At 64.5% G+C, this 442016-nt stretch carries 440 protein-coding genes, 5 tRNA genes and 6 pseudogenes (2 of these 451 cut by a window edge); 233 read left to right on the top strand and 218 right to left on the bottom strand.

Annotated elements, in window-relative coordinates:
* The 3 genes from ACVIGB_RS33040 to ACVIGB_RS33030 all read right to left on the bottom strand — a co-directional run.
* Nucleotides 1-535 carry the 5' portion of a F0F1 ATP synthase subunit gamma gene (locus ACVIGB_RS33040; protein ID WP_212318930.1) on the bottom strand. It extends 344 nt beyond the left edge of the window, so 535 of the gene's 879 nt are visible here — the first part of the coding sequence; its start codon is at nt 533-535; the stop codon falls past the left edge of the window.
* 119 nt (nt 536-654) lie between these two features.
* Nucleotides 655-2184, bottom strand: coding sequence for a F0F1 ATP synthase subunit alpha (gene atpA, locus ACVIGB_RS33035; RefSeq protein WP_092121635.1), 1530 nt, complete (start codon nt 2182-2184; stop codon nt 655-657).
* Nucleotides 2184-2744: a F0F1 ATP synthase subunit delta gene (locus ACVIGB_RS33030; protein ID WP_092121634.1), complete on the bottom strand. Its 561-nt coding sequence runs from the start codon at nt 2742-2744 to the stop codon at nt 2184-2186. The genes atpA and ACVIGB_RS33030 overlap by 1 nt, the downstream gene beginning before the upstream one ends.
* A gap of 629 nt (nt 2745-3373) precedes the next feature.
* Between ACVIGB_RS33030 and ACVIGB_RS33025 the strand changes: the two genes are divergently transcribed.
* On the top strand, nt 3374-3865 hold the full coding sequence (locus ACVIGB_RS33025; RefSeq protein WP_092121632.1) for a septal ring lytic transglycosylase RlpA family protein: 492 nt from the start codon (nt 3374-3376) through the stop codon (nt 3863-3865).
* Nucleotides 3866-4081: 216 nt separating this feature from the next.
* Here the strand turns inward: ACVIGB_RS33025 and ACVIGB_RS33020 are convergent, their stop codons facing one another.
* Nucleotides 4082-6292, bottom strand: coding sequence for a primosomal protein N' (locus ACVIGB_RS33020; RefSeq protein WP_456719519.1), 2211 nt, complete (start codon nt 6290-6292; stop codon nt 4082-4084).
* A gap of 146 nt (nt 6293-6438) precedes the next feature.
* On the opposite strand from ACVIGB_RS33020, the gene ACVIGB_RS33015 reads away from it, so the two are divergent.
* Together ACVIGB_RS33015 and ACVIGB_RS33010 are read left to right on the top strand one after the other, a co-directional pair.
* On the top strand, nt 6439-7389 hold the full coding sequence (locus ACVIGB_RS33015) for a tyrosine recombinase XerC (RefSeq protein ID WP_456719520.1): 951 nt from the start codon (nt 6439-6441) through the stop codon (nt 7387-7389).
* 157 nt (nt 7390-7546) lie between these two features.
* Nucleotides 7547-8137, top strand: coding sequence for a DUF4337 domain-containing protein (locus ACVIGB_RS33010; RefSeq protein ID WP_092121624.1), 591 nt, complete (start codon nt 7547-7549; stop codon nt 8135-8137).
* A gap of 143 nt (nt 8138-8280) precedes the next feature.
* On the opposite strand, the gene ACVIGB_RS33005 is transcribed toward ACVIGB_RS33010, so the two are convergent.
* The 12 genes from ACVIGB_RS33005 to ACVIGB_RS32950 form a co-directional block, all read right to left on the bottom strand.
* On the bottom strand, nt 8281-8820 hold the full coding sequence (locus tag ACVIGB_RS33005) for a hypothetical protein (protein WP_092121615.1): 540 nt from the start codon (nt 8818-8820) through the stop codon (nt 8281-8283).
* 39 nt (nt 8821-8859) lie between these two features.
* On the bottom strand, nt 8860-10260 hold the full coding sequence (lpdA, locus tag ACVIGB_RS33000) for a dihydrolipoyl dehydrogenase (RefSeq protein WP_456719521.1): 1401 nt from the start codon (nt 10258-10260) through the stop codon (nt 8860-8862).
* An 81-nt stretch (nt 10261-10341) separates the two neighbouring features.
* Nucleotides 10342-11091: an SDR family oxidoreductase gene (locus ACVIGB_RS32995; protein ID WP_456719522.1), complete on the bottom strand. Its 750-nt coding sequence runs from the start codon at nt 11089-11091 to the stop codon at nt 10342-10344.
* A 72-nt stretch (nt 11092-11163) separates the two neighbouring features.
* Nucleotides 11164-12408, bottom strand: coding sequence for a 2-oxoglutarate dehydrogenase complex dihydrolipoyllysine-residue succinyltransferase (odhB, locus tag ACVIGB_RS32990; RefSeq protein ID WP_092121612.1), 1245 nt, complete (start codon nt 12406-12408; stop codon nt 11164-11166).
* A 173-nt stretch (nt 12409-12581) separates the two neighbouring features.
* Nucleotides 12582-15542, bottom strand: a complete 2961-nt coding sequence (locus ACVIGB_RS32985; RefSeq protein WP_456719523.1) for a 2-oxoglutarate dehydrogenase E1 component — start codon at nt 15540-15542, stop codon at nt 12582-12584.
* Nucleotides 15543-15800: 258 nt separating this feature from the next.
* Nucleotides 15801-16682, bottom strand: coding sequence for a succinate--CoA ligase subunit alpha (sucD, locus tag ACVIGB_RS32980; RefSeq protein WP_456719524.1), 882 nt, complete (start codon nt 16680-16682; stop codon nt 15801-15803).
* A 37-nt stretch (nt 16683-16719) separates the two neighbouring features.
* A complete protein-coding gene (locus ACVIGB_RS32975) occupies nt 16720-17196 on the bottom strand; it encodes a DUF1579 family protein (RefSeq protein ID WP_092121609.1) in 477 nt (158 codons plus the stop codon).
* A gap of 2 nt (nt 17197-17198) precedes the next feature.
* Nucleotides 17199-18395 carry an ADP-forming succinate--CoA ligase subunit beta gene (sucC, locus tag ACVIGB_RS32970; RefSeq protein WP_456719525.1) on the bottom strand — a complete coding sequence of 399 codons (1197 nt, stop codon included), beginning with the start codon at nt 18393-18395 and terminating at the stop codon, nt 17199-17201.
* Between the two features lie 160 nt (nt 18396-18555).
* Nucleotides 18556-19524 carry a malate dehydrogenase gene (gene mdh, locus ACVIGB_RS32965; RefSeq protein ID WP_092121604.1) on the bottom strand — a complete coding sequence of 323 codons (969 nt, stop codon included), beginning with the start codon at nt 19522-19524 and terminating at the stop codon, nt 18556-18558.
* A 222-nt stretch (nt 19525-19746) separates the two neighbouring features.
* On the bottom strand, nt 19747-20934 hold the full coding sequence (gene zapE / locus ACVIGB_RS32960; RefSeq protein WP_456719526.1) for a cell division protein ZapE: 1188 nt from the start codon (nt 20932-20934) through the stop codon (nt 19747-19749).
* Between the two features lie 140 nt (nt 20935-21074).
* Nucleotides 21075-21611 (bottom strand): RNA 2',3'-cyclic phosphodiesterase, encoded by a 537-nt coding sequence (gene thpR, locus ACVIGB_RS32955; protein WP_092121595.1) that lies wholly within the window; start codon nt 21609-21611, stop codon nt 21075-21077.
* A gap of 165 nt (nt 21612-21776) precedes the next feature.
* Nucleotides 21777-22436 (bottom strand): arylesterase, encoded by a 660-nt coding sequence (locus tag ACVIGB_RS32950; protein WP_456725025.1) that lies wholly within the window; start codon nt 22434-22436, stop codon nt 21777-21779.
* A gap of 55 nt (nt 22437-22491) precedes the next feature.
* Here ACVIGB_RS32950 and ACVIGB_RS32945 point away from each other — a divergent pair, with 55 nt between their 5' ends.
* From ACVIGB_RS32945 to ACVIGB_RS32930, 4 genes are all read left to right on the top strand, one after another.
* Nucleotides 22492-23211 (top strand): ABC transporter ATP-binding protein, encoded by a 720-nt coding sequence (locus ACVIGB_RS32945; protein WP_456719527.1) that lies wholly within the window; start codon nt 22492-22494, stop codon nt 23209-23211.
* Nucleotides 23208-25778, top strand: a complete 2571-nt coding sequence (locus tag ACVIGB_RS32940; RefSeq protein WP_456719528.1) for an ABC transporter permease — start codon at nt 23208-23210, stop codon at nt 25776-25778. Before ACVIGB_RS32945 ends, ACVIGB_RS32940 begins: the two co-directional genes overlap by 4 nt.
* Before the next feature lie 234 nt (nt 25779-26012).
* Nucleotides 26013-26804: a Bax inhibitor-1/YccA family protein gene (locus tag ACVIGB_RS32935; protein ID WP_029081319.1), complete on the top strand. Its 792-nt coding sequence runs from the start codon at nt 26013-26015 to the stop codon at nt 26802-26804.
* Nucleotides 26805-26893: 89 nt separating this feature from the next.
* Nucleotides 26894-27439, top strand: coding sequence for an N-acetyltransferase family protein (locus ACVIGB_RS32930; protein ID WP_456725026.1), 546 nt, complete (start codon nt 26894-26896; stop codon nt 27437-27439).
* Nucleotides 27440-27566: 127 nt separating this feature from the next.
* Here the strand turns inward: ACVIGB_RS32930 and ACVIGB_RS32925 are convergent, their stop codons facing one another.
* The 3 genes from ACVIGB_RS32925 to acnA all read right to left on the bottom strand — a co-directional run bounded on the left by ACVIGB_RS32925 (nt 27567) and on the right by acnA (nt 32226).
* Entirely contained in the window at nt 27567-27938 is a 372-nt protein-coding gene (locus tag ACVIGB_RS32925) for a DUF2794 domain-containing protein (RefSeq protein ID WP_229169766.1), read from the bottom strand.
* Nucleotides 27939-28582: 644 nt separating this feature from the next.
* On the bottom strand, nt 28583-29344 hold the full coding sequence (locus ACVIGB_RS32920; RefSeq protein WP_092121555.1) for a DUF1223 domain-containing protein: 762 nt from the start codon (nt 29342-29344) through the stop codon (nt 28583-28585).
* A 161-nt stretch (nt 29345-29505) separates the two neighbouring features.
* Nucleotides 29506-32226, bottom strand: coding sequence for an aconitate hydratase AcnA (gene acnA / locus ACVIGB_RS32915; RefSeq protein ID WP_456719529.1), 2721 nt, complete (start codon nt 32224-32226; stop codon nt 29506-29508).
* Nucleotides 32227-32465: 239 nt separating this feature from the next.
* Here acnA and ccmA point away from each other — a divergent pair, with 239 nt between their 5' ends.
* The 6 genes from ccmA (at nt 32466) to ACVIGB_RS32885 (ending at nt 35878) form a co-directional block, all read left to right on the top strand.
* Nucleotides 32466-33068 (top strand): heme ABC exporter ATP-binding protein CcmA, encoded by a 603-nt coding sequence (gene ccmA / locus ACVIGB_RS32910; RefSeq protein WP_456719530.1) that lies wholly within the window; start codon nt 32466-32468, stop codon nt 33066-33068.
* Nucleotides 33065-33733 (top strand): heme exporter protein CcmB, encoded by a 669-nt coding sequence (ccmB, locus tag ACVIGB_RS32905; RefSeq protein ID WP_456719531.1) that lies wholly within the window; start codon nt 33065-33067, stop codon nt 33731-33733. The genes ccmA and ccmB overlap by 4 nt, the downstream gene beginning before the upstream one ends.
* A 90-nt stretch (nt 33734-33823) precedes the next feature.
* Nucleotides 33824-34555 (top strand): heme ABC transporter permease, encoded by a 732-nt coding sequence (locus tag ACVIGB_RS32900; RefSeq protein ID WP_092121539.1) that lies wholly within the window; start codon nt 33824-33826, stop codon nt 34553-34555.
* 4 nt (nt 34556-34559) lie between these two features.
* Entirely contained in the window at nt 34560-34739 is a 180-nt protein-coding gene (gene ccmD, locus ACVIGB_RS32895) for a heme exporter protein CcmD (protein ID WP_456719532.1), read from the top strand.
* Nucleotides 34736-35329, top strand: coding sequence for a DsbE family thiol:disulfide interchange protein (locus ACVIGB_RS32890; RefSeq protein ID WP_456719533.1), 594 nt, complete (start codon nt 34736-34738; stop codon nt 35327-35329). Before ccmD ends, ACVIGB_RS32890 begins: the two co-directional genes overlap by 4 nt.
* Nucleotides 35330-35503: 174 nt before the next feature.
* Nucleotides 35504-35878 (top strand): ComEA family DNA-binding protein, encoded by a 375-nt coding sequence (locus ACVIGB_RS32885; RefSeq protein WP_207833997.1) that lies wholly within the window; start codon nt 35504-35506, stop codon nt 35876-35878.
* A gap of 67 nt (nt 35879-35945) precedes the next feature.
* On the opposite strand, the gene ACVIGB_RS32880 is transcribed toward ACVIGB_RS32885, so the two are convergent.
* On the bottom strand, nt 35946-36545 hold the full coding sequence (locus ACVIGB_RS32880) for a septation protein A (RefSeq protein WP_092121525.1): 600 nt from the start codon (nt 36543-36545) through the stop codon (nt 35946-35948).
* A gap of 158 nt (nt 36546-36703) precedes the next feature.
* A complete protein-coding gene (gene ftsY, locus ACVIGB_RS32875; protein WP_092121522.1) occupies nt 36704-37648 on the bottom strand; it encodes a signal recognition particle-docking protein FtsY in 945 nt (314 codons plus the stop codon).
* A gap of 49 nt (nt 37649-37697) precedes the next feature.
* Between ftsY and ACVIGB_RS32870 the strand changes: the two genes are divergently transcribed.
* Together ACVIGB_RS32870 and ACVIGB_RS32865 are read left to right on the top strand one after the other, a co-directional pair.
* On the top strand, nt 37698-38399 hold the full coding sequence (locus ACVIGB_RS32870) for an RluA family pseudouridine synthase (RefSeq protein ID WP_456719534.1): 702 nt from the start codon (nt 37698-37700) through the stop codon (nt 38397-38399).
* A 191-nt stretch (nt 38400-38590) separates the two neighbouring features.
* Nucleotides 38591-39730, top strand: coding sequence for a DUF2336 domain-containing protein (locus ACVIGB_RS32865; RefSeq protein WP_456719535.1), 1140 nt, complete (start codon nt 38591-38593; stop codon nt 39728-39730).
* A 435-nt stretch (nt 39731-40165) separates the two neighbouring features.
* Here ACVIGB_RS32865 and mtaB read toward each other — a convergent pair whose 3' ends face one another.
* Together mtaB and dapF are read right to left on the bottom strand one after the other, a co-directional pair.
* Nucleotides 40166-41449, bottom strand: a complete 1284-nt coding sequence (gene mtaB, locus ACVIGB_RS32860) for a tRNA (N(6)-L-threonylcarbamoyladenosine(37)-C(2))-methylthiotransferase MtaB (RefSeq protein WP_456719536.1) — start codon at nt 41447-41449, stop codon at nt 40166-40168.
* 30 nt (nt 41450-41479) lie between these two features.
* Nucleotides 41480-42355: a diaminopimelate epimerase gene (dapF, locus tag ACVIGB_RS32855; protein ID WP_456719537.1), complete on the bottom strand. Its 876-nt coding sequence runs from the start codon at nt 42353-42355 to the stop codon at nt 41480-41482.
* A gap of 345 nt (nt 42356-42700) precedes the next feature.
* Here dapF and ACVIGB_RS32850 point away from each other — a divergent pair, with 345 nt between their 5' ends.
* Nucleotides 42701-43411 carry a GyrI-like domain-containing protein gene (locus ACVIGB_RS32850; RefSeq protein ID WP_456719538.1) on the top strand — a complete coding sequence of 237 codons (711 nt, stop codon included), beginning with the start codon at nt 42701-42703 and terminating at the stop codon, nt 43409-43411.
* 5 nt (nt 43412-43416) lie between these two features.
* Nucleotides 43417-44145 carry an SIMPL domain-containing protein gene (locus ACVIGB_RS32845; protein WP_456719539.1) on the top strand — a complete coding sequence of 243 codons (729 nt, stop codon included), beginning with the start codon at nt 43417-43419 and terminating at the stop codon, nt 44143-44145.
* 142 nt (nt 44146-44287) lie between these two features.
* Here the strand turns inward: ACVIGB_RS32845 and ACVIGB_RS32840 are convergent, their stop codons facing one another.
* The gene (locus ACVIGB_RS32840) at nt 44288-45268 is read right to left on the bottom strand and encodes an MBL fold metallo-hydrolase (protein WP_456725027.1); all 981 of its coding nucleotides are present in this window, start codon (nt 45266-45268) and stop codon (nt 44288-44290) included.
* A 505-nt stretch (nt 45269-45773) separates the two neighbouring features.
* Here ACVIGB_RS32840 and ffh point away from each other — a divergent pair.
* The 3 genes from ffh (at nt 45774) to rimM (ending at nt 48278) form a co-directional block, all read left to right on the top strand.
* Nucleotides 45774-47321 carry a signal recognition particle protein gene (ffh, locus tag ACVIGB_RS32835; protein ID WP_092121513.1) on the top strand — a complete coding sequence of 516 codons (1548 nt, stop codon included), beginning with the start codon at nt 45774-45776 and terminating at the stop codon, nt 47319-47321.
* Nucleotides 47322-47406: 85 nt separating this feature from the next.
* Nucleotides 47407-47739, top strand: coding sequence for a 30S ribosomal protein S16 (gene rpsP, locus ACVIGB_RS32830; protein WP_050402543.1), 333 nt, complete (start codon nt 47407-47409; stop codon nt 47737-47739).
* Between the two features lie 17 nt (nt 47740-47756).
* A complete protein-coding gene (rimM, locus tag ACVIGB_RS32825) occupies nt 47757-48278 on the top strand; it encodes a ribosome maturation factor RimM (protein WP_456719540.1) in 522 nt (173 codons plus the stop codon).
* Nucleotides 48279-48293: 15 nt separating this feature from the next.
* Here the strand turns inward: rimM and gcvA are convergent, their stop codons facing one another.
* Entirely contained in the window at nt 48294-49205 is a 912-nt protein-coding gene (gene gcvA / locus ACVIGB_RS32820; protein WP_456719541.1) for a transcriptional regulator GcvA, read from the bottom strand.
* Between the two features lie 171 nt (nt 49206-49376).
* On the opposite strand from gcvA, the gene ACVIGB_RS32815 reads away from it, so the two are divergent.
* The 6 genes from ACVIGB_RS32815 to ACVIGB_RS32790 all read left to right on the top strand — a co-directional run bounded on the left by ACVIGB_RS32815 (nt 49377) and on the right by ACVIGB_RS32790 (nt 55293).
* Complete coding sequence (locus ACVIGB_RS32815; protein ID WP_456719542.1) at nt 49377-50576, top strand: MFS transporter; 1200 nt, start codon at nt 49377-49379, stop codon at nt 50574-50576.
* Nucleotides 50577-50809: 233 nt separating this feature from the next.
* A complete protein-coding gene (locus ACVIGB_RS32810; RefSeq protein WP_456719543.1) occupies nt 50810-51892 on the top strand; it encodes a zinc-binding dehydrogenase in 1083 nt (360 codons plus the stop codon).
* A 9-nt stretch (nt 51893-51901) separates the two neighbouring features.
* Nucleotides 51902-52663 (top strand): tRNA (guanosine(37)-N1)-methyltransferase TrmD, encoded by a 762-nt coding sequence (trmD, locus tag ACVIGB_RS32805; RefSeq protein WP_456719544.1) that lies wholly within the window; start codon nt 51902-51904, stop codon nt 52661-52663.
* A 108-nt stretch (nt 52664-52771) separates the two neighbouring features.
* Nucleotides 52772-53152 (top strand): 50S ribosomal protein L19, encoded by a 381-nt coding sequence (gene rplS, locus ACVIGB_RS32800; protein WP_456719545.1) that lies wholly within the window; start codon nt 52772-52774, stop codon nt 53150-53152.
* A gap of 417 nt (nt 53153-53569) precedes the next feature.
* Complete coding sequence (gene leuC / locus ACVIGB_RS32795) at nt 53570-54976, top strand: 3-isopropylmalate dehydratase large subunit (RefSeq protein WP_456719546.1); 1407 nt, start codon at nt 53570-53572, stop codon at nt 54974-54976.
* Nucleotides 54977-55083: 107 nt separating this feature from the next.
* The gene (locus tag ACVIGB_RS32790) at nt 55084-55293 is read left to right on the top strand and encodes a hypothetical protein (protein WP_092121493.1); all 210 of its coding nucleotides are present in this window, start codon (nt 55084-55086) and stop codon (nt 55291-55293) included.
* A gap of 66 nt (nt 55294-55359) precedes the next feature.
* Here ACVIGB_RS32790 and ACVIGB_RS32785 read toward each other — a convergent pair whose 3' ends face one another.
* From ACVIGB_RS32785 to ACVIGB_RS32775, 3 genes are all read right to left on the bottom strand, one after another.
* Complete coding sequence (locus ACVIGB_RS32785) at nt 55360-55926, bottom strand: hypothetical protein (RefSeq protein ID WP_456719547.1); 567 nt, start codon at nt 55924-55926, stop codon at nt 55360-55362.
* A 185-nt stretch (nt 55927-56111) separates the two neighbouring features.
* Entirely contained in the window at nt 56112-56450 is a 339-nt protein-coding gene (locus tag ACVIGB_RS32780) for a hypothetical protein (RefSeq protein ID WP_456719548.1), read from the bottom strand.
* Between the two features lie 127 nt (nt 56451-56577).
* Complete coding sequence (locus ACVIGB_RS32775; protein WP_456719549.1) at nt 56578-56814, bottom strand: hypothetical protein; 237 nt, start codon at nt 56812-56814, stop codon at nt 56578-56580.
* Nucleotides 56815-57124: 310 nt separating this feature from the next.
* On the opposite strand from ACVIGB_RS32775, the gene ACVIGB_RS32770 reads away from it, so the two are divergent.
* Nucleotides 57125-57346, top strand: a complete 222-nt coding sequence (locus ACVIGB_RS32770) for a hypothetical protein (RefSeq protein ID WP_456719550.1) — start codon at nt 57125-57127, stop codon at nt 57344-57346.
* A 23-nt stretch (nt 57347-57369) separates the two neighbouring features.
* Here ACVIGB_RS32770 and ACVIGB_RS32765 read toward each other — a convergent pair whose 3' ends face one another.
* On the bottom strand, nt 57370-57696 hold the full coding sequence (locus ACVIGB_RS32765; RefSeq protein ID WP_456719551.1) for a hypothetical protein: 327 nt from the start codon (nt 57694-57696) through the stop codon (nt 57370-57372).
* A 114-nt stretch (nt 57697-57810) separates the two neighbouring features.
* Between ACVIGB_RS32765 and ACVIGB_RS32760 the strand changes: the two genes are divergently transcribed.
* From ACVIGB_RS32760 to ACVIGB_RS32740, 5 genes are all read left to right on the top strand, one after another.
* Nucleotides 57811-58209, top strand: a complete 399-nt coding sequence (locus ACVIGB_RS32760; RefSeq protein ID WP_092121477.1) for a metallopeptidase family protein — start codon at nt 57811-57813, stop codon at nt 58207-58209.
* 188 nt (nt 58210-58397) lie between these two features.
* The gene (leuD, locus tag ACVIGB_RS32755) at nt 58398-59000 is read left to right on the top strand and encodes a 3-isopropylmalate dehydratase small subunit (RefSeq protein WP_092121464.1); all 603 of its coding nucleotides are present in this window, start codon (nt 58398-58400) and stop codon (nt 58998-59000) included.
* Between the two features lie 93 nt (nt 59001-59093).
* Nucleotides 59094-59885, top strand: a complete 792-nt coding sequence (locus ACVIGB_RS32750; protein WP_456719552.1) for a hypothetical protein — start codon at nt 59094-59096, stop codon at nt 59883-59885.
* A 76-nt stretch (nt 59886-59961) separates the two neighbouring features.
* The gene (locus tag ACVIGB_RS32745; RefSeq protein WP_456719553.1) at nt 59962-60387 is read left to right on the top strand and encodes a hypothetical protein; all 426 of its coding nucleotides are present in this window, start codon (nt 59962-59964) and stop codon (nt 60385-60387) included.
* Nucleotides 60356-60757 carry a c-type cytochrome gene (locus ACVIGB_RS32740; protein ID WP_456719554.1) on the top strand — a complete coding sequence of 134 codons (402 nt, stop codon included), beginning with the start codon at nt 60356-60358 and terminating at the stop codon, nt 60755-60757. The genes ACVIGB_RS32745 and ACVIGB_RS32740 overlap by 32 nt, the downstream gene beginning before the upstream one ends.
* A 125-nt stretch (nt 60758-60882) precedes the next feature.
* On the opposite strand, the gene ACVIGB_RS32735 is transcribed toward ACVIGB_RS32740, so the two are convergent.
* The gene (locus tag ACVIGB_RS32735; RefSeq protein WP_456719555.1) at nt 60883-61761 is read right to left on the bottom strand and encodes an HpcH/HpaI aldolase/citrate lyase family protein; all 879 of its coding nucleotides are present in this window, start codon (nt 61759-61761) and stop codon (nt 60883-60885) included.
* 142 nt (nt 61762-61903) lie between these two features.
* Here ACVIGB_RS32735 and ACVIGB_RS32730 point away from each other — a divergent pair, with 142 nt between their 5' ends.
* Nucleotides 61904-62560: a carbonic anhydrase gene (locus ACVIGB_RS32730; protein ID WP_456719556.1), complete on the top strand. Its 657-nt coding sequence runs from the start codon at nt 61904-61906 to the stop codon at nt 62558-62560.
* Nucleotides 62561-62578: 18 nt separating this feature from the next.
* On the opposite strand, the gene ACVIGB_RS32725 is transcribed toward ACVIGB_RS32730, so the two are convergent.
* Both ACVIGB_RS32725 and ACVIGB_RS32720 read right to left on the bottom strand, forming a co-directional pair.
* Nucleotides 62579-63130, bottom strand: a complete 552-nt coding sequence (locus ACVIGB_RS32725; RefSeq protein WP_456719557.1) for a TIGR00645 family protein — start codon at nt 63128-63130, stop codon at nt 62579-62581.
* A 27-nt stretch (nt 63131-63157) separates the two neighbouring features.
* Entirely contained in the window at nt 63158-64192 is a 1035-nt protein-coding gene (locus ACVIGB_RS32720) for an aspartate-semialdehyde dehydrogenase (protein ID WP_456719558.1), read from the bottom strand.
* Between the two features lie 328 nt (nt 64193-64520).
* On the opposite strand from ACVIGB_RS32720, the gene ACVIGB_RS32715 reads away from it, so the two are divergent.
* Nucleotides 64521-64763, top strand: coding sequence for a helix-turn-helix domain-containing protein (locus ACVIGB_RS32715; protein ID WP_456719559.1), 243 nt, complete (start codon nt 64521-64523; stop codon nt 64761-64763).
* A gap of 6 nt (nt 64764-64769) precedes the next feature.
* Here ACVIGB_RS32715 and ACVIGB_RS32710 read toward each other — a convergent pair whose 3' ends face one another.
* On the bottom strand, nt 64770-64934 hold the full coding sequence (locus ACVIGB_RS32710) for a ribbon-helix-helix domain-containing protein (RefSeq protein ID WP_456719560.1): 165 nt from the start codon (nt 64932-64934) through the stop codon (nt 64770-64772).
* 294 nt (nt 64935-65228) lie between these two features.
* Here ACVIGB_RS32710 and ACVIGB_RS32705 point away from each other — a divergent pair, with 294 nt between their 5' ends.
* The 20 genes from ACVIGB_RS32705 to ACVIGB_RS32610 all read left to right on the top strand — a co-directional run bounded on the left by ACVIGB_RS32705 (nt 65229) and on the right by ACVIGB_RS32610 (nt 78553).
* A complete protein-coding gene (locus tag ACVIGB_RS32705) occupies nt 65229-65594 on the top strand; it encodes a Flp family type IVb pilin (protein ID WP_456719562.1) in 366 nt (121 codons plus the stop codon).
* A 2-nt stretch (nt 65595-65596) separates the two neighbouring features.
* Nucleotides 65597-65827 (top strand): hypothetical protein, encoded by a 231-nt coding sequence (locus tag ACVIGB_RS32700; protein ID WP_456719563.1) that lies wholly within the window; start codon nt 65597-65599, stop codon nt 65825-65827.
* Nucleotides 65828-65840: 13 nt separating this feature from the next.
* Nucleotides 65841-66023, top strand: a complete 183-nt coding sequence (locus tag ACVIGB_RS32695; RefSeq protein WP_456719564.1) for a hypothetical protein — start codon at nt 65841-65843, stop codon at nt 66021-66023.
* A gap of 544 nt (nt 66024-66567) precedes the next feature.
* Nucleotides 66568-67038 carry a hypothetical protein gene (locus ACVIGB_RS32690; protein ID WP_456719565.1) on the top strand — a complete coding sequence of 157 codons (471 nt, stop codon included), beginning with the start codon at nt 66568-66570 and terminating at the stop codon, nt 67036-67038.
* 15 nt (nt 67039-67053) lie between these two features.
* Complete coding sequence (locus tag ACVIGB_RS32685; protein ID WP_456719566.1) at nt 67054-67560, top strand: hypothetical protein; 507 nt, start codon at nt 67054-67056, stop codon at nt 67558-67560.
* A gap of 162 nt (nt 67561-67722) precedes the next feature.
* Complete coding sequence (locus ACVIGB_RS32680; protein ID WP_456719567.1) at nt 67723-68019, top strand: hypothetical protein; 297 nt, start codon at nt 67723-67725, stop codon at nt 68017-68019.
* Nucleotides 68012-68278, top strand: a complete 267-nt coding sequence (locus tag ACVIGB_RS32675; protein WP_456719568.1) for a hypothetical protein — start codon at nt 68012-68014, stop codon at nt 68276-68278. The genes ACVIGB_RS32680 and ACVIGB_RS32675 overlap by 8 nt, the downstream gene beginning before the upstream one ends.
* 285 nt (nt 68279-68563) lie before the next feature.
* A complete protein-coding gene (locus tag ACVIGB_RS32670) occupies nt 68564-68851 on the top strand; it encodes a hypothetical protein (RefSeq protein WP_456719569.1) in 288 nt (95 codons plus the stop codon).
* A 103-nt stretch (nt 68852-68954) separates the two neighbouring features.
* Nucleotides 68955-69809 (top strand): hypothetical protein, encoded by an 855-nt coding sequence (locus ACVIGB_RS32665; RefSeq protein WP_456719570.1) that lies wholly within the window; start codon nt 68955-68957, stop codon nt 69807-69809.
* Nucleotides 69810-70181: 372 nt separating this feature from the next.
* Nucleotides 70182-71120 (top strand): helix-turn-helix domain-containing protein, encoded by a 939-nt coding sequence (locus tag ACVIGB_RS32660; protein ID WP_456719571.1) that lies wholly within the window; start codon nt 70182-70184, stop codon nt 71118-71120.
* Nucleotides 71117-71305 carry a hypothetical protein gene (locus ACVIGB_RS32655; RefSeq protein WP_456719572.1) on the top strand — a complete coding sequence of 63 codons (189 nt, stop codon included), beginning with the start codon at nt 71117-71119 and terminating at the stop codon, nt 71303-71305. The genes ACVIGB_RS32660 and ACVIGB_RS32655 overlap by 4 nt, the downstream gene beginning before the upstream one ends.
* Nucleotides 71302-71703, top strand: coding sequence for a hypothetical protein (locus ACVIGB_RS32650; protein WP_456719573.1), 402 nt, complete (start codon nt 71302-71304; stop codon nt 71701-71703). Before ACVIGB_RS32655 ends, ACVIGB_RS32650 begins: the two co-directional genes overlap by 4 nt.
* 193 nt (nt 71704-71896) lie before the next feature.
* A complete protein-coding gene (locus tag ACVIGB_RS32645; RefSeq protein WP_456719574.1) occupies nt 71897-72199 on the top strand; it encodes a hypothetical protein in 303 nt (100 codons plus the stop codon).
* Between the two features lie 15 nt (nt 72200-72214).
* Nucleotides 72215-72625 carry a hypothetical protein gene (locus tag ACVIGB_RS32640; protein ID WP_456719575.1) on the top strand — a complete coding sequence of 137 codons (411 nt, stop codon included), beginning with the start codon at nt 72215-72217 and terminating at the stop codon, nt 72623-72625.
* A 12-nt stretch (nt 72626-72637) separates the two neighbouring features.
* On the top strand, nt 72638-73024 hold the full coding sequence (locus tag ACVIGB_RS32635; RefSeq protein WP_456719576.1) for a hypothetical protein: 387 nt from the start codon (nt 72638-72640) through the stop codon (nt 73022-73024).
* Nucleotides 73025-73178: 154 nt separating this feature from the next.
* Nucleotides 73179-75428, top strand: coding sequence for an AAA family ATPase (locus tag ACVIGB_RS32630; protein ID WP_456719577.1), 2250 nt, complete (start codon nt 73179-73181; stop codon nt 75426-75428).
* A gap of 1258 nt (nt 75429-76686) precedes the next feature.
* Nucleotides 76687-77043: a hypothetical protein gene (locus tag ACVIGB_RS32625; protein ID WP_456719578.1), complete on the top strand. Its 357-nt coding sequence runs from the start codon at nt 76687-76689 to the stop codon at nt 77041-77043.
* An 11-nt stretch (nt 77044-77054) separates the two neighbouring features.
* Complete coding sequence (locus ACVIGB_RS32620; RefSeq protein WP_456719579.1) at nt 77055-77231, top strand: hypothetical protein; 177 nt, start codon at nt 77055-77057, stop codon at nt 77229-77231.
* Between the two features lie 181 nt (nt 77232-77412).
* A complete protein-coding gene (locus ACVIGB_RS32615; RefSeq protein WP_456719580.1) occupies nt 77413-77682 on the top strand; it encodes a DNA -binding domain-containing protein in 270 nt (89 codons plus the stop codon).
* 679 nt (nt 77683-78361) lie between these two features.
* Nucleotides 78362-78553 carry a hypothetical protein gene (locus ACVIGB_RS32610; RefSeq protein ID WP_456719581.1) on the top strand — a complete coding sequence of 64 codons (192 nt, stop codon included), beginning with the start codon at nt 78362-78364 and terminating at the stop codon, nt 78551-78553.
* 151 nt (nt 78554-78704) lie between these two features.
* Here the strand turns inward: ACVIGB_RS32610 and ACVIGB_RS32605 are convergent, their stop codons facing one another.
* The 3 genes from ACVIGB_RS32605 to ACVIGB_RS32595 all read right to left on the bottom strand — a co-directional run bounded on the left by ACVIGB_RS32605 (nt 78705) and on the right by ACVIGB_RS32595 (nt 80380).
* Entirely contained in the window at nt 78705-78968 is a 264-nt protein-coding gene (locus ACVIGB_RS32605; RefSeq protein WP_456719582.1) for a helix-turn-helix transcriptional regulator, read from the bottom strand.
* A 66-nt stretch (nt 78969-79034) separates the two neighbouring features.
* Nucleotides 79035-79184 (bottom strand): hypothetical protein, encoded by a 150-nt coding sequence (locus ACVIGB_RS32600; protein WP_456719583.1) that lies wholly within the window; start codon nt 79182-79184, stop codon nt 79035-79037.
* Nucleotides 79181-80380 carry a tyrosine-type recombinase/integrase gene (locus ACVIGB_RS32595; protein ID WP_456719584.1) on the bottom strand — a complete coding sequence of 400 codons (1200 nt, stop codon included), beginning with the start codon at nt 80378-80380 and terminating at the stop codon, nt 79181-79183. Before ACVIGB_RS32595 ends, ACVIGB_RS32600 begins: the two co-directional genes overlap by 4 nt.
* 207 nt (nt 80381-80587) lie before the next feature.
* On the opposite strand from ACVIGB_RS32595, the gene ACVIGB_RS32590 reads away from it, so the two are divergent.
* Entirely contained in the window at nt 80588-81382 is a 795-nt protein-coding gene (locus ACVIGB_RS32590; protein ID WP_456725028.1) for a hypothetical protein, read from the top strand.
* Between the two features lie 179 nt (nt 81383-81561).
* On the top strand, nt 81562-81969 hold the full coding sequence (locus tag ACVIGB_RS32585; protein ID WP_092121438.1) for a hypothetical protein: 408 nt from the start codon (nt 81562-81564) through the stop codon (nt 81967-81969).
* Between the two features lie 115 nt (nt 81970-82084).
* Here the strand turns inward: ACVIGB_RS32585 and leuB are convergent, their stop codons facing one another.
* Nucleotides 82085-83197 (bottom strand): 3-isopropylmalate dehydrogenase, encoded by a 1113-nt coding sequence (leuB, locus tag ACVIGB_RS32580; protein WP_456719585.1) that lies wholly within the window; start codon nt 83195-83197, stop codon nt 82085-82087.
* Nucleotides 83198-83467: 270 nt separating this feature from the next.
* On the opposite strand from leuB, the gene ACVIGB_RS32575 reads away from it, so the two are divergent.
* Both ACVIGB_RS32575 and ACVIGB_RS32570 read left to right on the top strand, forming a co-directional pair.
* Nucleotides 83468-84331 carry an EamA family transporter gene (locus ACVIGB_RS32575; protein ID WP_456719586.1) on the top strand — a complete coding sequence of 288 codons (864 nt, stop codon included), beginning with the start codon at nt 83468-83470 and terminating at the stop codon, nt 84329-84331.
* Nucleotides 84332-84420: 89 nt separating this feature from the next.
* Nucleotides 84421-85605 (top strand): YbfB/YjiJ family MFS transporter, encoded by a 1185-nt coding sequence (locus ACVIGB_RS32570; protein WP_456719587.1) that lies wholly within the window; start codon nt 84421-84423, stop codon nt 85603-85605.
* A gap of 23 nt (nt 85606-85628) precedes the next feature.
* On the opposite strand, the gene ACVIGB_RS32565 is transcribed toward ACVIGB_RS32570, so the two are convergent.
* The 4 genes from ACVIGB_RS32565 to ACVIGB_RS32550 all read right to left on the bottom strand — a co-directional run bounded on the left by ACVIGB_RS32565 (nt 85629) and on the right by ACVIGB_RS32550 (nt 88422).
* Nucleotides 85629-86015: a hypothetical protein gene (locus ACVIGB_RS32565; RefSeq protein ID WP_456719588.1), complete on the bottom strand. Its 387-nt coding sequence runs from the start codon at nt 86013-86015 to the stop codon at nt 85629-85631.
* A gap of 178 nt (nt 86016-86193) precedes the next feature.
* The gene (locus ACVIGB_RS32560; RefSeq protein WP_456719589.1) at nt 86194-86979 is read right to left on the bottom strand and encodes a molybdopterin-binding protein; all 786 of its coding nucleotides are present in this window, start codon (nt 86977-86979) and stop codon (nt 86194-86196) included.
* Between the two features lie 74 nt (nt 86980-87053).
* Nucleotides 87054-87686 carry a cytochrome b/b6 domain-containing protein gene (locus ACVIGB_RS32555; protein ID WP_456719590.1) on the bottom strand — a complete coding sequence of 211 codons (633 nt, stop codon included), beginning with the start codon at nt 87684-87686 and terminating at the stop codon, nt 87054-87056.
* A gap of 181 nt (nt 87687-87867) precedes the next feature.
* On the bottom strand, nt 87868-88422 hold the full coding sequence (locus ACVIGB_RS32550; protein WP_456719591.1) for a fasciclin domain-containing protein: 555 nt from the start codon (nt 88420-88422) through the stop codon (nt 87868-87870).
* A 329-nt stretch (nt 88423-88751) separates the two neighbouring features.
* Here ACVIGB_RS32550 and ACVIGB_RS32545 point away from each other — a divergent pair, with 329 nt between their 5' ends.
* Entirely contained in the window at nt 88752-90152 is a 1401-nt protein-coding gene (locus tag ACVIGB_RS32545; protein WP_456719592.1) for an MFS transporter, read from the top strand.
* A 168-nt stretch (nt 90153-90320) separates the two neighbouring features.
* Here the strand turns inward: ACVIGB_RS32545 and ACVIGB_RS32540 are convergent, their stop codons facing one another.
* The gene (locus tag ACVIGB_RS32540) at nt 90321-91082 is read right to left on the bottom strand and encodes an SDR family oxidoreductase (protein ID WP_456719593.1); all 762 of its coding nucleotides are present in this window, start codon (nt 91080-91082) and stop codon (nt 90321-90323) included.
* Nucleotides 91083-91334: 252 nt separating this feature from the next.
* Between ACVIGB_RS32540 and ACVIGB_RS32535 the strand changes: the two genes are divergently transcribed.
* Together ACVIGB_RS32535 and ACVIGB_RS32530 are read left to right on the top strand one after the other, a co-directional pair.
* The gene (locus ACVIGB_RS32535) at nt 91335-92864 is read left to right on the top strand and encodes a malonate--CoA ligase (protein WP_456719594.1); all 1530 of its coding nucleotides are present in this window, start codon (nt 91335-91337) and stop codon (nt 92862-92864) included.
* A gap of 27 nt (nt 92865-92891) precedes the next feature.
* On the top strand, nt 92892-93395 hold the full coding sequence (locus ACVIGB_RS32530; RefSeq protein WP_456719595.1) for a hypothetical protein: 504 nt from the start codon (nt 92892-92894) through the stop codon (nt 93393-93395).
* A gap of 225 nt (nt 93396-93620) precedes the next feature.
* On the opposite strand, the gene ACVIGB_RS32525 is transcribed toward ACVIGB_RS32530, so the two are convergent.
* The gene (locus tag ACVIGB_RS32525) at nt 93621-94487 is read right to left on the bottom strand and encodes a sulfite exporter TauE/SafE family protein (RefSeq protein ID WP_456719596.1); all 867 of its coding nucleotides are present in this window, start codon (nt 94485-94487) and stop codon (nt 93621-93623) included.
* Between the two features lie 142 nt (nt 94488-94629).
* Between ACVIGB_RS32525 and ACVIGB_RS32520 the strand changes: the two genes are divergently transcribed.
* The 5 genes from ACVIGB_RS32520 to ACVIGB_RS32500 all read left to right on the top strand — a co-directional run bounded on the left by ACVIGB_RS32520 (nt 94630) and on the right by ACVIGB_RS32500 (nt 99216).
* The gene (locus tag ACVIGB_RS32520) at nt 94630-95550 is read left to right on the top strand and encodes a LysR family transcriptional regulator (protein ID WP_456719597.1); all 921 of its coding nucleotides are present in this window, start codon (nt 94630-94632) and stop codon (nt 95548-95550) included.
* 229 nt (nt 95551-95779) lie between these two features.
* Complete coding sequence (gene sdhC, locus ACVIGB_RS32515; protein WP_092121389.1) at nt 95780-96178, top strand: succinate dehydrogenase, cytochrome b556 subunit; 399 nt, start codon at nt 95780-95782, stop codon at nt 96176-96178.
* Nucleotides 96179-96192: 14 nt separating this feature from the next.
* Nucleotides 96193-96567 carry a succinate dehydrogenase, hydrophobic membrane anchor protein gene (gene sdhD / locus ACVIGB_RS32510; RefSeq protein WP_083992366.1) on the top strand — a complete coding sequence of 125 codons (375 nt, stop codon included), beginning with the start codon at nt 96193-96195 and terminating at the stop codon, nt 96565-96567.
* Between the two features lie 3 nt (nt 96568-96570).
* Complete coding sequence (gene sdhA / locus ACVIGB_RS32505; RefSeq protein WP_092121384.1) at nt 96571-98412, top strand: succinate dehydrogenase flavoprotein subunit; 1842 nt, start codon at nt 96571-96573, stop codon at nt 98410-98412.
* 18 nt (nt 98413-98430) lie between these two features.
* The gene (locus ACVIGB_RS32500; RefSeq protein WP_050402509.1) at nt 98431-99216 is read left to right on the top strand and encodes a succinate dehydrogenase iron-sulfur subunit; all 786 of its coding nucleotides are present in this window, start codon (nt 98431-98433) and stop codon (nt 99214-99216) included.
* Between the two features lie 28 nt (nt 99217-99244).
* Here the strand turns inward: ACVIGB_RS32500 and ACVIGB_RS32495 are convergent, their stop codons facing one another.
* The 3 genes from ACVIGB_RS32495 to ACVIGB_RS32485 all read right to left on the bottom strand — a co-directional run bounded on the left by ACVIGB_RS32495 (nt 99245) and on the right by ACVIGB_RS32485 (nt 104265).
* Entirely contained in the window at nt 99245-101995 is a 2751-nt protein-coding gene (locus tag ACVIGB_RS32495; protein WP_456719598.1) for a bifunctional acetate--CoA ligase family protein/GNAT family N-acetyltransferase, read from the bottom strand.
* A 111-nt stretch (nt 101996-102106) separates the two neighbouring features.
* Complete coding sequence (gene feoB / locus ACVIGB_RS32490) at nt 102107-103981, bottom strand: ferrous iron transporter B (RefSeq protein ID WP_456719599.1); 1875 nt, start codon at nt 103979-103981, stop codon at nt 102107-102109.
* Nucleotides 103978-104265: a FeoA family protein gene (locus ACVIGB_RS32485; RefSeq protein WP_029081252.1), complete on the bottom strand. Its 288-nt coding sequence runs from the start codon at nt 104263-104265 to the stop codon at nt 103978-103980. Before ACVIGB_RS32485 ends, feoB begins: the two co-directional genes overlap by 4 nt.
* Before the next feature lie 366 nt (nt 104266-104631).
* Between ACVIGB_RS32485 and ACVIGB_RS32480 the strand changes: the two genes are divergently transcribed.
* The 5 genes from ACVIGB_RS32480 to ACVIGB_RS32460 all read left to right on the top strand — a co-directional run bounded on the left by ACVIGB_RS32480 (nt 104632) and on the right by ACVIGB_RS32460 (nt 111145).
* The gene (locus tag ACVIGB_RS32480; protein ID WP_456719600.1) at nt 104632-106776 is read left to right on the top strand and encodes an ATP-binding protein; all 2145 of its coding nucleotides are present in this window, start codon (nt 104632-104634) and stop codon (nt 106774-106776) included.
* Between the two features lie 487 nt (nt 106777-107263).
* Nucleotides 107264-109315, top strand: coding sequence for an ABC transporter ATP-binding protein/permease (locus tag ACVIGB_RS32475; protein ID WP_456719601.1), 2052 nt, complete (start codon nt 107264-107266; stop codon nt 109313-109315).
* 30 nt (nt 109316-109345) lie between these two features.
* Nucleotides 109346-110203: an FkbM family methyltransferase gene (locus ACVIGB_RS32470; protein WP_456719602.1), complete on the top strand. Its 858-nt coding sequence runs from the start codon at nt 109346-109348 to the stop codon at nt 110201-110203.
* Nucleotides 110204-110396: 193 nt separating this feature from the next.
* Complete coding sequence (locus tag ACVIGB_RS32465; RefSeq protein WP_092121360.1) at nt 110397-110783, top strand: VOC family protein; 387 nt, start codon at nt 110397-110399, stop codon at nt 110781-110783.
* 128 nt (nt 110784-110911) lie between these two features.
* Nucleotides 110912-111145, top strand: a complete 234-nt coding sequence (locus ACVIGB_RS32460; RefSeq protein ID WP_456725029.1) for a hypothetical protein — start codon at nt 110912-110914, stop codon at nt 111143-111145.
* A 231-nt stretch (nt 111146-111376) separates the two neighbouring features.
* On the opposite strand, the gene ACVIGB_RS32455 is transcribed toward ACVIGB_RS32460, so the two are convergent.
* Nucleotides 111377-112180, bottom strand: a complete 804-nt coding sequence (locus ACVIGB_RS32455) for a hypothetical protein (RefSeq protein WP_456719603.1) — start codon at nt 112178-112180, stop codon at nt 111377-111379.
* A gap of 398 nt (nt 112181-112578) precedes the next feature.
* Between ACVIGB_RS32455 and ACVIGB_RS32450 the strand changes: the two genes are divergently transcribed.
* Nucleotides 112579-113721 carry an OmpA family protein gene (locus tag ACVIGB_RS32450; RefSeq protein WP_456719604.1) on the top strand — a complete coding sequence of 381 codons (1143 nt, stop codon included), beginning with the start codon at nt 112579-112581 and terminating at the stop codon, nt 113719-113721.
* A 298-nt stretch (nt 113722-114019) separates the two neighbouring features.
* Here the strand turns inward: ACVIGB_RS32450 and ACVIGB_RS32445 are convergent, their stop codons facing one another.
* Both ACVIGB_RS32445 and ACVIGB_RS32440 read right to left on the bottom strand, forming a co-directional pair.
* Nucleotides 114020-115777 carry an alkaline phosphatase gene (locus ACVIGB_RS32445; RefSeq protein WP_456719605.1) on the bottom strand — a complete coding sequence of 586 codons (1758 nt, stop codon included), beginning with the start codon at nt 115775-115777 and terminating at the stop codon, nt 114020-114022.
* Between the two features lie 213 nt (nt 115778-115990).
* Nucleotides 115991-116356, bottom strand: a complete 366-nt coding sequence (locus ACVIGB_RS32440; protein ID WP_456719606.1) for a nuclear transport factor 2 family protein — start codon at nt 116354-116356, stop codon at nt 115991-115993.
* Nucleotides 116357-116453: 97 nt separating this feature from the next.
* On the opposite strand from ACVIGB_RS32440, the gene ACVIGB_RS32435 reads away from it, so the two are divergent.
* On the top strand, nt 116454-117044 hold the full coding sequence (locus ACVIGB_RS32435) for a TetR/AcrR family transcriptional regulator (RefSeq protein WP_456719607.1): 591 nt from the start codon (nt 116454-116456) through the stop codon (nt 117042-117044).
* Between the two features lie 45 nt (nt 117045-117089).
* Here the strand turns inward: ACVIGB_RS32435 and ACVIGB_RS32430 are convergent, their stop codons facing one another.
* The 7 genes from ACVIGB_RS32430 to ACVIGB_RS32400 form a co-directional block, all read right to left on the bottom strand.
* Complete coding sequence (locus ACVIGB_RS32430; RefSeq protein ID WP_456719608.1) at nt 117090-117413, bottom strand: hypothetical protein; 324 nt, start codon at nt 117411-117413, stop codon at nt 117090-117092.
* A 463-nt stretch (nt 117414-117876) separates the two neighbouring features.
* The gene (gene argG, locus ACVIGB_RS32425) at nt 117877-119214 is read right to left on the bottom strand and encodes an argininosuccinate synthase (RefSeq protein WP_456719609.1); all 1338 of its coding nucleotides are present in this window, start codon (nt 119212-119214) and stop codon (nt 117877-117879) included.
* A 77-nt stretch (nt 119215-119291) separates the two neighbouring features.
* On the bottom strand, nt 119292-120077 hold the full coding sequence (locus ACVIGB_RS32420; RefSeq protein ID WP_456719610.1) for a phosphatase PAP2 family protein: 786 nt from the start codon (nt 120075-120077) through the stop codon (nt 119292-119294).
* Between the two features lie 39 nt (nt 120078-120116).
* Nucleotides 120117-120602, bottom strand: a complete 486-nt coding sequence (locus tag ACVIGB_RS32415) for a hypothetical protein (protein WP_456719611.1) — start codon at nt 120600-120602, stop codon at nt 120117-120119.
* 155 nt (nt 120603-120757) lie between these two features.
* Nucleotides 120758-121972, bottom strand: a complete 1215-nt coding sequence (gene rlmN, locus ACVIGB_RS32410) for a 23S rRNA (adenine(2503)-C(2))-methyltransferase RlmN (RefSeq protein ID WP_456719612.1) — start codon at nt 121970-121972, stop codon at nt 120758-120760.
* A gap of 74 nt (nt 121973-122046) precedes the next feature.
* Nucleotides 122047-122604 (bottom strand): invasion associated locus B family protein, encoded by a 558-nt coding sequence (locus ACVIGB_RS32405; protein WP_456725030.1) that lies wholly within the window; start codon nt 122602-122604, stop codon nt 122047-122049.
* 240 nt (nt 122605-122844) lie between these two features.
* On the bottom strand, nt 122845-123684 hold the full coding sequence (locus tag ACVIGB_RS32400) for an SDR family oxidoreductase (protein WP_456719613.1): 840 nt from the start codon (nt 123682-123684) through the stop codon (nt 122845-122847).
* Between the two features lie 105 nt (nt 123685-123789).
* On the opposite strand from ACVIGB_RS32400, the gene ACVIGB_RS32395 reads away from it, so the two are divergent.
* Entirely contained in the window at nt 123790-124770 is a 981-nt protein-coding gene (locus ACVIGB_RS32395) for an NADPH:quinone oxidoreductase family protein (RefSeq protein WP_092121325.1), read from the top strand.
* 256 nt (nt 124771-125026) lie between these two features.
* On the opposite strand, the gene ACVIGB_RS32390 is transcribed toward ACVIGB_RS32395, so the two are convergent.
* Nucleotides 125027-125416: a YkvA family protein gene (locus ACVIGB_RS32390; protein WP_456719614.1), complete on the bottom strand. Its 390-nt coding sequence runs from the start codon at nt 125414-125416 to the stop codon at nt 125027-125029.
* A 95-nt stretch (nt 125417-125511) separates the two neighbouring features.
* The gene (locus ACVIGB_RS32385; RefSeq protein ID WP_229185893.1) at nt 125512-125817 is read right to left on the bottom strand and encodes a 4a-hydroxytetrahydrobiopterin dehydratase; all 306 of its coding nucleotides are present in this window, start codon (nt 125815-125817) and stop codon (nt 125512-125514) included.
* 212 nt (nt 125818-126029) lie between these two features.
* Between ACVIGB_RS32385 and ACVIGB_RS32380 the strand changes: the two genes are divergently transcribed.
* The 3 genes from ACVIGB_RS32380 to ACVIGB_RS32370 all read left to right on the top strand — a co-directional run bounded on the left by ACVIGB_RS32380 (nt 126030) and on the right by ACVIGB_RS32370 (nt 130419).
* Entirely contained in the window at nt 126030-127436 is a 1407-nt protein-coding gene (locus tag ACVIGB_RS32380; RefSeq protein ID WP_456719615.1) for a TAXI family TRAP transporter solute-binding subunit, read from the top strand.
* Between the two features lie 271 nt (nt 127437-127707).
* Nucleotides 127708-129270, top strand: a complete 1563-nt coding sequence (locus tag ACVIGB_RS32375) for an alkaline phosphatase D family protein (protein ID WP_456719616.1) — start codon at nt 127708-127710, stop codon at nt 129268-129270.
* A 150-nt stretch (nt 129271-129420) separates the two neighbouring features.
* Entirely contained in the window at nt 129421-130419 is a 999-nt protein-coding gene (locus ACVIGB_RS32370; protein ID WP_456719617.1) for an N-acetylmuramoyl-L-alanine amidase family protein, read from the top strand.
* Between the two features lie 25 nt (nt 130420-130444).
* On the opposite strand, the gene ACVIGB_RS32365 is transcribed toward ACVIGB_RS32370, so the two are convergent.
* The gene (locus ACVIGB_RS32365; protein ID WP_456719618.1) at nt 130445-131605 is read right to left on the bottom strand and encodes a hypothetical protein; all 1161 of its coding nucleotides are present in this window, start codon (nt 131603-131605) and stop codon (nt 130445-130447) included.
* A 93-nt stretch (nt 131606-131698) separates the two neighbouring features.
* Nucleotides 131699-132073 carry a response regulator gene (locus ACVIGB_RS32360; RefSeq protein ID WP_092121316.1) on the bottom strand — a complete coding sequence of 125 codons (375 nt, stop codon included), beginning with the start codon at nt 132071-132073 and terminating at the stop codon, nt 131699-131701.
* A gap of 200 nt (nt 132074-132273) precedes the next feature.
* On the opposite strand from ACVIGB_RS32360, the gene ACVIGB_RS32355 reads away from it, so the two are divergent.
* The 8 genes from ACVIGB_RS32355 to ACVIGB_RS32320 all read left to right on the top strand — a co-directional run bounded on the left by ACVIGB_RS32355 (nt 132274) and on the right by ACVIGB_RS32320 (nt 139728).
* Nucleotides 132274-133038 (top strand): Crp/Fnr family transcriptional regulator, encoded by a 765-nt coding sequence (locus ACVIGB_RS32355; RefSeq protein ID WP_092121314.1) that lies wholly within the window; start codon nt 132274-132276, stop codon nt 133036-133038.
* 221 nt (nt 133039-133259) lie between these two features.
* Nucleotides 133260-133979 carry a prolipoprotein diacylglyceryl transferase gene (locus ACVIGB_RS32350; protein ID WP_456719619.1) on the top strand — a complete coding sequence of 240 codons (720 nt, stop codon included), beginning with the start codon at nt 133260-133262 and terminating at the stop codon, nt 133977-133979.
* Nucleotides 133960-135402 (top strand): radical SAM protein, encoded by a 1443-nt coding sequence (locus ACVIGB_RS32345; RefSeq protein WP_456719620.1) that lies wholly within the window; start codon nt 133960-133962, stop codon nt 135400-135402. Before ACVIGB_RS32350 ends, ACVIGB_RS32345 begins: the two co-directional genes overlap by 20 nt.
* On the top strand, nt 135399-135638 hold the full coding sequence (locus tag ACVIGB_RS32340; RefSeq protein WP_456719621.1) for a hypothetical protein: 240 nt from the start codon (nt 135399-135401) through the stop codon (nt 135636-135638). The genes ACVIGB_RS32345 and ACVIGB_RS32340 overlap by 4 nt, the downstream gene beginning before the upstream one ends.
* A 51-nt stretch (nt 135639-135689) precedes the next feature.
* Nucleotides 135690-135965 (top strand): hypothetical protein, encoded by a 276-nt coding sequence (locus ACVIGB_RS32335; RefSeq protein ID WP_456719622.1) that lies wholly within the window; start codon nt 135690-135692, stop codon nt 135963-135965.
* Nucleotides 135962-136201, top strand: a complete 240-nt coding sequence (locus ACVIGB_RS32330; protein ID WP_092121303.1) for a hypothetical protein — start codon at nt 135962-135964, stop codon at nt 136199-136201. The genes ACVIGB_RS32335 and ACVIGB_RS32330 overlap by 4 nt, the downstream gene beginning before the upstream one ends.
* A 280-nt stretch (nt 136202-136481) precedes the next feature.
* The gene (typA, locus tag ACVIGB_RS32325) at nt 136482-138308 is read left to right on the top strand and encodes a translational GTPase TypA (RefSeq protein ID WP_456719623.1); all 1827 of its coding nucleotides are present in this window, start codon (nt 136482-136484) and stop codon (nt 138306-138308) included.
* A gap of 175 nt (nt 138309-138483) precedes the next feature.
* Entirely contained in the window at nt 138484-139728 is a 1245-nt protein-coding gene (locus ACVIGB_RS32320; protein ID WP_456749252.1) for a flavin monoamine oxidase family protein, read from the top strand.
* 100 nt (nt 139729-139828) lie between these two features.
* On the opposite strand, the gene ACVIGB_RS32315 is transcribed toward ACVIGB_RS32320, so the two are convergent.
* The 3 genes from ACVIGB_RS32315 to ACVIGB_RS32305 are packed head-to-tail and all read right to left on the bottom strand — an operon-like array spanning nt 139829 to nt 142046.
* Complete coding sequence (locus tag ACVIGB_RS32315; protein ID WP_456719624.1) at nt 139829-140236, bottom strand: thiol-disulfide oxidoreductase DCC family protein; 408 nt, start codon at nt 140234-140236, stop codon at nt 139829-139831.
* On the bottom strand, nt 140233-141561 hold the full coding sequence (locus ACVIGB_RS32310; protein WP_456719625.1) for an SDR family oxidoreductase: 1329 nt from the start codon (nt 141559-141561) through the stop codon (nt 140233-140235). The genes ACVIGB_RS32315 and ACVIGB_RS32310 overlap by 4 nt, the downstream gene beginning before the upstream one ends.
* A 17-nt stretch (nt 141562-141578) precedes the next feature.
* On the bottom strand, nt 141579-142046 hold the full coding sequence (locus tag ACVIGB_RS32305; RefSeq protein WP_456719626.1) for a DUF2269 family protein: 468 nt from the start codon (nt 142044-142046) through the stop codon (nt 141579-141581).
* A gap of 373 nt (nt 142047-142419) precedes the next feature.
* Here ACVIGB_RS32305 and ACVIGB_RS32300 point away from each other — a divergent pair, with 373 nt between their 5' ends.
* Complete coding sequence (locus ACVIGB_RS32300; RefSeq protein ID WP_092121284.1) at nt 142420-142929, top strand: GNAT family N-acetyltransferase; 510 nt, start codon at nt 142420-142422, stop codon at nt 142927-142929.
* 165 nt (nt 142930-143094) lie between these two features.
* Nucleotides 143095-143625 (top strand): inorganic diphosphatase, encoded by a 531-nt coding sequence (gene ppa / locus ACVIGB_RS32295; protein WP_021078233.1) that lies wholly within the window; start codon nt 143095-143097, stop codon nt 143623-143625.
* A 153-nt stretch (nt 143626-143778) separates the two neighbouring features.
* Here the strand turns inward: ppa and folD are convergent, their stop codons facing one another.
* From folD to ACVIGB_RS32280, 3 genes are read right to left on the bottom strand one after another with little or no spacing between them, the layout of a single operon-like run.
* Nucleotides 143779-144663 (bottom strand): bifunctional methylenetetrahydrofolate dehydrogenase/methenyltetrahydrofolate cyclohydrolase FolD, encoded by an 885-nt coding sequence (folD, locus tag ACVIGB_RS32290; protein ID WP_456719627.1) that lies wholly within the window; start codon nt 144661-144663, stop codon nt 143779-143781.
* A 1-nt stretch (nt 144664) separates the two neighbouring features.
* Complete coding sequence (locus tag ACVIGB_RS32285) at nt 144665-145000, bottom strand: DUF167 domain-containing protein (RefSeq protein WP_456719628.1); 336 nt, start codon at nt 144998-145000, stop codon at nt 144665-144667.
* 9 nt (nt 145001-145009) lie between these two features.
* Nucleotides 145010-145300 carry a YggT family protein gene (locus tag ACVIGB_RS32280; RefSeq protein ID WP_456719629.1) on the bottom strand — a complete coding sequence of 97 codons (291 nt, stop codon included), beginning with the start codon at nt 145298-145300 and terminating at the stop codon, nt 145010-145012.
* Nucleotides 145301-145492: 192 nt separating this feature from the next.
* On the opposite strand from ACVIGB_RS32280, the gene ACVIGB_RS32275 reads away from it, so the two are divergent.
* A tRNA-Ala gene (locus ACVIGB_RS32275) sits at nt 145493-145568 on the top strand.
* 112 nt (nt 145569-145680) lie between these two features.
* Here ACVIGB_RS32275 and ACVIGB_RS32270 read toward each other — a convergent pair.
* The 7 genes and pseudogenes from ACVIGB_RS32270 to ACVIGB_RS32240 form a co-directional block, all read right to left on the bottom strand.
* Nucleotides 145681-146490, bottom strand: coding sequence for an enoyl-CoA hydratase (locus ACVIGB_RS32270; protein ID WP_456719630.1), 810 nt, complete (start codon nt 146488-146490; stop codon nt 145681-145683).
* 121 nt (nt 146491-146611) lie between these two features.
* Nucleotides 146612-147416: pseudogene (locus ACVIGB_RS32265) on the bottom strand (glutamine amidotransferase).
* A gap of 132 nt (nt 147417-147548) precedes the next feature.
* A complete protein-coding gene (locus tag ACVIGB_RS32260; RefSeq protein WP_456719632.1) occupies nt 147549-148328 on the bottom strand; it encodes an SDR family NAD(P)-dependent oxidoreductase in 780 nt (259 codons plus the stop codon).
* Between the two features lie 227 nt (nt 148329-148555).
* Entirely contained in the window at nt 148556-149059 is a 504-nt protein-coding gene (locus ACVIGB_RS32255) for a tellurite resistance TerB family protein (protein ID WP_456719633.1), read from the bottom strand.
* Between the two features lie 182 nt (nt 149060-149241).
* Nucleotides 149242-150651: a DUF5939 domain-containing protein gene (locus ACVIGB_RS32250; RefSeq protein ID WP_456719634.1), complete on the bottom strand. Its 1410-nt coding sequence runs from the start codon at nt 150649-150651 to the stop codon at nt 149242-149244.
* Nucleotides 150652-150794: 143 nt separating this feature from the next.
* Nucleotides 150795-152180, bottom strand: coding sequence for a cytochrome P450 (locus ACVIGB_RS32245; protein WP_456719635.1), 1386 nt, complete (start codon nt 152178-152180; stop codon nt 150795-150797).
* A gap of 83 nt (nt 152181-152263) precedes the next feature.
* Complete coding sequence (locus tag ACVIGB_RS32240; protein WP_456719636.1) at nt 152264-153655, bottom strand: hydrolase; 1392 nt, start codon at nt 153653-153655, stop codon at nt 152264-152266.
* 151 nt (nt 153656-153806) lie between these two features.
* On the opposite strand from ACVIGB_RS32240, the gene ACVIGB_RS32235 reads away from it, so the two are divergent.
* Nucleotides 153807-155486, top strand: a complete 1680-nt coding sequence (locus ACVIGB_RS32235; protein ID WP_456719637.1) for an MFS transporter — start codon at nt 153807-153809, stop codon at nt 155484-155486.
* A 96-nt stretch (nt 155487-155582) separates the two neighbouring features.
* On the opposite strand, the gene ACVIGB_RS32230 is transcribed toward ACVIGB_RS32235, so the two are convergent.
* Nucleotides 155583-155798 carry a hypothetical protein gene (locus ACVIGB_RS32230; RefSeq protein WP_456719638.1) on the bottom strand — a complete coding sequence of 72 codons (216 nt, stop codon included), beginning with the start codon at nt 155796-155798 and terminating at the stop codon, nt 155583-155585.
* Between the two features lie 162 nt (nt 155799-155960).
* The gene (locus tag ACVIGB_RS32225) at nt 155961-156251 is read right to left on the bottom strand and encodes a hypothetical protein (protein ID WP_092121250.1); all 291 of its coding nucleotides are present in this window, start codon (nt 156249-156251) and stop codon (nt 155961-155963) included.
* Nucleotides 156252-156468: 217 nt separating this feature from the next.
* On the opposite strand from ACVIGB_RS32225, the gene ACVIGB_RS32220 reads away from it, so the two are divergent.
* The gene (locus tag ACVIGB_RS32220) at nt 156469-157524 is read left to right on the top strand and encodes a polysaccharide deacetylase family protein (protein WP_456719639.1); all 1056 of its coding nucleotides are present in this window, start codon (nt 156469-156471) and stop codon (nt 157522-157524) included.
* 235 nt (nt 157525-157759) lie between these two features.
* On the opposite strand, the gene ACVIGB_RS32215 is transcribed toward ACVIGB_RS32220, so the two are convergent.
* The gene (locus ACVIGB_RS32215) at nt 157760-158197 is read right to left on the bottom strand and encodes a hypothetical protein (RefSeq protein WP_456719640.1); all 438 of its coding nucleotides are present in this window, start codon (nt 158195-158197) and stop codon (nt 157760-157762) included.
* A gap of 291 nt (nt 158198-158488) precedes the next feature.
* Between ACVIGB_RS32215 and ACVIGB_RS32210 the strand changes: the two genes are divergently transcribed.
* On the top strand, nt 158489-159352 hold the full coding sequence (locus ACVIGB_RS32210; RefSeq protein ID WP_456719641.1) for a carbonic anhydrase: 864 nt from the start codon (nt 158489-158491) through the stop codon (nt 159350-159352).
* A 338-nt stretch (nt 159353-159690) separates the two neighbouring features.
* On the top strand, nt 159691-160758 hold the full coding sequence (locus ACVIGB_RS32205) for a hypothetical protein (protein WP_456719642.1): 1068 nt from the start codon (nt 159691-159693) through the stop codon (nt 160756-160758).
* A 122-nt stretch (nt 160759-160880) separates the two neighbouring features.
* On the opposite strand, the gene ACVIGB_RS32200 is transcribed toward ACVIGB_RS32205, so the two are convergent.
* A complete protein-coding gene (locus ACVIGB_RS32200; protein WP_456719643.1) occupies nt 160881-163508 on the bottom strand; it encodes a glycosyltransferase family 4 protein in 2628 nt (875 codons plus the stop codon).
* A gap of 204 nt (nt 163509-163712) precedes the next feature.
* Nucleotides 163713-163922, bottom strand: a complete 210-nt coding sequence (locus tag ACVIGB_RS32195; RefSeq protein ID WP_456719644.1) for a hypothetical protein — start codon at nt 163920-163922, stop codon at nt 163713-163715.
* Between the two features lie 214 nt (nt 163923-164136).
* Between ACVIGB_RS32195 and ACVIGB_RS32190 the strand changes: the two genes are divergently transcribed.
* The 7 genes from ACVIGB_RS32190 to ACVIGB_RS32160 all read left to right on the top strand — a co-directional run bounded on the left by ACVIGB_RS32190 (nt 164137) and on the right by ACVIGB_RS32160 (nt 171263).
* Nucleotides 164137-164547, top strand: coding sequence for a hypothetical protein (locus ACVIGB_RS32190; RefSeq protein WP_456719645.1), 411 nt, complete (start codon nt 164137-164139; stop codon nt 164545-164547).
* A gap of 7 nt (nt 164548-164554) precedes the next feature.
* The gene (locus ACVIGB_RS32185) at nt 164555-165562 is read left to right on the top strand and encodes a hypothetical protein (RefSeq protein ID WP_456719646.1); all 1008 of its coding nucleotides are present in this window, start codon (nt 164555-164557) and stop codon (nt 165560-165562) included.
* Between the two features lie 249 nt (nt 165563-165811).
* A complete protein-coding gene (locus ACVIGB_RS32180; protein ID WP_456719647.1) occupies nt 165812-168688 on the top strand; it encodes a class I SAM-dependent DNA methyltransferase in 2877 nt (958 codons plus the stop codon).
* Nucleotides 168689-168714: 26 nt separating this feature from the next.
* Complete coding sequence (locus ACVIGB_RS32175) at nt 168715-169530, top strand: HipA family kinase (protein ID WP_456719648.1); 816 nt, start codon at nt 168715-168717, stop codon at nt 169528-169530.
* 2 nt (nt 169531-169532) lie between these two features.
* On the top strand, nt 169533-170450 hold the full coding sequence (locus tag ACVIGB_RS32170; protein ID WP_456719649.1) for a hypothetical protein: 918 nt from the start codon (nt 169533-169535) through the stop codon (nt 170448-170450).
* 179 nt (nt 170451-170629) lie between these two features.
* Nucleotides 170630-171043 (top strand): hypothetical protein, encoded by a 414-nt coding sequence (locus ACVIGB_RS32165; protein ID WP_456719650.1) that lies wholly within the window; start codon nt 170630-170632, stop codon nt 171041-171043.
* A gap of 4 nt (nt 171044-171047) precedes the next feature.
* Nucleotides 171048-171263: a hypothetical protein gene (locus tag ACVIGB_RS32160; protein WP_456719651.1), complete on the top strand. Its 216-nt coding sequence runs from the start codon at nt 171048-171050 to the stop codon at nt 171261-171263.
* Nucleotides 171264-171278: 15 nt separating this feature from the next.
* Here ACVIGB_RS32160 and ACVIGB_RS32155 read toward each other — a convergent pair whose 3' ends face one another.
* Nucleotides 171279-171836: a hypothetical protein gene (locus ACVIGB_RS32155; RefSeq protein ID WP_456719652.1), complete on the bottom strand. Its 558-nt coding sequence runs from the start codon at nt 171834-171836 to the stop codon at nt 171279-171281.
* Between the two features lie 130 nt (nt 171837-171966).
* Between ACVIGB_RS32155 and ACVIGB_RS32150 the strand changes: the two genes are divergently transcribed.
* A complete protein-coding gene (locus ACVIGB_RS32150; protein ID WP_456719653.1) occupies nt 171967-172629 on the top strand; it encodes an SOS response-associated peptidase in 663 nt (220 codons plus the stop codon).
* Complete coding sequence (locus ACVIGB_RS32145; protein WP_456719654.1) at nt 172626-173279, top strand: hypothetical protein; 654 nt, start codon at nt 172626-172628, stop codon at nt 173277-173279. The genes ACVIGB_RS32150 and ACVIGB_RS32145 overlap by 4 nt, the downstream gene beginning before the upstream one ends.
* Before the next feature lie 26 nt (nt 173280-173305).
* Here the strand turns inward: ACVIGB_RS32145 and ACVIGB_RS32140 are convergent, their stop codons facing one another.
* A complete protein-coding gene (locus ACVIGB_RS32140) occupies nt 173306-174043 on the bottom strand; it encodes a hypothetical protein (RefSeq protein WP_456719655.1) in 738 nt (245 codons plus the stop codon).
* Nucleotides 174044-174453: 410 nt separating this feature from the next.
* Between ACVIGB_RS32140 and ACVIGB_RS32135 the strand changes: the two genes are divergently transcribed.
* The 4 genes from ACVIGB_RS32135 to ACVIGB_RS32120 all read left to right on the top strand — a co-directional run bounded on the left by ACVIGB_RS32135 (nt 174454) and on the right by ACVIGB_RS32120 (nt 175987).
* Entirely contained in the window at nt 174454-174777 is a 324-nt protein-coding gene (locus ACVIGB_RS32135; protein WP_456719656.1) for a hypothetical protein, read from the top strand.
* A gap of 238 nt (nt 174778-175015) precedes the next feature.
* Nucleotides 175016-175324, top strand: a complete 309-nt coding sequence (locus ACVIGB_RS32130; protein ID WP_456719657.1) for a hypothetical protein — start codon at nt 175016-175018, stop codon at nt 175322-175324.
* Nucleotides 175321-175656 carry a hypothetical protein gene (locus ACVIGB_RS32125; protein WP_456719658.1) on the top strand — a complete coding sequence of 112 codons (336 nt, stop codon included), beginning with the start codon at nt 175321-175323 and terminating at the stop codon, nt 175654-175656. Before ACVIGB_RS32130 ends, ACVIGB_RS32125 begins: the two co-directional genes overlap by 4 nt.
* A 106-nt stretch (nt 175657-175762) precedes the next feature.
* A complete protein-coding gene (locus tag ACVIGB_RS32120) occupies nt 175763-175987 on the top strand; it encodes a hypothetical protein (RefSeq protein WP_456719659.1) in 225 nt (74 codons plus the stop codon).
* Between the two features lie 12 nt (nt 175988-175999).
* Here ACVIGB_RS32120 and ACVIGB_RS32115 read toward each other — a convergent pair whose 3' ends face one another.
* The 18 genes from ACVIGB_RS32115 to ACVIGB_RS32030 all read right to left on the bottom strand — a co-directional run bounded on the left by ACVIGB_RS32115 (nt 176000) and on the right by ACVIGB_RS32030 (nt 187710).
* Nucleotides 176000-176191 (bottom strand): hypothetical protein, encoded by a 192-nt coding sequence (locus ACVIGB_RS32115; protein WP_456719660.1) that lies wholly within the window; start codon nt 176189-176191, stop codon nt 176000-176002.
* A 121-nt stretch (nt 176192-176312) separates the two neighbouring features.
* Entirely contained in the window at nt 176313-176567 is a 255-nt protein-coding gene (locus ACVIGB_RS32110) for a PilZ domain-containing protein (protein ID WP_456719661.1), read from the bottom strand.
* Nucleotides 176568-176685: 118 nt separating this feature from the next.
* The gene (locus tag ACVIGB_RS32105; RefSeq protein WP_456719662.1) at nt 176686-177102 is read right to left on the bottom strand and encodes a hypothetical protein; all 417 of its coding nucleotides are present in this window, start codon (nt 177100-177102) and stop codon (nt 176686-176688) included.
* A 101-nt stretch (nt 177103-177203) separates the two neighbouring features.
* Nucleotides 177204-177365 carry a hypothetical protein gene (locus ACVIGB_RS32100; protein ID WP_456719663.1) on the bottom strand — a complete coding sequence of 54 codons (162 nt, stop codon included), beginning with the start codon at nt 177363-177365 and terminating at the stop codon, nt 177204-177206.
* A 302-nt stretch (nt 177366-177667) separates the two neighbouring features.
* Complete coding sequence (locus tag ACVIGB_RS32095) at nt 177668-178036, bottom strand: hypothetical protein (protein WP_456719664.1); 369 nt, start codon at nt 178034-178036, stop codon at nt 177668-177670.
* Nucleotides 178008-178298, bottom strand: coding sequence for a hypothetical protein (locus ACVIGB_RS32090; RefSeq protein WP_456719665.1), 291 nt, complete (start codon nt 178296-178298; stop codon nt 178008-178010). The genes ACVIGB_RS32095 and ACVIGB_RS32090 overlap by 29 nt, the downstream gene beginning before the upstream one ends.
* A gap of 9 nt (nt 178299-178307) precedes the next feature.
* Nucleotides 178308-180854 (bottom strand): phage tail tape measure protein, encoded by a 2547-nt coding sequence (locus ACVIGB_RS32085; protein ID WP_456719666.1) that lies wholly within the window; start codon nt 180852-180854, stop codon nt 178308-178310.
* A gap of 114 nt (nt 180855-180968) precedes the next feature.
* Nucleotides 180969-181916: a hypothetical protein gene (locus tag ACVIGB_RS32080; protein ID WP_456719667.1), complete on the bottom strand. Its 948-nt coding sequence runs from the start codon at nt 181914-181916 to the stop codon at nt 180969-180971.
* The gene (locus ACVIGB_RS32075) at nt 181865-182185 is read right to left on the bottom strand and encodes a hypothetical protein (RefSeq protein WP_456719668.1); all 321 of its coding nucleotides are present in this window, start codon (nt 182183-182185) and stop codon (nt 181865-181867) included. The genes ACVIGB_RS32080 and ACVIGB_RS32075 overlap by 52 nt, the downstream gene beginning before the upstream one ends.
* Before the next feature lie 33 nt (nt 182186-182218).
* Entirely contained in the window at nt 182219-182416 is a 198-nt protein-coding gene (locus ACVIGB_RS32070; RefSeq protein WP_456719669.1) for a hypothetical protein, read from the bottom strand.
* Between the two features lie 98 nt (nt 182417-182514).
* Entirely contained in the window at nt 182515-182814 is a 300-nt protein-coding gene (locus ACVIGB_RS32065; RefSeq protein WP_456719670.1) for a hypothetical protein, read from the bottom strand.
* Nucleotides 182815-183362: 548 nt separating this feature from the next.
* Complete coding sequence (locus ACVIGB_RS32060; protein ID WP_456719671.1) at nt 183363-183659, bottom strand: hypothetical protein; 297 nt, start codon at nt 183657-183659, stop codon at nt 183363-183365.
* Entirely contained in the window at nt 183656-184858 is a 1203-nt protein-coding gene (locus ACVIGB_RS32055) for a hypothetical protein (RefSeq protein ID WP_456719672.1), read from the bottom strand. The genes ACVIGB_RS32060 and ACVIGB_RS32055 overlap by 4 nt, the downstream gene beginning before the upstream one ends.
* Nucleotides 184859-184872: 14 nt before the next feature.
* The gene (locus tag ACVIGB_RS32050; protein WP_456719673.1) at nt 184873-185160 is read right to left on the bottom strand and encodes a DUF6074 family protein; all 288 of its coding nucleotides are present in this window, start codon (nt 185158-185160) and stop codon (nt 184873-184875) included.
* 47 nt (nt 185161-185207) lie between these two features.
* On the bottom strand, nt 185208-185465 hold the full coding sequence (locus tag ACVIGB_RS32045; protein ID WP_456719674.1) for a DUF6074 family protein: 258 nt from the start codon (nt 185463-185465) through the stop codon (nt 185208-185210).
* A 143-nt stretch (nt 185466-185608) separates the two neighbouring features.
* Nucleotides 185609-185827, bottom strand: coding sequence for a hypothetical protein (locus ACVIGB_RS32040; RefSeq protein ID WP_456719675.1), 219 nt, complete (start codon nt 185825-185827; stop codon nt 185609-185611).
* 395 nt (nt 185828-186222) lie between these two features.
* Nucleotides 186223-187458, bottom strand: coding sequence for a tyrosine-type recombinase/integrase (locus ACVIGB_RS32035; protein WP_456719676.1), 1236 nt, complete (start codon nt 187456-187458; stop codon nt 186223-186225).
* Between the two features lie 176 nt (nt 187459-187634).
* Nucleotides 187635-187710: transfer RNA gene (locus tag ACVIGB_RS32030), tRNA-Thr, on the bottom strand.
* On the opposite strand from ACVIGB_RS32030, the gene ACVIGB_RS32025 reads away from it, so the two are divergent.
* A complete protein-coding gene (locus tag ACVIGB_RS32025) occupies nt 187684-187821 on the top strand; it encodes a hypothetical protein (protein WP_171947940.1) in 138 nt (45 codons plus the stop codon). The two genes, ACVIGB_RS32030 and ACVIGB_RS32025, sit on opposite strands and share 27 nt — an antisense overlap.
* Here ACVIGB_RS32025 and ACVIGB_RS32020 read toward each other — a convergent pair.
* The 3 genes from ACVIGB_RS32020 to ACVIGB_RS32010 all read right to left on the bottom strand — a co-directional run bounded on the left by ACVIGB_RS32020 (nt 187818) and on the right by ACVIGB_RS32010 (nt 191805).
* Nucleotides 187818-189575: a heme biosynthesis HemY N-terminal domain-containing protein gene (locus tag ACVIGB_RS32020; protein WP_456719677.1), complete on the bottom strand. Its 1758-nt coding sequence runs from the start codon at nt 189573-189575 to the stop codon at nt 187818-187820. The genes ACVIGB_RS32025 and ACVIGB_RS32020 overlap by 4 nt on opposite strands.
* Before the next feature lie 20 nt (nt 189576-189595).
* Nucleotides 189596-190855, bottom strand: a complete 1260-nt coding sequence (locus ACVIGB_RS32015; RefSeq protein ID WP_456719678.1) for a COG4223 family protein — start codon at nt 190853-190855, stop codon at nt 189596-189598.
* 221 nt (nt 190856-191076) lie between these two features.
* Nucleotides 191077-191805 carry a uroporphyrinogen-III synthase gene (locus ACVIGB_RS32010; RefSeq protein WP_456719679.1) on the bottom strand — a complete coding sequence of 243 codons (729 nt, stop codon included), beginning with the start codon at nt 191803-191805 and terminating at the stop codon, nt 191077-191079.
* Nucleotides 191806-191978: 173 nt separating this feature from the next.
* Here ACVIGB_RS32010 and tsaD point away from each other — a divergent pair, with 173 nt between their 5' ends.
* Together tsaD and ACVIGB_RS32000 are read left to right on the top strand one after the other, a co-directional pair.
* A complete protein-coding gene (tsaD, locus tag ACVIGB_RS32005) occupies nt 191979-193052 on the top strand; it encodes a tRNA (adenosine(37)-N6)-threonylcarbamoyltransferase complex transferase subunit TsaD (protein ID WP_456719680.1) in 1074 nt (357 codons plus the stop codon).
* A gap of 188 nt (nt 193053-193240) precedes the next feature.
* Nucleotides 193241-194221, top strand: a complete 981-nt coding sequence (locus ACVIGB_RS32000; RefSeq protein WP_456725031.1) for an NAD(P)H-dependent glycerol-3-phosphate dehydrogenase — start codon at nt 193241-193243, stop codon at nt 194219-194221.
* Here ACVIGB_RS32000 and ACVIGB_RS31995 read toward each other — a convergent pair whose 3' ends face one another.
* On the bottom strand, nt 194222-194986 hold the full coding sequence (locus ACVIGB_RS31995; protein ID WP_456719681.1) for a haloacid dehalogenase type II: 765 nt from the start codon (nt 194984-194986) through the stop codon (nt 194222-194224).
* A 111-nt stretch (nt 194987-195097) separates the two neighbouring features.
* Between ACVIGB_RS31995 and ACVIGB_RS31990 the strand changes: the two genes are divergently transcribed.
* The 3 genes from ACVIGB_RS31990 (at nt 195098) to ACVIGB_RS31980 (ending at nt 197748) form a co-directional block, all read left to right on the top strand.
* Nucleotides 195098-196027 (top strand): LysR substrate-binding domain-containing protein, encoded by a 930-nt coding sequence (locus ACVIGB_RS31990; protein WP_456719682.1) that lies wholly within the window; start codon nt 195098-195100, stop codon nt 196025-196027.
* A 98-nt stretch (nt 196028-196125) separates the two neighbouring features.
* Nucleotides 196126-197238, top strand: coding sequence for an alpha/beta hydrolase (locus ACVIGB_RS31985; RefSeq protein WP_456719683.1), 1113 nt, complete (start codon nt 196126-196128; stop codon nt 197236-197238).
* Between the two features lie 96 nt (nt 197239-197334).
* On the top strand, nt 197335-197748 hold the full coding sequence (locus ACVIGB_RS31980) for an EVE domain-containing protein (RefSeq protein ID WP_092121214.1): 414 nt from the start codon (nt 197335-197337) through the stop codon (nt 197746-197748).
* A gap of 155 nt (nt 197749-197903) precedes the next feature.
* Here ACVIGB_RS31980 and ACVIGB_RS31975 read toward each other — a convergent pair whose 3' ends face one another.
* Complete coding sequence (locus ACVIGB_RS31975; RefSeq protein WP_456719684.1) at nt 197904-199082, bottom strand: DNA topoisomerase IB; 1179 nt, start codon at nt 199080-199082, stop codon at nt 197904-197906.
* Nucleotides 199083-199940: 858 nt separating this feature from the next.
* On the opposite strand from ACVIGB_RS31975, the gene acs reads away from it, so the two are divergent.
* Complete coding sequence (acs, locus tag ACVIGB_RS31970; RefSeq protein ID WP_456719685.1) at nt 199941-201881, top strand: acetate--CoA ligase; 1941 nt, start codon at nt 199941-199943, stop codon at nt 201879-201881.
* 399 nt (nt 201882-202280) lie between these two features.
* The gene (locus ACVIGB_RS31965) at nt 202281-202796 is read left to right on the top strand and encodes a L,D-transpeptidase (protein WP_456719686.1); all 516 of its coding nucleotides are present in this window, start codon (nt 202281-202283) and stop codon (nt 202794-202796) included.
* Between the two features lie 293 nt (nt 202797-203089).
* Here the strand turns inward: ACVIGB_RS31965 and ACVIGB_RS31960 are convergent, their stop codons facing one another.
* Nucleotides 203090-203698 (bottom strand): thermonuclease family protein, encoded by a 609-nt coding sequence (locus tag ACVIGB_RS31960; RefSeq protein ID WP_456719687.1) that lies wholly within the window; start codon nt 203696-203698, stop codon nt 203090-203092.
* Between the two features lie 40 nt (nt 203699-203738).
* A complete protein-coding gene (locus ACVIGB_RS31955; protein WP_092121196.1) occupies nt 203739-203972 on the bottom strand; it encodes a DUF1674 domain-containing protein in 234 nt (77 codons plus the stop codon).
* Between the two features lie 174 nt (nt 203973-204146).
* Between ACVIGB_RS31955 and ACVIGB_RS31950 the strand changes: the two genes are divergently transcribed.
* Both ACVIGB_RS31950 and ACVIGB_RS31945 read left to right on the top strand, forming a co-directional pair.
* Complete coding sequence (locus ACVIGB_RS31950; protein WP_456719688.1) at nt 204147-205493, top strand: RsmB/NOP family class I SAM-dependent RNA methyltransferase; 1347 nt, start codon at nt 204147-204149, stop codon at nt 205491-205493.
* Nucleotides 205494-205690: 197 nt separating this feature from the next.
* Nucleotides 205691-207382: a heparinase II/III family protein gene (locus ACVIGB_RS31945; RefSeq protein ID WP_456725032.1), complete on the top strand. Its 1692-nt coding sequence runs from the start codon at nt 205691-205693 to the stop codon at nt 207380-207382.
* 156 nt (nt 207383-207538) lie between these two features.
* On the opposite strand, the gene ACVIGB_RS31940 is transcribed toward ACVIGB_RS31945, so the two are convergent.
* Entirely contained in the window at nt 207539-208471 is a 933-nt protein-coding gene (locus ACVIGB_RS31940) for an IS110 family transposase (protein ID WP_456718658.1), read from the bottom strand.
* Nucleotides 208472-208791: 320 nt separating this feature from the next.
* On the opposite strand from ACVIGB_RS31940, the gene purH reads away from it, so the two are divergent.
* Entirely contained in the window at nt 208792-210384 is a 1593-nt protein-coding gene (gene purH / locus ACVIGB_RS31935) for a bifunctional phosphoribosylaminoimidazolecarboxamide formyltransferase/IMP cyclohydrolase (protein ID WP_456719689.1), read from the top strand.
* A gap of 229 nt (nt 210385-210613) precedes the next feature.
* Here purH and ACVIGB_RS31930 read toward each other — a convergent pair whose 3' ends face one another.
* Nucleotides 210614-211993 carry an MFS transporter gene (locus ACVIGB_RS31930; protein WP_456719690.1) on the bottom strand — a complete coding sequence of 460 codons (1380 nt, stop codon included), beginning with the start codon at nt 211991-211993 and terminating at the stop codon, nt 210614-210616.
* 125 nt (nt 211994-212118) lie between these two features.
* Here ACVIGB_RS31930 and ggt (ACVIGB_RS31925) point away from each other — a divergent pair, with 125 nt between their 5' ends.
* The 3 genes from ggt (ACVIGB_RS31925) (at nt 212119) to ACVIGB_RS31915 (ending at nt 216437) form a co-directional block, all read left to right on the top strand.
* On the top strand, nt 212119-213864 hold the full coding sequence (ggt, locus tag ACVIGB_RS31925) for a gamma-glutamyltransferase (RefSeq protein WP_456719691.1): 1746 nt from the start codon (nt 212119-212121) through the stop codon (nt 213862-213864).
* A gap of 194 nt (nt 213865-214058) precedes the next feature.
* A complete protein-coding gene (locus ACVIGB_RS31920; RefSeq protein ID WP_092121178.1) occupies nt 214059-215357 on the top strand; it encodes an MFS transporter in 1299 nt (432 codons plus the stop codon).
* A 183-nt stretch (nt 215358-215540) separates the two neighbouring features.
* Entirely contained in the window at nt 215541-216437 is an 897-nt protein-coding gene (locus tag ACVIGB_RS31915) for an SDR family oxidoreductase (RefSeq protein ID WP_456719692.1), read from the top strand.
* A gap of 1 nt (nt 216438) precedes the next feature.
* Here ACVIGB_RS31915 and ACVIGB_RS31910 read toward each other — a convergent pair whose 3' ends face one another.
* Entirely contained in the window at nt 216439-216774 is a 336-nt protein-coding gene (locus ACVIGB_RS31910) for a GIY-YIG nuclease family protein (protein WP_456719693.1), read from the bottom strand.
* 104 nt (nt 216775-216878) lie between these two features.
* Between ACVIGB_RS31910 and ACVIGB_RS31905 the strand changes: the two genes are divergently transcribed.
* The gene (locus tag ACVIGB_RS31905; protein ID WP_456719694.1) at nt 216879-217304 is read left to right on the top strand and encodes a DUF1330 domain-containing protein; all 426 of its coding nucleotides are present in this window, start codon (nt 216879-216881) and stop codon (nt 217302-217304) included.
* Nucleotides 217305-217312: 8 nt separating this feature from the next.
* Here ACVIGB_RS31905 and ACVIGB_RS31900 read toward each other — a convergent pair whose 3' ends face one another.
* Nucleotides 217313-217978: a glutathione S-transferase family protein gene (locus ACVIGB_RS31900; RefSeq protein WP_456719695.1), complete on the bottom strand. Its 666-nt coding sequence runs from the start codon at nt 217976-217978 to the stop codon at nt 217313-217315.
* A 131-nt stretch (nt 217979-218109) separates the two neighbouring features.
* Here ACVIGB_RS31900 and ACVIGB_RS31895 point away from each other — a divergent pair, with 131 nt between their 5' ends.
* The 4 genes from ACVIGB_RS31895 (at nt 218110) to panE (ending at nt 222023) form a co-directional block, all read left to right on the top strand.
* Complete coding sequence (locus ACVIGB_RS31895) at nt 218110-218697, top strand: DUF2239 family protein (protein WP_456719696.1); 588 nt, start codon at nt 218110-218112, stop codon at nt 218695-218697.
* Nucleotides 218698-218915: 218 nt separating this feature from the next.
* Nucleotides 218916-220271, top strand: coding sequence for an MATE family efflux transporter (locus tag ACVIGB_RS31890; RefSeq protein WP_456719697.1), 1356 nt, complete (start codon nt 218916-218918; stop codon nt 220269-220271).
* 122 nt (nt 220272-220393) lie between these two features.
* Nucleotides 220394-220999: a DsbA family protein gene (locus ACVIGB_RS31885; RefSeq protein ID WP_456749251.1), complete on the top strand. Its 606-nt coding sequence runs from the start codon at nt 220394-220396 to the stop codon at nt 220997-220999.
* Between the two features lie 103 nt (nt 221000-221102).
* Complete coding sequence (gene panE, locus ACVIGB_RS31880; protein ID WP_456719699.1) at nt 221103-222023, top strand: 2-dehydropantoate 2-reductase; 921 nt, start codon at nt 221103-221105, stop codon at nt 222021-222023.
* A 165-nt stretch (nt 222024-222188) separates the two neighbouring features.
* Here the strand turns inward: panE and ACVIGB_RS31875 are convergent, their stop codons facing one another.
* The 5 genes and pseudogenes from ACVIGB_RS31875 to ACVIGB_RS31855 form a co-directional block, all read right to left on the bottom strand.
* Nucleotides 222189-222770, bottom strand: coding sequence for a c-type cytochrome (locus ACVIGB_RS31875; protein ID WP_456719700.1), 582 nt, complete (start codon nt 222768-222770; stop codon nt 222189-222191).
* 183 nt (nt 222771-222953) lie between these two features.
* Nucleotides 222954-224231 (bottom strand): PQQ-dependent sugar dehydrogenase, encoded by a 1278-nt coding sequence (locus tag ACVIGB_RS31870; RefSeq protein WP_456719701.1) that lies wholly within the window; start codon nt 224229-224231, stop codon nt 222954-222956.
* Between the two features lie 268 nt (nt 224232-224499).
* Nucleotides 224500-224877, bottom strand: a pseudogene (locus ACVIGB_RS31865) (DUF2865 domain-containing protein); the annotation flags it as partial.
* Nucleotides 224878-224999: 122 nt separating this feature from the next.
* Nucleotides 225000-225074: transfer RNA gene (locus ACVIGB_RS31860), tRNA-Gly, on the bottom strand.
* 160 nt (nt 225075-225234) lie between these two features.
* Nucleotides 225235-225690 carry an SRPBCC family protein gene (locus tag ACVIGB_RS31855; protein ID WP_375777879.1) on the bottom strand — a complete coding sequence of 152 codons (456 nt, stop codon included), beginning with the start codon at nt 225688-225690 and terminating at the stop codon, nt 225235-225237.
* Between the two features lie 239 nt (nt 225691-225929).
* Here ACVIGB_RS31855 and trxA (ACVIGB_RS31850) point away from each other — a divergent pair, with 239 nt between their 5' ends.
* Both trxA (ACVIGB_RS31850) and ACVIGB_RS31845 read left to right on the top strand, forming a co-directional pair.
* Nucleotides 225930-226850, top strand: coding sequence for a thioredoxin (gene trxA / locus ACVIGB_RS31850; protein WP_171947937.1), 921 nt, complete (start codon nt 225930-225932; stop codon nt 226848-226850).
* A gap of 30 nt (nt 226851-226880) precedes the next feature.
* Nucleotides 226881-227555 (top strand): LON peptidase substrate-binding domain-containing protein, encoded by a 675-nt coding sequence (locus ACVIGB_RS31845; protein WP_229166118.1) that lies wholly within the window; start codon nt 226881-226883, stop codon nt 227553-227555.
* 6 nt (nt 227556-227561) lie between these two features.
* Here ACVIGB_RS31845 and ACVIGB_RS31840 read toward each other — a convergent pair whose 3' ends face one another.
* The 8 genes from ACVIGB_RS31840 to ACVIGB_RS31805 form a co-directional block, all read right to left on the bottom strand.
* Complete coding sequence (locus ACVIGB_RS31840) at nt 227562-227951, bottom strand: hypothetical protein (RefSeq protein ID WP_092121143.1); 390 nt, start codon at nt 227949-227951, stop codon at nt 227562-227564.
* A gap of 19 nt (nt 227952-227970) precedes the next feature.
* Nucleotides 227971-228882 carry an FAD:protein FMN transferase gene (locus tag ACVIGB_RS31835; protein WP_456719702.1) on the bottom strand — a complete coding sequence of 304 codons (912 nt, stop codon included), beginning with the start codon at nt 228880-228882 and terminating at the stop codon, nt 227971-227973.
* Nucleotides 228863-229333 carry an FMN-binding protein gene (locus tag ACVIGB_RS31830; RefSeq protein WP_456719703.1) on the bottom strand — a complete coding sequence of 157 codons (471 nt, stop codon included), beginning with the start codon at nt 229331-229333 and terminating at the stop codon, nt 228863-228865. The genes ACVIGB_RS31835 and ACVIGB_RS31830 overlap by 20 nt, the downstream gene beginning before the upstream one ends.
* Before the next feature lie 68 nt (nt 229334-229401).
* Nucleotides 229402-231024, bottom strand: a complete 1623-nt coding sequence (locus ACVIGB_RS31825) for a hypothetical protein (protein ID WP_456719704.1) — start codon at nt 231022-231024, stop codon at nt 229402-229404.
* A 241-nt stretch (nt 231025-231265) separates the two neighbouring features.
* Nucleotides 231266-231823 carry a cytochrome b/b6 domain-containing protein gene (locus ACVIGB_RS31820; protein WP_456719705.1) on the bottom strand — a complete coding sequence of 186 codons (558 nt, stop codon included), beginning with the start codon at nt 231821-231823 and terminating at the stop codon, nt 231266-231268.
* A gap of 10 nt (nt 231824-231833) precedes the next feature.
* On the bottom strand, nt 231834-232103 hold the full coding sequence (locus tag ACVIGB_RS31815) for a PepSY domain-containing protein (protein WP_425304899.1): 270 nt from the start codon (nt 232101-232103) through the stop codon (nt 231834-231836).
* 233 nt (nt 232104-232336) lie between these two features.
* Nucleotides 232337-234871 (bottom strand): bifunctional diguanylate cyclase/phosphodiesterase, encoded by a 2535-nt coding sequence (locus tag ACVIGB_RS31810; RefSeq protein ID WP_456719706.1) that lies wholly within the window; start codon nt 234869-234871, stop codon nt 232337-232339.
* Nucleotides 234872-235167: 296 nt separating this feature from the next.
* A complete protein-coding gene (locus tag ACVIGB_RS31805) occupies nt 235168-235518 on the bottom strand; it encodes a hypothetical protein (protein ID WP_092126409.1) in 351 nt (116 codons plus the stop codon).
* Nucleotides 235519-235610: 92 nt separating this feature from the next.
* Here ACVIGB_RS31805 and ACVIGB_RS31800 point away from each other — a divergent pair, with 92 nt between their 5' ends.
* From ACVIGB_RS31800 to ACVIGB_RS31790, 3 genes are all read left to right on the top strand, one after another.
* Nucleotides 235611-236147, top strand: a complete 537-nt coding sequence (locus tag ACVIGB_RS31800; protein WP_456719707.1) for a TetR/AcrR family transcriptional regulator — start codon at nt 235611-235613, stop codon at nt 236145-236147.
* A 106-nt stretch (nt 236148-236253) separates the two neighbouring features.
* A complete protein-coding gene (locus ACVIGB_RS31795; protein ID WP_018269337.1) occupies nt 236254-236451 on the top strand; it encodes a Trm112 family protein in 198 nt (65 codons plus the stop codon).
* Nucleotides 236451-237365: an alpha/beta hydrolase family protein gene (locus ACVIGB_RS31790; RefSeq protein ID WP_456719708.1), complete on the top strand. Its 915-nt coding sequence runs from the start codon at nt 236451-236453 to the stop codon at nt 237363-237365. Before ACVIGB_RS31795 ends, ACVIGB_RS31790 begins: the two co-directional genes overlap by 1 nt.
* Nucleotides 237366-237482: 117 nt before the next feature.
* On the opposite strand, the gene ACVIGB_RS31785 is transcribed toward ACVIGB_RS31790, so the two are convergent.
* Nucleotides 237483-238703 carry a ubiquinone biosynthesis hydroxylase gene (locus ACVIGB_RS31785; RefSeq protein WP_456719709.1) on the bottom strand — a complete coding sequence of 407 codons (1221 nt, stop codon included), beginning with the start codon at nt 238701-238703 and terminating at the stop codon, nt 237483-237485.
* A gap of 153 nt (nt 238704-238856) precedes the next feature.
* On the opposite strand from ACVIGB_RS31785, the gene tesB reads away from it, so the two are divergent.
* Nucleotides 238857-239717, top strand: coding sequence for an acyl-CoA thioesterase II (tesB, locus tag ACVIGB_RS31780; protein WP_092121123.1), 861 nt, complete (start codon nt 238857-238859; stop codon nt 239715-239717).
* A 3-nt stretch (nt 239718-239720) separates the two neighbouring features.
* On the opposite strand, the gene ACVIGB_RS31775 is transcribed toward tesB, so the two are convergent.
* Entirely contained in the window at nt 239721-240611 is an 891-nt protein-coding gene (locus ACVIGB_RS31775) for a DUF4339 domain-containing protein (protein WP_456719710.1), read from the bottom strand.
* 326 nt (nt 240612-240937) lie between these two features.
* Here ACVIGB_RS31775 and ACVIGB_RS31770 point away from each other — a divergent pair, with 326 nt between their 5' ends.
* From ACVIGB_RS31770 to ACVIGB_RS31735, 8 genes are all read left to right on the top strand, one after another.
* Complete coding sequence (locus ACVIGB_RS31770) at nt 240938-241276, top strand: P-II family nitrogen regulator (RefSeq protein ID WP_092121117.1); 339 nt, start codon at nt 240938-240940, stop codon at nt 241274-241276.
* 155 nt (nt 241277-241431) lie between these two features.
* Nucleotides 241432-242748 carry an ammonium transporter gene (locus ACVIGB_RS31765; protein ID WP_456719711.1) on the top strand — a complete coding sequence of 439 codons (1317 nt, stop codon included), beginning with the start codon at nt 241432-241434 and terminating at the stop codon, nt 242746-242748.
* 138 nt (nt 242749-242886) lie between these two features.
* Complete coding sequence (locus ACVIGB_RS31760; RefSeq protein ID WP_016841428.1) at nt 242887-243201, top strand: ArsR/SmtB family transcription factor; 315 nt, start codon at nt 242887-242889, stop codon at nt 243199-243201.
* Nucleotides 243198-243551, top strand: coding sequence for an SRPBCC family protein (locus tag ACVIGB_RS31755; protein WP_456719712.1), 354 nt, complete (start codon nt 243198-243200; stop codon nt 243549-243551). Before ACVIGB_RS31760 ends, ACVIGB_RS31755 begins: the two co-directional genes overlap by 4 nt.
* A 68-nt stretch (nt 243552-243619) precedes the next feature.
* Nucleotides 243620-244222, top strand: coding sequence for an ATP-dependent Clp protease proteolytic subunit (locus ACVIGB_RS31750; protein WP_092121107.1), 603 nt, complete (start codon nt 243620-243622; stop codon nt 244220-244222).
* Nucleotides 244223-244538: 316 nt separating this feature from the next.
* Nucleotides 244539-244877, top strand: a complete 339-nt coding sequence (locus ACVIGB_RS31745; RefSeq protein ID WP_044539269.1) for a P-II family nitrogen regulator — start codon at nt 244539-244541, stop codon at nt 244875-244877.
* Nucleotides 244878-244916: 39 nt separating this feature from the next.
* Entirely contained in the window at nt 244917-246365 is a 1449-nt protein-coding gene (locus ACVIGB_RS31740) for an ammonium transporter (protein ID WP_092121104.1), read from the top strand.
* Between the two features lie 198 nt (nt 246366-246563).
* On the top strand, nt 246564-246968 hold the full coding sequence (locus ACVIGB_RS31735) for a GFA family protein (protein WP_092121101.1): 405 nt from the start codon (nt 246564-246566) through the stop codon (nt 246966-246968).
* 275 nt (nt 246969-247243) lie between these two features.
* On the opposite strand, the gene ACVIGB_RS31730 is transcribed toward ACVIGB_RS31735, so the two are convergent.
* Entirely contained in the window at nt 247244-248017 is a 774-nt protein-coding gene (locus ACVIGB_RS31730; protein ID WP_456719713.1) for a GGDEF domain-containing protein, read from the bottom strand.
* Between the two features lie 133 nt (nt 248018-248150).
* Entirely contained in the window at nt 248151-248624 is a 474-nt protein-coding gene (locus ACVIGB_RS31725) for an NUDIX hydrolase (RefSeq protein WP_456719714.1), read from the bottom strand.
* Between the two features lie 191 nt (nt 248625-248815).
* On the opposite strand from ACVIGB_RS31725, the gene ACVIGB_RS31720 reads away from it, so the two are divergent.
* The 4 genes from ACVIGB_RS31720 to ACVIGB_RS31705 all read left to right on the top strand — a co-directional run bounded on the left by ACVIGB_RS31720 (nt 248816) and on the right by ACVIGB_RS31705 (nt 254443).
* Entirely contained in the window at nt 248816-250042 is a 1227-nt protein-coding gene (locus ACVIGB_RS31720; RefSeq protein ID WP_456719715.1) for an aminotransferase class I/II-fold pyridoxal phosphate-dependent enzyme, read from the top strand.
* Between the two features lie 16 nt (nt 250043-250058).
* Entirely contained in the window at nt 250059-252545 is a 2487-nt protein-coding gene (locus ACVIGB_RS31715; RefSeq protein WP_456719716.1) for a DNA translocase FtsK, read from the top strand.
* A 100-nt stretch (nt 252546-252645) separates the two neighbouring features.
* Nucleotides 252646-253470 (top strand): outer membrane lipoprotein carrier protein LolA, encoded by an 825-nt coding sequence (locus ACVIGB_RS31710; protein WP_456719717.1) that lies wholly within the window; start codon nt 252646-252648, stop codon nt 253468-253470.
* 157 nt (nt 253471-253627) lie between these two features.
* Nucleotides 253628-254443 (top strand): exodeoxyribonuclease III, encoded by an 816-nt coding sequence (locus tag ACVIGB_RS31705; RefSeq protein WP_456719718.1) that lies wholly within the window; start codon nt 253628-253630, stop codon nt 254441-254443.
* A 168-nt stretch (nt 254444-254611) separates the two neighbouring features.
* Here the strand turns inward: ACVIGB_RS31705 and ACVIGB_RS31700 are convergent, their stop codons facing one another.
* Entirely contained in the window at nt 254612-255052 is a 441-nt protein-coding gene (locus ACVIGB_RS31700; protein WP_176534510.1) for a Crp/Fnr family transcriptional regulator, read from the bottom strand.
* A gap of 57 nt (nt 255053-255109) precedes the next feature.
* Nucleotides 255110-255796: a response regulator transcription factor gene (locus tag ACVIGB_RS31695; protein ID WP_016841446.1), complete on the bottom strand. Its 687-nt coding sequence runs from the start codon at nt 255794-255796 to the stop codon at nt 255110-255112.
* Nucleotides 255797-256038: 242 nt separating this feature from the next.
* Here ACVIGB_RS31695 and ACVIGB_RS31690 point away from each other — a divergent pair, with 242 nt between their 5' ends.
* Nucleotides 256039-256578 carry a L,D-transpeptidase family protein gene (locus tag ACVIGB_RS31690; RefSeq protein WP_456719719.1) on the top strand — a complete coding sequence of 180 codons (540 nt, stop codon included), beginning with the start codon at nt 256039-256041 and terminating at the stop codon, nt 256576-256578.
* A 116-nt stretch (nt 256579-256694) separates the two neighbouring features.
* Nucleotides 256695-257480, top strand: a complete 786-nt coding sequence (locus ACVIGB_RS31685; RefSeq protein WP_456719720.1) for a 2-keto-4-pentenoate hydratase — start codon at nt 256695-256697, stop codon at nt 257478-257480.
* A gap of 167 nt (nt 257481-257647) precedes the next feature.
* Here the strand turns inward: ACVIGB_RS31685 and ACVIGB_RS31680 are convergent, their stop codons facing one another.
* Complete coding sequence (locus ACVIGB_RS31680; protein WP_456719721.1) at nt 257648-258352, bottom strand: YggS family pyridoxal phosphate-dependent enzyme; 705 nt, start codon at nt 258350-258352, stop codon at nt 257648-257650.
* A gap of 108 nt (nt 258353-258460) precedes the next feature.
* Here ACVIGB_RS31680 and ACVIGB_RS31675 point away from each other — a divergent pair, with 108 nt between their 5' ends.
* The 4 genes from ACVIGB_RS31675 (at nt 258461) to holA (ending at nt 264700) form a co-directional block, all read left to right on the top strand.
* Nucleotides 258461-260152, top strand: coding sequence for a sensor domain-containing diguanylate cyclase (locus ACVIGB_RS31675; protein ID WP_456719722.1), 1692 nt, complete (start codon nt 258461-258463; stop codon nt 260150-260152).
* A 339-nt stretch (nt 260153-260491) separates the two neighbouring features.
* Nucleotides 260492-263116 carry a leucine--tRNA ligase gene (gene leuS / locus ACVIGB_RS31670; protein ID WP_456719723.1) on the top strand — a complete coding sequence of 875 codons (2625 nt, stop codon included), beginning with the start codon at nt 260492-260494 and terminating at the stop codon, nt 263114-263116.
* On the top strand, nt 263103-263660 hold the full coding sequence (lptE, locus tag ACVIGB_RS31665) for an LPS assembly lipoprotein LptE (protein WP_456719724.1): 558 nt from the start codon (nt 263103-263105) through the stop codon (nt 263658-263660). The genes leuS and lptE overlap by 14 nt, the downstream gene beginning before the upstream one ends.
* Before the next feature lie 8 nt (nt 263661-263668).
* Nucleotides 263669-264700: a DNA polymerase III subunit delta gene (gene holA, locus ACVIGB_RS31660; protein ID WP_456719725.1), complete on the top strand. Its 1032-nt coding sequence runs from the start codon at nt 263669-263671 to the stop codon at nt 264698-264700.
* Between the two features lie 123 nt (nt 264701-264823).
* Here holA and ACVIGB_RS31655 read toward each other — a convergent pair whose 3' ends face one another.
* The 5 genes from ACVIGB_RS31655 to mnmE form a co-directional block, all read right to left on the bottom strand.
* A complete protein-coding gene (locus tag ACVIGB_RS31655) occupies nt 264824-265714 on the bottom strand; it encodes a ParB/RepB/Spo0J family partition protein (protein WP_456719726.1) in 891 nt (296 codons plus the stop codon).
* Between the two features lie 141 nt (nt 265715-265855).
* A complete protein-coding gene (locus tag ACVIGB_RS31650) occupies nt 265856-266707 on the bottom strand; it encodes a ParA family protein (protein WP_207834163.1) in 852 nt (283 codons plus the stop codon).
* A gap of 31 nt (nt 266708-266738) precedes the next feature.
* Nucleotides 266739-267404 (bottom strand): 16S rRNA (guanine(527)-N(7))-methyltransferase RsmG, encoded by a 666-nt coding sequence (gene rsmG, locus ACVIGB_RS31645; RefSeq protein WP_456719727.1) that lies wholly within the window; start codon nt 267402-267404, stop codon nt 266739-266741.
* A gap of 120 nt (nt 267405-267524) precedes the next feature.
* Nucleotides 267525-269402 carry a tRNA uridine-5-carboxymethylaminomethyl(34) synthesis enzyme MnmG gene (gene mnmG / locus ACVIGB_RS31640; protein ID WP_456749250.1) on the bottom strand — a complete coding sequence of 626 codons (1878 nt, stop codon included), beginning with the start codon at nt 269400-269402 and terminating at the stop codon, nt 267525-267527.
* A gap of 265 nt (nt 269403-269667) precedes the next feature.
* Nucleotides 269668-270993, bottom strand: coding sequence for a tRNA uridine-5-carboxymethylaminomethyl(34) synthesis GTPase MnmE (gene mnmE / locus ACVIGB_RS31635; protein ID WP_456719728.1), 1326 nt, complete (start codon nt 270991-270993; stop codon nt 269668-269670).
* On the opposite strand from mnmE, the gene ACVIGB_RS31630 reads away from it, so the two are divergent.
* Complete coding sequence (locus ACVIGB_RS31630) at nt 270929-271081, top strand: hypothetical protein (RefSeq protein ID WP_456725313.1); 153 nt, start codon at nt 270929-270931, stop codon at nt 271079-271081. The two genes, mnmE and ACVIGB_RS31630, sit on opposite strands and share 65 nt — an antisense overlap.
* A 212-nt stretch (nt 271082-271293) precedes the next feature.
* Here the strand turns inward: ACVIGB_RS31630 and rho are convergent, their stop codons facing one another.
* Nucleotides 271294-272559: a transcription termination factor Rho gene (rho, locus tag ACVIGB_RS31625; protein ID WP_028341998.1), complete on the bottom strand. Its 1266-nt coding sequence runs from the start codon at nt 272557-272559 to the stop codon at nt 271294-271296.
* Nucleotides 272560-272810: 251 nt separating this feature from the next.
* Nucleotides 272811-273233, bottom strand: coding sequence for a protoporphyrinogen oxidase HemJ (gene hemJ / locus ACVIGB_RS31620; RefSeq protein WP_456725034.1), 423 nt, complete (start codon nt 273231-273233; stop codon nt 272811-272813).
* A gap of 449 nt (nt 273234-273682) precedes the next feature.
* Between hemJ and ACVIGB_RS31615 the strand changes: the two genes are divergently transcribed.
* From ACVIGB_RS31615 to dnaQ, 4 genes are read left to right on the top strand one after another with little or no spacing between them, the layout of a single operon-like run.
* Entirely contained in the window at nt 273683-274519 is an 837-nt protein-coding gene (locus tag ACVIGB_RS31615; RefSeq protein ID WP_092121038.1) for a pyruvate, water dikinase regulatory protein, read from the top strand.
* A 10-nt stretch (nt 274520-274529) separates the two neighbouring features.
* Nucleotides 274530-275138, top strand: a complete 609-nt coding sequence (locus ACVIGB_RS31610; protein ID WP_456719729.1) for a Maf family protein — start codon at nt 274530-274532, stop codon at nt 275136-275138.
* A 36-nt stretch (nt 275139-275174) separates the two neighbouring features.
* On the top strand, nt 275175-275774 hold the full coding sequence (gene coaE / locus ACVIGB_RS31605) for a dephospho-CoA kinase (RefSeq protein ID WP_456719730.1): 600 nt from the start codon (nt 275175-275177) through the stop codon (nt 275772-275774).
* Between the two features lie 31 nt (nt 275775-275805).
* Entirely contained in the window at nt 275806-276528 is a 723-nt protein-coding gene (gene dnaQ, locus ACVIGB_RS31600) for a DNA polymerase III subunit epsilon (protein ID WP_456719731.1), read from the top strand.
* A gap of 181 nt (nt 276529-276709) precedes the next feature.
* On the opposite strand, the gene secB is transcribed toward dnaQ, so the two are convergent.
* The gene (secB, locus tag ACVIGB_RS31595; RefSeq protein ID WP_456719732.1) at nt 276710-277198 is read right to left on the bottom strand and encodes a protein-export chaperone SecB; all 489 of its coding nucleotides are present in this window, start codon (nt 277196-277198) and stop codon (nt 276710-276712) included.
* A gap of 419 nt (nt 277199-277617) precedes the next feature.
* On the opposite strand from secB, the gene ACVIGB_RS31590 reads away from it, so the two are divergent.
* Genes ACVIGB_RS31590 through ACVIGB_RS31580 form a run of 3 tightly spaced genes read left to right on the top strand, consistent with a single transcriptional unit; the run spans nt 277618 to nt 280491 of the window.
* Entirely contained in the window at nt 277618-278322 is a 705-nt protein-coding gene (locus ACVIGB_RS31590; protein ID WP_092121026.1) for a Tim44/TimA family putative adaptor protein, read from the top strand.
* Complete coding sequence (gene mltA / locus ACVIGB_RS31585; protein ID WP_456719733.1) at nt 278300-279904, top strand: murein transglycosylase A; 1605 nt, start codon at nt 278300-278302, stop codon at nt 279902-279904. Before ACVIGB_RS31590 ends, mltA begins: the two co-directional genes overlap by 23 nt.
* Entirely contained in the window at nt 279901-280491 is a 591-nt protein-coding gene (locus ACVIGB_RS31580; RefSeq protein ID WP_456719734.1) for a Smr/MutS family protein, read from the top strand. The genes mltA and ACVIGB_RS31580 overlap by 4 nt, the downstream gene beginning before the upstream one ends.
* A 59-nt stretch (nt 280492-280550) precedes the next feature.
* Here the strand turns inward: ACVIGB_RS31580 and ACVIGB_RS31575 are convergent, their stop codons facing one another.
* The 4 genes from ACVIGB_RS31575 to hslV form a co-directional block, all read right to left on the bottom strand.
* A complete protein-coding gene (locus ACVIGB_RS31575) occupies nt 280551-281675 on the bottom strand; it encodes a hypothetical protein (protein ID WP_456719735.1) in 1125 nt (374 codons plus the stop codon).
* Nucleotides 281676-281827: 152 nt separating this feature from the next.
* The gene (gene hslU, locus ACVIGB_RS31570; protein ID WP_092121017.1) at nt 281828-283132 is read right to left on the bottom strand and encodes an ATP-dependent protease ATPase subunit HslU; all 1305 of its coding nucleotides are present in this window, start codon (nt 283130-283132) and stop codon (nt 281828-281830) included.
* A gap of 124 nt (nt 283133-283256) precedes the next feature.
* Nucleotides 283257-283742 carry a GNAT family N-acetyltransferase gene (locus tag ACVIGB_RS31565; protein ID WP_456719736.1) on the bottom strand — a complete coding sequence of 162 codons (486 nt, stop codon included), beginning with the start codon at nt 283740-283742 and terminating at the stop codon, nt 283257-283259.
* 2 nt (nt 283743-283744) lie between these two features.
* A complete protein-coding gene (gene hslV, locus ACVIGB_RS31560) occupies nt 283745-284302 on the bottom strand; it encodes an ATP-dependent protease subunit HslV (protein ID WP_024583062.1) in 558 nt (185 codons plus the stop codon).
* A gap of 182 nt (nt 284303-284484) precedes the next feature.
* On the opposite strand from hslV, the gene hisB reads away from it, so the two are divergent.
* The 7 genes from hisB to coaA all read left to right on the top strand — a co-directional run bounded on the left by hisB (nt 284485) and on the right by coaA (nt 289340).
* A complete protein-coding gene (hisB, locus tag ACVIGB_RS31555; protein WP_021078165.1) occupies nt 284485-285078 on the top strand; it encodes an imidazoleglycerol-phosphate dehydratase HisB in 594 nt (197 codons plus the stop codon).
* Nucleotides 285079-285164: 86 nt separating this feature from the next.
* Complete coding sequence (locus ACVIGB_RS31550) at nt 285165-285695, top strand: DUF2628 domain-containing protein (protein ID WP_456719737.1); 531 nt, start codon at nt 285165-285167, stop codon at nt 285693-285695.
* Nucleotides 285692-286342, top strand: a complete 651-nt coding sequence (gene hisH / locus ACVIGB_RS31545) for an imidazole glycerol phosphate synthase subunit HisH (protein WP_456719738.1) — start codon at nt 285692-285694, stop codon at nt 286340-286342. The genes ACVIGB_RS31550 and hisH overlap by 4 nt, the downstream gene beginning before the upstream one ends.
* Nucleotides 286339-287070 (top strand): 1-(5-phosphoribosyl)-5-[(5-phosphoribosylamino)methylideneamino]imidazole-4-carboxamide isomerase, encoded by a 732-nt coding sequence (hisA, locus tag ACVIGB_RS31540; RefSeq protein WP_456719739.1) that lies wholly within the window; start codon nt 286339-286341, stop codon nt 287068-287070. The genes hisH and hisA overlap by 4 nt, the downstream gene beginning before the upstream one ends.
* 11 nt (nt 287071-287081) lie before the next feature.
* Nucleotides 287082-287858, top strand: a complete 777-nt coding sequence (gene hisF / locus ACVIGB_RS31535; protein WP_092121002.1) for an imidazole glycerol phosphate synthase subunit HisF — start codon at nt 287082-287084, stop codon at nt 287856-287858.
* Between the two features lie 166 nt (nt 287859-288024).
* A complete protein-coding gene (locus tag ACVIGB_RS31530) occupies nt 288025-288348 on the top strand; it encodes a phosphoribosyl-ATP diphosphatase (RefSeq protein ID WP_092120999.1) in 324 nt (107 codons plus the stop codon).
* A 35-nt stretch (nt 288349-288383) separates the two neighbouring features.
* A complete protein-coding gene (gene coaA, locus ACVIGB_RS31525; protein ID WP_092126399.1) occupies nt 288384-289340 on the top strand; it encodes a type I pantothenate kinase in 957 nt (318 codons plus the stop codon).
* Between the two features lie 74 nt (nt 289341-289414).
* Here the strand turns inward: coaA and ACVIGB_RS31520 are convergent, their stop codons facing one another.
* The 3 genes and pseudogenes from ACVIGB_RS31520 to ACVIGB_RS31510 form a co-directional block, all read right to left on the bottom strand.
* Nucleotides 289415-291706, bottom strand: a complete 2292-nt coding sequence (locus ACVIGB_RS31520; protein ID WP_456719740.1) for a response regulator — start codon at nt 291704-291706, stop codon at nt 289415-289417.
* 103 nt (nt 291707-291809) lie between these two features.
* On the bottom strand, nt 291810-292328 hold the full coding sequence (locus ACVIGB_RS31515; RefSeq protein ID WP_456719741.1) for a hypothetical protein: 519 nt from the start codon (nt 292326-292328) through the stop codon (nt 291810-291812).
* A 131-nt stretch (nt 292329-292459) separates the two neighbouring features.
* Nucleotides 292460-293365, bottom strand: a pseudogene (locus tag ACVIGB_RS31510) (YifB family Mg chelatase-like AAA ATPase); the annotation flags it as partial.
* Between ACVIGB_RS31510 and ACVIGB_RS31505 the strand changes: the two are divergent.
* Nucleotides 293355-293933, top strand: coding sequence for a recombinase family protein (locus ACVIGB_RS31505; RefSeq protein WP_456719742.1), 579 nt, complete (start codon nt 293355-293357; stop codon nt 293931-293933). The pseudogene ACVIGB_RS31510 and the gene ACVIGB_RS31505 sit on opposite strands and share 11 nt — an antisense overlap.
* Here ACVIGB_RS31505 and ACVIGB_RS31500 read toward each other — a convergent pair.
* Complete coding sequence (locus ACVIGB_RS31500; protein ID WP_456719743.1) at nt 293930-294247, bottom strand: hypothetical protein; 318 nt, start codon at nt 294245-294247, stop codon at nt 293930-293932. The two genes, ACVIGB_RS31505 and ACVIGB_RS31500, sit on opposite strands and share 4 nt — an antisense overlap.
* A gap of 282 nt (nt 294248-294529) precedes the next feature.
* Between ACVIGB_RS31500 and ACVIGB_RS31495 the strand changes: the two genes are divergently transcribed.
* Nucleotides 294530-294886 (top strand): hypothetical protein, encoded by a 357-nt coding sequence (locus ACVIGB_RS31495; protein ID WP_456719744.1) that lies wholly within the window; start codon nt 294530-294532, stop codon nt 294884-294886.
* Between the two features lie 174 nt (nt 294887-295060).
* Here the strand turns inward: ACVIGB_RS31495 and ACVIGB_RS31490 are convergent, their stop codons facing one another.
* From ACVIGB_RS31490 to rsmI, 6 genes and pseudogenes are all read right to left on the bottom strand, one after another.
* A complete protein-coding gene (locus ACVIGB_RS31490; protein ID WP_456719745.1) occupies nt 295061-295663 on the bottom strand; it encodes a hypothetical protein in 603 nt (200 codons plus the stop codon).
* A 66-nt stretch (nt 295664-295729) separates the two neighbouring features.
* Nucleotides 295730-296374 (bottom strand): annotated as a pseudogene (locus ACVIGB_RS31485) (magnesium chelatase domain-containing protein); the annotation flags it as partial.
* A 104-nt stretch (nt 296375-296478) separates the two neighbouring features.
* Nucleotides 296479-297450: an MBL fold metallo-hydrolase gene (locus ACVIGB_RS31480; RefSeq protein ID WP_092120991.1), complete on the bottom strand. Its 972-nt coding sequence runs from the start codon at nt 297448-297450 to the stop codon at nt 296479-296481.
* 189 nt (nt 297451-297639) lie between these two features.
* Nucleotides 297640-298587 carry a glutathione synthase gene (gshB, locus tag ACVIGB_RS31475; protein ID WP_456719746.1) on the bottom strand — a complete coding sequence of 316 codons (948 nt, stop codon included), beginning with the start codon at nt 298585-298587 and terminating at the stop codon, nt 297640-297642.
* Between the two features lie 30 nt (nt 298588-298617).
* On the bottom strand, nt 298618-299001 hold the full coding sequence (locus ACVIGB_RS31470; protein ID WP_176534543.1) for a YraN family protein: 384 nt from the start codon (nt 298999-299001) through the stop codon (nt 298618-298620).
* A complete protein-coding gene (gene rsmI / locus ACVIGB_RS31465) occupies nt 298988-299941 on the bottom strand; it encodes a 16S rRNA (cytidine(1402)-2'-O)-methyltransferase (protein WP_456719747.1) in 954 nt (317 codons plus the stop codon). Before rsmI ends, ACVIGB_RS31470 begins: the two co-directional genes overlap by 14 nt.
* Nucleotides 299942-300262: 321 nt before the next feature.
* Between rsmI and ACVIGB_RS31460 the strand changes: the two genes are divergently transcribed.
* A complete protein-coding gene (locus ACVIGB_RS31460; protein WP_456719748.1) occupies nt 300263-301477 on the top strand; it encodes a penicillin-binding protein activator in 1215 nt (404 codons plus the stop codon).
* Nucleotides 301478-301671: 194 nt separating this feature from the next.
* Here the strand turns inward: ACVIGB_RS31460 and hemW are convergent, their stop codons facing one another.
* From hemW to rph, 3 genes are read right to left on the bottom strand one after another with little or no spacing between them, the layout of a single operon-like run.
* Complete coding sequence (hemW, locus tag ACVIGB_RS31455) at nt 301672-302829, bottom strand: radical SAM family heme chaperone HemW (protein ID WP_456719749.1); 1158 nt, start codon at nt 302827-302829, stop codon at nt 301672-301674.
* Complete coding sequence (gene rdgB, locus ACVIGB_RS31450; RefSeq protein WP_456719750.1) at nt 302816-303451, bottom strand: RdgB/HAM1 family non-canonical purine NTP pyrophosphatase; 636 nt, start codon at nt 303449-303451, stop codon at nt 302816-302818. The genes hemW and rdgB overlap by 14 nt, the downstream gene beginning before the upstream one ends.
* An 11-nt stretch (nt 303452-303462) precedes the next feature.
* The gene (gene rph, locus ACVIGB_RS31445; protein WP_016841497.1) at nt 303463-304176 is read right to left on the bottom strand and encodes a ribonuclease PH; all 714 of its coding nucleotides are present in this window, start codon (nt 304174-304176) and stop codon (nt 303463-303465) included.
* A 172-nt stretch (nt 304177-304348) separates the two neighbouring features.
* On the opposite strand from rph, the gene hrcA reads away from it, so the two are divergent.
* Together hrcA and grpE are read left to right on the top strand one after the other, a co-directional pair.
* On the top strand, nt 304349-305437 hold the full coding sequence (gene hrcA / locus ACVIGB_RS31440) for a heat-inducible transcriptional repressor HrcA (RefSeq protein ID WP_173639821.1): 1089 nt from the start codon (nt 304349-304351) through the stop codon (nt 305435-305437).
* Between the two features lie 164 nt (nt 305438-305601).
* On the top strand, nt 305602-306207 hold the full coding sequence (grpE, locus tag ACVIGB_RS31435) for a nucleotide exchange factor GrpE (RefSeq protein ID WP_092120968.1): 606 nt from the start codon (nt 305602-305604) through the stop codon (nt 306205-306207).
* Nucleotides 306208-306252: 45 nt separating this feature from the next.
* On the opposite strand, the gene ACVIGB_RS31430 is transcribed toward grpE, so the two are convergent.
* From ACVIGB_RS31430 to ACVIGB_RS31415, 4 genes are all read right to left on the bottom strand, one after another.
* Nucleotides 306253-306678: a VOC family protein gene (locus ACVIGB_RS31430; protein WP_092120965.1), complete on the bottom strand. Its 426-nt coding sequence runs from the start codon at nt 306676-306678 to the stop codon at nt 306253-306255.
* Nucleotides 306679-306745: 67 nt separating this feature from the next.
* Nucleotides 306746-307588 (bottom strand): helix-turn-helix domain-containing protein, encoded by an 843-nt coding sequence (locus ACVIGB_RS31425; RefSeq protein ID WP_456719751.1) that lies wholly within the window; start codon nt 307586-307588, stop codon nt 306746-306748.
* Nucleotides 307589-307612: 24 nt separating this feature from the next.
* Nucleotides 307613-308323 carry a bifunctional nicotinamidase/pyrazinamidase gene (gene pncA, locus ACVIGB_RS31420; RefSeq protein WP_456719752.1) on the bottom strand — a complete coding sequence of 237 codons (711 nt, stop codon included), beginning with the start codon at nt 308321-308323 and terminating at the stop codon, nt 307613-307615.
* Between the two features lie 97 nt (nt 308324-308420).
* Nucleotides 308421-309356: a hypothetical protein gene (locus ACVIGB_RS31415; protein WP_456719753.1), complete on the bottom strand. Its 936-nt coding sequence runs from the start codon at nt 309354-309356 to the stop codon at nt 308421-308423.
* A gap of 574 nt (nt 309357-309930) precedes the next feature.
* On the opposite strand from ACVIGB_RS31415, the gene dnaK reads away from it, so the two are divergent.
* The 8 genes from dnaK to ACVIGB_RS31375 all read left to right on the top strand — a co-directional run bounded on the left by dnaK (nt 309931) and on the right by ACVIGB_RS31375 (nt 317114).
* Nucleotides 309931-311832, top strand: coding sequence for a molecular chaperone DnaK (gene dnaK / locus ACVIGB_RS31410; protein ID WP_092120953.1), 1902 nt, complete (start codon nt 309931-309933; stop codon nt 311830-311832).
* Between the two features lie 170 nt (nt 311833-312002).
* Nucleotides 312003-313133 carry a molecular chaperone DnaJ gene (dnaJ, locus tag ACVIGB_RS31405; RefSeq protein ID WP_456719754.1) on the top strand — a complete coding sequence of 377 codons (1131 nt, stop codon included), beginning with the start codon at nt 312003-312005 and terminating at the stop codon, nt 313131-313133.
* 100 nt (nt 313134-313233) lie between these two features.
* A complete protein-coding gene (locus ACVIGB_RS31400) occupies nt 313234-313836 on the top strand; it encodes a class I SAM-dependent methyltransferase (RefSeq protein WP_092120946.1) in 603 nt (200 codons plus the stop codon).
* A 48-nt stretch (nt 313837-313884) separates the two neighbouring features.
* Nucleotides 313885-314463 (top strand): NADPH-dependent FMN reductase, encoded by a 579-nt coding sequence (locus ACVIGB_RS31395; protein ID WP_456719755.1) that lies wholly within the window; start codon nt 313885-313887, stop codon nt 314461-314463.
* Between the two features lie 6 nt (nt 314464-314469).
* The gene (pyrF, locus tag ACVIGB_RS31390) at nt 314470-315180 is read left to right on the top strand and encodes an orotidine-5'-phosphate decarboxylase (protein WP_456719756.1); all 711 of its coding nucleotides are present in this window, start codon (nt 314470-314472) and stop codon (nt 315178-315180) included.
* A 23-nt stretch (nt 315181-315203) separates the two neighbouring features.
* Nucleotides 315204-315500 carry a DUF1330 domain-containing protein gene (locus ACVIGB_RS31385; protein ID WP_057020363.1) on the top strand — a complete coding sequence of 99 codons (297 nt, stop codon included), beginning with the start codon at nt 315204-315206 and terminating at the stop codon, nt 315498-315500.
* A gap of 132 nt (nt 315501-315632) precedes the next feature.
* A complete protein-coding gene (gene dapB, locus ACVIGB_RS31380) occupies nt 315633-316445 on the top strand; it encodes a 4-hydroxy-tetrahydrodipicolinate reductase (RefSeq protein WP_456719757.1) in 813 nt (270 codons plus the stop codon).
* Nucleotides 316446-316490: 45 nt separating this feature from the next.
* Nucleotides 316491-317114 carry a 2,3-bisphosphoglycerate-dependent phosphoglycerate mutase gene (locus tag ACVIGB_RS31375; protein WP_375786102.1) on the top strand — a complete coding sequence of 208 codons (624 nt, stop codon included), beginning with the start codon at nt 316491-316493 and terminating at the stop codon, nt 317112-317114.
* A gap of 143 nt (nt 317115-317257) precedes the next feature.
* On the opposite strand, the gene ACVIGB_RS31370 is transcribed toward ACVIGB_RS31375, so the two are convergent.
* Together ACVIGB_RS31370 and ACVIGB_RS31365 are read right to left on the bottom strand one after the other, a co-directional pair.
* Nucleotides 317258-318157, bottom strand: coding sequence for a methylated-DNA--[protein]-cysteine S-methyltransferase (locus ACVIGB_RS31370; protein WP_456725035.1), 900 nt, complete (start codon nt 318155-318157; stop codon nt 317258-317260).
* A 112-nt stretch (nt 318158-318269) separates the two neighbouring features.
* Entirely contained in the window at nt 318270-318830 is a 561-nt protein-coding gene (locus ACVIGB_RS31365; protein WP_456719758.1) for a DUF2244 domain-containing protein, read from the bottom strand.
* A 22-nt stretch (nt 318831-318852) separates the two neighbouring features.
* On the opposite strand from ACVIGB_RS31365, the gene nth reads away from it, so the two are divergent.
* The 6 genes from nth to ACVIGB_RS31335 all read left to right on the top strand — a co-directional run bounded on the left by nth (nt 318853) and on the right by ACVIGB_RS31335 (nt 325868).
* Entirely contained in the window at nt 318853-319662 is an 810-nt protein-coding gene (gene nth, locus ACVIGB_RS31360; RefSeq protein WP_456719759.1) for an endonuclease III, read from the top strand.
* A gap of 228 nt (nt 319663-319890) precedes the next feature.
* Entirely contained in the window at nt 319891-320985 is a 1095-nt protein-coding gene (locus tag ACVIGB_RS31355; protein WP_456725036.1) for an HlyD family secretion protein, read from the top strand.
* Nucleotides 320972-322600, top strand: a complete 1629-nt coding sequence (locus ACVIGB_RS31350; RefSeq protein WP_456719760.1) for an MFS transporter — start codon at nt 320972-320974, stop codon at nt 322598-322600. The genes ACVIGB_RS31355 and ACVIGB_RS31350 overlap by 14 nt, the downstream gene beginning before the upstream one ends.
* A gap of 132 nt (nt 322601-322732) precedes the next feature.
* Entirely contained in the window at nt 322733-323794 is a 1062-nt protein-coding gene (locus ACVIGB_RS31345) for a type III polyketide synthase (RefSeq protein ID WP_456719761.1), read from the top strand.
* The gene (locus ACVIGB_RS31340; RefSeq protein WP_456719762.1) at nt 323791-324303 is read left to right on the top strand and encodes an isoprenylcysteine carboxyl methyltransferase family protein; all 513 of its coding nucleotides are present in this window, start codon (nt 323791-323793) and stop codon (nt 324301-324303) included. The genes ACVIGB_RS31345 and ACVIGB_RS31340 overlap by 4 nt, the downstream gene beginning before the upstream one ends.
* Nucleotides 324300-325868 (top strand): DHA2 family efflux MFS transporter permease subunit, encoded by a 1569-nt coding sequence (locus tag ACVIGB_RS31335; protein ID WP_456719763.1) that lies wholly within the window; start codon nt 324300-324302, stop codon nt 325866-325868. Before ACVIGB_RS31340 ends, ACVIGB_RS31335 begins: the two co-directional genes overlap by 4 nt.
* Here the strand turns inward: ACVIGB_RS31335 and ACVIGB_RS31330 are convergent.
* The 3 genes from ACVIGB_RS31330 to ACVIGB_RS31320 all read right to left on the bottom strand — a co-directional run bounded on the left by ACVIGB_RS31330 (nt 325865) and on the right by ACVIGB_RS31320 (nt 329257).
* Entirely contained in the window at nt 325865-326617 is a 753-nt protein-coding gene (locus ACVIGB_RS31330; RefSeq protein WP_456719764.1) for a sulfate transporter family protein, read from the bottom strand. The genes ACVIGB_RS31335 and ACVIGB_RS31330 overlap by 4 nt on opposite strands.
* 148 nt (nt 326618-326765) lie before the next feature.
* Complete coding sequence (locus ACVIGB_RS31325; RefSeq protein WP_456719765.1) at nt 326766-328178, bottom strand: MFS transporter; 1413 nt, start codon at nt 328176-328178, stop codon at nt 326766-326768.
* A gap of 155 nt (nt 328179-328333) precedes the next feature.
* A complete protein-coding gene (locus ACVIGB_RS31320; protein WP_456719766.1) occupies nt 328334-329257 on the bottom strand; it encodes a LysR family transcriptional regulator in 924 nt (307 codons plus the stop codon).
* Between the two features lie 171 nt (nt 329258-329428).
* On the opposite strand from ACVIGB_RS31320, the gene ACVIGB_RS31315 reads away from it, so the two are divergent.
* Nucleotides 329429-330598 (top strand): CaiB/BaiF CoA transferase family protein, encoded by a 1170-nt coding sequence (locus tag ACVIGB_RS31315; RefSeq protein ID WP_456719767.1) that lies wholly within the window; start codon nt 329429-329431, stop codon nt 330596-330598.
* Between the two features lie 7 nt (nt 330599-330605).
* On the top strand, nt 330606-331553 hold the full coding sequence (locus tag ACVIGB_RS31310) for a hydroxymethylglutaryl-CoA lyase (RefSeq protein WP_456719768.1): 948 nt from the start codon (nt 330606-330608) through the stop codon (nt 331551-331553).
* Nucleotides 331554-331658: 105 nt separating this feature from the next.
* On the opposite strand, the gene nikR is transcribed toward ACVIGB_RS31310, so the two are convergent.
* A complete protein-coding gene (gene nikR / locus ACVIGB_RS31305) occupies nt 331659-332096 on the bottom strand; it encodes a nickel-responsive transcriptional regulator NikR (protein ID WP_456719769.1) in 438 nt (145 codons plus the stop codon).
* Between the two features lie 147 nt (nt 332097-332243).
* Here nikR and ACVIGB_RS31300 point away from each other — a divergent pair, with 147 nt between their 5' ends.
* Nucleotides 332244-334448, top strand: coding sequence for a TonB-dependent receptor domain-containing protein (locus ACVIGB_RS31300; protein ID WP_456719770.1), 2205 nt, complete (start codon nt 332244-332246; stop codon nt 334446-334448).
* Here the strand turns inward: ACVIGB_RS31300 and ACVIGB_RS31295 are convergent, their stop codons facing one another.
* Both ACVIGB_RS31295 and ACVIGB_RS31290 read right to left on the bottom strand, forming a co-directional pair.
* Nucleotides 334449-336074: a glycosyltransferase family 39 protein gene (locus ACVIGB_RS31295; RefSeq protein WP_456719771.1), complete on the bottom strand. Its 1626-nt coding sequence runs from the start codon at nt 336072-336074 to the stop codon at nt 334449-334451. It lies immediately after the preceding gene.
* A 152-nt stretch (nt 336075-336226) separates the two neighbouring features.
* Entirely contained in the window at nt 336227-337108 is an 882-nt protein-coding gene (locus tag ACVIGB_RS31290; protein ID WP_244549710.1) for a YiiX/YebB-like N1pC/P60 family cysteine hydrolase, read from the bottom strand.
* Nucleotides 337109-337306: 198 nt separating this feature from the next.
* Between ACVIGB_RS31290 and ACVIGB_RS31285 the strand changes: the two genes are divergently transcribed.
* A complete protein-coding gene (locus ACVIGB_RS31285; protein ID WP_456719772.1) occupies nt 337307-338716 on the top strand; it encodes a flavin monoamine oxidase family protein in 1410 nt (469 codons plus the stop codon).
* Nucleotides 338717-339059: 343 nt separating this feature from the next.
* On the opposite strand, the gene ACVIGB_RS31280 is transcribed toward ACVIGB_RS31285, so the two are convergent.
* The 6 genes from ACVIGB_RS31280 to pheS all read right to left on the bottom strand — a co-directional run bounded on the left by ACVIGB_RS31280 (nt 339060) and on the right by pheS (nt 346443).
* Nucleotides 339060-340100, bottom strand: a complete 1041-nt coding sequence (locus tag ACVIGB_RS31280) for an IS110 family RNA-guided transposase (protein ID WP_456719773.1) — start codon at nt 340098-340100, stop codon at nt 339060-339062.
* A gap of 305 nt (nt 340101-340405) precedes the next feature.
* The gene (locus ACVIGB_RS31275; RefSeq protein ID WP_456719774.1) at nt 340406-341350 is read right to left on the bottom strand and encodes an MBL fold metallo-hydrolase; all 945 of its coding nucleotides are present in this window, start codon (nt 341348-341350) and stop codon (nt 340406-340408) included.
* A gap of 29 nt (nt 341351-341379) precedes the next feature.
* Nucleotides 341380-342156, bottom strand: a complete 777-nt coding sequence (locus tag ACVIGB_RS31270; protein WP_092120891.1) for a sulfite exporter TauE/SafE family protein — start codon at nt 342154-342156, stop codon at nt 341380-341382.
* A gap of 182 nt (nt 342157-342338) precedes the next feature.
* Entirely contained in the window at nt 342339-344747 is a 2409-nt protein-coding gene (gene pheT, locus ACVIGB_RS31265) for a phenylalanine--tRNA ligase subunit beta (protein WP_456719775.1), read from the bottom strand.
* Entirely contained in the window at nt 344744-345178 is a 435-nt protein-coding gene (locus ACVIGB_RS31260; protein ID WP_456719776.1) for an endonuclease domain-containing protein, read from the bottom strand. Before ACVIGB_RS31260 ends, pheT begins: the two co-directional genes overlap by 4 nt.
* 182 nt (nt 345179-345360) lie before the next feature.
* A complete protein-coding gene (gene pheS, locus ACVIGB_RS31255) occupies nt 345361-346443 on the bottom strand; it encodes a phenylalanine--tRNA ligase subunit alpha (protein WP_456719777.1) in 1083 nt (360 codons plus the stop codon).
* Nucleotides 346444-346638: 195 nt separating this feature from the next.
* Between pheS and ACVIGB_RS31250 the strand changes: the two genes are divergently transcribed.
* Entirely contained in the window at nt 346639-347049 is a 411-nt protein-coding gene (locus ACVIGB_RS31250; protein WP_456719778.1) for a hypothetical protein, read from the top strand.
* A 5-nt stretch (nt 347050-347054) separates the two neighbouring features.
* On the opposite strand, the gene rplT is transcribed toward ACVIGB_RS31250, so the two are convergent.
* The 3 genes from rplT to infC all read right to left on the bottom strand — a co-directional run bounded on the left by rplT (nt 347055) and on the right by infC (nt 348680).
* On the bottom strand, nt 347055-347414 hold the full coding sequence (gene rplT / locus ACVIGB_RS31245) for a 50S ribosomal protein L20 (RefSeq protein WP_029081033.1): 360 nt from the start codon (nt 347412-347414) through the stop codon (nt 347055-347057).
* 77 nt (nt 347415-347491) lie between these two features.
* Nucleotides 347492-347692, bottom strand: coding sequence for a 50S ribosomal protein L35 (gene rpmI / locus ACVIGB_RS31240; protein ID WP_008539890.1), 201 nt, complete (start codon nt 347690-347692; stop codon nt 347492-347494).
* A gap of 448 nt (nt 347693-348140) precedes the next feature.
* Nucleotides 348141-348680: a translation initiation factor IF-3 gene (gene infC / locus ACVIGB_RS31235; RefSeq protein WP_092126381.1), complete on the bottom strand. Its 540-nt coding sequence runs from the start codon at nt 348678-348680 to the stop codon at nt 348141-348143.
* A 228-nt stretch (nt 348681-348908) separates the two neighbouring features.
* Between infC and ACVIGB_RS31230 the strand changes: the two genes are divergently transcribed.
* Nucleotides 348909-349715, top strand: a complete 807-nt coding sequence (locus ACVIGB_RS31230; RefSeq protein ID WP_456719779.1) for an alpha/beta hydrolase — start codon at nt 348909-348911, stop codon at nt 349713-349715.
* Nucleotides 349716-349738: 23 nt separating this feature from the next.
* Nucleotides 349739-350209, top strand: coding sequence for a nuclear transport factor 2 family protein (locus ACVIGB_RS31225; RefSeq protein ID WP_456719780.1), 471 nt, complete (start codon nt 349739-349741; stop codon nt 350207-350209).
* Nucleotides 350210-350337: 128 nt separating this feature from the next.
* On the opposite strand, the gene ACVIGB_RS31220 is transcribed toward ACVIGB_RS31225, so the two are convergent.
* From ACVIGB_RS31220 to ACVIGB_RS31210, 3 genes are read right to left on the bottom strand one after another with little or no spacing between them, the layout of a single operon-like run.
* The gene (locus ACVIGB_RS31220) at nt 350338-351135 is read right to left on the bottom strand and encodes an acyl-CoA thioesterase domain-containing protein (RefSeq protein ID WP_456719781.1); all 798 of its coding nucleotides are present in this window, start codon (nt 351133-351135) and stop codon (nt 350338-350340) included.
* A gap of 34 nt (nt 351136-351169) precedes the next feature.
* Complete coding sequence (gene queG / locus ACVIGB_RS31215) at nt 351170-352360, bottom strand: tRNA epoxyqueuosine(34) reductase QueG (RefSeq protein ID WP_456719782.1); 1191 nt, start codon at nt 352358-352360, stop codon at nt 351170-351172.
* Complete coding sequence (locus tag ACVIGB_RS31210) at nt 352309-353001, bottom strand: glutathione S-transferase family protein (protein WP_092120870.1); 693 nt, start codon at nt 352999-353001, stop codon at nt 352309-352311. The genes queG and ACVIGB_RS31210 overlap by 52 nt, the downstream gene beginning before the upstream one ends.
* A gap of 264 nt (nt 353002-353265) precedes the next feature.
* On the opposite strand from ACVIGB_RS31210, the gene ACVIGB_RS31205 reads away from it, so the two are divergent.
* Nucleotides 353266-354072, top strand: coding sequence for an undecaprenyl-diphosphate phosphatase (locus ACVIGB_RS31205; protein ID WP_092120867.1), 807 nt, complete (start codon nt 353266-353268; stop codon nt 354070-354072).
* A gap of 187 nt (nt 354073-354259) precedes the next feature.
* On the opposite strand, the gene ACVIGB_RS31200 is transcribed toward ACVIGB_RS31205, so the two are convergent.
* Nucleotides 354260-355228: a complex I NDUFA9 subunit family protein gene (locus ACVIGB_RS31200; RefSeq protein ID WP_456719783.1), complete on the bottom strand. Its 969-nt coding sequence runs from the start codon at nt 355226-355228 to the stop codon at nt 354260-354262.
* 148 nt (nt 355229-355376) lie between these two features.
* Between ACVIGB_RS31200 and ACVIGB_RS31195 the strand changes: the two genes are divergently transcribed.
* Nucleotides 355377-355463 (top strand) — tRNA-Leu (locus ACVIGB_RS31195).
* A 216-nt stretch (nt 355464-355679) separates the two neighbouring features.
* Here the strand turns inward: ACVIGB_RS31195 and ACVIGB_RS31190 are convergent.
* Nucleotides 355680-356945, bottom strand: a complete 1266-nt coding sequence (locus tag ACVIGB_RS31190; protein ID WP_456719784.1) for an MFS transporter — start codon at nt 356943-356945, stop codon at nt 355680-355682.
* Nucleotides 356946-357385: 440 nt separating this feature from the next.
* Here ACVIGB_RS31190 and ACVIGB_RS31185 point away from each other — a divergent pair, with 440 nt between their 5' ends.
* The 8 genes from ACVIGB_RS31185 (at nt 357386) to ptsN (ending at nt 367155) form a co-directional block, all read left to right on the top strand.
* A complete protein-coding gene (locus ACVIGB_RS31185; RefSeq protein WP_456719785.1) occupies nt 357386-360166 on the top strand; it encodes an autotransporter family protein in 2781 nt (926 codons plus the stop codon).
* A 242-nt stretch (nt 360167-360408) separates the two neighbouring features.
* Nucleotides 360409-361023, top strand: a complete 615-nt coding sequence (locus ACVIGB_RS31180; RefSeq protein ID WP_212312608.1) for a ribonuclease H-like domain-containing protein — start codon at nt 360409-360411, stop codon at nt 361021-361023.
* Between the two features lie 184 nt (nt 361024-361207).
* On the top strand, nt 361208-361933 hold the full coding sequence (gene lptC, locus ACVIGB_RS31175) for an LPS export ABC transporter periplasmic protein LptC (protein ID WP_092120852.1): 726 nt from the start codon (nt 361208-361210) through the stop codon (nt 361931-361933).
* 5 nt (nt 361934-361938) lie between these two features.
* On the top strand, nt 361939-362670 hold the full coding sequence (locus tag ACVIGB_RS31170; protein ID WP_456719786.1) for an LptA/OstA family protein: 732 nt from the start codon (nt 361939-361941) through the stop codon (nt 362668-362670).
* Nucleotides 362671-362932: 262 nt separating this feature from the next.
* Entirely contained in the window at nt 362933-363931 is a 999-nt protein-coding gene (gene lptB / locus ACVIGB_RS31165; RefSeq protein WP_456719787.1) for an LPS export ABC transporter ATP-binding protein, read from the top strand.
* A 90-nt stretch (nt 363932-364021) separates the two neighbouring features.
* Nucleotides 364022-365677, top strand: a complete 1656-nt coding sequence (rpoN, locus tag ACVIGB_RS31160; RefSeq protein WP_456719788.1) for an RNA polymerase factor sigma-54 — start codon at nt 364022-364024, stop codon at nt 365675-365677.
* A gap of 185 nt (nt 365678-365862) precedes the next feature.
* Nucleotides 365863-366462, top strand: coding sequence for a ribosome hibernation-promoting factor, HPF/YfiA family (hpf, locus tag ACVIGB_RS31155; protein WP_092120840.1), 600 nt, complete (start codon nt 365863-365865; stop codon nt 366460-366462).
* Between the two features lie 231 nt (nt 366463-366693).
* Nucleotides 366694-367155 carry a PTS IIA-like nitrogen regulatory protein PtsN gene (gene ptsN, locus ACVIGB_RS31150; protein ID WP_029082506.1) on the top strand — a complete coding sequence of 154 codons (462 nt, stop codon included), beginning with the start codon at nt 366694-366696 and terminating at the stop codon, nt 367153-367155.
* A gap of 309 nt (nt 367156-367464) precedes the next feature.
* On the opposite strand, the gene ACVIGB_RS31145 is transcribed toward ptsN, so the two are convergent.
* A complete protein-coding gene (locus ACVIGB_RS31145; protein WP_456719789.1) occupies nt 367465-368103 on the bottom strand; it encodes a TetR/AcrR family transcriptional regulator in 639 nt (212 codons plus the stop codon).
* Between the two features lie 331 nt (nt 368104-368434).
* On the opposite strand from ACVIGB_RS31145, the gene ACVIGB_RS31140 reads away from it, so the two are divergent.
* From ACVIGB_RS31140 to ACVIGB_RS31115, 6 genes are all read left to right on the top strand, one after another.
* Nucleotides 368435-369238, top strand: coding sequence for an SDR family NAD(P)-dependent oxidoreductase (locus tag ACVIGB_RS31140; RefSeq protein WP_456719790.1), 804 nt, complete (start codon nt 368435-368437; stop codon nt 369236-369238).
* Between the two features lie 36 nt (nt 369239-369274).
* The gene (locus ACVIGB_RS31135) at nt 369275-370405 is read left to right on the top strand and encodes a DUF5938 domain-containing protein (protein WP_456719791.1); all 1131 of its coding nucleotides are present in this window, start codon (nt 369275-369277) and stop codon (nt 370403-370405) included.
* Between the two features lie 111 nt (nt 370406-370516).
* Nucleotides 370517-372055, top strand: coding sequence for an AMP-binding protein (locus ACVIGB_RS31130; protein WP_456719792.1), 1539 nt, complete (start codon nt 370517-370519; stop codon nt 372053-372055).
* A gap of 413 nt (nt 372056-372468) precedes the next feature.
* Nucleotides 372469-372720 (top strand): hypothetical protein, encoded by a 252-nt coding sequence (locus ACVIGB_RS31125; RefSeq protein ID WP_456719793.1) that lies wholly within the window; start codon nt 372469-372471, stop codon nt 372718-372720.
* Between the two features lie 184 nt (nt 372721-372904).
* The gene (locus tag ACVIGB_RS31120; RefSeq protein ID WP_171947927.1) at nt 372905-373147 is read left to right on the top strand and encodes a hypothetical protein; all 243 of its coding nucleotides are present in this window, start codon (nt 372905-372907) and stop codon (nt 373145-373147) included.
* A gap of 42 nt (nt 373148-373189) precedes the next feature.
* The gene (locus ACVIGB_RS31115; RefSeq protein ID WP_456719794.1) at nt 373190-373390 is read left to right on the top strand and encodes a hypothetical protein; all 201 of its coding nucleotides are present in this window, start codon (nt 373190-373192) and stop codon (nt 373388-373390) included.
* Between the two features lie 51 nt (nt 373391-373441).
* Here ACVIGB_RS31115 and ACVIGB_RS31110 read toward each other — a convergent pair whose 3' ends face one another.
* A complete protein-coding gene (locus ACVIGB_RS31110) occupies nt 373442-373999 on the bottom strand; it encodes a cytochrome P460 family protein (protein WP_456719795.1) in 558 nt (185 codons plus the stop codon).
* A gap of 263 nt (nt 374000-374262) precedes the next feature.
* Between ACVIGB_RS31110 and ACVIGB_RS31105 the strand changes: the two genes are divergently transcribed.
* Nucleotides 374263-374610, top strand: coding sequence for a DUF6665 family protein (locus ACVIGB_RS31105; protein WP_456719796.1), 348 nt, complete (start codon nt 374263-374265; stop codon nt 374608-374610).
* 323 nt (nt 374611-374933) lie between these two features.
* Nucleotides 374934-376265 (top strand): MFS transporter, encoded by a 1332-nt coding sequence (locus ACVIGB_RS31100; RefSeq protein WP_456719797.1) that lies wholly within the window; start codon nt 374934-374936, stop codon nt 376263-376265.
* A 119-nt stretch (nt 376266-376384) separates the two neighbouring features.
* Here the strand turns inward: ACVIGB_RS31100 and ACVIGB_RS31095 are convergent, their stop codons facing one another.
* The 9 genes from ACVIGB_RS31095 to ACVIGB_RS31055 form a co-directional block, all read right to left on the bottom strand.
* Nucleotides 376385-376651 carry a BQ00720 family protein gene (locus ACVIGB_RS31095; RefSeq protein ID WP_092120817.1) on the bottom strand — a complete coding sequence of 89 codons (267 nt, stop codon included), beginning with the start codon at nt 376649-376651 and terminating at the stop codon, nt 376385-376387.
* Nucleotides 376652-376701: 50 nt separating this feature from the next.
* On the bottom strand, nt 376702-377127 hold the full coding sequence (locus tag ACVIGB_RS31090; RefSeq protein ID WP_092120814.1) for an Hsp20 family protein: 426 nt from the start codon (nt 377125-377127) through the stop codon (nt 376702-376704).
* A 75-nt stretch (nt 377128-377202) separates the two neighbouring features.
* A complete protein-coding gene (locus ACVIGB_RS31085; protein WP_456719798.1) occupies nt 377203-377379 on the bottom strand; it encodes a hypothetical protein in 177 nt (58 codons plus the stop codon).
* A gap of 23 nt (nt 377380-377402) precedes the next feature.
* The gene (locus tag ACVIGB_RS31080) at nt 377403-378485 is read right to left on the bottom strand and encodes a sn-glycerol-3-phosphate import ATP-binding protein UgpC (RefSeq protein ID WP_456719799.1); all 1083 of its coding nucleotides are present in this window, start codon (nt 378483-378485) and stop codon (nt 377403-377405) included.
* On the bottom strand, nt 378485-379333 hold the full coding sequence (ugpE, locus tag ACVIGB_RS31075) for a sn-glycerol-3-phosphate ABC transporter permease UgpE (RefSeq protein WP_456719800.1): 849 nt from the start codon (nt 379331-379333) through the stop codon (nt 378485-378487). Before ugpE ends, ACVIGB_RS31080 begins: the two co-directional genes overlap by 1 nt.
* Nucleotides 379333-380214: a sn-glycerol-3-phosphate ABC transporter permease UgpA gene (ugpA, locus tag ACVIGB_RS31070; RefSeq protein ID WP_456719801.1), complete on the bottom strand. Its 882-nt coding sequence runs from the start codon at nt 380212-380214 to the stop codon at nt 379333-379335. Before ugpA ends, ugpE begins: the two co-directional genes overlap by 1 nt.
* A gap of 162 nt (nt 380215-380376) precedes the next feature.
* Nucleotides 380377-381693, bottom strand: coding sequence for a sn-glycerol-3-phosphate ABC transporter substrate-binding protein UgpB (ugpB, locus tag ACVIGB_RS31065; RefSeq protein ID WP_456719802.1), 1317 nt, complete (start codon nt 381691-381693; stop codon nt 380377-380379).
* 465 nt (nt 381694-382158) lie between these two features.
* Entirely contained in the window at nt 382159-383364 is a 1206-nt protein-coding gene (locus ACVIGB_RS31060) for a CaiB/BaiF CoA transferase family protein (protein ID WP_223971519.1), read from the bottom strand.
* A gap of 208 nt (nt 383365-383572) precedes the next feature.
* Nucleotides 383573-383998: an organic hydroperoxide resistance protein gene (locus ACVIGB_RS31055; RefSeq protein ID WP_092120797.1), complete on the bottom strand. Its 426-nt coding sequence runs from the start codon at nt 383996-383998 to the stop codon at nt 383573-383575.
* A gap of 172 nt (nt 383999-384170) precedes the next feature.
* Between ACVIGB_RS31055 and ACVIGB_RS31050 the strand changes: the two genes are divergently transcribed.
* On the top strand, nt 384171-384632 hold the full coding sequence (locus tag ACVIGB_RS31050; RefSeq protein WP_342725387.1) for a MarR family winged helix-turn-helix transcriptional regulator: 462 nt from the start codon (nt 384171-384173) through the stop codon (nt 384630-384632).
* A gap of 15 nt (nt 384633-384647) precedes the next feature.
* On the opposite strand, the gene ACVIGB_RS31045 is transcribed toward ACVIGB_RS31050, so the two are convergent.
* The 3 genes from ACVIGB_RS31045 to ACVIGB_RS31035 form a co-directional block, all read right to left on the bottom strand.
* Nucleotides 384648-384887: a GIY-YIG nuclease family protein gene (locus ACVIGB_RS31045; RefSeq protein ID WP_456719803.1), complete on the bottom strand. Its 240-nt coding sequence runs from the start codon at nt 384885-384887 to the stop codon at nt 384648-384650.
* A gap of 132 nt (nt 384888-385019) precedes the next feature.
* Nucleotides 385020-385095, bottom strand: a tRNA-Ala gene (locus tag ACVIGB_RS31040).
* A gap of 95 nt (nt 385096-385190) precedes the next feature.
* Nucleotides 385191-385601, bottom strand: coding sequence for a TIGR02300 family protein (locus ACVIGB_RS31035; protein ID WP_092126373.1), 411 nt, complete (start codon nt 385599-385601; stop codon nt 385191-385193).
* A gap of 146 nt (nt 385602-385747) precedes the next feature.
* Between ACVIGB_RS31035 and aroA the strand changes: the two genes are divergently transcribed.
* The 13 genes from aroA (at nt 385748) to ACVIGB_RS30970 (ending at nt 398255) form a co-directional block, all read left to right on the top strand.
* The gene (aroA, locus tag ACVIGB_RS31030) at nt 385748-387085 is read left to right on the top strand and encodes a 3-phosphoshikimate 1-carboxyvinyltransferase (protein WP_171947923.1); all 1338 of its coding nucleotides are present in this window, start codon (nt 385748-385750) and stop codon (nt 387083-387085) included.
* On the top strand, nt 387082-387711 hold the full coding sequence (gene cmk, locus ACVIGB_RS31025; RefSeq protein ID WP_456719804.1) for a (d)CMP kinase: 630 nt from the start codon (nt 387082-387084) through the stop codon (nt 387709-387711). Before aroA ends, cmk begins: the two co-directional genes overlap by 4 nt.
* Nucleotides 387712-387756: 45 nt before the next feature.
* The gene (locus ACVIGB_RS31020; protein ID WP_143046785.1) at nt 387757-388026 is read left to right on the top strand and encodes a hypothetical protein; all 270 of its coding nucleotides are present in this window, start codon (nt 387757-387759) and stop codon (nt 388024-388026) included.
* A gap of 63 nt (nt 388027-388089) precedes the next feature.
* Nucleotides 388090-389799, top strand: coding sequence for a 30S ribosomal protein S1 (gene rpsA, locus ACVIGB_RS31015; protein ID WP_456719805.1), 1710 nt, complete (start codon nt 388090-388092; stop codon nt 389797-389799).
* Between the two features lie 356 nt (nt 389800-390155).
* Nucleotides 390156-391133 (top strand): signal peptide peptidase SppA, encoded by a 978-nt coding sequence (sppA, locus tag ACVIGB_RS31010; protein WP_223971530.1) that lies wholly within the window; start codon nt 390156-390158, stop codon nt 391131-391133.
* A gap of 174 nt (nt 391134-391307) precedes the next feature.
* Complete coding sequence (locus ACVIGB_RS31005) at nt 391308-391637, top strand: integration host factor subunit beta (protein WP_050426527.1); 330 nt, start codon at nt 391308-391310, stop codon at nt 391635-391637.
* Between the two features lie 83 nt (nt 391638-391720).
* The gene (locus ACVIGB_RS31000) at nt 391721-392107 is read left to right on the top strand and encodes a LapA family protein (protein WP_456719806.1); all 387 of its coding nucleotides are present in this window, start codon (nt 391721-391723) and stop codon (nt 392105-392107) included.
* Nucleotides 392108-392183: 76 nt separating this feature from the next.
* Nucleotides 392184-392885, top strand: a complete 702-nt coding sequence (locus ACVIGB_RS30995) for a phosphoribosylanthranilate isomerase (RefSeq protein WP_456719807.1) — start codon at nt 392184-392186, stop codon at nt 392883-392885.
* 144 nt (nt 392886-393029) lie between these two features.
* Nucleotides 393030-394247: a tryptophan synthase subunit beta gene (gene trpB, locus ACVIGB_RS30990; RefSeq protein WP_194457488.1), complete on the top strand. Its 1218-nt coding sequence runs from the start codon at nt 393030-393032 to the stop codon at nt 394245-394247.
* Complete coding sequence (gene trpA, locus ACVIGB_RS30985) at nt 394244-395080, top strand: tryptophan synthase subunit alpha (RefSeq protein WP_092120778.1); 837 nt, start codon at nt 394244-394246, stop codon at nt 395078-395080. Before trpB ends, trpA begins: the two co-directional genes overlap by 4 nt.
* A 104-nt stretch (nt 395081-395184) precedes the next feature.
* Nucleotides 395185-396126 carry an acetyl-CoA carboxylase, carboxyltransferase subunit beta gene (gene accD / locus ACVIGB_RS30980; RefSeq protein ID WP_092120775.1) on the top strand — a complete coding sequence of 314 codons (942 nt, stop codon included), beginning with the start codon at nt 395185-395187 and terminating at the stop codon, nt 396124-396126.
* A gap of 95 nt (nt 396127-396221) precedes the next feature.
* Entirely contained in the window at nt 396222-397466 is a 1245-nt protein-coding gene (locus tag ACVIGB_RS30975) for a bifunctional folylpolyglutamate synthase/dihydrofolate synthase (protein WP_456725037.1), read from the top strand.
* A gap of 48 nt (nt 397467-397514) precedes the next feature.
* A complete protein-coding gene (locus tag ACVIGB_RS30970) occupies nt 397515-398255 on the top strand; it encodes a metallophosphoesterase family protein (RefSeq protein WP_456719808.1) in 741 nt (246 codons plus the stop codon).
* A gap of 304 nt (nt 398256-398559) precedes the next feature.
* Here the strand turns inward: ACVIGB_RS30970 and trxA (ACVIGB_RS30965) are convergent, their stop codons facing one another.
* From trxA (ACVIGB_RS30965) to ACVIGB_RS30950, 4 genes are all read right to left on the bottom strand, one after another.
* Nucleotides 398560-398880, bottom strand: a complete 321-nt coding sequence (gene trxA, locus ACVIGB_RS30965; protein WP_016847387.1) for a thioredoxin — start codon at nt 398878-398880, stop codon at nt 398560-398562.
* Between the two features lie 114 nt (nt 398881-398994).
* Nucleotides 398995-402471 (bottom strand): double-strand break repair helicase AddA, encoded by a 3477-nt coding sequence (addA, locus tag ACVIGB_RS30960; protein ID WP_456719809.1) that lies wholly within the window; start codon nt 402469-402471, stop codon nt 398995-398997.
* Complete coding sequence (gene addB, locus ACVIGB_RS30955) at nt 402465-405611, bottom strand: double-strand break repair protein AddB (protein WP_456719810.1); 3147 nt, start codon at nt 405609-405611, stop codon at nt 402465-402467. The genes addA and addB overlap by 7 nt, the downstream gene beginning before the upstream one ends.
* An 83-nt stretch (nt 405612-405694) precedes the next feature.
* Nucleotides 405695-406771 (bottom strand): LysR family transcriptional regulator, encoded by a 1077-nt coding sequence (locus ACVIGB_RS30950; protein WP_456719811.1) that lies wholly within the window; start codon nt 406769-406771, stop codon nt 405695-405697.
* Here ACVIGB_RS30950 and ACVIGB_RS30945 point away from each other — a divergent pair.
* Both ACVIGB_RS30945 and ACVIGB_RS30940 read left to right on the top strand, forming a co-directional pair.
* Nucleotides 406743-407645, top strand: coding sequence for a hypothetical protein (locus ACVIGB_RS30945; RefSeq protein WP_456719812.1), 903 nt, complete (start codon nt 406743-406745; stop codon nt 407643-407645). The genes ACVIGB_RS30950 and ACVIGB_RS30945 overlap by 29 nt on opposite strands.
* Nucleotides 407642-408655, top strand: a complete 1014-nt coding sequence (locus ACVIGB_RS30940) for a DUF2891 domain-containing protein (RefSeq protein ID WP_456719813.1) — start codon at nt 407642-407644, stop codon at nt 408653-408655. The genes ACVIGB_RS30945 and ACVIGB_RS30940 overlap by 4 nt, the downstream gene beginning before the upstream one ends.
* A 250-nt stretch (nt 408656-408905) precedes the next feature.
* Here ACVIGB_RS30940 and ACVIGB_RS30935 read toward each other — a convergent pair whose 3' ends face one another.
* The 8 genes from ACVIGB_RS30935 to ubiE all read right to left on the bottom strand — a co-directional run bounded on the left by ACVIGB_RS30935 (nt 408906) and on the right by ubiE (nt 418880).
* Complete coding sequence (locus ACVIGB_RS30935; protein ID WP_456719814.1) at nt 408906-409628, bottom strand: nucleotidyltransferase family protein; 723 nt, start codon at nt 409626-409628, stop codon at nt 408906-408908.
* A 116-nt stretch (nt 409629-409744) separates the two neighbouring features.
* Nucleotides 409745-410065: a PilZ domain-containing protein gene (locus ACVIGB_RS30930; protein ID WP_092120760.1), complete on the bottom strand. Its 321-nt coding sequence runs from the start codon at nt 410063-410065 to the stop codon at nt 409745-409747.
* Nucleotides 410066-410152: 87 nt separating this feature from the next.
* On the bottom strand, nt 410153-411676 hold the full coding sequence (gene tsaE, locus ACVIGB_RS30925; RefSeq protein WP_456719815.1) for a tRNA (adenosine(37)-N6)-threonylcarbamoyltransferase complex ATPase subunit type 1 TsaE: 1524 nt from the start codon (nt 411674-411676) through the stop codon (nt 410153-410155).
* Entirely contained in the window at nt 411673-414183 is a 2511-nt protein-coding gene (locus ACVIGB_RS30920; protein WP_456719816.1) for an ATP-binding protein, read from the bottom strand. The genes tsaE and ACVIGB_RS30920 overlap by 4 nt, the downstream gene beginning before the upstream one ends.
* A 429-nt stretch (nt 414184-414612) precedes the next feature.
* On the bottom strand, nt 414613-415071 hold the full coding sequence (gene dut, locus ACVIGB_RS30915) for a dUTP diphosphatase (protein WP_456719817.1): 459 nt from the start codon (nt 415069-415071) through the stop codon (nt 414613-414615).
* Nucleotides 415068-416492, bottom strand: coding sequence for a bifunctional phosphopantothenoylcysteine decarboxylase/phosphopantothenate--cysteine ligase CoaBC (gene coaBC / locus ACVIGB_RS30910; RefSeq protein WP_456719818.1), 1425 nt, complete (start codon nt 416490-416492; stop codon nt 415068-415070). Before coaBC ends, dut begins: the two co-directional genes overlap by 4 nt.
* A 55-nt stretch (nt 416493-416547) precedes the next feature.
* Nucleotides 416548-418122 (bottom strand): 2-polyprenylphenol 6-hydroxylase, encoded by a 1575-nt coding sequence (ubiB, locus tag ACVIGB_RS30905; RefSeq protein ID WP_092120747.1) that lies wholly within the window; start codon nt 418120-418122, stop codon nt 416548-416550.
* A complete protein-coding gene (ubiE, locus tag ACVIGB_RS30900) occupies nt 418119-418880 on the bottom strand; it encodes a bifunctional demethylmenaquinone methyltransferase/2-methoxy-6-polyprenyl-1,4-benzoquinol methylase UbiE (protein WP_456719819.1) in 762 nt (253 codons plus the stop codon). The genes ubiB and ubiE overlap by 4 nt, the downstream gene beginning before the upstream one ends.
* 138 nt (nt 418881-419018) lie before the next feature.
* Here ubiE and mutM point away from each other — a divergent pair, with 138 nt between their 5' ends.
* From mutM to ggt (ACVIGB_RS30885), 3 genes are all read left to right on the top strand, one after another.
* Nucleotides 419019-419900, top strand: a complete 882-nt coding sequence (mutM, locus tag ACVIGB_RS30895; RefSeq protein WP_456719820.1) for a bifunctional DNA-formamidopyrimidine glycosylase/DNA-(apurinic or apyrimidinic site) lyase — start codon at nt 419019-419021, stop codon at nt 419898-419900.
* Between the two features lies 1 nt (nt 419901).
* On the top strand, nt 419902-420465 hold the full coding sequence (locus ACVIGB_RS30890) for a GNAT family N-acetyltransferase (protein ID WP_456719821.1): 564 nt from the start codon (nt 419902-419904) through the stop codon (nt 420463-420465).
* A 107-nt stretch (nt 420466-420572) separates the two neighbouring features.
* On the top strand, nt 420573-422252 hold the full coding sequence (gene ggt / locus ACVIGB_RS30885; protein ID WP_456725038.1) for a gamma-glutamyltransferase: 1680 nt from the start codon (nt 420573-420575) through the stop codon (nt 422250-422252).
* Nucleotides 422253-422481: 229 nt separating this feature from the next.
* Here the strand turns inward: ggt (ACVIGB_RS30885) and ACVIGB_RS30880 are convergent, their stop codons facing one another.
* Entirely contained in the window at nt 422482-423840 is a 1359-nt protein-coding gene (locus tag ACVIGB_RS30880) for a serine protease (protein WP_456719822.1), read from the bottom strand.
* Nucleotides 423841-423951: 111 nt separating this feature from the next.
* Between ACVIGB_RS30880 and ACVIGB_RS30875 the strand changes: the two genes are divergently transcribed.
* Nucleotides 423952-424752 carry a HesA/MoeB/ThiF family protein gene (locus ACVIGB_RS30875; RefSeq protein WP_456719823.1) on the top strand — a complete coding sequence of 267 codons (801 nt, stop codon included), beginning with the start codon at nt 423952-423954 and terminating at the stop codon, nt 424750-424752.
* Nucleotides 424753-424755: 3 nt separating this feature from the next.
* On the opposite strand, the gene ACVIGB_RS30870 is transcribed toward ACVIGB_RS30875, so the two are convergent.
* Complete coding sequence (locus ACVIGB_RS30870; RefSeq protein WP_456719824.1) at nt 424756-425763, bottom strand: aldo/keto reductase; 1008 nt, start codon at nt 425761-425763, stop codon at nt 424756-424758.
* 121 nt (nt 425764-425884) lie between these two features.
* On the opposite strand from ACVIGB_RS30870, the gene ACVIGB_RS30865 reads away from it, so the two are divergent.
* Nucleotides 425885-426796, top strand: a complete 912-nt coding sequence (locus ACVIGB_RS30865; RefSeq protein ID WP_456725039.1) for a LysR family transcriptional regulator — start codon at nt 425885-425887, stop codon at nt 426794-426796.
* Nucleotides 426797-427146: 350 nt separating this feature from the next.
* On the opposite strand, the gene ACVIGB_RS30860 is transcribed toward ACVIGB_RS30865, so the two are convergent.
* Complete coding sequence (locus ACVIGB_RS30860; protein ID WP_092120726.1) at nt 427147-428151, bottom strand: 2-hydroxyacid dehydrogenase; 1005 nt, start codon at nt 428149-428151, stop codon at nt 427147-427149.
* 357 nt (nt 428152-428508) lie between these two features.
* On the opposite strand from ACVIGB_RS30860, the gene ACVIGB_RS30855 reads away from it, so the two are divergent.
* Nucleotides 428509-429033 carry an SH3 domain-containing protein gene (locus ACVIGB_RS30855; RefSeq protein WP_420831860.1) on the top strand — a complete coding sequence of 175 codons (525 nt, stop codon included), beginning with the start codon at nt 428509-428511 and terminating at the stop codon, nt 429031-429033.
* Between the two features lie 159 nt (nt 429034-429192).
* Here the strand turns inward: ACVIGB_RS30855 and irrA are convergent, their stop codons facing one another.
* A complete protein-coding gene (gene irrA / locus ACVIGB_RS30850; protein WP_163156898.1) occupies nt 429193-429684 on the bottom strand; it encodes an iron response transcriptional regulator IrrA in 492 nt (163 codons plus the stop codon).
* Nucleotides 429685-430013: 329 nt separating this feature from the next.
* Here irrA and fabA point away from each other — a divergent pair, with 329 nt between their 5' ends.
* The 4 genes and pseudogenes from fabA to fabV all read left to right on the top strand — a co-directional run bounded on the left by fabA (nt 430014) and on the right by fabV (nt 433054).
* The gene (gene fabA, locus ACVIGB_RS30845; protein ID WP_092120720.1) at nt 430014-430535 is read left to right on the top strand and encodes a bifunctional 3-hydroxydecanoyl-ACP dehydratase/trans-2-decenoyl-ACP isomerase; all 522 of its coding nucleotides are present in this window, start codon (nt 430014-430016) and stop codon (nt 430533-430535) included.
* Between the two features lie 43 nt (nt 430536-430578).
* Nucleotides 430579-431802, top strand: a complete 1224-nt coding sequence (gene fabB / locus ACVIGB_RS30840) for a beta-ketoacyl-ACP synthase I (protein ID WP_207834302.1) — start codon at nt 430579-430581, stop codon at nt 431800-431802.
* 78 nt (nt 431803-431880) lie between these two features.
* Nucleotides 431881-431985 (top strand): annotated as a pseudogene (locus ACVIGB_RS30835) (hypothetical protein); the annotation flags it as partial.
* 58 nt (nt 431986-432043) lie between these two features.
* On the top strand, nt 432044-433054 hold the full coding sequence (gene fabV, locus ACVIGB_RS30830) for an enoyl-ACP reductase FabV (RefSeq protein WP_456749249.1): 1011 nt from the start codon (nt 432044-432046) through the stop codon (nt 433052-433054).
* Between the two features lie 220 nt (nt 433055-433274).
* Here fabV and ACVIGB_RS30825 read toward each other — a convergent pair whose 3' ends face one another.
* The 8 genes and pseudogenes from ACVIGB_RS30825 to infB form a co-directional block, all read right to left on the bottom strand.
* Nucleotides 433275-433871, bottom strand: a complete 597-nt coding sequence (locus tag ACVIGB_RS30825) for a glutathione S-transferase family protein (protein WP_456725040.1) — start codon at nt 433869-433871, stop codon at nt 433275-433277.
* Between the two features lie 36 nt (nt 433872-433907).
* Nucleotides 433908-434354, bottom strand: a pseudogene (locus ACVIGB_RS30820) (GNAT family N-acetyltransferase); the annotation flags it as partial.
* Between the two features lie 126 nt (nt 434355-434480).
* On the bottom strand, nt 434481-435215 hold the full coding sequence (locus tag ACVIGB_RS30815; protein WP_456719825.1) for a superoxide dismutase: 735 nt from the start codon (nt 435213-435215) through the stop codon (nt 434481-434483).
* Nucleotides 435216-435423: 208 nt separating this feature from the next.
* Complete coding sequence (gene pnp, locus ACVIGB_RS30810; RefSeq protein ID WP_092120702.1) at nt 435424-437580, bottom strand: polyribonucleotide nucleotidyltransferase; 2157 nt, start codon at nt 437578-437580, stop codon at nt 435424-435426.
* Nucleotides 437581-437896: 316 nt separating this feature from the next.
* Nucleotides 437897-438166: a 30S ribosomal protein S15 gene (gene rpsO, locus ACVIGB_RS30805; RefSeq protein ID WP_016844725.1), complete on the bottom strand. Its 270-nt coding sequence runs from the start codon at nt 438164-438166 to the stop codon at nt 437897-437899.
* A gap of 2 nt (nt 438167-438168) precedes the next feature.
* Nucleotides 438169-439278, bottom strand: a complete 1110-nt coding sequence (gene truB / locus ACVIGB_RS30800; RefSeq protein WP_456719826.1) for a tRNA pseudouridine(55) synthase TruB — start codon at nt 439276-439278, stop codon at nt 438169-438171.
* Nucleotides 439278-439688, bottom strand: coding sequence for a 30S ribosome-binding factor RbfA (gene rbfA / locus ACVIGB_RS30795; protein WP_092120693.1), 411 nt, complete (start codon nt 439686-439688; stop codon nt 439278-439280). The genes truB and rbfA overlap by 1 nt, the downstream gene beginning before the upstream one ends.
* Nucleotides 439689-439861: 173 nt before the next feature.
* Nucleotides 439862-442016, bottom strand: the 3' portion of a protein-coding gene (gene infB, locus ACVIGB_RS30790) for a translation initiation factor IF-2 (RefSeq protein WP_456719827.1). Its footprint extends 548 nt past the window's final position; only the last 2155 of its 2703 coding nucleotides appear in the window; the start codon falls outside the window, past its right edge; it ends in the stop codon at nt 439862-439864.

Here is a 442016-nt window from a genome sequence, read left to right as displayed (position 1 = left end):
GCGAATAGAACAGCGTGCAGACATCGAACTCGCCGGCCTCGAACCGCGCCAGCACCTTGTTGGCGATGTCCTCGGCGTTGACGAAACCGATCTGCCGCACCGAACGCAGGTCGAGGTGCTCGACAATCCGCTTCTCGAACGTCCGCCGCAGCTGCTCGTAGCCCTTGCGGCCGACGCAGAAGAATTTGACTTCCTTGCCTTGCGCGAGCAGCGCGTTCGCCCGCTCGCGCGCCAGACGCACGATCGCGGAGTTGAAAGCGCCGGACAGGCCGCGCTCGCCGGTGCAGACCAGAAGCAGGTGCACCTGGTCGTTGCCGGTGCCCGCGAGCAGCGCCGGCGCACCGGGTGAGCCGTTGGTCGCGGCGGCGATGTTGGAAATCACCGCGTCCATCTTGGTGGCATAGGGCCGCGCCGCCTCGGCGGCGTTCTGCGCGCGGCGCAGCTTCGAGGCTGCGACCATCTGCATGGCCTTGGTGATCTTCTGCGTCGCCTTGGTCGAGGCGATGCGGACCCGCATGTCTTTCAGTGACGCCATTCTTCGTCCACCCCGGCAATCCGACCGCAACGGTCAGATCGCAAGCCTCTCTGTTCCTATCGCCCGGCCAACGGCCAGGCGATGCCCTTATGCGAAGGTCTTCTTACGCAAACGTCTTGTTACGCAAACGTCTTGGCGAAGCCCTCGACCACCGTCTTGAGCTTGGCTGCGGTGTCGTCGGACAGATCGCGGCTGGTGCGGATCGCGTCGAGGATCTCGACGTTCTTGCCGCGCAGCAGCGAGAGCAGGCCGTCCTCGAACGCCTTCACCTTGTTGAGCGGCAGCGGATCGAGGTAGCCGTTGGTGCCGGCCCAGATCACGCAGACCTGCTCTTCCATCTTCAGCGGCGAGAACTGCGGCTGCTTCAGGAGTTCGGTCAGGCGCGAGCCGCGATTGAGCAGGCGCTGGGTCGAGGCGTCGAGGTCGGAGCCGAACTGCGCGAACGCCGCCATTTCGCGGTACTGCGCGAGCTCGCCCTTGATCTTGCCGGCGACCTTCTTGGTTGCCTTGGTCTGCGCCGACGAACCGACGCGCGACACCGACAGACCGACGTTCACGGCGGGACGGATACCCTGGAAGAACAGGTCGGTTTCCAGGAAGATCTGGCCGTCGGTGATCGAAATCACGTTGGTCGGAATGTAGGCCGACACGTCGTTGGCCTGGGTTTCGATGACCGGCAGCGCCGTCAGCGAGCCCAAGCCATGCTCCTTGTTGAGCTTGGCGGCGCGCTCGAGCAGGCGGGAATGCAAATAGAACACGTCGCCCGGATAGGCTTCGCGGCCCGGCGGGCGGCGCAGCAGCAGCGACATCTGGCGATAGGCGACGGCCTGCTTGGACAGATCGTCATAGATGATCACGGCGTGCATCCCGTTGTCGCGGAAGTACTCGCCCATGGTGCAGGCGGTGAACGGCGCGATGTACTGCATCGGGGCCGGATCGGACGCGGTGGCCGCGACGATGATCGAGTATTCCAGCGCGCCTTGCTCTTCGAGCACCTTGACGAACTGCGCGACGGTGGAGCGCTTCTGGCCGATCGCGACGTAGACGCAATACAGCTTGAGGTTCTCGTCCGGCTGGGCGTTGAGCGGCTTCTGGTTCAGGATGGTGTCGAGCGCGATCGCGGTCTTGCCGGTCTGACGGTCGCCGATGATCAGCTCGCGCTGGCCGCGACCGATCGGAATCAGCGCATCGATCGCCTTCAGGCCGGTGGCCATCGGCTCGTTCACCGACTTGCGCGGAATGATGCCGGGCGCCTTGACGTCGACGCGCTTGCGTTCGGTGGCCTGGATCGGGCCCTTGCCGTCGATCGGGTTGCCGAGCGCGTCGACGACGCGGCCGAGCAGGCCCTTGCCGATCGGCGCGTCCACGATCGCGCGGGTGCGCTTGACGGTCTGGCCTTCCTTGATCTCGCGGTCGGCGCCGAAAATCACGATACCGACGTTGTCGGTTTCGAGGTTGAGCGCCATGCCGCGCGTGCCGTTCTCGAACTCGACCATTTCACCGGCCTGGACGTTGTCGAGACCGTAGACACGAGCGATACCGTCACCGACCGACAGCACCTGGCCAACTTCGGTGACTTCGGCTTCCTGGCCGAAATTCTTGATCTGGTCCTTGAGGATCGCAGAAATTTCTGCGGCGCGGATGTCCATCAGCCTGCCTCTTTCATCGCGTTCTTGATCGAATTGAGTTTGGTGCGAAGCGAACTATCCACCATGCGGCTGCCGAGCTTGACCACCAGGCCACCAATAATGGAGGGATCGACCTTCACGTTGAGCGCGACGTCCTTGCCCGTCACTGATTTCAGTGCGGCCTTCAGCCCGTCGAGATTCTTGTCACTGAGCTGCTCGGCGACGGTGACTTCCGCAGTCGCCTCGCCCTTGAACTTCGCCACCAGCGCGCGATAGGCGCGGATCACATCGGCCACGGCAAACAGCCGGCGATTGGCGGTGAGCACCTTGAGGAATTTTGCCGACGTGCCGGCGATGCCGGCCTTGTCGAGCACCGCGGCCAGCGCCTTCAGCTGGGCGTCGGCGGCAAACACCGGGCTGCGGACGAGACGCTTGAGATCGGCGCTCTCGTTGAGCATGGCCTCGAACTTGTCGAGGTCGGCCCGGACTTGATCGACGGACTGCTCGTCGCGCGCCAACTCGAACAGGGCCGTTGCGTAACGACCGGACACTCCCGAAACGGACGGATCTTCAGCAGCCACGAGCTCGCTCTTTTTTGCTGTCAAATTCGCAAGGGAAAAACCGTCGCCACCAAAGCAGCGCCTAGCGATCCAAGCCCTTGGAATTCAAGCGGGACTTCGATTTTCGACCGGCACAGGACGTGCCGGGATCGTTAAAATCGCGGCTTTGCTAACATAGCAATCGCGCAGGTGCAACATGACGGCATCGTGCGAGCCGCCTTGTCGCATGCGGTTTTTGGCGACCGCAGCCGGCGCTCGAATCAGAAAAATCGGCGCGCGGAAATTCAGTGCGCGGGCTCCGATTCGCGCCACCGCGGATTTGTTCCAACGAAATTTGCATGGGCCTATGGCCGAGCGCGCAAGGAACCCGAAACGCGGCGCCGTTTCATTTGGCGATTACTTACTGAAAACTTACCGCTGGTCCATTAATCAGTATTCGTAAGTATGTTAATGGTTAAAAATTCATTAAAGGCCAAGATTACGGAACTTCGATTGAGTACCCCAAAGCGGTAACAAGATATTTCAGCCCGAGACAATCGGGATTTACTGCCCAATTCGTGCCTCATTGCGAAACCAAACGGCTTTGGTCAACGAAGGGACGGGGGTTCCACTTGCCACGTTAGTGGCAATACTGTCTGAGGGTCTTATCAATGCTGAATATCAAGAAGGCGGCGGGCAATGTAACCCGCTCGCGTACGGCGCTTGCATTTGTAGCCGCAACTATCCTGGTCGGGGGCAGCGTGACGGAGGCGTCCGCGAAGTCCAGGCACCACCATCATCGCCACCACCATCATCACCAGGCCCGCGCCGAAGGTTCGTCCTGGCGCGACGCCAATGCATCGATCCAGCCGTCCGGCGGCCACGCGTTCTCGGGGATGGCCTCGTTCTACGGCAATGAGTCGGGCAGCCGCACCGCTTCCGGCCAGCGCTTCAACCAGAACGCCATGACCGCCGCCCACCGCTCGCTGCCGTTCGGCACCAAGCTCCGTGTCACCCACGGCGGCCGCAGCGTCGTCGTCACCATCAACGATCGTGGCCCGTTCATCCGCGGCCGCGTGCTCGACCTCTCGACCGGCGCAGCCCGCGCCATCGGCCTGACCGGTGCCGGCGTCGGCCGCGTCACCGCCGAGGTCGTCTCGTAAGCGCTTCAGTAAGCGTTGCGTTGCGTAACGGCCGCGAGGCCTGCCTCGCGCCAAAAGGGCCTGCCGTCGCGAATGACGGCAGGCTTTTCTTTGCAGTTGCAACAACCACCTGCGTCATTGCGAGCGAAGCGAAGCAATCCATCTCGCCGCATAGGAGGAGAAATGGATTGCTTCTTCGCTTTCGCTCCTCGCAATGACGGTCAAGATTGAAGCTGCTTACAAGAAACTCTGCGGATCCACGTCCACCTCGAGCTTCAGATTGCCCTTGGTCTTCGGACCGGCTTCCAGCCATTCGCGCAGGTATTGCGACAGGTCGACATTGCGCAGCGACTTCACCAGCAGGCGGAAGCGGTAGCGGCCCTTGATGACGGCAAGCGGCGCCTCGGCGGGGCCGAGCACCTGGATCCGCTCATCGAGCGGCGCCATCGCGGCAAGCTTGCGCGCAAAGCCTTCCGCTGTCGGACGGTCGCCGGCGGAGATGATCAGGCTCGCCAGCCGGCCGAACGGCGGATAGCCGGTGCGCTCGCGGATATCGATCTCGCTGGCGTAGAACGCCTCGCGGTCGTTCGCGATCAGAGCCTTGATGACCGGATGTTCCGGCTGATGGGTCTGCAGATAGCCGACGCCACGGCCCTGCTCGCGGCCGGCACGGCCGACCACCTGGTTCAGCAACTGGAACGTCCGCTCGGCGGCGCGCGGATCGCCGTTGCTCAAGCCGAGATCGGCATCGATGACCCCGACCAGATTGAGCCGCGGGAAGTTGTGTCCCTTGGCCACCAGCTGGGTACCGATGATGATGTCGACGCGGCCCTCGGCGATCTCGTTGAGCTCGCTACGCATGGTCTCGATCGAGGTGATGAGATCGCTCGACAGCACCATGGTGCGGGCCTCGGGGAAGATACTCGCGGCCTCCTCCTGCAGGCGCTCGACGCCGGGGCCGACGGCGACCAGCGACTCCTCGGCCGCGCAATGCGGGCAGATGTTCGGGCGCGGCATCGAGAAGCCGCAGTGATGGCAGACCAGCCGCTGCCGGAACCGATGATCGACCAGCCATGCGTCGCAGATCGTGCAGGCGAAGCGGTGGCCGCAGGCGCGGCACAGCGTCAGCGGCGCATAGCCGCGACGGTTGAGAAACAGCAGCGCCTGCTCGCGGCGCTCGATCGCATGGCGAATTTGCTCGGCCAGAACCGGCGAGATGAAGCGCCCGCGCGGCGGCGGCGCGCGGCGCATGTCGATCGCCTCGATATGCGGCATGTGCTGGCCGCCGAACCGCGACGGCAGCGCCACGCGCTGGTAGCGCCCCTTGCGCGCATTGACCTCGCTCTCGACCGAGGGCGTCGCCGACGCCAGCACGATCGGGATCTTGGCGATATGGGCGCGGACCACCGCCATGTCGCGCGCGTGATAATGCGCGCCCTCGTCCTGCTTGTAGGCCTGGTCGTGCTCCTCATCGACGATGATGAGGCCGAGGTCGGCGTAAGGCAGGAACAGCGCCGAGCGGGCACCGACCACGACCGGCGCCTTGCCCTCGGAAATCGCGGCCCAGTTTCGCGCCCGCGTGCGCGGCGTGAGCTCCGAATGCCATTCCAGCGGCCGCACGCCGAAGCGCTGCGCGAAACGGTCGAGGAACTGGCCGGTCAGCGCGATTTCCGGCATCAGGATCAGGGTCTGCTTGCCGCGGCGGATATTCTCCGCGATCGCCTCGAAATAGACCTCGGTCTTCCCGGAACCGGTGACGCCGTCGAGCAGCGCGACGTGAAAGCTGCCGCTTGCCGCCAGCGTCCGCATCATATCGACCGCACTGCGCTGCTCGCGCGAAAAATCCGGCTGCGCATAGGAGGGATCGGGAATGGGCGGCGGTGCGGGTGGCGGCATCGCCTCGACCGTCAGCGTGCCCTCGTCGACCAGACCGTCGACCACGCCCGAGCTGACGCCGGCCTCACGCGCCGCCTCGGACTTGCCGTGCAGCAAGCCATCCGACAGCACCTCGATCAGCCGCCGCCGCGCCGGTGTCAGGCGCCGTGGCGGCTCGCCGACGAGGCGCACCCCGAGCCGCATCCGCTCCGGGCCAAGGTTCTCACCCATCCGCAGCGTCATCCGCAGCACCATGCCGCGCGCCGACAAAGTGTAAGTGGAGACCCAGTCGACGAGCTGGCGCAGCTCCGCCCTGAGCGGCGGAACATCGAGCTTCTCGCTGACGTCCTTCAGCCGGTTGTGCAGCCGCGGATCCGGCTTGGCATTCTCGGCCCACACCACCGCAACGACCTCGCGCGGCCCGAGCGGAACGCAGATCACGTCGCCGGGCGCAAGCTCCATGCCGCGCGGCACGCGGTAGGAATAGGTCTGGTTCAGCGCGACAGGCACCAGCACGTCGACGACGCGTGTCGTCGATGCGGGGGCTGGGCTGGGGCGTGTGGTGTGGTCCATTGAATCAGAGCTTTGAGCCGGGCTAGCACCGCTGCGCGGTCTTAGCGAACGGTAAACGAAGGCAGTGCGATATAATCAGGAGATTAGCAGCGCCAATAGCCCTTAAGGACATGCCCGCTCAAGACATGGCCCGGACCGATCAGCCCATGCAACCGCTCGAGCTCGACTGCGCCGACGTGTCGGTCACGCAGGAGATGACGCGCTGGCTGTCGCATCTGCGCGCCGAGCGGCGGCTGTCGCCGAAGACGCTCGAGGCCTACGCCCGCGATGTGCGTCAATGCCTGGCCTTCCTGGCCGAGCACTGGGGCGCGCGCGTCACGCTTGCGGCATTTTCCGCGCTCGAGGCCAGCGATGTCCGCGCCTTCATGGCGATGCGCCGCGCCGACGAAATCGGCGGCCGATCGCTGATGCGGGCGCTGGCCGGCCTGCGCTCGTTCGGACGTTTCCTGGAGCGCGAAGGCAAGGGCAAGGTCGGTGCGCTCTCGGCGATCCGCGCCCCCAAGGTGGCGAAGAGCCTGCCGAAGCCGATCCACATGGAAGCGGCGAAGCGCTTTGCCGATGCCGACGAGCGCGCCGGCGAAACCCGCGAGACCTGGATCCTGGTGCGTGACGCCGCCGTGATGGCGCTGCTCTATGGTTCCGGTCTGCGCATCTCCGAGGCGCTGGGGCTGAAGCGCCGCGACGTGCCGAAGCCGGGCGAAGGCGACGTGCTTGTCGTCACCGGCAAGGGCAACAAGACCCGCATGGTGCCGGTGCTGCACAACGTGCTGCAATTGATCGCGGACTATGCGGCGATCTGTCCGCATCAGCTCAGCCCGACCGGGCCGATGTTCGTCGGTGCGCGCGGCGGACCCTTAAGCCCGCGCATCATCCAGCTCACCATGGAGCGGCTGCGCGGCGCGCTCGGCCTGCCCGACAGCGCGACGCCGCATGCGTTGCGGCACTCCTTCGCCACCCATCTGCTCAGTCGCGGCGGCGATTTGCGCGCGATCCAGGAATTGCTCGGCCACGCATCGCTGTCGACCACGCAGATCTATACCGGCATCGACAGTGAGCGCCTGCTGGAAGTCTATCGCTCCGCGCACCCGCGCGGCTGAGTGCCCGGACCTGAGTTCAAAATACGGCGCGGTGCCGGCATCAATGCGCCGTTCATCTTGCGCCGTTCATATTCATACGGCTGCCACAAATCGCTCGGCACTTGCCTTGTGCGCCGCATTCAGCAATCGTGGCGCGGTCTCATCCGGAGGGGGAATCATGAGCGCACATGAAAGTATGGAGCAGGCGGAGCATGCCGAGCATGCGTCGGGCGAGAACAAGAAGATCGCCCTCCTGATCGCCGTGATCGCGCTCTGCCTGGCGCTGTCGGAAACGCTCGGCAAGGGCGCCCAGACCGAATCGATCAGCAAGAACGTCGAAGCCTCCAACCTCTGGGCCTTCTTCCAGGCCAAGAGCATCCGCCGCACCGCGGTGCAGACCGCAGCCGAACAGGGCAAGCTGAACCTCGCGACCACGACAGACGAGGCGGCCAAGGCCGCGCTTCAAAAGCAGATCGACGACTGGCAGAAGACCGCGGCACGCTACCGCTCGGAGCCGGAGACCGGCGAAGGTTCAGAGCAACTCTCCGAACGCGCCAAGCACGCCGAGCATGAGCGCGACGAGGCCACCGCGAAATATCATCACTTCGAGCTTGCCTCCGCCGCCTTCCAGATCGCTATCGTGCTGGCGTCAGCGACCATCATCACCGGCATCGCCGCGCTGGCCTGGGTGTCCGGCCTGGTGACGCTCGCCGGCGTCGTGATGACCTTGCTCGGCCTTTTCCAGCCGCATCTGCTGCATTTGCATTGAGCTGAAAGGCTCCGCTTTCCCTCCGTCATCCTGAGGAGCGCGCATTGCGCGCGTCTCGAAGGATGAACGGCCCGGCTGGTGGCCGTCGATCCTTCGAGGCTCGCTCCGCTCGCGCCTCAGGATGACGGGGCATGGGTGGTTGCTTAGAGAACCTTGCTGGTCTGGTGGACGCTTTTGCGGAAGCGCGCGATCAGGCGCAGCGTTCGCGCGGTCCAGCCGTCGCCGTCGCCACTGATCATCTCGAGGATGCGCCGCTTGACCGGCTCGACCAGCGCGGTGGCCTTGGCCCGCAACCCCATCACGAAATTATAGAGCGCCTCGAACCAGGGCATCTCCAGCAGTTTCGATCGCGTCACGTCGAACAAGAAAGCGGTGACGCCGACGCCGACGATCTTGGCGAACAGAATCAGCGAGACCGCGCTGAACCAGTATTGGTTCGCCAGGAGCCAGAGTCCGACCAGCTTGAGCGGAAACAGCGGGATCAGCGGCACGACGAAGACGATCAGCGTCATCGCCGGCGACAGCGAATCGACCCGTTCGGCAAGCCATTGCTTGAGCGCGCGCAGCGGGATCCAGGCGACCACCCGGGCCACGATCGGCTCGACGTGATCCCATAGCCACGCCTCGATCAGGAAGATGATCGCAAGCAGGACCCAGAACGGCTGAAGCAGGCGGCGCAACATCACTATGATCTCTACCCGGCTCGCGCGCGGGATGTTCGATCACATATGGATGGCGCGCTTGCCCACCGCAAGCGCGGCTTCCTTGATCGCCTCGGAGCGGGTCGGATGTGCGTGGCAGGTGCGCGCCAGATCCTCGGCCGAGCCGCCGAATTCCATCAGGACGCAGGCTTCGTGGATCATTTCGCCGGCTTCCCGGCCGACAATGTGCACGCCGAGCACCCGATCGGTCTTCGCATCTGCGAGAACCTTCACGAAACCGTCGGTGGTCTGGTTGACCTTGGAGCGGCCGTTCGCGGTGAACGGGAATTTGCCGACGGTATAAGCGACGCCGGCCTGCTTGAGATCTTCCTCGGTGTTGCCGACCGACGACACTTCCGGCGTGGTATACACAACGCCTGGAATGACGTCGTAGTTCACATGGCCGGCCTGGCCCGCGATGATCTCCGCGCAGGCAACGCCCTCGTCTTCCGCCTTGTGCGCCAGCATCGGGCCGGCCACGACGTCGCCGATCGCGTAGATGCCCTTCACATTGGTCGAGAAGTGCGTGTCGATCTCGACGCGGCCGCGATTGTCGAGCGCAACGCCGGCTTCCTTCAGCCCGAGGCCCTCGGTGTAGGGCACGCGGCCGATGCACACCAGCACGACGTCGGCTTCGATGGTTTCCGCAGCGCCGCCAGCGGCCGGCTCGATCTTGACCTGAAGCGTTTTGCCCGAGGTGTCGACCGCGGTGACCTTGGCGCCGAGCTTGAAGGCAAAACCCTGCTTTTCCAGGATGCGCTGGAATTGCTTCGCCACTTCGCCGTCCATGCCGGGCAGGATGCGGTCGAGGAATTCCACCACGGTGACCTTGGCACCGAGACGGTGCCAGACCGAACCGAGCTCGAGCCCGATCACGCCGGCGCCGACGATCAGCAGGCTCGACGGCACCTTCTCCAGCGACAGCGCGCCGGTCGACGACACGATGCGCTTCTCGTCGATGTCGATGCCCTTCAACCGCGCGATGTCGGAGCCGGTGGCGATCACGATGTTCTTGGTCTCGACGATCTCGGACTTGCCGTCGCCGGAGACCTCGACCTTGCCGGCACCGAGGATCTTGCCGGTGCCCTTGAGGACGTCGATCTTGTTCTTCTTCATCAGGAACTCGACGCCCTTGACGTTGCCGTCGATACCCTGCTGCTTGAAGTCCATCATCGCGGGCAGATCGAGCTTCGGCGTGGGGACGCTGACGCCCATCTTGGCGAAGGAGTGCGCGGCTTCCTCGAACATCTCGGAGGCATGCAGCAGCGCCTTCGACGGCATACAGCCGACATTGAGGCAGGTGCCGCCCAGCGTCGCGTTCTTCTCGACGACGGCAACCTTCATGCCGAGTTGCGCCGCGCGGATCGCGCAGACATATCCGCCGGGCCCGGTGCCGATGACGACGAGATCGTAAGAAGCCATGATAGAGGTCCTGTAGCTAAACTCTGTGACAGTTGGGCGGGCGCGATCCGATCGGAAGGCCGCTTCCCGCTTGATCGTGTTCTAGCGACCGCCCGACACGTCGAGGATCGCGCTGGTGACGTAGGAGGCTTCGTCCGAAATCAGCCAGACGATGGCGTTGGCGATTTCGTCCGCGGTGCCGACACGCTTCATCGGCACCATATGGGCCAGCCGATGCGCACGATCGGGCTCGCCGCCCGCGGCGTGGATGTCGGTGTCGATCAGGCCCGGCCGGATGCCGGCGACGCGGATGCCTTCACCCGCGACTTCGTAGCCGAGGCCGATCGTGAAGGAATCGATCGCCCCCTTGGAGGCGGCATAGTCGACATAGGTGTTGGGCGCGCCGAGCCTTGCCGCGACCGAGGAGAGGTTGACGATGACGCCGCCCTCGCCGCCGTGCTTGGTCGACATGCGCTTCACCGCCTCGCGCGCGCACAGGATGCTGCCGGTGACGTTGACCGCCATCATCTGCTGGATGCGCTCGGCCGACATCTCGTCGACACGCACACCGCTCTTGCCGACGATGCCGGCATTGTTGACGAGCGCGCCAAGCGTGCCGAACCCATCGGCCGCCTTGAACAGCGCCAGGATATCCTGCTCGCTGCCGACGTCGCACTTCACCGCGATCGCTTTGCCATTCCTGGCCTCGATCGCGGCGACGACCTCGTTGGCCGCAGCCTGGTTGGACGCATACCCGACCACGATGCGGTAGCCGCGTGCGGCAGCGGCAAGGGCGGTGGCGCGGCCGATGCCGCGGCTGCCGCCGGTGATGACAACGACCTTGTCCGTCACATTGATCCCCAAACGTAAGCACCCAACGAATCGCGACGCCCTAACCGATCGGGCGCCGCGCGCGATATGACCTTAGAGGTCCAGCACCAGGCGGGCCGGATCTTCCAGGCTCTCCTTGACGCGAACCAGGAAGGTGACCGCTTCCTTGCCGTCGATGACGCGGTGATCGTAGGACAGCGCCAGATACATCATCGGCCGCACCTCGATCTTGCCGCCGACCACCATCGGCCGCTCCTGGATCTTGTGCATGCCGAGGATGCCGGACTGCGGCGCGTTGAGGATCGGCGTCGACATCAGCGAGCCGTAGATGCCGCCATTGGTGATGGTGAAGGTGCCGCCCTGCATCTCGTCGATCTTGAGCTGACCGTCGCGGGCGCGGCGGCCGTAATCGGCGATCGACTTCTCGATTTCGGCGATCGACTTGTGGTCGCAGTCGCGCACCACAGGCACCACCAGGCCGCGGTCGGTGCCGACCGCAACGCCGATGTGGTAGTAGTTCTTGTAGATCAGGTCAGAGCCGTCGATCTCGGCGTTGACGGCCGGAATGTCCTTCAGTCCCTGCACGACCGCCTTGGTGAAGAAGCCCATGAAGCCGAGCTTCGAGCCGTGCTTCTTCTCGAACGTATCCTTGTAGAGGGCCCGCAGCTTCATCACCTCGGTCATGTCGACCTCGTTGAAGGTCGTCAGCATCGCGGCGGTGTTCTGCACGTCCTTGAGGCGGCGCGCGATGGTCTGGCGCAGCCGGGTCATCTTCACGCGCTCCTCGCGCGCGGCATCGTCCGCCGGCGACGGCGCACGGACCTGCACGGCGGCGGCCGGCTGGTTGACCGGGGTCGGCGCCGAGGCGGCCTTCTCGATCGCGGCCAGCATGTCGCCCTTGGTCACGCGGCCATCCTTGCCCGAGCCCGGGACGGTGGAAGCGTCGACGCCGCTTTCGGCGGACAGCTTGCGCACCGAAGGCGCGAGCGGCGCATCTGCCGGCGGCACCTTGGGCGCGGCAGGGGCCGGTGCGGGAGCGGCGGCAGGCGCCGCAGCAGCGGCCTTGGCGGGGGCTGCGGCAGCCGCGGACTTGGCCGGGGCAGCGCCGTCATTGATCTGGCCGAGCAGCGCGCCGACGGCGACGGTCTCGCCATCCTTGGCGATGATCTCGCCCAGCGTGCCGGCGACCGGCGCGGGCACCTCGATGGTGACCTTGTCGGTCTCCAGCTCCACCAACGGCTCGTCCACCGCGACGGCCTCACCGGCCTTCTTGAACCAGCGGCCGATCGTGGCCTCAGTCACGGATTCACCGAGCGTTGGAACGCGAATTTCAGTCATGATCTTTTCCTCGATAACCTTGCGGTCGCAAAATTGGTTCAGCCACCGTCCGCCAAAGCGAACGACCCGGTACTCCGTGACGACAGCGGTGAGGCTGGATGACGCGGGATACCGGATGCCCCGCTCCAGTGCGCAATTGCGCACAAGGCGGGGCATGGCTTCAGTGAAGGCCGTTAGTTCAGTGCGTCGTCGAGCAGCGCCTTGAGCTGCGCCAGATGTTTGGACATCAAGCCGGTGGCGGTCGCCGCCGATGCCGGACGGCCGGCATAGCGCGGACGCTTGTTGGCTGCGTTGGTCTGGTTGAGCACCCATTCCAGATAGGGCTCGATGAAGTGCCAGGAGCCCATGTTGCGGGGCTCTTCCTGGCACCAGACCACCTCGGCACCCTTGAAGCGGCCGAGCTCCTGCACCAGCGCCTTCAGCGGCACCGGATACAGCTGCTCGATGCGCATCAGATAGATGTCGTCGACGCCGCGCTTCTCGCGCTCCTCGTACAGGTCGTAGTAGACCTTGCCGGAGCACAGCACGACGCGGCGGATCTTGTCGTCCGGCACCAGCTTGATCTTCTCGTCCGGCAGCATCTGCGCGTCATCGTACAGGATGCGATGGAAGGTGGCGTTCTTGCCGAGCTCGTCGAGCCGCGACACGGCACGCTTGTGACGCAGCAGCGACTTCGGCGTCATCAGGATCAGCGGCTTGCGGATTTCGCGATGCAGCTGGCGCCGCAGCACGTGGAAGTAGTTTGCCGGCGTGGTCGGATTGACGACCTGCATGTTGTCCTCGGCGCACATCTGCAAATAACGCTCGAGGCGCGCGGAGGAGTGCTCCGGTCCCTGCCCTTCGTAGCCATGCGGCAGCAGGCAGACGAGGCCCGACATGCGCAGCCATTTGCGTTCGCCCGAGGAGATGAACTGGTCGAACACCACCTGCGCACCGTTGGCGAAGTCGCCGAACTGGGCCTCCCAGAGCGCCAGCGCATTCGGCTCGGCCAGCGAGTAGCCGTACTCGAAGCCGAGCACCGCCTCTTCCGACAGCAGCGAGTTGATGACCTCGTAATGACCGGTGTCCTCGCCACCGAGATGGTTGAACGGCGTGTAGCGGCTCTCGTCCTCCTGGTCGATCAGGACCGAATGGCGCTGCGAGAAGGTGCCGCGCTCGGAATCCTGGCCGGACAGGCGCACATGATGGCCTTCCTGCAGCAGCGTGCAGAACGCCAGCGCCTCGCCGGTCGCCCAGTCGATACCGACGCCGGTGTCGATCGCCTTGGCGCGATTGTCGAGGAAGCGCTGAATGGTGCGGTGGGCGCGGAAGCCGTCCGGCACCTTGGTGATCTTGCGGCCGATCTCCTTGAGCACGGCGACATCGACACCGGTGACACCACGGCGGGCGTCTTCTTCCTGATCGGCCGACTTGAAGCCGGCCCATTTGCCGTCGAGCCAGTCGGCCTTGTTCGGCTTGTAGCCCGAGCCGGCTTCGAGCTCGGCATCGAGCCGTGCGCGCCAGTCGGCCTTGGCCTTCTCGACCTCGCCCTCGGTCAATACGCCGTCGGCGACCAGCCGCTTGGCGTAGATCTCCAGCGTCGACGGGTGCGAGGCGATCTTCTTGTACATCACCGGCTGGGTGAACGCCGGCTCATCGCCCTCGTTGTGGCCGTGACGCCGGTAGCAGAACATGTCGATGACGACCGGCTTGTGGAATTTCTGCCGGAACTCGATCGCAACCTTGGCCGCGAACACCACGGCCTCCGGATCGTCGCCATTGACGTGGAAGATCGGCGCGTCGATCATCTTCGCGACGTCGGACGGATAGGGCGACGAGCGCGAGTAGCGCGGATAGGTGGTGAAGCCGATCTGGTTATTGACGATGAAGTGCAGCGAGCCTCCGGTGCGGTAGCCCTTCAGGTCGGACAGGCTGAAGCATTCCGCCACCACGCCCTGGCCCGCGAACGCCGCGTCGCCGTGCATCAGGAGCGGCAGGACCGAGATGCGCATGTCCGGCGGATCGCCGTGCTGATCCTGCTTGGCGCGCACCTTGCCCATCACGACCGGATCGACGATCTCGAGATGCGACGGATTTGCGGTCAGCGACAGATGGATGTTGTTGCCGTCGAACTCGCGGTCCGATGACGCGCCGAGATGATACTTGACGTCGCCGGAGCCTTCGACCGAATCCGGATTGGCCGAACCACCCTTGAATTCATGGAACAGCGCGCGGTGCGGCTTGCCCATCACCTGGGTCAGCACGTTGAGGCGGCCGCGATGCGGCATGCCGACCACGATCTCCTTCACGCCGAGATTGCCGCCGCGCTTGATGATCTGTTCGAGCGCCGGGATCAGCGATTCGCCGCCGTCGAGGCCGAAGCGCTTGGTGCCGGTGAACTTGGTGTCGCAGAACTTCTCGAAGCCGTCGGCCTCGATCAGCTTGTTGAGGATCGCGCGGCGGCCCTCGGGCGTGAAGCTGATCTCCTTGTCCGGACCTTCGATGCGCTCCTGGATCCACGCCTTCTGCGCGGCATTGGAGATGTGCATGAACTCGACGCCGAGCGTCTGGCAGTAGGTGCGCTCGCAGATCTGGACGATCTCGCGCAGCGTGCCGTATTCGAGGCCGAGCACGTGGTCGAGGAAGATCTTGCGATCGAAGTCGGCCTCGGTGAAGCCGTAGGAGCGCGGATCGAGCTCCTCGCGGTCGCGCGGCGCCTCGATGCCGAGCGGATCGAGCTTGGCGTGGAAATGCCCGCGCATACGATAGGCGCGGATCAGCATCAGTGCGCGAACCGAATCGCGGGTGGCCTGATGCACGTCGGCGTCGGACAGCTGGGCGCCCTTGGCCTGTGCCTTGGCGGCGAGCTTGGTGCCGACCGCCTTCTCGACCTGGGCCCAGTTGCCGTCGAGCGCCGAGGTCAGCTCGTCACGCGGCGTCACCGGCCAGTTGGCGCGGCCCCAGGAGGCACCGTCGGCGTTCTTCTGGACGTCGGCCGGGGCGTCCTTCAGGCTCTTGAAGAAATCCTGCCATTCTGCGTCGACCGACGATGGGTCCTGCTCGTAGCGGGCATAGAGATCGTCGATGTAGGTGGCGTTGGTGCCTTGCAGGAATGATGAGAGAGCAAAAGCAGCATTCGCGTCTTGGCGAGACATGGGGCAGTCCTGGTGATTTTTTTCGGTTCGCGCGTAGGAGACGGCGCTGGTGCCGGTCTGGAAGTGCGCCGGCTGGATTGATACCCTTTACCCCATCTAGGACAGATATTCCTGCCTAAAAGAACCAAGAAATGAACTTATTTTCATATTTTATTGATCGGCATTCTGCTGGCAAAACGCAATAAAAGGGCGGGTTCCCTCATGAGAACCCGCCCAAAACCACGCCAAACCTCGAAGGGAACTTCGCCGAACGGGCGGTTACTTCAGCATCTCGGCGAGCGTGTGCCCGAGCCGCGCCGGGGACGGCGACACTTTGATGCCGGCGGCTTCCATCGCCGCGGTCTTGGAACCGGCATCGCCCTTGCCGCCGGAGATGATCGCGCCGGCATGACCCATGCGGCGGCCAGGAGGTGCTGTGACACCGGCGATGAAGCCGACCATCGGCTTCTTGCGGCCGCGCTTGGCCTCGTCCATGAGGAACTGGGCGGCGTCTTCCTCGGCGGAGCCGCCGATTTCGCCGATCATGACGATCGACTTGGTCTTCTCGTCGGCCAGGAACATCTCCAGCACGTCGATGAACTCGGTGCCCTTGACCGGATCGCCGCCGATGCCGACCGCGGTGGTCTGGCCGAGGCCCTCCTGGGTGGTCTGGAACACCGCTTCATAGGTCAGGGTGCCGGAGCGGGAGACGATGCCGACCGAGCCGGGTTTGAAGATGTTGGCGGGCATGATGCCGATCTTGCACTCGCCGGCGGTCATCACGCCGGGGCAGTTCGGCCCGATCAGCCGCGACTTCGAGCCCGACAGCGAGCGCTTGACGCGCACCATGTCGAGTACCGGAATGCCCTCGGTGATGCAGACGATCAGCGGGATCTCCGCATCGATCGCCTCGCAGATCGCGTCCGCCGCGCCTGGCGGCGGGACATAGACCACGCTGGCGTCGGCGCCGGTCTTCGCACGCGCGTCGGCGACGGTGTCGAACACCGGCAGGTTGAGGTGGGTCGAGCCGCCTTTGCCCGGCGCCACGCCGCCGACCATCTTGGTGCCGTAAGCGATCGCCGCTTCCGAATGGAACGTGCCGTTCTTGCCGGTGAAGCCCTGGCAGATGACCTTGGTGTTCTTGTCGATCAGAATGGACATGGTTCGAGATGCTTTCGCGAGACGGTCGGTGAAGGGTTTAGTGGATACGCCGGTACACGCCGGTGAGCACGTCGGCCCACCCTTCCGCGTCAGGCGAGAATTGGATCTTCATGTTGTAGGTATTGTCGTCGACGACCTCGTAGACGTGACGGGCATTGCCGCGCAGCGAGCCGCGCACCAGGATCAGCGACTTGCCCGCCCAGCCGCCGGACGCCGGCGACGGCGGGTAGTAGCCGAGTGAATCGTGCCAGAACAATCGGTAGGCCCGATCCTCGCGGTCGTAGGTGAAGACGCCGTGGGTGGCGAAGCTCTCCTTGCCGTCGCGGGTCTGCACGCAGTCCTGGATCAGGTAGAAGCCGTTGAGCGCGATGCGCGCAACGACATGCGAGGTGGCCGGACCGCCGGCGGTCCAGCGCGACGGATAGACCATCTCGTCGCCGTTCCACTCGCCCGCGAAAACCGCGAGCTTGCGGTGTTCGTCCAGCGGGGTCGGAGCGTCGAGATGATCGGCCATCGTTAGCCTCCCTTGACGGCTTTCACGATCTTCTGTGCGGCGTCATCGAGATTGTCGGCGGGCACCACGTTGAGGCCGCTGTCGCGGATGATCTTCTTGCCCTGCTCGACATTGGTGCCTTCGAGGCGCACCACCAGCGGCACCTTGAGACCGACCTGCTTCACCGCGGCGACTACGCCCTCGGCGATCACGTCGCACTTCATGATGCCGCCGAAGATGTTGACCAGGATGCCCTTCACGTTCGGATCGGCGGTGATGATCTTGAAGGCAGCCGCGACCTTCTCCGCGCTGGCGCCGCCGCCGACGTCGAGGAAGTTCGCCGGCTCCATGCCGTAGAGCTTGATGATGTCCATCGTCGCCATGGCGAGGCCGGCGCCGTTGACCATGCAGCCGATCGTGCCGTCGAGCGCGACATAGTTGAGATCATATTTCGACGCCTCGATCTCCTTGGCGTCCTCCTCGGACTCGTCGCGCAGCGCGACCACGTCCGGGTGACGGTAGAGCGCGTTGCTGTCGAACGACACCTTGGCGTCGAGCACGCGGAGCTGGCCCTGCTTGGTGACGACGAGCGGATTGATCTCGAGCATCGCCATGTCCTTGGCGGCGAAAGCTGCATAGAGCTGACCGGTCAGCTTCTCGGCCTGCTTGGCGAGATCGCCTTTCAGCTTCAGCGCCTCGGCAACCGTGCGGCCGTGGTGAGGCATGATGCCGGTGGCGGGATCGACCGAGAACGAGACGATCTTTTCCGGGGTCGTATGCGCGACGTCCTCGATGTTGACGCCGCCTTCGGTCGACACCACGAAGGAAATCTCGGAGGTCTCGCGATTGACCAGGATCGAGAGGTAGAACTCCTTGTCGATGTCGGAGCCTTCCTCGATGTAGAGGCGGTTGACCTGCTTGCCGTGCGGGCCGGTCTGCACCGTGACCAGCGTCGCGCCGAGCATCTGCTTGGCGAACTGGTCGACCTCGGCAACCGACTTGGCGATGCGGACACCGCCCTTGTCGCCGGCGGATGCCTCCTTGAACTTGCCCTTGCCGCGACCGCCAGCATGGATCTGGCTCTTCACCACCCAGATCGGGCCGGGGAGCTGCTTGGCCGCCGCGTCGGCATCTTCCGGCTTCAGCACCGGCACACCGCGCGAGATCGGCACGCCGAATTCGTGCAGCAGAGCCTTGGCCTGGTATTCGTGGATATTCATGGAAAGACGCTCCCAAACCCTCGTGCGGCGAACTTCAAGTCAGCCTTGACGCTGGTATACCATATACCAAAGCTCGCGCAACTACAAAACCCGCCGGAATTTCATCACCTTGCACCCGACAGGCGATTGAAATCGCCTATCGGGTCATTGCCGATTGAGATTACTTGCCGAGCAGATCGGGCGCGATCTTCTTGCAGGCGTCGACCAGGCCCTGCACCGCGCCGACCGACTTGTCGAAGGCTTCACGGTCCTTGCCGGCGAGCTCGATCTCGACAATGCGCTCGACGCCCTTGGAGCCGATCACGGTCGGCACGCCGACATACATGTCCTTCACGCCGTACTCGCCGTTGAGATAGGCGGCGCAGGGCAGCACGCGCTTCTTGTCCCTCAGATAGCTCTCGGCCATCTGGATCGCGGACGCCGCCGGCGCGTAGAAGGCCGAGCCGGTCTTGAGCAGGTTGACGATCTCGGCGCCGCCGTTGCGGGTGCGGTCGACGATCTCGTCGATGCGCGCCTGCGAGGTCCAGCCCATCTTGACGAGGTCGGGCAGAGGAATGCCGGCGACGGTCGAGTAGCGGGTCAGCGGCACCATGGTGTCGCCGTGGCCGCCGAGCACGAACGCGGTGACGTCTTCGACCGAGACGTTGAATTCGTCGGCCAAGAAATAGCGGAAGCGCGCGGAGTCGAGCACGCCGGCCATGCCGACCACCTTCTTGTGCGGCAGGCCGGAAGCCTTCTGCAGCGCCCAGACCATCGCGTCCAGCGGGTTGGTGATGCAGATGACGAAGGCGTCGGGCGCGTACTTCTTGATGCCGGCGCCGACCTGCTCCATGACCTTGAGGTTGATCGACAGCAGATCGTCGCGGCTCATGCCGGGCTTGCGCGGCACGCCCGCGGTGACGATGCAGACCTTGGCGCCGTCGAGCGCTTCATAGGAGTTGGCGCCGACCAGATTGGAGTCGAAGCCGTCGACCGGCGACGACTGCGCGATGTCGAGCGCTTTGCCCTGCGGCACGCCCTCGGCGATATCGAACAGCACGACGTCTCCGAGTTCCTTGAGGCCAACGAGGTGCGCCAGCGTTCCGCCGATCTGTCCGGAGCCAATCAGTGCAATCTTGTCGCGTGCCATGGGAAATCAGTCCTTTGAACTGGTGCAGGAGGGAGGGAAGTCGGTTGCAAGGGTGGTTATCCCTTTCGAATGATCCATTCAAGTCGCGGCCTGCCCGATTGGAGGCCTTGCCTGGAATTCGATCAGGCATGCCAGCACCATCCGTCCCGGAGACACGAAAAGTTGCTCCGAACCGGATCGCGCGCAAGACCGAATTTCGAGGCCGAATTTCAAGGCTGAATTTCAGGTCTCGACCAGGCCGGTCGACGAGCCGCTGGCCGAGGAGTCCTTGCGGCCGTGCGGCAGCGCCAGATAGGATTCCGAGCTCATCTCGATCAGGCGCGAGGACGTGCGCTTGAACTCCATCGCCTCGATGCCGTCGGTCGCAAGGTACAACGACACCGGATCGGCCTCAGCCGAGGCCATCAGCTTCACGGCATTGTCATAGAGCGTGTCGATCAGCGAGATGAAGCGCTTGGCGGCATTGCGCTCGGCGTAATCCATCACCGGAATATGGTCGATCAGGATCGTGTGGTAGTCGTGCGCAAGCCTGAGGTAATCGGACGCGGCAAGCGGCTTCTCGCAGAGATCGGCGAAGCTGAAGCGCGCGACGCCATGCGACGAGCACGGCACAGTCAGCAAACGCTTTTTGATCTCGATAAGGCGCGCCTTGCACGGCGCGTTGCCGGTCATCTTGCGCCACGCCGCATTGAGCACATCGCGAGCCGCGTCATCCGCGGGCACCAGCCACATCTTCACGCCGACGAGCTTCTCAAGCCGGAAGTCGGTACGTGCATCGAGCCGCAGCACATCCATGTGGTCGGAAATCTGCGCGATGAACGGCAGGAACAGCGCGCGATTGAGACCGCCCTTGTAGAGATCGTCAGGCGCGACGTTTGAGGTCGCGACCACGACGGTGCCGAGATCGAACAGCTTTGCGAACAGCCGTCCGAGGATCATCGCGTCCGCAATGTCGGTGACGTGGAATTCGTCGAAGCAGAGCAGCCAGGCTTCGTCGAAGATCGCCTGCGCGGTGAGCGCGATCACGTCGCCGTCTGCGATCTCGCCGCGCGCGATCTGCTGGCGGTAACCGTAGATGCGCTCATGCGCCTCGGCCATGAATTCGTGGAAATGGGCACGGCGCTTGTGCTCGACCGGGCTCTGCTGGAAGAACAGGTCCATCAGCATGGTCTTGCCGCGGCCGACCTCGCCATGGATGTAGAGCCCGCGCGGCGGCTTGTCGTCCTTGTCGCCGCCGAACAGCCGTCCGAGCAGGCTTTGCTTGCGCTGGGGCTTGTAGCTCGCGAGCCGCTCCTCCAGCGCGCCGAACGCCTCGGCGGCTTGCGCCTGCGCCGGATCGGCCTCGATCGCGCCGGAGGCGACCAGGTCGTTGTAGTGTTCGAGAAAGGAACTCGGCGAGGTGGACAGCATGGCCCACCTTACGGCCCTACTGCGCGGAAAATTGCAAGCCGTGAATTGTACCAATGGGGTATGCAAGCGCAAGCCCTTGCATACCACGGCCGACCGCACCGGCCGCTGCCTGACACCTCAAGCCGCGATCCTAAGAAACCTCACGCGCAGAGCGCGTAGGAATCCTCGACCACGTAGGGGCCGCCGCCTGTCGACGCGCGCGACGAGAACAGCACGAAGCGGTCCGCCATGAAGCTGCGGCTCGGGAAGTAGCCGCGCACGGACAGATAATCCGCGACATCCTGGCTCGATGCGTCATGCAAACGCGCGAGCGTGACATGGGGCGTGAATTTCCTGCCCTCGGGATCGAGCCCCATCCGCTGCATCATCCGCTCGAGCTCGGCCTGCAATTCGATCAGCGGCCGACTGGGCTCGACGGCGGCAACCACCGCGCGCGGCTTGCGTCCACCGAAGCTCGACAGGCCCTGCAGTTTGACCTCGAACGGTTTTCGGTTCACCCGAAACAGCATCGTAGCGATCTCGTTGGCCCAGAGGCCATCGATGTCGCCGATGAAGCGCAGAGTGACATGATAATTTTCGGGATCGATCCAGCGTGCGCCGGGAAGGCCGCCACGCAAATTGGAAAGTGTCTGGCCGATCTCGGCCGGAATTTCCAGTCCAGTGAACAGACGCGGCATCGCATTAATCCTCGATGCTTGGCGCGGGTTTTGGGAGCCCGCCCCTGTAACAGCCCGGTGACGAATCACCGATGCCTATTTGTACCCGAGATATGTGACTCTGCGAAGCATGACCCGTTAACAGCTCGTAAACCTACGGGCACAACACGGCCCGCTGCCTGCGTTTCAACTGCGTTGCCCTGATATTGCGCCGAGAAATGCCTCCACCGTGGGCAGGATATTCTTCACGACGATGTCCACACCTTCCGCCGTCGGATGCATGCCGTCAGCCTGATTGAGCTTGGCGTCGGCAGCAACGCCATCGAGGAAAAACGGATAGAGCGGCACGCCCAGCGACTTCGAGAGATCCGGATAGATGGCGCTGAACTTCGCTGCATACTCGCTGCCATAGTTCGGTGGCGCGACCATGCCGCACAGGAGCACGGCGATCTTGCGCGCCTGCAACTTTGTGATGATGTCGGAGAGCGCGGCACGCGTCACTGCGGGATCGATGCCGCGCAGCGCATCGTTGGCGCCGAGCTCGACGATCACGGCGTCAGTTCCGTCAGCCACCGACCAGTCGAGCCGCTCGCGACCCCCTGAGGCGGTGTCGCCGGATACCCCGGCATTGGTCATATTGACCTTTATCCCCTTGGTCTCCAAGGCTTTTTGTAGCCGGACCGGAAATGCCGCCGCGGCCGGAAGGCCATAACCGGCGCTCAGGGAATCGCCCAGAACCACCATCTTGATCGGTTTCGCCGAACCTTGCGCCGGGCTTTTCTCCACCCCTGGCGTCTGCGCACTTGCCGCCGTCATCAAGCCCATAAGCAACACGAGTATGTGCACGAAGATTCTCAACCGGCTCTCGACCGCAGCAGCGGAAGTGCCATATGACCGAACCATGGACAGTCTCATCGAATCCTCTTCACTGACCGACGTCGAGCCGGACACCATTGCCGTCAGGAACGTCAATCTCTCGCTCGGCACCGGCGCGGCACGGGTCCATATCCTCAAAGATATCAGCCTTCGTGTGGCAGCGGGTGAGGCCATCGGCCTGATCGGCCCGTCGGGTTCGGGCAAGTCGACCTTGCTGATGGTGATGGCGGGGCTTGAACGTCCTGACAGCGGAGAAGTGGTCGTCAACGGCACGTTGTTCAATGCCCTCGATGAAGATGAGCTGGCGCGCTTCCGCGGCCGCCAGGTCGGCATCGTCTTCCAGTCGTTCCATCTGATCCCGACCATGACAGCGCTGGAGAACGTCGCCGTGCCGCTTGAGCTCGCCGGCAATCCCGATGCCGCCGCGCGCGCCGCGCAGGAGCTGCAATCGGTCGGACTCGGCGAACGGCTGCACCACTATCCGACGCAGCTTTCCGGCGGCGAGCAGCAGCGCGTCGCGATCGCGCGTGCGCTCGCGCCCGATCCCGCGATCCTGGTTGCCGACGAGCCGACCGGAAATCTCGACGAGACGACGGGAAAGCAGATCATCGACCTGCTCTTCACCAAGCACACCGAGCGCGGCATGACGCTGGTGCTGGTGACGCACGACCTCTCGCTGGCCCAGCGCTGCGATCGTGTGGTGCGGCTGCGTTCCGGCCGCATCGACGGACAATCCACGACATGAGCATCGCGTCCGAAGTCGCGGTGCAGGGCCGCGCGTCGTCGCTTGCCTTCCGTTACGCGCTGCGCGAACTGCGCGGCGGCCTGCGCGGATTCTACGTGTTCATCGCCTGCATCGCGCTCGGCGTGATGGCGATTGCCGGCGTCGGCTCGGTCGCCGCGAGCCTCGGCGACGGCCTGTCGCGCGAGGGCCGCACGCTGCTCGGCGGCGACGTCGCATTCTCGCTGATCTCGCGCGAGGCCAAGCCCGACGAGGTCGCGTATCTGCGCACCCGCGGCGAGGTTTCGGTGGCAGCCACGCTGCGCGCGATGGCCCGCAGCGGCGACGGCAAGCTGGCGCTGGTCGAGCTCAAAGCGGTCGACGGCAAATATCCGATGCTCGGCGAGCTGACGCTCGAGCCGAACATGCCGGTCGCCGATCTGCTCGCCGAACGCGATGGCGTCTATGGCGCGGCCGCCGATTCAACGCTCTTGGCGCGGCTCGACCTGAAGCTCGGCGACCGCGTCACGATCGGCAGCGCGACCTACCAGATCCGCAGCGTGGTGGCGGCCGAGCCCGACAAGCTTGCCGGCGGCGTCGGCCTCGGCCCGCGCTTCCTGATCAGCGAAGCCAGCCTGCGCGCCACCGACCTGCTGCAACCGGGCAGCCTGGTACGCTGGATCTACCGGGTGAAGCTGCTCGACGGCGCCAACGACGATCGCGCCACGACCGCGCTGATCGACGGCGCACGGGCTGCCGCGCCGGAGGCCGGCTGGGAAGTCCGCAGCCGCAACAACGCCTCGCCGCAGCTTGAACGCACCATCAACCGCTTCACCCAGTTCCTGACCCTGGTCGGCCTCGCCGCACTGCTGGTCGGCGGCGTCGGCGTCGCCAACGCGGTGAAGAGCCATATCGACCGGCGCCGCGACGTCATCGCCTCGTTCAAGGCTCTCGGCGCCACCGGCCGCGACGTCTTCACGATCTACTGCACGCAAGTGGTGGTGCTGGCCGGGATCGGTTCGGTGATCGGGCTGGTGCTCGGCGCCGCGCTGCCTTTCGTCATCGTCGGCCTGTTCGGCAAGCTGCTGCCGCTGCCGGTGGTGCCGGCCCTGCATCCCGACGAACTCGCGCTCTCCTTCCTCTATGGCCAGCTCACCGCGCTGGCGTTCGGACTGTGGCCGCTCGGCCGGGTCCACGACGTGCCGGTCGCCGCGTTGTTCCGCGAGACCGTCGCCAGCGAATGGCACCGCCCGCGCTGGAGCTATCTCGCGCTGATGGCGGTGGTCGTCACACTCCTGATCGGGGTCGCGATCGGGCTTGCCTATGACAAGCGGGTCGCCGCCGTGTTCGTCGCCTCGTCGATCGCGGTGTTCCTGCTGCTGCGCGGGATCGCCGAGATCCTGATGGCGGTGGCGCGCCGGCTGCCGCGCAGCCGCATGACCATGCTGCGGCTGGCGATCGCCAACATCCACCGGCCGGGCGCGCTGACGCCGTCGGTCGTGCTGTCGCTGGGGCTCGGGCTCGCGGTGCTCGTCACCATCACCCAGATCGACGGCAATCTGCGCCGGCAATTCCTGGCCGCATTGCCTGAGCGGGCGCCCTCGTTCTTCTTCATCGACATCCCCTCTACGGAAGCCGACCGCTTTGCCGCCTTCCTAGCGCAGATCGCGGCCGGCTCGACCGTCGAGGACGTGCCGATGCTGCGCGGGCGTATCGTCGCCGCGCGCGGCGTCAAGGCCGACCAGCTCAAGCCGTCGGTCGATTCGGAGTGGGTGCTGCAAAGCGACCGCGGCCTGACCTACACCGGCGAAGTTCCCAAGGGTTCGAAGGTCGTCGAGGGCGAATGGTGGGGACCGGACTACAGCGGACCTCCGCTGGTCTCAATGGAGAAGAAGATCGCCGACGGCCTGTCCTTGAAGATCGGCGACGAGATCGTGGTCAACGTGCTCGGCCGCGATGTTCCGGCGAAGATCGCCAATCTGCGCAACATCGACTGGCAGGGCCTCGGCATCAACTTCGTGCTGGTGTTCTCGCCGAATGCCTTCAAGGGCGCCCCGCATAGCCACGTCGCGACCCTGACGGAACCCCATGCCGGCACCACCGATGATGCGCGCATCATCAAGCAGGTCGCCGACGCGTTCCCGATGGTGACCAGCGTCCGCGTCCGCGAGGCGCTGGAGACGGTCGGCACCGTCGTCAGCAATCTGGTGCTGGCGATCCGCGGCGCCAGCGCCGTGACGCTGATCTCGGCGATCCTAGTGCTGGGGGGTGCGCTCGCCGCCGGGCACCGCCACCGCGTCTATGACGCCGTGATCCTGAAGACGCTCGGCGCCACGCGGGTGCGATTGCTCGGCGCCTACGCGCTGGAGTATCTGATGATCGGTTTTGCAACCGCAATCTTCGGGGTGATCGCCGGTTCGGTCGCGGCCTGGCTGATCGTGACGCGGCTGATGACGCTGAGTTTCATCTGGCAGGCCGGCAGCGCCGCGCTGGTCGTGGTCGCCGCACTGGTCGTCACCGTCGGATTGGGGCTGGCCGGAACGCTGCTCGCGCTGAACCAGAAGCCGGCCTCGGTGTTGCGGAATTTGTGACAATTTGTAGCGGCGGCAGCGCCGTTTTGCCTATAAATGCTAGGTTAGAGCGACATTCGGCCGCGCGTGGAAGCTTGCGTCGGATGTGTTAATTTCCCACATACCACTCGGGTCGGATAGTCGGTTTGAATGACACGCAATTAATGTTCCGCAAACCGAGCCATCTGAGATAGATTTAGAACCGGCGCCGCAAATCCCTTGCGCTCCACCGGGACCAACCACGGGAATTCGACCATGTCGGACCTAGACCGCAACTACGCTTCTCCTTTCGGCCGGGCCGCCGGGCGCATTGACGCTGCGGCCGTCGACGCCGGTCTGCGCGCCTACATGCTGCGCATCTACAACTACATGAGCATCGGCCTGGCCATCACAGGCTTGGCCGCGCTCGGTGTCTACATGGGTGCGGTGACCAGCGACCAGTCCGCCGCCGTCGCCAAGTTTGGCAACGCCTATCTGACGCAGTTCGGCTACGCGATGTTCGTGAGCCCGCTGAAGTGGCTGTTCATCCTCGCCCCTCTGGCGATGGTGTTCGTCATCTCGGCCGGCATCAACCGCCTGCAGCCTGCGACCGCCCAGCTGCTGTTCTGGGTGTTCTCGGCGCTGATGGGCCTGTCGCTGTCGTCGATCTTCCTGGTGTACACGCACACCTCGATCGTGCGCGTGTTCTTCATCACCGCGGCGACGTTCGGTGCGCTGAGCCTCTACGGCTACACCACCAAGCGTGACATGAGCGGCATGGGCTCGTTCCTGTTCATGGGCTTGATCGGCATCATCATCGCGAGCCTGGTCAACCTGTTCCTGGCGAGCTCGGCGCTGCAGTTCATCGTCTCGGTGGTCGGCGTGCTGGTGTTCGCGGGCCTCACCGCCTGGGATACCCAGCGGCTGAAGAACGACTACATCTACGGCTACGCCTCACAGGGTGGCGTGATGGCAGAGCGTGCGGCAATCACTGGTGCGCTGTCGCTCTACCTGAACTTCATCAACCTGTTCACGCTGCTCCTGCAGCTGCTCGGCCAGCGCGACTAAGCGCCTCGAGCCAGCCGATCGATCCAATCCAAGCCCCGGCCTTGCGGCCGGGGCTTTTCTTTTGCGCGGGGCAAAATACTGTCGTGCCCATGTCCAATCGCGCGGGATCCAATCCGGAAATCAGGCCGACCGCCGAGGCGGACCTGCCCTCGATCACCGCGATCTACGCGCACGCGGTGCGCTTCGGCACTGCGACCTTCGAGCTGATCCCGCCCGACCTTGCCGAGATGACCCGCCGCTATAGCGTGCTGATCGATGGCGGCTTCCCTTATTTCGTTGCCGTGCTCGACGGCCGCGTCGCCCGCTACGCCTATGCCGGCCCCTACCGGCCACGGCCGGCCTATCGCTTCACCGTCGAGAATTCCGTCTATCTGGACCCCGCGGTCCACCGCCGCGGCATCGGCCTCCGGCTGATGGAGCGCCTGATCGCCGAATGCGACGCGCGCGGCTTCCGGCAGATGATCGCGGTGATCGGGGACTCCGCCAACGCCGGCTCGATCGGGCTGCACCGCCGCTGCGGATTTCAGATGATCGGGACGCACCCGAATGTCGGCCTGAAATTCGGCCGCTGGCTCGATACCGTGATGATGCAGCGCGCGCTCGGCGAAGGCGCGGCGACGGTGCCGGCCGATTAGATGGATTGGATATCCGATCCGTAGCCCGGATGAGCGAAGCGATATCCGGGGAAGCCGCGTTCGCGCGGCGAGATCGCACCCGGATGTCGCTTCGCTCATCCGGGCTACGAAGCGCCGAGTTATCCTGCTACACCAGCGACAGCTTGCGATCGATCACGAACAGCACCCGTTCGAGTTCGTGGCCGCGGCGCAGGATCAGGCCGGTCGCCGAAATCACGCTGTACATGCCCTGCTTGCGCGCCAGCCGGGGATCCTTCTCGATCCGGTAGATCGGCATTTCGGATGCGCGCCGGAACACCGAGAACACGGCACGGTCCTTCAGGAAATCGATCGCATAGTCGCGCCACTCGCCATCGGCGACCATGCGGCCGTAGAGATTGAGAATGCGGTTGAGCTCAAGTCGATTGAATGTCACGCGGTTGGGCTGAGGGGTCGCGGCGGCGGGACGCGCCGCGGCACGATTCCCACTCGGATCACTATCCTCCGAGATCAAACTCATCGAGCGCCTCCTGTCATCCCGGTGACGATCGGGTGCCGAAGGCCGGTGCCCCCACTTCGGGATCGTCACGAGAGTGACATGATTGCGCTAAGCGACGGAGCCTGCAAGGGGCCATTCGAAATGCAACCAGCCCTTAACCACGGCCAGGCGCGACGGATTGTCCGGAAAACCGAAGAGTCACGGGAACGTTAGAGGAATCATATTGCTGCCCCACTTCCGCCCATCGCCCGCCCCGCTGCCCTGCGAAAAGATAATCCTGCGTTGGCCCGGTCCTTTCGGTTCCGGATTCCTCAGCCCCCAGCCCCCCGGGGCCGTCGGGATCGGGCCTGTTCGCAGGGGAGTCAAATCCCAACACACTGGGCCAACGAAAGTTGGTCCTTTTTGTTTTTGGGGCCCTGCTCGAATACGCGCGATCAAGACGCGCAAAGCCTCGGCGCTTCCCTCTCAGCAAATCACTGGATGCACGCTTGCCGCCGCGCGGAGCCGCACGACAACATGCGTGCGGCCCAACGACGCGATTGACAGAAGCCAGCACCGCGCAGCGTTAGAGCGTTTTCGAGCGAAGTGGACACCGGTTCGCGTGAAGAAAACGCGTCAAACAAGAATCTAGAGCTTCGGTTCTGATCAATCAGAACCGAAAGGCTCTAGTGAAGCGAGGTGAATGCGGCGCCCAGCATCGGGCCCGGCTTGTCGCGATTGCCGTCCTGGACGTACACGGCCGCGGCATCGACGCCATCGCGCGTGATGTTCTCCAGCGGCACGGTCCAGCTCCCGGACGAGCCGTTCCAGTCACCGACCTTCAGCAGATTGCGCACCACGTTGTGGTAGGTGATCTCGCGGCCGCGGTTCTCGCCGCGCGCGATCGAGATCGGCACCGACTTCGAGATCGAGCAGATCCAGACTTCGCCGCGCGACACCGCGGGCGATTTCGATGCGGCCACCGACACGTTGATCTGCTTGCCGGTCAGCGTCATCGTCACCGGCACCGACATCACGCTGCCGCTCTTCTCGGTGTCCTTGATAGCGTCCTCGATGCTGGCGCGGTCGCTGCCGATCACATGGGCCGAGCCGTTGATCACGGCTTGCGGCGTGTAGACGTCGCGGTCGCCGCGCATGTGCGAATAGGCTTTCTGGCGCGCGCTGAAACGTGAATCGGCCAGCGTGTCCTTCCAGCCGAGATAGTCCCAATAGTCGATCGGCATGCTCAGCGCGATGACGTTGGGGTCCTTCGCGAGATCACCGATGATCTTGTCCGCGGGCGGACAGGACGAGCATCCCTGCGAGGTGAAGAGTTCGACGACAGCACGCGGATCGGCGTGAGCGGGGCGGATGATTGCGACGATCGCGCAGAAACCGAGGGCGCTGGACCATCGCGAGATAGAATTATAGGCCATCATCGCTGTCATACTGCGAACCAGTCGTGATGATTTCTATCCGTAATTGTACGGAGCATGAAGTTGTCCCTTGAACTTGCGTGCCCCAGAACGCCAGAAGGCGGCCTTGTCATAGGCCGCCTTCTTTTTAGCCGCTACTCACTAAGCAGTGAGGCACTGATCACAAATCCGCGCTAGGCCGCGAGCTTGCGCAGCACGTAATGCAGGATGCCGCCGTTGCGATAGTAGTCGAGCTCGTCCAGCGTATCGATGCGGCAGAGCAGCGGGACGTCCCGCTTGCCGCCGTCGGCGGAGACGATTTCGGCCGTCAGCGTCTGGCGCGGCTTCAAATCGCCCTGCAGCCCGCGGATCGTGACCTTCTCGTCGCCCTTGAGGCCGAGCGAGGACCACGACGTGCCGTCGTGGAAGATGAGCGGAAGCACACCCATGCCGACCAGGTTGGAGCGATGGATGCGCTCGAAGCTCTGGCAGATCACCGCGCGCACGCCGAGCAGGCGAGTGCCCTTCGCGGCCCAGTCGCGCGACGAGCCGTTGCCGTATTCGGCGCCGGCGAATACCACCAGCGGCACGTTCTCCTGCTGGTACTTCATCGCCGCGTCGTAGATCGACATCTGCGCGCCGTCGGGCCAGTGCTTGGTCAGACCGCCTTCCGGGATATTGCCGTCGGCGCCCTTCAGCATGAAGTTCTTGATGCGGATGTTGGCGAAGGTGCCGCGCATCATCACTTCATGGTTGCCGCGCCGCGTGCCGTACTGGTTGAAGTCGGCGGGGCGCACCTGGTGCTCGCTGAGGAACTTGCCGGCGGGCGAGGTCAGCTTGATCGAGCCGGCCGGCGAGATGTGGTCGGTGGTGATCTTGTCGCCGAACATCGCGAGGATCCGCGCGTCGACCACGTCGACGATCGGCTCCGGCTGCTTCTTCATGCCTTCGAAGTAGGGCGGGTTCTGCACATAGGTCGAGCTCATGTTCCAGCGATAGGTCTCGCTTTCCGTGGTCTTGATCTTGCGCCAGTTGGTGTCGCCCTTGAACACGTCGGCGTACTTCTTCTTGAAGATCGTCGCGGTGACGTACTTCTTCATGAAGGCGTTGATCTCCTTGGTGGTCGGCCAGATGTCCTTGAGGAACACCGGCTTGCCGTCCTTGCCGATGCCGATCGGCTCGACCGCGAGATCCTTGGTCACGGTGCCGGCGAGCGCATGCGCGACCACCAGCGGCGGCGAAGCGAGGTAGTTCGCCTGCACGTCCGGCGAGACGCGGCCTTCGAAGTTGCGGTTGCCCGACAGCACGGCGGCGGCGACGATGCCGTTGTCGTTGATCGACTTCGAGATGTCTTCCGGCAGCGGGCCGGAATTGCCGATGCAGGTGGTGCAGCCGAAGCCGACCAGGTTGAAGCCGACCTTGTCGAGATCGGCCTGCAGGCCGGAATTGGCGAGATATTCCGCCACCACCTGGCTGCCCGGCGCGAGCGAGGTCTTCACCCACGGCTTGGCCTTCAGGCCCTTGGCGGCCGCCTTGCGCGCCAACAGGCCGGCGCCGATCAGCACGCTCGGGTTCGAGGTGTTGGTGCAGGAGGTGATCGCCGCGATCACGACATCGCCATGGCCGAGATCGAAGTTGCGGCCCTCGACCGCGAAGCGCTTCTGCTCGCCATCGGGCTTCTTGTACTCGTTGACCAGCGCGGTCGCGAAACCGGTCGAGACCGCCGGCAGCGCGATGCGGCCTTCGGGGCGCTTCGGTCCGGCCATCGACGGCACCACGTCGGCGAGGTCGAGCGTCAGCGTGGTGGTGAACACCGGATCGGCCGACTTGGCGGTACGGAACAGCCCCTGCGCCTTGGCATAGGCCTGCACCAGCTTGACGCGATCGGCCTTGCGGCCCGAGGTCTTCAGGTAATCGATGGTCGCGGCGTCGACCGGGAAGAAGCCGCAGGTCGCGCCGTATTCGGGCGCCATGTTGCCGATGGTCGCCTTGTCCGCGACCGACAGGAAATCGAGGCCCGGACCAAAGAACTCGACGAACTTGCCGACCACGCCGAGCTTGCGCAGCATCTGGGTGACGGTCAGCACGAGGTCGGTCGCGGTGACGCCTTCCTTGAGCTGGCCCTTGAGCTTGAAGCCGACCACTTCCGGCAGCAGCATCGACAACGGCTGGCCGAGCATGCAGGCTTCCGCCTCGATGCCGCCGACGCCCCAGCCGAGCACGGCGAGGCCGTTGACCATGGTGGTGTGCGAGTCGGTGCCGACGAGCGAGTCCGGATAGGCGACCTCGAAGGTGCCGGTCTTCTTGCCGACCGTCATCTTCTCCTTCTTGGTCCACACCGTCTGCGCGAGATATTCGAGATTGACCTGGTGGCAGATGCCGGTGCCGGGCGGCACCACCGAGAAGTTCGAGAACGCCTTCTGGCCCCACTTCAGGAACTCGTAGCGCTCCTGGTTCTGCTTGTATTCCTCGGTGACGTTCTTCGCGAACGCCTTGTTGTCACCGAAGAAGTTGACGATCACCGAGTGGTCGATGACGAGATCGACCGGCACCAGCGGGTTAATCTTCTCGGCATCGCCGCCGAGGTTCTGCATCGCGTTGCGCATCGCCGCGAGGTCGACCACGGCCGGAACGCCGGTGAAATCCTGCATCAGGACGCGCGCCGGGCGGAACGCGATTTCGTGCTCGAGCTGGCGCTTCTTCAGCCACTTCGACACCGCAACGATGTCTTCCTTCTTGACGGTGCGGCCGTCCTCGTTGCGCAGCAGGTTCTCGAGCAGAACCTTCATCGAATACGGCAGCTTCGAAATACCCTTCAGTCCGTTCTTCTCTGCCTGGGGCAGGCTGTAATAGACGTAGGACTTGCCACCGACCTTCATGGTCTTGCGGCATTTGAAGCTGTCGAGTGAGGTCATGCGGAGGATCCCAATTCTCAGTTATACCCGGCAAGGGTAACTAAACACCGGCGATCGACACGGGCCAAGGGATGGCCTGGATGGCTTGCGGCCGCCGATTGTGTGTGCTGCATCAAGTTCCGGGCTTATAGAACCTTTCTAGAAGCACCGCCACACCGACAAGCGTGCGACAGCGTTGCGCGACCCAAAAATTCTCACGCGGTAGCGAAAGATTTCAGAGGGCTGTGACAAGACGAACCATGCGGCTCTCGGGACGAAATCTGAAATGCGTGCGCGGCGGACGCGAGGTGTTTTCCAGCCTCGATCTGTCAGCGACGGCCGGCGAGGCGCTTGCCGTCACGGGACCCAATGGCGCGGGCAAGACCTCGCTGCTGCGCGTCCTCGCCGGGCTCTTGGTTCCCGCCGAGGGCTCGATTGCGCTCGAAGGCGGCGACGCCGAGCTAAGTCTGCCTGAGCAGGCCCACTACCTCGGCCATCGCGACGCCCTGAAGCCGGCGCTGAGCGTCGCGGAAAATCTTTCCTTCTGGCGGGAATTCCTCGGCGGCGAGACCGTGGACACCGGCCGCTGCCTGGCCGCCGTGGCGCTCGACCATGCCGCGCATCTGCCGGCCGCCTACCTCTCGGCCGGCCAGCGCCGCCGCCTGTCGATCGCGCGCCTGCTCTCGGTGCGGCGGCCGGTTTGGCTGCTGGACGAGCCGACATCGGCGCTCGATGCGGCCGGACAGGCGCTGTTCGTCGGGCTGATGCGCGACCATCTCGCAAACGGCGGCCTGATCGTCGCCGCGACCCATCTGCCGCTCGGCATCGATGCGCGCGATTTGCGGATGGGAGGCGCGGCATGAGCGCGCTGGCCGCATTGATCCGCCGCGACATCAAGATCGCGCTGCGCGTCGGCGGCGGGGCGCTGATCGGCGTGCTGTTCTTCCTCACCGTCACGGTGCTGATGCCGTTCGCGGTCGGGCCCGATCTGGCGCTGCTGTCGCGGCTCGGCCCCGCCATCCTCTGGCTCGGCGCGCTGCTAGCGAGCCTGCTCACCCTCGACCGGCTGTTCACGGCCGATCACGAGGACGGCTCGCTCGACCTGATCGTGATGAGCCGGACGCCGCTGGAACTCGCCTGCGCGGCCAAGGCGCTGGCGCATTGGATCGCCGCGGGACTGCCGCTGATCATCGCGACGCCGGTGCTCGGCCTGCTGCTCAATCTCGACGGCACGGCAACCCTTGCGGTCGCGGCCACCTTACTGGCGGGAACTCCGGCACTGACCTTCACCGGCATGATCGGCGCGGCGTTGGCGGTGACGCTGCATCGCGGCGGACTGCTGCTCGCCGTGCTGGTGCTGCCGCTGTCGATCCCGGTGCTGATCTTCGGCGTTGCCGCCTCGCAGGCGGCGATATCGGGGCCCCTGCCCTTTGGAACACCGTTCTCGATCCTCTGCGCGCTGTCGCTTGCCAGCCTCGTGATCGGCCCGTTTGCCGCCGCCGCGAGCCTGCGGCACGGGCTCGACTGAGATGGGCAAGATCAAACTGGCCCTCATCAAATCTTGCCGAGAGGAATTCGGCCAATTGCCTCGCTCACACCGGACGACTATCAGGGTGCCATGACGCTGACCGACCTCGCCAATCCGACCAGATTTCTGGCGCTGACCGCGCGGATCCTGCCGTGGCTTGCGGGCTTGACCGCGGTCCTGCTCGCGATCGGCCTCTACCAATCGGCCATGGCGCCCGACGACTACCAGCAGGGCGCCACGGTCAAGATCATGTTCATCCACGTGCCGAATGCGTGGCTGTCGATGTTCGTCTGGGGCGTCATGAGCGCGGCCGCGCTCGGCACCCTGGTGTGGCGGCATCCGCTCGCCGACGTCGCCGCGAAAGCCGCAGCGCCGATCGGCGCCGCCTTCACCTTCCTTGCGCTGGTCACCGGCTCGCTGTGGGGCCGGCCGATGTGGGGCACCTATTGGGAGTGGGATGCGCGGCTGACCTCGGTCTTGATCCTGTTCCTGATGTATCTCGGCCTGATGGCGCTGTGGCGCGCGGTGGAGGACCCTTCGCGCGCGGCGCGGGCGGCGGCGGTCCTGACCCTGGTCGGCGCGATCAACATCCCGATCATCAAGTTCTCGGTCGACTGGTGGAACACGCTGCATCAGCCGGCCTCGGTGCTCCGCATGGGCGGATCGACACTCGACAAGGCGTTCCTGTGGCCGCTGCTGGTGATGGCGATCGCGTTTTCGCTGCTCTTCATCACCTTGCACCTGGCGGCGATGCGCAACGAGATCCTGCGTCGGCGCGTGCGCAGCCTGCAGATGATGCAAGCTAACCAACAGGCGGCGTGACACGATGTCGTTTGGTCCCTACGCCTCTTTCATCGTGACGTCCTATGCGCTGGTCGCCGCGGTCGTGCTGCTCTTGATCGTCTGGATCATCGCCGACTATCGCCGCCAGCAGGCACGCCTCAGGGAGATCGAGGCCAGCGGCATCACGCGCCGCTCCGGCCGCAGCGCGGCGGATATAAGATGAGCGATCAGGCGACCAACAGTCCACCGCAAGCCCGCCGCCTGCTGGTGGTGCTGCCGCTGGTGGTTTTCCTCGGGCTTGCCGGACTGTTCCTGCTGCGGCTCTATGGCGGCGATCCCTCCAAAATCCCGTCGGCACTGATCGGCCGGCCGGCACCGCAGACCGCCCTGCCCGCGCTCGACGGCCTCGTGAAGGACGGCGCGCCTGTCCCCGGTCTCGATCCCGCCGCGTTCAAGGGCAAGGTCAGCATCGTCAACGTCTGGGCGTCCTGGTGCGTGCCCTGCCATGACGAAGCGCCGCTGCTGACCGAGCTCGGCAGGGACAAGCGCTTCCAGATCATCGGCATCAACTACAAGGACTCGCCCGAGAACGCGCGGCGCTTCCTCGGCCGCTACGGCAATCCGTTCGGCATCGTCGGCGTCGACGGCAACGGCCGCGCCTCCATCGAGTGGGGCGTCTATGGCGTACCCGAGACCTTCCTGGTCGGACGCGAGGGCACGATCGTCTACAAGCTGATCGGCCCGGTGACGCCGGACAATGTCAACACCGTGCTCAAGGCCGAGATCGAGAAGGCGCTGCGCGCGAGACCGTAACCGCATCGGCACGCCGCGACTCGCCAACATGAATCGGGCATGAACGACGCGAGAAAACACCTGCGGCATAATACTTCGACGGGTTTATCTGCGGTTCATTTCACGGCCACGGCGACGCCACGAACGCAACCCTAACTCCATGGCGTGACTTCACTCATTCCTCGGAGAGGACATATGCGCAAGACCACGCTCGCTTCACTTCTTGCTACCGCACTCACGCTCGGCCTGATGACGGCCACGCCGTCGATGGCCCAGTCGCCGCAGCCGGCCGCGCCCGCCGCCAAATCCGAGAGCCACATGGCGCCAGCGCCGAAAGCGGCGGCCCCTGATCTGAAGACGACGGGGATGGCGAAGGACGACCTGCTCGACATCAACAGCGCCAGCGCCGACCAGCTCGACGCGCTGCCTGGTGTCGGCAAGGCCTATTCGGCCGCGATCATCAAGGGCCGCCCCTACAAGGGCAAGGATGAACTGGTGCACAAGAACATCCTGCCGCAGGCGACCTACGACAAGATCAAGGACAAGATCGTCGCCAAGCAGAAGAGCTGAGCTCTGAAGAGTTGATCTCCGAAGCGTCGGACGCAGCGCGGCACAATCACCCGCGCTGCGTTCGGATTTACTTTCGCAGGTCGCCGGCGTCCGCCTCGCTGGTTTCCAGCGAGACCGGCTCCAGATGATAGCGCTTGGTCAGCGGCATCTGGGCGATGGCGAAGACCATGGTCAGCGGCGTCACGCCGAACACCTTGAAGTTCACCCAGAAATCCGTGGTCTGCGTCCGCCAGACGATCTCGTTGAGGATGGCCATGCCGGCGAAGAACAGCGCCCAGCGCATGGTGAGGATGCGCCAGCCCTGCGGCGTCAGATTGAACATCTGGTCGAACATCACGGCGATGAAGGAGCGGCCGAACAGCAGCCCGCCGCCGAGCACGGCCGCGAACAGGCCGTAGATGATGGTCGGCTTGACCTTGATAAAGGTCTCGTCGTGCAACACCAAGGTCAGGGTGCCGAACACCAGCACGACGGCGCCGGTCACCAGCGCCATGATCGGCACGTGCTTTGTCACCACATAGGAGGCGATCATGGCAGCGACGATCGCGACCATGAACGCGCCGGTCGCGAAGAACAAATGGTATTTTGCGTTCGCGATGAAGAACACGAGCAGCGGCCCGAGCTCGGTCGCGAGCTTGAACAGCGGATGTGGCTGGGTCTTGTCCATCAATTCAGTCCATTGAACTCGTGTCTTGGCCATCCTTCGAGACGGCGCTCCGCGCCTCCTCGGGATGACGACCTTTCGTATCCCACCGTCATCCCTGCACAACGGCTTTGCCGTTGTTGCTGGAGGAGCGCGCACTAGCGCGCGTCTCGAAGGATGAATTATTCGATCCCGGCAATCGCCTTGGCAAAATCCTTCGCCGTGAAGGGCGCGAGGTCCTCGACGCCTTCGCCGACGCCGATGAAATGCACCGGCAGCTTGTGCTTCTCCGACAGCGCGACAAGGATGCCGCCACGCGCGGTGCCGTCAAGCTTGGTCATCACGAGGCCGGTGACGCCTGCCGTACGATGAAATGCCTCGACCTGCGACAGCGCATTTTGTCCCACCGTGGCGTCGAGCACGAGCAGCACCGCATGCGGCGCCGACGCATCGACCTTCTTGATGACGCGCACGACCTTTTCGAGCTCGTTCATCAGCTCGGACTTGTTCTGCAGCCGGCCGGCGGTGTCGATCAGCAACACGTCGCGCGCCTGCTCCTTTGCCGCGGTCAGCGCGTTGAAGGCGAGGCTTGCCGAATCCGAGCCCTGGGCTCCGGCGATGACCGGCGACTTGGTGCGCTCGCCCCAGACCTTGAGCTGCTCGATCGCCGCGGCACGGAAGGTGTCGCCGGCGGCCAGCATGACCTTGCGGCCCTCGGCGGAGAATTTCGCGGCCAGCTTGCCGATCGTCGTGGTCTTGCCGGAGCCATTGACGCCGACGACCAGGATCACGAACGGCTTCAGCGTCGCATCGATCTCGAGCGGCTTGGCCACCGGCGCCAGCACCTTCTCGACCTCGGTCGCAACGACGTCCTTGACCTCGTCGGCCGAGATCGCCTTGTCGTACCGGCCCTTGCCGACCGCCTCCGCGATCCGCACCGAGACCTCGGTACCGAGGTCGGCGCGGAGCAGCACATCCTCGATATCATCGAGCATGGCTCGGTCGAGCTTGCGCTTGGTGACGAGATCGGCGACGGCCGTGCCGAGCGCGCCCGAGGTGCGCTTGAGGCCGCCTTTTAGCCGCTGCCACCAGCTCTGTTTTGGAGTTCCTGCAGTGGTATCGTTCATGGCGCGGACGTGTTAGCCGTTTCGGCCCATAAACGAAAGTCTCGACGAATTGATCGATGTTCCCCAATTGACCGCGGAAGAAATCTTAGGCCGGGTGCTCCACCGCGACGGGCTGATGCTGGTCATCGACAAGCCGGCGGGCCTGCCGGTGCATCGCGGCCCCAAGGGCGGCCCCAATCTGGAGGCCTCGTTCGACGCGTTGCGGTTCGGCCTGCCCCGGCCGCCGGTGCTGGCGCATCGGCTGGACAAGGACACCTCCGGCTGCCTCGTCCTGGGACGCCACCGCAAGGCGACCGCCTCGCTCGGGCTGCTGTTCAAGCACAGCAAGATCGCGAAGACCTATTGGACCGTGGTCGAGGGCGGCCCCACCGAGGACGCAGGCACCATCGACATGCCGCTCGGCCGGCTCAACGCCGAGCGCGGCTGGTGGCAGAAGCCGGACCCGGATGGCCAGAAGGCCGTCACCAACTGGAAGGTGCTGGGACGCGGCGACGGCCTTGCCTGGCTCGCGATGGAGCCGGTCACCGGCCGCACCCATCAACTCCGGGTGCATTCGTCGGCGATGGGCTGGCCGATCGTCGGCGACAATATCTATGGCAACGGTCCGCGCTTCGGCGAGCCGACCCTGCATCTGCATTCCCGCGAAATCGGCATCCCGATTTCCCGCAACAAGGACCCGGTGCATGTCGTCGCGCCGGCGCCGGCGCACATGCAGGAGCGGCTCAAGGCCTGCGGCTGGAACGGCGAATAGAGCGTTTTCCAGCGAAAGCCTGTCCCGGACTTGATCCGGGATGGATACCGGTTCGCGTAACGAAAACGCGTCAAAATGTAGAGCTTCCTCCGGGATTCTACTGATCATTATCCTTACGAAACATTCAGGTCCGCCCGATAAAGCTGCAAGCTGGCTTAGAACAAGCAATCGGGACGGGCTCAGGACGAGCAATGCTGACTGCCGGGCAGGCAATTGTCGACGAGGTCGAGGCTGCGATACGCGCCGGCTCCGCCGAAAAATGCATAGCGACGGCGAAGCGCGTCACTGACCTGTTTCTCCACTCCGCCGGCAGCTTCAACAGCGAGCAGATCGAACTGTTCGACAATGTGCTCGAACGGCTGGTCAAGACCATCGAATTGCGCGCGCTCGCCGAGATCAGCGCCCGGATGGCGCTTGCCGAGATCAGCGAGCAGCTCGCCCCGGTCGCGCAGGCGCCGCCCGCGATCGTTCGCCGCCTCGCTGGGAACGACGAGATCCGGATCGCGCGGCCGATGCTGCAGGAATCCTCACGCCTCAGTGCCGAGGATCTGGTCGAGATCGCGCAGACCAAGAGCGAACAGCACCTGCTCGCCGTCGCCGGCCGCTGGTGGCTGAAGGACGTCGTCACCGATGCGCTTCTGGCTCGTCGCTTTGCGAGCGTGAGCCACCGCCTCGTCACCAATCCCGGCGCCAAGGTATCGCCGGGCGGATTTGCCGTCATCCTGGCGCAGGCCGAGCACGATCCGACCCTCGCAGTCGAGACCGGCATCCGCGCGGACCTGCCGGCGGAGCTCCGTCTTCAGCTGCTGCGCCGGGCAACCGAAGAGGTTCGCGGCCGTTTGCTGGAACGCGCCCCGCCGTATCTATACGAGGAAATCCGCCACGCGATCGCCGCGGTCGCCGCCGGCGTCGAGCGCGACATGTCGCAGGTCCGCGATTTCACCGCAGCCAAGCGCCACGTCGCGAAGCTGAAGGGCAGCGGCGAACTCGACGAGGCCGCCCTGCTCGGCTTCGCCAGGCAGCGAAAATATGAAGAGACCGTTGTTGCGCTGGCGGATCTTGCGCAGTCGAACATCGAGGTGATCCGCTCCCTGATGCAAAGCCTGCGCAGTGAGGGCCTTTTGGTGCCGTGCCGGGCGGCAGGCCTGAGCTGGGAGACCACCGCCGCGGTGATGGAATGCCGCTATGCGACCGGCTCCATGGGCCCCGTTGAGCTCGCCCATGCGAAGAGCCAGTTCACGAAAATGACACGCGGAGATGCCGATCGCCTGCTGCGGTTCTGGCAGGTTCGCGCATCACAGCCGCCAAAGCCCGGCGGGCGGGCGCACTGAGTGCGGCATGCGTGATGGCGCGACGGATTTCGATTTCAACCTGTCAAGCAGCAGGTTCGGTGTCATCACCCGCGCATGCGGGTGATGAAGTATTTTAGAGATGTCGGTGCTTGAGCCGAGAGGCCGCGGCTGCTTCTCCCGGCGTCGTCCCTGCGAAAGCAGGGACCCATACTCCGCGGCGGGTATTGTGAACGGGACTCGTCGTTCCGGCATCGCCCAACAACAACCATTCGTGGTTATGGGTCCCTGCTTTCGCAGGGACGACATCGAGGTTGTTGGCGCGGCGATGAGTCAAACTTTCTATCCGCGCCTCGGAATCCATTCTTCCACGAGTTATGCGGCTCAATGGACTCCGGGTTTGGTGCTGCGCACCGCCCCGGAATGACAAGAGAATGGTGAGGCGCGTCGTCCCGAAGTAACGCGCAGGGCGTCGTCTCAACGGACGTCGCCGACCGATGCAGTGAGGCGCGCGCCGTCATGTCCGCTGATGGACATCGCACGCACCATGCCCGGCACGTCACCATCGATCGCGACAGGCAGGAAATGCTCGGTGCGGCCCTGCCTGTTGCTCTCGATCAGCACCTCGCGTGTCGCGCCGACTTCCGCAGCAAGCCGCCGCAGCAGTGCGGCTTCGCCGGCCGCGCGCAGCCGCTTGGCGCGCTCCCGGATCGCGCCGCCCTCGACCTGCGGCATCCGCGCCGCCGGCGTGTCCGGACGCTTCGAATAGGGAAACACGTGCAGGAAAGTGAGATCGCATTCCTCGACCAGATCGAGCGAGCGCGCAAACATCTCCTCAGTTTCGGTCGGGAAGCCCGCGATGATGTCGGCGCCGAGCGCGATGTTCGGCCGCAGGCGGCGTACCTGCGCACAGAAATCGATCGCGTCCCGGCGTGAATGCCGGCGCTTCATCCGCTTCAGGATCATGTCGTCGCCTGACTGCAACGACAGATGCAGATGCGGCATCAGCCGCGGATCGTCGGCAATGACATCGAGCAGGTCGCGGTCGGCCTCGATCGAATCGATCGAGGAGATGCGCAGCCGCTTCAGCTCGGGCACATGGCGCAGGATCTGCCGGGTCAACTGGCCGAGCTTCGGCGCGCCCGGCAGGTCGGCGCCATAGCTCGTGAGATCGACGCCGGTCAGCACGATCTCGGCATGGCCGTGTTCGACCAGCGTACGGATCTGATCGACCACCGCGCCCATCGGCACCGAGCGCGAATTGCCGCGGCCGTAGGGGATGATGCAGAAGGTGCAGCGATGATCGCAGCCGTTCTGCACCTGCACGAACACCCGTGGCAGGCCGCGCTCGAAGCCGTCGAGCAGATGCGGCGCCATTTCGGTCACCGCCATGATGTCGGCGACCGCGACTTTCTCGCTCGCATCGATGCCAAACGGCGCATCGAAAGCGGCACGCGTCGACTGCCAGGCGTCGCAGCGCATCTTCTCGTCATTGCCGACGACGCGATCGACCTCGGCCATCTCTGCAAACATGTCGGCTTGCGTCTGCGCCGCGCAGCCGGTGACGACGATGCGCGCCGCGGGGCGTTCGCGTTTCAACTTGCGGATCGACTGCCGGGCCTGCGCCACCGCCTCATTGGTGACGGCGCAGCTGTTGATGACGATGGTGTCGGTAAGCCCGGCCTGCTCCGCCTCGCGCCTGATCACCTCGGATTCGAATGCGTTGAGGCGGCAGCCAAAGGTGACGACGTCGACGCTCATAACCGATCCCAAGACCGCCTTCATGCCCGGTTAAGCGACGCTGGCGAACAGCGCCGGATCGAAGCGGCCCTCATACTCGAAATCGGCGGTGCCGGTCATCAGCACGTGGTCGTCGCGCTCGCGCCACTCGATGCCGAGCTTGCCGCCGGGCAGCGTGATCTCGACGACGCGGTTGGCGCGCTTCAGCCGCGCCGCCGCGACCGCGGTCGCGCAGGCCGCCGAGCCGCAGGCCCTGGTGAGGCCGGCGCCGCGCTCCCAGGTGCGGATCGTGATGTGGTCGCGATCGACGATATGGGCGAGTGTGATATTGGCGCGCTCCGGGAAGATCGGATGGTTTTCCAGGAGCGGCCCGAAACGTTCGAGGTCGTAGGCATTGACGTCATCGACCCAGAAGATCGCATGCGGATTGCCCATCGAAACCACCGACGGCGAATGCAGCACCGGATTGTCGATCGGCCCGACCTGCAGCTCGATGTAGCGGGTGTCGCGAAATTCCTCAGCCAGCGGAATGTCCTGCCAACCGAACTTCGGCGCGCCCATGTCGACGGTGTAGAGATCGGGCGCCGGCCCCTGCCAGCAATTGAGCAGGCCGGCGCGGGTCTGGAACGTCGCGGATGTCTGGCCGGTCTTCTCGAAGATCCGCCGCACCACGCAGCGCATGCCGTTGCCGCAGGCCCCGGCCTCCGAGCCGTCATTGTTGTAGATCGAGATGAACGCTTCGGTGCCATCGAGCCGTGGCGGCTGCAGCACCATCAACTGGTCATAGGGCACGCCGCCGGCCGGCGATGCCACGGCGCGCGCCTCCGCCGCCGACACCTGCGCTTTGGAATTGCGCAGGTCGACAACGACGATCTCGTTGCCGATGCCGTTCATCTTGGCGAATACGTGATTGGCGAGCGCGCTCATCGATTTTCCTAAATTCTGCCCGGTTATATGGCGAGTGGTGGCCAGATGGCTAGTGCGGCGAATTTGAAGCTCCTACGGTGGCTCCGCGGGTTCTGTAGGAGCTTCAAATTCGAAACCGCACTAGGAACAATCGTTTGCTGGTGCTCCTCTAATTCCGAAGTTCGCACAGTTCCTGCCGCACTTGCTTGCGAACTTCGGAATTGGAGCACTGGTCTGAATGGCCCTATGACACATCTGTCATGGGACGAATGCAGAACTCGCGTGTTAGGAATATCGCACCTCAGGGACCGCGCGCGCCGGGACAGATCGAGCGGCCGTTTGAGGAAGGGGATGGAGAAATACCGAATGAACCATATCAACACGCTCTGCGCGGCCCTGGTCGCGCTGCTCCCTTTGGCCGCGATCACCCTGGCAAGCCCGGCGCCTGCCCAGTCGCCGTCAGCCTCGCCCGCTCCGGCGGCAAGCCCGAGCCCAACGCCCGCGCCTGCGCCATCGGCAACGCCGGTGCCCCCGCCGGCCGAGACCAAGTCGCCGGCCGACAGCCCGGCCGCGTCGCAGAGCCCGGCGCCGCCGCCGGCCGCCCCGGTGCAGACCGCCGACCCGTTCGGCGAGCCGTTCACGCTGGAACCGAAGAAGGTCGTGATGCTCAAGGGCACGGCCAACTGGGATTCGGCCTTCGACGCGCTGATCGAGGCGTTCAAGCAGCTCACCGCGCTGCTCGACAAGGACGGCGTCAAGGCCGCGGGCAATCCGATGATCGTCTACACCTCGACCGACGACACCGGCTTCACCTTCATCGCCGAAATCCCGGTCGACCAGGACGTCAAGAACCTCGGCAAGAACATGAGCATGGGCAACTCGCCCGACGGCAAGGCGCTGAAATTCGTCCATCGCGGCTCCTACGACAACATGGACAACACCTATGAGGCGATCACCAATCACCTCGACGACAAGAAGCTCGAAGCCAAGGACACCTTTATCGAGGAATACATCACCGATCCGCTGAAGACCGCCGAAGACAAGCTTGTGATCAACGTCTACGTACCCCTGAAGTGAGCCAGATGACCTATCGCCTCCCCGTTGGCCTCCCCATCGCTGCCACCCTGATCGCGACCACGCTGCTGGCTGCGCCCGCACTCGCCGACGGCGACTTTCCGCCGGCGATCTCGGTCACCGGCGAGGCGACCGTATCGGCGGCGCCCGACGAGGCGCAGCTCGATGCCGGCGTCACCACCGACGGCAAGACCGCACGCGAGGCCACCGACGCCAACAATGTGACGATGGGCAAGGTGCTGGCCGCGCTGAAGGGCGCCGGCCTCGCGGAAAAGGATTATCAGACCTCGCGGCTGTCGCTGTCGCCGCAATTTGCCAACCGTCCGCCGTCGTCGCCGAACGCCCCACCCAGCATCGTCGGGTACCACGCAAGCAATCGCGTCACGATCAAGCTGCACGATGTGAGCAAGGTCGCTGGTGTCATCGATGTGCTGGTGGGCGCCGGTGCCAATGATATCGGCGGGCTCAATTTCTCGGTGTCGCAGGCCTCGAAGCTGCTCGATGACGCGCGCGAGCGAGCGATTGCCGACGCCCGCCGCAAGGCGGAGATTTACGCCAAGGCCGCCGGCGTCACGCTCGGCGCGCCCTTGAACATCGCGGAAGTCGGCTCGGCGCCGGTCCCGATGTTCCGCGCCAAGATGGCCACGGCAGGCTTCGCCGCACCGACGCCGGTGACCCAGGGCGAGGAAACGCTGACCGTCAATGTGAGCGTCTCCTGGGCGATCAAGGAGAAGTAGCGGTTATTGTCGTCCCTGCGAAAGCAGGGACCCATAACCACAGGATCGAGTCGTTCTAGCGAGCTGTGGCTCCGGCGGCGTCCAACAATCAGCGTTTGTGGTTATGGGTCCCGGGTCGCGCTTCGCTTGCCAGGGACGACGATCAAATCTCGACAACCTGACCCGGCTTTAGCGTCACGAATTTCTCGCGCGGCACCTTGGCCGCGTCGAGCGCTTCACCGAGTGCGATCGCCGGCGCATCGATCGCTTCGTCGGTCAGCTGGAACGTACCGTGGTGATGCGCTAGCGCCTGGGTGGCGCCGCAATCGGCCAGCGCCTGCACCGCATCCTCCGGGTTCATGTGCTGGTCTTGCATGAACCAGCGCGGCTCGTAGGCGCCGATCGGCAGGATCGCGAGCCGCAACGGACCATGCGCCTCGGCCACGCGGCGGAAATGCCGGCCGTCGCCATAGCCGGAATCGCACACGATGTAGAGCTTGCCGGCCGGCGTCTCCAGCACGAAGCTCGCCCACAGCGCCTTGTTGCGATCGAACAGGCCGCGCGCCGACCAGTGCCGCGTCGGCACCAGCGTCACGGCAAGGCCGCCGCTGAGCTCGACGCGCTGATGCCAGTCGAACGCCTCGGCTTTGATCGCGGCATCGGAGGCACGCATCGTGACGTCGTTGCCGAGCGGCGTGATGACGCGCGGCGCAGATGCCGCCGTCAGCTTCGACAGCGTCGCGACATCGAGATGATCGTAATGGCCGTGCGACACCAGCACGACGTCGATGTCAGGCAGCTTCTCGAAAGCGACGCCGGGATCGTTGTGCCGCTTCGGCCCTGCGAAGCTGAACGGCGAGGCGCGCATCGACCAGACCGGATCGACCAGGATGTTGAGGCCGCCGGCCTGGATCAGCCAACTGGCGTGGCCGACAAAGCAGAGCCGCACCTTGTCGCCATCGACGCGGGGCGGCGGCGTATCGGCATAGGGGCTCGGCGCCCATTCCGGCCAGACTGCGCGCTGCCGCCTGCCCCCGAATTGCCAGCGCAGCAACTCGCCGAGCGATTTCGGCGGCGCGCCGTCCGGATCGAAGAAGTGCAGGCCGTCGAAGTGATCGGAGACGGGGCCGTCATAGGTTTTCATCAGGGACATCCAGATCGAGGGCACGCCGATCGCGGCAGCGGCTCCGGTCAAGGTTGCAAGAAGGCGGCGGCGGGTGATGATGGGCACGCGGGTTCCCAACAGGAGGCAAGCTCCGCTTATATGGGCGTGACAACGAATTCGGAACCAACACAGCAAATCGACGTAATTTCAATGGTTTAGGGTCTAAGCCGAGCGAATTGCGGCGAAACTTTCCTTGACTTTGCTCCTCCGGCAGCGTTTAACGCCGCGACTTTCTCGGAAAGATCCGTCTTTTCGACCCGCCGACTGGTCCTTGAGGCCAGAGGCCAACGCCCGACAGCGCGATGCGCCCTCGGGCGCGAAAGTGTTTGGACCATCGTCTCGGATACCGCCGTCTTGGCACGGTGCCCAGGCGGACTATCTGGTCATCACCCGCCACCGGGTCGGCGCGAGAGCGCCGCCCGATGGCGGGGTATGACGAGGAGCGAGTGAAGCGCGCTCACGGGCGCAACGAAGGACAACGGCATTGTTCGACAATCTGTCGGAACGGCTTGGTGGCATTCTCGATCGTCTGACGGGGCGCGGTGCGCTGACCGAAAAGGACGTCGATGCCGCGATGCGCGAGGTGCGCCGCGCGCTGCTCGAAGCCGACGTCGCGCTCGAGGTCGTCCGCAGCTTCATCGACCGGGTCCGCGAGCAGGCGATCGGCGCCACCGTCGTCAAGTCGGTGACGCCGGGCCAGATGGTGGTGAAGATCGTCCATGACGAGCTGGTCGCCACGCTCGGCTCCGACGGCCAGACTATCGATATCAACTCCGTGCCGCCGGTGCCGATCATGATGGTCGGTCTGCAAGGCTCCGGTAAGACCACCACCACCGCAAAGCTCGCGCGCCGCATGGTTCAGCGCGACAAGCGCAAGGTGCTGATGGCCTCGCTCGACGTCTACCGCCCGGCGGCGATGGAGCAGCTCGCGGTGCTCGGCCGCGACCTCGACATTCCGACGCTGCCGATCGTCGCCGGCCAGATGCCGCCGCAGATCGCAAGGCGCGCGATCGAAGCAGGCAAGCTCGGCGGCTATGACGTCGTGCTGCTCGATACCGCCGGCCGCACCACGCTCGACGAAGACATGATGAAGGAGGCGGCCGAGATCAAAGCCGCCGCCAACCCGCACGAAGTGCTGCTGGTCGCCGACTCCCTCACCGGCCAGGACGCGGTCAACCTCGCACGCTCATTCGATGAACGCGTCGGCCTCACCGGCATCGTGCTGACGCGCGTCGACGGCGACGGCCGCGGCGGCGCGGCGCTGTCGATGCGCGCGGTGACCGGCAAGCCGATCAAGCTGCTCGGTACCGGTGAAAAGACCGACGCGCTGGAAGACTTCCATCCGAACCGCATCGCCGGCCGCATCCTCGGCATGGGCGACGTCGTCTCGCTGGTCGAGAAGGCCGCGGCCAACATCGACGCCGAGAAGGCCGCGCGCACCGCGGAGCGGATGCGCAAGGGTCAGTTCGACCTCAACGACATGCGCGAACAGCTGCAGCAGATGGCGAATATGGGCGGCATCGGCGGCCTGATGGGCATGATGCCCGGCATTGCCAAGATGAAGAACCAGATCGCGGCGGCCGGCATCGACGACAAGATCATCAAGCGCCAGGTCGCGGTGATCGATTCGATGACGCGGCAGGAGCGCAAGAATCCGGACATCCTGAAGGCGAGCCGCAAGAAGCGCATCGCGGCAGGCGCCGGCCAGAGCGTCGAGCAGGTCAACAAGCTGCTGAAGATGCACCGGAACATGGCCGACATGATGAAGGCCATGGGAAGCGGCAAGCGCGGCCCGCTCGCCGGCATCGCGCAGGCGATGGGCTTTGGCGGCGGCATGAAGCCGCCGTCGGCCGAGGAGATGAAGGCGCTCGCCGAGAAGATGCAGGGCGGCGCCGGCGGCGGTCTGCCGAGCCTGCCGAAGGATTTGCCCGTTGGGCTCCGCGGCGGCCTGCCCAATGTGCCGGGCCTGACCGGTCTCAGCGGCAAGCCGACGCTGCCGGGCCTCGGCGGCTTCCCGGGCAAGAAGAAATGAGGAATTCGTCGCGACGGCTCACATGCAGCCGGCGCGACGCGGAATGCCAATCAATCGAACACATCGACCTTTGAAGGAGAACTAAATGTCCGTTGTTATCCGCCTCGCTCGCGCAGGCACCAAGAAGCGTCCGGTCTATCACGTCGTCGTCGCCGACTCGCGCTTCCCGCGCGATGGCCGCTTCATCGAGCGTCTCGGCCACTTCAATCCGCTGCTGCCGAAGGACAACGAGGCCCGCCTGAAGCTCGACATGGACAAGGTGAAGGCCTGGCTCGCCAAGGGCGCGCAGCCGTCGGATCGCGTGACCCGCTTCCTCGACGCCGCCGGCGTCGTCAAGCGCGCCGCGCGCAACAACCCGGAAAAGGCCGTGCCGCGCAAGGAACGCAAGGCGCAGGCCGAAGCCGCCGCCAAGGCATAAGCTGAACGGCGACCACGGTGACTGCACCGGTCTGTGTCGCCCGTATCGGCGCTGCGCATGGTGTGCGCGGCGCCGTCCGGCTATGGACCTTCACCGAAGATCCGCTGGCCGTGAAGGACTACGGCCCGCTGATGACCAAGGACGGCACGCGCCAGTTCGAGGTCACGCATGCGCGCGAGGCCAAGGACCATCTGGTGGTGACGCTGAAGGGCGTCGCCAGCCGCGATGACGCCGAACGGCTCAACGGGCTCGAGCTCTACGTTCCGCGGGACCGGCTGCCGGAAACCGACGACGGCGAATATTACCACACCGACCTGATCGGGCTCGCCGCCGTGACGACGACAGAGCAGCCGCTCGGCAAGGTGATCGCGATCCATAATTTCGGCGCCGGCGACATCATCGAGATCGCCCCGCCGCAGGGCGCGACGATGCTGCTGCCCTTCACCAATGCCGTGGTGCCGACAGTCGATCTCGCCAGCGGCCGCGTGGTGATCGAGCTGCCGCAGGAAGTCGACGGCGACGATCCGTCGGCAGCTTGATCAAAACATTTTTCCTCAACCCGTCATCCGGCCCTGCTGCTCGAGCCAGTCGCAGAACACCGCGCTGTGCGGATCGTTGCTGCGGCCTGCCGGAAAATACGCGAAATAGCTTCGCGCCGGCAGGCTGATCGCGGGGAACGGCGTCACCAGACGCCCGGCCGCGAGATCGTCCGATATCAGCGCAGTCGGGCCCATCGCAACGCCGAGACCATCCAGCGCGGCCTGGATCGTCAGATAGAAATGATCGAAGGTCAGCGAAGCGGCCGGCTCCAGCGCGGATTGCCCGGCCTCGGTCAACCAGTCGCGCCAGAGCCGCGGCATCGACGTGACATGCAGCAGCGTATGCCTGGAGAGATCCGCGATCTCATGCAGCGGCAGTCGTTCAAGCAGCGACGGACTGCACACCGGCAATCTCCGCTCCGACACCAGGAAGCGCGACGAAAAGCCATGAAACGTATCCGGACCGCCGCGGATCACGACGTCGAATGATTCCGGCAACGCGTCCACCGGATCGTTCGACGTGCTCAAGCGCACCTCGATGTCGGGATGCTCGGCACGAAAGCGGCTCATCCGCGGCAGCAGCCAGCGCAGGCTGAAGGTCGCGAGCGCATTGACCCGTAACACCGCGACTGCGGCATCGCCGCGCCGCTCGCGATGCTGCTGCACGGCAGCCGAGATCCGGTCGAGCGCCGGCGCGAATTCCGCCAAGAGCGCCGCGCCCGCCGGTGTCAGCACCACGCGCCGCACCGACCGCCGGAATAGCGACGGCGCGCCCAGCCATTCCTCGAGCAGCCGGATCTGCTGGCTGACGGCGCCATGGGTCACGCTGAGCTCGGCGGCGGCTTCCTTGAAGCTGCCGAGCCGTGCGGCGGCCTCGAAGGCGCGAACCGCATTGAGTGGCGGCAGGCTGCGGCGTGGGACGAACATGACTGCTCAATACCAGATTTTCTAACGCATGATCCGATTATTACTGATTTGTGACAGAAGCCAATCCGGCGCATATTACGCAACAAGCCACTCACATATCATTCTTTTCTGAAGCCCATCTCCAATGTCCCGCTGCTCTATCTTTAGATTTTCTTCCACCGGATGGCGCCGATGAGCGTGTCCGTGGAAGCCGGCACGTCTCGCCCCGACCACGCCCGGGCAACCCGCACACTCACGGTGACCGGGCTCAACCACGCCCTCCATGACGGCTACACCGACCTGATCTACGTACTGCTGCCGGTCTGGCAGGCGGAGTTCGCGCTGAGCTACGGGCTGCTGGCGCTGCTGCGCGGGCTCTACGCCGGCGCCATGGCCGGGCTGCAGATTCCGGTCGGACGCATCGCGGAGCGGATCGACGGCAAGATCATCCTGATTGCGGGCACGGCGCTGTCGGCGCTCGGCTATGTGTTCGCCGGATTGTCCGGCGGCGTCATCGGACTTGGCCTGGCCCTTGCGCTCTCCGGCGCGGGTTCGAGCACGCAGCATCCGATCGCATCGGCGGCAGTGTCGCGCGCCTATGGCCCGGCGGCGCGCGGCCCGCTCGGCATCTACAATTTCAGTGGCGATCTCGGCAAGGCGGCGATCCCGGCGCTGACCTCGATCCTGCTCGTGATCATGTCGTGGCGGCACACGCTGCTCGTGCTCGCCTTTGCCGGTCTGCTTGTCGCGATCTGCATCGCACTCTGGATGCCGTCGGTCGGCAAGGGTGCCGAGCACAAGGCAACCGCCGGGTCGCGCCGCGACGACGCCGGCGGCGGCTTCCACTGGCTGCTCGCGATCGGAATTCTCGACACCGCGGTCAGGATGGGCTTTCTCACCTTCCTGCCGTTCCTGTTGCGCGACAAGGGCGCCTCGCTGCCGACCAACGGCCTCTCGCTGGCGCTGGTCTTCATCGGCGGCGCAGCGGGGAAATTCACCTGCGGCTGGCTCGGCGCGCGCGTCGGCACGTTGCGCACCGTGCTGATCACCGAAGGCGGCACGGCGGCGTTGATCGTTGCGGTGCTGGTATTGCCGCTGGCGCCGGCCATCGTGCTGCTGCCGCTGCTCGGCGTGATGCTCAACGGCACGTCCTCGGTGCTCTATGGCACGGTGCCCGAACTCACGCCGGCGCATCAGACCGAGCGCGCCTTCGCGCTGTTCTATACGGGGACGATTGGATCGGGCGCGATCGCGCCTGTTATCTACGGCCTGCTTGGTGACGCGCTCGGTCCGACGCTGGCGACCGCCGCGACCGCGCTCACGGCGCTGGCGATCTGCCCGCTTGCAGTGGCGCTCGCGCGGCATCTCGCCGACGATACAAAGGCGGCGTGACCATAACGTGCCTAGCCCGAGCTGCTGTCTGCCTTCTCCTTCCGCCTGAAAGGGGGGAGGTCGGGATGGGGGTCAGCCGCGGGCGACGATGCAAGCTGACAGTGCTGATCCCCACCCGCTTTGCTCTGGCGAGCAAAGCGACCTCCCCTCTTCAAGGGGAGGTTGGAGCAATAGCCCCGATTGCGCTTCGCTCCATCCGGGCTACTTAAGCAATGGTGTCACGGAGCATCCCAATGACAAGCACGCACAAGGCCTGGCGGCTGCACGCCCACAATGATCTTCGCTTCGAGGATGTCGCAACGCCCGGGCCCGCGCCCGATGGCGTCGTGGTCCGGGTCGAAGCCGGCATGGTGCTGTCCTATACCAACAAGCTGCTGTCGGGCGCGCTGCCCTACAGCCTGCCGCCGATGCCGTTCGTGCCGGGCACCAACGCGATCGCGCGCGTCGTCGCCACCGGCGAGAACGTCACGCACGTCCGAAGTGGCGACCGCGTGTTCCTGAGCCCGCATCTGCGCGGCGACGTGCCGGATCGCGATCCGCCGCAGATCCTGATCGGCCTCACCGCGACCGTGACGACGCCGGAGGCGCTCGCGCTGCAGGCGCGCTGGCGCGACGGCGTGTTTGCGGAGATCGCGCATTGGCCTGCCGCCTGCGTCACGCCACTTGCCAATCTCGACGACCAGCCGGCGACCGAGCTGATCGGGTTGGCAAAACTGATCGTACCGTTCGGCGGATTGCAGCGCACCGGCCTGCGCGGCGGACAGACCATCATCGTCAACGGCGCGACCGGCTATTTCGGCTCGGGCGGCGTGATGCTCGCGGTCGCGATGGGCGCGGGCCGCGTCGTTGCGGTCGGACGCAAAGAGGCCGCGCTCGAGCAATTGCGCGATGCATTCGGCCCGCGCGTCATTCCAGCTGTCGTCACCGGCGATGCCGCCGCCGATCTTCAGATCATCCGCCGCGCCGCCGGCGGCAGCGCCGATGTCGCGCTCGACCTGCTCGGCGCCGCCAAGAGCACCTCGACGACGCTGTCCGCCCTGCGCGCGCTCCGGCGTGGCGGCCGGATGGTGCTGATGGGCAGCGCCGACGTGCCGCTCGAGCTGTCGTTCCGCGAGATGCTGGCCAACGACTGGGAGGTGGTCGGACAGTTCATGTACGACCGGACGGCGCCGGCCCAGCTCGCCGGCCTTGCCGCCGAAGGCCTGCTGGATCTGCGCAAGATCAATGTCGCGACCTTCAAGCTTGCCGACTTCCGCCGCGCGGTGGACGCCGCCGCGATGATGCAGAGCCTCGACCTCACGGCCGTGGTGCCGTAACCAGAGGCCATGACATCGCAAGAGACCCCGTCCCAAGCGACACCATGGCGCGCCACCGTGCTGACCCTGTTCCCGGACATGTTTCCGGGACCGCTCGGCGTGAGTCTGGCCGGCAAGGCGCTGGCCGCGGGTCTCTGGGCGCTGGAGGCGCGGGACATCCGGGCGTCGGCGACCGACAAGCACCGCAGCGTCGACGACACGCCGGCCGGCGGCGGCCCGGGCATGGTGCTGCGGGCCGATGTGCTGGCGGCGGCGATCGATGCTGCGGGCGCCGCACCTGACCGGCCGCGCCTCTTGATGAGCCCGCGGGGTCGGCCGTTGACCCAGACCCACGTCGCCGAGCTGGCGGCCGGGCCCGGGCCCCTGATCGTCTGCGGCCGCTTCGAGGGCATCGACCAGCGGGTGATCGAGGCGCGGGGGCTCGAGGAGGTCTCGATCGGCGATTATGTGCTGTCCGGCGGCGAAATCGCCGCGATGGCGCTGATCGACGCCTGTGTTCGCCTGTTGCCGGGGGTGATGGGGAAGCTGGCCTCGGGAACCGAGGAGAGCTTCTCCGAAGGACTACTAGAATACCCCCAATACACCCGTCCGCAGGAGTTCGAGGGCCGCCAGATCCCGGAAATCCTGATTTCCGGCGATCACGCCAAGGTCGCGGCCTGGCGGCTGGCCCAGTCCGAGGCCCTGACGGCGGCCCGGCGGCCCGATCTCTGGGCCCGGAAGGCCGGCCAAAAACCCGCTCCGCGAGGGACAAAAAACACGACAGACGGGTGACAAACCCTGCGCTTTGCCTTATAGGCACGGCCTAATCCGCACACGCGCAGGATAGATGGACGTTTGCGCAGCCCGCACAGGCTGGGCGCGCCGCCGATGGAGATTTCGATGAACCTGATTCAGCAGCTCGAAAAAGAGCAGTTCGACAAGCTCGCCGCCACCAAGACCATCCCGGAATTCGGACCCGGCGATACCGTCATCGTCAACGTGAAGGTGGTCGAAGGCGAACGCACCCGCGTGCAGGCCTATGAAGGCGTTTGCATCGGTCGTTCCGGCCATGGCCTCAACGAGAGCTTCACCGTGCGCAAGATCTCGTACGGCGAAGGCGTCGAGCGCGTCTTCCCGGTGATGTCGCCGATGATCGACTCGATCAAGGTCGTGCGTCGCGGCAAGGTGCGTCGCGCCAAGCTCTATTACCTGCGCAGCCTGCGCGGCAAGTCGGCCCGCATCGTCGAGAAGCAGGACCGCCAGACCGCCATCGGCGAGTAACATTTCCCTTCATAGCGTTTTCGAGCGAAGTGGGGACCGGTTCGCGTCAAGAAAACGCGTCAAACGACAACCGGATGTGACCAAAAGCGCGGGGCCTGCCCCGCGCTTTTTCGTTGCGGCATACCTATCTGATGGACAGGCCCGCGCATCGATCGATTGTCGCGGGCGCAAGCCCTGTGATAGAAATTTAGAATGGTTCCGGATCGAGCAAGCCAGCGCTGCCCAAGTCAGACCTGCAAGCGCGTCGTGATCGACGATCGCTCGCGGCTGCCCGGCCGCTTCTTCGGACGCTTTGCGACGTCGGCAACGTCTGAGCTTACGCGCGCAGCGTAACGCTGCCTGGACGCTGTCGCCTGCTCGCGCGCCGAGACGCGCTTAACGCCATTCACCACTGAATTTCTTCTGGAGCTGAAGCTCATGTCCAAACCGACCACGCTGTACGACAAGATCTGGAACGACCATCTGGTCCACGAGGCCGACGACGGCACCTGCCTGCTCTATATCGATCGCCACCTGGTGCACGAGGTGACCTCGCCGCAGGCGTTCGAAGGCCTGCGCGCCGCGGGCCGCAAGGTGCACGCGCCCGAGAAGACGCTCGCCGTCGTCGACCACAACATCCCGACCACCGACCGCTCGAAGCCGAACCCCGATCCGGAAAGCATCGAGCAGATGCGGGTGATGGCGGAGAACGCCAGGGAATTCGGCATCGAATATTACAACGAGTTCGACAAGCGTCAGGGCATCGTCCACGTCATCGGCCCGGAGCAGGGCTTTACGCTGCCCGGCACCACCATCGTCTGCGGTGACAGCCACACCTCGACGCATGGCGCGTTCGGCGCGCTCGCGCACGGCATCGGCACCTCCGAGGTCGAGCACGTGCTGGCGACGCAGACGCTGATCCAGAAGAAGGCCAAGAACATGCGCGCGATCGTCGACGGCAAATTGCCCGACGGCGTGACCGGCAAGGACATCATCCTGGCGATCATCGGCGAGATCGGCACCGCCGGCGGCACCGGCTATGTGCTGGAATATGCCGGCGAGGCGATCCGTGCGCTTTCGATGGAAGGCCGCATGACGGTCTGCAACATGTCGATCGAAGGTGGCGCGCGCGCCGGCCTGGTCGCGCCCGACCAGAAGGCGTTCGACTTCCTGCGCGATCGCCCGAAGGCGCCGAAGGGCGCGGCCTGGGATGCCGCGATGCGCTACTGGGAGACGCTGCGCTCCGACGAGGGCGCGCATTTCGACCACGAGCTGCGGCTGGACGCTGCAAAACTGCCGCCGATCGTCACCTGGGGCACGAGCCCTGAGGACGTCATCTCGGTGACCGGCTTCGTGCCCGATCCCGACAAGATCGCGGATGAGGCGAAGCGGCTCTCCAAGCACCGCGCGCTGAAATATATGGGCCTGACCGCCGGCACCAAGATCACCGACATCAAGCTCGACCGCGTCTTCATCGGCTCCTGCACCAACGGCCGCATCGAAGACCTGCGCGCCGCCGCGAAGATCGCCGAGGGCAAGACCGTCAACGCCAACGTCAACGCGATGATCGTGCCGGGCTCGGGCATCGTGAAGGAGCAGGCGGAAGCCGAAGGCCTCGACAAGATCTTCGTCAAGGCCGGCTTCGAATGGCGCGAGCCGGGTTGCTCGATGTGCCTGGCGATGAACCCGGACAAGCTGAAGCCGGAAGAGCGCTGCGCCTCGACCTCGAACCGCAACTTCGAGGGCCGCCAGGGCTTCAAGGGCCGCACCCATCTGGTGTCGCCCGCGATGGCCGCGGCGGCCGCGATCGCCGGCCACTTCGTCGACGTCCGGGAGTGGCGGTAAGGTAAGCGCGGTTTTCGCCTCAAGCTCGAGCCGTTTCGGAAACGGCTCGTTAACGGGGCGCACGCACACTGGCTCCTTGCGAACACAAGCTTCGTGGGGAGCCGGACGTGGCCGACAAGAGCGAATTCGTCGACATGATCAGTGAGGCGACGCGGCAGAAGCGACGCCGCGCCGCGCCACGCATCATCGATCCGCTTCCTGAGGTGAAGGAAACCTCGCGCCTCAGCCACTGGCCGCCGGAGCGCTGGACGCAATGGCGGATGGAAAACCTGACGCCGTGGAAGATAAAGTCCTGGAAGCTGAAGAACTGGGACTAGCGCGCTCTCCAGGGAGAGTGACCTGAAAAAACGGGCGCCGCTTGGCGCCCGCTGTCATTTCAGCCCTTACCAATAAACCCCGTACGGCCGCCAGTAATGGCGGTGATGCCAATACGGCCGGCAGATCCGGCGCGGTCCGTCATAGGTCCAGACCACCCGGCAACGGCGGTGATGATAATAGGCCGGGTAATAGTAAGACGATCCGTAGAAGTAGCGCCGGTGATGGAAGTGCCGACGGTAGCCGTAGCGGTAACCGCCGCCATAGAAGCGGTGGTAGCCGCCGTAGTGGCGATGGTAGCCGCCATAGCGATAGCTGCCATGGAACGCCGGCGCGGCGCGGAAGCCGCCACTATGGAAGCCGCGGAAACCGCCGCCGTGGAAGCCGCCCCCATGAAATCCGCCACCGTGGAAACCACCGCCATGAAAACCTCCACCGCCGTGCCCGCCGCCACCGCCATGCCGAACCTGGGTCGTCATGGCATCGGCCGCAGACTTTGCCGCAGGCACGGTGCCCGGGCTCGCCAGCGACAGCGCTTCGGCGCGGTGCTGCGAGACGATCGACAATGCGAAGACCGCGGCCGCCGCAACACCAAGGCGGCGCAGCAGTCCGCGCCGCAAAGAGCTCTCCCTCATCTCGGAACCTCCCTGACAACAGCAGTGAAACCACGCTGCATGGCAGCCGGTCTCATTGTGTTCATCGCAGTCGCTCCCGGCAGGACGCTAGAAAGCCCTGAGTGAATGCGCCATGAACGCGCGAAACCGTGCGACGAAAAGTCCGAGCGGGAATATCGGCGGCGATCGCAGCGCGGCCGGCTGCATCACCAGAACGGGCCGAACCCGAAGCCAAAGGTGAACGGCGCCGACACCGCGTACGGATACGGCCGATAGTAGTAAGGCCGCCCGTAATAATAGGAGCCGTACGGCCGGTAATAGGAATAGGGCTGGTAGTACGGCCGATAATAGGGCCGGTAGCCGTGATGATAATGGTGACGATGGTAATGGCGATGATGGCGCTGCGCGCTGAAGTCGGTCGCCTTGCCCGCCTGCCGCTGCTCTGCCGCGGCTCGCGGCGTGGTTGATGCCGCGGCGGTTGCCGATGCCGGCGCCGTCAATGCCAATGCAAAAGCGACCGCGGCAACACCGATCCATTTCATCATGATCAACTCCTGCAGATTGCGATTGATCTCATCTCGGGCGCGCGAATCTGCCGGTTTGATGGCTGAGAACGACAACAGGCCCGTTGCTCACGGGCCTGTGTCTCAACTGCGCTGATACGCCGCGCGATCAGCGGCGCCAGTGGCGACGATGGCCCCAGCCGCGGTGATGTCCGCGACCCCAGCCACGATGCCAGCCATGACCATGACCATAGCGGACCTGCGTGGTCGTCTGGTTCGCGTTGTCCTGAACCGTTGCGGCGGTGCCCGGCGTCGCAAGCGACATCGCGCTCGCGCGCTCGGCCGGCGCCGCCAAAACCAGCACGGCACCGACGGCCGCAAGCCCCAGAACCTTCATCACCTTCATGCGTTTCTCCTTGATCCCTTGATGTCACGTCTTGCAACGACGACTCGAGCTTCTTGCCTTGACGCGTTTTCTTCACGCGAAGAACCTCGCTCGAAAACGCTCTGGCATTCGAATCGACCCCCGTTGCCGCGACGCAGATCGCAAGCAGAGTGCAGGCGACGTGAATGGGATGTGAATGACTGCGCCACGATGGTGAATGCCGCTGGCGCACGCAGGTTCCAACGCAGCCGCGGGAATTTTCGTGTCTGTGCGTAAAACCGGCATAGACAATGGTCGTATCTTGTGAGGAGCCTCTCGCAGGAGATCGCCGATGACACAACAAGGCCCGCGCAGATGGCTGGCGCTCGGCGCGGCAGCGCTCGCTGGTTCCATGGTTTCAGTTGATGTCGCGCTCGCCTCGCAAGGACCGGGCGGCGGCATGGGAACGGCGAGTCAGCTCACGCAAGTGCTGATGGCGCTCGCGGTCTATGGAACGGTGGGAGCGGTCGTCGCGGCTGGACTGATAGGCGCAGCGCGCCGACATTTGCACTAGCTTCCGCGTCGCGCGAAGCCGCTCTAGCCCGGCCGCCAGAAGCAGTTCATGCGCGGCGTGATCACGGTGCCGCTCGGTCGGTGCTCTTGCACATAGGTCGCGGTGCAATCGCGCACGGCGTTCGGACCGGGATTGTAGCGCGGGATGACATCCGGTTCCCAATGATCGGGCCGCGACCGGTAGATCGGCACCCGCCTGAGCCGGCGGTGCTCGACGACCCGCTCGCGCACGGCCGGCGCCGTCTCACCGATGCGCGCTTCGGCCGCCGCGCTCTGTGCCCGCGCCTCTCCCGCCGGAAGCGAAAGCCCGACTGCTACCGCCAACAGCGTTGCCGCCACGATCCGTTTCATCACGCCACCCAAGCCCCGTTCTTGAGCCTCAATCTTGGGCCGCACGGTCTCCCATTGCACCGCCAAGGTCAACTGCGCTGGCGCCGGCTGAGCCACTCGCGCTAAAGGAGTGTCATGTGGACCACAGAAAAAGCTCCCTCGCTCGCCGAGATGGAGGCCGTGGCGCACGAGATCTTCGAGCGCCTGCCTCCGACGTTCCGGGCCCTCTGCGAGGGCCTGATCATCCGTGTCGACGACTTCCCGACCGACGAGGTGCTCGATGAGATGCAGGCCGAGAGCGAGTTCGACCTGCTCGGCCTGTTTCACGGCATCGGCCTGCCGCAGCAGAGCCATGGCGACGTGGCCCGGCTGCCCAACCTGGTCTGGCTCTACCGGCGGCCGATCCTGGACTACTGGGCGGAGCACGACGAGACCCTCGGCCACATCGTCCGCCACGTGCTGATCCATGAGATTGGGCATCATTTCGGCCTCTCCGACGCCGATATGGAGGCGATTGAGGCCGATGCGGGGTAAAGCGTTTTCGAGCGAAGTGGACCCCGGTTCGCGTGAAGAAAACGCGTCAAAACAAGGAAGCTGGAGCCCCCGTTGCCGATCCAATCGGAACGAGGGCTCCAGCTTTGCAGAAATGGCCCTTTTACCGCTGTCACATTCGCGATAAACATCCGGCCCCTATCCCCTATTTTTGCCCGGGAAGAGCACCGATGGACAAGTTCACCACGCTGGAAGGCGTCGCGGCACCGCTGAAGATCATCAATGTCGACACCGACATGATTATTCCGAAGCAGTACCTCAAGACCATCAAGCGCACCGGCCTTGGCAAGGGGCTTTTCTCCGAGCAGCGCTACAAGGATGACGGCAGCGAGAACCCCGATTTCGTCCTCAACCAGTCCGCCTATCGCAACGCGAAGGTGCTGGTCGCCGGCGACAATTTCGGCTGCGGCTCGAGCCGCGAGCACGCGCCCTGGGCGCTGCTCGACTTCGGCATCCGCTGCGTGATCTCGACCTCGTTCGGCGACATCTTCTACAACAACTGTTTCAAGAACGGCATCCTGCCGATCCGCGTGTCGCAGGAGGACCTCGACAAGCTGTTCGACGATGCCGAGCGCGGCGCCAATGCGACGCTGACCATCGATCTCCCCAACCAGGAGATCCGCGGCCCCGACGGCGGCACGGTGAAGTTCGAGATCGATGCGTTCCGCAAGCACTGCCTGATCAACGGCCTCGACGACATCGGCCTGACGATGGAGAAGAAGTCGTCGATCGACACCTACGAGGCCAAGCTCAAGGAGCGCGCCTGGGCTTGAGGCGCAGCCAATCATCACGCCCCGGTGCCTTCAGGCGCCGGGGCTTTTCTTTGCGAGATTGTCTTCTCACGAACCTGCTGATGGCTGACGCGCATGCTGCCTGACATCGTCACCTTCTGGCACGGCTCGATGGATGCGCTGCGCCGGACCTGTCTGCGCTCGCAGATGGCGGCCGGGCACAAGGTCACCGTCTACAGTTTCGATCCAATTCCCGGCCTGCCCGATGGCATCGGCAATGCCGAGGCCGAAGCGGTGCTGCCGCATTCATTCTCGGAGAGACTGCGTCCGGCCGAGCGCGACGGGTCGTGGCGCGACTGGACCATCCTGCAATTCAGCGACTTCTTCCGCATGCGGCTGATGACGCAGCGCGCCGGGCTCTGGCTCGACGCCGATGTGCTGCTGCTGAAGCCGGTCGTGATCGATCCGGCAAACCCCTATTTCGCCTGGGAACGACCGCGGCAGCTCGGCAATTCCGTGCTGTACCTGCCGCCTGACGATCCGATCGTCCACGCATTCGAAGCGCTGATGAAACAGGACGAGCTCACCCCGGACTGGCTGGCGCTGCGTCACCGCCTGACCTTTGCGATGCGCCGGCTGCGCGGCAAGTCGAACCGCCTTGCCGATATCAGAGTCGCGATCTACGGCCCGGCGGCACTGACCGCGCTCGCGCGCCGCGAAGGCGAGTTGCAGTACGCACTGCCGAAGCGCTCGTTCTACGCGGTGCATGCCGAGCCAAGACTGTTCTTCGAACCGTCGGATTTTTCGCGCTACCTTGATGATCCCGAAATCATCGGCCTGCACATCTCGCCAAAGGGACGCGGCAAGGAGGCGCCGATCCCGGGCAGCCTCTATGCCTGGGCGACCGAGAGGTTTGGGCGGACTTGAGCCGATTTGATCTGCCGCAAGGTCAGGCTGCGTAGAAGGTCTCATATGGGACAGCCACTTTATGTTGGAGGCACCCATGACCACCGAAGCTCGGATGTACCCTGTCGTCGAGTATCTGATCGACGTGTTCGGCGACTGGCTGAAGCACCGGCGGGAGCTTGGCGAGCTGCGCGAACTGGACGATGCGAGTTTCAAGCAGATCGCAAGCGACCTGCGGGTCAGCCCTGACGACCTCACGGCGTTGGTGCGCAAAGGGCCGCACAGCGCCGACGAATTGCCCAAGCTGCTCATGGCAATCGGAATCGATCAAGAGAAGCTGGCACGCACCGAGTACTTGGTGCTGCGCGACATGGAACGGGTCTGCAGCTTGTGCAATCACAAGCGACAGTGCGACCATGATCTCGCCGCCGGCACGTCCAGCGCGCACTATCATCAATACTGCCTGAACGCCGCGACGATCGATGCGCTGGATGAGGCTGCAGGTCGCAAGCCGGCGTCGTGATGGTGCGTCGATGCTGAATCAGCACCTCGTCTGGCGCCGTGCATTGCCGATCGTCGTGATCGCGATGGCTGCGCTCTTTCTGCTACGCCTGCATCAGGCCAATGGCGCGGGGCAGCCTTCAGAGAGCATTACTGCCGGGCACCGGCTGGCAGAGGCATGGTGCATGGAATGCCACGTCGTCGGCCCGATTGCCACGGGCGTGAAGAAAGTGCCGCCGGACTTCATCGCCATCGCCAACCGGCCCTCCACCACCACGCTTTGGCTGAAGGTGTTCCTGAAGACGAGCCACCCGACAATGCCGAACATCATTGTCGGGCCGAGCGAGGCCGACGATCTCGCGAATTACATTATGAGCCTGAAGCGCGACTAAAGCGCGATGCGATCAGGTTGAATCGTCATCGCGCTCTAGCTTCTTGTTTGCGCATGGTCTTTTCGGACAACCGCTTCGCACCTTTCCGGATCATGCTTTAGCGCGCATGTCACGACCGATGATCGTCAATGCCCCATCGCAGCGATCGCATCCGCGATCGCGATGGTGCGCTTCGCCATCTCGGCATGCAGGCGCTCCACCATGCGGCCGTCGAGCTGGATCGCGCCGCGGGCGGCGTTCTCCGGCTGTTCGAAGGCGGCGATGATCCTGCGTGCCTCGGCGACCTCGGCCTCGGGCGGCGTGAAGATCGCGTTGCAGGCGTCGATGTGGCTCGGGTGGATCAGCGTCTTGCCGTCGAAGCCGAGATCGCGGCCCTGCGCGCATTCTTCCGCGAAGCCGTCGATATTGCTGATGTCGCCATAGGGTCCGTCGAGGATCTCGAGCCCGTGCGCGCGGGTCGCCAGGATGCAATGCGTGATCATCGGGATCATCGCGGCGCGGCCCGGCTTCATCCGGATCCGGGTTTCGCGCGCGATGTCGTTCGGCCCGAACACGAAGCCGGCGAGCCGGACCTTGGGGTCCTTCGATGCCGCGGCGAGCTTGTCGGCGTCGAGCACGGCACGTGCGGTCTCGATCATCGCCCAGACCCGGATCGAAGAAGGCGCGTTGATGTCGCTGAGGCGATCGGCGACCGCGTTGAGATCGTCCACGGTGGAAATCTTCGGAACCAGAATCCCGTCCGGCTGCGCCTCACCGGCCATACCGATGTCGTCGACCCACCACGGGCTGTCGAGCGCGTTGATGCGGATCAGGACCTCGCGCTTGCCGAAGCCCCTGGCGGCGACCGCCTTGGCAATCTGCTCGCGCGCTGTGGCCTTGGCGTCGGGGGCAACGGAATCCTCGAGGTCGAGGATGATGCCGTCCGCCGCCAGCGTGCGGGCCTTCTCCAGCGCCCGTGCATTCGATCCCGGCATGAACAACAGGCTGCGGCGCGGACGGGTCATTGGCATTCTCCTGGGGGCTCGGGCCCCGCCACTGTCCATTGTTTGGGCATTCGGCGGAACCATCTTTCAACGCTGCCGTATCATCTCAGGATGCACGCCGAAAGTCTTGTTCCCGTCACCGGCATGTGGTTAGCCAGAGGCCATGAATTCCTTTCCGAAGCAATTGATCGACGGCTACCGGACCTTCGCGACCCAGCGATTGCCGACTGAACAGTCGCGATACCGGGACCTGTCCGAGCGCGGCCAGTTTCCCGAGACCATGGTGATTGGCTGCTGCGATTCCCGCGTCTCTCCGGAAGTGATCTTCGATGCCGGTCCGGGCGAGTTGTTCGTGGTCCGCAACATCGCCAATTTGGTTCCGGTCTATCAGCCCGACAGCAACGCGCACGGCGTCTCGGCCGCGCTGGAATATGCCGTGACCGTGCTGAAGGTGAAGAACATCGTGGTGCTGGGCCATGCCCAGTGCGGCGGCATCCGCGCCTTCGTCGACAAGATCAAGCCGCTCACGCCGGGCGACTTCATCGGCAAATGGATGCAGATGTTCATCAAGCCGGGCGAGGTGGTCGAGCAGCGCGACCATGAGAGCATGCAGGACTTCGTCACCCGCATCGAGAAGGCCGCGGTGTTCCGCTCGCTGGAGAACCTGATGACGTTCCCATTCGTGCGCGAGCGCGTCGAGAGCGGCGAGATGCAATTGCACGGCGCCTATTTCGGCGTCGCCGAGGGCTCGCTGTTCGTGCTCGACCGGGTCGCGAAGGAGTTCATCAGCGTCGCCGATGCCATGAAGGCCGGCGCGTAGGCGCGCGCTATTTATCGGCTACTCATCACCGTGATAGCCGCCCCAGCGATCCGAGAGCGCCAGCAACAGCGCTGAGATCACGAACACCAAGTGCACGGCGACGAGCCAGGTCATCCGCGTCGCGTCGAACGCGGCATCGATGTTCAGGAACGCTTCCAGCACGTGGATCGCGGAGATCGCGACGATCGACGCCAGCAGCTTCTGCTTCAGCCCGGCGAAATCGATCTTGGTGATCCAAATCGGCCAGTTCGGGTTCCCCGACGTGTCGATGCGCGAGACGAAATTCTCGTAGCCCGAAAAGACAACGATCAGAATGAGGTTGGCGACCAGCGTGACGTCGATCAGCGCCAGCACATCGAGGATGACTTCCGTCGATTTGTAGCCGGACGCATGCAGGACGAACTCCCAGAGCATGCGCACGAATTTCAGCAGCAGCACGGCAAGCGCCACCACCAGGCCGACATAGAACGGCGCCATCAGCCAGCGGCTGTTGAACAGCACATATTCGAAGCCGCGCATGATGCGCGGCGTCGGGGGGCTCGATGGGGTGGAAGCCAGCTGTTCCGACATGGTTGCGCCCCCCGTTGGTCCCCGCCGTTAGGCCGCTTTCTTCTTCGCGGTGATCAGCTTGCGGTTGATCAGGACTTCCGCGATCTGGATCGCGTTCAGCGCCGCACCCTTGCGCAGATTGTCCGACACGCACCAGAACGACAGGCCGTTCTCCACCGTCGCATCCTCGCGGATGCGGCTGATATAGGTCGCGTCCTCGCCGGCAGCCTCATAGGGCGTGACGTAGCCGCCCGGCTCGTGCTTGTCGATCACGAGGCAGCCCGGCGCGTTGCGCAGGATGTTGCGCGCCTCGTCCGCCGTGATCGGGTTGGCGAACTCGACGTTCACGGCCTCGGAGTGGCTGACGAAGACCGGCACGCGCACGCAGGTCGCGGTCAGCTTGATCTTGGGATCAAGGATCTTCTTGGTCTCCGCCATCATCTTCCACTCTTCCTTGGTGTAACCGTCTTCCATGAAGACGTCGATCTGCGGAATGATGTTGAAGGCGATGCGCTTCGGAAACTTCTTATTGATCAGCTCGTCATTGGTGTAGACGGCCTTGGTCTGCGAGAACAATTCGTCCATCGCATCCTTGCCGGCGCCCGACACCGATTGATAGGTCGCGACCACGACGCGCGTGATCGTCGCCTTGTCGTGCAGCGGCTTCAGCACCACGACGAGCTGCGCGGTCGAGCAGTTCGGGTTGGCGATGATGTTCTTCTTGGTGAAGCCGGCGGCCGCATCCGCGTTCACCTCCGGCACGATCAGCGGCACGTCCGGATCCATGCGCCAGGCCGAGGAATTGTCGATCACGACCGCACCGGTGGCGCCGATCCTGGGCGACCATTCCTTGGAGACCGAACCGCCGGCCGACATCAGGCAGATGTCGACATCGGAGAAGTCATAATGCTCGAGCGCCTTCACCTTGAGCGTGCGGTCGCCATAGGAGACCTCGACGCCGACGCTGCGGCGCGAGGCCAGCGCGACGACCTCGTCGGCGGGGAATTTACGCTCGTCGAGAATGTTGAGCATTTCGCGCCCGACATTGCCGGTCGCTCCGACCACGGCGACTTTGTAACCCATCGTTCACTCTCCGACGAAAAATGCCCGTTCCCCCGCAAGCTGCGGAAAGGGAAGAGGCAGCGCTTCTATGCGAGAAGGATTTCCGCATTGAATTCGCTGTTGTTTTTCACATTGTACCCACGGCTGTACCCACAGCCGTGTGCGTCGCCGTGATCCGGCCTGATCTATCCCTAAACCCCCTTGACCGTCAAAGGCGCGAGGAATAGGCCAGCGCGGTCGTGAGGTCGAAAGCGCCCCTCCGTGGGATAAACGTGATCACCTTGGGCAACGGGATACAGCCACCATGGCCCCGTGGAGTGCCGTTGAGCCGGCGCGTCACGGTACCACCATGTCCGAGCCTCTGTCCTTGTCCCCGCAAGGGGCCGCCGAATATCTCTCCCTCAGCAAGCCCACCATCTACCGTCTGCTAGCCGCTGGCACCATCACGGGCAAGCGCCACGGCACGCGCACCTTGATCGATGGCAAATCGGTCCGGGCCTACTACGCGAGCTTGCCGGACTACGCGGCGGGCAATTCGATCCCGAACGCTCCACAGGCAAACAAGCCGGGTAGGCGGCGCAGGGGTCGCTGACGACGGTCAGGCCTTCTTCCCGGCCCTCGGTTTGGCCGGCTCCGGCTCCGGAGCCCGCTCGATCAGCACCGCGATCATGTCGGACAGCGAGCGTTGGTCCGCCTCAGCGAGACGGGCCAGTTTTTCCTTTGTGTCCGGCCTCAGCCGTATCAGCAAAGGTTCCCGAGCCATTAACCATCCTTTCGGTTCCGGTATCGAAACCGATATCGGTTTCGCAATCGCATCGATATTCTAGCCGGGTCGGCCGTGAGCCGACAGTCAACCCGCTAGGAAATCCCCAATGGCTTTTAAGGTCCAAGTCCTAACGAAGGCCGACTATCAGCCGGCCGCACGTCACGCATCGATCCGTCACGCATGGGTCAATGTCGGCCGCTCGACGCGTTCGCGTGCGAAGGCGGAGCGCACCTTGCTCAACCTGAGGATTGATCAGCCAGACAGCACCTTCCGAATTCGGGAGATCGCCGCATGAGCACCCGTCTTGATGATCTCCTCAACGAGGCGGAGAGGCTGGCCCGTCTCACACGTGAACAGGTTCGGCTCGTTGCACAGGAAACGGCCGATCTCGCGGCCATCGATCGCATGCGCCAGTCATTGGCCGGCGGCGACGTGATCCCGTTCCCGCTCAATCGCTCGTGCCGCACATGGTTGAAGCGGCGTCCGCTCAACGGTGTGGTTCTCCCCTTCGTGCGCAACACGCAGGGCGTGACCTCAATTGAATATTCCGTGCTCTGCGCCGGCATCGGGCTTGCGATCATCGCCATCGTCTCCAGCCTCGGCGGCACGCTCGGCGCGAGCTTCCAAAGCATCGCCGCGTATCTAGGGGGCTCATGATCATGCGTGAGAACCTGAACACGCTGGAGGGCTGCCGCGCCTTCGCGCAACGCCTCCACGACGACGCCCGAGATGGCTTCGTCATCATGACAGCCACCGAGTTCGTGCGCGCCGTCGAAATCGGTCTCATCGAATACACCACGCAACAGGGAGTGAGCCTTGCAGGGCAGTTCATCGGCGAATACGCGCCGCACGTGGCGGGCAATCGCGTCCGTCTCGCCGACGCGGCTTGATGGGAGGCACGGCATGCACACTCAAAACGAAGATCGCGCCGCGCTGATCTCCGAGACGTGGACCGTGATGGCAGCGGCTCGCGATCTCGGGGACAACGTCACCTTGCTCATCTGCCGGCGAGTGATCGAGATGCATCTCGACGGCAGAGAGCCCCGCATGGCCGACGTTGCAGTGATCGCGGCATACTTCCGCTGAAATCTCCGAACGATGCGCATATGCAGACGAGCCCGGCCATTGTGCCGGGCTTTGTCTATTCTGACCCCGCGATTGCCCCGCTCGTAATTGCCAGTTGTATTCTCCGCTAACGCTCGTATCCTCATTCACGCCAAAACGCCTCGTGTGAAGTCCGGGACATCGGACAACACGCGCATTGCCGATCGCAGACGTGGCTCTGCGGTACGCAACTTATCCGACCATGGTGTCGATCCGGAGCGTCGAAGCAAATCTCCAGTCCCCATAGTGATCGGCTCGACAGAGCCGAGCCGATCATTCTCTTCTCGAAGAGGATCAGTCATGCCCGGCCGCCGGCTCACACCGTTGAAGCTCGCCTTGTCGCCATCAGCGACAGCGGAGGCGCTTGGGCTCAACTACCGGAACGTCATCAAGCCGGCGATCGAACGCGGCGAGCTTGGCCCAGTTCGTGACGTACACGGCCGGCTGAGGATCGATTGCGCAGATATCACCCGATGGCTGCACAGCCATCCCAAAGTTTTGTCCCTCGCACGAAAGAGCCGCACCCATGTTGACGCCTGACCAAACCTTCATCTGCACTCAACTCGGTGTCGTGCCCAGTGCGCACCCGGATGTAGAACTCCAATTTGAGAGCGCCGGCAGTGACGCGTCATTCGCGGATTGGCTGCAAAAGCAGCGCTCGGACAAGAGCCATTGGTTCAAGCTCGAAGCCGATGACGGGCTCGAAATTCTGTACTCGTTGAAGGCGCAGGCAGATCACGTCCGTCAACACGGCGAGGCGCAGACGCGCGCACTGCTCGCGGCGAACGGGCTCACACTGGGAAAGATCAAGCCGCGTCCATCAGTTGATCCCGCAAAACTGGAAGCATCCCAAAATCCTTGGCACTCCGGTTTTCGCGGAGATAGGCACGCGAAGATCGCATCCATGATCAAGTCGGGCATGAGCATGAAGGCAATAGCCGAGATCGCGGCAGCCGCTGGACGCACCATTTCCGGCGACCCGATCCGCAGCAAATAACAGGGGAGAGCATCCATGGCACGCAATCCGAACATCGTGCGCACGCGCGGCGGCGTGCTCGTCAACAACCAATTCCACGCGCTTCCGAAGACGCCGCACGGCCCGAACTACCTGCACGTTGGGAGTGACGTGGCCCGCTCGTCGCAATCGAAGACCTTCGGGCCGGTCGAGATCGCCCACGGGCAGAAGCGCCGAACCAAGGGAGCGCTGCATCCTCATCTGCACGGTCAGATGATCGATGACGAGACTGACACGAAGCTTCATCTCAACGCCAAAACGGTCCCGGTCGCGCACGGCATGATTACTCACGGTGCCACGATGCACGAGCGCGGTTTCGCTCCACACCCGAAACAGGCCAGTGAACATCTTCGTGCCGCTGGCGAACTCGGGCGACAGGATCGTGTCGGTGACGATTTCGATAACACCCATGTCGGGCATCGCGTCAAGAAAGGCGCATCACTGCCGGCATCGCCTCGTGGTGCGCAGTCGCAAATCACGACCAAGACGGACCGACGCAGGTGACGACATGGCGCAGCGCGGCATAATTCGAAAATGGCTCCGTAACTTTGGTGTTATCGAGCCGGTGGCCGGTTCGGACCCGCGCGTCATTGTGCACTCGACAGATTTGCCGGCGGCGTTTCGCGCTGGGAGCCCGTTCCGTGCTGGGCTGGAGGTCGAGTACGAATGGACCGATACGCCAAAGGGACGGCACGCAACACAGGTGAGAGTTATCCGATGATAGCGCTCGGCATCCTCGTTGCAGTCGATCGCGACGCCGCTGTGATCCTCGCGGATGCCGGCGAAGAGGTCAGCACGCACATCGTCTACATGCCACGTTCGATCGCGCCCACGGTTGGCCAGAGAGTGGCTTTCGAGGTCGTTAGAGAACCGGGCGAAGCGCCCTACGCGCATAGAGTGCTGTTCATCTTCTCGACGCCGCAGGCAGAGCCGGAAGTCGTAAGGAGAGCCGCTAATGGCTGATGATGTTCAACGAGGGAAGGTCCTTAAGCTTCACATTCACGAAGACGAAGAGAGCTACTACGTGATCGTGAAGCCGGAAGGCGCGACCTCGGATAAAGAGTACATCTACGTATCGCACAAGGTCGTTCGCGGTGAACACCTGCGACGCGGCGATAAGGTTGAATTCGTCCCGAACAAATTCCGCGATGCCACGTATCCGCTTCACAGCGCTGCGGCAGCGTGGCGCGCCCCGAAAGAAGGAAACTCTGATGTCGCATAAAACAAAACCTGCGCCGACGCCGAGCGCTGTCGCACGATCGCGCAAGCCAGTGACTGTGCACGCCGAGAAATCTGTCGGCACGCATCGCACGCGCGGCCGTCGCGGAAGCCATTGGCCGCACCGCGAGCCGCAGAACACGAAGGTCCCGCCGGCAAAGGTGCTCCCGGGAAGCCCCGGATCAGGTGCGGCTCCGGGTGCGAATGGCCCGCCAACAACAGGATCATGGATGCCCGGCACTGGCGGCCCAATGGGCTGTTGAGTTCAACACAGATAGAGGAGGCCGCAATGGCTCAGGAAGTCGTAGGATCAAAATTCAAGGCGGACGTTGGTTACGGCTCCGCAGCGGACACGGTCAATCCGTCATCGCTGGAGCCGGGACAGAAGGTGAAGCGCTCCGCGATCGGCGAAACGTTGCAGACCGAGGTTGATCCCGTCCCTGCTCCGCAGACGCGCTCGGTGTCCGATGCGGAGTATCCGCCGGCTCATGGAATGCGCTCGCGTTCCCACGAAGGCGGCGTCATCCCGGCCAATAGCCGATCGGTCACCAAGGTCGCGCCGCGCAGTAAGCGCTAACAGTGCGGGCTCCCTCACAGGCCCGTGCACGACTAGGCGCTCGCGGTCATCGTCCCAGTGAGCGCGGGCGCTCCACAATCAACTGAAAGAAAGAAGGTCCCCAATGGCTACCGATCTCGTAATCTTCGATCGCTATGGCATGATCGATCATGAGGCCATCCAAAAAGCGGACCTCGAAGCCCTCAGTCCCGACGTGAGGGCGGCTCTCGCTCGTGTTATCGAGACCTCCGCCCTTGTCGAGAATGCCGAGAACCGCGTCGTACAGGCGCGGAAGCGAATGGCCGAACTGTCCGCCGCTCACGATGCCGCGCACAATGCGTTGATCGCAATCCGTGGTCCCGTCGATCCTGTAGCGGAAGCTAAGAGGGTCATCGCGCTCCACAACGGCGTCACCCAGCGCGAGCCGACGATCTCCGAGCTTGCGAAGACGCACGCGGACATTCAGGCCAAGGCTCGGGCACTGGACGCGAAGTCAAAGAAGTCCGGCACGGATGACGATGCGGCCGCGCTTAACGAACTCATGGGCGCGTTGAAGGCTGCACGTGAGAAGCTGGCGCGGGCTCAGAAGATCGAAGCCGCCACGGTTGCCCTTGATCAGGCTGTCGTCGATCTCGCCGAGGTCAGGGCGGAGTATCATCAGGCGTCGGCGGCCCTCAATCCCGTGCGCCAAATCCATGCAGACGCAATCGTGGAGTGGAGCAAGCACACGAGGAAGTTGACACAACTCGATCTCGCCCGAGCCGCTGCTCAGAAGACGGCAGAGGATGCCATCGCCGCTGTGAAAGCCAATCCTGTCTCAACTGACCCGCGAGACTTGCCGATCGCGAAGGCGTTCGCTGCGAAGAAGGAAGTCGCTCGCAGCACCCGGCGCGCCTATGCGCCTCCTCCGCCTGTTCGTGGCAGCCTCATCCCGCAACCGACTGCGCCTCGTCCTGCATCCGGTCGCACACGATCCTGACTGAGATGTCCCCGTGCCGCGCGCTCTTCACCCCGCTCGTCTACTGGCTCGTGCTGCGGGTCTCCCGACGTACCAGACGGGAGAACCTTGCCGTCACTGTGGCACGATGGCGGATCGCCGCACGAGCAATGGCCGTTGCGTCGAGTGCCGCAGGCTCCGTGAGGAGAGATATGCCGCGAAACGTCGAATAGCGAAGCGGCCACCTCAAACACCCACGCAGCACGCTATGAATACCGCCGCCGCTCATCAGCGCTTTCATTACCATCCGATCTCGGCACGTTTCCCGCGCAGCGCTCTAGATCACTATGAGAAGAGCAATCTCGCCGCGCAGAACTCCGCGCATCTCGATCAACTGCTACGGGAGCGAACCAGATGCTAGTCAGCGAAGAGAAGCTAGTGGAGATCGCCGAGGCGGTCGCCGCCGGGCAGCTTGCGATCTCGCGTGCAGCAATTCAATGCGGTGTGGCGCGTCGGACCGTGTTCAATTGGCTCCAGCTTTCACAGGCCGGGGACGAACGCTTTTTGATCCGCTGGCCCGGCGATCAGCCCATCGCGTGGCATAGGGCCTTGAACATGGCCCGGAACATGGCAGCACTGGACACGAGGGGCCAATTCGAGCGGCGTTGCCTTGTCGGCCATGAAGAGCCCATCTTTTTTCAGGGCCGTCCGCAGTGGAAGGAGCGCGAAGACCTCGTGGGCCTCTCTGATGAGTTGGTCGAAATGCTGGGTTATCCCGATCGCTGGGAGAGAGACAAATTCGGCCGACGCGTTCAGCTAACGGTCCGTCACGCTCCGCCAGTGGCAGCGGTCGTGAAGTTTTTGGAGAGCAGATTTCCTGATGAATACCGGCCGCGCTCTGATCAGAACATCAACGTCAATGGCGGCTTGAACGTTGGCGTCATGTCGGTGCCAGTTCAACCGCTGCCAGCAAAAGCAGACGGCCCTCCGCCCGTACCGCCTCCGCCGCGTCGTCCGATGGTTTCAGCACCGATCGCTGAGCCCGACGCGCGTAGTACGTCGGTAGAGGCTGAGTTCACCGAGGTCGAGCCGGAGCCGTCACCGATGGCCGCAGTGGGGACAGAGCCGATCGCTGATCCTGTAGACGACGCTTTCCAGCCAGCTAAGCCAACGGCACCCGAGGTCGTGATCCGAACTTCGCCGCCGCCGGAGTATGTCCCGAGCGCGTCCGCTGGGATGTCGGACCTCCAGCGCGATTTGCTTGCGCGCCTTCGCGGCGATCCCATACAGCGATCTGCTCCGATCGGTCCCATTGGCAAAGGGACCAAGCCGCAATTGGGAGAAAAGGAATGATTGACCAAGCTCTCAAAGATCGCGGTATCGCAGCGTGGAAGGCACGAGCCGCACAACTACACGAAGAAGCCAACCGTGCCGCCGAGATTGATCTCGACGTGCCGACTTCGCTCGCATTGCGCCGGGCTGCATTCGCAGCGGAGAAGAACGCACGGGAGTGGGCAGGCTATGAGGTTCACTCGTGACGAACGCCGCAATCCTCAAGAGACAGCAGGAACAGCAGCAAGCCAGAGAGGATGCCACCTTCTCGATTGCCGACGATGACGCACGTGCGGCGGCAGCGGAGGAGCGCGGCGGGTTGGTCATTCCTGTGCTGGAGCCCGGCGGTCCGGACATAGGCGAGCTAGAAGAGCAACACCGCCGTGCGACCTTCGTCCCTCCGATGTTGTTCACCATGGACGATGAAAACGGCAACGAGACTTGGGACGACACAAGCGAGGGTCAACGCTGGGCTGCTTTGATGGGTTGGGAGCCAACGATCCCGACCGTGGATGAAATCTGGGCATGGGTCAGGTACGAAAGCGCCCTTGCCGCCCGTCGAGAATGGATACGCCGATTTGGGCAGCCCGGCTCGGAGCCGTAGGGGCAGGATGCGTCAAACGCGAGTGGCCGGACCAATACACCGGACGATTGAGAGGCCTCTCAACGGGCTCGGGAATGGCTTCAAAGGACTGTCGAAACTGTACCAAGACGAAACACCATAGCTGGCCTGTTCGAACGTCCCCCTCGGACAGGCCGATACCTGCCAATCACCCTTTTACGAGGAGGGGGACGCCATGACGAACTTCTACGGGAGAACATCGGACCTAGCCGAGCGCCGCGCGCTCAATGTGTACAGGCGACGCCGAGCGACTTGGTACGGACGCGTGCTGGAGCAATCGCAGCGAGAGGAAGAGGAGACCATGACGCTGTCGTCCCTGCTCGGTGAATGTCGGCTCAGCCTCGCGACATACGACGCGGTCTATTTTGCACCGTGCAACATCGAAGCTCGCCGGCAAATTTATTTGTCTAAACCGCGTAGACAGCCGACGCAAAACGTGATGACGCTCCCTCTTGAGGGACGCGGCCTTTCACAATGAAGAGGAGTGTCCCCAATGCCCAGCCTCAAAGATCAAATCCTCGAAAGCGTTCTGACCCACGACTGGGTCAGCTTTGCGGAGCTATCGCGCATTCCCGGTTTCGTCGATCTTGAAAACGGGTGGGCAAAACTGCATCCCGAATTCGAGAACATGATCCTTTGGTCTGGCATCTCAGACGAAGGATGCGCTGCCCTCGACGAACTCCGCGAAGAGGGGAAGATACATTGGGAGGTCGGCAACCCGTTCAGCTACATGATTGACGGTGCACGGATGCCCATGCCGTTAGCGAAGAGCGCACGCAACTACAAAACGCCCCACTGGCTTCCGGTCTTCTATCGCCCCGGCCCGATGCCCGAAGACCTGCTCAAAGCGTATGAGCGGCGAGAGGCCAAGCGCCGTGCTGATGCCATCGAAGCGTTGATGTGAAGAGGGTCCCCGATGACGATCAAGCTGAAACAGTGGCAGATTGACCGGATCGGCATGCATCCGGTCGACGGTCACGGATACACGATCGAGAAGGCTACGCTCGGTGACGTGCGCGACGGCCTCAGCGACTGGCTTCTACACATGGTCGGCGAAAAAGACTGGGTCGATGCCGAGGATTTCATTGTTGCGTGGCAGGTCGCCGTCCACATGCACAACATCGACGTGAGCCATATCGATGTACTCGCGTCGATCGCGGAAGCGCGCAAGCTGAGGGCACTCAATTATGCGTTCGATGTCGAATTGAACCGCCTCTATCCGAACCGAAAGCCCTTCGGAGATATCACGAGCGAAATGCTTACAGCGGTCAAGAAGAGCCTCGCCGTCAACGCTCTGATGTAGGCCTAGAACGACAAACGCCGCCCGAGTGGGGCGGCGCTTACGGGCGACGGTGTTACGAGCACCGAAACCGAGGAGAAAAAGTATGACGTATAATAACACGCGCGCCGAAAAGTTCAACTCCAAAATTGAGATCGCCCGTCACGAATTCCTGCGATTGAAGGCGGGCAATCCTGATGAGGTCGCGGTGCAACGCCGCGTCAAAGACATCCTTGCCAAGGCTGGCGTCGCTCGCATCGGCGATCTATCCGAGAACGCATGCGGCCCCGTCATCGTCGCATTGCGTGAAGCTCTCGTTGAGCATCTGGCGACGATTGCGCCCGTGGTGCCGCTGCCGAAGAATTGCAAATCTCCTCCGCCTCCCGGATGGCCGAAGCTCGCGACGCAGGACGTAGACGTGCTGCGCAAGCTCGTGCGCCAGCGGCCGGGATGCAATTGGGGGCTCTCGACGAACGTCATTGACGTTGACAGCAAGGACCCGAAGCCCGGCAAGCGTCGCGGAACGGAAGTCTGGGCCGAGCTTGTCGCACAGTACGGTGAGCCGGACACGTTGAAGACGGTGACACCGTCCGGCGGCTCTCACTACTTCGTTGCCGACGATCTCCCCAACACCGAGCACGGGATCGGCGATGGCATCGACACGCGCGGCGCTGGCATCGGCTATGTCGTCGCGCCCGGTAGCTACGTCGTCGCCGATGGCGACAAGGTCCGCGAGACAGGTTTCTACCGCGCCGTGACGACGCCGGCCATTGTGGTCACAGGGCTTGCGTCCGTGCCATGGGCCGTTGAGCGCATCGGCGCTCGTGTCTCCACAGACACCGTAGAGCGTGGCCTCGCGGCCGAAGTCGAGCTTGATACGGATGCCGCGATTGAGCAGGCAATCGATTTGTTGCAGAGCTACGCGACATCGCCGCGCGAGGTCGATCGCAACGGCAAGCAAATCAACGGGCCGGCGATCGAAGGCGAAGGCGGAGACGGCTGGACCGTTCAAGTCGCCATGAACGTCGGTGACCTCGGCGTCTCACGTGAGATGTGCTTGGAGTTGATGGCGGAGCACTTCAATCCCGCGTGTGAGCCGCCGTGGCTCGGCGACGATGAGGGCGACACGAAGGACAGGCTCTCGACCAAGGTCAACAGCGCGTACAACTCGCGTGAGAAGCCGCCGGGCAGTGATAGCGCCGAAGCCGAGTTCGGCGACGATCTTGTCGAGGATGCTGACGAGCTTGTACGTGAAGAGCCGCCGGCTGTGTTCAAGCCGACGCCGTTCAAGGCGTTCGATCCGAAGACCATCGCGCCGCGCGATTGGCTCTATGCGTCGCACTACATCCGCAAGTATGTCGTCGCCGATGTGGCGCCCGGCGGCGGCGGTAAGTCGTCTGTCGTACTCGCTGAGGCCGTCGCGATGGCACTCGGCAAGGACTTGCTGGAGACTGGCAAGGTCTATCATCGCCGGCTCAAGGTCTGGTACTGGAACGGTGAAGACCCGGAAGACGAGATCAAGCGTCGCGTCGCTGCCATCTGTATCCGTTACAAGGTGGACATGGCCGCTCTCGACAGCTGGCTGTTCATCGACAGCGGGCGCAAGGTACCGATCAAACTCGCCCAGACCGTCAATGGCAGTGCGACGAAGATCGCTAAGCCGCAAGTCGAAGGTCTCATCAAAGCCGCGACCGATAGCGGGATCGATTGCCTGATCATCGATCCGTTCGTGAGTTCGCACAGCCTCACCGAGAACGATAACAACGCCATCGACGCCGTGATCAAAGAAGGCTGGGTCCAGATTGCCGAACGCGGCAACTGTTGCGTGGACCTCGTGCACCACACCCGCAAGGTCGGGAGAGGGCAAGAGGTCGGCGCCTCGGACAGTCGCGGCGCATCGGCCATGGTTGACGCCGCGCGCGATGTGCGGACGTTCAACCCGATGACGGGCGAGGAGGCGGACAAGCTCGGCATTGTCGATAGCGAGCGCTGGCGATACATCCGCGTTGCCAGTGACAAGCCGAACATGTCGGCGCGTGGTGCTGTGTCGCCGTGGCGGATGCTGGACAGCGTCATGCTCGACAACAAGACAGCGGACTTCCCGGCGGACAGCGTTGGCGTCGCCGTGCCGTGGAAGCCGGAGGAGGTTGACGAGCTACAGGCTGACGTGAAGCGGGAGAAGATCGCCTCAGCGTTCTTGGCGTTGCTCGATGACGGGACGCGCGTGACGAAGCAATATGGTGGAGACATGACACAGGCCGACGCCGCGAAGACCTTGAAGGTCAGCAAGGCCGATCTCCAGAGCGCTATCGACGGGCTCCGCCGTGAGAGGCGCATCCGCTATGTGGACGCTGGGAAGAAGAGGCTCGCCGGCTGGGAGCGCGTAGCAGCGGCCGTCACCGGCCCGGGCACTGACCCGGCTGAATAGCTTGGGAACGCATCACGGGCTCTCCCCGGGGCATCCATGACCCACCTCTCACCTTGGCTTCGTTACAGGGGCGGAGCGCCCCGAGGCGCAAGCCGAAAGGGGCGCGAACGCCCCATAGGGTTATAGGGACACTCCCCCCCCCAAAGCCCACCAAAGCTCCCCTTCAAAGCCACTGATATCATTGATCAAATTTTGAAGTCCCCCAGTCCCCCATAAAAGTCCCCCTCCAAGTCCCACCGGAAGTCCCCCTGCTCGATCGGGGGTCACTGACCGACAAGATCGGCGCGAATTGCACCGTAGAACTGCTTAACGTGTTAAGCATTATGAGCCGCTCGGGGCGGCATTAACTTTCTGTTAACCATATCCTGAGTTTGAAACATTATTGCGCAACGACCGCACCTATCTTTCCATTAATTACTCAAATGGACACGGGCACGTAATAATGTTGCTAGTCATCACGAAACAGGCTTAATGCCCAGTCCTCACGCTGTATCGTTTTGGGTCATTAACCATAAATGTGCGGCGCAGCGCGTAACTACCCGTTAAGGTTTATTAGTAGGGTTAAGCCCGCGTCGAACTTAACCCTACTAATAAACCTTAACTCGCGTTAGGCCGCACCCTATGCGCTCGCTGCATATCGCCTCGTGCCAAGGTAACCATGTCACGTTCAGCACCTGTGAAACGTAGGGCCGGCTCGGGCCCACTATATTCTGTTCTCTTAACCCAGCATTAAGAATAATCCCAGCCCCCTGCTTGACACCAAATTCCTCAACGACCTCAATGGGCCAATTCGCGTTTGGGGTGTTATGGAATGCAGCATCGTTTGTATGCTAACGATCTATTCTGTATATCCGAAGGCGACCGGCCAACGTGGTTAACAGGTGGTTAAGAGGAGCTATGGGGTAGGACCCTATATTTCGGTCAAACCGAAATTGGCTATGCCCCTTGAGTGGCACACTTCCTCCGACCGCCCGTTCGAAAAATGTACGGTAGAAATTTTCCGGGAAAGTCCGGAACCTCCTCAAGTTGTACCGTACGAAATTTACCATCGTGCGCGAAAGATGCGCCTCGACCCTTAATCAATCTTGCCCGGACCATCGCTACGTGCCAGACCACGCGTGTCGGAGTTTGTTGATCTATCCTTGGCCCGTGCGCCTTGTGAGCCTTGCACCCGCAGAGCGGGGGTTGCAGGGAGAACTTCCGGCCTCATCAGAACACACCCGGGCCGGCACGGCGTCCCCCTAAAGGAGACGTTGTTATGGCTACCAAGATCAAAATCCCGTCTGCCGCAGAGATGGAAAAGCGAGCCGCCGCGTATCACGAGGCGGGCCGCGTTCGCGCGCTCGCGCTCGCGAACCTCGACAGTGCACGCGCCGCGATCATCAAGGCCGATAAGGCTTTGAGGCGAAGGCCCGTATCGCCGCGCGAGGCCCTTCGCAACGCGGCCGATGTCCCGGTATGCGCCGCGCTCTGCGACGCGGAAGACGCGTTCCGTCGCGCCGTCATCGAACTCGCCGCGTCGAGCAAGACATACCAGATGGCTTTCACGCGGTTCGTACTCGCGCCCGAGACGCCAGCCGAGCGGACGCACTCGCTTCGCGCTCGCGCTGCGTAGGAAATCGCACCATGACGAAGAAAACACCCGTCGTCGATGTGGCCGCAGAGAGGGAGCGGCAAAACAAATTGGACGTTAAGGGCGTCCGGGCCGTGACGAAGCGCGGGGGCGAGATCGCCAAGGGCACATTGACCTACGAACCGCAGCGCAAGGGCAAGCCTGATTGGCTCAAACCGCCCAAGAGCTAAACCGTTTCTTCACCACTGCCGGCAATACTCTCGTCGGGCAGCGTATCCGCCTAAAGCCGCCGCGCCGATCTCAACCCGGCGCGGCGGCTTTCGTGTTGTTCCGCGTTCGGCCGCTTGCGCGATGTCCCCGGCTCCGGGTAGGCTCTCACTGAACCGGACATGTCTTCCCGGGAGATTGCAGATGCAGAAGCCACCGCTCGATACCGCGCCGACCGAGCAGACCTTGACCCCTTACGACCACGAGCACGTCGTCACATACCTGCGTCTGCTAGATGCAGACGCCGAGGGCGCGGACTGGCGCGAGGTGGCGGAGATCGTGTTGCATATCGATCCCAAGACCGAGCCGGAGCGCGCCCGCCGGGCCTATGAGACGCATCTCGCCCGCGCCCGATGGATGGCTAATCAAGGCTACAGGCACCTGTTGCGGAGCGGCTGGCCGAGCGTGAACTAACGCTCCCGATTGTATCGGATGACCTTTTTGGTTCTCTTGCATTCGGGGCACAGGTCTATGCGTCGATCGAACCCGACAACCCGAGCAAGCTCGTTGGTCTTGTGATTGGCATGTTGGCGGACGGACAGCTTGAGTTCGGCTGCAATGCAGTCATCGCAGATTGCGGCCGGCGCACGACGCCTGATTAGATTACTCACGTCGTCCAAAACGGTCATAGCAACTCCGCCGACGCTTAGATGATACCGCGCTCTGCGGCCATGCGTCGCGTGCTTACTTCAAGATAGAGGCGACCCGCCCGGATGGCTTGTTCGTGGTTGCGAGCAGGATCAGCTAGCAGGCGCTGGAGCCGCGCCTTCCGCCACCGCTCAATGCGACGAAGGCGGCTCAGCATGGCCGGTCGCTCGGTGGAAACAGACCTCTCGCCTCTGCCTTGCATCCCGGGGTTGTAGCAGCCCAGCGGACGCGAGCGCAAGCCGTCCGAGCCCATGGTCCGCAGGACCACGGGAGCCCCCAAGGTTGTACGCTAGAAGATTAACGCGTTCACTATACGGACCGAAGCTCCTTGCGTGTCGGTGGGTCGTATGACTATCTCCAGTCTCTGCCCGCGCTGCCAAGCGCGGTGACATGTGGCAAGGCACGGCACGGTCTTTAGGCTTCAAAAACCGAAAGGACTGTACCAATGACGACTAGATCAGAAAGCGGATTGCGGCGGCTCGCTGCGCGCAATGGCTACAGGCTCGCGAAGTCGCGTAGGCAAGACCCGCTGGAAAACTGCGGAGAGTTCATGCTGATTGATTGCAGCATCAACGCTCCGGTTCTCGGCTTCAAGTATGACGCCGATCTCAACGAGATCGCGGAATTCTTGGAGTAACCCAAGGCCGAAGGCCTCGGGAGGCTGTGGCAAAAGAGCTTAGCCAACTAGGCATGGCAACGCTGAGCAACGCGCCGCAGGGACAAGGCAAAGAGGCCCGGGGTTTCTCAGCCCCCGGGCCTTTTTGCGCAAGCCGGCCGTATGCCGCTACTTAGTGCGCTGACTTGCGAGCTTTAGACAAGGTCTCGGGAGCCCTCGCACCCTTGGGCGGCAGAACAAAGAACTCGGACACGTGAGCGCCGAGCGCTTCGGCGATGCGACCCAGAAGGTCAATTGTCGGGTTCTCGGATTGCCGCTCAAGACTGCCCATATACGAGCGGTCAATCCGGGCGAGACGAGCCAGTTTCTCTTGCGAGATACCGCGATCTACGCGGAGCCTCCGTACATTCCATGCCACGAGCGCGCGAGCTTTCATGCGCCATAGCATTCCATCCGGCCGAGCCATTAAACCACAGGCTATAGCCACACCCATTGATGGGCGTCATGGCGCGCGGAAAACTCGCCACAATAGCTTGGCAGCGGCCCGGAAGGTCGCGATCATGACTAGAACGCTGTCGGCGATGCGCAAGGCGTGTGACTTGCCTGTGGTGCGGATGCGTAGGGCGTGGTCCTGCGGATCATTGCGCTTCATGATGCAGCCTTCTCCGACGCCGGAACCGCGCCCATAGCGTAGTCGCTCCACGCTTGAAGCATTGGCCGCAGTGCCTTCAATTGATCGTCCCTGTCATAGCGTTCGTATGCCGCATCGGTCGCGGTGCGCCCGGCCGCGTGCGCCTTGGCAAGCTCGCGAAGGTCCTTCGGGTATCCAGCGGCCTTGGCCCATGACGTGAACGACGTGCGGAAGCCGTGCACCGTAAGACCGCCGCGAAGCGCGCCGAGCTTGTCATTCAAGGCCGACTTGTGCATGTCACCGAAGATCAAGCCAGATGGCTTGCGTTTGCCGAGCAGCGCGAGCGCGGCCGGCGATAGCGGAACGGCGTGCTCTTCGCCTTCCTTCATGGATCGCTCATCACGGCCGCCCGGGATAATCCACGCGTCGCCTTCGATCTCGCTCCAGTCGGCTAGGCGGGCTTCCGTGTTGCGCGCTACCGTCAGGATCGTGAAGGCGAGCGCACGAGCGGCGGCCGAGCCATCGGCGACAAGCTCCGCAATGAACGCGGGCACGCCGTCACGGTGCATCGCCGGCCGTGGCGTGCTCTTCGGCGCGCTCTGTATCAGTTGCCCGATGATCTCTTTGCGGGCCGGGTTGGGTCCATCGGCGCGAACCTTCTTTGCAACCGCGTGACTGATCACGAGCCCGATCCTGACGCGCATCTTGTCGGCGTTGGCGAGGGCATCGCCCCAGCGAGTTCGCAATTCGGTCTCAACATCCGTGTGCGTGATCTCGTCCGCCCACATCTTGCCGATGGCACCGGTTTTCAAACGCCGGTAGTTGTCCGGCTCCCGGCTCTTCACCTTCCACTCCGATGCCTTCAATGCGATGAAGCTATCGACAACGTCGGCGAAGCGCATGCGCTTGGGCGCATCGCTCTTCGGTTCGGTCGCTGGCGCGGCGGAGTTGAGCACGGCAAGGCCCCGGCGCGGGATACGCTGTTCGTACCGCTTCGCCGCGAAGGCGTTGCGCGCATTCCGCGCAGCGCTGAGGCTCATCCCGTGGTGATAGCTGCCAAGGCTAGTCGAGCGGAAGCTGATGCCGTCCCGAAATTTGTAGACCCACAGGGCGGACCCGCCCCGGATTTTTAACGAGAGGCTGGCACCATCGGACAGGGTCTGATCCGTGCCGCTGGCGATGGCTTTGGTGATGTCGGCCGGGCTGAGGTTGCCCATGGGGAAAGGCTCCGTGTGTACCCACTTATGTACCCACAATATGCCTTCCGGCCCGACCCAACAAGAGCCGACATGAGAAAACAGACCCTCTATAACCCCTTGGTAAATGACACATAATGAGCCAGCATGATCCGGGATGAGAAAGTCTCTAATTTTCTATGCGAGAAACCCCGTCAAGACAACGTTGCGTAGCTTTTGAGCGTTTTGATGCGTTTATTTCGGGCCGATCCGGCCGCGCCCCATCATACGAGAAATCCGTCTGACCTGACGAGTTTCGTGGACGAGGTGTACGCCACGCTCTCCCGGCTGTTTGCCTATGTCGCCGTGCTCGCGCTGTTCGCCGTCCTCGGCACCCATCTATGGAAGCAACTGCCGAACGCAACGGCGATGGCAGCGCCAGCCGCCGCGGATTGGAGCGTAGCTGGCCGCTCGGCGCCGGCCTTCGCCATGACCAAGATCGATCTTCGAGAAAAAACAGTGACTTACGAAATCCTCCGGCATCCCGAGGGCGGCCGCAAGGACGTCTTCCGCTGGGCCGACGCCAATGGCGCGCCGGCGGCCGAGCTGGAAATCTACCGTCCCGGCGGCGAGGCCATGGGACCCGCGATCACGGAGATTGCCGGGCGCCTCGACTCCGGCGGTATCCGCGAGCTCGAGGCCGCCGGGATCGTCGACAGCAAGTTCGGCAGCGTCACCCTGTTGCGCCCGGCGCGGCAGGACGGCAGCCGCGCCTGCCTCGGCTTCCTCAAACAGGCCGACGCGCCGGATCTGCGCATCTCCGGCTGGACCTGCCAGGGCGGCAGCCTGCCGGCCCAACGCGCCGCGATCATGTGCATGCTGAACCGGCTGACCCTGCTGGCGACAGGCAACGACCCGCGGCTCGCCGCGCTGTTCGCGCATGCCGAGCTGCGTCGTACCGACTGCGTTACCTCCGGCCCGCCCGCCGTGTCCGCCGACTGGGTGATGGGCAGCGAGAACCCGCGGTTACGCGGCGCCCTTTGATGGCGAGACCGTGGCAAGGCACTGGTTTTCATGAAACTTTTGCGCTTGGACACGCATTATCTCTGATGGTGTGGCGCAATTGACCTAGTGGCGCCCCACCCTCCATGGCTACAATGTGTTCCGAGTGATTTTGGCTGATGCGCCAGCCCCCGATCGGGGCGCGTAATGACGAGGATGCGATGACCTTGAAATTCCCTGCCGCGAACAAGCTCGTGGTGTTGCTTGCTGCGGCTGCCGTCACCGCAACCGCGTTTGGCATGACCGCGGCCAGCGCGCAGCAGAGCCCCAGCAAGCGCAAGCAGCAAGAGCAGTATGACCGTGACGGCCGCCGCTACTACGGCGCGCAGGGTCCGAACCGCGTCTATCAGCAGGGTCCGCGCACCCGCGTTTACGTCACCACGCGCTCGTGGCTCGACGCCGGCACCGAAGTGCTGCCGGGCGACCGCAAGTTCAACGACTACGCCTACCCGCCGGATGTCGGCTACCCGTCGTTCGCGCGCGAGAACAACAACCGTCCGATCGACCGCCAGCCGCTCAGCCCGCCGGCCGACCTCGGCGGCTATCCGCGGAGCTTCCCGCTGTATTGAGAATTTCGGCGAACAGCCGATATGAAAATGCCCGGCTTCGGCCGGGCATTTTTGTTTTGGGCTTCGTCATTCCGGGGCGATGCGAAGCATCACACCCGGAATGACCGCGCGAGCCTTACGCGTGCAGCTTCTGCAATTCCTTCAGGATCGCCTCGCCCATCTGCGCCGTGCTGACCGGCGTGGTGCCTTGTGACTTGATGTCGGCGGTGCGCAAGCCGCCGGCGAGCACGGCGGCGATCGCGGCATCGACCTTGTCGGCGAGATCGCCCATGCCGAAGGAATAGCGTAGCGCCATGCCGAACGAGGCGATCATCGCGATCGGATTGGCGAGGCCCTTGCCGGCGATGTCGGGCGCCGAGCCGTGCACCGGCTCATACAATGCCTTGCGCGCCTTGGTCTTGGCGTCCTCCTTGCCGAGCGAAGCCGACGGCAGCAGGCCGAGCGACCCGGTGAGCATCGCCGCGATGTCGGACAGCATGTCGCCGAACAGATTGTCGGTGACGATGACGTCGAACTGCTTCGGCGTCTTGACCAGGTTCATGCCGCCGGAATCGGCGAGCTGATGCTCCAGCGTGACGTCCTTGTATTCGCGCGCGTGCACCTGGGTCATGACCTCGTTCCAGAGCACGCCCGACTTCATGACGTTGCGCTTCTCCATCGACGTCACCTTATTCTTGCGCTTGCGCGCCAGGTCGAAGGCGACGCGGCCGATGCGTTCGATCTCGAAAGTGTCGTAGACCTGGGTGTCGATCGCGCGCTTCTGGCCGTTGCCGAGATCGGTGATGGTCTTCGGCTCGCCGAAATAGACGCCGCCGGTGAGCTCGCGCACGATCATGATGTCGAGGCCCTCGACCACCTCGCGCTTGAGGCTCGAGGCATCGGCGAGCGCCGGATAGCACACCGCCGGACGCAGATTGGCGAACAAGCCGAGATCCTTGCGCAGCCGCAGCAGGCCGGCCTCCGGGCGCACTTCGTACGGCACGCTGTCCCACTTCGGACCGCCGACCGCGCCGAAGATCACGGCATCGGCCGCATTGGCCTTGGCCATGTCGCCCTCGGAGATCGACACCTTGTGCGCGTCATAGGCCGAGCCGCCGACCAGGCCCTGCTCGGTCTCGAACTTCGCGATGCCCTGCGCATTCAGCCAGTCGATCACGCGCTGCACCTCGGCCATCACTTCGGGGCCGATGCCGTCGCCGGGGAGAAGCAGCAGTTTATGGGTCGCCATGGTTCGTTACCTCGAGCTAGCTGTTTGTCGTCATTGCCGGGCAAGAGCGCGAAGCGCGTCCCCGCACGGATTACCCGGCTATCCATCTCGCTTCGAAGAAGCCCTTGAAGGCGGATGGATGCCCGGGTCGAGCCCGGGCATGACGAGCGGAGGAAAATCCGGCCGGAGTGCTAAAACGCCCCGGGCGGATTGGCAAGGCACCCCGGACAGGGCCAAAATGACCCGCCAAGAGCCAACCGCGCCCCAAAAGAAGCCAACAAGACGGACCTCATGACCGCAGCCATTATCTACGCCTTCGCCTCGGCCATTTTCCTCGGCGCAGGCGTCGTGCTGGCGCAGCTTGGCCTGCGCACCGTCGAGCCGCTGTCAGGCGCCGCCATCAGCGTGCCGTCCTTCACTTTGCTGTTCCTGGTGCTGTCGCCGCTGATCCTGCATGGCGAGCCGGTGGTCTGGCGCGGCCTGCCGATCTTCATGGCGATCGGCCTGTTCTTCCCGGCCTCGCTGACGCTCCTGACCTTCGCCTCGAACCGGGCGCTCGGGCCGGTCATCACCTCGACATTGGGCAATCTGGCGCCGCTGCTCGCGGTCGCCGCCGCCGTGGTGGTGCTGCATGAGCCACTCGAGCCGCAACAGCTGATCGGCCTCGTGGTCGCGGTGGCCGGTGCCGCGATTATTACCGTAACCCGGCCCCGCGACCTCGGTCATTGGCGCAGCTGGGCCCTGCTGCTGCCGCTTGCGAGCGCGCTGGTGCGCGGCATCGTGCCGCCGATCGCCAAGCTCGGGCTGGCGATCTGGCCGAGCCCGCTATGGGCCTGCCTGGTAGGCTACATCATGTCCTCGCTGGTGGTGCTGACGGTGCAGCGGATCCGCAAGGGCAGTTTCATGGTGCACGCGCCGCGTGACGGCCGGTTCTGGTTTGCATTGACCGGGATCAGCAACGGGCTCAGCGCGCTCAGCCTGTTCGCCGCGGTCCGCAACGGCCCGATCACGCTGGTGGCGCCGCTCGCCGCGATCTACCCGCTGGTGACCGTGGCGCTGAGCGCGATGGTGCTCAAGCATGTCGAGATCACCGCGCGGATCGTCGCCGGAACCCTGCTGACCGTGATCGGCGTCGCGCTGGTCCTGATCGCCTGATTGCCCGATACGCAAGACAGTGTTGCTGCCCGTGGCGCTGGGCAGGACCGGCGCGGCCTGCCACAATGGCCGCATTGCCGGAGTAAATTGTGAGAGCCCCCTCCCCGTCCTACCCGCATCCCGCGCGGCTGATTCTGATTCTATCGCTCGCACCAACGGTCGGTCTCGGCATCGGCCGTTTCGCCTATTCGCTGGTGCTGCCCGACATGCGCGACTCGCTGGCCTGGTCCTATTCGGCCGCCGGCTTCATGAACACGATCAATGCGGCAGGCTACCTGGTCGGCGCGCTGGTCGCCTCGCGCCTGATCCAGCGCTTCGGGCTCGCCGCATCGGTGCGCTGGTCGACGGTGGCTTGCGCGCTGTCGCTGGCGCTGTGCGCCCTCTCCGGCAATTTCGCCGTGCTGAGCTTCGCCCGCCTGCTGGTCGGCTTCGCCGCCGCGATCGGCTTCGTCGGCGGCGGCGCACTCGCAGCGACGATCGCACAATCACGGCCGGAGCGCGCCAACTTCCTGCTCAGCCTGTTCTATGCCGGACCGGGCGTCGGCATCCTGGCGTCCGGCCTGATCGCGCCGTTCGTGCTCCAGGGCTTCGGCGCGGGCTCATGGTGGATCGTGTGGTGGGCGATGACCTTGCTCTCCGTGATCATGACCGTGCCGCTGCTGCTTGCGCCCTTGCACGCCAATACTGCCGCCGGCGGCATCGTGCGGACCAAATTCGCTGTGATGCCGGTCCTGATCTACCTCGCCGCCTATTTCCTGTTCGGCGCCGGTTACATCGCCTACATGACCTTCATGATCGCCTATGTCCGCGACGGTGGCGGCGGCGCGGTTGCACAGAGCGCGTTCTGGAGCCTGATCGGCGTCAGCGCGTTCGTGACTCCATGGGTCTGGCGGCGCGTTTTGGCGCTCGACCGCGGCGGGCTCGCCACCACCATCATCCTCGGCGTCAACGCGCTCGGCGCGGCTCTACCGATCTTCGGGCACTCGCCGCTGCTGCTTGCGATTTCGGCGCTGGTGTTCGGCGTCGCGTTCTTCGCCGTGGTGGGATCAACCACGGCCTTCGTGCGCCTCAACTACCCGCCGGAAGCCTGGCCGACCGCGATTGCGGCGATGACCATCGCCTTCGGCATCGGCCAGACGCTCGGCCCGATCGTCGTCGGCGCCATCACGGATGCGCTGGGGAGCTTGAGTTACGCGCTGAACGTGTCGGCCGCGCTGCTCGCGTTGGGGGCGCTGCTATCGTTGCTTCAACGGAAACTCAAGCAGGAAGCCTGACGTCGAGTGGCAGCGGATAGCGCTCATCGCTGCGCGGCGAAAAACTGATTGTTCGTTGCAAGCACCATCCATATCGCGACTTGGACGAGGAAGCCCAGCGAGAACAGGCCGAGGAAGCCGGCGAACATCCATAGTCCAGCGCCGCGTCTCGTTCGCCACAGATAGTAAGGCAGGTACGGCGGCCAGAATATGGTCAGGAGAAAGCCGTAGTCGAACGACCGCTCGACTTGCGGGTGATCCCTTTGGTCAACCACGATCCACATGACGAGCAGGATCGCCGACAGGGGGGCTGCAAGAGCAGCGCTCACAGGCCTGTCGTATATGCCGCGCCAATAGAAGAAGCCATCGAACAGCGCGGACACCGCCAGAACGCAAATCAGCGAGGCTGCCAGCCACTTCTTGGTATTCATTCTGGTCGCTGGATTCGAGCTCATGCGACCCGCAAAATAGGGCTGCTGCAGCGATCATGTCCAGCGTCGTGCTACCGTAGGGTGGGCAAAGGCGCGCAGCGCCGTGCCCACCATGATCTTCACCGCGGATATAGCGTTGGTGGGCACGCTTCGCTTTGCCCACCCTACGGTAGCGGAGCTAACTCCCGCTGAACGAATTGTAGCCCTGGTCTTCCCAGTAGCCGCCCTTGTAGTCGTTCGTGACTTCCATCGAGAGCACGTATTTCGGGTTCTTGAAGCCGAGCTTGGTCGGCACCCGGATCTTCATCGGGAAGCCGTAGGCGCGCGGCAGGATCTCGTCGCCGAATTTGAAGGTCATCTGGGTCTGCGGATGCAGCGCCGTGCGCATGTCCAAAGGTGAATTGTAGCCGTCCTTGTCGGCGCACTGGAACCAGACATATTTGGCGCGCGTGTCGGCGCCGACCAGCTTGAGGAAATCGCGCAAGGGCGTGCCGGTCCAGCTGCCGATCGCGCTCCAGCCTTCGACGCAGATGTGGCGAGTCACCTGCTTGACCTGCGGCAGCTTGTACAATTCGTCGAGCGTCCACGACTTCTTGTTCTCGACCAGCCCGCGCACCTCGAGCTTCCAGTCTGCGCCTGCGATCTCCGGCGCATCGTCGAGGTCATAATAGGCATTGAACGGGAACGGCTTGGTGATCATGCTCTCGGGGAAGGTCGGCGCCAGCGCATCCGGATTGAACATCCAGGCCTGCACCGCGTCGTTGAACTTCGAGACCTTCTTCAGCAATTCCTCCGCCGACGACGAATCGACCACGTCGCAGCCGGTCAGCAGCGTCAGCGCACCGAGGCTGGTCCCGGCGGTGATGAAGCGGCGGCGCGTCAGCTCCGGCATCGTCTTCGCCGCATCGCGGACGAGCAGCTTCTTGTCGACACCGGGGATCAGGAGCTTGCGGAGACGACCCATGACACTCTCCCTCAAATCTCATTTTTAGGCATGATCGATTCCGAAAACCGGCTTCCACTTTTCGGGATCATGCCCTAGCGTCCGATGATCATGGCGCGCAGGCTCTTCGGCACCAGCAGCGCGAGCGCGACATGGATCACCAGGAAGGCCACGATCAGCGCCATGCAGGTGAAATGAACGTAGCGGGCGATGTCGTAGCCGCCGAACAGCGATACCAGCCAATGCAATTGCACCGGCTTCCACATCGACAGGCCGGACAGCACGATCACGACACCGACGGTGATGATGCCGGTATAGAGCAGTTTCTGCACCGAATTGTACTTGCTGAGATCGTCATGCGACAGCTTGAAGGTCAGCGCCGCCTTGGTGTCGGCAATCACGCCGCCGGGGGTGATCGGCAACAGCTTCTTGCGGAAGCGGCCGGTGGCGAACCCGAGCGCCAGATAGATCAGGCCGTTGACCATCAACAGCCACATCGCGGCGAAGTGCCAGAGCAGCGCGCCGCCAAGCCAGCCGCCGAGCGTGATGCTCCGCGAGAAGGTGAAGCCGAACAGCGGCGAGGCATTGTATATCTGCCAGCCGGACATGATCATCAGGATCATCGCGAATGCGTTGATCCAGTGCACCATCCGCACCCAGACCGGCTGGATCACCTTCGCGGGCGCCGCGGTCTCTGTCTGGTGGTCGCTGACGGCAAGGCTCGTCATGGAATGTCTCTGCTCGTGGTCGTTACCGGCTTATACGCCGGGAACCGGCGTTCCGTTACGGGGTCGCGTATCATCAGTTCGATATACGCCACCTCGTCTGGTCACAAAAATGCGAGCCGGGGCGAGGCTCCGGCTCGCTGTTTCACAAACCCTTTCAGGGACTAAATCGGCCCGCCGGGTGTTAGGTCGCCGGCATCAACACGGTGTCGACCACATGGATGACGCCGTTCGACTGGTTGACGTTGGAGATCGTCACCATCGAGGTGCCGCCCTTGGCATCGACGATCCAGACCTTACCGTCCTGCTTCTTGACGGTCAGTTCCTCGCCCTCGGCGGTCTTCAGCGTCTTGCCGTCTGTGAGGTCGGAGGCCTCGAGCTTGCCGGGCACCACATGGTAGGTGAGGATCTTGGTCAGCGTCGCCTTGTTCTCGGGCTTGACCAGATTGTCGACGGTTCCGGCCGGCAGCTTGCCGAACGCGGCGTTGGTCGGCGCGAACACCGTGAACGGGCCCTTGCCTTCCAGCGTGTCGACCAGCCCGGCGGCCTTCACCGCGGCGACGAGGGTGGTGTGGTCCTTCGAATTGACGGCGTTCTGGATGATGTTCTTGGACGGGAACATCGCGGCGCCGCCGACCATCACGGTCTTTTCCTCGGCACGGACCGGCGCCACGACAGTGGCAGTGATCGCGAGCGCGCTGAAGGCGGCGGCGGCGAGATAGGCAATACGCTTCGACATGGTTCGTCTCCCGATGGGTAATCCGGCCGGCTCGGTCTCCGCCGGCGATGAAGGGGCAACAACGGCGCGTGTTGATTGGTGTGCGTCGTCGTTGGCCTGAGCTACGGGAGGTTTTGGGGGCGGTTTCCGGAAATAACTCTTTGTGATTCCTGAAACCGTCTGGAGCGCGCTTCGTATACGCGGTGCTTTGCGCATCCCGCCGACCATTCCATTCAGCGGAATGGACGGGTGCGCTGCCGCGAGCAATTTGCTTGCCGCCCTTGCCTGATTGGTTCAGCCTGAGATTGCGGCGCAGCTTCGCGGGCAGGCGATCGTGGGGAGAAGCAATCATGAGCAGCATCACGGCTGATGGCCACGCCACGCCTGCGGTGAGCGATGCCGGCAGCGACGTCGGTCCGCTCGAACAGAAGCACCTGCAATACGCCAACTACCGCGCCGTCGCCGGCAGCACTGAGCTGACGAAAACCCATTGGCATATCGCCACCGCCAACGCGCTCGGCTGGGGCTTTGACGGCATGGACGGCGTCATCTTCGCGCTGATCTCGCCGATGGTGATCAAGGAATTCCAGCTGAGCCTGCCGGAATATCGCTCCGGCATGCAGATCGCGCTATTCGTCGGCATCGCCGGCCTCTACTTCTGGCCGTGGCTCGCCGACCGCTACGGCCGCCGCACATTGCTCGCGGTCAACATCGCGCTGTTCTCGCTCCTGATGCCGGTCGCGGCGCTGTCGCCGACCTTCACGGTCTTCGTGATCGCGCGCTCGCTCTTGTTCTTCGCGCTCAACGGCGAATGGTCGCTCGGCTCGATGCTGGTGGCGGAGACCTGGCCGGCGCGGCTGCGCGGGCGCGTCATCAGCATCACGCGTTCGGCGTGGTGCCTCGGCGCCACGCTCGCCGGAGCGATCACCGGGCTGGTTGCCGCCAATTACGGCTGGCGCATCGCCGTCATGGTGCCCGGCGTGATCGCGCTGCTCGCGATCTATATCCGCTCCACCTGTCCGGAATCGCCCTATTGGGTGCGTTCGCAGGATCGCAAGCGACGCATTTCGGAGACGCTGGCGCGCGGCGGCACCGTCAGCGGCGATGACAGCGCCTGGTTCGGCAAGGCCAAGTCGGTCGGCATCCGCCAGGTGTTCATGCCCGACGTGCTGCCGTCGACATTGGTGGCGCTGTTCGTGGCCTGCGCCAGCACCTGCATCTACGGCACGGTCGGCGCCTGGATGCCGCTTTACCTCTCGACCGAGAAACATTGGTCGACCGCGGAATACAGCCTGTTCTACGTGTTCTATGGCCTGTGCGGCTTCCTTGGCCTGTGCCTGGTCGGTTGGTTGATCGACAAGATCGGCCGCCGGCGCACCTTCATCGTGACCCTGATCGAGGGCGCGATCTTCATGACGCTCTGGGTCTATTCCGAGGACCGCGTCCTGCTATGGGCGTTCGGGCTGGCCTGGTGTCTCGGTTTCCTCGGCTTCTGGGGCCCGAGCACGACGCTGACGGCCGAAATCTTCCCGACCCGCATCCGCGGCGCCGCCAACGGCGTGGTCTGGGCGATCGCCTATTTCGTCGGCTTCGTGCTGTTCCCCTTCGTCTCGATCGCGCTCCAGCAGCACACCGGCTCGTTCGCGCTGTCGTTCCTCTGCATCCCCGTGCTGATGATCGCGATGGCGATCGGCGTGTACCTGTTGGTGCCGGAGCATTCCGGCAAGGAGCTGAACGAGATCAGCGAGTGAACTAGATCGCGGGTGAGTTAACCGTTTACGCAGTCGTCCCGGCCAAGCGAAGCGCGAGCCGGGACCCATAACCACGAATGGTCGGTTTGCGAAGGCGCATGCCAATAGCCCACACCGGTGGTTATGGGTCCCTGCTTTCGCAGGGACGACCCGTTGAGGAAGTTGTGCCTAATCCCGGTTCGTCGGCGTCTGAATGAAGCCGCGGTTGTGCGTCGGGCTGATCAGGATCTCGTTCATGCAGACCCGCGCCGGCATGCTGGCGACGAAGGCGATGGTGCGGCCGCAATCTTCCGGCTGCAGCATCCTGGCCTGCTCGGCTTCGCTCGGCACCACCGGCCGCTGCTTCAGGATCGGGGTTGCCACCTCGCCTGGCGACAGGCAGCAGGCGCGCAGGCCGTTGACGCATTCGTCCATGTTGAAGGAATGGGTCAGCGCCAGCACCGCGTGCTTGGTGGTGGTGTAGGCCGGGCCCGGCATCTTCGAAACGTGGCGGCCGGCCCAGGAGGCGACATTGATGATGCAGCCGTCCTGCTGCTTGCGCATCGTCGGCAGCACCGCGCGCATGCAGTAGAGCACGCCGTTGAGGTTGACCTCGACCAGCTTGTCCCAGCCTTCCAGCTCCATGTCGGCCCAGCTGCGCTTCGGCACATTGATGCCGGCACTGTTGACCAGGAGGTCGATGCGGCCGTGTTTGCCGACGATCGCCTCGGCAGCCTTGTTGACGTCGGCCTTGTTGCTGACGTCAAGCGGGATCGCCTCGGCCTTGCCGCCCTTCTTCGTGACGTTGGCCACCACGCGGTCGAGCTCTTCCTTGCGGCGGCCGGAGACCACCACCGTCCAGCCGTCCGCAGCCAGGAATTCCGCCCCGGATTCGCCGATTCCGGTGCCGCCGCCGGTGACCCAGGCCACGCGTTTCCCATGATTTGTCATGCAAACTGTCTCCGTTGCTTTCCGAAGGGCGTTTTTGCTAATCCAGCGCTAGTGCCCCGCTTCCGAAGTTCGTGATCCGCCGCGGCAGACACTGACACGAACTTCGGAAGCTCACGGGGCACTAGAAAACTAAATTAATCTAGTGCCGCTTATCGATTTGAAGTTCCTAATAGGACTCGGGGCGCCTGGCTAGGAACTTCAAATCGGCGGCACTAGCCTTTACCGGCGCTTTCGCCCCTCAGGGGATGTTGCATGAACACGACCACCAACGCCAACCTGTTTTCCCGCCTGTTCGACGGCCTCGACGACCCCAATCGGCTGGCGATCGAGCAGCTCGACGGCAGCCGCATCTCCTATGGCGACCTGATCGCGCGCGCAGGCCAGATGGCGAACGTGCTGGTGGAACGCGGCGTCAAGCCGGGCGACCGCGTCGCGGCGCAGACCGAGAAATCGGTTTCGGCCCTGGTGCTCTATCTCGCCACCGTGCGCGCCGGCGGCGTCTATTTGCCGCTCAACACCGCCTATACGCTGAACGAGCTCGAATACTTCATCACTGATGCCGAGCCGTCGCTGGTGGTCTGCGATCCTTCCAAGCTGGAGGGCATCAAGGCGATCGCCGCCAAGGTGGGTGCCAAAGTCGAGACGCTCGACCCGACCGGCAAAGGCTCGCTGACCGAGGCCGCCGACAAGGCGCCGAGGGAATTCGCCACCGTGCCGCGCGGCAATGACGACCTCGCCGCGATCCTCTACACGTCGGGCACCACCGGCCGTTCCAAGGGCGCGATGCTATCGCACGACAATCTGGCGTCGAATTCCTACTCGCTGGTCGACTACTGGCGCTTCACCGACAAGGACGTGCTGATCCACGCGCTGCCGATCTATCACACCCACGGCCTGTTCGTGGCGAGCAACGTGACGCTGTTCTCGCGCGCCTCGATGATCTTCCTGCCGAAGTTCGATCCGGACGCGATCCTGAAGCTGATGGCCCGCGCCACCGTGATGATGGGCGTGCCGACCTTCTACACCCGCCTGTTGCAGAATCCCGGCCTGAACAAGGACGCCACCAAACACATGCGGCTGTTCATCTCGGGCTCCGCGCCGCTGCTCGCCGACACCCATCGCGAATGGTCGGCGCGCACCGGCCACGCCGTGCTCGAACGCTACGGCATGACCGAGACCAATATGAACACCAGCAACCCCTATGACGGCGACCGCGTGCCCGGCGCGGTCGGCTTCGCGCTGCCCGGCGTCTCGGTGCGGGTCACCGATCCCGAGACAGGCAAAGAGCTTGCGCGCGAGACCATCGGCATGATCGAGGTCAAGGGACCGAACGTGTTCCAGGGCTACTGGCGCATGCCGGAGAAGACCAAGGCCGAATTCCGCAGCGACGGCTTCTTCATCACCGGCGACCTCGGCAAGATCGACGGCAAGGGCTATGTCCACATCCTCGGCCGCGGCAAGGATCTCGTGATCTCCGGCGGCTTCAACGTCTACCCGAAGGAAATCGAGAGCGAGATCGACGCCATGCCCGGCGTGATCGAATCAGCCGTGATCGGCGTGCCGCATGCTGATTTCGGCGAAGGCGTCACCGCCGTTCTGGTCTGCAGCAAGGGCGCCGATATCAGCGAGGCCTCGGTGCTGAAGGCGCTCGACCGGCGGCTCGCCAAATTCAAGATGCCCAAGCGCGTCTTCGTCGTCGACGAATTGCCGCGCAATGCGATGGGCAAGGTGCAGAAGAATATTTTGCGGGATACGTACAAGGATATCTACGCAAAGGGGTAAGGGGGCGCGACGATGTCGCGATAACCGATGAACCGCAAAGAGGCTATTCGGTTGAGTGACCAGCTCATCATCGCCAACGAGGCGATGATGAAAGCCCGAACGGCCATTGCAGAACTCGGAAAAGAGGAGCAGCTCGAATTCGACGGCCCGCTCTTCGAGCTTCTGGTTGAGTTGCAATGGCAAGTGATGGTGCCGCTTTACGAAAAATTTCCTGACTTGCTTCCGTCCGCGCTTCTTGAGGAATTGCCTGTCCCGGCCCCCACCACCGACGTGGCATGGAGCGACGTAAAATTGCCGCGTGGCGCGACCACAGCAGCGCTCGACGATTTCCTCATGTCGCTGCTGGAGCCGTACTGGCAAAAGGTCGCGCTGGTCCTAGGCAAAGGCATCGTACGTTCGGAAGAGCTGGGATTGCCGTTCACCTATCGCATGATGGCAGCACGTCTGCGATATCTATGGGATACCGGTCGAATCGAAGCTGAGGGTCACCTCCGCTCTCCGACCCAAAGCCAGGTACGGCTGCAGGACTAGCGCGTAGTTTCGTAGCCCGGATGGAGCGCAGCGAAATCCGGGACCACTCAAATCAGTTGCGAGAACCCCTGATTGCGCTTCGCTCTATCCGGGCTACGCGCTGTCTTCCCCTTCCCCTTGAAAGGGGGAAGGTCGGGATGGGGGGTCAAGCCGCGGGCTCCTCTGCGAGCGGAGAGAAGAGATCCCCACCCGCTTTGCTCTGGCGAGCAAAGCGACCTCCCCTTTTCAAGGGGAGGCACCACCCAGCAGGCTGATCACGAACCGCCCGCCGACGATGAAGAGATAGGCCCCGAACGCCACCTCCAGCGCGCGCTTCGACAGCGCGTGCGCGACCTTGACGCCGAGCGGCGCGGTGACCAGCGTGGTCGGCATCACCAGCAGCGCGCCGATCAGCGAGACGTAACCGAGCGCGAACGGCAGTTGCAGCGCGGTGACATCCGGAAAGCGCGCAGCGGCGGGCCAGCCGGCATAAACGTAACCCAGCGCGCCGGGGATCGAGATCAGCACCGCGAGCGCGGACGACGTCGCGACCGCCTGATGGATCGGCCGGCCGTAGAAGGTCATCAGCAGATTGGCGAACAGGCCGCCGCCGATGCCCATCAGCGTCGACAGCAAGCCGACGAAGAAACCATAGACGCGCATCAGAATACCCTTCGGCACATCGTCGCCGAACTTCCAGGTCTCGCGCGCCAATAGCAGCCGTGCCGCCGCCGACCACGCCACCACAACGAATACGATCTTGAACAGCCGCTCCGGCGCGAACCGCGCGGTGACGCTGCCGGCGGCGGCGCCGATCACGATCGGCAGCCACCAGCGTTTCAGGATCTCCATGTCGACCGCGCCGCGGCGATAATGGGCGCGAAACGAGCTCAGCGAGGTCGGGATGATGATCGCGAGCGAGGTGCCGATACAGAGCGGCATCCGCACCTCGAGCGGGACGCCGGCGAGGCGAAAGCATTCGTAGAACACCGGCACCAGGATTGCGCCGCCACCGATGCCGAACAGGCCGGCGAGAAAGCCGGACAACGCGCCGACCGCAATCAGCAGCAGTGCGAGTTCGAGCAATTCCTTGGGATCGAGGCCGGCCATCATGTCCTTCGCGCAGTGGTTGGCGCCCGCACGCGGGCATTAGCGCCGACTTGAGACTGTTCGCGGACAGCAATAGCCCCTTTTGAGATTCGGGAGTATCTATGCTCTTGAGCAGGCTCTCTTGCGAAATACGGAAGGATCGAGCTTGAACCAGCTTGCGGCGATGGCGGCCTTTGTCCGCGCGGTCGAGACCGGCAGCCTGTCGGCGGCGGCGCGCTCGCTGCCGAGCTCGCTGACCTCGGTCAGCCGCCAGATCAGCGCGCTCGAGGAGCATTTCGGCACCCGCCTGCTGCTGCGCACCACCCGCCAGCTCGCGCTGACCGATGACGGGCGCATCCTCTACGAGCGCGCGAAATCGGTTCTCGGCGAAGTCAGGGAGATCGAGGCGGCGCTGGCGCGCGACCCGCATCAACCGTCAGGCCGGATTCGGCTGAGTTCGCCGAGCCTGATCGGGCGACTCGTGATCGCACCATTGCTGGTCGAGTTTCTGCGCCGCTATCCGGCTGTTGCCGTCGACCTGCTGTTGATCGACCGCGCCATCGATATGGTCGAGGAGGATATCCATCTCGCGGTCCGCATCGGCCGCTTGCGCGATTCGCAGATCGTCGCGCGCAAGCTCACCGATCTGCAGATGATCGTGTGCGCATCACCAGAGTATCTCGCGCGGCGCGGCGAACCGCGGACGCCGGACGATCTTTCATCGCACGACTGCCTGGTGTTTTCCGATTCGCCAGGGAGCGCGGAATGGCGCTTTGCCGACGGCATGAAGACGGGTCGCAAATTCCGCATATCCGGTCGGCTCTGGATGAATAGCCTCGAGGCCCTGGTCAACGCCGCGAGGGAGGGCGCCGGGATCGTCCGTGTGCCCTCGTGGCAAGTGCAGTCCGATCTCGCCAGTGGCCGCCTGCAACGCCTGCTGATCGATCGTGAGCCCGCCCCGACACCGCTGCATCTGATGCTTCAGCCGTCCCGCCTCGCATCGCCTAAGATCAGGGCATTCGTCGATTATCTGGTGGAACAATGGGGCAAAATCGACGCCTTCCGGACCCCGTCCGCGCGCCGTTGAATTCGCCGATCGATCTTCAGGATTTCAGATTCATTTTTTAGTTCACTTGGTCTTGCATCTGGTATACCACACTGCGGATCAATCAGAATTCGGCAACTCTAACAATGAACTTCGGTTCGACCGAAGGCTATTTGGCCGTTGCGCGGGCTGATCCGACTCCGTAAATAGAACTCCTCTACCGCGTTCCCCGATGGGCCGGCCGCGGTCCCTCACAACATAAAGCCCGCCGATGACCGCCAGGATCGAACGACCGCTTTCACCCCATTTGCAGACCTACCGGTGGACGCTGACGATGGCGCTGTCCATTGTCCACCGCGCCACAGGTGTGGCGCTCTATTTCGGCACCCTGCTGCTCGCCTGGTGGCTGATCGCAGCCGCCTCCGGCCCGACCGCCTACGCCAATGTCCAGGCCTTCACCGGCAGCGCGATCGGCAAGCTGATCGTGTTCGGCTACACATGGGCGCTGATGCACCATCTGTGCAGCGGCATCCGGCATTTCGTCTGGGACCTCGGCTACGGCTTCAAGGCCAATGAGCGCGAAGCCCTGACCTGGGGGGCGCTGGTCGCCGGCATCGTGCTGACCGTGCTGGTCTGGATCATTGCCTACGCGGTTGGAGGTGGACGATGAGCGGCCCCTCTTCGATGCGCACGCCGCTGGAGCGCGTCCGCGGCCTCGGCTCCGCCCATACCGGCACGGGCGATTTCTGGCGCCAGCGCCTCACCGCGGTTGCGATGACGCTCCTGATCGTTCCCGTGATCGTCGTGGTGATCATGCTGATCGGCCGCAATCATGCCGGCGCGGCACAGATCCTCGGCTCGATCCCGATCGCCATCATCCTGTTGCTCTTCATCGTCGCCAGCACCTGGCACATGAAGATCGGCATGCAGGTCGTGATCGAGGACTACATCCATAACGAGAAGCTGAAGATCGCCAGCGTGATGGCGAACAACTTCTTCTGCGTCGCGGTCGCATTGGCCTCGATCTACGCAATCCTCAAATTGTCGTCGGGAGTATAACCCATGGCCGGTGAAGGAAACGGCAAGGCCACCAACGGCAGTGGCCCGGCTACCAATGGCAAGGCCTACCCGATCCAGGACCACACCTACGACGTCGTCGTGGTTGGCGCCGGTGGCGCGGGCCTGCGCGCCGTGGTCGGCTGCTCGGAAGCGGGCCTGCGCACCGCCTGCATCACCAAGGTGTTCCCGACCCGCTCGCACACCGTTGCGGCGCAGGGCGGCATCTCGGCCTCGCTCGGCAACATGCATCCCGATGACTGGCGCTGGCACATGTACGACACCGTGAAGGGGTCGGACTGGCTCGGCGACCAGGACGCGATCGAATACATGGTGCGCAACGCGCCCGACGCGGTCTACGAGCTGGAGCATTGGGGCGTGCCGTTCTCGCGCACCGAGGACGGCAAGATCTATCAGCGCCCGTTCGGCGGCATGACCCTGGACTACGGCAAGGGCCAGGCACAGCGCACCTGCGCCGCGGCCGACCGCACCGGTCACGCCATGCTGCACACGATGTATGGCCAGTCGCTGCGCCACGCAGCCGAGTTCTTCATCGAATTCTTCGCCATCGACCTGATCATGGACGACCAGGGCGTCTGCCGCGGCGTGATTGCGCTCAAGCTCGACGACGGCACGCTGCATCGCTTCCGCGCCCAGACCACGATCCTGGCGACCGGCGGCTATGGCCGCGCCTATGCGTCCTGCACGTCGGCACACACCTGCACCGGCGACGGCGGCGGCATGGTGCTGCGCGCCGGGCTGCCGCTGCAGGACATGGAGTTTGTCCAGTTCCATCCGACCGGCATCTACGGCTCGGGCTGTCTCGTCACCGAAGGCGCCCGCGGCGAAGGCGGCTATCTCGTCAACTCCGAAGGCGAGCGCTTCATGGAGCGTTACGCGCCGTCCGCCAAGGACCTCGCCTCGCGCGACGTCGTCTCGCGCGCGATGACGATCGAAATCCGCGAAGGCCGCGGCGTCGGCAAGAAGAAGGATCACATCTTCCTGCACCTCGATCACCTCGATCCGAAGGTGCTGCATGAGCGGCTGCCGGGCATCTCCGAATCGGCGAAGATTTTCGCCAATGTCGACGTCACCCGCGAGCCGATCCCGATCGTGCCGACCGTGCACTACAACATGGGCGGCATCGCCACCAACTATCACGCCGAGGTGCTGACCAAGCGCAACGGCGACGACAATTCGGTGGTGCCGGGCCTGATGGCGATCGGCGAAGCCGCCTGCGTCTCGGTGCATGGCGCCAACCGCCTCGGCTCCAACTCGCTGATCGATCTCGTGGTGTTCGGCCGCGCCGCCGCGCTGCGCCTTGCCGACAAGCTGACGGCGAACGCCAAGCAGCCGGAGCTGCCGAAGGATTCGGCCGACCGCGCACTCGGCCGGCTCGATCACTTCCGCTACGCCTCCGGCGGGACGCCGACCGCGAAGCTGCGCGACAGCATGCAGCATGTGATGCAGAACAATTGCGCGGTGTTCCGCACCGGCGACGTGCTGCAGGAAGGCCAGAACCTGATCCACAAGGTCCATGGCGGCGTCGGCGACATCTCGGTGTCCGACCGCTCGCTGGTATGGAATTCCGACCTGATCGAGACGCTGGAATTCGACAATCTGATCGTGCAGGCGGTCGTGACAATGGATTCGGCGGCCAACCGCACCGAAAGCCGCGGCGCGCATGCACGCGAAGACTTCTCTGCGCGCGACGACAAGAACTGGATGAAGCACACGCTGACCTGGATCGATCCAGCCGGCAAGACCGCGATCGATTATCGTCCGGTCCACGACTACACGATGACCAATGATGTGCAGTACATCCCGCCGAAGGCGCGGGTCTACTGAGAACGAAGGCGAGCAAGCATGGTTGAATTCGCACTTCCGAAGAATTCGAAGATTTCCGGCGGCAAGACCTGGCCCAAGCCGGCCGGCGCCACCGAAACGCGCGAGTTCCGGGTGTATCGCTGGAACCCGGACGACGGCAAGAATCCGAGCGTCGACACCTATTATGTCGACACCCATGATTGCGGTCCGATGGTGCTGGACGGCCTGATCTGGATCAAGAACCACATCGATCCGACGCTGACCTTCCGCCGCTCCTGCCGCGAAGGCGTCTGCGGCTCCTGCGCGATGAACATCGACGGCCAGAACACGCTGGCCTGCACCAAGTCGATGCACGACGTCGGCGCGGGCGGCGCGGTGAAGGTCAACCCGCTGCCGCATCAGCCGGTGGTGAAGGACCTCGTGCCCGACCTCACCAATTTCTACGCCCAGTATGCCTCGATCGAGCCGTGGCTGAAGACCACGACGCCGACGCCGCAGAAGGAGTGGAGGCAGAGCCACGAGGACCGCGAGAAGCTCGACGGTCTCTACGAGTGCATCCTGTGCGCCTGCTGCTCGACCTCGTGCCCGAGCTACTGGTGGAACAGCGAGCGCTTCCTCGGTCCCGCCGCGCTGCTGCAGGCGACGCGCTGGGTCACCGATTCCCGCGATGAAGCGACCGGCGAGCGGCTCGACAATCTCGAGGATCCGTTCCGCCTCTATCGCTGCCACACCATCATGAACTGCGCCAAGGCGTGTCCGAAGGGCCTCAACCCCTCGGAAGCGATCGCCGAGCTCAAGTTCAAGATGGTCGAACGCCAGATCTGATCCGACGCAGCCGCGGCTGGCGCTGTGATCAGCGGCCAGCCGCCGCGGGCCGGATCAGGATATCGGCGCCGACCGCATCGACGGCAGGTCGATCGAGGTCGAGCACGACATCGACGATGCTGTGATCCTCCGGATCCATCGTCACGGTGAAGCCGAGATCGCGGCACATCCCGATCATCGTGGTGTTCTCGGTCAGCACCTGGCCGGACAGCCGCTTCAATCCCTCCGACCGCGCATAGTGGATCAGGAGCTGCATCAGCGCCCAGCCAAGCCCTTTGCCCTTGAGATCGGACTGCAGCAGGATCGCATATTCGGCGTTCTGGTACAGCGAGTCCGAATGCAGCCGGACCGCTCCCATCATTTCGCCGGTGTCTAGATCGAGCGCCACAAAGGCCATCGCGCGCGCATAGTCGAGCTGGGTGAGGCGCGCGATGAAGGCGTGCGAGAATTCCTTCATCGCGTGGAAGAAGCGCAGCCTGAGGTCTTCGGCGGTGACGCGCTTGAAGAACTCGGCGACCATCGGCTCGTCCTCCGGCCGCATCGGGCGCACCGTGACGCGCGAGCCGTCGCGTAGCGCCAGCTCGCCCTCCCATTGCGACGGATAGGGCCTGACCGCCAGTCTGGTTTGACCGGCGAACAGCCGCGCCGGCTTGCGGATCGCCACCCGCGCATCGAGTGCGAGCACGCCGGTCTCGTCCGCCAGCATCGGATTGATATCGAGCTCGGCGACCTCGGGAATGTCGGCCGCCATCTGCGCCAGCTTGACCAGGGTGAGCGGCACCAGTTCGGCCGGGACGGCCGGCACATCGCCATAGCCGCCGAGCAGCCGCGAGACGCGCGTCCGCCCGACCAACTCATGGGCGAGATTCGTGTCGAGCGGCGGCAGCGCCACCGCCTTGTCGTTGATCACTTCGACCGCAGGGCCGCCGCGGCCGAATACCATCACCGGGCCGAAGGTCGGATCGTCGGCGATGCCGAGGATCAGTTCGCGCGCCGCACGCCGCACGATCATCGGCTGTATCGTGACGCCTTGCAGCGTCGCATCCGGCCGCGCGCTTCGGGCGCGTTCCAGCACCGTCCTTGCGGCTTCGACGACGCTGTCCCTGGTGCGCAGGTCGAGGATCACGCCGCCGACTTCGGACGCGTGCCTGATGTCGCGCGAGAACACCCTGACCACGATCGCATGCCCCCCGGCGAGGAACGGCGCCGCCTTCGCGGCGGCGTCCTCGGCACTGTCAGCGACGACCGTCGTCACGATCGGAATGCGATAGGCCTCGAACAGGGCGACGATCTCGGCTGGATCGAGCCAGGCGCGCCCTTCCGACAGCGCCTTCACGACCACATGCCGCGCCGCGGCGGTCTCCGGCGTGAACACCGATGCGACGCCCGGCGGGGTCGCGGCGAGCGCCGTGGAGGCCTCGCGATAACGCACCAGATACATGAAGGCACGCACCGCATCGTCCTCGGTCGGGAAATGCGGGATGCGGGCCGCCTCGAAGATCGCGCCGGTGCGCTCGTCGGCGCCGACCCACGCCGCAAGCACCAGTGCCGCGACCGCGCTTCGTTTGGTCCTGCGGTCACGCACGCATTGCGCCACCGCCTCGGCAATGCCCTCGGCCGGCGCCACCGCGGTTTCCACGTTCGCGACCAGCACCGCGTCGTTGTTGGCGTCATCGAGCAACGCGTTGAGCGCCACCACATAGCGGGCGGCATCGGCATCGCCTGCGATGTCGACGGGATTGGCCGAGGACCAGCCCTGCGGCAGCAACTCGTCGAGCCGCGCGATGGTCTGCGGCGTCAGCGTCGCTGGAACGCCGCCGAGCTCGGCCAGCCGATCGGTGGCGAGGATGCCGAGCCCGCCGCCATTGGTCAGGATCGCAAGCCGGTTGCCGCGCGGCACGAAGCCGCGGCCGAGCAGCTCGGCGCAATCGAACAATTGGCGAAGATCGTAGACGCGCAGCATGCCGGCGCGGCGGAAGGCGGCGTCATAGACCGCATCGGAGCCGGCCAGCGCGCCGGTGTGCGTCGCGGCGGCCTTGGCCCCCTCCGCCATCCGCCCCGATTTGACGACCACGACCGGCTTCATGCGGGCCGCGGCGCGCGCCGCCGACATGAACTTGCGCGCGTCCTTGACCGCTTCGAGGTAGATCAGGATCGCGCTGGTATGATCGTCGAGCGCGAAATAATCCAAGAGGTCGGCGACGTCGACATCGAGCTGGTCGCCGATCGACGCGATGCCGGAGAAGCCGAGCCGCCGCTCCGCCGCCCACTCGATCATCGCCGACGCGACCGCGCCGGATTGCGAGATCAGCGCGACATGGCCATCGGACGGTTGATGCGAGGCGAAGCTCGCGTTGAGCTTCGCGCGCGGCACCATGACGCCGAGGCAGTTCGGCCCGACCAGGCGCATGCCGTGCCGCCGCGCCGTCTGCTCCACGATCTCCGCGAGCGAACCTGCGCCATGACCGAGACCGGCCGACAGGATCGCGGCGCCGGCAACGCCGGCGAGCCCCGCCTCCGCCACGATCTCCGGAATCGCGGCCGCCGGCGCGCTGATGACGATGAGGTCCGGAACAAACGGAAGCGACTTCAGGTCGGCAACGGTCGCCTCGCCATCAACATCCGCATAGTGCCGGTTGACGACGCCGAGTCTGCCGGCGAAGCCGCTCGCCTTGAGGTTTCGGAGCACCGCCGCGCCGAGCGACGACGGCCGCGGGCTGCCGCCGACGATGGCGACGCTTCGAGGCGAAAATACCCGCTCCAGGCCGAACGTCGACATTGCGTGGTCTCGCAGGGAACCCGTGGATGCGCGAGAGGCGCCCCGAACGAACTCTACTTCGTTGCCCGCCCGGTTGCACCCATTGCCGCCGCGACAGAACGCGACGCCCCGCTAATGCAGCCCCAGCGCCTGCGCCAAATTGAAGGTCAGGAAGCTCGCGACATAGGCCAGCGCAAGCATGTACAGGAACGTCACCACCATCCACTTCGCGCCGCCGGTCTCACGGCGGATCACCGCGAGCGTCGAGGCGCATTGCGGGGCGAAGATGTACCAGACCAGCATCGACAGTGCGGTCGCCAGCGTCCATTTCTGTGCCAGCACCTGACCGATCTGCTCGGCCGCCTCCTTGCCGCCCTCGATCGAATAGACGGTGCCGAGCGCCGCGACCGCGACCTCGCGCGCCGCCATGCCCGGGATCAGCGCCACCGCAATCTGCCAGTTGAAGCCGATCGGTCGCAGCAGCGGCTCGAGCGCGTGGCCGATCATCGCCGCGAAGCTGTAGTTGATCGCCGGCCCCTCGGCACCGGCGGGCGCGGTCGGGAACGAGGCCAGGAACCAGATCAGCACCATCATCGAGAGGATCGTGGTGCCGGCGCGATACAGGAACATCTTCGCGCGATTGAGCACGCCGATCGCGATGCTGCGCAGCCGCGGCACCTTGTAGTCGGGCAATTCCAGCATGAACGGCGCCGGGGCGTGGTCGCGCCAGAGAAAGAACTTTGCGATCGCCGAGACCGTCAGCGCGCTGGTGATGCCGGCGGCATAGAGGCCGAACATCACGAGCCCCTGCAGATTGACGAAGCCCCACAGCGTGGTCGACGGAACAAAGGCCGAGATGATCAGCGTATAGACCGGAATCCGCGCCGAGCACGTCATCAGCGGCGCGATCAAGATCGTGGTCAGGCGGTCGCGGCGATTGTCGATCACCCGCGTCGCCATGATGCCGGGGATGGCGCAGGCAAAACTCGACAGCAGCGGAATGAAGGCGCGGCCATGCAGCCCGGCGCCGCCCATGATGCGGTCCATCAGGAACGCGGCGCGCGCCATGTAGCCGAAATCTTCCAGCAGCAGGATGAACAGGAAGATGATGATGATCTGCGGCAGGAACACGATGACGCTGCCGACGCCGGAGATCAGCCCGTTCTGCAGGAAGCTCTGCAACAGGCTCCAGCTTTCCGGCAGCAGGTCGTGGATCAGCTGCCCGAGCGCGGAGAAGCCGTCCGACAGCAATTCCATCGCCGGCTGCGCCCAGGTGAACACCGCCTGGAACATCACGAACAGGATCACGGCCAGGATCACGAGACCCCAGACCGGATGCAGCACGACCGAATCGATCCGGTTGGTCAGCGTGTCGGGCTTGGTCGGCAGCGTTACGGCTGCCGCGATGATGCGGTCCGCCTCGCGCTGCGCCGCCTTGAGATCGGCGATCGTGGGCGTCGCCCACTCGCTGGCCGTCGCCTGTTGAGACCGCGCCAGGAATTCGTCGGTCCGCTTCAAGAGTTCGTCGACACCGCCCTTGCGGACCGCGACCGAGGTCACGATCGGCAGGCCGAGCTCCTGCGACATGCGATCGAGATCGATCGTGACGCCGCGGCGCCTCGCGATATCGATCATGTTGAGCACCAGCATCATCGGCCGGCCGACGCGCTTCAGCTCGAGCACCAGCCGCAAGGTCAGCCGCAGATTGGTGGCATCGGCAACGCAGAGCACGAGATCGGGCACCGCCTCGCCGTCGAAGCGGCCGAGCACGATGTCGCGGGTGATTTCCTCATCCGGGCTGCGGCCGCGCAGCGAATAGGTGCCGGGCAGGTCGAGCACCGTCACGCTGCGGCCCTCCGGCGTGACGAAGCCGCCGGATTTGCGTTCGACCGTGACGCCGGGATAATTGGCGACCTTCTGGCTGCTGCCGGTCAACCGGTTGAACAGCGACGTCTTGCCGGTGTTCGGCGCGCCGACCAGCGCCAGGCGCAGGGATGCAGTTGTCATTCGACGATCACGGCCATGGCTTCGCTCCGGCGCAGCGCGATCGTGATGTTGTCGACGCGCACCGCGATCGGATCCCGCCGGATCGTGCCTTCATGCAGGATTTCCACGCGCGCGCCCTCGACAAATCCCATCTCCACCAGGCGCTGCTCGAGCTCCTGCGGAGAGAGCGATGAACCCGTCACGAGCGCATCGAGCCTGATGATTTTTCCGACAAAACCGCGATCCGCATGTCCGAGCCGGATGTCCTGTAAGTTATCCTGGGAGGAATTTGGATCGCCTGTCATGCGGCCTGTGTTTCAGCAGGTAGTCACAGGGTCAAGCATTTGCCCGTGAGTGGTTTTAGAACTCCTAAAAACGGCGTCCGCGATCGTCATTCCGGCCGATTTTCCGCTTGACTGCCGCGCCCTCGCTAACGAGGTCGTGATCCCTCCGGGCGGCATCCGCCCGGCCGGCACGATTGGGTCGGCCACGCGGGTGGCATTGCCCCTCCGCAGCAGGCCCGAGCGCGGACCGGCTGCCGGCCGATCGCTCTGGGCACCCTTTCGCTGCCTACGGACGGCGGATGCGCTTCCGCACGGCCATCCCGAGCGGGGTTTCGCTTCCTCCAGCGCGACGGTTTGCGTTAAGGTCCGCAAGGAGCCGGAGCGCACGTGCCGACCGCACACCGCAATTCGCTGAGACTGCTGCAATGGATGATGGCCGCTTCGCTGGCCCTTCCGCTGGCGCTGTTCTTGTTTGCTTCCGCGATGTCCCGGATATCGACCAGCGAGGCCGCCGACCAGGAAATCCAGCGCACGCTTGACGTCGCCCATGAGCACGCGCTCAAGGTGTTCGAGACCATCGACCGCAGCCTGGGCGAGATCACTGAGGTCGTCCGTGGCATGAGCGATGCCGATATCGCCGCGCGCGAGAAGAGCCTGCACGAGCGGCTGCGCCGGGTCGCCGACACGCTCCCCCAGGTGAAATCGATCTGGGTGTTCGATGCCAACGGCCATGCGCTGGTCAACAGCCTGGTGCAACCGGCCCCCGCCATCGATTTCTCGGATCGGGATTACTTCCGCATCCACGCCGAGCGCGACATCGGCACCTATATCGGCGAGGTGCTGACGCCGCGGCCACCCTATCAGGGTGCGCGGTTCTTCAGCGTCGGCCGCCGCCGCAACAACGAGGACGGCAGCTTTGGCGGCGTGATCCAGGCCTCCGTGCTTCCGGAATATTTCGAGAATTTCTACGCCAAGATCGGCCGCGAGCCCGGCAGCTTCCTGGCGCTGATCCGGACCGATGGCTCGATACTGGCGCATTTCCCTGTCATCGACCACGACGCCAGGTTTGAGCCGAGCGGGCCGCTGGGGCGACAGGTCGTCGCCAATCCCGAGACCGGCGGCATGACGATCCGTTCCCCGGCCGACGGCATCGAACGGCGCATGCGCTATCAGCGGCTGGCCGAATACCCGATCTATGTCAGCGCCGGGCTCGAAACCTCGGCGATCCAGGCGCGCTGGATCTCGACCATGGCGCAGCACCTGATCTTCGGCATACCGGCCACCGCGCTGCTGTTCGGCCTGCTCGCGCTCGCCTTCCGGCGAACCGAGCGCCTGCAGGAGGAGGCCGACCGGCGCATCGAGGCCGAGGACGCGTTGCGGCATGGCCAGCGGCTGGAGGCGCTCGGGCAACTCACCGGCGGCGTCGCGCATGACTTCAACAATCTGCTCACCGTGATCCGCGCGTCGGTCGACATGTTGCGGCGGCCGGACCTGCCGGAGGCGCGGCGGCAGCGCTACATCGATGCGATCTCCAACACCGTGAACCGTGCCGCCAAGCTGACCAACCAGCTGCTCGCATTCGCGCGCCGGCAAACGCTGAAGCCCGAGGTGTTCGACGTCTGCCAGAATGTCCGCACCCTGAGCGAGATGATCACCACCCTGATCGGCTCGCGCATCGAGATCACAGCGCAGGTGCCGGACGAGACTTGCCTCGTCAACGCCGATGCTGGCCAGTTCGAGACCGCCATCATCAATATGGCGGTGAATGCGCGCGACGCGATGGACGGCGTCGGCCGGCTCACGATCGCGGTCCGCGCCGTGAAGAATTTGCCGTCCGAGGCGGTCACGCCGCCGAGCCCGCACGGCCATATCGCGGTGTCGGTGGCCGATACCGGCGTCGGAATTCCGCAGGAGCTGTTCGGCCGCATCTTCGAGCCGTTCTACACCACCAAGGAGGTCGGTCACGGCACCGGCCTTGGCCTGTCGCAGGTGTTCGGCTTCGCCAAGCAATCCGGCGGCGAGGTCACCGTGACCAGCGAAGTCGGCAAGGGCTCGACGTTCACGCTGTATCTCCCGCGTGTCGTCGGCAGACACAACGCACAATCGCCGCTCACGGAGGATGCGCCTTCGATCGATCAGACCAGCGCGTCGGTCCTCATCGTCGAGGACAACGCCGAGGTCGGAAAGTTCGCCGCCGACACCCTGACCCAGCTCGGCTGCACCTGCGTCCTGGTCGAGAACGCCACCCACGCGCTTGAGGAGCTGGCCGTCGACCCCGGCAGGTTCGACCTGGTGTTCACCGATGTCGTGATGCCCGGCATGAGCGGCATCGAGCTTGCGGAGGAGATCCGCCGGCAGCGGCTCGATCTGCCGATCGTGCTTGCTTCCGGCTACAGCCAGGTGCTGTCGCAGCAGGGCAGCGGCGGCTTCGAGCTGTTGCAGAAGCCGTATTCGGCCGAGCAGCTGGCGCGCGTGCTGCACAAGGCCACCCGCTCGCGCCGGCTGAAGCGGGACCAGGCGCCGGCGTCGTGAGGTGATTGCGTTGACGCGCCTCAAACGCGATGTCGTTCCTGCGAAAGCAGGGACCCATAACCACAGAATTGGGTTGTTGAGCACGCTGTGGCTCCAGCGACGCCTGATGACGACCATTCGTGGTTATGGATCCCGGGTCGCGCTGCGCTTGCCCGGGACGACACCGAAGATGCGCATTCTGTGAGTCAAAGGTCCGCGTTCTCGCGACGTGAATTGCCCGAGCTTTGCTGTTCGTGTCGCCCTCTCGCTTGGCAGAGGTCACGCTCGTCGGTCGTGACATCGGCGTCCTCCGCATCTCGACCCACGCTAGTGACGACCGCGAAGCGCCCCTCGATCGGGTGAGACGGGCGAATGATACACTGAGTTTCATTCCGATAAACCGAAATATTTTCGCACGAGGTGATTGACAGGCTTTTGCTGAGTTGCCCGCCAGGTCATTCTGTCGCACCGCAACGGAACCTTCTGATTTCCCTCGCGTTGTCGCGCGATGGGCAAAGCCGAGGCAAAATCCGGATCGTCGAACAGGCCCGCGCCGGCGAAGGCCAACTCGCCTCGGAAAGCGAGCGCGGCGCGCGGCGGTCCCGAGGACAGCGACGCCGCACGGGGGGAAGCCAACGACAAATCGGAATTCGTCGAGATCATTGCCGAAGACGGCGACCATGTCGAACCGCCGCCGCCGGAAATCCTCGAGCCCGAACCCGAACTGTCGCCCGAGGAAGCCGAACAGGCGCGCAAGGACTATTTGCTGACGCGATTCTGGATCAGTGCACGGGGATATTGGGGACGCAACGGCGACCGGCTGGCGTGGCTGTTCACGATCGGGCTGCTGCTGCTGATCGTCGCCAATGTCGCCGTCCAGTACGGCATCAATGTCTGGAATCGCGCGATCTTCGATGCGATCGAAAAGCGGGATTCGGTCAGTGTCTTTCACCTGACCGCCATCTTCTTTCCGCTCGCGATCGGCAGCGTGCTGCTGGGCGTCGCCCAGGTGTTCGGCCGCATGAGCATCCAGCGGCGCTGGCGCGCCTGGCTGACCAATGCCGTCGTCTCGCGCTGGCTGGCGAACGGCCGCTACTACCAGCTCAATCTCGTCGACGGCGATCACAAGAATCCGGAATACCGCATCGCCGAGGATCTGCGGATCGCAACCGACTCGCCGGTCGACTTCATCGCCGGCGTGACGTCGGCGCTGCTGTCTGCCGTCACGTTCATTGTCGTGCTCTGGACGATCGGCGGCGCGCTGACGCTGACGCTCGGCGGCTCCTCCGTCAGCATCCCGGGCTTCCTGGTCATCGCCGCGATCGTCTATGCCGCGATCGCGTCCGGCTCGATCATGGCGATCGGGCGCCGCTTCGTTCAGATTTCCGAGGACAAGAACCAGGCCGAGGCGGAATTCCGCTATGTGCTGACCCGCGTGCGCGAGAACGGCGAAAGCATCGCACTGCTCGGCGGCGAGGCCGAGGAACGCGACGGCATCGACAAGACATTCTCGAACGTGCTGCGGCAATGGGCGCGGCTCGCCGGACAGCACATGCGCACGACGCTGGTGTCGCAGGGATCGAATCTCATTGCGCCGGTGGTGCCCTTGCTGCTGTGCGCACCAAAATTCCTCGAGGGCAGCATGACGCTCGGCCAGGTGATGCAGGCGGCCTCCGCCTTCACCATCGTGCAGACCGCATTCGGCTGGCTGGTCGACAATTATCCGCGGCTCGCCGACTGGAACGCATGCGCGCGCCGCATCGCGTCGCTGATGATGTCGCTCGACGGGCTTGAACGCGCCGAGACCGGCGACGGCTTCGGCCGCATCAAGCGCGGCGAGACCGCGGGCGAGGCCATGCTGAGCCTCAACGACCTCTCCGTTACGCTCGACGACGGTACCGCCGTGGTCGGCGAAACCGAGGTCGTGATCGAGCCGGGGGAACGGTTGCTGGTCGCCGGCGAATCCGGGACCGGCAAGAGCACGCTGGTCCGTGCCATTGCCGGCTTGTGGCCCTGGGGCGGAGGCAGTGTCAGCCTGCATGCGGACCGTCGCCTGTTCATGCTCCCGCAAAAGCCCTACGTACCCTCGGGCACGCTGCGGCGCGCGGCGGCCTATCCCGGCGCGGCGGAGGACTGGAGCCTCGAGCAGATCGGCGACGCCTTGCACAAGGTCGGCCTCGACCATCTCAAGGAGAAGATCGAGGAGGACGCGCCGTGGGACCAGACGCTGTCCGGCGGCGAAAAGCAGCGGCTCGCCTTTGCCCGCCTGCTGCTGCACAGCCCCGACATCGTCGTGCTCGACGAGGCGACTTCCGCGCTCGACGAAAAGAGCCAGGACAAGATGATGGAGATGGTGACGACGGAATTGCCGAAGGCGACCATCGTCAGCGTCGCCCATCGCGTCGAACTCGAAGCATTCCATAGCCGCAAGATCGTGCTGGAGCGCCGCAAGGGCGGCGCCAGGCTGGTCAGCGACGTCGACCTGATCCCGCGCAAGGGCCAGCGAAGGCTGCTCGGACGCTTCCTGCGGCAACGGCGAGCCGCAGCCAAGGCGGCATAACGGGCGTTGGCGCTCCCGTCGAAACCGGCTATGCATGCCGCGCTTTTGATGAGGCCATGCGTGATACCCAGCAACGACATTTCGCCGCCGCCGTTCGGCGCCCTGGCGCCCAATGCGGCGCAGGCCGCCATCATCCGGCTTGCGCATGGCAGCGGATTGAAGCGCGGCGCGTTCCGGCCCTGGCTGTCGCGACTGGTCAATCTGTTCGGTTCGGGACCGCTTGATGCGACCTATCAGGGCGCATCGTTCCGCTTCTATCATCAGGCGAGCGCGACCGAGCGCGGCGCGCTGTTCAATCCCGATTACAATCTGGAAGAGCTCGCCTTCCTGCGGGCGCATGTCGGCACCGGCGGCACCTTCGTCGATGTCGGCGCCAATGTCGGCACCTATGCGCTGGCGCTGGCGCGCGATGTCGGGCCCAATGGCAAGGTGATCGCGATCGAGCCGCATCCGATGACGCATGCGCGGCTCAAATTCAACACACAGGCCTCCGGCTTTCCACAGGTGCGCCTGGTTGCAGCCGCCGCAGGTCCGGCCGATGGCGAGCTGATGATCGAGACCGACGGCGACAATCTCGGCGCCAGCCACATCGTCACCGGCACGCCGACGGGCAAGGCGTTCAAGGTGCCGTCGCTGCGGCTGCTACGCATCCTCGAAGAGGCCGGCGCGACCAGCGTCGATGCGCTGAAGATCGACGTCGAGGGGTTCGAGGACCGCGTGCTCACCGGCTTCTTCCGCGACGCGCCGGAGCAGCTGTGGCCGCGCGCGGTCGTGATCGAGCATCTGTCAAAGGACGAATGGACCGACGATTGCATTGCGGACATGCACGCGCGCGGTTACGTCGAGCAGGGCCGGACGCGGAGCAACACGCTGCTTGTGCGCGGTTGAGGTGTACCCGCGTCAGAGATCTGCTCCCTCTCCCGCTTGCGGGGGAGGGCCGGGGTGGGGTGTATCCACGAGTCGTATTGTGGAAAGAGCCCCCACCCGGATTGCATCTTCGATGCAATCCGACCTCCCCCCGCAAGCGGGAGAGGTGCAACGAGTCTGAGGATGTAGTGTCGCACACACAGGGAGCCTCGCAATGATCGACCATATCGGCTTTTCGGTCTCGGACTACGAGCGAGCGAAGGCGTTCTACCAGACGGCGCTGGCGCCGCTCGGTTACGGCCTGATTATGGAAGTGCCCGCGGAAGTGACCGGGCACGCGCCTGCGGCGGGCTTCGGCGCCAACGGCAAGCCGGATTTCTGGATCGGCGGCGAAGGCGCGATGAACAAGCCGGTGCATATCGCGATCACAGCCAAGGACCGCGCCACTGTCGACGCCTTCTACAAGGCCGCGATGGCAGCCGGCGGACGCGACAACGGCGCGCCCGGCATTCGCGCGCATTATCACCCGAACTATTACGGCGCGTTCGTGCTCGATCCCGACGGCCACAACATCGAGGCGGTCTGCCACACGCCCGGATGAGGTGCTTCAAGGAACGGCGCGGCGCGCGATCCGTTATCGCTTCGAACTGCGATGGAGCAATCAATGCGCGCGACGCGACCTGACATCGACGGACCTTGCATCGGCATCAGCTTCACGGTCTTGATCTAATGCCGATCGAGCCCCCCGAGATTCCGCCGGCGACGCCGGGCACGCCGAGCGAACCGCCGCCGGGGATTCCGCCCGGCAATCCGCAGCCGGAGGTGCCAGCGCCGGTGCGCGAACCCGGCGAGCCGCCGCGACCGGACGAACTGCCGGGCAAGACGCCCGCCGAATCACCGGTGCGCGGACCGCCCGGACCAACCGGCCCACCGCCTGCGACAGATCGCCCCGCCGTCCCGTGATTCGCCATCGCACCCAGGTTCCAGATCGATTGAGAGTGTGTCCGAGCGTTTCTTCTGAACGCGCAGTGAACAAGCGCACACGCAACCCGTTATAATGTCGAAATAAACTTCGCCGATGATTCGGCGCTCGCCACAATCCGGCCTAACGGCTGGCAATTCATCGTCCTGCCGAATTGTTCGGCTCTGACTTCCTTTCCTTCCTGCCCAGACTTTCCGCCGGGGACTCCAAGATTATGACAAAGCTTCGTCTCGTGCTGCTTGCCACGACTGCGCTGACGGTGATGCAATTCGCCACCTCAGCGTCGCACGCACAAACTTCGCCGCTGGTCGTCGCACAGGCGCAGCCAAAGGAAGAGCTCGGACCTGACGGAAAGCCGAAGCCACGGCCCGCGCCGGGCGCACCTGCGCATCCGGCACCGCCCGCAGCTGCACCGCCCGCCGCCGCACCGCATCCGCAGGCGCCACCTCCGGCAGCCGCGCCGCATCCGGCTCCTCCGCCGGCCGCAGCGCCTGCGCGTCCGACACCGCCACCTCCGCCACCGGCCGCTGCTCCGCCGCATCCGACGCCACCGGCTCCGCCGGCAGCCGCGCCCGCGCGCCCCACTCCGCCTCCGCCGCCCGCGGCCGCGCCCGCACACCCTGCTCCGCCGGCCGCTCCCGCACGGCCCGAACCGCCCGCCGCGCGGCCAGCTCCGCCTCCGCCGGCAGCCGCACCTGTGCGGCCCGAGCCACCCGCCGCGAAGCCGGCACCATCGCCAGCACCTGCACGGCCGGAGCCGCCCGCGGCTGCACCCGCGAAGCCGACCCCGCCACCGCCGGCGGCAGCGCCCGCACATCCCACGCCGACCCCACCGCCGCCGGCGGCAGCACCGCAGCGGCCGGGCACGCCGCCGCCCGGCGCAGGACCCGCGCATACGCCGCCGACCCCAGCACCGGCGGCCACTCCCGCAGCACCGACTGCCGCGCCGGCAGCGCGCCCGGGCACGCCGGCTGCGACGCCGACGCCGGCCGTACCGGCGGCTCCGGGAGCTGCAACACCGGCGCCGGCCGAGCGCCGGCCGGGTGATCGTCCGGGTGGCGAACGTCCTGGCGGCGCCAAGCAACCGCCGGGCACGCCGCCCGGCGCGACGTCGCCGGCAACGCCTACGCCATCGACAACGACAACGCCTCCCGCAGCAGGCGGCCAGCCGCCCGCAAAGCCTGGCACGCCCGGCACCCCACCCGCCGCCACGCCGCCCGGCGCGACGCCGACACCACCGGCGCCGGGTCAACAGGGACGTCCCGCCACACCGCCCGGAGCACCGGCGACCCCAGGCGCCGCAATGGGCGCCCCCGGCGCGACACCGGCTCCGGGTCAGCCGGGACGCCCGGGCACTCCGCCGGCCGCTGGTGCTGCGCCCGCAGTGCCGCCGGCCCAAGGCCAAGGAGCGGCAATGGGCGCCCCCACGCGTCCGGCCGGCCCCTCGGCGCCGGGTGTCGTGCCCGGCTCGGCGGCCGCAACGCCCCCGCCCGGCAACGCGCAATATGCCCCACCGACGGTTTCCTCGGCCTTCCGGACCGCGCCGACCGTCGCCGCGCCGCTTCCGCCGGCTCCGCGGCATGACAACGTCTCGCCGCTCGCGATCGGCGCCGCTGTTGGCGTCGGCGTGGTGGCCGGTGCGATCATCGGCGGGACCATCGCCGACCTGCACAACCAGCGGCAGGAGGTCGTCGAAGGCGGCCGCACCATCTACACCGAGCCGGACCGCATCATCATCCGCGATCCGGGCGGTCAGGCCTATGTGCGCGGCGACGACGTCTATCGCTTCCGCTACGGCGCGCGCGACATTCGCACCGAGACGATCGGCGGCGAGACCCGCACCATCGTGGTTCGTCCCGACGGCAGCGAGATCATCACCGTGGTCGGTCCTGATGGCCAGATGCTGCGCCGGATCCGCAGGGATCCCGGTGGCCGCGAGCTCGTCATCATCGACAACAGCTATCGCGATCCGGGCGCGGTCGGCGGCTTCTATGTCGACCTGCCTCCGCCGGTGGTCCGCATCCCCTATGATCGCTACATCGTCGAGTCCGACAGCGCGGCGCCGGACGTGATCTACGACACCATGGAGGCACCGCCAGTGGATCGGATCGCGCGACGCTATTCGCTCGACGAAATCCGCTACAGCCCGAACGTCCGCATGCTGATGCCGTCGATCGACGTCAACAGCATCAACTTCGACTCAGGGTCCTGGCAGATCCCGCCGGATCAGGCGGCGAAGCTGCAGGCGATCGCCGACGGCCTCAACCGGGCCATCCAGCGCAATCCGCGCGAGGTGTTCCTGATCGAAGGCCACACGGATGCGACCGGCAACGACACCGACAATCTGTCGCTGTCCGACCGCCGTGCGCAGTCCGCCGCCGAGCTGCTGACGCAGCAATTCGGCGTGCCGGCCGAGAACCTGACCTCGCAGGGTTACGGCTCGCAATACCTGAAGGAGCAGACCGACGGACCGAGCCGCATCAACCGGCGCGTCACCGTCCGCCGCATCACCCCGCTGCTCAACGGCGGCACCGCCTCTGCCGCGCCACCGCGCTGAGCCGGCGCGACATCACGATACGAAAATGGCCGGGAGCGATCCCGGCCATTTTTGTTTCTTCTCCTTCCCCCTGAAAGGGGGAAGGTCGAGATGGGGTCAGTCGCAGGTGACGGTGTCTGCGGAGAGAGCCGATCCCCACCCGCTTTGCTCTCGCGACCAAAGCGACCTCCCCTTTTCAAGGGGAGGTTGGAGAAGCGTCGCCGCTTACACCAATCCTCCAACAGCGAGCTTCGCGCGTCTTGCCCCAGCGAGTGGGAGAGGTGCAGCGAGTATGCCGCTCGGCGAGCCTCATCGTTTCCTATTTCCCCGCCCCGAGCCCCAGCGCGTCGACCATCACGCGAAACACCTCGGTGTTGTCCATCGATCCGTGCACGCGCTCGCTGCCCGGCCCGGTCGCGGTGAGGATGACGTCCTCGCCGGAATGCACGCTGGCGCCGATCATCGCCGGCAGATTTCCGAAGCGCAGCACGACGCCGGGAACGTCCTTGTATTTGTCGTTGGCCTTGAACGTGTCGGGCTGATCCCCCTTCACGGTCGGCTCGTTCGGATCGTCGAGCTTCGGGCGGAACGTCTCGTAATGGTCCGGCAGGCTGGCCGAGAAGATCGCGAGCCGCCGGCTGACATCGACGCGTGACGGATAGCCCCCGGCATCGGGCGCCGGGTAATTCGGGAAGCCGGCCTTCTCGTAGACGCCGACGCGCTCGCGCAGCGGCACGTTGGGTGTCGCGGCCATGTCGTCATTGATGGTGCCGACCAGGCTGTTCGGATGGTTGTGGTCGGCCACGACGAGGATCAGCGTGTCGTCGTTGCGCGCTTTGGCCCAGTCCTTTGCCAGCCGCACCGCGTTGTCGAGCATGATGGTGTCGTAGACCGCACGCTCCATGTCGAGCAGATGGGCGTATTTGTCGATCAGGCCGGACTCGACCATCAGGAAGAAGCCGGCATCGTGCTTCGACAGAACCGTGAGCGCAGCCTGAACCTGCTCGGTCAGGTCGGGCTGCTCGGGAAATTTCTTGACGCCGCCCCCCTTGAGGAACCTGCGGTCCAGCGCGCCGTCCATGTTGCCGGTCGCGAACAGGCCAAGCAATTGCCGCGTCTCCGGCCTGGCGGCGAGCGCGTTCAACTCGCCTGCAGTGGTCGCGACCGGATAGCCGGCGGCGCGGAAGCGCGCGAGATAGTCGATGTCGTCCTTGCGTTTCGATTCCGCGGCCGATTGCGGCAGGAAGTTCGCGGATCCCCCGCCCATCAGCACGTCGGGCTTCGCATCGAAATATTGCGCGACGATCGCATCATAGGCGGCGCGCCGGCGGGTATGTGCAATCATCGCAGCGGGCGTCGCGTCCTCGATTTCGGTGTTGGTGACGATGCCGACCGCGAGCCCGGCCCGGCGCTTGGCAAGACTCGCGATCGTCTCGACCCTGGGGTCGTCGAGCGGATCGGGCGTACGATCGGCATAGACGCCGAGCGCATTGACCGCGGCCTTGTGGCCGGCGGCGTAGGCGCTCGCGGCATTCGCCGAGTCGGTGATGATCGAATCCGAGCCTGCGGTCGCCACCAGCGCCATATGCGGCATGTCGTCGATGGCGAGCTTGCCGCGGCTCTTGCCTTCGGCGATTCCCTTGGAGAGGATCCGCGCGGCGACGCGATGCGCCGGCGACATCCCGTCGCCGATGAACAGGATCACGTTCTTCGCCTTGCGCGGCCCGGTGTCATAGACGGTCCAGGTTACCGTGCGGCTCTGCGTACCGTCGTTGACTTCGACGGCAACCGTACCGGGCCTGGCGAGCGAGACGTCGCGCAACAACAACGCCGACTGATCCTTGCCGGCCTCGCGCGCGGTAAACGTGCCGCTCTGACCGAACACCGCGGCATAGTCCGCGCCGTTCAGCGTCACCTTCAGCCGGGCTTGGTCGGCCAGGCCGGGCAGTTCGACCTTGAAGTCGAATTTGGCGCCGACAAGTATCTCGGCGCGATCGATCGGATAGATGGTCTGCGCGAGCGCCGGCGCTGCCGACAGCGCCAGCGTGACGGCCACGCCGGCCAATGACTTGATCATGATCGATGCTCCGCCCCTTGCGCATCATGCGCGCCGGGGCGGAGGCTAGTGGCGGCGGATGACGCCGCAATGAGGCGGCGCCGGGACGTTTTGCCGCAAGGGCGGGCGCTAAGAGCGCCATGACGCTCCTTCGGACCGTCATCCCGCTTTCTTTGTTTTGAGCATGATCTTTTCGGAAAACCGCTACGCACTTTTCCGGATCATGCTCGAGTGTCAGCGCGCCATCTGCTGCGGATCGTAGAAGAAGCGCTCCTCGACCAGCTCCTCGCCGCGCCAGGTCTGCCAGGCGACCTCCTCCATGCTGCGGACCTTGCCGTCCTTGCCGGTGAATTCGAACCGCCAGCAGATCGCCGAATGATCGCCGTCGAGCAGCAGCGGTCCGAGCCGCGTGGTCTTCACGCCGGAGACTGCCGCCAGCACCGCCGCTTCGCGCGCCGCCAGCGCCTCGCGGCCGACGCGCCATTCGCCGTCGTTTTCCTGGGTGCGGGCATCGACCGAATAGAAGTTCCTGATTGCGCCGACATGATCGTTGGATTCGACCGTGTCGGCGAAGGCTTGCAACGTCTTGAGCGAGGGCATCGGGCAATCTCCATTTACCGACTTACGGTCGGTATTTATCGACTGATAGTCGGTAAGTCAACTGGCGCCGATCCGGAACCTGGGCTAGACATTCGCTATGGCAACCCAGGCCGAACGGCGCGAGAAGACCAGAGCCGCCATCGTCAAGGCTGCGCGGCGCATTTTTGGCGAGCGCGGCTTTGCGGCGGCGACGATGGACGACATCGCTGCCGGGGCGCGCGTCGCCAAGGGCGCGGTCTATCATCACTTCGCGACCAAGGAGGCGGTGTTCGAGGCGGTGTTCGACCAGGTCTCGATGGATCTCGTCGCCGACCTCGACCGCATCTCGCGCGCCGAGAACGATCCGCTCGCGGCGATGGCGGCCGGAACACTGGGCTATTTCGCGGCGTGCTCAAAAGGCCCGACCGGCCAGATCATTCTGCGCGATGGTCCGGCCGTGCTCGGCTGGGAACGCTGGCGCGAGATCGACGCCAAGCATTTCGGCGGCAAGTTTCCGCGCGCGCTGACGGCGGCGATGGATGCCGGCGTGATCGCCAAGCAGCCGGTCGAGCCCCTCGCGCGGCTGCTGCTCGGCGCGGTGACGGAGGCGGCGGTCGCGGTCTCCGCGGGCCCCGACATCGGCAAGACCGGCATCGATTACGCGCGCGCGTTTCGTTCGCTGCTCGATGCGCTCAGGCTGAAGCACTAACCACATCGACGAGGAATTGACGGTCGTAGCTGCACTTGGAGCGAGCTACATCCAAATGGCCTGGTAGACCGCTCCTCTAATGCGCTCAATAGTTGCATCGCCAACGTATTCTATTTGATCTAGGGCCTGATCCTCGGTAGTCGCAAGTTGGCCGATCGTCGTGATGCCGGCTGCGGTCAACCGTTCGATCAGATTGTGCGTGAGTCCGTAAGGATAAGCAGGCGATTTGCGCAGAACAGAGACAGGCTTGTCTAAAATTGCAAGGCCGTGCTCAACCGGAAGTGCAGGCAACTGTATGCTGTGAAACGCCTGCCCAGAGATATGAAACTCGGCTGGCTCAGGAAGGCCTCCAATCCACTGATCAATCATCTCAAACGTGAGTCGTTTTGAGGGGATGCTGTCCAGAAGGTTACAAAGATTGATCGCGAATATCCGTACTTAGAACTCTTATGGCTCTACTCGCAAACGAATCAATTGAAAGAGAGAGTTGGTCCAATGCAGACTTCGCAATCCCTGCTGAAGCAGGCTCGCCACACAGTAATAGTCCAATGTCCGACATATGATGAATCAACCCAAAATTAGGCAGAACACACCATATACGAGAGACGTCTATCACCACAACCCAAGCTGCTTCTTGGGCTGGTTATAAGTTTGGAGCGCGTTGAGACGAAACCGACGGCGCGAACGTCTGAGTCCTATCGCTCTTTATAAGGGAGACCGGATCAGCAATCTTAGACCAAGCGTTCGCCCTCGCGAGACCCCCGCGAATAAGAGTCGCCTTGCCTACCGCAAGCATTGTGGGCGGCATGATAGGAAATTAAGTGCCACCGCCTCAATCCTTGTCGTTCTCGAGCCGGAAGATCTGCGAGCCTTCGCCGCTCGAGAGCAGGCCGGTCTTGTTGTACAGGCCGAGCTTGGCGCGGGTGTCTGATATGTCCAAGTTGCGCATCGTCAGCTGGCCGATGCGGTCGGCCGGCGAGAAGGCGGCGTCCTCGACCTTCTCCATGCTGAGCCGCTCCGGCGCATAGGTCAGGTTCGGGCTCTCGGTGTTCAGGATCGAGTAGTCGTTGCCGCGGCGCAGCTCGAGCGTCACCTCGCCGGTGACGGCGCGCGCCACCCAGCGCTGCGCGGTCTCGCGCAGCATCAGGGCCTGCGAGTCGAACCAGCGGCCCTGATACAGCAAGCGGCCGAGCCGCATGCCGCTGATGCGGTACTGCTCGATGGTATCCTCGTTGTGGATGCCGGTGACCAGACGCTCATAGGCGATGTGCAGCAGCGCCATGCCGGGCGCCTCGTAGATGCCGCGGCTCTTGGCCTCGATGATGCGGTTCTCGATCTGGTCGCTCATGCCGAGGCCATGGCGGCCGCCGATCGCATTGGCTTGGAGGAACAGCGCGACCGGATCGGCGAACGTCTTGCCGTTCAGCGCGACCGGCTGGCCTTCCTCGAAGCGCACCACGACCTTCTCAGCCTTGACGTCGCAATCGGCACGCCAGAACGGCACGCCCATGATCGGATTGACGATGGTGATGCCGCTCGCAAGGCTCTCGAGATCCTTGGCCTCATGGGTGGCGCCGAGCAAATTGCTGTCGGTCGAATAGGCCTTCTCCGCGCTCATCTTGTAGGCAAAGCCCTGCGCGGTCATGAACGCCGACATTTCGGCGCGGCCGCCGAGCTCGTCGATGAACTGCTGGTCGAGCCACGGCTTGTAGATGCGCAGGCTCGGATTGGTCAGCAGGCCGTAGCGGTAGAAGCGCTCGATGTCGTTGCCCTTGTAGGTCGAGCCGTCGCCCCAGATGTTGACTCCGTCCTCCTGCATCGCCGCGACCAGCATCGTGCCGGTCACCGCGCGTCCGAGCGGCGTGGTGTTGAAATAGGTGATGCCGCCGGTCGAGATGTGGAACGCGCCGGACTGGATCGCGGCGATGCCCTCATGGACCAGCTGGGTGCGGCAATCGACCAGGCGGGCCTTCTCGGCGCCGAAATCCATCGCCTTGCGCGGGATCGCGTCGTAGTCGGCCTCGTCGGGCTGGCCGAGATTGGCGGTGTAGGCAAAGACCTTGGCGCCCTTCAGCTTCATCCAGAGCAGCGCCGCTGACGTGTCGAGCCCGCCGGAGAACGCGATGCCGACTTTCTCGCCGGTGGGCAGGCTTTTCAGAATCGTGCTCATGGGACGGTCCAATCGGTCGAAGTCAGGATGATACGGTGGGCGAATATCAAATTTCCGGAGCCTGGGCACGCCTTTAATCAGGCTTCCGGCTGGCTCGGCTCCGCCCGGCCGCCGCCCCGGCGCCAGCGCTGCATCAGCCGGTAGCCCGGCATTGCCAGCCGCGTCAGCGTGGCATCGACCTGGGCATCGGTCAGCCGGGTCGCGGCCCAGCGATAGATCAGCGCATAGAACAGCCAGACAGTGAAGAACGACACCAGACCGGCGATCGCCACATCGGTGAAGAAGTGCCCGCCAAAGGCCATGCGAAGCCCGCTGGTGACGATGCCGAACACAGTCGCCCCGGCAAAGGCCAGCGGCCGCCAGGCGGGCGGTGTCAGCGCCGCCGGCGCATAGGTCCAGAACGCGGTGGCGCCCTCGCCGGAGAAGAACGAGCAGTTGCGCGGGCAGCCGCCGCGCGGGTCCCACCACGGCTTGAAAGGCAAATCGCCGCCGAACTGCGTCACGAACACCGGCCGCGGCCGGCCCCAATAGTTCTTGAAGGTGAGGTTGGTGAGGACGCCGGCCGAGAGCAGCATCGTGGTGAGCAGAAACACCGCGGCGCGGCCGGACATCAGCATGGGCCGATCCGGCCGGATGAATTTCCAGACGATGGTCACGATCGCCGGCAGCACCAGCGCCCAGGCGACCCACATCGCCGCGTCGCGCGCGAACGACGCGAGCGCGTCGAGCTTCAGCGGGAAGGTTTTCTGCGCGGCATCGTAGAACATGGCCGCGAGCTTCAGGTCGAGCTCGGGATAGATCCCGAACAGGATGCCGATGATGAGCGCGAGCGCCAGCGCGATAAAAAGTCCAGTCCGGTTCATGGCGCGCGGTTTAGCCGAGGCGGATGGTCATGGGAAGCATCACGGCCGCGGCGATTGCGACGGCAAGGGCGGGGGCGACGGCAACGGGCGCGGCGGCTCGCGCCAGGCGCCGGCGGTGCGGCCGGCGATCAGCCAGTAGACCAGGCCGGCGACGATGCCGGCGCCGGTCATGATCTCCATGTGCCGGCGCACGATGCCGTGGAACTGCATCATGTCGGGATCGAACGGAACCAGGCCGAGATAGCAGGCCGCGCCGACGATCCCGCCGCCGATGGCGTAGGCCAACACGCTCCTGATGAAGAAGGCCTCGGTGATCAGCACCACGATCAGCGCCGGCAGCAGTGCAAAGCCGGAGATGAAGATGAAGCCGAAGCCGAGCACGACGTTGACAGCGCTCTGGTCGATCTGCCCGCCGAAATCGCTGACCTCGGGATACAGCACCGCGACGACCACGATGATCCCGGCCACGAAGCAGGCCATCAGGAAGCCGAAGGCGACGACAAACAGGCGGCCGATCAGGGCCATGCTACGAGCTCCCCGTCATTGCGAGCAGAGCGACTTGTCCGCCGAAGCCTTGGCGAAGGCGGAAGCAATCCATGTCCCAGCGTGGCGAGACATGGATTGCTTCGTGGCTTCGCTCCTCGCAATGACGACGTGGAGAGCGTTGTCGCTCACAATATTCAATCCGTCATCGCCATCGCGCGCAGCGCCTGGCGCTCGCGGGCCGAGAGCTTTTCGGTCTCCGACTTGAGCTGGCCGCAGGCGGCGAGGATGTCGCGGCCGCGCGGCGTGCGCACCGGCGAGGAATAGCCGGCGTTGAAGATGTATTCGGAGAATTTTTCGATCTGCTCCCAGTCCGAGCATTCGTAGGCTGTGCCCGGCCACGGATTGAACGGAATCAGGTTGATCTTGGCCGGAATGCCCTTGAGCAGCTTCACCAGCAGCTTGGCGTCGTCGAGCGAATCGTTGACGCCCTTGAGCATCACATATTCGAAGGTGATGCGCCGCGCGTTCGAGGCGCCGGGATAATCGCGGCAGGCCTGCAGCAATTCCTTGATCGGATATTTGCGGTTCAGCGGCACCAGCTCGTTGCGCAGCTCGTCGCGCACCGCATGCAGCGAGATCGCGAGCATCACGCCGATCTCGTCACCGGTGCGCTGGATGTTCGGCACCACGCCCGAGGTCGACAGCGTGATGCGGCGGCGGGAAATGCCGATGCCTTCATTGTCGCCGACGATCAGCAGCGCATCGCGCACCGCTTCGAAATTGTAGAGCGGCTCGCCCATTCCCATCATCACGATGTTGGTGACGCGCCGCGTGCCGTCCTCGCGATCGGCCCAGTCGTTGAGCCGGTCGCGTGCCACCATCACCTGGCCGACGATCTCGCCGGCGGTGAGGTTGCGCACCAGCCGCTGCGTGCCGGTGTGGCAGAACGAGCAGTTCAGCGTGCAGCCGACCTGGGAGGAAACGCACAGCGTGCCGCGATCGGTCTCGGGAATGTAGACGCACTCAACCTCGTGCGGCCGCTCGACCTTGTCGCCGCTCGGCAGCCGCAGCAACCATTTGCGAGTGCCGTCATTGGAGATCTGCTCGGCGACCACCTCGGGACGGTCGACGGTAAAATACTTCTCGAGCTCGGCGCGCATGTCCTTCGAGACGTTGGTCATCTCGGCAAAGCTCTTGGCGCCGCGGAAATACATCCAGTTCCAGAGCTGCTGGGTGCGCATCTTGCGCTGCGCGGCCTGCACGCCGATCTCGCCCAGGCGATCGGCGATCTCGGCGCGCGACAACCCGATAAGCGACGGCTTGGCCGGCGGCACGTAGGTCTCGAGCGGAACCTTTTCGACCAGCGCGCTGGCGCCGGACACGGCATTGGTGGTCACGGTGTCGGTCATGAAACCTCAAATAGGCCTTCCAGCCGGTGCTGGAAAGCCGCCAAATACCTTGATTTTGTATCTCCAAGCCGGTCTTAACGCCGGCAGTCCTGCCCCAGCCGGTCGAGCGCCTGCGCCAGACCCTTCAGCGAGAAGCTGTCGATCGTCTCGGTGCCCTTCGCCGAGACGGCTTTTACCGTCAGATCGGCCGATTTGCGCATGGCTTCCACCATCCGCTCCTCCTCGGCCGCATTCTTGATCCAGAGGCCGTCGCCCTGGGTGTACATCGCATAAGTTCCGCCGCCGACCTGGAGCGTCGATTCCGAACCCGGCTTCACGGTGTAGCCGATCATGATCGAGACTTCGTTGACGACCTTCTCGGCCGGGCGGGTCGAGATGAAGGCATAGGCCGGATCGCGCGGCCGGTTCGGCGGGTTGGTCTTCGACGACGACGGCTTGGCGAGTGCAAAGCACACCTTCTTGCCGTTGGGCGACGCGGTGTAGGCGCCCCAGGTGCCGAATTGGCCGATCAGCGTCGGCTCCGCACCGCCGGCGGCAGCCGCGGCGGCCGAAGGCGCCGGCTTGGTCGCTTCCTTCGCCGCATCTTTCTTGGGCGCAGCCTGCGCCGGCGCGAGGGAGACGATCCCGCACACGACACAAGCAGCCAGTGATGTCAGAATTTGCCGCACGGCCAACTGGTTCCCCCATCATTGTGACTGGAAGATGGCCCGGCGATTCCCCTCCGCCGGCTCGGATGGATAACCGGGAAACGCTTTTTTGGAAAGGCAGTTAGGCCCGAACGCGCGCGCCGGCCACAGCCGCACGCGCGTCCGTTGATTCTCAGTTCTTGCTCAGCGCTTGTTGTCGCGCATCAGCCCTTGGTCATCCCTTGGTCATCCCTTGGCGCGCGCCGCGCGCTGGCTCTCCCACTGCGCATCGGTCCATTGCAGCAGGTCCTCGGCACCGGAACTGCGCAAATGCGCGCCGCCGTCCTGCACCACCATCTCGCCATTGATGTAGCCGGCCTGATCGGAAATCAGGAAGGCCGCGAGGTTGGCAAGCTCGGAATGCTCGCCGGCGCGGCCGAGCGGATTGCGCTGCGACCAGGTCTCGCCGCGCGCTTCGGGACGCAACTGCCCGGTGGCACCTGGCGTCGGGAACGCGCCGGGCGCGATCGCCACAGTGCGGATGCCTTTCGGGCCCCACTCGACGGCAAGGCTCTTGGTCATCGCCAGCACCGCGGTCTTGGCCATCGACGACGGCACCGTGAAGGCGCGACCCGTAATGGTCGAGGTCGAGAGGATCGAAAGCACCACGCCCTTGTGCTTGCCTTCGATCCAGCGGCGGCCGGCGGCGAGCGTGCAGTACATCGTGCCATGCAGCGTCGGCGCCAGGATCGCGTCCGCGGCACGGAATGACAAATGTTCGCTCTGCGCAATAAAGGTTGCGGCAGCATTGTTGACGAGAACGTCGATCGGCGCCTCCTGCCAGACCTGATCCATCATCGCCTCGACCGCGGCGCCGTCGCGGATATCGCAGCGTGCGGTCGACACCTTGGCACCGAGTTCGCTGCGGAATTTGCCTGCGGTTTCCTCCAGCAGCCCCTCGCGCCGCCCGCAGATGATCAGTTCGGCACCGAGCTCGGCAAAGCGGGCGCCCATCGCTGCGCCAAGACCGGAGCCGCCGCCGGTGATCAGGATGCGCTTTTTCGCTAGCAGGCCGTTTTCAAACATAGTTTGATCCCTCCGCACTGTATTGTCGCTCCGCCGCAAATCCGGCATGAAGCTTGTAGTCCAAGATCTTGCAGCTCTTTCTGCGTCCGAAACTCAGGTGTGTCCATGAAAGCCATCCTCTGCTCGCAATACTGTCAACCCGACGATCTCGTGCTGGCTGACGTGCCCGATCCGGTGGCCGGTCCGGGCGAAGCCGTGATCGCGATCAAGGCGGCGGCGCTGAATTTCTTCGACATCCTGATGATCCAGGGCAAGTACCAGATCAAGCCGCCGTTCCCGTTCTCGCCGGCTGCCGAAGTCGCCGGCGTGATCGAGAGCGTCGGCGCCGGCGTCACTGATCTGAAGGTCGGCGACCGTGTCGTTGCGTCATGCGGCCACAACGGCGCGCGCGACAAGATCGCGCTGCCGGCGAATACGATCGTGAAGATTCCCGACAATCTCGATTACGACCGCGCCGCCGGCATCATCATCATCTACGGCACCGCGCTGCATGCGCTGGAAGATCGCGCGAGCCCGAAGCCGGGCGAGACGCTCGCGGTGCTGGGCGCCGCCGGCGGCACCGGCCTTGCCGCGTGCGAACTCGGCAAGTTGATGGGCCTCAAGGTGATTGCCTGCGCATCGTCGGACGAGAAGCTCGCATTCGCCAAGCAGCACGGCGCCGAGCTGACGCTGAACTACGCCAAGGAAGATCTTAAGGAGGGCCTGCGCAAGCTGACGAACGGCAAGGGCGCCGACATCGTGTTCGATCCGGTCGGCGGCTCCTATGCCGAGGCCGCGCTGCGCTCGACCGCATGGGAAGGCCGCTTCCTGGTGATCGGCTTTGCCGCGGGCGACATTCCGAAGATTCCGCTCAACCTTGCGCTGCTGAAGGGCTGCGACATCCGCGGCGTGTTCTGGGGCGCATGGGCGCGGCTGAACCCGGAGAAGAACCGCAAGAACCTCGAGAAGCTCGTGCAGTGGACCGCGGAAGGCAAGATCTCCTCGCATGTCGACCGCACCTTCCCGCTGTCGCAGACCGCGGAAGCCTTGAAGGTGCTCGCCGGCCGCAAGGCGATGGGCAAGGTGATCCTGCATCCGGGCAGTTGAGCTGAGATCGCGTAGCCCGGATGGAGCGCAGCGAAATCCCGGACCGCTCGATCGATTGGTGAAAAAACCCGGATTACGCTTCGCTTCATCCGGGCTACGCATCCTCCAACCTCCCCTTGAAAAGGGGAGGTCGCTTTGCTCGCAGAGCAAAGCGGGTGCGGATCTGCTCTCTCCGCAGATACAGCGTCGCCTGCGGCTGACCCCCATCCCGACCTTCCCCCTTTCGGGGGGAAGAAGAGAGAGAGCGAAAGTCACTCTACGCCTGCGGTGCTCCCTCTTCCGGCACTCCGCGCTTCAGTGCGGCGCGCGCGGCATCGCGGTGCTCCGGGGTGATGTGGCTGGCCACCATGCGGATCGCGGTTGCGAGCACGGCGGCATCGTCGGTGAAGCCGAGCACCGGCAGCATGTCCGGGATGAAATCGAACGGCAGGATGAAATAGGCGATCGCGCCGAGCAGCGCCGCCTGGACATGGCGCGGCGTCTGCCGGTCGAAGGCGCAGTAATAGGCCGCCAGCAGATCCTCGGCGAACGGCAGCCGCGCCACCACTTTCTTGAACTTGATCCAGAAGCGGCGGCGCACGCTGTCCGGGTCCCGCGCCAGCCGGTCGGCAGGCCCGAACCCCACGCCGGTGTCGGTCGATGGCATCGCCAGGTTCCCTTTGGCGCCGCGCGACGGATCGGCGGCGGACGATCCGAATCTGGGGACGTCGGCCAACCGGCGCAAGGTTGCGCGCGGCCGGGTCAGTTGACCCCGAGCTGCCTCGCGATCGCGTTCATGGCCTTGGCGAGGTCGATATCGCGCTTGGTCACCCCGCCGACATCGTGGGTCGCCAGCACGACCTCGACCGTCTTGTAGACGTTCTTCCATTCGGGGTGATGGTCGCTCTTCTCGGCGACCAGGGCAGCGCGCGCCATGAAGCCGAAGGCCTCGTTGAAGTCCTTGAACACGAAGGTCTTTGCGATCGCCTCGCGTCCGGCCAGCTCCGACCAGCCGGCCAGTTCCCAAAGCGCGGCCTTCCTTGCTTCCGCTGACAGCCTTTCGACCATGGCAACCCTCCCGTTTGACGCCGACCTTAGCCTAACAACCGGCCTCCGGGGTGGGATCCATGCCGAAAATAAGGCCGAAATAGCGTCCTATCGCCGCTGGTAACCATGACGGAGATGTAACATCTGTGGCTCCAGGAATTTGCTACAAATGCACAATGTGTGCGCGTTGGTAGTTTTGCGAGATTGAGCCCCGACGATTGTTTGCGAGATCGATGACAGACGGCTCCGCCAGCATATCGCCCAAGCCGCTGCGCTCTGCAAAGCGACGGCTGATGTTCGTCTTGATCGCGGGGGCGCTCGCCATCGTCGGCGCGACGATCGCCGGGTATTATTTCGCGGTGCGTCCGGTGACGCTGCGGATCGCGGTCGGCCCCGCAAGCAGCGATGACCTCAAGGTCGTGCAGGCGCTGGCGCAGGCCTTCAACAACCAGCAACACACCCAGGTCAAGCTGCGCCCAGTGCAGACCGACGGCGCCACCGCCAGCGCGCAGACGCTGGCCGACGGCAAGGCCGACCTCGCCATCATCCGCGGCGATCTCGAGGTGCCGAAGAATGCACAGGCGGTCGCGGTCCTGCGCAAGAATGTCGTGGTGATGTGGGTGCCGCCCGCAGCCAAGGGCAAGGGCCGCAAGGCCGCAAAGATCACCAAGATCGCGCAGCTTGGCGGCCGCAAGATCGGCGTCGTCGGCCGTACGCCGGCCAACGTCAATCTGCTGAAGCTGATCCTGCAGCAATACGGCGTCGACCCGATGAAGGTCGAGATCGTTCAGTTCCCGGCCAATGAGGCGGTCGAGGCCATCAAGAACCTGAAGGCCGACGCCTATCTCGCCGTCGGCCCGGCCAACAGCAAGCTCACGATCGATGCGATCACGGCGTCGACCAAAGACGGCGGCGAGCCCACCTTCCTGCCGATCGACGCGTCCGAGGCCATCGCGCAGAACCATCCGGCCTATGAGGCCGCGGAAATCCCCGCCGGCTCGCTCGGCTCGGCCGACCGGCCCGACGATGAGGTGAAGACGATCAGCTTCTCGCACCATATCGTCGCGCGAAAGGGCCTGTCGGACGCGACGGTCGCGGCATTCACCCGGCAATTGTTTGCGATCCGGCAGTCGCTCAAGAACGATTTCCCGCTCGCCGCCAAGATCGAGACGCCCGACACCGACAAGGACGCCACCATTCCGGTGCATCCGGGCGCGGCCGCCTTCGTCGACGGCGAAGAGAAGACCTTCCTCGACCGCTACAGCGATTACATCTGGTGGAGCCTGATGGCGTTCTCGGCGATGGGCTCGGCCGGTGCATGGTTCGCCGGCTATCTCAAGCAGGACGAGCGCAACACCAACACCTCGCAGCGCGAGCGCCTGCTGGAGATGCTGAAGGCCGCGCGGCAGAGCGATTCGACCGACGAGCTCGACCAGCTGCAGGCGGAAGCCGACGACATCCTGCGCCACACGCTCGACTGTTTCGAGCACGGCGCCATCGAGGAAGGCACGCTGACCGCGTTCAACATCGCGCTCGAGCAGTTCCACAACGCGGTGGCCGACCGCAAGGCGCTGCTGCTCAGCATGCCGCAGAACTTGCAGCGGACTGCGAGCCAGTTCAGGGCGGCCGGCACGGCGTAGGGCTTACCCTCCCATCTCTCCACGAGCTCTCCTTCGCCTCTCCCGCTTGCGGGGGAGGCCGCATTGCATCGCAGATGCAATGCGGGTGGGGGCTCTCTCCGCGCTACGACTCGTGGAGAGAGCCCCCACCCCACCCTCCCCCGCAAGCGGGAGAGGGAGCCTTACAGACGTGCCACCTCACGCGGCCTCCCTGTAATCTCTCCGTCATGGAATTTTTCTAGGTCTGTGCTCGCCCGCGGCGCATTGTCGCTGTGACCTGAGGAGGCTCCCCATGACGATCCGGTTCTCGCGAAAACTGACCCGCCGACGCTTTCTCTCCACGGCTGCTGCGGCCGGTGCCGGCGTGATCGCGATGCCCTATCTGTCGCGCGCGGCCGACCGCCCTGTGATCACCCATGGCGTGCAGTCCGGCGATGTCGGCGTCGACGGCGGCGTGGTGTGGGCGCGTGCGGACCGTCCCTCGCAGATGATGGTCGAGGTCGCGACGTCAGACTCGTTCAAGAACGCCCGTGTGCTGCCGCCGATCACGGCGCTGCCCGAGAGCGACTTCACCGCCAAGATGCTGCTGGAGAACCTGCCCTCCGGCCAGGACATCTTCTACCGCGTCCGCTTCCGCGACCTCGCCCATATCGACGTTGTCGGCGAGCCCGTGGTCGGCCGCTTCCGCACCGCGCCGAGCGATCGCCGCGACGTCTCCTTCGTGTGGGGCGGCGACGTTGCCGGCCAGGGCTGGGGCATCAATCCCGACGACGGCGGCATGATCACCTTCGCCGCGATGAAGAAGCACGCCCCGGATTTCTTCCTGCATTCCGGCGACACCATCTATGCCGACGGCGTCATCACCGCCGAGCAGAAGCAGCCCGACGGCAAGATCTGGAAGAACATCACGATCCCGGAGAAGGCCAAGGTCGCGGAGACGCTCGACGAATACCGCGCCGCGCACAAATACAATTTCCTCGACACCAATCTGCGCGCCTTCAATGCCGAGGTGCCGATCTTCGTGCAGTGGGACGACCACGAGGTGACCAACAACTGGTCGCTGTCGAAGCAGCTGCCGGCCGCCTACAAGGAGCGCGACATCAACGTGCTCGCGGCGCGAGCGGCAAAAGCCTTCCACGAGATGTATCCGATGCGCGAGAGCATCGTCGAGCCCGGCCGCGTCTATCGCACGCTGAGCTACGGTCCGCATCTCGACGTGTTCATGCTCGACGAGCGCAGCTATCGCGGCCCCAACGGTCCGAACCTGCAGGAGACCTACGGTCCCGATGCCTATTTCATCGGGCCGGATCAGATGGCCTGGCTGAAGCGCGCGCTGCTCAACTCGCGCGCCACCTGGAAGGTGATCGCCTCCGATATGCCGCTGTCGCTGATCGTCTATGACGATGCCGCCAACAAGAAGGGCTCGGAAGCCTTCGCGCAAGGCGACGGCCCGGCACGCGGCCGCGAACTCGAGATCGCCGACATCCTGCGCTTCATCAAGACGGCCGGCATCGCCAACACGGTGTGGCTGACCGCGGACGTGCACTATGCGGCTGCGCATTACTACAACCCGAACAAGGCCCAGTTCCAGGAATTCGATCCGTTCTGGGAATTCGTCTCCGGCCCGCTGCATGCCGGCACATTCGGTCCGAACGAGCTCGACAACACGTTTGGTCCCGAGGTGAAGTTCATCAAGGCGCCGGGCGAAGCCAACCAGAACCTGCCGCCGTCGGCCGGCATGCAGTTCTTCGGCCACGTCAAGATCGACGGCAAGAGCGGGCAGATGACGGTGAGCCTGCGCGACCGCGTCGACGCCGAGCTGTGGGCGATCACGCTCGATCCGAAGCCGGTGTAATCAGGTCGCAGCCGCGACGGAACCGGCCTCTCTGTGCTGAACGCCCTTGCCTCAAGGCAGGGGCGTCGCGATTGACGGGGGATGGACGTCACCGGCCTCTTCCGGTACCGATATCAGAGCCGTTATGCTGGGGGCCCGGAGGGGCGGAGCATGAGGCGCTGCGAATTGATTCGCGTGCTCGGTGGCATCGTCGTGGGGCTTCGGCCGCACCGCTTGCTTGTCGTCGCGATCGCCATGTTCGCGCTGCTGCCGATTGAAGCCGGCGGTGCCGGCTGGCTGCCTGATCTCTTCAAGAGCTCATCGAAGCATCCCAAAGCGCCAAAGCGCGCGAAATCGGCAAAGCCGGCCAAATTGGCAAGGCACCACGCGCCATCAAAGCCCCGCGCCACACGGCTTGCCGCCCTCGGGCCGGTCGCCCTGCCGCCTTCCGTTCCCAAGCCGGCCGCAGCCAAATGCGATCCCTCGACATTACGGATCGTCCTCGATGTGGGACATACCGCTGAATCGGAAGGCGCGATCAGCGCGCGCAATGTCGCCGAGTTCACCTTCAACCTGCGCCTTGCGCGGCTGATCGAGGAAAAGTTGAAGGCCGAAGGCTTTGCCGAAACCAGGCTGCTGCTGACCGAAGGCAAAGCGAGGCCCAGCCTCTTCAGGCGGGTCGCCGCCGCAAACAACCTGCACGCGGATCTCCTGCTGTCGATCCATCATGATTCCGTGCCCAACAAGATGCTCGAGGACTGGGAATTCGAGGGAAAGAAGCGCCATTTCAGCGACCGCTTCAGCGGCTACTCGGTGTTCGTCTCCCGCAACAATCCGGACTTCAAGACCAGCCTGCTGTTCGCCGAGCTGGTCGCCGGGGAATTGAAAGCTGAAGGGCTGCAATATGCCGAGCAATACAGCCAGCCCGTCATGGGCCACGACCAGCATCCCCTGCTGAACAAGGACACCGGCGTCTACAGCTACGATAAGCTTATCGTGCTGCGAAAGACCGCGATGCCCGCCGTCCTGCTGGAGGCGGGCTCGATCATCAACCGGGACGAAGAACTCAAGATGGACTCGCCCGAGCGCCGCAATGCGATCAGCAGCAGCGTCGCTTCTGCCGTCAAGGAATTCTGCGAGCCGCGATGGGCGCTCCTCGGCCCGCTCTGACCCCAAGCGATCGGCACTTCCCGGCTCAGCCCGGTTTTCCGGCCTTGGTCTCCGCGAATTTGGCCAGCGCCTGTTCGAATTTGGGGCTGAAGAGCCACATCGCATCGAGGATTTCGCGGAAGCTCGCGGATGTCCTTGCCCGGTCGGCTCGACCGAAAGCGAAGACGCTGTTGTTTCGCAGATATCCCATGATCCTGGGCTCGGAAATTCTGTAATTGACGAGGTCGCCTGACTTCAGCGCGGACCTGGTCGGGCTGGGAATGATCTGGATGAGCTCGAAGAGCTTCATTTGATCGATCGGATTGGGCAGCGCCTTTGCGATCGCCGGGACCTGCGGGAAAATATCCGCGTGCTCGTTCATGAGCGCATCGCGCACCGCGGTCCAGTGATTGAACCGGTGATCGAGATTGCCGACACGCGCTTCTTCCATGTCGTCGCGACGGCTGAGCGCAGGATCGAGGGCCGCGATCGATTGCTTGATGGCGGCCCACTTCTTTCGACCGTTGCGATCTTCGGACGGGCCGGTCTGCAGGCTGCCCTTGTAGGTGTTCGACCGCGCATTTCCGGCGTTTTGCTTGCCGCTTGTCTCGGCAAAGAACAGGCCGAGACTGATCCGGCCGGCGACCGCGGCGGCCGCGGCATCCAAACCCCTGGCGCGCGCGATCACCGTCGCCAGATCCGCCACGTCCTTGAATGGCGTCTCGGAGCTTTGCGCGTTCGCGGGCGGCGCCTCCATCACATCGAAGAGCTTCCTGTACTCATCGAGCAGCGGCTCATTGTCGGCGTCGAAATAGGCCGGAGGAATCCCGAATCTGTTGGGTCGTCCAATCCTGGACGGTAGCGCATCGGTGAGATCCTTGTAGGCGCTCATCATCTCGACACGGGCAAGGTAGATAGCCTGGCCCGGCAAGTCGGGCAGCGGCTGATTGGAATCGATCTGCGCGCGCCGCTGGCGCAGGATCGCGACGAAGTTCTTCAGGGCATTGTCGTAAGTCTTGAGCGCGGCCGATTGCTCGCTCGTGAGCGCGGCGGGCTCGGCGAAGGCCGGCGACACGAAACCGTCGACGACGGCCGAGGCCAGCGACGACAACGCCACACCGGCCATCGGATGCGTCGCAACCGGCGCGAGGAGCAGCCCGAGAGAGAGCGCCGCTGCGGGCGCAGCGGCGGATGTGCTGATCGCCATGATGGCTTCCCGATGCCTGTGCGTCGCCGAATCCGATAGGCCGGATGGTAGACGACGAACGCACCGGCTGCGAGGCCGAAGCCTGGCAATCGGTCAGTGTCCGTTTCTCAGCGCGGCTTCGAGCGCTTCGCTCGAGCACGGCTTGGTCAGCCGCAGCTTGCCGGCGAACGATTCCGGCAGCCTGATATCAGCGCCATAACCCGTGACGAACGCGAAGGGCACCTTCAGCACATCCAGCCGCTCGGCGATCACGAAGGTCTTCTCGCCCCTGACGAGGCCGACGTCGAGCAGCGCAAAATCCGGTGCGCGCTCGGCGATCAATTCGAGCGCGCGGGCGACGTTCGCAGCGGTGCGCACCGTCCGGGCGCCGAAGCCCAGGATGGTGTCCTCGAAATAGAGCGAGATGATCGGATCGTCCTCGACCACGAGAACGTCACCGGGCATGCCGGCATTGGGGGCGGATTCCATGGCTCGGTGTCCATTGCTTCGATGATGGATGACAGACCGGATCAGTCCGGCCGGATGGCCCGCGACCGGCGCCCAGAAGCACGCCGGCGGTTCCCGAGATGAAACTCATCACATCGAAAGCGGGCGCGTCTGTTCACTAGTGAACATAGATCCGGGAACTTTATCAGTATGGTCCGCGTTGGGCTTTCAGGATTTTCCAAATGATTGCGAAACGGACCGATTTGGCCGGGACGAATGACCGGCCGTTCAACAATCTGTTGCGCCGGCTCAATGCCGCCGACTACGAACTGATCGCGCCGCATCTTGCGGTGGTCGAGGCGGCGGCCGGCGATCTGCTCTACAATCCCGGCGACGACGTTCAGATCGTGCATTTCCCATGCGGACCGAGCCTTGCGTCCTACCTGGTGGCCAACGAGGACGGCCGCGACGTCGAGACCATCCTGGTCGGCCGCGAGGGCGCGGTCGGCGGCATCGTCAGCCAGGGATTTCTGCCGGCCTATACCCGCATCACCGTCAAGTTCGGCGGGCCGTTCGTGCGGCTGCCGATCAGCAAGCTCGACGCCGCCAAGCTGACGTCGATCTCGGTGCGCAACATCTTCGCGCGCTATGCCGACTGCATGCTGGCGCAGATCTTCCAGTCGACCGCCTGCAATGCGATCCACTCGATCGAGCAGCGCGCCGCGAAATGGATCATCTCGGCGATCGAGCGCACCAATGGCGACGGCGTGGTGCCGCTGACGCATGAGCAGCTCTCGACCTTGCTCGGCGTCGGCCGCAGCTATACCAGCCGCGTGATCCAGAACTTCAAGGCGGAGGGCGTGCTGGACACGCGCCGCGGCGCGATCGTGATCCGCGACCCCGACAAGCTCAAGCTACGCTCGTGCCTGTGCAACGACGCAGTGAAGGATCACTTCGAGGAAGTGCTACGCGGGGTGTATCCGAGCGAGGACAACCCGACGAACTGACGCTGTTTACCTCTCGCCGCTCTTTGCGGGGAGAGGTCGGATCGCGCGAGCGATCCCGGTGAGGGGCGAGGCACACTACTCAACAGGCCGCGAGGTGCTCGCCGGATGGAAGCCCCTCACCCCAACCCTCTAAGAGCGAGCTTCGCTCGTCTCGACCCCGTAAGAACGGGGAGAGGGAGGACAGCTATCGCGGACCGCGAAAATCACGCTACACTCGCTTCATGAGTGGGGCTGAACTTCACGCCGTTTTCGACGTCGCAGCATGGTGCGCGGCCGCGATCGCCATCTGGTGGCTGTCGCGCGTGCGCGGGCTGCAATTCCCGCGGCAATCCTTCGAGCTCACCTACATCGCCGCGCTGGTGTTCGGCGCCGGCATCGGCGCCTACATCTTCGGCACGTTGAACCTCTGGTTCTCGAGCATGCCGGGCATCGCCCGCTCGGTCGAGGGAGCGCTGGCCGGCGGCATCGTCGCGATCGAGCTCTACAAATGGCTGCACGGCATTTCGCTGCGCACCGGGGCGCGGTTTGCGCTGCCGCTCGCGATCGGCGTCGCGGTCGGCCGGCTCGGCTGCTATTTCGCGGGGCTTGAGGATTTCACCTATGGCACGCCGACCGCGCTGCCCTGGGGCCATGATTTCGGCGACGGCGTCCTGCGCCATCCGGTGCAGCTCTATGAAAGCCTGGCGATGGCAGCGTTCGCGGCCTTCTACGTCTGGGCCGTGTTGAACCGCAACGCCGCTGTCATCACCAATGGATTCTACCTCGTGCTGTTCTACTACGGCGTGCAGCGCTTCGTGTGGGAGTTCATCAAGCCCTATGGCGCACTGATCGGACCGTTCTCGCTGTTCCACCTGCTGTCGCTATTTGTCATGGTTTATGCCGCCGTCATGCTGGCGACGGCCCCGAATGTGAGCTTGAAGCATGAACGCGCCGCTGCGTAAGTCCCGCCCTTACATCTTCTGGGGCCAGACCCAATCGCTTTGCGAGACCTGCCTGACCCTGGTGCCGACCAAGATCCAGATATCAGGCAACGAGGTCTGGTACGAGAAGCGCTGCAGGCAGCACGGCGTGCAGTCGACCTTGGTCTCGACCGATGCGGCCTATTGGCGGCTGTGCAAGGATTTCATCAAGCCCGGCGACCGGCCGCTGGCCTTCCAGCGCCACACCGAATTCGGCTGTCCCTATGATTGCGGGCTGTGCCCGGACCACGAGCAGCACTCCTGCCTGGCGCTGATCGAGATCACCGAGCACTGCAACCTGACCTGCCCGGTGTGCTTTGCGGAGTCCTCGCCGGCACGCTTAAGCTTCACGCCGCTGGCGAAGATCGAGAAAATGCTCGATGCGCTGGTCGCGAACGAGGGTGAGCCCGACCTCGTGCAGATCTCCGGCGGCGAGCCGACGCTGCATCCGGATTTCTTCGCCATTCTGGATGCGGTGCGCGCCCGCCCGATCCGCCACGTCATGATCAACACCAATGGCCTCAGAATCGCGCGCGAGCCGGACTTCGTGGCGAAGCTTGCCGAGAACAAGCGCGGGCTGGAGGTCTATCTGCAATTCGATTCGCTCAAGCGCGACGCGCTGGTCAATCTGCGCGGCGCGGACTTACGCAAGATCCGCCAGCAGGCGCTGGAGAATCTCGAGCGCCACGGCGTCTCGACCACGTTGGTCGCGACCATCAAGCGCGGCGTCAACGACGCCGAGATCGGCGATATCGTCCGCCACGCGCTGACCTGGACATGCGTCCGCGGCGTCACGCTGCAACCGGTACAGGACGCCGGCCGCAACCAGGATTTCAACAAGGACACCGACCGCATCATGCTGTCGGAGATCCGCCAGCACGTGATCGAGACCGGGGTGTTCGGCGACAAGGATATGATCCCGCTGCCGTGCAATCCCGAGAGCATCTCGATCGGCTACGGCCTGCGCAATGGCGACAAGGTGCTGCCGCTGACCTCGCTGATCCCGCAGGAACAGCTCGTGGCCGTGATGCCCAACACGATCAGTCCGGAGAAATATCCGGTGTTGCGGGAAAAATTCGTCGACCTGTTCTCGCTGTCGTCGGGGCCGCTCAACACCTCTGAGCGGGTCTGCGAATTGCTGTGCTGCCTGCCGAGCTTCGAGGTGCCGGAGGGCCTCACTTATGAGAACGTGTTCCGCGTCACCATCGTGCAGTTTCTCGATCGCTTCAACTTCTGCGTCGGTAACGTCAAGCGAAGCTGCATCCATTTCGTCACCGAAAGCGGCGCGATCATCCCGTTCGACACCTACAATCTGTTCTATCGCGACGGAAAGATCGACGGCATCCGCGCGAGCCTGGCCGGGCAGACCTATCGGGAGGCACGGCAAGAACCTGTATCGCGATGAGTGGCGTCGACAACGCCCCGCCGAGTTCGCCCGAGCGGCGTCCCGCGAAACAATCGGGGTGCTTAGGCCTGCTGATGATCGTGGTCGGAGCCCATCTGCTGCTGCCGGGGCTCTGCACCCTCTTCTTCTTCGGCGGCCAGCTGTCCGATCCAAGCGTTGCTCCGATCGCAGAAATCACTTTTTTGCTCGGGCTTGTGGGTGTGGTCTCTATCGTAGTGGGGATTCTGCGGCGTTGAATTTTCTTTGCTGAACGACAATGAGCGCGGGCAGATGGAGGAATTGTATCGATGAGCGACGACAGCCGGCCCATCATGTCCGACGGATCGCCCCCGCCCTCGCTGCCTCCGCCACTCCCACCGCGGCGCGGCGGCTGCGCGACCGCGTTCATGGCGCTGTTCGGGCTGTTCCTGCTGCTGCCCGGGCTCTGCGCCCTGCTGTTCGGGTTCGGCGGCCTGACCGAATCGAGGCCCGATCCCTCCGTCTTCTTCCTGATCCTGCTCGGGCTTGCGGTCTGCTTTGCCGGCGTGATGTTGGTCCGCGCCGCGATCAAGGGAAGCTCATGAGCAATTCCGACACACCCCCGCCAACGGAGCCGCCGCGGCAGGAATCGCGCCTGCCGCGTGGTTGCGCGATTTTCATGCTGATCGTCGGGGTGCTGCTGCTGATCCCGGGCGCCCTCTGTGTGGTCCTCAGTGTCACTCTGGGTGGGTCCAACGACCCGATCACCGGCCTTGCGGTGCTGGTGACGCTTGGCGGGCTCGGGCTGATTGTGTTCGCGCGGGCGCAGAAGCGAGGCTGAATCGGCCCCGAAAAGCCCCTCAAAACCGGCTTCCGGAGCGAAAATCAGGCACTTGAACCGCCAATAAACCGTTGTTTTTTGGCGTTTTCTGACTATATTGCGCCGCAACGCGCAAGGTGCCCGGTCCTCTGACCGGGCTTCCTTTTTGGGGTGATGCGTCCCCGTCAAATTTCTTGGGTATGAGCGTGATCCGGGCCCGGTGGGCCACGTGAGCGAGCGGCCGGCCAAACTGGTCCGGCGAGATCGCGCATCTGACCATTGCACGACCAGAAGAAGAGCCATGAACCTTCGCAACGTCGCCATTATCGCCCACGTCGACCACGGCAAGACCACCCTCGTCGACCGCCTGCTGCAGCAATCCGGGACCTATCGCGAGAACCAGAAGGTCACCGAGCGCGCCATGGACTCCAACGATCTGGAGCGTGAGCGCGGCATCACCATCCTGGCCAAGGCGGCCTCGGTGCAGTGGAAGGATACCCGCATCAACATCGTCGACACGCCCGGCCACGCCGATTTCGGCGGCGAGGTCGAGCGCATCCTCAACATGGTGGATGGCGCGCTGGTGCTGGTCGACGCCGCCGAGGGTCCGCTGCCACAGACCAAGTTCGTGGTGTCGAAGGCGCTCAAGGTCGGCCTGAAGCCGATCGTCGTGATCAACAAGGTCGACCGCCCCGACGCACGCCCGACCGAAGTGATCAACGAGGTGTTCGACCTGTTCGCAGCACTTGATGCCACCGAGGAGCAGCTCGACTTCCCTATTCTGTACGGGTCGGCCAAGCAGGGCTGGATGGGCGACAGCCCGGAAGCCTCGCATGACGCTGGCATGCAGCCGCTGTTCGACCTGATCGTGCGCCATGTCGCGCCGCCGAAGGTCGAAGAAGGCCCGTTCCGCATGATCGGCACCATCCTCGAAGCCAACCCCTATCTCGGCCGCATCATCACCGGCCGCATCACATCGGGCTCTATCAAGCCGAACCAGGCCGTGAAGGTGCTCGGCGCCGACGGCAAGACCATTGAGCAGGGGCGTATCACCAAAATCCTCGCCTTCCGCGGCATCGAGCGCACCCCGCTGGAGGAAGCCGACGCCGGCGATATCGTCGCGATCGCGGGCCTCACCAAGGGCACCGTCGCCGACACCTTCTGCGACCCCACGGTCGAGACGCCGCTGCCGGCACAGCCGATCGATCCGCCGACGGTGTCGATGTCGTTCATCGTCAACAACTCGCCGCTGGCCGGCACTGAAGGCGACAAGGTGACCTCGCGCATGATCCGCGACCGCCTGCTGCGCGAGGCCGAGGGCAATGTCGCGTTGCGCGTCGTCGAGGCCGCCGACAAGGATTCGATGGAAGTCTCCGGCCGCGGCGAATTGCAGCTCGCGATCCTGATCGAGACCATGCGCCGCGAGGGCTTTGAGCTCTCGGTGTCGCGCCCGCGCGTCGTGCTGCAGAAGGACGAGGCGACCGGCGCCTGGCAGGAGCCGATCGAAGAGGTCGTGATCGACGTCGACGAGGAGCATTCCGGCGTCGTCGTGCAGAAGATGAGCGAGCGCAAGGCCGAGATGATCGAGATGCGCCCGTCCGGCGGCAACCGCCTGCGGCTGGTGTTCTACGCGCCGACCCGCGGCCTGATCGGCTACCAGGGCGAACTGCTCACCGACACCCGCGGGACCGCGATCATGAACCGCATCTTCCACGGCTATGCCGCCTACAAGGGCGAGATCCAGGGCCGCCGCAACGGCGTCCTGATCTCCAACGACCAGGGCGAGGCGGTGGCCTATGCGATGTTCAAGCTGGAAGACCGCGGCCCGATGATGATCGAGCCGGGCTGGAAGGTCTACAAGGGCATGATCGTCGGCGAGCACACCCGCGACAACGACCTCGAGATCAACGTGCTGAAGGGCAAGCAGCTCACCAACATCCGCACCACCTCGAAGGACGAAGCGGTGCGCCTGACCCCGCCGATCCGGATGACCCTGGAAAAGGCGCTCGCCTATATCGAGGACGACGAGCTCGTCGAGGTGACGCCGAAGTCGATCCGGCTGCGCAAGAAGCATCTCGACCCGAACGAGCGCAAGCGCGCCGAAAAGGCCAAAGAGGCTGTAGCTTAAGCGGTGGCCTAAGCCCGTCTGTCGTGCCCCGGCTTGACCGGGGCACCCAGTACGCCGCGGCCTATCGGCTCAATCACCGCCGTCTCTGGAATACCGGATCACCCGTATGCGCGGGTGATGACAGTTATGCGCGTGGTGACTTCAGGCGTCTTTCCAGACGTGCTAGAGCCGGGCCATGAGTTCCCTCCCCTCCACGGTCGATGTTGCCATCATCGGCGCCGGCGCTGCGGGCCTCGGCGCCGCGCATGCGCTGAAGGGCACCGGCCTTTCCGCCATCGTTCTGGAAGCCCGCGACCGTCTCGGCGGCCGCGCCCATACGATCCAGGCTGCGCCTGACGTGGTGTTCGACGTCGGCTGCGGCTGGCTGCACTCGGCCGACCAGAACAGCTTTGTCGGCATCGCCCAGCAGCTAAACTTCGAGCTCAACAAGGACCTGCCGCCGTGGCGCGAGCGCGCCTATGGCAAGGCATTCCCGCAGGCCGACCGCGACGCGTTCATGCTTGCGCTCGACCAGTTCTACGACCGCATCGAGCAGGCCGCGCGCGGCGGCAAGGACGCATCCGCCGATCGCTATCTCGAGCCCGGCAACCGCTGGAACCCGATGATCGATGCGATCTCGACCTATGTGAACGGCTGCGAGCTCGACCAGCTCTCGATCCTTGACTTCGACGCCTATGAGGACAGCAACGTCAATTGGCGCGTCAGGCGCGGCTATGGCGCGCTGGTCGCGGCCTATGGCGAGCAAGTACCGGTTGCGCGGAACTGCGAGGTCCGGCTGATCGATCATTCCGGCAAGCGCGTCCGCATCGAGACCTCGCGCGGCGTGCTTGAGGCGGACAAGGTGATCGTCACCGTGCCGACCAATCTGATTGCCGACGAGGCGATCCGCTTTTCGCCTGCGCTGCCGGGCAAGCTCGATGCCGCGCGCGGCCTGCCGCTCGGCCTCGCCGACAAGGTGACGCTGGCGCTCGCCGAGCCCGAGGCGCTGCCCAAGGAAGGCAATCTGCGCGGCGCCACCATGCGCACCGAGATGGGCACCTATCACATCCGCCCGTTCGGCCAGCCCTGCATCGAGGGCTTCTTCGGCGGACGTTTTGCGCGAGAGCTTGAAGACGCCGGCGACGGCGCCATCGCCGCCCACAGCATCGACGAGATCGTCTCGTTCCTCGGCAATGATTTCCGCCGCAAGCTGAAGCCGCTCAGCGAATCCCGCTGGGCGCACGACCCGTTCGCCCGCGGCTCCTACTCGCACGCGCTGCCCGGCCACGCCGACAAGCGCGCCGCACTGGCCGCACCGGTCGACGGCCGGCTGTTCTTCGCCGGCGAAGCCACCTCGCCGCATTTCTTCTCGACCGCACATGGCGCGCGGGACTCGGGCGAGCGGGCGGCGAAGGAAGTGTTGGCTGAGTTGACGCGCTAGCAGTTAAGCCGTCATTGCGAGGAGCGCAGCGACGAAGCAATCCATGCCGCCGCAAGCGGAGAGATGGATTGCTTCGCTTCGCTCGCAATGACGGCGGAAACTATTCCAGCACCCTCGCCCGCATATCCGCATCCGGCACAAAGCACGTCTCGTACTTCCCGAAGATCTTGTAGCGGTTGCGCGCGATGAGACTGTAGACCGCGTCGCGCGGCGGCTTGGGCACTGCGAACAGCGCGCGGGTCCAGCGCCAGCCGGGGAGATGGCTCAGCACCGTCAGTGCCGCGTCCGACTTCATCCAGGCGATGCCGCCATGGACCACGGCGTTGGTGTCGGGATCCTCGGGGTCGATGCCGAAAGTCTTTGCCAGCCGCGTGCCGTAGTCGGACTGGATCGGCGTGAAGCGAAAGCGGCGCGTTGTGTCGCGGGCGATGACGAAGCGAACCCAGCGTGAGCAGAAGATGCAGACGCCGTCGTAGAGGATCACGTCGTCGTCGGGCCAGATCGTCATCGATTGTCCAGAATGAGAAGCGCGACGAGCATCAGCACGATTGCAGGCCCGGTCTTCACCAGCGCGCCGAGCGGCTCGATCCAGAGATCGGGCGCCAGGATCGCCGATCCGGCCATATAGCCGAGCGAGGCGATGATGCCTGCAACAAGACCGAACGCCGCGGTGCGGCGGAAGGCGATCAGCACACCGATGCTGATGTCCATCAGGCTGGTCAAGACCGTCACCGGTCCGACCAGGGCAGGCGGGAAATGGTGCGCGCGCAGGATGCCGGCTGCGGCGTCGTAGGAGATGACCAGCGCGATGAAGCCGGACGCGACCCAGAACAGCACGAGGCTTGCGAAGATCAGCGCCTTGATCAGGAACAGCCGCGCGAACCATTTGTCCTGGATGGTCGCGGGGCGCCCGCCAACGGCTTGCGCGATCGTCTTCGGCACGATGCCGGTCGCTGCCATCCAGCCTGCGGGATCGCCGGTGACGCCGCGGCGCAATTCGGCGATCGCGTTGGAGCGCAGCGGCGGCATCCAGCCGAGGCGACTCGTCAGATCGCCGAGACGGGCGCCGAGATCGATCAGGAACGGCGGCGTCGGAATGCGGACATGTTTTGCCGTGCCGAACGACCAGCGGAACTGGGTGATGACGCCGCCAAGCGAGATGGGCTGCGGCTGCATCAGATCCCATGTCACCGATCGCACCGCTTCATCGGCGACGTCGCGCGAAGCGAGCCAGGCGATGGTGGCGGCGATATCCTCGACCGCAACCGGCTGGAACGGCGTCGCGGCCTCGTCGGCCGGCAAATCGACCGGCAGTGCCGCCAGCGCGCGCAGCATGGCGCTGCCGCCATAGGCCGCAGGCGCGATGACAAAGCCCGGGCGCAGGATGGCATACGCGATCCCGGACGCCGCGATCAGCCGTTCGGCCTCGCGCTTGGTGGTGCTGAAGGCCGTGCGGTCCTCACTATCCGTGCCCGGAATCGAAATGTGGACGAGACGGATGGCGCGGTGGCTGTCCCGGACAGCCTGCAATAGCCGCGCCACGAAGTCGCGATGCACCGCGCGGGTGTCGCTGCCCGGACCATCCTGCAGCACGCCGAGGCAATTGACGACAATGTCCGCCTCGTGGGTGCGAAGCAGCTGCGTCAGCGCCGCAGCATCCATCGACATCATCGGAAGCTCGAGGTCGGCCGCGCTCATCTTTTGTGCCGGCGTGAAATGCCGCGCGATCCCGATCGCGTGAAAGCCGCGCGCCCTCAGATCGTCGGTGATGGTGCGCCCGATCAGGCCTGACGCGCCGAGCACGAGGATGTTGTGTGATGCGTCGTCACTCATGGGGGTCGGATCATGCGCTAAAATGGCTTCGCGATCATCAGCCACAGGATGATCACCACCGATCCGAAGCCCGGAATCCCGAACAGGAACCAGCGGCGAAACAGCGCATCGTAGCGCGGCGGCAGCGGGAGACCTTTTTCGGCGGCCGCCTGCGCGAGGTCGCGCATCTCCATCTGCATGAAGATGACGGGAACCCAGAACGCGCCGGCCAGCGCGTAGAGCGCCAGCGAGACCAACAACCAGCGTTCGGTCAGGCTTGTGGCCGACAGCATCATCAGCAGTCCGCCGCTCACCGGCTGAAGCAGCACCGCGCTCAGCGTGAAGATCATGTCGGCGGTCACGACAGTCGACGCTGCGCGCGCGATGAAAGCCGCATCACCCGTGCGATGCGCCGCCAGCATGAAGAAGGCGATGCCGGTCCCGGTGCCGAGGATCACGATGGCGCCGAGCACATGCAGATATTTGATCAGGAAGTAGAGCGTCATCGCAGTCCGCTGTTGATCAAGCCGGTCCCGGCGCGCAACAATACCGCTGCTGCCATAGGCCGGGTATGCGCGGAAATCCACTGCGGCGGCACGGCCGCAGAACGCGCGATGCATCCACGTTGCGACTGAATTCGCTCGCAAAATTCCTGCGGCGAATCAGCTCCGAACGACCTTTTTCCGAATTGCGGCATTGTCATACAGCGCTCGCGATGCATGCTTTGCACAGGCCGGGATCGGCGATTGGTCGCGCAAGCCCGGCGAGTGTCCTCTTTCGGTACAAGTTTTCATGACACTGATGCAAAAAATCCACAGGTTAACCGATAATTAACGATGGACCTTGAAGGCGGCCCTCCGACTTGCTTTGATTGCAGGCATGAGCACAACGCTAATCGAGGTCCGGCCGGCCAAAGCTGCAGACGCAGCCTCGGTGGCGTCTACCCATGACGAAGCCTGGCGCTCGGCATATCAGGGAATCATCCCCGGCGCCGAACTCGAAAAGCTGATCAATCGCCGTGGCCCGCAGTGGTGGGACAGCGCCATCCGCAAGGGCAGCCGCGTCAGCGTGCTGGTGTTCGGCGACCGGATCGCGGGCTACGCCAATTACGGCCGCAACCGGGCCCGCAGCCTGCATTTCGAAGGCGAGATCTACGAGCTCTACCTGCGGCCGGAATTCCAGGGCCTCGGCTTCGGCCGGCGCCTGTTCGCCGCAGCCCGCCGCGACCTGCTGCAGAGCGGCCTGAAGACCATGGTGATCTGGGCGCTCTCCGACAACGAGCCGGCGACCGAGTTCTACCGCGCCCTGGGCGGCCGCATGGTGGCGCGCTCCTCGGAGCGGTTCGGGCCGAAGTCGCTCGACAAGGTTGCTTTCGCCTGGACCAACTGAAAATCCTGCTTCTCTCGCAGCTGCAGCAAGGCTAAACAGCCTGAGCGTTTGCGCGCGACAGCCAGCCCGGCTCCCAAGGCCGGGCCTGATGCTGTTTCGCGGCCTGGCGGCGCCAACCAAGAAATCACATCCTTCTCAACTTCCAAAGGCCACGCGGAGCAATCCATGCGTATCGACGCCATATCGATCGGAAAAAATCCGCCCCACGACGTCAACGTCATCATCGAGGTTGCCGTCGGCGGCGAGCCCATCAAGTACGAGATGGACAAGGAGGCCGGCACACTGGTGGTGGACCGCTTCCTCTACACGCCGATGCGCTATCCCGGCAATTACGGCTTCATCCCGCACACGCTGTCGGGCGACGGCGATCCCTGCGACGTGCTGATCGTCAACACCCGCGCGATCGTGCCGGGCGCCGTGATGAGCGTCCGCGTGGTCGGCGTGCTCTTGATGGAAGACGAGGCCGGCGGTGACGAGAAGATCATCGCGGTGCCGTCGTCGAAGCTGACCCAGCGCTACGACAAGGTGCACAACTACAGCGACCTGCCCGACATCACGCTGCAGCAGATCCAGCACTTCTTCGAGCACTACAAGGATCTCGAGAAGGGCAAGTGGGTGAAGGTGCTGCGCTGGGGCGACGCCGACGAAGCCCGCAAGCTGATCCTCGAAGGCATCGAGCGCGCGAAGAAGAAGTAGGCACGCTGCCCAGACTCCCTCGCCCCGCTCTTGCGGGGAGAGGGGCTGCTTCCGCAAGTTGTGAGCGTCGAGAGACCTCTACCCCCTCACCCGGATTGCATCTGACGACGCAATCCGACCTCTCCCCGCAAGCGGGGCGAGGTGAGGAAGAAACTACACCGCGGGCGCCGGCAGGCCGGCAATCGCGCAGGCGGCGCGCAGTGTGTTGACCAGGAGGCACGCCACCGTCATCTGGCCGACGCCGCCAGGCACCGGCGTGATCGCGCCGGCGACGTCGAGTGCTTCCTGGAATGCGACGTCGCCGACCAGCTTCGGCTTGCCGCCCGCAACCGGAATGCGGTTGATGCCGACATCGATCACGGTCGCGCCCGGCTTCAGCCAATCGCCACGCACCATCTCCGGACGGCCGACCGCGGCATAGACCAGATCGGCCTGGGCGCAGAGCTTCGGCAGATCGCGCGAGCGCGAATGCGCGATCGTCACCGTCGCGTTCTCGTTCAGCAGCAATTGCACCAGCGGACGGCCGACCAGATTGGAGCGGCCGATCACGATCGCGTTCATGCCCTCGAGCGAAGGGTGCACGCTCTTGGTCAGGATGATGCAGCCGAGCGGCGTGCAGGGCGACAGCGCGGCAAGGCCGCCGGCGAGCCGGCCGGCATTGTTCGGATGCAGGCCGTCGACGTCCTTGGCCGGGTCGATCGCATTGATGATGGTCTCGGTGTGCAGCGATTTCGGCAGCGGCAGTTGCACCAGGATGCCGTGCACCTTCGGATCGCGGTTGAGCTGTGCGATCAGCGCCAGCAGATCGGCCTGCGACACGTCCTCCGGCAGCTTGTGCTCGAATGAGGCCATGCCGGCGGCCTGGGTCTGGGTGTGCTTGCTGCGGACATAGACCTCGCTTGCCGGATCATGGCCGACCAGGACGACGGCGAGCCCCGGCGTCAGCGCATGGTCGCGCTTGATGCGGGCGACCTCGTCGGCGACGCGGGCGCGAAGCTCGGCGGCGATGGCTTTTCCGTCGATGATGCGGGCAGTCATGTCAGTCCTTCGTCTCCTGGCTCGGCCCGGTCGCGGTCAACTTCTTCAAGGTGTCGCCAAGCTGCCTCGGGTCACCGTCGACAGCCACCTGCTTCAGCCGCGAGGTGGCGCCGGACAACAGCTTCACCCTGGCCTTGGGCACGCCGAGCGCCTTGGCCAGCAGCTCGGTCACCGCACGGTTGGCCTCGCCGCCTTCTGCGATGGCGCGAACCCGCACCTTCACCACCGAGCGGCCGTTGGCCAGCGTCTCGATCCCGTCGATGTCGTCGCGGCCGCCGCGCGGCGTCACGCGCAAGGCGATGCTGATGCCCCCGGTGGAATAGCGCCAAGGATCCACGCCTCGCCTCTACGGAACGTAGGGGTAGACGTACTCGGCGAGATAAAGCTGGATCAGCCAAAGCACAAAAAAGGCGATGATTGGCGAGATATCCAAGCCGCCTAGATTGGGGAGCCGCCGGCGAATCGGGCCGAGCACGGGCTCGGTGATCCGGTAGAGGAACTCGGCGATCGCGGAGACAAACTGATTACGCGTGTTCACTACACTGAATGCGATCAGCCAGGACAAGATCGCCGATGCGATCAACAGGTACATATAGAGGTTTATGACCTGGATCAGGATGAATACGATTGGCTTCATAGGCGGGGACTTGTCCGAGAGGAGCTCTGAGCGTCTCTTTGCTAGATATCGGTTCATCCCCCCGCAAACAAGGGAAGTTCCCGGCGGGACGGGTCGAAAACCGTTGTTTCACCGTTCTTGACTTGACCTTGGGCGGGACTGTAAATGGCGCCCGACTGACGGCCGGGATACTCAGCAACACCCGGCCGCAATGGGGCCATAGCTCAGCTGGGAGAGCGCGTCGTTCGCAATGACGAGGTCGGCGGTTCGATCCCGCCTGGCTCCACCACGCTTCACCCTTCGGGCTCCGCGTGGCGCAGCCGCGCGAGAGCCTGAAGGGTGAAGCGTGGTGTCCGGCGAAGCCCAAAGGGCGAAGACGGACCTTATCAGTCCCCTCCCCCTCACGTCCCCGTAAACCTGGGCGGGCGCTTCTCGACAAAACTCGCGACGCCTTCCCTGAAATCGTTGCCCTTCAGCGCGATCTGCATTTCGCGGTTGGCATCGATGGTGGCTTCGGCGAGCGTCTGGAACGGCACGTCGTAGACCTGGCACTTGATCACCGCGATCGCGCTCGGCGAGACGAAATCGGCGAGATCGCGGGCATAGGCATAGGTTTCCTCGCGCAGCTTCTCCGGCGAAGAGAGCCGGTTGACGAGGCCGATGCGCAGCGCCTCCGCAGCCGACACGCGCCGCGCCGACATCAACAGATCGAGCGCGTTGGCGTGGCCGACGATGCGCGGCAGCATCCAGCTGATGCCGTGCTCGGCGATCAGGCCGCGCCGCGCGAAGGCGGTGGTGAACACCGCGCTGTCGGCCGCGAAGCGCAGATCGCAATACAGCGCGTGGACCAGGCCGATGCCGGCCGTGGCGCCGTTGAGCATCGCGATCACGGGCTTCTTGATGGCGGGGTAGTAGGCGTAGCGCGTCTGCCAGTCGGCGCGGCGATTCATGTCGAACGGAATGTTCTCGCCGCGTCGGACTTCGTTGGGATCGATCCCCTGCAACGCTTCCATGTCGGCGCCGGCGCAGAAGCCGCGGCCCGCGCCGGTCAGCACGATGACGCGAACATTGTCGTCATTGGCCGCCGCCTCCATCGCGTGGCGCACGTCGCGCTCCATGATCGCGGTCCAGGCGTTCATGCGGTCGGGGCGGTTCAGCGTGATGGTCGCGATCCGGTCGCTGACCTCATAGAGGATGTGTTGGTAGCTCACGGCGATCTCCCTGTGCCTTGTTGTTATGAATTCGCGCGGCGATGCGGCCCGCGCGCGGCAGCCGCGGCAAGACTAGCACATCCCCGCAAATGAAAAGGCGGCGCGAAATTCCGCGCGGCGGCTATTCCGCGGCCTGTAGCATCACCGGCCGCGGCACGCGCGCGATCCAGCCGTCGATGAAATGCTTCAGCCAGGCGCGCTCGGCGGCATCGTGCACGGCGCGCTCGGCGAAATGCAGATGACCCGGCTGTGCGCCCGGCGAATCCATCCGCGCGCACCCGCGCGTGGTCCAGCGATGCATCATCGCGTAGGTCACGTCGGGATGGAATTGCAAGCCGAAGGCGTTGCCGAGCTGGAACGCCTGCACCGGGAAATCATTGCCCGCTGCGAGCAGGTCCGCACCCGCAGGCAATTGAAAGCCCTCGCCATGCCAGTGATAGACCCGCGCCGGCCAGTCCGGGCACAGCGCGCGACCAGCCTCCGTCGGCCGGATCGGGTAATAGCCGACCTCGACGCGCCCGTGCGGATGCGGCGCGACCTTGGCGCCGAGTTGGCCGCGCCAGCATTTGCGCGCCGAGGCAGATGCCCAGGAACGGACGCTGTTCGCGCAGCGGCACTGAAATCCAGTCGATCTCGCGCCGCACATAGTCGTCGGGATCGTTGGCGCTCATCGGCCCGCCGAAGATCACCGCGCCGGCATGCGCCTCAAGCGTGTCGGGCAGCGCGTCGCCGAAGCGGGGACGGCGGATGTCGAGGGGGTAGCCCAGCGCGCGCAGGGCGTTGCCGATCCGGCCGGGCGTCGATGTCTCCTGATGCAGGACCACCAGCACCGGCCGCAGCGACGCCTGGTCTGCCGGCGTGACCGCGGCCGGCCTTCGGCTCGCGAAGGGCACCACGACACGGCTTTGGTCAGACCGGAACGACATTGCCTCTGCTTAAAGTTTCGGCACGTAAGGCACGATCATAGCTAAGTGGTCGTTAACATCGTGTGAGTTTGCGCACACCCGTGCGAAGCAAATCGCGGGCCAGAGACAGGCTTAACGGCGATTCGGGTGAAGCTAGCGCTTGCGGAGCTGAAATCCGCCGACCGCGGTCAGGATGAAGGAGCGCGGAAACAGCCGAAGCAGGAACGGCACCATTTTGATGAAGGCGCCGGGCAGCACGGCGCGCTTGTTGGCCATCAGGCCGCGATAGGCCTGGCGGGCGACCTCGGCCGGCGGGACGTCGAGGATGGCGGAATCGAATCCGGGGGCAAAGCCGGCGCGGTCCTGGAATTCGGACGGCACGGGACCCGGGCAAACCACGGTTACGCGCACGCCCTTCGGCGCCAGTTCACAGCGCAACGCCTCGGAAAACGACAGCACATAGGCCTTGCTGGCATAGTACACCGCCATGCCGGGGCCCGGCAGGAATCCGGCAATCGAGCCGAGATTGAGGATGCCGCCGCGGTTGCGGATCAGCTGATCGGCAAAGCGCAGCGTCAGGTCGGTCAGCGCGCGGATATTGAGGTTGATGATGTCGAGCTGTTCGGCGCGGTCGCGCTCCACGGCGAGGCCGAACAGGCCGAAGCCGGCATTATTGACGAGATATTCGACCTCGACCCCGGCCTCGGTCAGGGCCTGCGCGATCCTGTCGCCGGCATCGGTCTGCTGCAGATCGCAGGCAATCACGATCGGCGCCGCGCCGCCCTTGGCACCGAGCTCGTCGGCAAGCGTCTTCAGGCGATCGGCGCGCCGCGCCACCAGCGCCACGCGGTGACCATTCGATGCAAACACGCGCGCCAGTTCGGTGCCTATGCCCGCCGATGCCCCGGTTATCAGCGTCACACGCTCAGTCACGTTTCAAACTCTTACTGCAAATTCTAGTGAGGTCCCGAACGGGGCGACGAGAGCATAGGGATGCGGTGTGACGCAAGCCGCGTATGGGCTTGTGGATAGCGGCGGGGCCGCTGGTTTCGTGACGAAACGACCGATTTTCAGTCGGATCGCCCACAATCGCGGCGGACATTAAAATTTCGTCATCCACAACGCCGGCCGGGGGGCGTCCGCCTGCGCAGGCAGCCATGTCAGATTGCCGCGTCTGCCGTACCCCAGGGGCCCTTTGGCAGCTCCGCCTGCTTCTCAGCGACCCGGTGCTTGAGATCGATGCGGTCGCGCGAGGAAATGCCGAGCAGATCAGCAGCACGCCAGACCACATTGTCCTCGAACTCGCTGACCAGGCCGTCGGCATAGACCAGCTCCCACATCATCTCGACGATGCGCAGCCGTCCCTCCTCATTCACCGAGCGCATGATCACACTGGTAAAGTGATAGAGATCCACGGCCTCGCCCTCGACGCGCATGGCGGAGGCGATCAACTTGTCGGCGGTGCCGGGATCGAGCTGAAAGCGGCTCTCGATCAGGCTGTGCAGTTTGCGCGTCTCGGCCGGCGTCGGCTCACCATCCAGTGAGACGACATGTACCAATAGCGCGGTCGCCGCCAGGCGGTAGTCGCCGTCATCGAAGGCGCGGTCAGCCTGGGCATCGGGGGAGACGATATCGGCAATGAATTGGCGGAGTCCGTCGAGCATCGCTCTCTCTGTGGGATGAAGCCTTGGGGCTTTGATTGAGCATCTGTCCGGAAAGCCGCTACGCACTTTTCCGGACCATGCGCTGTTGAAATCTATATGGCGTGGAAACAGAACCGGCGCAATCCGTGTGGGTTCCCGCGGCGGCATTACGTTTCAGCAAGCATTACGTGTCGGCAATGTGACTACGGTATCTCGTACACCACGAGCTTGTCGGCAATGCCACGCAGCGCCGCTTCCTTCTGGATCGGCTTGATCGCCGCGCGATCGAGGATGCCCGCGACCTCCGCTGCTTCCATCACCGGCTGGGTCAAATGGATTTCCTGTGACGTCGACAGGCTCTGCACCCGTGCGGCGATATTCACGGTCTGGCCGAAATAATCCTGCCGCTCGTTCAGCGTCACCGCGAGGCACGGCCCCTCATGGATGCCGATCTTGACGATCAGATCTTCCTTGCCGCGCTCGGTGTTGAGCTGCTTCATCGCGGCCCGCATGCGCAGGCCCGCCGACAATGCGTGCTCGGGCCGGATGAAGGTCGCCATCACGGCATCGCCGATCGTCTTCACGACTGCGCCGTGTTCGGAGGCGATGATCTCGAGCAGCGCGTGGAAATGCGCGCGCACCAGGTCGAACGCAGCGAGATCGCCGACCCGCTCATAGAGCGCGGTCGAACCCTTCAGATCGGTGAACAGGAAGGTCAGCGCGGTGATCTTCAACCGCTGGTCGACGGTGAGGTTGTCGGCCTTGAACACGTCGCGGAACGTCTGGTTCGAGAGCATCCGCTTCGCAGTGAGGATCGGCTTGCGCTTGCCGAGCAATTTGTGCAGCGGATCGCCCGCGATCCACACCGACGGCAGCACGCGAACGTCGGCGTGATTCTCCAGCGAGAGCCGCAGCGGCCCCGGCCGCATCGTCGAGGTGCCGGTCGGCGCATGAGACTTGTTGAACGCGATCGAGAACTGCTGGCGCTCGGTGGTCGGCTCGCCCTCGACAGCAAAGAAGTGCGCCGAATGCGTCACCGGCTCGAACACGATGACGAACTGATTGGGCAGATTGAGCGACAGGATCGCCTTTTCGCCGGGCGGCAATTCAAGCCCCTCCAGCGTCACCTCGTTGATCAGGGTCGACACCGCGCTTTCGTCGAACTCGATCCCGGAACTCCAGAACATCTGGCGGAAATATTCCCAGATCGGCAGCGTGTTCGGCTCGTGCGCGGCGATGTGACGGACCCGCGGGCTGACGGTGAAGGCAACCTCGACCAGCTCGTCGACGGAGGCCTCGTAGCCGGCTGCGCACAGCGCGCAATTGTAGTCGTCATGGCGCAGCGACTTCAGCGTGGTGTGGGCGTCGAGCACACCGCCGCAGCCCGGACACAGCACGTTCCAGCTCATGTCGAACAGCCCGAGCCGCGAAGCATGCAGGAAGCCGGAGATCACCTTCTCCTGGTCGAGCCCGGTGCGGCTGGAGAAATCCAGAACGTTGATACGATTGAGCTCGCGGTCATGGCCGTCCGCGATCAGCTGCTGCATGGCATCGACGACAGCCGGATCGGTCGTCTGCCTGAGGACTGCGAAGTGGGCTTGCGTATCGCTCATGGTGAGCCCCTAAAGCATGATCCGGAAAAGTGTGTAGCGGTTTTCCGCAAAGATCATGCTCAAAAAAAAGAGATAGAGCGGGATAACGATTCGACGAAGAGTCACCCCGGTCAAGATGAGCATTGCGACACCGTCGCGCAAGGTCAGCGCGGCTTGATCGTGAACACCGGCGAGCGGTTCGGCTGTGTCGTCACCACGCCGATCGGAAGCACCGGATCCTTGTCCGCCAGCGCGACGCGGAACGCGCCGATGATCCGCGCAAGCGCAAGCGTCGCCTCGACCAGCGCGAAATGCGCGCCGATACAGACCCGCGCGCCGACACCGAACGGCAAATAGGCGAAGCGATCGGGCGGCGTTTCCGTCATGAAACGCTGCGGCACGAACGCGTTAGGATCGCGCCACAACTTTTCATGCCGGTGCAACAGCCACGGCGCGATCAGGATTACGTCATGCTTCCTGACCGGACGGCCCGCGATGGTGTCGGGACCACCAGCCGCCCGCGCGATCAGGAACGCCGGCGGATAAAGCCGCATGGTTTCGTCGATCACCGCGCGGGTGAATTTCAGCCGCTCGATGTCGAGCGCGCCTGACGTCGTCGCGCTCCTGACTTCTGCTGCCAATTGTTCCTGGGTCTCGGGATCGAGCGCCAGCAGATAGAGCGCCCAGAACAGCGCGGTCGCGGTCGTCTCATGGCCGGCCAGGATCATGGTCGCGACCTGGTCACCGAGCTGGGCGTCGGTGAAAGCCTCGCCGGTTTCGGGATCGCGCGCGGCGCCCATCAGGTCGAACAGGTCGCGGGCCGGCGCGTTGTCATCCTTGCCGGCGGCGCGACGCTCGGCCATCAGCTGGCCGACAAACGCGGTCCAGCGCTTGCGGAATCGGGCGCGCCGGAAATCCTGCAGGGTCGGCCAGCTCAAGGGCAGTACCAGGTCGAGCATATGCGGCCGCGCCAGCGTATCGCCATACTCCATCACGAAGTCGCGCAGCGCGGCGCCGTGGCGATCCATGCCGAACGAGAACATGGTGCGGCCGGCGATCTCCAGCGTCATGCGCTGCATGACCTCGCGCAGATCGACCGGGCCGCCGCTCGCGGCCTTCAGCTTGGCGATGGTCTCGTCGACCGCCGCGATCATGTACGGCACCAGCGTCGTCACCGCACGCGGCGTGAACGCCGGCGCCAGCGTGCGGCGCTGATGCTTCCACGCTCGGCCTTCGGCGATCAGCAATCCCTCGCCCAACATCGGACGCAGCACGCGGATGCCGGCCGGCGTGCGGGTGTAGTTCTCGTAATTGTCGACCAGCACATGGCGGATCGCGTCCGGCGTGTTGAGAATGAAGCTCGAGCGGCCGAGAAAGCGGCCCTGGACGATGTCGTCCTCATAGGCGCGCTGGCCCCAGGTCTCGATCGGCGAGTTGCGCATCACCCGCATCCGCTCGAACGCGCCCATGTCGTCGGGCGCGCGTGGCGGCGCCGGCGGGACCAGGGGACGCCGCGTGACCGTGATGTCGTAGACTTCGGCTGTGCTCATGGTCCTCGCTTCCTGCCTCACGCAACGGCCGATCCGGACATGCGATCCCGGCGCCATGAAGGCGCGCGGACCCTGCACCAGACCTAATAAGTCAGCTCGGCGACTGCAATCCGATTCTCCGACGCCGGCCAGGCCCGCGCCACGATGCGTTCCTGATTGAAGACGGCAACCACCGGACGGCCGACATCGGCTGCGGCGAGCCGCAACGTCGTCACCGCATCGGTCGGCACGCCGGATTTGACATCGGCCGGTTCCTTGCCGTCCAACAGCACGATATCGCGCGGCAGCCCGAAATAGCCGCGCGGCCGCGACATCAGCACGATAGCGCCCGCACCGGCATCGGCAGGCAGCAGCGGTCGTGCCGCGCGCAGATGCACGATCTCGGACGAGCGCGGAAATGGCGAGCGATAGATATGCGTCGTCACTGCATCAGGCGAGGTCAGCACGAATTCGAGCGGCCAGGATGGATCGACCTGCGCCGGCCCCCAGCGGCCGTCGGCGCCGGTCTGCGAGCTGTGCAGTGGGCCGCCGATACGCTCGCCGGTCTCCGCCAACACGCGATAGATGTCGACCGTGGCACCCGGCACCGGCCGGTTGGTCGGCACGCCGCCGGGCGTGCCCGTGACGAGGCCGCTCAGCCTCACCACCGTCTCCGGCACGATCTCGATCCGCGACGGCTCGTGCCCCGCGATGAACTTGTAGATCTCGCGAAAGGCGCGCGGATGATACGCGGTCTCGCGATGATCAACGGCGCCGAGCACCAGATTGGTCGCGCCCTTCAGCGCCGGACCTTCGGACGTGACGTTGGTCGGCGTGCCCGGCTTGCCGATGAAGCGGCCGTCGGCTTGCGCATATTTGTCGAGGCCTTCGCTGCGCAGGGTCAGGAATGCGGTGCCAACAGTCACTTCGCTGTCGCCATCGTTCAGCCCGCGCAGGAACGGACCGCGCCCGTTGAACTCGTTGCCGAGCCCGTCGTCCGAGGCATACACACCATGATTGGGCGTGCCGCACAGCACCGCGTGGCTGATGTCGCCGCCGCCGCCATTCTTGATGGTGTTGCGGATCGCATTGCCGCCGCGCGAATTTCCGACCAGCGCGATACGTGCGGCGCCGCTCTTCTGCTTCAGCTCCCTGACCGCCTCGGCGAGCTCGCGGCGCTGATCCTCGGTCGAGGAGCGGCCCGCCTGCTCGACCTTGTCGTCCGTGCGCGCCAAGGGATCGGTGAAGTTGATCGCGGCCATGCGCTCGCGCGGCACGCCGTTGGATTCCATCCGCCAGAGCGTCGTCAACCAGAGTGCGGCGTGATCGCCATTGCCATGCACGAACAGAATCGGCGGGATGTCGCCGGCGGACGCCGACTGGGCCAGGGCGGACTGAGACAGGGCTGCCTGCACCAAGGCCGGGACAGCAAGACGGCCGGACAGCAGGGACAGCGCGCCGGCCCCTTGCAAAATTGTTCGCCGCGACAGCGCCATTGGTCCCCTTCCTCAGGTCTTTCAGTGCTTTAGCTGTGTCCTACAGCCCGTAAGGATACCGTAAACGCTGGACAGGACACGCGTTTCGCGGGCATCAGTTGGTGCAGCCGGAATTGTTCAACAAGCCATAGCAGGCCAACCGGAACCGGATATGACCGCACCGCCTGATCGACCCGACAGTATCACTGCACCGTTGCGGCATTCAATCTTCAGGCGGATCTGGTTCGCCAGCCTGCTCTCCAATCTCGGCATCCTGATCCAGGGCGTCGGCGCCGCCTGGGCGATGACGCAGATGACCGCGGAGGCCGACAAGGTCGCGCTGGTGCAGACCGCGCTGATGCTGCCGGTGATGCTGATCGCGATGCCGGCCGGCGCCATCGCCGACATGCATGACCGCCGCATCGTGGCCCTGGTGTCGCTGGCGATCGCACTCTCCGGCGCCACCACGCTGACGGTGCTGGCCTGGCTCAATCTGGTGACGCCGAACATCCTGCTCGCGCTGTGCTTCGTCGTCGGCAGCGGCATGGCGCTGTTCGGCCCGGCCTGGCAATCCTCGGTCAGCGAGCAGGTGCCGTCGGAGACGCTGCCTGCCGCGGTCGCGCTGAACGGCATCAGCTACAACATCGCGCGCAGCTTCGGCCCGGCGATCGGCGGCATCGTGGTCGCCTCGGCAGGCGCCGTGGCGGCATTCGCCGCCAATGCCGTGCTGTATCTGCCGCTGCTCGCCGTGCTGTTCCTGTGGAATCGCGTCAGCGAGCCGTCGCGGCTGCCGCGCGAGCGGCTGAACCGCGCCATCGTCTCCGGCGTGCGCTACATCACCAATTCGCCGTCGATCAGGATCGTGCTGACCCGCACCATGGTGACCGGCATCATCGGCGGATCGGTCTCGGCGCTGATGCCGCTGGTGGCGCGCGACCTGCTGCATGGCGGCGCGCAGACCTACGGCATCATGCTCGGTGCCTTCGGCATGGGCGCGGTGATCGGCGCGCTCAACATCAGCGAGATCCGCAGCCGGCTCAGCGGCGAAGCCGCGGTGCGCACCTGCGCGCTGCTGATGGGCGTCGCGATCGCCATCGTCGCCGTGAGCAGGCAGCCGGTGATCACCGCCGCCGCGCTGGTAGTTGCCGGCGCGGTGTGGATGCTTGCGATCGCGCTGTTCAATATCGGCGTGCAGCTGTCTGCACCGCGCTGGGTCGCGGGCCGCTCGCTTGCGGCTTTCCAGGCCTCGATCGCCGGCGGCATCGCGATCGGCAGCTGGTGCTGGGGCCGCATCACGGATCTGGGCGGCGTCGAGACGGCGCTGTTGATCTCCGCCGGGCTGATGCTGCTGTCGCCGCTGCTCGGCATCTGGCTCAGGATGCCGCCGGTCGGCGCGCGCAACGAGGACGCGACCGATACGCTGGCCGATCCCGAGGTGCGGCTGCAACTGACCGGGCGCAGCGGGCCGCTGGTGGTCGAGATCGAGTACCGGGTGGCGCAGGACAATGCCCGCGCCTTCCACAATGTGATGCAGGACGTGCAGCTCAGCCGCCAGCGCAACGGCGCCTATGGCTGGTCGATCGCGCGCGACATCGCCGATCCCGAATTGTGGACCGAGCGCTATCATTGCCCGACCTGGCTCGATTTCCTGCGTCAGCGCAACCGCGCCACCCAGATCGAGCGCGAGCTGCATCAGAAGGCGGCCGACTTCCACATCGGCGCGGATCCGATCCGCGTGCGCCGGATGCTGGAGCGTCCGTTCGGCTCGGTGCGCTGGAAGGACGAGACCCCCGACCGCGCCGCCAAGGAAGTGATCCCGGTGGTCGCGACCGCGGCGGGTAGCAGCACGTAGTCTCAGTCGTCATTCCGGGGCATGCGAAGCATGAACCCGGGATCTCGAGGTTCCGGGTCTGCGCTTGCGCGCATCCCGGAACGTCGGTGATTGAACCTACTGCCCGTTGTCGATGAGCGTCTGCTGGCAGGCCTTGCTGAGGCGGCTGCGGTGCTCCTTCAGGCAGGCCAGCACGACCTGATCGCCCTCGCTGAGATGGGCGCGGCAGAGCCGCGAGGCGTCGCGCGAGCAGGCATCACGCCCCTGCTGCTGTGCCGAGGCGGCCGACGTCAACAGAACCAGTGCAACGACGGCGAACAGAAATCGGGTCATCTTCAATGCCTCTAAGGAATGCAACGCCGGTTCTATAGCGTTTCAGGGCCGCGAAGAAGCTTGAAACCGAGGGCGAATCGGCAGGTTCCGCCCCGGGATGACCATCCGGAGACAGCCTGCGTCTCGTCGCCGCAGGCCTGCCCCGTCAGATGCCGCGCAAGATCACTCGGCGGCGGCCCTGCGCTGGGCGGCGAGATCGCGATCCAGCACGACGCGGCAGCCGCTGCTCAGCTGGGAGCGATTCTTGACCATGCAGGCTGTGATCCTGGGGATGTTCGGGATCTCCGCGCTGCACAGGCGGAACGCGTCGCCCGAGCACATCTGCTGCGCCTCGGCGCTGAACGCAAAGCTCGCGGTCGACGACAGCACAGAAAAAGTGGCCGCGAAAGCCAGCGCGACGCCGACGCTGCGAACTGCACGCCCTAGAACCTGACTTTTGAAGACGGTGGTCATGATCGGCTCCCATCGGCGCCGCAAATGGCGGGGCCCGTTGTTCGATCATCCGATCCTGAACGGCAGCGCGTCTGAAGACTGTGACGGTCATCACGCAGGGGTAAGGCCCGCTTTTTGTTGTCCTTCCGGCGCCTTGTTGGGATCGCGTTAAGACCTTGTTGGCATTAATCGCTCGTTGCGGCTGTGGCGTATCCCGAGTTCCAAGAGAGTGTTAGCGATGCGTAGTGCGTTGGGCCTGATGCTGGCCAGTGTTGTAGCGGCGATCGTGATCGCCGGCGTGTGGTTCTGGACCTCCTCCCCGCGTGCCGACGCGGCTCCTCCGCAGACAACTGCCGCAGCCAAGGCCGAGCCGCTTCCTGCGGCCGCGGCAAAGCAGGCTGCCAGGGACGATGTCGAGACGACCGCCGCGCTGTCGAAGCGCGCCGATGCCAGCCAGCCAGCAGCCCCGGCCGCTGCCCCCGCCCCGGCGCCGGCCCCGGTCGCGGCAGCGCCCAGATGCGCCAATCCCGATGCGCTCGGCATCAGCCGCACCGTCGTGGTCGACACCACTGGCGGCCCGGGTTTCGGCTTCCTGCAGTACAAGCAATATGACTTCCTGACCGACAAGGAGGTCGTGCTGACCTTCGACGACGGTCCGTGGCCGACCACGCCCGCCGTGCTCAAGGCGCTGGCGGACGAGTGCACCAAGGCGGTGTTCTTCCCGATCGGCCTGCACACGACCTATCACCCGGACATCCTCCGCCAGGTCGCCGCCGCCGGCCACACCATCGGCGCACACACCTGGTCGCACGCGCATCTGGCGAGCAAGAAGCTCACCGAGCAGCAGGCCAAGGACGAGATCGAGAAGGGTTTTAGCGCGGTGAAGCTGGCGCTGGGTGCGAACCCCGCTCCGTTCTTCCGCTTCCCGGCGCTGGCGCACACCCCGGCAACGACAGCCTATCTCGGCAGCCGCAACATCGCGATGTTCTCGGTCGACGTCGACTCCAACGACTTCAAGTCCAAGAGCTCGGACGAAGTCATCAACAACGTGATGACCAAGCTCGACAAGGAGCACAAGGGCATCATCCTGATGCATGACTTGCAGAAGCACACCGCGCAGGCGCTGCCGACGCTGCTGCGCAAACTGAAGGCGGGCGGCTACAAGGTGGTCTGGATGAAGGCCAAGACCCAGATCGAGACGCTGCCCGAATACGACGCGATGATGGCAAAGACCGAGAAGCCGATCGCAACGGGCCGGCCAATAGGCAACGTCGTGCAGACGATCGCCGACTAGCACAGCCCACGCATTGAATACGCCAAACGCAAAGCGCCCCTGGATCCGATCCGGGGGCGCTTTCGCTTTCTGATCGCAGCCGCCTTCTGCTGGTCCGACACGGCCGGACGACCTTGAACGCCTATGCGCCTTCGAGAGTGGCGCCACCGCGCCCGGCGGCTGCGGCTCCCACCAAAATATCGAAAACAACCCCATGCAAAGTAGCGGGCGGGTGCAGGCGCTCGGCAACGCGTGGCTACCAGTAAATCCCGTGGCGATGCAGCTCGCCGATGATGCGGCCCTCGGTCCAGCGCCGCACGTGGCGGCGATAGCTCGACCGGTGCGAGGTCGCTCGCTGCTCGCCTGCCGGCCTGGTGTCGGGCACCACCTGCGGCTGGACGTTGGCCTGTTGCACCGGCGCCTGCGGCACGGCCAGCTGGGCTTGCGGCTGCGGAGCGGGAGCTGGCGCCGTGACGGGCGCGGCGCGCTCGACATATTTTGGCGCTTCCGACGGCTTCGGCGGCGGCTCGACGGCAGGCGCCACCGGCGCATCGGCGACCTGGCCCGCCGTATTGACCGAATTCGACGCGGCGGCCGGTAGCGACCCTGCCCCGCCCAACGACAGGCTTCGTTCGCCGGCCTGCGCGCAAGCGGAAGCCAAAACCATCGCCGTGAGCAGGATGAGTTTGCGCATTGTTGTTCTCCCGTTGTTGGCCGGGAAACTAGCCACGCCGTGCGAACGACAATGTGAGCTGCTTCACGCAGCCGTCGCGTGCCGCATTCGTCTCCATGTGATCATCAGCCCCAACAGCGCCGCCACCTCGGCGGCGTCCTGGACAGAGTGATCTCCGCCATCCCCGCCTTGCAGCAGCCTTGATCTGGATCAACGGCGGCTTTCCGTTGGGTCGTTCAATGGGATTGCAGGTTCTGTTCGTTGTGTACGTCGCATTTGCTTGCCTGAATATCCCAGCGCAGCGCGGCTTTTATGAAGACCTTCGATATCACGTATCGCTACAGCAGCGACGATGGCTCGATCAGGCCAACCCCGCCGGACAGTCATGCGGCTTTGCTCCGTCTGGAGCAGGGCAACAAAAGCTTTGCCACGTTCCTTGACTGCGACGAGGGGGAGAGCGTGGTACAGCAGATCATCCCGGTCGATCTGCGTGACCTGGGCCTGCCGGCCGACAGCTCCGTACCGAAGCAAAGACCGTTCGCCGCCGTGCTCGGCTGCTCTGACGCCCGCGTACCCGTTGAACTCATTTTCAATGAAGGGCCCAATGATCTCTTCGTGGTCCGCGTCGCGGGCAACGGGCTCGGAATAGAGGTGCTTGGAAGCCTCAAATACGCCGTCGAGAATCTTGGCGGGAGCCTCAAGCTCATCGTCGTGCTCGGCCACAGCGGATGCGGCGCGCTCACGACAGCCGTCGATGTGTTCCTGAATCCGCGTGAATACTTGCCGCTCGCGACCAAGCGTTCGCTTCGCAGCATTCTCGACGGTGCGCTGGTCGTGGTGCAGACTTCCGAGAGAAAGCTGGTCGCCGCGTTCGGGCCAGCGGTGGTACACGAGTCAGGATATCGAAAAGCCTTGATCGAGACGTCGATTGCCACCAACGCCGCGCTGGCGGCTTACTCAATACAAGAAGAGTTGAGGACCAACGCCTACACCGGGATCGAAGCGGTTTACGGCGTCTATCTTCTGGAGAGCCGCGCAATATGGGCTCCTCGTTCCGGTGATGCCGATGGGACTGGGCTGGCGGCAGCGCCTCGAGACCTTGCAGCGTTCGTGGAACTCGGCGACGCCATCGTGCAATCGCGGCGCATTGAATCGCTTGTCAACGCGAAAGAATGATCGGAGCCTCCTTTCCCGGTCCGAACGAGATCATGCCGTTGCCGGGAGACCAGCCGAGTCGGGCCCAGGATCTCATGAAAAGCATCACGCCAGCAGGACGGTAGCTGCCAACGGTTTGGCATGGTCCAGTCGGATTGTTGGAACCTGGTCCTACCGGTGGGCCCGTATCACACCGTACGGTCATGCGTCTTGAGACATGGCCTCGGCGCAACGCGTTTGCCTGCGCACGCCACCGTCTACAGCCCCGGCTTGTGTGCTGCGCCGCAGATGAGGAGCCGGGAATAGATTCGTCGGTTTGGGTTTCTCCTTCGCACGACGCCTGAACTCTGGAGAACTCAGTGAGTGCATTTGAACAAGGTCGCGTACGGCCCGGCGACGATGGCTTGGCGAATGCGGCCGCCGAAAAGCTCCGTTCGATGATCCCGGTCGCCGGCGCGATCGCCTATCCGTTCCTGCTCGATGGATTTCATCTCGCGGTCTCGCCCGCTGACGGTCCGATATCGTTTGGGCGGCTGGCGCTGGCGGCGCTGCTTCTGCTGGCTGCAACGGCCGCGCCCTTGCTGAGTCTGGCCTGCGCCTATTGGATGACCAAGTCAGCGCCTTCGTCGTTCGAGCTGCGCGCCCGGCGGCTCGCCTATCTCAGCATCGGTACGCCGCCACTGTTCGTGTTGACCGGCGTCGGTATTGGATTGCTGCATATCCATGTCAGCGACGAGCTCGTCTGGGTCGCGGGTTGGCTCGCCGCTTGTCTCTATGTGCTGCTCGCCGGCAAGCAAGAGCGGCCGGCAACATCAGCCCCGATTGCTCCGTCCATTGCCGGATGGCGTGTCACGCATGGCATCGCCGCGGCGGTCATCCTTCTCTATGTCGCGTTTCACCTCACCAATCATCTGCTCGGCCTGCTCGGACCCGAGGTTCATGCCGCCGTGATGAAGTTAGGGCGCACGGTCTATCGATCCTCCGTGGTCGAACCCGTGCTTGTCGCCCCGATGCTGTTGCAGGTCGCCGTCGGCGTGCGGCTCGCCTGGCGCTGGAGCTCGCGGCCGGCGGACGGATTCCGCGTGTTTCAGATCGGCTCCGGCGTCTACCTCGCGGCGTTCATCGTCACCCATCTGAACTCCGCGTTCGTCTCGGCACGGGCCGTGCACCACATCGACACCAACTGGGACTGGGCGTCGGGCGCGCCGACCGGCCTGATCCACGACGCCTGGAGCATCCGCCTCGTGCCACACTACGCACTCGGCGTGTTCTTCGCCCTCGCGCATCTCGCTTCGGGATTGTGCGGCGTCCTGATCGCACACGGCATGGCGACGGCGGTCGCCAACCGGATCTGGGCAACCGGGCTCGCAGCCGGCGCGCTGATCGCAATTGCGATCATGAGCGGACTGTGTGGCGCGCGGATCTAGAGCGTTTTCGAGCGAAGCCTGTCCCGAACTTGATGCGGGATGGACACCGGTTGGCGTGAAGAAGACGCGTCAAAGCAAGAATCTAGAGCTTCGGTTCTGATTCAATCAGAACCGAAAATGCTCTAGGCGGCGCAAATCGTCTGATAGGCGGCCAGTTGGAGCGCGACGACCCGCTGCGCGGAATGACACTTCTCAAACCAAAGACGCGCGGCATCGCCGCGGCCATTGCCGTCCAGCGGATCAGCAAGAACCTCGAGAATCCGGGCCGCGCACGACTCGACGCTGTCGGCGACCAGGCAGGGCGGCGCCGCTCCAAAGAACTCCGCTGATTGGGTTTCATCAAGGTTGGTTATAACGCGGCGTCCGAGTGCCATTGCCTCAAAGGTAACGCCGCCGATTGCTGGTATCCTGAACTGATCGACGACGACGTCGCTCGAGCAATACCGCTGTCGAAGCTCCGCCTTGTTCAACGAGGGTATCCACGAAACCATGTCTTCAATTCGAAGTTCCTGAATGAGTTCCTTGCTTCGGTAAACGTCAACACCCCACTCGACCAGGATGATGCGAAAATCGCGATCCGCTTGCGCAACCTGCGCTGCCGCCCTCAAGAAAAGATCATTGCCCTTCTGCATCGAAATCGGAGCAGCGTGCCAATGATGGCGCGTCGGGCTGAAGAATGTGGTGACCTTGGGGTCCCGCTTCGGAAGCTTGATGCCTGCTCGAAAGCTTGAAATCTTTTCATCGTCGAAGGCATGCGGAAGATAAACGGTCCGCTCTCTCTTCAACTTCAGCCGTGCCACAGACGGCAGCACGTCCGAGTTGGTCACGAAGGAGAAAGCCGCATTCTTGTACGACGCCGAACAAAGAATGCCATTATAGGTTTTCTCAAAAGGCATTTCGCGCAACGTGCCATGCTCGTAACACGTGTAGTTCTTGAGTCCGTTGATGAACGGAATGAACCCGTCGATCGAATAACCCTGAATGATGTCATAGTGCTCCAATACGTCAGCGAATTCATTGGCAATGGTCGATGCGAAGGCCTCGACCAAGACCAGGGCTTCTGCCGGATAGTCCGTGAACTGTCGTAGCAGGTCACCAAGACGTGCCGCACGTTGCGAAGCGTTTCGATCCTCGCCCTTGCCGTACTTTTCGAAGTAGCGAAACTCCGGGCGGTCGACGATGTCCGCTTGGGTCACCACGGCAATGCCTGACGAACCGACGTCAGCAGCCGCGCCGTTGCTTGCGGCCGGCGTCACGGTGTCAAGATTTGGGATCGTGAAAACATCGCTTTCGCTTGCAACCGGCGTCGCGGTGTCGGGATCCGAGATCGTGAAGGCATCAGCAGGAAACTCGAAGCCAAAACGCGGCAAGCCGCGGCTGCGCCTCTGACTTCGCCAAGTTGCGACCGCGAAACTTGGCCTGGCGACAACGCCGGTTTCCGCCTCACGCCGCAAATGAGCAAATACATATTTCGTCAGCAGGGAGCGATAGATCGATGTAAGGCGGCTAGGTCCTTTGGGAGTTGGTGAGCGCGAATCGCGAGACGTCCCATCTTCATTGCTTTCGCTAGCAGCCGACGTCGCGATGTCAGGATTCGGTGTCGTGAAGGCATTGGCAGGAAACTCGAAGCCAAAGCGCGGCAGGCCGCGGCTGCGTCTCTGGCTTCGCCAGATTGCGACCGCCAAACTCGGCCCGGCGGCAACGCCGGTTTCCGCCTCACGCCGCAAATGAGCAAATACGTACTTCGTTAGCAGGGAACGATAGATTGATACGAGACGGCTTGGCCCTTTGGGACTTGATGACCGCGAGCCGCGGAACGTCCGATATTGATTGCCTTCGCTTGCAGCCGACGGCGCGGCGTCAGGATTCGGCATCGTGAAGACATCAGCAGAAAACTCGAAACCAAAGCGCGGCAAGCCGCGGCTGCGTCTCTGACTTCGCCAAATCGCGACCGCCAGACTCGCCCCGACGACAACGCCGGTTTCCGCCTCACGCCGCAAGTGAACAAAGACGTACTTCGCCAGCAAGGAGCGATAGGTTGATACGAGGCGGCCTGGTCCTTCGGGATTTGGATATTCGTTGGCGAGAGATCGGCTTTGCCCAGGCTGCGGATCTGGCGAGGCCAACTCTGATGAGGCCGACGAAATCGGGGAGAGTGCAGACTCAGGCCCTATGGTCGCCCCCGGCAGGACGATGGTCGGTTGATCGAGCGGCTGCGGGATTGCCTTGCTTGACTGGAAGTCCTGAAACTCGCGCGCAATTGAAATTGTAGCTGCCAGATGCTCCGGCATCGGTGGACGGACCCGGCTCTCTGCGGCAGCGATGCCATCAAGCATCTCCCAATATCTTGCCTGCAGCAGCGTCCAGAAAAATGCGGCGGCTTCGCCGTCACCGGCGTTCTTCGCACGAAGGTACGAGAGGCAATCGAGAACGGGACCTTGCGCAAACCAATCCGGTCGCCGCCAACCGCCCAACTCGGTGGCCCACCAATCCGGGAACATGTTGTCGACGTTGCCGTCGAAGCTTGCGGCCTCCCATTCCGGGCAACCCATGACGTGATAGTAGTTATAGCAAATGACATCTGCTTCGATTCCAAAGCGCCGCTGAATCAAAGCATTGTTGTAGGCGTTGTTCGCGATATTGCCGATATGCAGGACGCGCAGCGGGCGATTGTGGGCGCGTTGGAACTCCCTCAGGAAGGCAAGCTGTAGTTGAAATTCGCTATCACGATCCTTCTGCACCAACGTCATTCCCCAGCAATCGTAGTTCAGGTATTAAACTTCCGCGCGAAAACGCACAATCAACGAACACCGATTCCGCAGCGTTTATTCTGCTCCATGTCGCGTCTCATCTCACCAATCATTTAGTCGGCTTGCGCATCGGGTGCGGTTGGTGTTGCGCTGGAGTTCGCTACCGCCGGATGTGTTCCGGGTGTTGCAGATCGGCTCGGGCGTTTATCTCGCCACGTTCATCGTCACCCATCTGAATACCGCGTTGGTCTCGGCGCGGGCGGTGCATTCGGCGTTTTCTTCGTGTTTCCGCATCTCGCGCCGGGGTTGTGCCATGTCATGACGCACCGCGGGGCCGCCACTGTCGCCAACCGGCGGACCGCTCGCGATTGCGATCATATGCAGATTGTGCCGTGCGAGGATCAAGGCGAGCAAGACTCACCTGCGCATCGAGGGGGATGTCGCTGAGGGGTGGTGCCGCAAGAGGGCGCCTAAGATTGACCATAACAAGCTGATATTTCGAGCTAATTTTTGCAACGACAAGTCGTGTTACCAACAGGATTACCAACACCCCGCGCACGCTGGCGGAGTTTGACGGGGAAAACGGAAGCGGGAGCATGCCCGGCGTCGACGGCGCGGATATTGTCGAATGCCCGGAACCGGCGGACGTCCGGTGAGCGAAAAGACCCAAGGTGAGCAGGTGGAAACGGAACAAGAAAGAACTCGACGATTGAACGCCGAGCGCGAAGACGAACTGAAGCGTATTCCTATTCAAACGATCGATAAGAGCCAGTGGCCTCGCTACGTGCGACCGATCGCGATGGGTGAGACGGGCGGTCTCGGTGTCGATAACGAAGGGCGCCTGTACTGGGACGGGAAGCCAGTCGAAATCATCGGCCGACGGGTCGATCTGACGTGGATGCAATCCGCCATCGGCATCGCCGTCGCTCTGTTCACGATCGTCGGCGGGATCGGATGCGGCGCCCAAGGATGGGTCGCCTATCACGATTGGGCTTGCAAAAATCACATGCCGGCCGGGATCGGCTGTCCTTCCAAGTGAAAGTGCCATGCCCCTAGATCGCATCGAAATCCCTGAAGGCGCCCTGCGGCCAAAGCCTGACTTTCCGACCTTTCCCGACAAGTCGGTCGTGGAGGAAGTGCGCGACTGGGTCAAATCGGGCAATCCCACCTATACGTGGCGCGGTCATACCCACACGATGCCGGGGCAAGGTGCGGCGGTCCACTACGTCGCCGACTTCCAATTGCCGAAAGGTCAAGAGGCGCCGTGCCCGTGCTGCACGCCTGTAACGGCGAAGTTCAACACGGGGCTGATCGCTTGGTTTCCGGAAACCCACCTTGTCCGACTGATGGGCCAGCATTGCTTCCGGCGCATCAACCCTGATGGTCACCAAATCGCATACGATGAACTTCAGGATCGCATTCGACGCGAAGGCACCATCAGGTACCTGATCGGCAACCTATGGAAGGCGAAAGAGGCTTCATCCGCCCTTGAACGGGCAAAGCCCATCGCAAAGCATCTGGACGACTTGCAGGATATTCTCGGACCAAAGTTGAAGAGAACCCTTCAGATCGACTTGTGGCGCTACATGCGCGACGGCGCGCTGATGGTCGTGTCGGGGGGAGCCGACGGGAAACAGTTTTACACGCGTTATTCGACCGTCACGGGCACTCAGCTGCTGGACCCGGCCCGAACGTCAATGGCGCAGAAGGTGGAAAATGCTCAGCGCCTTCTGGAAAATCTGGACTTGCCCGACGACATCGAGAAGGCGGACGACGACGACCGTGATCGTGTTGCACGTCGCTTCACCCGAGCGATGCGCATCGCCGAACATGCCATCGCAGAAATCAATGCGTGCCGCCAGTTCGTGACGCCGCTAAACGTCGCCACGATCAGGCAATGGGGATCGCGGCTGGATGCTCCGCTCCAAGTCTACATGCGACGGGAAGGCTTGATCCTATACGTCGGACAGACGGAAGACGACCCCAGATCAATCAATCTGGATGGTTGCCTCGATCTGCCAACGCCGCGGCTTCCCGAAATCGTTATCGAATAAGCCGAAGCCGCGCGGGGCAGGTCCGGCCAGAGCCGGGACGCGACGTAACAGGTCTTCCCACGTGCCCGGTTTCAGGGTTCGTCGAACGAACCCGTCGACCGTCCGTGATGCCGCCAGCACCATTCGGTCGCGACGCGGCGACCGGCGTCGGTCAATATTCCACATGTCTGAGGTTGTGAGGCGAGCGCGACACTAGTAATCGTCGTAGGGCCGGTTATTTTCCCGGTCGAACCGTGAGCCGCCCCGCAAGTGACCCCTGACCAATTTATCAAGAAATGGAAGGCTGCCGAGCTGAAAGAACGTTCGGCGGCGCAGTCCCACTTCATCGACCTATGCCACATGCTGGACGAACTGGCGCCGACGGACGCCGACCCGACCGGTGACTGGTATGCCTTCGAACGGGGGGCGACTAAGACCACTGGTGGTGAAGGCTGGGCGGACGTCTGGAAGCGGGATCACTTTGGCTGGGAATACAAGGGCAAGCGGAAGGACCTCAACGCGGCCTTCGCCCAGCTTCAACAGTACGCGTTAGCGTTGGAAAATCCGCCGCTGTTGGTGGTCTGCGATCTTGATCGGTTTCGCATCCACACGAATTGGACCAACAGCATTTCACAGGTGCACGACTTCAGCCTTGAAGACCTGCGGGACCCCAATGTTCGGCAGAAGCTGAAATGGGTATTCACAGACCCGGATCAACTCAAGCCGGGGAAGACCCGGCAGGCGCTGACCGAAGAAGCGGCCGCTGAGTTTGCCAAGCTGGCGCAACGGCTGCGTGATCGCGGACACGAGGCCGAAACGGTCGCCCACTTCATCAACCGGCTGGTCTTCTGCATGTTCGCCGAAGACGTCGACCTGCTGCCGAACAAGATGTTCAAGCGGATGCTGGAACACGCGGCGACCAGTCCGGGCGATTTTCAGGCACTGGCGACCGATCTGTTCAAAGCAATGCGGTCCGGTGGCCGCGTTGGTTTCGAACAAGTTGCTTGGTTCAACGGTGGTCTCTTCAATGACGATAGCGCCCTACCCCTGAACACTGACGACATTGCGATCACATTGAAGGCTGCCCGGCTGGATTGGGCCGAAGTCGACCCTTCAATTCTTGGCACGCTATTCGAACGCGGTCTTGACCCAGACAAACGATCCCAGTTGGGTGCCCATTACACAGATCGAGAGAAGATCATGATGATCGTCGATCCTGTGATTGTTCGTCCCTTGCTGGCAGAGTGGGAAGCCGCGAAGGAGGATATCGCAAAATCGATAGAGAAATCCCGTTCCGCAAAATCGGCAGGCGCGCGCACGAAAGCCTACGACCAAGCAGTCGCCGATTACCGTTCCTTCCTGAATAAGCTCCGCGCGTTCACTGTGCTCGACCCAGCCTGTGGGTCCGGTAATTTCCTCTATCTCGCCCTGCTAGCCCTGAAAGACATCGAGCACCGTGTCAGCATTGAAGCAGAAGCCATGGGCTTGCAGCGCGAGTTCTCGCAAGTGGGGCCTGCGTCCGTCAAAGGGATCGAGATTAATCACTATGCCGCAGAACTTGCCCGCGTCTCCGTATGGATAGGCGAAATTCAGTGGATGCGGCGCAACGGATTTGGTGTATCGGACAAGCCTATCTTGAAGCCGCTCGAAAACATTGAATGTCGTGATGCAGTTCTGACTGACGAGGGGAATGAAGCGAATTGGCCTAGCGCGGACGTGATTGTCGGAAATCCTCCGTTTCTGGGCGACAAGTTTATGCGAGACCGACTTGGCTCCAAATATACAGATGCACTTCGCGCCGCTTACGCCGGGCGAGTGCCGGGCGGCGCTGATCTAGTTTGCTTCTGGTACGCGAAAGCGCAACAAGCGGTGGCGAACGAGGGCACATTGAGGGCCGGCTTGGTCGCGACGAACTCCATCCGAGGCGGTGCCAACCGCTTTGTCCTCGACCACATTGTTCGCGATCTTTCGATCTTTGATGCATGGTCAGACGAGCCTTGGATCGTGGACGGCGCGGCCGTACGAGTTTCACTCGTTTCATTTGCACGGAAGCCGCCGATCGGCGCGATTAACCTCGACGGGCGCGCTGTTCAAGAGGTGCACGCTGATCTAACTGCCGGTGCTGTCGATCTCGGCCATGTCTTAGCAGTTACCGAAAACAAGAACGTTTCATATATTGGCACTCAGAAGAGCGGCGACTTTGATGTTCCTGGCGATTTGGCTCGGACATGGCTGAAAATGCCCTTAAACCCAAACGGCCGGCCGAACGCCGACGTTGTTAAGCCTTGGGCGAATGGCTTAGACATAGCTAGGCGCCCTTCGGATAGGTGGATCATCGATTTTGGGCCGGACGGGTCAGAAGCCAATGCCGCACTTTACGAGGCTCCGTTCGCGCATGTTTTCACGCACGTAAAGCCCATGCGAGACAAGGTTCGGCGCGATGGGCACCGTAGGTATTGGTGGCGTCACGGAGAGCCTCGACCGGGAATGCGTAAGGCACTCAAAGCTTGCTCCCGGTTTATTGTGACGCCGCGTGTTGCGAAACACAGACTGTTTAGATGGTGTGATCGGCAGATTGTCCCCGACTGCCAACTCGTCGTCATCGCGCGCGACGATGACACTACGTTCGGTATCCTGCATAGCCGTTTTCACGAACAATGGTCACTTCGGCTCTGCACATGGCTGGGGGTCGGGAACGATCCTCGATACACCCCAAGCTCAACGTTTGAGACGTTCCCGTTTCCTATCGGATTGGCTCCAAATGTTTCGGCGTCTGACTATGCGAACGATCCGCGGGCGATGAATATTGCCCAAGCAGCGCGCCGGTTGGATACTCTTCGCGAGCAATGGCTCAACCCAACAGATGTCATTGCAAGACTGCCGGAGGTCGTCGCAGGCTTTCCGGACCGCATCGTACCCAAGGACGAGGCTGCGACGGCTATTCTAAGGAAACGCACTCTCACCAACTTATACAATGAGCGCCCGACATGGCTTGCGAACGCTCACGCGGAGCTGGACGCGGCCGTCGCTGCCGCGTACGGCTGGCCCGACGATATTTCCGAAGAAGATGCGTTAGCGAAACTATTTCAGCTCAATCAGAAACGTTCTGAAAAGCCAGAAGACTTGGCCACCTCAGACACAGAATAGGCACCCATTTTCGATGGAGTATCCGAGTGCCCACAGTTGGATTTGCCAGACTATTGGCTGGTGCCAGGTCATTTAAAGATCAGGGCATCGCCAATCTAAGCGATACCTATCGCGGCCAAATTCTTGTTGGTCCAAACGACGTGCGTACCGCAATCGTGAAGGACATTCCGGTCCGCGAGGTTGCGAACGAAGTGCTGGCCGCCACCCTCGCAATTGCGATTTCGTTGCCCGTTCCGCCTCCCTTCATCGCCCTCGCTTCGCCTGCCGACCTTGCAACCAAGCACGCTTCGAAGCTCGGAAAGTCTTCTATCTTATTCGCTAGCGCAGACGTCCAGTCACCTTCAATTTCGCAGATCGTTGTTGCTCAAAGTGGGCAGGCCCAAATGACCGCCATGAGGGTGGTTGCGAAATGTCTAATCGATTGCGGCTGGCTCGGAGAGTTCTACGGGTTCGACGGTTGGTCGGCAAACATCGATCGTCACATTGGGAACGTCCTTGTCGGCTCGAACCAACAGCCTTGGCTGATCGATCATGGCAGGTCATTCACTGGAGGCTCTTGGGTTCCCACCGAGCTAGACCCGGGCAAACTGTATCGGCATCGCCTAAAGGAATGGCTCACGCCGCTCTTGAATGATACAGAACAGAAGCGATTTGCATCCACAGCCGCTGCTTTGACGACTAAGCTTGGCGAACTAGACGTGCGAGCTTTAGGTTTAGAAAATCGCGTGCCAGCGTTGCTTGGCGAAGACGATTTCAACCGCTTGGTCACCTTTTTGTCTGATCGTATTGTTTTTGTCCCTCGAATTGCCGCGGATGCCCTCAATCAAGGAAGGGTAGTCTAAAGATGCTCGCGCTGACCGAAAGCGACTTCCCAAGCAACGCCGGCTTTGTGCGAGCAAATTGGGCGCCGCTATTGCTGCGCCCTATCCTCGGGTCGCCGGAACAGATCGTCATCGGCGTCGCAGCGGTCAACGATGTTGGATTTCATTTAGAGCGGGCGAACCACTTTGAACGACTGACATGCCTCTTTTCCAGCGAGGCTACGTCGGCAGTGCTGGCGGCTCAAGCGGGCCTTAACGCATTGGAGACAGATTTATCGGTCCGAGCCGTAGCTGCCATCTCGGACTACCATCCGATTTTCTCGGGCGTTGCGGTTGGTCAACTGAGCGAGGCCGAAGGCGTATCTCTACAAAGCATTGCATCATCTTGGATGTCTTCGCTGTCGTCGATCTATTCCCCAGTAACTTCGGAAGGGCTTGTCGCGAGCACCATTTCGACCATTGAACTTTCAGAAGCCGCGAGGCAGAGGGATCGACTTCCTGCATTGATCTTCGATTATGTGAAGTTCAAGCGGCCCGGGCTAGATAAGTTCTTCAGCGAAGAAATCCGGGAACAGCACGTCAGGCGCCGCAGCAACGCATCGGCAGTTCAAATCGATTTTGCCGGATCGAAAATTGTTGCGAACTTTGGGACCTTATCGGCGACCCAGCATGCCGGCTCCGTCGACCGGTTGAAGCGCCGTCTGTGGGATTTGAAGGTGGACCGGGATCACGAAAAGGGAAGCCTCTCTAATCGCGAACACGAAATGATTGTCCAGCATCCCGCCAAGAACGATCCGCAGTTTACGGAACGACAGTCCGACAGAATTCAGGAGGCTCTTTTCGCGTTGGAACAGCAAGCCGACCAAGAGGAAATTCGGTTGCGACCGTTGAACACTGTAGACCAGATTGGCGAACACGTTCTTATGAAAGAAGCTGCCTAAAACGGATCATGGCACACTCGTACCGCCCGCTGGAGTGGCCTTGGGTGCCGCGGTTTCTGTCGGGCGGCGGACCGCTTGCCTGCCTCCGCCTTGACGGCCCGGTGGTATGTTTAGGCGCGCCTTGCGCAAGCTGTAGCGGTTGCTGGCCTCCTTATTCGACGGCACAATTTGGCAACGCCATGGGCAGCAAATCGCGAGAAAGCATCTACGGGGGCGCAGTCAGGGCCAAGGCCGAACGCGCGGCGGAAGCGCGCACGGCAGCGGATCGGTTGGCGTGCGAAGCGTGGACCGCCCGCATGCTCGCGTTCCAAGGGCCGGCACAGCCGTCCCCTGCCCTAGGCGACGCGATCAATGCCGGTTACCGCTATCTTGAGGTGAAGTGCCTTGGCTGCGACACTCATCAAACGGTCGCGCTGGACATCGTTCGGCGGCCAAAGACAACGCCGATCCACGAATTGGAACGATACATGCGATGCAAGCTGTGTTCGGAACAGCGCGGCTACCCTTTCAAGCGCAGTCACCTGATCGCGCTGCGAGCGACCAAGATTTCGGCTAACGATCCACGGTCTACGTGGTGGTCAGGGGAGAGGTGAGAGAATGGCGGCGCGTGATCGTTTCGAGCTTCAGCTACGGTGTCCGAAATGCGGCGCACATGGTAAAGCCAAGGCTTCAGAGGAGGACTATCCCTTTATGAGCAACCCCGGCTTCCGTGTAGATGAACTGCCGGCGGATTTCGAGATCGTCAAACCAGCGGCTCACCGGCAAGAGACGGTCGCGATCCATACACCCTGCAAGGTCAAATTTTATCTGTGACAAGAACGCGTCGCACTACTCGCCCCGTTGGTATTGCATTTTCATCAAGATTATCATGTGCATCAAACCGTCGTCGGAAAGACTGTGGGCTACTTGCGGTCCGGCGGAACGCAAGAACGCAATGATTTGTCGTGGTCCGACCGCCCCGTTGAATGCATTCCAGGACTTGACGACGATCTCATTGGTGTCGAACCAGCGGTCGGGCTTGTCGTACAGCCCGCGCAATCTGACGATCTCGACCAACTCCGTCGTGATACGAGGGTAGTCACCCTCGTAACCTGCCTTGCGTAGGACGTAGGCCGCCTTCTCGAACATCGTGATGTCTTTGTTGCGTATGCCCTCCAGCACGCGAGACATTTCTCGGCATTGCGCCGCAGTCTCAGACCAATTCATCGCCGGGAACGACACGCTTGGAGGTAGTGCATCGCATCCGCGAACAGGTGTAACATCCCGTTCGGCCGGATCGTCGGCCGCATTCGTTGGCGGTATCGCGGCGCCGACCAGTAGCCCCAAGCACAAGCCGCCCAACAGATAACCTCGCGCATTCAGCGTGCCGCCCGCTTTCACTGTCATTTCGCCCCCACCGACCGCCTTCCGTCTCCTACAAACTCTGTTGCTGGCCGGGAAGCCCACCTTTCGGGCAATGCCGCGGACCAACCTAACCGTGATAGCCTTCGCGGACATTCGCGACCGAAACCTGGCCATGTGCAATCTCTACAGCATCACCACCAACCAAGCCGCGATCGCCGCCCTCTTCCGCGTAGTCAATCGCTACGTCGGCAACCTCGCCCCCATGCCCGGCGTCTTCCCAGACTATCCCGCCCCCGTCGTTCGCAACACCGACGCCGGGACCGAACTCGCGCTAATGCGCTGGGGCATGCCGGCACCGCCGCGGACAGGCGGACCGCCGGTGACGAACATCCGCAACACGACGTCTCCGCATTGGCGCGGCTGGCTGAAGCCGGAAAACCGCTGCCTTGTGCCGTTTAACAGCTTCGCCGAATACGCTCCCGAGCCGAACCCGGCGACGAAGAAGAAGGACGTCGTTTGGTTCGCGTTAAACGACGACCGGCCGCTAACGGCGTTCGCCGGCATCTGGACCGTCTTCAAGGGCGACCGCGGGACAAAGTCCAAGCCGATCCCGGGGCCACATAGCGTCTACGGCTTCTTGACGACGGCGCCGAACGCCGTCGTCACGCCGATCCATCCCAAGGCTATGCCGGTCATCCTCACGACCGACGAAGAACGCGACGTTTGGATGCGCGCGCCGTGGGATGAGGCGAAGGCGTTGCAGCGGCCGCTGCCAGACGACGCGTTGATGATCGTTATTCGTGGGCCGGATAAGGAAGATCGGATGTCAGCATGACGCAGGAAACGTCTCCACAAAGAACGGTACGCGCTCGCCGCTTCTTCGGGCTTTACTGCGATCTAATGGAGGAGATCAAACGGCGCGCCGACGTTGTGTACGCAATCATACGAGGCGATATCGTTGTGCCGATGATTGTCAGCGTTGAACTCGCCTATTTACAATTAAGGATGATTTGCGAGCTGATTGCTCTCGCCTGTCTGACTGCCCACGGGGATGTGCCAGAAACCAAGGCAAAGCGACTAACGAAGGCCTACAACGCTGACCAAATCATGAAAGCTCTCGAAGGCTTGCATCCCGGGTTCTATCCGGTCCCGGGCCGTCAGGTGCGCAATGATGCTGGAAAAGTCATTGAGGTCGCCCCCGTTCACGATCCTCACCTGACGAAGAAAGACCTACAGCGCCTCTACGGGGAGTGCGGCAACTTCTTGCACCGCGGCAATCTTGAGCAGTTCATGAAGGGACGCAGTTTGCCAAAGCTGTCCGAACTCGAAGCTTGGATCAAGAAGGTCACCGTCCTGCTCAACCACCACCAAATTCAGCTTATTGACCCTGATCAGCAACTTTGGGTGATAATGCAGGCGGAGAGTGACGGCAAGGTTCACGCGTACGAATTTCAGAAGGTTGAAGGAGCCGCAACACTTCGTTAGATGCGATGCGAGGAAGCGAAGCAATCTTACAACAGCGTAACTTTGGCCCCCGACGTTGCAATCAGCCACCACATCTTTTCAGTAAATTCGAAGGCATCACCGACCTTCTCAGTTCTGTGCACGATGGCATCAATTTTGGAAATCCAGTCGCGGACGGCTGTGCACCTCTTCGTAAAATCACGCAGCTCGCTAGCGGTCTTTGGTAGGCCAGAGGCCGGCGTGAGCCCCTTCGCCGTGGTTCGAAATCGTCGGATGTAAAACTCCGCGCCTTCGGGATTGTCACTCTCTCCGTATCCAACGAACCACGTTCCGTGCAAGAGGTCGTTTCTACGGTTCACCAGCTTCTCGTACTTGCTTGCAACAAAGCCCAGCACGTCTAGAAGCCTCTCCCCTTCGGCTTCCGAGATCGTGTGCGTCCAAAGGGGATGATCATTGTCTAGCGGCATGTTCGATGAGCGGCAGTGCGTCACGGTTTGTAGAACGTCAGCGACAACGGCCCTAAGGATGTCCATCAACGGCTTTGCCGTCAGGGCTTGATGATGGACGATCGTTTCGAATTGCGTATCATTGGGAAAGCGACCGCAGTCGCTACAAACCGTAATGATGAGTTCACGGACCTCGTGAACCATCAATTCGAACGCTTCGACGAAGCGCCCCAAGGTTTCGTATTGTTCTTTGACGTTGCGCTCGAATTCGGGAGACCCCGATAAGTCATTTCCGGTCATGGTGATATCCAAAGGGCCGACGTTTTTCCGGCCATCCATCGCAGTCTCAAAATTAAGCTATGGGGTCGCGAAATCAGCTGAGGTAGCCTGCTGGGCCTCATCGAATGTGAGACAAAGCGTTCGGTCAGGCAGCGTACGCTTCTCGATCACCATTGTTGAGTTTACTTTCAGTGCACTGGACAGGTGGCGACCGAAGCCGCCGCCTGTCCATGTTACGCCGTTACGCCCGCGACGCGAAGAACCGCGTCACTGGACGGAAGGAGCACCCCCTCCGCCGCCGCCGTGGCTTCTATCGAGGTAACGATGACCGGGAGAATTCCCGCGTCGTCCCCCGCTTAATGCCCAATCTTCCCGCTACCGACCCGGTCTGGTTCTCTGCTAGGCGAGAGCGGACCGCCGACAGTTTGCACCTGCCGGCGGTCCTGACCTGCAACACGATAGGATAGATCATGCAGCAAGCTGCAATCACCATACCTCAACTCTTCAAGGGCTATCAAACCGCCGACGCGGAAAAGCGCCGCGTCTACGCTCTAGCGGAGCGGGCCACCAACAACGATATCAAAGCGGCTGAAGTTGCCTGCGACGCCGCATATGACGCTGCGGAGACGATCGCCGATGCTGTTTTCGCCACTCCGTTCGCGTCCGCCTCCGATATTGCAACGAAGGCTCAGTTGCTGCTTGCACGGGGCGATGATCCAGCTGATCTGTTCTACTACCGACCAAGGGACCTTGTGCGCTTCCTGAAGGAAATCATCGCCTTCGCCCAACGATGACGAACGCCAACCGCGCCGAGCGCGCTGGAGCGCACAGCAAGCTCACGCTGGGCGCCCTGCGCCGGTGCGGGAAGCGTTGGCCCACGATCCCGAAGGCCCGTAGGCGCGTCTGGGGTCGCCTGCGGAAGCGCTGGCGCCGCTACGGGCCGGAAGTCGGGGAGCATTTCCCGGCGCGATGGTGGCGCGTCTGGGCGGCCCTGAAGTGCGAAGCAATCGAGCGCGCCGCGGGGATCAGCTGATGATCCAGCTGCTACAGGACATTGCGCGCGGCGTGTCGGCTATCGCCTCCATGCTTGGCCGGCAGGGACAGGCGCCCTACTGGCCCGCGGCCCTGCGGCAAGATCAGGCGGCCGCATATTGCGGGCTGTCGACCGCCACGTTCAAAGCAATCTGCCCGGTCAAGCCAATCGAGTTCACACAGTCCGCGCGCGGTAATCGGTACCTTCGCGCTCGGCTGGACGCTTGGCTTGATCAGTTGGACCCGAACCGCGCAGAGCCGCCGCGGCGCACGATCGGCGACATGATCGTCGGTCGGATCGGCTCATGACGAAGCGTTTGCGCCCCTTACACGAACTGCCGCTTTTCGCCGGCGAGGAAGATTTGGCGATGGCTGTCTTAGGGCCGGGTCAGCTGCGGCATTGGAAGCAAGTCGTCCAACTGTTGGAGGAGCGCGGCTTTCCAAGAAACGACGCGCTGATGGGCGGCCGGTATACGCCAGCCGTCAAAGCGTTCTTTGACCGGGAATACCGGGTAATGGGAGCTGAACAGGTTTCCGCGCCGCATTCGCCGGCGAAGTTGGGGGCGGCACATGATCGGAGCGCTGAGAAGTTGGGATCATGGCCGGGGCATGGGAAAAGTGACAGTCGCCGGCGGACTTGAGGTGCGGACAAGCGATAGGCCAGCAACATCGGCGCTACCGCGGTGCCCTGCGTTGCCGTCCTCTTCCCCGCATGGCAACCTGCCGGCCACTGTGATTGGGGGATTGATGAACCGGCTTCAGAAATTTATTGAACAAGGCGCTTACGGCGAAGGTCCCGGACGAATTGCGTACGCGCTAGATCCTGCGAAGCTGCCCGAGCCGAACGCCGGCTTCGAATGGCGTGCAGTCAGCGACTTCCGGCCCGGCGAAGCGATCTTTGCTGATAAAAGCCTGAAGTCGGTTTTCGAGCGCGCGCTCAAGACTGGCATTGCGGTTGTGTCACGCGATTGATCGACAAAGATTTCACGATGGCCTGACCGGCGATTTCAGCGCCGGCAGGTCAGTAAGATCATCTCGATTGATGCTCTCCGGTTCATCGACACGTCGTTCGTAGTTCGCGGCCAATCGCAAGAGCCGCTTCCTGATGAACGGTTCAGCTTGTTCCGCAATGGCCCGCAGGGTACGTGCTCTCTCTTTGCAAAATTCGTCGTCCATCGCGTCCCGCCGAAATCAATGCGGGATACTGCCACTAAAGCGGCCGGGCTATGTGTGACTTAGATTACATCGTTATCGGGCTTCTCCGCAGTTCACCATGTCTTGATAGTCAATGCTCGCGTCACTCGATAACGAACGCGACGCCAACCCATGCGCCCTTTCGCCAAACGACGTTGCACGAGTAAGTCTTGCTGGGCGGAACGATCAGCGTGAATTGGTCAGGAAGGTGTGACGGCGGATCATCTGCTTTCAGCGCCGCGCCATTCTCTGTGATGTTGCCAACGATACAGGACAGTGACAGGTCACCAACCCTGATCAACGCGTTGTCCAACGATGGATTGCGGACAGACTTTCGTCTGTCGTGAAAGCCAATCATTTACGGGCTCATCAATAACTAACGCAAATCTGATGGATGCTGCGCGAGAAAGATTGCGTTTCTACTAACGATCTGTGGCGCTGCGAGTGCCAAAAGCAGCCGGAGCTTCGACGCGGCTTCACGCCGTTCGTCGATTTGATCTGCGCTTTCCGCGACGCCGCCGCGTCCTTTGGCGATGGGTTCGGGGAGGATCAGACAATCTCGCCGCGTCCGTCGCCCCCTGCGCGGCGGGCTCAGTCGTTGGCGGATCGTCCACTGACCGAAGCGGCGACCTTCGAACGGCGACCGCTGTTTCAAGCGCGGCCAGGAATAGCCGCCCCTCCTCCGTGATTTCCCAGCCCGCACTATCGCGATGCACGAGCTTCGCCGAAAAGATGTTCAGATCGGGCGCATGTTCTGCCAACCGCTTCATGCGATCGGTCCAGTCTTTGCCACTGTTCATCAAGATCGCAACGGCGTGCCGTAGGTCGGCAACGGAGGCCCGTCCGGCGGACTGGCCGGCCAGCACTTTCAAGACGGTCAGTTGGAAGGACACTTCCACGTCTCCGGTCTGGCTGGTCGTGCAGGATGGATGAGATTGGTTAATCGCCAGTCAAGAACCCGGCGCGTCGTATTCGTCGCCGGGCGCCGCTCCGCCTACGCCTCGATATCTACGGCGTCCGCTTGTGCGAGAGGAAATTGCGGCTGGATCAGCTCGCCCCCGTTAACCTCAAGCAGCAAGGTTAAGAACTGAATTGCGTTGCTGCCCCTCCGTCTAAGTCCGATCATCGTGCAGCCGTGCGGATTGGCTTTGTTCATGCGTACCGCCCGGTCAGGGGCTGCCGTTCTCCGGTAGAGACCGTGGCCCCGCCCAATAGGGCGACCCCGATGACAGACACCAGCTGCAAGAGGATGCTCGGCGCAGAAAGCAGCGTCAGCGTCATGTTCGTTTGTGAGGGCTGTAAGGCCGTTTATGAAGCGGTCCAGATACTGCGGCCGGCGACTAAGTACTTCAGATGCGAGCAATGCGACGGCATCGCTTATCGGTGGTCCGGCAACTACGATTACGTGCAGTGGAAGCGCTATCCGAAGGAACAGGGGGTAAGCGCTGACCCTGCCCCTCAACGCGGCCGATCATCCACTCGCGCGCGCTGAATGCCACGCAGCACAGGCAGCCGGCTGTAACGACGCAGAACCTCCTCCCATCCGCCCGGCTTAAACGATCGCTTCGTAAAGCCATCGACCGTCCACGACGCACCCAAAACCTTGTCGCCATCAAATTTCACGATCAACGTTGCTTCCTGCGCGTCGCCGTCGACACGACGGCGCAACGACAGGGCCATCTCGTTGAAACGAAGTTCATAGGAGCGAACGCGCCCACCCTCGGGAAGATTGAGATAGCCGCCGACGTCGTTGCGCCGAAGAATGGCAACCGCGAGCTTTACGAGCGCTTTGATCCGTTCAGTTCGCTCGACCGCGTTCATGTTCACCGTTGAGCACCTGAATTTCGGCAGCGATCTTCGCAATGCACTCGCCGATCGGGATCAAAGTTGCGCGGCGGGTGCTGATCAAGGCGATAGCGACGTCATCGCCAAGCTTTGGGTTTTTCAGGATCGCCGCAACCGCTGTGCAGGCGGCTTCCACAACGGGCAAGAGAGATGGGTATTGCCTCAGCGTGGCCGCGATGATGCTGGCCGCCTCAGCGATCGCCGGATCGTCAGCCCGGTCAGCTTGCGGACAGTCACGCGCCATTGTCGTTCCTCAAAACTGCGGTCCCAGCGGCTTCCCGGTCGACGGCGGCGGCGCGGCCGCGTCCGGAGACGAATGACCAAGCGACCCGGGTCCGTTGCCGTTCAGATTGCCGGCGATCTTGATCGCTTGCTGCGCTTGCTTCACGACGTCCAGAAGCGACGATCCCGCTTCGACCGTCAGTTTGTTTTCGACTTCGCCGTGAACTTCGCCCTGAACGCCGACGCTGACCTGTCCGCCGGCGCCGCCGCCGACGCCCGTTCCGTACGTCATGGTTGGCGATACTTCGGGCACGTCGGGCACTATCGGGTAATCCCACGCGCGGCGGTAGAGATTGCGCATCGACCCGCCGCGCTGCCGGCGAAGTCGCTCGCCGCTCGTCAGCCCCTCATAGCCGGCATCCTCAACCGACTGATGCATCGCGTAGAGGCCGCCGGCGATGCCGGCGCCGAGCATGACCCCGGGCATAAAGGGCAACGCTCGGGCCCCAAGACCCCAGATCGTCGCTCCGATGCTGGCGCCCGCGGCGGTCTTCGCCGTGCTCTTGGCAGCGTCGGCGGCAACATCAACGGCCTTGCCGCCGCTAAGCGCAGCTGCCGCCGACGTCAGGGCGGCCGCAGAAGCGTCAAGCGCAGCCGCTGACGTCACTAGACCGCCGCCGGTGGTGAGGATTTTGAGAAATTGGTAGGCGCCGATCGCAGACGCGGCGACACCAGCTGTACCCGCCGCGATCGCCCCGCCGGCAAGAACGCCCGGGGGCAGTTCCGCGCCATCTTGGATGCGCTTCCCAAGCCAGTCAGTGACGTCGGTCAGAAGACCGCCCTTACCATCCTTGTCGAACGACCGACCGATGGCCGTTTCGAGGTTTTTCACCGCGCCCTCGAAACGCGAAACGGCGCCGTCGAACCCGGCCATCCGTTCCGCCGCGATCTTGCCGGCGTAGCCTTCCGACCCGCCTTCAATATCGCTGATGATGTGCTTCAGCGTGTCGCCGTCGCCCAGCGCGGTCGCGATGCGGCCGCCCTGCTTCGACCCGAACAGCGCATTCGCAAGCGGCAGATTGTTCGCCAGCTTCGGGATCAGGTCTTTGATGAAAGCGTTCGTGTCGACTTCGTTGACCGACTTGTCCCGATAGCGCCCCGCGGCGCCGGCGATCGACTTCAGCGACTTCGCGTCGTTGCCCTGCAACTCGCCGCGCAGAAGCGCCGTCACGGCCGGGTTAAACTTCGCCGGGTCGGCAATCAGGTCCTTGTCGCCGAAGATTTTACCAAGCCCGGCGCGCGTCTTGCCGTTCAGCTTCACTCCATACCGCGCGGCGACGTCTTCGGCGAACGGATCGACCGCAAGGCTGGACGGGACGCGCTGATAATTCTTGTAGTTCAGCCCGTTCGCGAGGAGCGCCGTCTTCGCGCCGGCGGTCGGCGCCTGCGCCGTCGACATGAGCGCGCGGAACGCGACCCCGGCTTCGTCGCCGCCAATGTTCGCCTTCTTCAAGATGCCGCCGAAGCCGAGAAGCGACGCTTCGCTGATCTTGCCCATCCGCGCCGGCGTCGCGCCGAACTTGTAAAGCTGCTGAATGTCTTCCGGCGTCATGCCGGAAATCTTCGCCGCCTTAACCTGATAGTCAGCCGTTTGCTGCGCGGACTTCTGCGCTTCTTCCAGCGTCCCCATCGACTTTTTGAAGCCGAAGATCGCGCCTTCCATCTGCTTCACGGCGTCGGGAAGCTTTAGGTCGAGCGCCGATCCAAGCGACGCGGCCGGCCCCATCATTCCCATAATTTGATCGCGCTTCACGCCGCGGGCCGCAAGTTCGCGCTGCGCTTCCAGAACCTGAATGTCGTTGAACTTCGTCGTCGCGCCCATGTGAATTGCTTGCTTCACAAGCGGCGCCTGTTCTTCGTCCGAAATGCCCATGACGGCCTTCGCGAAGCGGCGTTCCTTGTCAAACTCCCGGTAGGTGTGGGCGACAGCGCGCGCGGCCGCGAATACTCCATGGCCAGCCCAAGCGCCGACAGCCGCGGCCGCACCGGAAACGGCGACCTGCCGGTTCTGCCGGCGAGTTTGCGCGCGTTCGTGCTTTTCGAGCGTTGCGCCGGTCTGCTCGACCGCTTTCCGCAGCCGGGTATGGTGCGCGGCCGCATTCGCGATATCGACGCCCATACCTTGCAGCGCGCGCTTATTGGCTAGGACGGCTTCCTTCTGAACGTCAAACGCCCTTGCGGTCGCCTTAACCTGCGCCTGCGCGCGGCGCATGCTCACTTCCATTTCGCGCGTGGGAGCCGCGGCGCCCTTTATTGCCTTCGCCGCAGCTTCGACGGCGACCTGCGCGTCCCGGTATCGCTGACGGGCAGCTGCGAAGCTGCCCCGCGATACGTCGAACTTCTCGATCGATGCCATCTGCGTCTTAGCGCGTTCCAGCGCCTTCGCGACCTGATCGACGGCCTTCGCCGTTTTGCCCGACTTGGCGAGGCCGTCCATCTTCTTCGCGATGCTGTCGAAGACCTTCCCGGTCTTGTCTTCCGCGGTGATGACGGCTTTTGCTTCGATGATCTTGGCCATCAGCTTACCCCCTCAAAATGAAAAATGGGCCGCGGGTGGAACGACGCACCCGCGGCCGCCTACCGGCGTCCGTCCCATGGCCGATGCAAGGCAGGGGACGCGCGCCGAAACCAATTACGCCGGCCTATCGGCTTCGGTCGGCGCGGCCGCCGGCGAAGGCGGCCAGGTCGGATCGACCGGACGCTGTTCAATCTGAACGGGGCGCGCCGGCCGCTTCGTCGGCTTGATCGCAGCGGCGACGTCCATGGCTGCCATGGCTTCAATGGTCATGGAGGAACCGTCAATCAGGACGCCAACGTCGTCGAAGCGAGGCAGGCGAACAAGCCTGAACAGATCGCCGGGCCAGTCAAGCAACGTGCGTGGATGGAATTCGGTCTCCACAAAGCTCCGCTTCACACAACGCCAGCGAAAAGCCGCGTTCGGCACATGGAATTGACCGACAACCCCGTCGCTGGACTGGACGGCGTCCTGATCGCCGACGGGGACGCCTGTGGTTTCGGAAACCCACAACTCGACGGTTCGCGAACTAAGGTCTTCACGGTCTAGAGTGCCGAAATCGCGCGCGAGGATATCCGCCGCCGGGATCGGCGGTTCGCCTTCGGGCAGGTCCGCATTCAGCGCGTTCGCAGCCAGCGACTGGTTTGCGCAATCCCGCAAAAGCGTCAAAAGTTCCCCCGCGATCCGCGGTCCATCTTTGCGGACACGGTCGGCAAGTTCGTCAGCGTCCTTCCGAGCTTCCACGATACGCCGCCGCGCCGCGGCGTCGGCTTCGCTCTTGCGCGCAATGTCCGCGTCTGTCTCGATTGTCTCGATCAGCCCGGTCAGGCGCTCGACTTCTACCGCCGCGGCGTTGCGCTGGGCGCTCCACTTAGCGAACGCGACGCTGTCATTTTGCACGGCCGCCTTGCCGGCGTCGATCGCGGCAAGCTCCGCGCGGGCAGCCTTTAGGGTGACGCGCGCCGCCTCGGCGCGCTTGTCGGCTTCGGACGGCTTCCTGAATGGGTTGCGCATCACTTGCCCCCGCCGATCTGCATGCCGCGGGACTTCAAAGCGGCGTCCCACCCGGTAGCTGCCGGCGCATGGTTCGAAGTCGCGGCGTTGCTCGTCCCGCGATTTGCCAAGACCGTATCCCAAAGGCCACTCGCTTGGATGTCGGTGATACCGTCCGGCGCCGCGGCAAGCGCGGTCTTGGCCTGATCGACGGTCATGTCGGTCTTGGTCGCGATGTGCATCGCCAGACCTTCGCGGCCCAAAGCATCCGGAAGCGCGCTGATCGCCGCGATCCGTTCGCGTTCGGCCTTGATGACGTCGGCGGCTGCTGAATTTTTCATTCGAATTCCTCGTTTTCGATGGTCGACCGGGGGTCAGGACACGGCTTCGCCGTCCAAGATTTCGGACGGCTTTGCCGTAACAGCGATCGCGCCGATGGAGTTCGGACCGCCGCGACCGGAGAAGTGGACCCACGAACAGCCGACGTCCTCAGTCACGTACGCGACGTGATCGATGTTCACGAACTGCGCGCGCCCGTTGGTGTCGACTAGCTTTTTCCAGTTCGAAGCCATTTCGGCGCCCCGGCTATTGGTTGCGGATGCCGCCGATCATCGCGGCGTCGGCGTCGGCGGACAATCGTCGGAACGCGCGTCGGCGCGCGTTTTGCCTGCTAAATCGCGCATCCGCGCGTGATTGCTTCCTTGACACGTAGCAGCGCACTCACGGGCAAACTGTTCACGAACGGCGCGATGACAACCTGCCACCGGCCGCCGATCCTGTAGCCGTAGCCGCCGGGCTTCCCATAGCGGTTTTGCTCGCAGCGCCGGCGCATCTGCGCTTCGCTGATCCCAGCCACAAAGGCGGCGTCCTTCAGTTGCATCCGACGAGCCGGGCCAGGCGCCGCATCTTCCAGCTGATCCACTATCGTCCGCATAGCGGTCAGCATCGCGGCGACTTCAAACGTGTCCATCACCGGGCAGTCTCCCGGCGATCAATCGCATAAAGGAGGCGCCGGCCACGCCGGCCTGCAATCGTCACAGCACCATCGCGCTTCAACCGGGCGATCGCCCGGCGCGTCGCGGAGTGCTGGCTTTGATTTGCCCACCATCGCGCGCCCATCCAGTGATTTCGCGGCGTGCGCTCCCAATACGCCCAGTTTGCCAATTCGATCGACGTCATCGGGCCATGCCGGCGCAATGCGCGCGGGATCGCCGCGCGCAAGCCAAGGCGCGGTGCAACTTCAATTACGCCACTCGGAAGCCGGAAGCGGCTATTCATGGGCATTGCTTCGATCTTCCTGTTAAGGAAACCGTGAAACGGAAAACCGGGAATATCCTCAATGATCGGGGCGCTTCGTGCCGCACCACCCGGCCGCCCGTCATACGGTCCCTAACGTTTTCTTTTGGAGGGGCCGCCCTGCCGCGCAGCCCCCGCGTCGTGCGCTGGCTGTCTCTCGCCGGCGTCTGTGTACGGTCGACGGGAGCGCGCATCAGCGCGCTTCCTACCAGCTTGCGGCGGCTATCCGAGATCGGCCGGCAATTCATCGAATGCACCTTCGTCGCTGTAGTCGCCTTCGTCGCGGTCACCTTCGTCGGTGTCGCCGTCGTCATCTACCGGCGGCGCTATGGCGCGCGCCGCCGATGGACGGTCTTGCCGGGTCTGTAGCGGGTCGCCGGCGATGACCCGCCACACATCGCGCTCGATCGTGTCCCGGATCACGACGATCAGCGCATTGCCCAGTCTTCCCGTGAAATAGCAGTCGCCGTTGGTTGAGCGGCGCTGACGCAGCCTGAAGAGTTCGACGCCGTCGATCATGTTCGCCCCCCGCGACAAATTGATCCCGGGCGATTACCCGTCGCCTCTCCGTAAAAACAAAGACGGTTCCCTTCTTTCGTATTGAGGACGGTCTTCTTTGAAGCCGGAAGGTCGATGACAGCCTTCGTTGCGGCCGGGGGCGCGCTTAGCGCTACCCGGCCGTCAAGCACGATCCGATCACGATCTGCACCTGTGCCAAAACCATCGACTGGCGCGGACCGTGAGACCTGAACCTTCGCCGGTGGACCCCAGCAATTCGAAGAATATCTGGTGGGTGCCAAAGCAGTGCCATTCAGTGCCACCGATCCGTCAAATGACAGGTCGACGGTGACCGAATACGTGGGCGTCGGCACTGTGCTAACCGGCGCCGACGTCGCTGCTTTTCGTCGCCGGTACCATGTCCTGCGGCTGATCCCGGCGGCTTTCCACGGCTCTGCGCGTTCCGTTGAGGCGGCTTGCGGAGTGGCGCCGGCGGCATGCCGGCGCGCCCGCCGACGGTCTGCCTTGCGCTTCTCGCGCCGCATCGCGCGTTTGCGCGTGCTGTCGTCGAAGGCGCCGATCGTCGTGATCCCAAGTCTGGCGCGTTCTTCGTGGGTCAGGCGGAGCTTCTTGCCAAGCGTGTCGGCCCTCCACTTCAGAGGCCGTTTGCAGACCCTTTCGATCAGGTCCGTCAGTTCGTCCTCGGATAGCCAAGGCGCCCATTGGCACGCCCACGCGCGGATTTTCCGATCCGGATCGCCGAAGTGGTGACAGTGATGCGCAGCGATCAGCAGGTCTTCGCGGCCGCTATCATCGTCGGACAGTTGTCTGCCGCGATAGCGATGTTCGAAAAAGTTCTCCAAATCGCGCATGCGAACGTTCTGCTTCGCCTTCGGCCTCGGTCGACCCGGGTCGTCACGGTCATCCCACGCGAAGCGTCCCGCGTAGTGATGATCGATTTCCCGATGCAGCGCGATCTGCTTCGGCGTCTCGCCGGCGAACCTGCTTTCGGCGGTCTGCTGCTGTCGCTTTTTTGTTGGACCGGGCTTCTTCCCGGTTGACGATGCAGACGCTGGTTCGTATCTGTCGAGAGTGGAAGCGCTGTCCGGCTGCTTCTTGATTATTCGGTGGTCTGTGCCGTCCCGATTTGCCGTCGGGGCGGCACTTCCGTTTCCGGGCGGACCTTCTAGCCGGAAGGCCGCGCCCCCTGCGGGGTGCATGTCGATTTCTCCTTTTAGGGCGTCAAAACCTGTCGCCAGATTTCGCGGCGAACTGCCGCTTCGATCGTTTGGATTTCCCGATTGGCGTCGCGCTTGTCGACGCCGATTTCGTCCAGGCGACGCCGGATCGCATCCAGATTGCGCTGGACGTGTTGTTCGCCGCATTCGGCGTCCATTGCGACGACGTAGGACACGTGGCGCCTGACATAATCGGCGCCGCGGAAACGGCCGGGCAGAAGCATGACCTTCGCCGTCGGCCCGGCGACGCGCCGATCGTCGACCTCGCGGTCGACGGGCGCCACGTCGCGCCGGACGTCATGGACGACGCTGCGAACTGCGGATTTGTCGGTCACGCGACCCCCTTCGCTTTGCGCTTGTCAAAGAAGGCGGTCCAAGCGGCGATCGCGAAGTCGCGACAGAAGCGTTCGATCTCGCCGTCGGAAATGCCGAGGTCTTCCAACCGGGTGCTTTCCATCCACAGATGGTCAGTCAGGAATTCTTCGGCTGCGTCGACGGTCCGCCGCTTGGCCATCTGGTCGACGACGTAAGCCACGATTTTCCGGTGTCTGGCCGGCGGAAAAGCGAAGAGCTGCGCAGGGCGCTTCATTGGTCGACCTCAGCTGTCGGGATTGATGGCGGCGCGCTGGGGAAAGGAACGAAGGTCCAGCGCGCCGCCGATGCGCCGCCGGGTACATCCGCCGGCTGGCGCCAGTGCTGCGCGGGCGTGCTAACCGCGCTGCATGGGAACGGTTAGGCCGCTGCCTGTTCGCCCCGAAGCATCCGATAAAGGTCTTCGACCGGAACGGTTGTGGAGCGCCCATTCTTGCGAAGCCGGATCGCTCCTTCTTTCGCAATTTCGTAAAAGCGCGTGTGACCGATGCCGGCAATTTCGCAAAAGCGCTTTACGGACACGTTGGGCGGCAGGCCGTAGATTTTGATAAAGTCCGTGAAGGTCATATCGCCGGGCATCGCAACCCCTCTCCTTTTCGTTCGACGTTGTGCGAACACTGCAAAATGGACCGTCAGGGACACAAGGGGACAAACGTGAACTGGCGCGCACTGACGCGGATATGTGCCGGGTTAGGGCTGATCCTTCGCGGTTTTCCGTTTCGGAATTTTTTTTGCGTGCACCGAGGGGGACAGACGTTTTGTCCCGGCTTGTCCCCCCTTTTTGTCCCTTTCACCCCGGGCAAATTTACGCAAGCAAACGCGAGCAACTGATTTGCCGGAGCGGTCGGGGCGGCGTTCTCGGACGACCTGCACTGCACGGCAGCCGGGCGCTCGCCCGGACAGACGCCTACGATCGCCCGCGCGAACGCGCGGGGCGGCATCGATCCATCGATGGAGGAGGGGGACGGGGTTGACTAGGAAGCCGCGCGGGACCCCCGGGCCTTGCCGATCGACACGACGTTGCCTGACTTGCGCAGGGCGTCCAGATGGTCAGCCCACCATCGCATCATCCGGACCCGTTCGTCCCAATGCTGTGCGCTGTTGTAGGCCGCGCGAACGTCGTCCTTTTCCTCGTGGGCAAGCTGCCGTTCGATGACGTCCGGATGCCAACGGCGGCTCTCGTTGAGCAGCGTCGACGCGAGGCCGCGGAAGCCGTGAGAGACCATTTGCGACTTGTCATAACCCAGCCGGCGCAAACTGGCGTTGAGCGTTCCGTCTGAAATCGGCCGACGCCACGATCGAACTTGCGGAAAGAGGTAGGGCGACGACCCGGTAATCTCTCGCAGGTCGCGGATCAGTGCGAGTGACTGTTTCGCCAACGGGACCTTGTGCTGCCGGTCCATCTTCATTTTTTCCGCCGGAATGACCCAGACGGCGCCGTCGATATCGAATTCCTTCCATTCAGCATGCCGCAGTTCGCCGGGACGAACGAAGGTCAAGGCGAGCAACTGAAGCGCGGCGCGGATCGCGATCTGCCCGTCCATGCCGTCGATCGCGCGCAGAAGCGCGCCGACGGCTTTCGGTTCTGTAATCGCCGGTCGATGCGTGACTGTCGGCGTGATCAGCGCGCCCATCAGATCGGCGGCGGGGTTGCGTTCGGCGCGGCCGGTTGCGATCGCAAAGCGAAAGACTGCCGCCGCCAGCGCCCGCGCACGACGGGCGCTTTCGTGATGACCCCGGCGCTCGAACCGGCGCAACGCCTCCAGCAATTCGCCGGCCCGGACGTCGGCGATGGGCCGGTCGCCGATATGGCCATTGAGGACGCGAAGCATCCAGCGCTTCTTGTCCAATGTCAGTTCGTGGAGGCCTTCCGCCTCAAATTTGGAAACCAGTTCGTCCCCGACGACGCGGAAGGTGCAGGCGCGCGCGTCGCGCGCCGCGCCGCGATCAAGCTTCCGCTGGGCTGACGGGTCGACGCCTTTCGCGAGTAGCGCCTTGACCTGATCCCGGCCGGCCCGGGCGTCGGCGAGCGTCACCGCGGGATAGGCCCCGAGGGACAGCAGCTTTTGCTTACGGTCGAACCTGTACGCGACGCGCCACAAGCGCGAGCCGTTCGTTTCGACGGCAAGGTAGAGGCCGCCGGCGTCGGAGAGTTTGTACGGCTTGTCCTTCGGCTTCGCGCTCCGGACGGCCATGTCGGTCAAAGGCATCAGTACCCCCAGCTGCGGCTCCTACCAACAGCCCCTTCCGCATCTACCAGCAGCCCTACCAACAGGAGGCGCGGAAGCCGTCGGATTAACGCGGAGGTCGGCGAAGGAAAAACCGGTCTATTTCAGCGACTTCTGTCGCTTTAGCGGAGGGTAGCGAATGAAGGGGAATAGTCAAATGGTGCCGCAAGAGGGACTCGAACCCCCGACCCCGTCATTACGAATGACGTGCTCTACCAACTGAGCTATTGCGGCGAACCGTTCGGCAACGGCCTGACAGCGCGCCACCTGATATCGGGCATGACCCCGATTGGCAAGGAAAACGCAGCCATTGAACCGCACACCGGTTATCTAACCGCCGATTAGCTTCCCAAACGTGACAGAAATCCGCGCCAACCGCCGATCTGGGCCTTGGGCGGGCCAATTTGTTCCGCAAATTCGTCCACGGCGCCGTCCTCGTCGACCCCGGGGTCGTCGGGGGCCCGGACGATCGGGATTACGGCCGGAATGGGCGCGGGCGCCGCCTTCGGCAGGTCGGTCCGGGAACGGAACAGGGGGGCGGGCGCCGGGGGAGCCGATTCGGCGGCCGGCGGTGGGGCCGGCTCCGATGCGGGCGGGTCGGCGGGGGTTAGCTCAGCCTCGATAGCCACCGGCAGCGGGGCGTTATCCTGCGCCGTCGGCGCGGCCGGCTCGACGGGCTTGACCGCGACCTTAGCCTCGACCGGCTCAGCCGCTTTGGGCGGGGGCGGCTCGCTGGCCAGTTCCTTGGGCGGTTCGACCCGGCGTGGCGCCAGCATCGCCTCCTCGAACGGCGAGGGCTCGATCGCATGGCCCTTGTCGGACGGCAGCGCCGCCACCGGCGTCTGCCACTGGAAGGCATCGAGGCGGCCGGTGACCGGCGACACCGGACGCCAGCGGTCGGAGACATAGCCGTCCGCGGTCCACACCGGATCGTGCAGCGCGCGCACTGCGCGCAAGGTCCAGGCCCGCGCCCGGCCGCTGTCGCCATGCTCGGTGCGCTCGATCTCCGCCATCAACAGCGCGACGCGCTGCGTCGGTGCCGCCGTGAACGGCTCCAGCGCCGCACGCGCCCTGGCGAATTCGGCGGCATCGATCGCGGCGCGTGCGATCGCCAGCGCGCCCTCGATATGCCCCGGCGTTTTCGCCGCCAGCGTCTCGACCCGCACCAGGCGCTGGCGCGCGGCATCGCCGAGCCGCACATGCGAATAGGCATCGGCGAGATCGGGATGCGGCTGCGCCAGCCACGCGGTCTCGACGATACGCATCGCGCGGCGCACCTGATGCGCCTCGCTCTCGAATTTGGCGGCGAGCACCGCGGCCGGGATCAGCGTCGGCGCCAGCTTCAGCGCCTCCATCGCGCTCGAGCGCGACAGGTCGCGATCGACGGTCTCGAACTCCAGCGCACGCGCCGCGAGCAGCACGCCGCGTTGCCGCCGATAGGTCGCCTTGTCGATCAACCCGGCGGCCTGGTTGTTGTCGATGATCGACAGCGCGCCGGCCCAATCGCCCTTGGCGCAGCAGAAACCGAGCACCGCATGCGAGGCCCATGACGAGGACGGCGACATCTTCAGCGCTTCCTCGGCAATCATCACGGCCGCAACCGGATCGTCGGCGCGCTGTGCCTCGATGAACAGGCCGCGCAGCCCGAGCAGCCGCGTGTCCGCGCGCTCCGCCATGGCGCGGAAGGCGCGCTGCGCGCCGTCGCGATCGCCGTCGAGCTGCGCCGATTGCGCGTGCAGCAACAGCGCCAGCGGATCGCCTCCGGCGTGGCGCCGCGCCACTTCGGCATGCGCGCGCGCCGACGACGAATCGCCATGCCCGATCGCGAGCAGGCCTTGCGTGATGGCGTGACGGCCGCGCGCGTGGCGCCGCTCGCGCCTGCCGCGGCGGACATGGCCCGGGATCTTCCACAGTCCGCGCAGGATCACGCCTGCGACCATCGCGACGACGACGACGAGGCCGAGCAGGTACATCGGCTGCTTGGACGTCAGGCGCAGACCGCCCCAATTGAGCACGAGATCGCCGGGCTGATCGGCCAACCAGGCCGCACCCGCTGCAGCGAGCGCGATCAGCAGCAGGAACAGAATGATCCGGATCATCGAGAACCTATTGCAAAGACTTACTGGTTGACCGTGGCGAGCGCCGCCATCGCGTTGTCGGCAAATTTCCGCGACGCGTCGAGCGCGGCGCGGCGCGCGTCCACCTTGGCGAGCCAGGCTTGCGCCGCGGTGCGATCGGCGGGCGGCAACGACTTCAATTCGCGCTCGGTCAATGCGAGATCATTATGCACGGCGGCCGATGTCACGCGCGCGACGATGCTGCCGCGGTCGGTCCCGGTGCCATCGGTCCGCTCGATGCGGATCAGCTTGGAAGCGCCAGCCTGCAGACGATCGACCAGCCCGGCGCTGGCCGCCGCGGCGTCCGGCGGCGGCGGTGCGAGCTGCGGCACGATCTCGATCAGATCGCGGCACAGCTTGTTTGGACTAGGCACGCCTGACGTGGCGAAGACGTCGAGCGGCTTCAGCACGTCAGCATTGTCGGCGATCGCTTTCGCGGCCTCGAGCGCCGAGGCATAGGGATCGCCGTGACGAACCGCGACGTCGAGCAGCGATGCCGCCACCACGCGGCGCAGCGGCACGTCGTCCGCCTTCGCCTCGGCCTTGGTGTCGGCGATCTTGCTATCCTGCTTCGCGATCGCGGCACCCTGCGCCTTCACCGCGCCCTCGACCTTGTCGATGCGTGCCGTGATGCCGGAGATGTCAGGCGCAGCCGCGCCATCGCGCGGCGCGGCCTTCACATCATTGACCGCCGCCGCAAGCTTGTCGGATTGCGCCCGCGTGGCGGCGAGCTCGGTGCGCAACGCGGCGATCGATTTGTCGAGCGCCTCCAGCCGCGCGGTTGCCGCAGGATCGGCGGCCGCAGTGACCGGCCTGCTCGCTTTTGCTTCAAGCGCGGTCAGGCGCGTGCCGAGTTCGTCCACCGTAGCGGCACTGGGCTGCGGCGCGGACGCCGGCGGCACCGCGGGCCAGCCGAGCAGCCAGCCGACCCCGATCACCAGCGCTGCCGCAACCGCCCCCGATACCGGCGCCACCACCCAGGGCGACACCGGCCGCGACGGCTCGGCCACGGACGCCGCGGGGGCGGCCTCGGGCTGCGGCTCTGCGTGGGGAGCAGGATTCGGATGGGGCTCCGCCTCAGGCGCAGCCGCCTCCGCTGCTTTGTCAGTATCCTTGTCAGTATCCTTGGCGCCTTCCTCGCCCCCCTCCGCCCTTGGCGGCTCGCTGGAGATCTCGGTCGCCTGAAGATCGATGGTCGGCGGCGCGCGCTTGGGCCGGGAATCCGGCGAAGGTCCTGGGTCGTCGGGCCTTTCTTCAGCCATCGCGAGGGTCCTCAAAACTACTGGCCGCACATTGTAGGGCATGATCCGATCCGATTGAATTGGATCATGCTCCTATCCTTTTGTTTGGTCGCGTTTTCTTAACGCGAACCGGTCCCACTTCGCTTGAAAGCGCTCCGTCAGAATCGGCTCAGGTTCTTAGAGCACGATCCGAAAAACGGAGCATTGCCTAACATCATGGTCAGACGAAAGAATTATTCCGCTCACGGCCGCAGGGTGCGGCCGAGCGCCTCCAGCAGGGCGTTTTCGTCCGGCCGCGCCGCCACCACCACCTTGGTCGCGCCGGCGTCATGGAGCACCGCGGCGACCGCGGCCGAGATGCAGCATTGCGGCAGCGCGAGCGCCGAAATCTCGATTCCGTCGGCTCGTATTGTGTCCAGGAACGCCTGCGCGCTGCGGCGGGAATAATGCAGCACCGCGGTGATCCGGTTGGCCAGGAAGGCGTCACTGACTTCCGTCGGGAAGCCGGCCACCGGCGCCATCCGGTAGGTGGTGTGGGTGACGACGCTCAGGCCGGTTTCGCTGAGCTCGCCCGCCAGATCGCGCGACAGGTCGGCGCCGGCGAGATAGAGCAATGTGGCCGAAGCCTCCAGTTCGCCGGCCTTGACCCGCGCGAGCACGAGATCGCGCAAGCTCGCCGCATCGCCCTTGGCCACCATCACCTTGCCGAAGCCCGCGGCGCGCGCAGCATCGGCGGTGTGTACCCCGACCGCGAACAGCGGCAGCCGCAACAGCCGGCTGCCGGCGAGATCGATTGCGCGCGGCGCGTTGGCGCTGGTCAGGATGATCGCGTCATAATCCGCGTCGTCGTCATGGAACGGCAACGCCTCGAAGCGCAGCACCGGTGCCGCGACGGCCTCAAAGCCGCGTTGGCGCAACGTCGCGAGCGTCGCTTCGTTATCCGGATGCGGTCGTGTGACAAGGATGGTCACGGATCAGGTCTCCCGGCTTGCGAATTGGACCTTGCCGACCGATTGCACTTTAAGACCTCGCAATGCTACCCCGGAGGGGACATTTTGATGAACATGATCTTGCCGGAAACCGGTTCCGGCCTGTCTGGATCATGCTCGTAGCACAAGGGCCGAAATTGGGACACGAACCGCCGATGCTGGTGCTGGGAATCGAGACCACCTGCGATGAAACCGCAGCCGCCGTGGTCGAGCGGCAGGCTGACGGGCAGGCAAGCATCCTCTCCAACGTCGTGCGCTCGCAGATCGACGAGCACGCCCGCTTCGGCGGCGTGGTGCCGGAGATCGCGGCGCGCGCCCATGTCGACCTGCTCGACGGTATCGTCGCCTCCGCCATGAAGGAGGCCGGTGTCGGCTATGGACAATTGTCGGCGGTCGCGGCAGCCGCCGGCCCCGGCCTGATCGGCGGCGTGATTGTCGGCCTCACCACCGCGAAGGCGATCGCGATGGTGCACGATACCCCGCTGATCGCGGTGAACCATCTCGAGGCGCACGCGCTGACACCGCGGCTGACCTGCGCGCTGGCGTTTCCCTATTGCCTGTTCCTGGCCTCGGGCGGCCACACCCAGATCGTCGCCGTCGTCGGCGTCGGCGAATATGTGCGGCTCGGCACCACGGTCGACGACGCCATGGGCGAGGCGTTCGACAAGGTGGCGAAGATGCTGTCGCTGCCCTATCCCGGCGGGCCGCAAGTCGAGCGCGCCGCGGCCGGCGGCGACCCGACGCGGTTTGCGTTTCCGCGCCCGATGCTCGGACGGCCCGATGCAAATTTCTCGCTGTCGGGACTGAAGACGGCGGTGCGCAATGAAGCGAGCCGGCTGGAGCCGCTCGAGCCGCAGGACATCAGCGACCTCTGCGCAAGCTTCCAGGCCGCGGTGCTGGAATCGACCGCGGATCGGCTGACCGTCGGCTTGAGATTGTTCCAGGAGCGCTTCGGCACGCCGCGCGCGCTGGTCGCGGCCGGCGGCGTTGCCGCCAACCATGCCATCCGCAGCGCGCTGCAGGATGTCGCGGCGAAAGCGCAGACCACGCTGATCATCCCGCCGCCGGCGCTCTGCACCGACAATGGCGCGATGATCGCCTGGGCCGGTGCCGAGCGAATGGCGCTCGGGCTGACCGACACGCTGGAAGCGCCGCCGCGGGCACGCTGGCTGCTCGACGCCAACGCCAAGGCGCCGGCCGGCTACGCCAACAGCCGCGCCGGATATTGAGACATGTTTGACGGAGCGCGCGTCAGGCACCGTCGCACCTCGCCCCGCTTGCGGGGAGAGGTCGGATTGCGCAGCAATCCGGGCGAGGGGGTACAGGTCTCAACGCTCGGCTCGCTCGCGGATATAGCCCCTCACCCCAACCCTCCCCCCGCAAGAGCGGGGAGAGGGAGCAACAAGTGAGCCGTCCGATGCCCGCGCATATGTCAGTCAGCGTGATCGGTGCCGGTGCCTGGGGCACGGCATTGGCCGAGGTCGCGGCACGCGCCGGACGCAAGGTGACGCTGTATGCGCGCAATGCCGAGCATGCCGCGCAGATCCAGGCGACGCGGGTCAATCCACGGCTGGCTGGGGTCCAGCTTCATCCCGACATCGCGGTGACATCGGATATCGCCGCTGCCGCGCGCGCGGACATCATTCTCGCGGTCACTCCGGCGCAGCATTTGCGCGCCGCAGTCAGTCATCTTGCGCCGCATCTTGCGCCCGATACACCGGTCATCGCCTGCGCCAAGGGCATCGAGCACGGCACGCACAAATTCATGACCGAGGTGATCGCGGAAGCAGCACCTAGCGCGGTGCCCGCGATCCTGTCGGGACCGAGCTTCGCCGACGACGTCGCGCGCGGATTGCCGACGGCCGTAACGTTGGCCACCAGAGATGAGGCGCTGGCACGTGCGCTCGTCCAGGCGCTCGGCTCGGCGACCTTCCGGCCCTATCACACCACCGACGTGCGCGGCGTCGAGATCGGCGGCGCGGCCAAGAACGTGCTGGCGATCGCCGCCGGCATCGTCGTCGGCAGGAATCTCGGCGCTTCCGCGCTCGCCGCGCTGACCACACGTGGCTTCAGCGAACTCGCAAGATTGGGCCGTGCCTGCGGGGCGCGCACCGAAACCCTCTCCGGCCTGTCAGGATTGGGCGATCTCCTGCTCAGTTGCTCGACCGCGCAATCGCGCAATTTCGCGCTCGGCCTCGCACTCGGCCGCGGTGAAGCAGCGCCGGTCGGCAAGCTCGCCGAAGGCGCATTCACCGCGCCGGTGCTGTGCGAGCTCGCCGCCGCGCAGAAGGTCGATATGCCGGTGTCAAAAGCGGTCGCGGCGATCCTGAGCGACCGGCTGACGATCGATGACGCGATCGAAGGCCTGCTGACGCGGCCATTCAAGGCCGAAGGCTGATCACCGCGCCGTCGCGAAGGCGACGAGGTCGTGCAGTCCAGGCCCCGCTCCGTCGGGTGTCACGCCGAGTTCCTCAGCTGACGCGTTGCTGCGGTTGACCCAAAAGGTCGGATAACCGAACCATTTTGCGCCGGCCACGTCCCATCCGGCGAATGCGGCAAAGACGATCTCCTCCTTCATCAGTCCAAACGCGTCGACACCCATTTGATAGGCGCGCGCATCCGGCTTGAAGGCAGCGACCTTGTCGGTGCTGAGGTGATCTTCGAACAGACCCTCGAGCCCGGAATTCCTGATCGCCGCGTCCAGCATCGGTGCGGTGAAGTTGGAGAGAAACGCCATGCGCAGGCCGGCGGCGCGAAGCTGCACGAGCGCCGGCACGACGTCCGGCCACGCCTTCAGTTCCAGGTAGCACTGCATCAGGCGGTCGCGCTGCTCGGGCGAGAGCGAGATCTTCATCGCCTTTGCCGCGAACACCAGCGCGTCCTCGGTGACCCGCCAGAAGTCGGCATATTGCCCGCCGAGCGTCCTGAGCCAGGTGTATTCGAATTGCCGGGTTCGCCACACGGCGCTCAGCTGCGCGCCCATGCCGGGGAACATCTCCTCCAGCCGGACGGACACGGGACGGGGATCAATCACGGGGAAGCCGTCGAAGGCGACGGCCCGGAACGGCGGGCGGCCTGCCGCGCGCGACCGATCGGGCAGCACCGTCGCGGCCGTGACGGAAGCTGCGGCCAGGGTCGTAAACGTCCGGCGATCCAGGATCATGTCGTTTCCTCGCATTGCGAGCCGCAGCGTTCACACAATTGCGTGTTGGCACAATCGTCCGATTTCAGCAGAGATCATTCCGTGTCTCAGAACAATCGGGGAGGGATGACGATGGACCGGCTCGAGGAGCTCCGCCTGTTTCTCGCGATCGTCGACAGCGGAAAGTTTGCGGCCGCCGGCCGAAAATTCGCACGTTCACCCTCCTCGACGACGCGGATCGTCGCCGAGCTCGAGCGGCGCCTCGGCACCCGGCTGCTGCAGCGGACCACGCGAAAGCTGTCGCTGACCGACTCCGGCGCGCGGCTTGCGGCGCAAGCGCGCCGCCTGCTCGCCGATTATGACGACGCGATCGACGGCGCGATCGGCGAGGCCGCAAGCCTGCGCGGCAACATCAAGCTGTCAGCGCCGACGCTGTTCGGCAGCCGCCACATCGCACCGCTGGTGCGCACATTCCTTGAACGTCACCCTGACATCACGCTGCAACTGGCGCTCGAGGATCGTCTCGTCGATCTGATCGACGAGCGGATCGACATCGCGCTGCGGATCGGCCATCTGACGGACTCCTCGCTGAGGGCCAGGCGCGTCGGGGAAGTCCGACGCATTGTCGTCGCCAGCTCCGATTATTTGAAGCGGCATGGCCGGCCGGGCAGACCCGACGATCTCGCGCGGCATCACGCCGTGACCTTCGTCAATCAGGCGAGCCCCGCAGCCTGGTCGTTCCAGCACAAGCAAAGCGGCCCGCAGAAGGTCAAGGTATCGAGCCGTATGGAGGTCAACCGCGCCGAGACGGCGATCGGACTGACGCGTGACGGCATGGGCTTGACGCGGGTGCTGTCCTACCAGGTTGCCGGTGAACTCGCGGCGGGGTCCCTGGTCCGTGTGCTGCGGGATTATGAAGTCGCGCCGATACCGGTGCAGCTGGTCTATCCCAGCGCACGGCTGATGGCGCCGCGCATTCGGAGCTTCCTGGACTTCGCCGCCGGTGAGCTACCCCGGACGGCATTCAACCACCCAAAGCGGATCTGCGCCGGTCACGCTTGACGGCGCGAACTTCCGCACAGAGATCATGCGCTGTGCTAGCGTAGCGGCGACCGTCGGATCCCGTTCCAACAACAAGAAATCAAACTTGGGGAAAGTATATGCGGCAACCGCGTCACGTTATCGTTTCGATCAGCATTCTGTTTGCCGTCGCCACCTCCTGCGCCACCGCGCGCGCGCAAACGGCCGTACCTTACGACGAACTCGCCAAGCGCGAGGCTGCGGCGAACGCCGAGAATGGCAAGCGGATCGCCCCGCTCAAATCGATCGGCAATCCCTCAAGTGACGTCTCCCCGGAGATGCAGGCGATGATCGGCACGCCCTATCCGCCGCATTTCAACGCCGACCCGAAGACCCCTGCGGAGTGGAAGGAGCTGATCGACCGCCGCGCCAAGCTCGTGATCGCGGGCATTCCGGCCATGAAGGCGAAGCTCGGCGTCAAGGTCGAGGAAACCAGGATTGCCGGCGTGCACTGCTACATCGTGACGCCGAACAAGATCGCGCTTGAGAACCGGCGGCGCCTGCTGATCCACGTGCATGGCGGCGGCTACGTGTTCGGCCCCGGCGAAGCGGCGTTGCCGGAAGCCATCATGATGGCCGGCTTTGGCGGCTACAAGGTGATCTCGGTCGATTACCGGATGCCGCCGGACTTCCCCTATCCGGCCGCAATGGACGACGCGATGGCGGTCTGGAAGGAAGTCCTGAAATCGCACGAGCGCCACCGGCTGGCGATCTTCGGCACCTCGACCGGCGGCGCGATGACGCTTGCGATGGTGTTGCGGGCGAGGGACGAGAAGCTGCCGCTGCCGGCCGCCATCGCGCCGGGTACGCCATGGTCCGACATCGACAAGATCGGCGACAGCTACGCGAGCAATGAGTGGGTCGATAACGTGCTGGTGACCTGGGACGGATGGCTCGGTCGCGCGGCAAAGCTCTATGCCAACGGGACCAGCCTGAAGAATCCCTACATTTCGCCGATCTACGGGGACTTCAAGGGTTTCCCGCCGACCATCCTGACATCAGGCACGCGCGACCTGTTCCTCAGCAACACGGTTCGCACGCATCGCAAGCTGCGCCGCGCCGGCGTAATCGCCGATCTCAATGTCTATGACGGGCAATCCCACGCGCAGTACCAGATGAACGTCGATGCGCCCGAGACCAAAGAAGCGTTCACCGACATCGCCAAATTCTTCGATCGATACCTGAAGCAGTGAGTGTTGCCATCAAGATCAGATGCCCGTGCTTGTCGCGGGCATCCGGCTGCCTGTAGATTGCCGCGCAATGGACGCTCGAGAACGGGGTGAGTTGCGATGAATTACTGGCTGGTGAAATCCGAACCGTCGACCTGGTCGTGGGACCAGCAGGTCGCCAAGGGCGCGAAGGGCGAAGCCTGGACCGGCGTGCGCAACTTCACGGCGCGGCAGAACCTCGTCAACATGAAGAAGGGCGACAAGGCGTTCTTCTATCATTCCAACGAGGGCAAGGAGATCGTCGGCATCGCCGAGATCATCAAGGAAGCCTATCCCGATCCGACCGACAAGACCGGCAAGTTCGTCTGCGTCGACATCAAGGCCGACAAGCCGCTGAAGACGCCGGTGACGATGGCCGCGATCAAGGCCGACAAGAAGCTCGCCGACATGGCGCTGGTGAAATATTCGCGGCTCTCGGTGCAGCCGGTGACATCAGAGGAATGGAAATACGTCTGCAAGATGGGCGGGCTGTAGCGTCCCGCTCTACTGTCGTCCCGGCGAAGGCCGGGACCCATAACCACAGACGCGCATTGTTGGAGCGCGCTGTGGCCACAGCTTGTCTCAACAATCACCATTTGGGGTAATGGGTCCCGGCCTTCGCCGGGACGACAGCGGAGTTTGCGGCGGGCTTACGCCCCGGCCGCCATCACCACCTGCGCCAGCAATTGCTCGCGCTTGGACTGGGTGCGGTAACCGCCCATCGTCGCGGCGAAGCGCTCGAGGATGCCGTCTTCGAACGCCGTGACGATAGTGTCGTGGACATAGCTCTTGCGGCAGATCGCCGGCGTGTTGGAGAGCTGGTCGGCGGCGGCGCGGATCGCGTCCAGCACCTGGCGCTTGCGGCCGCGCTGGCTGGCGGCCGGCGTGATCCGCGACAGCGATTCCACGACGACGGCCGAGGCCATCAGGGTGCGGAAATCTTTCAGCGAGATCTTGATGCCGGCGAGCTCGCGCAGGAACGCATTCACCGCCGTGGTCGAGGCAGCGCGGACCACGCCGGAGCGGTCGTGATACTGGAACATGCGCTTGCCCGGGACACCGCGCAGAATGCCGATCGCGCGCACCAGCTTGGCCGCATCGCATTCCTTGCGCACGGCCTTGCCGCCCTTGGCCTTGAAGGTCAGCACCAGAGAATCGTCTTCCAGCGTGACGTTGGACTTCAGAAGCGTGGTGGCGCCGCGGGTGCCGTTGAGGCGGGCATAGGACTCGTTGCCGGGTCGGATCGCGGTGCGGGCGATCAGCTCGATCACCGCCGACAGCGCGAACTCGCGCGTCGGCTCATCGCCGGACAGGAACGCCGAGACCTTGCGCCGGATCTTCGGCAGCGCTGCGACGAGCTTGGCCAGGCGATGCGCCTTGCGCTGCTCGCGGACCTTCTCCCAGTCGGCGTGATAACGGTACTGCAATCGGCCCGCGGCATCGCGGCCGACCGCCTGCAGATGCGAGCTCGGATCGCTGGAATAGCGCACCTGGCGATAGGCCGGCGGAACCGCCATCGCATGTAGCCGGCGGATCGTCCGCGCATCGCGGACCCGCGAGCCGTTGGCACGGACGAACGAATAATTCTTGCCGCGCTTGATGCGGCGGATGGTCAGCTCATTCTGGTCGCCGAGCCGAAGGCCGAGATCGCGCGCCAGATCCTCGACCGAGGTCTTGATGGCAGCGGGCGCGTCAAGCTTGAGCCTTGCCCGGGGCGACTGCAACTTCGCCTGCGGCTGCTTGGGCCATTGGCCCAGCGCTTTCGCCAGGGCGACAGCGGGATCGGCGGACATGGGCCGCACAGCCGCGATGTTCTGCTGATCCATCATACTTCCAAGACGCCTTGTTCCGCTGTTCTCCCGGTAATGCCGTTGCTTCGGGCTTCGTTCCGGTGGGGCCGTCCGGCCTCGGTTTGGCGATTTAGGGCGTCGAGGCTGACATTGCGAGTCGCGAATCGGTTATAGACGGTTTCTAAATACCTTTCATGGGTGCCATTCGCCCGCTAACCTTGATTTTGAGCCCTCCGGGATCGGTCAAATGGCGGGAGCCCGGCTTGGGAACAGGGTTTTTAAGCGCAACCGCGGCTGCAGGAGACAGGTCAGGGATCGTGCCGTTTCGCACCAAGTCGCCCGGACGGCACTGCCACAGGTCACGATCCATTCGGCCCTTCTGGCAGGTGATTAAGCCGCACTGGCGGTTTGGACGAAAATGTCGGCGCAGATCGTCGCGGCGGCCCCGCGATCATTAATCGAAACGCGCCGTAGGTGGCCCACTTGGCGCCGTGTCACCGTCGGCGTCACCTCGCTCCTGAACGTTACTTTGAGGCTCTCCAACATCGCACCAGACGGATCGCGGTCTGCAATTCCTTTGCGACAGCGAGCCTCTGTAGTGACGGCGATCTGCGCCGGCGAGCGGAGCAGAGAACGATACCACTACGACCAAGAGACCAGTGACCTGAAGCAAGCGATGGAGCATAGGTTTCGCTCGTCAACCAGGCGCGGTAAACCGCCCAATCAGATGAGGAAGCCGGCGGGATATCCGGCGGCTTCGGCGCGACGAAAGTGACAGCCCTTTTTCCTTGCCGGGCCGGAATGCGGCAACGCATAATCGCGGCAATGATCAAGACGGCTTGAATTAAAAGATTTGCCTGCGCGTCGTTTGCGATCGGCAGTGAGTGGAGGAAAGCGATGTCCGAGAAGATCTATGACGTGTCGGCCGACTGGGCCAAGCGCGCTTATGTCAACGACGCCAAATATCGCGAGATGTACGCGCGCTCGGTCAAGGACCCCAACGGCTTCTGGGCCGAGCACGGTAAGCGAATCGACTGGATCAAGCCCTTCACCAAGGTCGAGAACGTCTCCTTCGCGCCCGGCAACATCTCGATCAAATGGTTCGAGGATGGCGTGCTGAACGTCGCCTGGAATTGCATCGACCGCCATCTCGAGAAGCGCGGCGACCAGACCGCGATCATCTGGGAGGGCGACGACCCCTCCGAATCCAAGCACATCACCTACCGCCAGCTGCACGACGAAGTCTGCAAGATGGCCAACATCCTGCGCACGCGGAACGTCAAGAAGGGCGACCGCGTCACGATCTATCTGCCGATGATTCCGGAAGCGGCCTACGCCATGCTGGCCTGCGCGCGGATCGGCGCGATCCACTCGGTGGTGTTCGGCGGCTTCTCGCCGGACAGCCTCGCCCAGCGCATCAAGGACTGCGACTCCAAGGTGGTCATCACCGCCGACGAAGGCCTGCGCGGCGGCAAGAAGGTGCCGCTGAAGGCCAATGTCGATGCCGCGATCGCCAAGACCGGCGGCGTCGATTGGGTCGTGGTGGTGAAGCGCACCGGCGGTGCGATCGACATGAACCCGACGCGCGACCTGTGGTATCACGAGGCCGCCGAGATGGTGACGACGGAATGCCCGGCCGAGCACATGCATGCCGAAGACCCGCTGTTCATCCTCTACACCTCGGGTTCGACCGGCACACCGAAGGGCGTGCTGCACACCTCCGGCGGTTATCTCGTGTTCGCGTCGATGACGCATCAATACGTGTTCGACTATCACGACGGCGACGTCTACTGGTGCACCGCCGACGTCGGCTGGGTCACCGGCCACAGCTACATCCTCTATGGGCCGCTCGCCAACGGCGCGACCACGCTGATGTTCGAAGGCGTGCCGAACTACCCGGACAATTCGCGCTTCTGGAACGTGGTCGACAAGCACAAGGTCAACATCTTCTACACCGCGCCGACCGCGATCCGCGCGCTGATGCAGGGCGGCGACGGGCCGGTGAAGAAGACCTCGCGCAAATCGCTGCGCCTGCTCGGCTCGGTCGGCGAGCCGATCAATCCGGAAGCCTGGGAGTGGTACTACCGCGTGGTCGGCGACGACCGCTGCCCGATCGTCGACACCTGGTGGCAGACCGAGACCGGCGGCATTCTGATCACGCCGCTGCCCGGCGCGACCAAGCTGAAGCCGGGATCGGCGACGCGGCCGTTCTTCGGCGTGGTGCCCGAGATCGTCGATGCCGACGGCAAGACGCTCGAGGGCGAGACCTCCGGCAATCTCTGCATCACAAAATCCTGGCCGGGCCAGATGCGCACAGTCTACGGCGATCACGCACGCTTCGAGCAGACTTATTTCTCGACCTACAAGAACAAGTACTTCACCGGCGACGGCTGCCGGCGCGATGCCGACGGCTATTACTGGATCACCGGCCGCGTCGACGACGTCATCAACGTCTCTGGCCACCGCATGGGCACCGCCGAGGTCGAGAGCTCGCTGGTCGCGCATGAGGCGGTGTCGGAAGCCGCCGTGGTCGGCTACCCGCACGACATCAAGGGCCAGGGCATCTACGCCTATGTCACGCTGATGAAGGGCACCGAGCCGACCGAGGCCTTGCGCAAGGAGCTCGTCGCCTGGGTCCGCAAGGACATCGGCCCGATTGCCTCGCCGGACCTCATTCAATTCGCGCCCGGCCTGCCGAAGACGCGCTCCGGCAAGATCATGCGCCGCATCCTGCGCAAGATCGCCGAGGACGAGCCGTCCAGCCTCGGCGACACTTCGACCTTGGCCGATCCGGCCGTGGTCGACGACCTCGTGCAGAACCGGCAGAACAAGAAGTAATCCGGCAACGACAATATCGGGACATGGAAGATGGGCCGCGCGCGATCTCCGCCGCGGCCTTTCGCTTTCTCGTCACGCGAACCGGCATCCATCCCGCATCACGGACGGGACAGGCTTGGCTGAAAAAGCGCTCGGCGTGGCCATTTCACGGGATTGTCAGAGGCCGCGGGGCGATTGCGGCGCGTTTGTGGCCAAGTGTTGTTTTCAGGTCATTTACTTTAATCCGAACTTTTCCTTTTCTGCCCGCCATCAGGACGTGTCTCGCGGCCGGTGTGAAACCACCCGGTTAAGACACGCGGTTAATATTGCGTACGCGAGACCGGCGGGCCCGGTTTTTTCAGGGCTCTGCACCTTCGTTTTTGGCTCCCTCGCAGGAGCTGTTGGGAAGTGGAGAGGTTGATGTCGATGAAGTTTGCGGTGGCGCTGGCTGCCACCCTTGGTGCTGTTGTTGTGATGTCGCAGACGGCCGAAGCGCGGCCGGAAATGGTCGGAATACACGCTGACAATTATGAGCCGGGCACCATCGTGGTGAAAACCAACGAACGGCGGCTCTACCTCATTCTCGATTCCGGCCACGCGATGCGTTATCCGGTCGGCGTCGGCAGGTCCGGCAAGCAGTGGGCCGGCACCACCCGGATCGACGGCAAGTACCGCAACCCGGCCTGGTCGCCGCCCGCCGAGGTCAAGCGCGACAAGCCGAGCATCCCGAACGTGATCGCAGGCGGTTCGCCGGCGAACCCGATGGGCGTCGCCGCGATGACGCTGGCCGGCGGCGAATACGCGATCCACGGCACCAACGTGCCCGGCTCGGTCGGCGGCTTCGTCTCCTATGGCTGCATCCGCATGCTGAACACCGACATCACCGATCTGTATTCGCGCGTCGAGATCGGCACGACGGTCGTCGTCACCCGCTGATCGCGCGGAGCGCTTCGAAACAAAAGCCGCGCAGATGCGCGGCTTTTTGTTTGCCTCTCCTGCGTCGTCGCGGCGATGACATCATCGCCTAGAGCAAGATGATTTTTGGTTGAATCAGCCGAGCCGCAGACTCGCTTCGCCTCTCCCGCTTGCGGGGGAGGCCGACGCGCGTAGCGCGGCGGCTCTCTCCGCGATGGGATTCGCGGCAATACACCCACCCCAGCCCTCCCCGCAAGCGGGAGAGGGAGCGCAGCGTCCTTGCGGTCGCCACCTCAACCTAACTTCATCTTGCTCTACCGCGCAAAATTTCCGCACCAGCCGAAGCGGTGCCCGCCATTGTAGGCGCGGGCATGGCCGGCCGCGAGCAGCGCGGCGGAGACGTTGTCGGTCTTCCTGGTCGCGACGTCGGCGACGACGCGACCCTGATATTTGTCGGGCCCGATATTGTAGATCGCGACCTCGCCCTGGCCGAGCAGATCGCGCAGCGCCACTGTCGCCGCTTGCGCCATCTGCAGTTCGCGCGCACAGGACGCCTTCAGCTCCGGCGCGTCGATGCCACGCAGCCGGACCCGCGTGTATAGATCGGGTCCCGGCGCGAGATGCACCCGCGCCTCGAACGTGTCGCCGTCGATCGTCCTGATGACATCGACGGCATGGCGAGCGTCAGGCGCGCCGGCGCGCTGCCAGATTACATCGGCATCGCGCGACCGGCTCAACGACCAGTGCGACGGCAAAGGCATCCATTCAGGCGCCCATCGGCGGATCGGCAGCATGCTGCCGACGGCAATGCCGAGAACGAACACCCACGGCAGCGCTGCCGAGACACGGCGGCCCCAGGGTGAGCGGCGAAAGGGCGGACTTCCCGTCCCACGATAAGGATTTATTCTTTCGTATGGGGACATATTCCCAGACTGATCTGAGTCGGACCGTCAAGCAAGACTCTCAGAAGTCCGAGGCGATGCCCTTGGTCTCCCAATCGCCGTAACGCGTCGGTTCCGGCCCCTTCGGACCCTGGAATTCCTTCGGCCGCGCGGCCGCATCCTTCGCGGCGGCCTCCTCGGCAGCCTTGCGCCGCGCCGCGGCCTCGGCGAGCGCACGCTGCGCGGCCGGCGTCAGCGGCTTGCGCGGCGCGGGTTCCGGCGGAGACGACAATGGCGATGGCGATTTCTCAGACATGACAAAACTTTCTGCCTGCGAATTTCGTATCTTGGTGTTGGCTCAGTGACGGCATCACGATCAAGAAATCCCGCAAGACGATTCTTACATTTGGCATATTCGCATGCCAGTGGTGTTTTCGAGTTGATGGCATGAGCCGAATGTAACTCAGCACCTTCGAGATATCTCCGCTCCATGCCTCCTTCAAGATTTGCAGTTCCTGCCGAAGTCCCCGGTCTCGCGGCGCGCCGTATCGCGGCCGACATCCTCGACGGCGTGCTGCACAAGCACCGCACGCTCGACGATCAGCTCGACGGCGCCGGCGCACATCCCGGCCTGAAATCGCTGGCCGATCGTGACCGCGCACTGATGCGCCGGCTGGTGTCGACCATCCTGCGCAAGCTCGGCACGCTCGGCCATCTGCTGTCGCGCCTGCTCGACCGCGGCGTTCCGACCGATGCACCGCGCGCGCAGAGCGCGCTCCTGATCGGCGCCGCGCAGATCCTCTGGATGGACGTGCCTGACCATGCCGCGGTCGATCTCTCGGTGCGGCTCGTACAGTCGGACCGGCGCGCGGCGAAATATGCCGGTCTGGTCAACGCCGTGCTGCGCCGCTGCGCGCGCGAGGGCCAGGGCCTGATCGACGAGATCAGCCCGCAGACGCTGGATCTGCCGCAATGGATGCTGGCGCGATGGAATGCGCATTACGGTGAAGCCACCGCGCGCGACATGGCGCTGGCGCTCGGCCATGAGCCGTCGCTCGATCTCACGGTGAAGTCCGACGCGCCACAGTGGGCGAGCCGCCTGCACGGCGAGATCCTGCCGACGGGAACCGTACGCACGCTGCTGCAGGGTTCCGTCACGATGCTGCCGGGCTTCGCCGAAGGCCAATGGTGGGTGCAGGACGCCGCCGCCGCGCTGCCGGTGCGCCTGTTCGGCGAGATCAAGGACAAGCGGATCGCGGACCTCTGCGCGGCGCCCGGGGGCAAGACCGCCCAGCTCGCGCTGGCCGGCGCACTCGTCACCGCGGTCGACCGCTCGCCGGCACGCGTCGCGCGGCTGCGCGACAACCTCACACGGCTGGCGTTGCAGGCGGAAACTGTCGTCGCCGACGCCGCCGAATGGCCGGCGGAAGCCGCGAGCTTTGACGGTATTCTGGTCGATGCACCCTGCACCTCGACGGGAACCATCCGCCGCCATCCCGACGTCGCCTGGCTGCGCCAGGAAGGCGACATCGCCGCACTGACGGCCCTGCAGAAGCGTCTTTTGCATAAGGCCACCAATCTGCTGAAGCCGGGCGGTACGCTGGTCTACTGCACCTGCTCGCTGGAGCCGGAGGAAGGCGAGCACGCGATTGCCGCGCTGCTGGCGAGCGAATCAGGCCTGCGCCGTGCGCCGGTCGAGACAAGCGAGGTCGCCGGCCTCGACGACATCATCACCGCCGACGGCGATTTGCGCACCCTGCCCAGCCATTTGCCCAACGCCGACCCGCGGCTGGGCGGGCTGGACGGTTTTTACGCCGCCCGGCTGGTCAAATCCTGATTTTAAACTTCAGTCTTCTAAGCTCGAAGTGATTCGTGCGGTATCAAGAGGGTGTCTTGTATATCAAGAAGGTGTCTTGGCCGCGTTTCCGGATTAAATAAGGATTCGTTGAAAATTCCCTCCCCACAAGGTTAGGCGTGTCGGTCGCTCAAAGCAGACGCATCTCGACGCTGATTGCTGGCCGGTTTGCCCGCAGCATGCTCGCACGCGCCAGCGGAAGCACGGTGGCACTGTCGCGGCTCTGGCCCGGCCGCACCGACCGGCTGATCATCGCGCCGCACGACCTCCGGACCGCCGACGCCACCCGCGCTGCCGAGATCTATGCCGGGCGATTCGTTTTCGCCGGCAAGATCGTCACCTGCCACGGCCGCTCGATCTTCGATCTCGAACCGCCGTCGGAGGATTGGGAAGCCGCCCTGCTCGGCTTCGGCTGGCTGCGCCACCTGCGCGCCGCCGACACTGCGCTGACCCGCGCCAATGCCCGCTCGCTGGTCGACGACTGGATCTCCAACCAGGCGCGCAAGCGGCCGCTGGAGCGGCGCGCCGATGTGCGCGCGCGGCGGGTGATCTCGCTGTTGTCGCAGGCGCCATTGGTGCTCGGCGACACCGACGGAAAATTCTACCGCAAATATCTGCGCGGGCTGGCGCGCGAGATCCGCTATCTGCGCCATTCGACGCTCGACAATGACGGCGTTCCGCGCCTGCAGGTGCTGATCGCGCTGTGCTACGCCTCGCTCTGCCTCGCCAACCAGGCGCGTAACATCAAAGCGGCCACGCGCAGGCTGTCGGACGAATTGCAGCGCCAGATCCTGCCCGATGGCGGCCATATCTCGCGCAATCCCGGTGCGCTGGTCGAGCTGCTCAGCGATCTGCTGCCGCTGCGCCAGACCTTTGCTGCACGGAATATCGCGCCGCCCCCGGCGCTGCTCAACGCGATCGACCGCATGATGCCGATGCTGCGCTTCTTCCGGCACGGCGACGGCAGCTTCGCGCTGTTCAACGGCATGAGCACCGCGCCATCCGATCTCGTCGCGACGCTGCTCGCCTATGACGACACCCGCGGCGTGCCGATGGCGAGCATGCCGCACACCGGCTTCCAGCGCCTCGATGCCGGCAACATGACCCTGATCATCGACACCGGTCCGCCGCCACCGGCAAGCGTCAGCCAGGATGCGCATGCCGGCTGCCTGTCGTTCGAGCTCTCCTCCGGCGTGAGCCGCATCGTCGTGAATTGCGGCATGCCGAATACCGGGCGTGACAATTGGCGGCCGTTCGCACGCTCCACGGCAGCGCATTCGACGCTGACCTATCGCGACACCTCATCGTGCCAGTTCGTCGAGCTGTCGGCGATGAAGCGGCTGTTGCGCGGCGCGCCCGTCACCAGCGGCCCGAGCAATGTCGAGAGCTACCGCGAAGCCATCCCCGACGGCGACGTGCTGACCGCCTCGCATGACGGCTATCTCTCCCGCTTCGGGGTCATCCACCGCCGCGTGCTGATGATCGCCCAGGACGGCACGCGGATGGAGGGCGAGGACTCGCTATCGCCGGCACCCGGCGGCCGCATCAAGGGCAGCGAGGCCGATTTCGCGCTGCGCTTCCATCTTCACCCCTCGGTGAAGGCGAGCCGGCTGTCGGATGCCCGCGGCGTGATGCTGGTGCTGCCCAACCGCGACGTCTGGACCTTCGAGGCGCTGGACGACAAGGTCGACCTCGAGGACAGCGTCTTCCTGGCCGGCAATGACGGCCCGCGCCGCACCTCCCAGATCGTGATCCGGCAGGACGCAAAGCAGGCCGCCACCATCCGCTGGAGCTTCGTGCGCTCCTCGACCTCGGCCACCGCCACCAACGCCCGCCGCAACGCCCGCCGCGAGCCGGAACTGCCGCTGTAGGGCGCGTCCAGCTCTGCGCTACCGGCAACGCGGTCTGAACCATCCCCGTCATCCTGAGGCGCGAGCGGAGCGAGCCTCGAAGGATGAATCGGCCGACAGCCGGGCCGTCCACCCTTCGAGACGCCGCTGCGCGCTCCTCAGCGACTGTGTTCTTCGTCAAGCGGGTTGCCATAGTTTTTGGTCCCTGAGCATGGCGTTGAGGATGGTGAGGACTTTGCGAGCGACGGCGATGAGGGCGACCATCTTCGGCTTTCCGGCTGCCAACAGGCGTCGATAGAAGACCTTGAGTTGGGGGTGATATCGGCTTGCCGAGAGGGCGGCCATGTAGAGGCCGGCGCGCAGTGCAGCTCGCCCGCCGCCGATCATGCTCTTGCCCTTCCAGCGGCCGGACTGGCGGGTGAACGGAGCAAGGCCGGCGAGGCTTGCGATCTGGCGCCGATTGAGGGTGCCGAGTTCAGGCACCTCGGCCAGGAACGTGCGGGCAAGCGTGTTGCTCACCCCCGGAAAGCTGACCAGCAGTTCCTCCTTGGCCCGCCAGATCGGCGAACCGCGCACCAGCGTGTCGATGTCGTTGTCGATCTCCAGCAGTTCTTTCTCGAGGACCTTGATGTGGCGGGCAAGGCTCTTGCGAACGCGCACATTCTCGGCCCGCTTCTCGCGCTGTCGCTCGGCAACGATCATCTCGATGATCTGCCGCCGGCGGCTGACAAGTTCGGCCAGAAGCCGGGCTTCCTGATCCGGCATCGCACGCGGCGTTGGCTTCACCGCCTCGACAAACCGCGCGATGATCGCCGCATCGATCGGATCGGTCTTGGCGCGCTGGCCAACCGCCTGCGCGAAGTGCCGGATCTGGGCCGGATTGACCACCACCAGCGGCAACTGGGCGCCGGCCAGCGCCGCGGCGACAATGGTCTCGAAGCCGCCTGTCGCTTCCACCGCTACCAGCGTCGGCGAGCAAGTCTGAAGACGGGCAACAAGTTCTTCCAGGCCTTTGCCGTCACGCGCCACGGCAAAGGCTTCCCCGCTCGGATGCAAATGCACATCCAGCCGGTCTTTCGATACATCAATGCCAACATAGATCGCGTCCATCTGCACCCATCCTTGCGCAACCGGGCTCGCCAGGCGGCCCTCGCGACTGTTCGGGTTCAATGGAACAACGGACGGGGCGCCGCGCTGAGGCACGGGCTTCAAAGCCCTGGGGTGAAGCGGTCTCCCGTCCGTTACCGCACCGGACACTCTATTCGATCCAGCGCCTCCTGACTTACAAGGGTGACGGGCTGGACAATGTGCAGCCGCTAAAGATTTGGGCCAATCCAGCAGCAATTTCCGGGGATTCCGCCCCCTCGCACCGGTTTCATCGGGCACCAAACCATGCTACCCGGCTGCCTTAACAGCCAGGGATTTCCTCAATGACCGAACAGCTTCGCCGCGTGACCCGCGCTCTGTTGTCCGTTTCCGACAAGACCGGACTGATCGATTTCGCCAAGGCGCTTTCCGACCATGGCGTCGAGCTGGTCTCGACCGGGGGCACCGCCAAGGCGATCGCGGCGGCCGGGCTGAAGGTCAAGGACGTCTCCGAGCTCACCGGTTTCCCGGAGATGATGGACGGCCGGGTCAAGACGCTGCATCCGAAGGTGCATGGCGGCCTGCTCGCGATCCGCGACAACAAGGAACATGCGGCGGCGATGGCCTCGCACGGCATCGCGCCGATCGACCTCCTGGTGGTCAACCTCTATCCGTTCGAGGCCACCGTCGACAAAGGCGCCGGCTTCGAGGAGTGCATCGAGAATATCGACATCGGCGGCCCCGCGATGATCCGCGCCGCGGCGAAGAACCATGACGACGTCGCCGTCGTGGTCGAGGCAAACGACTACCAAGCTGTTCTCGACGAGCTCGCCGCGCACAAGGGCGCGACCTCGCTCGGCCTGCGCCGGCGGCTCGCCGCCAAGGCCTATGCGCGCACCGCGGCCTATGATGCCGCGATCTCGAACTGGTTCGCCGTGCAGCTCGACACCAAGGCGCCGGACTTCCGCGCTTTCGGCGGCAGACTGATCCAGTCGCTTCGCTATGGCGAGAACCCGCACCAGACCGCGGCATTCTATGCCGCGCCGGAGAAGCGGCCGGGCGTTGCGACCGCACGCCAGCTGCAGGGCAAGGAACTGTCCTACAACAACATCAACGACACCGACGCGGCCTATGAGTGCGTCGGCGAGTTCGATCCGCAGCGCACCGCGGCCTGCGTGATCGTCAAGCATGCCAACCCCTGCGGCGTCGCCGAGGGTCCGGATCTTGCGACCGCCTATGCCCGCGCGCTCGCCTGCGACTCCACCTCGGCCTATGGCGGCATCATCGCGGTCAACCGCACCCTCGATGCGGATGCGGCGCGCGCCATCATCGGCATCTTCACCGAGGTGATCATCGCGCCCGATGCGACCGAGGAGGCGATCTCGATCATCGCCGGCCGGCGCAATCTGCGCCTGCTGCTTGCGGGCGGCCTGCCGAATGCGCGCGCTCTCGGCCTCACCGCCAAGACCGTCGCCGGCGGCCTGCTGGTGCAGAGCCGCGACAATGCCGTCGTCGAGGACATGAACCTGAAGGTCGCGACCAAGCGCGCGCCGACCGACGCCGAGCTGCGCGATCTCAAATTCGCCTTCCGCGTCGCCAAGCACGTCAAGTCGAACACCATCATCTATGCCAAGGATCTCGCCACCGTCGGCATCGGCGCCGGCCAGATGAGCCGGGTCGATTCCGCGCGCATCGCCGCCCGCAAGGCGCTGGATGCGGCGGCCGAGCTGAAGCTCGCCGAGCCCCTGACCAAGGGTTCGGTGGTCGCCTCGGATGCGTTCTTCCCGTTCGCCGACGGCATGCTCGCCTGCATCGAGGCCGGCGCGACCGCGGTGATCCAGCCCGGCGGTTCGATGCGCGACGACGAGGTGATCAAGGCCGCCGACGAACACGGCATCGCCATGGTGTTCACCGGCGTGCGGCATTTTAGGCATTGACTGCGACTGTAGCCCGGATGGAGCGAAGCGAAATCCGGGACGGTTTCGCCGCGGACCAAAGACCCCGGATTACGCTTCGCTCCATCCGGGCTACGGGGCTGTCGTCCCTGCGAAAGCAGGGACCCATAACCACAGGCGTCCGTTGTTAGAAAAAGCTGGGGCTCCAGCGCCGCGCAACGCGAGCTGCGGTGGTTATGGGTCCCGGCCTTCGCCGGGACGACAGCAGTGGTTACTCCCGCACCTTCGCCAGCAGCATGAGCCCCACCACGAAGAACACCACCAGCACCGCCATGCCGTACTTCTGGCTCGCGGTCGCTGCCGTGATCGCGCCGATCAGGAGCGGGCCGATGGACGAGGTCACCTTCCCGGTCAGCGCGAACAAGCCGAAATACTGCGCGATGCGATGCTTCGGCGCGAGCCGGATCAGGAGCGAGCGCGAGGCTGCCTGTAGCGGCGCGCCGGTGGCGCCGATCAGGCAGCCCAGCACGATATAGGCGCGCTCGGCGGCGCCCGCGAACAGCGGACCGCCCGGCTCCGGCGGCGCGACCGGGATGAACAGGATGGAGTCCTTGTTCACGGTGAGGATCACGACGATCGCAAACAGCAGGATCACGAGGCTGCCGGTGATCACGCGTTTCGGCCCGAACGCATCGTCGAGCTTGCCGCCGAGCCAACCACCGAACGTCCCTGCGACCGCCAGGATGATGCCGAAGGTGCCGATCCGGATCGTGTCCCAGCCGAACGTGCCGGCGGCATAGATGCCGCCGAACGCGAACAGCGAGACCAGCCCGTCGGTATAGATCATGTTCGCCAGCAGAAACCACGCGAGCGACTGCTGCTTCGGCAGGCTGGCCAATGATTTCCTGAGCTCGCGCAGGCCCTCGCCGAGCGCCGCGCGCATCGGGCGTTTCGCCGGATAGTCCGGCGTGAACAGGAACATCGGCGTCACGAAGATGATGAACCACAGCCCGGTCAGCGGCCCGGTGATGCGGTCGCCTTCATGCATGACCGGATCGAGACCGAACAGCGGCACGAAGCCGAACAGCGTCCGGCCGGTCTCGGCATTGGCCGCGAGGAAGCCGAGCACCAGCACGAGACTCAGGATACCGCCGACATAGCCGGTGGCCCAGCCGGTGCCGGAGAGCCGCCCGATCCGGTCCGGCGGCACCAGGGTCGGCATCATCGCATTGTTGAACACGGTCGCGAACTCGACGCCGACGCTCGCGATCGCATAGGCCAGCAGCAGTGCGGGGATGATGTCGGGATTGCCGGGCTTGCCGATCCACATTGCGCTCGAGCCGATCACCAGCAGCGCGCCGAAAACAGCGATCCACGGCTTGCGCCGGCCGCTGGCATCGGCGATCGCACCCAGCACCGGCGACAGCAGCGCGATCGCAAGTCCCGCAGCTGCTGTGGCAAAGCCCCACAGCGCCTGACCGCTTGCGGCATCGGGCGCAACGAAGCTCGCGAAATGGGGCGCGAACACGAAGGTCGTGATCAGCGTGAAATAGGGCTGCGCGGCCCAGTCGAAGAAGATCCAGCTGACGACGGCAGCGCGACCAGGATAGGCCCTGGTGTAGGCCTTCGCATGTTCAGCGCCCGTCTGCATTGTTGCCGTCATCGCGAAAGATATTCCCCAACTCGAACCACAGGCAGGCTTTTGCCGCTTCAATCCGTTCCCATATAGCATGGGCCGGTTTGCTGATACGGCGATGAACAGGGCAGGACATTTCGATGGCGCTGACAGCAACGATGTCGCGACGGCTGTTTGCCGCTCTCCTGGTGATCGGCATCGCGACACCCGCCCTCGGTCAGGTGCAGCGGCGCGCTTACGAGCCCTCAGCCACCAATACGATTCAAAGCATTCGCGCCGAAAACGGCATGGTGGTGGCGCAGGAGAAGCTGGCGGCCCGCGTCGGTACCGATATCCTGCGGCAAGGCGGCAACGCCGTCGACGCCGCGGTCGCCACCGGCTTTGCGATGGCGGTAACCTATCCGCGCGCCGGCAATATCGGCGGCGGCGGTTTCATGGTCATCCATCTCGCCGGCCGCAACGAAGATGTCGCAATCGATTATCGCGAAACCGCGCCGCAGGCCGCGTCACGCGACATGTTCCTGAACGCCGTCGGCAAGCCGGACCCGGACAGGTCGCGCAACTCCGCGCTCGCGATCGGCGTGCCCGGCACGGTCGCGGGCCTCGCGCTGGCGCTGGAGAAATACGGCTCCGGCAAGTTCACGCTGGCGCAGATCGTCAAGCCCGCGATCGATCTCGCCCGCGACGGCTTCATCGTCACCGACGATACGTCGGACACGCTGTCGGACATGTATCGCCGCATGTCGCGCTGGCCGAACTCGGCCAAGACGTTCTCGCATGCCGACGGCACGCCGTTGCATGAGGGCGACCGCCTGATCCAGGGCGATCTCGCTGGCGTACTGACGGCGATCGCCGAGCAGGGGCCGCGCGGCTTCTACGAGGGAGCGGTCGCCGAGAAGCTTGTCAGCGCGATCAGGAATGCCGGCGGCATCTTTACGCTCGAGGATCTGAAAGCCTACCAGCCGGTGATCCGTACGCCGATCCGCGGCACCTATCGCGGCTACGACATCGTCTCGATGCCGCAGCCGTCCTCCGGCGGTGTCGTGCTGCTGGAGATCCTCAACATCCTCGAAGGCTTTCCGATGTCGGACATGAAGCAGGGCTCGGCCGCTTCGCTGCATGTCATGATCGAGGCGATGAAGCGGGCCTATGCCGATCGCGCTCGCTATCTCGGCGACCCCGCCTTCGTCGACGCGCCGACGCAGCTGCTGATCGACAAGGATTATGCCGCCAGGCAGCGCGCGACCATCGACCTTGCCCGCGCCACGCCCTGGACCGATGTGCGCAACGCCAAGCAACCGCATGAGGGCGACAACACCACGCACTATTCGGTGGTCGATGCCAGCGGCAACGCCGTCAGCAACACCTACACGCTGAACTTCCCCTACGGCGTCGGCCTGGTCGCCGACGGCACCGGCGTGCTGCTCAACAACGAGCTCGACGATTTCACCGCGGCGCCCGGTGCCTCCAATGCGTTCGGCCTGGTCGGTTTCGAGGCCAATCTGCCGGGCCCCGGCAAGCGCCCGCTGTCGTCGATGGCGCCGACCATCGTGCTCAAGGACGGCAAGCCCGTGCTGATGACGGGGTCGCCCGGCGGCAGCCGCATCATCTCCGCGGTGACGCAGATCATCGTCGACGTCATCGACTACAAGATGGACATCGCGGCCGCGGTCGCCGCGCCCCGCATGCATCATCAATGGCTGCCCGACGAGGTCCGGATCGAGCGCGGCTTTCCCGACGAGGTGCTCGCCGAGCTGCGCGCCAAGGGCCACAAACCGGTCGAGCCGCTCGGCTACTCCTCCGCGAACTCGATCGTCGTCACGACCAGCGGTCTGCTCGGCGCGCCCGATCCGCGGACGCGCGGCTCGGAGGCGGCTGGATACTAGAGCTTGATCCGGACCGGTACGGCCGCGCTAGCGCAAAGTGCGAAGCGGTTCTCCGAAAAGATCATGCTCAAACTAAAGACCTAGAGGGCAAACGCGGCTTTGCCCGGCCTGCAACATCGCGATAGATTGGCGGTCCGCGCAACTCCGGCCGCGGATCGCAAACAGCCGGTGAATGATTTCTCCGGGGAACGCGCATGAGCACGGCCGAATCCAAAACGATCGAAGTCGCAGAGATCGAGGACACCAGTCTCCTCGCCTTCTATCGCGACATGAACCTGCCGGAGCGGCGCACGTTCTGGGCCTGCGCCTCGGGCTGGACGCTCGACGGCATGGATTTCATGATCTATCCGCTGGTGATCGGCACCATCATCACGCTGTGGAAGGTCGATGCCGGCACCGCCGGGCTCGCCGGCACCGTGACGCTGCTGGCCTCCGCCGTCGGCGGCTGGCTCGGCGGCTATCTCTCCGACCGGATCGGGCGGGTCAAGACGCTGCAGCTCACCATCATCTGGTTCTCGTTCTTCTCGCTGGTCTGCGCCGTGGTGCAGAATTTCGACCAGCTCCTGATCGCCCGCGCGCTGCTCGGTCTCGGCTTTGGCGGCGAATGGGCAGCCGGCGCGGTGCTGATCGGCGAAGCGATCCGGCCGCAATATCGCGGACGCGCGGTCGGCTCGGTGCAGTCGGGCTGGGCGATCGGCTGGGGCCTTGCGGTGCTGGCGCAGGCGATCCTGTTCTCGATCCTGCCTCCGGAAAACGCCTGGCGCTGGATGTTCGTGATCGGCGCGCTGCCGGCGCTGCTGGTGTTCTATCTGCGCCGCTATGTCACCGAGCCGGAGATCTCCGCCGCGACGATGGCGCAGCAGCAGGCATCCGGCAGCGGGCCCGCCGCGCTGTGGGAGATCTTCCAGGGACCGATCCTGAAGACCACGCTGCTGGCCTCGCTGGTCGGCACCGGCATGCAGGGCGGCTATTACGCCATCACCTTCTGGGTGCCGCGCTTCCTCACCACCGAGCGCAAGCTCTCGGTGGTCGGCTCGACCGGCTATCTCGCGACGCTGATCATCGGCTCCTTTATCGGCTATCTGGTCGGCGCCTGGCTCGCCGACCGGATCGGCCGGCGCAATTTGTTCCTGATCTTCTCGCTCGGCGCCATCGCGATCGTGCTGCTCTATACCCAATTGCCGCTGTCCAACGAGGTGCTGTGGGTGCTGGGCTTCCCGCTCGGCTTCTTTGCCTCAGGCTATTTCTCCGGCATGGGCGCGTTCCTGACCGAGCTCTATCCGACCCGGCTGCGCGGCTCCGGCCAGGGCTTCTGCTACAATTTCGGCCGCGGCGTCGGCGCGCTGTTTCCGTTCCTGGTCGGCGCGCTCTCGACCACGACCACGCTCGCCAACGCGATCGCGATCTTCGCGGTGGCGGCCTATGCGGTGTTCTTCATCGCCGCCTACGCGCTGCCGGAAACGCGCGGGCGCGTGCTGCATGCGGGTGGGTAGCGCTGTAACAGGTGCGCAATGGCCGCGACGCTTGCTCCGTCGTTCCCTCCCCCCTTGCGGGGGAGGGCCAGGGAGAGGGGTGGCCGCGAAGACGGTGCTTGTGGCTTACCCCTCTCCCCAATCCTCCCCTGCAAGGGGGGAGGGAGCCCTGATAGTGTGCGTCCCTAACTGGAGGTCCTCGCCATGACATCGCTCAAAGGCAAGACGCTGTTCATCTCGGGTGCGAGCCGCGGCATCGGGCTTGCGATCGCGCTGCGCGCCGCGCGTGACGGCGCCAATGTCGCGATCGCGGCGAAGACCGCCGAGCCGCATCCGAAGCTGAAGGGCACGATCTACACCGCCGCCGACGAGGTCCGCGCCGCCGGCGGCAAGGCGCTGCCGGTGCTCTGCGACATCAGGGACGAGGCGCAGGTGATGGCGGCGATCGAAGCCACCGTCGCCGAATTCGGCGGCATCGACGTCTGCGTCAACAATGCCAGCGCGATCAGCCTGACCAATTCGCAGGCAACCGATATGAAGCGCTACGATCTGATGATGGGGATCAACACCCGCGGCACCTTCATGGTGTCGAAATACTGCATTCCGCATCTGAAGAAGGCGGAGAATCCGCACATCCTGATGCTGTCGCCACCGCTCGACATGAAGACGAAGTGGTTCGAGCACTCGACCGCCTACACGATGGCGAAGTTCGGCATGAGCATGTGCGTGCTCGGGCTGGCCGGCGAGCAAAAAGCCGCCGGCATTGCGGTCAACGCATTGTGGCCGCGCACCACGATCGCAACCGCCGCGGTCGGCAATCTGCTCGGCGGCGATGCCATGATGCGCGCCAGCCGCACGCCCGAGATCATGGGCGATGCGGCCTACGCGATCGTCACGCGGCCATCGCGCGAGTTCACAGGCAATTTCTGCATCGACGACAAGGTGCTCTATGCCAACGGTGTGCGCGACTTCGAGCGCTATCGCGTCGATCCCTCGGTGCCGTTGATGTCGGATTTCTTCGTGCCCGACGACGACGTGCCGCCGCCCGGCGTCACCGTGCAGCCGTTGCCGTCGGCGAGCAGCGCGCAGACCTCGCGTTAAGCTAGACCGCCGACGCGTTCAGCTCCGTGCGCCAGTGCTGCACGCGCTCCTTGAGCAACGTGTCGCGGACATAGGCGAGTTCTTCGTCCTCGATGCGCTCCAGCGTTTCGAGCGAGAGATTGTCCGCGCCATGGGCCGACCAGGCGCGCTGCAGCTCGGCATTGCGGTGGCTGCCCATCCCCAGCGTGAACCAGATGCGGTTCTGAATTTTCTCCAGATCGAGCGCCTGCCCGACCCAGACCTCCCCGGTCGCGCGGCAGCGGATCGCGAACACGCCGGCCAAAGCCGCGCGCTTCTTGTAGTCGGCAATGGCCAGCTTGCGGTCCTCGGTCTTCATGGCGGCTCCTGTCGTATCGGCACACCAATTATATCCGGGTATTATGGACAAAGCAATTACACCCGGATAAAACATCGCATCGAACGCGAATGGGACGAGCTGACATGGACGCCACCTGCCATCTGGAGCCGACGTGGAACGCCGGGCGCGAGTTCGCCCAGCGCGCGATCACCGGCGAGTTGGTGATGCTCAACCTGCTGCGCTTCCGCGACATCGCCGACTATTCGCAAAGCCCGGAGCTCGCCCCGCCGCAGCCGGTCACGGGTGCGGAAGCCTACGACCGCTACGTCGCGCACACGCTGCCGCATCTGCGGAAGAGCGGCGGCGACATCCTGTTCATGGGTGAAGGCGGCTCGTTCCTGATCCGTCCCGAGGGCGAGCGCTGGGATCGCGCGATGCTGATCAGGCAGAAGAGCCGCGGCGCGTTCCTCGCCTTCGCGGTAGCGGAGGCCTACCTCGCCGGCATCGGACACCGCACCGCGGCGCTGGCGGATTCACGGCTGCTGCCGCTGGTCGAGCTGCCGCGATGAGCGATCAGTTAGCGGCCAACCTCGTACGGCCCGCCCTTCTCGAGCGCCCGCGCATAGGCAGGGCGCGCGTGGATGCGCTCGAGGAAGGCGACACATTTCGGATGGCCGTCAGCGAGCCCGCCGCGCGCGGCGGCAGCCTCCAGTGGAAAGCTCATCTGGATGTCGGCGCCGGAGAATTCGTTGCCGGCGAACCACTCGCTCTTGCCGAGCTCGCCTTCCCAATAGGCCATGTGCTGCTTGATCTGCGGATTGACCAGCGTGGACAGCGCCTGGTTCGAGACCTTGCGCACCAGCGGCCGCAGCAGCGCCGGCGCGCGCTTCGGCATCAGCGTGAACAACAGCTTCAAGAGCAGCGGCGTCATCGCCGAGCCTTCGGCATAGTGCAGCCAATAGGTGTAGCGCAGCCGCTCCGGCGTATCGGCCGGCGGGATCAGGCGGCCATTGCCGTAGGTCGCGATGATGTATTCAAGGATCGCGCCGGATTCCGCGATCGTGTTGCCGTTGTCGGTGACAACAGGCGACTTGCCCAGCGGATGGATCGCGCGCAGCTCCTTCGGCGCCCGCATGTCGGGCTGCCGCTGGTAGCGCACGATCTCGTAGGGCACGCCCAATTCCTCGAGCAGCCACAGCACGCGCTGCGAGCGGGAATTGTTGAGATGATGAACCGTCAGCATGGGCGTCCTCTGAAATATCGGCGCAATCGGGCGGCGTTTGGTGCCAGCCGCGAACAGGAAAGTCGAGATCCACGCGCCGCGCTTGCTGGAAATCACCCGGGCAATACGTCGCGCAATCGAAGAGGTCTACCATGAATCCTGCCTATGTCGCCTTCGAAGGCGAGCATCGCATCGGGGCCGGTGACCTCAAGGAGGTTGCACGCGCCGCCAAGCAGCTGCTCGACCGGCGCAAGGATGCCGCGATCCTGGTGTTCAACGGCCGCACCTCGGCGCTGGTCGATATCGATTTCCGCGGCTCGGTCGACGACGTGCTGGAGCGGCTGCCGAAGCTCGCGCCTCCGCTCGACGAGGAGCCGGCAACGCCGGCCGGGCCGCGCGGTCCGGGACGGCCGAAGCTTGGCGTCGTCGCGCGCGAGATCACGCTGCTGCCACGTCATTGGGACTGGCTCGCGCAGCAGAAGGGCGGCGCATCGGTTGCGATCCGCAAATTGATCGACGAGGCGCGGCGCGCCAGCGGTGACAAGGACCGCACGCGCAGCGCGCAGGATGCCGCCTATCGCTTCATGACAACGATGGCCGGCAATCGGCCAAACTACGAGGACGCGATCCGCGCCCTGTTCGCGCACGACCGGCGGCGCTTTGCGACGCTGATCGCGGACTGGCCCGCCGATATCCGCGACCACGCGATCCGGCTCGCCTATAGCGATCAAGCAGACTGACGCGCGATGCCGTATTTCAACGAGCAGCCGCGAACGGGATGTCGTCCCTGCGAAAGCAGGGACCCATAACCACCGTAGTAGTTGCAGCGCGTCGAACTAGCCGCGTGCCCTTTGCAAGAGCCGCGGCGTATGGGTCCCTGCTTTCGCAGGGACGACAGTGGTGCGCTGCCTGACCTGACCTACTCACCAAGCCGCATAAGCTCGGTACCATATGGAAGTTGAACGTGTCCAAGCCTCCTTCTCTACGCAAAGGTTTCCTGTCGTTCCTGGCGCCGATGCTGCTGAGCAACGTGCTGCAGTCGCTGTTCGGCACCATCAATGGCATCTATCTCGGCCAGATGATCGGCGTCGACGCGCTCGCGGCTGCGTCGGTGTTCTTTCCGGTGATGTTCTTCTTCATCTCCTTCGTGATCGGCCTGAGCGCCGGCGCCTCGGTCATGATCGGCCAGGCCTGGGGCGCAGGCGAGCCCGACCGCGTCAAGGCGGTCGCCGGCACGACCATGACCGTGACGCTGTTGCTGGCGCTTACGATCGCGATCCTCGGCGGCCTGTTCGCCCGCCCGCTGTTGATCGCGCTCGCCACGCCGGCAGACGTCCTCGACGCTGCGGTGTCCTATGCGCGGATCATGATGATCACGATGCCGGTGACCTTCGCATTCCTGCTGCTCGCGGCGATGATGCGCGGCGTCGGCGACACCGTGACGCCGCTGGTGGCGCTGACGGTCTCGACCGTCGTCGGCCTTGTGGTGACGCCCGCATTGATCCGCGGCTGGCTCGGCCTGCCGATGCTGGGCGTCGCCAGTGCTGCCGTTGCTTCCGCGATCTCGGGCGTGGTGACGCTGCTGTGGCTGCATATCCACATGCTGCGGCATAAGCATCCGCTCGCCTTCGATGCCGCGTTCCTGCGCACGATGCGGCCGAACGGCGCCCTGCTGCGCATCGTGCTGCGGCTCGGCATTCCGACCGCGATCGGCATGGTGGTGGTCTCGCTCGCCGAACTGGTGCTGCTCGGCCTCGTCAACGGGTTCGGCTCGGAGGCCACCGCCGCCTATGGCGCGGTCAACCAGGTGATCAGCTATGTGCAGTTTCCGGCGATCTCGATCGCCATATCAGTGTCGATCTTCGGCGCGCAGGCGATCGGCCGCGGCGATTCCAATCGGGTCGGCGCCATCGTCCGGACCGGGATCGAGATGAATCTCGCGCTCACCGGCGGACTGGTGGTGCTCGGCTATCTCTTTGCGCGGCCGCTGATGGGCTTCTTCATCGTCGATGGCGCCGTGCTCGCGCTGGCGCAGCAGCTTCTCTACATCGTGCTGTGGAGCATGGTGCTGTTCGGCATGGCGACGGTGTTCTCGGGCGCGATGCGTGCCGGCGGCACGGTGTGGATGCCGCTGTTCATCTCGATCCTGGCCATGGTGCTGGTCGAGGTGCCGGTCGCGATCCTGCTCAGCCGCGCCATCGGCATCAGCGGCATCTGGATCGCCTATCCCGCCACCTTCGCAACCATGTTCGTGCTGCAGATGGCCTATTACGCCCTGGTATGGCGCAAGCAGACCATCAAGCGGCTGATTTGACATCGCGCGCCGCGGCTCACATGATGAGTATCATATTCTCCTGATGGCGCCTGCGGCAGCAGGCCCATGCTAGAGAAATGCCAAACAAGCCCAAACGAGATAAGTCGAGGGGAGAGACCGCCGTGAGCCAGAATCCGCAATTCCTGTTCGATTTCGGCAGCCCCAATGCCTTCCTCAGCCATGAGGCGATCCCGGCGATCGAGCAGCGCACCGGCGTCAAGTTTGAATACGTCCCGATCCTGCTCGGCGGCATCTTCAAGGCCACCAACAACAAGTCGCCGGCCGAGACGCTGGCGGGGGTCAAGAACAAGCCCGAGTTCATGAAGATCGAGACCGAGCGCTTCCTCAAGCGCTTCAACGTCAAGCCCTACACCTGGAACCCGTTCTTCCCGGTCAATACGCTGAACCTGATGCGCGCGGCGGTCGCCGCCCAGCTCGAAGGCGTGTTCGAGAGATATATCGAGGCGGCTTTCCACCATATGTGGGTCGAGCCGAAGAAGATGGATGATCCGGAAGTGGCCGGCAAAGCCATCGCCGCCTCCGGCCTCGACGCCGCCAAACTGTTCGCCCGCGCGCAGGACGCCGACGTGAAGGCCAAGCTGATCGCGAACACCCAGGCCGCCGTCGAGCGCGGCGCGTTCGGCTCGCCGACCTTCTTCGTCGGCAACGAGATCTTCTTCGGCAAGGAGCAGCTGCGCGAAGTCGAGGAATTGGTGTCGGGAAAGTGAGATGAGCGAATGGCCAATAGCGGGTAGCGAATAGTCGACCAGCATCCTTATCTATTTCCCATTCGCTCGCTTCCCGGGCAACAACAAAGAAGGACAAATTCCCATGCGCGTTCTCGTGGTCGGCGCCGGTGCGATCGGCGGTTATTTCGGCGGCCGGATGCTTCAGGCCGGCCGCGACGTTACTTTTCTCGTCCGGCCCCGCCGTGCCTCCGAGCTCGCCTCCGCCGGGCTCGTGATCAAGAGCCCGAATGGCGATGTCACGCTGAGCAACCCGCCGACCGTGCAAGCCGACAAGCTCTCGGACAAATTCGACGTCGTGCTCTTGAGCTGCAAGGCGTTCGATCTCGAGGACGCGATCAAGTCCTTTGCGCCTGCGGTCGGCGACAAGACCGCGATCATCCCGCTGCTCAACGGCATGCTGCATCTCGATGCGCTCGACAAGAAATTCGGCGCTCAGCACGTGCTCGGCGGCCTCTGCGCGATCGCGGCGACGCTGAACGAGAAGCGTGAGGTGGTGCAGCTGCAGCCGATGCAGTCGCTCGGCTTCGGCGAACGCGCCGGCCGCCTGTCGGACCGGGTGCGCGCGATCGCCGAGACCTTCTCCGCGATCAACGGTGCGGCCGCCAGCGAGCACGTGATGCAGGATATGTGGGAGAAGTGGGTGTTCCTGGCGTCGCTCGCCGCCTCCACCAGCCTGATGCGGACCTCGGTCGGCAACATCCTCGCAGCGCCCGGCGGCCAGGATTTCCTGCTCGGCATCCTCGACGAATGCAGCGCGATTGCGGCCGATGCCGGCCATGCGCCGGGTGGGCCGTTCTTCCAGCGCACCCGCGGGCTCTTGACTACCGAAGGCTCGCCGATGACCGCATCGATGTTCCGCGACATCAAGGCGGGGCTGCCGGTCGAGGCCGACCACGTGATCGGCGACCTGATCGTGCGCGCCGACGCCGCCAAGATCCCGGTGCCGAAGCTGCGCACGGCCTACACGCATCTCAAGGCGTATGAGAAGCAGCGGGTTGGTTAACACACAATCGGTGTCGTCCCTGCCTAGTGCGCAATTGCGCACGGGAGCAGGGACCCATAACCACCGGCTTCAATTGGTTGACTAGATGGCAACCGCATCTGCCTCAAATCGAGAGGCCGGGGCGTATGGGTCCCTGCTTTCGCCGGGACGACGACCTCTTTTGCGCTACAAATGCGACAAATAATGCGCGAGCGCGGTGATCTCCTCGTCGCTCAAGGGATAGGCGACATCGGCCATCGCCGCCTGCGCGCCGCCGGAGCGTACGCCCGATTTGTAGTCGTGCAGCGCCTTGACGAGATATTCCTCGCGCTGGCCCGCGATGCGGGCCACCGCTTTGGTGCCGACAAAGGTATCGGTGTGGCATGAGGCGCAGCGGCGGCCGGCCGCGGCCTGCTTGCCCTTCTCGGACAATTCCGGATTGTCGTCCTTGCCGCCCTTGAACGGCGCCAGCGAGGCGAAATAGGCGCCGAGATTGCGGATGTCATCATTAGTGAGCTGCTCGACGATCGGCTGCATCTGCTCGTTCTTGCGCGCGCCGGCACGGAAGAACACCAGCTGCCACTGAATGAACTGGTCAAGCTGGCCGGCGAGCGAGGGAATGTTCTCGGTCTGCGAGATGCCGTTGTCGCCATGACACCCGGCGCAGATTTCGGCCTTCGCCTTGCCGGCGGCAACGTCGGCCGCCTGGGCAAAGGATGTCATCGCGATTGCCGACGCGAACAGGATTCCGAGGGACGCGATACGCATTGCCAGTTCTCTCCACGTGTCATTGCCGGGCTCCCGGCAATCCATCTGGCTTGCAGAAGGGTTCTTGTTGGGATGGATGCCCGGATCAAGTCCGGGCATGACGAGTCTGTTCCGTAGCTTGGCACCAAGCAAACGGGGCTGCGGCCGCCTTAAGGCTACCGCAGCCCCGCATGCCTTCAACCGTTACTTCTTGCTGTAGCTGATGCGATAGATCGCACCGGCCCAGTCGTCGGCGACGAGGATGGAGCCATCCTTGTCGAGCAGGATGTCGGCGGGACGGCCGAGATAGCCCTGGTCACCCTCGATCCAGCCGGAAGCGAAGATCTCCTGCTTGGCATTCTTGCCGTCGGGGCTCGCGGTGATCTTCACGATGCGGCCGCCCTGGTACTTGTGCCGGTTCCAGGAGCCGTGCTCGGCGATCAGGATGCTGTTCTTGTACTCGGCCGGGAATTGGCTGCCGGTATAGAACTTCATGCCGAGCGGAGCGACGTGCGCACCGAGATTGTACACCGGCGGGGTGAACTCCGCACACTTGTGACCCATCGCGAACTTGGTGTCCGGCAGGTTGCCCTGGTGGCAATAGGGATAGCCGAAGTGCTCGCCGATCTTCGAGATCATGTTGAGCTTGTCGCTCGGCAGATCGTCGCTGATCCAGTCGCGGGCGTTTTCGGTGAACCAGTACTTGCCGGTGCGCGGGTCGACGTCGCCGCCGACCGAGTTGCGCACGCCGAGCGCCCAGACCTCCGCATTGCCGGTCTTGGGATCGACACGGCGGATCTGCGACACCGAGGTCGGCGGGATGCCGATGTTGAAGGGAGGTCCGAACGGAATGTAGAACCAGCCGTCCTTGTCGACGGCGATGTATTTCCAGCCATGCGCCGCATACGACGGCATGTCGTCATACACCACCTTGCCGCTGCCAAGATTGTCGAGATTGGCTTCGGCATTGTCGTACTTGATCAGCTTGTCGACCGCGATGACATAGAGCGCGCCGTCTTGGAAGGTGAGGCCGGTCGGCATGTTGAGGCCCTTCAGGATGGTCTTGACCTCCTTCTTGCCGTTGTTGTCCTTGATCGCATAGACGTTGCCGAGGCCGAACGAGCCGACGAACAGCGTGCCCTTGTCGCCCCAGGCCATCTGCCGCGCCGCGAGCACGTTCGAGGCATAGACCTCGATCTTGAAGCCCGGCGGCAACTTGATCTTCTTCATCATGGTGGCGAGTTCGGCGTCGGATGCGCCGGTCGGCGGACCGGACGGCGGGGCAAGGCCCTTCTGCGCTTCGGTCTCGTCGCCGAGGAACCAGTCATCCGGCGGATGGGTCCAGAATTCCTTGGTGCCGGATTCGTACTTCTTCAGCGCCCGGTTCTTGTCGGTTTGTTGCTGCGCATTGGCGAAGGTTGTCCCCGCCAGCAGCGCAATCGCCGCGAACGCAAGTATGGATCGATTGAAAGCCGATTTCATCGCGTCACTCCCCTACGCAAGCCGTTGCAGCTTGCCTGTTATTGATTTTGAACGCCGTGAGAGATGATGGTGGCGGTCTGTGAGGTAGGTCAGACGGCAAAATGGTAGCACATCCATCGACGCTGAAAAGCGCATGCTCGGGTGTGCGCTGCGTCAAAACAAGTTGAGACGAAATTTGAGACGAAATTTTCCTGCGCTGACTGCCTGATAACAAGGCATTCTGCACCGCAGCGTGATATTCGAACGAAGCTAACGCTCGTGATCGCGTCTATCGCGACGAGAGGCGCGAACGCCCGAGTGCCTGTGCCTTCGGCAGCGGCCTGAACAACACACTGCGCTTCTGCCCGCCGAAGATCGCCGCGATCTTGAAGCCGTCATCGGCGGCGATGATGCCGCCGTTCCGCAGCGTCATGTTGTCCGCGATCGCAATCGGCGACAGTCCGGTGGACGCGCCGGCGCTGCACGCGCAGTGCGGCACGATCGCGCGCTGGAATCGGAATGCATTTGCGAGCGCCTTGTAGGTCTCGCCCGCTTCGGTTCTGGCGCTGTCGATGTCGGGGCCGGAATACAGCTTCACCGCGGCGGCGGGACAGATCGCCTCGCAGGTCCCGACATCCGCCGCCGCACTCACGCGCGGCAGCGGGAAGAAGCGGCCATTGCGGGCTGCGGCATCTTGACCGCGAGATCACGGCACTGCCCGAACAGCAAAAAAGCCCGCACCAATGGGCGGGCCTTCATCAGACTGTCAGCTCGGTCAGCGAGATATTTTGGAGCGGGCGAAGGGGCTCGAACCCTCGACCCCGACCTTGGCAAGGTCGTGCTCTACCACTGAGCTACACCCGCATCCGAAATGGCGGCGATCGCTCGCCGGCAACGGCAGACCTATGCCAAATGCTGTCTGTGAATGCAACACAAGAGCGCGGTCCGAACTTCACGAAATCGCACGGTTTCCTTAAAAATTGACCCCGAATCGGCCGAAACCGGTCATCGCGACGATTTCTTTTTATGTTTCGGCCGGAACCAGCCTCAGGGCCATCTCATCCCGGAGCGATTCGAGCCAGGTCTCGAACCAGCCGGTCAGCGTCTGCGCCAGTTCGACGCGGCGGTCCGCGTCGCAATCGAACACCGCCCACCATTCGATAAAGGCCCGGTCGCCGTCGACTACCGGGGTCACCCGCAGGGTCGCGCTGAAGTCCGTCATCGGCAGGGTCGGCGGACCGGCAAATTCGTAGGTCTGGAAGCGCTCGACGTCGGATTGTGCGAGCAGCCGCTGCCGGATCCGCCGTTCCCGGTACAAGACGTTGCGCACGGCACCGATGGTGTCGCCGGACTTGCCGTCCTCGATCTCGCTGGTGCCCGCGCCGTGGACCCAGACCGGGTAATTGTTGAAATCGCGGATGATTTTCCAGACCTCGCCGGCCGGCTGCTCGAACACGGTGCTGTAATAGGCCTTTGCCATGGGCGATCCCCTGTTGCCATGAAGGAGCGCCATCGTCGGCCGTTCCGGACCTCAAACCCACCCGATCTCCGATGGAACAGGCCGGGCGGCGAGCGATTGAATTTTGCCGGCCGACCGCCATCTACGGAGCATGTTCCGGGATCATGCTCTAGGCTGACAGAACGGCTGAACACGCCGTCTGGAGCGTGCTAGAACGCCCCCGTATTTTTCCGACCTCAGAAGACCAAGGCGAGGACAACGTGACGATAATGGAGCAGGGCGGCCCCACGCCCGAGGCAGCGCCCGATCTGATCAAGGAGACGACGACCCAGACCTTCGTCAAGGACGTCATCGAGGAATCGCGCCGCCAGCCGGTCATGATCGACTTCTGGGCGCCGTGGTGCGGTCCCTGCCGCCAGCTCACCCCGATGCTGGAAAAGGCGGTTCGCAACGCCAAGGGCCGGGTCAAGCTGGTCAAGATGAACATCGACGAGCATCCGCAGATTCCCGGCCAGATGGGCATCCAGTCGATCCCGGCCGTGATCGCCTTCGTCAACGGCCAGCCCGCCGATGGCTTCATGGGCGCGGTGCCGGAGAGCCAGATCAACGCCTTCATCGAGAAGATCACCAAGGGTGTGCCCGCCGCCGGCGAGCCCAATCTTGCGGAGATCCTGGCCGAGGCCGACGCCGTGCTTGCTGAGGGCGACGTCGAGGGTGCGGCGCAGATCTATGCCGAGGTGCTGGCGCACGACGCCACCAACATCGCGGCGCTGGCCGGCCTCGCCAAGTGCTATGTCACGTCGGGTGCGGTCGAGCAGGCCAAGCAGACGCTCGCGATGGTGCCGGAGTCCAAGCGCAATGACGCCGCGGTGAAGGCGGTGCAGGCGGCGATCGATCTCGCCGAACAGGCGCAGTCGGTCGGCCCGATCGCCGAGCTGGAACAGAAAGTCGCCGCAAACCCGCTCGATCATCAGGCCCGGTTCGATCTCGCGACCGCGCTCAATGCCATGAACAAGCGCACGGAGGCGACCGAGCAGCTGCTCGCCATCGTCAAGCGTGACCGCAAGTGGAACGACGACGGCGCGCGCAAGCAGCTGGTGCAGTTCTTCGAGGCGTGGGGTGGCACCGATGAGGCAACCGTCGAGGGGCGCAGGCGGTTGTCGACGATTCTATTCTCGTAACGCACGCCCGTCACAGCACCGGGACCGCAGATGCCGATCAATGCCGAATATCGCGGGCCCGGCGAGCTCCCCGAGGTGATCCCGGTGTTCCCGCTGCCGGGCGCGCTGCTGCTGCCGCGCGGCCAGATGCCGCTCAACATCTTCGAGCCGCGTTATCTCGCGATGATCGACGACGCGCTGCGCGACGGTCACCGCCTGATCGGCATGATCCAGCCCGACGTGGCGCATTCGCAGAAGGAGGCGAAGCCGGCGCTGTTCCGCATCGGCTGCGTCGGCCGCATCACCCAGCTCGCCGAATCCGGCGACGGCCGCTACATCCTCGAACTGACCGGCGTGGCGCGCTTCAAGGTGGTCGAGGAGCTGACCGTGCAGACGCCGTACCGGCAGTGCAAGGTCGACTTCTTCTCCTTCGCCGGCGACTTCACCGCGCGCAAGGGCGAGGATGCCGTCGATCGCAAGGCGTTGCTCGAAGTGCTCGCGGATTTCCTGGAAGCCAACAACCTGAAGGTCGACTGGGAAGGCATCGAATCCGCGCCGAACGAGGCGCTGGTCAATGCGCTGGCGATGATGTCGCCCTACGGCCCGGCCGAGAAGCAGGCGATGCTGGAAGCGCCCGACCTGAAGACCCGCGCCGAGATCCTGATCGCGGTCACCGAGATGGACCTCGCCAAGAAGCGAACCTCCGGCGACCCGCCGGTGCAATGAGGCGCTTCACCGCAACTCTCGTCGGCCCAGCCAGATGTGAAGCGGAAACATCAGGGAGAGGGCAAATCCCGCTGTGAGGTGGATCCAACTCATCCAGGGCCGCACCTCCTCGGATCCAAGATAATAGAGCCCGAAGGCGGTCACGATCAGGACCGCATTGAACGCCGCCATGATCGATCCCGAAATGCGATTCTTGCGGCTCCGCCACGCGCGCAGCAGATGCACGGGGATGAGGGCGCCCAGCGTCAACAGCGCCAGCATGGCGACCCCGCCATGAACCATCAATAAGTTGGCGGCGGCCTGCTGCCAGATCTCGTCGCCGGCAACGTTCTTTTGCCAATCTGCCACCAGCCAGCCGGCGCCGGTCAGCAACAGCGCTCCGAACGTCGCGTACATCGAATAGCGAAATGAACGTTTAAGCCGCAAGATGCACCGCCTGAGGCCAGTCGGAAGTGATCTGAACGTCTCCGTCGGTCGAGATCAGCAAGGCACTTGCCTTGTAATGCTCAAGCAGGTCGCCGGCATCGGTCCCCGAGATCATGACAGCCTTCGTCAGCGCATCGGCGATCATGCATGAGGGCGCGCAGACCGTGGCGCCGATAGCGACGTTGGTCGGATTGCCCGTGGCGGGATCGATGATTGCCGAAGCGCCCGCAGGCGCTCCGTCGACCAAGTCAAAACGAAGTGCGGTCGATGCCAGCGCCTGATCAGTCAGCTCGACACCAGCGAGCAAGCGGAGCGGGTCGCGGGGGTCGCGCAGATGAACCGTGTGCGGTTCCTGTCCGAACATCCGAAGATCGCCGCCGGCATTCACCACCCCGCCCGGAATATCGAAGCTGCGCAACACCTCGACTGCGCGGTCGACGGCAAAGCCCTTGGCGATGCCTCCGAGATCGATCGTGATGCCCGGTGATCGAAGGCGCACCGCTTGTTCGGGCAGCAGCTGGATCGCATTGTCGAGGCTCTGTTCCGGTCTGATGATGCGATCGCCGCCCGGTCCGGGCAGCAGGCCCATGGCTTGCAACACCGGCGCAACGGTGACATCGAAGGCACCCTTGGAGCGGCGATGCATCTCGAGCGCCGCCTCCAGGACCTCGAACGTCCAGGCATCAACGCGCGTCGGCCGGACGCCGGCTTCCCGGTTGAGGCGGCTGACGTCGCTGTCGTGCTCGTGAAAGCTCATCAGCCGATGAACCCGCGCGACGGCATCGAATGCGGCGTCAATAGCGGCATCCGTTTCGGGTCCGGCGGCAGCCGCGACCTCGATCTCGACGAAGGTGCCGAGCAGCGGCCGGGCGCGGCGAATACTATCGGAGGCGATTGGCATAGGCGGCCAGAATTCTCTTCACGCCCTCCGTGACATGCGTCGACGACAGCGTCGCGCCGGAGATATTCCGGATGTCGCCGTTGATCTTCAACGCGCTGCCGCCGGTCTTGCCGACGAATTGCGCCAGCCAGCTCGGACTCCGGATCTCGCCGCCATAGGACTCCCGATATTGCAGGATCTCGACCTTATGCACCGCGCCGCCCGGCGTCAGCGCCACTGCATAGTCGATGAACAGGTGCTTGCCGATCACCCGGTCGAAGACGAAGAAGCCCGCGACCTTGCCTCCGGCTTCGGCCTTCCAGACCCGGCCTGCCTGGACTTCGGTGAAATTCGTCGCCGACGGAAACGCCTGCTTCTGCGCCTCCTCGATCGACAGATACTGAACGGCATAGGCCGGCGAAGCCGCCGACACGATCGCCGTTGCAGGCAGTGCATATCGAACCCACGTCATCTCTCACCTGGCTCCAATCGTTTTCATCATGCGCGCGGAGCGTTTGCTCCGACGCGGCCATGCTGATCTCAGAAGAAGAATCCGACGCCGCCGAGGAACGAATCCGACATCGCGCCGGTGATGCTCTTGTCGATGACGTGCTGATAGGTCGCCTTCAGCGCGATCTTTGGTGACGGGAAGAGCGCGAAGCCGGCGGTGTGGAACTGGCGTTGGCCGGCGCCGGTCGGCATGTTGGCATCCGTGCCGGCAAAGCCGCCGCTCTGCAAATTCTGGTAGGTGTAGCGATAGAAGGGCACCGCCTCCCACTCGCTGTTCAGGATGGTGCCGAGCGGCACGTGATAGGCGATCTCGCCGGAATAGCCGTTCATCGCCTTGCCGACATTGTTGGTGGGATCTGAATCGTTGTTCGCGCGCAGGTTCTCCGGATGGCTGAATTCGGCGTGGACATACTCGCCGCGAAGCTCGAGGCCCGTTTCAGGAACGCGGTAGCGGAATTCGGCGTCGAACATCGCCAGACTGGAGTGGCCCAGGAAATTGCCGAGATCATCATGCGCCCCGCGTGGCGTCGTGTTCGGCGAGAAGTAGGCGCTCACACTTCCCGCGAAGCCGGGCAGGAATGTCGGCGTGACGTCGAGCCGTCCGGAGACGGCGACGGCATTGTTGAGCTGCTGGAAGTCGCCGAGCGGGGGCCTGGAGAACCCAAGCCCATTCAGGCCATCGATGCCCGCGGCGTAGGGCGTTCCGGGAAGCGGCACGGTCTTGGCCGCGGTGCGATTGTCGAAGGTATCGCCGAAGTCCTCGTTGCTGGTGCTGACCATCACCTGATACTTCAGATCCTCGCTGATGGTGCCGTAGACGCTGCTCGACGGCACCTTCCAGGTCGATGGAATGAGGCCGTTGTACAATTCGGGCCGGTTCACACTGTAGAACTGCGTCGGCTCGTGATGCTGGTTGATGTAGCCGATCGGCACGAGATCGATGCCGGGCGCGCGCCAGTTGAACTGATCGAGGATCTTGAAATCGATCCAGAGCTGCTCGATCTCCGCGGTGCCGTGCAGCTTGTCGTCGTTGTCGAAACCGGACCCTGCGTGCTCGAACTCGATCTCGGCGTTGAAGATGATGTTCGGCGTGATCGCATAGGTCGGCAACAAGACGAATCGTGCAGCATCGAAGCCCTTCTGCCACTGGCCGTTGGCGGCGGGGTTTTGCATGGCGCCGAACTTGATCTCGCCATAGGCGCCGATGCTGAGACCGGCCACGGGCGAGTCCGCCAGCCCGAGAATGGGCTTGTCACCCACCGCTGGAAGCGGAGGCAGCTGCAACATCGGCTTGGCCGGCGTCTGCGCTGATTGAGCTGCGGGCTTGCCCTTGGCGTCCTTCGGGTCCTTGGTGTCTGTCGCCTCTTTCGGCTCGACCGCCGAAGCCGCGGCATTGGCGCTCCGGGTCGAGGCCGCCTGCGGCGCCGGTGCGCGGCTATCCTTCTGCTTCAACTCGGCCTCGAGCGCCTGGATCCGCCGCTCCATCTTGTCGAGTTTTTTCAGCAACGCCTCGTTCGCGGTATCTTCAGCCCCAAAAGCGCTGCCGCTGCCGATGATCGACAGCGCGCTCGCCGCGAGCAGCGCCGCGCGCCTGGAATTAAAGCCAAGTTCGAATTTCGATGCACCTAACCCCACGCAACGATGCGATGACATGCGCCCCCCTGCTCTGCGGAAACGAAAAGCCCGCGACATAAGGGCGCACCTAACACCACTGAGAATTATTTCGGAGAGTTTCCGTCATCCGAGTGGCAGCTCGGCGATTAGAATCGCTCAAGTTTGGAATTAGAATAAGAATAAGCCTCAACTGTTGGTCGGGATCATCCGGCGCCGGAGGCGGATTTGCGCATGGGCTTCCGAACCAAAGACGCGACCCGGTCTGACGGCTCGAAGCTGCTTACCGAGGACTGCGGAAAACCTTCCGCCCGGTGAACATCGCGCGCACCAGGTTCTGACGCTGCAGCAATCCCACCACGATGACGCCGAGCACGTGCAGCCCGATCAGGATGATGACCGCATCCGAGGCATAGGCGTGGGTGTCCTCGACCCACCAGACCCCGAAGAAGGTCACCGTGACCTCCATTGCACCCGTGATCGCGGAGACCGCGAGCGTGAGCAGCAGTGCCACCAGCATCACGGTGCCCGCGGGGTTGAGCCCGATATAGCGGCCGGTGATGCCGCGGCGGAGATTCCAGATGTAGCGCGGCGCGGCGCGCAACCGGATGCCGAGCTTGCCGAAACGCGCATAGCGCGTGCCGGCAAAGCCCCAGATTAGCCGGAACGCCAAGAGCCCGATCACGGAATAGCCCGCCAGCCGGTGCAGCCGGTCATAGACGTTGGGCGTCACCCAAGCGACCAGGACGAGGATGGCGAGCGCCCAGTGCCAGAACCGCAGCGGCAGGTCCCAGACCTTCACGGTGGTGGCGCCGCGGGCGCCGGGCGCCGCCTTCGTCATCGCGTCTGTTTCACTTCGCGATCGTGTGCTTCAGGCTGAGATCCTCCGGGCTGTAGAACAGCTCGTAGAGCTTGCCTTCCTTGACGCCGTACACTTCGTAGCAGGAGCCCTCGACCTTCGAGCGGCGCACCTCGTAGCCGGCGGCCTTGGCCTTGGCTTCGGCATCGCTTGCCGGCTTCCACGACGCCTTGTCGAGCTTGGTGCAATTCTTGTAGCCGTCGGCGAACGCCGCCGATCCTGTCAGCCCCAGAACGCACACTGCAAGCGCAGCGCTCATCATCACTCTCACGCGCATCTCCCCTCCGTTGACGATCATGCCCACAACGCCATCGCGCAGGGCACATGCGTGAACAATGCCGAGGTGATTGCCAAGTCAAGGAAGCGCGGACACGGCACGCTTTAGAGAAATTCTAACGGTCGCGAAAACCGCTTTGCGCTCCACGCGCAATTTGGTTTTCACCGCTTGCTGCGGCCTTACGCCTCATGGGTATTTCTGCTGGCGCGGCCTTTCGGTCAGGACGCGGCACCCGCCATTGCGAGGCGAACCGCGGGGCGTTCGGCTGCTGCCGGCATCCGCCCACCGATCATCTGTGCGACCTTCTCGCTCTGGACCGCGGGGCTGAAGTGGAAGCCCTGCACTTCCACGCAGGCGTCGGCGCGCAGGATGTCGAGCTGCTCCCTGGTCTCGACGCCTTCGGCCGTTGTCGTCTTGCCGAGGCTGACGGCGAAGCGAACGACCGCGCGCGCGATCCGGCGCGACTCGTCGGTTGCGCCCGCGAGTTCGGATACGAAGCTGCGGTCGATCTTGACCTTGTCGAACGGAAACTTCTGCAGGAAGCTCAGCGACGAATAGCCGGTGCCGAAATCGTCGAGCGCGATCCGCACCCCGAGATCATGCAGCTGGCTGAGCGCCGCGAACACCGCCTCGCTGTCCTGGATGATCGCCGTTTCGGTGACCTCGAGCTCGAGCCTGTCAGGCGAAACGCCCGAGCTCGCCAGCGCGTGCACGATCACCGGGACCAGTTCGGGGCTCCTGAATTGCACCGGTGACAGGTTGATCGCGATCTTGAGGTCGTCGGGCCATTTGGCGGCTTCCGCACACGCGGTGCGCAGCACCCATTCGCCGAGCGGCACGATCAGGCCGGTCTCCTCCGCCAGCGGAATGAACTGCGCCGGGGACACCGTGCCGCGTTGCGGATGATGCCATCGCAACAGCGCCTCGAAGCCGCTGGTCTCCCCGCTCGCGACATTGATGAACGGTTGATAGTGCAGCTCGAACTCGCCATTGGCGAGCGCGCCGCGCATGTCGCGCTCGAGGCTGCGCCGGGTCTGCAGCAGCCGGTCGAGCTCCGGCTCGAAGAAGCGGAACGAGCCGCGCCCGCCGCTCTTGGCCGAGTAGAGCGCAAGATCGGCGCTGCGCAGGACCTCGTCGGAATCGGTGCCGTCGCGTGGCGCGATCGCAATCCCGATGCTGGTCGTGGTGGTCACCCGATGATCGCCGAGATCGATCGGCTCGCTGAGCGCCTTCCTGATCCTCTCGGCGAGCACACCGGCTTCCGCGACCGGATCGGTGACGTAGTCGATGACAGCGAACTCGTCGCCGCCGAGCCGCGCGACCAGGGTGGTATCGCTGACGCACCTGCGCAACCGCGAGGCCACCGACTTCAGCAACGCATCGCCCGCCGGATGTCCGAGGGTGTCGTTGACGTCCTTGAAGCGGTCGAGATCGAGCATCAGCACCGCAAGGCTCGGTCCGCCGCACCGCGCGCCGGAGAGCGCCTGCTCCATCCACTCCTTGAGCAGCACGCGGTTCGGCAAATCGGTCAGCGCGTCGTGTTGCGCCATATGGGTGATCTTCGCCTCGGAGCGCCGCTGCTCGGTGACGTCACGATGCGTCGCCACCCAGCCGCCGCCGGGCATCGGCTGCCGCGTCACGCAGATCAGGCGGCCGTCGGCAAGCTCGTCGACCCGGCTGCTGATCTCGCCGGCCGGCAGCGCATTCAATGTCGCGAGCACTTGCGTCGCGGCGCTGTCGCTGGTCTCGCCCTTGAGAAGGCCGTTGGCGATCCGATGCGTGATGATCTCGCGATGGGCGGTGCCGGGCAGCAGCAATTCGGGCGGCAGCCGGTACATCTTCGCGTAGCGCTCGTTGCACACGACGAGGCGCTTCTCCGCATCGAACATGCAGAGCCCCTCACCCATGTGATTGATCGCCGTATCCAGCCGGAACCTTTGCTCTTCCAGCTCCTTCTGCGACGCCTCGACCTGCTGGCGCGCCAGCGAGAGCTGGCTGATGATCTCCTCGAAGCGACGGGTGCGAAGCGCGAGGCGCCGGTCGGCAAGCACGCCGACCAGGCTCATCCCGAGCACCGAGAGCGCCACGCCCGCGATCACGATGGCGAGGAAGGCGGGAGAGAGCGACAGGGTTTCCGGAGTCTGCAACGGATCCGGAACGATCTCGACCGCGCCCATCGCGGTGAAATGATGCGACACGATCGCAAGCGTCAGCAACAGCGCCGCGACGAGCGACATCCAGCGATCCTGATAGCGGACCGCGACCGACAGCGCGGCGTAACCGAACAGCATGCCGAGCACGATGGAGGCCGCCACGAGGTCGATCGACCACACCACACGCCCCGGCACCTCCAGCGCCCACATTCCGAGATAATGCATGCTGGCGATGCCGGCTCCGATCACCGCGCCGCCGACCGGCGCACGCCAGGGGCTGGAGTCGCCGGCGGCAAGGCCGAGGCCGCCGGACGTCAGCATCATCGCTGCGACGAGCGACAGGCCGGTCAGGACGATACCGTAGCCGGTCGGCACGCCCGGCTCGTAGGCGAGCATGGCGATGAAATGCGTTGCCCAGATGCCGTAGCCGATCGCAGCTCCCGCGATCGCGATCCAGATCAGCCGCGTCCTCGCCTGTGAGGCGATCGCGCGATGGAAGATGTTGACGGCGACAATGCTGGCAACGAAGCAGACCAGGCCGGCGAGCAGAACGAGCCGCCAGTCATGCTCACCTGAAAGACACGTAAGAACACGAAACATGCGTCGGCCCATGGTTGTCGGCGCGGACAAGCTAGGCCGATTGAATTGTCTTCTCGATAATTTTCTACAACTTTCAGTGGCATGGTTATCCGCGCGTAAGCCGATTCCGCACGGAAATTGATGGCTCCATAAATATTGCACACATCCTGCGATCGCGCGTCTTCAGCCCTCGAGCGGAACAAGGACAGTTCCGCCGGTTGCGACCCGCGACGCCTCGCGCTGTTCGTTCTCAGCCAGTCATTCAGCGCGCGAAGACGATGCTCCGGCTGGCGCGATCATCGTCATGATCGCACTCGCTAGTAACCGGCCGCGGCAAGCGCCACGACGGCGCTCATCGCCATCCAGCCGAAATGCCGGCCGCGGGTCGCGACTGCATTCGCGAGCGCGGCGCTGCCGAACACGATGGCGAGCGTTGCCACGATCCAGTGCCGCGCGGCATCCGAGGCCATCGCAGGCGCGGCGACCAGCAGCACGCCGCCGCCGATCCAGGCGACCGTGCCGGCCTGATAGACCAAACGAAGCAAGAGACGCAGCCGCGGCGGTTCGACGGTGGCGCGGGCGAACACTTTGGTCTCGCCGAGAACGCCATGGATCAGGCTGACCAGGATGGCGATGAGTCCGGCGCCTTGCAGCAGAAGATCACGCATCATGACGCCTCCATACAGTACTGTATGGATAAGACACCGCCGGCTGGCGCCTGTCAATACACTTGTGTATGGTCGGGCGCGGACGGGGAACCATGACGGAACAGCTCTCGGTCAAGGACTGGCTCGATCAGGGCCTGAAGACACTGGCGAAGCATGGCTTCACGGCGCTCAAGGCCGAGCCGCTGGCCAAGGCCATGGGGGTCTCGCGCGGCAGCTTCTACTGGCATTTCGCCGACATCGGCGCCTACCGCACCGCGATCCTCAACCATTGGCGCGAGGTTGCCGCCGAGCAGGTGATCGCCGAACTCGAGACCATATCGGAAGGCGGCGATGCGCTGGCGCTGCTGCTGCGCCGCGCCTTCTCGGCGCGGCTGGCACTGGAACGCGCGGTACGCAGCTGGGCCACCGCCGATGCCGCGGCGCGCGCCGCCGTGCTCGAAGTCGACCAGCGCCGCATCGGCTATATCGAAACCCTGCTCCGGCATGCCGGATTCCCCGACGGCGTGGCGCGCGGCCGGACGCAGATCTTCTATTGGGCGTTCATCGGCTACGCGCTGTCCGAGCAAACGCTGCCGAAGCCGCGCCAGCAGGCCGCAATCGACGAGCTGTTGCGGATGACCAAGCACTGACAGCTGACACGGGAATGTGCTACACGACGGCCAGTTTGTTCTGACGCGTTTTCTTCACGCGAACCGCTGCCCACTTCGCTCGAAAACGCTCCAGTCGGAGACATCGATGAATTCCACGACCGACCACCTCGAGAGCACCGCCGACCCGAAACTGCTCGAAATCCTGGTGTGCCCGATCACCAAGGGGCCGCTGGAATTCGACGCCGCGCGGCAGGAGCTGATCTCGCGCTCCGCAAAGCTCGCCTATCCGATCCGCGACGGCATCCCGATCATGTTGCCGGAAGAGGCGCGCAAGATCGATTGATGCGCGCCCTCGTCACATGGCTGCTGCTGCTCGTCTCGGTGGCGAGCGCTACAGCCGACGAGAGCAGGCTGCGCATCGGCGCCATTGACGCGGTGCTGACGGTGCCGCCCGACATCGCAAAACCGCCGGTGGCGCTGCTGATCGCCGGCTCCGGCTCGACCGATCATGACGGCAACGGGCCACAGCTCAAGCCGGCGACATTGAAGAAGCTCTCCGAGCAGCTGGTCGCACGCGGCATCGCGACGCTGCGCTACGACAAGCGCGGCGCCGGCGAATGGAAGAAAGAGTTCGGCCGTCCGGAGGACTTTCGGTTCAAGGACTATGTCGGCGATGCGGCGGCACTGATCGAGTATCTGCGCGGCAGCGGCAAGTTCTCTCATGTTGCGGTGGTCGGGCACAGCGAGGGCGGCCTGGTCGCGATCCTCGCCGCACAGCGCGTACCGATCGACCGGCTGGTGCTGCTGGCAACGGCGGCGCGCAAGCAGGGCGACCTGTTGAAGGCGCAGCTCGAAAAGCAGCTGCCGCCGGACAAATTCGCGCCGATCGGAAAGGCCATCGACGACATCATGGCCGGGCAGATCGTCAACCCGCCGCCCGCGGGGCTGGCGATTGCGCCTGCGATGCAGCCCGCCATCACATCAGCCTTTACCGAGGATCCGATCGATCCGATGAAGAAGATCACAGGGCCAGCGCTGATCGTCGCGGGCGGCCGCGACCATCAGCTGGCGCGGCTCGACTACCTCGCGCTCACCACCGCGGATGTCGCGGCCAAATCATTGTGGCTGCCGGACATGAATCACCTGCTGGTCGACGTCACCGACGCGGCGGACGACATGGCAAGCTACAACGAGCCGGAGCGGCCGCTCGATCCCGACCTGATCGAGGCGGTCGCGGGCTTCATTTCGCAGAAATAGTGGATGCGAAGGCCGTAGCCCGGATGAAGCGCAGCGCAATCCGGGGCCGATCCACCCGTGGAGAGACTGCTCCCGGATTTCGCTTCGCTGCATCCGGGCTACGGCACCGCGCAAGGCTTACAGCGCCTCGCCCTTCAGCAGCCGCGGCACTTCGCCTGACAATCCTGCCGCCTGGCGGATGAACATGCTCTTCAGCGGCGGCGCGCGATCGACGAGGCCCAATCCGATGTCGCGTACGGTGCGCAGCAGCGTCGATTCGTTGGAGAACAGGAAGTTCAGCGAGTTGGTCGCAAACCCCATCGCCATCGTGTCGAAGCGCCGCCACCGCTGGTAGCGCTCGAGCACGTCGGCTTGTCCGAGATCCATGCCGAGCCGCGCCGCATCGACGACCACCTCGGCAAGCGCTGCGACATCCTTCAGGCCCATGTTGAGCCCTTGTCCTGCGATCGGATGGATCACATGCGCGGCGTCGCCGATCAGCGCCAGCCGTTCGGCGATGAACGAGCGTGCAACGAAATAGCCGAGCGGAAACGCACGCGGCTTATCGAGCGCCTTGATCTCACCGAGGTGTAGGCCGAAGCGCTGCTCGAGCTCGGCGTGGAATTCCGCCTCGCTCAGCGCCGTGATGCGCGCGGCGTCCTTGCGCGTCTCGGTCCACACCAGCGACGAGCGATTGCCGGTCAGCGGCAGGATCGCGAACGGACCGGCAGGCAGGAAATGCTCCTCGGCGCGGCCGTGATGTTCGCGCTCGTGTCCGACGGTGACCACGATGCCGGATTGATCATAGTCCCAGCCATGGGTCGCGATCCCGGCGCGCTCGCGCAGCTTCGATCGCGCGCCGTCGGCGGCGACCAGCAGGCTCGCATCGATCTCGGTGCCGTCGGTCAGCCGCACGCTGACGCCGTCGGGCCGCGAGTCGAAGCTCGACACCGCGGTGGCGCGCAGCTCGACGCCTTCGGCTTCGGCGCGGGTCGCGAGCGCATCGATCAGATAGCGGTTCTCGACCATATGGGCGAACGGCTCGCCGGGCTCGACGTTGCCGGCGAAAGTGAGGAACACCGGGCGCGTCGCGTCCTCCAGCTTGGAATCGGTCACGACCATGTCCGTGATCGGCTGCGCCGTCGGCGCCACCTGCCCCCAGACGCCGAGGGTCTCGAACAGCCGCCGGCAGGCGGCCACGATCGCGGTCGCGCGCGGATCGCGGCTCGGGCGCTGGCTCAGCGCCGGATCGGCCACGATGACCGGAATGTCCGGGCCCAGCCCCTGGCGCAACGCCACGGCCAGCGCCAGACCCGCAAAAGCGCCCCCGCAGATGACAATACTTCGCTGTGCCGGCATGCCGTTCCTTTACGCGCCCTGCGCTCTCAGACTGTGCTTGCTACCTGATAATAGCTGGGCGAAACAGGGGACAGAAACAAGGCCAAATCCAACGGTCGTCATTCCGGGGCTCGCGCAGCGAGAGCCCCGGAATGACGAAAGAGAGCACCCCTCATGTCCAAGAGCCTGATCGACCTGTTGTCCATCCTCGATCTCGAACAGCTCGAGGTGAATTTGTTCCGCGGCAACAGCCCGAAGACGAGCTGGCAGCGCGTGTTCGGCGGCCAGGTGATCGGCCAGGCGATGGTCGCGGCCTGCCGCACCGTCGAGGGCCGCCTGCCGCACTCGATCCATTGCTATTTCATCCTGCCTGGCGATCCGCAGATCCCGATCATCTACCAGGTCGAGCGGCTGCGCGACGGCAAGAGCTACACCACCCGCCGCGTCACCGCGATCCAGCACGGCAACGCGATCTTCTCCATCATGGTCTCGTTCCACGCCGAGGAAGAGAGCAACTTCAATCATCAGGAGAAGATGCCCGACGTGCCGCCGCCGGAGAAGCTCACCGCGGAGGAAGTGTCGAAGCAGCCGATGTTCAAGGAAATGCCGGAATTCATCCGCCGCTACTATGAGAGCGACCGGCCGATCGAGCTGCGCCCGGTCGAGCTCGGCCGCTATTTCGGCCAGCAGATCGAGGATGGCCGCATCCATGTCTGGATCCGCACCGCGGCGAAATTGCCCGACGATCCGGCGCTGCATCTGTGCGCGCTCGCCTATGCGTCGGATTTCTCGCTGCTCGATGCGGTCATGGCGCGCTACGGCCGCACGCTGTTCGACCGGCGCATGATGCCGGCGAGCCTCGATCACGCGATGTGGTTTCACCGCCCGTTCCGCGCCGACGAATGGCTGCTCTACGCGCAGGATTCGCCGAGCGCGCAATCAGGCCGCGGCCTGACGCGCGGCCAGATCTTCAAGCCCGACGGCACGCTGGTGGCGTCCGTCGCGCAAGAAGGTTCGGTGCGCGAACGCAAGTAATCCTTAGCTGCCTGCGTAGGCGCCGCGCTCGGTCAGCGCGAATTGCGAGATGAACCAGTTGGCGTACCAGCGCAGCACCCACGGAATCGGGATCAGGAAAGCGCAGCCGACCGAGAACACGATGGTTCGCCACAGCACTTCGAGGCCCGAGGCATTGAAGGTGACCTCGCGGCGCGTACCTTCGACGTTGCGGCAGATCCAGCGCAACCACGCCGTCATCACCCAGGCCCAGCCGATGATGGTGATGGCCGCGATCACCATCAGCACGTACCAGCCGACATAGACCGCCGGGCTGCCGTTGAACGAGATCGGCAGCTCCTCGCCGCTCGAGCTGAGGCGACTGAAGATCCAGCGAACGATCATCCAGCTCAGGAAGCCCTGCAGCAGCAGCGACAGCAGCGTGACGATGTTGCTGTTGGCCGCTCCGGCATAGGTCAGAAGACCGAGCACGATGAAGACGTACCAGATGTCGAGCGGCTGCCCGGTGAAGCCGAGATGCGGCCGGCCCGGCACGCGGATATAGGGAATCGCGAAGCGGTATAGGCCGGTCGCGGTCCACGGCGCAGGGATGACGAAAATCTGGCCGATGAACATCAGCAAGCTGCGTCCGAACAGGCCCCAGATCGGGAAGTCGGCCGACAGCGCGCCGCCGCTATAGCTTGCCGACGCGGCCACCGGCGGGGGTCCGCCGGCCTGCGGAAACGCCGGCGGCGCACCGGCACTCGGAACAAGGCCAGGAATCTCCCCGGCCTTCTGCCAGCCGGCCATGCCCTCGGTCCACACCAGGGTATCGGCGCCCACCATGCCACGGGTGATCAGGTCGCGGAGCTGAGCTTCAGGCAGGGGGCCCTTTTGCTGGCCTTCAGATGCATAAAACCAGTTTCGATTCGACATTTTATTGTTCCTCGGGGCGCGGGCGCACGCGCTGTGGCGAGAATGAGCCAGCGGGAGCGCTGGCCGGGGCGGGAAAGCCATATTCTGGCCGACGGTTGTCGTCCCGTACAGTGACGGAGTTCACGCGCTGCGCACGTTTTCCCCTTCAACCTGCAACTTTTTTATGCCATTTGCCCAGAAAGCTGCCAGATTTGGCGGACGGCAAATTGCCGCTCCGGTGGCGGGACGTGCAGGCTCGGAGATGGCAAGTGCCGCTCCGGAGACGGCAAGTGCCGCTCCGGGGATGGGCGCACACGGAAAACCTCAAGGAAATGAAGGCCTGAACCATGAAACTCGTCGTCGCGATCATCAAACCGTTCAAGCTCGATGAGGTACGCCAGGCCCTGACCGCGATCGGCGTTCACGGCATGACGGTGACCGAGGTGAAGGGCTATGGCCGCCAGAAGGGTCACACCGAGATCTATCGCGGCGCCGAATATGTCGTGAATTTCCTGCCCAAGCTCAGGATCGAGATCGCCGTCGACACCGCGCTCGCCGACAAGGCGGTCAGCGTCATCACCGAGCACGCCCGCACCGGCCAGATCGGCGACGGCAAGATCTTCGTGACGCCGATCGACCACGCCCTGCGCATCCGCACCGGCGAGACCGACAACGACGCGCTCTGAGCCTTGAAGTATGGCTCCTGGAGCATGATCCGGAAAAGTGGAAGCCGGTTTTCCGAAGAGATCATGCTCAAGAAAAGTTCGAGATCACCGCCGGCAACGACGCCGGTGCACGCCGAAATCCACACCAAGAAACGACGACACGCCGGGGAATGATGATGGGGGCACGAGCTCTTCGTGCAGCGATATCAGCTGCGCCGATCACTGCTGCAATGCTGCTCTCGTGGGGTACGCCGGCGTCAGCGCAAGACTCCAGCGCCTCCGGCATCAACGCCGCCGACACCGCCTGGATGATGGTCGCCACCGCGCTGGTGCTGATGATGACGATCCCGGGGCTCGCGCTGTTCTACTCCGGCATGGTGCGCAAGAAGAACGTGCTGGCGACGATGGCGCAGAGCCTCACGGCCGTTGCGATCATTTCGATCCTCTGGGTCATCTTCGGCTATTCGCTGACCTTCGTCGGCAACGGTCCATGGCTCGGATCGCTCGACAGCTGGTTCCTCGCCGGCATCACGATGGACAGCGTCAATCCGGCGGCAAAGACCATCCCGGAAGCGCTGTTCATGCTGTACCAGATGACGTTTGCGATCATCACGGTGGCGCTGGTTGCCGGCTCGGTCGCCGACCGCATGCGGTTCTCCGCCTATGTGCTGTTCTCGATCGGCTGGTTCATCTTCGCCTATGTGCCGCTGGCGCATTGGGTGTGGGGCGGCGGCTTCCTCGCCTCGATGGGCGTGATGGACTTCGCCGGCGGCCTCGTCGTGCATCTCTCCGCCGGCATCAGCGGCCTGGTCGCGGCCAAGGTGATGGGCAACCGGCACGGCTATGGCAGCGAGAATTTATCGCCGTTCGACCTGTCGCTCGCCGTGGTCGGCACCGGCCTGCTCTGGGTCGGCTGGTTCGGCTTCAATGGCGGCTCGGCGCTGGCGGCCAATTCGCGCGCGGTGATGGCGATCACCGCCACCCATCTTGCGGCCTGTGCCGGCGCGCTGACCTGGGGCGCGATCGAATGGGCGACGCGCCGCAAGCCGTCGGTGCTCGGCATGATCTCGGGCGCGGTCGCAGGGCTCGGCACCATCACCCCGGCATCCGGTTTCGTCGCGCCTTGGCACGGCATCATCATCGGCATCATTGCCGGCCTGGTCTGCTTCTGGGCCTGTACCTGGCTGAAGCATCGCTTCCAGTATGACGACGCGCTCGACGTGTTCGGCGTGCACGGCATCGGCGGCCTGACCGGCACGCTGCTCGCGGGCGTTTTCGCCACCGCGGCGATCGGCGGCACCTCCGGCCTGTTCGAAGGCAATCCGCAGCAGCTGCTGATCCAGCTCTACGGCGTCGTCGTTACAGCGCTCTGGTGCGGCGGCGTCACTTTCGTGCTGCTCAAACTGGTCTCGGCCTTCGTCCCCTTGCGGGTCTCGATGCAGCAGGAGCTGGAGGGCCTCGACATCTCGCAGCACGGCGAGGCGCTGCAGTAGCGGCCGAGGTCATGGGGGCGCCGCGAGGGCAAACTCGCAAAACAACCCCATGCAAAGGGACCGGGCGCGATCTTACCCTGCACGGCGCGCGTAGAGTTCAAGCTTGCACGACACATAAGTGTATGCTTATGTGTCGGCATGGTCGATACCGATATCTTCAAGGCGCTGGCCGATCCGACCCGCCGCAAGGTCTTCGAGAAGCTGGCCGGCGGCAGCCTGAATGCCAGCGCCTTGCGCGACGGATTGGAAATCAGCCAGCCGGCGATGTCGCAGCATCTGGCCGTGCTGCGCGCGGCTGGACTGGTGCGCGAGCAGCGGCAGGGCCGCTTCGTGAATTATGAAGTCGACCCGGACGGGATCGCCAGCATCGGGACCTGGCTCGCCCGCTACCGCGCCTATTGGCCGAAGCGCATCGAAGCGCTCTCCGACCTCTTGAAGGACATGGATCAATGAGCGACACGGTTGAGCCTGACGCCGATGCAGCCTTGGTGATCGAATACGAGCTCGACGCACCGCCCGAGAAAGTATGGCGCGCCGTCACCATTCCAGCCCTGCGTGAACGCTGGCTTCCGGATTGTGATCTCGCGGGCGCTGAACCCCTATCATCGATCACGGGCGAAGAGGTGCGTTACCGGCTCCGCGATTCCCAGCCGCCGTTTCGCGAGAGTCACGTCACCTTCCGGATCGAGCCGAACGATGCCGGCGGCACCCGGTTTCGCATCATCCAGGAAGCCTGCGACGCGCGCGCAAACCCGCCGCAAGCGGCCAACAGCAACAGCCGCGTGCTGATGCGCGCGGCCTGATCGCAGACTTCATCATCCGCTGAATCATCCGCTGAAACTTCATCACCTGCTGAAATGGGAGGTCGCCGATGCGCGACATGATGCAACTCGTCCCGATGGTCGTCGAGCAGTCGTCCCGCGGCGAGCGGTCCTTCGACATCTATTCCAGGCTGCTGCGCGAACGCATCATCTTCCTCAACGGCGAGGTCAATGATGCGATGTCCGGGCTGGTCTGCGCCCAGCTCTTGTTCCTCGAGGCGGACAATCCGAACAAGCCGATCAACCTCTACATCAACTCCTATGGCGGCGTGGTCACCAGCGGGCTTGCGATGTACGACACCATGCAGTTCATCAAGGCGCCGGTGCACACGCTGTGCATGGGCACTGCGCGGTCGATGGGGTCGTTCCTGCTGATGGCCGGCGAGCCCGGTCATCGCGCGGCGCTCCCGAATGCCAGCCTGCACGTGCATCAGCCGCTCGGCGGCTTCCAGGGCCAGGCGTCCGATATCCAGATCCATGCCGCCGAGATGCAGGCGACCAAGCGGCGCATCATCCGGCTTTATGCGCAGCACTGCCGGCGCACCGAGGCGGACGTGGAACGGACCCTGGACCGCGATCACTTCATGTCGGCGGAACAGGCGCTCGAATGGGGATTGATCGACAGGGTTTTTGCAGCACGCGACGCCGCCTAAGGGCCCGGCATTTCCTTATCTAAATACCGTCATCTGCACCGCGGCTGAGCAGAATTGTGTCCAGACCCTGGCTTGCTCATGAATTAGGCCAATCTGATTAGATTTTAGGCGCGACGGAATAGCGCAGCAGCGCCTGGCTCCCGCAATGCGGGAAAAGGTCCGGATTCATAATCCATTAGCGAACCCGAGCCGTTTGGCACGGCATTTGATTCTAAGGGTCCTGGCTGTGCCCGCGTAGTGGAAGTCCTCCGCGTGGTGAACCTCAGTCGAAACTCCCGGTGTTCATTCGCACCGGGCCCAAGCGGGGATAGGACTCATGAAAATTGTTATGGCGATCATTAAGCCATTCAAGCTGGAAGAGGTCCGTGACGCCCTGACCGCCATTGGCGTTCACGGTCTCACGGTGACGGAAGTCAAGGGGTACGGCCGCCAGAAGGGCCATACGGAAATCTATCGCGGCGCCGAATATGCGGTGAGCTTCCTGCCCAAGATCAAGATCGAGGTCGCAGTCGCCTCCGATCAGGTCGACAAGACCATCGACGCCATCACCGCCGCCGCCAAGACCGGACAGATCGGCGACGGCAAGATCTTCGTCATCAGCCTCGAGCACGCCGTGCGCATCCGCACCGGCGAGGCCGATGCCGCGGCCCTCTGATTTCGCGCTCAACCTTTAAGACCTCAGGAGTGAAATAACATGACGTTCAAGCGTCCCTATGGCGCGGGATTGGCGGCCCTCGCAGTCGGCCTCTTTGCCGCGACCGCCGCCTACGCCGAGCCAACCGTCAACAAGGGCGACAACGCCTGGATGCTGACATCGACGGTGCTGGTGCTGTTGATGACCATTCCGGGCCTCGCGCTGTTCTATGGCGGTCTCGTCCGCTCCAAGAACATGCTCTCGGTGCTGGCGCAGGTGTTCTACACCGTCTGCATCGTCACCGTGCTCTGGGCCCTCTACGGCTACAGCCTCGCCTTCACCGGCGGCTCCGACTTCATCGGCGGCTTCTCCAAGGCCTTCCTGATGGGCGTCACGCCGGATTCCAAGGCCGCGACCTTCTCGGTCGACGCCAACATCTCGGAGCTCGTCTATGTGTGCTTCCAGATGACCTTCGCGGCGATCACGCCGGCCCTCATCGTCGGCGCCTTTGCCGAGCGCATGAAGTTCGCGGCGATCGCGCTGTTCATCCCGATCTGGGTCACCGTGATCTACTTCCCGATCGCGCACATGGTCTGGTACTGGCCGGGCCCGGACGCGATCCAGGATGCCGCCAAGGCGCTCGCCGCCGCGGCTGACGGCGATGCCAAGACGAAGGCGCAGGCCGCCCTCGACGCGATCAACGCCGACGCCGGCTGGATCTTCAAGAAGGGGGCGATCGACTTCGCCGGCGGCACCGTCGTGCACATCAACGCGGGCATCGCCGGCCTCGTCGGCGCGCTGCTGATCGGCAAGCGCACCGGCTACGGCAAGGATCTGATGGCTCCGCACTCGCTGACCATGACCATGATCGGCGCCTCGCTGCTCTGGGTCGGCTGGTTCGGCTTCAACGCTGGTTCGAACCTCGAAGCCAATGGCGGCGCTGCGCTCGCCATGACCAACTCCTTCGTGGCCACGGCTGCGGCGGCGCTGGCCTGGATGTTCGCGGAATGGATCATCAAGGGCCATCCCTCGCTGCTCGGCGCGCTCTCGGGCGCGGTCGCGGGCCTCGTCGCGGTGACGCCTGCGGCCGGTTACGCCGGTCCGATGGGTGCCATCGTGCTCGGCCTCGTGGTTGGCGTGGTCTGCCTGTTCTTCTGCACGGTCGTGAAGAACGCGCTCGGCTATGACGACTCGCTCGATGTGTTCGGCGTCCACTGCGTCGGCGGCATCATCGGCGCGCTCGGCACCGGCATCCTGGTCAACCCGGCGCTCGGTGGTGCCGGCATCATCGACTACACCGCGATCCCGCCGAAGGTTGCCGATTACGACTTCGTGGCGCAGATGACCTCGCAGTGCTGGGGCGTCGCCACAACGCTGGTGTGGTCGGGCATCGGCTCTGCGATCCTCTACAAGATCGTGGACGTGATCGTCGGCCTGCGTGCCAACGTCGAGACCGAGCGTGAAGGCCTCGACATCACCGAGCACACGGAGCGCGCCTACAACATGTGAGTTCTCCCGGGGCGCGACCTCCCCAAGCGGTCGTTCCCAGAACTACGGTCCGGGCACATACCCGGCAATGTCCGGACCGTTGAGGGGCTCCAGCGCAAGTTGGAGCCCCTTTCTTTTTTCTGCGGCTTGAGAAAATATTGTCGGAATTGCCTGCTATTGTGGAATGACAGGCTACAGACAAAAAACCGGGAGGACGTCATGAAGGTGCAAGGCAGGTGCTATTGCGGCAACGTGCGCTATGAGGCCGAAGGCGAACCGATGATGGCGGCGCAATGCCTGTGCCGCGAATGCCAATACATCACGGGCGGCGGACCGAACATGTTCATGGCGATGCCGACCACCGGCTTCAAATACACCGCCAGCCAACCCAAGCAGTTCACCCGGAAGGACCTCGAACGCGCCGTGACGCGCGAATTCTGCCCGGAATGCGGCACGCATCTCGTGACCAAGGTGCCGGGCCTGCCCGCCACGATCCTGAAGGTCGGCACGTTCGACGACCCCAGCGTGTTCGCCCCACAGATGACGATCTACACCTGCGACAAGCAGACCTTCCACCATCTGCCCGAGGGCAAGCCGTCGTTCGAGAAGCTGCCGGCGCGGTAGACATCACATCGAGTACGTAGCCCGGATGGAGCGCAGCGCAATCCCGGAACGGTGTCTACGTGGGCGATACTGCCCCGGATTTCGCTTCGCTGCATCCGGGCTACGGGTCTCCGTCTTCTCCTTCCCCCTGAAAGGGGGAAGGTCGGGATGGGGGTCAGCCTCAGGCGACGCTGCAAGTGGATAGACCAGATCCCCACCCGCTTTGCTCTCCGAGCAAAGCGACCTCCCCTTTTCAAGGGGAGGTTGGAGCATTCATCGCCCGGATGCCGACAACCTCACGCCGCGTCGCGCGCGTGCTCGACTCGGTCGCGGCCGTGGCGCTTGGCGGCGTAGAGTGCCTGGTCGGCGGTTCGCATCAAATTGCCGAGATCGAAGCCGGAGTCCTTTAAGGTGAAGCCGATGCTGATCGTCACCGGCAGCTGGGTCACGCCGTCGAGGATCGTGCGCGCCGCGCAATCGCGGCGGATTTCCTCGGCGCCGCGCGCCGTCTGCTCGTGGCTCAGGCCGGTCACGACGGCTGCGAATTCCTCGCCACCGTAACGGGCGACCAGCGCACCATGCCGGATCGCGAACTGGCGCAGCACGTCGGCGATCTCGACCAGCACCTTGTCGCCGATCTCATGTCCGTAGCGGTCGTTGATCGACTTGAAATGATCGATGTCACACATCAGGACCGCCACCGACGCGCCACCCACCTGCGCCTGGTCGAGTGCGGCGGCGGCCTCAGTGTCGAAGCCGCGGCGGTTCAACAGGCCGGTCAGCTGGTCGGTTTGCGAGATCTGGGCCAGCTCGCGACGAGTATGCGCAAGCTCCAGCATCAACAGGCCGGCGCGATAGGACATCGCGCCACTGAGCGCGATCGAGATAAAGACGCCGGCGGTGAGCCCGAACAACTGCATCTGGCCGACCGTGATCGGCGCGGCCAGATCGCGGCCAAACACGAGCATGCCGATGGTGAACGACATCACCGCGGTCGTGCCGGCGGCAATCACCATCACCTTGCCGGTGCGGCGCAGAACATCGCCGTGTGTCTCGATCCTGATGGCCATGTCCGTCTGCACGTCCTCGCAATACGCGGGATCATTCGGTCGTGCTGTGTTGCGAATTGCTGAAGGAACTCGTGACGTGTGCGCTGGCCTTAATGGCGGGTAAAGCGGATCACTCGAATGCACGGCATTGCTGTCAGTCGATCAGGACTTCCTCGTCCGGCAGCTCGCTTGGCGCGCCGTCGCGCAAATAGCTTTCGAGGATGCCGGCCAGCGACAGCGGCGTGAGGCGCTCCGCCGCGCGGGATAGATCGGCGATCGGCCACCAGCGAAAGCAATCGAGCACCTTCACCTCCGTCTTGTCGCTCATCACGGGCGCGAATCGGTCCGTGTGGACGATCCGGTATTCTTCCTTCTGGGAGATCCGCCGGCCACCCCAGTTGAAGATGTGATGTCGCCGCCAGACGGCGGGACCGGGCTGAAAATCGACCAGCCCCAATTCCTCGGCCAATTCCCGCTGCAACGCCGCTTCCGGCGTCTCGCCGTCCTCGATGCCGCCGCCGGGCGCGATCCAGAAACAGTCGCCGCCGTGCGGCGGGCGAATCCGCATCAGCAGGACCTCGCGCTCGCCCGCGATGATGAGCGCCCTGACGGCGCGGCGATGGATCATGTCCCGGTGCAATTTTGATGCGGCTTTTCAATGCGTTTTCTGAGGGGGTGCTGATATCACGCGCCGGCCAAACGTGCCGCGCCGCCGATGGTTAATCGCGTCTTAACCTCGCCCTATCTATGGTGATTTGATCGGTTTACGGTCGGCTCCCCCTCACCTCCGACCGCAGTGAAAGTGCTGGCTTTTCAACCATGGCAATGACCGCCTCATCCGGCGTGGCGCAGGGCGCCGCCGATGCCACATCCGCCGGCCAGGCCGAGCGCTCCCCATTCGTGCGAACCACCGAACTGCTGGCGCCGTACCAGCCGGCTAAGCCCTTGATTACACTGTCGGTCGGCGAGCCGCAGCATCCCGTGCCGGATTTCGTCGGGCCGGTGCTGGCGAAGCACACCGCCGAGTTCGGCCGCTACCCGATGGCCAAGGGCATCGAGCCGTTCCGCCGCGCGGTCTCGACCTGGCTGGGAAGCCGGTTCCAGTTGCCGCGTCCGGTCGATCCGGAGAGCGAGGTGTTGGTGCTGAACGGCAGCCGTGAGGGGCTGTTCTTTGCGGCGATCACAGCCGCGCGCCACGTTGCCCCGCGCAAGGGGCGGCCGGCGATCCTGATGCCGAATCCGTTCTATCCGGCCTATGGCGCCGGCGCGCGCGCGGCCGGCTGCGAGCAGATCCATTTGCCGACCACGCTCGCCAACGGTTTCCTGCCTGACCTTGATGCGATCAACGAGGCGACATGGGCCCGCACCGTCGCGTTCTTCATCGCATCGCCGGCGAACCCGCAAGGTTCGGTCGCCTCGCGCGCCTATTTCGCGCGGCTGAAGGAGCTCGCCGACCGGTTCGGCTTCATGATTCTCTCCGACGAGTGCTACTCGGAGATCTACACCCGCGAGGCGCCGGGCAGCATGCTGGAATGCGCCGGGCCCGACTACAGAAATGTCGTTGCATTTCAGTCGCTGTCGAAGCGCTCGAACCTGCCGGGCATGCGGGTCGGCTTCGCCGCCGGCGACCGGAAGTTTCTCGCCGCGTTCCTTGAGCTGCGCAACGTCGCCGCGCCGCAGGTGCCGGTGCCGCTGCAGCATGTCGCGGTCGCCGCCTATGGCGACGAGGCTCATGTCGAGGAGAATCGCAGGCTCTATCGCATCAAGTTCGATTTCGCCGACCAGATCCTCGGCAACCGCTACGGCTACAAGCGTCCCGCCGGCGGCTTCTGCGTCTGGCTCGACGTCTCTGACCGCGGCGGCGACGAGGCGGTGACCGTCAGGCTCTATCGCGACGCCGGCGTTCGCGTGATTCCGGGCAGCTATCTGGCGCGCGAGCAGAACGACGGTTCCAATCCGGGCGCGGGCTATATCCGCCTTGCGCTGGTCTCCGACAGTGAATCGACGGCCGAGGCGATGCATCGCCTGGTCGAAACCCTGGGTTAATCGCGAAGCGCGAAGATTGAGTATGCCAGCGATCGAACGTGTCATCCCCCTGGTCGGCCATCTGCCGCTCTCGTTGCGCGAGGCGCTGGCGCGACGGCTGCGCGAACTCACCGGGCTCGGCCTGATTGCGCTGTCGGGCGCCATCACCGCTGCGCTGATGACCTGGTCGGTGCAGGATCCGTCGCTGAGCCACGCCACCTCGCGCGCGATCCGCAACGTGCTCGGCTATCCCGGCGCGATCGGCGCCGACCTGCTGATGCAGATTCTCGGCCTCGGCGCCATCATGCTGCTGCTGCCGGTCGCGGTCTGGGGTTGGCGGATGCTGACGCATCGTCCGTTCGATCGCGAGGCATTGCGGCTCGGCTGCTGGATCCTGTGCACGGTGATCGCGGCGGGTTTTGCCAGCTGCTGGCCGCACAACACCGCCTGGCCGCTGCCGACCGGGCTCGGCGGCGTGGTCGGCGACGCGCTGCTGCGCACACCGGCCGTCGTGTTCGGGCCGCCCGGCTTCATCTATCGCGTCGTGCTCGGCCTGATCCTGTTTGTCGCGATGGCCGCGAGCTTCCTGTTCGCCTGCGGTTGGGGCGCCAAGGAAGAGGACGAGGAGCTGACGCCGATCTCTGACGACGACGAGCCGTTCGTCGAGGACGAAGACAACGACCGCAGCTCGGTCTCGCTGGGCTGGCTGTTCCACGCGCTGATGAGCGCGAAGGCACGGCTCGGCTGGCTGTTCTCGACCGCCTACAAATCGCTGGTCTCGAGCGGATCGCAGGGCCGCAGCAGTGCGGCGTTCGAGCGTCAGGAGCCCAATATCGGCGGCGGCCGCGCGGCGCCGTCGATCGCGCCCGCGGCTGACGACCATGATGAGGACGAAGACGAGGCCGAGGCTTTCGACGACGAGGAAGAAGAGGATGACGAGGAGGAAGCTCCCGTCACCCGCGCCCCGCGCAAGAAGGCCGAGCCGAAGCCGAAGAAGAAGAACTCCGACAAGTTCGAGCTGCCGTCGGTCTCGGTGCTCAGTGCGCCGAAGGCGAGCGATCGCCAGCCGCTGAGCAAGGCCGAGCTCGAAGCCAATTCGCGTTCGCTGGAAGGCGTGCTGCAGGATTTCGGCGTGCGCGGCGAGATCGTCAAGGCCAACCCAGGCCCGGTGGTCACGCTGTACGAACTGGAGCCCGCGCCCGGCATCAAGTCGTCGCGCGTGATCGGATTGTCCGACGACATCGCCCGCTCGATGAGCGCGCTGTCGGCCCGCGTCGCCGTGGTCGCCGGACGCAATGCGATCGGCATCGAGCTGCCGAACGCGCATCGCGAGAAGGTCTATCTGCGCGAGCTCTTGGTCGCCAAGGAAAGCGTCGATTCGGTTGCGAAGCTGCCGCTGTGTCTCGGCAAGACGATCGGCGGCGATCCCGTCATCATCGACCTCGCGCGCACGCCGCATATGCTGATCGCCGGCACCACCGGCTCCGGCAAATCGGTCGCGATCAACACCATGATCCTGAGCCTGGTCTACCGGCTGCGTCCGGATCAGTGCCGCCTGATCATGGTCGATCCGAAGATGCTCGAACTCTCGGTCTATGACGGCATCCCGCATCTCTTGACGCCCGTCGTCACCGACCCGAAGAAAGCCGTTGTCGCGCTGAAATGGGCGGTGCGCGAGATGGAAGAGCGCTACAAGCGAATGGCCAAGCTCGGCGTGCGCAACATCGACGGCTACAATGCGCGCCTCGTCGAAGCCAAGGCCAAGGGCGAAGAGCTGACGCGCACCGTGCACACCGGCTTCGACAAGGAGAGCGGCAAGGCGATCTACGAGGAAGAGAAGCTCGACCTCGAGCCGCTGCCCTACATCGTCATCATCGTCGACGAAATGGCCGACTTGATGATGGTCGCCGGCAAGGACATCGAAGGCGCGGTGCAGCGCCTCGCGCAGATGGCGCGCGCCGCCGGCCTGCATGTGATCCTCGCCACGCAGCGTCCGTCGGTCGACGTCATCACCGGCACGATCAAGGCGAACTTCCCGACCCGCATCGCCTTCCAGGTGACGTCGAAGATCGACAGCCGCACCATTCTCGGCGAGATGGGCGCCGAGCAGCTGCTCGGCCAGGGCGACATGCTCTACATGGCAGGCGGCGGCCGCATCAGCCGCGTGCACGGCCCGTTCGCGTCCGACGAGGAAGTCGAGAAGGTGGTGCGTCACCTCAAGACGCAGGGCCAGCCGGAATATCTCGAAGCCGTCACCGCGGAAGAGCCGACCGACGAGGACGGCGCCGTGTTCGATGCCACCGGCATGGGCGGCGACGGCGGCGGCGATCTGTTCACGCAGGCGGTTGCGATCGTCAAGCGCGACCGCAAGGCGTCGACCTCCTACATCCAGCGCCGGCTGCAGATCGGCTACAACCGCGCCGCCTCGCTGATGGAGCGGATGGAACTTGAGGGCATCGTCGGCCCGGCGAATCACGCCGGAAAGCGTGAAATCCTGGTCGGGGAGGAAGAGGGCCAGTTCTGATCGGGGGCGATCATCATGGAAAAACCATATCTCCCTCGGAAGAGGCGGGATAAAATCCGGCGAAGCGGGACGAGCGTCGAACAGAGACCTGACATATCTGATGGCAAAACATCTCATTGACCGCGGCACGCGCACTGCGCTGGCTCTTCTCGTCACCGCCGCGATCGCCGGCGGCGCGACTGCGCAGAATGCGCCGGCGACGCCGAAACCGGTGGCCAACGCCGGACCGAAGGCTGCGCCGAAGGCCAAGGACGCCGGCGCGCAGAGCAATGCGGACAAGGGCCCGACCACCACAGGCGCCACCCAGGCACCGCCGGACCCGGTGATTCCCGATCCGCGCCGCAACGTCCCCGCCAACATCTTCCAGACCTTCGACGCCAATCAGAAGGCGCAGGCCGCCAAGGTCTCGGCCTATCTGTCGTCGCTGCAGACGCTGGTCGGGAATTTCGTCCAGGTCGGCCCCGACGGCACCAAGACCAAGGGCGATTTCTACATCCAGAAGCCCGGCAAGCTGCGCTTCGAATATGACAATCCGAGCACCATCGAGGTGATCGCCGACGGCTCGTCGGTCGCGGTGCGCGACCGCAGGCTCGCGACCCAGGACATCTATCCGCTGTCGCAGACCCCGCTGCGCTATCTGCTGTCGGACCGCATCGACCTGATGAAGGACACCAACGTCGTCAGCGTCACCGCCGACGACGTGTTCGTCAGCATCACGATCGAGGAGAAGCAGGCGCTGGTCGGCACCAGCCGCTTCCTGCTGATGATCGGCGCCAAGGACGGCAAGCTCAAGCAGTGGACCGTCACCGACCCGCAGGGCTACGACACGACAGTTGCGGTCTACAATCTCGACGCGACGCAGAAGCCCGATCCGGGGCTGTTCAAGATCGACTTCACGACCTATCCGGGTTCTTCGCCGGGGTGAACGGGATGCCGTAGGATGGGTAGAGCGCAGCGAAACCCATCGACTTCGATCCGCGTGGCGAGATGATGGGTTTCGCTTCGCTCTACCCATCCTGCAAGCGCTTGCTTGTGGACAAAGCGCTAACCCGCGCCGAGAACCGTGCTAAGACGCACCTCTCATGCGGTTCTCCGTCACCACCTGGAACATCAATTCGGTGCGCCTGCGCATCGACATCGTCGCCAAATTCCTGAAGAGCGCGCGGCCGGATGTGCTGTGCCTGCAGGAGACCAAATGCATCGACGATGCGTTTCCGCTGAAGCGCTTCAAGCGGCTCGGCTACGACCACATCGCGCTGAACGGACAGAAGGGCTATCACGGCGTCGCCATCGTCTCGCGCCTGCCGTTCGAGACGACCGACATCAGGACGTTCTGCGACAAGATCGACTCGCGGCATATCTCGGTGTCCTTCGGCGAGAAAGCGCAGCTTTCGAAACCGCTGGTGCTGCATAATTTCTACGTGCCGGCCGGCGGTGACATTCCCGATCCCGCGCTCAACCCGAAGTTCGAGCACAAGCTGCAATTCCTCGACGAGATGAAGGCGTGCGAGCCGCTGCATCCGCGCGGGGACGACCGCCACATCCTGGTCGGCGACCTCAACGTCGCACCGCATGAGCACGACGTGTGGTCGCACAAGCAGCTGTTGAAGGTCGTCTCGCACACGCCGGTCGAAACCGAGAAACTGCTCGCCGCCCAGGCGCATGGCGAATGGTTCGACGTCGCGCGCGAGCGGATCCCGATGTCGGAAAAGGTCTACACCTGGTGGAGCTATCGCGCCGCGGACTGGACCGTCGGCGACCGCGGCCGCAGGCTCGATCACATCTGGGTCTCGCGCGCGCTGAAGGATCACGTCAGCGACTTCAAGATCACCCGCGACGCCCGCAGCTGGGAGCGGCCGTCGGATCATGTGCCCGTCACGGCGGTGATGGAGGTTTAGACTCGCTGTCGTTCCTGCCTAGTGCGCAATTGCGCACGGGAGCAGGGACCCATAACCACAGGGCTCCGAAATTGGCAAAGCCGTCGACCCTTGTGCCCTAAAGATGGGCCGCGGCGTATGGGTCCCGGATCGCGCTCGCGATGCTCGCTTGTCCGGGACGACGAGGAATTACGTACTCAGCTTCCCGCCCGCTATCAGGATATCGCTCGCCAGCTGGCTGGTGCGCAGCGCGAGCTCGTCGCGGAGGCGGCGGGCTGCGGCCGGATCGCTTTCCAGCACGCGCTGGAACAGGCTGCGCGCGACGCGGATCACCGAGCCGCGCTCCAGCGCGGTCGCGGTCGAGGGCCGTTTCATCGCGACGATCAATGCGAGCTCGCCGATCAGCGCGCCGGGACCGGCGATGATCTCGGCGCCGCCTTCCTCGACCCGGAACGTGCCGCGCTGCACGACATAGCCGGCATCGGCCGTGTCGCCGGTCTTGAACAGCACCTCGCCTGCGTTGAAATCGCGTTGCTCGGAGCCGATCGCCAGCATGCGCAAGGAGCTGTCGCCCAACAGACGCATCGTCGGGACCTGCTCAAGCAGGGCTACGTCATCATCGATCGACATTCAGGGCCGGTAACCGCGGTGCGCCTCGATTTCACGAATCGTTGAGCGCGAAGCGTATCACGGCACCAGCTTGTAGCCACCGGCTTCCGTCACCAGGATTTCCGGGTTGGCGGCATCCTTCTCGATCTTCTGGCGGAGGCGGTAGATGTGGGTTTCCAGCGTGTGGGTGGTGACGCCGGAATTGTAGCCCCAGACTTCCTGGAGCAGGGTCTCGCGCGACACCGGCATCTGGCCGGCGCGGTAAAGGAAGCGCAGGATCGCGGTTTCCTTCTCGGTCAGCCGCACCTTCCTTGCATTGGCGCCGGTGAGCATCTTCGAGCCGGGCCGGAACGAGTAGGGGCCGACCGAGAACACAGCGTCCTCGCTGGCCTCGTGCTGGCGGAGCTGCGCCCGGATCCGGGCCAGCAGCACCGCGAAGCGGAACGGCTTCGCCACATAGTCGTTGGCGCCGCTTTCGAGGCCAAGGATGGTGTCTGAATCGGTGTCGTGGCCGGTCAGCATGATGATCGGGGCCTTGAAGCCGCCCTTGCGCAGGCTGCGCACCACTTCACGGCCGTCGGTGTCGGGCAGGCCGACATCCATCAGGACCAGATCGGGAGAATTGGCTTTGGCGGCAGTGGCGCCCTTGGCGCCCGTGTCGACTGCGGAGGCTTCGAACTCCTCGTGCAGGGACAGCTGCTCGACCAGCGTATCGCGCAGATCGGTATCGTCATCCACGATCAAGATCTTGCGGGCATTGGCCATAGGTACAATCCTTCGGGGGCGGGGCGGTCAGAAGCGGGGGGCGCTTATGGCCGTAGCATCGGCTAGATACGTGCTCAGGTAGGCCATCGTTACCGATTCACAAGGCAGCGCAGTCTACCTCAAATCCGGCGGGGCAGGACGTGAATGTCCTGTAATGCCGGGAGATAGAATGACCGAACCGTCCAAGGCAAGTTCAGTTTTGAACGATTCTTAAGGGAAGACCAGCTATTTCAATCACTTATATGACAGCGAAACGTGATCGCCCGCTCTCCGTCATCGAGGTCCGCAGCGCCGCCGGCGACCCGCGCCGAGGCTGGCTGACGGCCGATGGCTGGACCGTTCCCGTGGCACTCGGACGCGGCGGCATCCTCGCCAACAAGCGCGAGGGCGACGGCGGCACGCCGCGCGGCATCTTCCATCCGCGGCAGCTCTGGTGGCGCGCCGACCGGCACCGGCGTCCGGTGACCTTCCTGCCGGCGCGGCCGATCCGCCGCGAGGACGCCTGGTGCGAGGACCCCGCCGATCGCCATTACAACCAGCCGATCCGGCTCGACCGGGAGCAGGGCGGCGACCGCCTGACGCGTGAGGATCACCTCTACGACTTCATTGTCGAGATCGACCACAACGCCGCGCCGCGCATCGCCGGCCGCGGCAGCGCCGTGTTCCTGCATCTGGCGCGGCCGAATTTCGGGCCGACCGCGGGCTGCGTCTCGATGACGAAGGCGTCGATGCTGCGGCTGCTGCGGCGGATCTCGCCGCAGACCAAAATCATCATCGGGTAAAATTCTCGAATAGCTGAGCATCGGTTTTCCCACGCGACAAGCGCGACGCGTTTGTGCTGAGATTGCGCGCAGCAGAAAAACATTCCCAAGAATGATTCACGGGGGAAGCGAAAACCATGCTCGACAACAACCAGATCGCCGCCGCTGCAAAAGTCCTGCACGATCACTGGCACGCCGGAACAAAACTTGCCGCGCTCGATGGCGCCATGCGGCCGCGCGACCGCGCCGAGGGTTACGCGGTGCAGGCTCAGCTGGAGAAGACATCGCGCGAAAAACTGTTCGGCTGGAAGATCGCGGCGACCAGCGAGGCCGGCCAGAAGCATATCAATGTCGCAGGGCCGCTCGCCGGGCGCATCCTTGCCGGCACATTGATCGCTGATGGCGGCACCGCATCGATGAAGGGCAACGAGATGCGCGTCGGCGAACCGGAATACGCCTTCCGCATGGCGCGCGATCTCGCGCCGCGCGCCACGCCCTACAGCGTACAGGAGGTGCTCGACGCGGTCGGCACGCTGCATCCCGCGATCGAGATTCCGGATTCGCGCTTCGCCGATTTCGCATCGGCCGGCGAGGCGCAGCTGATCGCCGACAATGCCTGCGCGCATCTGTTCGTGCTCGGACCTGCAACGTCAGCCGACTGGCGCGCGATCGATCTGGTCGAGCAGCGCCCGACCATCACGCTGCGCGGCGAGCGCTACACCGGCCACGGCAAGAACGTGCTCGGCGATCCCCGTGTGGCACTCGCCTGGTGCGCCAACGAGCTGCGCGCGCTCGGGCTGACCTTGCGGGCAGGGGAGGTCGTCACCACCGGCACCTGCCATACGCCGCTGCCGATTCAGGCCGGCGATGTGTTTGCAGCCGATTTCGGCGCGATCGGAAAAGTGTCGGTGAAGTTCGCGTAGGCGGCGCGCGCTCACCGCACACACACAGCCGTCGTCCCTGCGCAAGCAGGGACCCATAACCACCGAAGTCAGTTGTTGTGCGCGGATCGAACCGCGTGCCCATTGCGATGGCAGCGGCGTATGGGTCCCTGCTCCCCGTGCGCATGCGCACTAGGCAGGGACGACAGTTAGATATGCGCCACCGTCCGCGACCCGAAGATCGCCGAGCCCACCCGCACATGGGTGGCGCCCATCTGGATCGCCACCGCGAAATCCGCGCTCATGCCCATCGAGAGATTTGTCAGCCCGTTGCGCGCGGCGATCTTGGCGCACAGCGCAAAATGCGGCGCCGGGGCCTGGTCGACCGGCGGGATGCACATCAGCCCTGAAATCTGCAGGCCATATTTGTCGCGGCATGCCGCGATGAAGGCATCCGCATCCTGCGGCGCGACGCCGGCCTTCTGCGGCTCCTCGCCGGTATTGATCTGGACGAACAGCTCCGGATGCTTCGCTTGATTTTTGATTTCCTTGGCTAACGCTTCGCAAATGCTGGCGCGGTCGACCGAATGGATCGCATCGAACAGCGCGACCGCTTCCTTGGCCTTGTTCGACTGCAACGGCCCGATCAGATGCAGCTGCAGTCCCGGATGAGCCTGGATCAATTCCGGCCACTTGCCCTTGGCCTCCTGCACGCGGTTTTCGCCAAATACGCGCTGTCCGGCGCCGATAATCGGCAAAATTGCGTCGGCCGCGAATGTCTTCGACACCGCGATCAAGGTCACTGAGGCGCGGTCGCGCCGCGCTTCCTTGCAGGCGTGCGCGATCTCCTTTTCCACGACGGCGAGGCCGTGTGGTGAATCAGCCGATAACGGCGCGGTCGGGCTTTGTGTCATGCTTGTGCCGTTCTCTGACAGGCGCGGGGGTTGGCTCGAATTTTACCAAATTCGGGAAAGGCTTTTTGAAGCCCCTCACTCTACCTTGCGCCCGGGCAAGGGACCAGAATGTCGGGCGTCACTTTCAACCGCAACCGGGTCAGACTCAAGAAGGTTCTGGGCATTCGTGCCCGGCTCGCCTTGCTTGCGGTGATGCTGGTCGCGCCCTTGATGCTCGATCGCGTCCGCACGCTGGAGAATTTCCGCTCGACGCAGATCGCGCAGGCCGCGGCGGGCTATGCCAACCTCACCGCGCACGCCGCCGAGACCCAGCGCGAGGTGGTCTCCTCGGTCGAGACCATGCTGAAATCGGCCGCCTATATCCGCGCCTCCGGCGGCATCGGACAGAGCTGCGAAGTATTGCGCGCCAGCCTGCCGACGGTGCTGCCATGGATCCGCAGCATCATGTTCGTCTCCAGGGACGGGCTGGTACAGTGTTCGACGCTCAACAGCCAGGTCGGACTCAATCTCGGCGACCGCGAATATTTCAAGAAGGCGCAGGACAACCGCGGCTTCGTGTTCAGCGACTATCTGCGCGGCAGGACCAATGGCCGCCCGATGATGATGGCCGCCTATCCGGTGGCCGCGATCAATCCGGAGCTCGACTCCATCGTCGTCGCCGGCATCAACATCGACTGGCTGTCGCAGATCATGGCCAATCTCGGCGGCCAGCCCGGCATGTCGGCCGTGCTGGTCGACTCGACCGGCGTCGTGGTCGCAGCCCCCGCGGATCATGCGAGCCTGATCGGCCGCTCGCTCGACACCATCCCCTTGATGTCGGCGATTGCGGAGAAGGCGCTGAGCTACGACGAACCGTCAGGCTCAGTGTCGTTCACGGCTTCCGACGGCGCGCAGCGCACGCTGAGCTTCGCCCGCATCGCCGGAACGCAGTCCCGCCTGATCGTGAGCATGGATGAGGCCAAGGTGACGGCGGCGATCAGCCGCGAGATCCGCACCGCCTATCTGCAGCTTGGCTTCGTCTGTCTCTTCGTTTTGTTGGGTGCCCTCGTCGGCGCGGAGCGGCTCGTCATCCATCCGATCGAGCTGATGACCAGCATGGCGCGCCGGTTCGGCGAGGGCGACTGGTCGGCGCGCGTCGCCAAGCACAGACTGCCGTCGGAATTCGTGCCGCTGGCGCGCGCCTTCAACGCGATGGCGGCGCAGCTCAGCCAGCGCGAGCGCGAGCTCGTGGCGTCCAACGATCGTCTCACCGTGATGGCCTCGATCGATGCGCTGTCCGGCCTCGCCAACCGCCGCGGCTTCCAGAGCCGGCTCGATTTCGAGTGGATGCGGGCGCAGCAGTATGAATGCGAGCTGTCGCTGATGATGATCGATGTCGATCATTTCAAGCTCTACAACGACACCTACGGCCATCCCGAAGGCGACGTCTGCCTGACCCGGATCGGCGAGACGCTGGCCGGGATCGCCGCCGACACCATGGGCTTCGCCGGCCGCTATGGCGGCGAGGAATTTTGTCTGTTGTTGCCGAACACCGACGCCGCGCACGCACTCGCGATCGGCGAGACCGTGCGCACCGCAGTGCTCGGCCTCGCGGTGCCGCACGCGCCCTCGAGCCATTGCGTCGTCACCGTCAGCGTCGGCGTCGCCACGACCAAGCCGAACGAGACCCAGCGCCCCGGCGATCTGATCGAAGCGGCGGATGCCGCCCTCTACGCCGCCAAACGCCGCGGCAGGAATGCCGTGATCGAGCACGGGTTCTTGCAGACGCTGGATGAAGCAGGGATGGCGCTCGCGAGTTAAGCGGCGTCGCGAGGACGCGGAACCATGACCACCGGTGACGCCGCACCTTCGGTGTCGTCCTGGCGAAGGCCAGGACCCATTACCCCCGCTGGGTGCACGGAGCTGGGGCCGCGGTCCGTTATCCCAACAGAACCCTGTGGTTATGGGTCCTGGCTTGCGCCAGGACGACGGGGAGGCTGAGGGCGACGCCCCCTGCGACGGCGCAGGGCGGCTGCGCGACGGGATCGGGCGTTTGGAGCCCCCAAGCCGTTGACCCCATGGGCGATTTTATGGCCTAGTCCGCCGTCCCCGGATGGGACCCGAAAATCACCCAAAGCCACCCAGAATCCCTGCGATTTCATGACCGCCGAACGCTACAACGCCCGTGAATCCGAGCCCCGCTGGCAAGCCACCTGGGACGAAAAGGCGATCTTCGCCTCCAAGAACGACGATCCGCGGCCGAAATATTACGTGCTCGAGATGTTCCCGTATCCGTCGGGGCGCATCCATATCGGCCATGTCCGCAACTACACGCTCGGCGACGTGCTGGCCCGCTTCATGCGCGCCAAGGGCTTCAACGTGCTGCACCCGATGGGCTGGGATGCGTTCGGCCTGCCGGCGGAGAATGCCGCGATCGAGCGCAAGGTGGCGCCGAAGGCCTGGACCTACGACAACATCGCCGCGATGAAGAAGCAGCTCAAGTCGATCGGGCTGTCGCTCGACTGGAGCCGGGAGTTCGCGACCTGCGATCCCAGCTACTACAAGCATCAGCAGAAGATGTTCCTGGACATGCTGCGCGCCGGCCTCGCCGAGCGCGAGAAGCGCAAGCTGAACTGGGATCCGGTCGATATGACCGTGCTCGCCAACGAGCAGGTGATCGACGGCCGCGGCTGGCGCTCGGGCGCCATCGTCGAGCAGCGTGAGATGAGCCAGTGGGTCTTCAAGATCACGAAGTACGCGCAGGAGCTGCTGGAAGCGCTGGACGGTCTCGACCGCTGGCCCGACAAGGTGCGGCTGATGCAGCGCAACTGGATCGGCCGCTCCGAGGGCCTATTGATCCGCTTCGCGCTGGATCCTGCGACCACGCCAGCCGGCGAGAGCGAGCTGAAGATCTTCACCACACGGCCGGACACGCTGTTCGGCGCAAAATTCATGGCGATCTCGGCGGATCATCCGCTGGCGCAGGCGGCTGCGGCAAAGAATCCGAAGCTTGCCGAGTTCATCGCCGACATCAAGAAGATCGGCACCGCGCAGTCGATCATCGACACCGCCGAGAAGCAGGGCTTCGACACCGGCATCAAGGCGGTGCATCCGTTCGATCCGACCTGGAAGCTGCCGGTCTATGTCGCGAACTTCGTGCTGATGGAATACGGCACCGGCGCCATCTTCGGCTGCCCGGCGCACGACCAACGCGACCTCGACTTCGTCAACAAATACGGCCTCGGCAACGTGCCGGTGGTCTGCCCCGAGGGACAGGACCCGAAGACGTTTTTCATCACCGACACCGCCTATGACGGTGACGGCCGCATGATCAATTCCCGCTTCCTCGATGGCATGACGATCGACGAGGCCAAGGAAGAGGTTGCGAAACGGCTGGAAGCCGAGCTGCGCGGCAACGCGCCGGTCGGCGAGCGGCAGGTGAATTTCCGGCTGCGTGACTGGGGCATTTCGCGCCAGCGCTATTGGGGCTGCCCGATTCCCGTCATCCACTGTCCGACCTGCGACGTGGTGCCGGTGCCCGACGACCAGCTGCCGGTGACGCTGCCTGAGGATGTCAGCTTCGACAGACCGGGCAACGCGCTCGACCATCACCCGACCTGGAAGCACGTCACTTGCCCGAAGTGCGGCGGCAAGGCGGTGCGCGAGACCGACACGATGGACACCTTCGTGGACTCGTCGTGGTACTTCGCGCGCTTCACCGATCCCTGGAACGAGACCGCGCCGACCACGCCCGCGGTCGCCAACCGGATGATGCCGGTCGACCAGTATATCGGCGGCGTCGAGCACGCGATCCTGCATCTGCTCTACAGCCGCTTCTTCACCCGCGCGATGAAGGCCACCGGCCACATCGACATGAGCGAGCCGTTCGCCGGCATGTTCACCCAGGGCATGGTGGTGCACGAGACCTACCAGAAGGCCGACGGCACCTGGGTCACGCCGGCCGAGGTGAAGATCGAGGTTGGCGGCAATGGCCGCCGCGCGATGCTGATGGCGACAGGCGAGGACATCGAGATCGGCCCGATCGAGAAGATGTCGAAGTCGAAGAAGAACACCGTCGACCCCGACGACATCATCGCAAGCTACGGCGCCGACGTCGCGCGCTGGTTCATGCTGTCCGACTCGCCGCCGGATCGCGACGTGATCTGGAGCGACGAACGCGTGCAGGGCGCCTCGCGCTTCGTGCAGCGGCTGTGGCGGCTGGTGAACGAAGCGGCCGAGATCGCCAAGCTGGCGCCGGCGGCCCGGCCCGGCACCTTCGGGCCCGAGGCTCTCGGCTTGCGCAAGGCGGCCCATGGCGCGCTCGACAAGGTGTCGTCCGGGATCGAGCGGCTGCATTTCAACGTCTGCCTCGCCCATATCCGCGAATTCGCCAATGCACTGTCCGAGGTGCTGGCGAAAGGTGACAAGCCTGCCCCGGATGTCGCCTGGGCGGTGAAAGAGGCTGCGACCATCCTGGTCCAGCTGTTCTCGCCAATGATGCCGCACCTGGCCGAGGAGTGCTGGGTGGTTCTGGGCCAGTCCGGGCTGGTTTCCGAGGCCGATTGGCCGCAAATCGAACGCGATTTGCTGGTCGAAGACAGCGTGACCCTGGTCGTCCAGGTCAACGGTAAAAAACGAGGTGATGTTACCGTGCCACGGGCGGCGCAAAATGCGGATATAGAGGCTGCCGTTTTGGCGCTCGATGCGGTAAAAGCCGCACTGGGCGGCAAACCCGTCCGCAAGGTGATCGTGGTGCCCATGAGGATCGTCAATGTTGTCGGCTAGGATCAGGATCGCCGCCCGGCTGGTGGCCGTGGCAGCCTTGGCCGCGCTGACGGCTGGTTGCTTCCAGCCGATGTATGCCGAGCGCACCCTCGATGGTCAGTCATCCGCCTTGCGTGAAAAGCTGATGGGCGTCGAGGTTCCGCCGGTCGACAAAGCGAATGCGTCCCGCGAGGCCCGGGTCGGCGTCGAGGTTCGCAACGCCCTCGCCTTCAAGCTCTACGGCACTGCCACCGGCGCGCCTCCGACGCACCGGCTGGTGCTGCGCTTCACCACCAGCCGCTCCTCGCTGATGATCGATCCGACCACCGCGCTGCCGACCAGCGAGAACTACGGCATCGACGCCCAGTTCAACCTGGTCGAGATCGCCTCGAACAAGTCAGTCATGACCGGCACCACCTTCTCGCGCGTGTCCTATGACATGCCGGGCTCCTACCAGCGCTTCGCCCGTACCCGCGCCCTTCGCGACGCCGAGGACCGCGCCGCGCAGGAGATCGCCGACAACATCCAGACCCGCCTCGCCTCGTTCTTCTCAGCCGGGACCTGATCACCGCATTGGTCGCGCTTCGCGGAAAAGAGATCGACAGCTTCCTCGCCCGGCCTGACACGGGCCGTCCGATCATCCTGCTTTACGGCCCGGACCTCGGCCTGGTGCGCGAGCGCGCCGACGCGCTGATGGCCTCAGCCGTCGACGATCCCAACGATCCGTTCTCGCTGGTGCGGCTCGATGGCGACGAGCTCGCTGCCGAACCGTCGCGGCTGGTCGACGAGGCCATGACCGTGCCGCTGTTCGGCGGCCGCCGCGCCATCCGCGTCCGCGCCGGCTCGCGCAATTTCGCAAGCGGCGTCGAGACGCTGACCGAGACGCCAGCACTCAAGGATTGCCGCATCGTGATCGAGGCCGGCGAGCTCCGGCCGGAATCGCCGCTACGCAAGATCTGCGAGCGCGCCAAGACTGCGGTGGCGATCGGCTGCTATCCCGACACCGAACGCGACCTGACCAAGCTGATCGAGGACGAGCTGCGCGTCTCCAACCTGCGGCTCGCACAGGATGCGCGCGCGGTGCTGATGTCGCTGCTCGGCGGCGATCGCATGGCCTCGCGCAACGAGCTGCGCAAGCTCACGCTGTTCGCGCATGGCAAGGGCGAGATCACGCTCGACGACGTGATGACCGTGGTCTCCGACGCCTCCGAGCTGAAGCTCGATCCGATCGTCGACGGCGCGTTCGCCGGCAATGCCGCGCTGGTGGAAAGCGAGTTCACCAAAGCGATGGTCGCCGGCACCTATCCCGGCGTGATCATCTCGGCCGCGCAGCGTCAGGCGGCGTGGCTGCATAAATCGGCGCTTGCGATCGAGGACGGCACGCCGGCGTCAACCGTGCTCGACGGCGGATTCCCCCGGCTGCACTTCTCGCGCAAACCGGCGGTCGAGATCGCGCTGCGCAATTTCACGCCGCCGCGGCTGGTGAACGTGATCGACCAGCTCGCGACCGCGGCGCTCGACATGCGCAAACAGGCCGCGCTCGCCGCCGTCATCGCGCAGCGCGCGCTGCTGTCGATCGCGGCGAACGCGAAGCGGCGGGGGTGAGACACGATATTGGAGTGACGTCATTGCGAGCGAAGCGAAGCAATCCATCTTCCCGCATGCTCGGAAAGATGGATTGCTTCGTCGCTATCGCTCCTCGCAATGACGGAGACGGATGTCGGCGAGCTAGCCGCCCTCCAGCCGCCGCACCACCTCGTCAAGCTGCTCGAGGTTGCGGTAGCTGATCTGGACGGTGCCGCCGGGATCGCGATGGCTCACGGTGACGGCAAGGCCGAGCGCATCGCTGACGCGCTTCTCCAGCGCCAGCGTGTCGGCGTCCTTGTCGACCTTGGCCGCGGCGCTGCTCCGCGGCCTCTGCGGCTTGCGCTCCGGCACGCCCTCCTCATGCGCCAGCGCCTCGGCCTGACGGACGTTGAGGCCCTCGGCGACGATGCGCTTCGCGGCGGTGAGCGGATCGGGCACGCCGATCAGCGCGCGGGCGTGACCGGCGGAGAGATCGCCCTTCGAGATCAGCGCCTGCACCTCGGCGGGAAGCTTGGTCAGCCGCATCATGTTGGCGACATGGCTGCGGCTCTTGCCGACGATCTTGGCGATGTCTTCCTGGCTGCGTTTGAACTCGTCGGCGAGCGCGTGATAGCCCAGCGCCTCTTCCATCGCGTTGAGGTCTTCGCGCTGGACGTTCTCGATGATCATGATCTCGAGCGCGTCTGCATCGCTGACCTCGACCGGCACGATCGGCACTTCATGCAGGCCGGCGAGTTGCGAGGCGCGCCAGCGGCGTTCGCCGGCGATGATCTCGTAGCGGTCCTGCACGCCCTTGATCGCGCGCACCACGATCGGCTGGATCACGCCCCGCGCCTTGATCGAATCGGCGAGCTCGCCGAGCTCGGTGTCGGCGAAGCTGCGCCGCGGATTGCGCGGGTTGGCCTTGAGGAATTCGATCGGCACCTTGCGCTGCGTGCGCGGCCGCTCGACATGCGCGGCCGCCTCGCCGCCGACATCTCCGATCAGGCTTGCCAGCCCGCGCCCCAGTCGCGAACGCGCTTCATCGGCCATTGTTGCGAGCTCCCTTGGATTCACACGCAGTACTCCAGACTTGAATTTCAGAATCGTCGAACGGGCCGCGCCCAGCGAAACCCATCGCTCTCATTGTGTGCAATGATGGGGTTCGCTTCACGGCGCCCATCCACCACATCGTCAATGCGCGCGCAGCTCGCGCTCGCGCTGGATCACTTCGGTGGCGAGCTTGAGATACGCATCGCTGCCGGCGCATTTGAGATCGTAGACCAGCACCGGCTTGCCGTAGGACGGCGCTTCCGAGATGCGCACGTTGCGCGGGATCATGGTGTCGTAGACCTTGTTGCCCATGAACTGGCGCACGTCGGCAACCACCTGGTTGGAGAGGTTGTTGCGCGAGTCGAACATGGTCAGCACGATGCCGTGGATCGACAGGGTCGGATTGAGCGTCGAGCGCACCTGCTCCACGGTCTGCAGCAATTGCGACAGACCTTCGAGCGCGAAGAACTCGCATTGCAGCGGCACCAGGATCGCATCCGACGCCGCCATCGCATTCACCGTGAGCAGATTGAGCGAGGGCGGGCAGTCGATCAGCACGTAGGTGTAATCGGAGTCGGGCGAGACGTTGTTGTTCAGCCCGGCGATCGCATCGCGCAGCCGGAAGGCGCGGCCCGGTGTGGTGCCGAGCTCGAGCTCAAGGCCGGAGAGATCCATGGTGGAGGCTGCGATATGCAGCCGCGGCACCGCGGTCGCGACCACGGCATCGCGCAGCGGCGCTTCACCGATCAGGACGTCGTAGGTCGAGCAGCTGCGGTTGCGGCGATCGATGCCGAGACCGGTCGAGGCGTTGCCCTGCGGATCGAGATCGACGATCAGAACGCGCTCGCCAATCGCTGCGAGTGCAGTGCCAAGATTGATCGCTGTGGTGGTCTTGCCGACGCCGCCCTTCTGGTTGGCGAGCGACAGGATGCGCGGATGGCCAGGCGGCTGGGACGCCTTATCCTCTTGATAAACCTCGTCCATCACAGTCATACCAAAATACCATTTGCTCTTGCGGAGTCCCCTAGCGCCGCTCGATTGACCCGAGTTCGACGATCCAGCCCTGTCCGCCGGTCCGGCTGGAGTGTAGCTTTGGCTCAATAATCCAATATTTAGTGGCCTCGGTCAATTCGGCCTCTACATCTTGACCCTTCAAAAACAGCGCCTTCGCACCCTTTTTGACCCACGGCTCCGCAAAGCCGATGAGTTGATGTAACGGAGCCAGCGCTCGCGCGGTGACGCAATCGATGGGAGCGGCGATTCTATCCACAGTATCCCCGATATCAGCCAGATGCACCGTTCCCGGTGACGCCGTGACCCGTATCGCCTCGCGCAAGAATGCGGCCTTCTTGGCGGTTCGCTCAACCAGATGGATCCGTGCGCCGGGTGTCTCGGCCAACGCACAGGCGAGGACGACACCGGGAAAGCCGCCGCCGCTGCCGAGATCGACCCAGGATTTTGCTGAGGGCGCGAGGCTCAGAAGCTGCAGCGAATCGGAGACATGCCGGGTCCAGAGATTCGTCAGCGTGGAGGGTGCGACGAGATTGGTCTTGGCCTGCCACTCCAGCAGGAGAGCGACGTAGCGATCGAGCCGCGCCTCTGTTTCACGTGAAACAGGCGTGAGCGCGAGCGCTGCGGCCTTGTCCTTGGCGGAGACGCTGAGTGGGGCGGATTGCGGGGCTGGAGCCATTCTTGGTGCAGGCCGTTTGTCGGACGTAGTGAAAGCCGGTGGTGAGACAGACGAGCAGCGCGTCGGTCGATTCGCCTTCACAAAAGATAGGCGCTCACCCCTCGTGTTTCACGTGAAACGTCAGGCGGTGGCCGATTTCCGTCGTGCCTCGCGCCGCAGATAGGCAGCCAAAATACCCAGCGCCGCCGGCGTCATACCGTCGATCCGGCCCGCCTGCCCGACCGTCCGCGGCTGCACCTTCTGCAGCTTGGCGCGTGCTTCGTTCGAGAGGCCCGGCACATCGGCATAGTCGACATCGGTCAGGACCAAGCCCTCGTCGCGCCGGAAGGCGTCGACATCGGCGGTCTGGCGCTTCAGATAGACATCGTACTTGGCATCGATCTCGAGATGCACTGCGATCGCAGGGTCAATGGCCGACAGCTCGGGCCAGATCGCCTGGACTGCGGGCCACTCGATCTCCGGATAGGCCAGCAGCTCGAAGGCGGACCGACGATGACCGTCGCGATTGAGCGCCAGCCCATGCTTGGCGGCCTCATTCGGCGTGATCGCAAGCGACTTCGTTAGCCGCTTGGCGGCATCCAGCGCCGCCATTTTATCCCGATGGCGTTCCGCGCGAGCCGTACCGACGCATCCAAGCGCGATACCTTTGTCGGTCAACCGCTGATCGGCATTGTCGGCCCGCAGCGTCAGCCGGTATTCGGCCCGCGAGGTGAACATCCGATAGGGTTCGGTGATCCCGCGGGTGACGAGGTCGTCGATCATCACGCCGAGATAGCCGTCGGCGCGGTCGAACACGATCGGATCGGTCCCGCCGGCCGCCAGCGCGGCATTGACCCCGGCAACGATGCCCTGCCCCGCCGCCTCTTCGTAGCCCGTGGTGCCGTTGATCTGGCCGGCCAGGAAAAGCCCGCGCAGACGCTTGGTCTGCAAGGTCGGATCGAGCTCGCGCGGATCGACGTGGTCGTATTCGATCGCATAGCCCGGCCGGACCATCTTCACCCGCTCAAGGCCGGGGATACTGGCGAGGATCGCGAGCTGAACCTCTTCGGGCAGCGAGGTCGAGATGCCGTTAGGATAGACCGTGGTGTCGTCGAGCCCTTCCGGCTCCAGGAAGATCTGATGGCCGTCGCGGTCGCCAAAACGGACGATCTTGTCCTCGATCGAGGGACAATAGCGCGGTCCGGAGCTCTTGATCTGGCCCGAATACATCGGCGAGCGATGCACATTGGCCCGGATCACTTCATGGGTCGCTGGGGTGGTCCGGGTGATGCCGCACTGGATCTGCGGGGTCGTAATCCGGTCCGTCATGACCGAAAACGGCTCCGGAGGTTCGTCTCCGGGCTGCATTTCGACCGCGGACCAGTCGATCGTAGTGCCGTCGAGGCGTGGTGGCGTCCCGGTCTTGAGCCGGCCGAGCACAAAACCTGCCCGTTCGAACGACGCAGACAGACCCATCGCCGGCGCCTCGCCGACTCGGCCTGCCGGCCAGTTCTTCTCGCCGAGATGAATCAGACCGCGCAGGAAGGTGCCGGTCGTGATGACAACGGCACCCGCTGAAAGCTGACGGCCGTCACCCAGGCGAATGCCGGTCACGCGCCCATCAACGACAATCAGCTCATCCGCCTCGCCTTCGACGACGGTCAGGTTCGCAGTCTCGGTGATCGCCGCCTGCATCGCGGCCGCATAGAGCTTGCGGTCGGCCTGGGCCCGGGGCCCACGGACCGCCGGACCCTTCCGGCGATTGAGCATGCGGAACTGAATGCCGCCGGTGTCGGCGACCCGGCCCATCAAACCGTCCAGCGCGTCGACTTCGCGGACCAGATGGCCCTTGCCGAGGCCGCCGATCGCGGGATTGCAGGACATCGCGCCGATCGTCGCGAAACGATGGGTCACCACGGCTGTCTTCGCACCCATCCGGGCAGCCGCACTCGCGGCCTCGCAGCCGGCATGGCCGCCGCCGATGACGATGACGTCAAATGAGTCTGCCCTGATAGTCATGGCGGGACTTCTATCGCGGAGTGATGAAAGCCGGAAGAACGAAGTTGGGTCGTGGGTCCGAGAACCAACCCTGGGTCGAGATATGGATCGCTTCCGCCTTCGCCTAGCCTTCGGCGGATAAGCCACCTCGTTCGCAACAACAGGGGCGGACCTGTTTCACGTGAAACAGGTCCGCCCATGCCGCGACAATTGTTTCACGTGAAACGGGAGAAGGTGTCCTTAACCAGATCGAAACCATGTTTCACGTGAAACAGACGGTCACCCGCTACTTCCCAACGCAGAACTCGCGGAAGATAACGTCCAGGATGTCCTCGACATCCACCCGACCGAGCAGACGTCCGAGCGAATAGGCGGCCCTGCGAAGTTCCTCGGCGGCGAGTTCCTCGCCCCGCCCGACCACATCGATGCTGCGCCGAAGAGATTCGACGGTCTCCTCAAGCATTCCGCGCTGCCGCGTCCGGCTGATCAGACCGCCCTCGCTGGTCGCGAAATAGTCGTGAGCGAAGCCGACCAATGCGGCGATCAGTTCTGAGAGGCCGTCGCCGCGGGCAGCCGAGATCCGGAACTCGGGGTAACTACCCCCGTCACCCGACGGGGCCCTGACGAGGTCGATCTTGTTTCGCACCAGCCAGGTTGGCGTCGTTCCCCCATGCCCGACCTTGGCGCCGCGGCTGTCGGCCAGCCACAGCACGAGATCGGCTTCCGCGGCGCGGGCCCGGGCGCGGCGGACACCCTCCTGCTCCACCGGGTCGTCGGTCTCGCGGATCCCGGCGGTGTCGATGACCGTGACAGGATAGCCGTCGAGATCGAGCTGCACTTCGATGACGTCGCGCGTGGTGCCGGCATGTGGCGAGACGATCGCGACCTCGCGCTTAGCAAGCTGATTGATCAGGGTCGATTTGCCGACATTCGGCGGACCTGCGATCGCGACCACCAAGCCGTCGCGCAGCCGTTCACTTTGGCCCTGCCCGGCAAGCACCTGCTTGATCTCATCATGCAGCGCCCGGATCTTCTCGAGCGCCGGCGCGATCAGCTCCGCCGGCACATCGCCTTCATCGGAGAAATCGATGCCGGCCTCGATCAGCGCCGATGCCGCAATGATCCGCTCGCGCCAGTCGCGCGCGCGATCGCCGAGCAACCCTTTCAGCTGGCGCAGCGCCTGGCGCCGTTGGCGATCGGTATCGGCATGGATCAGATCGTCGAGGCCCTCGGCCTCGGTCAGGTCGAGCTTGCCGTTCTCGAATGCCCGCCGGGTGAACTCGCCCGGCTCGGCCGGCCGCACATTCTCGAACGCCGCGATGGCATCGAACAGCGCCGCCAACACCGCGCGTCCGCCATGGACATGAAATTCGGCCACGTCCTCGCCGGTCGCACTCGCCGGACCCGGGAACCACAACACGACCGCATCATCGATCGGTTGATGGTTCGAATCGCGGAGCAACGCGCGGGTCGCCATTCGCGGGACCGGCGTCTTGCCCGCCAGTCCTGCAATGACCGACTCGGCCATTGGGCCAGACAATCTGACAATGGCGATCGCACTCGGCGGCCGCCCGGAGGACAATGCGAAGATGGTCTGGTCGCGCGGATGCATCGCCTATTTCTTCCAGCAAATCGGCAAAGGCAATGCCGCTTCCATTTCGCGCGCCATACCGCAACATGCTGCGGTGCAGCACGGCTAATCTCGTTGCGGCCCAGCGCGCAGCAATTTTGCTGCACCACCGCCGACCAGACCATAGTCTCTACGAGATAAAGATAAATTATATCAGATAGTTATGTGAATATTCGGTGAGCCGAACCAGCTCTATTCATGCTGCGCCCTGCTGCAGCAAATCCGCAGCATGAAAAAGGCGCCCCGTTTGTGCGGAGCGCCCTATTCAGTTCGGCCGTGGCCTTACGTGTTCATGGAATCGAAGAACTCCGAGTTGCTCTTCGTGTTCCGGAGCTTGTCGAGCAGGAAGTCGATCGCGTCCATGGTGCCCATCGGATTGAGGATGCGGCGCAGGACGTACATCTTCTTCAGCACCTGCGGATCGGTGATGAGCTCCTCCTTGCGGGTGCCGGAGCGGGCAATATCGATCGCCGGGAAGGTCCGCTTGTCCGAAACCTTGCGGTCGAGGATCAGTTCCGAGTTACCGGTACCCTTGAACTCTTCGAAGATGACTTCGTCCATACGGCTGCCGGTATCGACCAGCGCGGTCGCGATGATGGTCAGCGAACCGCCCTCCTCGATGTTGCGCGCGGCACCGAAGAAGCGCTTCGGGCGCTGCAGGGCGTTGGCGTCGACACCGCCGGTCAGCACCTTGCCGGATGACGGCACCACGGTGTTGTAGGCGCGGCCGAGGCGCGTGATCGAGTCGAGCAGGATCACGACATCGCGGCCGTGCTCGACGAGACGCTTGGCCTTCTCGATCACCATCTCGGCGACCTGGACGTGACGCACGGCGGGCTCGTCGAAGGTCGACGACACCACCTCGCCCTTCACCGAACGCTGCATGTCCGTGACTTCTTCCGGACGCTCGTCGATCAGAAGCACGATCAGATAGCAGTCCGGATGATTGGCGGTGATGGAGTGCGCGATGTTCTGCATCAGCACCGTCTTGCCGGTGCGCGGCGGCGCCACGATCAGCGCGCGCTGGCCCTTGCCGATCGGCGCGACGATGTCGATCACGCGAGCAGAGAGATCCTTCTTGGTGGAATCCTCAAGCTCCATGCGGAAACGCTGATTGGGAAACAGCGGCGTGAGGTTGTCGAAATTGACCTTGTGCTTGGCCTTCTCGGGATCCTCGAAATTGAGCGTATTGACCTTCAGCAGCGCGAAGTAGCGTTCGCCTTCCTTCGGGCTGCGGATGTGCCCTTCGATGGTGTCGCCGGTGCGCAGGCCGAAGCGGCGGATCTGCGAGGGCGAAACGTAGATGTCGTCGGGACCAGGCAGGTAGTTCGCATCGGGCGAACGAAGGAAGCCGAATCCGTCGGACAGCACCTCCACGACGCCCTCGCCGACAATGTCGGTCTCGGCGGCCGCGAGGTTTTTGAGAATTGCGAACATCAGCTCCTGCTTGCGCATGGTGCTGGCATTCTCGACCCCGTTCTCTTCCGCGAACGAGACGAGCTCGGCCGGCGTTTTCGATTTGAGGTCCTGGAGTTTGATTTCCCGCATCGGGGTCGTCCTGTGAGGAAGTAAGTAGGGAAGGGGTGCGAGGTGGCTTGGAAAAAGCGGACGCCAAAGGAAGGTCCGCAGGTCTCAGCCAGGAAAGTGCCGTTTGGGCTTTCAAACCTGATGCGGCGCCGGCCCGAAAAGAACCGAAACGCGACCACATCCGCCTGCGTGGGGTGGGATAACGCCTATATAGAAAATCGATTCGTTCTTCGCAAGAAGGACTGAAGCATGCGTCTTGAGCATCGCGATGTCTAGAATGGCTTCACGACCACCATGATCACGATCAGGATCATCAGAAGCGTCGGCACCTCGTTGATAATGCGATAGAATTTCTGGGTGCGCCGATTCCGGTCCGTGGCGAAATCCTTCACGCAGCGGGACAAAAAGCCGTGGATACCCGACATGATGAGGACCAGCGTAAATTTGACGTGAAACCAGCCCGATAGGTACCAGTGTCCGGCCCAGGCCAGATAAAGCCCGGCGAGCCAGGTCACGATCATCGCGGGATTGATGATTGCCTTCAAAAGCCGCCGCTCCATGACCTTGAAGGTCTCGGACTGTTTCGAGCCTGTCTCGGCTTCGCAATGATAGACGAACAGCCGCGGCAGGTAGAGCATGCCCGCCATCCAGGAGATCACCGCAACGATGTGCAGGGCCTTGATCCAGTCATACAACATCGCGGCGATGCCTTTCAGGGAACAGCTCGGGTGGTCTCAGCGTTGCGAGCCAAGCTCTGCTTGCGAGGGACCGATACATATCCGCTCACACGGCTCTCCTAAACTTAATTAAGTTTAGAATCTAAGGTTTGAGTCTAAGTGACGGTGAATTGGACTCATGCAAAACAATCCAGCCGTTCTTGCGGGCTTGTTCACATCCCTCAACATTTCGGCCGGCGGGACCGGACATCCGGAATCTGTCGCTCAACTCAATCGGTTGCGTACCTCTGTGGCCAGCTTATGAAGAGACAAATCCACACCGGTTCACTATCATCCGTCCGATGACGTCGACTTATCCTTTTCGGCGGTGCTGTGAAGAAGGGGACGAGATATACAGGGACCTGGCGGCGGACCCGGATTCTTCTCCTCGACCTCCACAGGGATTCACAGGATAGACAGGGGCCCCGGTGCCGACGACCTCCAATTATTTCCACCTGCATCTGGTGTCTGATTCGACCGGCGAGACGCTGATCACCGTGGCGCGCGCGGTCGCCGCGCAATACGCCAACGTGACCGCGGTCGAGCATGTCTATCCCTTGGTGCGCAGCCAGAAGCAGCTCGATCGCGTGCTCGACGAGATCGAGGAATCACCCGGCATTGTCCTTTTCACGCTGCTCGAGAAGGATCTGGTCGGCCGGCTCGAGGGCAAGTGCAAGGCGATCAACGTGCCGAGCCTGTCGATCATCGGGCCGGTGATGCAGTTGTTCGAGGCGTATCTGGGTGCCGCGACGACCGGACGCGTCGGTGCGCAGCATGTGCTGAACGCGGAATATTTCAGCCGGATCGATGCGCTGAATTACACGATGATCCATGACGACGGTCAGCATGTCGAAGGCCTTGAGGAGGCTGACGTCGTCCTGGTCGGCGTGTCCCGCACATCGAAGACGCCGACCTCGATCTATCTGGCCAACCGCGGCATCCGCACCGCGAATGTGCCGCTGGTTCCGGGCATCCCGCTGCCGCACCAGCTCGAGACCCTGAAGAAGCCTTTGGTGGTCAGCCTGCATGCGACGCCGGAGCGCTTGATCCAGGTCCGGCAGAACCGCCTGCTCACGATGGGCGACCGCGACAACGACACCTACATCGACAAGCAGGCGGTGGCCGACGAAGTCGCGTTTGCACGGCGCCTGAGTGCGAAATTCAACTGGGCATTGCTGGACGTGACGCGTCGCTCGATCGAGGAGACGGCGGCTGCGATCATGAAGCTCTATAACGACCGCCAGCGCGCGCGGCCGTCGGAGTGACCACTAGATCATGAGCATCTGGCGCGGCCCGCAGAAGCTGATCCTTGCGTCGCAAAGCCGTGCGCGAAGGATGCTGCTCGAGAACGCCGGCCTCGAGTTCGAGGCGCTGCCGGCCGATATCGATGAACGCGCGGTGCAGAAGAACTCCGGCCTTTCGGCGCCGGGCGAGATCGCATCGCTCCTGGCGCGCGAGAAAGCGCTGTTCATATCGAGGCAGAAGCCGGGTCAATATGTCGTAGGCGCCGACCAGACCCTGGCGCTGGGGGAGCGGATGTTCAGCAAGCCTGCCGGCCGCGCCCAAGCTGCCGAGCAGCTCGGCCTGCTCGCCGGACAGACGCACGCACTGCATTCGGCCGTCTCGGTCGCGCGCGATGGGAAAGTCCTGTTCGACGATGTCAGCGTGGCCCGGATGACGATGCGGCGGCTCGCCGCCGGCGAGATCGAAGCCTATCTCGACCAGGCCGGCGATGCGGTGACGACCAGCGTCGGCGCCTACCAGCTCGAGGGCCTCGGCGTGCATCTGTTCGAGCGGATCGAAGGCGACCATTTCACCATCCTCGGCCTGCCGCTATTGTCGCTGCTCGCATTCCTGCGCCGCGAAAAACTGCTCGCGGTGTGAGGTGCCGAGGCATGGCGACGGAGAGATGCTGAACCGATGTTGATTTTGGGACTCACCGGCTCGATCGGGATGGGAAAATCCACCACGGCCAAACTCTTCATGGAGGCTGGCGTGCCGGTGTACGACGCCGATGCGGCCGTGCATCAGCTCTATGAAGGCGACGCGGCACCTGCGATCGAGGCGGCCTTTCCCGGCACCACGGCGAACGGCAAGGTCGACCGCGCAAAACTCTCGGCGCGCGTGGTGCACGACCCTGCGGCGATGCGGCAGCTCGAGCAGATCGTGCATCCGATGCTTGGCGCCTCGCGGCAGAAATTCTTTGCCGACGCGGAAGCCGCCGGTGCGCCGATCGTCGTCGTCGACGTGCCGCTGCTGTATGAGACCGGCGGCGAGAAGCGCGTCGATGCGGTTGTCGTCGTCACCACCACGCCGGAACTGCAGCGCGAGCGCGTGCTGGCGCGGGGCACCATGGATGCCGCCAAGCTCGACGCCATCATCGCCCAGCAGATGCCGGACGCCGAGAAGCGCAAACGCGCGGATTTCATCGTGGATACCTCGCACGGACTTGATCCGGTGCGGGCGCGCATCCGCGACATTCTGGTCGAGGTTGTTAAGATGCCGGAGCGGCGAACCTGATTCGCCGCGCTTTTCCGGATTCCCTCACGTCATGCGCGAAATCGTTCTCGATACCGAAACCACTGGCCTCGATCCGCTGCGCGGCGACCGGCTGGTCGAGATCGGCTGCGTCGAGATATTCAACCGCATGCCGACGGGGCAGACCTACCACGTCTACATCAATCCCGAACGCGACATGCCGGCGGAAGCGTTTGCCGTGCATGGGCTGTCGACCGAATTCCTGGCCTCCAAGCCGCTGTTCAATGAGGTGGTCGACGAGTTTCTGGCCTTCATCGGCGATACGCCGCTGGTGATCCACAACGCGTCGTTCGACATCAGCTTCATCAACGCCGAGCTCGACCGCATCAAGCGGAAGGCCATTCCGAAGGACCGGCTGGTCGATACGCTGCTGCTGGCGCGACGCAAGCATCCCGGCGTGTCGAACCGGCTCGACGATCTCTGCTCGCGCTATCAGATCGACAATTCCCGCCGCACCAAGCACGGCGCTTTGCTCGACGCCGAGCTGCTGGCCGAGGTCTATATCGACCTGATCGGGGCGCGGCAGTCGCAGCTCATCCTGGCGTCGGAAAATTCGGATGCGCGCAGCGGCAGCTATGGCGTTACGCCGCGGCGGCAGCGCGAGACGGCGCTGGTTGCGCGGGTCAGCGACGCAGATCGCGAGGCCCACCGGGCGTTCGTGGCGACGCTCGGCGACAAGCCGATATGGAACGATTATTTGCCGCCGCCAGCGCCCGCCGCCGCACCGGCGGCTTGATCTGCATTCCGTCATCCCCGCGCAAAGGCTTCGCCTTTGTCGCTGGAGGTGCGAGCGGAGCGAGCCTCGAAGGATGCACGGCCACCAGCGGGGCCGTCGATCCTTCGAGACGCCCGCAAGAGCGGGCTCCTCAGGATGACGGATTGCACTTCCCCGAGTGTTACCTTCTCGAGCGTAGGGATCAGCTCGGCTTGACGCCGGAGGCGGCCTGGGCGGCGGCCTGGCGCTCCATGTTCTGGCGGTAGAGGCCGACGAAATCGACGGGGTCGAGCAGCAGGGGCGGGAAGCCGCCGTCGCGGACCGAGGTCGCGACGATCTCGCGCGCGAACGGGAACAGCAGCCGCGGGCACTCGATCATGACCAGCGGGTGCAAATTCTCCTTCGGCACGTTCACGATCCGGAAGACGCCGGCATAGGCGAGGTCGAAGCTGAACATCACCTTGCCGGCCGACTCGGCCTTGCCCTCGATCGAGAGGATCACCTCATACTCGTTCTCCGACAGGTTGTTGGCGGAGACGTTGATCTGGATGTTGATCGCCGGCTGCTGTTGCTGCTGGCCGAGCGAGCTCGGCGCATTCGGGTTCTCGAACGACAGGTCCTTGGTGTACTGCGCCAGTACGTTGAGCTGGGGAGCGGGCTGTTCGACGGGGGCGCCGTTGCCATTGGTCATGAAAATGTCTCCTGGAGCGGCGCTCGGGACTAGATGTCCGACGGCACGCGTTAAGGTTTGGGAATGCCGATGCCGGCGAGTGGCTATCATAGGCCCGGCTCGGTCCACAAGGACGACGAGCGCGTGCGGGCCGGCGGCCCTGCGGCCAAATCGCCGGCAACGGGATGGCGAACGCAACTCCGCCCGATCCCTTAACGGCTTCCTAAATTATTGAAGATACGCGATTTCCGGGAAGGAACGGGTTTCCCCCCGGGGTCAAAACGCGCTACACTTGCCCGTGCCAAAAAGCGCCATTGGCCGGGCATAGTTTCGTGCCTACATGCTGCGGACTCAATCGGTGAGGTAATCTCTGCCGTTCCCGACCGGGAACGCTTTGATGTCCGGCCCGTTGCCGGCAGAGACCAGAAAGCGAATTCGACGTGGATATCTACACCATCATCTTCCTGGCGCTGGCCGTATTCATCTTTCTGCGCCTGCGCAGCGTTCTCGGCCAGCGCACGGGAAGCGAGCGGCCGCCGTATGATCGTGCAGCACCCAACGTCCTGCAGCGCGGCCAGGATAACAACGTCGTGCCGATCCCGGGATCGGTGATCGATCAGCCGGCCCCGGCCGCGCCCGCCGAACCGGTCGAGCCGACGGAACGCTGGAAGGGCATCGCCGAGCCCGGCACGCCGCTGGCGCAGGGTCTCGACGCGGTTGTGGCCCAGGATTCCTCGTTCGATCCGCGGCATTTCCTCTCGGGCGCCCGCTCGGCCTATGAAATGATCGTGCTGGCCTTCGCCAACGGCGATCGCCGTGCGCTGCGCGACCTGCTGTCGGCCGAGGTCTATGAAAGCTTCGAGGCTGCGATCAAGGATCGCGAGAAGCACGAGCAGAAGACCGAGACCCGGTTCGTGTCGATCGACAAGGCTGAGATCGTCAGCGCGGAGACGCGCGATCGCTCGACCCAGCTCACCGTCCGCTTCGTGTCGCAGATGATCTCGGTCACGCGCGACAAGGCGGGAACCATCGTCGACGGCAGCCCGGACAAGGTCGCCGACATTACCGACATCTGGACATTCGCCCGCGACTCGACTTCCCGCGATCCGAATTGGAAGCTGGTTGGAACTGGAAGCGCTCACTAAACATCTCAGCTATGGGCGCCTCGCGATCGCGTGCTGTGCGCTTGCGGTTGTGTGCTCCACGGCGGCGATCGCTGCGCGCTACAGGTCGAGCCGGCACGCTCCGCCGCGACACGAGCAGTCCCACCCGATCCCCTATCCCAATCTGGAACTGCCGCTGCAGGTCAGCGGCAGCCAGTATGAGCCGCTCGCCTGGGCCAATGTCTCCGGCTGGAGCGACGACGATCATCTCGCGGCCTACAACGCATTTCGCACCAGCTGCAAGCCGATCGCGGCCCAGCAGGGCGCGCCCGTGGATTCGAAGGCGCTCGGCAGCTCGCTGCGTGATCCCTGCCGGATCGCCAAGGGACTCGATCTCGCCAGCGGCGCCAAAGCAAGGGAATTCTTCGAGCAGAATTTTGTGCCGCTGCGGATCTCGCGGCTCGGCGAGGAGGCCGGTTTCGTCACCGGCTATTACGAGCCGGTGCTCGATGGCTCGCGGACCCAGACCGACGTCTACAATGTTCCGGTCTATCGCCGGCCGTCCAACCTGTTCGTGCGCGGCAAGACGCAAGCGTCGGTTGGGCTGCCCAACAGCGGCCCCGTGTATCGCAAGATCGGCCGGCGCAAGCTCGTGCCCTATTACGACCGTGGCCAGATCGAGGACGGCGCCATCGCCGGCCGCGGGCTGGAGATCGCCTGGCTGAAGAGCCAGACCGATCTGTTGTTCGCGCAGATCCAGGGCTCGGCGCGGATCAAGTTCGAGGACGGCACCACGCTGCGCATCAACTACGACGCGCATAATGGCTATCCTTATACGCCGGTCGGGCGCGTCCTGATCGACCGCGGCATCATCCCGAAGGACCAGATGTCGATGCAGAAGATCAGGGAGTGGATGGAGCAGAATCCCGACGGCGCCAAGGACCTGCGGCGGCAGAATCGCGCCTATGTGTTCTTCCGCGAGGTGCCGCTGTCCGACAAGGACGAGGCGGTCGGCGCGCAGGGCGTGCCGCTGACGCCGGGCCGGTCGATCGCGGTCGACAAGGCGCTGCATGTCTACGGCACGCCGTTCTTCATTGCCGGCGAGCTGCCGATCGAATCCGAGCAGTCCAAGACGCCGTTCCACCGGCTGATGATTGCGCAGGATACTGGCTCTGCGATCGTCGGCCCGGCGCGCGCCGATCTCTATTTCGGCGCCGGCGCCGATGCCGGCAAGGTCTCGGGCCGGCTGCGGCACAATATGCAGTTCGTGATGCTGGTGCCGAAGGGTCTCGATCCCGTCGCGCGCGGCCACAAGCTGCCGATCCCTGACGAGCGGCCGTCGGCCAGGATCGCAAAACTGTTTCCGCAGACCGATCCGCTAAAGGACAAGCCGGCGGATGTACCGACTGCGACCGTCGCCAAGGCTGGGAGCAAGGACGCGGCAAATGGCGTCGCCAAGACCCCGCCCGCGAAGGATGCCGCGCCCGCAGCACCGGCTGCAATGACCTCTGTTGCACAGTCGGCGCCTGTGGCAGAACCGGTGCCGTTGCCGGTCGCCCGGCCCGACATTCCGCAACCGGAGAAGCGGCGCACTCGGCGCTATCGCCATCACCGCGATCAATGAAACGACCCGCGCCGATCCCCGATCTGTCCGCTCCGTCACGGCGCAAGCGTGCGCTGAGCGAGGAAGAGCGTGCGCTCTGGGAGAGCGTGGCCAAGCAGGTCAAGCCGCTGCGCAAGAAGCCGGCCGCACCGAAAGCCCACGCCGCAGCCTCTGACCCGGCCACGCACCACGCCGCGGCCAAGCCCATCCCGGTCAAGCCGGTGACGTCGGTCAAGGCTGCGCCGGCGCCGCGTCCGCAGGTGCCACCGCTGGCGCCGATCGGCCGCCGCGAGCGCGCAAAGCTGTCGCGCGGCCGGCAGGAAATCGATGCGCGGCTCGATCTGCACGGCATGACGCAGATCCGCGCGCACCGCGTGCTGTTCACCTTCCTGCAACGCGCGCACAGCGACGGACTCACCTTCGTGCTCGTCATCACCGGCAAGGGCAAGGTCGGCGGGGCGGATTCCGAACGCGGCGTGCTGCGCCGGCAGGTGCCGGAATGGCTCAGCCTGCCGGAATTCCGCTCGCTGGTGGTCGGCTTCGAGGAAGCGCATGTCGGCCATGGCGGCGAGGGCGCGCTCTATGTGCGCGTCCGGCGCGCGCGCTGAGCATGATCCGGAAAAGTGTGAAGCGGTTTTCCGAGAATGATCATCCGCAAACAAAATGATTAGAACGGCCGCACGATCCCGACGCGCGGGATCAGCGTAACGATCCAGCCTGATATCGTCGTCTTGCGATCGTCTGACGGGATCGGCGGCACGTCCTTCGACGCCGGCAGCATCCTGGTGGCGTGCAGCATCAGGAACATGCAGACCGCCCAGTTCGAGATCCAGCGCGAATAGTCGAACACGGTCACGAACATCACGAAATAGCCGGCGCTGATCATGATGAGCGCGGCGAACACGATCCGCCGATGCAGCTCATTGGCAAGCGCGCCGATCAGCCGCGCGAAATAGCGCCACAGCGGCGCATGCAGCCAGATCAGCAGCGCAAACACCGGGACGCCCAGGATGTTCGAGGGCATCCGGGCCCAGGTGTCGGCGAACTCCTTCGACAGCGGCTGGTACCAGATGTAGCCGAACTGAAGCAGGTCGGTCCGCGACGGATCGGCCATCCGGCTTTGCAGGTGACGGATGAATTCGTCGTAGGGCACCTCGACCGTGCCGGCGAACTGCGCGACCAGGAACAGGATGCCGACCGCCGCGAGCGCCATAAGGCCGACGGCGATGTTCCGCGGCGTCACGCGTTGCATCAGATAGAAGCGCTGCACCACGATCGCCGCGATGGTCGGCACATACATCAGGACGAAGATGTGATGGACCAGGATCAGCAGGATCGAGAACAGCGCCGCGATCAGCACATAGAGAACCGAGCGCGCCGGGATCAGCAGCAGCACGATCGTCAGCGCACAGCCATAGATGTCGAAATGGCCGAGCGTGTGCATGAAATTCTTCAGGAAGAACGGCGATCCCGCGATGAAGATGAACAGCGGCCAATGCGCATCGTTGAAGCCGAATGTCCGCTGGAACAGTTTGGCGAACAGGGCGAGCGTCACCAGCCAGATCGCGCCGGCCAGCGCGAACACCAGCCACACCGGCACCTTATCGGTGGACAGCGAGACGATCGCGCCGATCAGTGCGCGCTTGGTGAAGCCGTAGTGATAGTCGATCAGGAGATGGATGTAGGGGACGAAGGGCGGCAGCGCGATCTTGTGCAGGAACACCCCGACCAGCACGGCCGCATTGACGGCCAGCATCAAGCGCCAGGGGTTTTGCCAAGTCCGTCGATTCATTCACCGCCTCGTCGTCCCGGGCAAGCGAAGCGCGACCCGGGACCCATAACCACCAACGTCAGTTCTAGAGTGAATACCGGCCCGGGTCTTGGTCAACACGGGGATCGGTGGTTATGGGTCCCGGCTTTCGCCGGGACGACTGTGGTGGGCGCCTACAAAATAAACCGGCTCAGATCGGCGTTCTTGGCGAGATCGCCGACATGCTTGGTCACGTAGTCCGCGTCGACCTGGATGGTCTCGCCGTGGCGATCGGGCGCGGTGAAGGAGATCTCGTCCAGCACCCGCTCCATCACGGTCTGCAGCCGCCGCGCGCCGATGTTCTCGACCGTGGAATTGACCGCAACGGCGACATCGGCCAGCGCGTCGATCGCGCTGTCGGTGATGTCGAGCGTGACGCCCTCGGTCTTCAACAGCGCGACATATTGCTTGATCAGCGACGCTTCGGGCTCGGTCAGGATCCGCCGCATGTCGTCGCGGGACAGCGCCTGCAACTCGACGCGGATCGGCAGGCGCCCCTGCAGTTCGGGCAGCAGGTCCGACGGCTTGGCGATATGGAAGGCGCCCGAGGCGATGAACAGGATGTGGTCGGTCTTGACCGCGCCGTGCTTGGTCGAGACCGTGGTGCCTTCGATCAGCGGCAGCAGATCGCGCTGCACGCCCTCGCGCGAGACGTCGCCGCCCTGTCGGTTCTCGCGCACGCAGATCTTGTCGATCTCGTCGAGGAAGACGATGCCGTTGTTCTCGACGGCGTTGATCGCCTCCTGCACCAGCTGGTCGGTGTCGAGCAGTTTGTCGGATTCCTCGTTGACGAGGATCTCGTGCGAGCCTTCCACCGACAGGCGGCGCGTCTTGCTGCGTCCACCCATCTTGCCGAAGATGTCGCCGAGCGAGATCGCACCCATCTGGGCGCCGGGCATGCCCGGGATTTCGAACATCGGCATGCCGCTGCCGGAAGACTGCGTCTCGATCTCGATTTCCTTGTCGTTGAGCTCGCCGGCGCGCAGCTTCTTGCGGAACGACTCCCGCGTCGCCGGGCTCGATGCGGGGCCGACCAGCGCATCCAGCACGCGCTCCTCGGCGGCGAGCTGGGCACGGGCCTGGACGTCCTTGCGCTTGCGCTCGCGGGTCTGCGAAATCGCCACCTCGACGAGGTCGCGGACGATCTGCTCGACGTCGCGGCCGACATAGCCGACCTCGGTGAATTTGGTGGCTTCGACCTTGAGGAACGGCGCGCCTGCAAGCTTGGCCAGCCGCCGCGCGATCTCGGTCTTGCCGACGCCGGTCGGCCCGATCATCAGGATGTTCTTGGGCAGAACCTCCTCGCGCAGGGAACCGGCAAGCTGCAGCCGCCGCCAGCGGTTGCGCAGCGCGATCGACACCGCGCGCTTGGCATCGGCCTGGCCGACGATGAAACGGTCAAGTTCAGAAACGATTTCGCGGGGGGAGAAGTCGGTCATTGGCTCTAGCTAGGTTGAAAGAATGGTCTCGGCAAGCGCCGTTCTGCGCCCGCGACGTTAGCTCATTGTTTGAGCATGATCTTTTCGGAAAACCGCTTCGCACTTTTCCGGATCATGCTCTAGGTCATTTGTCGCGGATCATCAGCAGCGCAGGCCCATCAGGCGTATCGACCATTCCAGCCTCGCGAAAGCCCGCTTTCGCATAGGCGCGTACGGCAAGTGCATTCGCTGGATCGGGATCGGTGACGATGCGTGGCGCGCCTTGCGCCAGCCGGTCGTCGACAAAGGCGCGGATCAGCGCCGAGCCGTGGCCGCCTGCCACCATGTCGGGCGCGCCGATGAAGAGATCGATGCCGCGGGTGCCATCCGGCTGCTTGCCGAAGCCGGAATTCCAAGCCGTCAGGTCGTAGCACTGGATGTAACCGAAATCGTTGCCGTCGGAGGCAACGATGAACTGGTCCATCGCAGGCTCCTCGAGGTCGCCGCTCACGAGCGCATATTGCTCGGCCGGATCGCCCCACCACTCCCGGACATGCGGCAGCGCCAGCCACCGCTTGATCTGCGGCAGGTCGTCCGTCGTCATCGGGCGGAAGCGATAGGGGCCGGCCATGCTCAGCCGCCGATCGTCTCGATCGTTACGTTCCGGTTGGTGTAGACACAGATATCGGCGGCGATGTCCAGCGCGCGGCGCACGATGGTCTCGGCGTCCTTGTCGGTATCGACCAGCGCGCGGGCCGCGGCGAGGGCATAATTGCCGCCGGAGCCGATCGCCATGACCCCAGATTCGGGCTCCAGCACGTCGCCGGTGCCGGTCAGCACCAGGGAAACGTCCTTGTCGGCCACGATCATCATGGCCTCCAGCCGGCGCAGATAGCGGTCGGTCCGCCAGTCCTTGGCGAGCTCGACGGCCGCCCGGGTCAGCTGCCCCGGATATTGCTCCAGTTTGCTCTCCAGCCGCTCGAACAGGGTGAAGGCGTCGGCGGTGGCGCCGGCAAAGCCGCCGATCACGTCGCCCTTGCCGATCCGGCGGACCTTCTTGGCATTGGCCTTGATCACGGTCTGACCGATCGAGACCTGCCCGTCGCCGCCGATCACCACCTTGCCGCCCTTGCGGACCGTGCAGATCGTGGTGCCGTGCCAGACCGGCAGCTCATTTTGGGATGCTTGCATAGGTTACCTCTCTTCCGGGCAGATTTAGGCGGTCGGGCAGGGGGTTACAATCGGGCGATTTAGCAACGAATTCCGGTCACCATGGCCCGAAGTTCGGGCGTTTCGGGGTCATCCCGCAGTAGCGAAGGTGACATCAGCCTGTTAAAAGACCGGCGTTTTCGGCACGGGAAAGCTTAATCTTCATGCGCACGGCAACCATCAAGCGCAAGACCAAGGAGACCGACATCGAGGTGACGGTCAACCTCGACGGAGCAGGCGTATCCACGGTTTCGACCGGGATCGGCTTCTTCGACCATATGCTCGACCTCCTGGCCCGGCATTCGCGCATCGACATCACGGTGAAGGCGGATGGCGATCTCCATGTCGATTACCACCACACCACCGAAGACGTCGGGATCGCGCTCGGGCAGGCCGTGAAGCAGGCGCTCGGCAACATGGCCGGCATCACCCGCTACGCCTCGATCCACATGCCGATGGACGAGACGCTGTCGCGGGTCGTGATCGACATTTCCGGCCGCCCGGTGCTGGTGTTCAAGGTCGAGTTCCCGCGCGACAAGATCGGCGAGTTCGACACCGAGCTGGTGCGCGAATGGTTCAACGCCTTCGCGATGAACGCCGGCGTGACTCTCCACGTCGAGACCCTATATGGCGAGAACAGCCATCATATCTCCGAATCCTGTTTCAAGGGTTTGGCGAGGGCACTCCGGACCGCGGTTGCGATCGATCCGCGTGCCCAGGGCGAAGTGCCCTCGACGAAGGGTCAGCTCGGCGGCTGACCCCGGAAGCATGATCCGGAAACGGTGGTACCGGTTTTCCCGGAGATCATGCGGCAAGTAAGAGTCCATCCTCGGCGGAGCGTTCGATGCCGGTCTATACAGTGCATGCCCCCGTGGCCAACGGTGCCGATCTCGCGGCGGCCGACAAGTTCGTCTTCGTGCGCGACGGCTTCCATCTCTGGGCCGCGGTCGCTGGTGTGATCTGGCTGGTCTGGCATCGGCTCTGGCTGGCGCTGATCGGCTGGCTGGTGCTGACCTTCGCGATCGATTTTGCGCTGGCCAAGCTTGGGATCGGCCGCGGCGCGATCTTGCTCGTCGATCTGGTATTGATGGTGCTGATCGGGCTGGAGGCTGCGACCTTGCAACGCTGGACGCTGTCGCGGCGCAAATGGCGCCAGCTCGACATCGTCGTGGCCGACAACGTGGAGGCCGCCGAGCGCCGCTTCTTCGAGCGTTGGACCGCGCGGCATCGCGGCGCTGTCAACGACCAGCGGTCCGTCGATCGCGGCGGACCACCGCCGACCCGGGACGTTCCCGGTCAATCATTCTCAAAACCCCCGCCGATGCCGCAGGGCGGCATCATCGGGTTGTTTCCAGAGCCAGGAGGATCGCGATGACGGTTGCAATCATCGATTACGGCTCCGGCAATCTGCATTCGGCGGCAAAGGCCTTCGAGCGCGCCGCGCGCAGCATGCAGGATCCGCAAGCCATCAAGGTGACGCGCGATCCCGACGCGGTGTATCGCGCCGATCGCATCGTGCTGCCCGGTGTCGGCGCGTTCGCCGATTGCCGCCGCGGCGTCGACGCGGTCGACGGCATGCTGGAAGCGCTCACCGAGGCGGTGCGGGTCAAGGCGCGGCCGTTCTTCGGCATCTGCGTCGGCATGCAGCTGATGGCAACGCGCGGCAAGGAGCACGTGATCACCGAGGGCTTCAACTGGATCGGCGGCGATGTCGTGAAGATCCAGCCGCGCGACGAGAGCCTGAAGGTCCCGCACATGGGCTGGAATACGCTCGACATGGTGCGCGAGCACCCGGTGCTGGAGCGGCTGCCGCTCGGGCCGAAGGGGCGCCACGCCTATTTCGTGCACTCCTATCACCTCGACGCCGCCAACGAGGCGGACGTGCTGGCACGCGCCGACTATGGCGGGCCGGTGACCGCGATCGTCGGCAAGGACACCGCGATCGGTACCCAGTTTCACCCCGAGAAGAGCCAGCGCTTCGGCCTCGCTTTGATCTCCAATTTCTTGAAGTGGAAGCCGTGATTCTCTTTCCAGCGGTTGATCTGAAGAACGGCCAGTGCGTGCGCCTGGAGCAGGGCGACATGGCGCGCGCCACCGTGTTCAATCTCGATCCGGCGGCGCAGGCGGCGAGCTTCGCCGCGCAGGGCTTCGAATATCTCCACGTCGTCGATCTCGACGGTGCCTTCGCCGGCAAGCCGATGAACGCGCATGCGGTGGAGGCGATGCTGAAGGCCGTCACCATGCCGGTGCAGCTCGGCGGCGGTATCCGCGACCTCAAGACCATCGAAGCCTGGCTCGACAAGGGCATCACCCGCGTCATCATCGGCACGGCGGCGGTGCGCGATCCTGAGCTCGTGAAGGGCGCGGCGAAGAAATTCCCCGGCCGCGTCGCGGTGGGCCTCGATGCGCGCGACGGCAAGGTCGCGGTCGAGGGCTGGGCCGAAACCTCGCATGTGACGGCGCTCGAGATCGCGCAGCGCTTCGAGGATGCCGGCGTCGCCGCGATCATCTTCACCGACATCGCCCGCGACGGCCTGCTCAAGGGCCTCAACCTCGACGCCACGATTGCCCTCGCCGACCGCATCTCGATTCCGGTGATCGCCTCCGGCGGCTTCGCCTCGATCGACGACGTCAAGGCGCTGCTGGAGCCGCGTACCAAAAAGCTCGCCGGCGCCATCGTCGGCCGCGCGCTCTACGACGGGCGGCTTGATCCGGCCGCCGCGCTCAAGCTGATCCGCAGCGCGGCTTAGGAGACAGAGACATGTTCAAGGTTCGTGTGATCCCCTGTCTCGACGTCAAGGACGGGCGCGTGGTCAAGGGTGTCAACTTCGTCGATTTGCGCGACGCCGGCGACCCGGTCGAGGCCGCGATCGCCTATGACGCCGCCGGCGCCGACGAGCTCACCTTCCTCGACATCACCGCCACGCATGAGAACCGCGGCATCATGCTGGATGTGGTGCGGCGGACGGCGGAAGCCTGCTTCATGCCGCTGACCGTGGGCGGCGGTGTACGCACCGTCGACGACATCAAGACCCTGCTGCGGTCCGGCGCCGACAAGGTCTCGATCAATTCCGCGGCCGTCAGCCGGCGCGAATTCGTCAAGGAAGCGGCCGAGAAGTACGGCGAGCAATGCATCGTGGTCGCGATCGACGCCAAGCGGGTCAAGCGCGCCGGCGGCTCGGAGCGCTGGGAGATCTTCACCCATGGTGGGCGTAATGCCACCGGGATCGATGCCATCGAATATGCCCAGGAGGTCGTCGCGCTCGGCGCCGGTGAAATCCTGCTGACCTCGATGGACCGGGACGGCACGAGGCAGGGCTTTGACCTGCCGCTGACCCGGGCGATCGCGGACAGTGTTCCCGTACCGGTCATTGCGTCCGGTGGCGTCGGCAATCTCGATCATTTGGTCGATGGCGTCCGCGAGGGTCATGCCACCGGCGTGCTGGCCGCCTCGATCTTCCACTTCGGGGAATTTACCATCCGCCAAGCCAAGGATCACATGGTGCGCGCCGGCCTCCCGATGCGCCTCGATCCTTAGTGCGTGGTCCGGACCGGGACGGCCGCGTTAGCGCAAAGTGGAGACCGGTTTTCCGAAAAGACCACGCTCAAACAGAGTGGTTGGGGACTCCTTGTCACAAAAATGCTAAGTCCCCACCTAGGGATGGCACCTTGGCGGTGCCGGTGCGCATGCTTGAGTTGAGTTGATGTCGCGTTTCACGGTCCACGATCTGGCCGCCACCATCGACGCCCGTGCTGCAACGGGCGGCGAGGCGTCCTATACCCGCAAGCTGCTCGACAAGGGCGCGGAGCACTGCGCCAAGAAATTGGGCGAGGAAGCGGTCGAGACCGTGATCGCCGCGGTCGGGAATGACCGCGATCATCTTATCGCGGAAAGTGCCGATCTCGTGTTTCATCTGCTGGTTCTATTGAAATCACGCGGCGTGAAGCTGGAGGATGTCGAGGCCGCGCTGGAGAAGCGCACCTCGATGTCGGGACTGGAAGAGAAGGCGGCGCGCAAGCGCGACTAGCGCACATGATCGAGCGCATTGACAGGGGCGGCCTCATGGACATCCGGGCACCAGATCAGCAATACAACCCCTACCGCACCTTCACGCGCCAGCAATGGTCGCATTTGCGCGACGATACGCCGATGACGCTCGAGCCGGGCGAGTTCGACCGCCTGCGTTCGATGCACGACCGCCTCGATTTGCAGGAGGTCGAGGACATCTATCTGCCGTTGTCGCGACTGCTCTCCATTTATGTCGATGCGACCCAGCGGCTGTATTATTCGCAGCGCCAGTTCCTCAACATCCGCGACCGCAAGATGCCCTATATCGTCGGCGTCGCCGGTTCGGTGGCCGTCGGCAAGTCGACCACCGCCCGCGTGCTGCAGGCGCTGCTGGCACGCTGGTCGCCGCGGCCGAAGGTCGACCTGATCACGACCGACGGTTTCCTGTTTCCGAATGCCGTGCTCGAGCGGCAGGGCATCATGCAGAAGAAGGGCTTTCCTGAGAGCTACGACCTGCCGACCCTGCTGTCGTTCCTCAGCGACATCAAGGCTGGACGGCGCCGCGTGCGTGCGCCGGTCTATTCGCATCTGACCTATGACATCGTGCCGAACAAATGGGTCGAGATCGACCAGCCGGACATCCTGATCGTCGAGGGCGTCAACGTGCTGCAGACCGGACGGCTGCCGCGCGACGGCAAGGCGGTGCCGTTCGTTTCCGACTTCTTCGATTTCTCGGTCTATATCGACGCCGACGAGTCCGCGCTGCGGCAGTGGTACATCAAGCGCTTCCTGGCGCTGCGCGACACCGCGTTCACCGATCCAAGGTCCTACTTCCACCGCTATGCGCTGCTGTCGGACGAGGAAGCGACCGCAACCGCGATCGCGATCTGGGAGCGCACCAACCTCGCCAATCTCGAGGACAACATCCTGCCGACCCGGCCGCGCGCGACGCTGATCCTGAAGAAGGGCGCCGACCACGTGGTGCAGTCGGTCGCACTGCGCCGGCTGTAGTGTTTCCGGAGTAAGCAGGCCACATCACAGCCGTCGTCCCTGCTTTCGTAGTGACGACGCGGAGTTTGTGGCGACTACGCCGCGACATGCCGCGCAGCGGCGAGGCCCGCCAGCGCTTCCTCGAGCTTCTCGCGGTCGAGTGGCTTGATCAGGAAGCCATCCATGCCAGCTTCGAAGCAGGCGTAGCGATCCTCCACCAGCGTGTTGGCGGTCAGCGCCAGGATCGGCGTCCGGCGTCCGGACTGGCCGGCCAGCCCGCCGGACTCGTGGGCGCGGATCTGCTTGGTGGTCTCGATGCCGTTGAGGCGCGGCATCTGGATGTCCATCAGCACGAGATCGTAGGGCGTGCCGGCCGACGTCGCCGAGAGCCAGGATTCCATCGCCTGCTCGCCATTGGTGGTGATGACGACGGTGTGGCCGAGCCGGGCGAGCAGCGAGCGCATCAGGAGCGCGTTGATCTCATTGTCTTCCGCAACCAGGATCGAGAGCCCCTTGTGCGGTGGTGCGGCCGCCGGCGCAGTGGGCGCGGACTCGGCGACCGTCTCGATCGCAAGGCTTGGCGTCACAAGGCTTGGCATTGCAAGGCTTGGCGCGACGATTTCGGGTGACGCGGTCAGGCGTGCGGCGAGCGACGACGCACGCAGCGGCTTGACCAGATACCCGGTGAACACGGCTGCATCGGAGGCCGAAAGGTCCTGCCGCGTCGCCGGCGTGACCATCACGATGCGATGGGTTGCGTGGATGCGAGCAGCGTTGGCGAACGCCTCCATCGCCGGCGTGCCGAGCGTGTGATCGATCAGGACCGTGTGCCAGCTCCGCTCCGGCAGCAATGCCTCTGCGACATCGGCATCCGACACGATGCAGGTCTGCGCGCCCCAGCGCTGCAATCGCCGCGAGATCAGCGAAGCCTCGATGCTGTGCGGCGCAACCAGCATGATGGATTGGCCGGCGAGGTCAGGCGCTGTGAAGCCATGGGCCTCGCCGGTGTCGGCGGCGGCCAGCGGGATCGAGACCTCGAAGGTCGAGCCCGCGCCCGGCGTGCTCGCGAGCGAGATGCGGCCGCCCATTCGCTTGACGATGCGGTCGCTGATCGAGAGGCCGAGGCCGGTGCCGCCATAGCTGCGCGCGATGCGGTCGTCGGCCTGCTCGAACTCCCGGAAGATGCGCTGCTGTGCTTCCGGTGCGATGCCGATGCCGGTGTCGCGAACCAGGAAGCTGATCTCGTTCGGCCAGATGCCGGGCTCGACGATCAGCGCGACGCCGCCGGTCGCGGTGAACTTGATGGCGTTGCCGGCGAGATTGAGCAGCACCTGACGCAGCCGCGCGGCATCGCCGGTCACCTGCATCGGCAGCCGCTCGTCGACATAGGCGGCGATCTCGATGCCCTTGGCCTGCGCGCGCGGCGCCAGCAATTCGGTGATGTCCTCGATCAGGCCGGACAGCGCGAAGGCGCGGTGTTCGAGATCGATCTTGCCGGCTTCGATCTTGGAATAGTCGAGCAGCTCCTCGATCAGCGCAAGCAGCGCGTCGCCTGACGTCTTGACCGCCTTGACATAGGTCGTCTGCTCCGGCGTCAGCTGGGTGTCCATCAACAGTCCGCTCATGCCGATGATGCCGTTCAGCGGGGTGCGGATCTCGTGGCTTGCCATCGCAAGGAAGCGCGATTTGGCGCGGTTGGCGGCGTCGGCCTGATCGCGGGCATCGGCCAGCGCGCGCTCGCTCTCGGTGCGGTCGGTGACGTCGCGGCCGACGCTCTGCATCTCCGCCGGCGCGCCGGCATCGTTGCGCACGAGGCCCTCGCGCCAGGCGATCCAGCGCGGCCCGAGCGGCCCCTCGATCTTCTGGTCGTAGACCCGCGTGCCGTTGGATTCGAGCGCGGTGTCGCCCTGCTCGAGCACCTTGAGGGTAGCGGTGCTGCCGATCAATTCGCCGCGGGGGATCTGTGCCAGCTCGCAATAGGCGTCGTTGGCGTAGGTGATGAGGCCGTCGAGGTCGCGCAGCACGATCAAATCGTCCTGCGCCTCGAACAGGGTGGAGGCGCGCTGTTCGGCCTCCTGCAGTTCCCAGTTGCGGTCGGCCATCGCCTCATTGTGCATGACGATGGTGCGCAACCTTCTGCGCATCAGCCGCAGGCGGATGCCGAGCGTCACGATCCAGAGACAGGCGAGCGCGAACAGGAAGCTGACCCCGATCGCGAATGTATTGGGATCGTAGCCGCTGTGTTGCGAGAGAGCGCCGGAAATGAACCCGAAGGCGCCGCCGAATGCGACGGAGAAGATCGTGAAGGAACGGACGATCGTCGCGACCCAGGAATGGCGTCGCAGGAAGCGGCGAAGGCGTAACTTGATCCGGAAGAAACGCCCCATCAATGGTGGTCCTGAGAGTGCCCGATCTGGCGATGACGATGCGTCGGCCACCTTGAAAAGTGCTTGAGGTTGATGGCCGTTTCGCGCCGCCCTCGGAACAGGGTTAGCGGGAGGTTAACTCCGCCATGGTCTGGTCGACGAAGCGCGCGTGCGGCGCGAGCGATGCCGCTTCGAGGCGGCGGTGTCCGCCGCGGGCGCTGACGATCAGGGCCGCGGCATCGCGCACTGAGAACGTCTTCGACTGCACGTAGACGCGGTAATCGAACGGACCGTCATGCGAAAGATAGATCACGGGGCCGGTTGCGGTCGGCGCGCTGGAAATCCCGATCAGCTGCGACGCGGCGTTGCCTTCGCAGGCGCCGGCCTCGGCATCGTCGATGTCGTCGATCACCGTGAAGTCGGCGGCCTCGGCGCTGTCGGCGACTCGGACCCGGACGGTGGCAAGGCGGGGGTCGTCGGTGAAGCTGACGTGAAGCTGCGCCTGCCAGGGGACCGATGCGATCTGCATCGTGGCGCCGCCGACCTCGATGCAGGGCCGGGGACCCGGCAGGAATTCAGCGCGGGCGAATACCGCGGCCACGGCAAGGGGGACCACCGAGGCCAAAACCTTCATACGCAACATGACACAACTCGCTCGACCCAAGCTTGCCGCGGATCGCGGTGCTTATGGTTTGCGGAGCGTAAATGAGAGTGGTTACCGTCGCGTTGACGCGGATGATTCCGGCATGAATCGGGACAGTGCTCCGGTTCGAGTCACGCCGCGCGGCGCAAATCGTCGGCCAATGCACGATAGGACAGCGCTTCGGCGAGGTGCAGCCGGCCGATCGTCTCGGCGCCGTCGAGATCGGCAAGCGTGCGCGCCACCCGTAGCACGCGGTGATAGCCGCGCGCGGTGAGGTGCATGTTCTCGGCCGCCTCGCGGAGCAGCTTCTGGCCATGCGCGTCGGGCTGCGCGATGGTTTCAAGCAGCGCGCTCGGCGCTTCCGCATTGGTGCGGACATGCGGCATGCCGGCCGCAGCGTAGCGCGCGAGTTGGATGTCGCGCGCGGCCGCGACGCGTGCGGCGACCTCGGCCGAACCCTCCGCAGGCGGCGGCAGGATCAGATCGGCCGCGGTCACGGCCGGCACCTCGATCCGCAGGTCGATCCGATCCATCAGCGGCCCGGAGATCCGCATCTGGTAGTCGGCGGTGCAGCGGTCGAGCCGGCCGCGCTTGCAGGAATAGCCGGGCTCATAGGCGTGGCCGCAGCGGCACGGGTTCATCGCCGCGACCAGCATGAAGCGCGCCGGATAGGTGACGCGATGGTTGGCCCGGCTCACCGAAACCTCGCCGTTCTCGAGCGGCTGGCGCAGCGAATCCAGCACGCGCGGATCGAACTCCGGCAATTCGTCGAGGAACAGCACGCCCTGATGCGCGAGCGAGATCTCGCCCGGCTTGGCGCGCATGCCGCCGCCGGTCAGCGCGGCCATGCTGGCGGAATGATGCGGGCTGCGGAACGGGCGCCGCGCGGTCAACGCGCCGTCGCGGATCTCGCCGGCGACCGAGGCGATCATCGAGACTTCGAGCAATTCGGACGGCGACAGCGGCGGCAGGATCGAAGGCAGCCGCGCCGCCAGCATTGATTTACCGGCGCCGGGCGAGCCCATCATGAGAATATGTTGGACAATTAATGCCGTTGATATACCTGTTAAATCATCGGAATTCTGTTGTGTCAAGTCCGGGGGAAACGTTGTGTCGAGCTTAAGTCAACCCTTGCCGAAAGCCTTTTCGTACATCCGGATGTCCACCGATCTTCAGCTGAAAGGCGACAGCCTTCGCCGTCAGCGGGAAGCCTCCCGGAAATACGCTGAGAGACACGGTCTGGAATTGGTCGAGAACGTCGATCTCCATGACATCGGCGTTTCGGCCTACAAAGGCAAACACCTCGCATCCGGTGCCTTCGGACGATTCCTTGAGGCCGTGCGGGAACGAAAGATCGAGCGGGGCTCATACTTGCTAGTCGAATCATTCGATCGGATGAGTCGTCAGGAGCCGATAGTCGCACTAAAGCCGTTCATGGAGATCGTGGAGGCCGGCCTTGTCTTGGTCACGCTGGACGATGAGCGCGTTTTCCGAGGCAAAATTAGCTTCGAAGATCTGATTATTTCGATCGCCAAGATGAGTCGGGCGAACGAGGAATCGGCTCGAAAGAGCGACCGTCTATCGCAGGTCTGTGCTCCGCGCTAGAAGAGATCATTCAAGGCAAACGCAGCAACTTCCTGCAACGCGTTCTCCTGAACTGGAACTTTCCGTTCGCTCCGAAGGAGTTCAAACATGGCGCGCTGAATTACTCCGACTTCGGCATGAACAATCCTGTGCTCGTTCGCCGGTTCCTCGACCCGCTTGATGCCGGAACGCCAGATGGTGATCGGCTTGCGGACGATATCTGGTCGTGGGCAAAGGAAAACCTCCACATGTCTCGAGACTTTATCGATGTATATGAACAGGAGCGCACTGAGCGGAAAAACAAGAAGAAGCAGAGGCCGACGCGGTGATCCCAAGCGGCCCTCTAGAGCCTCGAGTGAGCGGCAAACGGAATGGCTTGCAGCTATCCCGTTGATTTGCCTCAGAAGCGGCAGCCTCCCAAGCTGCCGCGGTTGAGACTTCAACTACAAACCAGCGTTTATGTTTGACGCGGCCTCACGGTCGCCCCAGGACCACGCATCCCGGCCACGTCTGCCTGCTCCTCATCCGATAGCTGACTTTGCGCGTTCGGCTCAAAGGTCGCCGATGGGCCATTACGCCCTACCTAGTCTCCAAGATCGCATGGCCAAACGCCCTGCATGATCGCTGCGATGTTCGGGATGCTGGGCCAATTCGATTCGATCAACAACGTCAGCCAGCGACGACCTGGCATTTGTGAGCGCTTGGTTCAGCTCCTGACCTCTGCGGGACCTCATCTCGAAGCGATCTTCTGCTCTATGGGGTCGTCCACGCAAGGCGAGTGCGCCGAGCATGCCGTTTCCGGCCGGCAGAAAGCGGCCATTCGTTTCCGCGCGATGTTCAACAAAGAGGTCGAGTACGTTGGCCGGGAGCTTCCAGCCGTACTCGAGAAAGTTGCTCATCTCTGCTGGAGCATAATAAGCCGCAACAAGGGTGTCCGGCCCCACGTCGAATGGAGCTTGGCTGAGCTCTCTTAGTTCGTCCTGCCAAAGCCGGATGACCTGATTGGTTATCGCCTCTCGTGCGACCATACAGACCGGACGTGGGCGCGCGCCTCCGCCCGTCTGGAATTCAAAATCAACGCACCAAATGCGACGAAAGGGAACGACGGCGCAGAGGCCGTCGTTTTGGTTGCTGCTGGCATCCATAGATTAGACCAAACCACGCAGCCGCTTGACGACGGGGTGATCCTCGCTCTGGATCACACGCCCGCGAAAGGCGATCTCGAGAAGTTCGTTCAAAGGCTTCCCCGGCCATTCCGGCTCGGAGAGATCCCCCTGGGCCGCCCAAATGCGATAGGCGCCCAACGACATGTCGGCCACCAGCCGAACCCATGTTTTCTTTGCGACTTCGCAGCCCTGCAGCGCACTGTCCTGCCAAGCGTTCCCGCTGTTGTTGTCGTTCGCAACTTTGAGCGGCCAGAGGAAACTCACCTTCTGACGGTTCATAGCGGTAACGAGGATGACCGGGGTCGTTTCCCCGAGCATCGCCGACATCATGTTGGGAGCCACGAAGTAGAACTCACGATCCTGCTTGTCCTCGTACACGGCCGTTGCGAGCATCATTCCTTCGTCAGGATGAACACGCACAAATTCCTGCTTTTGAGGCTTGCGCACAGGTACTTTCGACAGAATCTCAGCGGTGCCGCCAAGTACGGTCGAGCTAACGGAGAGCCGCAGCTTGTCAAGGTCCGCAAAGATGCTTTGCGCAGCTGGTTGGGTAGTAAGAGTGAGATCTTCATTACGGGTCGTCATTTTTGCTGTCCGATCAAGCCGAAAACGGCCGGCATCCGATCAACAACCCAAATTAATTGGCCATCATATTAGCAAATGATGTCCGCCGGCGGCGGCGATCTCGAGTGCGCGTTTTGCGCTCTCCTGGCCCTTGATGTCGCGCAGGTCGAGCAGCGCTTCCTCGCGCTCATGCACCTTCGGCTGCGGCCGCGACAGCACCTGCGTGCCCTTGAAGTGGTTGGCGATCTGGATCAGCGAGTGAGCTGCGATGATCTGGATGTCCGGGCTCGCCCAGGCGGCCTCCGAGCCGCAGGCGGCCGGACAGATCAATCCTTCGTCGCGCGAATTGGCGCCGATCGCCGCGGGCAGCACGCCCGCCACCGGTGCGATCGAGCCGTCGAGCCCAAGCTCGCCAAGCACGGTGAAGCCGCTGAGCGCATCCGGCGGGATCGCCCCGATCGCCGCCATCAGGCCGAGCGCAATCGGCAGGTCGTAATGGCTGCCCTCCTTGGGCAGGTCGGCCGGCGCGAGGTTGACGGTGATGCGGCGGGCGGGAAGCGCGAGGCCGGAGGCGATCAGCGCCGAGCGCACCCGCTCGCGCGCCTCCGACACCGCCTTGTCGGGCAAGCCGACGATCGCAAACGCCGGCAATCCCGGCGCGACCTGGACCTGCACGTCGACCGCACGGGCCTCAATCCCCTCGAATGCGACGGTGGAAACCCGCTGGACCATGCTGCCCCTATCTTCCGCCACCCAAGGTAGCGGAGCAGGCTGCCCAGCGCAAGAACATTAAGGGAACATCCGGGGACGGCGCGCGCCGCCCCCGGATGGCGCCGTCACAGCGTCATCTGCATCGGCTCCGGATAGTAGTGGAAGCCTTCACCGGCCTTGGCAACGTGGCCGTAGCCCGGCCAGGCGAAGTGATAGGACATGACAGGCGTCTTGTTCGCGGCCAGCATCTCGAGGAGCTTGACCCGCGAGTTCGCCGCCTGCTTCGGATCGGTGTCGTAGGAGAACTCCATCCGCGGCCGCTCCAGCAACAGCACCGCGTGATGCGAGAGGTCGCCGAGGAAGGCAAAGGACTTGCCGCCCGAGCTCACCAGGAAGATGGTGTGGCCCACGGTGTGGCCGGGCGCCGCGATCGCCTGCACGCCGGGCAGGAATTCCTGGCCATCCTTGAAGAACACGATGCGGTCGCGCACCGGCAGCAGGTTCTTGCGGGCGTGCACGACAAAGTCCTTCAACGGACTGCCCATCTTGCCTTCGTCGGTCCAGAAATCGAGATCGCTTTGCGCGATGTAGTACTGCGCATTCGGGAACAGCGGCTTGTCGTCGGCGCCGACAATGCCGCCGATATGATCGATGTGTGCGTGCGACAGCACGACGGCATCGATGTCTTCCGGCTTGATGCCGGCTTCCTGCATGCTCTTCTGCTGCCGGCCGGTGGTCGGACCGAAGGCCTTCGAGGTGCCCATGCCGGTATCGAACAGGATCAGTCTGTCGCCCATGTTGACGATCGGCGAGTTCTGCTCGAGCACGACATTGTCGGGCGAGAGGAAATTGTCGGAGAGCATCTTCTTGACTTCTTCCTTCGGCACGCCGGTGAAGGTGCCGGAGGGATCGCCGAGCGGAAGCGGGCCGTCGGAGACGACGGTCACTTCGGCATCGCCGAGAACGAAGCGGTGCCAATAGGGTGTCTGCGTGCCGAGCTTCGGTGCGCGTGCCTGCGCAGTGCCGCCGAGAAGTGTGCTGGCGCCGAGACCGGCGCCGAGCGCGAGCAAGGATCGTCGTGAGACATTGAGCGTCATAACGTCTTCCTCCACAATTTTTATGAGATTTTCGCGTTGTCGCCCGCATTGGCCCGCCGCTTGACCTGACGCAGGCAAGAGGATGCTGCCTTCGCCCGCGCAAGCTGGCAAGAAGAATAAGGCGAACGCACGCGCGCTCGTACGCTGGCTAAATCTCAGCCAGCCTGTGCAGCGCACAAGGGAGGAGGATTATTTCGCGGCGCGCTTCTTCTCGATGGTATCCCAGATCATCGCTGCGACATCGGGGCCATTGAGCCGCTGAATGGCGCGGATGCCGGTCGGCGAGGTGACGTTGATCTCGGTCAAATTGCCGTCGATCACGTCGATGCCGACGAACAGCAGGCCGCGCTCGCGCAGCGCAGGTCCAAGCGTGGCGCAGATTTCGCGCTCGCGATCCGAGAGCTCGGTCGCCTTGGCCGCACCGCCCCGCACCATGTTGGAGCGCAGATCGTCGGCCGCAGGCACGCGGTTGACCGCGCCGGCGAATTCGCCGTCGACCAGGATGATGCGCTTGTCGCCATGCTTCACCTCGGGGAGGAAGCGCTGAATCACCCAGGGCTCCTTGAAGGTGACCGAGAACATGTCGAACAGCGAGCCGAAGTTCATGTCCTGCGGCATCACGCGGAAGACCGCGGCGCCGCCATGGCCGTGCAACGGTTTCATGACGACGGCGCCGTGCTGGTCGCGGAAGGCGTTGATCTCGTCGAGGTCGCGCGAGATCAGGGTCGGCGGCATCAGCTGCGGGAAATTCATCACGAACAGCTTCTCCGGCGCGTTGCGCACGCTGGCCGGATCGTTGACGACCAGGGTCTTCGGATGGATCCGCTCCAAAAAGTGCGTCGAGGTGATGTAGGCGAGATCGAACGGCGGATCCTGCCGCAGCAGCACGACGTCGAAGCCGTTGAGGGCCTCCCGCTTCGGCTCGCCCAGCGTGAAGTGATCGCCGACCTCGTCGCGCACGGTGAGAGGCTGCACCGACGCCACCAGCTCCCCGCCGCGCAGCGACAGCTTGTCGGGCGTGTAATAGGAAATGCCGTGGCCGCGCTTCTGCGCCTCGAGCAGCAGCGCAAAAGTCGAATCGCCGCGGATGTTGATGCGCGCGATGGGATCCATCTGGACGGCGATCTTCAATTTCATAAGCGTGTCCCGCGAGGTCTGAGGGTAACTTTAAGGGCTTGCGTCGAATGCCGCTAACAGATGGCGCGGCAGGCTCTTCGGCGCAATCAGAACGGCGTCGAATCTGAGATCAAATTCGGCATGTTCGGGATGCGCCATCAGCCAGGCCTGGGCGGCATTGACGATGCGCTGCTGCTGGCGCGGCGTCACCGCATAGGCGGCGTCGTCGAGGCTGGCACGGGCCTTGACCTCGACGAAGGCGACGAGATTGCGCCGGCGCGCAACGAGGTCGATCTCGCCATAGGGCGTGCGGAAGCGCCTTGCCAGGATGCGATAGCCCTTGGCGATCAGAAGCGCCGCGGCGCGGCTCTCGGCCGAGATGCCGGTGCGGAACGCGGCGACGCGTTCGGGCGAGGCGCTGTCAGTCTTCGCCATCGCCGTCCCCGATGGTCTTCGCGAGCTCGAGGGCGCGCGCATAGACCTCGCGGCGCGGCCTGCCCGACAGCTCGACCGCGTGGGCCACCGCATCCTTGACGCTGCCGCGGGCGAGCTGCCCGCGCAGGAGATCGTCGAGCGCATCCTGGCCCATCACCCCGGCATCATCGGCCGGCGGTCCAATCACGAGCACGAACTCGCCGCGCGTCTCCAGCGCGTCCGCGTTGGCCGCAAGCTCGGCCACCGGCGCGCGCTTGACCTCCTCGTGCAGTTTGGTCAGCTCGCGACAGATCGCCGCATCGCGCCCGCCCATGATCGCGACGAGATCGCGCAGCGTGTCCTGCACGCGATTGCCCGATTCGAACATCACGAGCGTCGCATCGATCCGGGCAAGCTCGGTAAGCCGCGCGCGGCGCGCGTGCTCCTTCGCCGGCAAAAATCCCTCGAAGAAGAACCGGTCGGTCGGCAGCGCCGCAACCGACAGCGCTGATAGCACCGACGATGGCCCCGGCACCGCGATGACGGCATGCCCGGCGGCGCAGACGTCGCGCACCAGCTTGAAGCCGGGATCGGAGATCAGCGGCGTGCCGGCGTCCGAGACCAGTGCGATCGAGGCGCCCTGCGCCAATCGCTCGAGGATCTTGGGCCGGGCCTGGGCCGCGTTGTGCTCGTGATAGAGCGCCAGCTCGGCGGTGATTGCGTAACGTTCGGTCAGCCGGCGCGTGATCCTCGTGTCCTCGCAGGCGATGACGTCGACGCCCGCCAGCGTTTCCAGCGCGCGCAGGGTGATGTCGCCGAGGTTGCCGATCGGGGTCGCCACCAGATGGAGCCCGGGCGCGGCCTTTGGCGCCGCCAGCTGCTGGCCGGCGATCGAAAAGGTCCTGGCCGCTGTGCCTGTCGTGGCATCGGAATGGTGGAGGGAACTGGCTTTTGCGCGCATAATGGCAATCTAGAGCGTTTTCGAGCGAAGTGGATACCGGTTCGCGTGAAGAAAACGCGTCAAAACAAGAAACTAGAGCCCCGTTCCGATTCAATCGGAACGGGATAGGCTCTAGAGGGATGGCAGCACTTGCGCCACATCCGGAAACCGCGATGACGGTAGGCGGTTGCCGAGGGAAACGGGAGCCGCGGCAACGGCGCCGCGAGGCCATAATCCTTTTGTTTTAGTTAACTATTCGCCGACAATATGCCTGAATCCACCCGCCTCATCAGAGCTGGATGGAGTCCTGGCCGATCCTGGTCGGTCAAGAGAAGAGAGACGATGGCAGGCCCGCATCACCGCACGTCCCCGCCGTCGGGCACGACCCGGCGAACCGCGCTTGGTCTGCTCGTGGGCGCGCCGTTGCTGAGCGCCTGTTCCGGCGTCCAGCAGAGCCTGAGCCAGTTTTCCAGCCCTTTCAGCGGCAACCAGGAAGCCGGTCCGGCCGGCCCGCCGCAACAGCCGCAGGCGGTCGGCACGGGGCAGGTCAAGATCGGACTGATCCTGCCGCTGTCGGCCTCCGGCAATGCCGGGCTCGCCGCGCAATCGATGCGGAACGCCGCCGAAATGGCGCTCGCGGAATTTCAGAACCCGAACATTCAGCTCCTGATCAAGGACGATGGCGGCAGCCCGCAGGGCGCGGCGCAGGGCACCCAGCAGGCGCTGTCCGAGGGCGCCGAGATCATTCTGGGGCCGCTGTTCGCGGGCTCCGTGCCCGCCACCGCGCAGCTGACGCGGCCGCGCGGAACGTCGGTGATCGCATTCTCCACCGATTCGAGCGTCGCCGGGCACGGCGTCTATCTGCTGAGTTTCCTGCCGGAGTCCGACATCAATCGGATCGTCGACTACTCCGCCGGGATCGGAAAGCGCTCGTTCGCCGCGATGGTGCCGGATAACGCCTATGGCAACGTGGTCGAGGCCGCATTCAAGCAGGCGGTCGGCCGCAAGAACGGCCGCGTCGTCGCATTCGAGAAATATGGCGCCGATCGCGCAACGCCGGCGCGGACCGTGGCCCAGGCGCTGGGCCAAGCCGATGCGCTGCTGCTCGCCGACGACGGCGATTCGGTGGTGGCGACCGCTGACGCGCTGACCGCAGCGGGTGCCAATCTGCGCAACATCCAGCTGCTCGGCACCGGGCTTTGGGACAATCCGCGGGTGTTCGCGAGCCCGGTCCTGCAGGGCGGCCTCTACGCCGCGCCCGATCCGTCCGGTTTCCGCAGCTTCGCCGGCCGCTATCGCGCCAAATACGGCGGCGAGCCGGTGCGCACCGCAACGCTTGCCTATGACGCCGTGGCGCTGATGGCGGCGTTGGCGCGCACCCAGGGCGCGCAGCGCTTTGCGCCGGAGACGCTGACCAATCCATCCGGCTTTGCCGGGATCGACGGTCTGTTCCGTTTCCGCTCCGACGGCACCAATGAACGCGGCCTTGCCGTCATGAAGGTGGTGTCCGGCGGCGGCACGCCGGTCGCCGGCTCGCCGAAGAGCTTTGGCGCTTAATTTTCGTCAGGCGGTCAAGCTGCCTTGTCGAGCGCCGGAACCCGCCAGCCACTTTGCATGGGGTTGTTTTTCCATATTTTGGCAGCGTGCACCTTGAGCGTTCTCGAGCGAGGTGGATACCGGTTCGCGTGAAGAAAACGCGTCAAAACAAGAATCTAGAGCCCCGTTCCGATTCAATCGGAGCGGGATAGGCTCTAGGCGGCGAGATCCGCGACGACCGCGTCGAGCACCGGGAATCCCGACTTGGTCACGCGCAGCCGACCGTCGGCATCGACGGCGATCGCGCCTTCCTCGCGCAGCATCGCGATCCGGTGCGGATCAAGCTTTCGGCCGGCGAGCTTCGCATAGCGCGTGGGATCGATACCTTCGGCGAGCCGCAGCCCCATCAAGAGGAATTCGTCGGCGCGCTCTTCGCTGTTGAGGCTGTCGTCGGTGACGACGCCATGACCGCGCTCCTCGACGTTCAACAGCCAGGCCTCGGGGCGCCGCTCGGTCGCGGTCGCGTGCCTGACGCCGTCGATGTCGAGCCTTCCATGCGCGCCGGGGCCGATGCCGGCATATTGCTCGCCGCGCCAATAGACGAGGTTGTGCTTGCACTCGGCGCCGGTGCGGGCGTGGTTGGAGATCTCGTAGGCCGGCAATCCCTCGCGGGTGCAGACCTCCTGCGTCACGTCGTAGAGCGCGCGCGCGGTCGCTTCATCCGGGGTCTGCAATTTGCCGGCGGCATGCAGCCCGAAGAACGGCGTGCCTTCCTCGATCGTGAGCTGATAGAGCGACAGATGCTCGGCCGCTTCCGAGATCGCCTGCTTCAATTCATCGGCCCACATCTGGGGCGTCTGGTCGGGCCGCGCGTAGATCAGATCGAACGAGTAACGGTCGAACGCGGAGCGCGCGATCGCAACCGCGTCGAGCGCCTCGCGCGCGGTATGCAAGCGGCCCAATGCCTTCAGCGAAGCATCGTCCAGTGCCTGTACGCCGAGCGAGACGCGATTGACGCCGGCTGCGCGATAGCCGCGAAAGCGCGTCGCCTCGACGCTGGTCGGATTGGCCTCGAGCGTCACCTCGACATCGCGCGAGACCTGCCAGTGCTTGCCGATCGCATCGAGCACGGCGCCGACGGTCTGCGGCTGCATCAGCGAAGGCGTGCCGCCGCCGAGGAAGATCGAAGACACTTCGCGTCCCGGCACCCGCGCGGCGGTGGTCTCGATCTCGCGGGCGAACGCGCGCACGAAGCGCGCTTCGTCGACCGGCGCGTGCCGGACGTGGCTGTTGAAATCGCAATACGGGCATTTCGACAGGCAGAACGGCCAGTGCACGTAGACGCCGAAAGCTTCTCGTTCAGCGTGGCTCAAGGCAGATCTCCGCGAGCTTCACGAAGGCGCGGGCGCGATGCGACAGGCCGAGTCCGAGCGGCGGCAGGCCGTGCTTCTCGATACTGCTCATCTCGCCAAAGGTCCGCGTATACCCGTCGGGCAGGAAAGCCGGATCATAACCGAATCCGGCGGTGCCGCGCGGCGGCCAGACCAGGGTTCCGTCGGCGCGGGCCTCGACCTCTTCGAGGTGATCGTCGGGCCAGGCCACGCACAGCGCGGAGACGAAGTGCGCGTTGCGCTGGTCCGGCGCGATGGCGCCGCGCTCCTGCAGCAGGCGCTCGATCCGCGTCATCGCCGCCATGAAGTCCTTGCCCTCGCCGGCCCAGCGCGCCGAGTAGATCCCGGGCGCGCCGTCGAGCGCGTCGACCACGAGGCCGGAATCGTCGGCGAAGGCCGGCAATCCCGTCGCCTTCGCGGCCGCGATGGCCTTGATTGCCGCATTGGCGCGAAAGCTGTCGCCGGTCTCCTCGGGCTCGGCGAGACCGAGATCGCCGGCCGACACCGCCTCCACGCCGTGCGGCGCCAGCAGTTCCCGCATCTCGGCAAGCTTGCCGGGATTATGGGTGGCGATGACGAGCCTTCCGGTGATTCGGCGGTGCATGACCAATCTGACTACGCCACCGCGATCTTTTGCAAGTCGACCAGACGCGCGACACCTTTGCGCGCCAGGGCCATCAGCGCCAGGAATTCACCTTCCGAGAACGGCGTCTTCTCGGCGGTGCCCTGCACCTCGATGATGCGGCCGTCGCCGGTCATGACGAAATTAGCGTCGGTGTCGGCCTCGGAGTCCTCGGCATAGTCGAGATCGAGCACCGGCGTGCCCTGGTAGATGCCGCAGGAGATCGCCGCCACGTTGTCGCGCAACACGTTGGTCTTCAGCATGTTGCGGGTCTTCATCCAGTTGATGCAGTCGGCCAGCGCCACCCAGGCACCGGTGATCGAGGCGGTGCGGGTGCCGCCATCGGCCTGGATGACGTCGCAATCGACCGTGATCTGGCGCTCGCCGAGCGCCTCGAGGTCGACGGCCGCGCGCAGCGAGCGACCGATCAGCCGCTGGATCTCGACCGTGCGGCCGCCCTGCTTGCCGGCGGAGGCCTCGCGGCGGGTGCGTTCCAGGGTGGCGCGCGGCAACATGCCGTATTCGGCGGTGACCCAGCCGCGGCCCTGGCCCTTCAGCCATGGCGGCAACCGCTCTTCCAGCGTGGCGGTCACCAGCACATGGGTGTCGCCGAACTTCACCATGCAGGAACCCTCGGCATATTTGACGACGCCGCGTTCCAGCGACACAGGACGCAGTTCATCGGGCGCACGGCGGCTTGGCCGCATTGGAAATCCTCCAGAATTCCGAGAAAGTGGGTTGGGCGTGCTTGTAGGAGGGGGAAGCGGCAGCGGCAAGGGTTTTCGGCCCCGGCATGGTTCGGTGCCGGGGAGCCCAATGCATGCTTGTCACCGGCCTCCGGGAGCGACAGATTAGGTAGCCATTGTGAAGGACTGGAGTGTGACGCACCACGATCCGATAGGCCTGATCGCGCCGCATGCCGGGCTCGCCCAGCTCAACGAGCGTTCGCGCGACATTTTTCGTCAAATCGTCGAAAGCTATCTCGCGACCGGCGAGCCGGTCGGTTCGCGCAACATCTCGCGCCTGATCGCATTACCGCTGTCGCCGGCCTCGGTCCGCAACGTGATGTCGGACCTCGAGCAGCTCGGCCTGATCTATGCGCCGCACACCTCGGCGGGCCGGCTGCCGACCGAACTCGGCCTGCGTTTCTTCGTCGACGCGCTCATGCAGGTCGGCGACCTCACCGAGGCCGAGCGGCAATCGATCCAGACCCAGCTGGCTGCGGTCGGCCGTGCGCAATCGGTCGAGGCGGCGCTGGGCGAAGCGTTGACGCGGCTGTCGGGGCTGACCCGCGCGGCGGCGGTGGTGCTGACGCAGAAGTCGAACGCGCGGCTGAAGCACATCGAATTCGTGCGGCTGGAGCCCGAGAAGGCGCTGGTCGTGCTGGTCGGCGAAGACGGCCAGGTCGAAAACCGTGTGCTGGCATTGCCGCCGGGCGTTCCCTCCTCCGCCCTGATCGAAGCGACCAATTTCCTCAATGCGCGGATCCGCGGCCGGACGCTGGCCGAAGCGCGGCTCGAGCTTGAGACCGCATTGACGCAAAACCGCGCCGAACTCGATCAGCTCACGCAAAAGGTTGTCGCGGCCGGCATCGCGAGCTGGTCAGGCGGCGAGAGCGAGGACCGCCAGCTGATCGTGCGCGGCCACGCCAATCTGCTCGAGGATCTGCATGCGCTGGACGATCTCGAGCGGATCAAGTCGCTGTTCGACGATCTCGAGACCAAGCGCGGCGTGATCGATCTGCTCGGCCGTGCCGAGCGCGGCGAGGGTGTGCGGATCTTCATCGGCTCGGAGAACAAGCTGTTCTCGCTGTCGGGTTCCTCGACCATTATCGCGCCCTATGGCGACGCCCAGGGCCGGATCGTCGGCGTGCTTGGCGTGATCGGACCGACGCGGCTGAACTATGCGCGGGTGATTCCGACCGTGGATTATGCCGCGCGCATCGTCAGCAAGATGCTGGGCGGCTGACCGGAGCGGATTTCGCTTTCATTTGACGGGTTTTCGTTGCTCAAGCCGGAGGTCCCTGTTCCCGAAGCCGGTATGTTGCGCTTGATTTTCGCCGCTCAAAGCACGATATCCCGGGCAGCAATCCCCAAGATTTGAACCGACGCGAGTTTTCGAGAAGGCAAGCCATGACCGATCCGAACCGGGCCAATGACAACACCGAGAATTCGGCGCCGACGGGTGAACCCGTGGTCTCGAAGCCCTACATCATGCCTGACGATCCCGAGGTGGGATCGGCCGAGGCGCTGGCCAAGGAACTCGCCGAGGCGAAGGACCGCACGCTGCGCACGCTGGCCGAGATGGAGAACCTCCGTCAGCGCACCCGCCGCGAGGTTGCCGACGCCAAGACCTACGGCATCACCGGCTTCGCCCGCGACGTGCTCGATATCGCCGACAATCTGCAGCGCGCGATCGATGCCGTGCCGGCCGAGACCAAGGAATCCGCCGATCCCGGCCTGAAGGCGCTGATCGAAGGCGTCGAGCTGACCGAGCGGTCGCTGCTCAACGCGCTGGAGAAGAACGGCGTCAAGAAGTTCGATCCGATCGGCGAGAAGTTCGATCCGAACTTCCAGCAGGCGATGTTCGAGGTGCCTGACACCTCGGTGCCGTCGGGCACGGTGGTGCAGGTCGTGCAGGCCGGCTACATGATCGGCGACCGCATCCTGCGTCCGGCGCTGGTCGGCGTCTCCAAGGGCGGCGCCAAGGCCGCTCCGAGCGCCGACATCACGGTCTGATCGCTTCGACGCCGGCCCTGAAGCCGTGAGCTTGCTGCTGTCGTGTCACGGCAGCGGCTTCTCATGAGCCTTCGGCCAATAGGTGCCGAAGCTCCAGAGATTTCCTTCCGGGTCACGGCAGGCGAAATCGCGGCTGCCATAGTCGGTGTCACGCAGTTCCATTTCGATCTTGGCACCCGCCGCCCGGGCCTTCGCATGCAGGGCGTCGGGATCGTCGACGGCGATGTAGATTGAATCGGTGCGGCGGCCGGTGACATCGCCGACCAGCCTGCCATAGGCATCGTCGCGGCTCTGCCCCAGCATCAGCATCGAGGAACCGTAAGCGAGCTCGGCGTGGTGGATCACGCCGCCGTCGCGGTAGACCACGTGCTCGGTGAATCCGATCACCGTCTTGAGCCAGCCGATCATCGCCTCGGCGTCCTTGCAGCGCAGGGTCGGGTAGATGCGCGGGGGTTCGATGTCGTGCGTCATGTCACAGGCCTCCTTGGCTGATAGTGCCATCCTGCACGAGTCGATGCGGCTTCGGCTTGAAGGTTTGTTACCAGTCCTCGGAACGAACCAGCCGGCCACCGGTCAGCGCCTGGCGGCGCGCCCAGGCTGTTGGCGGTTCGCCAGCGAATTCGACGAATTCGCGGGCGAGGTGGGCCTGGTCGGCATAGCCGCTTTCCGCCGCGATCCCCGCCCAGCCGAGCCTGGATCCGCTTTGCGCAAGCCGGCTCGCCCGATGAAACCGCATCATGCGCGCCAGCGATTTGGGCGCGAGGCCGAGCTCGGATCGAAACCGGCCGACCAGATGCTTGCGGCTCCAGCCGATCTCGCCGGCCAGTGCCGTGATGCTGATGGCGCCGGCCGAACGCGCCAATCGTCGATAGGCGAACGCGATTTCGGGAGACGGCGTGTGGCCGGCGCGGCGAAGCACGAACGCCTCGATCAGGTCGAAGCGGCGCTGCCAGCACGACATAGCGCCGAGCTGTTCGCGCAGATGACGGCCATCATGCCCCAGCACGTCCTCGAGTTCGATCATGCGTCCGGCAAGCTCGGTCACGGCGCCGCCGAAGAAGCTGTAAGCACCAAGCGGGGTGAAATCCACCTGCACGCAGGCGGCGTGGCCATCGGACTCGATGTAGACCGGTCCCGCATAGAGACCGGCAGCAAAGCTCTGCTGGCGGTCGCTCGCTTCAGGCTCGCGCCCGAGCGCGATCAGGAATGGGGAGCCGAAGCTGATGATCAGCGGGACGATCAGCGGTGCGGTCTGCCGCTGCGCGAACCGGCCGGCCGCGGTCTCGCGATAGCCGGTCATCGCAGCAATCAGTCCCGCGGTGCGCGGCGATGGTGCGCGCTGCACGAATTCAAATGCGACGGGCGGCGCAAACTCGGCCATGCGAATCTCACGCGAGGCCGCGACTTACGCGATATCGGACGACTGGATCCTCTTGACGCCGGCCTTGTCCATGTCGGTCCAGGCCTTGGCGAGCGATCCCTGGGTGTCGATGCCGCGACAGGCGTCCTCCACGACATAGGTTTCGAAGCCGGCCTTGCGCGCATCGAGCGCGGTCCATGCCACGCAGAAATCGGTGGCGAGCCCGGCCACGAAAACCCGCTCGACATTGCGCGCCTTCAGATAGGCGGCGAGCCCCGTGGTGGTCTTGCCGTCGGCTTCAGTGAAGGCGGAGTAGCTGTCGACGTCCTTGTGAAAGCCCTTCCGGATGATCAGCTCGGCCTGCGGGATCGCGAGATCCTTCGCCAGCGAGGCGCCGTCGGTGCCCTGCACGCAGTGGTCGGGCCACAGCACCTGCTTGCCGTAGGCGAGGTCGATGGTCTCGAACGGCTTCTTGCCGGCATGGACCGAGGCAAACGAGACGTGTCCCGGCGTGTGCCAGTCCTGCGTCATCACCACATTGGCAAAGCTCTTGGCGATCTTGTTGATCACCGGCACCACCTGCTCGCCGTCCTTCACCGCGAGGCTGCCGCCGGGCAGGAAGCAGTTCTGGACGTCGATCACGAGCAGCGCGGAGCCGTCGTCGGGCTTGATCGCAGCCGCCCAGAGGCTCCTGGGAACCAGGGTCGCAAGCGCCAACGTGCCGAGGCCTGCAACTATCTGTCGTCGATCCAACATCGCGCCCCTCCTCGCTTTGATACCGCGCGAGGAGGCTAGTTCCGTTCGGCGAACGGCGAAAGTGGGATTTTTCCAACCGGCCTTGCGAAGGGCCCGATCAGCCGCGCGGCTGGATGCCGTCGCGGACTGCGCGGAAGCGTGGGAAGGCGGTCTCCCAATCGGTGCGCGGCGAGCTGCCGATGATCCGCAGCGATGTCTGTGCGCCGAACCGCAGCCACTGCACGATGGTCACCGGGGTGTTGTCCTTGCCGCTGACCGCGTCGATCCGTGTCTCGAAGCCGGGCTGGCCGTCGATCCGGATCGGTTCGGACATGGTGATCCGCCCGTCGCGCACGCCGGGGATCGTGGTGGCGATCTGCTGGGCAAAGCGGCCGCGATCATCGGGCGTGGCCGGCGCCGAAGCGATGACGCCGAGCAGCATGAAGGGCTTGGCCTCAAGGCCCTTGTCGTCGCCGTCGGCCATCAGCAGCGCTGCGCCCGGCGCCAACATGCGGATGTTCTTGAAGCTGCTGAGCTCGGTGACCTTGAACGGCATCATGGCGAGCTGCTCGTCGACCGGCACATCCTTGCGGATTTCGGCGGAGGCGAACATCTGCCGGACGGCGTCGTCGGTGTAGATCTTGCCCGCGTTCTCCGGCACCTGCACCGCGACATAGCCGGAGAAGGTCGGCCCCGGCAGGATCATGGAATAGCGCCGCACATTGCTGGCGCCGTCGCGGGCGCTCTCCACGGTGTAGTAGGCAAGGCCGGCCGGCGTCTCGAGGCTCTCGGGCTTGATGTTTCCGGTGCCGGCCGGGTTGGCCTTGAAGGCAGTCACGACCTCGTTGTAGGCGTCCGCGGGCAGGTCGGCGATCAGGACCTTGACGCCCTGGTCCTCGGTTTCGAAGCCGATGAAGGATTTGGCGCGGACGAGGCCCACCAGCGGTTTCATCCCGACATGCGCGCCCGGCGGAAACACCACGTCGGCGGCAAAGCCACGACAGGTGGCAGCAATCAGCAAGGCAACCGCAACGAGAACTCGAAAAGGCGTCATGGGGGATCTACCGGTTTTGCTTGGTGGCCACGCAACGGGGCCGGTGCAGGGCTGGATGGCCTCTTCAGTCGGACCGCTTTTAGCGGTTTTGATGGCCCTGCAACAGGCCGCCAAATCTCTGCTCCAGGCCAGCCGGTTCGATTCCATGGGCTTTTCGCCTTGATTGGCGGGCACTTTCCAGTTTCCCGAGGTTTCCAGGAACGACCACCTGCGGCCGCCAGCGGCCAAACAGCGCGCCCTCGACCCGTGCGCCGCTCTCGCATACGACGTTTGTGAGCGTTCACTCAACAGCGCTGACGTCGCGCCGCTGACGTCGCGGTCGACGGCGGGCGGCATTCTTGCCGATTTGTTAACTCGGTCTGGGCTTGAACCGGTGCCGCGGCCGGGCTGACACAATCTTTCAAACGTCAGTCTTTTCAGGCCTCAACGTTGCGTCCAGTCCTTGCGGGCAGGACCCTCTCTCCTATATCAGGCTCACCGTCGCAATATCGCGAGTATGTGAACGTCTGGGGGTTCGGTACGGAGCGCCGTCAGGGCCCAACCAACCTGCCGTAGCAAAGAGGATATCAAAACCATGGGTAAGGTCATTGGGATCGACCTCGGCACCACGAATTCGTGCGTCGCCGTGATGGATGGCAAGAACGCCAAGGTGATCGAGAATGCCGAGGGCATGCGAACGACGCCGTCGATCGTTGCTTTCACCGACGATGGCGAGCGCCTTGTCGGACAGCCGGCGAAGCGCCAGGCGGTGACCAATCCCGAGCGTACGTTCTTTGCGGTGAAGCGCCTTATTGGCCGCCGCTATGACGACCCGATGGTCGAGAAGGACAAGAAGCTCGTTCCCTACAAGATCGTCAAAGCATCGAACGGCGATGCCTGGGTCGAAGCCGACGGCAAGACCTATTCGCCCTCGCAGGTCTCGGCCTTCATTCTGCAGAAGATGAAGGAGACCGCTGAGGCGCATCTCGGCCAGAAGGTCGATCAGGCCGTCATCACGGTTCCTGCCTATTTCAACGACGCGCAGCGTCAGGCCACCAAGGATGCCGGCAAGATCGCCGGCCTCGAAGTGCTGCGCATCATCAACGAGCCGACCGCTGCCGCGCTCGCCTACGGTCTCGACAAGACGAAGGCCGGCACGATCGCCGTGTACGACCTCGGCGGCGGCACCTTCGACGTCTCGATCCTCGAGATCGGCGACGGCGTGTTCGAGGTGAAGTCGACCAATGGCGACACCTTCCTCGGTGGTGAAGACTTCGACATGCGCCTGGTCGGCTATCTCGCCGACGAGTTCCAGAAGGAGCAGGGCATCAACCTGCGCAACGACAAGCTCGCTTTGCAGCGCCTCAAGGAAGCCGCCGAGAAGGCCAAGATCGAGCTGTCGTCGACCACGCAGACCGAAATCAACCTGCCGTTCATCACGGCTGACCAGACCGGTCCGAAGCATCTGACGATGAAGCTGACCCGCGCCAAGTTCGAGGCGCTGGTGGCCGACCTCGTCGAGAAGACCATCGAGCCGTGCCGCAAGGCGCTGAAGGATGCCGGCCTGACCGCCGGTGAGATCGGCGAAGTGGTGCTGGTCGGCGGCATGACCCGCATGCCGAAGATCCAGGAAGTGGTGAAGCAGTTCTTCGGCAAGGAGCCGCACAAGGGCGTCAATCCCGACGAAGTCGTCGCGATCGGCGCTGCGATCCAGGCCGGCGTGCTGCAGGGCGACGTCAAGGACGTGCTGCTGCTCGACGTGACCCCGCTGTCGCTGGGCATCGAGACGCTGGGCGGCGTGTTCACCCGCATCATCGACCGCAACACCACGATCCCGACCAAGAAGAGCCAGGTGTTCTCGACGGCCGAAGACAATCAGGGCGCCGTCACCATCCGCGTCTTCCAGGGCGAGCGTGAAATGGCGGCCGACAACAAGATGCTCGGCCAGTTCGACCTGATGGGCATTCCGCCGGCTCCGCGCGGCATGCCGCAGATCGAGGTGACTTTCGACATCGACGCCAACGGCATCGTCAACGTCTCGGCCAAGGACAAGGCAACTGGCAAGGAACAGCAGATCCGGATCCAGGCATCCGGCGGTCTGTCCGAGGCCGACATCGACAAGATGGTCAAGGACGCCGAGGCCAATGCGGCCGAGGACAAGAAGCGCCGCGAAGCCGTCGACGCCAAGAACCATGCCGATGGCCTGGTTCATTCGACCGAGAAGGCTTTGGCCGAGCACGGCTCGAAGATCCCGGAAACCGATCGTCGCGCGATCGAAGACGCCGTCAGCGACCTCAAGGAAGCGCTGAAGGGCGACGACGCCGAGGCGATCAAGGCCAAGACCAACACGCTGGCCCAGGTTTCGATGAAGCTCGGCGAGGCCATGTACAAGCAGCAGGCCGAGGCCGATGCGGCCAAGGACGCTGCAAAGGATGACGTTGTCGACGCGGAGTTCACCGAGGTCGACGACGACAAGAACAACAAGAAGTCTGCCTAAGCGGGCTTGCGATCATGGCCCTCACACCAAAGAGCACGCGACGCGTCTCGGAGGAGTGGGGGTCATTTTTCTTTAAGGCGATCGCTGCATCTTCCAGACAGGCGCAATCCTTGATGCAATCCCTTGCGCAATCCTTGGCGATCGCGACGAACTTCGGACGGAATTGAAGGATGTCCACCAAGCGCTGCTATTACGAGACCCTCGAGGTCGAGCGGAACGCGGACGAGACCAAGCTGAAATCGGCTTTCCGCAAGCTCGCGATGAAATGGCATCCGGACAAGAATCCGGGCGACGCCACCAGCGAGGTCCGGTTCAAGGAAATCAACGAAGCCTATGAAGTGCTGAAGGACGGCGACAAGCGCGCCGCCTATGACCGCTTCGGCCATGCCGCTTTCGAGCAGGGCATGGGCGGTGGCGGTCCCGGCTTCGGCGCCGGCTTCGCCTCCTCGTTCTCCGACATCTTCGAGGACCTGTTCGGCATGGCCGGGCAGCGCCGCGGCGGCGGCGGCCGCGAACGCGGTGCCGACCTGCGCTACAACATGGAGATCACGCTCGAGGAGGCCTTCCAGGGCAAGACCGCGCAGATCGAGATTCCGGTTTCGGTCACCTGCGAATCCTGCTCCGGCACCGGCGCCAAGGCCGGCACCAAGCCGAAGACCTGCTCGCATTGCGGCGGCGCCGGCCGTATCCGGCAGGCCCAGGGCTTCTTCACGCTGGAGCGGACCTGCCCCGGCTGTCAGGGCCGCGGCCAGATGATCGAGGACGCCTGCGCCTCCTGCGCCGGTTCCGGCCGGGTGACGCGCGAGCGCATGCTGTCGGTCAACATTCCTCCGGGGGTCGAGGACGGCACCCGTATTCGTCTCGCCGGCGAAGGCGAGGCCGGTGTCCGCGGCGGCCCGCCCGGCGACCTCTACATTTTCCTGTCGCTGACCACGCACCAGTTCTTCCAGCGTGACGGCGCCGACCTGCACTGCCGCGTGCCGATCTCGATGGTGACCGCAGCCCTCGGCGGCGAGTTCGAGGTGCCGACCATCGACAAGAGCAAGACCAAGGTGAAGGTGCCGGCCGGGACCCAGTCCAGCCGCCGATTCCGCATCGCGTCAAAGGGTATGCCGGTGCTCCGCGCGCGCCAGACCGGCGACATGTATGTCCAGGTTGTGGTCGAAACGCCGCAGAATCTGACCAAGAAGCAGCAAGAACTGCTGATGGAGTTCGAAAAACTGTCCTCCGGCGCAACTCAACCGGAGGCAGCGGGTTTCTTCTCTAAGGTCAAGGACTTCTTCGGAAGCCGCTCCGTCTAGCCGCAGTCGTTATGCTTGACCGTAACGACTTCGATCTATACGTGTTTATGACTGTTTTCTGACAACCGCTCGATTGTGCGCGGTCCCGCCTGGTAGCGACATGCCTCTGCAATCGTCCGTGCGTGCGTCGAAGAAGCCCCTCCGTCTCGACGACGAGGTTCGTTTTCTCCGTTCATGGATCGAGAAGCCGCTGCATATGGGCGCGGTGATGCCGTCCGGGCGGCTGCTCGCACGCACCATGGCGCAATATGTCGATCCCGAAGCCGAAGGACCGGTTGTCGAGCTCGGACCCGGCACCGGTGCGATCACCAATGCGCTGATCGAGCATGGCGTCGATCAAAAGCGGCTCGTCCTGGTTGAATACAATCCCGGCTTCTGTGCGCTGCTGCGCGAACGCTATCCGCAGGCCAAGGTGGTCCAGGGCGACGCCTACAGGCTGCGCGACACGCTGTGGGACGTCATGAAGTCTCCGGCCTCGGCCGTGGTCTCCGGCCTGCCGCTGGTCACCAAGCCGATGCTGACCCGCCTGAAGCTGGTCCGCGACGCTTTCCTGGCCCTCGCGCCCGGTGCGCCGTTCGTCCAGTTCACCTATTCGGTGGCGCCGCCGATTCCGAAGTCGCTGCCCGGCGTGTCCACAGAGGCGTCCGAGCGGATCTGGATGAACCTTCCGCCCGCGCGGGTCTGGGTGTATCGCAAGGGTTGATCGCCCTGCGTTGTCGCGCTGGGCACGCGCCCTAACCGCGATTTCGAAATGTCCGCGCTGAAAATCCTCGTGATCCCCGGATCGCTGCGATCAGGCTCGCTCAACGCGAAGCTCGCCGCCGTGCTGGCGCATGAGGTCGCACAGCTCGGGGCCGACGTCACCCGTATCTCGCTCGGCGATTTTCCGCTGCCGATCTATGACGGCGATTTGCAGGCAAAATCGGGCGTGCCGCAGCACGCCGTCAATCTGAAGCGGATGATCGGCGCCCATCATGGCGTGCTGATCGTGACACCCGAATATAATTCCTCGGTGCCGGCGCTGGTGAAGAACACGATCGACTGGGTGAGCCGCGTGCAGGATCCGCACGAGACCCGTGGCCAGGTGTTCCACGGCCGCGCTTTCGCGCTAGCTGCGGCATCCGGCAACCGGCTCGGCGGCACGCGCGCGCTGGCGGCGCTGCGCCTGATCCTGACGGCGTGCCATGCCGCCGTGATCCCGAACCAGCTCGCGCTGTCATTCGCCGAGCAGGCCTATGACGACATGGATCGTCTGAAGCACCCGGCCGACGTCGATACGATGCGGGCGCTGGTGCGGCAGCTGATCGACCATTCCCAACGCATGATGTGAGGTGACATGCAGCCAGCCAAGATCGCTCCAAGAGACCGGTTGATTGTGGCGCTCGATTTGCCGTCGGTCGCCAGCGCCGAGGCGATGATCGACGGGCTCGGCGACAGCGTCAACTTCTACAAGATCGGCTATCAGCTCGGTTACGCCGGCGGCCTCGCGCTGGCGAAGCAGCTTGCGGGCAGCGGCAAGAAGGTCTTCCTCGATCTCAAGCTGCACGACATCGGCAACACGGTGGCGCGCGGGGTCGAAAGCGTCGCCGCTCTCGGCGCGACCTTTCTCACCGTGCATGCCTACCCGCAGACCATGAAGGCGGCGGTCGGGGCGCGTGCCGGCTCCGGCCTGAAGATTCTCGCGGTGACGGTGCTGACGTCTTACGACGACAGCGACCTGCACGCAGCTGGCTATCGCCTCAACGTCTCCGATCTCGTCGAGGCGCGCGCCAGGCAGGCGCAGGCGCTCGGCGTCGACGGCCTCGTCAGCTCGCCCGAGGAAGCTGCCGCCCTGCGCAAGATCGTGGGCGATCAGATGAACCTGGTGACCCCGGGCATCCGCCCCGCGGGCTCGGCGACCGGCGACCAGAAGCGCATCATGACGCCGGCCCGCGCCATTGCCGCCGGCGCCGACTATCTGGTGGTCGGACGTCCGGTGATGGAAGCCGCCGATCCGAAAGCCGCGGCCGAAGCCATTCATGCCGAGATCGCCCAGGCGCACGCCTGAGCCAACAACAAGGGAGAACAGAGATGGCGAAGGGATACTGGATTGGACGCGTCGACGTTCACAATGAGGAGGGCTACAAGCCCTACATGGCGGCCAACCCGGCCATCTTCCAGAAATTCGGCGGCAAGTTCATCGTTCGCGGTGGCAAGTTCACGGGCGTGGAGGGCCAGAGCCGCTCGCGCAACGTCGTGATCGAATTCCCCGATTACGCGACCGCGCTCGCTTGCTACCAATCGCCGGAATACCAGGCCAATATCAAGGTGCGGCAGCCGCACTCGATCGCCGACCTGATTATCATCGAGGGGCACGACAGCCCGTAGCCCGGACGCCAGCCCGCCGGTTCGGCCGCTCGGAACAAGCCTCCGATGGCCGTCGTTTAGGCATGTTGTGGTGCCGGAAAACCGGTTTCCACTTTGCCGGATCATGCTTTATACGGCGGTGAGAGGTGAGCCATGGCTGACATGCGTCTGATTGTTGCGGGAGCCGGCGGCCGGATGGGCCGCACGCTGACGCGGGTGATTTCCGAAACCCCGGGGGCGGTGCTGGTCGGCGCGCTGGAAGCGCCGGGCTCGGAACTGCTCGGCAAGGACGCCGGCGTGCTCGCCGGCCTTCCCGCCAATGACGTCAAGCTGTCGGCCGATCTGTGGTCGATTTCCGCGGCTGCCGACGGCATCCTGGATTTCACCGTACCGGCCGCGACCATCGCCAATGTCGCCATCGCGGCCGAGCGCGGCCTTGTTCACGTCATCGGCACCACCGGCCTGTCGCAGTCCGACGACGCGGTGATCCGCAGCGTCACCAACCGCGCCATCGTGGTGAAGTCGGGCAATATGAGCCTCGGCGTCAATCTGCTCGCCGCGCTGGTCAAGCGCGTTGCGCAATCACTCGACGAGAGCTTCGATATCGAAATTCTCGAGATGCACCACAAGTCCAAGATCGATGCGCCGTCGGGCACCGCCTTGATGCTCGGCGAAGCCGCTGCCGCGGGACGCAAGATCGCGCTGGAGCAACATTCGGCGCGCGGCCGCGACGGCCTGACCGGCGCACGGCGTCCCGGCGACATCGGCTTTGCCTCGTTACGCGGCGGCACCGCGGCCGGCGATCACAGCGTGATCTTTGCCGGTCCTTCGGAGCGCATCACGCTCTCGCATCATGCCGAGGATCGCGCGCTGTTCGCGCAGGGCGCGCTGAAGGCGGCGCTGTGGGCGCATGGCAAGAAGCCCGGCATGTATTCGATGACCGACGTTCTCGGGTTGAGCGACTGAGATCGCGCGACGAAATAAATCCAGCCAACGAAAACGGAATCTGAAATGAGTGATCGTCTTCTCGTGCTCGTTCGTCATGGTCAGAGCGAATGGAATCTGAAGAACCTGTTCACCGGGTGGAAGGATCCCGATCTCACCGAGCAGGGCATCACTGAGGCCAAGGACGCCGGCCGCAAGCTGAAGGCGCAGGGCCTGTCGTTCGACGTCGCCTTTACGTCAGACCTGACGCGCGCGCAGCACACGCTGAAGCTGATGCTGGAGCAGATCGGCCAGACCGGATTGCCGACCACGAAGAATCTGGCGCTCAATGAGCGCGACTACGGCGATCTCTCGGGCCTCAACAAGGACGACGCCCGCAAGAAGTGGGGCGAGGACCAGGTCCTGGTCTGGCGCCGCTCCTACGACGTCCCGCCGCCCGGCGGCGAGAGCCTCAAGGATACGCTGGCGCGCACGCTGCCCTATTACGTGCAGGAGATCCTGCCCGGCGTACTGCGCGGCCAGCGCACGCTGATCGCCGCCCACGGCAATTCGCTGCGTGCGCTGATCATGGTGCTGGAGAAGCTTTCGCCGGAGCAGATCCTCAAACGCGAACTCGCGACCGGCGCGCCGGTGGTCTATCGGCTCAACGCCGATTCCACCGTCGCGTCCAAGGTCGATTTGGCGGCTTAAGCGCAGCAGGACGGGATCTCGATCCGTCATCCTGAGGTGCGAGCGGAGCGAGCCTCGAAGGATGCACGGCCACCAGCGGGGGCCGTCGACCCTTCGAGACGCGCTTCGCGCTCCTCAGGGTGACGGTGAGAGACCGGTTTTGCTTAGTGCAATCCGACCTGGCCGGCTTCCCAGCCCAGCATCGCCTGCTTGCGGGTGATGCCCCAGTGGTAGCCGGTCAGCGCGCCGCTCTTGCCGAGTGCGCGATGGCAGGGCACCACGAACGACACCGGATTGCGGCCGACCGCGGCGCCGACGGCGCGCGAGGCCTTCGGATTGCTGATCTTGGTGGCGATGTCGGAATAGCTCACCGCGCGGCCCATCGGGACCTTGAGCAGCGTTTCCCACACCCGCACCTCGAAGTCGGTGCCGATCAAGACGACGCGCAGCGGCTGGTCCGCGCGCCACAACCGCGTATCGAACACGCGCTGCGCCAGTGCGGTGGTGCCGTCGGTGTCCTCGACAAAGGTCGCGTTCGGCCAGCGCCGTTTCATGTCGGCAAACGCGGTCTGCTCGTCGCCGGGGTCGGCGAAGGCAAGCCCGGCGAGCCCGCGGTCGGTTGCGATCACGATCGCGGTGCCGAACGGCGAGGGGTGGAAGCCGAAGCGCAGCGTCATGCCGCCGCCGCCGGTCTTCCATTCGCCTGGCGACATCGCCTCATGCGTGACGAACAGATCGTGCAGCCGTCCCGGGCCTGAAAGACCTGAGTCGAGTGCGGCGTCGAGCACGCTGGCGGAATCGCGCAGCAGGTTCTTGGCGTGGTCCAGCGTCAGCGCCTGCATGAAGGCCTTCGGCGTCAACCCGGCCCAGCGGCGGAACAGATGGTGCAGTTCATCCGGCGTCACGGCGGCGGCATCGGCCATCGCTTCGATGGTCGGCTGCGCGCGCCAGTGCTCCGAGATGAACGCGATGGCGCGCCGCACCGAATCGTAGTCGCGCAGCGCGGCGCTCTGGTGGAAGCCCGGCTTGGCCAGGCGCTGGTCATGGATGGCGAGTGTCATCATGCTGTCTGATTTAGGAGCCATGGCGCGTCCAAACCACCCGATTTCCGACAAGCATGATCCGGAAAAGTGGGGACCGGTTTTCCGACAAGATCATGCTCAAAAACAAGCTCGCTCAAGCGATGGGATTGTAGGTCGGGCCGCGCTTCGCGGTGTTCAGGGCCGCAGTCAAGGCTTTGGAGAAGCTGGCCTTTTCGTCCGGACTCAAGAAGCTGCCGACGCTGACCCGGCGGCCCCGGGATACCAGGTAAAGCCGCTCGATGCCGAACTCCTGATGCGAGATCTGCTCGAACCGCACCCAGAGCGGGTTGAGCACCCATTCGGCCACATGGCCACGGTGACTGATCCGGCGCACCCGCAGTTCCGACGGCGTCACGGTGATCTCTTCGCTCGCTTTGGCGGTGCGGAAATTGACCTTGAACGCCCAGTAGATCACCAGCACGTCGAGCCCGAAGAAACCGAAGATTGGCCAGGCGCCGAGCCACCAGAACACCGCGCCGGCGACGAAGCTGACCACGGTGACGAACGACATCAGCACGATGAAGCCGGTGCGATTCAGCGAGCGGTGCGGCGTCAGCAGCGCCGAGAACAGTTTCGGCTCCGCCTCGGGCGCATCGACGTCGAGGTCATTGGCCCTGGGGTCTTCGCCCGGATCAAAGTCGTTGCCTGCGGTCATGACGTGTCAGTATATCCCGTTCATGGCCAAAATCATCCGCCCTCAACGCGCCAGCACCGCAAGCGTTCGGTCCGCGCCGAAGAAGAAAGCCGCGAAGGCGGCAACACCGCAGCCCAAACGCGCGGCAAAGAAGCCGGCGACCAAGGCCGCCAAGAAGGCTGCCAAGAAAACCGTCGAGAAAACTGCAAAGCCGAAGCCATGGACGGCGGAGGAGGTCTACGAGGCCTTCGACCGGTTCCGCAAAGCCAATCCCGAGCCGAAGGGCGAGCTCGAGCATCTCAACCCCTACACGCTGCTGGTTGCGGTGGTGTTGTCGGCGCAGGCAACCGATGCCGGCGTCAACAAGGCGACGCGGGCGCTGTTTGCCATCGCCGACACGCCGGAGAAGATGCTTGAGCTCGGCGAAGACAAGGTGCGCGACTACATCAAGACCATCGGGCTCTATCGCAACAAGGCCAGGAACGTCATCGCGCTGTCGGAGAAGCTGATCGCCGAATTCGGCGGTGAGGTGCCGCGCACCCGTGCCGAAATCGAATCATTGCCCGGCGCCGGCCGCAAGACCGCGAATGTCGTGCTCAACATGGCGTTCGGTGAACACACGATGGCGGTCGACACCCATGTGTTCCGGGTCGGCAACCGCACCGGTCTCGCGCCCGGCAAGACGCCGCTCGAGGTCGAGCTGGGATTGGAGAGGGTGATCCCGACCGAGTTCATGCTGCACGCCCATCACTGGCTGATCCTGCATGGCCGCTACACTTGCCTCGCCCGCGGTCCGCGTTGCGACGTGTGCCTGATCAATGATCTTTGCCGGTGGCCGGAGAGGACCGTCTAAGCCGTGATCGTCATCATGTGCTACCAGAGCGTTTTTCGGGCGAAGTGGATGCCGGTTCGCGTGAAGAAAGCGCGCCAAACAAAGAATCTGGAACCCCGTTCCGATTCAATCGGAACGGAAAAAGCTCTAGGCGGGCCCGGCGTTCGGCGCGTGTGATTGAGGGAGTGTAGTGTGGCAGAGCAGGTTCAAGACGGTCCGTCACAAGTCAGCCAGACCGCGTCCGCACCGGTGGCAACACCAGCCAAGCCGCAGCCTGCGGGGAGCGGCTTCTGGAGCCGTTTCGTCATCCCGCTGTTCGCGGTGCTGGCTGCGCTTGTATTCGTCGCGGTGGCGACCACGCATTGGGACGCCTGGGTCGGCAGCGCCACCATCCAGACCACCAATGATGCCTATGTGCGCGCCGAGTTGACCCAGCTCTCGAGCCGCGTGTCCGGCGAAGTGCTGACGGTCGCCGTCTCCGATTTCCAGCGCGTCAAGGCCGGCGATTTGCTGGTGCAGATCGATCCTGCTGACTACCGGGCGCAGGTCGCGCAGGCCGAGGCGGGCGTGGTCGGTGCGCAGGCCGCGCTCGATAACCTCAACAACCAGGTCGAGCTGCAATATGCGACCATCGCGCAGGCCGAGGCCTCGCGGTTGTCTGCGGAGGCGCAGCAGACCCTGGCGCGTCAGGAGCAAGAGCGTCAGCAATCGCTGTCGCAAACCGACGCCGGCACGCGGCAGCGGCTCGAGCAGGCCACCGCATCTTACGCCAAGGCTGAGGCGGATGTGCAGGCAAGCCGTGCGGTGATCGCGGCGCAGCGCCATCAACTCGAGGTCCTGCAAGGCACCAAGAAGCAGCGTGCCGCCGACCTCGACGCCGCCAAGGCGCTGCTGGCATCGGCCAAGCTCAAGCTTGGATACACCAGGATCGTCGCGCCGTTCGACGGCGTCACCGGCGAGCGGCAGGTGCAGCCGGGCGACTACGTCAACATCGGCACCAATCTGATCAATGTCGTGCCGCTGCCGAACGTCTATGTGATCGCCAACTACAAGGAAACCCAGCTGACCAACGTCAAGCCGGGCCAGCCGGTCGAGGTCACCGTCGATACATTTTCGGGCCAGACGCTGCGCGGCGTCGTCGAGCGCATCGCGCCGGCGAGCGGATCGCAATTCGCGCTGCTGCCGCCCGACAACGCCACCGGCAATTTCACCAAGGTGGTGCAGCGCATCCCGGTGCGTATCCAGTTCGACAAGGGCCAGCCGTTGCTCGAGCGCTTGCTGCCGGGCATGTCGGTGGTCACGCGGATCAACACCGGCGAGGCGGTCGCCAATGGCGGAAAGTGACGAGCGCGAGCGCGGCCCGGTCTCGCGCGGCGACGTCGCGCGCTATCCGCTGTTTGCCGTTATCGCCGTGCTGCTCGGCGCGTTCCTGGCGAATTTCGACAGCCGCCTGACCTCGGTCGGCCTGCCCGACCTGCGGGGCGCGTTCTCGCTGACCTTCGACGAGGGCGCCTGGCTCTCGACCGCTGCGATCGGGTCGCAGATCTTCATCGCACCCGCGGTGGCCTGGCTCGCCACCGCGTTCGGCCTGCGCCGCGTGCTCGGAATTCCGAGCCTGGTCTATGCCGTGGTCTCGCTGACCATCCCGTTCGTGCACGACTACACGACGCTGATCGCGCTCAGCATCGCGCACGGCATGCTGCTCGGCACCTTCGTGCCGGCGACACTGATGATCATCCTGCGCAACCTGCCGATCCGTTGGTGGCTTCCGGCGATCGCGATGTATTCAATCCGCGTCGGCTTCGCGCTGGACTCGTCGAGCTCCCTTGTCGGCTTCTATGTCGAGCATCTCGGCTGGCCGTGGCTGTACTGGCAGGGCGCGGTGATCGCGCCGCTGATGGGGTTGATGGTGTATCTCGGCACGCCGAATGAGCCGGTCAATCGCGACCTCCTGCACCATGCCGATTGGGGCGGCATGCTGCTGCTCGGCGCCGGCCTGGCGATGGTCTATGCCGGCCTCGATCAGGGCAACCGGCTGGACTGGTTGTCGTCGGGCACCGTGATGGCGCTGCTGATCGGCGGCGGGCTTTTGATCACCGCCTTCATGATCAACGAGACGGTCGCGCGCCGGCCGTGGGCGCATTTCAACGTGCTGTTCTCGCGCAATATCGGGCTCTCGCTGATCGTCATCCTGCTGTACACGCTGACCAGCCTGTCGAACTCGTCGCTGGTGCCGAATTTCCTCGGCACCATCGGCGCGCTGCGGCCGGAGCAGTCGGGCGTGCTGCTGTTCACCTACGGCGCGCTGCCGATGTTCGTGCTGGTGCCGATCTCGATTGTCCTGTTGCGTCACCTCGATCCGCGCATCGTCGTGGTACTCGGATTCTCGGCATTCGCAGCGGCCAATCTCTGGGGCACGCAGCTGAGCCATGTCTGGGCGCGGGAGGACTTCGTCGGCATCGTCCTGCTCACGTCGGTCGGGCAGGCGTTCACGCTGCTGCCGATCATCATCATGGCGCTGTCCAATTCCGATCCGTCGCGGGCGACGGCGTTCGCTGCCTATATCCAGATCATGCGGCTCGGCGGCGCCGAGATCGGCATCGCCCTGATGGGGACCTGGCTGCGCGTCCGCGAGCAGATCCATTCGAACTATCTCGGCCAGCACGTCCAGAGCGGCGACGTCGACGTCGTGAACCTGCTGAAGCGGTTGGCCGGTGAATTTTCCGGCCACGGCATCGGGACGGCGGCGGGGCGTGCGATCGGCACGCTCGCGGCGCTGGTGCAGCGCGAGGCCAATACGCTCGCCTACATTGACGGCTTCTGGCTGTGCTTCTGGATCGCGATCCTGGCGCTGTTCCTGGTCGCCCTGATCACGCGCGCGCCGCAGGGTCCGCTGTCGCCGGTGCCGCTTGGCTTCGTGAAGAACGTGCTGCGCAGGTTGGGCGCCGCCGCTTCCTGATTTGCGAACGGGTTCGGCGCGGGTATCGCCGGGGGGTCAATTTATAGTGAATGCGGCGCTCCAGCTATCTCGCGGGCGCCTGAAATATTTTGCACGCCGCGTGGTTCCACAAGCGGGGGAACGGGAGCCACGATGATCGAGACCAAGCAGACGGCCGCGCTTGTTTCCATGGCGACGGCGGTTCCACCGCATCTATTCCATCAGGGACAAATCCTGCAGGCCGCGCGCGACCTTCTCGCCGACCGCTATCCGGAGTTCGAGACGCTCTCGAGCCTGTTCGCCAACACCGGCATCCAGCATCGCTACGGCGTGAAGCCGATCGAATGGTATCTCGAACGGCGCGGCTGGCCGGAGCGAACGCAGGCGTTCCTGGAAGGCGCGGAAGCGCTGTTCGTCGATGTCGCCCGCAAGGCGTTGACCCGTGCCGACCTGACCGGCAGTGACATCGATATCGTGGTCACGGTGTGCTCGACGGGCATCGCCACGCCGACGCTGGAGGCGCGCGTCGCTGGCAAGCTCGGCCTGCGGACCGATGTGTCGCGCGTGCCGGTGTTCGGCCTCGGCTGCGCGGGTGGCGTGTCGGGCCTGTCGATCGCGGCGCGGCTGGCGCAGGCGCAGCCGGGTGCGAATGTGCTGCTGGTTGCGCTCGAACTCTGCACGCTCGCGGTCCGCCACGATGAGCTCACCAAGGCGAATATCGTCGCCGCCAGTCTGTTCGGCGACGGCGCCGCCGCGATCGTGCTGCGCGCCGGAGACGGCGGTGCGACGCGGATAGAGGCGGCCGGCGAAAAGCTGTGGCCGGATACGCTCGGCATCATGGGCTGGACGGTCGATCCGGAAGGCTTCGGCGTCGTCTTTCAGCGCACCATTCCGGATTTCGTCCGCGACCATGTCGGACCGGCGGTTGCCGAGATTCTGGCTCGGATGGAGCTGACGGCCGATGACATCGATCGCTTCCTCTGCCATCCCGGCGGCGCCAAGGTCATCGTCGCCTTGGAGCGGGCGCTCGCGCTCGATCAGGGCACGCTCGATCACGAACGCGACGTCATCGCTGCCTGCGGCAACATGTCGGCCCCGACGGTTCTCTTCGTCCTCGAACGCGCCCGCGCCAGGGGCTTGCCGCCGCGCTCGCTGCTTACGGCGCTCGGCCCTGGCTTCACGCTCAGCTGCGTCGCGCTCAGGCACGCGGCATGAGCTTCGCGTCGGTCATCCTTGCGCTGGTGACGCTGCAGCGTCTCGGCGAGCTCGTGCTGGCGCGGCGCAACACGGAGCGGCTGCTGGCGCGCGGCGCGATCGAGGTCGGCGCCAGGCATTACCCGCTCATTGTGCTGGTTCACGCCGGCTGGCTCACCGCGCTGTGGATCTGGGGCCGCAACCAGGATGTCAACCTGGCCATACTCGCGGCCTTTCTGTTGCTGCAAGGCCTGCGGCTGTGGATCCTCGCCACGCTCGGGCCGCGATGGACCACGCGGATTATCGTCTTGCCGGGCGCGCCGCTGGTCGCATCCGGCCCGTACCGATATTTTCCACATCCAAACTATGCCGTCGTCGTCGGTGAAATCGCGCTGCTTCCGCTCGCACTGCATCTGCCGGTGCTGGCGCTGATTTTCACCGTGCTCAATCTCGCGGTGCTTGCGATCCGAATTCGCGCCGAGAGCCGTGCTCTCTCGGTGGCGGACTGGCCGCGCGTCAGCACGCCATGAGCGACCGGGCGGAGCATCGCACCGACAGCCCATCGGCGGCGACCTGGGCAGGCTTCCTCCTGATGTGCTTCGGCATGTTCATGGCGATCCTCGACATCCAGGTCGTCGCGACCTCGTTGCCGACGATCCAGCGCGCGCTAGCGATCTCGCCTTCCGCGATGAGCTGGATCCAGACCGCCTATTTGATCGCCGAGGTGATCGCGATCCCGCTGACCGGATTGTTCATCCATGCGCTGTCGTTGCGGTGGCTGTTCGCGATCGCCGTGAGCCTGTTCACCGTCGCCTCGGTCGGCTGCGCCTTCAGTGGCGGCTTTGCCGTGCTGCTGGTCTTTCGCGTGCTGCAGGGATTTTCCGGCGGCGTTCTGATCCCAGCGGTGTTCTCCGCCGTGTTCACGCTGTTTCCGGCCCGCCTTCATCCGGTGGCGACCACGATCGGCGGCGTCGTCGCGGTGCTTGCGCCGACGGTTGGACCGGTCGTCGGCGGCTGGATCACGCAGACCTGGTCGTGGCCTTGGCTGTTCCTGATCAACCTGGTTCCGGGAACGATTGCGGCCACGGTCACGCCGCTGCTGCTTCCGAAGCAGGGCGTGAACCTCCGCGCCTTCGCGAGATTGGACACATGGTCGCTGGTCCTGCTCGTGGCGGCGCTCGCAAGCCTCATGATCGGTTTGAAGGAAGCGCCGCAGCGCGGCTGGGTCTCGATGCTTTGCCTGAGTCTGCTGATCGGAAGCATGGCCGGGATCACGCTGCTGATCCGGCGCACGCTCCGCGCGACGTATCCGATCGCGCGATTGACCCTGTTCAGGCGGCGTTCGTTCGCGATCGGTTGCGCCCTGAGCTTCTGCCTCGGCATCGGCCTGTATGGATCGACCTATCTGATGCCGGTCTTCCTCGGCTTCGTCCGCCGCCATGATGCCTTCGAGATCGGCACCATCATGCTGGTCACGGGGGTCGCGCAGCTGATCGCCGCGCCGCTGGCGGCAATCCTCGAAAGCCGCGTCGGCGCGCTCGTATTGACTGCTACGGGCTTCGCCTTGTTCGCGCTCGGTCTTGGCTTGAGCGCCTTTCAGCCGCGCACCGCTGATTTCGGCGAGATGATCTGGCCGCAGATCGTGCGCGGTGTCGCGATCATGTTCTGCTTGCTGCCGCCGACGCGCGTTGCGCTGGGCACCCTGCCGGAAGCGGAGGTTGCCGACGCCAGCGGATTGTTCAACCTGATGCGCAATCTGGGTGGCGCGATCGGGATCGCCTTGATCGACACCATCCTCTACGGGCGCAGCCCGATCCATGGCGAGGCGTTTCGCGCGCGCCTCCTGGCAGGAGATGTCACGGCGGCACAGGCGATCGGGCTCGATCCGAAGCTGCTGATCGACCGTCCGCCGGGGCCGCCGGATGAGGCTACAGTGGCGTTCATCCGGCCATTGGTCGAGCGGGCATCGCTCGCACTCAGCGTCAACGAGGCATGGGCGATGCTCGCCTGCGTTGCGATCGTCGGGCTTCTGCTGGTGCTATTTGCGCGCGATCGGATGCCTGCATCGGTGCCGGTGCCTCGGGATGCGGCCTAGATCGTCGGCACGTTGCTTCGCCGCGCCGGCTCGATCAGCTCGCGCCGCGGGCCTGACAGCCGCTTGTACATGTGCACCATGAACGCCATCCCGAACAGCGGCGTCGCCAGATTGACGATCGGGATCGACACGAAGGCGGCGATGAACAGGCCGGCGGTGAACACGGTCGCCGCATTCTCCTTGCGCATCGCCTTGGCGTCTGCCGGCGAGCGGAAGCGCATCGCGGCGAGCTCGAAATATTCGCGGCCGAGCAGCCAGGCGGTCGCGATGAAGAAGATGATGAAGCCCGCGCCCGCGAACAGCACGAACGGCAGCGCGACCAGGTAGACCAGGACCGTCAGCAGCGCCGTCTTGACGCCTTCGATCGTTGCAAGCGTCACCGGCAGCGCCGTGCCGGGATGGTCGGCCGGATAGTGCTCGCGCTCGACATGGTCGGCGACGTCGTCGACAAACAGGCTCGCCATCAGCGAGGTGATCGCGGGCATCAGGAAGATGCCGCCGAGCATGACGCCAAGGCCCGCCGAGATCGAGATGATCCAGGACAGCACGTGCAGGGTGGAATGGAAGTTGGGACCGAGCATGCCTTCGGCCCAGACCTCGCCAGTGTCGGCAAACCAGCCCAGCAGCCGCTGCAATCCGATCGCGAGCACGGTGATCGGCACCAGCGCAAGTCCGATCGAACGCCACAGGATCGTGCGCATCGGCGGCGACAGGATTTGCGAAAGCGCCTTGACGGCGGCGTCGAACATGACCGGGTTACCTCTGCAAAATGACGAGCGAGAGGTAGCCACCCAATATGGCTTCGGCAAGTGCCGCTTGTGTCGCGGTCACAGCGTTTTCGAGCAAAGTCCGCCGCACTGGATGCGGGGTCGACGCCGGCTCGCGTCAAGAAGCGCTTTAGGCGTCGAGCGGCTTGCCGCGGACGTTGGGTCCCCAGACACCGATCGTAAAAATTACGATCACCATCGCCGCGGTGATCAGGCCGAACACCCCGCTGACGCCGGCCTCCTTCAACATGAACGCCACGATGAAGCCGGAGAATGTCGCGCTGAGCCGGCTCATCGAATAGACGAGGCCCGCCGCACGCGCCCGGATCGCGGTCGGGAACACCTCGGTCTGGTAGGCGTGATAGGCGTAGGACAGCGTCATGTTGGCGCCCGTCACCAGCACGCCGCTGGCGATCAAGAGCACCGGCTCGGTGAGCTGAGCGAAGGCGAGGCCGAACACCGAGATCGCGGCCGCCGCGCCGCAAATGATCCATTTGCGCTCGAAGCGGTCGGCGAAGGTTGCGGCCAGCAGCGGCGCGAGCGGATAGGCGAAGGCGATGATGAAGGAATATTGCAGGCTCTTGGTGACGTTGATGCCCTTCTCGACCAGCAGCGCCGGAACCCAGTTGGAGAAGCCGTAGACGCCGAACGCCTGGCACAGATTGAAGATCATGAAGAGCACGACGAGCGAGGCGAAGGGCGGCCGGAACAGGTCGGCATAGCCGGTCTCGACCGCCGCACGTGCCGGCGCCATTGTGGCCTTAACGGCAGGACGCGGCGCGGCCGTAGGCGATGAGGCCTCGAGCGTCCGCATGATTGTCTCGGCTTCGGCAACGCGGCCATGGCGGGCCAGCCAGAGCGGGCTCTCCGGCACGTAGAGCCGCAGCACCCAGATGATCATGCTGGCGGCGGCGCCGATCAGCACCACCCAGCGCCAGCCGTCGATGCCGTAAGGCGAGAGCGGCACCAGCCACCACGACAGCGCGGCGACGATCGGCACCGCCGAGAGCATCACCGCCTGGTTGATTGCAAAGGCCCGGCCGCGCATCCAGCTCGGCACCAGCTCGGTGATGTAGGCGTCGATGGTGATGACCTCGATGCCGATCCCGATTCCGGCGATGAAGCGCCACAGCAACACGCCGCCAGGGGTGGTCTGGCACGCCATGATCACCGACGCCGCGCTGTAGAACAGCAGCGAATAGGTGAAGACGGCTTTGCGTCCGTAGCGATCGGCGAGGAAGCCGAGGCAGAAGGTGCCGATGAACAGGCCGGCGAAAGTCGCCGCGACGAAGGCGCCGATCCCGGAGAAGCCGAAGAAGGCCTGCGTCGTCGTGGTCATCAGCCCGCTGCGGGCGAGGCCCGGCGCGATATAGCCGGTGAAGAACAGATCGTAGATTTCGAAGCAGCCGCCGAGCGAGAGCAGGATCACCAGCCGCCAGACGTAGCCGGAGGTGGGCAGCGCCTCGAGCCGCCGCGAGATCTCGTCCGGTCCGCTTGTCGTGTTGGCAAGATCGGCAACCGAGCCGAGTTCGACGGCGCTCATGATGGTCCTCCCCGAATGGTCCAATGGCCGCCTTTCTTGCGAAGGCGTGCCGGTTGCGCATGTTTGGCAGCCGGGTACCAGAAATCCAGACGAACATATCGAAGGAATCGTTCGATATTTTCGATAGCGCTGTTTCTGATGCGCTTGAAAGCGCCTTAGATCAGCAGCGTCGCCTCCCAGGCGCCGCGCCCGACCTGTTCGGCGATCAGGGAGCGGATCAGCCGGCACATCTCCTCCATCACGTAGGTCATGGGCCGGTTGCGCAAGCGGCAGAGATAGAGCGTGCGACTCAGCCGGGGCTCGATCACCTCGCGTGCGACCAGCAATCGCGCCTTCAATGGCTCGCTGACGAAATGCGTCGTCGCGATCGTGCAGCCGAGGCCCGCGGTCAAGGCACCGATCATGCCGCTGGTTGAATTGAGGTGCAGGATTGCATTGGCCTCCAGCCGCTTCAGCGGCACGGGGTCGTCCAGCAGTGCGCGGGCCGACAGCCCGTGCCGCAGCAGGATCAGCGGCAGCTGGGCCACCTGCTCGAATGTGATCGGTCCCTTCTTGCCGACCAGCTTTTCGGTGCCGACGCAGAACATCTGCTCCTCCAGCACCGGCTCGGCGATCAGATCCTTTTCCGACGGCGGATTGTAGACCAGTGCGAGATCGACCTCCGAGCTCATCAAATGCAGCAGCGTCGCGCCGGAGAGACTCTCGGTCAGCGACAGCTTCAGGTTCGGATATTTCGCCAGCACGGTCCGCATCAGCGGCACGCCGATCGCCTTCATCCCGGAATTGGCCATGCCGATCGAGATCTCACCGGCAATCGCGCTGCCGCCTTCCTTGATCTCGCGCTCGGCCGCCGCCATCGCGCGCAGGATGATGCGGGCATGCTCGTAGAGCCGCTCGCCCGCCGCGGTCGGTTCCATGCCGCGCGGCTTGCGCTCGAACAGCGGCGTGGCGAATTCCGCCTCGAGATTCGCGATGTGGTGGCTGAGCGCGGATTGCGCGACATTGACCTGATCCGCCGCCCGCGACAGGTTGCGTTGCTCGTAAACCGCGATGAAATAGCGAAGCTGGCGCGAATCCATTGGGGTTCTGCGTTCTAGAACGACGAATGCACTATTCGACAGATTATATTTTTCAGATAGCGTGCGGAAGCCTAACCTGCGCCGATCACAAAGCGTTTTCGAGCGAAGTGGGTACCGGTTCGCGTGAAGAAAACGCGTCTGAACAAGAGCGCAACGAGCACGGAGAAACCGATGACCGGGAGCGGACTGCCGCTGGAAGGCGTGAGGGTCGTCGAGATGACCCACATGGTGATGGGGCCGACCTGCGGGATGATCCTGGCGCAACTCGGCGCCGAGGTGATCAAGGTCGAGCCTCCCGCGGGCGACAAGACCCGCTCGCTTGGCGGCATGGGCGTCTCGTTCTTCCCGCTGTTCAACCGCGGCAAGCGCAGCGTCGTGCTCGATTTCGCCAGGCCCGCGGACCGCGACACGATGCACCGGCTGCTCGCCAGCGCCGACGTGTTCCTGGAGAATTTTCGCGACGGCCAGCTCGACAAGCAGGGTCTTGGGCCTGCGGAGCTGCGCGCGAAGTATCCGCATCTGATCATCGCCGGCCACAAGGGCTTTCTCTCCGGCCCCTACGATCATCGCCCGGCGCTCGACGAGGTCGTGCAGATGATGTCCGGGCTCGCGGCGATGACCGGCACGCGCGACAAGCCGCAGCGCGTCGGCTCTTCCGCCAACGACATCATGGGCGGCATGTTCGGAGTGATCTCGATCCTCGCCGCGCTCTATCAGAAGCGTGGCGGCAACGGGAATGGCGCCGACATCCGCATCGGCCTGTTCGAGAACTGCCTGTTCCTGGTCGCCCAGCACATGGTCGAGTACGAGATGACCGGGCGCAAGCCGCGCTCGATGCCGGAGCGCGAGCATGCCTGGCCGATCTACGACATCTTCGATGCCGCCGGCGGCGACCGCATCTTCATCGGGGTCGTCACCGAAGGCCATTGGCAGAGTTTTTGCCGCGAGTTCGGCCTGCAGGAGTTCGCAGACGATCCCGCGCTGCGCTCGACTACGGACCGCATCATGGCGCGCGACCGGATCATTCCGCGCGTCGCCGAGGTGATCAAAGGCTGGAACGTGGCCGACCTCTCGGCCAGGCTCGACGCGCTCAACATCTGCTTCTCGCCGATCAACCGGCCCGAGGATCTGCTGCAGGACCCGCATGTGCTGCGGCCCGGCGGGCTCGTCAATAATGTCAACGCCGACGGCAAGCCGTTCCGCGTTCCCGCGCTGCCGGTCGAATGGAACGGCAGCCATATCGGCGAAGGCCTGAAAGTGCCGGTGCTTGGCGCCGATACCGATGCGGTCCGCGCCGAGCTCGCACAACAGAAGATTTCATCAACCGGAAACGCTGCGTGAGGCTGACATGACCCGCGTCCACGATATCTATCCCAACGACAAGGTAAGCTTGCGCGAAGTCGGTCTGCGCGACGGCCTGCAGCTCGTGAAGACATTCCCGTCCACCGCCGCGAAGCAGCGCTGGGTGCGCGACGAATATGCCGCCGGCGTCAGGCATTTCGAGGTCGGCTCGTTCCTGCCTGCCAAGACTTTTCCGCAATTCGTCGATGTCCGCGATGTGGTCGCCACTATTGCCGCGCTGCCCGGCGCGCACGGTGTCGCGCTGGCGCTGAACGAGCGCGGCGTCAACGAGGCGTTGGCCTCCGGTGTCGCCGAGATCGCCTCGGTGGTGTCGGCGACCGAGGAACACAGCCAGGCCAATGCCAACCGCTCGCGCGAGTCGGCGATCGAGAACATCAAGCGCCTCTGTGAATTGCGCGACGCCAGCGCGCACAGACCGCTGGTCAATGCCGCGATCTCGATGGGGCTGGGCTGCTCGATCGTGGGTGCGGTCGATCCGAAGGAGGTGCTGCGCCTCACCGAGATGCTCTATGAGGTCGGCGTCGACATGGTCGCGATCGCCGATACCGTCGGCTATGCCGGGCCGAAGCAGGTCGGCGAGCTGACGCGCGGCGCGGTGAAGATCGCGGGCTCCAAGCCGGTCTGTGTCCATCTGCACGACACCCGCGGCATGGGCATCGCGAACGCCTCGGCGGCGCTCGATGAAGGCGCCCGTGTGCTCGACGGCTCGCTCGGTGGCCTCGGCGGCTGCCCGTTCGCGCCGGGCGCCACCGGCAATGTCGTGTTCGAGGATCTCGTCTTCCTCTGCGAGAGCAAGGGATTTCCGACCGGCATCGATCTTGACCGCCTGGTCGAGGTGCGCGCGATCCTGAAATCCGAGATGCCGAACGAGCAGCTCTATGGCGGCCTCGCCCGCGCCGGCCTGCCGCGCGGCGCCAAGGCGAAGGCGGCGTAGCGAATTCAATTGCGTAGCCCGGATGAAGCGAAGCGAAATCCGGGGTCTTGCGTTCGCGGGTGGACCGTCCCGGATTTCGCTACGCTCCATCCGGGCTACGAGACCTCAATCGTGTCCGTGCCCCCGCTTGCGCGGCTTCTTGTCCGCCGCGGTCGGGATCATCACGACGCGGCCGTAACGCACGCCGCGCTCGGCGATGATGTGATCGGCGAGATGGCGGACTTCGCCGCTCGGGCCCTTCAGCGCCGTCACTTCCATACAGCTGTCGTCGTCGAGATGGACATGCAGCGTCGCCAGCGACAGGTCGTGATGGCCGTGAAAATTCTGCACCAGCCGCTTCGACAGGTCGCGCGCGGCGTGATCGTAGACATAGACCAGCGCCGCGACACATTGCCCTGACGGCGCGTCCTCCGCGCTCTGCTGCAGGCCGGCGCGCGCGAAGTCGCGGATGATCTCGGAGCGGTTCTGATAGCCGCGCGCCTCGGCGGCGGCATCGATCTCCGCGAGCAGATCATCCTCGATGGTGATGGTGATGCGTTGCATGGACTATCCGTGTTGGGTGGTCGGCGCGGCGGTATGACATTGTTCTTGAAACGTCATACCATGCTTGCTAGCGTCGCTATGCCGGGATTGGTTTAAGCTGGTGCGGTCGTCGCCTGACTGTAACAGGATCATGCGGGGGCATGGGCGTTGCGTCGTACTGTATGGCGGATATTTCCCGCCGCCGTATCCATTGCAGCATTCGCGCCGGTCGCCGAAGCGCAGACGCTTCCCCCCGTGCCCGGGCAACTGCCGCCGGTGACGGTGACCTCGCCAGATCGAGCGCCGCCCAAGCGTGCCAGGCCATCGCAACGTCCACACCATGTCGCGGCCCGCGGCCGCAAGCCGGCCGCATCGCAATCGCGCCAGCCTGTGCCCGCGACCAGCGCCATCACCGGCCGCTCTGCGACCGCGTCTGCCTCCAACCTGCAACCGACCGCCGCCAGCGAGCGGCAGATCAGCGGCGACGAGGTGAATGCGCGGCCAGTCTCGCGCGTCGGCGAAGTCCTGGAGGCGGTGCCGGGCCTGATCGTCACCCAGCATTCCGGCGAAGGCAAAGCCAACCAGTATTTTCTGCGCGGCTTCAATCTCGACCATGGCACCGATCTCGCCATCACCGTCGACGGCATGCCGGTCAACATGCCGACCCATGGTCACGGCCAGGGCTATGCCGACATCAATTTCCTGATCCCGGAGTTGATCCAGTCGATGGATGTCCGCAAGGGTCCGTACTACGCCGACAAGGGCGATTTCGCGTCCGCCGGCGCCGTCGATATCAACTATCTCGACCGGCTTTCCAAGAACATCGTGGAGCTGACCGCGGGCAGCTTCGGCTATCGGCGCGCGATGGCCGCGGGCTCGACCAGGGTCGGCGACGGAACGCTGCTCGCAGCCTTCGAGGCCAACAGATACAACGGCCCGTGGGACGTGTCGGACGACATCCGCAAGCTGAACGGCGTGCTGCGCTACAGCCAGGGCACCGCGACCGACGGCTTCTCGCTGACTGCGATGGCCTATTCCAACGGCTGGAATTCGACCGACCAGGTCGCGCAGCGCGCCATCGATCAGGGCCTGATCGGCCGTTACGGTTCGCTCGATCCGACCGACGGCGGCACTTCGAGTCGCTTCAGCCTCTCGGGCAATTGGGCGCAGTCCAGCGACTACGGGCAGACCAAGCTCAACGCCTATGTGATCCGCTCGTCGTTGCAGCTCTACAACGACTTCACGTATTTTCTCGACGACCCCGTCAATGGCGACCAGTTCAGCCAGACCGACAAGCGCACCGTCTATGGCTTCGATGCCAGCCACGCCGCCGATATCCGCATCGCCGGCATCGATACCCAGACCCGGGTCGGCGTGCAGACCCGCTACGACGATATCGATGTCGGCCTGTTCAAGACCGCGCAGCGCGAGATCCTGTCCACGGTGCGCAACGACCAGGTGCAGGAGGGCAGTGTCGCGCTGTGGGCCGATACCACCGCGCGCTGGACCGACTGGCTGCGCACCACGGTCGGCATCCGCGAGGATTATTTTGCCGGCCACGTGCTGAGCGACATGCCGCAGAATTCCGGCAACGCGCAGGCGGCGATGACGAGCCCGAAGGCCGGCATCGTGCTCGGTCCCTGGTCCAAGACCGAGTTCTACGGCAATGCCGGCTTCGGCCTGCATTCCAATGATATCCGCGGCGCGACCATCACCGTTGATCCCAACGACAAGGTGACGCCGCTCGATCGCGTGCCGCTCTTGGTGCGCTCGAAGGGTGCCGAGCTCGGCATCCGTAGCAAGGCGATCGATGGCCTCACCTCGTCGCTCGCGGTGTTCGTGCTCGACTTCGATTCCGAGCTGCTGTTCGTCGGCGATGCCGGTACCACCGAGCCCAGCCGGCCGAGCCGGCGGGTCGGCGTCGAGTGGACCAACCAGTATAAATTGCTGCCGTGGATGAGCCTCGATTTCGACCTCGCCTATACCCGCGCCCGCTTCACCGACTATGATCCGGTCGGCAACTTCATTCCCGGCGCACCGGCCTGGGTCGCCAGCGGCGGCGTCACCTTCGGCCGCGAGACCGGCTGGTTCGGCAGCCTGCGCGCCCGCTATTTCGGTCCGCGTCCGCTGATCGAGGACGACAGCGTCCGTTCGCTGTCGTCCTTCATCGTCAACGCCCGCGCGGGTTACAAATTCGACAACGGGATGCGGCTGCAGCTCGACGTCCTCAATCTCTTCAACGCGCAAACCAACCAGATCGAATATGACTATCTGTCGCGGCTGCCGGGCGAACCGATCGACGGCGTCGCCGACCGTCATGTGCATCCCGCCGAGCCGCTTGCCGTGCGCCTGACGCTGGCAGCGACGTTCTGATCAGTCGCGCACGCGGCGGCTCGAGCTGAAATCCTCGACATCGGGCTGCACCGGGGATGTTTCGCGATAGGGCGGTACGATCAGCATCACGACCCGCCGTGTCCGGCCGGCTCTGCCGAGCAGCGTCGCCTGGGCATCAAACTCGGAGCGAAAGACGTCGGTCGCGCGTAAGGTCGTGCGCTCCATCCAGCTCAGGCAGTCCGTCTGGTCGGCGAAGCACAATGCGGCCCAGCCGCGATCGAGCGTGGTCTTGCGCGGCAATCCCCAAGTGTACTGGTAAGCGAACGGCCGGGCATAGTGCGGATGGTCCGGACTGTAGAAGGCGGCAGCGAAAGCGAGCGCGTCGTCGCCGCTGACGGCGGCGAGCGGTGTCCCGGCCGCATCGCGCCATCGCGCGGTGAGCTCCGCCGCGGCGGCGTGATAGAAGTCGCGGCCTTCTTCATAGCCGTAAGCGTTGCGATAGAGGGCATGGATCGGAGCGCCGACGGTGACGGCGAGAATGGCGATCCCGGCCACCATGACGGTCAGGTTGACCGCGTAGAAGCGCTCGATCGGGTAGCGCGTTGCGCACACGATCAGAACCACGAACAGGAAGAGACCCTGTACCGCCCAGAGCGACGGCAGGTCGGTGCCGATCGCGAGCGAGACGGTCACCGGAAACAGGATGGTCCCGATTGCGACCAGCAGCAGCAGACGGAGCCCTGGGTTCATCGCGCGGAAATCGGCCGGCAGCCGCGCCAGCCGCGGGCCGGCAATGAACACCCAGGTCACCGCCGCGACCGAGAGCGCCGCGATCAGGCCCGTGATGAAGTAGGTGACTTCCCATAGCGCGGCGACATGATCGGCGCCGGCATGCGCGAGCGCATAGTCGAACGGCGTTGCCCCTGTGGTGGCGAGCCAGTGCAGATGCGGGCCAAGCGCGAGCATGCCGGCCAGCGTCGAGATCCAGGGCGAGGCCGACAGCAGATAGCGGCGGCGATCCGGATGCAGCACGGCTGCGAGGACGAAGCTCGCGACCAGGAAGATCGAATAATATTTTCCGAGCATCGCCAGTGCGCACGCCGCGCCCGCTGCGATCGCCCAGCCGAGCTGCCTGGGCGCCTCGAACGCACGCAGGAAGCAGTAAGTCGCCAGCGGCCAGACCGCCAGCAGTACGGTGTTCGCATTGAAGCGCTGGGCGTGGAATTGATAGACCGGCAGCAGCATCAACAGCAGCAGCACGATCGCCCGCTTCTCGCCACGGACAAAGCGGCGGGCGATCAGGTCGACCGCCCACAGCGCCACCGCCGCGTTGACCATCGCCATCAGCTGCAGCGACCAGTCGGTCAGGGGGAAGATCGCCGTCCATCCCCGCGTGATCCAGCCCATCAACGGCGGATGCTTGGGGTATCCCCATGCGAGGTGCCGGCCGAGTGTCCAGGTCTCGAGCACGTCCGGATGCAGGCCGGCGCCGAGATAGGCGATGACGAGATACGCGGTCCAGGTCGCGACAAAGAGGACGAGCAGAATCGGGATCGACCACCCGGTCTCGATTCCATCCAGCCATTTGATCAATGGACGGCGCCAGCGCGCCGGATCCTTGTCCGACGCGGCAGCTATCGCCGAGAAATTGATAAGCGAAAGCACCGTAAAACTACCGAATGAAAGCAGGCGTGAAGCGCGCGCACCCTAGTGATGCGAGCGCGAGAACTCAACGGCGTAGCCGGACGATGAGACGGATTCCAGACCGGGGTCGAGGCGGCCAGCGCTCGACATGTCGAGCCTGACGCCTGCGGCCGTCACACCGGCGCGGTTTCCGCAGCGGTCACTTCCGCAGCCGGAAGCGCCGCCGCTTCGTCAATCGCTTCAGGAACAAGCGGCGGCGACTTGTACTCTGGAAACACACTGAATTCGCCGGCTACCTCCTGGAGCGGCTTCTGCTTGTCGGCCCAGTGCAGGGCCGTGTAGTCGAAACCGTGCACGATGGTGGGTTTGATGACTTCGAAATAGGGCGAGATGTCGAAGTCGCGCGGCATGTAGAGCGAGGAATCGCGGATGTGCAGGATCTCGCGGCGCGCCTTGCGGCTGGCAGCACGCGTGATCTTGGGCAGGATCGGATAGCGCACGGCGTCGAACGCCTGCGCGATCAGCGCCGAGCAGATGATCTTGGTCGGATCGCCGGAGCCGAACGCGATCATGCGGCGCCGCCAGCGCTGCGGGATCGGCAGCGGAAACAGGAAACGCGCGAGATCGACGATGTTCTTGGTGTCGTAGCCGAAGCCGATGCGGTTGATGGCGTAGCGGCACACCGTGGTGCGGTCCTCGAAGGACAGCCCGACCGGCCGGCAGAGACGGGTGTGATAGGACAGGTATTTCGACAGCGGCGCCGAGGTCACGCCTTCGCCGATATTGGCCTCGATCAGCACATGCTGTTCGCCGTCAGGCTCGAACGCGCCGTCGATCGGTCCAACGAAAAGCGCGGCATGCGACCAGGTCGATTGCGTGAGGTATTTGATGATGCCGGAAATCCGGTTGTTGCCCTCGACCAGCAGCACATCGCCGGGCTGCATGATGCCCCGCAGATGGTCCGGGTCGCTCGGCGTGAACGGCTCGTAACCGGGGACTTCCTTCTGCAGGTACCCCGCGATCCATTTACCGACGGTATCGAGCATTACGCCCATGGATTCCCCCCAGCGGTTCTACGACCGCTTCTGTTCACTTAATCATGGTCGCAAGCCGTTGCAATTTAGTTCATGCCATCGGCGGATCAATCATGATTGATTTACCATGATGGTTGCTGCGGTCGGTGAGATGCGGCACAGTTCGCGAACCGTTCCCATTCTCTGCAAGTCCCCGGAAACCATGCCAGAAGCAATGTCATGACCGTGACCCGCCGCGATTTCCTGTCGGCGTCCGCAGCTCTGGCGCTGGCGCCCGTGCTGGGCGGCCGGGTTGTCGCTGCGCCGCTGCCGCGCGAGGCCGACATCGTCGTGATCGGCGCGGGTGCCGCGGGCATTGCCGCGGCGCGACGGATCGCCGCCGCGAACCGCAAGGTGATCGTGGTGGAGGCGTCTGGCCAGGTCGGCGGCCGCTGTCAGACCGATGCATCGACCTTCGAGGTGCCGTTCGACCGCGGTGCGCGCTGGATGCACAATCCCGAAACCAATCCGATGATCCGGCTGGCGCGCTCCGCGGGCCTCGACATCGTCACGGCGCCCGCAGGGCAGAAGATCCGCATCGGCCGGCGCTACGCCCGCCCCGGCGAGACCGAGGAGTTTCTGGCGGCGCTGGTGCGCGCCAATCGCGCCATCGACGACGCCTCGCGCAAGGCCGATATCGCCTGCGCGGCGGCAATGCCAAAGGATCTCGGCGATTGGGCCGGCACTGCGGAATTCCTGCTCGGCGCCAATTTCAGCGGCAAGGATCTGAAGGACCTTTCGGCCGTCGACAAGGTGCGTGCGCAGGATCGCAACACCGCGATCGCCTGCCGGCAGGGGCTCGGCGCGCTGATCGCGAAGCTCGGCGAGCAGCTTCCGCTGGCGCTGTCGACACCCGCGCAGCGCATCCTGTGGAGCAATCGCGACGTGATGGTCGAGACGCCCTCCGGCAAGATCACCGCGCGCGCCGCCATCGTCACGGTCTCGAGCAACGTGCTCGCGAGCGGCAATATCAAGTTTGCGCCTGAGATCCCGAAGCGCACGCTCGACGCCGCCGCCAAGCTCAACCTCGGCAGCTACGATCGCATCGCGCTGCAGATTCCCGGCAATCCGCTCGGGCTGTCGCGCGACGACGTCATCATCGAGCAGAGCAATTCGACCAGGACGGCGCTGCTCTACGGCAATATCGCGGGCTCCTCGCTGTGCACGATCGACGTCGCTGGTACCTTCGGCCGCGACCTGTCAGCGCAGGGCGAGAAGGCGATGTCGGCCTTCGCGGTGGAATGGCTGACGAAGCTCTATGGCAGCGAGGTCGGCGCTGCCGTGAAGAAGACCAGCGCGACGCGCTGGAATGCACAGCCCTTCATCCTCGGCGCGATGTCGGCGGCTGTCCCCGGCGCGCAATCTTCCCGCAGGATCCTGTCCGAGCCGATCGGCGCGATGTATCTCGCGGGCGAGGCCACGCACGAGACGCTGTGGGGCACGGTCGACGGCGCCTGGGAAAGCGGCGAGCGCGCCGCCGACGCCGCGCTGCGCAGGATCGGCGGGGTGAAGGATGCGACGCCGGAGCCCGCAGCGCCCGCCGCAAAACACAAGCGCCGCGCGCCGCGCTCTGCCGGGCCGATGAATTGATGGCTGTGTGAGATCAGGCAGCTTGGTGGAGTGCGGGTAGAACGCTGCCGCATGACAGATGTCGTCCCTGCGAACGCAGGGACCCATATGTGGACGGCCCCCGTGGCACAAGAGCCTTTTGGCAAGATCGGATCGCTTGCATCCATATGTCCGGCCTGTTGGGTGCGATCGAGTAGATCGCTGGCCAAGATGGTTTGCGCGATGCGAGTTCCAAACAACTCCGCGACCTGTTGACGGCCGATGGGTCCCACGGATTGTCTCGCATCGTTGCTCGATCGATCGCTCCATCCGCTCTTGCAGCTCCGGGTCGGCTGACGAGCGAGCCCGCCAGCCGGCCAATCTGTTAAGCGGTACCCGTCGTCGCGGCATTCAGCCGTGCGGCGTCATAACTCTCCCCCGTCACCATCAGCTTCCAGACGATGCGCGCCACCTTGTTGGCGAGCGCCACGGCCGCAAGCTTCGGCGGCTTACGCTTGATCAGCGCCAGCAGCCAGCGCGAGTGATGACCGCGCCCCCGCTTGGCCTGCTGGATCACCGCCGTGGCCCCGACGACCAGCAGACGGCGCAGGTCCTGGTCGCCCGCCCGGGTAATCTTGCCGAGCCTGGTCTTGCCTGCGGTGGAATGGTCCTTGGGCGTGAGGCCGAGCCAAGCCGCAAAGTGACGACCGGAGCGGAACGCGCCCGGTTCAGGTGTCTTCATCACCAGCATCGTTGCAATGATCGGACCGATCGACGGAATCTGCGCCAGGCGCCGGCCCGTGGCATCGCCGCGGTGCCAGGCCATCAGCTTGGCCTCAACCACCTCCAACTCGCCCTCGAGCCTGACGCACTCCCGGCCCAGCACGACAAACAGCTCGCGCGCCAGAGCGGGAAGCGTCTCGTCCTGCGCGATCCGCGCCAGCAGCGGTTCGATCGCCTCCAGCCCCTTGGGCGCGATCAGGCCATACTCCGCCGCATGGCCGCGGATCGTGTTGGTCAATTGGGTGCGCCGGGCGATCAGTCCGTCGCGGATACCCGTCAGCATCAGCGCAGCCTGTTGCTCGGCGCTCTTCACCGGCACAAAGCGCATGCTCGGCCGGCTCATCGCCTCACACAGGCCTTCTGCGTCTCGCCCGTCATTCTTGTTCCGCATCACGTAGGGCTTCACCAATTGCGGTGCCATCAGCTTCACCTCATGGCCCAGCCTGGAAAGCTCTCGCGCCCAATATTGCGAAGCTCCGCATGCCTCCATCCCGATCACCGTCGGCGGCAATTTGGCGAAGAACTCCAGCACGAGTTTGCGCGAAAGCTTCTTGCGTAAGACCGGCTGCTCGGACGCATCAACCCCATGCAGCACAAAAATATGCTTCGACGTATCCATCCCAATGCGGATAATCTGGTTCACGGACGGCTCCCATGTATGAGATCTAGACAACCTCATTCTGGCATACTGATGCCGTAGGGGGCCGTCCACACCATCAACTCCGTGAAGAACATTGTAGGCGAGACTCGTAGTCCCAGTATCGCGCAACGAACAGCATTTGTGGTTATGGGTCCCTGCGTTCGCAGGGACGACGGCGAGTCTGTGGCACCATCTGGGTCGCACATCCCGTCGCCGTCGGGCGACTCAGTGATTCGGAGTAGCCGCTCTCTCCTCCCGTCATTCCGGGGTTCTCGCTTCGCGAGCCCCGGAATGACGGATGGGAAAGCTCACACCGGCAGCTTCAGCTCCATCAGATCCTTGGCGACCACGATGCGGCCCTTGAAATTCGTCTTCACGTCCCTGGTCCAGTCGTCATCGGTGACATCAGAGTCGTCGCCGGGGACGAAGTGGCTCAGCACCAATGTCTTCACGCCGGCGGCGGCTGCGATGCGGCCGACGTCTTCGGTTGAGGTGTGGCTGTCGAGCAGATGCTTCTTCAAGGTCGCGCCGTTCTTGGTCTTTGCCACCAGCCGATCGACCGCGGGAATGTAGAGACATTCGTGCACCAGCACGTCGGCGCCCCTCGCGAACTCGGCAAGCTTCGGATTGTAGGCGGTGTCGCTGGAGAACACGATCGTGCCGTCCGGGGTCTCGAACTTGTAGGCGAAGTTGTCCGTGATGGGCGGATGCGGCGTGCGGAACGCGGTGACGGTGACGTCAGGCGTCTTCAGCGCCACGCCGTCGTCGGTGATGTCCTTCGCGATCAGCAGCTTGCGCGGATCGGGCCGGCCTTCGTCCGCGATCCGGGTCTCGACGTCGAACTTGTTCAGCTCCCAATATTCCTTGGTCATCGCCTCGATGCCCGTGGGGCCGAACGAGTGGATCGGCGTCGAGAGGCCGGCCGCCCAGGCGTTGTAGAACAGATTGCCGTATTCCAGATTGTGATCGGAATGGTGGTGGCTGATGAAGATGTACTTCACGGACGGGATCGGCACGCCGGCGCTGACCAGCTGGCGGCTGACGCCCATGCCGCAATCGATCACGAACGGCGTGTCGTTGACGACGACGAGATTGGCGGGGTTGGAGGCGCCGTTACCGACCCGCGGACCGCCTTTGGTGCCGAGGAACACGATCCGCGTGCGCGGCTTTGCGCCCTGCGCGTGCGCGCTCGGCGCCGCGAGCATGGCGGCGCTGCCGAGCGCCAGTTTCAATGCATTGCGGCGATCGATCATCGGTTCTCTCCCTGATTATTTTCTGGACCCTAGCCGCCGCGCAAAATGCCATCAAGCGCCGGCAGGCCGACGATGACGGCTGCTGCGATCAGCGCGTAGCAGATCGCGCGAAACACCTGCTCGCTGGCCTTGCCGAACAGCGATGCGCCGAACCAGACGCCAATGCCGTAGACGGGGCCGACGATCAGCGAGAACTTGATCGACTCGATCGTGATCAATCCGGTGAACCAGTAGCTGACCAGCGAGAAGAAATCCGAGGCCCCAAAGAACAGCACGATGTTGGCGCGGGAGATCACCGACGAGATCGGGCGTCCCAGCCAGTAGGCGACGATCGGCGGTCCGCCGGTCTGCGCAAGGCCGCTGCAGAAGCCGGAGAGGCCGCCGACGCCGATCGAGAGCGCGGCGTGATCCTTGCCGTGATAGCGCCAGCCCGACAGCAGCAGAGCGAGCAGCGCCGCGACGAAGCAGGAGATGATCCAGCGCGTGGTCACGGGCTCGAGCACCGTCAGGAAATAGGTGCCGACGGGAACGCCGACCAGCGCGCCGGCGACCATCACCGCGGTCGCCTTGCGATCGGCATGGGTCCAGGCGTTCGGCAGCAGCGGCGCGGCGGCGACGAAATCGATGATGAGCAGCAGCGCCGCCACCAGCCGTGGCGCCGCCACGCTGCTTGCGAGCGGCATGAAGATCAGCGCCGAGCCGAAGCCCGAGAAGCCGCGCGCCGTGCCCGACACGAAAGCGATCGCGCAGATCGCAAGCGCGATGCTGGTCGAGATGTCCGAGGGGAGGAGGGTGAAGGAGGTCATGGGAGGCGTCTCTTACCTCGCCCCGCTTGCGGGGAGAGGTCGAAATTCAAGCACAGCTTGAATTTCGGGTGAGGGGGAGTCTCCGCAAAAGTAACTATCACCGCACACGTGGAGAAAGCCCCTCACCCCAACCCTCTCCCCGCAAGAGCGGGGCGAGGGAGCAATCCGTCGCTCGCGTCGGTTCACGCCCGCAGCGTGCCGCCGGTCTTCTTGGTCACTTCGGCGACGACCTTGGCGGCGATCGCGTCGATCTCCTGGTCGGTCATCGTCTTCTCGCGCGGCTGGATCGTCACCGCGATCGCGATCGACTTCTTGTCGGGATCGATGCCCTTGCCTTCATAGACGTCGAACACGGTGACGCCGGTAATCAGCTTCTTGTCGACATTCTGCGCCGCGCGGACGATGTCGCCCGCCTTGACGCTGCGATCGACGATGAAGGCGAAGTCGCGTGACACCGGCTGGAACGCCGAGAGCTCCAGCACCGGCTTGGCGCGGGTCGCCTTCTGCTTGCCTTCCGGGATCCGCTCGAGGATCACCTCGAACACGATCATCGGACCGTCGGCGCCGAGCGCCTCGGCCGCACGCGGATGCAGCTCGCCGAAGGTGCCGAGTACGTTCTGCGGGCCGATCTGGATGGTGCCGGAACGTCCCGGATGCAGCCAGGCGGGACCGCCCGGGACGACCTGCAGCGCCTGCATCGGCGCGCCGGCGGCCGCCAGCACGGCGAAGGCATCGGCCTTGGCATCCATCGCGTCCGCCGCGGCCGAGCCGGTCCAATGCCGCCCGATCCCCTTCGACGAGGCGTAGCCATGGCGTACGCCGGAGGCAGCCACGAGCTGGTCCTCGGGTCGGTCGCCGCGGAACACCTGGCCGACCTCGAACAGCGCGACATCGGGATAGCCGCGGTTGTTGTTGGCCTGAGCCGCCGCGACGAGGCCGGGCAGCAGGCTCGGCCGCATGTCGGAGAGATCGGCTGCGATCGGATTGGCAAGCACGAGCTCGCTCTGGCCGCCGCCGAACAGCTTGGCCGCGTCATCGGTGATGAACGACCAGGTGACGGCCTCCACCATGCCGCGGGCGCCGAGCGCGCGCTTGGCGCGGCGGGTGCGCTGCTGCATCGGCGTCAGCACCGGCTTGCGCGGCTCCTCGCCACGATCGAACGGCGTCATCGGCACCTTGTCGACGCCGACGATACGCACGATCTCCTCGACGATGTCGGCCTTGCCCTGCACGTCGGTGCGCCAGGACGGGATCGCGATCTTCACGACAGGCCCGTTGCCGGCCAGCATGAAGCCGAGCCGGGTCAGGATCAGCTTCACCTCGACCAACGGCACCTCGATGCCGGCGAGGCGCTTGACCTCGCTGAGCGGGAAATCGACGACGCGATCCTCGCCGAACTGCTTGCCGACCACGACGTTCTCGGACGGCGTGCCGCCGCACAGCTCCAGCACCAGCTTGGTCGCGAGCTCGAGCCCGGGCACCATGAAGGCCGGATCGACACCGCGCTCGAAGCGGTAGCGCGCATCCGAATTGATGCCGAGCTTGCGGCCGGTCTGCGCGATGTTGATCTCGTTCCACAGCGCCGATTCGATCAGCACGTCAGTCGTGTTGTCGTCGCAGCCCGAGGCCTCGCCGCCCATGATGCCGGCGAGCGATTCGACGCCGTGCTCGTCGGCGATCACGCAGACATTGCTGTCCAGCGTGTAGGTGCGGCCGTCGAGCGCGAGCAGGGTCTCGCCGTCCTTGGCGCGGCGGACAGTGAGGTTGCCCTGCACCTTCTTGGCGTCGAACACGTGCAGCGGACGCGCGCGGTCGTAGGTCATGAAGTTGGTGATGTCGACCAGCGCGTTGATCGGGCGCAGGCCGATCGAGATCAGCCGCTTCTGCAGCCATTCCGGCGACGGCCCGTTCTTGACGCCGCGCACCAGCCGCAGCGCGAAGCCCGGACACAGCGTGGCGTCTTCCACCTTCACCTGAACCGGGCAGGGGAATTCGCCCTTGATCGGCCTGATGCCCTGGTCCTTGAACTTGCCCATGTCGGCGGCGGAGAGATCGCGCGCGATGCCGTGCACGCCGGTGCAGTCCTGCCGGTTCGGCGTCAAATTGATCTCGATGACGGGATCGCCGAGCCCGGCCCAGTCGGCATAGCCCTTGCCGAGCGGCGCGTCGGCCGGCAGCTCCATGATGCCGTCGTGGTCTTCCGAGATCTGCAATTCGGCCGCCGAGCACAGCATGCCGCGGCTCTCGACGCCGCGGATGGTGCCGACGCCGAGCGTGATGTCCTTGCCGGGAATGTAGGTGCCGGGCGGCGAGAACACGCTGATCAGCCCGGCACGCGCATTCGGCGCGCCGCACACCACCTGCACCGGCGCGCCGCCGTCGCCGGTGTCGACCATGCAGACGCGCAGCCGGTCGGCATTCGGATGCTGCTCGGCCGAGATCACGCGCGCAATGGTGAACGGCACGAGCGCCTTCGCCTTGTCCTCGATGTTCTCGACCTCAAGCCCGATCATGGTGAGCTTGTCAGCAAGCTTGTCGAGCGGCTCGTCGGTCTCGAGATGTTCCTTCAGCCAGGAGAGGGTGAACTTCATGACGATGACTTCTCCGGTCCCCTCTCCCGCTTGCGGGGGAGGGTCAGGGTGGGGGCTCTCTCCGCGATGGCAGCGGCAATTGTTTCGAGGACGCCTTCGCGATTTGTCAGGACGTCGAGATTGCTGAAGCGAAGCACTCTGAGGCCTCTCGCTTCGATGACGGCCGAGCGCGCGGCGTCGGCGCGTTCGCCGTGGTCTGAAAAATGCTGGCCGCCGTCGAGTTCGATCACCAGCTTTGCGGCATGGCAGACGAAATCGGCGATGTAGTTGTCGATTGGCACTTGCCGGCGGAAGGTTGCGCCGTTCAGGCGATTGCCGCGCAGTTCCGACCAGAGCATTCGTTCCACATTGGTCGAGTTCTTGCGAAGTGCACGGGCGTTGGACCGGAGTCTATCGGACACCTTCCAATCCGGATGCTCGGGATCGACCATTGCCAGCCCCTTTGTGGAGATACCCCCACCCCAGCCCTCCCCCGCAAGCGGGAGAGGGAGTCCGACCGTCCGCGGCGATGGAACCTTCGTATCCACGCGAGCACAGGCTATCCATTCCCTCTCCCGCTTGCGGGGGAGGGCTGGGGTGGGGGCTCTCTCCGCGATGGCAGCGGGAGTTGGATTCACGTACTCAATCCTCCCGCAATCGTCGGGATGTCGAGCGGCTTGAAGCCGTAGTGGTTGAGCCAGCGGATGTCGTTTTCGAACAGCTGGCGGAGATCGGCGATGCCGTATTTCAGCATCGCGATGCGGTCGATGCCCATGCCCCAGGCAAAACCCTGGTAGACGTCGGGGTCGATGCCGCAGGCGCGCAGCACGTTCGGATGCACCATGCCGCAGCCGAGGATCTCCATCCAGTCCTCGCCCTCGCCGAAGCGGATCTCGCCCTTGTCGCGGCGGCACTGGATGTCGACCTCGAGCGACGGCTCGGTGAACGGGAAGAACGACGGCCGGAACCGCATGTTGATGTGGTCGACCTCGAAGAACGCCTTGCAGAACTCGTGCAGGATCCATTTGAGGTGGCCGAGATGCGAGCCCTTGTCGATCACGAGGCCTTCGACCTGGTGGAATTGCGGCGTGTGCGTCGCATCCGAGTCGATGCGGTAGGTGCGGCCCGGGCAGATCACGCGGATCGGCGGCTTCTGGCTCAGCATGGTGCGCACCTGCACCGGCGAGGTGTGGGTGCGCAACAGCATGCGCGTGCCGTCCTCCTTCGGATTGAAGAAGAAGGTGTCGTGCATTTCGCGCGCCGGATGGCCGATCGGGAAGTTCAGTTTTGTAAAGTTGTAGTCGTCGGTCTCGATGTCGGGACCTTCGGCGACCGCAAAGCCCATGTCGGCGAAGATCGTGGTGAGCTCGTCCCACACCTGGCTCAGCGGATGGATGCGGCCGGTCTCCGCCGGCGTCTCGCGCAGCGGCAGCGTGACGTCGATGGTCTCGGCGGCAAGGCGTGCATCGAGCGCGGCTGCTTTCAGCACGTCGCGCCTGGCCGCAAGCGCCTGCGTCACCGCATCCTTGGCGAGGTTGATCCTGGCGCCTTCGGTCTTGCGCTCCTCCGGCGACATCTTGCCGAGGGTGGCAAGCAGGGCCGAGATCGAGCCCTTCTTGCCGAGCGCCGAGACGCGCACCGCCTCGAGGGCGGCCTCGTCAGCGGCCGAGGCGATCTGGTCGAGGATGGATGTTTCGAGCGTTGCGAGGTCGGACACGGTCAATTCCTGCGCTGAGCATGATCCGGCGGGAAGAACCGGCTTCCGAACCATGCGCCAAAATTCGGCTGGGTTGTCGCTGCCCGAAGGCCGTAACGTCAAGCAAAAAGCCGGTCATTTCGGGCTTGTGGCCGGCAGCATTGAACCCTGCGCGGAGGTCGGGCTACCCAAGGGGAGTTCAAGGAGACCCACGCGATGTTGCTGCGATCTTGCCTGGCCGTGCCGGCGGTGCTGTTCATGCTTGCCACGGCGCAGGCCGCGACCGAGGAATGTCCCGCCAAATCGACCCAGATGGACGACATCATCGCGGTGCTGGAGAAGGCGCCGAGCTGCAACCGCGCGATGAAGATCTTCGAGGCGTGCGAATACGGCGCCAGCGGAGACGTCCAGTTCGGTGACGTGGTCGAGAAGAAATGCGAGGCGGACTTCCTGTCCAGCCTCAAGGGCGCGCCGAAGCGGGCGTACCAGCACGAGATGCAGGTCTGCGACCGCAAGTACCGGAATGAATCCGGCACCATGTACATCTCGTTTACGGCGTTCTGTCGGGCGCAGGTCGCCCAGCGCTATTCGCAGAAGGCGCTGAAAGCGGGCCAGAAGGCCCGCTAGCGGGATCAGGCAGCCAGCGCAGCCTTGGCCTTCTCGGCGATCGCCTGGAACGCAACCGGCTCGTGGATCGCGAGATCCGACAGCACCTTGCGGTCGACCACGACGCCCGACTTGGAGAGGCCGTTGATAAACACGCTGTAGGTCATGCCGAACGGACGGACCGCGGCGTTGATGCGCTGGATCCAGAGCGCGCGGAAGGTGCGCTTCTTGCGCTTGCGGTCGCGGAAGGCGTACTGGCCGGCCTTTTCGACAGCCTGCTTGGCAGTGCGGATCGTGTTCTTGCGGCGGCCGTAATAGCCCTTGGCGGCCTTGAAGACTTTCTTGTGCTTGGCGTGAGAGGTCACACCGCGTTTGACGCGAGACATGACGGAAATCCTTGAGATCTAGAAGAAGTGACGGGGCGCCGCGCCAGGCGCGGCCGGGTTCAAGCAGATGAGCGCGATCAGGCGTTCGGCAAGAAGTACTTCTTGACGTTGTCGCCGTCGGTCTTGAACAGCACGCGGGTGCCGCGGAGCTGACGGATCTGCTTCTTCGTCCGCTTGATCATGCCGTGGCGCTTGCCGCGCTGGGCGTGCATGACTTTGCCAGTGGCAGTCACCTTGAAGCGCTTTTTAGCGCCCGACTTGGTCTTCAACTTGGGCATTTAGCTCTCCTGTCGCCCAACACGAATATCGCCCAAAGAGGCGTTCGGCCGGCCAAAATGCTCGTTAGAGCGTTGAAAGTGCTATGGTTTTTTCCGAATTGAAAGAACCTGCACTGAACGTCGCCACGGCAGCCCTTGATCAGCCGGGCGGCGAAGGCCCGGCTTATGACAGAGGATCGGCGGTTTTGCAACGTTTGAGACGGCGGAACCGGGCCGAGCTCGGCCTGCTCCTTCCCCCTAAAAGGGGGAAGGTCGGGATGGGGTCAGCCGCAGGCGCCGCTGCGTGCGGAGAGGGATGATCCCCACCCGCTTTGCTCTGGCGAGCAAAGCGACCTCCCCTTTTCAAGGGGAGGTTGGCACCGTCGGGCTATGGCAGTCCTCACATACGAAACGGCCCGCCAGAGGGTCTGACGGGCTGCTCCATTTTCAGCAAAGCGACGAATTCGAATTAGCGCGGCGCCAGCACCATCACGACCTGGCGGCCTTCGAACCTCGCGTCCTGCTCGACCTTGGCGAACTCGGCAACGTCGGCCTTCACCTTGTCCAAGAGCTTGGTGCCGATCTCCTGGTGCGCCATCTCACGACCGCGGTAGCGCAAGGTGATCTTGACCTTGTCGCCTTCCTCGAAGAAGCGCTGCATCGCGCGCATCTTCACGTCATAGTCGTGATCGTCGATCATCGGGCGGAGCTTGATCTCCTTGATCTCGACGACCTTCTGCTTCTTGCGAGCTTCGGCGGCCTTCTTCTGCGCGGAATATTTGTACTTGCCGTAGTCCATGATCTTGCAGACCGGAGGACTGACGTTCGGCGAAATCTCGACAAGATCCATACCGGCTTCCATGGCCATCTTGATGGCCACCATGGTTTCGACGGTGCCCTGGTTGACACCATCTGAATCAATCAGCTGGATCTGCGCGTTGCGAATCTCATCATTGGTGCGCGGCCCGTCTTTTGCGACTGTGGGCGGGGCTCTATTGGGACGGCGAATGGGTAACTCTCCAAAGTTGTGAAAGGGAAGGCGGATATTTTGAAGCAAGACGCTGCGACGGGCAAGCGAACTCGCTCTTTTACGCGGCAAAACCGTCAATTGCGAGGCATTTTGGCCACGCCCGGCACATATAGCGGGCGCGCCTGCTCTGCAAGGCGGGCCTGTTGCCGTTGACCGCTGCCGCGCGACGATTGAAAAGCAGGTCTCTGACACGCGAGTGACCGAACAATGAGCCAAACCGCCGCATTCGAGCAGGAACCCGCCTTCATCGAGGTCGGCGAGGGCAGTTCGGCACGCCGGATCGCGGTGCGCGCCCGGGCTGGCAGCAATCCCGGCCTGTTCTGGCTCGGCGGCTTCAAGTCCGACATGACCGGCACCAAGGCGATCGCGCTCGATGCATGGGCCGCCGAGCATGGCCGCAGCTCGGTCAGGTTCGACTATTCCGGCCACGGCGAATCCGGCGGCGACTTTGCGGACGGCACGATCGGCCGCTGGCTCGAGGAGAGCGTCGCCGTCTTCTCGCAGTTCTGCCGCGGGCCGCAGGTCGTGATCGGGTCCTCGATGGGCGGCTGGATGGCACTGCTGTTGGCGCGCGAGATCGCCAGACGTGGCAATGCGGGCGGCGGCGGCAAAGCCCAGCTCGCCGGTCTCGTGCTGATCGCGCCGGCGCCCGACTTCACCGAGGAATTGATGTGGAAGGGCTTCTCGCCGGAGATCCGCGCCGAGATCGAGACCAAGGGCGTCTGGCTCAGGCCGTCCGACTATGGCGACGGCTCGCCCTATCCGATCACCCGCAATCTGATCGAGGAGGGCCGCAACCATTTGCTGCTCGGCAGCCAGATCGACGTCGGCTGTCCGGTGCGCATCCTGCAGGGCGCGCAGGATCCCGACGTGCCGTGGAAGCACGCCTTCGCGCTGGTGCATCGGCTGCCGGCCGAGGACGTGGTGCTGACCATGATCCAGGACGGCGATCACCGGCTGTCGCGTCCGCAGGACATCGCGCGGATCATCGCCGCGGTGGCGGAGATCGGCTAGGCTCTCCGTAAAGGGAGAAGCCAATGGATAATACAACAAGCATGCTGCGCGCATTCTGCGACGCGGTCGAGCAGCGCAACGGCAAGGCCTTCGCGAGCCTCTTCACCGAGGACGGCGTCTACCACGACGTGTTCTATGGCGCGTTCGAGGGTCACGCAAAAATCGCCGAGATGATCAACGACTGGTTCTATCGGACCGCGACCGATTTCCGCTGGGTCATGCACGATCCGGTCAGCGACGGCACGACGCTCTACGCGCGCTACACTTTCAGCTACCGCTCGACTTTGCCGGAAGCCAACGGCGCGCGTGCGATGTTCGAGGGCGTCGCGATCATGCGGCTGCGCGACGGCAAGATCACGGAGTACCACGAGGTCGCCAACACCGCGCCCGCCTTCGTCGATCTGAACTTCGCGCCGGAGCGGATCGCGAAGATCGTCGGCAAGCAGGGCGCCGCGCTGAGGGCCCGGCCGGAGATGAAGCGGCACTTGGATTGATCGAAGCCGCAATTTCTCTGTCGTCATTCCGGGGCGCGCGAAGCGCGAGCCCGGAATCCATCGGGCCGCATGCCATGGCCGAGAAATGGATTCCGGGTTCATCGCTGCGCGATGCCCCGGAATGACGGTTAGGGCGGCGGCGGATTGGTCATCGGCTTGCGCTGGGCGAGCGCCGCGACGGTGGAGGTGCCGATCGGACCTTTCTCGTCATAGAGCCAGCACTCGCCGATCGCGATGCCGTCGGTGGCGTGATGATTGACGACCTCGAAGCCGATCCAGTTGCTGACCGGCAGACGATGCAGATAGATCGTGACGTCGCTGTTGATGTAGCCGAGGCCCTGGTCGCCGGCGTTTGCGAACGGGCTGGCGAAATCCGCGCCGGTCGCGACATGGACGAACGGCGTCATCTTCACGCCCGCGACGAGCTCGCGGACTTCGCTCATCCAGAGCCGGCGCTCGCCGAGCGAACCCATGTGGCCGACAATCGGCCGCGTCTCCCATTTGCCGTTCATGCCGAGCCTCGGATCGGCCGGCTTCGGGATCTCCGCGGGCGCCGGCACCTTCCAGTTCGGCGGCGACCACACATTGCCGGGCGCATTTTCCGTCCTGCGCAACAACTGGCAGGAGGCGCGCGCCATGCTGGTGCCGCCGGAGATAAACTCGGCCTCGATCACCTTGATGCGGAGCCCATCGCGCACGAGCTTCGTCGTCACCTCGACCGGTGTCGTGATGTTGGGCAGTCGAAACATGTCGACCGTGAGCCGTGCGGGGACGAAATCGGCGGAGCTGTGGCGCTCCTCAATGACGAAGCCGAGCAGGCCGATCACGACGCGGCCGTGCATCGATTCCGGGCTCCACGGTCCGTTGGCAACTGACGTCGGCATGAAGCCGTCGCCATGTCTGGTGAAGAAGGGCTGGTTTGTCATGGTTGTCGACCATGACGGGAACAGCGCGATGAAATCAAGAGGCGGCTGCCGCGCGCCATTCCTGCTGCACGGTGATATCAGGCTCGCCGCCGGTCCGTGACGCCAGCGCCGCGAACGCATCGCGGGCGATCAGCTGCGACAGCGCCCACACCGCCGCGCCGCGCACCAGCGGGCTTGCATCGTCGAGCAGGCGCTGCGCTTCGCCGGCAAGGTTCGCATCGCCGGAATTGCCGATCGCGATCAGCACATTGCGGATGAAGCGGTCGCGGCCGATGCGCTTGACCGGCGATTTCGTGAACAGCGCGCGAAACGCGGTATCGTCGAGCCGCACGAGATCGGCGAGCGTGGGGGCGCGCAACGCGTCGCGCGCGGCGAGTTTCTGCTCGCGTCCCGCTTGCGCGAACTTGTTCCACGGGCACACCGCGAGGCAATCGTCGCAGCCATAGATGCGGTTGCCGATGGCCTTGCGGAATTCGTGCGGAATCGGACCCTTGTTCTCGATCGTCAGATACGAGATGCAGCGCCGCGCATCGAGCTTGTAGGGGACGGGAAACGCCGCGGTCGGACAGATGTCCTGGCAGGCGCGGCAACTGCCGCAATGGTCGGCTTCGCTCTCATCGCTCGGCAGCTCGGTGGCGGAATAGATCGCGCCGAGAAACAGCCACGAGCCGAATTCACGCGACACCAGATTGGTATGCTTGCCCTGCCAGCCGATGCCGGCGGCTTGTGCGAGCGGCTTCTCCATGACCGCGGCGGTGTCGACGAACACCTTCACCTCGTCGCCGGTCATGGCGGCGAGCCAGCGCGCCAGCGTCTTGAGCCGCTTCTTGATCACGTCGTGATAGTCGTCGCCTTGCGCATAGACCGAGATCGCGCCATGCGATCGGCGCGCGAGAACATCAAGCGGATTTTCGTCGGGCCCGTAATTGACGCCGAGCATGATGATCGAGCGCACGCCATCCCACAGCACGCGCGGCTCAGTGCGCCGCTCCGGATTGGCCGCGAGCCAGTCCATGTCGCCATGGCCGCCGGAGCCGAGGAATTCCAAAAAATATCCTCCGGCCTCGCGCGTCGCATCGGGATCGGTGAAGCCGATGGCATCGAAGCCGAGCGCGCGCGCCTCGCGCCCAAGGGCGGCCTTGAGATCGGACGGAGAGAGCCGGACCGCCTGGTTCAGAAGTCGAGGTCCACATAGGTGCGCGACGCCGGCACCCCCGCCAGCCACTCGCTGAGCAGCGGGCGGAACGACGGGCGGGATTTCACCCGCGCGTACCACGCCTTTGCCGCGTCGTCCTCGCTCCATGGCACGTCGCCCAGATAGTCGATCGCCGAGAGGTGCGCCGCGGCGGCGAGATCCGCGTAGGTGAGGCGGTCACCGGCGAGATAGTTCCGCGTCTTCGCCAGCCAGCCGATATAGTTCAGATGATAGCGCACATTGACCTTGGCGGCGCGCATGATGTCGGGAGCCGGCGGGCCGCCGCCATTGTCCTCGCTCATGAAGCGCTTGTAGATCCGCTCGGTCACCAGCGGGTTGGAGGCTTCCTCGAAGAATTTCTCGTTGAACCACGCCATCAGCCGGCGCACCTCGACGCGTTCGGCCGTCGAGGTCGGCAGCAGCCGACGTTCGCCGGCATCGAGGCCATGCGTTTCGTCGACATATTCGGCGATCACAGGCGCCCCCGGGATCGGCGGAAAGCCCTCGGCGATCAGCACCGGCGTGTTTGCCGCCGGATTGAGCGCCAGGAACGCCTCGCGCCGCTCCCAGACCCGTTCCTCCACCAGGCGCAGATCGAGGCCATACTCGCCGAGCACAAGGCGAATGAAGCGCGAATGCGGACAGAACGGATGGTGATACAGCGTATACATGAAGCCCTTGGTAGTGTCGTGGCGCTTAAGAAACCATCAACCTGTGTGACCTGAACCTGTGATTTGGCCAGACCAGTTCCGCTCGTCTCTATGTCGCGTCAGCACGCAAACCGGTAGCCACCCCCCGCAGATGGTGCGGGTCACAAAAACGCTATAGCCCAGCAAATCGGCCGGGTAACCCATTGTTTGACGATTCTTTGCGATTGCGGCCTATGTGCGAATAAGCGAGAAGAATTCGGTTTTCCACACAGGGCAGATCAGATCATGATGACGGATATGCTGCGGGCGGTGATTCTCGGCATCGTCGAGGGCGTCACAGAGTTCCTGCCGGTTTCTTCGACAGGCCACCTGCTGCTCGCGGAACGCTTCTTCAATCTCGGCGAAGGCAATTTCTGGAAAAGCTTCGCGATCCTGATTCAGCTCGGTGCGATCCTCGCGATCCTCGTGCTCTACTTCACCAGATTGTGGCGCGTCGCGCTGGGCATGTTCTCCAATCCCGACGACCGCCGCTTCGTCATCGGCGTGCTGGTGGCGTTCCTGCCCGCCGTCGTGATCGGCCTGATCGCCGGCAAATACATCAAGGAATTCCTGTTCAATCCGTGGGTGGTCTGCTTCACGCTGATCGTCGGCGGCGCCGTCCTGCTCTGGGTCGATCAGCTCGATCTCAAAGTGTACGAGGACGACGCGACCCGGTTCCCGCTGTTGATGTATTTCTGGATCGGCGTCGCGCAGTGCCTGGCGATGGTCCCCGGCGTGTCGCGCTCCGGCGCCAGCATCGTGGCTGCGATGCTGCTCGGCGCCGACAAGCGCTCGGCGGCGGAGTTCTCGTTCTTCCTCGCGATCCCGACCATGGTCGGCGCTTTCGCCTATGATTTCTACAAGAACCGCGCCGACTTCACCTCGGACAATCTCAGCGTCATCGCGGTCGGCTTCGTGGTGTCGTTCATCACCGCGATGATCGTGGTGCGGGCATTCCTCAACTTCGTGACCCGCCGCGGCTTCACGTTCTTCGCCTGGTGGCGCGTGATTGTCGGCACGCTCGGCCTGATCGCGCTGGCGATGGGACGGTAAGGCACTCTGTCGTCCCTGCGAAAGCAGGGACCCATAACCACAGCTATTTCAGTCGCGAAGAGCTGTGGCCCCAACGCTCCACACCCGCAGCATTTGTGGTTATGGGTCCCGGCTCGCGCGGAGCCTGTCATCGGGCGGCGCTTCGCGCCGACCCGTTGGCTTGGCCGGGACGACGGGTGGAGCCCGCCTACGCGCTCTTCTTCTGGAACTGCCCCGTCGCGCGGAAGCGCCAGAGATATTGCGGGGCGATCGCTTCCATCGAATCAGGCGTGATGCCGAGGCCGGCGAAGGTCAGGCCGGCGGCCTTGGCGGCGTCGGACACCACATTGTCCGAACGCAGCATCGCGACCTGGTCCGGCGTCAGCGTGAACGGCCCCGGCGCGAATTGCAGGACATACGACTGCAGCTTGGCGAGGCCGAACGGCAGCGGCGCCAGCATGCGGTCGCGCTGGGTGATCTGAAGGATGATCTGCATCACCTCGCGCATGGTCAGCACTTCCGGGCCGCCGAGCTCGTAGGTCGCGCCTGCCTTCGCCTTGCCGTCGACGGCATCGGCCACGGCGTCCGCGACGTCGGCGACATAGGCCGGCTGCACCTTGTTGACGCCACCGCCGACCAGCGGCAGCACCGGCGACATTCGCGCCAGCGCCGCAAAGCGGTTGGTGAATTGATCCTCGGGCCCGAACAGCAGCGACGGCCGCATGATGGTGGCCTGCGGCAGGGCCGCCTGCACCGCCTGCTCGCCTTCCGCCTTGGCGCGGTAATAACCGGACAGCGAATCCGCGTCGGCTCCGATCGCGGAGACATGGACCATCCGGGCGCCAATCGCGGCCGCCGTCTTGGCGATGGTCTCGGCGCCCTTCACCTGCACCGCGTCAAAACTCTGCCCGCCGCCCTCGGCCAGGATGCCGACCAGGTTGATGGCGATATGCGAATCACGCATCGCCGCCTCGACCGAGGCCGGGTAGCGCACATTGGCCTGCACGGCATGGATCTGCCCGACGCGGCCGAGCGGCTGCAGATGGCCGGCCAGTTCGGGCCGCCGCACCGCGACTCGCACGCGGTATTCGCGCTTGCAGAGCGCCCGGACCACGTTCCGTCCCAGAAAACCGGATCCGCCGAAGACCGTGACGAGCGTTTCCAGGTTCGATGCCATGAGGTCCATTCCTGCCGGATTCGAGAGCGATTGGGCGTATTTAGCGCTTCTCGCGATACGCCATCAGCCCAATCCTGTACAGGCTATTTGAATTTCCAATCGCGAATTTGACAAGCGCGTAACCGATCCTTACTAAGCCGCTCCACATGCCCAGGTGGCGGAATTGGTAGACGCGCTGGCTTCAGGTGCCAGTGGCTTAACGGCCGTGAAGGTTCGAGTCCTTTCCTGGGCACCACCCCCTTTTTAAGCGATTGAAATCGCTCAGCATCCGGTGGGTGGGTGCGGCGAAGCCGTGACCCGCCACGGTGCGGGGTTTACGCCCTCCGGTAAATCATACCAGCACGCTTGGAACGGAGCCTTTCCGTCCAACATCGATGGTGCCGCGTGAGCGATCGCTGCTGAAATGGTGGATCATTGACGGCGGCGCTTCGACTGTGCGCATCGCCTCCGTTCACACCACCCGCCGCCCCGCACGCCGCGCGATCGGCCGCTGCACGAAATACATCGCGATCATCGAGATCATCGAGCTCGCCACGACGACATAGCCGATGCGGTCGAAATGCAGCAGCGAGCCGTCCGCATTCTCGGCGACGATTGCGGCTGCAGCCACCGAGCCGAGCCCGCCCGACAACTGCTGCACCGACGCGCTGATCGCGCTGAACGATCCGCGCTGGCTGGCGTCGGGGATCGCCGACATCAGCGCCTGGGAGGGGATCATGCGCGAGAAGATGCCGACGAACATCAGCACATTGACGATGATCGCGGTCAGCAGCGAGACGTGGCCGAGATGGGTGTAGATCAGCACCATGATGGCCGACACCACGCAGCCGAAGATGAAGGTCGGATATTTGCCGAACGCATCGCTGGCGCGGCCGACCAGCGGCCCCATCAGGATGCTGAACAGGCCGGAGACCAGATAGATCGTCGGCAGATGGACGATATCGATGCCGAGATTGTGCACGGTGAAGGCGCTGCCGAACGGCATCAGCATGAAGCCGCCGGTCGCCAGCAGCGTCGTGACCAAAAAGGCCAGCGTGTAGCGCGGCTGCGCGACGGTTGAGATCAAATGCTGGAACGGGTTGCTGTCGTGCTGCAGCTTGAGATGTCCGTCGACCGGCTCCATCACCAGCGCGATGGTGGCGATTGCCGCGATCGACAGGCCGACGATGGCCACGAAGCAGATGTGCCAGTTCCAGTGATTGGCCAAGAAAAGTCCGGCGGGCACGCCGAGCACCTGGCTCGCGGCGAACGCGGTCTGGATGAAGCCCATCACCCGGCCGCGCAGATGCAGCGGAAAAAGGTCGGTGACGATGGCGAGCACGACGGAGCCGATCACACCGCCAAACAGGCCGGTGACGATGCGGCCGAGCAGCAGGATATGGAAATTCTGCGCCAGTGCGCACAGCACGGTGCCGAACGTGAAGCCGACATAGAAGAACAGCAAGAGCCGCTTGCGGTCGAAGCGATCGGCAAAGCCGGCGGCGAGGATGCCGGAAATGCCCGCCGCGAACGCGTAGGCCGAGACCGCGACGCCGAACTGCCCCGCCGTGATGTTGAGCGACGGCATCAGGATGGCGCCGAGCGGCGACATGATGATGAAGTCGAGGATCAGGGTGAACTGCGTGAAGGCAAGCAGCGCGATCAGGAACGATTGATAGCGCGAAAAGCCGCGTTCCTGCGGTTCGTCGATCGGCGCGGCGATGGTCTGTTCCGACATAAGGCTCATTTCATTGCGAAGCGGGTCCGGGCTGGCAACAGATAGGGAGGGTGCGGTCGGATTTCATGGGGCGCGCGGGCAACAGTTCCATCGAAATTGAACGCGTAGCGACAATGACTTGGCCGCGCACCCCACGTCGAGTGCTGCGAGAACATGGGGGCTGCAGCGCACCCGGCCCGCACGGCAATTGTTCCCGGTTGTGTCGGGCGATAACTGCAACGGGTGAGTGCTGTACTTCAGAACCTCGGAAGTGTACGCACGCCAAGGATGTGAATCGTGATGATGCAGCTCATGGTTCCGTCTGTGACGATCGCGCAACAGGTCGCTGCAAATCGTCTCAAGCTTGAACGGAGCGGATCAGCCGACGCTGAGAGCGGGGCAGGGGGTCACAGGTGGCGTGAGGCCGGGGGGCGGGTTCGCGCCGAGGTTGGAGTAAGGGCATGGTTTCACCGCGGCTCGCGGCGATCCTGTCGTGCACTTTGGGTGGCGGCTGTCTTCTATCGGTATCGCAGGCGTTTGCCGCCTGCGACAGTCTTGCGCCGGCGAGCGGTCAGACGGTGACCTGCTCGACCACAGCGCCGAATCCCTCGCCCGCTGGCGTGCAAGCCGCAGCCGGCAGTTCGAACGTCACCGTGAACGTGCTACAGGGCGCCGGCATCACGCCTGGCGCCGGTGCCAACGCGATCGGCCTTGTCTCCCGCAGCACCGCCACCAACAACGGCACGCTGACCATCAGCGGCGGCGGCACCGGAATCTTCGGCAGCGGCGACGGCAATGTCTTCACCAACGGTGCGTCGGGCGTGATCACGACCACGGGCGCCGGCAGCAATGCGATCGCCGCCAGCAGCAACGGCAACACGCTTATCAACAACGGCACGATCACGACGCAGAACGGCACCTCGCGCGGACTTGCCATCACCGGTCTCACGCAGCACAACAACAATACGCTGATCAATACCGGGACCATCACCACACAAGGCCCGCAGTCGCACGGCCTCTATGTGCAGACCGGCGACAGCAACACCTTCACCAATAGCGGCACCATCACCACGGCCGGCGCCGGTGCGCGTGCGATCTTCTCCGCCGGACAATTCATGACCATCACCAACACCGGCACGCTGCTGACGACCGGCGGCGATGCCGGCGGCACCGCCAACAACACCGTCTTCATGCAAGGCAATGCCGCCGTCCTGCGCAACAGCGGCACGATCGAGGCGCGTGGCGTCAATGCCGACGGCGTGTTCTCCAACACTGCCGGTTCATCGTTCACCGCCCGAATCGAGAACCTCACCGGCGGCAAGATCATCAGCCAGTCCGGCCCCGCGATCCGCACGCTCAACGGCGCTACCACCATCGTCAATGCCGGCCTGATCGCCGGCAACAGCGGCACGGCGCTCGCGGGCGGCGGCGGCGCGGTGACGATGATCCTGCAAACCGGCTCGCAGATATCAGGCCTTGCCGATGGCGGCGGCGGCAACAACCAGGTGCGGCTGCAAGGCAGCGGCACGGCCGACAATGCGTTCGCGCGATTCCAGACGCTGACGATGGAGGGCACTGACTGGACCTGGGCCGGCACCGGCACCTTCGCCAACACCTTCATCAACAGCGGTTCGCTGACGCTGCAGACCTCGCTGACCGGCAATGTGTCGATTGCGGCGGGCACCAGCCTGCTGGCCGGCAACGGCGCGAACCCGTCGATCACGTCGTTTCCGGGCGGGCCGCCGATCACCGTCAGCAACGCCGGCGTCATCAATCTCAACAACGGCGGCGCCACCGCAGCGAACAGCCTGACGATCGCAGGCAACTATGTCGGCGCTGGCGGCGGGCTTTATCTGCGCACCGTACTCGGCGGCGACGGTTCGCCGTCGGATCGCCTCGTCATCTCCGGCGGCACTGCGTTGGGCTCGACCGCGGTGACCGTCACCAATGCCGGCGGCGCGGGCGCGCTGACCACCGCGGACGGCATCATGGTGGTGCAAGCGGTCAACGGCGGAAGCACGGCCCCCGGTGCATTCGGCCTCTCCAACGCCGTCGTGGCCGGCGCGCACGAATATCTGCTGTTTCGCGGCGGCGTCTCCGCCGGCAGCGCCGACAATTGGTATCTCCGCTCGCAGCTCTTGCCCGGCACATCGTCGCCAGCGCCGCCGGTTGCACCCGCGCCAACGCCGCCGGCATCGCCCAATGTGGTACCGCCGCCCGCGATGCTGCCCGCCGAGGACCTGTCGTCGCTGACGCCGCCGCCGGCAGGCGCGGCGCCGGTCGAGCTCTACCGCGAGGAAGTCGCGATCTATTCGGCGTTGCCGCAGGTCGCGCAGAAGCTCGGGCTCGCAACGCTCGGCACCTTCCATCAGCGCCAGGGCGATCAGGCCATGCTGACCAGCGGCGGCGAACAGCCGGCGGCGTGGGCGCGCGCGTACGGCTCGCACAGCGCGCAGAGCTGGGCCGGCACGGTCAGTCCGTCCTTCGACGGCACCATGGCCGGCGTGCAGGTCGGCCTCGACATCCTGCGCTTTGAGTCCGCGCCCGGGCATCATGATCGCGCGGGCTTCTTCTATGCGTATGGCTGGGCCAGCGGCAGCATCAACGGCTTCGCGCTCGGCATGAACAACGTCCGCACCGGCACGCTCTCGATCGACAGCCAGAATGTCGGCGGCTACTGGACCCATGTCGGCCCCTCAGGCTGGTACGTCGACGCCGTGCTGATGGGCAGCTTCTACGGTGCAAGCCCGCGGTCGGATCGTCAGGTCGGCGCGCTTGTGTCGGGCACCGGCGTCGCCGCGTCGCTGGAAGCCGGCGTGCCGATCCCGCTGAACCGCTTTCTCGCGATCGAGCCGCAGGCGCAACTGATCTGGCAGCGCCAGTCGTTCGACAGCTTCAACGACATCTTCTCGAGCGTCGCGCCCGGCAGCGCCGATACGCTGACCGGCCGGCTCGGCGTGCGCGTTCCCGCGACCTTCAGCGTCGGCACTGCCGAACTGCGTCCCTATCTCGAAGCCAATCTCTGGCACACGGCCGCGAACGACCGCAGCATCGCCTTCGCGACGACCGACCTGATCGGCGTGCAAAGCCGCGGCACCGCCGTCGAGATCGGCGCCGGCGTTACCGCGCAGCTCAATCGCACGATCAGCGCCTATGCGAGCGCGGGTTACACGACGTCGGTGGACAGCACCCGCCGTGACGATATCACCGGCCGGTTCGGGCTTCGCGTCAGCTGGCAATAATGCCGCGCCTGCGTAGGCGCTGTGGACTGCCCAAGCCATTGTCTCCGCTGCACAATGGCGCTAAACCCTGAACCATCTGTGCGTGCACAATGATGGTTCGCGTTGCCGGCGCTCCGCCCTTGATGGGCTTTGACGCCGAGACGCAAGCCAAGGCTTGGACAACGAGGCTTGATGCACGCTCGCCTGTCGGGGAATTGAACGATAGCTTGTCCCGAGAGCGATTCGACGAGGTTTTTGACAGCATGACCATCCGCCTGCATCGCGGCGACCTGCCTGATCTGTCCCGCTACACCGATTCCGTGGCAATCGACACCGAGACCATGGGACTGCATCCGCACCGTGACCGGCTCTGCGTGGTGCAGATGTCGAACGGCGACGGCACCGCCGACGTGATCCAGATTCCGAAGGGGCACACCGACTCGCCGAACCTGAAGGCGCTGCTCGCGAATCCTGCGATCACCAAGATCTTCCATTTCGCGCGGTTCGACGTCGCGGTGCTCTACAACACGTTCGGCGTGATGCCGGCGCCGGTCTATTGCACCAAGATCGCCTCGCGCCTGTCGCGCACCTACACCGACCGTCATGGCCTGAAGGATCTGGTGCGCGAGGTGCTGAACGTCGAATTGTCGAAGCAGCAGCAGTCGAGCGACTGGGGTGCGCAGAGCCTGAGCGAGGCCCAGCTCGCCTATGCGGCGTCCGACGTGCTGCATTTGCATGCGCTGCGCGACAAGTTGAATGTCATGCTGGCGCGCGAGGGACGGACGGATCTCGCGAAGGCTTGCTTCGATTTCCTGCCGACGCGCGCCAGGCTCGATCTCGACGGCTGGGAGGCCGAGGACATCTTCGCCCATTCCTGATTTCGCCCGTTCATGATGGGCACCGAATTCGTCGCAGCAGGGCCGGTTCCGCCCCGTTTCGGCCAAACTGTTCACGCGTGGTCCGCCTTGAAGTCGGCTTGGGGGGGGCGCGACGCGAGGTCCGGGCTGCATATTCGGGCGGCTCCGGCTAGAATAGGGGCAATTTCGCGCCTCTGGAGCTCAGGTGAATTCGGTTCAGAATCCAGCCTATGTCACGGGCCTCGAGGCGCGCTTTGCCGCCGCCGCGCGGCACAGCCGCATGGTGCGGATCCTGCGCATCGCGGTGCCTGCGGTGGTCGGGCTGTCGATGGCCTCGATCATCTTCGTCTCGGTCTACAATCCATTCCGCGAGATGATCCCCAAGCTGCCGGTCGAGATGGACAACCTCGTCGTGTCCGGCACCAAGATCACGATGGAATCGCCGCATATCGCCGGCTTCTCGGCCGACGGCCGGCCCTATGAAATGTGGGCCAAGGCGGCGATCCAGGACGTCACCGATCCCGACCATGTCGAGCTGAAGACGATCCGCGCCAAGGTGGCGCAGCAGGATCAGTCGACGGTGACGATGGATGCGCGCACCGGCTTCTTCGACAACAAGAAGCAGCTGCTCGACCTGCGCCAGGATATCTTCCTGCAATCGTCCACCGGCTATGAGGCCAAGCTGACGCAGGCCTTCGTCGACATCAACAAGGGCAACGTGTCGTCGGACGAGCATGTCGACGTCAAGCTGCTCGAAGGCACGCTGACCGCCGACCGCCTCAGGATCTACAACAGCGGCGAGCTCGTGCGGTTCGAAGGCAATGTCGTGATGAATCTGGACAAGCTCGGCGACAACAACCCGAGCCCGCCCGCCGAGCCCGCGCCACCTCCGCCGCCACCGAAGCCGCGCAAGTCCGCCAACCCGAAATGAATTTGATGATGAGACGTTTTCCGCACGGCATCGCAATTGCGGCCTTTCTGCTCACGCTGTTCGCAGCCGGCGCCGCGGCCGCGCAAGGCTCGATGAGTGGCGTTCCCAACGCCATGCAGGGCTTTTCGCAGAACCGCGACCAGCCGATCCAGATCGAGGCCGCCTCGCTCGAAATGCGCGACAAGAAGAAGGAGGCGACCTTCGCCGGCAATGTGAAGGTCGTGCAGGGCGACACCACCATGACCTCGAAGGTCCTTGTCGTGTTCTACGAGGACAAGTCGACGCCGGCGCCGGCGCCGGCTGCGGGCGGCACCAAGGCTGCCGCCGCGCCAAAGGGCGCGCCGATCCAATCGGCGACCCCGGGCCCCGGCGGCGCGTCCTCGATCAAGCGGCTGGAGGCGAAGGGCAATGTCGTCGTCACCCAGAAGGATCAGGTCGTCACCGGCGAGACCGCGATCTTCGACACCAAGACCAACCTGATCACCATGCTCGGCGGCGGCGGCGGCCAGGTGGTGCTGACCCAGTGCCAGAACGTGCTGCGCGGCGACCGTCTGCTGGTCGACATGACCACCGGCGTCTCGCGGGTGGAGTCCGACAGCGGCAAGGTGCAGGGCCTGTTCATCCAGTCGCAGGGCGGACAGAACGGCAAGGGCGGCTGCGGCACACCGGCCGCCCCCGGCGCGGCCCCTGCAGCCCCGTCGCCGCTTCAACTGCTTCCGGGTAGCAAGTCGAAATAGGCTTCACAAAGTAAGCTTCACGTAAGGTGAAGTAGAATCAATAAGTTAGATAATATTTTGCGACCGCGAGGTTGAAGCGCGCGGGGCGAGACTGTATCTACTCCAGCGGCCCGGCCGGACGATGTGCCTTTGAGGGGGAGTTATGTTGGCCGGGACAGGGGCATCCATTCATTCAAGGCGCATGCTGGCGCTTTGCCGTGCGAATCGATTGGTCCGCAGGCAAGGTCGCGGGATCACCGTGAAAGGCTGAAGCGAAGCGGGGATGGTGGATTTTCTCGGCATGTTCCGGCGGCGCCCTGCGAAACGCAGTTCCGGATTTGCGCGCGCGCATGACGACATCACGGCGCTCGGCGACCAGTTCGGCGAGATGCTGACGTCACCGGTGCGCGACGCGCCGCCGATGGCGCGCGCCGCTCCGGTTCCCGCCGTCGAGCTGCCGCGATCCCAGCCCGCAGCAGCACCCGCCCCGGCGCGGGCGAGGCCGGCCAGGAATCCGGCTAAGAACAACGCCGCTTCGGCGCCGCAGCTTATCAAGCGGCCGGGCTACCTGGCTGTGCATAGCGTGGAAAAGAGTTTCGGCAGCCGCCAGGTCGTGCGCGGCGTCAGCATCTATGTGCGCCGCGGCGAGGCGGTCGGCCTGCTCGGACCGAACGGCGCCGGCAAGACCACCGTGTTCTACATGATCACCGGCCTGATCAAGGCCGATCGCGGCGCGATCGAGCTCGATGGCCACGACGTCACCAAGCTGCCGATGTATCAGCGCGCGCGCCTGGGCATCGGCTATCTGCCGCAAGAAGCTTCGATCTTCCGCGGCCTGACGGTCGAGCAGAACATCCGCGCGGTGCTCGAGGTCGTCGAGCCCTCGAAGAAGAAGCGCGAGCACGAGCTGGACTCGCTGCTCGACGAGTTCAACATCACGCGGCTGCGCAAGAGCCCGTCGATCGCGCTGTCCGGCGGCGAGCGCCGCCGCGTCGAGATTGCGCGCGCGCTGGCGACGCGTCCGAATTACATGCTGCTCGACGAGCCGTTCGCCGGCATCGACCCGATCGCGGTCGGCGACATTCAGGACCTCGTGCGCCATCTCACCAACCGCGGCATCGGCGTTCTCATCACCGACCACAACGTCCGCGAGACGCTCGGCCTGACCGACCGCGCCTATATCGTCTATGCCGGCGAGATCTTGACTGAGGGCAGCCCGGAGGAGATCGTTAACGATCCGGATGTACGCCGGCTTTACCTTGGCGAGGAATTCCGCCTCTAGCCCAAAAATTGCATCCGTCAAGCCGTGTACATCGTGCGCGGACTAAGCTAAGCAAGAATCGAGCCAACTTTCAGGATCGTTCTTGCCTCCATGGCGCTGACACAAAGACTAGAGTTCCGCCAGTCGCAGTCGCTGGTGATGACGCCGCAGCTGATGCAGGCGATCAAGCTGCTGCAACTGTCGAACCTGGATCTGTCGGCCTTTGTCGAGGAAGAGCTGGAGCGCAATCCGCTGCTCGATCGGGCCGCCGATGGGCCCGAACCGCCGGTGGCGGGCGAGCCGGCCATGGAGCGGCCGGACTACGGCGATTCCGCCGGTTCCTCGAGCTACGGAGACGAGGGCGAGGCGTCCGACATGGCCGCGGGCTCGGGCGGCGAGGCCGCCTTTGAGCCCGGCCAGGAGGAATGGCTGAACCGCGACCTCGGCACCCGCGCCGAGATCGAGCAGACGCTCGATACCGGGCTCGACAACGTGTTCTCCGAAGAGCCGGCCGAAGCCGCCGCGCGCGCCGCGCAGGATGCGCCGCCGTCGGTCTATACCGAATGGGGTGGTGGCGCCTCCAGCGACGACGAATACAATCTCGAGGCCTTCGTGGCCGCCGAGCTGACGCTCTCCGACCACCTCGCCGAACAGCTCGCGGTGGCGTTCTCGGCGCCGGCGCAGCGTATGATCGGGCAGTATCTGATCGACCTGGTCGACGACGCCGGCTACCTGCCGGCCGATCTCGGCCAGGCCGCCGAGCGGCTCGGAGCGTCGCAGCAAGCGGTCGACGAGGTCGTCGCGGTGCTGCAGAAGTTCGATCCGCCGGGCGTGTGCGCGCGAAACCTGAGCGAGTGCCTGGCGATCCAGCTGCGCGAGCTCGATCGCTACGATCCGGCGATGCAGGCGCTGGTCGAGCATCTCGATCTGCTCGCCAAGCGCGACATCGCGGCCTTGCGAAAGCTGTGCGGCGTCGACGACGAAGACATCACCGACATGATCGCGGAGATCCGCCGGCTCGATCCGAAGCCGGGGCTGAAGTTCGGCACCGCGCGGACGCAGACCATGGTGCCCGACGTCTATGTGCGTCCGGGTCCCGACGGCGGCTGGCACGTCGAGCTCAACAGCGACACTCTGCCGCGCGTCCTGGTCAACCAGACCTATTACTCTGAGCTGTCGAAGACGATCCGCAAGGACGGTGACAAGTCGTACTTCACCGACTGCCTGCAGAACGCGACCTGGCTGGTCCGCGCGCTCGATCAGCGCGCCCGCACCATCCTGAAGGTCGCAACCGAAATCGTCCGCCAGCAGGACGGATTCTTCACCTATGGCGTCGCGCACTTACGGCCGCTCAATCTGAAGGCGGTGGCGGATGCGATCCAGATGCATGAATCGACGGTGTCGCGCGTCACCGCCAACAAATACATGGCGACCAATCGCGGCAGTTTTGAATTGAAGTATTTTTTCACCGCGTCGATCGCCTCCGCCGACGGCGGCGAGGCGCATTCGGCCGAAGCGGTGCGTCACCACATCAAGCAATTGATCGACGGCGAGGCGGCGTCGGCGATTCTGTCCGACGACACGATCGTGGAACGTTTGCGCGCTTCGGGCATTGATATCGCCCGCCGCACCGTCGCGAAGTACCGCGAGGCGATGCGGATACCATCCTCGGTGCAGCGCCGCCGTGACAAACAGAGCATGCTCGGTAATGCCCTTTCGGCTCCTGCCTCCTCGCCCGACCGGTCGCGCGATACAGCCCCCGTTTAGGTTACTTTTTCAGGATGACCCCGTCCGAGTACGGGCAGGATCATGCCCTCGTTGCGTTCGCGTCAAATCGCGATAGTCTCAATCTTTCCTGGCGAAGCGTCGTCCAGCAAGGGAGGTGGCCCGAAGCCCAGCAAACATCATGCTCCTGCAAGAGTGATCGAGGCATCCAGCAATTGAGGCATCAAATGACCCTTCGAATCTCGGGAAAGAGCATCAGCATCGGCGAGGCGCTTCGCGCGCGCGTCAGCGAGCGCACCGACGAGGTCCTGCGAAAGTATTTTGATGGCAACTATTCCGGTCACATCACGCTGAGCAAGGATGGCTTCGGCTTCCGAACCGACTGCTCGCTGCATCTGGATTCCGGCATCATGTTGGAAGCCGAATCCAACGCCGCCGACGCCTACGCCAGCGCGGACGCCGCGCTCTTGATGATCGAGAAGCGCCTGCGCCGCTACAAGAGCCGGCTCAAGGACCGCTCGGCCCGCAAGACCTACACCGCGAACGCTGCGTTTGCCGAATTGAACGGCGTCGGGCTCGACGCGCCGAGCTACGTCATCGAGGCGCCCGAGAACGAGGATGAGGTCACCGAATACAGCCCGGTGATCATTGCCGAGGCAACCACTGCGCTGAAGCGGCTGTCGGTCAGCGAAGCCGTCATGGAGCTCGATCTGACCGGCGCCTCCTGCCTGGTATTCCAGCATGGCGGCAGCGGCCGGTTGAACATCATATACCGCCGTACGGACGGCAATGTCGGCTGGGTCGACCCGCCGGCGGTGAGCCCCTGAGGATATATGGCCCATGGCATTGACGTCCGAAGCCAGCCCTGCTTATGGTCCGCCGCCTCCAGCAATAAGGGGGCGGAACAGGGTTCGCAGGTGTTGGCACCGCCGATACGTTGGAGTAGAAGCCCTGCCAGCTGGACCCGGGCTAAGCCCGCATCCCACCTCAACTTCTTGACGCCGCCGCTGTAAAGCCTATTTCGCAACCTGACGGTTCATTCACCTCGGAACGTCCCAATGCCGATTACCGATTTGGTCGCACCCGAGGCGATTCTCCCGGCTTTGAAAGTCATCAGCAAGAAGCAGGCGCTGCAGGAACTCGCCGCGCGTGCGTCCGCTTTGACCGGGCAGAACGAACGCGCGGTGTTCGAGGTGCTACTGCAGCGCGAGAAGCTCGGCACCACGGCGGTCGGCTATGGCGTCGCCATTCCGCACGGCAAGCTGCCCAAGCTGGAGAAGCTGTTCGGCTTCTTCGCCCGTCTCGAGCGCCCGATCGATTTCGAGGCGATGGACGGCCAGCCGGTCGATCTGATCTTCCTGCTGCTCGCGCCGGAAGGCGCCGGCGCCGATCACCTCAAGGCGCTGGCGCGCATCGCCCGCCTGCTGCGCGACCAGGACGTCGCCAAGAAGCTGCGTGCCTCGCGCGACGCGCAGGCGATCTACTCGGTGCTCGCGCTGCCGCCGGCGAGCGCGGCGTAATCATCCGCATTCGCGAATTCGTTCGCGCAACTGACATCAGCGCGTAGTCAGCACGTCACGCGTTGACGCATGCCGATGCGTTGTCGGTCGAGCGAAGTGTAGTCCAGTCTTTCTCGTCCATCGATCGAACGGTCTCGCGCTTCATCCGGGCCGCAGGTCCGTCTTCTCCTTCCCCCTGAAAGGGGGAAGGTCGGGATGGGGGTCAGCCACGGGCTCCGCTGCAAGCGGAGAGAGCAGATCCCCACCCGCTTTGCTCTGACGAGCAAAGCAATCTCCCCTTTTTCAAGGGGAGGTTGGAGACGAAACGCTTCAGCAGATCGTCGGCAGCAGGCGGCGGACTTCGTCGAGCAGATCGGGGATCGCCTTCTCGTCGCTGGCGAGGTGCCTGAGCAGCGCGCTCTGGAATAGGCCGTCGAATAGCGCGTAGAGCGCAGCCGGAGACGATGCCGGCTTTCTGTTGCCCAACTCGGCGTAGCGCGTGGCGATCCGCCAGATCATCGCTTCCAGGCTCTTGTCGATCTCGAGCACGTCCTTGCGAAACGCGGGCTCGAACATCGCTTGCGAGCGCAGGTCGTACCAGAGCCGGTGCATGCGGGCTTCGTCCTGCAACGTCGCCGCGAGCTTGGCGAGGAAGCCTTCGGTCAATTCGTCGCGGCTTCGTGCCGTCGTCACCACCTCGTCGTAGCGCGTCACGCATTTCGCCTTGTAGTGACGGACGCAGCAGCAGATCAGATCGAGCTTGTCGCTGAAGTAGTAGTGAAACACGCCGTGCGTGAACGCGGAGTTCTGCGCGATCTCGCGCAGGCTGGTGCGCGCGAAGCCAAGCTCGCCGAGCGTTTCCAGCGCGGCCTCCGCAAGCTCGACGCGTCGTGCGTTGAACTTCTCGTCGCGCAGCGTCTCGGCCGCCACCGCCACGCGTTGGGCCGTTCCTGTCGCTTGCCGCGCCATCTGGTGCCTTTCCTGTCTCTTTCCTGCAGCAACTTATACCGCGCGAACCGCAGCGCACTCCATCTCTTCACAATCATCCTCTTTGACACTTGTCAAATTCAGGCTTGACAAGTGTCAAGTTCCTGGACGAGGGTTGGCGCAATAATTTGGACAACCGTCAAGACGGCTGACCTAACGACATCAAGGAGGAAATGCACTGCCGGGCGCGCCAACGCTGCGCCCCGCCGACGCTGGCCGTGACCACCAATGCGCTCAGAATGCGCAAGGCCGCCGAGCGTGCTGTCGATCGCCAAAGCACCGATCAATCACCAAGCAAAGGGAGGACTACGTCATGAGTGCGAAGAGCCTTGAAGGCAGGAAAGCCCTGGTCACCGGCGGCGCCCGGGGGATTGGCGCGGCCATCGCGCAGGCGCTGGCGCGGTCCGGCGCCGCGGTCATGATCGGTGATATTCTCGACGATGCCGGCAAGGCCAGCGCCGCCGAGATCGCCAAGGCCGGAGTCAAAACCGGCTTCGTCAGGCTCGATGTCACCGACGACGCGCAATGGGAGCGGGCCGTCGCCGCAACGGTCGAAACCCTCGGCGGCTACGACATCCTGATCAACAATGCCGGCATCGAGATCACCTCGCTGGTCGCCGACATCAAGGCCGAGGACGCGCGCCGGATGTGCGACGTCAACATCGTCGGCACCGTGCTCGGCATGAAGCACGCCTTCCGCGCGATGCGGCCGGGCGGAGCCGCGGGCAAGGGCGGCGCAGTCGTCAACATCGCCTCGGTCGCGGCGACGATCGCCTTTCCGAGCATCGCCGTCTACTCCGGCACCAAATCCGCGGTCGATCGCATGACGCGGGTCGGCGCGATGGAAGCCGGCAAGCTCGGCTATGGGGTGCGGGTGAATTGCATCTATCCCGGCCTGATCCCGACCGACATGGGCCTGCAGCTCGCCAATGACATCGTGAAGATCGGTCTCGCGCCCGACGTCAACGCCGCTGTCGGCTCGGTGGTGGAGCAGACGCCGCTCGGCAAGCTCGCCGAGGTCTCCGACATCGCCGACGCCGCGGTGTTCCTGTGCTCGAACGAGGCCCGCTTCATCACCGGCATCGGCCTTCCGGTCGATGGTGGCATGGGCATGTAGCAACAAAGCCGACAACAAGCATTTCGGAGGATCGCAATGAGCGAGAAGAAGCCCGTCATCGTCTATGGCGCTTCCGGCTACACCGGCCGGCTGGTCTGCGAATATCTGCGCGAGTACAACATCCCCTTCATCGCCGCCGGTCGCAGCGGCGAGAAGCTCAATGCCGCGATGAAGTCGAACGTGGCCGGCATCGAAACCGCCGACTATGAGGTGGTGACGGTGCCGCACACCGCGGCCGCGCTGACCGAATTGTTCAAGGGCGCTTCGGTGGTGCTCAACACCGTGGGCCCGTTCGCCAAGTTCGGCGGCGAGGTGGTGCAGGCCTGCCTGGCTGCCAAGTGCCACTACACCGACACCACCGGCGAGCAGGACTGGCTGATCACGCTCGAGCAGGAGTTTGGCGCGAAGTTCGCCAATGCCGGCCTGCTGCTGGCGCCGGGCATCGCGCAGATGTACACCACCGGCGAGATCGCCGCGCAGCTGTGCCTGGAGACGCCCGGTCTCGACACGCTTGATATCGCCGTGTTCTGGGGCGGCAGCCCGACCATCGCCTCGACGCAGACCATCCTGGTCAACGCCGCGATGGCCAAGGCTTACTACCTGGAGCAGAACAAGTACGTCGAGCATCAGCCCGATGCCGGCCTCTACAACCTCGCCATCCCCGGCCAGCACGAGCTGGCGCTGGCACTGCCCTGGGGCGGCACCTCGCACCCGGTGTGGTTCAAGCGCGATCCGCGCGTGGCCAACGTGAAGGTGCTGGGCGGCGTGTTCAACCGCGCGCTGATGCTGGGCGTGCCGCAGATCGTTGCCGCCGCGCTGGAGGCGACCAAGGACATGAAGCCCGACGAGCGCTACGCCGCGCTGGCGCAGACTGCTGCCGGCGTGATGAACACCATGCCGCCGCGCGAGAACCCGCGCGTCAACAAGTCGTTGGATTCGGTGTACGCCTCCGGCCCGCTGGGGCGCGCGCACTGCGTCATCTACGGCAACAGCAACTACAAGCAGACCGGCATGCTGCAGGCCTTTGCCGCGGCGTACCTGCTGCAACAGCGGCCCAAGCGCGTGGGCTTCGCCTCCGCCTGCCAGGCGTTCGGCCATCACGAACTGCTCGGGCAATTGCGCAGCTTCGCCCTGGTCGGCAAGCCGGTCCTGACCGTGCACGATTGAGCTTGAGCCCCGATTGGATCGGGGCTCAACACTCCCTTCCCTGAAGCGTTTTCGTCAAGCGGATCGGTATCCAATCTGCTCGAAAACGCCGCCTCTTGCGCGAGACCTGCCATGCGCTTCATCGATTATCTCGACAAGGGTGCCTCGCTCGGCGCCGACGCGCCGTGCCTCACCATGGACGGCCGCGACCTCAGCTATGGCGAGGTGCAGCGGCTGAGCTACCGGATCGCGCGCGGGCTCGAGCGGTCGGGCATCGCGCCCGGCGAGAAGGTCGCGATCCTGTCCGGCAACGATCCGCTCGCGTTCGCCTGCGTGTTCGGCATCTCGCGCGCCGCAGCGGTGTGGTGTCCGATCAATCCGCGCAACGAGGCGACCGAGAACAAGTTCATCCTCGACCAGTTCGATTGCAGCCTGCTGCTGTTTCATTCGAGCTTCGCGCCGATGGTCGAAGCCGTCAGGCAGGATCTGCCCAAGCTGCGCGCGCTGGTCTGCCTTGATACCGAGCTGCCGTTTGCGCCATCGTTCGACCGCTGGCTCAGCGGGCTCGCCGATGATGTCTATCAGCGCGGGACGATCGACGATCTCGCGATGATCCCGGGCACCGGCGGCACCACCGGCAAGCCGAAGGGTGTGATGCTCTCCGGCCGCAACATCGAGGCGATGACGGCGCTGACCCTGATGGGCTACCCGTTCAAGGGCCGTCCGATCTATCTGGCGCTGGCGCCGCTGACGCATGCCGCCGGGGTGCTTTGTTTCCCGATCATGACGCTGGGCGGCCGCGTCGTGATCATGCAACACCCTGACATCGGCGAGTACCTGGCGCTAATCGAACGCTACCGCGTCACGCATACGTTCCTGCCGCCGACCGTGATCTACATGCTGCTCGACCATCCCGGGCTCGATGCAGCCGATCTCAGCTCGCTGCAATGCTTCTGGTATGGCGCGGCACCGATCTCGGCGACGCGGCTCGCCGAGGCCCTGAAGCGGATCGGGCCGATGGCGCAGCTGTTCGGCCAGACCGAGGCGCCGATGATGATCTCGATGATGGCGCCCGCGGATCACTACAATGCAGACGGCACCATCGCAATGGAGCGCCTCGCCTCCGCCGGGCGGATCGGTCCGCTGGTGCAGGCCGGCATCATGGATAGCGACGGCAAGCTGTTGCCCGCGGGATCGCGCGGCGAGATCGTGGTGCGCGGTTCGCTTGTCATGGAAGGCTACTACAAGAACCCGGAGGCCACGCGTGAGGCCTCGGCGCATGGCTGGCACCACACCGGCGATATCGGCTACATCGACGGCGACGGCTACCTCTACATCGTCGACCGCGCCAAGGACATGATCATCACCGGCGGCTTCAACGTCTACTCGATCGAGGTCGAGAACGCTTTGCGCGCCCACGAGGCGGTGCAGGATTGCGCTGTCATCGGGCTCCCCGACGACAAATGGGGCGAGCGCATCGTCGCGGTGGTGCAGCCGCGCGCCGGCCAGACCGTCGATGCGACGGCGCTGGCCGCGTTCGTCAAGCAGCAGGTCGGCAGCATCAAGACGCCGAAGCAGATCGAGGTCTGGGACGATCTGCCGCGTTCCAAGGTCGGCAAGGTGCTGAAGCCGGATATCCGCGCGCGCTTGACGGAGCGTTCAGGCAGCTAGGTCGGCGCTTGATGGTGACGCTGTGGACCTGACGCTGTTGCCGCATCGGGTTTAAACGCTCGCTATTCGCCGGCTTTGAGCGTAGAGTCGCGTCATCACCGCCCATCCACGGCATCCACCGGTGACTGAGGGTAACGTAGGGCTCCCGCCAACAGATGAGGAGCATACGTGTCTGGATTTCGTCTGGCCGATTGGATCGTGCCGCCGGTGATCGTTCCCCTGTTTCTTCTGCTCTTGGTGGCCGCTGCCGCCGTCTTGCATGGATAAGGCGCCTCAACGATGAATTCGTCAGTGCCGGCGTTTGGCCACGCCAGGCCGACGCTTGATGTGGCCGGCAACGCGCAGGCGCGCAGCCGGCGCACAACCAAAATCATGAAATGCTCAGTGTGATGATCGCCCGGAAAGGCACCTGTATGAAAACGCTGCTATTTGCCGCGGTTGCGGCCGGCCTGATTGCACAAGGTGCGCTCGCCGCAGAACCGGCCTGCCACAAGATCGAAGGCACGGTCGGTCGTCTCGCCTGCTACGATGCCGCGTTCCCTCCGACGGTCAAGAAGCCTCCGGCCATCGATAGCAACGTGCCACGATCCGAATACAAGGACCCGTTGATCGCGGAAGATGCCCGCGTTGCGGCGAAGCTGAAGAACATCTGTCGCGGCTGCTGAGATCTGCGACCACGCGCGCACGGGAGCGGGAGACAGCGAGGGCGATCGATCGTTTCGCCATATGCGACACGCTTCCAGCTTCGGCGCGATCAAGATTTCCGCGCCCGTTGTGACGATAAACGCTGCGTGCGGCGTTCGCAGCCGCTGGCGTCAACCGCGTCTCTTGGCAGCACAAGGAGGCTTCATGGCCCGCGAAACGACCTACGTCGTGCAGGCATTCAACGCCGGCAAGGGTGGGCATCTGAAGCCCGACTCTCCAATCGTCTGCAAGACGGCAAATGGCGCGCTGCGAACGGCAGAGCGCCTGGCGTTGAGCAAGCTCGCCGTCGTTGCATTCTCGTCCACCGGCGACCCCGAAATGGGCGACTATGATGATGAGCCCATGGTCTTCTTTCGGAAGGGTGAGCTTCCGGCCAATTTCGGCTGAGTTCCTGGTTGCGAGTGAGCAGGTATGTACGGGAGGACCCAGATGAGCGAGCGACTTGACACACTGAAGAAGGCCCGCGATCGGATGATCGACGAAAGGGACACACATGCGAAAGTGCTGGCCGCTCCGTTCGATCGTGACAAGGCGGAGCGGGCACGCAGCAAGTTCGTCGAGGTTCAGGCGTTGGTCGAAGCCCTGGACCGCGCCATCAGCGCGGAGGACTCCGTTTCAGCAAGGGACTAAAGCCCAAAAACCGCGCGCGGCCAACGGAGCGCCAGCTCGCGCGATCGGCGTTCACCTCTTGCCGTATTCGGTGAAAACGTAATCGCGGTTTTGCACCACGGTGTGGCAGGCATAGCCGCACTTCGCGTCGTTCTCCTGTGGCGGATTGTCCGCCGTGGTGGCGGCCCTGAATACGTCCGAGGCCGCATCATACTCGAACGCGCCGTATCCCCATCCGCCGCTATCCGCAAACCGCTTGCTGTCCTTGAGCATGAAGTCGACGTCGTGTTGGGCGCCCGGCACCGTCGGCTGACCGGGATACGCTTCCTGCTTTTTCGGGATCCAATGAATCTTCGCCATCCTGGCGCCGTCCGGGAACGGCTTGCCATTCCCGGGCACGCCCTCGCGGTAGGCGCCGATCATCGCCGGATTGCCCAGGATCACGGCGATGACGCCTTCGTTCTCGCTGATCGCGATCACCGACCAGTCCTCGTATCCCGTGAACTCGGAGAATGCGAGCCCACCAGGCACTTGCAGACTGTATTTGTCCTGCGCGGAAATCGCGACACCGGTCGCGAGGATGGAAATCGACACCGAAGCAACGAGATTGATCAGCGAGCTCTTCCGCATGGTCGTATCTCCCTCAATCGATTTGGCGGCGGATAATCTCTTGCTGGAAATTCCTCATTATCGCGTTGCCTTCTCCGAGGCTCAGGACTGCGCGGACCGTTGGTCACGGGAACGAATTACAGCATGGAATGGCGCGGAGCGAAATGGGGCCGCTGCCATGGTCCGCGGCCCGAAGCACCGGCGTGAGCGCCTATTGACAACCGTCCCATCGCGCCAGAAGACTCAGGGGTCATCGTCGTGCATGCGACCCCATGGGATAACCGATGTCCCTCGACTTTCGCTTCCATCGCACTCCCATCGACGTTCTCGCTTACGAGCTCGCCGAGGAAAAGGCCTCCGCGCTCGGACGCATGGGCCGCGCGCTTGAGCAGGCTCTCGCCAGGCTGCGCGAGTTCGATGCCGCCCATCCGCGCGCTGAAGCACCGGCATCCGCGCAACAGGCACGACGCATTCTGGTGCAGGAAGCCGGCCACGCGCTCTGGATGTTCGTGGTGCAGCGGGAAGCTTGCGGCATGCGCGACAGCCGCGCGATCATGCGCACCTACAATGTGCCCGGCGAAGTGCAGCACTGCATGGGGCCGATGCTCGCCACATCGACCGCATCGCCGTAAAGGCGTGGACCGCCACCGCGCTGCAGCAGTGGTCGACGAGCATTCCCACAGACCAAGGTCGAATTTACCGGGCGGACCGAAGGACTAGATTTCGGATTGCAAGACCGTGTCATGAGGGATGTCGTACTCCTGCGATGGCGTCGGTTAGGCCGCGCGCGATCCAGGACCGGCTTCCTTAAGGCCTGCATGGGCACGCCCCGCACATTTGCGGCCCTGCCCCAACCAAACAAATAACCGGGCATCGATACCGCCTTCCACTGCCGTGGACGGTGGATGAAACGCATTCCAGATGGCCCGAACATGTCGGGCCAGGGAGATGTACGATGACGACATTGCACATTGCAGTCGCCCCGCTCCCGGAAGCCGAGCATCATGCGCAATTGCGTCGCGCATTGATTGCCAGCACGGTAGGCACCACCATCGAATGGTACGACTTTCTGCTCTACAGCACGGTGACCGGCCTGGTCTTCGGCAAGCTGTTCTTTCCCAAGTCCGATCCTTTGGTCGGCGTGCTGGAGGCATTCGCCATCTACACGGTGGGCTTCATCGCGCGGCCGATCGGTGCCGCGATCTTCGGCCACTTTGGCGATCGCATCGGCCGCAAGGCGACGCTGATCGCCACGCTGCTGTTGACCGGCATCGCCACCGCGGCGGTCGGCCTCGTCCCCACTTATGACCAGATCGGCATCTGGGGTGCCGTCATCCTGACCGTGATCCGTTTCATCCAGGGTATCGGCGTCGGCGGCGAGTGGGGTGGCTCGGTGCTGCTCTCGATGGAGTGGGCGCGGACCAACCGGCATCGCGGCTTCATCACCTCGTGGCCGCAGCTCGGCGGTCCCGCCGGGTTGCTGCTGGCAAATATCGCGGTGCTGGTGTTCAGCCGAATCTCCGGCGACCAGTTCCTGGTCTGGGGCTGGCGCATTCCGTTCCTGCTCAGCCTCGTGATGATCGCGATCGGGCTCTACATCCGGCTCGGCATCATGGAGACGCCGACGTTCCGGCGGATCGTGGCCGAGAATCGTGTCGCGCGGGTCCCGGTCCTCGAGGTGATCAAGCGTCAGCCGCGATCGATCATCCTCGCGGCGCTGGCGCGGATGGCCGAACAGGCGCCGGCCTACATCTATCTCGCCTTTGTGTTCGCCTACGGCACCCAGGTCATCCACCAAGACCGCGACTTCCTGCTGATCTGCCTGATCTGTGCCGGTCTCGTCTCGCTCGTCACTATCCCGCTGGCCGGGCACCTGTCGGATCGCATCGGGCGCAAGCGGATGTATCTGATCGGCTCGGTCCTGACCGGGCTGTTCGGCTTCGCCTATTTCGGCCTGCTGAACACCGCAGCGCCGGCGCTGATCTTCATCGCCATCGTGCTGTCATTCGTGCCGCACGACCTGATGTATGGTCCGCAAGCGGCGCTGATCGCTGAATGCTTCACGCCGCGGCTGCGCTACAGCGGCTGCTCGATCGGCTACCAGCTCTCCTCGGTCATATCAGGCGGACCGGCACCGTTGATCGCCACCGCGCTGCTGGCCGCCACCGGCTCCGGCTACGTGATCGCGCTCTACATTCTGTTCTGCGCGGTGGTCAGCATTGTCGCGACCGCGATGATGCCCGACTACACCAACAAGGACATTTCAGAGGAGCACGACAGGCCCTGATCGATTGATCCGGGCGGCGTCGTCATAAAAAATGCGCGGGCCGCCTCGATCGGTGTCGAGGCGAGCCCGCGCATTGAACTCGCGGATGCTGAATTCAGCGGGCCGTCAGTAGATCTGCGTCAGTGTACGCTGACGGCCTGCAGCTCGTTGCTCCAGGCGTTCGCGATCGCGGCTTCGCGGCTGTCGGTCAGCATGATCGGCGTGCCGTCGGCGGCATGCAGTGCGAACAGCTTGAGCCCCGGCGCGATCTTCGGCGCCTGCGGAAAGAGATCCGGCACGTCCTCGGAACGGACCTGCTTCACATAGGCGATATGGCCCTCGCCCAGATGGGCCAGCGCTTCCGGCGTGACGCTCTCGGACTGGTAGATGATATTGGCTTCACTCATGGTCTCGACTCCTCAGTCAGATAAGCGGTCGAGTCCGCTCGTTGTTTCTATTATTCGTGTTCATTGATAGCGATTGTCTTAACGACCCGTTCAGGTTCTGGCCTGGCCAGGTCGATCGACAACAACCCGTTCTTCAGATCCGCGCCCAGCACCTGCATCCCCTCCGCCAGCACGAAGGTGCGCTGGAAGTGGCGCGCGGCGATGCCGCGATGGATGTATTGCCGAGCCTTGTCGTCCTGCTGGCGGCCGCGGATGACGAGCTGATTTTCCTCAATAGTTACATCGAGTTGGTCGCGGGTGAAGCCCGCCACCGCCAACGTGATGCGCAACCGCTCGGGCTGCCCGTTGGTACGGTCGCACCGCTCGATATTGTACGGAGGATAGCCGTCAGCGCCCTTCACGACGCGGTCGAGCGCACGCTCGATCTCGTCGAATCCCAGAAGGAACGGACTGGACAACGATGGAACACGAGACATTACAAAGTCCTCTCGAAGCGACTTTGAGGGGCCCTTGCGGCACCCCATGCAACCGGCGGGCCGCTTGCCCGTCGGTCACCAGCCAATATGGGAGCGATCTGGATAGCGTTCAAGCGCCTCTGAAACCAGCGTAAATGCCGCCTGGCGCATATCGGTTCTGATCAAATCAGGACCGATATGCTCCACTCTTTGTCTTAGGCGCGTTTTCTTCACGCGAACCGGTGTCCGCTTCGCTCGAAAACGCGCCAGCATGGCCCCCAAGCGCTCCCGATCGGTTACGGGCCGACGCGCTTGCGGCCGTCAGCGGTAAAAAGATGCAGTTTGTCGCGCGGCGCGACCGCCCGGATCTGCTCGCCGATCGCAGGCCCAGTGGCGCCGGGAATCCGGACGATCACTTCGCCGGGCGGCAGCTCGCCCGGATTGGCGGCGATGGCCCGTTCCTCGCGCTGGCGGCTGCCGTAGACGAAGGTCTCGGCGCCGACATGCTCGATCGCCTCGACCGTCAGGCCGAGCGCGACGCCGCCGGATGCGGTCTCGCCCGTGACCACGAAATCCTCCGGCCGGATGCCGACGATGCCGGCGCCGTCGGCGCCCGCGATCTGGGACGTCAGCTCGTCCGAGCGCAGCGGCATCAGGTTCATCGGCGGGGCGCCGATGAAGGAGGCGACGAAGGTGGTCGCCGGCTTCTGATAGATTTCGAGGGGATTGCCGATCTGCTCGACCTGGCCGCCATTCATGACCACGAGGATGTCGGCGAGCGTCATCGCCTCGAGCTGGTCGTGGGTGACGTAGATCGAGGTGGTGTTGAGCCGGCGCTGCAGCTTGCGGATCTCGACCCGCATCGCGATGCGCAGCTTGGCGTCGAGGTTCGACAGCGGCTCGTCGAACAGGAAGACTTTCGGCTGGCGCACGATGGCACGGCCCATCGCGACGCGCTGGCGCTGGCCGCCGGAGAGCTGCCGCGGCTTGCGCTCCAGCATCGGCGAGAGCTCGAGCACGCGCGCGGCTTCCTCGACGCGGGTCTTGACCTCGGCTTCGGCCATGCCGCGGTTGCGCAGGCCGTAGGCCATGTTGTTGTAGACGCTCATATGCGGATAGAGCGCGTAGTTCTGGAACACCATCGCGATGTCGCGATCGGCAGGCTCGATCTGGTTGACGATGCGGCCGCCGATGTCGATCTCGCCGCCGGTGATGGTCTCGAGCCCCGCGACCATGCGGAGCAGCGTGGACTTGCCGCAGCCGCTTGGGCCGACCAGCACGCAGAACTGGCCGTCGCCGACGTCGACATCGACGCCCTTGATGGCCTCGAAGCCGCCGGGATAGGTCTTGCGGACGCTGCGCAGCGTGACGTTAGCCATTACTTTTCCGTCTCCACCAATCCGCGCACGAACAGTTTCTGCATCACGACGACGACGAACACCGGCGGCAGCATCGCGAGCAGCGCGGTCGCCATCACCACAGGCCATTCGGTCAGCGCATCCGTCGTGGTGATCATCTTGCGGATGCCGACCTGGATGGTCTGCATGTCGTCGCGCGTGGTGATCAAAAGCGGCCAGAGATACTGATTCCAGCCGAGGATGAAGAGGATCACGAACAGCGCGGCCATGTTGGTGCGCGACAGCGGCAGCAGCGTATCCCAGAAGAAGCGGAACGGGCCCGCACCGTCGATGCGCGAGGCCTCCAGCAACTCATCCGGCACGGTCATGAAGAACTGCCGGAACAGCAGCGTCGCGGTGGCCGAGGCGATCAGCGGCAGCGACAGGCCGGCATAGCTGTCGAGCAGATGCAGGTCGGCGACGATCTTGTAGGTCGGATAGATGCGCACCTCGACCGGCAGCATCAATGTGATGAAGATGATCCAGAAGATCGCCATCCGGAACGGAAATCGGAAATAGACGATCGCGTAGGCCGAGATGATCGAGATCGCGATTTTGCCGATCGCGATCAAGAGCGCCATGATCAGCGAGTTCAGCATCATGTTGAGCACCGGCTCGCGGGTCGAGCCGCTCGTGCCGACAAACAGCGTCTGGTAGTAGGTCTCGAGGAAATGGCCGCCGGGCAACAGCGACATCTGGCCGTTGGCGATGACGGCGTTGTCCTGGGTCGAGGCGACGATCGCCAGATAGACCGGGAAGGCGACGATCGCGATCCCGATCCACAGGATGGCGTGAGCCAGATAGCGCTGGAAGCCTTCCTCCTCGACCATCAGTAGGTCACCTTGCGTTCGACGAAGCGGAACTGGATTCCCGTCAGCACGACGACGATGACCATCAGGATGACCGACTGTGCCGCGGAGGAGCCGAGATTGCCGCCGAGCAGGCCGTCCGTATAGACCTTGTAGACCAGCGTTTCGGTCGCCTTGCCGGGGCCGCCGCGGGTCATCGTGTCGATGATGCCGAAGGTGTCGAAGAAGGCGTAGACGATGTTGATGACCAAGAGGAAGAAGATGGTCGGCGACAGCAGCGGGAAGATCACGGTCCAGAACCGCCGCATCGGGCGGGCGCCGTCGATCGCGGCGGCCTCGATCACGCTCTTCGGGATGCTCTGCAGCCCGGCGAGAAAGAACAGGAAATTGTAGGAGATCTGCTTCCAGGCCGCGGCGAGGATGATCAGGGCGGCGGCCTGGTCGCCGTCGAGCAGCGGATTCCAGTCAACGCCCATGGCGCGCAGATAGCGCGACAGCACGCCGAGCGAGGGGTGCAGCATGAACACCCAGAGCACGCCGACCACCGGTGGGGCGACGGCATACGGCCAGATCAGCAGCGTGCGGTAGAGCGTCGAGCCGCGCAGCGGCTTGTCGGCCATCACCGCGAGCAGCAGCGCGAACGACAGCGAGGAGACCGCGATCGCGAACGAGAACGCGAAGGTTCGGACGATTGCCGCGAAATAGGCCGGGTCCTTGAACAGTTCGAGATAGTTCTCGAACCACACGAAGGTGGTCGAAAGGCCGAAGGCATCCTGCAGCAGGAAGGATTGAATCACCGCCTGCGCGGCCGGCCAATAGAAAAAGATCAGGACGATCGCGAGTTGCGGGGCAACCAGCGCGTAAGGCAACAACTTTGATTGGAAAACCGATTGCTTTTGCATGATCTCATAAGAATTGGCAGGCCGCGCGTTTGCGGCCTGCCGGGTGCCTAAAGCATGATCCGGAAAAGTGCGAAGCGGTTTTCCGAAAAGATCATGCTCAAACAAGAAGCTAAGGCGCGGTGACGATTCAACCCGATCTTCATCGCGCTTTAGCGCATCATGTCAGTGGACGGCGGTCTTTTCAAACTGCCGCAGCATCTGGTTGCCGCGCTCGACGGCCGAGTCCAGCGCCTGCTTGGCGGTCTTCTTGCCGGCCAGCGCCTGCTCGATCTCCTCCGACCACATGTCGCGGAGCTGCACCATGTTGCCAAGGCGCAGACCGCGAGAATTCTCGGTCGGCTCCTTGTTGGTGAGTTCGAGCAGCGGGGTCTCGAGATAGGGCTGGTCCTTGTAGAAGCCCTCTTCCTTGGCCTTGGCGTAGGCTGCCTTGGTGATCGGCAGATAGCCCGAGGCCTTGTGGATCCAGATCTGGCGGTCGGTGTCCGAGAGGAAGGTCAGGAACTTGGCCACGCCCTTGTATTCCTCGGCCGACTTGCCGCCCATCACCCAGAGCGAGGCGCCGCCGATGATCGAGTTCTGCGGTGCGCCCTTGGCATCGGGATAATAGGGCATCGGCGCAGCGGTGAAGTTGAACTTGGCCTGCGCCTTGACGTTGCCGAAGAAGGCCGACGAGGTCAGGTAGATCGGACACTCGCCCGCGGTGAAGCGGCCTTCACCGGTGTTGGTGCGGCCGGCGTAGTCGTAGGTCTTGTCCTTCTGCAGCTCGACCAGATTCTCGAGATGCTTGACCTGCAGCGGGCCGTTGAATTCGAGCACGGTGTCGAAGCCGTCGAGGCCGTTGGCTTTGCTCGCGAGCGGCACGTTGTGCCAGGCCGAGAGCTGCTCGAGATTGACCCAGGTGACCCACGAGCCGGAGAAGCCGCAGGTGGTGTAGCCGGCCGCCTTCAGTTTCTTGGCGTCCTCGAACACTTGCGGCCAGGTCTTCGGGATCTCCGCGATGTTGGCCTTCTTCAGCGCATCGAGATTGACCCACATCACGGTCGACGACGAGTTGAAGGGGAACGACAGCATCTCGCCCTTCGATGTCGAGTAGTAGCCGGTGATCGCGGGCAGATAGACGCTCGGATCGAACTTCTCGCCGGCGTCGGCCATCAGCTTGTAGACCGGTTTGACGGCGCCGGTGGCGGCCATCATCGTCGCGGTGCCGACCTCGAAAACCTGCATGATGTGCGGGGCGTTGCCGGCGCGGAATGCGGCGATGCCGGCGTTCATGGTGTCGGCGTAGCCGCCCTTGTAGGTCGGGATCACCTTGTAGTCGGACTGCGAGGCATTGAAGTCGTTGGCCAGCTTGACGATGACGTCGTTGTTGGCGCCGGTCATCGCGTGCCACCACTGAATCTCCGTCACCGCAAATGCAGGCGACGCGAATACAAGCGTGGCAGCGGCTGCCGCAGCAGCGCCGAGTCGTCTGAAAATCATCAAAAGCCCCTCCGGTTGGAACACCATCTTTCGTTGGGCGCGTTATCAGCGCCGGATGACGTTCAAATGACCGTATAAACGAAAGCCATGGTACGGGGGAAGCCGAAGCAAAGGGAAGCGCTAAAAAAGGCGGAGATTGCAGCCCACGTGCGTGCGGTGCAACGCCGGACGCGACGTTGCACCGCAGGGGCCGACGGTTCTCGAAGACACAGACTCCGCATCACCTCGCCCCGCGCGCGGGGAGAGAGGCGTAGGCCGCCTTGGGCGGCCGTTCTCAAGAACGCCGAAGCGGAGCTTCGGCTATGACGCATCGTTAGATGCGTTCCGGGTGAGGGGGATTCTCCGCAGACGCCGCTACTGTCGTATACGCGGAGACAGCCCCTCACCCCAACCCTCTCCCCGTAAGAACGGGGCGAGGGAGTGCACCGCCATCGCGGTCGCTATTCGACGTGATCTCCTGACGCGTCAGCGCTTGCGCTGGGGACCGCAGACCACGCCCTTGTCGACCAGGCCGTTGATCTCGTCCTTGGAGTAGCCGAACTCACCGAGTACTTCCGCAGCGTGCTGGCTGAACTTCGGTGGCGTGCGGCGCAGGCTCGGCTTGGTGCGTTCGAGGCGGATCGGCGAGGCGACGCCCTTGTACCAATCCTTCTCGATGACATCGCCGCGATGGATCGTGTGCGGGTTGGTCAGCGCCTGGTCGATCTTCTGTACCGGGCCCGCTGGCAGGCCGGCGGCGAGCAGCCGGTTGCACAGCGGCTCGGCCTCGTGCTGGCTGAACACCGCGGCAAGCTCGGCCCGGAGCGCATCGCGGTTGGCGATGCGGTCCTTGTTGCGGGCAAAGCGCGGGTCGGTGCCGAGCTCGGGCTTGCCGATCTCCTTGGCGAGCTTGCGGAAGGTGCCGTCATTGCCGACGCCGATGAAGATGTTGTCGGTCTTGGTCGGGAAGATCGCGTAGGGCACGAGGTTGGGGTGCTCGTTGCCGGTGAGCGACGGCGGCTTGCCATGCATGAAATAGTTCGCGGTGTGCGGATGCATGATCGCAAGCCCGGTCTCGTACAGCGTGGTCTCGATGAACTGGCCGAGCCCGGAGCGCTGCCGCTCCGACAGCGCCATCAGGATGCCGATCGCCGCATAGAGCCCGGTCGTGATGTCGACCAGCGGCACGCCGATGCGCATCGGGCCGCTCTCCGGCGAGCCGGTCGCCGCGATCATGCCGGTCATCGCCTGGATGATCGCGTCATAGCCGGGATTGCCGCCGCGCGGGCCGTCGGCGCCGAAGCCGGAGATCCGGCAATGCACGAGGCGCGGAAATTTCGCGCGCAGCACGTCATTGCCGATGCCCCATTTGTCGAGCGTGCCCGGCTTGAAGTTCTCGATCAGCACGTCGGCGGTTTCGAGCATCTTCATCAGCACTGCGCGTCCACCCTCGGAGGCGAGGTCGAGGCCGATCGAGCGCTTGTTGCGGTTGATGCCGACGAAATAGGCCGCGTCCTCCTCATGGAAGGGAGGTCCCCAGTCGCGCACCTCGTCGCCGGCGGGCGGCTCGACCTTGATCACGTCGGCGCCGTGGTCGGCAAGGATCTGAGTGCAATACGGGCCGCCGAGCACGCGCGTCAAATCGATCACGCGCAGTCCGGTCATCGCGCCCGTAGCCGCTGGGGTATTCATGGAAACAACCTTCGCTCAGTTGGGATCAGAAAACGAGGGTCCCAGAGCTAACGGTCTTCAGGCGAGGCAGCAATGCTCTCATCGGCGCAGGCCCATGCAGCAGGCGGCCCGTGCGTTCGCCAAGCGAACTGGCATCCGCAATGCAATGCTCTCCTGAAATGCAATAGTCCGCCACGCGGCACGTGGCGGACTATTGGCAAGGAGTAAATTAGACGACGCTCAGCTTGACGTCGACATTGCCGCGGGTCGCGTTGGAATACGGGCACACCTGGTGGGCCTTCTCGACCAGCGCTTCGGCATCGGCGCGGGAAAGGCCGGGCAGCGAGACGGCGAGATCGACGGCGAGGCCGAAGCCGCCTTCCGAACGCGGGCCGATGCCGACCGTCGAGGTCACGGAGGCGTCGGCGGGAACCTTGGGGCCGCCCTGGGAAGCCACGAACTTCATGGCGCCGATGAAGCAGGCGGCATAGCCGGCTGCGAACAGCTGTTCCGGATTGTTGCCGGCACCACCGCCGCCACCGAGCTCCTTCGGGGTCGTGAGCTTGACGTCGAGCGCGCCGTCGAGCGTTGCCGCATGGCCGTCGCGGCCGCCGGTTGCCTTGGCGCTGGTCTTGTAGAGCACGTTCACAGACATCGTGGTCTCCCTTGGGTTTGGACTTCAGCTTGAATTCGACGAGCCATGTATTGCATCCAATTAGATTGTGCGCAATATAAATTATGCGGCCTCACATTTAATTGTTCGCAATTGAATCCGCGGTCCTGTGAGCCCAGAATGACCCGGAAACGAGATGGATTCGATGGGAATCATGGTCAGGAAACAGACGGCGGCGGATCAGGCGCTGCGGCTCGACAACCAGATCTGCTTTGCGGTCTATTCGACCGCGCACGCCTTCAACCGCGTCTACAAGCCGCTGCTCGACCGGCTCGGGCTGACCTATCCGCAGTATCTCGTGATGCTGGCGCTGTGGGAGCGCGACGACGTGCCGGTGAAAGACCTCGGCGAGCGCCTGTTCCTGGATTCCGGCACGCTGACACCATTGCTGAAACGGCTGGAGGCGGCGGAGCTGATCAAGCGGACCCGCAGCACCGAAGACGAGCGGGTCGTGCTGATCGCGCTGACGCCGCAGGGCCACGCGCTGCGTGAAAAGGCCAAGGCCGTTCCGCAGTCGATCCTCGCGGCCTCGGACTGCACGGTTGGCGAGTTGATGGCGATGAAGGATGAGATCGTCGCGCTGCGCGACCGGCTCAATGCGGTGCTGGGGGAGTAGCGAGCTTGGAGGTTGCTAGAGGCGCTTCTTGGCGAAGGCGCGGCCGGAGTGGGATTTAAGATACTTCTCGAATGCCAGGGCTTTGTACTTGTCGGGAAAGGCGCAGTACCAGACGAGTTGCCAAGGCTTGAATTTTGAGGTGTGCGCGGATTTGCCGGTATTGTGCTCGGGAATCCGTCGTTTCAGGTCCTCGGTGGCGCCAACATATTCCTGGTCAGGGAAGTTGATGCTGCGGATGATGTAGACGTACCACATTCGCATCCACTGAAGCCGGACGGGAGTAGAACCCTTGGCAGTCCGTCTTCGCCCTTCGGGCTACGCCGGACACCACGCTTCGCCCTTCAGGCAACTCGTGGCTGCGCCACGCGTAGCCCGAAGGGCGAAGCGTGGTGGAGCCAGGCGGGATCGAACCGCCGACCTCTTGCATGCCATGCAAGCGCTCTCCCAGCTGAGCTATGGCCCCTTATCCAGTTGGGATGATCCTGGGGGATCGATCCCGGCCCGCGCGGCCTGGATGACTCGCGCGGCAGCACCGTTGATCATAGATCGGCGCCGATCTCAAGTCTCTTCGTCGCCGCCGACGTCACCAATAATATCGGTCACGTCCTCATCGCCCTCTTCCTCGTCGGCGATGAAGGTCGAATCGTCGTCGTCATCGTCATCGATGGTCTCATCGACCTCGATATCGTCCTCGGATTCGGGAACCACGGCCTTGACCTTGCCGGTGTTCTCCTCGGCATCGGCCTCCTCGAGCGAGACCAACTCTTCGGTCTCGGCCGCCTCGGGCATCTCGGCGGCGGTCGCAGGTGAACTGACGGTGGCGCCACGGCCGCCCCGCGGCGGGGCTACGGGCGCGATCGGCACGACCTCGCCGGTGTAGGGCGAAATCACCGGATTCTTGTTGAGGTCGTAGAACTTCTTGCCCGTGGTCGGGCAAATGCGCTTGGTTCCGAGCTCGGACTTGGCCAACGTGGTCATCCCAGAATTTTGCTGAAAAACGGTGCTTCACTTGGCTAGTTGAGGAGCCGCTGTCAATAGCGGTTTGCGCGCAAGTGACGGGCGCGTGACGCGGTGTTGCCTATGTGATACCTGCCGCGGCGCGAGAGGACACAATCTTGGCTCATTCCGACACCCCGACCCCGCTGGAATCACGCGCCTGCGGCCCCCTGGCCGGCAAGGTTCGCGTTCCCGGCGACAAATCGATTTCCCACCGCGCCCTGATCCTCGGGGCCCTTTCGGTCGGCGAAACCCGCATTTCCGGCCTTCTGGAGGGCGAGGACGTCCTCAATACCGCCAAATCCATGCGCGCGTTGGGCGCCAAGGTGGAGCGGACGGCGCCCTTTACCTGGTCGGTCTCGGGCGTCGGCGTCGGCGGCTTCGCCCAGCCCTCCGCCCCGCTCGATTTCGGCAATTCCGGCACCGGCTGCCGGCTGGTGATGGGTGCGGTGGCCGGCTGCCCGATCGCGGCCATTTTCGACGGCGACGCCTCGCTGCGTACGCGGCCGATGCGCCGGATTCTCGACCCGCTGGAACTGATGGGCGCCCGGACCAGCGACATCCGGGAGGGCGGCCGGCTGCCGCTCACCCTGCATGGCGCCCGCTATCCGGTGCCGATCGTCTACAAGACCCCGGTCGCCTCGGCCCAGATCAAGTCCGCGGTGCTGCTGGCGGGCCTGTCCGCGCCCGGCATCACCACGGTCATCGAGCAGGAGGCGAGCCGCGACCACACCGAGCTGATGCTGAAGCATTTCGGCGCCGAGATCTCCACGGAGAAGGAAGGCAGCCACGGCCGCAGGATCTCGCTGAACGGCGAGCCCGAGCTGCACGGCGCCGAGGTCGTGGTGCCCGCCGATCCGTCCTCGGCGTCGTTCCCGATCGTGGCGGCGCTGATCGTCGGAGGGTCCGACGTCGTGTTCTCCGACGTGATGACCAATCCGCTGCGCACCGGCCTGTTCACCACCTTGCGCGAAATGGGCGCCTCGATCGAGGAGAGCGATGTGCGCGGCGATGCCGGCGAGCCGATGGCGCAATTGCGGGTGCGGGCCTCGAAGCTGAAGGGCGTCGAGGTGCCGCCGGAGCGCGCGCCGTCGATGATCGACGAATATCTGGTGCTGGCGGTTGCGGCTGCGTTTGCCGAGGGCACCACGATCATGCGCGGCCTGCAGGAGCTGCGCGTCAAGGAGTCCGACCGTCTCGAAGCCACCGCGGACATGCTGCGTGTCAACGGCGTCAAGGTCGAGGTTTCCGGCGATGATCTGATCGTCGAGGGCCGCGGCCACGTTCCAGGCGGCGGCCTTGTCGCCACCCATATGGATCATCGCATCGCGATGTCGGCGCTGGTGATGGGCTGTGCGTCGGATCGGCCGGTGAAGATCGATGACACCGCCTTCATCGCCACCAGTTTCCCGGATTTCATACCGATGATGCGCGCGCTCGGAGCTGACTTCGCATGATCATTGCCATCGACGGACCCGCCGCCTCGGGCAAGGGCACGCTCGGCAAGCGGCTCGCCCACCACTACGGCTACCGCCATCTCGACACCGGCGTGATCTACCGTGCGGTGGCCTATGCGATGATGGCGCAGGGCGCCGACCTCAACGACGAGGCGCTCGCGGTATCAGTCGCGCTCGAGCTCGATCCCGAGAAGTTCGGCAATCCGATCCTGAAGACCCAGAAGGTCGGTGAGGGCGCATCTGTCGTCTCGGCCTTTCCCAAGGTGCGCGAGGCGCTGGTCAACTTCCAGCGCCAGTTCGCCGCCGATCCGCCCGGCGCGGTGCTGGATGGGCGCGATATCGGCACCGTGATCTGCCCGGATGCCGACGTGAAGATCTTCGTGGTCGCCGACCCCCGCGTGCGGGCGCGGCGGCGCACCCTGGAGGCCCGCGCCCGCGGCGAGGACGCCGACGAGGAGGCGGTGCTGGCCGACATCCTCAAGCGCGACGAGCGGGACAAGAACCGGGCCGCTGCGCCGTTGCGGCCGGCGGCGGACGCCCACACGCTGGACAATTCCAATCTCGACATCGAGGCCGGGGTCCGCGCCGCCATCGCCATCGTCGAGGCGGTGCGCGCCGGGCGCTAGAATCGCCGGCATCGGAGGGCCCTTTCGGCCCGAAAACCCAGCAAAATGGGGCATTTCCTGCTTGCCGAAAACGGCTTGCAGGGCTATATCAGCGCCGTTCGGAGCGCCATCGACGATGTCGAGGCCGTGTCTGAGCGGGCCGGCGCCGGGTTTGAGCCCTCGCCGCATCTGGAGGAACGCCCGCTCCCAGGTCTTGAAGTCGATATTTTCGTTTCAGGCTCCCGACAATTCAAACGTACCGAACGTGCAGTTTTACTGCCGGCCCGCTGTTGCACCTCCTGCAATGAGCGGTCGTCAGGGTTTGCGGAACCCTGACACTTCACGCGCGGTGCGCCCATCAACCCGAACGGCCGGCAAGATCCCGCATTTGGAGAACAAATGGCTTCGAATACTGTGTCTTCCTATACCCCCACCCGCGACGACTTCGCGGCGATGCTTGATGAATCCTTTGCCGGCGGCAATCTGCAGGAAAGCTCGGTCATCAAGGGCAAGGTGGTTGCAATTGAGAAGGACATGGCCGTCATTGACGTCGGCCTGAAGACCGAAGGCCGCGTGGCGCTGCGCGAATTCGCCGGCCCCGGCCGTGAAAGCGATCTGAAAGTTGGCGACGAAGTCGAGGTGTTCCTCGACCGGATCGAGAATGCGCTCGGCGAAGCCGTGCTGTCGCGCGACAAGGCGCGCCGCGAGGAAAGCTGGGGCAAGCTCGAGAAGGCGTTCCAGAACAACGAAAAGGTCAACGGCGTCATCTTCAACCAGGTCAAGGGCGGCTTCACGGTCGACCTCGACGGTGCGGTGGCCTTCCTGCCGCGCTCGCAGGTCGACATTCGTCCGATCCGCGACGTTGCGCCGCTGATGAACAATTCGCAGCCGTTCCAGATCCTCAAGATGGACCGCCGCCGCGGCAACATCGTGGTGTCGCGCCGCACGGTTCTCGAAGAGACCCGCGCCGAGCAGCGCCAGGAGCTGGTGCAGAACCTCGAAGAGGGTCAGGTGATCGACGGCGTGGTCAAGAACATCACCGATTACGGTGCGTTCGTTGATCTCGGCGGCATCGACGGCCTGCTCCACGTGACCGATATCGCCTGGCGCCGCGTCAACCACCCGACCGAGGTGCTGACCATCGGCCAGACCGTGAAGGTCAAGATCATCAAGATCAACCACGAGACGCACCGCATCTCGCTGGGCATGAAGCAGCTGCTGGATGATCCGTGGCAGGGCATCGAAGCCAAGTACCCGCTGGGTGCCCGCTTCACCGGTCGCGTCACCAACATCACCGACTACGGCGCGTTCGTCGAGCTCGAGCCGGGCATCGAAGGCCTGATCCACGTCTCCGAGATGTCGTGGACCAAGAAGAACATGCACCCCGGCAAGATCGTTTCGACCTCGCAGGAAGTCGAAGTGCAGGTGCTCGAAGTGGATTCGGTCAAGCGCCGCATCTCGCTCGGTCTCAAGCAGACCATGCGCAATCCCTGGGAAGTCTTCGTCGAGAAGTTCCCGGTCGGTTCGGTGGTCGAGGGCGAGGTCAAGAACAAGACCGAGTTCGGTCTGTTCCTCGGTCTCGAGGGCGATGTCGACGGCATGGTCCACCTCTCCGACCTCGACTGGAAGCTTCCGGGCGAGCAGGTCATCGACAACTTCAAGAAGGGCGACATGGTCAAGGCCGTGGTGCTCGATGTCGATGTCGAGAAGGAGCGCATCTCGCTCGGCGTCAAGCAGCTCGAGGGCGACCCCTTCGCCGAGCCGGGCGACGTCAAGAAGGGCGCGGTCGTGACCTGCGAAGTGCTCGAAGTGAAGGAGAGCGGCATCGAGGTCCGGATTTCGGGCACCGAGTTCACCACCTTCATCAAGCGGTCCGAGCTGGCCCGCGATCGCAACGACCAGCGCGCCGAACGCTTCGCCGTCGGCGAGAAGGTCGATGCTCGCGTCATCCAGTTCGACAAGAAGGCCCGCAAGGTGCAGGTCTCGATCAAGGCGCTGGAAGTTGCCGAAGAGAAGGAAGCCATCGCGCAGTACGGCTCCTCCGATTCGGGAGCGACGCTTGGCGACATCCTCGGCACGGCGCTGAAGAACCGCGGCACCGAAAAGTAAGCATTCGTCTCGTTGAGGCGAACAATCGGGCCCCGGCGCAAGCCGGGGCCCTTTTTGTTTGAACCCATGCTCGTGGCCCGTGGCGGCCAGGATGGCGCAGAGCGAAACTATCTTCTCCTTCCCCCTGAAAGGGGGAAGGTCGGGATGGGGGTCAGCCACAGGCGACGCTCTATACGGAGAGAGTTGATCCCCACCCGCTTTGCTCTTGCGAGCAAAGCGACCTCCCCTTTCAAGGGGAGGTTAGAGCCTTGTTTTCTTCATATTGCGTCGCAATTGATGTATTTGGCTAAGCTGATAGTGACGCTGCGACGGCAAAACGCGCGGATTGCGCGCTGACTATTTTCGGGAGAGATCGGATGTCGCTGGATTCAGACGTGATCGTCGACCGCCGCCGTATCAGGCGCAAGCTGACGTTCTGGCGCGTCGCCGCTGCGGTCATCGCAATCGCGGCCATCGTCGGCGTGGGCGTGATCGCCGCCGGCGGACGCGGCGCCTTCTCGACGTCGAACGCGATCGCGCGGATCAATATCGACGGACTGATCCGCAGCGACCAGGAGCGCGTCGAGGCGCTGGAGCGGCTTGGCAAGTCGAGCTACGCGGCCGTTGTCGTGCACATCAATTCGCCCGGCGGCACCACCGCGGGCTCCGAGCAGCTTTACGACTCGCTGGTGCAGCTGAAGGCGAAGAAGCCGCTCGTCGTCGTGGTCGAGGGATTGGCGGCCTCGGGCGGCTACATCACGGCGATCGCCTCCGACCATATCGTCGCCCAGCAGACCTCGCTGGTCGGCTCGATCGGCGTGCTGTTCCAGTTCCCCAACGTTTCCGAATTGCTCAAGACCGTCGGCGTGAAGATGGAGGAAATCAAATCTTCCCCGCTGAAGGCGGCGCCCAACGGCTTCGAGCCGACCAGCCCGGAGGCCCGCGCTGCGATCGACGGCCTGGTCAAGGATTCCTATGCATGGTTCCGTGGATTGGTGAAGGAACGGCGCGGCATGGACGACGCCTTGCTGGAGAAGGTCGCGGATGGACGCGTCTTCACTGGCCGGCAGGCGGTCGATCTCAAGCTGATCGATCAGCTCGGGGATGAAAAGACCGCGATCGCCTGGCTGGTTGCGGAGAAGAAGGTCAAAAGCGACCTGCCGGTGCGCAATTACAAGCTCAATCCGCGCTTCAGCGACCTGACTTTCCTGCGCACCGCAGCGTCGATGACGCTCGATGCGTTTGGCCTTGGCGGCATCGCGCGACGGATCGAGCAGGGTGGCGTGGCCCAGGCGGTCGACCGATTCGGGCTCGACGGCATGCTGGCGCTGTGGACTCCCGGAGGAACCGACTAGTCGAGAGCGAAAGGCGTACTGATCAGGGTATTCCCGCTCAGCGGGAATCGCCGCATGCCCCAATTGGGCTATTTGTCACGCGATTTCACGGCGTCCTAAATCGATTTAGCGTCTTGACAGTGCACGGCATTTTCACGGAAATGGGTTTCCGCAAGAGCCCGGATCCCATTTTCGATGATCAAATCCGAACTTGTTCAGCGTATCGCCGAGCACAACCCGCACCTCTACCAGCGGGACGTCGAGAACATTGTGAATGCGATTCTCGATGAAATCGTCGCGGCGCTGGCGCGTGGCGACCGCGTCGAGCTGCGCGGTTTTGGCGCTTTCTCGGTGAAGCATCGCCCGGCCCGTGCCGGCCGCAATCCGCGTACCGGCGAGCATGTGCCGGTCGATCAGAAGAGCGTGCCGTTCTTCAAGACCGGCAAGGAAATGCGCGAGCGCCTCAACCGCGACGAGGCTGAGGCGGGGGCCTCCAAGATCGACGCGCCCAAGGCTGATGCTTAAGGCTGACGCTTAGCGCGACGCCCGGCGTTGTCGTTGCTGCGGGCGATGGGCCCGCACTTTCTCCATCGCTGCGAGAAATGGTCATGCGAAAGTTCTTCACGGCAGTGGTCGTCGTTCCGCTCGGGCTGATCTTCATCATCTTTGCCGTCGCCAACCGTCACTGGGTGACGGTGTCGTTTGATCCCTTCAACTCTGTGACGCCGACGGTTGCGGTCACACTGCCGCTGTTCGTCGTCATCATCGCGTCCGCCATTCTCGGCGTGATCGCCGGTGGCATTGGAACCTGGTTCAAGCAAGGGCGCTGGCGCCGCGCCGCCCGGCAGCATGAGGCCGACGCCCGGCACGTCCGCGCCGAGCTCGCCGACCTCAGGGCCACCGCCTCCCGGGACGACGCGCAGCGTCGTTCGGCCCCGGCCCAGCTGGGCTTTTACGGGCCCAATGGGCGAGACAAGCTGGGCGCGACGTTGTAGAACCCGCCCGTCGGACCCGGGATTACCCCCTGTTCCGGACGCCCGAAAACCCGTTTTTGAGACCCGTTTCGAGACCATGCCCCTGCTCGTCAAAATCTGCGGCCTGTCCACGCGCGAGACGCTCGACGTCGCGCTTGAGGGCGGCGCGGACATGGTGGGGTTCGTGTTCTTCCCCCCGTCGCCGCGCCATATCAGCCTCGAGACCGCGCGCGAGCTCGGCAGCCGCGCCAAGGGCCGCGCCGTCAAGGTCGCGCTGACCGTCGATGCCGACGACGCCACCTTGGAAAACATCGTCGAGACGCTGCGGCCGGATATCCTGCAATTGCACGGCAAGGAAACCACCGCGCGGCTGCGCGACATCAAGCAGAAATTCGGCCTGCCGCTGATGAAGGCGCTGCCGGTCGAGACCGCAGCCGACCTCGCCCCGCTGCCGGGCTATGCCGGCGTCGCCGACCGCATCCTGTTCGATGCCCGCGCGCCGAAGGATGCCACGCGGCCGGGCGGTCTCGGCGCGCCGTTCGATTGGCGCCTGCTCGAAAATCTCGATCTCGCGCTGCCCTACATGGTCTCTGGTGGGCTCAACGCCGGGAACGTCGCCGAAGCTGTCCGCGTCACCCGCGCCGGCGGGGTCGACGTGTCGTCGGGCGTCGAGCGCACGCCGGGCGTCAAGGATCCCGAGCTGATCCGCGCCTTCATCCGCGCCGCACGCGCAACCCAACCTTCTTCACCTCTCCCCGTTCACGGGGAGAGGTCGGCCGCGCAACGCGCGGGCGGGTGAGGGGCGCCGCAATGATGATTGAGCGAGTGGAGAAACCCCTCACCCCAACCCTCTCAGAGCGAGCTATGCTCGTCTCGGCCCCGCAAGCGCGGGGCGAGGGAGTGGAAACAGCGCCGCGACGCGGCCAGAAGAACTGATGGTTCGATGAATCAAAACCTGCCCAATTCCTTCCGCAGCGGCCCCGACGAGCGCGGGCATTTCGGCATTTTCGGCGGACGCTTCGTCGCGGAAACGCTGATGCCGCTGATCCTCGATCTCGAAAAGGCCTATGCCGACGCCAAGGCCGATCCGGCGTTCCAGGCCGAGATGAACGTCTACCTGAAGGACTATGTCGGCCGGCCCTCGCCGCTCTATTTCGCCGAACGGCTCACCGAGCATCTCGGCGGCGCGAAGATCTATCTGAAGCGCGAGGAGCTCAACCACACCGGTTCGCACAAGGTCAACAACGTGCTCGGCCAGATCATGGTCGCGCGCCGCATGGGCAAGAAGCGCATCATCGCCGAGACCGGCGCCGGCCAGCACGGCGTGGCGACGGCGACGCTGTGCGCGCGCTTCGGGCTCGAATGCGTGGTCTATATGGGCGCGGTCGACGTCGAGCGGCAGCAGCCGAACGTGATCCGCATGGAGATGCTGGGTGCCAAGGTCGTCCCGGTGCAGTCGGGCGCGCGCACGCTGAAGGACGCGATGAACGACGCGCTGCGCGACTGGGTCACCAACGTGCACAACACCTTCTATTGCATCGGAACGGTGGCGGGCCCGCACCCCTATCCGATGATGGTGCGCGATTTCCAGTCGATCATCGGCCACGAGACGCGCACGCAGATGCAGGAGGCCGAGGGCCGTCTGCCGGACTCGCTGATCGCCTGCATCGGCGGCGGCTCCAATGCGATGGGCCTGTTCCATCCGTTCCTCGACGATCCCTCGGTCGAGATCTTCGGTGTCGAAGCGGCCGGTCACGGGCTGACGCAGCTGCATGCCGCCTCGCTTGCCGGCGGGCGTCCCGGCGTGCTGCACGGCAACCGCACTTATCTGTTGATGGACGCCGACGGCCAGATCGAGGAAGCGCATTCGATCTCCGCCGGCCTCGATTATCCCGGCATCGGCCCGGAGCACGCCTGGCTGCACGAGACCGGCCGCGTGAAATATCTCTCGGCGACCGACGAGGAGGCGTTGGCCGCGTTCCAGCTGCTGTCGCGGCTCGAGGGCATCATCCCCGCGCTGGAATCCGCGCACGCCATCGCAAAACTGTCCGAACTCGCGCCGCAGCGGCCGAAGGATCACCTGATGGTGGTCAACCTCTCGGGCCGTGGCGACAAGGACGTGCCGCAGGTCGGCGACATCTTGAAGGCGAGGAAGAAGTGAGCACCCGTATCGACGCACGTTTCGCCGAGCTGAAGCAGCAGGGCCGCTCCGCTTTCGTCACCTTCGTGATGGCCGGCGACCCCGACGCAAAAACCTCGCTCGACATCCTCAAGGCGCTGCCGAAGGCCGGCGCCGACGTCATCGAGATCGGCATGCCCTTCACCGATCCGATGGCCGATGGCCCGTCGATCCAGGCCGCCGGCCTGCGCGCGCTCAAGGGCGGCATGACGCTGCGCAAGACGCTGGCGATGGTCCGCGACTTCCGCAAGGACGACAACACGACGCCGATCGTGCTGATGGGCTACTACAATCCGATCTACATCTACGGCGTCGAGAGCTTCCTCGCCGATGCCAAGACCGCGGGCGTCGACGGCCTGATCATCGTCGACCTGCCGCCGGAGGAAGATACCGAGCTCTGCATCCCCGCGTTGAAGGCCGGGCTGAACTTCATTCGCCTCGCGACGCCGACCACCGACGACAAGCGTCTGCCGGCGGTGCTCGCGAACACCTCGGGCTTTGTCTATTACGTCTCGATCACCGGCATCACCGGCGCTGCGACGGCCGATTCGAACGCGGTTGCGGAAGCCGTCGCCCGCATCAAGCGGCATACCAAGCTGCCGGTCTGTGTCGGCTTCGGCATCCGCACCCCGGAAACGGCGCGCGCGATCGCCGAGAACGCCAATGGCGCCGTGGTCGGCACCGCGATCGTCGACGTGGTGCGCGCCAATCTCGATGCCGAGGGCCGCGCGACGCCGAAGACCGTGAGCGCGGTCGCGGACCTGGTGTCCGCGCTGGCGCAGGGGGTCCGAGGCGCCAAGCAGGCCGCTGAATAAGCCACATTTTGCGGCAACAAGGCCGCAGACGGCGGCTTGCCGGGTTCGCCCGGCCCGCCATATATCCAGCTGGTGCGGGACCGACCCGCATTTCGGAGCGAACCATGAACTGGCTCACCAACGTCGTCCGGCCGAAGATCCGCAACATCCTGCGGCGCGAGACGCCGGAAAACCTCTGGATCAAGTGCCCGGATTCCGGGCAGCTCGTGTTCTACAAGGACGTCGAGGCCAACCAGTTCGTGATCCCCGGCTCGAACTACCACATGCGCATGGGCGCGGTGGCGCGGCTGAAGTCGATCTTCGACAACGAGACCTGGTTCGACGTCGCGCTGCCTGAGGTAACGGCTGATCCGCTGAAATTCCGCGATGAGCGCAAATATGTCGACAAGATCAGGGATGCGCGGGCCAAGACTGGCCTGAACGACGCGGTCAAGGTCGGCTACGGCAAGCTCGAAGGCACCGGCGTCGTGGTCGCTGTGCAGGATTTCGATTTCATGGGCGGCTCGCTCGGCATGGCCGCGGGTGAGGCGATCGTGCGCGGGCTCGAGCTCGCGGTCGAGAAGAAGTCGCCCTTCATCGTGTTCGCCGCGTCCGGCGGTGCACGGATGCAGGAAGGCATCCTGTCGCTGATGCAGATGCCGCGCACCACGGTCGGCGTGCAGATGCTGCGCGAGGCGAAGCAGCCCTATATCGTGGTGCTGACCAATCCGACCACCGGCGGCGTGACAGCCTCTTATGCGATGCTCGGCGACGTCCAGATTGCCGAACCCGGCGCGCTGATCGGCTTTGCCGGCGCGCGCGTGATCGAGCAGACCATCCGCGAGAAGCTGCCGGAAGGTTTTCAGCGCGCCGAATATCTGCGCGAGCACGGCATGGTCGACATGGTCGTGCATCGCCATGAGATGAAGGCCACGCTGGCGCGGCTGTGCCGCCTGCTGACCAGGGCGCCGGCGCTTGAAACCGCGTCCAAGCCCACGGTCGCCGTCACCGAGCCGGCCCAGATCGTCACGGCCCCGGAGACGGTGCCGGCCGCGCCGCACGCGTGACCGCAAGCGCCGCCCCATCGCAACCCTCGTTCGAGGCGTTGATCGCGCGGATATCGGCGCTGCATCCGAAGCGCATCGATCTCAGCCTCGATCGCATGCGCGGCCTGATGGAGCGGCTCGATCATCCGGAGCGCAAGCTGCCGCCGGTGATCCATGTCGCCGGCACCAACGGCAAGGGCTCGACCATCGCCTATCTGCGCGCGATCCTCGAAGCCGCCGGCCTGCGCGTGCACGTCTTCACCTCGCCCTATCTGGTGCGGCTCAACGAATGCTACCGGCTGGGTGCCACGGGCGGCGGCAAGCTCGTCGGTGACGACGAGCTGCGCACGACGTTCGAGCATTGCGAGCGCATCAATGCCGGCAATCCCATCACCATCTTCGAGATGGAGACGGCGGTGGCATTCTGCCTGTTCGCAAAGCATCCGGCCGACGTGACGCTGCTCGAGGTCGGCCTCGGCGGCCGGCTGGATTCCACCAATGTGGTCGAGACACCGCTCGCCTCGGTGATTGCGCCGGTCAGCATGGATCACATGGAATTCCTCGGCGATACACTGACTTTGATCGCCGGCGAGAAGGCCGCGATCATCAAGCGCAAGGTGCCGGTGATCTCTGCCGAGCAGGCGCCGGATGCGATGGCCGTGATCGAGGCGGAGGCGAGGCGCATGCGCGCGCCGCTGCATGCGGCCGGCCAGCAATGGCATGTCGGCGTCGAGCGCGGCCGGCTGGTCTATCAGGACGAGCGCGGACTGATGGATCTCGCCGCGCCAAAACTGTTCGGCCGGCACCAGTTCGACAATGCGGGCCTCGCGATTGCGAGCTTGCGTGCGATCGACACGTTCAAGCTCAACATCGCGGCCTATGAGGCCGGCATTGTCAACGCGGAATGGCCGGCGCGGATGCAGCGGCTGGTCTCAGGCAGCCTGGTCTGCCAGGGGCCGCAGGGCTCCGAGGTCTGGCTCGATGGCGGGCACAATGCCGAGGGCGGCCGCGTTGCGGCGGCAGCGCTCGGCGATCTCGAGGAGCGCGTGTCGCGGCCGCTGGTCGTGATCACAGGCATGATGGCCAACAAGGATGCCGATGCCTTCCTCGCCAATTTCGCCGGACTGACGCGCCACATCATCGCGGTCCCAGTACCCGGCCGCGACAACGGCATGGCGCCGGACAAACTCGCCGATGCCGCGCGTGCGCTCGGCATGCGCGTCGAGATCGCATCCGGTGTCGACGCCGCGTTGCAACGGCTCGCCACGCTGGCCTACGAGGTGCCGCCGCGTATCCTGATCACCGGCTCGCTGTACCTGGCGGGCCCGGTGCTTGCGGCCAACGGCACGCCTCCTGCATAAGTGGTCCCGCGTCCCGGATGCGGTGCGCATGTGGGAGGACGAGACACCATGCGTTTTGCTGTGATCGCCGACGTCCACGGCAACCATCTCGCGCTTGAAGCCGTGCTGTCGGACATCCGTGCGCACGGCATTTCCGACATCGTCGACCTCGGCGACATGGTGAGCGGGCCGCTCGACGCCCGGCCGACCATCGACATGCTGATGGCGCTCGATGCGGTCCATCTGCTCGGCAATCACGACCGCTATCTGATCGACCGCCCGCACGAGAAAATGGGCTCCTGGGAGCGGTCGACCTATACGCAGCTCGGGCCGCAGCATCTCGACTGGCTGCGCACGCTGCCGGCGAATGCGATCTATCGCGACGAGGTTTTCCTCTGCCATGCGACGCCGCAGGATGACGAAACCTATTGGCTCGACACGGTGCTGCCGGGCGGCGAAGTCTGCATGTCCACGCTGGAATCGATCGAGGCGAGGGCAGCCGACGTGACGCAATCGCTGATCCTGTGCGCGCACACCCATACCGCGCGAGCCGTGCGGCTTCGCGATGGGCGGCTGATCGTCAATCCCGGCAGCGTCGGCTCGCCCGGCTATCGCGCCGGCAAGCCGCATCCGCATGTGGTGGAGGCCGGTTCGCCCGATGCGCGCTACGCGATTCTTGAACAGGTCGGGCGCGACTGGGACGTCACCTTCCGCCACATCCCGTACGACCACGCCGCGATGGCAGCGCTGGCGCGGCAGCACGGCCAGGCCGAGCTCGCCTCGGCACTGGCGACGGGATGGATCAGGTAATCGGTATCTCGTAGCCCGGATGAAGCGAAATCCGGGAAAGTGCCGATTGCGGATGCAGAGTCCCGGATTGCGCTACGCGTCATCCGGGCTACGAGCCCGCCTTCTCCTTCCCCCTGAAAGGGGAAGGTCGGGATGGGGGTCAGCCGCTGGCTCAGCTGTTCGTGGAGAGATCAGATCCCCACCCGCTTTGCTCTGCGAGCAAAGCGACCTCCCCTTTTCAAGGGGAGGTGGGAGCACGTAGCTCCTCAAACAAAACGGCCGGCATGACGCCGGCCGCTTCGCCAATCAGCTAATTCGAAACGGATCAGACTGCTGCGGTGATCCATTGCTGCAGCTTGGCCTTCGGCGCGGCGCCGACCTGACGGGATGCCATCTCGCCGCCCTTGAAGATCATCAGGGTCGGGATCGACATCACGCCGTACTTCGACGCAGTCTTCGGGCTCTCGTCGACGTTGAGCTTCACGATCTTGACCTTGTCGCCCATCGCGCCGGAAATCTCATCGAGAGCGGGCGCGATCATGCGGCAGGGTCCGCACCATTCGGCCCAGAAGTCGACGACCACCGGCCCGGTCGCCTTGAGCACTTCGGCTTCGAAATCGGCGTCAGAAACCTTGCCAACGGCCATGTGAGTACCTCGTTCAGTTGAGACAAAAGGGCGGCTGAGAATCGCGCCCGGGAGCATGGGGCAAACGTATGAATGCCCCCTTGCCGGGTCAAGCTCGCTCACGCCGACATGAACTTATGCCAGCCCGGCGTCCAGCGCGGGGGCGGAAATCTCCATGATTTCAGGCATTTCGGTCCAAAGCAGCGCGGCCCGGACGGGCAGCTGGGGATAAAGCTTCGCCAGCACGGCCCGGTACAGCGCGAGTTGCCGGACATAGCCCTTGGGAGCCTCGGCCGCGGTCTTCGGCGGAGCATGGTTGGTCTTGAAATCGACGATCAGGACGTCGTTTGGCGTCACCACCAGCCGGTCGATCTGGCCCGAGACCAGCGCCTTCGGCTGGCCTGGCCGATCCAGCCGTCCGACGATCGAGACCTCCGCGCGGCTGCCGGGCGCGAACACCGCGGCGAAACGGGGATCGGCAATCAAGTCCAGCACCTGGTCAGCGAACGCGGCTTGCTCCTCGTTGCTCCAGCCGTCGGCATTGCGCGCGAGGTAGCCGAGCGCGGCGGTGCGCCGCCGCTCAGTGGCGATTTCGGGCAGCGATTGCAGCAGGCGATGCACCAGCGTGCCGCGTTGCAGGGCACGGGCGCGCAGCAGCACCGATTCGCCGGTTCGTATCGGGTGGCTGTCGCCATCGGCGGGATCGGACGGGCGCAGCACGCCCGCGGCGGAAGTTTCAGGTGCGGCCGCACTACGGAGCCAGGACGGCAGCGCGATCGGCGCTGCTGCCGTTGAACCGGCGGCGCCGGTGAGATCGGCGACGTCGTCCGGCCGCGAATAGCGCATCACCTTGCCGGCCGGCGTCTCGAGCTCTTCGAGCTTGAGCCCGGAATTGGCGAGCCCCTTGGTGATCAGATCGTACCAGGAGGATTTCCGCACCGTGTTCATGTTGCCGGGCATGCAGCCGCCGACGATCAGCCGGTCGGCCGCACGCGTCATCGCGACATAGAGCAGGCGGCGATATTCGTCCTCGGTGTCGCCGAGCATCGCCTTGCGCGCGTCGGCGACGCCGGGCGGATCCTCGGCCTTCTTGCCGGCCCACACCACCACGCCGGGCGCGTTCGGCGCGGCATTGCCCTGCGGCAGATGGATCAGCCGCAGCCGCTGCGTGTCGGACGGCGAGGTCGTGGTGTCGACCAGGAACACCACCGATGCCTCGAGGCCCTTGGCGCCGTGCACGGTCATCACGCGAACCTCGTCGCGCGAAATCTCCATGTCGCGCTTCACCTCGGTGTCGGCGGCGCGCAGCCAGGCGATGAACCCCTGGAGCGAGGCCGGCGCCTTGCGCTCATAGCCCAGCGCGAGCTCGAGAAACTCATCGAGCGCGTCGTTGGCCTCGTGGCCGAGCCGGCGCAGGATGCGCGCGCGCCCGCCGTCGCCGCCGAGCAGCCAGGCGTAGAACGCGAACGGCGTCTCCTCGGTGAAGCGGCGCTCGCATTGTTCGAGGCGGCGCAACGCGGCCGCGAATCGTTCATCGGTCGGCGCCTGTGCGGCCAGCGCCTCGCGCAGCGAGCCGCGGCGCTGATACGCCAGCTTGAACAGATCGTCGTCGTCGAGGCCGAACAGCGGGCTCTTCAGCGCCACCGCGAGCGCGAGATCGTCCTGGGGCAGCAGCAGCGCGTCCGCGAGGTTCATCAGGTCGATGATCGCGATGTGCTCGGTCAGCTTCAGCCGGTCGGCGCCGGCGACCGGGATGTTGGCGTGCTTCAGTGCCTGGATCACCGCATCGAAGGCGTTGCCGCGCCGCCGCACCAGGATCAGCATGTCGCCGTAACGTAATGGCCGCCGTCCGCCTTCGCTGCCGGTCATGGTGCCGCTGGTGACGAGGCGCTTGATCTCGGCCTGGATGCGCCGCGCGAGTTTTACTTCGGGGCTGGTCACCGAGACGCCGTCGAACGGGGCGCGCCAGCCTTCGATGTCCTGGCGGTCATCGGCCACGGCGAGATCCCAGAGCTCGATCAGGCTGGGGCCGGCGTCAGTCATCGCGTTGTGGATCGGATAGCCGTTCTCGACCGCATGAATGCTGCGGAAGATCTCCTGCTCGCGAAACACATGGTCGACCGAATGCAGGATCACTGGTCCCGAGCGGAACGAATAGGTGAACGACACCGGATCGAATTTCAGCCCGGCCTCCTCGAACCGCCGCTTCAGCTCACGCCGCCGCAGGTCGAATTCGCGCGGCGCGGCGCCCTGGAACGAGAAGATCGACTGCTTCTCGTCGCCGACCGCGAACACCGTGCGCACCAGGCCGTCGCGCGCACCGGCGCCGGAGGTGAACTCCGAGATGATATGCGCGACGATGTCCCATTGCCGCGGGCTGGTGTCCTGCGCCTCGTCGATCAGCACGTGATCGACGCCGCGGTCGAGCTTGTAATGCACCCAGCCCGAGGAGACGCGGTCGAGCATCGCCAGCGTCTTGTCGATCAGATCGTCATAGTCGAGCAACCCGCGTTCCAGCTTCTCGCGCCGGTAGTGCGCGGCCGCCGCGGTCGCGATGTGGATCAACGCCTCGGTGCGGTCGCGCGCGACTACGGCGCGGCGGCGCTCGATCAGGGGACCAAGCCGGTCGACCTCCGCCTCGAACCTGTGGCCTGCGACGGCATTCTTCTTGATGAAATTGTTGGTGACGACAGACGCACGCGGCGCGCGGTCATCGGTCAGGAAGACGCCGAGATATTCATCGACCTGGGCTGCGCCGGTGAAGGTCAGCGCCGCCCGCAGCCGTTCGGCCTGCTTCTGATCCGCCTTGCTGCTGGTGTCGAGCAGCGTGGCCATCTCCTTCCAGCTCGACCGCGGCAGGTTCGGACCGTCGACGATCTCGCGCTCGACATCCTCGATGCGAATATCGGAGGAGACGCCGAGCGCGGCCGACATCTGCGCGGCGGCGGCCGCGGCGCTGCCGGCGGCATCGGTCCAGGCCATGAAATGGTCGCGGCTGAGGCAGGCCTCACGGACCACCTCCTTGAAGGTGACGTCGGCGGCGCTCGCCATCGCCGTCCGCAGCGCGCGGCCGATCGGACTGTCGGGAATCCGCGACGCCTCGAGGAACACCGCGAGATTGGCGCGTTCCATCATCTCGTTCTGGTCGCGGTCGTCGAGCACAGCGAAGCGCGCCGGCACGTTGGCCTCGAACGGAAACTGCTGCAGCAGGCGGGTGCACAGCGCGTGGATGGTCTGCACCTTCAGCCCGCCGGGCGTTTCCAGCGCGCAGGCAAACAGCTTGCGCGCCTCCTTGCGCAGCCTTGTATCTGGATGCGCGATGCCGGATTCGCGGATCGCGACGTTGAGCGCCTCGTCATCGAGCGTCACCCAATGGCCGAGCGTCGCGAACACGCGTTCGGCCATGTTGGCCGCGGCGGCCTTGGTGAAGGTGATGCAGAGGATCTTCTCCGGCGGCACGCCTGACAGCAACAGGCGGATCACGCGCTGGACCAGCACGTGGGTCTTGCCCGAGCCGGCATTGGCCGACACGAAGGTCGACGCCTTCGGATCGGACGCGCGCGCCTGCGCGTCGCGCACCGCTGATGGGATGGGGCGGGGCGCTTTCACCATTCCTCGATCCCCAGGCCGCCGGCCGCGGACCATTCCTTGATGCGCGCGAGGTCGTCATAGGCGCCGTAACGGTTCGCCCACATCGAGAGGTTCAGTGAGGTGTAGGCCTGCTGCTCGTCGTCGAATGCGCGGATCAAGGCTTCCAGCTTGCGCCGCGCGCTGTCGGCGGCTTCATCGGGCGGCTGCGGCGTATCGTTGGTCTTGATCTTCAGCTCCAGCGAACGCTGCTCGCCCGGCGGGTTGTTGCCACTCAGCCTGACATAGACGAGGTCGCCGACCGAGGAATCCGCCGGAATGTCGGCAAAGCCGCCCTCACGCAGGATCGCGGCTTCCAATGTCAGCTGCGGCGACAGGCCCATGCGCACCTGCTTGCCGGTCGGCGGCTGGCCGGTCTTGTAGTCGAGGATCGCGAAGCTGCCGTCGTCGTGCCGCTCGATGCGGTCGGCGCGCGCGGAGAGCGTGAATGTCCTCGTAGCGTCAAGCGGAATGCCGATCTCGCCGCGAATCTCGGCCTTGATCGTGTCGATACTGCCGCGCCGCGCCTGCTCCCATTCGGAAAACCACGCCGCGATACGCTGGAAGCGTGGCCACCACAGCGCGCGCGCTTCGGGCCGCTCCATCAGTGGCGCAAAATGCTTGGCCCCGATATCGCGCAGCGCGCTCTTGATGTCGTCAGGCAGCGCGTCGGCATAAACCTGTGTGAACTCGCCGAGCGATTCGTGGATTGCGGAGCCGCGATCGGCCGCCGACAGCGGCATGTCGACGGGATCGAGCGGATCGAGCTTGAGGATGTAGCGCGCATAGATCGTGTAGGGATCGCGCAGCCAGTCCTCGATCGCAGTGACCGACATTTTCAGCGGCCGCGCCTCGCGCGGTGGCCGCGGCTCCGGTTGCGGGATCGGCTGAACTGAGTCGGGCCGGTCGAGTTCGGCAGCGTATTGCACGTAAGCTTCGCCGGCCGATGTCGCGGCCTTCCAGCGCGCTTCGCCCGCAACCGCTTCCAGCCGATGCAGGAAGCGTGAGGCAACCGCCGGCGCGCCGCCGACCTTGGCCGCATGGGTGAGGATCACCTCGTCATGGCCGAGCAGCTGCGCAAAGTCGTGCGCCGAGAGGCCGATGCGCCGTTCGGGAAGATCGAGCCCGAGCTCGTGCCGCATCGGCCGGCTCAGCCACGGATCGATCCGCGGCGCCGGCGGCCAGACGCCCTCGACCAGACCGCCGAGGATGACGCGATCCGACTCGGTCAGACGCGCTTCGAGCTGGCCGAAGATGTTGAGTTGCGCGCGCGCCGATTCCGGCCGTCGCACCATGCGGTCGGCGAACGCGGTCTGGAACACCTCGGGATAATCGGCGAGCGGCGTCATCAGCCCGCTCGGCTGCTGCTTGGCGAGCAGCTCGTCGAAGGCCGACGCGAGCGAAGCCCCGGCGCGCTCCTCGAACACGATTGCGACGCCGTTCTGGTCGGCCGACAGCGCGATCAGCGCCTCGCGGTGACGCGCGGCCAGTTCGGCGAAGTCATATGGTTTCGAGGACGCCATGCCTTCGAGCGGCGCCAGCGCCGTCTGCAATTTGGTGATCAGGTCCTGGGCCTGGTTGAGCTCATTGTCGCGCAGCCGGGCGCGCGGCTCCATGGCGTGCAGCGATGAGGTCTCGCCGCCATGCAGCTTGACGAGCTCGGCGCGGAAACGGGCGAAGTCGCGCGCGAGGCCGCTGGTCGCAGCTTGCGGCCGCGTGCCGCGGAGCAGCGCGATCTCCAGCACCTCGATCGCGCGCTTCAGCGCGCCATGCGCGCCGCCGAGCCGGAACAGCGGATGCTTCAGCAGCGCGAGCAAGGTCGGCGGCTCCAGCCCCTTGGCCGCGGCCTCCGCGGTGAGGCGGGCGAACACGCCGGGTGGGGTTTCCATCAGCGCATCGCCGCCGGAATCGTCGAACTCCAGTTTCCAGCGCGTCAGTGACGCCATCACGCGACGCGCCAGTGCGCGATCCGGCGTCACCAGCGCGGCCGATTTGCCGAGATGCCGCGCCTCGCGCATGGCGACTGCGATCGCGAGCGCCTCCATTTCCGGATTGGGCGCTTCGACCACGGTGAGATTGGTCATCCCGGCGGAAATCCGCGCCACGATCTCGGGCCGTTCCAGCCGGTCGTGCCATTGCGCGGTCGCGGTCGACGGGCGCATCGTCTCCGACACCAGCACCTCGCGGCCGAGCGGTGTAGGCTGAGCAAGGCTCTCGACGTCGCGGCGCTTGATGCCGAAGCGGTCGAGCAAGGCGTGCATCGCGAATTGCGGGTGGTTGGACGAGGGCGGCGTGGTGAACCTGCCGTCGCCGCCGCGTTCGCCGCCGATCGTGTCCCAGGAATCTTCGTCGAGATCGGTGTCGAGCCCGGGCAGCACCACGGCGCCGTTCGGAAGCTTCGCCACCGCGTGGAGGAATTTTGCGGTGGCCGGCATCGAGCCGGTCGAACCGGCCGCGATCACCGGGCCGGCATGATGCGCCGTGAGGTGCGCCGCCTCCGCCTCGATCAGGAGATCGCGTCGCGCGGCCGGCTCGATCCGACCGATCTCCTTGAGGTAGTTCGGCCATGCATCGCGCGCGATGCGCAGGAAGTCGAGCGAATGCTGCCAGTATTTGTCGAGCTGGTCCGGCACCAGGCGGTCGAGCGCGCGCCAGTCGACGCCGCGCGTCACCATGTCGTCCATCAGCCGCGCCAGATCGCCGGCGAGCTGCAGCGTCGAGGCCGGGCCGCCGACCACCAGCGGCGCCGACACCGGCGTCTTCGCCCAGGCCGCGACCAGATGCGCCAGCGTCAGCCGGCGCTCGAGCTCGCCGAGTCTTGGCGGGATCTCCAGCGGCGCTGCGCCGCCAACGTCGTCGCCCTGGTCGGCGAAAGCGAGCTCGTCCTCATCGATCTCGCCGAGCGCGACGATGCGCGGCAGCACCGCGGCGTCGGAATCGAGCACATCGAGGAAGATCTCGCGCGCCAGCCGTCCGGCGCGGCGGGTCGGCAGATAGAGCGTGGCGCCGGCGAGCTTTGCCGGATCGCTCTGCGCCTCGAATCCCGCGACCAGCCGGCCATCGAGCAGCGCCGAGATGACGGTGCGCAGGAACGGCGCAGAGACGGGAACGCTGAAAACGCGCATGGGCTGCCTGGTTCGAATCAGGCGCCAATATAGGGAGCGGCGGCCGTCGTTAGCCACCCCTGCGGGCCAGCCATCACCGCTGATTATCGCAGCCGGGCGGCGCAGCGATCGACGGCATCCAGGAACCAGCGCAGCGCCGGATCTTCAGCCGCGCGGACTGTATGGATCAGGTCGATTGCGAAGGCCGGGATGTCGATCGGCGGCATCACGACGGTAATTTCGGCGAGATGCGTGAAGCGCCGGGCGACGCGTTCGGCCATCGTGGCGATCAGATCGGTGCCGGCCACCGCGAAGGGAACGGCCACCACATGCGCCAGCGTCACGGCCACCCGTCGCTTCAGCCGATGGCGCGCCAGCAGCGCGTCGATCACGCTCGGCAGCCCGTCGCCGCCGGCCGCGGAGAACAGCGCGTGCGGCAGGGTCGCATAATCCTCCAGGCTGAGCGCCTCGGATCGGCTCGCGCGCGCGCCATCGCGGATGCAGACGAAGCGTTCCTCGAACAGCCGGTGCCGGACGCAGCGGGGCGAGTCCGGCAGATGGCCGCCGATCAGCGCATCGAGCTCGGCGCGCTCGAGCTTGGCCAGGGCCGCCGTTGTGTCAGTCAGCGGGCGCACGGCAAGGTCGATGCCCGGGGCTTCCATGCGCAACAAGCGGCTCAGTTCCGGCACCAGAACGAGGTCGCCGTAGTCGGTCGCCGCGATGGTGAAGCGCCTTCGCGCAGTGGCCGGATCGAAGCCCGGATCGGGCGCCAGTGCGCCCCTGATTTGCCGTAACGCCTCTCCGATCGGCCCGGCCAGGGCCAATGCCTTTTCGGTCGGCTGCATGCCCGCGCCGGCGCGCAGGAACAGTTCGTCCGCAAACAGCGCGCGCAGCCTGCGCAACGCGCTGCTCATGGACGGCTGGGCCAGGCCGATGCGCTCGGCCGCACGGGTGACGTGGCGCTCCTCCATCAGCGCCTCGAAGGCGACCAGCAGGTTGAGATCGACGGCGGCTAAATTCATCACAGCAATAATGCTTATAACAATAATCGATTTCAACAATGATTTGCACAAGCCTACGGTCGCGACCGACACCACGACGAGGCGGAAAGATTTGAGACGTTCAGACTTGGGACGATCATTCGCGAAGCTGATGCCGCGCGGGCCGACCTTGCTGGTCATCGGCGTGCTGGCTGGGCTGGCTTTCCCTGCCTTGGCGGTCAGCGTGCACCCGCTGATGGCGGCGGCGATCTTCGTTCTGGTTCTCGGGACCTTTCTCCAGGTCGACGGCGTGGCGTTCCGGCGTGCGCTGGGGCGTCCGCTGGTTTCGCTGCTGTTGCCGGCGCTGGCGATGCTGGCCTGTCCGCTTGCGGTCGGCTTCGCGGCGCGGGGCGCCGGATTTCGGCCAGAACTGATCGTTGCGCTGGTGCTGTCGGTGTGCGCGCCGCCATCGACCGGCACGGCGGCGGTCGCACGCATGCTCGGCTTCGACGCGACCATTCCGCTCGCCGTGACGCTGCTGTCGATGGCGCTGGCGCCGGTCACGGTTCCGCTGATCGCGGCGGGATTTGCCGGTCTTGCGCTCGATCCGCTGGCGCTCGCTGCGCGGCTGGCGCTGCTGGTCGTCGGCGCCGGCGCGCTGGCATTGCTGCTGCGCCGTCAGGCCGCTGCACAATTGGCGCGGCATTCGCGCACCATCGACGTGCTTGTGCTCGCCTCGTTGTTGCTGTTCGCGATCGCCACCATGGCCGGGGTGCGTGCACAGATCGAAGCGCAGCCGTCCACCGCGCTGACGTTTGTCGGCCTTGCGTTCGCCTGCAATCTCGCGCTGCAAGCGCTTGGCGCGCTGCTCACGCCGGGCCCGCTGGCCGAGCGATTGACCACGGGCCTCATTCTGAGCAACCGCAACGTCGGACTGGTCTGGTCGGCGATGGGCGCGGCGGTGTCGCCGATGACGGCGCTGTTCTTCGCCGCGACGCAGTTTCCGATCTATATGATGCCGCGCCTGATCGAGATGCTGGTCCGGCGCGAGCGAAAGGAGAAAGCCTCATCATGAGCGAGACGATCCTGACCGAAGACCTCGCCGTCCGTTTCGCCCGCATCGCGCTCGGCCATGTCACGCGCGAGTACCCGAACAAGCCGGATCATGTGCTGGCGGGGCCGCAGGACGCACGCACGCCGCGCGAGCTGCATCCGGTGTTCTTTGGCAGCTACGATTGGCACTCCTGCGTCCATAGCTACTGGATGCTCGCCCGGCTTCTGCGCCGTTATCCGGCGTCCGAAGCGGCGGACGAGATCCGCACCCTGTTCGACGCGCAGTTCGTCACGGAGAAGATCGCGGCCGAATGCGCCTATCTCGCGGCCCCGACGGCGCGCGGTTTCAAGCGGCCTTACGGCTGGGGTTGGCTGTTGAAGCTTGCGGCAGAGCTCGCGCTTCTCAATGAGACGCGGTGGCGCGAGCAAATCGCGCCGCTTGCTGCAATCTTCGCGCAGCGCTTCCGCGATTTCCTGCCGCTTGCCACCTATCCGGTGCGGGTCGGCACGCATTTCAACACCGCGTTCGGGCTTCGCATGGCCGCCGACTACGCCGCGGTGACGCAGGACGACGCGCTCAGTGCGCTGTTGCACGAGACGGCGCTGCGCTGGTACGGCGCCGATCAGGATTGCCCCGCCTGGGGTGAGCCGAGCGGCGATGATTTTCAGTCGTCTGCGCTGATCGAAGCGGAGTGCATGCGCCGGCTGCTGGCACCGGGCGACTTGCTGCCCTGGTTCGACCGCTTCCTGCCGCGGCTCGCGCAACGCGCGCCCGCGACCCTGTTTCGGCCCGCAACGGTCACCGATCGGTCGGATGGCAAGCTTGCACATCTCGACGGGCTCAATCTCAGCCGGGCATGGTGCTGGCGCGCGCTGGCCGGCGCGTTGCCGGAGGGCGATGCGCGGCGCCCGATCCTGCTGGATGCTGCGCGAGGCCATCTCGACGCCGGCCTGCCGCATATCGCCAGCGACTATATGGGCGAACACTGGCTCGCGAGTTTTGCAGTGCTGGCCATCGACGCCGATGGCTAACGACAGCTTTGCCTAAAGCGGGACGCGTTTTGGTCGAATGGCTTGCCGCGGGTTCGGTTCACCTCTCCCCGTCGGGGAGAGGTCGGATTGCGCCTAGCGATGCGAAGCATCGTCCAGTGCAATCCGGGTGAGGGCTCTTGCTCTCTCGATAGACCGTAACCCCTCACCCGATTTGCTGTGCAAATCGACCTCTCCCCAGGGAGAGGTGAACTTTCGCCGCCGTTCCAGCTCAACCTAATCTCATCAGGCTCTAAGCGACGCTTTCCAGGAAAGCTTCTTCCGCGGCCTGGATTGCATCGGGGGTCCCGACATGCATCCAGACGCCGTCGAGGCGCAGGCCGAACAGCCGCTCCTGCTCGTTGGCGCGGTCGAACATCTTGGTCAGTGAGAATTCGCCGGCGGGGGCATCGGCGAACAGCGCAGGCGACATGATCGCAGCGCCGGCATAGACGAACGGCACCACCTGGTTCTCGCGCCGCTTGCGCAGCGCGCCGTCCGGCAACATCGAATAGTCGCCGCGGCCGCTGTAGCCGATGCTCGAGGCGGTCGGCGCCATCAGCAGCAGAATATCCATCCGCTCGGGATCGAAGATCTCGGCCAGTCGCGCCAGATTGGAGCGCACGCCATCGATCCACATCGTGTCGGCGTTGAGATGGAAGAACGGCGCATCGCCGAGCAGCGGCAGCGCCTTCACCACTGCGCCGCCGGTGCCGAGCACCTGGTCGCGCTCGTCGGAGATGATCACGCGCGGGCGGCTGCGGGTCTTGACGTGCTCGATGATCTGGTCGGGCAGGTAGTGCACGTTCACGACCGCTTCGCTGACGCCGGCGCCGGCGAGCTTGTCGAGCACATGGTCGAGCAGCGGCTGGCCGGCGACGCTCACCAGCGGCTTCGGCATCGTGTCGGTCAGGGGGCGCATGCGCACGCCGAGGCCCGCAGCGAGCACCATAGCCTTGTGGGGAGTGACGGGCATTTTCCTGATATTCTCGGTCATCATCTCTCGGCGCCGATCATATCACGGCGATTCGGCAAGCGCATCGATCAGACGCCATAGTCACGGGACATGACGGCCGTAAGACGGCAACGGGCCTAGACGTCGGCAGCCTGCGCGCCGCGTCTGGCAGTTTTCTTCTTCTTGTCGCCTTGTTTAAGGAAGTTGACGCCGATCTGGTCGCCATTGACCCACGCCAGCTCGCAGCGGCGATAGGCCAATCCTGTGGACGACAGCAGCAGAAAAAACTCCTTCAGGTTCAGGCCCTCGACCGAGCCGTCGACGGAGAGCTTGGCGCCCGTCTCCGACACGTCTTCCATGGTGCAGTCGCGCCGCCAGGTGCCGTCAATGCCCATCATGTGCGCGGCTATGCCGCGCTCAAACGTGACACGATCGCCCTTGCGTCGTTCCGTCCCCATCGTGTGATCCTGCTCCCGATCGGGCCGCGCCTTGGATGAAATGCGGCCTCCGCAACTCTAGGAGACCCAAGGCTAACAACCCGTAAACTACGGTACTGGAGGAGGGACGTTGGCCGTGTACCAGATGCGGAAGGTGGCCAGTGCCGGATGGGCCAGCGACCGTTCGAGGTAGGTCCAGATCCGCGGCTGGTGCTTCAGATATTGCGGCTTGCCGTCGCGGCGGTTGAGCCGCGCAAAGGTGCCGAGCAGGCGGGTGTTCCGCTGCGCCGACATGATCGCATAGAGCTCGGCGAAGCCTGCGGGATCGAAGCTCTCGTCGGTCGCGCGCCGCGCCTTGATGTAGCGCGTCAAGAGCGACAGCTCGAGCTGCTCGGGCACGTCGATCCGGGCATCCTGCAGCAGCGACACCACGTCATAGGCCGCAGGGCCGAGCAGCGCGTCTTGGAAGTCGATGATTCCGACGCGCAGGATGCCGGTGCGCTCGGCAAGCCAGATGATGTTGGGCGAATGGAAGTCGCGGATCACCCAGGTCTGCGGCGCGGCGGCGGGCTTCTGCAGCAGGCCGCGCCACATCCCGAGGAAGTCGGTGCGGAGCTCCTCGCCCGGCTGCACGCCGCGGTCGGGCAAGTACCATTCCAGCATCAGCCCGATCTCGATCAACCAGGCGTCGATATCGAATACGGGGATGTCGTAGCTCTCGTCTGATGTCACTGGCAGCTGCTCCGGCAGCGCCTCGCGATGCAACGCCGCCAGCATGTCGACGGCGGCCTCGTAACGCTCGGCGATCGGCTGCGGCGGATCGCCCTCGATCACGCCTTCGGCGCCGAGATCCTCGGTGATCAGGAAGCCGGATTCGAGATCGATGTGGCGGATCGCGGGTGCGGAGAAGCCATGTTTGCGCAGGCCGTTTCCGATGGCGACGAACGGCCTGACATCTTCGGCGAGATGCACCGCCGCGCTGTAGGACCGGCCGTTGTAGATCGCCGGGCCGTCGGGGCGGCGCGGCGAGTTCATCAGGATGACGCTGCCGTCGTCGTTGCGCAGCCGCGCATAGGAGCGCGTCGAGGCGTCGCCCGGCATGCGCTCGCGCCGGGCGTTGAGGAAGCCGCCGCGCTCGAGGAACTGGCGCAGCTCGTTGAGCCGCGCAACCTTCGCCGCGCCTTTGCCGTGGCCCGTGATCTCGGCCGCGCGGGCAGCGGATCCGAGCGCCGGGCGGTGGCTGAACGCGATGTCGATGCGGTCAGCGGGCATGGCGTCCGGCGCGCGTTCCGGCCACTCGATCAGCGCGACGATGTCGTCGGGCAATGGCGCCAGCCCGATCTCCTCGAGTTCGCTGGCATCGTTGATGCGGTAGAGGTCGGCATGAAGCAGCGGAAACGACGGCAGCTCGTAGCTCTGCGCCAGAGTGAAGGTCGGGCTCGGCACTTCGAGCGAATCGTCGGTGGCTAGGTAGCGGATCAGCGCGCGGGCGGCCGCGGTCTTGCCGGCGCCGAGGTCGCCCGACAGCGTGATGACGTCGCCGGCCCCGATCAGGAGCGCGAGGTCGGCCATCAGCTCGGCCGTCGCGGTTTCGTTCGCGAGCGCCACCGAGAATGTCGAGGTCGCCGTCATTCTGCGGCGTTGCGATGTGCGGTCTGGTCGATCGGGAAGTCGCAGGTCACGGTCGTGCCGCGGCCTACGGTCGAATCGACGCGCACCCGTCCGCCATGCAGTTCGACAAAGGAGCGGACCAGCGACAGGCCGAGCCCCGCGCCGCGATGCCGCGAGCCGTGCGAATGGCTCTCGAACCAGTTGAACACCTTGTCGCGCATCTCGGCCGGAATGCCGGGACCGGCGTCGGTCACCGAAAACACCACGCTGTGCTCGGTGCGGTGCGCGCTGATCGCGACGGTGGCGTCGTGCGGCGAGAAGCCGACCGCGTTGGCGAGCAGATTGTAGAGCACCTGCACCACGCGCCGCTCGTCGCCGACGAAGGCGCCGATGTTGGGCTCGATATCGACCTTCAGCGTGATGCGGTCGGTCGCGAGACGGTCCTGGATGCCTTCGGCGGCGGCCTCGATCGCCTGGCCGATATTGACCGGGCCGAGCTCGAGCTTCATCGCGCCGGCGTCGATGGTGGCGAGATCGAGAATGTTGTTGGTCAGCGCCAGCAGCGCGTTGGTCGATTTGGTGACGTAGTCGAGATATTCGGCCTGCTTCGGCGTCAGCGGGCCGGTCGAGGGATCGCTGAGAAAATGCGCGAAGCCGATGATGGTGGTGAGCGGCGCGCGCAGCTCGTAGGAGACGTGGTGGACGAAATCCACCTTCATCTGGTCGGCGGCTTCCAGCGCCTCGTTGCGCTCGCGCAGCGCCCGCTCGACATTCTCGGTGTCGGTGATGTCCTGGAACGCCAGCAAGGTCTTGCCGTCGGGCAGCGGGATGGTCATGCAATTCAGCACGCTGCCGTCCTTGCGCTCCAGCTTGAGCGCGACCTGGGCGCGGTTCTCGATCGCCGTGATCTGCTCGCGCAGTGTCCGCCAGGTCAGCGCGTCATCGAACAGCGGCCGGCACAGCGCTTCCACCGCCTCGATATGCGGTTCGCCCTGCAGCGCATCGGCCGGCAGCTTCCACATCTTGGCGAACGGCGGGTTGAACAGCTCGGCGCGGCCATTGCTGCCGAACACCGCGACCGCTTCGCCGAGATTGTCGAGGGTCTCGCGTTGCACCCGCGTCAGGCGGTCGTAGCGGCGCGCGAGGTCGAGGCTCTCGGTGACGTTGTCGAACAGATAGGTGACGCCGCCCTCGAGGTTCGGCGTGGTGACGACGCTGATGGCGCGACCGTCGGGCAGGAACCAGGTGTAGGTCTCGGATTCGACCGCGCGATAGGCCTCGTGCAGCTTGGCCTTCCAGGCGCGGAAGTCCGGCTGCTCGGGCAGCTTGCGGTTGGCGCGCAGCCGGTCCAGCACGCTGGAATCGTCGGGATTGCTGTCGAGGAAGACCTGGTCGAGGCCCCACAGCCGCCGATAGGACTCATTGTAGAAGGTGAGCCGCCGGTCGGCATCGAATACCGCGACGCCCGAGGATAGCTGATCGAGGGTGCGCCGGTGCGCTTCGACCATCCGCGCGATCGCCGCGCGCAGCGCCGCAGCTTCGCTGGCGTCGATCGCGATGCCGGCGCTGCCGCCGGAGAGCTTGAGCGCCTGGACGTCGTAGATCCGCCGCTCGCCGCTGACGACGATCGGCAGCCGTGCGGCATAATTGGCATTGTCGTTCAGCGCGCGGGTCAGTTCGGTGCGCTGGTCGCTCTCGAGCAGTTCGAGGTTGCGCTGGAGCGCGTCCGACACGCTCTTGCCCTCGGTGGCGCGGACATAGGCCGCGTTGGCATAGCGCAGATTGCCCTCGAGGCTCTTGGCCCAGATCGGCCATGGCGCGGCGGCGGCGAAATCGCGCAGCAGCTCGGTCTCCTCCTGCAGCGTCTTGTAGCGCAGGTTGGATTCGGCAAGTTCGCGGCGTAGGCCGCCGAGCTCGCGGATCCGCACGATGGCCTGGCCGCCGATCGCACGGCCCATCGCCTCGATGGCGCGGCCGGCCGACGTCGAGAGGTTGAGCAGGAACGCCTCGCCCTTTTCGCGCAACGCGTCGACCGCGTGGTCCATCTGCAGCGCCGGCTCGGGCGGCAGCCAGGTTCCGAAAGCGAGGATGCGTTGCGGCGCGCTTTCCTGCGACATTACCAGCGAGACGTCGCCGGAGATCTGCGGCCGGTTGTCGCCCGCGGCCCAGGAGATCAGGACCTGCGGTTCGACGAACAACAGCGCGCGCAGCCGGTCCGATTGCGCCTGCAGGTCCGTGATCTCGGACTGCAGCTGCTCCTCGTTCCGGGTGGCGCGCAGGCGGGTCCGCATCAAAAGGATCGCAGCGACGACCGAGAAGCCGACCAGCGCAAACGACGTCGCGAGAACCGCGACCTCCTGATGGTTGAAGCCGAAATGATCCGACATCGCCTGGGTCACCAGGCTTTCGGCGGCAAACGAGGCGCGGGCCGGCAGCAATACGGTGATGGCGAGCCCAAGCATGCCGTCGCGCGCCAGTGAGGTGCATGACAGCAGGGTTCGACGCATTGCCGCGACTACGCCCGACATATGTTGCCCCAGAACGCACAAACCTTAAGGCATGATCCGGAAAACAGGAGACCGGTGTTCCCCCACGGCAAACGTACAACGTTTGTCCGGGATCATGCCCAAGCAGGACCCAACAGCCCGACGAAGACCCCCCGTCGCGCTCGAATCAATCCAGAATAGTCCCAACCGGACTCGGCGAGTAAGAGTCCAGACCGTGAACGCAGAATCCGCTGTGAAAAAATGCGCCGGCTGATGTGGATTTTATGCGAATTGACTCCGTATTCACGCGGAGAGCGCGCCCGAAGCGTGATCTGCCGGAGACGGCCGCACACTTCTCTGGTCGCGTTCTAGAGCGTTTTCGAGCGAAGTGGACACCGGTTCGCGTGAAGAAAACGCGTCAAAACAAGAATCTAGAGCTTCGGTTCTGATTCAATCAGAACCGAAAATGCTCTAGCGTCCGGTCGAGCCGAAACCGCCGCTGCCGCGCCCGGTTGCCGACAGCACGTCGACCGGAACCAGCTCGGCCCGGGTAACCGGCGCGATCACCATTTGCGCGATGCGCTCGCCGCGCCGGATCGAAAACACCTCCTGGCCGTGATTGATCAGGAGCACGTTGATCTCGCCGCGATAGTCGGCGTCGATCGTGCCGGGCGAGTTCAGCACCGTGACGCCGTATTTGGCGGCGAGGCCGGAGCGCGGCCGCACCTGCGCCTCGTAGCCCGGCGGCAGCGCGATCGTCAGCCCGGTTGGAACCATTTCGTAGCGGCCCGGCAGCAGCAGCAGCGGCGTCGACCGCGGCACCGCGGCCAGCAGATCGAGCCCCGCTGCGTCGGCGGTCTGATAGATCGGCAGCAGAAGATCGGCGCCATGCGGCAATTGGTGGACTTCAACCTTGATGGTGGCGCTCACGATGCGGTTCCTACGGCTCTTGCGATGCGCGACACCAGCGCGCTCGCGACTTCTTCCTTGGTCATGACCGGCCAGGAATCGACGGTGACGTCCTTTCCCTCGCGCGAGAGCAGGTGAACGGTGTTGCGATCGCCACCCATCACGCCGGTCGCCGGTGAGACGTCGTTGGCGACGATCCAGTCGCAGCCCTTGCGCGCGAACTTCGCCTTGGCGTTCTCGATCAGATGCTCGGTCTCGGCGGCAAAGCCGATCACCAGCGGCGGCCGCTTCTCCTTCAGCTTCGAGATCGTCGCGAGGATGTCGGGGTTCTCGACGAGCTGCAGCGGTGGCATCCCGGCCGCGGTCTTTTTCAGCTTCTGGCTGCCTTCGGTGGCGACCCGCCAGTCGGCCACCGCGGCGGCGAAGATCGCGACGTCGACCGGCAGCGCCGCCTCGACCCGGTGCAGCATGTCGCGCGCGGACTCTACCCGCATGACGGAGATGCCCTGGGGATCGCCGAGTTCGACCGGGCCGGTCACCAGCACGACCTCGGCGCCGGCGGCGCGCGCGGCGGCGGCAATGGCAAAGCCCTGCTTGCCGGACGAGCGGTTCGCGATATAGCGGACCGGGTCGATCGCCTCATGGGTCGGGCCGGCGGTGATCAGCACGCGCTTGCCGGCGAGCGGGCGGGGTTGCGGCGGCCGCAGCATGCGGTCGGCGGCGGCGGCGATCTCGGTCGGCTCGGCCATCCGGCCGACGCCGGCTTCGCCGGCTTCCGCCATTTCCCCCGCGTTGGGGCCGACGGTGTGGACGCCGTCGCGGCGTAGCTGCAGCACGTTGCGGCGGGTGGCCGGGTTGTTCCACATCAAGGGGTTCATCGCCGGCGCCAGCAGGATCGGCCGGTTGGCCGCAAGCAGCGTGGCGGTGGCGAGATCGTCGGCATGGCCCTGCGCCATCTTGGCCATCAGATCGGCGGTCGCCGGCGCCACCACGATCAGATCGCAGTCCCGCGCCAGGCGGATATGGCCGGCGTCGAACTCGCTCTCGGCGTCGAACAGGTCGGTGTAGACGCGCTCATGCGACAGCGCGCTGGCGGCCAGCGGGGTCACGAATTGCTGGGCCGCCTTGGTCAGCACGCAACGGACCTCTATGTGCCGCTCCTTGAGCCGCCGGATCAAATCCAGCGCCTTGTAAGCCGCGATCCCGCCACCGATGATCAGGGTCACCCGGGGCTCGCCGGCCGCGCTGGCGACCCGTGGAGCAGGGGCTGCAACCGTCAGGGAACCCGGGCTGGGCGTCTCTGCGGGCGCCGTGCCGCCCTCTGCGAGCTCCCGAAGGATCACCCGGATCTCCTCCTCGACCGAGCGCCCGTTCCTGGCGGAGCGAAGCCGCAGATAGGCCTTCAGCGTGTCGTCGAGCTTCCGGATGGTCAGGCTGGCCATGGCATGCTGCCCTCAAAGATGATAGCGATGCTATCACATAGTGCATGCATTGCAATCAGTGGGCCCGGATGGCGAAAAAGATTGCGATCAGGGCGGCGGCAATGACCCAGAGGCCGACGGTCTGCACCCGCGCCTTGCGGGCCTCGGCGCGGGCCATTTCGTCGATCGAGTCCGACGACAGCATGTGGCCCTCCCGCGTCATGGTCTCCAGCTGCTCGAGCACCGTCACGGCGCGGCTGGCAATCGACGGCAGGTTGGCGATGACCCGGCTGAGCTCGCCCACACCCGATATCGCGCCCTGGATGCGCCCAGCCGGGCCGAGATTGTGCGTGATCCATTCGCGCACCACCGGGTCTGCGATCTTCCAGATGTCGAGCTTGGGATCGAAGCCGCGCGCCACGCCCTCGACCACCACCATGGTCTTCTGCAGCAGGATCAGTTCGGGCCGCGTCTGCATGTCGAACAGGCCGGTGACCTCGAGCAGAAGCGTCAACAGCTTCGCCATCGAGATTTCTTCGGCGGTGCGGTTGTGGATCGGCTCGCCGATGGCGCGGATCGCCTGCGCGAAATTCTCCACCGAATGGTGGCTCGGCACGTAGCCGGCCTCGAAATGCACCTCGGCGACGCGTCGATAGTCGCGGGTGATGAAGCCGAGCAGGATCTCCGCAAGGAAGCGCCGCTCCTTCAGCCCGAGCCGCCCCATGATGCCGAAATCGACCGCGACCAGCCGGCCGGCCTCGTCGAGGAACAGATTTCCCGGATGCATGTCGGCATGGAAGAAGCCGTCGCGCAGCGCGTGGCGCAGGAAGCTCTGGATCACCTTGCGGCCGAGGTCCGGCAGGTCGACCTGGGCCTCCGCCAGCCGGGCGTGGTCGTTCAGCGCGATGCCGTCGATCCACTCCATCGTCAGCACGCTGTGGGCGGTGCGATCCCAATCCACCGCGGGCACGCGGAAATCCGGATCGTCGCGGATGTTCTCGGCCATCTCGGACAGCGCGGCCGCCTCGAGCCGCAGGTCCATTTCCATCGCGACCGAGCGCGACATCGTGTTGATGACCTCGATCAGCCGCAAGCGCCGCGCCTCGGCGGAATGCGCTTCGGCCTTGTGCGCGACAAAGAAGAAGTCGCCGAGGTCACGCCGGAAGCGCGCCGCGACGTTGGGCCGGAGCACCTTGACCGCAACCTGATGCCGAACGCCGTCGCGCTCGACCTCGGCGCGGTGCACCTGCGCGATCGAGGCTGCGGCAACCGCCGGACCCAGATGCACAAAGGCCTGCGACAGCGGCCGTTCCAGCGATTGCGTGAGGACAGCTTCGGCCTCTTCCTGCGCGAATGGCGGCAGCCGGTCCTGCAGGGCTTCGAGATCGCGCGCCATCGCCACGCCGACCACGTCGGGCCGGGTGGCGAGGAATTGCCCGAGCTTGAGATAAGCGGGCCCGAGCCGGGTCAGCGCGCGCGACAGCCGTGGACCGGATTTGGCGGAGCGGCGCTCGATCAGCCGCGCCAGCTTCAGCGCGAGCTGCCCGGGCGGCGGCACCAGCGAGGGATCGACGACGCCGAACACGCCCTCGCGCGCAAACACGAAACCGGCGCGGGCAAGGCGCGCGATGTGGGTCAGTGCAGAGATCACAAACGCCAGCCCGAATGCAGCGCCACGATGCCGCCGGAGAGGCTCTGCCACTTCACACGTGCAAAGCCGGCGGCGCCGATCATGTCGGCGAACGCGCTCGGCCGCGGGAATTTGCGGATCGACTCGACGAGATATTGATAGGACTCGGCGTCACCGGTGACGGCGCGGCCGAGCGGCGGGATCACCTTGAACGAAAACAGGTCGTAGATCCGGTCGAGCCCAGGCACATCGACGGTGGAGAATTCCAGGCACAGGAAGCGGCTGCCGGGCTTGAGCACCCGGTAGGCTTCGCGCAGCGCAAGCTCGATCTGCGGCACGTTGCGGATGCCGAACGCGATGGTGTAGGCGTCGAACGAACGGTCGGCGAAACCCAACGTCTCGGCATTGCCCTCGACGAACGAGACGCGGTCATCGAGGTGCTGCTTGGCGGCGCGTTCGCGGCCGACGGCGAGCATGTCGGTATTGATGTCGCAGACCGTGGCATGGAAGCCGGTGCCCGCGGTCTTGGCGGCCCGGAACGCGATGTCGCCCGTGCCGCCGGCGACGTCGAGCAGCGCGAACGGCCGGTCGCCCTTTGGCGGATCGAGCGTCGTGATCATGACGTCCTTCCAGGCCCGGTGCAGGCCTACCGACATCAGATCGTTCATCAGGTCGTAGCGTGACGCCACGCTGTGAAACACCTCGTTCACCAGCGTCTGCTTCTCGCCCAGGGGCACGTCCCTGAAGCCGAAATGGGTGGTTTGATCCGGCCGATCCATCAACTCATACTCTTACCTTTTGGTCGCGTTTTCTTCACGCGAACCGGTGCCCGCTTCGCTCGAAAACGCTCCAGCTCGACCATAGCGCGGCGGCCGCAATGGCGCTATCACGTCACTTCCAAAAGGTGAATGCCTGCCATGCCGGAATTACCCGAAGTCGAGACCGTCCGCCGTGGCCTGCAACCGGCCATGGAAGGGTCCAAAATCCTCAAGGCCGAGGCCCGCCGCAAGGATTTGCGGTTTCCGTTCCAGAAAGACTTTATCGCCCGGCTCGAAGGCCAGACCATCACCGGGCTCGGCCGCCGTGCCAAATATCTGATGGCGGACCTGAACTCCGGCGATGTGCTGCTGATGCATCTGGGCATGTCGGGCTCGTTCCGCGTGCTGAAGCAGGAAAACGCGGCGGCGCCGGGGCAGTTTCATCATCCGCGCAGCGAGGATCGCGCGCACGACCACGTCGTGTTCCACATGTCGTCGGGGGCGGCGGTCGTGTTCAACGATCCGCGGCGCTTCGGCTACATGAAGATCATTGCCCGCAACGCGATCGAGGATGAACCGCTGTTGAAGGGGCTCGGTCCCGAGCCGCTCGGCAACGAATTCGACGCGGCGATGCTGGCGCGCTCCTGCCACAACAAGAAGACCAGCCTGAAGGCCGCGCTGCTCGATCAGCGCGTGGTGGCGGGACTTGGCAACATCTATGTCTGCGAAGCGCTGTTTCGTTCACATCTGTCGCCGCGGCGATTGGCCGCGACGCTTGCAACGAAGAAGGCCGAGCCCACCGACCACGCCAAACGGCTGGTCGATGCGATCCATTCGGTGCTCAACCAGGCGATCAAGGCCGGCGGCTCCTCGATCAGCGATCATCGGCTGACCAACGGCGATCTCGGCTACTTCCAGCATTCCTTCCAGGTCTACGACCGCGAAGGCGAGACATGCCGCACATCGGGCTGCGAGGGCATCGTCAGGCGCTTCACCCAGAACGGCCGTTCGACGTTCTGGTGCCCGAAGTGCCAGAAATAACATGGTCGAGACGCCACGCATCGAGACGCGACGCTTGATCCTGCGGCCGCTTGCGCTGTCGGATGCCGCGGCGATTCAACATCACTTCAACAATTGGAACGTGATCAAGACGCTCGCCACGGTGGTGCCGTGGCCATATCCCGACGACGGCGCGGAAAGTTTCATCAAGCGCGAGCTGGATAAGATCGCGGCCGGCGAGGAAAGCTATCAATGGGTGCTGGTGTTGCGCGCCGGCGATGGCGAGGCGATCGGCAACATCAATTTCCGGCCGCGCGCCGACGGCCGCAAGGGCAATCGCGGGTTCTGGCTGGCTGAGCCTTACTGGAATCAAGGACTGATGACCGAGGCGATCGCTGCGGTGAATGATTTCGCCTTCCAGACGCTCGGCCTCGATCACTTCCACGCCTGCAACGCGCTGTCCAATATCGCCTCGCGCCGGGTCAAGCAGAAGACCGGCGCCGAATTGGTCGGCTTCGTCGAACTTCCGCACCACAATGGCGAATCCACAGCGGAGAAGTGGAAGGTCACGCGCGAAACCTGGCTGCGCGATCGCCCGACGGCGTGACCTCATCGCCAATGCCGCCGTGAGGCAATTCGGTACGGCTTGACCGCGCGTGCGCGGCTGGCGAACATGGGCGCCATCGCTCCTTCAAAAACGAGAACACAATGGCGATCAACGGCGACTGGCGCGATCGCGCCGCGACAAGCTTTCAGTGCGAGAAGCAACCGGCCACCAGCGGCCGCGGCATGGTGGTGAGCAATCATCCCCTGGCATCGAGCGCGGGCGCCGAGATGCTGGCTGCCGGCGGCAATGCGATCGATGCGGCGATTGCGACGCTGTTCACGCTGACCGTGGTCGAGCCGATGATGGTCGGCATCATCGGCGGCGGCATGGCGCATATTCGCCTCGCCGACGGCAGCCATCGCTTCATCGACGGCCAGAGCACGGTGCCGAAGGCGGTGCGGCCGGACACCTACACCTCGAAGCCCGGTTCGGCGCATGACGTGTTTGACACCGTCGGCAACGAGAATTTGAACGGGCCGAAGGCGGTCGCGGTACCGGGCTCGCTGAAGGCGTGGTGCGAAACGCTGCGCCGCTTCGGCACCATGAGCCTGGCCGACGTGATGCAGCCCGCGATCAAGCATGCCGCGCGCGGCTACGCGGCGACGCCATACTTGCACGAATGCATCACCGACGGCGCCGAGGAGATGCTGAAGGACAAGCCGATCTCGGCGATCTATCTGCCGGGCGGCACGCCGCTGAAGCCGGGCGAGCGCGTGGTGCAGGCCGAATATGCCGAGACGTTGAAATACATCGCCGACCATGGTGACAACGCGCTCTATCAGGGACCGCTCGGCGACATCCTGGTCGACTACATGAAGAACAACGGCGGCTTCATCGCGCAGGAGGATCTCGCGACCTACAAGACCGTCGAGCGGCAGCCGATCCGCTGCGACTACCGCGGCTGGGAAATCCTCGGGCCCCCGCCGCCGGCAGCGTCAGGCGTGCACATCACGCAGATGCTCAACATCCTCGAGGGCTATGACATTGCGCGCCTCGGCTTCGGCACGACTGATACGATCCATTATCTCGCCGAGGTGCTGAAGATCGCCTTTGCCGATCGCGCGGCCGCGAGCGGCGATCCCGCCTATATCAACGTTCCGGTGGAGCGGCTGACCTCGAAGGCCTATGCCGAAGAGCGCCGCCGCGCGATCGATCCCGACCGCGCGCAGGCCTGGAGCGCGGGTGTCACGCAGCTCGAAAGCGCCCACACCACGCACATGACCGCGGCGGATGCGATGGGCAATGTGGTGGCGACCACGCAGACGATCAACAATCTGTTCGGGGCCAAGATCCTGATCCCGGGCCTCGGCACCGTGCCGAACAACTACATGAACCTGTTCGATCCGCGGCCGGGGCACGCGCTGTCGCTGGCCGCAGGCAAGCGCGTCACCACCTCGATGTCGCCGATGATGGCGCTGCGCGACGGCAAACTGGTTTACGCGCTCGGCCTGCCCGGCGGAAAGCGCATCTTCCCGAGCGCGATGCAGGCGCTGATCAACCTGATCGACCACGGCATGGACCTGCAGGAGGCGGTCGAGGCGCCGCGGGTCTGGACCGAGGGCAATGCGCTGGAGGTCGAGCAGGCGGTCCCGGAGAGCATCCGCGCCGCGCTGTCAGCGAAGGGCCACAAGGTGCAAGTCGTGCCGACGGTCGCCGGCGGCATGAACGCGATCCAGTTCCACGCCGACGGCACGATGTCGGGCGCGGCCTGCTGGCGCGCCGACGGCACGCCGGTCGGGATTGCCGGCGGTCTGGCCCGCGCCGGGGTGCGGTTTGCGTTGAGGTGACGCCGACTACGCTGTTTGACAGCTTGAACCGAGCACTACCATCTTCAACGTCGTCCCGGCGAAGGCCGGGACCCATAACCACAGCCCGTCATTGTTATGCGCTGCTGAAACGACGAGTCCCGCCTACAACGCCTGCTGCGGCGTATCTGTCCCGGCCTTCGCCGGGACGACGAGATGGACAGAACCCGGTCTGCTCTGCGGGATCACCCCCAAGCGGTGCGAGGTGGCCTCATTTCCTGACGCAGATCACGCGGACCACGGCGGCTTTGGCGTCCGCCGATTCGCCCGTCGCGTTGACGCCGTGGGCCTTCAGGAAGTTGCGCACCGTGTCGGCCGGCACCAGCGCGGCCTGCGCCGGCGGTGCCGTGTTTGCCGGGCCCGCAACGATGACGGGCTTCAGCACCGCGATGCCGGCAAACTTGCCGCCGCCGTCGAGCGCTGCAGCGCCGGAGAACCCGATCGCAGGCGGCGGCGACAGCGCCTGATCGCCGCCGCCGAGTTGCGCCACCGAGGCCTTGACGCTGCTCGCGGCCGCGCCGCCGCCCTGGTTCTGCGGATCGGCGATGCCGGTGATGTCGAGCGCGGTCTGCGTCGCCTGGCCTGCGATGTTGAGCGGCTTCAGCCCGCGCGCGCCATAGACGCGCAGCAATGCGAGATCGTGATCCTTGTCCGCGGCGACCCGATCGGCATTGCCGTAGCCCGGGATCGTCAGCGCGATGCAATCGTCGGTCGCCACCCGGTCGGTAACAACAGCGCCATCGTCGCTGACCACGACGCCGGTGGCATATTCGACGGTCTTGCGCGGCGGCGGGCCGGCCTGCACGCCGGACGGAAATGCGTTGAAGGCGCTCGACATCGCTATCACCACCGGCTCGACCGTGGTCTGCATCGCCTGATCATAGAGAATGGTGAGGATGCGCACCTCGTCGCCCTTCAAGGTGCCGCGCAGATAGAATTTCTTCAGTCCCTGCATGCCCGACAGCACGAAGAAATCCGGCTTCACCACGGTGTAGTCGATGGTGCGGCCGGCCGGCTCCTTCTTTTCCTGCTCGGCAAGCTTTGCGGTGGTCGGGCTCGCTTCCTTGCGCCGGGTCAGCAGCACCTGGACGGTGCCGGTCGGCGAGGTCCATTTGGCGCCGGAGGCGTCGCTGGTGAGCTGCGGCACCAGCTTGGTGGGAATGCCGAGCCGCGCCCCGGTCGCGGGTTCGGTGACGACCCTCCAGCCGACGCTCTCCTGCTTCCGCCGCGCAGTGTCGGCGAGCACGCCGCGCTCCTGCGGGTTCAGCACGCCGGTCGGCTTGCCGCCGCGGTTCTTCTGGAATTCCTTGATCGCATTGACCATGCGCTCGCTGACGTCGCCTGATATCGCGCCATTATATTCGCCGACCCAGGCGAGATCCGATTGCAGCGCCAGCCGCTCGGCCTGCGCCATCGCGTTGGCGGTGTCCTCCGGCTTCTGCAGCGCGGGGCGGACCGGCACCGTCGTCACGGTCTTCGGCTTGGCCCCGGCCGTCGTCGGCGGCGTCAATTGGGCGTGCGCGGCGCCAACTGCCACGACCATCAATGTTGCCGAAAGCACCAATCTCATGACAAATCCGGGGGAAATGACTGATACCATTGACGTCCAAGCAATTAAGCACATCTGCTTGGTCGGCAACAACCGCGCTCCGGTTCAGGGAACAGCGCGCAGGACAACCGAATGCTGAGTGCCGACGAACTTGAACGCTATGCCCGCCACATCGTGCTGCGCGAGGTGGGCGGCCCCGGTCAGAATGCGCTGAAACAGGCGTCGGTGCTGGTGATCGGCGCCGGCGGCCTCGGCGCGCCCGTGCTGATGTATCTGGCGGCCGCGGGCGTCGGCCGGCTCGGCGTGATCGATGACGACATCGTCTCACTCTCCAACCTGCAGCGCCAGATCATCCATACGACGTCGGATATCGGCAAGCGCAAGGTCGACAGCGCGGCGGCGCAGATTGGTGCGCTCAACCCGCATGTGACGTTCGAGCCGCATCCAATGCGGCTCACCGCCGACAATGCGATGGCGCTGCTCGGAAATTACGATCTCGTGCTCGACGGCTCCGATAATTTCGAGACCCGCTATCTCGTCGCCGATGCCTGCTTCCTCGCAAAACGGCCGCTGATCACGGCGGCGCTGGGCCAGTTCGACGGTTCGCTGACCACGATCCGCGCGCACGAGAGGAATGCGGACGGCGTGTTCAACCCGACCTACCGCTGCCTGTTCCCGGAGGCGCCGCCGCCGGGGACGGTGCCGGCCTGCGCCGAGGCCGGCGTGATGGGCGCGCTCGCAGGCGTGCTGGGATCGATGATGGCGCTGGAGGCGATCCGCGAGATCGTCGGCTTCGGCGAGGGCCTGGTCGGCCGCCTCCTGATGGTGGATGCGCGCGCGATGCGGTTCGAAACCCTGCGCTACGCGCGCGATCCGCAGAACCCGCTCAACGGTGATGCACCAGGGATCACCGATCTGAGCGGGCATGGGTAGACTTCAGGACGCAGTCGCGGGCTTCTCGCTGTCCATGTGCCGGAGGTGCTCCTCCGGATAGCGTCCGCCGGCGGCCGCGCCGGGCGGAAATGCTGCGGCGAGCGCGGCAAGATGCGCCGCGGTCAGCTTCACATCGCGCGCGCCGAGCGCCTCGGTCAGGCGCTCGCGCCGCCGCGCGCCGACCAGCGGCACGATGTCCTTGCCTTGCGCCGCGACCCAGGCAATCGCGACCTGCGCCGGAGAGGCGCCGATCTCGCCGGCGATGCCGCGCAGCCGATCGGCGAGCGCGAGGTTGGTGTCGATGTTGCCGGCCTGGAAGCGCGGGCTCAGCAGGCGGAAATCCTTCGCGCCGCCGTGGCCTTTCGACCAGTGCCCGCTGATCAACCCGCGCGCCAAGACGCCATAGGCTGATATGCCGATGCCGAGCTCGCGGCAGGTCTTCAAAATGTCGGTCTCGATGCCGCGCGAGATGAGCGAATACTCGATCTGCAAATCGGCGATCGGATGTACCTTGTGGGCGCGGCGGATGGTGTCGGAACCCACTTCGGAGAGGCCGATATGCCTGATCCAGCCGGCCTTGATCATGTCGGCCATCGCGCCGATCGTATCCTCGATCGGCACATTGGGATCGAGCCGCGCCGGGCGGTAGATGTCGATGTGATCGACGCCGAGCCGCTGCAGCGAATAGGCGGCGAAATTCTTCACGGCAACGGGACGGCTGTCATAACCGAGAAAGCCGTAGTTGCGATCGCGCAGCGCGCCGAACTTGACGCTGATCACGAGATTGTCGCGGCTGCGGCTCTTCAAGGCCTCGCCGATCAGCATCTCGTTGTGGCCCATGCCGTAGAAGTCGCCGGTGTCGAGCAGCGTGATGCCGGCATCGAGCGCGGCATCAATCGTGGCGATGCTCTCGCTGCGGTCGGTGGGACCGTAGAAATCGGACATGCCCATGCAGCCGAGGCCGATCAGTGAAACCGTCGGGCCGGTGGAACCGAGTTTGCGTGTGTCCATGGTGGTGTTCCCAAAGCGTTGCAGCGGATGATCCGCCGCCAAATGACGCGGCTGATATGGGCCGGTTCGGTTTTTGGGATAAGCTGGACAATCCCGAATGGGTTGTTCACTATATCGAACAATGCAGGATTTCGACCTTCGCGACCTCGATGCCTTCGTGGCGGTGGCCCGCACCCGCAACTTCCGGCGTGCGGCTCTCGAACAGCGCGTCTCGGTTTCGAGCCTCAGCCAGCGTCTGCGTGACATGGAGGAGCGGCTCGGGGTCCGCCTGATGAACCGCACCACCCGCAGCGTCGCGTTGACCGAAGCCGGCGAACTGCTGCTCGCCCGCGTCGCGCCGGCAATGGTCAACGTCGCCGACGCGATCACCGAGGTGCGCGGCCTGCGCGCCGAGCCTTCGGGGCGGCTGCGCATCAACGCGCCGCCGCCCGCGGTCGATCTCGTGCTGGCGCCGATGGTCGCACCGTTCCTCGCCAAATATCCGCAGGTCGATCTCGATATCGTCGCCGAAAGTGCGTTCGTGGACATCGTCGCGCAAGGCTTTGACGCCGGCGTGCGCTATGGCGAGCACCTGGCGCAGGACATGGTGGCGGTCCCGCTCGGCGCGCCGCAGCGTTACGCGGTGGTGGCGTCGAGCGACTATGTCGCGAAGCACGGCCGGCCGATGCATCCGAAGGATCTGCTGAAGCACGCCTGCATCCGTACCCGCTTCGGCAGCGGCGCGATCTTCGATTGGGAGTTCGAGAAGAACGGTCGCGTCGTGAAGATTTCGCCGTCGGCCAAGCTGACCGCGACCTATCTCGGCCTCGCGCTGCGCGCGGTCCATGACGGTGTCGGTTACTGGGCGACGTTCGAGGGCTATGTCCGCTACGGCATCAAATCGGGTGCGCTCGTCAGCGTGCTCGACGACTGGTGTCCGCCGTTTGACGGGCCGTTCCTGTATTACCCAAGCCGGCGCCAGCCACCGCCGGCGCTCGCCGCGTTCGTGTCGTTCGTCGCCGACTGGCGCAAGCAGGCGCGGCGGAAGAAATAGGCCGGATTGTCACCACATCGTCGTCCCGGCCTGGTGCGCAATTGCGCACGGGAGCCGGGACCCATAACCACAGCTCTCACAACGATGCAGACTGGAGCTCCAGCCCAGTGCGACCATGAATATCGTGGTTATGGGTCCCTGCTTTCGCAGGGACGACACCGAATGTTGGTCGGCCGCACCGGCTACTTTGCATGGGGTTGTTTTCGATATTTTGGCGGCTAGCCCTGCGACGGCAGGGCTATCCACGTCCCGTAGCCCTGTAGCCCGGATGAAGCGAAGCGCAATCCGGGGGCGGTCTTGACGCGGATACGGGCCCCGGATTTCGCTGCGCTCCATCCGGGCTACGAACCCTACAGCATGCTCGGCAGCACGCGATCCGGCGGCTTGTGGGCGTCGAGGAAGGTTCTGATGTTGATGATCACCTTCTCGCCCATCTCGACGCGGCCTTCGATGGTGGCCGAGCCCATATGCGGCAGCAGCGTCACCTTGCCGGCCCTGGCGAGCCGCACCAGCTTCGGGTTCACCGCGGGCTCGTGCTCGTAGACGTCGAGACCCGCGCCGCCGACATCGCCGGCTTCGATCAGCTTGATCAACGTGTCCTCGTCGATCACCTCGCCGCGCGCGGTGTTGACGATATAGGCTTCCTTCCGGATCAGCTTGAGCCGCCGCGCCGACAGCAGATGATAGGTCGCCGGCGTGTGCGGGCAGTTCACCGAGATGATGTCCATCCGCGCCAGCATCTGGTCGAGGCTTTCCCAATAGGTCGCCCCTAACTCCTCGGCGATGACGGGCGCGACCGGCCGGCGGTTGTGATAGTGGATCTGCAGGCCGAAGGCGCGGGCGCGGCGCGCCACGGCCTGGCCGATGCGGCCCATGCCGATGATGCCGAGCCGCTTGCCGCCGATGCGGTGGCCCAGCATCCAGGTCGGCGACCAGCCGGGCCAGTGTTGCTTGCCTTCGGTCAGGATCGCGGCGCCTTCGATCATGCGGCGCGGCACGGCAAGGATCAGCGCCATCGTCATGTCGGCGGTGTCTTCGGTCAGCACCTTCGGCGTATTGGTCACCGTGATGCCGCGGGCATGCGCGGCGGTGACGTCGATATTGTCGACGCCATTGCCGAAATTGGCGATCAGCTTCAACTTGCAGTCGGGCTGATTGATCACGTCCTCGCGGATCATGTCGGTCACGGTCGGCACCAGCACGTCGGCGGTCCTCGCCGCCTCGGCGATCTGCTCCGGCGTCATCGGCGTGTCGTCGAGATTCAGTCTGGCATCGAACAGCTCGCGCATCCGGGTCTCGATCGAGTCCGGCAGCTTGCGGGTGACGACGACGAGAGGCTTTTTCTTCACCGACATGTCCTGCTTTCATGAGGCGCGCGGCCCGTCAAAAACCGAGCCGTTGAGGCCTCATTAACCCGGTTGTTCGACACTGCTGATAGCCGCGCCGTCCCGGCGTTTCCTTCGCGTTTCCTAGGGTTCCCCGATACTTGTCCCGGCTGTCGCCAAGGGGAGACAACGGGAAATTCGGGTGTTCTGGCTCTCAGGCGTTCCGTCCTCTCTAGCAGAAGGCCGGGCCAAGACAAGAACCCCTCGGATCGATGCGGGCAGGGAACGAACAGCGCCGGTGCAGGGGCCTTCGGGCACGGGTTTGAATTTGGGTTTGGGTTGCAGCTCGCCGAATGCGGGTTGGGCATCTCGGCAGGAGACGAGTTGATGGTCTGGCGTTTCGGTTCATTGGTGGCTCTGGTCGGGAGCATGCTGAGCGCGTCGGTCATCCCCGGACATTCCGCCAAGGATTTGAGCCCCACGACCAGCGGCCTGCCGATTCCGCGCTATGTCAGCCTGAAATCCGATCATGTGAACGTCCGGGCCGGCCCGACCAAGGACAATGACGTCGCCTGGGTCTACACGCGGTCGGGGCTGCCGGTCGAAATCACCGCCGAGTTCGAGAACTGGCGCCGGGTGCGCGATTCCGAAGGCGCCGAAGGCTGGGTCTATCATTCCCTGCTGTCCGGCCGCCGCACCGCGGTCGTCACGATGAAGAACAAGGACGATCTGGCCTCGCTGTACGATCGTCCCGACGCCACCAGCGCCATCGCGGCCCGCCTGCAGGCCGGCGTCGTCGCACAGGTCAAGAAATGCGCCAATAACTGGTGCCGGGTCACCGGCAACGGGTTCGACGGCTGGATCGAGCAGCAACGCCTGTGGGGCGTCTACGCCGACGAGAAGGTGGACTGACGCGCAGCGTCATTCCGGGGCGATGCGTTTAGCATCGAACCCGAAATCTCGAGATTCCGGGTCTGGTCCTTTAGACCATCCCGGAATGACCATGTCTGCAAAATGACAATGGCCGGGACGAGCCCGGCCATCACAACTCAAATCGACGCCAAGGCCGGATCAGCGCTTCTTGCGCAGCCGCACGACCATGTCGACACGGGAAATCTCGTAGCCATCAGGCACGTTGGGCATCTTCGACAGCACGAGGTTCGGGTCGGGAATGTCGACCAGCTCGTGGTTGTGCTCGAGATAGAAGTGGTGATGCGTCGACACGTTGGTGTCGAAATAGGTCTTGGTGCCGTCGACGCTGACCTGGCGCAGCAGGCCGGCATCGGTCAGCTGGTTGAGGGTGTTGTAGACGGTCGCCAGCGACACCGGAACCTTGGCCAGCGTGGCTTCCTCGTACAGCATTTCAGCGGTCAGGTGGCGGGCACCCTTGCCGAACAGCAGCCAACCCAGCGCCATGCGCTGACGGGTCGGCCGGAGGCCGGCAGACTGCAGCATCTCGTTGACGTCATGCCACGGACAACCGGTCAGGGCAGGGTGGTGCCCAGCGCCCCGGGCAGCCGGGTGCACGGCATCATCGTTCACAGCCGGTACTTCGTCGTTCATATCCACTCTATGCACCCAACTCAGGCAATATTCCTCATAAATATAAAAAGGATGCCCATCAGATGCAAGTTTTTCGCAACTAGAACGAATCCAAGCTGCGGTAGAAACCTAAGGAGAAACGGCAATTTATCATCGGAATGCCGCTTTGCCGCCCAGTTGGCCCTATGTTAGAGAGCGCGCGGACCACATATGCGCTTTCGGCAGAGATAACAGGCCGGTAGCGTACCCAGGTAGCGCCAAGATGCGGGACGGGATATTCCGGTTCCCGTGGGTAGATTAAGGTCCGACCAAGCAAAGCGCTTCATCGGGACATCAGAGGTGGAAAGAGGATGCTGGATCGGCGCGGCGGTTACGAATACGAGGATTTGCTGGCTTGCGGGCGGGGCGAGCTTTTCGGTCCCGGCAACGCCCAGTTGCCGCTGCCACCGATGCTGATGTTCGATCGCATCAGTGAGATCTCGCAAACCGGCGGCGAGTACGGCAAGGGGCTGGTGCGCGCCGAGCTCGAAGTGAAGCCGGATCTCTGGTTCTTCGGCTGCCATTTCAAGAACGATCCAGTGATGCCGGGCTGCCTCGGCCTCGATGCCATGTGGCAAATGGTCGGCTTTTACCTCGGCTGGATCGGTGGCGAAGGTCACGGCCGCGCGCTCGGCCTCGGCGAGCTGAAGTTCTCCGGACAGGTGCTGCCGCACGCGCGCAAGGTTGTGTACAACATCGATATCAAGCGCGTGATGCGGTCAAAGCTCGTGCTTGGAATTGCCGACGGGTGGCTTTCCATGGACGACGAGATTATCTATCGCGCCAAGGACTTGAAGGTCGGATTGTTCAAGCAGGGCACGGCGCCATCTTGAGCAGGATCATCATGCGGCAACATAAAGGCAGGGCGAGGCGAACATGAGGCGGGTTGTCATCACGGGGATGGGGATTGTCTCGTCCATCGGTAACAACACCCAGGAAGTGCTTGCGAGCCTCTACGAGGCAAAGTCGGGCATTTCGCGTGCGGAGAAGGCTGCTGAGCTCGGCTTCCGTTCGCAGGTGCACGGTGCGCCGACACTCAATCCCGCCGAGGTGATCGATCGCCGCGCAATGCGGTTCCTTGCCGAAGGTGCTGCGTGGAATCACGTCGCCATGGAGCAGGCGATCCGCGACTCCGGCCTCGAGGAAAATGAAGTCTCGAATATTCGCACCGGCATCATCATGGGATCCGGCGGACCATCGACGCGCACGCTGGTGGAGGCCGCCGACATCGCGCGCGCCAAGGGCCCGAAGCGCGTTGGCCCGTTCGCTGTGCCGAAGGGGATGTCGTCGACCGCGTCGGCAACGCTCGCGACCTGGTTCAAGATCAAGGGTGTGAACTACTCGATCTCTTCGGCTTGCGCGACGTCGAACCATTGCATCGGCAATGCCTATGAGACGATCCAGATCGGCAAGCAGGACATCATCTTCGCCGGCGGCTGCGAGGAACTCGACTGGACGCTGTCGGTGCTGTTCGACGCCATGGGCGCCATGTCGTCGAAGTACAACGACACGCCGGCAACTGCCTCGCGTCCCTACGACATCAGCCGCGACGGTTTCGTGATCGCCGGTGGCGCAGGTGTCGTGGTGCTCGAAGAGCTCGAGCATGCCAAGGCGCGCGGCGCGCGGATCTACGGTGAGGTCGTCGGCTACGGCGCGACCTCGGATGGGTACGACATGGTGGCGCCGTCGGGCGAGGGCGCCGAGCGCTGCATGCGCATGGCGATGTCGACGGTGGACACGCCGGTCGATTACATCAATCCGCACGCCACCTCGACGCCGGCCGGCGATCCGCCGGAGATCGAGGCGATCCGCAAGGTGTTCGGCACCGGCGACAAGTGCCCGCCGATCTCGGCGACCAAGGCGCTGACCGGCCACTCGCTCGGCGCCACCGGCGTGCAGGAGGCGATCTACTCGCTGCTGATGCTGAACAACGGCTTCATTTGCGAAAGCGCGCATATCACCGAGCTCGATCCGGTGTTCGCCGACATGCCGATCGTGCGCAAGCGCATCGACAACGCCAAGCTCAATACCGTGCTGTCGAACTCGTTCGGCTTCGGCGGCACCAACGCCACGCTGGTATTCAGGCGGCTTGATGCCTGATTTCGTCTCTCCTCGCTTGCTGAGGGAGGTCCGCCGGCAGCGAATGGGGATATTGCAACGATCCGGAATGGGGTGGGAATGATTATTGAACCGCGCGTGCGAGGCTTCATCTGCACGACGGCACATCCCGTCGGCTGCGCGACGAATGTCCGCGAACAGATCGCCTACGTTCTCAAGCAGGGCCCGGTCGCTGACTGTCCGAAACGCGTTGCCGTGCTCGGCTGCTCGACGGGCTACGGCCTTGGCGAGCCGCATCGTTGCGACCTTCGCCGGCGGCGCGGACACGATCGGCGTGTCGCTGGAGCGCGAGCCGTCGGAAAAGAGAAGCGCCAGCGCCGGCTGGTACAACAACCGCGCCTTCGAGATCGAGGCGGAGAAGATCGGACGCACGCCGCTCACGCTGGAGGGCGATGCCTTCTCCAACGAGCTGAAGGCAACCTTCATCGAGCGCGTGCGCGAAAAATTCGGACAGCTCGATTTGCTGGTCTACAGCATGGCGGCGCCGGTCCGCACCGATCCGGACACGGGCAAGACCTATCGCTCGGTCATCAAGCCGCTCGGTGCGCCGGTCGAGATCAAGACGCTCGACACCGAGACCGGCGAGGTGTTCCAGACCACCCTTGAGCCTGCGAACGAGGAGCAAACCGCGGCCACGGTCGCGGTGATGGGCGGCGATGACTGGAAGCGCTGGATCGACCAGCTCGCCGACGCCGGCGTGCTGGCGCCGGGCTTCCGCACGCTCAATTACACCTATATCGGCAGCGAACTGACCTGGCCGATCTACTGGAACGGCACGCTCGGCCGCGCCAAGGTCGATCTCGACAGCAAGGCGGAAGCGATCCGGGGCCGGCTCGGTGCCGACGCCGCCCGTGTCGTGGCGCTGAAGGCCGTGGTCACCCAGGCGAGCTCGGCCATTCCGGTGGTGCCGCTCTATGGCACGGTGCTGTTCAAGGTGATGAAGCAGCTCGGGCTCCATGAGGGCTGCATCGAGCAGATCGACCGCCTGTTCCGCACCCGCCTCGGCAAGGGCGTCGAGCTCGACGATGCGCAGCGCATCCGGGTCGACGATTGGGAGCTTTCGCCGGAAGTGCAGACGGAAGTGTCGCGGCGCTGGCCGCTGCTCACCACCGAGACACTCGGCGAATTGGCGGATCTCGGCGAATACAAGAGCCAGTTCCTCCGCCTGTTCGGCTTCGGCATCGACGGCGTCGACTACACGCAGGACGTCGATCCGCGCGTCGTCCCGGGCTAGGGCCTTCTGGGAAGCCACTGCTTCGGCGGCTATTCCCCTTCCCCCTGAAAAGGGGGAAGGTCGGGATGGGGGTCAGCCACAGGCGACGCTGCAAGTGGAGAGAGCAGATCCCCACCCGCTTTGCTCTGACGAGCAAAGCGACCTCCCCCTTTCAAGGGGAGGTTGGAGCAGCGCAACTCGATCATTCGATGATCTCGTTCATCCGGGCTACGTCGGTGCGTTACCCCGCCGCAATCTTCTCCGCGCGCTGGAACGCGGGCCGCGCCGCGCAGCGGTCGATATAGGCCTCGAATGACGGCCGCGGCGGCACCATCTTGAACACGCGCACCGCAAAGTTCAGTCCCGCGCCGATCGCGATGTCGGCGGCGGAGAACTGATCGCCGAGAATCCATGGCCCCTTCTGCAACTCGGCATCGAGCACGTCGAACACCTGTGCCGCGCTGCCCCATGCCGCGGTGCTGGTCGGCACCTCGAGCTTGGTGAAGAGCTGGATCAGCGCCGGCTCGATGCAACTCGGCGAGAAGAACAGCCATTGCAGATAGCGTGCGCGCTTCGGATCGTTCGTGGCCGGCGCGAGCTTGGTCTCCGGATAGCGGTCGGCGATATAGGCGCAGATCGCGGCGGCCTCGGCGAGCCGGGCATCGCCGTCGGTCAACGCCGGCACCTTGCCCATCGGGTTGATCTTGAGGAAGTCCGGCGACTTCTGTGCGCCGGTGCTGATATCGGTCAGCACCCGTTCGTAAGCCAGGCCGGATTCTTCCAGCAGCCAGATGGCGGAGAACGAGCGCGAGCGCGGCGACCAGTACAGCTTGATCATGGTGCGGTCCCTTTCTTCGGCATGGACGAATTTCGCTCTCTTCCACCGGTAGTGCTTCATCATGAAGCCGGTGACCGGATTGGGCGCTTCCTTCTCGAACACAAAGCCTTCGCGCTCGTACCAGCGCCAGGCCTTCTCGTTCTCGCGGACGCATTTCAACCAGATCTCGTCGGGCATCTGTTGGCGCGTGAAGGCGAGCAGATGGCGTCCGAGGCTCTGGCCCTGATGGGTGGGCACGACCATCAGCTGGTCGAGCAAAAAGGTCGGCAGGTGCAGCGCCAGCATGGCGGCGATGGTGCCGTGATCGTCGGCGACAAACAGGCTCCAGCCGCCCGCGATCTCGCGCGGCAGACGGGTGCGCAGATCGTTCAACAGACCTTCGCTTGCCTGCGAGAGCCCGGTCGAGACCCAGCTGTCCATCCAGGCGCGCGCGATCGCATCAAGTTCGTCAGCACGGGCAGGGCGGATGATCGGCAGCGTCATCGTCGATCCCCTTGGCGTTCGGCACCGGCGGCGCGAAGCTGCGGACGTATAAAGGTGGAAGCCCCGCGAAGCGATCACGGGGTTTTCAAGCCTAACGCAGTTCGTTGCGACCGGCGAGCCCGCGGCTCACACGCCGAGCGTGCCGGCCTTGGCTGCGGCATAACGCTCGGCCACGGCCTTCCAGTTCACCGTATTCCACCACGCCTTGAGGTAATCGGGCCGGCGGTTCTGGTAGGTCAGGTAATAGGCGTGCTCCCAGACGTCGTTGCCGAGCAGCGCGCGTTTGCCGTCCATGATCGGATTGTCCTGGTTCGGCCGCGTCTCGATCGCGAGCTTGCCGTCCTTGGTCACGGTGACGAACACCCAGCCAGAGCCGAACACGCGCCCGCCGGCGGCGTTGAAATCGGCCTGGAGTTTTTCCAAGCCGCCGAGGTCGCGGTCGATCGCGGCGAGCACGTCGCCGTCGGGCTTGCCGCCGTTCGGTCCCATGATCTGCCAGAACATCGTGTGGTTGGCGTGGCCACCCATGTTGTTGCGCACGCCGGTGCGGATCGCGTCCGGCACGCTACCGAGATTGGCGAGCACCTCGGTGACCGGCTTCTCCGCGATTTGCGGATTGTCCTTGGCGAATGTGTTGAGGTTGGTGACATAGGCCTGGTGATGCCGGTCGTGATGGATTTCCATCGTCTTGGCATCGATATGCGGCTCTAGCGCATTGGCGGGATAGGCCAGCGGTTCGATCTTGAACGGTCCGGCCGGGGCCTGTGTCGTGGCCTGCGCAAACGCGAAACGTGGCGCTGCCGCGGCAGCGGCGGTCGTAGTTGCCGCAAGCACGAGATGGCGGCGGGATATAAGTGACATCGATTCCTCCTGACCTGTAGCTCCAGTGTCGCCGTCGACAGAGCATAGCGAGATACGCGCGAGCCACCCTATGCCGTTTCGAAGACGGTCATTGTGACGCTGCGTCGGAATCTCGCACTGTCTGACAGGGCGCTGGCCCGTTCGAACATCGCATCAAACAAAAAGGGCGGCCTTTCGGCCGCCCTTCGTCGTTTCATTTCAAACAGGCTTACTCGCCGGCAGCTTCACGCGGGGCCGGGGCGTCGGTCTTCTGCTTGGCCTCGAGGTCCTCGCCGGTCTCCTGGTCGACCGCCTTCATCGACAGGCGGGTCTTGCCGCGATCGTCGAAGCCGAGCAGCTTGACCTTGACCTTGTCGCCTTCCTTGACGACGTCGGAGGTCTTCTGCACGCGGCTGGCCGCGAGCTGGCTGATGTGGACGAGGCCGTCCTTGGCGCCGAAGAAGTTCACGAACGCGCCGAACTCCATCACCTTGACGACGGTGCCCTCGTAGATCTGGCCGATCTCCGGATCGGAGGCGATCGACTTGATCCACTTGATCGCCGCCTTCATCGCCTCGCCATCGTTGGAGGCGACCTTCACGGTGCCGTCGTCCTCGATGTTGACCTTGGCGCCGGTCTTCTCGACGATCTCGCGGATCACCTTGCCGCCGGTGCCGATCACTTCGCGGATCTTGTCGGTGGCGATCTTGAAGGTCTCGATGCGCGGCGCGTATTCGCCGAGCTCGGCACGCGCGGCGGTCAGGGCCTTGGACATCTCACCCAGGATGTGGATGCGTCCTTCCTTGGCCTGGCCGAGCGCCACCTTCATGATTTCCTCGGTGATGCCCTCGATCTTGATGTCCATCTGGAGCGAGGTGATGCCCTGGTCGGTGCCGGCGACCTTGAAGTCCATGTCGCCGAGATGGTCCTCGTCACCGAGGATGTCCGACAGCACCGCGAAGCGCTGACCTTCGAGGATCAGGCCCATGGCGATACCGGCGGTCGGCCGCTTCAGCGGCACGCCGGCGTCCATCAGCGACAGCGAGGCGCCGCAGACCGAGGCCATCGAGGACGAGCCGTTCGATTCGGTGATCTCGGAGACCACGCGGATCGTGTACGGGAACTCGTGATGCGGCGGCAGCACCGGGTGGATCGCGCGCCAGGCGAGCTTGCCGTGGCCGATCTCGCGGCGCTTGGTGCCGCCGAGGCGGCCGGTTTCACCGACCGAGTAGGGCGGGAAGTTGTAGTGCAGCAGGAACGTTTCCTTGTACGTCCCCGACAGCGCGTCGATGTACTGCTCGTCCTCGCCGGTGCCGAGCGTGGTCACCACCACCGCCTGGGTTTCACCGCGGGTGAACAGCGCCGAGCCGTGGGCGCGCGGCAGCACGCCGGCTTCGGCGATGATGTTGCGCACGGTCTTGGCGTCACGGCCGTCGATACGCTTGCCGGTGTCGAGGATGTTCCAGCGAACGATCTTGGCTTCCAGTTCCTTGAACACGCCGGCGACGCGGAGCTTGTCGTATTTCGGCTCCTGGCCTTCCGGGAAGAAGTGCGCCAGCACCTTCTCCTTGACGGCACCGACCGCGGCATAGCGTTCCTGCTTGACCGGGATCGCGTAGGCCTTGCGCAGCTCCTGCTCGGCAATGCCGAGCATCTCCTTCTCGATCTCCGAATTGTCGATCGTGGTGACTTCGCGCGGCTCCTTGGCGGCCTTCTCGGCGAGCTCGATGATCGCGTTGATGACCGGCTGGAAGTGGCGGTGGCCGAACATGACCGCGCCGAGCATCACGTCTTCGTTGAGCTCCTTGGCTTCCGATTCAACCATCAGCACCGCGTCGGCGGTGCCGGCGACGACGAGGTCGAGCTGGGTTTCGGTCATCTCGTCGAGCGTCGGGTTGAGCACGTATTCATCATTGGCGAAGCCGACGCGCGCGGCGCCGATCGGGCCCTTGAACGGCGCGCCCGACAGCGTCAGGGCGGCGGAGGCGGCGACCAGCGACACGATGTCCGGATCGTTCTCCATGTCGTGCGACAGGACGGTGACGATCACCTGGGTCTCGTTGCGCCAGCCGTCGACGAACAGCGGACGGATCGGGCGGTCGATCAGGCGGGAGACCAGCGTCTCCTTCTCGGTCGGACGGCCTTCGCGCTTGAAATAGCCGCCGGGAATGCGGCCCGCGGCGTAGGTCTTCTCCTGGTAGTCGACGGTGAGCGGCAGGAAGTCGACGCCTTCGCGCGGCGTCTTCGCCGCGACGACGGTGGCAAGCACCACGGTCTCGCCGTAGGTGGCCAGCACGGCACCGTCGGCCTGGCGGGCGATCTTGCCGGTTTCAAGTTTGAGGGGACGTCCACCCCAGTCGATCTCGACGGAATGCGAATTGAACATTTCGGTTTTCTTTCATGGTTTCACGAAAGCACGGCGCCCCGAAACACAAAGACCATGCCAAGACGGCGAGACACTGATGCGCTGCTGCGGTCAGCATCCGGCGATCCTGCCATGGTCCCTGGATTTCGGATGGCGTCCATCCTTTCGGTCATCTGGGCATCTTGCCCGGTCCAGCGGCCGGATTGCTGCTGGACGCTAGTGTGCATGGCGCGATGGCCATGCTGTTGCGCATGATCATCTTTCGACAATTCGAAAGCCCGAGTTCACGGACGACCATACGAAAACGCGCGCGAACCTCGCGCGCGTGCTTCTCAAATCAACGACGGATGTTGTGCTTCTCGAGCAGCGCCTTGTAGCGCGCCTCGTCCTTGCGCTTGATGTAGTCAAGCAGGGAGCGACGCGTCGACACCAGCTTCAGGAGGCCGCGGCGTGAATGGTTGTCCTTCACATGGCTCTTGAAGTGCTCGGTGAGGTTATTGATGCGTTCCGACAGGATCGCGACCTGAACCTCGGGCGAGCCGGTGTCGCCGGCTTTGTTGGCATTCGTCTTGATGACTTCCGCTTTGCGTTCGGCGGTAATCGACATCGTCAGTTACTTTCGTTGTTGCGAGCCGGACTGGCAGTCAGTCCGTTCAGGTTGAACACGCGCTTGGGGATGAGTTCGCCATTGCCAATTTCGGCAAGCGCGAGAAGTCGGCCTGCCACCGTGACATAGACTGTGCCGCTGGTATTGGGCGCATCCCGTCCGCGCAACAAAACGGCCTGGCCCCTGTGGAGCCTTGCCGCATCAGCCCGTGTGACGGCCAGTGCCGGGATGTCGTCCAGCGCGGTCTCAACGGGCAAAAGCGCGTCGGCGAGGCTGCCCTCGCCAGACGCGGCTCTATTGCATAAAGCCTCCAACTGTTCCAGCGGAATCATGTCCCGCTCGGTAAACGGACCGACCAGGGTCCGCCGCAGGGCGCAGATATGGCCGAAACAGCCCAGAATCCGGCCCATATCGCGAGCCAGGGCCCGGACATAGGTTCCCTTGCCGCACTCGGCCTCGAACACGGATTGTCCGTTATCCCCATGTTCTACAAGGGTTAATTCGTGAATCTCGACCGGGCGGGGCTTCAGTTCCACAGTCTCGCCGTCGCGTGCGAGATCATAGGCCCGCTCACCCTGCACCTTGATGGCCGAATATTGCGGCGGGATCTGCTCGATCACCCCGGTGAAGCGCGGCAGCAATTGGCGGATCGAATCGGCGGTCGGCCGGCTCTCGCTGGTCCGGACCGGCCGTCCCTCGGTGTCGTCGGTGTCGCGCTCCTCGCCCCAGCTGACCGTGAAGCGGTAGCGCTTGCGGCCGTCCATCACGAACGGCACCGTCTTGGTGGCCTCGCCCAGCGCGATCGGCAGACCGCCGGAGGCGAGCGGATCGAGCGTGCCGGCATGGCCGGCGCGCTTGGCCTGGAACAGGCGCTTGAGCACGGCGACGGCCTGCGTCGAGGTCATCCCGATCGGCTTGTCGAGCACCACCCAGCCATGGACGTCGCGCTTGTCGCGGCGCGGCTGCTGGTTCTGCTTGCCCTGCTTCTGGCGCGGGTCGTTGTTGGTGCGGCGCGCATCGTCGGTGCGCGGCCCGGCAAAAGCATCCCGCTCAGCGTCGCGCGCGTCGGCATCCTTCGCGTCGATCACGCTGTTGGTCGTCATCACAGTCATCACTCGTCGTCCGAATCGGGTGCAAGGTCTCGCTGCACCGCAGGTGTCCGCAGTAGTTTCTCGATGCGCTCGGCCTCGTCGAATCGCTCATCGACGCGGAAGCGAATGTCCGGTGCAAATTTCAGGTTGACGCGATGCGCGATCTCGCCGCGAAGGAACTTCTTGTTGCGCTCGAGCGCGGCGATCACCGCGTCGGTGTCGCGTCCGCCGAGCGGCATCACGTAGACCGTGGCGAGCTTCAGGTCCGGCGACATGCGCACCTCGGGAACGGTGATGATGTGGCCTTCCAGATCGGGATCGTGGACCTCACCCTGCGACAGAATTTCGGCAACCGCATGGCGAACCGTTTCGCCGACACGCAGCTGACGTTGCGATCCGCCGGGGCTGGAACTCTTCTTTTGACGGGGCATGACCTTCTTCCAAAACCGTCGCGCCCGCCGGCCTTGGCCGCGGGCATCAATGTCTAGCTTTGCTTTCAATCCGACGATGCGCCGGTGGCCGGACTAAAGTCCGGCCACGTCGTCGCATTTTCAGCTAAATGGACCCAACGCTTAGTAAGATCCGCGCTTAGTAAGATTTGGACTTACAGAGAGCGCTGGATCGTCTCGATGCGGTAACATTCGATCACGTCGCCGACACGCATGTCGCCGTAGTTCTCGAATGCCATGCCACACTCCTGGCCGGCGACCACTTCCTTCACTTCATCCTTGAAGCGCTTCAGCGTCGACAGCTTGCCTTCGTGCACCACGACGTTGTCGCGGATCAGGCGAACATTTGCGCCGCGTTCCACGGTGCCGTCGGTGACGCGGCAACCCGCGACCTTGCCGACCTTGGAAATGTTGAACACTTCCAGGATCTGCGCGTTGCCCAGCATGGTTTCGCGCAGCGTGGGCGCGAGCAGGCCGGACATCGCCTTTTTGATGTCATCCACGAGGTCGTAGATGATGTTGTAGTAGCGGATCTCGATGCCGTTGCGCTTGGCTGCGGCCGCCGCTTCCTTGTTGGCGCGGACCGAGAAGCCGATGATCGCGGCGTTGAAGCCTTCCGCCAGCGTGACGTCGGACTCCGAGATGCCGCCGACGCCGGCATGCAGGATGCGGGCGGCGACTTCGTCGGTGCCGAGCTTCTCGAGCGAGCCCAGGATCGCTTCCAGCGAGCCCTGCACGTCGGCCTTGACGATCAGCGGGAACTCCTTGCGGCCCGCGGTCTTGAGCTGCGACATCATCTGCTCGAGCGAGCCGCGCATGCCGGAGATCGAGGCAGCCGCGTTCTCGCGCTTCTGGTGCGCGCGGTAGCTCGTGACCTGGCGGGCGCGGGCTTCGTTCTCGACGACAGCGAGACGGTCGCCGGCTTCCGGCGGACCGTTGAAGCCGAGCACCTCGACCGGCACGGACGGGCCGGCCTCGTCGAGATTCTCGCCCTGGTCGGAGATCAAGGCGCGGACGCGGCCCATCTCGGCGCCGGCCACGATGATGTCGCCGATCCGCAGCGTGCCGCGCTGCACCAGCACGGTCGCGACCGGACCGCGGCCGCGATCGAGCTTGGCTTCGATCACGGTGCCTTCCGCCGGACGCTGCGAATTGGTCTTCAGGTCGAGGATTTCGGCCTGCAGCGCGATCATCTCGAGCAGCCGGTCGAGATTGGTCTTGTTCTTGGCCGAGACCTCGACGTCGACGACGTCGCCGCCGAGCGATTCGACCTGCACCTCGTACTGCAGCAATTCGGTGCGCACGCGCTCCGGCCGCGCATCGGGCTTGTCGATCTTGTTGATCGCCACGATCATCGGCACCTTGGCCGCCTTGGCGTGGTTGATCGCCTCGATCGTCTGCGGCATCACGCCGTCATCGGCCGCGACCACCAGCACGACGATGTCGGTGACCTTGGCGCCGCGGGCGCGCATCGCGGTGAACGCAGCGTGGCCGGGCGTATCGATGAAGGTGATCTTCTTGCCGCTTTCCGGCGAAGTCACCTGATAGGCACCGATGTGCTGGGTGATACCGCCGGCTTCGCCCGACACCACGTTGGCGTGGCGCAGCGCGTCGAGCAGCGAGGTCTTGCCGTGGTCGACGTGGCCCATGACCGTGACCACGGGCGAACGCGGCTCGGTGTCGGTGGAATCGTCGACAACGTCGAACAGGCCTTCCTCAACGTCGGACGCGGCGACGCGCTTGACGCTGTGGCCGAGTTCTTCGGCGATCAGTTGCGCGGTGTCGGCGTCGATCACGTCGGTGATCTTGTGCATCGCGCCCTGCTTCATCAGCATGCGGATGACATCGACCGCGCGCTCCGACATGCGGTTCGCGAGTTCCTGGATCGTGATCGCTTCCGGAATAACCACTTCGCGGATCAGCTTTTCCTTCGGCTCGTTCGCGGCGTGACCCTTCAGGCGCTGGGTACGGCGGCGGAACGAGGCGATCGAGCGCTCGCGCACGTCGTCGGCATTGAGCGCCGTGACGACGGTGAGGCGTCCGCGCTGCTTCTGCGGGCCGGGCTTCTGGGTGGTCTTCGGAGCCGCGACGGGACGCACGGCGCCGCCGGGACGGCGCACCAGGCGCGGACCTTCGTCTTCGTCCGCCGCCTCTGCGGCAACCCCCGGGGGCCTCGGCGCGACGACCGGTGTGCGCGCAGGCGTCGTGGTCGTGGTGCGGGCTGCCGGCGCCCGGGCTGCCGGAGCAGATGCGGGTGCGGCTGTGGCAGGCCTGGCCGGCGCAGCGGCAGGCGCTGCGCCGGGCTTGGTT

The organism is Bradyrhizobium sp. USDA 4341, from assembly GCF_054063755.1.
The sequence above is the reverse complement of the archived record's forward strand: the minus strand, read 5'-3'. Positions and strand labels throughout refer to the sequence as shown.

Excerpts from the sequence above, each read along its gene's own strand:
- ACVIGB_RS32745 (WP_456719553.1), top strand. The coding sequence starts at position 59,962 with ATGACCACCGAAGCTCGGATGTACCCTGTCGTCGAGTATCTGATCGAC.
- ACVIGB_RS32420 (WP_456719610.1), bottom strand. The coding sequence starts at position 120,077 with ATGAACCGGACTGGACTTTTTATCGCGCTGGCGCTCGCGCTCATCATC.
- ACVIGB_RS31870 (WP_456719701.1), bottom strand. The coding sequence starts at position 224,231 with ATGAAATCGGCTTTCAATCGATCCATACTTGCGTTCGCGGCGATTGCG.
- ACVIGB_RS32635 (WP_456719576.1), top strand. The coding sequence starts at position 72,638 with ATGACGATCAAGCTGAAACAGTGGCAGATTGACCGGATCGGCATGCAT.
- rsmI (WP_456719747.1), bottom strand. The coding sequence starts at position 299,941 with ATGCGCGCAAAAGCCAGTTCCCTCCACCATTCCGATGCCACGACAGGC.
- pheT (WP_456719775.1), bottom strand. The coding sequence starts at position 344,747 with ATGAAGTTCACCCTCTCCTGGCTGAAGGAACATCTCGAGACCGACGAG.
- ACVIGB_RS32680 (WP_456719567.1), top strand. The coding sequence starts at position 67,723 with ATGGACCGATACGCCAAAGGGACGGCACGCAACACAGGTGAGAGTTAT.
- ACVIGB_RS32885 (WP_207833997.1), top strand. The coding sequence starts at position 35,504 with ATGCGCAAGACCACGCTCGCTTCACTTCTTGCTACCGCACTCACGCTC.
- ACVIGB_RS31460 (WP_456719748.1), top strand. The coding sequence starts at position 300,263 with ATGGCAGGCCCGCATCACCGCACGTCCCCGCCGTCGGGCACGACCCGG.
- ACVIGB_RS31720 (WP_456719715.1), top strand. The coding sequence starts at position 248,816 with ATGGCAATGACCGCCTCATCCGGCGTGGCGCAGGGCGCCGCCGATGCC.
- ACVIGB_RS31685 (WP_456719720.1), top strand. The coding sequence starts at position 256,695 with ATGCTCGACAACAACCAGATCGCCGCCGCTGCAAAAGTCCTGCACGAT.
- ACVIGB_RS32140 (WP_456719655.1), bottom strand. The coding sequence starts at position 174,043 with ATGGATGGCCGGAAAAACGTCGGCCCTTTGGATATCACCATGACCGGA.
- ACVIGB_RS30940 (WP_456719813.1), top strand. The coding sequence starts at position 407,642 with ATGAGCGAGACGATCCTGACCGAAGACCTCGCCGTCCGTTTCGCCCGC.
- ACVIGB_RS31270 (WP_092120891.1), bottom strand. The coding sequence starts at position 342,156 with ATGACCTCCTTCACCCTCCTCCCCTCGGACATCTCGACCAGCATCGCG.
- ugpB (WP_456719802.1), bottom strand. The coding sequence starts at position 381,693 with ATGATTTTCAGACGACTCGGCGCTGCTGCGGCAGCCGCTGCCACGCTT.
- ACVIGB_RS32190 (WP_456719645.1), top strand. The coding sequence starts at position 164,137 with ATGCCCGGAACCGGCGGACGTCCGGTGAGCGAAAAGACCCAAGGTGAG.
- ACVIGB_RS32185 (WP_456719646.1), top strand. The coding sequence starts at position 164,555 with ATGCCCCTAGATCGCATCGAAATCCCTGAAGGCGCCCTGCGGCCAAAG.
- ACVIGB_RS32690 (WP_456719565.1), top strand. The coding sequence starts at position 66,568 with ATGTTGACGCCTGACCAAACCTTCATCTGCACTCAACTCGGTGTCGTG.
- ACVIGB_RS31895 (WP_456719696.1), top strand. The coding sequence starts at position 218,110 with ATGAATCCTGCCTATGTCGCCTTCGAAGGCGAGCATCGCATCGGGGCC.
- typA (WP_456719623.1), top strand. The coding sequence starts at position 136,482 with ATGAACCTTCGCAACGTCGCCATTATCGCCCACGTCGACCACGGCAAG.
- ptsN (WP_029082506.1), top strand. The coding sequence starts at position 366,694 with ATGCCGATTACCGATTTGGTCGCACCCGAGGCGATTCTCCCGGCTTTG.
- fabB (WP_207834302.1), top strand. The coding sequence starts at position 430,579 with ATGAGGCGGGTTGTCATCACGGGGATGGGGATTGTCTCGTCCATCGGT.
- ACVIGB_RS31330 (WP_456719764.1), bottom strand. The coding sequence starts at position 326,617 with ATGTTCGACGCCGCCGTCAAGGCGCTTTCGCAAATCCTGTCGCCGCCG.
- ccmA (WP_456719530.1), top strand. The coding sequence starts at position 32,466 with ATGCGGCTCTCGGGACGAAATCTGAAATGCGTGCGCGGCGGACGCGAG.
- ACVIGB_RS31875 (WP_456719700.1), bottom strand. The coding sequence starts at position 222,770 with ATGCGTATCGCGTCCCTCGGAATCCTGTTCGCGTCGGCAATCGCGATG.
- rplS (WP_456719545.1), top strand. The coding sequence starts at position 52,772 with ATGAACCTGATTCAGCAGCTCGAAAAAGAGCAGTTCGACAAGCTCGCC.
- ACVIGB_RS31220 (WP_456719781.1), bottom strand. The coding sequence starts at position 351,135 with ATGACAAACCAGCCCTTCTTCACCAGACATGGCGACGGCTTCATGCCG.
- rsmG (WP_456719727.1), bottom strand. The coding sequence starts at position 267,404 with ATGGCTCCAGCCCCGCAATCCGCCCCACTCAGCGTCTCCGCCAAGGAC.
- ACVIGB_RS32160 (WP_456719651.1), top strand. The coding sequence starts at position 171,048 with ATGGCGGCGCGTGATCGTTTCGAGCTTCAGCTACGGTGTCCGAAATGC.
- ACVIGB_RS31425 (WP_456719751.1), bottom strand. The coding sequence starts at position 307,588 with ATGGCCGAGTTTGCGCCGCCCGTCGCATTTGAATTCGTGCAGCGCGCA.
- ACVIGB_RS32670 (WP_456719569.1), top strand. The coding sequence starts at position 68,564 with ATGGCTCAGGAAGTCGTAGGATCAAAATTCAAGGCGGACGTTGGTTAC.
- ACVIGB_RS30950 (WP_456719811.1), bottom strand. The coding sequence starts at position 406,771 with ATGACCAGCAAGGTCGGCCCGCGCGGCATCAGCTTCGCGAATGATCGT.
- ACVIGB_RS33015 (WP_456719520.1), top strand. The coding sequence starts at position 6,439 with ATGCAACCGCTCGAGCTCGACTGCGCCGACGTGTCGGTCACGCAGGAG.
- ACVIGB_RS31920 (WP_092121178.1), top strand. The coding sequence starts at position 214,059 with ATGAGCACGGCCGAATCCAAAACGATCGAAGTCGCAGAGATCGAGGAC.
- ACVIGB_RS30945 (WP_456719812.1), top strand. The coding sequence starts at position 406,743 with ATGCCGCGCGGGCCGACCTTGCTGGTCATCGGCGTGCTGGCTGGGCTG.
- ACVIGB_RS32355 (WP_092121314.1), top strand. The coding sequence starts at position 132,274 with ATGATTGCGAAACGGACCGATTTGGCCGGGACGAATGACCGGCCGTTC.
- ACVIGB_RS31945 (WP_456725032.1), top strand. The coding sequence starts at position 205,691 with ATGCTCGCACGCGCCAGCGGAAGCACGGTGGCACTGTCGCGGCTCTGG.
- ACVIGB_RS32135 (WP_456719656.1), top strand. The coding sequence starts at position 174,454 with ATGCAGCAAGCTGCAATCACCATACCTCAACTCTTCAAGGGCTATCAA.
- ACVIGB_RS32400 (WP_456719613.1), bottom strand. The coding sequence starts at position 123,684 with ATGTTTGAAAACGGCCTGCTAGCGAAAAAGCGCATCCTGATCACCGGC.
- ACVIGB_RS31105 (WP_456719796.1), top strand. The coding sequence starts at position 374,263 with ATGTCCCTCGACTTTCGCTTCCATCGCACTCCCATCGACGTTCTCGCT.
- ACVIGB_RS30970 (WP_456719808.1), top strand. The coding sequence starts at position 397,515 with ATGCGTTTTGCTGTGATCGCCGACGTCCACGGCAACCATCTCGCGCTT.
- ACVIGB_RS32340 (WP_456719621.1), top strand. The coding sequence starts at position 135,399 with ATGAGTGGCGTCGACAACGCCCCGCCGAGTTCGCCCGAGCGGCGTCCC.
- ACVIGB_RS32930 (WP_456725026.1), top strand. The coding sequence starts at position 26,894 with ATGTCCAATCGCGCGGGATCCAATCCGGAAATCAGGCCGACCGCCGAG.
- rpmI (WP_008539890.1), bottom strand. The coding sequence starts at position 347,692 with ATGCCCAAGTTGAAGACCAAGTCGGGCGCTAAAAAGCGCTTCAAGGTG.
- ACVIGB_RS31950 (WP_456719688.1), top strand. The coding sequence starts at position 204,147 with ATGCCTCCTTCAAGATTTGCAGTTCCTGCCGAAGTCCCCGGTCTCGCG.
- ACVIGB_RS32415 (WP_456719611.1), bottom strand. The coding sequence starts at position 120,602 with ATGGCCCTGATCGGCCGCCTGTTTGTCGTCGCCTTCGGCTTCCTGATG.
- ACVIGB_RS32020 (WP_456719677.1), bottom strand. The coding sequence starts at position 189,575 with ATGATCCGGATCATTCTGTTCCTGCTGCTGATCGCGCTCGCTGCAGCG.
- hslV (WP_024583062.1), bottom strand. The coding sequence starts at position 284,302 with ATGCAAGCATCCCAAAATGAGCTGCCGGTCTGGCACGGCACCACGATC.
- ACVIGB_RS32940 (WP_456719528.1), top strand. The coding sequence starts at position 23,208 with ATGAGCATCGCGTCCGAAGTCGCGGTGCAGGGCCGCGCGTCGTCGCTT.
- ACVIGB_RS31310 (WP_456719768.1), top strand. The coding sequence starts at position 330,606 with ATGACCCGCGTCCACGATATCTATCCCAACGACAAGGTAAGCTTGCGC.
- ACVIGB_RS31375 (WP_375786102.1), top strand. The coding sequence starts at position 316,491 with ATGAGTGATCGTCTTCTCGTGCTCGTTCGTCATGGTCAGAGCGAATGG.
- ACVIGB_RS32370 (WP_456719617.1), top strand. The coding sequence starts at position 129,421 with ATGAGGCGCTGCGAATTGATTCGCGTGCTCGGTGGCATCGTCGTGGGG.
- ACVIGB_RS31770 (WP_092121117.1), top strand. The coding sequence starts at position 240,938 with ATGAAACTCGTCGTCGCGATCATCAAACCGTTCAAGCTCGATGAGGTA.
- ACVIGB_RS32660 (WP_456719571.1), top strand. The coding sequence starts at position 70,182 with ATGCTAGTCAGCGAAGAGAAGCTAGTGGAGATCGCCGAGGCGGTCGCC.
- ACVIGB_RS32865 (WP_456719535.1), top strand. The coding sequence starts at position 38,591 with ATGCTGACTGCCGGGCAGGCAATTGTCGACGAGGTCGAGGCTGCGATA.
- ACVIGB_RS32450 (WP_456719604.1), top strand. The coding sequence starts at position 112,579 with ATGGGCGCCCCCACGCGTCCGGCCGGCCCCTCGGCGCCGGGTGTCGTG.
- ACVIGB_RS32760 (WP_092121477.1), top strand. The coding sequence starts at position 57,811 with ATGTGGACCACAGAAAAAGCTCCCTCGCTCGCCGAGATGGAGGCCGTG.
- acnA (WP_456719529.1), bottom strand. The coding sequence starts at position 32,226 with ATGACCTCACTCGACAGCTTCAAATGCCGCAAGACCATGAAGGTCGGT.
- ACVIGB_RS32255 (WP_456719633.1), bottom strand. The coding sequence starts at position 149,059 with ATGCTCGACGGACTCCGCCAATTCATTGCCGATATCGTCTCCCCCGAT.
- tsaD (WP_456719680.1), top strand. The coding sequence starts at position 191,979 with ATGCTGGTGCTGGGAATCGAGACCACCTGCGATGAAACCGCAGCCGCC.
- ACVIGB_RS31650 (WP_207834163.1), bottom strand. The coding sequence starts at position 266,707 with ATGACTGTGATGGACGAGGTTTATCAAGAGGATAAGGCGTCCCAGCCG.
- ACVIGB_RS30815 (WP_456719825.1), bottom strand. The coding sequence starts at position 435,215 with ATGTCACTTATATCCCGCCGCCATCTCGTGCTTGCGGCAACTACGACC.
- ACVIGB_RS31785 (WP_456719709.1), bottom strand. The coding sequence starts at position 238,703 with ATGCCGGCACAGCGAAGTATTGTCATCTGCGGGGGCGCTTTTGCGGGT.
- ACVIGB_RS31345 (WP_456719761.1), top strand. The coding sequence starts at position 322,733 with ATGATCGAGACCAAGCAGACGGCCGCGCTTGTTTCCATGGCGACGGCG.
- ACVIGB_RS32985 (WP_456719523.1), bottom strand. The coding sequence starts at position 15,542 with ATGTCTCGCCAAGACGCGAATGCTGCTTTTGCTCTCTCATCATTCCTG.
- ACVIGB_RS31145 (WP_456719789.1), bottom strand. The coding sequence starts at position 368,103 with ATGGCGCGGCAAGCGACAGGAACGGCCCAACGCGTGGCGGTGGCGGCC.
- ACVIGB_RS32460 (WP_456725029.1), top strand. The coding sequence starts at position 110,912 with ATGCCGATCGAGCCCCCCGAGATTCCGCCGGCGACGCCGGGCACGCCG.
- ACVIGB_RS31995 (WP_456719681.1), bottom strand. The coding sequence starts at position 194,986 with ATGATCCTGGATCGCCGGACGTTTACGACCCTGGCCGCAGCTTCCGTC.
- ACVIGB_RS31395 (WP_456719755.1), top strand. The coding sequence starts at position 313,885 with ATGTCCGCGCTGAAAATCCTCGTGATCCCCGGATCGCTGCGATCAGGC.
- ACVIGB_RS31205 (WP_092120867.1), top strand. The coding sequence starts at position 353,266 with ATGATGACGGATATGCTGCGGGCGGTGATTCTCGGCATCGTCGAGGGC.
- ACVIGB_RS31085 (WP_456719798.1), bottom strand. The coding sequence starts at position 377,379 with ATGCTGGCGCGTTTTCGAGCGAAGCGGACACCGGTTCGCGTGAAGAAA.
- ACVIGB_RS31210 (WP_092120870.1), bottom strand. The coding sequence starts at position 353,001 with ATGTATACGCTGTATCACCATCCGTTCTGTCCGCATTCGCGCTTCATT.
- ACVIGB_RS32035 (WP_456719676.1), bottom strand. The coding sequence starts at position 187,458 with ATGCCTTTGACCGACATGGCCGTCCGGAGCGCGAAGCCGAAGGACAAG.
- ACVIGB_RS31100 (WP_456719797.1), top strand. The coding sequence starts at position 374,934 with ATGACGACATTGCACATTGCAGTCGCCCCGCTCCCGGAAGCCGAGCAT.
- truB (WP_456719826.1), bottom strand. The coding sequence starts at position 439,278 with ATGACTGTGATGACGACCAACAGCGTGATCGACGCGAAGGATGCCGAC.
- ACVIGB_RS32495 (WP_456719598.1), bottom strand. The coding sequence starts at position 101,995 with ATGTCGACGTTCGGCCTGGAGCGGGTATTTTCGCCTCGAAGCGTCGCC.
- odhB (WP_092121612.1), bottom strand. The coding sequence starts at position 12,408 with ATGACTGAAATTCGCGTTCCAACGCTCGGTGAATCCGTGACTGAGGCC.
- ACVIGB_RS32045 (WP_456719674.1), bottom strand. The coding sequence starts at position 185,465 with ATGAAGCGCCCTGCGCAGCTCTTCGCTTTTCCGCCGGCCAGACACCGG.
- ACVIGB_RS31005 (WP_050426527.1), top strand. The coding sequence starts at position 391,308 with ATGATCAAATCCGAACTTGTTCAGCGTATCGCCGAGCACAACCCGCAC.
- ACVIGB_RS30935 (WP_456719814.1), bottom strand. The coding sequence starts at position 409,628 with ATGCCCGTCACTCCCCACAAGGCTATGGTGCTCGCTGCGGGCCTCGGC.
- ACVIGB_RS32645 (WP_456719574.1), top strand. The coding sequence starts at position 71,897 with ATGACGAACTTCTACGGGAGAACATCGGACCTAGCCGAGCGCCGCGCG.
- ACVIGB_RS32975 (WP_092121609.1), bottom strand. The coding sequence starts at position 17,196 with ATGGCCGATCATCTCGACGCTCCGACCCCGCTGGACGAACACCGCAAG.
- ACVIGB_RS32775 (WP_456719549.1), bottom strand. The coding sequence starts at position 56,814 with ATGAAGGTGATGAAGGTTCTGGGGCTTGCGGCCGTCGGTGCCGTGCTG.
- ACVIGB_RS31340 (WP_456719762.1), top strand. The coding sequence starts at position 323,791 with ATGAGCTTCGCGTCGGTCATCCTTGCGCTGGTGACGCTGCAGCGTCTC.
- ACVIGB_RS32215 (WP_456719640.1), bottom strand. The coding sequence starts at position 158,197 with ATGCGCAAACTCATCCTGCTCACGGCGATGGTTTTGGCTTCCGCTTGC.
- ACVIGB_RS31940 (WP_456718658.1), bottom strand. The coding sequence starts at position 208,471 with ATGGACGCGATCTATGTTGGCATTGATGTATCGAAAGACCGGCTGGAT.
- ACVIGB_RS32920 (WP_092121555.1), bottom strand. The coding sequence starts at position 29,344 with ATGACAGCGATGATGGCCTATAATTCTATCTCGCGATGGTCCAGCGCC.
- ACVIGB_RS32115 (WP_456719660.1), bottom strand. The coding sequence starts at position 176,191 with ATGGACGACGAATTTTGCAAAGAGAGAGCACGTACCCTGCGGGCCATT.
- ACVIGB_RS32545 (WP_456719592.1), top strand. The coding sequence starts at position 88,752 with ATGAGCAGCATCACGGCTGATGGCCACGCCACGCCTGCGGTGAGCGAT.
- ACVIGB_RS30930 (WP_092120760.1), bottom strand. The coding sequence starts at position 410,065 with ATGGGGACGGAACGACGCAAGGGCGATCGTGTCACGTTTGAGCGCGGC.
- ACVIGB_RS32780 (WP_456719548.1), bottom strand. The coding sequence starts at position 56,450 with ATGATGAAATGGATCGGTGTTGCCGCGGTCGCTTTTGCATTGGCATTG.
- ACVIGB_RS30825 (WP_456725040.1), bottom strand. The coding sequence starts at position 433,871 with ATGATCAAGCTGTACTGGTCGCCGCGCTCGCGCTCGTTCTCCGCCATC.
- sdhA (WP_092121384.1), top strand. The coding sequence starts at position 96,571 with ATGGCCGGTGAAGGAAACGGCAAGGCCACCAACGGCAGTGGCCCGGCT.
- ACVIGB_RS32750 (WP_456719552.1), top strand. The coding sequence starts at position 59,094 with ATGCTGCCTGACATCGTCACCTTCTGGCACGGCTCGATGGATGCGCTG.
- ACVIGB_RS31060 (WP_223971519.1), bottom strand. The coding sequence starts at position 383,364 with ATGAATACCCCAGCGGCTACGGGCGCGATGACCGGACTGCGCGTGATC.
- ACVIGB_RS32585 (WP_092121438.1), top strand. The coding sequence starts at position 81,562 with ATGACCTTGAAATTCCCTGCCGCGAACAAGCTCGTGGTGTTGCTTGCT.
- ACVIGB_RS30865 (WP_456725039.1), top strand. The coding sequence starts at position 425,885 with ATGCAGGATTTCGACCTTCGCGACCTCGATGCCTTCGTGGCGGTGGCC.
- ACVIGB_RS32590 (WP_456725028.1), top strand. The coding sequence starts at position 80,588 with ATGCGTTTATTTCGGGCCGATCCGGCCGCGCCCCATCATACGAGAAAT.
- ACVIGB_RS31275 (WP_456719774.1), bottom strand. The coding sequence starts at position 341,350 with ATGATCGATCGCCGCAATGCATTGAAACTGGCGCTCGGCAGCGCCGCC.
- ACVIGB_RS31490 (WP_456719745.1), bottom strand. The coding sequence starts at position 295,663 with ATGACGACCCGTAATGAAGATCTCACTCTTACTACCCAACCAGCTGCG.
- rbfA (WP_092120693.1), bottom strand. The coding sequence starts at position 439,688 with ATGCCCCGTCAAAAGAAGAGTTCCAGCCCCGGCGGATCGCAACGTCAG.
- ACVIGB_RS32655 (WP_456719572.1), top strand. The coding sequence starts at position 71,117 with ATGATTGACCAAGCTCTCAAAGATCGCGGTATCGCAGCGTGGAAGGCA.
- ACVIGB_RS32350 (WP_456719619.1), top strand. The coding sequence starts at position 133,260 with ATGAGTGGGGCTGAACTTCACGCCGTTTTCGACGTCGCAGCATGGTGC.
- gcvA (WP_456719541.1), bottom strand. The coding sequence starts at position 49,205 with ATGTTCGTCCCACGCCGCAGCCTGCCGCCACTCAATGCGGTTCGCGCC.
- ACVIGB_RS32075 (WP_456719668.1), bottom strand. The coding sequence starts at position 182,185 with ATGAAAAATTCAGCAGCCGCCGACGTCATCAAGGCCGAACGCGAACGG.
- ACVIGB_RS32360 (WP_092121316.1), bottom strand. The coding sequence starts at position 132,073 with ATGGAATCCGCCCCCAATGCCGGCATGCCCGGTGACGTTCTCGTGGTC.
- leuS (WP_456719723.1), top strand. The coding sequence starts at position 260,492 with ATGACCGCCGAACGCTACAACGCCCGTGAATCCGAGCCCCGCTGGCAA.
- ACVIGB_RS31045 (WP_456719803.1), bottom strand. The coding sequence starts at position 384,887 with ATGTGGTACGTCTACATCATCCGCAGCATCAACTTCCCTGACCAGGAA.
- ACVIGB_RS32595 (WP_456719584.1), bottom strand. The coding sequence starts at position 80,380 with ATGGGCAACCTCAGCCCGGCCGACATCACCAAAGCCATCGCCAGCGGC.
- ACVIGB_RS32945 (WP_456719527.1), top strand. The coding sequence starts at position 22,492 with ATGGACAGTCTCATCGAATCCTCTTCACTGACCGACGTCGAGCCGGAC.
- hisH (WP_456719738.1), top strand. The coding sequence starts at position 285,692 with ATGACGGTTGCAATCATCGATTACGGCTCCGGCAATCTGCATTCGGCG.
- ACVIGB_RS32040 (WP_456719675.1), bottom strand. The coding sequence starts at position 185,827 with ATGCCCGGCGATATGACCTTCACGGACTTTATCAAAATCTACGGCCTG.
- ACVIGB_RS31430 (WP_092120965.1), bottom strand. The coding sequence starts at position 306,678 with ATGACGCACGACATCGAACCCCCGCGCATCTACCCGACCCTGCGCTGC.
- ACVIGB_RS32785 (WP_456719547.1), bottom strand. The coding sequence starts at position 55,926 with ATGAGGGAGAGCTCTTTGCGGCGCGGACTGCTGCGCCGCCTTGGTGTT.
- ACVIGB_RS31110 (WP_456719795.1), bottom strand. The coding sequence starts at position 373,999 with ATGCGGAAGAGCTCGCTGATCAATCTCGTTGCTTCGGTGTCGATTTCC.
- ACVIGB_RS31655 (WP_456719726.1), bottom strand. The coding sequence starts at position 265,714 with ATGGCCGATGAAGCGCGTTCGCGACTGGGGCGCGGGCTGGCAAGCCTG.
- ACVIGB_RS32100 (WP_456719663.1), bottom strand. The coding sequence starts at position 177,365 with ATGAACAAAGCCAATCCGCACGGCTGCACGATGATCGGACTTAGACGG.
- ACVIGB_RS32900 (WP_092121539.1), top strand. The coding sequence starts at position 33,824 with ATGACGCTGACCGACCTCGCCAATCCGACCAGATTTCTGGCGCTGACC.
- ACVIGB_RS31830 (WP_456719703.1), bottom strand. The coding sequence starts at position 229,333 with ATGACGTGGGTTCGATATGCACTGCCTGCAACGGCGATCGTGTCGGCG.
- sucC (WP_456719525.1), bottom strand. The coding sequence starts at position 18,395 with ATGAATATCCACGAATACCAGGCCAAGGCTCTGCTGCACGAATTCGGC.
- ACVIGB_RS32725 (WP_456719557.1), bottom strand. The coding sequence starts at position 63,130 with ATGTCGGAACAGCTGGCTTCCACCCCATCGAGCCCCCCGACGCCGCGC.
- pyrF (WP_456719756.1), top strand. The coding sequence starts at position 314,470 with ATGCAGCCAGCCAAGATCGCTCCAAGAGACCGGTTGATTGTGGCGCTC.
- ugpE (WP_456719800.1), bottom strand. The coding sequence starts at position 379,333 with ATGGTCGAGGAGGAAGGCTTCCAGCGCTATCTGGCTCACGCCATCCTG.
- folD (WP_456719627.1), bottom strand. The coding sequence starts at position 144,663 with ATGACTGCCCGCATCATCGACGGAAAAGCCATCGCCGCCGAGCTTCGC.
- ACVIGB_RS31960 (WP_456719687.1), bottom strand. The coding sequence starts at position 203,698 with ATGTCCCCATACGAAAGAATAAATCCTTATCGTGGGACGGGAAGTCCG.
- ACVIGB_RS32310 (WP_456719625.1), bottom strand. The coding sequence starts at position 141,561 with ATGAGTGACGACGCATCACACAACATCCTCGTGCTCGGCGCGTCAGGC.
- ACVIGB_RS32225 (WP_092121250.1), bottom strand. The coding sequence starts at position 156,251 with ATGACCACCGTCTTCAAAAGTCAGGTTCTAGGGCGTGCAGTTCGCAGC.
- cmk (WP_456719804.1), top strand. The coding sequence starts at position 387,082 with ATGATCATTGCCATCGACGGACCCGCCGCCTCGGGCAAGGGCACGCTC.
- irrA (WP_163156898.1), bottom strand. The coding sequence starts at position 429,684 with ATGAACGACGAAGTACCGGCTGTGAACGATGATGCCGTGCACCCGGCT.
- ACVIGB_RS31190 (WP_456719784.1), bottom strand. The coding sequence starts at position 356,945 with ATGTCGGAACAGACCATCGCCGCGCCGATCGACGAACCGCAGGAACGC.
- ACVIGB_RS30870 (WP_456719824.1), bottom strand. The coding sequence starts at position 425,763 with ATGGACACACGCAAACTCGGTTCCACCGGCCCGACGGTTTCACTGATC.
- ACVIGB_RS32730 (WP_456719556.1), top strand. The coding sequence starts at position 61,904 with ATGAATTCCTTTCCGAAGCAATTGATCGACGGCTACCGGACCTTCGCG.
- ACVIGB_RS32200 (WP_456719643.1), bottom strand. The coding sequence starts at position 163,508 with ATGACGTTGGTGCAGAAGGATCGTGATAGCGAATTTCAACTACAGCTT.
- ACVIGB_RS32765 (WP_456719551.1), bottom strand. The coding sequence starts at position 57,696 with ATGAAACGGATCGTGGCGGCAACGCTGTTGGCGGTAGCAGTCGGGCTT.
- dnaQ (WP_456719731.1), top strand. The coding sequence starts at position 275,806 with ATGCGCGAAATCGTTCTCGATACCGAAACCACTGGCCTCGATCCGCTG.
- ACVIGB_RS30875 (WP_456719823.1), top strand. The coding sequence starts at position 423,952 with ATGCTGAGTGCCGACGAACTTGAACGCTATGCCCGCCACATCGTGCTG.
- ACVIGB_RS32055 (WP_456719672.1), bottom strand. The coding sequence starts at position 184,858 with ATGCACCCCGCAGGGGGCGCGGCCTTCCGGCTAGAAGGTCCGCCCGGA.
- ACVIGB_RS32300 (WP_092121284.1), top strand. The coding sequence starts at position 142,420 with ATGAGCACAACGCTAATCGAGGTCCGGCCGGCCAAAGCTGCAGACGCA.
- ACVIGB_RS32880 (WP_092121525.1), bottom strand. The coding sequence starts at position 36,545 with ATGGACAAGACCCAGCCACATCCGCTGTTCAAGCTCGCGACCGAGCTC.
- ACVIGB_RS32130 (WP_456719657.1), top strand. The coding sequence starts at position 175,016 with ATGATCCAGCTGCTACAGGACATTGCGCGCGGCGTGTCGGCTATCGCC.
- ACVIGB_RS32845 (WP_456719539.1), top strand. The coding sequence starts at position 43,417 with ATGACCTATCGCCTCCCCGTTGGCCTCCCCATCGCTGCCACCCTGATC.
- sdhC (WP_092121389.1), top strand. The coding sequence starts at position 95,780 with ATGACCGCCAGGATCGAACGACCGCTTTCACCCCATTTGCAGACCTAC.
- ACVIGB_RS32605 (WP_456719582.1), bottom strand. The coding sequence starts at position 78,968 with ATGAAAGCTCGCGCGCTCGTGGCATGGAATGTACGGAGGCTCCGCGTA.
- ACVIGB_RS32475 (WP_456719601.1), top strand. The coding sequence starts at position 107,264 with ATGGGCAAAGCCGAGGCAAAATCCGGATCGTCGAACAGGCCCGCGCCG.
- ACVIGB_RS31915 (WP_456719692.1), top strand. The coding sequence starts at position 215,541 with ATGACATCGCTCAAAGGCAAGACGCTGTTCATCTCGGGTGCGAGCCGC.
- ACVIGB_RS32485 (WP_029081252.1), bottom strand. The coding sequence starts at position 104,265 with ATGACAGGCGATCCAAATTCCTCCCAGGATAACTTACAGGACATCCGG.
- ubiE (WP_456719819.1), bottom strand. The coding sequence starts at position 418,880 with ATGGATCGGCCGGATCAAACCACCCATTTCGGCTTCAGGGACGTGCCC.
- ACVIGB_RS31745 (WP_044539269.1), top strand. The coding sequence starts at position 244,539 with ATGAAAATTGTTATGGCGATCATTAAGCCATTCAAGCTGGAAGAGGTC.
- ACVIGB_RS32385 (WP_229185893.1), bottom strand. The coding sequence starts at position 125,817 with ATGGTCGAAAGGCTGTCAGCGGAAGCAAGGAAGGCCGCGCTTTGGGAA.
- ACVIGB_RS32000 (WP_456725031.1), top strand. The coding sequence starts at position 193,241 with ATGCCCGCGCATATGTCAGTCAGCGTGATCGGTGCCGGTGCCTGGGGC.
- ACVIGB_RS31580 (WP_456719734.1), top strand. The coding sequence starts at position 279,901 with ATGAAACGACCCGCGCCGATCCCCGATCTGTCCGCTCCGTCACGGCGC.
- ACVIGB_RS32060 (WP_456719671.1), bottom strand. The coding sequence starts at position 183,659 with ATGATCGACGGCGTCGAACTCTTCAGGCTGCGTCAGCGCCGCTCAACC.
- ACVIGB_RS32665 (WP_456719570.1), top strand. The coding sequence starts at position 68,955 with ATGGCTACCGATCTCGTAATCTTCGATCGCTATGGCATGATCGATCAT.
- trmD (WP_456719544.1), top strand. The coding sequence starts at position 51,902 with ATGACATCGCAAGAGACCCCGTCCCAAGCGACACCATGGCGCGCCACC.
- grpE (WP_092120968.1), top strand. The coding sequence starts at position 305,602 with ATGACCGATCCGAACCGGGCCAATGACAACACCGAGAATTCGGCGCCG.
- coaA (WP_092126399.1), top strand. The coding sequence starts at position 288,384 with ATGGACATCCGGGCACCAGATCAGCAATACAACCCCTACCGCACCTTC.
- ACVIGB_RS32070 (WP_456719669.1), bottom strand. The coding sequence starts at position 182,416 with ATGGCTTCGAACTGGAAAAAGCTAGTCGACACCAACGGGCGCGCGCAG.
- trpB (WP_194457488.1), top strand. The coding sequence starts at position 393,030 with ATGAATCAAAACCTGCCCAATTCCTTCCGCAGCGGCCCCGACGAGCGC.
- ACVIGB_RS32640 (WP_456719575.1), top strand. The coding sequence starts at position 72,215 with ATGCCCAGCCTCAAAGATCAAATCCTCGAAAGCGTTCTGACCCACGAC.
- zapE (WP_456719526.1), bottom strand. The coding sequence starts at position 20,934 with ATGCTGTCCACCTCGCCGAGTTCCTTTCTCGAACACTACAACGACCTG.
- ACVIGB_RS32840 (WP_456725027.1), bottom strand. The coding sequence starts at position 45,268 with ATGAAAACCTATGACGGCCCCGTCTCCGATCACTTCGACGGCCTGCAC.
- ACVIGB_RS31765 (WP_456719711.1), top strand. The coding sequence starts at position 241,432 with ATGGGGGCACGAGCTCTTCGTGCAGCGATATCAGCTGCGCCGATCACT.
- feoB (WP_456719599.1), bottom strand. The coding sequence starts at position 103,981 with ATGACAACTGCATCCCTGCGCCTGGCGCTGGTCGGCGCGCCGAACACC.
- dapB (WP_456719757.1), top strand. The coding sequence starts at position 315,633 with ATGGCTGACATGCGTCTGATTGTTGCGGGAGCCGGCGGCCGGATGGGC.
- addA (WP_456719809.1), bottom strand. The coding sequence starts at position 402,471 with ATGGTGAAAGCGCCCCGCCCCATCCCATCAGCGGTGCGCGACGCGCAG.
- rho (WP_028341998.1), bottom strand. The coding sequence starts at position 272,559 with ATGCGGGAAATCAAACTCCAGGACCTCAAATCGAAAACGCCGGCCGAG.
- ACVIGB_RS32550 (WP_456719591.1), bottom strand. The coding sequence starts at position 88,422 with ATGTCGAAGCGTATTGCCTATCTCGCCGCCGCCGCCTTCAGCGCGCTC.
- ACVIGB_RS31565 (WP_456719736.1), bottom strand. The coding sequence starts at position 283,742 with ATGGCCGGCCCCTATCGCTTCCGCCCGATGACGACGGACGACCTGCCG.
- ACVIGB_RS31095 (WP_092120817.1), bottom strand. The coding sequence starts at position 376,651 with ATGAGTGAAGCCAATATCATCTACCAGTCCGAGAGCGTCACGCCGGAA.
- ACVIGB_RS31965 (WP_456719686.1), top strand. The coding sequence starts at position 202,281 with ATGTCGATGAAGTTTGCGGTGGCGCTGGCTGCCACCCTTGGTGCTGTT.
- ACVIGB_RS32575 (WP_456719586.1), top strand. The coding sequence starts at position 83,468 with ATGACCGCAGCCATTATCTACGCCTTCGCCTCGGCCATTTTCCTCGGC.
- ccmB (WP_456719531.1), top strand. The coding sequence starts at position 33,065 with ATGAGCGCGCTGGCCGCATTGATCCGCCGCGACATCAAGATCGCGCTG.
- ACVIGB_RS31470 (WP_176534543.1), bottom strand. The coding sequence starts at position 299,001 with ATGGCGAAGACTGACAGCGCCTCGCCCGAACGCGTCGCCGCGTTCCGC.
- leuB (WP_456719585.1), bottom strand. The coding sequence starts at position 83,197 with ATGGCGACCCATAAACTGCTGCTTCTCCCCGGCGACGGCATCGGCCCC.
- ACVIGB_RS31740 (WP_092121104.1), top strand. The coding sequence starts at position 244,917 with ATGACGTTCAAGCGTCCCTATGGCGCGGGATTGGCGGCCCTCGCAGTC.
- ACVIGB_RS32125 (WP_456719658.1), top strand. The coding sequence starts at position 175,321 with ATGACGAAGCGTTTGCGCCCCTTACACGAACTGCCGCTTTTCGCCGGC.
- mutM (WP_456719820.1), top strand. The coding sequence starts at position 419,019 with ATGCCGGAATTACCCGAAGTCGAGACCGTCCGCCGTGGCCTGCAACCG.
- ACVIGB_RS32695 (WP_456719564.1), top strand. The coding sequence starts at position 65,841 with ATGCACACTCAAAACGAAGATCGCGCCGCGCTGATCTCCGAGACGTGG.
- ACVIGB_RS32440 (WP_456719606.1), bottom strand. The coding sequence starts at position 116,356 with ATGCCCTCGCTCAAGACGTTGCAAGCCTTCGCCGACACGGTCGAATCC.
- ACVIGB_RS31775 (WP_456719710.1), bottom strand. The coding sequence starts at position 240,611 with ATGTCGAATCGAAACTGGTTTTATGCATCTGAAGGCCAGCAAAAGGGC.
- purH (WP_456719689.1), top strand. The coding sequence starts at position 208,792 with ATGACCGAACAGCTTCGCCGCGTGACCCGCGCTCTGTTGTCCGTTTCC.
- mtaB (WP_456719536.1), bottom strand. The coding sequence starts at position 41,449 with ATGAGCGTCGACGTCGTCACCTTTGGCTGCCGCCTCAACGCATTCGAA.
- ACVIGB_RS31845 (WP_229166118.1), top strand. The coding sequence starts at position 226,881 with ATGCCGATCAATGCCGAATATCGCGGGCCCGGCGAGCTCCCCGAGGTG.
- ACVIGB_RS31760 (WP_016841428.1), top strand. The coding sequence starts at position 242,887 with ATGGTCGATACCGATATCTTCAAGGCGCTGGCCGATCCGACCCGCCGC.
- ACVIGB_RS31800 (WP_456719707.1), top strand. The coding sequence starts at position 235,611 with ATGACGGAACAGCTCTCGGTCAAGGACTGGCTCGATCAGGGCCTGAAG.
- rdgB (WP_456719750.1), bottom strand. The coding sequence starts at position 303,451 with ATGCACCGCCGAATCACCGGAAGGCTCGTCATCGCCACCCATAATCCC.
- secB (WP_456719732.1), bottom strand. The coding sequence starts at position 277,198 with ATGACCAATGGCAACGGCGCCCCCGTCGAACAGCCCGCTCCCCAGCTC.
- ACVIGB_RS32615 (WP_456719580.1), top strand. The coding sequence starts at position 77,413 with ATGCAGAAGCCACCGCTCGATACCGCGCCGACCGAGCAGACCTTGACC.
- ACVIGB_RS32120 (WP_456719659.1), top strand. The coding sequence starts at position 175,763 with ATGAACCGGCTTCAGAAATTTATTGAACAAGGCGCTTACGGCGAAGGT.
- ACVIGB_RS31170 (WP_456719786.1), top strand. The coding sequence starts at position 361,939 with ATGATGAGACGTTTTCCGCACGGCATCGCAATTGCGGCCTTTCTGCTC.
- ACVIGB_RS32320 (WP_456749252.1), top strand. The coding sequence starts at position 138,484 with ATGAGTTCCCTCCCCTCCACGGTCGATGTTGCCATCATCGGCGCCGGC.
- ACVIGB_RS32165 (WP_456719650.1), top strand. The coding sequence starts at position 170,630 with ATGGGCAGCAAATCGCGAGAAAGCATCTACGGGGGCGCAGTCAGGGCC.
- ACVIGB_RS31550 (WP_456719737.1), top strand. The coding sequence starts at position 285,165 with ATGCCGGTCTATACAGTGCATGCCCCCGTGGCCAACGGTGCCGATCTC.
- ACVIGB_RS31000 (WP_456719806.1), top strand. The coding sequence starts at position 391,721 with ATGCGAAAGTTCTTCACGGCAGTGGTCGTCGTTCCGCTCGGGCTGATC.
- ACVIGB_RS31180 (WP_212312608.1), top strand. The coding sequence starts at position 360,409 with ATGACCATCCGCCTGCATCGCGGCGACCTGCCTGATCTGTCCCGCTAC.
- ACVIGB_RS31805 (WP_092126409.1), bottom strand. The coding sequence starts at position 235,518 with ATGCGTGATCTTCTGCTGCAAGGCGCCGGACTCATCGCCATCCTGGTC.
- ACVIGB_RS32085 (WP_456719666.1), bottom strand. The coding sequence starts at position 180,854 with ATGGCCAAGATCATCGAAGCAAAAGCCGTCATCACCGCGGAAGACAAG.
- ACVIGB_RS31285 (WP_456719772.1), top strand. The coding sequence starts at position 337,307 with ATGACCGTGACCCGCCGCGATTTCCTGTCGGCGTCCGCAGCTCTGGCG.
- tsaE (WP_456719815.1), bottom strand. The coding sequence starts at position 411,676 with ATGACGGCGACCTCGACATTCTCGGTGGCGCTCGCGAACGAAACCGCG.
- ACVIGB_RS31385 (WP_057020363.1), top strand. The coding sequence starts at position 315,204 with ATGGCGAAGGGATACTGGATTGGACGCGTCGACGTTCACAATGAGGAG.
- rpoN (WP_456719788.1), top strand. The coding sequence starts at position 364,022 with ATGGCGCTGACACAAAGACTAGAGTTCCGCCAGTCGCAGTCGCTGGTG.
- ACVIGB_RS32375 (WP_456719616.1), top strand. The coding sequence starts at position 127,708 with ATGACGATCCGGTTCTCGCGAAAACTGACCCGCCGACGCTTTCTCTCC.
- ACVIGB_RS31990 (WP_456719682.1), top strand. The coding sequence starts at position 195,098 with ATGGACCGGCTCGAGGAGCTCCGCCTGTTTCTCGCGATCGTCGACAGC.
- ACVIGB_RS32540 (WP_456719593.1), bottom strand. The coding sequence starts at position 91,082 with ATGACAAATCATGGGAAACGCGTGGCCTGGGTCACCGGCGGCGGCACC.
- leuC (WP_456719546.1), top strand. The coding sequence starts at position 53,570 with ATGTCCAAACCGACCACGCTGTACGACAAGATCTGGAACGACCATCTG.
- lptE (WP_456719724.1), top strand. The coding sequence starts at position 263,103 with ATGTTGTCGGCTAGGATCAGGATCGCCGCCCGGCTGGTGGCCGTGGCA.
- ACVIGB_RS32435 (WP_456719607.1), top strand. The coding sequence starts at position 116,454 with ATGGCAACCCAGGCCGAACGGCGCGAGAAGACCAGAGCCGCCATCGTC.
- ACVIGB_RS32710 (WP_456719560.1), bottom strand. The coding sequence starts at position 64,934 with ATGGCTCGGGAACCTTTGCTGATACGGCTGAGGCCGGACACAAAGGAA.
- argG (WP_456719609.1), bottom strand. The coding sequence starts at position 119,214 with ATGAGCACGATTCTGAAAAGCCTGCCCACCGGCGAGAAAGTCGGCATC.
- ACVIGB_RS32235 (WP_456719637.1), top strand. The coding sequence starts at position 153,807 with ATGACCGCACCGCCTGATCGACCCGACAGTATCACTGCACCGTTGCGG.
- ACVIGB_RS33025 (WP_092121632.1), top strand. The coding sequence starts at position 3,374 with ATGCTGAATATCAAGAAGGCGGCGGGCAATGTAACCCGCTCGCGTACG.
- ACVIGB_RS31900 (WP_456719695.1), bottom strand. The coding sequence starts at position 217,978 with ATGCTGACGGTTCATCATCTCAACAATTCCCGCTCGCAGCGCGTGCTG.
- ACVIGB_RS31135 (WP_456719791.1), top strand. The coding sequence starts at position 369,275 with ATGAGCGAGAAGAAGCCCGTCATCGTCTATGGCGCTTCCGGCTACACC.
- ACVIGB_RS32700 (WP_456719563.1), top strand. The coding sequence starts at position 65,597 with ATGCGTGAGAACCTGAACACGCTGGAGGGCTGCCGCGCCTTCGCGCAA.
- ACVIGB_RS30995 (WP_456719807.1), top strand. The coding sequence starts at position 392,184 with ATGCCCCTGCTCGTCAAAATCTGCGGCCTGTCCACGCGCGAGACGCTC.
- ACVIGB_RS30880 (WP_456719822.1), bottom strand. The coding sequence starts at position 423,840 with ATGAGATTGGTGCTTTCGGCAACATTGATGGTCGTGGCAGTTGGCGCC.
- ACVIGB_RS32925 (WP_229169766.1), bottom strand. The coding sequence starts at position 27,938 with ATGAGTTTGATCTCGGAGGATAGTGATCCGAGTGGGAATCGTGCCGCG.
- ACVIGB_RS32815 (WP_456719542.1), top strand. The coding sequence starts at position 49,377 with ATGAGCGTGTCCGTGGAAGCCGGCACGTCTCGCCCCGACCACGCCCGG.
- ACVIGB_RS32150 (WP_456719653.1), top strand. The coding sequence starts at position 171,967 with ATGTGCAATCTCTACAGCATCACCACCAACCAAGCCGCGATCGCCGCC.
- ACVIGB_RS31480 (WP_092120991.1), bottom strand. The coding sequence starts at position 297,450 with ATGACGCTCAATGTCTCACGACGATCCTTGCTCGCGCTCGGCGCCGGT.
- ACVIGB_RS32890 (WP_456719533.1), top strand. The coding sequence starts at position 34,736 with ATGAGCGATCAGGCGACCAACAGTCCACCGCAAGCCCGCCGCCTGCTG.
- ACVIGB_RS30860 (WP_092120726.1), bottom strand. The coding sequence starts at position 428,151 with ATGTCGGTGAAGAAAAAGCCTCTCGTCGTCGTCACCCGCAAGCTGCCG.
- ACVIGB_RS32720 (WP_456719558.1), bottom strand. The coding sequence starts at position 64,192 with ATGGGTTACAAAGTCGCCGTGGTCGGAGCGACCGGCAATGTCGGGCGC.
- ACVIGB_RS31050 (WP_342725387.1), top strand. The coding sequence starts at position 384,171 with ATGGTCAGGAAACAGACGGCGGCGGATCAGGCGCTGCGGCTCGACAAC.
- rpsA (WP_456719805.1), top strand. The coding sequence starts at position 388,090 with ATGGCTTCGAATACTGTGTCTTCCTATACCCCCACCCGCGACGACTTC.
- ACVIGB_RS31185 (WP_456719785.1), top strand. The coding sequence starts at position 357,386 with ATGGTTTCACCGCGGCTCGCGGCGATCCTGTCGTGCACTTTGGGTGGC.
- ACVIGB_RS32280 (WP_456719629.1), bottom strand. The coding sequence starts at position 145,300 with ATGAAGCCAATCGTATTCATCCTGATCCAGGTCATAAACCTCTATATG.
- ACVIGB_RS31140 (WP_456719790.1), top strand. The coding sequence starts at position 368,435 with ATGAGTGCGAAGAGCCTTGAAGGCAGGAAAGCCCTGGTCACCGGCGGC.
- hisB (WP_021078165.1), top strand. The coding sequence starts at position 284,485 with ATGCGCACGGCAACCATCAAGCGCAAGACCAAGGAGACCGACATCGAG.
- ACVIGB_RS31230 (WP_456719779.1), top strand. The coding sequence starts at position 348,909 with ATGAGCCAAACCGCCGCATTCGAGCAGGAACCCGCCTTCATCGAGGTC.
- ACVIGB_RS32395 (WP_092121325.1), top strand. The coding sequence starts at position 123,790 with ATGAAAGCCATCCTCTGCTCGCAATACTGTCAACCCGACGATCTCGTG.
- ACVIGB_RS31125 (WP_456719793.1), top strand. The coding sequence starts at position 372,469 with ATGAAAACGCTGCTATTTGCCGCGGTTGCGGCCGGCCTGATTGCACAA.
- ACVIGB_RS32380 (WP_456719615.1), top strand. The coding sequence starts at position 126,030 with ATGACAGACGGCTCCGCCAGCATATCGCCCAAGCCGCTGCGCTCTGCA.
- hpf (WP_092120840.1), top strand. The coding sequence starts at position 365,863 with ATGACCCTTCGAATCTCGGGAAAGAGCATCAGCATCGGCGAGGCGCTT.
- ACVIGB_RS31610 (WP_456719729.1), top strand. The coding sequence starts at position 274,530 with ATGAGCATCTGGCGCGGCCCGCAGAAGCTGATCCTTGCGTCGCAAAGC.
- ACVIGB_RS31260 (WP_456719776.1), bottom strand. The coding sequence starts at position 345,178 with ATGGTCGATCCCGAGCATCCGGATTGGAAGGTGTCCGATAGACTCCGG.
- ACVIGB_RS32810 (WP_456719543.1), top strand. The coding sequence starts at position 50,810 with ATGACAAGCACGCACAAGGCCTGGCGGCTGCACGCCCACAATGATCTT.
- ACVIGB_RS31400 (WP_092120946.1), top strand. The coding sequence starts at position 313,234 with ATGCCTCTGCAATCGTCCGTGCGTGCGTCGAAGAAGCCCCTCCGTCTC.
- addB (WP_456719810.1), bottom strand. The coding sequence starts at position 405,611 with ATGCGCGTTTTCAGCGTTCCCGTCTCTGCGCCGTTCCTGCGCACCGTC.
- ACVIGB_RS31200 (WP_456719783.1), bottom strand. The coding sequence starts at position 355,228 with ATGGCATCGAACCTGGAAACGCTCGTCACGGTCTTCGGCGGATCCGGT.
- ACVIGB_RS31750 (WP_092121107.1), top strand. The coding sequence starts at position 243,620 with ATGCGCGACATGATGCAACTCGTCCCGATGGTCGTCGAGCAGTCGTCC.
- ACVIGB_RS31115 (WP_456719794.1), top strand. The coding sequence starts at position 373,190 with ATGAGCGAGCGACTTGACACACTGAAGAAGGCCCGCGATCGGATGATC.
- trxA (WP_016847387.1), bottom strand. The coding sequence starts at position 398,880 with ATGGCCGTTGGCAAGGTTTCTGACGCCGATTTCGAAGCCGAAGTGCTC.
- ACVIGB_RS32610 (WP_456719581.1), top strand. The coding sequence starts at position 78,362 with ATGACGACTAGATCAGAAAGCGGATTGCGGCGGCTCGCTGCGCGCAAT.
- ACVIGB_RS32465 (WP_092121360.1), top strand. The coding sequence starts at position 110,397 with ATGATCGACCATATCGGCTTTTCGGTCTCGGACTACGAGCGAGCGAAG.
- ACVIGB_RS31080 (WP_456719799.1), bottom strand. The coding sequence starts at position 378,485 with ATGGCTAACGTCACGCTGCGCAGCGTCCGCAAGACCTATCCCGGCGGC.
- ACVIGB_RS31530 (WP_092120999.1), top strand. The coding sequence starts at position 288,025 with ATGTCGCGTTTCACGGTCCACGATCTGGCCGCCACCATCGACGCCCGT.
- ftsY (WP_092121522.1), bottom strand. The coding sequence starts at position 37,648 with ATGAACGATACCACTGCAGGAACTCCAAAACAGAGCTGGTGGCAGCGG.
- ACVIGB_RS32705 (WP_456719562.1), top strand. The coding sequence starts at position 65,229 with ATGAGCACCCGTCTTGATGATCTCCTCAACGAGGCGGAGAGGCTGGCC.
- ACVIGB_RS33010 (WP_092121624.1), top strand. The coding sequence starts at position 7,547 with ATGAGCGCACATGAAAGTATGGAGCAGGCGGAGCATGCCGAGCATGCG.
- ACVIGB_RS32210 (WP_456719641.1), top strand. The coding sequence starts at position 158,489 with ATGAAGACCTTCGATATCACGTATCGCTACAGCAGCGACGATGGCTCG.
- ACVIGB_RS32365 (WP_456719618.1), bottom strand. The coding sequence starts at position 131,605 with ATGGCGATCAGCACATCCGCCGCTGCGCCCGCAGCGGCGCTCTCTCTC.
- ACVIGB_RS33020 (WP_456719519.1), bottom strand. The coding sequence starts at position 6,292 with ATGGACCACACCACACGCCCCAGCCCAGCCCCCGCATCGACGACACGC.
- ACVIGB_RS32145 (WP_456719654.1), top strand. The coding sequence starts at position 172,626 with ATGACGCAGGAAACGTCTCCACAAAGAACGGTACGCGCTCGCCGCTTC.
- ACVIGB_RS31985 (WP_456719683.1), top strand. The coding sequence starts at position 196,126 with ATGCGGCAACCGCGTCACGTTATCGTTTCGATCAGCATTCTGTTTGCC.
- ACVIGB_RS31930 (WP_456719690.1), bottom strand. The coding sequence starts at position 211,993 with ATGCAGACGGGCGCTGAACATGCGAAGGCCTACACCAGGGCCTATCCT.
- ACVIGB_RS32555 (WP_456719590.1), bottom strand. The coding sequence starts at position 87,686 with ATGACGAGCCTTGCCGTCAGCGACCACCAGACAGAGACCGCGGCGCCC.
- tesB (WP_092121123.1), top strand. The coding sequence starts at position 238,857 with ATGTCCAAGAGCCTGATCGACCTGTTGTCCATCCTCGATCTCGAACAG.
- ACVIGB_RS32770 (WP_456719550.1), top strand. The coding sequence starts at position 57,125 with ATGACACAACAAGGCCCGCGCAGATGGCTGGCGCTCGGCGCGGCAGCG.
- ACVIGB_RS32445 (WP_456719605.1), bottom strand. The coding sequence starts at position 115,777 with ATGATCAAGTCATTGGCCGGCGTGGCCGTCACGCTGGCGCTGTCGGCA.
- rph (WP_016841497.1), bottom strand. The coding sequence starts at position 304,176 with ATGCGGCCAAGCCGCCGTGCGCCCGATGAACTGCGTCCTGTGTCGCTG.
- ACVIGB_RS32250 (WP_456719634.1), bottom strand. The coding sequence starts at position 150,651 with ATGAGCGATACGCAAGCCCACTTCGCAGTCCTCAGGCAGACGACCGAT.
- ACVIGB_RS32500 (WP_050402509.1), top strand. The coding sequence starts at position 98,431 with ATGGTTGAATTCGCACTTCCGAAGAATTCGAAGATTTCCGGCGGCAAG.
- ACVIGB_RS32740 (WP_456719554.1), top strand. The coding sequence starts at position 60,356 with ATGAGGCTGCAGGTCGCAAGCCGGCGTCGTGATGGTGCGTCGATGCTG.
- ACVIGB_RS31365 (WP_456719758.1), bottom strand. The coding sequence starts at position 318,830 with ATGACCGCAGGCAACGACTTTGATCCGGGCGAAGACCCCAGGGCCAAT.
- ACVIGB_RS31350 (WP_456719760.1), top strand. The coding sequence starts at position 320,972 with ATGGCGGAAAGTGACGAGCGCGAGCGCGGCCCGGTCTCGCGCGGCGAC.
- ACVIGB_RS31090 (WP_092120814.1), bottom strand. The coding sequence starts at position 377,127 with ATGTCTCGTGTTCCATCGTTGTCCAGTCCGTTCCTTCTGGGATTCGAC.
- ACVIGB_RS32525 (WP_456719596.1), bottom strand. The coding sequence starts at position 94,487 with ATGATGGCCGGCCTCGATCCCAAGGAATTGCTCGAACTCGCACTGCTG.
- ACVIGB_RS30920 (WP_456719816.1), bottom strand. The coding sequence starts at position 414,183 with ATGTCGGGCGTAGTCGCGGCAATGCGTCGAACCCTGCTGTCATGCACC.
- ACVIGB_RS32675 (WP_456719568.1), top strand. The coding sequence starts at position 68,012 with ATGGCTGATGATGTTCAACGAGGGAAGGTCCTTAAGCTTCACATTCAC.
- ACVIGB_RS31735 (WP_092121101.1), top strand. The coding sequence starts at position 246,564 with ATGAAGGTGCAAGGCAGGTGCTATTGCGGCAACGTGCGCTATGAGGCC.
- ACVIGB_RS32600 (WP_456719583.1), bottom strand. The coding sequence starts at position 79,184 with ATGAAGCGCAATGATCCGCAGGACCACGCCCTACGCATCCGCACCACA.
- ACVIGB_RS31825 (WP_456719704.1), bottom strand. The coding sequence starts at position 231,024 with ATGTCATCGCATCGTTGCGTGGGGTTAGGTGCATCGAAATTCGAACTT.
- nth (WP_456719759.1), top strand. The coding sequence starts at position 318,853 with ATGGCCAAAATCATCCGCCCTCAACGCGCCAGCACCGCAAGCGTTCGG.
- ACVIGB_RS31810 (WP_456719706.1), bottom strand. The coding sequence starts at position 234,871 with ATGTTTCGTGTTCTTACGTGTCTTTCAGGTGAGCATGACTGGCGGCTC.
- ACVIGB_RS31675 (WP_456719722.1), top strand. The coding sequence starts at position 258,461 with ATGTCGGGCGTCACTTTCAACCGCAACCGGGTCAGACTCAAGAAGGTT.
- ACVIGB_RS31130 (WP_456719792.1), top strand. The coding sequence starts at position 370,517 with ATGCGCTTCATCGATTATCTCGACAAGGGTGCCTCGCTCGGCGCCGAC.
- ACVIGB_RS32170 (WP_456719649.1), top strand. The coding sequence starts at position 169,533 with ATGCTCGCGCTGACCGAAAGCGACTTCCCAAGCAACGCCGGCTTTGTG.
- ACVIGB_RS31290 (WP_244549710.1), bottom strand. The coding sequence starts at position 337,108 with ATGGGCGTAATGCTCGATACCGTCGGTAAATGGATCGCGGGGTACCTG.
- rpsO (WP_016844725.1), bottom strand. The coding sequence starts at position 438,166 with ATGTCGATTACCGCCGAACGCAAAGCGGAAGTCATCAAGACGAATGCC.
- ACVIGB_RS32015 (WP_456719678.1), bottom strand. The coding sequence starts at position 190,855 with ATGGCTGAAGAAAGGCCCGACGACCCAGGACCTTCGCCGGATTCCCGG.
- dnaK (WP_092120953.1), top strand. The coding sequence starts at position 309,931 with ATGGGTAAGGTCATTGGGATCGACCTCGGCACCACGAATTCGTGCGTC.
- hslU (WP_092121017.1), bottom strand. The coding sequence starts at position 283,132 with ATGACCGACTTCTCCCCCCGCGAAATCGTTTCTGAACTTGACCGTTTC.
- ACVIGB_RS32110 (WP_456719661.1), bottom strand. The coding sequence starts at position 176,567 with ATGATTGGCTTTCACGACAGACGAAAGTCTGTCCGCAATCCATCGTTG.
- ACVIGB_RS31955 (WP_092121196.1), bottom strand. The coding sequence starts at position 203,972 with ATGTCTGAGAAATCGCCATCGCCATTGTCGTCTCCGCCGGAACCCGCG.
- ACVIGB_RS30890 (WP_456719821.1), top strand. The coding sequence starts at position 419,902 with ATGGTCGAGACGCCACGCATCGAGACGCGACGCTTGATCCTGCGGCCG.
- thpR (WP_092121595.1), bottom strand. The coding sequence starts at position 21,611 with ATGCCGCGTCTGTTCACTGGACTGGAAATTCCGGCCGAGATCGGCCAG.
- nikR (WP_456719769.1), bottom strand. The coding sequence starts at position 332,096 with ATGCAACGCATCACCATCACCATCGAGGATGATCTGCTCGCGGAGATC.
- ACVIGB_RS32390 (WP_456719614.1), bottom strand. The coding sequence starts at position 125,416 with ATGCCATCGACCGACACCGGCGTGGGGTTCGGGCCTGCCGACCGGCTG.
- ACVIGB_RS32335 (WP_456719622.1), top strand. The coding sequence starts at position 135,690 with ATGAGCGACGACAGCCGGCCCATCATGTCCGACGGATCGCCCCCGCCC.
- ACVIGB_RS32850 (WP_456719538.1), top strand. The coding sequence starts at position 42,701 with ATGAACCATATCAACACGCTCTGCGCGGCCCTGGTCGCGCTGCTCCCT.
- ACVIGB_RS32935 (WP_029081319.1), top strand. The coding sequence starts at position 26,013 with ATGTCGGACCTAGACCGCAACTACGCTTCTCCTTTCGGCCGGGCCGCC.
- ppa (WP_021078233.1), top strand. The coding sequence starts at position 143,095 with ATGCGTATCGACGCCATATCGATCGGAAAAAATCCGCCCCACGACGTC.
- ACVIGB_RS30975 (WP_456725037.1), top strand. The coding sequence starts at position 396,222 with ATGCGCGGCCTGATGGAGCGGCTCGATCATCCGGAGCGCAAGCTGCCG.
- sucD (WP_456719524.1), bottom strand. The coding sequence starts at position 16,682 with ATGTCCATTCTGATCGACAAGAACACCAAGGTCATCTGCCAGGGCTTC.
- dnaJ (WP_456719754.1), top strand. The coding sequence starts at position 312,003 with ATGTCCACCAAGCGCTGCTATTACGAGACCCTCGAGGTCGAGCGGAAC.
- ACVIGB_RS32560 (WP_456719589.1), bottom strand. The coding sequence starts at position 86,979 with ATGGGTCGTCTCCGCAAGCTCCTGATCCCCGGTGTCGACAAGAAGCTG.
- ACVIGB_RS31855 (WP_375777879.1), bottom strand. The coding sequence starts at position 225,690 with ATGGCAAAGGCCTATTACAGCACCGTGTTCGAGCAGCCGGCCGGCGAG.
- ACVIGB_RS31520 (WP_456719740.1), bottom strand. The coding sequence starts at position 291,706 with ATGGGGCGTTTCTTCCGGATCAAGTTACGCCTTCGCCGCTTCCTGCGA.
- ACVIGB_RS32620 (WP_456719579.1), top strand. The coding sequence starts at position 77,055 with ATGACGAAGAAAACACCCGTCGTCGATGTGGCCGCAGAGAGGGAGCGG.
- ACVIGB_RS30855 (WP_420831860.1), top strand. The coding sequence starts at position 428,509 with ATGGTCTGGCGTTTCGGTTCATTGGTGGCTCTGGTCGGGAGCATGCTG.
- ACVIGB_RS31730 (WP_456719713.1), bottom strand. The coding sequence starts at position 248,017 with ATGGCCATCAGGATCGAGACACACGGCGATGTTCTGCGCCGCACCGGC.
- sppA (WP_223971530.1), top strand. The coding sequence starts at position 390,156 with ATGTCGCTGGATTCAGACGTGATCGTCGACCGCCGCCGTATCAGGCGC.
- ACVIGB_RS31840 (WP_092121143.1), bottom strand. The coding sequence starts at position 227,951 with ATGTACGCGACGTTCGGAGCGCTGTTGCTGACCGGCGCCGGCTGGCTG.
- leuD (WP_092121464.1), top strand. The coding sequence starts at position 58,398 with ATGGACAAGTTCACCACGCTGGAAGGCGTCGCGGCACCGCTGAAGATC.
- ACVIGB_RS31700 (WP_176534510.1), bottom strand. The coding sequence starts at position 255,052 with ATGTCGATCGATGATGACGTAGCCCTGCTTGAGCAGGTCCCGACGATG.
- atpA (WP_092121635.1), bottom strand. The coding sequence starts at position 2,184 with ATGGACATCCGCGCCGCAGAAATTTCTGCGATCCTCAAGGACCAGATC.
- ACVIGB_RS32565 (WP_456719588.1), bottom strand. The coding sequence starts at position 86,015 with ATGAATACCAAGAAGTGGCTGGCAGCCTCGCTGATTTGCGTTCTGGCG.
- ACVIGB_RS31975 (WP_456719684.1), bottom strand. The coding sequence starts at position 199,082 with ATGATGGATCAGCAGAACATCGCGGCTGTGCGGCCCATGTCCGCCGAT.
- ACVIGB_RS31690 (WP_456719719.1), top strand. The coding sequence starts at position 256,039 with ATGACAGCGAAACGTGATCGCCCGCTCTCCGTCATCGAGGTCCGCAGC.
- ACVIGB_RS31910 (WP_456719693.1), bottom strand. The coding sequence starts at position 216,774 with ATGAAGACCGAGGACCGCAAGCTGGCCATTGCCGACTACAAGAAGCGC.
- coaBC (WP_456719818.1), bottom strand. The coding sequence starts at position 416,492 with ATGGCCAGCCTGACCATCCGGAAGCTCGACGACACGCTGAAGGCCTAT.
- ACVIGB_RS31575 (WP_456719735.1), bottom strand. The coding sequence starts at position 281,675 with ATGAATCGACGGACTTGGCAAAACCCCTGGCGCTTGATGCTGGCCGTC.
- ACVIGB_RS32065 (WP_456719670.1), bottom strand. The coding sequence starts at position 182,814 with ATGGACACGTTTGAAGTCGCCGCGATGCTGACCGCTATGCGGACGATA.
- ACVIGB_RS32155 (WP_456719652.1), bottom strand. The coding sequence starts at position 171,836 with ATGACAGTGAAAGCGGGCGGCACGCTGAATGCGCGAGGTTATCTGTTG.
- ACVIGB_RS32735 (WP_456719555.1), bottom strand. The coding sequence starts at position 61,761 with ATGACCCGTCCGCGCCGCAGCCTGTTGTTCATGCCGGGATCGAATGCA.
- ccmD (WP_456719532.1), top strand. The coding sequence starts at position 34,560 with ATGTCGTTTGGTCCCTACGCCTCTTTCATCGTGACGTCCTATGCGCTG.
- ACVIGB_RS31335 (WP_456719763.1), top strand. The coding sequence starts at position 324,300 with ATGAGCGACCGGGCGGAGCATCGCACCGACAGCCCATCGGCGGCGACC.
- ACVIGB_RS32330 (WP_092121303.1), top strand. The coding sequence starts at position 135,962 with ATGAGCAATTCCGACACACCCCCGCCAACGGAGCCGCCGCGGCAGGAA.
- pnp (WP_092120702.1), bottom strand. The coding sequence starts at position 437,580 with ATGTTCAATTCGCATTCCGTCGAGATCGACTGGGGTGGACGTCCCCTC.
- ACVIGB_RS31905 (WP_456719694.1), top strand. The coding sequence starts at position 216,879 with ATGGACGCCACCTGCCATCTGGAGCCGACGTGGAACGCCGGGCGCGAG.
- ACVIGB_RS32345 (WP_456719620.1), top strand. The coding sequence starts at position 133,960 with ATGAACGCGCCGCTGCGTAAGTCCCGCCCTTACATCTTCTGGGGCCAG.
- ACVIGB_RS31225 (WP_456719780.1), top strand. The coding sequence starts at position 349,739 with ATGGATAATACAACAAGCATGCTGCGCGCATTCTGCGACGCGGTCGAG.
- ACVIGB_RS31320 (WP_456719766.1), bottom strand. The coding sequence starts at position 329,257 with ATGGATTCGCGCCAGCTTCGCTATTTCATCGCGGTTTACGAGCAACGC.
- ACVIGB_RS32245 (WP_456719635.1), bottom strand. The coding sequence starts at position 152,180 with ATGAGCACAGCCGAAGTCTACGACATCACGGTCACGCGGCGTCCCCTG.
- ACVIGB_RS32315 (WP_456719624.1), bottom strand. The coding sequence starts at position 140,236 with ATGACGATCTGGCCCGACGACGACGTGATCCTCTACGACGGCGTCTGC.
- ACVIGB_RS31415 (WP_456719753.1), bottom strand. The coding sequence starts at position 309,356 with ATGACGCCTTTTCGAGTTCTCGTTGCGGTTGCCTTGCTGATTGCTGCC.
- ACVIGB_RS31055 (WP_092120797.1), bottom strand. The coding sequence starts at position 383,998 with ATGTCTGTGAACGTGCTCTACAAGACCAGCGCCAAGGCAACCGGCGGC.
- ACVIGB_RS31815 (WP_425304899.1), bottom strand. The coding sequence starts at position 232,103 with ATGATGAGCGCTGCGCTTGCAGTGTGCGTTCTGGGGCTGACAGGATCG.
- ACVIGB_RS31710 (WP_456719717.1), top strand. The coding sequence starts at position 252,646 with ATGGCAAAACATCTCATTGACCGCGGCACGCGCACTGCGCTGGCTCTT.
- ACVIGB_RS32305 (WP_456719626.1), bottom strand. The coding sequence starts at position 142,046 with ATGACGCTCTACTTCCTGATCAAATATCTGCATGTGCTCGGCGCCATC.
- pncA (WP_456719752.1), bottom strand. The coding sequence starts at position 308,323 with ATGTTGGATCGACGACAGATAGTTGCAGGCCTCGGCACGTTGGCGCTT.
- ACVIGB_RS32685 (WP_456719566.1), top strand. The coding sequence starts at position 67,054 with ATGGCACGCAATCCGAACATCGTGCGCACGCGCGGCGGCGTGCTCGTC.
- lptB (WP_456719787.1), top strand. The coding sequence starts at position 362,933 with ATGGTGGATTTTCTCGGCATGTTCCGGCGGCGCCCTGCGAAACGCAGT.
- ACVIGB_RS32625 (WP_456719578.1), top strand. The coding sequence starts at position 76,687 with ATGGCTACCAAGATCAAAATCCCGTCTGCCGCAGAGATGGAAAAGCGA.
- ACVIGB_RS31315 (WP_456719767.1), top strand. The coding sequence starts at position 329,429 with ATGACCGGGAGCGGACTGCCGCTGGAAGGCGTGAGGGTCGTCGAGATG.
- fabA (WP_092120720.1), top strand. The coding sequence starts at position 430,014 with ATGCTGGATCGGCGCGGCGGTTACGAATACGAGGATTTGCTGGCTTGC.
- ACVIGB_RS33005 (WP_092121615.1), bottom strand. The coding sequence starts at position 8,820 with ATGTTGCGCCGCCTGCTTCAGCCGTTCTGGGTCCTGCTTGCGATCATC.
- coaE (WP_456719730.1), top strand. The coding sequence starts at position 275,175 with ATGTTGATTTTGGGACTCACCGGCTCGATCGGGATGGGAAAATCCACC.
- ACVIGB_RS31755 (WP_456719712.1), top strand. The coding sequence starts at position 243,198 with ATGAGCGACACGGTTGAGCCTGACGCCGATGCAGCCTTGGTGATCGAA.
- ACVIGB_RS31680 (WP_456719721.1), bottom strand. The coding sequence starts at position 258,352 with ATGACACAAAGCCCGACCGCGCCGTTATCGGCTGATTCACCACACGGC.
- ACVIGB_RS32240 (WP_456719636.1), bottom strand. The coding sequence starts at position 153,655 with ATGGCGCTGTCGCGGCGAACAATTTTGCAAGGGGCCGGCGCGCTGTCC.
- ACVIGB_RS31705 (WP_456719718.1), top strand. The coding sequence starts at position 253,628 with ATGCGGTTCTCCGTCACCACCTGGAACATCAATTCGGTGCGCCTGCGC.
- hisF (WP_092121002.1), top strand. The coding sequence starts at position 287,082 with ATGTTCAAGGTTCGTGTGATCCCCTGTCTCGACGTCAAGGACGGGCGC.
- panE (WP_456719699.1), top strand. The coding sequence starts at position 221,103 with ATGCGCGTTCTCGTGGTCGGCGCCGGTGCGATCGGCGGTTATTTCGGC.
- ACVIGB_RS31835 (WP_456719702.1), bottom strand. The coding sequence starts at position 228,882 with ATGCCAATCGCCTCCGATAGTATTCGCCGCGCCCGGCCGCTGCTCGGC.
- mnmE (WP_456719728.1), bottom strand. The coding sequence starts at position 270,993 with ATGCATCCGCGCGACCAGACCATCTTCGCATTGTCCTCCGGGCGGCCG.
- rplT (WP_029081033.1), bottom strand. The coding sequence starts at position 347,414 with ATGTCTCGCGTCAAACGCGGTGTGACCTCTCACGCCAAGCACAAGAAA.
- accD (WP_092120775.1), top strand. The coding sequence starts at position 395,185 with ATGAACTGGCTCACCAACGTCGTCCGGCCGAAGATCCGCAACATCCTG.
- ACVIGB_RS31120 (WP_171947927.1), top strand. The coding sequence starts at position 372,905 with ATGGCCCGCGAAACGACCTACGTCGTGCAGGCATTCAACGCCGGCAAG.
- ACVIGB_RS31630 (WP_456725313.1), top strand. The coding sequence starts at position 270,929 with ATGGCGATCGCACTCGGCGGCCGCCCGGAGGACAATGCGAAGATGGTC.
- mdh (WP_092121604.1), bottom strand. The coding sequence starts at position 19,524 with ATGGCACGCGACAAGATTGCACTGATTGGCTCCGGACAGATCGGCGGA.
- ACVIGB_RS31695 (WP_016841446.1), bottom strand. The coding sequence starts at position 255,796 with ATGGCCAATGCCCGCAAGATCTTGATCGTGGATGACGATACCGATCTG.
- rpsP (WP_050402543.1), top strand. The coding sequence starts at position 47,407 with ATGTCCGTTGTTATCCGCCTCGCTCGCGCAGGCACCAAGAAGCGTCCG.
- lpdA (WP_456719521.1), bottom strand. The coding sequence starts at position 10,260 with ATGGCTTCTTACGATCTCGTCGTCATCGGCACCGGGCCCGGCGGATAT.
- ggt (WP_456719691.1), top strand. The coding sequence starts at position 212,119 with ATGGCGCTGACAGCAACGATGTCGCGACGGCTGTTTGCCGCTCTCCTG.
- mnmG (WP_456749250.1), bottom strand. The coding sequence starts at position 269,402 with ATGACTATCAGGGCAGACTCATTTGACGTCATCGTCATCGGCGGCGGC.
- dapF (WP_456719537.1), bottom strand. The coding sequence starts at position 42,355 with ATGAGCGCGCTCGCCAATCACGTATTCGCCAAGATGAACGGCATCGGC.
- ACVIGB_RS31980 (WP_092121214.1), top strand. The coding sequence starts at position 197,335 with ATGAATTACTGGCTGGTGAAATCCGAACCGTCGACCTGGTCGTGGGAC.
- ACVIGB_RS31495 (WP_456719744.1), top strand. The coding sequence starts at position 294,530 with ATGATCGCTGCGATGTTCGGGATGCTGGGCCAATTCGATTCGATCAAC.
- sdhD (WP_083992366.1), top strand. The coding sequence starts at position 96,193 with ATGCGCACGCCGCTGGAGCGCGTCCGCGGCCTCGGCTCCGCCCATACC.
- ACVIGB_RS32230 (WP_456719638.1), bottom strand. The coding sequence starts at position 155,798 with ATGACCCGATTTCTGTTCGCCGTCGTTGCACTGGTTCTGTTGACGTCG.
- ACVIGB_RS31795 (WP_018269337.1), top strand. The coding sequence starts at position 236,254 with ATGAATTCCACGACCGACCACCTCGAGAGCACCGCCGACCCGAAACTG.
- acs (WP_456719685.1), top strand. The coding sequence starts at position 199,941 with ATGTCCGAGAAGATCTATGACGTGTCGGCCGACTGGGCCAAGCGCGCT.
- ACVIGB_RS31725 (WP_456719714.1), bottom strand. The coding sequence starts at position 248,624 with ATGATCCATCGCCGCGCCGTCAGGGCGCTCATCATCGCGGGCGAGCGC.
- ACVIGB_RS31820 (WP_456719705.1), bottom strand. The coding sequence starts at position 231,823 with ATGACGAAGGCGGCGCCCGGCGCCCGCGGCGCCACCACCGTGAAGGTC.
- rlmN (WP_456719612.1), bottom strand. The coding sequence starts at position 121,972 with ATGACCGACACCGTGACCACCAATGCCGTGTCCGGCGCCAGCGCGCTG.
- ACVIGB_RS32220 (WP_456719639.1), top strand. The coding sequence starts at position 156,469 with ATGCGTAGTGCGTTGGGCCTGATGCTGGCCAGTGTTGTAGCGGCGATC.
- ACVIGB_RS31020 (WP_143046785.1), top strand. The coding sequence starts at position 387,757 with ATGGGGCATTTCCTGCTTGCCGAAAACGGCTTGCAGGGCTATATCAGC.
- ACVIGB_RS31325 (WP_456719765.1), bottom strand. The coding sequence starts at position 328,178 with ATGAGCGCCGTCGAACTCGGCTCGGTTGCCGATCTTGCCAACACGACA.
- gshB (WP_456719746.1), bottom strand. The coding sequence starts at position 298,587 with ATGAAATTGAAGATCGCCGTCCAGATGGATCCCATCGCGCGCATCAAC.
- ACVIGB_RS32470 (WP_456719602.1), top strand. The coding sequence starts at position 109,346 with ATGCATGCCGCGCTTTTGATGAGGCCATGCGTGATACCCAGCAACGAC.
- ACVIGB_RS31790 (WP_456719708.1), top strand. The coding sequence starts at position 236,451 with ATGCGCGCCCTCGTCACATGGCTGCTGCTGCTCGTCTCGGTGGCGAGC.
- ugpA (WP_456719801.1), bottom strand. The coding sequence starts at position 380,214 with ATGCAAAAGCAATCGGTTTTCCAATCAAAGTTGTTGCCTTACGCGCTG.
- ACVIGB_RS32090 (WP_456719665.1), bottom strand. The coding sequence starts at position 178,298 with ATGGCGCGTGACTGTCCGCAAGCTGACCGGGCTGACGATCCGGCGATC.
- ACVIGB_RS31505 (WP_456719742.1), top strand. The coding sequence starts at position 293,355 with ATGAGAATATGTTGGACAATTAATGCCGTTGATATACCTGTTAAATCA.
- ACVIGB_RS32715 (WP_456719559.1), top strand. The coding sequence starts at position 64,521 with ATGTCCGAGCCTCTGTCCTTGTCCCCGCAAGGGGCCGCCGAATATCTC.
- ACVIGB_RS31250 (WP_456719778.1), top strand. The coding sequence starts at position 346,639 with ATGTTGCTGCGATCTTGCCTGGCCGTGCCGGCGGTGCTGTTCATGCTT.
- ACVIGB_RS31370 (WP_456725035.1), bottom strand. The coding sequence starts at position 318,157 with ATGATGACACTCGCCATCCATGACCAGCGCCTGGCCAAGCCGGGCTTC.
- ACVIGB_RS31515 (WP_456719741.1), bottom strand. The coding sequence starts at position 292,328 with ATGTTGCGTATGAAGGTTTTGGCCTCGGTGGTCCCCCTTGCCGTGGCC.
- ACVIGB_RS32535 (WP_456719594.1), top strand. The coding sequence starts at position 91,335 with ATGAACACGACCACCAACGCCAACCTGTTTTCCCGCCTGTTCGACGGC.
- ACVIGB_RS32530 (WP_456719595.1), top strand. The coding sequence starts at position 92,892 with ATGAACCGCAAAGAGGCTATTCGGTTGAGTGACCAGCTCATCATCGCC.
- ACVIGB_RS32430 (WP_456719608.1), bottom strand. The coding sequence starts at position 117,413 with ATGATTGATCAGTGGATTGGAGGCCTTCCTGAGCCAGCCGAGTTTCAT.